The organism is Rhodovulum sp. MB263 (genome assembly GCF_002073975.1).
Classification (GTDB): Bacteria; Pseudomonadota; Alphaproteobacteria; order Rhodobacterales; family Rhodobacteraceae; genus Rhodovulum.
This window is the reverse complement of sequence record NZ_CP020384.1, coordinates 1,348,643-1,810,015: the sequence shown is the minus strand read 5'-3', so window position 1 is coordinate 1,810,015 and position 461,373 is coordinate 1,348,643. Positions and strand designations below refer to the sequence as shown.

Here is a 461,373-nt window from a genome sequence, read left to right as displayed (position 1 = left end):
CCAGGCGCCGTTTCCATTCCCCGACGAGGCGCCTAAAAGGAGCGCCGGCATGCCAGAACCAACAAGAGGGACGGATGACATGGAACGAATGATCGCGGTGATCGGCGGCTCGGGCGTCTACGACATTGACGGGCTGGAAGACGCGCGCTGGCAGGCAGTGGAAACGCCCTGGGGCAAGCCCTCGGACGAGATCCTGACCGGCACGCTCGACGGGATGAAGATGGCCTTCCTGCCGCGCCATGGCCGCGGACATGTGCATTCGCCGACCTCCGTGCCCTACCGCGCCAATATCGACGCGCTGAAGCGGATCGGCGCCACCGATGTCGTCTCGGTCTCGGCCTGCGGCTCGTTCCGCGAGGATTTCGCGCCCGGTGAATTCGTGGTGGTCGACCAGTTCATCGACCGCACCTTCGCCCGTGAGAAGAGCTTCTTCGGCGAGGGCTGCGTGGCGCATGTGAGCATGGCGCATCCGACCTGCGCCCGGCTGTCGGCCGCCTGCCTGCAGGCCGCGCGCGACGAGGGCATCACCGTGCATGACGGCGGCACCTATCTGGCGATGGAGGGGCCGCAATTCTCGACGCTCGCCGAGTCGAAGCTCTATCGCGAGAACTGGGGCTGCGACGTGATCGGGATGACCAACATGCCCGAGGCCAAGCTCGCCCGCGAGGCCGAGCTCTGCTATGCCTCGATCGCCATGGTCACCGATTACGACTGCTGGCATCCCGACCACGATGCGGTCGAGGTGGCCGATATCGTCCGGACCCTGATCGGCAATGCCGAAAAGGCGCGCGGCATGGTCAGCCGCCTGCCCCGGCTTCTGGGCGCCCACAAACCCTGCGACAAGGGCTGCGACACCGCGCTGGATCACGCGCTGATCACCGCCCCCGAAAAACGCGACCCGGCCCTGATCGCCCGGCTCGACGCGGTTGCGGGTCGCGTGCTCGGCAGCTGAGCGGACCCTGAAAGCACGGATCCGGCCCGGACGGCCGGGTCCGCCGGTCCGCCCTTGCGGTCGGCTCCGGCGGTCGCGATCCGCCCGACCGGTTTCCGGAGCGTCCGCCCGGCCCGGCAACGGCAGCGCGCAGAGGCCCGGTCGCGCTCTGGGACAGTTCGGGACATCCCCGCCACCCTCTGCCCATAGAATCCGGGCTGGATGACGCCCCGGCGCCAGGCTCGCGTGACCTGGGCGTCGTCCTATTTCTTCTTTCCGCTCCCGGCCTCGCCGCCATGCTGCTTGACGAAGCTCCGGATGAAGGCCCGGATCTCGCGCGCGGCACTGGTATCGAGCGTCTTGCAGAGCGCCACGAACTCGTCGCGCTGCTCCTTGTCGAGCCGAAGCACCAGCTGGCTGTCCTTCTTTCCGCCCTTCTTGCCCATGCCCTGCGCGTCCCACCGTTGCCTTTTGCCTATGCGATGTATATACATATGCATTAACCTCAACCCGGGACGGGTCCACAAGAAGAAAAAGAAAGGGAGTTCGAAAATGAATCTTCACGTCGCACAATGCCTGCTGAGACGGGACCGGATGGACTGGCGCAAGCCGCATCTCTCCTGGATTTCCGAACGGTTCTACCGCGCCTTCATGACCTCGCGCGGCTGAACGCCCCCCCCTTGCGTCAAACCACGCCCTTGCGGGGGGCAAAGCCTTGCGCCAGAAGCGGGCCCCGAAGGATCTGAAGCAGAGGGCCCCCGGGATGATCGCCAGCAGCAGCGTCAAGGACTACATCCGCACCATCGTCGACTTCCCCCATGAGGGGATCATGTTCCGCGACGTGACCACGCTTTTCGCCGATCCGCGCGGTTTCCGGATGGCGATCGACCAGCTGCTGAACCCCTATGCCGGGGCGCAGATCGACAAGGTCGTGGGCCTCGAGGCCCGCGGCTTCATCCTGGGCGGCGCCATCGCCCACCAGCTCTCGAAGGGCTTCGTTCCGATCCGCAAGAAGGGCAAGCTGCCCGCCGCGACCATCGCCGAGGAATACAAGCTCGAATATGGCGAGGCCGTGGTCGAGATCCATGACGATGCGCTCGCCCCGGGCGAGAAGGTGCTGATCGTCGACGACCTTCTGGCCACCGGCGGCACATGCGAGGCGGGCATCAGGCTGTGCGAACGGCTCGGCGCAGAGGTGATCGGCTGCGCCTTCATCGTCGATCTGCCCGAACTCGGCGGCCGCAAGCGGCTGGAAGAGATGGGCATGGACGTGCACACGCTCTGCGAATACGCGGGCGCCTGAAGACAGCGCCGGGGGCTCTGCCCCCGGACCCCCGGGGTATTTCTGCCAGGAAGAAGGGAACAGCGGCGTCTTCCTGGCGGAAATATCCACGACACAACCGCGCCATCCGTGCCCTCGGTCAGGATCAGGCCCGCAGCACCGCGCCGGGATTCATGATGCCGGCGGGATCGAGCGCGGCCTTGATCGCCCGCATCACCGCCAGCCGGGTCGGATCGCCATAATGCGCGAGCTCTGCCACCTTGAGCCGTCCGATCCCGTGCTCGGCACTGATCGAGCCTTCGAACCGGGCCACCAGATCGTGAACGCATCTGGTGATGGCCTCCCGCCGTGCCTCGTGATCGGCACGGGTTTCTCCGGGCAGCGGGAAGACGTTGTAATGCAGGTTGCCATCGCCGAGATGGCCGAAGCAGTTGATCCGGAAGCGCCCGATCCGGGCCAGCGCCGGCCCGGCCGTGGCGATGAAATCGGGGATCGCCGAGAGCGGCAGCGCGATATCATGCGAGGCGATGGCCCCGATCCGCCGATTGGCCAGCGGGATCGCCTCGCGCATTGCCCAGAAATCCTGGCGCTGCGCCTCGGATCGGGCGACCAGCCCGTCCGGGACCAGCCCGGCCTCGAAGGCCGCGGCAAAGAGATCTTCCAGCGCCGCGCCCGGGTCCTGCCCCGCGCCGAGCCCGAGCTCGATCAGCACCATCCACTCGGGCGGATCGGCGAAGGGGCGGCGCAGATCGGGCAGGGTCTCGGCGAGAAAGTCCAGACCCGCACGGTGGATCAGCTCGAAGGCCGAGACCCCCTCGGCGACCCGGTCCCGCGCCATGGCCAGAAGCGTCAGCGCCGCCGCCGGATCGCGCACCGCCAGCAACGCGGCCCCCGTGGCTGCGGGCCGCGGCACGAGCTTCAGGGCCGCCGCGGTGATCAGCCCCAGCGTGCCCTCGGCCCCGATCAGCAGATGCCGCAGGTCATAGCCGGTATTGTCCTTCCGAAGCCGCTTAAGCCCCGTCAGGATCGAACCATCGGGCAGCACCGCCTCGATGCCGAGGCACAGATCGCGCGCATTGCCATGGCGCAACACGTTGAGCCCGCCCGCATTGGTCGACAGAAGCCCGCCGATCCGGGCCGAGCCCTCGGAGGCCAGAGACAGCGGAAACAGCCGCCCCGCCGCCTCGGCCGCCGCCTGCACCTCGGCGAGGATGCAGCCCGCTTCGGCCACCAGCACATTCTCGTCGGCATGGACCGCGCGAATGGCCCGCATCCGTTCCAGCGTCACGATGACCGGGGCAGGCCCCGTTTCCATGATCTGCCCGCCGACCAGCCCGGTGCCGCCGCCATAGGGAACGATCCCGACCCGAGCGGCGGCACAGGCGCGCAGGATCTCGGCCGCCTCCTCGACCCCGCCGGGCGCCAGCAGAAGCCCCCCCTGCCCCCGGAACCGGCCGCGCGGCTCTTCCAGATAGGCGGGCGTCAGCTCGCGAAAGACGGCGGCGGGCAGCCGCGCGCGCAGATCGGCGGCAAAGGCATCGGTGACGGGGTTCAGCATGGGCGCTCCTTTCCTCACCGGTGAAGCATGGCCGGGCGCCCGCTGGCAAGCCAGTCGGACATGTCGCCGGACGGCTCAGTCAGAGAGCTGCTCCAGCACCACGACGGTCGGGCGGGAGGGCAGCGTCCGGAGCGAGACCTCGAGAGAGGATGAGCCCGGCCGGCGCATCTCGAAATCATCCGACATGCCGGCGAGAAAGCGCTCGAGCGTCCGGGGGCCGAACCAGTGCATCGGGATCACGACCGAGCTTTTCAGCCGGGTCAGCACAGCGATCATCGAGGGCAGATCCAGCGTCAGCCGCCCGTCGACCGGAGCCATCACCACGTCGAGCCGCCCGAGGGCCGCGAATTGCGCCTCGTCCGGGATATGGTGCAGATGGCCCAGATGCCCGATGCAGAGCCCCGCCACCTCGAAGACGAAAATCGAATTGCCGTCGGGCCGCACGGCCGCGCTGTCATGACCGCGAATGTCCGTGGGCACATTGCGCACCAGCATCTCGCCCAGATCGAGATGATGATCGGCGGCCTCTCCGCCCCTGGCCCAGCCCTCGAGAACATGTGGGATGGCGGGATCGGGAAAGGCGGTGAAATGGGTCTCGTGGGCATTGTTCATGGTCACCAGATCGGGCGTGACCGGGGTCGGGCCGAGATAGCCGGTATAGTCGGTGGCCGCCACCAGACCGCCCGGGGTCTCGAGCAGAAAGGTCGCGTGAGAAACGAAGGTCAGCCGCACCGTGTTCTCGCCGAGCGGCGTGCCGAAACCGGCAGGGTGCAGGAACCGCAGGCCGGGCGCGGCATCGGCGATGGCGATGCAATGGCTGAGCCGCCGCCCTTCGGCGAGGGCTGGCAAGACGGTCAGGACCGCAAGCAGGATCAGACAGGATCGCAACATGGCTTTGACCTCCCTGTCAGGAATTAGCGTTTCCCGGGTCTTCGTCAGGGCCCGGGGGACAAGTTCTCCCGGCGCGCATAAAAGCTGACGATCCGCAGCAGAGGGTCCGATCCGAGGGCCGGGCGGAGGCAGAGGCCTTTCATGCCCTGCCGCAGCTTCCGCAATCTGCCGATCCGCAGGCGTTCTTCGTTCCGGTCCTCCCGACCGCGCCCGATGCCGAGGATAACAAGGGCGGCGTGCATTTCGCAGGCCGTTTCCTCGGCTTGGGGCGGAACAAGTCGATGTTCGGCGAGCAGCCCTTCTTGGTCGTCCGGCCGAGCGATCGCGCGATAGACCGGGACGCGGTTTGGCGGTGCTATATCCTGCCTTTGCGAGCGCTCGCGCGGTCCCGCGCGATATCGTTTCCACCCAATGCGGCCACGACCCTGCCACTGCGGCCAGGATCGTGGTCAACCATCTGGCGACCGGGTTTTCCCGCGCCTGATCCGGCCCTGCGGTCCTTCCTGCATGCGGATGCCGCGCCCCGTCTCATGCCCTGTGCAGAAATGCCCTGCCCCTGATGCCCGCGTCGCGACGCGGTTCTCGGGCTTTTGAAGGCTGCGGACGCTCTCCGCGGCGCCGCAAAAGGTCCCGCGCGCCGATCTGCCCCCGATCGGCTGGGCGCTGGCCGCGCCTGACCTGTGGTTCGGGCGGTTGCTGCGGCGGAAACGTCACCCGTCTCAAAGATCATCACGGGTCGATAGGCGAGCAGGCCCTGCCCGCTTCCGACCCGTCAGGATCCGGGACCGACGCCCCCCCCCGGGGGCGGACCCGGCTCAGGCCAGCCCGGTCTCGGTCCGACCGCGCCGGTCGCGGCGCAGATTCGCGTAAAGCACGTGATTGCGCCAGCGCCCGTTGATCTGCAGGTAGCTCTGCGCCACGCCCTCGTATTTGAAGCCGCATTTCTCCAGCACCCCGCGCGAGGCGGCATTCTCGGGCAGGCAGGCGGCCTCGATCCGGCTCAGATCCTTTTGGGCAAAGGCGTAATGCACGACGGCCTCGATCGCCTCGCGCATATAGCCCCGGCGGGCATGGCAGGCACCGATCCAGTAGCCGAGCGTGCCCGATTGCGACGGACCGCGGCGGATATTGTCGAGCGTGATCGCGCCCAGCAGCGCGTCATCCGAGCGGCGGAACAGGAACAGCGGCACCGCCGAGCCCGAGCCCAACGCCCGCTGCGCCCAGTAGACCCGGTTGGTGAAGGCCTTGCGCGCCAGATGGTCGGGCGACCAGGTCGGTTCCCAGGGCGTGAGAAAGGCGATGCTTTCGGCCCGGAGCATCGTCCAGGCCTGGAAATCGGCATGTGCCGGCGGGCGCAGGGTCATGCGCTCGGTCTCGATCCGGACCTTGCGCCTGAGGCCCAGCATCAGGCAGCCAGCCTGCCTTGCAGCGCGTCAAGCGCCGGTGCCCCCGAGACGGGGCCGTAAAGCGCCAGCGCCGGACGGCCGTCAAGGGTCAGCCGGGCGGCGAAGTCGCGCACGGCCTCGGTCGTGACCGCGTCGATATTGGCCACCGTCTCCTCGACCCCGGGCACGCGATCCCAGATCGAGACCAGCCGCGCCAGCCGCTCGGCCCTGTTCGAGGGGCTTTCCAGCCCCATCAGCAGGCCCGCCTTCATCTGCACCCGGGCGCGCGCCACCTCTGCGGGCGTCATGTCCTGGGCGGCACGGGCGAGTTCCGCCATGGTCAGCTCGGCCATCGGTCCGAGTTGCTCGGCACTGGTGCCCGCGTAAAGCGTCATCATCCCGGTATCGGCATAGGCGCCGGTCTGGGCGAAGACGGTATAGCACAGGCCACGCTTCTCGCGCAGCTCCTGGAACAGACGCGAGGACATGCCACCGCCCAGCGCGGTCGAGAAGACCTGCGCGGTATAGATCTCGGGGGTGCGATAGCCCGGGCATTCGAAGGCCAGCGCCATATGCGCCTGCTCGAGCGGCTTGACCTCGCGCCGCTCGCCGCTGGCGAAACGGGCCGGTTCGAGCGGGCCGCGCGGGGTTGCCTCGCGCCCCGAGAACAGCCCCTCGGCCAGGCGCACGATCTCGGCATGATCGACGGCGCCCGCGGCCGACAGGATCATCCGGTCGGGCGAGTAATGCGTGCCGATGAAGCGGAACAGGTCCTCGCGGGTAAAGCCGCGCACGCGCTCGGCAGGCCCCAGGATCGAGCGGCCCAGCGCCTGCCCCGGATAGGCAACCTCCTGCAGCCAGTCGAAGATCACATCATCGGGGGTGTCGAGCACCTGCCCGATTTCCTGCAGGATCACCCCGCGCTCGACCTCGATCTCATCCTCGGCAAAGACCGGATTGATCAGGATGTCGGCCAGCACGTCCAGCGCCAGCGGCACATCGGCCTCGAGCACGCGGGCGTAATAGGCCGTCATCTCGCGCGAGGTATAGGCATTGATATAGCCGCCCACATCCTCGATCGCCTCGGCGATCTCGAGCGTGGTGCGCTTCTCGGTGCCCTTGAAGGCCATATGTTCGAGGAAATGGGCGATGCCGTTTTCCTCGGGCCGCTCGTCGCGCCCGCCGGCCATGATCCAGATCCCGATGGCGGCCGATTTCAGACCGGGCATCCGCTCGGTGACGATACGAAATCCGTTCGGCAGCCTGTGCAGCTCGACGCTCAACGCTTGCGCCTTTCATTGATGAGGGCTTCGAGGGCGGCAAGGTCGTTCTCGACCGGGCTCACCCGTTCCGGCCGCTCATACAGATCGGCCATCGATTTTGGAAGGGGGGGCCGCGCGCCGGTGGCGGCCTCGACCGCATCGGGGAATTTCGCCGGATGCGCGGTCGCGAGCGTCACCATCGGCACAGCCGAGGCGGGCTGCTCGGCCGCGACCTTCACGCCGACCGCCGTATGCGGGCAGATCGTCAGACCGGTCGCGGCGAAGGTCGCACGGATCGTCCCGGAGGTCTCGGCCTCGGAGGCACGGCCCGAGGCGAAGCTTTCGCGCAGGAATTCCAGAGCACCCTGACTGATGGAAAAACCGCCCCTGGCCTTCAGATCCTCCATCTGGCCCGCGACGGCGGCGCCGTCGCGGCCATAGGCCTCGAACAGGGCGCGTTCGAAGTTGGACGAGACCTGGATATCCATCGACGGGCTGATCGAGGGCGCAACGCCCTTCGTCTCATAGGCGCCGCCGGTCAGCGCGCGGTGCAGGATGTCGTTCTGGTTGGTGGCGATCACCAGCTTCCCGATCGGCAGGCCCATGCGGCGCGCGATGTAGCCCGCGAAGATGTCGCCGAAATTGCCGGTCGGCACGGTGAAGCTGACCGGCCGGTGCGGGGCGCCCAGCGAGACCGCCGAGGTGAAGTAATAGACGACCTGGGCCAGCACCCGCGCCCAGTTGATCGAGTTAACGCCCGCAAGCCCGACCGCGTCGCGGAACTCGAAATGGTTGAACATGTCCTTCAGCCGCGCCTGGCAATCGTCGAAATCGCCCTTCAGGGCAAGCGCATGGACATTGTCCTCGGCGGGCGTCGTCATCTGGCGCCGCTGCACCTCGGAAACCCGGCCCTCGGGGAAGAGGATGAAGACATCGACATTGGGCAGCCCGCGGAAGGCCTCGATCGCGGCCGAGCCGGTATCGCCCGAGGTGGCCCCGACAATCGTCACCCGCTGTCCCGAGCGTTCGAGCGCGGCCTGGAACAGCTGGCCGATCAGCTGCATCGCGAAATCCTTGAACGCGAGCGTGGGCCCATGGAAGAGTTCAAGCAGGAAGTGGTTCGGGCCGATCTGGACCAGGAGCGCCCGGGCGGCATGGTTGAAGCCCCGATAGGCGCGGGCGATGATCGCCTCGAATTCGGCATCCGTGAAGGTGTCGCCCACGAAGGGCCGCATCACCCGGAACGCGGCCTGCTCATAGGACAGACCGGCCAGTGCCGCGATCTCGTCGGCGGACATCGCCGGAATGGTCTCGGGCACGTAAAGCCCGCCATCGCGGGCCAGCCCGGTCAGCATTGCCTCTTCGAAATTCAGAACCGGGGCCTGCCCCCGGGTCGATACATAGCGCATTGCCTGCTCTTTCCCTCAACCTGCCGCCTGATACGCCACAGATCGGGCCATGTCACCCCGGGGCGAACGGCCGATATGCCATGAAACCGGGTCGATGCCCCACGAAGCTGCCGGCGGCGGCGCGTCGCGGGGGCGTCATGGGACGCGGGACGGCCTGTCCGGGCGATGATCGTGAAACCGGGCGATGTCAAACGGGGCGATGGTCGCGAACCGGAAGAGCTATGCCTGGAAACAAGATATCCGGCACCGCGGGAGCGCGCGGCGCCGGACTCTTGCTGGCTTGGACCCGGCATCCGCCGGAACCCTGTGGCCCATGTGGAGCGACATGAGCCGATCTCCCGGTTCCCTGCTATGGCGCCTTGCGGCATCCTTGCGGTGGATCGCGCCCGGTTCGGGCCCGGTTCGCGTCGCACCGTTGCATCTTGACCCAAGACAAACATATTGAGCGGGGCGGCACAAGCGAAACCTGCGACATTCCGCCGCTTTTCCCCAAGCCCGTCCGCACCATGTCAGGAGGCCTCATGCAACACCCCCCGTTCCGCCCATTCGAGACCGCACTCGACCGCGACCGGGCGCTGCTGCTGTTGCAGGCCGCCACGCTGGGCGCCGAGGATGGCGAGTTGTTTCTCGAGCGGCGCCGCTCGGAAATGCTGAGCTTCGATGACGGCCGGCTCAGGACGGCAAGCTACGATGCCACTGAAGGATTCGGCCTGCGCGCGGTGCGCGGCGAGGCCTCGGGCTATGCCCATTCAAGCGACATCTCGGAAGCGGCGCTGAAACGCGCGGTCGAGACCGCCCGGCTTGCCGTGGCCGAGGGCGGCGGCACGCTTGCGCTGGGACCGCAGCCCACCAACCGGCGGCTCTATAGCGATGCCGACCCGCTGGCCGAGGCGCCCTTCGCGCTCAAGATCGAGACGCTCCGCGAAATCGACGATTTCGCCCGGGCGCTCGACCCCCGCGTGGTGCAGGTGACCGCCACGCTCGCAGCCTCGCTGCAGGAGGTGGTCATCCTGCGCCCTGACGGCACGCTTCTTTCCGACATCCGGCCGATGACCCGGCTCAATGTCTCGGTGATCGTCGAGGAGAACGGGCATCGCGAATCGGGCAGCCATGGCGGCGGCGGCCGCACCGGGCTGGCCGGGCGGATCGACCGGGCCGGCTGGGAGGCCTCGGCGCGCGAGGCGCTGCGCATCGCGCTGGTCAATCTCGAGGCCGAGCCCGCGCCTGCCGGAATGATGGATGTGGTGCTGGGGCCGGGCTGGCCCGGCATCCTGCTGCATGAGGCGGTGGGCCACGGGCTCGAGGGCGATTTCAACCGCAAGGGCAGCTCGGCCTTTGCCGGGCTGATGGGGCAGCAGGTGGCGGCCAGGGGCGTGACCGTGATCGACGACGGCACCATTCCCGACCGGCGCGGCTCGATCAGTTTCGATGACGAGGGCACGCCCTCGAACCGCACCGTGCTGATCGAGGATGGCGTGCTTGTCGGCTACATGCAGGACCGCCAGAACGCACGGCTGATGGGGCTCGCGCCCACCGGCAACGGCCGGCGCGAAAGCCATGCCCATCCGCCGATGCCGCGGATGACCAATACCTGCATGCTGGGCGGCGACACCGATCCTGCCGACATACTGGCCGGGCTGAAGGACGGGATCTATGCGGTAGGCTTCGGCGGCGGGCAGGTCGACATCACCAATGGCAAGTTCGTCTTCAGCTGCACCGAGGCCTACCGGGTGAGGAACGGCAAGGTCGGGGCCCCGGTCAAGGGCGCCACGCTGATCGGCGACGGCCCGGCCGCGATGAAGCAGATACGCGCCATCGGCAATGACATGGCGCTGGATCCCGGGATCGGCAATTGCGGCAAGGCAGGGCAATGGGTTCCGGTGGGCGTGGGCCAGCCGACGCTGCTGATCGGCGGGCTGACGGTGGGGGGCGCCGCGGCCTGAGGCCCGGCCGTTCTCCGACAGTCCGGTGGCTTGCCGGGGCCGGTTGCGGCAAGAAACTCCGGCAGCGGCCGAGAGGTCGCCCGGGTTTGGAATGGCGGTCCTCACAGGGGCAAAGGGGGTCCGCCTGCGAGGTGGGGGCGCGAAAACCGGATCCATTTCCCGGGGCTTGGGCCATGCCGCCCCGCAAGCGCGGTTTCAACAGTATCGCCAATCCCGAATTTTCGCGCATAAGGAGAATTTTTGGAATTCGTTCACCTTCCATTAACCCATTTCACCGCAGATTGGGATCACGGATGAGCGGAGCTGCGAAACGTGGAGATTGCTTCTTCCTACCACCCCCTCGCACCACCCACCCGGGAAGACACCCTGGTTACGTGGCTTCGTCTCATCCGGTCACGCCGTGTCGGCGCAACCACCTTCTTCAGGCTGATCGAAGATCATGGCACCGCCGCAGCGGCGCTGGAGGCCCTGCCCGACATCGCCAGCGCGGCGGGCGTCAAGGATTACACCCCCTTTCCCGAGGATCTGGCCAAGGCCGAGATCGCCCGGGCCCGCAAGCTGGGCGCGGTCGCGCTTTTGCATGACGACCCGTCCTATCCCCTTGCCCTGCGCGACCTTGCAGACGCCCCGCCCGTGCTCTGGGCCCTTGGCCGTACCGATCTCGTACAGCGCCCGATGGTGGCGCTGGTCGGCGCGCGCAACGCCTCTTCGCTGGGGCTGCGCATGGCGCGGCGGCTGGCCGAGGGGCTGGCCGCGTCCGGCTATGTGATCGTCTCGGGGCTCGCCCGCGGCATCGACCGCGCCGCCCATATCGCCGCGATGGAGACCGGGACCGTCGCGGTGCAGGCAGGCGGGATCGACATGCCCTACCCGGTCGAGAATACCGGGCTCGCCGAGGAGATCGGGCAAAAGGGGCTGCGGCTTTCCGAACAGCCGCCCGGGCTTGCCCCGCAGGCCCGCCATTTTCCGCAACGCAACCGCATCGTCTCGGGGCTCGCCCGCGCCGTCATCGTGGTCGAGGCCGCCTCGCGCTCGGGCAGCCTGATCACCGCCCGTGCCGCCCTCGATCAGGGCCGCGAGGTGCTGGCCGTCCCGGGCCATCCTTTCGACGCCCGGGCCTCGGGCTGCAACATGCTGATCCGCGACGGCGCGGTGCTGGTGCGCCATCCAGAGGATGTGCTCGAGGCGCTTGGCCCCGTGCCCCGGCCGGATGCCGACAGCCCGGCCGAGGCGCCGCCGCCGCGGATGACCGCCATCCCCGAGACCCCGCCCGCGGCCCGCCGCGCCGCGCCGCCCGACACGGCCGCACTTCATGCCCGCATCCTAGACCGTCTCGGCCCCTCGCCCCTGGCCGAGGACCAGCTGATCCGCGACCTCGGCCTGCCCGCAGGCACCGTCACCTCCGAACTGCTGACACTGGAACTCGACGGCCGGATCGCACGCGCGCCGGGCGGGCTTCTGTCGCGCCCGGACTGACCGGCCCTGACGGGGACCGGGAGGATTGCGGGCATGAAAGGGGCGCATCTCAACCCTGAGGCGAAAAACCCCATGCACCCTTCCGTGCATTGACATTCGCACTCTCCCCCCCACATCTTGCGCCGCCAAGCCACCCGCCCTCAGAGTCGAGAGAAATCCATGCCCGTCGTCGTTGTCGAGTCCCCGGCCAAAGCCAAGACAATCAACAAGTATCTGGGCTCCGACTACACGGTTCTCGCCTCTTATGGCCATGTGCGCGACCTGCCCCCGAAAGACGGATCGGTCGATCCCGAGCAGGGATTCGAGATGACCTGGGAGGTCGGCTCGGACAGCAAGAAGCATGTGAAGGCCATCGCCGACGCGCTGAAAGAGGACAATGCGCTGATCCTCGCCACCGACCCCGATCGCGAGGGCGAGGCGATTTCCTGGCATCTGGAAGAGACATTGCGCGCCCGCCGCGCGATCAAGAAGGACACCGCCGTCAGCCGGGTCGTCTTCAACGCCATCACCAAATCGGCGGTGACCGAGGCGATGAAGAACCCGCGCACCGTCGACGAGCCCCTCGTCCATGCCTATCTGGCGCGCCGGGCGCTTGACTATCTGGTGGGCTTCAACCTGTCGCCGGTCCTGTGGCGCAAGCTGCCGGGCGCGAAATCGGCGGGCCGGGTGCAGTCGGTCTGCCTGCGGCTTATCGTCGAGCGCGAGATGGAGATCGAGGCCTTCCGCGCCCGCGAATACTGGACGGTCTCGGCCCAGTTCGCGACGCCGCGCGGCCAGATCTACGAGGCGCGGCTGATCACGCTGGGCGGCCAGAAGCTCGACAAGTTCGACCTGGGCACCGCGACCGATGCCGAGCTGGCGGTCAGGGCCGTCGAAAGCCGCGAGTTCACCGTCGCCGCCGTCGAGGCCAAGCCCGGTACCCGCAACCCCGCGCCGCCCTTCATGACCTCGACCCTGCAGCAGGAAGCCAGCCGCAAGTTCGGCTTCGGCGCGCGCCAGACCATGCAGGCGGCACAACGCCTCTATGAGGCGGGCATCATCACCTACATGCGGACCGACGGCATCGACATGGCCCCCGAGGCGGTGATGGCCGCGCGCGACGCGATCAAGGACCGCTACGGCGCGGATTACGTTCCGAAATCGCCGCGGATGTACAAGAACAAGGCCAAGAACGCGCAGGAAGCGCATGAATGTATCCGGCCGACCGAGATGACCCGCGATCCGTCCAAGCTGCGGGTGACCGACGAGGATCAGCGCAAGCTCTATGACCTGATCTGGAAGCGCACCATCGCCAGCCAGATGGAGGCCGCGCGGCTGGAACGCACCACCGTCGATGTCGAAAGCGCGGATCGCGAGGTGGTGCTGCGCGCCACCGGCCAGGTCGTGCTCTTCGATGGGTTTCTCAAGGTCTACGAAGAGGGCCGAGACGATACCGAGGATGGCGACGACAGGCGCCTGCCGCAGATAGCGCAGGGCGAACCCGCCCGGCCCGCATCGGCCGACCGCTTCGCCGCCGATTACGCGACGCTTGCCGGGACCGGCAGCGCCGCCCGCGACCCCGAGCTGATCGAGGCCCCCGCAGAGGACCGGGTGCTTCGCTGCGATCGGGCAATCCTCGATGCAGGCAAGGCGATCCTCGCCCAGCAGCATTTCACCCAGCCGCCGCCGCGCTATACCGAGGCCACGCTGGTCAAGCGTATGGAAGAGCTCGGCATCGGCCGGCCCTCGACCTATGCCTCGATCGTCACCACGATCCAGGATCGCGGCTATGTGCTGAAGGACAAGAACCGGCTGATCCCCGAGGACAAGGGGCGGCTGGTGACGGCCTTCCTGTCGAATTATTTCAGCCGCTATGTGGGCTACGAGTTCACCGCCAATCTGGAGGACGAGCTTGACGACGTCTCGGCGGGCGAGCGCGCCTATCTCGACGTGCTCAGCCGGTTCTGGAAGGATTTCTCGGCCGCCATCGCCGAAACCGCCGATCTGCGGATTTCCGAGGTCCTCGACAAGATCGATGACGTGCTGGCGCCGCATCTCTACCCGCCGCGCGAGGACGGCTCCGACCCGCGCATCTGCCCCAAATGCGGGGCGGGCCGGCTGAACCTCAAGACCGCGCGCTCGGGCGGGGCCTTCATCGGCTGCTCGAACTACCCCGAATGCCGCTATACCCGCTCGCTCTCGGCGGTGAATGGCGATGACGGCTCCGAGCTCGACGGCAAGGTGCTGGGCCATGACGGCGAGGACGAGATCAGCCTGCGCATCGGCCGTTTCGGCCCCTATGTGCAGCGCGGCGAGGCCACCGAAGAGGTGCCGAAACCGCCGCGGGCCAGCCTGCCCAAGGGCTGGAAGCCCGAGGAGATCGACCTCGAGAAGGCGCTGATGCTCCTGAGCCTGCCGCGCGAGATCGGGCCGCATCCCGAGGATGGCGAGACCGTCGAGGCCGGGATCGGGCGCTATGGGCCCTTCGTCAAGCATGGCCGGAAATACGCCAACCTGCCCGATGTCGAGGAGGTCTTCACCATCGGCATGAACCGCGCGGTCGAGGTGCTGGCCCAGAAGAAGACCCGCGGCGGCGCCACGGCCGCGAAACCGCTGCGCCAGCTTGGCGAGCATCCCGAGAAGGGCGGCGCCATCGACGTCATGGCCGGACGCTACGGACCCTATGTGAAATGGGAGAAGGTCAACGCGACCCTGCCCAAGGATGTGGAGCCCGAGGGCGTGACGCTGGAACAGGCGGTCGAGCTGATCGACGCCAAGGCGGCCAAGGGTGGCAAGACCAAGGCCAAGGCAAAGGCGAAACCCGCTGCCGCCAAGACCGCGAAGACGACCGGAAAAACCGCCGCGAAATCGACGGCAAAGACGGCCGGGACCAAGGCAAAGACCACGAAAGCGGCGAAGACGACAAAGGCGAAGACGCCGGACCAGTCAGAATAGAAGCCCTGCCTGCAAGGGCTCGCAGGAATGCGCGTTGGGGTGAGCAGATGTGATTGGTCTGCGCGTCTTCGCTGCCCCAGATTGCGCCCCCGAGGCAAGGGCGCGGGCAATCCCGTGCCGAAGAAGAAGAGGGGGCGGTTTCCATGACGGACCGGAACATGTCGCGCCGCAAGGCACTTTTGGCATTTGGCGCAACCTTTGGAACGGGCCTTGCCGCGCCAGCGCTTCTGCGCGCCGAGCCCGCGCCGATGACCCGCCGCAACATCTCGAGCTTTTCCCAGCAGCACTGGCGCGATCATTTCGATACGCTGGGCACGGCTGCGATCGTGGCCGACACCTCGTCGCGCGCCCTGCATTTCTGGAGCGGCGATGGCGAGGACTACCGGATCTATCCGACCTCGGTGCCGATCAGCGAGGACCTGACCAAGCGCGGCTATACCAAGGTGGTGCGCAAGCGGATCGGGCCCGACTGGACCCCCACCCCCTCGATGGTCGAGCGCAACCCCGATCTGCACTACATGCCGCCAGGCCCCGACAATCCGTTGGGGACCCATGCCATGTACCTGTCCTGGCCCGCCTATCTCATTCACGGCACCCATGACACGCGCAAGATCGGCCGACCGTCCTCGGATGGCTGCATCGGGCTTTACAATGAAATGATCGCCGAACTTTACGCCATCACCCCAGTGGGCACCCAGGTCCGGATCATCTGATCGGGGCCGGGCCGCAGAGCCCCCTCTCGGGTCACATCGGCGCGCAGGTCGGGAAACACGTCTTCCGAAAGCGGGCGCACCGGTGCAGGGCGCGCGCCCGACATGTCCCGCGAAAGCCGGTCAGGCATCCGTCCCGGCAAGAGGGCTCAGGATGCAGGTGGCCATGTCGAGCGTCCCGACGGTCCGCGCCCTGCCCGTCTCGTCGCTTTCGCAGATCTCGACCGTCATTCCGATGTCGCCGCGCCGATAGTCCAGCGTTGCGCAAGCAGATCGGCGCGCAGGCGTTCCAGGGTTTCCTCCGTCAGCTCGGGCAGATCTGTCGGAGCGATCCCCCCGGTCAGGTCGCCGAGGTTTTCGGACGCTGCCATTTAGCAGGGTGTGCGGATGGCGGTCATCGGCCTGTCGACCAACGCGCCGATGGTTTCGGCGACAAGTTCCTCTACGGTCATGTCCAGCCGGTCCCCGTCGACGAGGATACGCCTTGACGGCAAATCGCTTGCCGACGGACTTGCCAGCGCCGTGTCGATCTCGAACAGGGTGCGGGTGGCCATGGCATCCCTGGTGTCGTGCGAGACGCTGGCCTGTTCGGCCCCGGTCAGATCGCTGTCATGGACGATCCCGGCCGGATCCCGACCGGGATCGGTCCCGATCTCGCGGCCCTGGTCGTTTGCATGGCCGCCAGTTCATTGGAGATCAGCGACCGGATGGCCTCCAGCACCTTCCGCGTCGGTTGCGACAGGCCGCCATCCGGCGCAACGCTGCGACGCGGATCGCCATAGAACCCGCCCATGTCCGGGCTCGGCGAGCGGCCGAAGATTTCGGCGCCGCCCGGACCGTCGCCTGAAAGCCCGCCTGGCCGGTTGGCCGATTGGCCACGGCGAGGGCGGTTGAAACAGCGACAATGTCATCTGCGTCAGAGACCGGTTCACGATCATCCTTGCCTCCTCGACCGTCGCCTCCGGTTCAGATGCCCGGAAATTAAGAAGGCCTGAAGGAGGGTCCGTCCCGGCCGGGGCAAGGGCTACGTCCGGCGACCGCTCACGTCCCGGGGCCCCAGTCGATTGACTCCCCCGTGACCGTTCGTCACAACTTTGTCCAGAGGATCAGAGGGAGAGTTTCATGAAGAAAATCTATGGCACTGCCGCCGAGGCCCTGGACGGGCTGCTGGCAGACGGCATGCTCATCGCCGCAGGCGGGTTCGGACTTTGCGGCATACCGGAGCTTCTGATCCAGGCAATCCGCGAGGCCGGCACCAAGGACCTGACCTTCGCCTCGAACAATGCCGGCGTCGACGATTTCGGCATCGGGCTCCTGCTGCAGACCCGCCAGGTCAGGAAGATGATCTCGTCCTATGTCGGCGAGAATGCCGAATTCATGCGGCAATACCTGTCGGGTGAGCTCGAGCTGGAATTCAACCCCCAGGGCACGCTCGCCGAGCGGATGCGGGCGGGCGGCGCGGGCATTCCGGGCTTCTACACCAAGACCGGCGTCGGCACCGTCATCGCCGAGGGCAAGGAACACAAGGAGTTCGACGGCGAGACCTATATTCTCGAACGCGGGATCGTTGCCGATCTGTCCATCGTCAAGGCCTGGAAGGCCGACGAGACCGGCAACCTCGTCTTCCGCAAGACCGCCCGCAACTTCAACCCGCCCGCCGCGATGTGCGGCAAGGTCTGCGTCTGCGAGGTCGAGGAGATCGTGCCGGTGGGCAGTCTCGAGCCCGACCAGATCCACCTGCCGGGGATCTACGTGCATCGCCTGATCCAGGGCGAACACGAGAAGCGGATCGAACAGCGCACCACGCGCGCGGCTTGAGGGAGGGAAAAAGCATGGCCTGGGACCGTAACCGGATGGCGGCGCGCGCCGCAGAGGAACTCAAGGACGGGATGTATGTCAATCTGGGCATCGGCATTCCGACCCTGGTGGCGAATTACATCCCCGAGGGCGTGAACGTCACGCTGCAATCGGAGAACGGGATGCTGGGCATCGGCCCCTTCCCGATCGAGGGCGAGGAAGATCCCGACCTCATCAATGCCGGCAAGCAGACCATCACCGAGCTGCCGCATTCGGCCTATTTCGACAGTGCCACCAGCTTTGGCATGATCCGGGGCGGCAAGATCGCGATGGCGATCCTCGGCGCGATGGAAGTGGCCGAGAACGGAGATCTCGCGAACTGGATGATCCCCGGCAAGCTGGTCAAGGGCATGGGCGGCGCGATGGATCTGGTCGCGGGCGTCGGCCGGGTGGTGGTGGTGATGGACCACACCAACAAGCATGGCGACTCGAAGCTGCTGAAGGAATGCACCCTGCCGCTGACCGGCACCGGGGTCGTCGACCGCATCATCACCAACTTCGGCGTGCTAGACGTGGTCGAGGGCGGGCTGAAGATCGTCGAATGCGCCGAGGGCGTCACCGAGGACGAGATCCGGGCCGCGACCGAGGCCCGCATCGTCGACTGAGCGCCGCTGCCTCGGCACAGGACGACAGAAGAAAGGCCGCGCCGGTTTCCCGGCGCGGCCTTTTCATCCAGCCCTTCCGGCGCGGGGCCGGAAGACCGGATCAGTCGGCATTCGCCGCATTATAGGCCGCGATGGCGGCAACCCGGGGGTAGCTGATGGTCTGCGGTGCCAGCCCGTTATCGCGGTGGCCATGCGCGGCCACGTAGCCGTTATCGCTTTCCGCAGCGAGCGAGGCCACGACCTTGGCCACGCGGGCATCGGCATAGCCCGAGGACGACATCGTGGTCGAGTCGGCCGGGCTGAACCAGACCTGCGCCAGCGGGCCGTCTTTCTCGGCGGCAGCCTTGATCTGGATCAGCTGGCTGGCGCTGTAGACACCAGCTTCGACGCCGAGATCCTGTTCCAGCTGGGACTGGGCGAAGACGGGAGTGGACAGAGCGACAAAAGCGGCCGCGGTCAGGGCAAGGGTTTTCATGGTTTTGTTCCTTTTATGTGCATTTCGGCGGCTCGATGCCGTCGGATGAGGCATAGATGGCACCAGCTTTATCCGAATTCAACGCACAGAAAGGTGATATTGATGCAATTTAGGTTCGTATACGCACATATAGACGTCAGAAATTCGCCACATCCAACCACCAACGGAACAATCGCCGGATTTTGGCGGAAACGGTTCGCATTCCGCAGCACTTCCCGTGCTATCTGGCCGGAGACAGCAAACGGGTGACGCCTCTATGACCGGAACATCGCTCTCCTCCGCCCCGCCCGCCTCGCGCCGACTGCGCGACGCCCTGGTGATGGCGGGCCTTCTGGCGCTGGTGCTGATCGGCCTGGCAGGGCTCGCCACGGCCACCGGATGGGATCACACCATGGCCCAGCTGTCCCGGCTGGGCCCGATCCAGGGCGCCGCACTTCTGGGTCTGTCGCTGATCAACTACCTTTTGCGCGCGCTGCGCTGGCATGCCTTCGGGCGACAGCTCGGCCTGCCGCCGGGGCTCTGGCGCGACATCCGCCATTATCTCGGCGGCTTCCTGATGATCGCGACGCCCGGACGGCTTGGAGAACTGGTGCGGGTGCGCTGGATAAGGCGCGAGACCGGGCTGCCGCTGGAACGCTCGGCGCCGCTCTTCGTGATGGACCGCGCCGCCGATCTGGTGGCGATGGCGCTGATCCTCTGCCTGGCTCTGGCGCTGTCCGCAGGTCACATCGCGGGCGCGATCCCGGTTGCGGTCCTTGCGCTTGCCGCCGCCGCCGTCGCGACCAATGGCCGGTTGATGGCAGCGCTGGTGACGCGCGGCTACCGGATCTTCGGTCGCTGGCCACGGCTGTTCGGGCGGCTTCGCAGAATGGCGCGGACATTGGGCCGCTTCGCCGATGCCCGGCTGCTGGCCGTCTCGATCCTGCTGGGCTCTCTGGGCTGGATGGCCGAGGGCTATGCCTTTCATCAACTGCTGATCTGGCTCGGCGCCGATATCGGGCTCTGGAAGGCCGTCGGCATCTTCGTCTTCGCCACGCTGGCGGGCGGGCTGACAGGTGCGCCGGGGGGGCTGGGCGGCGCCGAGGCTGCGATGATTGCGCTTCTTGCACTCGAGGGCCTGCCGCTGGAAACTTCGGTCGCGGCCACGGCGGTGATCCGGATCACCACCTTGTGGTTCGCGATCGGGATCGGCGCCCTGGTCTTTCCCGTGGCGGAACGAATGTCGAAAAGGACAGTGGATGCAGTGGAAAACCGCTGATTATGCCGGATGGGGCCGGGCGCTTCGGGCCCATGGCCGGATCGCCCGGCCGGAACGGGTTTCGGCCCTGACCGAGGCGCTGGCCGAAGGCGGGCCCGCCATCGGCAATTGCCGCTCTTATGGCGACAGCCCGCTGAATGACGGCGGCGCCGCGATCCGGATGACGCGGATGGACCGGCTTCTGGCCTTCGATCCCGAGACCGGCGTGATCGAGGTCGAGGCCGGCGCCAGCATCGGCGCGCTGCTGAAACTTCTGGCGCCGCGCGGCTGGATGCCCGCGGTGATGCCCGGCACCGGCCTTGCGACGGTCGGCGGCTGCATCGCCAATGACGTGCATGGCAAGAACCATCATGGTGCGGGCAGTTTCGGCCAGCATGTGCTGGCGGTGACGCTGATGACCGCCGCAGGCCCGCGCGAGGTGAGCCCGGCCTCCGATCCGGACCTGTTCCGCGCCACGATGGGCGGTCTCGGCCAGACCGGCGCCATCCTCTCGGCACGGCTGCAGCTCAGGACGATCCCCGGCCAGCGGATGAAGGTGCTGGAAACCGCGATGCCGGATTTCGACAGCTTCATCGCCGCGCTCGACGCCTCGAAGGCCGAATTCGCGGTGGGCTGGATCGACGCGACGGCGAAACGCAAGCGGCTCGGGCGCGGCATTCTCGAGGAGGCCACATTGGTCGAGGGCACCCGCCCCGGCCCCGAGCGCAAACGGAAGCCCGTGCCCTTCGACGCGCCCAACGCGCTGTTGTCCCGACCGGTGGTGAAGATCTTCAACCGCTGGTACGGATCGGGCGTGCCCGATGGCGGCCGCAAGCGGACCCGCGCGCTGGACGATTTCTTCTTCCCGCTCGATGCGCTGAGCGACTGGAACCGGCTATATGGTAAGCGCGGCTTCCACCAGTTCCAATGCGTGCTGCCCGCCGACCGGGCGGCCGCGCTGAAGGAGATCCTGAGCACCATCGCGCGGGGCGGCATCGCCTCGCCGCTCGCGGTCCTGAAACGGATGGGGCCGGGCCGGGCCGGGCATCTGTCCTTCCCGATGGAGGGTTACACGCTGGCGGTCGACATGCCCGCCCGCGCCAGGGTCCCCACGCTCTACGCCAGGCTCGAGGATCAGGTGCTGGCCGCAGGCGGGCGGATCTATCTGGCCAAGGACGCGCTGGCCCGCCCCGAAAGCATGGCCGCGATGTATCCCGAACTGGAGGCCTGGCGCGCCGAGGCGGCCAAGGCCGATCCCGAGGCGCGTCTGGCCACCGATCTGGTGCGGCGCCTGCACCTGAGGAGCCTGTGATGGCAGAGACCTGGATCATTCTCGGGGCCTCGTCCTCGATGGCACGGGCGCTGGTGCGCCGGCTGGCAGCCCGTGGTGACGGGGTGATCCTCGCCGGGCGCGAGCTTGCCGATCTCGAACGCGACGCGGCCGATGCGCGCGTCCGCGGCGCGGCCGTCGCCGAAACCATCCGCTTCGATGCACGCGACCCGGCCTGCCTGGCGCCCATCCTCGCCCGGGCCGAGGCCTGCGAAGGCACGGTCTCGGCAGCGGTCTTCGTGGGCTCGATGCCGCCCCAGGCCGAGATCGACGCCGATCCCGGCCTGATCGGGGGCGTCGTCACCGACAGCTTCACCGGCCCGGCCCGTGTCTTGCAGGGGCTCGCCCCGATCATCGAGGCCCGCGGCGCGGGCACCGTCATCGGCGTGGGCTCGGTCGCGGGCGATCGCGGGCGAATCGGCAACTATGTCTATGGCGCGGCCAAGGCGGCCTTTGCGACCTATCTGTCGGGGCTGCGCAACCGGCTGGGCCGCGCGGGCGGGCATGTGCTGACGGTCAAGCCCGGCTTTACCGACACCGCGATGACCTGGGGCATCGAGGGCATGTTCCTCGTGGCCTCGCCCGACAAGGTCGCCGATGACATCCTGAGCGCGCTCGAAAAACAGCGCAACGTGATCTACACGCCAGTCTTCTGGATGGGGATCATGGGCATCATCCGGCTGATCCCGGAACGGGTGTTCAAGAAACTCTCGGTCTGAGAGTTGTCGCGTCGTCCGGGTCCGGCCCCGGGGCCGGGGCCCCGCGGCTGGCACGCCGGATCCGTCCCTGTTGGCGTCGGCGTGCTTTGCGTTTTCCGGACCGGCCGGTTTCGATCCTGCCCGTCTTCACCCCTGCCCCTCCAGACCCATATCTATCGGGATGAAATCCTGTTTTCGCAACCGTTTCGCAGGAATTGTTAATTCATTCCCGTACGTTTTCCTAAGGCTTCGACAGTGTTCCCGACCTGGTGAAAATTGCCAAAGCCGAGCCCAACTCTCGCCTGATTTTACGGGCCTGATGGACGGGCCGAAGCGGTTGAGAGGACGTCCCCCGGGAGGCCCGGCGCTTCATCCATTGTCACCCGAGCCGAACGACCACCTTCTGGAGGGGCAGCAAACATGAAACTCTTCGACATCCTCAGGACCTTCGCCAAAGCCGAGTCAGGCACCGCAACCGTCGACTGGGTGGTCCTGACCGCAGCCATCATCGGCCTTGGCATCGCCGTTCTGGCCACCTTCGGCCCCGGCGTGAACGATCTGGGCGACAGCTTCTCGGAGTCCCGGTCGGGGGCCTCGGTTGCCGAACGGGGCACGCTCGGCTGGAGCGAATGACCGGCCCGGGCCTGTGTCCGGACATTGCCAGGGCCGCACCCTGCGTGCGGCCTTTCCTGTCTGTCGGGCGCCGTCCGGCAGGCACGGAATTTACAAAATAGTATCGAAGCGCAGGTCTCGGGATCGCACGAATTCCGCCGCCCGGGACCAACCCGGCCGACAAGGCAAGGGACGTTTCGCGGCCTGAAGGGCGGCCCGGGAACGACGGCGACGGGACATCTCATGCGCCGGACCTTTGGACCGGTCCTGTCGATCGGGATCGACCTGGCGGGCGTTGTCGTCTATATCGTGCAAGGGCAATTTAACCTTCACCAGGCGTGCCCCTGCAGCCGCCCAGGCCCGGCAGGTCGCCCTGGAAACCGCGGCGCTACGGCCAGCAGATCGCCCTACCGGAATTGCGGCCGGGCTCTGGCCGAAAAAGGCGATGTTGAAGGGCTATTCCAAAGCGGGGACGCGCTTTTTCACGAGGGTCGGCCGCAATTTCGTACCGTCCAGCGCGCGATGGAGCCGGCGAACCGCCGCCGCGCGTCAAGGCGACCGGGCCAGGCGCCAATGCCGACATCACCTCGCGCCTGACAAGGGGCATGCCCGCCGTCGCGATCCGCGTCGATGTCAGCCCGGGCCTGCCGGGCATCTGGCCGGGCACGGCGGCAGGCGATCCTTATGCCATGGCGCAACCCGGCCGCCGATAGAGAGCGCGGGCCCCGACCGAGAGAACCGGCGCGCGGCAACCGAACTGTCCGGGACCCTCAGGCCGCGTCCGATGGCGATCGAGGGCACATGCATGGGCGCAACTCCTGGCCTGTCCGGACAGCGCCCAGCCAAGACCGTTGCAGGCCCGGAATAGCCCGGCCCGATGCGGCCCCGGCGAGTCCCCCCTGCGATCCCGGCGATGATCTGGCCGCATCTTGCAGGACAATCCTGCCGCCCCGGGCCCATTCCGAAGGTTTTTCCGAACAATTCCGCAGCTCGGGCCGCAATGTTGTCCAAGTTGTTCTTCATCCTGCCCCGATGATGGATATCCGCGTGCGAGATGAGTCGCACGCAAACGCTGCGGGAAAGCGGCTCTGCGGCCGCCCTGCCCGGTCTGCGTGGAAGGACGTGGAAACGATGACGAGCATGCCAGCGCCGATCCCGGATCAGGCTCCGATCCGCGCCTGCACGGTATCGCGGGACATCCAGAATTTCGACCTTCTGATCAAGGACATGGAGGCCGAGCTGGGCGACGGATGGGGCGATATCGCCTTCGCCGACGCGCCCGATTTCCTGGACCGGCCCGAGGCACGCGACCTCGAATTCATCGCGGTCGCGGTCGGCGATGCCGACGAGGCCAATATCGCCGAGATCGGCGAGATCGTGGGCGCCGCGACCCGGCACGATCTCAGGGTCCTGGTCATTGCCGAACGGCTTAGCCCGATCGCGCTGCATCAGCTGATGCGGAAGGGGGCCGACGATTTCGTGCCCTATCCTCTGCCCGAGGGCGCCCTGCATGAGGCGATCGAGCGCTTTGGCCGGCCCCGCACCGCGCCCCCGCTGCCCCCGGCACGACCAGCCCCGGCCGACCCTACCCGCCCAGGGCTTCCACGATCGGGTCGCGACGGGCTGGTGCTGCCGGTGCAGGGACTGGCAGGCGGCGTCGGCGCCTCGACCTTCGCGGTGAACCTCGCCATGGAACTGTCGATCGAGGCGCGCAAATCCGCAGGACGGGTCTGTCTTCTCGATCTCGACCTGCAATTCGGCTCAGCCGCGACCTATCTCGACCTGCCGCGCAAGGACGCGGTCTTCGACCTGCTCTCCGGCATAGCCGCGATGGATGGTGACGGCTTTCTGCAAGCGCTGCAGCGGTACCGAAACGCGTTCCACGTCCTGACCGCTCCCGCCGACATCCTGCCGCTCGGCATCGTCGGCCCCGACGAGATCAATACACTGATCGACATGGCCCGGTCGCAATTCGAATTCGTCGTGATCGACATGCCCAAGACCCTCGTCAACTGGACCGAGGCGGTGCTCAACAAGTCGCATCTCTATTTCGCGCTGCTCGAGCTCGACATGCGCTCGGCAGAGAATGCGCGCCGGGTGATCCGGGTGCTGAAATCCGAAGGGCTGCCGCGAGAAAGGCTGCGCTTTGCGCTGAACCGGGCGCCCGGATTCACCGACCTGTCGGGCCGCGGCCGGATGCGGCGGCTGGCCGACAGTCTCGATATCGACATCGGGCTTCGGTTGCCCGATTGCGGCAAGGCGGTGACAAAGGCCGGCGATCATGGCCAGACCCTGGCCGAAACCGCCGCCCGGGCGCCTCTGCGCAAGGAGATCCGGATGCTGGCCAGGTCGCTGCAGGATTTCGGAACGGCTTCGGTCGCCGCGCCGCAATAAGGCGTTGCGCATGTTTTCACGCGACAGACCCGGCGCCCGGCCGAGCCCGACGACGCATACCGGATGAAACATGCCGACGCGCTGATACGGATCGGCGACCGGGACAAGGCCGAGCCCGGCAGCCCCCCGACCGCCTTCGAGACCTGTCAGCCCCACCGGCTGGAGACGATCTTGGACGATGGCAAGCGCGAATGGGCGATGGCCGACAGCTTCTGCAAAGCCGCGGCCGGGCTGACCACCACCCCCGCAGCTGTCTTCAACACTTGGGAATATTCCAGGCTGACGCGCGGCGATTTCAACGGCGCCGGGCGGCTGTTCGTGAACGCGCCGACCTGCGCCCCCCGGCTTTTCACCGCCAGGAACACTCCGGTCCGGGTCCGCGGCGTGCAGCGGAAATACGAGCTTCCGGTAATCCGGATGACCCTGACCGGGCACGCCCGGCCTTACCACATGCCGGTACTGACCGCGCAGGCGCAAGGCTAGGCCCTTGGCGACGGTGGCAGCACTCTGGTTCCTGCCCTTCGCGGCTCCGATCGCGCTTTGGGCCGCGATCAGCGACCTCCGGACCATGACCATTCCGAACCGGGCGGGACTGGCCCTGATCGCCATCTATGCGCTGGTCGGGCTCGCGGCACTGCCGCTTTCCGCCTGGGCCTGGCGCTGGGTGCATCTGGCGGTGGTGCTGGTGCTGGGGTTCGTGCTGAACATGACCGGCGCGGTCGGCGCGGGAGATGCCAAATTCTCGGCGGCGATGGCCCCCCTGATCGCCCCGCCCGATATCGGCGCCTTCCTGTTCCTGCTGGCCGCGACGATCCCGGCAAGCTTCGCCGCGCATCGCCTGATGCGCCGGATTCCCGCGCTGCGCCGGGCGCTGCCCGACTGGGCCTCCTGGGACACACGCGACTTTCCGATGGGGCTTGCGCTTGGCCCGGCCCTGATCCTCTATCTCGGGCTGGCCGCCATCGGGACGATGCCAAGCGGGATCTAGTCGCGACCGGGTCACCTGCTGGCCATGAAAGCCACGCGACCGCCGGGGCGGAACACAGGGCGATATCCGCTGCCGCGATCCGCACTGACGGCCGAAGAAATCGGCACCGCCCCGACACCACCCGGCCGAAGGAGATCTCGGGATAAAAGTCATACATCAAAATATTATTTATAAACAATAACTTGCTTCGTGAAATTCGCACGAATTCGAGGCGGTCTATCCCCCTCCGTCGCAACCTTGTCCGGCCCCGCCATGACCCTTGCACGCGCGCCATTCGCTGGCCCAGATGCGGCTGCCGATCCTGATGACACGCGACATCCTGCCGAAGACGATGATCCGCAAGGCGACCGGGACGCCGCCTGCCAATTCGGGCCGTGAAACAGGTTGCAGGCTGATCGGGGCGGGCAAGGCCTGCGCACTCGATGCACTGACCGGTCGGACGATTACGGCGCATCGACCAGAGGACCGCGATCTGCGAATTGGGGACCATTCCCTGTCAGATGAGCCCCGAGCTGATCGATCCCGCCCAGGTCAACATGGTCGTCCGCGAAGAAGGCCGCCTTTGCCGTGACAGCCCGCGAGACAGGCAAGCTGACCATCGTTTTTTGACCGAAAGGTCCGAATTCGGGCTTTCGGTCGTCCGAATTTTAGCTAACTTGCCCAGGTAAGTCAGATCTTCTGACCCGCCAATACCGGAGATCTTCGTGGACCCCGAGACCCTTCCGGCCGTGTTCGACGGCCATAATGACGTGCTTCTGAGGCTTTATCGCGCCGGTGGGCCCAAGGCCGCCGAAACCTTCCTGACCGGCGGCGCAGGCCATATCGATCTGCCCAAGGCGCGCGCGGGCGGGCTCGGCGGCGGGTTCTTCGCGGTCTATGTCCCCTCCGGGGAAGGCGATACCGATCACGACGAGATGAGCCGCGACAGTTATGACCTGCCCCTGCCCGAGCCCGTGGCCCAGGACCAGGCGCTGCAGGTCGCGATGGCACAGGTCGCGACGCTCGAGCGGCTGGAAGAGCTGGGCGCGCTGAAGATCTGCCGCAGCGCCGCCGAGATCCATATCACCATGGTCGAACGCAAGCTGGCCGCCGTCCTGCACATGGAGGGCGCCGAGGCCATCGACCCCGAGCTGATCACTCTCGACGTGCTGCATGGCGCCGGGCTGCGTTCGCTCGGTCCGGTCTGGAGCCGACCGACGATCTTCGGCGAGGGCGTGCCCTTCCGTTATCCGTCCGATGGCGATACCGGCGGCGGTCTGACCGATCTGGGCGTGGCGCTGGTCCGGCGCTGCAATGACCTGAAGATCATGCTCGATCTGTCGCATATGACGATGGCGGGGTTCTGGGATGTCGCGAAGCACTCGGACGCGCCGCTGGTCGCCACCCATTCCAACGCCCATGCGATCTGTCCGCATGCCCGCAACCTGACCGATGCCCAGCTCGACGCCATCGCCGCCAGCGACGGTATGGTCGGGCTGAATTACGCCACGGCCTTTCTCAGACCGGATGGTCGCATGATCGATACCGGCCTTGACGACATGCTGCGCCATCTCGACCATCTTCTGGACCGGCTGGGCGAGTCCCGGGTCGGGCTCGGCTCGGATTTCGACGGGGCATTGATCCCATCCGCGATCGGCACGGCGGCAGGCCTTCCGGCGCTGCGACGAGCGATGAAGGCGCATGGCTACGGGCCCGAGCTGATCGCGCGGATCTGTCAGGGCAACTGGCTGCGGGTGCTTGAAAAGACCTGGGGCCACTGACCCGGGGCCTCTGACCCAGAGCCAACGACCGGCGGCCCCGTGCCACGCCATGAGACGCGCAACGACATAAGAACAGACCAACAGAGAGGACGACCAAGATGACCACTTTCGCCAGGCTGCTCTCGGGCGCCGCGCTGAGCGCGACATTCATCGCCACCGCCCCCGCGCTCTGGGCCGAGACCCCCGCCAACATGCTGGTCGTGGCCAACCGGATCGACGACATCACCACGCTCGACCCGGCCGAGAATTTCGAATTCGCCGGCGGCGACGTGCTGCGCAATGTCTATGGCCGGCTGGTGAATTTCGATCCGCTCGATTACGAGGCCGGCTACCAGCCCGATCTGGCCGAAAGCTGGGAGGTCAGCGAGGACGGCCGGTCGATCACCTTCACCATGCGCGAGGGCGTCACCTTCACATCCGGCAACCCGGTGACCGCCGAGGATGCCGAATTCTCGCTGCGCCGGGCGGTTCTGCTGAACCTCACGCCCTCTTTCCTTCTGACCCAGTTCGGTTTCACGCCCGAGAATATCGAAGAGACGATCCGGGCCGAGGGCAACATGCTGACCGTCACCACCGACAAGGCCTATGCCACCTCCTTCGTGCTGAACTGCCTGACCGCCACCATCGGCTCGATCCTCGACAAGAAGACGGTGATGGCGCATGAGGTCGATGGCGACATGGGGCATGACTGGCTCAAGACCCATGCGGCGGGCTCGGCAGCCTACAGCCTGGTGGCCTGGAAACCGAACGAATCCGTCACCCTGCAGGCCAATCCCGATTTCTATCAGGGCGCGCCCGCGATGAAGCGGGTGATCGTGCGCCATATCACCGAAAGCGCGACCCAGCGGCTGCTGCTGGAACGGGGCGATATCGACGTCGCGCGCAACCTCAACCCGCAGGATGTGCAGGGGCTTGACGGCGCCGAGGGCGTCAGGATCCATGAAGAGCTGAAGGGCTACCTTATGTATGCCTCCTTCAACCAGAAGATCCCCGAGCTGCAGGATCCGAAGGTGCTGGAAGCCCTCAAGCACCTCGTCGATTACGAGGGCATGGCCAACAGCTTCCTCAAGGGGCAGTGGACGATCCAGCAGAACTTCCTGCCGCAGACCTATCTGGGCGCGGTCAGGGACAACCCGTTCTCGCTCGATGTCGGGAAGGCCAAGGAGCTGCTGGCCGAGGCGGGCGTTGACGGGCTCGATCTGACCATCGGGGTGCGCGACGTTCAGGAGCGGATGGAAATCGCCCAGTCGATGCAGAACACCTTCGCCCAGGCCGGGATCAAGCTGAATATCGAGGTCGGCACCGGCAAGCAGATCCTGGCCAAGTACCGTGCCCGCGATCTCGATGTCTATCTGGGCACCTGGGGCCCCGATTATCCCGATCCGCAGACCAATGCCTCGACCTTCGCCTACAACCCCGACAATTCGGAAGAGGCGCAGAATGCGGGCATCCTGGCCTGGCGGAACTCCTGGGATGCGGACGATCTGACCGAGATGACCGATGCCGCCGTGACCGAGCGCGACACCGCCAAACGGGTCGAGATGTATCACGAGATCCAGGCCAGGTTCCGTGAGACCTCGCCCTTCGCCATCATGTTCCAGAACATCGAGCAGGACGGCATCCGCGACACTGTCCAGGGCTTCACCACCGGGCAGGCGATCGCCGATGCCAGCTACTGGAAAGTGACGAAGTAGCATGTCGGTCTCCGGCAATGCACAGGACGGGCGCGGCCGCGCGCCCTTCCCTCCCCGCTGGGTGAAACGGACGGGCATGACGCTGGGATCGGTCGCGATCACCATGCTGGGCCTTCTGTTCGTCACCTTCCTGATCGGCCGGGTGATGCCCCTCGACCCGGTCCTGGCCATCGTCGGCGAACGCGCCAGCCCCGAGGTCTATCAACGGGTCTATCAGGAGCTCGGCCTCGACCGGCCGCTGCTGGTGCAGTTCTGGTTTTATCTACAGGATGTTCTGAGGGGAGATTTCGGCACCTCGCTGCTGACCGCGCGCCCCGTCTCGGAAGACATCGCCCGGGTCTTTCCGGCAACGCTGGAACTGGCGACGCTGGGCACGCTGATGGGCGTGCTGCTGGGCGTGCCCTTGGGCGTTCTGGCTGCCGTTCGGCGCGGGTCCTGGATCGACCAGATCGCGCGCGTCGTCGCGCTGGTGGGCTATTCGATGCCGATCTTCTGGCTCGGGCTCATGGGGCTTCTGGTCTTCTACGGCATTCTGGGCTGGGTCGGCGGGCCGGGGCGGCTGTCGATCTTCTATGACGGCATGATCGAGCCCGTGACCGGCATGATCCTGATCGACAGTGCGCTGGCGGGCGACTGGACGGTCTTTCGCGACGCGCTCAGCCATATCGTGCTGCCGGCCTCGCTGCTGGGCTATTACAGCCTCGCCTATATCAGCCGCATGACCCGCTCCTTCATGCTCGAGCAGATGTCGGCCGAATATGTCATCACCGCCCGCGTCAAGGGCCTGAGCGAGCGCGCGGTGATCTGGAACCATGCCTTCCGCAACATCCGGGTGCAGCTGATCACGGTGATCGCGCTCAGCTATGCCGGGCTTCTGGAAGGCTCGGTGCTGACCGAGATCATCTTCGCCTGGCCGGGGATCGGCTCCTACATCACCAACGCCCTGCTTTCGGCCGACATGAGCGCGGTTCTGGGCGGCACCGTTGTGGTGGGTCTGGCCTTCGTGCTGCTCAACGTCTTTTCCGACCTGCTCTACAAGGTCTTCGATCCGAGGGCGAAATGACCGAAACGACCGGACTACGCGCCTGGCTTCTGACCGATGCGCCGCAATCGCGGGGACAGGCGCGGCTGGCGCGCCTCTATCAGGGCTGGCTGGCCTTCCGCCGCAATCCGATGGCGATGTTCGGGCTGGCGATCCTGGTCGCGCTGCTGGCCATTGCCGCGCTTGCGCCCTGGATCGCGCCGCATGATCCCTTCCATCAGGATCTTTCCGCACGGCTTCTGCCCCTGGGAACCCCCGGCCATCCACTGGGCACCGACTCGCTCGGACGCGACATCCTCTCGCGACTGATCTACGGCTCGCGGATCACGCTTTACATCGTCACCCTGGTCGCCCTCATCGCGCCGCTCGCCGGGCTGATCATGGGCACCCTCTCGGGCTATCTCGGCGGCTGGGTCGACATGGTCCTGATGCGGATCACCGACATCTTCCTGGCCTTCCCGCGGCTGGTGCTGGCGCTGGCCTTCGTGGCAGCCCTCGGGGCGGGGATCGAGAATGCGGTGCTGGCGATCGCGCTGACCGCCTGGCCGCCCTATGCAAGGATCGCCCGGGCCGAGACGCTGACCATGCGCAATGCCGATTTCATCAGCGCGGTGCGGCTGCAGGGGGCGGGGCCGGTCCGGATCATCACGCGGCATATCTGGCCGCTCTGCATCTCGTCGCTGATCGTGCGGGTCACGCTCGACATGGCGGGCATCATCCTGGCCGCGGCGGGGCTCGGCTTTCTCGGGCTCGGCGCCCAGCCGCCCAGCCCCGAATGGGGCGCGATGATCTCGGAAGGTCGCCGCTTCATCCTCGATCACTGGTGGGTCGCCACCATGCCGGGGCTGGCCATCTTCACCGTATCGCTCGCCTTCAACCTGCTGGGCGACGGGCTGCGCGACGTGCTGGACCCGAAGGGAGAGAAATGACCCATCTTCTGGATGTCGAGGACCTTCGGGTCCGCTTCCCCACCCGCACCGGCATGTTCGAGGCGGTGCGCGGCGTCTCCTTCAAGCTCGGCCGGGAACGGCTTGGAATCGTGGGCGAAAGCGGTTCCGGCAAGTCGATGACCGGGCGCTCGATCCTCCGGCTGATCCGGCCCCCCGGGCAGGTCACCGCCGGGCATATCCGGCTCGATGGCGAGGATCTGATGCAGAAATCCGAGGCCCAGATGCGCAAGGTGCGCGGCGAGCGGATCTCGATGGTGATGCAGGATCCGAAATTCTCGCTGAACCCGGTGATGAGCGTGGGCGAGCAGCTGATCGAGGCCTGGCGCGTGCACAAGAAGGGCAGCCGGGCCGAAGCCAGGCGCCGGGCGCTCGAGATGCTGGACGCGGTCTCGATCCGCGATCCCGAGCGGGTGATGCGCGCCCATCCGCACGAGCTTTCGGGCGGCATGGGCCAGCGGATCATGATCGCGATGATGCTGATCCCCGATCCCGAGCTGCTGATCGCCGACGAGCCGACCTCGGCGCTCGATGTCTCGGTCCAGGCCCAGGTGCTGCAGATCATGGACAAGCTGGTGCAGGAGCGCGGGATGGGACTGATCTTCATCAGCCATGACCTGAATCTCGTCGCCGATTTCTGCGACCGGGTGCTGATCATGTATGCGGGCCGCGTGGTCGAGACCTGCGCGGCCGACAGGCTGCACGAGGCCAGGCACCCCTATACGCGGGGCCTTCTGAACTCGCTGCCCCGGCTCGATGCGCCGCAGAAACGGCTGGAGGTGCTGCGCCGCGATCCGGCCTGGGCCGAGGCTCCTTCGGTGAGGCCGGCATGAGCGCGCTGTTCTTCGACGATGTGAGCGTCTGGTTCGGCGAGGGCCGCGACCGGGTCGATGCCGTCCGGGGCGCAAGCTTCCGCGTCGGCCATGGCGAAAGCTTCGGGCTGGTCGGCGAAAGCGGGTCGGGCAAGTCGACGATCATGCGCGCGCTGAGCGGGCTTGCGCCCGACTGGTCGGGGCGGATGGCGGTGAACGGCAATCCGGTCCGTTCCGGCCACCGCCGCGACCGCAACTTCTACAAGAGCGTGCAGATGGTCTTTCAGGACCCCTATGCCTCGCTCCATCCGCGCCAGTCGGTCGATCAGGTTCTGTCCGAAACCCTGCATCTGCATGGGTTTCGCGATGTCGAGCCCCGGATCGTGCGGCTGCTCGACGATGTCGGCCTCGGCCCCGCCTTCCGCTTTCGCTATCCGCACCAGCTGTCGGGCGGCCAGCGTCAGCGCGTGGCCATCGCCCGGGCGCTCGCGCCCGAGCCCTCGATCCTGCTGCTCGACGAGCCGACCTCGGCGCTCGATGTCTCTGTCCAGGCCGAGATCCTGAACCTGCTGGCCGACCTCCGGGCCGAGCATGACCTGACCTTCCTGATGGTCTCGCACGATCTCGCGGTGGTGGCCCATATGTGCGACCGCATCGCGGTGATGAAGGCCGGAGAGATCGTCGAGGTGATGGGCGTCGACGAGATGCGGGCGATGACGCCCTCGCATCCCTATACCCGCGCGCTTCTGCAGGCCTCGACCGGCTATAGCCGGGACGGATAAGGCAGCCCCCTGCCCGCGGCCCGGCCCGGCCCGGCCCGGAAATCGCCTGAAGTTCTCTCGAACTTTAAGGGAAACGACGGCGATTTCCGGGGTGCCTGCTCACCTCATCTTAACGCAGGGACAGCTAGAGCTTCGAACCGGACCCGTCCGGTACCGGAGCACGTCATGCGCCTTGTCATTGTCATCGCAGTCCTGGCCAGCCTTTTCGGCCCGCCGATCGCGGCCATCGCCGCCTCCGGAACCGACCGGCCGGCTTTCCGATTTGCCCAGATCGCCGCCCTGGAAGGGCCGGCCGCCGCGCTCGGTCAGGGCATGCGTCTGGGCCTGCTGGCCGCCTTCGAAGAGGCCAACCGTGCCGGCGGCATACATGGCCGCAAGGTCGTGCTCGACAGCGTCGATGACGGTTACGAACCCGCCCGCTCGGCCGCCGCCGTCGACAGGATCCTCTCCGAGGATCGGCATCTCGCACTGATCGGCCAGGTCGGAACCCCCACAGCCAAGGCGACCCAGCCGCTTTCGGCGAAGGCGGGCATGCCGGTGATCGGCCCGCTGACCGGGGCCGGCTTCCTGCGCACGCCCTGGATCGACAACGTGACCAATATCCGCGCCAGCTACGATGCCGAAACCGAAGCCTGGATCGCCTATCTGGTGGACAGGCTCGGCATGGACCGGATCGCGATCCTCTATCAGGATGACGGTTTCGGCCAGGCCGGGCTCGAAGGGGTGCGCAGCGCGATGAAGAAACGCGGCCTCACGCTTGTAGCCGAGGGCAATTACACGCGCAACACGCTGGCGGTGAAGGTGGCCCTTCTGAACATCCGGAAGGCGCGTCCCGATGCGGTGGTGATGGTCGCGGCCTACAAGCCGGTCGCCGAATTCGTCCGCGTCGGCCGCAAGCTCGATTTCAGGCCGACCGTGGTGAATATCTCCTTTGTAGGGTCGCGGGCGCTCAGCGAGGAGCTCGGCCCCGATGGCGAGGGCATCATCGTCAGCCAGGTCGTGCCGTTTCCCGGCGATGCCGCATTGCCGGTCGTGGCCGAATATCAGGCCGCTCTGAAAGAGATCGATGCCGCGGCCCGACCGGATTTCGTTTCGCTCGAAGGCTACCTGGCCGGGCGCGTCGCCCTGCGGGCACTGCAAAAGGCAGGCCCCTTTGCCGATCGCAGCCGGATGCTCGCGGCGCTGGGCCAGCTCGGCACATTCGACCTCGGCGGCCTGCAATTCGCTTACGGCCCCGGCGACAATCAGGGCCTCGACGAGGTCTTTCTCACCAGGATCGGCGCCGATGGCGCATTCGAGCCGCTGCCCGCGTCCGATCCGAAATTCTGACAAGGGCGGGTCCTCGCGGCCCGAGGTCTCTGAACCACCTCCCGGAGGGATCCCATGCTCAAATTCCTGTCGACGGTATTCGGCAGTATCGCGCTGAAATTCTCGTCTGTCCTCTTGCTCATGGGTGCGATGACGGCGGCGGCAATCATCATCGCCACGATGGTGTTCAACACGCTCTCGGCCTCGCTCACCGGGCTCATGACCGACGAGTTGCCGGGCATAGGAACCAGAATCACCGTGATCGAGAATACCGGAGAAATCCGCGATGCCTTGTCGGAGATGCTGATGGCGCACGACCTTCAGGGGGTTGATGACGGCTACAGGGATTTCATCTCCGGAAGCAAGGACATCGTGGCGGCGGTGAACCAGTTGCCCGACGCGGACAAAGCCACCTTCCTGCCCATGCTGACGGCGCTTTCGGACGAGGTCGCGGGGATGCGCACGGCCATCGACCGGCGCTTCGCCGCTCAGAACCGGATGCAGGACCAGCTGACAGATTTCACCACGACGGTGAAAGAAATCCGCGAGGCGCTCGCCGAAATGGCAGCGGATGCGGTCCGCGACATGAATCTAGCAGGCGACCGGACCATCGAAAGCGTGTCGGACACACTCGGAACGCTGGTCGATACCGATTTCAATTCGACCGCGCTGATCCTGCAGGCGCGGGCCGAGATCAATCTTCTGTCCGGCGTCGCGCTGGCCATCGCCGAACAGAAGGATCCGGCCCTGACCACGATCCTGCGCGACATTGCCGTCGCCAGCCTGCGCAAGCTCGACACCGTGCTTGCCGAACTCGAGGCGGCCGGAACGATCCCGCTTTATCTGCCGGTCCTGACCGAGACCAGAGCCGCCTTCGCCAATGTGGCCAATACCGGCTTCCGCGCGCGGGCCGGCTATATCGAAGACGTGATGAAGCTGCGCGACGACAGCAATATCGCCCTCAGTTCGGCGATTGACGATTTGACCTTCAAGCTCATGATCGGCGCCGAGAACACCGCCGCCTTCAACCGTGACACCATCCACAGGCTGCTCGGCAACGAGGTGCAGCAGATCCGCGACACAGCCGATATCGACCTTGCTGTCACAACCTTAGTCGCCCGATCCTATCTCGGGGCCACGGCCAAGGACATCGCCGATGCCGATGCCGCCCAGGCCCAGATCGTCGACGCCCGCGACAGGCTGACCGGGCTGAGCGACCGGGTTTTCCTGGCCGACAAGCTGCGCGGCATGCTCGACCGGCTTGCCGCCTATGCCGACCCGAAAACCGGGATTGTGGCCACGCATCGCGTCGAGATCATGTCCCTTGACGAAGCCGAAGCCGGGTCGCGGTCGGCCTATGAACGGCTGCGCGAGATCGCCGGGGCGGCCAGCACGCAGGGCAGCGCGGCGATGGCGGATGCAAAGGCGGCCGGGGCCGCGATCCTGGCCGAGGCCGAGGCCGCGCGGGATCGTCTGGATCTCGTCACTCTGGGCAGCGTCGCCATCTTCATCCTTGCCCTGCTTCTGACCTGGCTGCTGATCATCTCGCCGATAGGTCGGCTCGCCCGCGTCACCGGGCGCCTGGCCCAGGGCGAGTTGATCGAGGTCAGGGGGTTCGGCCTCTTCGGAGGCGAGATCGCCCGCATGGGCAAGGCGCTTGTCGTGTTCCGCGACGGACTGGCCGAACGCGACCGCATGCAGCGTCTGGAGCGCGAGGCCGAACAGGACCGGCAGGCCCGCGCGAGCGAACAGAACGCGGTCGTGACCGAACTCGCCGCAGCGCTGCAATCGCTGTCGGCAGGTGATCTGTCCGCGCGGCTCGAAAACCGTTTTCCCGAGGATTACGAAGGTTTGCGCGCCGATTTCAATGCAACGATCGACACCCTGAACGAGCTGATCGGCTCTGTGGTCGAGAACGCGACCGAGATATTTTCCCGTGCCGAGGAAATCTCCGGCGCAGCAGGCGATCTGTCGCGCCGCACCGAGAACCAGGCCGCGACGCTGGAACAGACCGCGGCCGCGATGGACGAGATGACGGCCAGCGTCCGCGCGGCGGCCGATGGCGCGGCAAAGGTCGAGGATGTCGTGCGCGAGGCGCGCGGCAATGCCGAGAAATCGGGCCTCGTTGTCAAGGAGGCCATCGGGGCGATGGCCGAAATCGAGAAATCCTCGGATGGCATCAACCAGATCATCGGCGTGATCGACGACATCGCGTTCCAGACCAACCTGCTGGCGCTGAATGCGGGCGTCGAGGCGGCCCGCGCCGGCGAGGCCGGGCGCGGCTTTGCGGTCGTGGCCTCCGAGGTGCGGGCACTGGCCCAGCGCTCCTCCGAGGCCGCCAAGGAGATCAAGACCCTGATTTCGGCCAGTTCCGATCAGGTGGCTTCGGGCGTTTCCCTGGTCAACCGCGCAGGCGCGGCTCTGAGTGAAATCGTCGTGCGGGTCGGCGATATTGCCGAGTTGATCGGCGGCATCGCGACCGGGGCTCAGGAGCAATCGGTCGGTCTGGGCGAGATCAATGTCGGCGTCGCCGAACTTGACAAGGTGACCCAGCAGAACGCGGCCATGGTCGAGGAGGCAACTGCCGCCAGCACCACCCTCAAGCAGGAAGCGTCGAGCCTGCAGCAACTTGTGTCGCGGTTCCGCCTACGCAAGGCGCCGGAATCTGGCCATCCGCGACCGGCCCAGCGCGCAAAGCCCGCCCCCTCCCCCGGCAACACTGGCGTGCCTACCGCTCCTGGAAAGCGCGCGCTCAATGATGGCGGCTGGCAGGATTTCTGATCCCCGTCGCCGGACAAGGAACCGAAACCCGGCGCCCCGGGCCAGGCGACAGACTGCCCCCGGCCGCCGGATGGCCCGCATGAGCACGTGCCTCCCGATGCCCGGGCAAGGGAGCCGCGCAACCGGCGGGAGGAAACAGATGGCCAGGACACAGGTCACGTCGATACCGAAGCGAGCGCCCGCCCAAAGCGCCGCTTCCAAACACCGCGCCGCAAGCACCGGACCACCAGACACAGGGCCATCAGATACTGGGCCACCAGATACTGGGCCAGAAGCGACACACCCGAGGACGGGCGCGCAAGCCCCGACCGCTCAACCGGAGCGGTGGACGGATGCGGCTCCCCCTTCCGCAGATCGCGGGTGAAAACCGGTACGGGGCTACCGCCACCGACGTGCCGATGCGGGCAGGTACCGTGCCGAGGCCTGGCCCGAGGCCAGGATCGCCCTCGGGAAAGCCAGTCGCATCCGGGACAGCGCCCCCAGAATCCGGACTTCAAGCCGGACGGCCCAAAATCTATGCCCGCCTGTACTTGCCTGAAATAGCGCCGCTTTTGACAGAAGATTCCGCGACTGCTTTTCGCTATAATCACGCTTAAACGATTTTGAATGCTGATTACGGGGAAATGCGATGCCTGTCAGGACAATGGTATTGACGACAGCGATTTCGGGCCTTGCGCTGACATTGCCAGCAGAGCGCCTGCACGCCGACGATCTCGGCAAGGTGATCGTAGGCGGCGCCATTCTTTGCGCCGTGACCGGCTGCCTCAAGGGGCGCAGCCAGAGCGGAAACCAGCACAGAACGGCGCGGCCGGCCGGCAATCCCACCGTTCGCGCCGACCAGCAGGCGCTGAACTATTTCGGCTATGACGCGGGCGGCGCCGATGGCGTGACCGGCAAGCGCACCCGTTCGGCGATTTCGCGCTATCAGGGCTATATGGGCTATCCGGTGACCGGTCAGCTAGACACCTATCAGCGCCAGACCCTGGTCGGCGCCTATAACTGGGCACAATCGGGCGGCAACGCGACCTATCCGGGAATCCAGGGCCAGGAATTGCTGCGCGCCTATGCCAGCCATTCCCGCGGCGGCAATTACTGCCAGGAAACCGGCCGCTGCATGGGCGGCGGCTATCCGGCACCGAACAATTACGGCGGGACCCCGGGATATCCGGGTGGCAATGGCCTGCCGCCCCAGACAGGCTATGGCGCGACCGGCAACATGCCCGCGCCCGCCTATCCGCAACCGATGCCACCGCTAAACGCCGCGCCGCTGCCGACCCAGGTGATGACCACAGGCGGCGCGCTGGCCGGCTTCGAATTGCCCGACAGCAGCGGCAACCGTTCGATCACCGATCACTGCCAGACCGTGAAGATGGTCTCTTCGGCCAATGGCGGGCCGGTGCGCAGCCCGGCATCCATCGTCAACCCGACCCAGGCGCTTGACGAGCAGTTCTGCAGCGCCAGCACCTATGCGGTGAGTTCCACCGAACGCATGCTGAGCGGCGCCCAGGTGACCGATGAACAACTGACGCAGAATTGCGGCCAGGTGGTCGACTTCATGGCAGCCGAAACCGACGCGCTCGGCACCCGCCCGGCCGCCGATCTGCTTGCAACGGCGCAGCAGAAGATCCGGCAGGCCGCGCCGGACGGCAATACGCAAGTGCTCGTGCAGACTGGCGAGGTCTGCCTCGGCTATGGCTACCGGACCGACGAAGCCGACGTGGTGCTGGCCGCCTCGATGCTGCTGGTCGGCGCCGGAGCCCGGCCCTATGCCGAGCTTCTGGGCCACCATCTGCGCGACGGGCTCGGCGTGCAGGCAGATGCCGAGCGGGCGCGCAAGTGGTACGAGACCGCCTTTTCGTCGCTCGATGACGGCGCCGCACCGGTTTTTCTGCCAAGCCAGAGCGCCCAGCGCGTGGAGATCATGCGCGCGGCCCTGGCAGGCGGCGCCCCCGCCCCGGTGCTGACGGGAGCCTCGAGCGCCGGGGCCGCACCGGCCCCCTCCGCGCTGCCGAGCTTCAATATCGGAAACTGATCCCGGGCGCGGGCGGAACGCTTCCGAAGCCCTGCCGCCCTGGTTTTCAAAGGGTCCGGCCCGGAACAATGGGCAGTCATCGGCCGACGACAGCTTCTGTCGCCGCCTCCGGCGCAGTTCGGCGGTAGCCCCCCGCCGCCGATACGCTAATATATTCGGCACAAGCACGTTCGGCAGCCGAATGCCAGTTGGAGGACAACGTAATGACAGCCAAGGGTTTCCTGATCGCCGCCACCGCCATGGCGCTGAGCCTGCCGGGGCCGGTGCGGGCAGATACCGGCGATGTGGTCAAGCTCGGGATCGCGGCCGGAGCCTTCTTCTGCATGGCCAATCCCGGCCGCTGCGGGCTGGGCGGCAACAACCGCAACGCCCAGCCGAGCGCCGCGCCTCAGCGCACCGCCTCTCCGCCGGCCCGGCAGCCGCGCGCGGCCGATCCGGCGATCCGGACCGATCAGCAGGCGCTGAACTATTTCGGCTACGAGGCGGGCAGTGCCGATGGCATAATGGGCCGCCGCACCCGCGACGCGATCTCGCGCTATCAGGGCTATATGGGCTATCCCTCGACGGGCCAGCTCGACGCCTATCAGCGCCAGACCCTGGTCGGCGCCTATAACTGGGCGCAGGCCGACGGCGGCGCGGCCTATCCCGGGATCTACGGCGAAGAGCTGCTGCGCGCCTATGCCAGCCAGATGCGCGGCGGCAATTACTGCCGCGAGACCGGCCGCTGCCCGGTGCAGTCCGGCAATACCGGACAAAGCCCGGTCCGCAGCCTTCCCGATCTGCCCCAGGCCAATGCCTCGATGGCCAATGCCTGCACCAGCAGCCAGATGGTCACCAATGCCAATGGCCCGGTGCTGAACCCGGCCGACATCACCGATCCCGACCGCGCCCGCCAGGCCCTCGACGAACAGTTCTGCAGCGCCAGCAGCTATGCCTCGAGCCGGTCCGAGAACCTGCTCTCGGGCAGCGGCACAACCGACGCGACGCTTGCCCGGAACTGCCGCTGGGTGGTCGAACGGATGGAGGACCAGATCGACCGGCTCGACAGCCAGTCCGCAGTCGAACTCGCCGGAGCGGCCGACCGGCGGGTGCGGGAAATCGGGGGCGATCCGCGCCAGATCTCCGACGCGGCGACGATCTGCCTGGGCTATGGCTACCGCACCGACGACCCGAAAATGGCGCTGGCCTCGGCGCTGATGCTGGTGGGCACCGGCGCCCGGCCCTATGCCGAGCTGGTCGGCCACCATCTGCGCAGCGGCTTCGGCACCCAGCGCGACCCGGCCCAGGCCCGGGGCTGGTACGACATCGCCTTCGACGCGCTCGACCGGGGCGCCGAACCGGCCGTGCGCCCGAGCCAGAGCGGCGAACGCGTGGCGATCATGCGCACGGCGCTGGGCGGTCAGGGGCCTGCCGGGTCGGTCCCCGGAACCTCGTCCTCGGGATCCGGCGTGCCGAGCTTCAACTTGCGGTGACCCCTTGGCCACAGGACGGCCGCCCCCTGCCCGAACCGGCAGGGGCGGCACCCGGGCAGGCGGTGGGCCGTCTGTGGGCAGGCGGAGGGCGGCGGTTGACCCCATGCCGCAAATGCAATTAACTCAAGGCATAATTTCGCATTGACACTGCGTTTGATGACGGCGGATTGAGATGCTGCGTGCGGCGATATTTGCGATGGCGCTCGGACTTCTGGTGATCGTGGGCGCCTCCGGCTATGCCGCGCTCGCCGCCTGCCGTGTCGAACTTCCCCTGCTTGAGCGCTGGTTCGCGCAAAGCTGCCGCTCCGAGGAAGAAACCGCCGCCCTCGCCCGGCTCGACACGCTGCGCAGCCGTAATCTTGCGCTCCTTCGCGACATCCGCCGGACCGAGAATGAACTGGCCGCGCTGCAATGCGAGGCGGTCCCGCCCGCACCCGCCCAGGACCCGGCCCCTGCCACCGACAGCGCCGGGATCGATCCCGGCATCTGGAACCGCGGCGATATCCGCGTGCTCGACGGCTGCTGGGAGCTCGATTCCGATTTCCGCACCCGCGACATCCAGACCGGACGCATCACCCATTACACCCAGTGGGAAATGTGCTTCGACCGGCAGGGCAACGGCCGCGAGACGATGACCGCCACCAATGGCACCACCTGCCAGGGCGCGGTCTCGGGCCAGTTCCTCGCCCCCGGCACGGCTGGCAACCGCCAGCGGCTCGAGGTGCGTGAACCGGGCAATCTGCGCTGCTCCGACGGCGGCTACATCCATCAGCGCATCATCACCTGCGAGCTGGCGGGCGATGGCAGCGCAAGTTGCGTGAATTTCCAGCCCGAGACCGGCGGCCGCGGCGAGGTCCGTCTGCGCCGCAGAAGCGAGGACCAGTAACCATGGCCGAGCATTTCCTGACCAAGAGCCGGATCGAGCTGAGCCAGTGCCTCGAAACCGGCGGCGGGCTGGCGCTTGAAAGCTACGGGGCGCTGTATCAGGCGCTGCACGAACGGGTCTCGCCCGAGGCGGCCGCGCTCTTTGCCGAGCCGCTGCTGAGCCGCGGCAACGAGACCGCGCCCGCCAGCATCGCCTGGTATACCGGGCACCCCGGCGAGGGCCGCCCGCTGCGCGCTCTGGACGAGGCCGACCGCAGCCGGGCCGAGGCCGTGCTGAGCGAAAGGCTGCGCGCCATCCGCCCCCATCTTGCCGATCCCGAGGACGGACCGCTGATCGGCGCGGCGCTGCATCTGGCCAACCATCCCGAGGGCGATATCTGGGTTGTCGACGGCCAGCCGGTGATCGTGAACTGGGGCATGCTGCCGGTCGGGATGAGCCGCGATCCCGAGACCCGCGGCGCCCATGTCGCCGCCACGCTGGGCCGCTTCCTGCCGCTGGCCGCGGCCCCGCCACTCAGCCCCGCCGAGGCGCAGGCGCGGCGTCCCGATGCCCCCACCGATGAGCCGCCCGGAACCGGCCCCGATGGCAGCGCACCCCCGGCCGTGGGCGCAACCGCGGTGGCGCCCGGCCCGGTCGCGCCCGAGGCGCGCACGCGCGCCTGGCCCGGTCCGATCGCCTGGGTGCCGCTTCTGGTCCTGCTCTTGATCGCGGGCGGCGTGCTGGTCTGGCTGCTTCTGCCCGGCACCCGGATCTTTCCGCCGCGCAGTCCCGACCCGGCCATCGACCGCGCGGCCGCGGCCACGGCCGTGGCCGAGATCAACGCCTCGCTCGAAGAGCGGCTGGCCCGGCTGCAAACCGCACTCGAGGGCGCCCAATGTCGCCCCGACGGCACCCTGACCATGCCTGACGGGCGCACCATCGAGGGGCTGCTGCCGCCCGATCCGGCCAACCCGGCCGATGCCCCCGGCAGCCGCGCCGCCGCCGATCCGCGCCCGATCCTGCCGCCCGACCCGGCCCGGGTGCAGGTGCCCTCGGACGGCGCCTCGGCGATGGATCTGACCTCGTTGCTGGAGCTGATCGAGGCCCGCACGGTGATGGTGGTCCGCTATCTCGCCGATGCCGATGCCCGCCCGGGCCAGCAGGTGCGGGCTGAACGCGGCTCGGGCTTCTTCGTCGGCCCCGACCTCGTCGTGACGAACAGTCACGTGGTCGAGGGCGCGCAGGGCGAGAGGATCTTCGTCATCAACCGGAGCCTCGGAGAGCAATATCAGGCGACGGTGATCAAGACCGTCGGGCCGTTCGGCAGCACCGGGCGCGATTTCGCGCTGCTTCGCGTCGAAGGCGTGAATGCGCCCTATTTCACGCTTCTGAAGCCCGGTCATTCGCTGAAGCTGCAAAGCGTGATCGCGGCGGGCTACCCCGACGACCTGCTGGGCGACTGGCGCGGCGGCACCGATCCGGTGCCCGATCTCGCGGTCACCGACGGCACCGTCAATGCCGAGCAGGCACTGGCACAGGGCAGCCCCGCCCTTGTCCATTCCGCGCCGATCTCGCAGGGCAATTCCGGCGGGCCGCTGGTCGACATGTGCGGCCGGGTGGTAGGCGTGAACACCTTCGTCCGGCAGGGCGCGCTGCGCAATCTGAACTTCGCGCTCTCCTCTGACGACCTGCTCGACTTTCTCGAATCCGCCGCTCTGACGCCTGCCACCGTCACCCGGCCCTGCCAGCCGCAGCTGCTGCGCCCGGTGGCGCCCCCCGCCAGCGCCGGAACCCCGACCGATGCCGCCGCGGGCGTGCCTGATTTCAACCTCCGCCCCTCCTCGGACGATTAGGAGGGACCGGATGTTCGAGGCGCTCATCGTCACCACCTCCTCGGCCGGGCTGACCGCCATCGGCAGCCGCGAGCAGCGGTCCTACGAGCTGATCGCCGACACCCTGCGCGACCGGCTCGGCCCCGACCATGCCGCGCTTTTCGCCGAGCCGGTGGCGACCGAACAGGGCGACCGCTATGACTGGTATGCGCCGATGCCGGGCCCGGTGCACCGGCTCGACGAGCTTGCCCCCGACCGGCGCGCGGAGGTCCTGGCCCGGCTGGCGACGCTGCAGGGCGAGATCGCGGCCCTGGCCGACGAGATCGCGGCCGAGGGCAGCCCCAGCTCGGAACGCCTGTCCGAGGCGCTGCGAAACGCGCTGCAGGTGCCGGGCGATGAGTACATCTATGCCATCGGCGACGGGCCCGCACCCCGGCCCGTGCTGGTCAACTGGGCCTGGACCGGCGACCGCCAGCGCTCGGAACGCGGGCTCCTGACCGGCGCCGCCCGCTCCATGCCCGCCGCCCCGGCCCCGGCCGGGACCGCCCCCGCGACCGGGACGGCGCCCATCCAAACCATGGCCCCCGCAAGCCCGCGCCCCGGCATCGCGCTCTGGCCGCTTCTGCTCTGGCTCGGCTGGCTGATCCTCGCGCTCATGCTGGCGGCGATCCTGGCACTTCTGGTTCCGGCCTGCGGGCTGCGCGGACTGGGTGCGCTGTCCTTCTGCCCGGCGCCGCTGCCCGAGGCCTCGGAAGCCGATGCCAGCACCCTGATCCTGCAGGACCGGATCGACCGGATCGAGCGCCAGATCGCCATTGCCGACCGGGCCTGCCAGCCCGCGCCACCGTCCCCTCCGCCGCCGCCCGCCGCCCCGGTCGAGGAAAGCCGCTATGACCGTGCGCTCGAGGACGCCGGGGCGCGGCGGGGCGATCTGAACTTCTCGCTGTTCTGGAACGGCCCATCGGATATCGACCTGGCCGTGACCTGCCCGACCGGCGGCAAGATCTGGTATCGTGCCAAGAACGTCTGCAACGGCCGGCTCGATGTCGACAGCAATGTCGACCGGATCCGCCCCGACCCGGTCGAGAACATCTATTTCGAAGGTCCGGCCGCGGGCAATTACCGCGCCACCGTCACCCTGTTCAAGGATCGCACCCACGGGCCCGACAGCTTCCGGCTGCTGATCCGCGATGCCGACAGCGAGGTTCTGAAAGAGGGCACCCTGAGCCGTCAGGGCGAAAGCTGGACCACCACCATCAACTATCCCGGATTGCCATGATCTCTGACCGCAAGGAACAGCTCCGGCCGCTCGTGAACTGGCACGAGGACATCACACTGGTGCCGTTCTCGGGCATCCAGATGCTGGATTTCGGCTTTGCCATCGACAAGGTCGCCACCCGCCCCTGGCGGTTCATCGAGCGCACCCTCGACGAGGCGCCCGACGAACGCATGCTGATCCCGCTGACCGGCAATGAGGAAATCGACGCGCCGCTGGAAAGCGCCGCCAGGCCCGATGACGACCCCTATTCCATCCGGCCCATGGCAGCACTGGAACCGTTCCTGTCGAAATGGGTGCCGGTGCCGGTTCTCAGGATGAAATCCGAGCGCGGGCCGGCGGGCGAGGAACGCTTCGATCCCGGCCCCTCGACCTGGGCGCGGATGCGGGTGGTCGAGCTGGCCGCCCCCGACCACGAGACCGGCCATACCCACCGGGTGCAGATCGCGCTCGATACCGCGCTGACCGCGCAGGATCAGTCGGCCCATTACGTCGCCCCCCAGATCGCCGATGCCGAGAACCCGCGCGATTTCCGCTTCGTCTCGGACCCCGCACAGATGGACTGGTTCCTGCGCCGGATCGAGGACGGCGAAGACGGCCAGCCACGCGACCCGCAACTCTGGGTGTCGGACTGGCTGAAGGAGCTGTTCCTGGGCTTCAAGCGGGCCGAACGGCCCGGGCGCAACATTTCCGAGGACACCCTGCCGCATCAGTTCGAGCACTGGGCGCGCTATCTCACCTGTCTGCAAGTCATCGACCAGGCGGTGAAGATCCCGAAGATCCGCTTCGTCAACACCGTCTCGGAACGCGATGCGGTGACGCCGGTCGATGTCGATCTGGTGCTGGATGTGGGCAATTCGCGCACCTGCGGCATCCTGATCGAACGCTTCCCGGGGGAATCCCGGGTCGATCTGGTGCGCTCCTTCCCGCTCGAGATCCGCGATCTGTCGCGGCCAGAGCTTTACTATTCGGGCCTGTTCGAAAGCCGGGTCGAATTCGCCGAGCTGAAATTCGGCGATGACCGCTTCGCCAGCCGCTCGGGGCGCCGGAACGCCTTCATGTGGCCGGGCTTCGTGCGCGTCGGCCCCGAGGCGCTGAGGCTGATCCAGCGCGAGGAAGGCACCGAGACGATGTCGGGGCTTTCGTCCCCGAAACGCTATCTCTGGGATGACGAGGCGCGCCAGCAGGACTGGCGCTTTCACAACCATGTCGACCCGAACAACCTGCCCAAATCGGTGCGCGCCGCGATGCGCCAGCTGAACGAGGCGGGCGACGTGATCGAACAGGTCCGCCATGAGGAAAAGCAACGCCTGCGCCGCCGCGGCCGCACGCCCTCGGACCGCGCGATCCGGCCGCGGTTTTCACGCTCGTCGCTGTTCGGCTTCATGCTGGCCGAGATCTTCAGCCATGCGCTGGTGCAGATCAACGATCCTGCCTCGCGCGCGCGCCGGGCGCAATCGGACCTGCCGCGCAGGCTCAACCGCATCATCCTGACCCTGCCCACCGCGACCTCGGTGCAGGAACAGGCGATAATGCGCAGCCGTGCCGAGGGTGCGCTGAAGATGGTCTGGGCGATGCTGGGCATGGACGAGGCGCTGGACCGCTACAAGACCAAGCCCGCCGTCACCGTCGAATGGGACGAGGCAAGCTGCACCCAGCTGGTCTATCTCTACAGCGAGATCACCCAGAAATTCGACGGCAATATCGAGGCCTTCCTGCGCCTGAAGGGCCGCGACCGCATCCGCCCCGGCGAGACCGCGCCCAGCCCCAGCCTCAGGCTTGCCTGCATCGATATCGGCGGCGGCACCACCGATCTGATGATCTCGACCTACTGGTCCGAGGCCAACCGCGTGCTGCACCCCGTCCAGACCTTCCGCGAGGGTTTCCGGGTCGCGGGCGACGACATGCTGCAGCGGGTGGTGTCTGGCATCGTGCTGCCGCGGCTCCAGACCTCGATCGAGGCCGCGGGCGGGCGCTATGTCGGCGAGAAGCTGCGCGAGCTCTTCGCGGGCGATATCGGCGGGCAGGATCAGCAGGTGGTGCAGAAGCGCCGGCAGTTCGCGCTGCGCGCTCTGATGCCGCTGGCGGTCGCGATCCTGACCCATTCCGAGACCGCCGCCGAATATGACCGCTTCGATCTGTCGGTGGCCGAGACGCTGGGCCTGCCCCGGCCCGCGCCCGAACCCGACGAGGATGGCGTGGCGCCGCCCCGCGCGGGCCCGGCCGAGCCGCTGATCTCGGAGGAGATCCTGGCCTATGTCGAGCAGGCCGCCCGCGATGTCGGCGCGCCCGACTGGCGCTTTGCCGATGTGACGATCACAACCTCGCGCGAGGATGTCGACGCCATCGCCCGCGAGGCCTTCCAGAAGGTGCTGGGCAACATGGCCGAGGTGATCGACCATCTGGGCGTCGATGTCGTGCTGTTGACCGGGCGGCCCTCGCGGCTGCCCGCCGTGCGCTCTATCGTCGAGGAACTGCTGGTGGTGCCGCCCTACCGGCTGGTCTCGATGCACAGCTACAAGACCGGGCGCTGGTATCCGTTCCGCGACCCGATCACCCAGCGCATCGGCGATCCGAAAAGCACCGTCGCGGTCGGCGGCATGCTGATCGCGCTGTCCGAGAACCGGATCCCGAACTTCAAGGTCACGACCGGCGCCTTCCAGATGAAATCGACCGCGCGCTTCGTCGGCGAGATGGACAATAACGGCCAGATCCTAGACGCGCGGCTGATGTTCTCGGATCTCGATCTCGACGCCAGGGGCGGCGCGCAGGAGGCCACGGTCAGCATGTTCTCGCCCGTCCATATCGGCTCGCGGCAATTGCCGATCGAGCGCTGGACGACGACGCCGCTGTTCCGGCTCGACTTCGCCAATCCCAATGCCCAGCGCCGGCCGACACCGATCCGGGTGACCTTCGAGAAGGCCGATTACGACGATGACGAGCGCGAGGATTCCGAGGCCAAGCTGAGGCGCGAGGCGCTGCGCGAGGCCTTCGAGATCACCCTGGTCGAGGATGGCGTGGGCGACGGGATGAAGAATACCGATGTCGTGCTCAAGCTGCATACGCTGGGCTTCGACGACGAATACTGGATCGATACCGGCGTGTTCCGGTACTGAGGGGGCAGGATGACGACGAAGGACCAGCTTGCCGAAAGATGCGCCCGGGTCGAGACGGCGGCCCGCCGGGCGCTCGACTGGGTGTCCGACCCCGAGAACGCCGAGACCGTGGGGCTCGACCGCAAGTCGCTGGCGCAGGCGCTGCGAAAGGGCGCAAGCCGGGCGCAGAAGCTGGGGCGCGCCGCCCGCACCAGGATGTCGGTCAGCGTCTTCGGCCCGTCGCAGGCGGGGAAATCTTTCCTGGTCTCGGTGCTGGCGCGGCCCGAGAACGGGCGGCTGGTGGCCGATTTCCATGGCCCGGGCGGCCAGCTCGACTATATCCGCGAGATCAATCCCGAGGGCGAAGGGGAATCGACCGGGCTTGTCACCCGCTTCACCATGATCAAGGCCCCCTGCCCCGAGGGCTTTCCGATCCGGCTGGTGCTGCTGTCCGAGGCCGATGTCGCGCGCACCATCGTCAATTCCTTCTACATGGATGGCGACCAGTCCGAACCCGTGCCCGAGCCCGAGGCGATCACCGCCCATCTGGACGCCTTCCGCGCGAAGGCGGGCGGCACCCAAGTGCCGGGGCTGAGCCATGACGACGTTCTGGAAATCGCCGATTACGTCAATCGCAGCTTCGGACGGACGGCCTATGCGGCGGGGCTGCGGACCTTCTGGGAGGAGGCCGCCCTGATCGCGCCGACGCTGGCCGTTGCCGACCGGGCCGCCTTCTTCGCCATTCTCTGGGGCGGGCATGAGGCGCTGAGCGATCTCTACATCCGTCTGGGCGAGGCGCTGCAGCAGCTCGGCAATGCCGAGGAGGTGCATGCGCCGCTGGCCGCGCTGACGCCGCGCGAAAGCTCGATCATCGACGTGAAGACGCTGCACGGGCTTTACGGAGAGACGGGCGACAGCCTGCCGCTCTGTCTGCCCTCGGGCGCCCGGGTCGCGCTGCCGCGTGCCCTCGTCTGCGCACTGGCGGCGGAACTCGTGATGCCGATGCAGACCCGGCCCCACGAGCTGTTCGAGGACACCGACCTGCTGGACTTTCCCGGTGCCCGCAACCGCTTCGAACAGCCGCTGTCGAAGACCCTGGCCGAGCCCGGCAAGACCGTGACCCAGCTTCTGCTGCGCGGCAAGGTCGCCTATCTTTTCGACCGCTATGTCGAGAACCAGGACATCACCTCGATGCTGCTCTGCATCCCCGACAGCAACATGGAGACGCTCGACCTGCCCGGCCTCGTCGAGACCTGGATCGCGATGACCCATGGCGCAGGCGCCAGACAGCGCACGGCGAGCCGCTGCATCCTGTTCTTCGTGCTGACCAAGTTCGACAAGCATCTGGGCGAGAGTGCCGCCGCCGGCGGCGCGGAAACCCGCTTCGAGCGCCGGATGCAGGCCTCGCTTCTCGAGAAATTCGGCCGCGGCAAGGACCCCTGGGTCGAGCACTGGACACCGGGGCGGCCCTTCGACAATTGCTACTGGCTGCGCAACCCGAATTTCTATGTCGAGGGTCTGATCGATTATGACGAGGCCAGGCGCGAGATCCGCATCCGTCCCGACAAGGAGGCGCGCCTGGCCGAGCTGCGCGCGGGCTGTCTGGAGGCCGCCAGCGTCCAGCGCCATTTCGCCGATCCGGCCGCCGCCTGGGATGCGGCACTCGGGCTGAACGATGGCGGCGTCAGCTATCTGATCGGGCGGCTTTCCGAGATCTGCACCCCCGACAGCAAGACCAGCCAGATCGCCGCCCAGCTCGACAGGCTGGCGGCCGATCTCGCGGCCGATCTGGCGCCTTTCCATGTCTCGGACGATATCGGCCGCCGGATCGAGGAAAAGCGCGAGGCCGCGGCCGTCCTCATCGACGAGCTGGAAATCGCGCTGCAGCGCCATCGCTTCGGCGCGGTGCTGGCCGCACTGATGGTCGATCAGGATCTGGTGCAGGACCGCATCTCGCGGGTGCCGTCCTCGATCCGGATCTCGCAGGCGGTCTCGAGCGCGGCCACCGCGCGCCCCGCCGCCGAGACCTCGCGCCCGACAGCGCCCGCCCGGCCCGGCCGCCCGCTGCGCCCCGGCCGCCCGGGCCGCCCCGCGCCGGCCGCCGATCTGGCGCTGGCCGAGCCCGCGGCCACCCGGATCGCGACCGGCGAGCCCCGGCCCGACACCGACACCAGCACCCACTCCGGCACCGATATCCGCACCATGACAGCCGAGACCTTCCAGGCCGAAAGCGCGGTCGAGGTCTGGATCGAAGGGCTCAAGCGGTTCCGCGAGGATGTCGCGACGGCCGGGCATTTCGGGCTGAGCCCGGGCTCGGTCACCGTGCTTTCGGCCGAGCTCACCCATGCGCTCCGGCGTATCGGCGTGGTCGAGCGGATCTGCGCCCAGCTCAAGGCGATGGCCTTCGGGCTGACCGTCGACAAGCAGGCCGAACCCGCCGCCATCCTCTGCGCCGAGCATATCAACCGCTTCGTCGCCGTGCTCGGCAGCGACGCCCTGCCCGCCTCGGATCGCGCCCGGGTCGAACTGCCGGAGGGCGGCAGCCGCCCGGTCTTCGCGCCCCGCCCCGGCGCCGACGATGCCGATGGCCTCCCGCCCGAGCCGCGCCCGACCGCCGAGGAGACCTGGACCGACTGGGTCTTCGCGCTGGACGCGATGTTCGTGGCCAATGCCCGCGACAGCGATGCGGGCAACATCAATGTCGCGCAGAATCTGAAGCTTGGCGAGATCCTGGCCGATCTCGGCGCGGGAGGCGCATAGGCGATGGCGCTGAAGATACGCCCCGATCCGCGACGTCCCTCCGGGGGCTATGCCGAGCTGTCGGCCGAGGCCGCCGCCCTGCCCGAGGCCGAGGCCACGGTCTCGGTCTTCGACGCCTTTTCCGAACGCTTCCTCGGGCTCGATGGCTGGCAATCCGACCGGGCCGAGTTCGGCCCCTATGAGGTGGTGCGCGACGGCGACCGCGCGCGGCTGGTGATCGGCCCCGAGATCGTCAACCGGATCGAGGAATATGCCGCGCTGAAGCTCCGGGTGAACCGGATCGAGGCCGAGCTGAGCTGGCCCGACGACGTGGTGCCGATGCCGGGGGCCGCCCGGATCGGCGGGCTTGCCGTGGCGCGCGCGGAACCCTCCGAGGCGGCGGGCCGGCTGACGGGCAAGCTGACGGGCAAGCTGCCGGAGCCCGAGGCACAGGCCGAAGGCAGCGCCGCCGAACCGCCAGCCGAAACGCAGGAAAAGCGCCGCTCGCGCCTGCCCCTGATCGGCGGGCTCGCGGCGCTGGTGCTTCTGATCTGCGGCGGGGCTCTGGCCTGGTTCCTGATGCAGCCGCCCCCCCTGCCGGTGGTCGCCGAGCGCCCCGAGGCCGAGCCGACGCCGCCCGACCCCTGCGGGCCTGACGCGCTGGCCGGTCTTGGCGCCCTGCCCTTCGCCGAGGGCCGGGCGCTGATGTCGCGCTGCGGCGCGCGGGTCACGCCGCAGCAGGCGCTGGCCACGCTCGAGGCCGGGGCCGATGCGGGCGACGCCGATGCGCTGCTGCTGTTCGGCGAGATCTACGACGAGGGCGCCAATGACGACCCGGTCGAGACCGAGATCGGGCTGAGCCTGACGCCAAGCGCCTCGAAGGCCGCCGAATATTATGCCCGGGCCAGCGCCGCGGGCAGTACCGAGGCCACCAGGCGCCTCGACCGTCTCTGCCCCGAATTGCGCGCGGCCCCGGACACGCTGTCGCGAAGCGCCGCCGAGGAGTATTGCCGTCCATGAGACCTGCCCGCCTCCGCCCGGCCCTTTCGGCCCTTGCGATCGCGCTTTTCCTGGCCCAGAGCGGCCCGGGCCTCGCGCATCCGTTGCTGCTCGAGGATACCTCGACGGTCTATCAGCGGGTCCTGACCCGGCCGGGCGCAGCGCTTCATGACGCGCCGGGCGGTCCCGTCGCCAGCCGCTATCCGGCCTTCCAGCCTCTTTACGTCTTCGCCCGGCAGGAGGGCTGGGTCGAGGTCGGGCCCTCGGCAAGCGCCGCGCCCGCGGGCTGGGTCGAGACCGGGACCGTGGTCGAGTGGAAACAGAACATCGTCGCCACCTTCACCAATCCCGCCGACCGGGCCCGCTCGCTGATGTTCCGGACCGAGGACGGCCTGCGCGGCTTCATGGAGGATGAGGCGCTGGTCGCCACCCAGGCCCGGCTGATCGAGAAGGCCGAAACCGGGATGCTTGCGCCCGAGGACGGCGTCGTCGCCATCGAACCCGAGAATTACGTCAATATCCGCGAGCGCTTCTACATCCTGCCGATCCTCGATTTCGTCGAGGACCTGCACCCGATGACCTATGACGCGAACCTGCTTCTGAAAGTGGCCTCGGTGCCGCTTCGCGACGATCTGCCTGCGGCCGAGGCCTCCTCTGCGGCGGGGGATTTCGATGCGGGCGTCGTCTTCGTCTTCGACACCACCAAGTCGATGCAGCCCTATATCGAGCGCACCCGCAAGGCGCTGGCCCGGATCATCTTCGACATCAACGGCACCGATATCGGCGAGCGGATCAATTTCGGCATCGAGGCCTTCCGCGACAATCCCGAGGCCGTGCCGGGGCTGGCCTACCGCACCCGCGAGGTGATCCCGCTCGACAGGCGCCTCAACCAGTTGCCGGTGCTCGAGGCAATCGACAATACCCGCACGGCGACGGTCTCCTCGCCCGGCTTCAACGAGGACAGTCTGGCCGGGGTCGAGGATGCGATCCGCCGGACCGACTGGGACCAGGCGGGCACGGGCGATCCGTTCGATGCGCGCTATGTCATCCTCGTGACCGATGCCGGGCCGAAGGATCCGCGCGACCCCAATGCGCGCTCGGAAATCGGCCCGGTCGAGATCCAGCGCGATGCCGAGGGGCGCAACATCGTCATCATGACGCTGCATCTGAAGACGGCGGCGGGCGCGGCCAATCACGACTATGCCGCCGAGCGCTACCGGCAGCTCTCGCGCTTTGCCGGGCGGCAGTTCTACTATCCCATCGAGGGCGGCTCGGAACAGGCCTTCGAGGATACCGTGACGGCGCTGGTCACGGCGCTGACCGATCACGTGCGGATGGCGCTGGGACAGGCGCAGGTGCAGGCCCCCGAAGACCGCGACGCCAATCTCGAATTCCTGGGCCATGCGCTGCAGCTGGCCTGGCTCGGCGCCCGCGAGGGGACCCGCGCGCCCGATGTCTTCGAAAGCTGGGTGACCGAGAGGGCGGCCGAGAAACCGCAGGCGCTGGCGCTCGAGCCGCGGCTTCTGGTGACCAAGAACGAGATGGCGACCATGGCCGAGCTGCTCGACAATCTGGTCCGGCTGGCCGAGGGCACGCGCGGCGAGGACGAGGCACGCGGCTTCTTCCGGCAGGTGCGCGGCGTCATCGCGCAGATGGCGCAGAACCCCGACCGGCTGGTCGCGACCGATGCCGACAGCCTGGGCGGCGCGCTCGAATATCTCGAACGGCTGCCCTATCGCAGCCAGCTTCTGCAGACCGACGAGGCGCGCTGGATGTCGGGCCCGATGGTGCGGCGCGAGATCATCGACGGCATGCGCCAGAAACTGACCCAGTATCGCAAATGGCTGTACGACCCGTCCGTCTGGACCGCGCTTTACGAGGGCGCGCCCGATGGCGAGCAGGTCTTCGCGATGCCCTTCGACATCCTGCCCTGAGCCGATGGCGGACGCGCTTGTCATCCGCGATCTCGGGGTCTCGCTTGCCGATGGCGACCGGGGCTTCGCGCTGAGGGTGCCCGAACTCCGCATCGTCGCGGGCGAGACCGTGGGGCTGACGGGCCCGAGCGGCACCGGGAAGACCTTGCTGCTGGAGCTTCTGGGCCTCTTGCGCGCGCCCGATCCGGGCGGGGTCTATCGGCTCTGCCCCGCCGATGGGCCGGAGCGCGAGTTGACGGCACTGTGGGCGCGGCGACGCCGGATCGCACGCCTGCGCGGGTGGCTTTTCGGTTTCGTGCCGCAAACGGGCGGGCTTCTGCCCTTCCTGACGCTTTCCGAGAACGTGGCCCTGCCCCAGCGGATCTGCGGCCGCCCCGACCCTGCCCTTGTCGCCGAACTGATCGAGCGCCTCGGGCTCGGCCCGGTCGCGGGGCTGCGGCCCGAACGCCTGTCGATCGGCCAGCGCCAGCGCGCGGCCATCGCCCGGGCGCTGGCGCACCGGCCGCGCTTCGTGATCGCGGATGAACCGACCGCAGCCCTCGACCCCGAAAACGCCGCCGAGGCGATGACGCTTCTGTTCGAGGCCGCGGGGCGCACCGGCAGCGCGGTGATCGTCTCGTCGCATGATCTCGACCTGCTTGGCCGCTTTGCGCTGACCCGCTACCGGCTGGCGCTCGACCCCGACCATGCACCGGGCCACCCGGTCAGCCGCCTGAGCGCCGCAGAAGACGGGCGGGAGGCGGCATGAGGCTGCTGGTCGCACTCGCACTTCGGGCGCTCTTCCGCGACTGGATCTTCGTCTTTTGCAATGTCGCGGTGCTGGCGGGCGTGATCGTGCCGCTGCTGGTGCTGTTCGGGGTGCGGAACGGGGTCTATGACGCGCTGATCGGCGATCTGATGGCAAACCCCGCGACGCTCCAGATCGACACCGCGGGCAATCAGAGCTTCACGCCCGCAGATCTGGCCGAGGTGCAGGGCTGGGAAGATGTCCGCTTCGCCACGCTCAAGACCCGCAGCCTTTTCGACTATGTGAATATCCGTGCGACGGGCGGGCGCGAAAGGCAGGAGGCCCTGATCGCGCCCTCTGGCACGGGCGATCCGATGATCGCACCGCTGCCGGGGCTCGGACCGGACGAGGTCGCGGTCTCGCCCGCGCTGGCCGCCCAGCTCGGGCTGGCCGCGGGCGATGGGGTCGAGATCTTCACCCAGGCCGAGAACCGGCCGCGCCAGTTGGTGCTGGAGGCGCGGGTCGCGGGTGTCCTGCCCGAGGGGCGGCTCGACGGGCGGGTGGTGCTGGCCGATATCACCCTGCTCGACCTGATCGAGGCCTTCTATGACGGCTACGCCCTGCCCGGGCATGGCATCGACAGCGGCAAGGCGCTGGCCGGGCGTGCCGAAAGTTTCGAGGGGATGCGGGTCTATGCGACCGCGCTCGACCGGCTGGCGCCCCTGCAGGACCGGCTGGAGGCCCGCTTCGGCATAAGGACGCTGGCGCGGACCGCCGAAGTGACTTCGGTGCTGACGCTCGGGCGCAATCTGGGGCTGGCGCTGGCGCTGACCGTAGCGGTGGCGGCGGCGGGGCTTGCGGCCTCGCTGATCTTCGGCTTCTGGGGCGAGGTCGTGCGCACCCGCCGGACCCTCGCCAATCTGGGGCTTCTCGGGCTGCCGCAATGGCAGTTGTCGCTGTTCCCGGTGATCCAGGCCTTGGTGACCGCGGTTCTGGGGCTGTGCCTTTCCTTCCTGCTGTTCCGCCTGACCGCGTCGCTGGCCGAGCGGCTGTTCGAGACCGGACTGACCGAGCGCGGCGGGCTGGTCTCGGTTTCCCCCGCCGAAGCCACGGCCATCGCGGCGGCCGTGATCGCCTTCGTCGGCTGCGCCTCGCTGGCGGCGGCGCGGGCGGCCCTTGCCACCGATCCCGCCACCGTCCTGAGGGAAGAGACATGAGAGCCGCGGCCCTCGGCCTGTCGCTTCTGCTGGCCGCGCCCGCCGCAGCCGGGGTCACCTGGGACAGGGACCAGTACGATCCGGGCGGGGCGACCGCGCCTGCCGATCTGATCCTGCCGATGCCCTGCGGCGGGGCGATGGCCTTCCAGCGCGTGGTGGTTCCGGTCGAGGCCGATGACCCGCTGGCCGACCGCCGCATCCGGGTCGGCCAGTCCGATCCCGCGACCGGCTATTCCGACTATCTGCGCACCGCCTATCTGCGCGGTGCCTTCCCCGGCCCCGAGCCGGGCGACAGCGTCTATTACATCGCCCGCTACGAGATGACCCGCGCCCAGGGCCGCGCACTGACGGGCGATTGCAGCCCGCCCAAACGGATCGAGCGCACCGCGCTGGGGGGGCTCTCGTGGTTCCGCGCGGTCGAGCTGTCGCAGCTGTATACCGAATGGCTGCTGGCCGAGGCCCGCGATGCGTTGCCGCCCGAGACGGAGGGCCGGGCCTATCTGCGGCTGCCGACCGAGACCGAATGGGAATTCGCCGCCCGCGGCGGCGCGGCGGTCGACCCCACGGTCTTTCCCTCGCGCCGCTTCTTCGGCGAGGGCGATCTTCTCGATTATGCCAAGGTGGTGGGCTCGGCGCGCGGCGCGCTTCTGCCCGTCGGGCTGGCCCGCCCGAACCCGCTGGGGCTTTACGACATCTACGGCAATGCCGAGGAGCTGATGCTGGAGCCCTACCGGTTGAACGCGGTCGGGCGCGAGCATGGTCAGGCAGGCGGGCTGGTCACACGCGGCGGCTCGGTGCTGTCGGCGCCCGCGCAGGTCTATTCGGCCGAACGCACCGAATACCCGCTTTACAGCGCCACCGACGGCACCGCGACGGCGGGCGAAACCTTCGGGTTGCGGCTGGTGCTCAGCCGCAGCGTCGCCTGGTCCGACCCGGTGCTGCGCGAGATCAAGGCGGGCTGGATCGCGCGGACCGAAGATGCGGGTCGCGACGGCACCGACAAGACCCCGCTCGCGACGCTTGCCGAGATGATCGACGAGGAAATCGACCCCCGCCGGAAGGCCACATTGCAGGATCTGCAACTCGAGGTCCGCCGCTCGGACGAGGAGGCGACCGCGGCCTTCGGCGAGGCCGCCAAGTCGACCCTTCTGAACGGCGCGGTGCTGGTGGGCGCGATGCGGGCCGGACGGAGCGAAGAGCAGCGCATGAGCAGCGAGCTGATCGGCATCGCCGACCAGACCCGGCTCTGCGCCCGGGCCGAGCAATGCGCGGCGCTGCGCGGCGCGGGCGCCCAGCTGATGAGCAAGCTCGACATTCTGCGCGACGTCCAGAAGACCTATCTGCTGTCGCTGCGCTCGGCCGTCGAATCCCTGACCGAAGGCGCCGATCCGGGGCTGACGGCGGACGCGATGCGGCTTTTGCAGGGCGAGCTCTCGGCCTCGGGCCAGCGCCAGATCCTCGACAATCTCGCGCGTTTCGCAGCCCTGCTCGAGGCCTATCGCAACAGGCCCGACATGTCGCAAGAAGAGCTGCGCCTGCTGATCCTCTCTCGCTGAGCGCGCGCTCGCAGCCCGCTGCACTGCGACCGCAAGTCGCTGCCAAAGCGCCATTTTCTGCCCGTGGCGACCTCTGCGGGCAGTGGATCGGAACCGATTGTTAAGTCTTTCGGCGGTATCGGATTCCGGATCTGTGTCGCAATCCGAGTTTCCGATGTGTAGCGTTTCTGTCCTGTGGCTCGTATCCGGTCCCGTCCTTGCACCGCAGATCCTTCGCGCCGATGGCGGCTTAACGCAGCAGTCGGCCTGCATTGCCCGTCGCGCGGCCGCCGGAGACCTGCCGGTCCGCCCTCGCGCGCGCGTCTGCCTTGACACCCCCAACACACCTGAGCGCGCTGTCTTGCCCCCAGCCGAAATAACCCGGGCCGCTATCGCCGGGCCGATCCTGGTGCTTTCCAGCGCGACCTCTTTCGCCAGTGCCCGACGCGACCGCATGGAATGCGGGCTGGAAGGCCCAAGGCCGATCCCGGGCCAGACCCCGGCTTCAGACCGCTCGGCGGAGCTGTTTCGGCGCGGCTTGCCCGGCAGCGACAGGCTTGCCGCAGGCATCCCGTCGGACGGTCTGACCATGCGCTTTGCAAAATCCGATGACCGGCGGCCCCTCGGGGTCAGGCTCTGCCGCCTTGACGAAGCCGGCCGGCCCGTCTCGCCGCAGCAAGGTTCCGGTCCCGCCATTTCGGACGGCCAATCAGCCTGCAGAGCAGTCTGGCTCCGCCGGGCACCCCGATCCATTTCAATTTTACTGCACGCCGGAGGATACGATGGCGAAGTTGTTTTCAAGACTGTTCGGAAGCATAGCGCTCAAGCTGTCGATGGGATTTGTGACCATGGGCGCGCTGACCGCAGGCGCCATTGCGATCAGCTTTCTGGTCTTTGCCGCCATGTCGGGCGCGCTCGAGCGGCTGCTGGGCGAGCAGCTGCCCGGGATCGAGACCAGCGTCGCGGTGCTCGAAGATACCGGCGAGATCCGTGGCGCGCTGACCGGCATGTTGCTGGCGCGGACGCCCGGCGGGGTCGATGACTCCTTCCGCGATCTGAAGGCGCGCGAAACCGCCCTTGCCGCCTCGATCGCCGAGCTGCCCGCCGAGCGCATCAGGGAGTTGCGCCCGATGATGACCGGGCTCGACCTCGCCGTCAGCGAGATGCGCGCAGCCCTTGGCAACAGCTTCGACAACCAAGAGCTGCTGACCGGTCAGATCGTCAGCTTCACCCGGCTGGCCGAAGCGACCCGAAGCCGGCTGTACCAGCTTGGCGACGATGCCGCCTATGACATGGCGCTGGGCGGAAAGCAGACCGGCGAGACGGTCAGCGCGACCCTCGAACAGCTGGTCGGCACCGATTTCCGTGCCGCGACGCTGATCCTGAAGGCCAGGGCCGAGATCAATCTTCTGGCCGGGCTGGCACTGGCGATCTCCGGTTCCGGAGATCCGGCCCAGAGCGCGATCCTGCGCGGGATGGCCGAAACCAGCCTCGGAGCGCTTGGCGACGCGCTCGAGCCGCTGACCGGAATGCAGGCCGTCGCGGCGTATCTGCCGGCACTGACGGAGACCCATGCCGTCTTCGGCAAACTGGCAAAGCAGGGGTTTCGCCTGCGCGAGGGACAGAATGAGCTGGTGATCGGGCAGCGCGAGATCAGCGAGAGGGCCCTGAACGCCGCAATGGACGATCTCGTCGCCAGGCTGACGACCGACGCCCGCGAGGCGGCGGTCTTCAACGGCGAGGCGGTCGAACGGTTGCTGAACAACGAGGTGCAGCAGATCCGCGATACCGCCGATATCGGGCTTGCGGTCGAGAAGATGATCGCGACGGCCTTCCTTGGCGCCAGCGCGCGGAATGCCGAGGAGGGAGCGGCGCGACAGGCCGAGCTCGACCGGCTCGTCGCCGAGCTGGATGCCCTGCTCGCCCGCAGCTACGTGCCCGATGATCTGCAGGAGCTTCTGGGGCGGATCGCCCACGAGACGCGGGCCAAAACAGGGATCGTGGCAACCCGGATGGCGCTGCTCGACGCCCAGGATCAGGCCGCCGATCGCTCGATACGGGCCAATGCGCGGCTCGGCGAGATCGCCGCGGTGATGCGCGCGGCCAGCGAAGCCGCGGTCGGCGCGGCCCGCGTCGCGGGCGACGCGATGCTGGGTCAGGCGGGCGAGGCGCGCCAGCGCCTGCTGATGCTGGCGGCCGGCAGCGGCGCGGTCGCGCTTCTGGCGATCGCCCTGTCCTGGCTGCTAATCGTCTGGCCGATCGGCCGGCTGACCCGGATCACCGACCGGCTGGCCCGGGGCGAGATGGTCGCGGTGCCGGGCATGCGCCTGTTCGGCGGCGAGGTCGCGCGGCTGGCCGCGGCGCTTCTGGTCTTTCGCGACAGCCTTGCCGAACGCGAGCGGCTGCAGGCCCATGAGCGCGCGCTCGAAGCCGAGGAGCGCCGCCGCACCGAGGCGCAGAAGGCAATGGTGGCCGATCTGGCAAACGGGCTGAAGGCGCTGGCCGGGGGCGATCTGACCCACACGCTCTCTGCCCCCTTCCCGCCCGATTACGAGGCGTTGCGCGCCGATTTCAACGCGACCCTCCGCACCCTCAACGAGATGATGTCGACCATTGCCCTCAATGCGGCCGCGATCCGGTCGCGGGCGGCCGAGATCGGTGCCTCCTCGGCCGACCTGTCGCGCCGGACCGAGAACCAGGCCGCGACGCTGGAAGAGACCGCCGCCGCGCTCGACCAGCTGACCGCCAGCGTGCGCGCTGCAGCCGAGGGCGCGACAGAGGTCGACCGGGTCGTCAGGCAGGCGCATGACCAGGCCGAGCAGAACAACGCGGTGGTGACCGAGACGGTCGCGGCCATGACCGGGATCAAGAGATCGTCGGAATCGATCGGCCGGATCATCGGCGTGATCGACGACATCGCCTTCCAGACCAATCTGCTGGCCCTGAATGCGGGCGTCGAGGCAGCCCGGGCGGGCGAGGCCGGGCGCGGCTTTGCCGTCGTGGCCTCCGAGGTCCGGGCCCTCGCCCAGCGGTCATCGGAGGCCGCTAAGGAAATCAAGGCGCTGATCACCTCGAGCACGGATCATGTCGCCTCGGGCGCCGAACTCGTCAACCGGACCGGTGCAGTGCTGAACGACATGACCGCCCGGATCGGCGAGATTGCCGCCCTGGTCGACGCGATCGCGACCGGCGCGCGCGAACAATCCGTCGGGATCGGCGAAATCAATGCCGGGACCGCCCAGCTCGATCAGGTGACCCAACAGAATGCCGCGATGGTCGAGGAGGCAACCGCCGCCAGCATGCACCTGCGCGAGGAGGCCACGACCATGGCCGATCTCGTCGCCCGGTTCCGGCTTGACGGTTCCGGACCGGAAAAGATCGCCGATACCGGCTGGACCGCCCCCCGCGCCCCGGAAAGCCCGCGCTTGCACCGCGCTGGCTGACGGAGCTGCCGCGCGCCGCTTCCCGCGCTGCGCCGCGCCGGGGACGGGCGGCGCACTTTCCGCCGCAAGCGTCTCGGGATCGAAGGTTCCTGCAAGGCGCGGCCCGTCCCTGAGCGTGTTGTCGGAGGGCATCCGCCCGATGCCCGCCCATCGGCATGCGGCCCGGCCCCGCGCCGCCCGGCGGAACGCGGCCGCCAGCTGGTCAGCCGCACTGGGCCCATGCCTTGAGCGGGCGGCGCGGGAAAGACCGGAACGGCCGCCCGCTTGCGCCTGTCGTCCGGCCGGTCTTCGGCGCGGGCTGCCCGGCACGATCCGGCCCTTGCGCAGCGCGGGTCTGCGACCCGGCAGACCGCGCTTTCCGGGCCGCGTGCCACCGCATCCGCCACCGGCCGATACCGGCGGCCGAAGGGTGCCGCCTGCCCCATATCGATCTCTGGAAATGTCCCGGCGGCGGTGGCATGGTCGCCCAAAGGGAATCTCGATTGAACGTCGTCGTCTTTGCCAACGGGCTTGTCCTGGGGCTGCTGGCTCTGATGTCAGCGGTCGTGGCAGCGATTTACCCCGAGACCCGCGCGGTATTCGGCGAGGCCGCGTTCCAGCTCGGGTTGATCGGCACGCTGGTCGCGATGGCGGCCCGGCCGAGCTTCGACAGGCTGCGCCTGCCCCATGCCTTCATGCTGACCGCCTCGGTCTGGCTGATGGCGGCGGCGGGCGGAGCGGTGCCGCTTTACCTCTGGAAGCTCTCGGCGGCCGATGCCTTCTTCGAGGCGATGTCGGGGATCACCACCACCGGCTCGACGGTGATGACCGGGCTCGACAGCACGCCCCGGGGCATCCTTATGTGGCGCGCACTTCTGCAGGCGCTGGGGGGCGTCGGCTTCATCGGCACCGGCATCGCGCTCTTGCCCGTGCTCAAGGTCGGCGGCATGCAGCTGTTCCGCACCGAAAGCTCGGACAAGGGCGAGAAGGAGCTGCGCAACGCCACCCAGTTCGCGGCGGCGACGCTTCTGGTCTATGTCTCGCTGATGACCCTCTGCGGCGTGCTCTACCGCATCGGCGGGATGAGCGTCTTCGACGCCGCGACCCATGCCATGACCACGCTGTCGACGGGGGGCTATTCCACCCACGACGCCTCGTTCGGCTTCTTCGAGAGCCCGTTCCTGCAATGGACCTGCACCCTCTTCATGGTGCTCGGCTCGGTGCCCTTCTCGTGGTATATCCGCTCGGTCTATCACGGCAAGTTCCGCAGCGAACAGGTGGCGGCGATGCTGAAGACGCTGGCCGCAGTGATCCTGCCGCTGACGCTGTGGCTGGCGGCGACATCGCATCTGCCCTTCCTGGCCGCGCTGCGGGCGGTGGCGTTCAACGTCGTCTCGGTGGTCTCGACCACCGGCTATGCCTCGACCGATTACACCAGCTGGGGGCCGGTCGCGGTGACCGCCTTCGTGATCCTGACGGCGGTCGGCGGCTGCACCGGCTCGACGGCGGGCGGGGCCAAGGCGATGCGCTGGGTCATCATGTACCGGCTGCTGCGCGAGGGCATCCGCTCGGTCCGCTACCCGCATGGGGTCTACCGCATCCGCTACGAGGGCCGGGTGATTGACGAGGACATCGTCTCGAGCGTCATCGGCTTCTTCTCGATGTACGCGCTGAGCTTCGCGGTGATCGCGAGCCTTCTGACGCTGGTCGGGCTCGATGCGGCCACGGCCTTCAGCGGCGCGATCACGGCGCTGGCCAATGTCGGCCCGGGCGTGGGCGACATCATCGGCCCTGCGGGCACCTTCCAGTCGCTGTCGGACAAGGCCAAGACGATCCTCGCCATCGGCATGTATCTGGGGCGGCTCGAGATGCTGACCGTGCTGGTGGTGCTGACGCCGCGGTTCTGGCGTTCGCTGGCGTGAGGCTCAGAACGCCGCGTGTTCGCCCAGCGCGGCGCGCTCCGTCCCGCTGACCAGCCGGGCGTAATAGTCGAACAGCCGGTCCGCGCCGTATTCGGGCGTCGCATCGGCGTCGTAACTCCCGGTCTCGGGGTTCAGAACCAGCATCGACTCGGTGCCGTAATAGCGGCCGATCCGCGCGAATTCGGCCTTGTCGCGGAGCTTTGGCGAGACCCGGCCCAGCGCCGAGAGCAGCGCGATGATCCCGTCCATGACCCCGACCGGCACCTGTCTGATCTTCGGCGGTCGCCCCAGCAGGCGGAACAGCTCCTCGGCCTGATCGCGCGGCGTGATCGCGGGCCCCGGGCCGCCGATCGGCAGCACCCGGTTCTGCAGCGCGGGATCGTCGAGGCAGAGCGCCATGAACCGGCCCAGATCGGCGTCGCTGATCGGCTTGCAGGCGGTCAGCCGCCCGTCGCCGAAGACCAGGAAGGGCTTGCCCTCCCGGACCCGCTCGACCTGGCCCGACAGCGATTTGAAGAAGGCCGTGGGCCGGACGATGGACCAGGTCAGCCCCGAGGCCATCAGCTCGGCCTCGAAGGCCAGCTTGGCCTGCTGGAAGGCCAGCAGGGGCTTCTGCACGCAGATCGCCGAAAGCAGCACCGCCTGGCCGATACCGGCATCGCGGGCCGCGGCCAGCGCATGGGAATGGGCCCTGTGGTCGATGGCCCAGGCATCGCGGGGCGTGCCGCTGCGCGAGGCAAGGCAGGAGACCAGCGCGTCGAACCGCTCGCCGCGAAAGCCCTCGGCGGCCAGCGAGGCGGGATCGGTGACATCGCCGACCCGGACCCGTGCCGCGCCGGGCAGGCCCCACCCCGGATCGCCGCCCGTGCCCGGCCGCAGGAAGCAGACGACCTCATGGCCCCGCGCCAGCAGCGCGTCGAGCGTGGCCCGGCCGATGGTGCCGGTCGCCCCCAGAAGGAAGATCCGCCGGGGCCGGGGCGACAGGGCGGTATCGGTCATGGGCTCGGCTCCTCGGCAACGGTCCTGTAAGGTCAAGGGGGTCGGTCGGACCCTAAGGCGCCGTGCCCGCCAAGGAAAACGGGACGCGGCGTCGCGCCCCGCCCCGCCTTGCCGTCGGGCCTGCCTTTTCGCCGGCCCGCGCCTTATCAGGACCCGCGTCTTCTTCGGCCCGCGTTCGGGCCAGATCCTTATCCGGGCCTGCCCCTTATTCAGGAACGACCCGCACCGCGCCCTTGTCGGCGGAGGCCGCGAAATGGGCATAGGCCTTCAGCGCCTGCGAGACATGGCGCTTGCGCGGCGCGGCCGGTTTCCAGCCCCTGGCGTCCTGCTCGGCCCGGCGCGCGGCCAGTTCCTCTTCGGAGACGGCGAGGTTGATCGAGCGGTTCGGGATGTCGATCTCGATCAGATCGCCATCCTGCACCAGACCGATGGCGCCGCCCGAGGCCGCCTCAGGCGAGGCATGCCCGATCGACAGCCCAGACGTGCCGCCCGAGAAGCGCCCGTCGGTAATCAGCGCGCAGGCTTTGCCGAGCCCCTTCGATTTCAGGTAGGAGGTCGGATAGAGCATCTCCTGCATGCCCGGCCCGCCCTTGGGACCCTCGTAGCGGATCACCACAACATCGCCCGCCTCGACCTTGCCGGTCAGGATGCCGGAAACGGCGGCGTCCTGGCTTTCATAGACCCGCGCCGGGCCCGAGAAGACCAGGATCGAGTCGTCCACGCCAGCCGTCTTCACGATGCAGCCGTCGAGCGCGATATTGCCCTTCAGGACCGCCAGCCCGCCATCCTTCGAGAACGGCGCCTCGACCGAGCGGATCACCCCGGCCTTGCGGTCGGTATCGAGCGAGGGCCAGGTCGAGGACTGGCTGAACGCCTCCTGGGTCGGAACGCCGCCGGGCGCCGCCAGGAAGAGATTGCGCGCCTCGTCGGAATTGGACCGGCCGATATCCCATTTGTCGATGGCCGCCCCCAGGGTCGGTGCATGGACGGTGGGACAGTCGCGATGGATCAGCCCGCCGCGGTCGAGCTCGCCAAGGATCGACATGATGCCGCCCGCGCGGTGGACATCCTCGACATGCACATTGGCGGTGTTGGGCGCGACCTTGCACAGGCACGGCACCTTGCGCGACAGCGCGTCGATATCGTCCATGGTGAAATCGACACCGCCTTCCTGGGCGGCGGCGAGGATGTGCAGCACCGTGTTGGTCGACCCTCCCATGGCGATATCCAGCGCCATCGCGTTCTGGAACGCCTCCCTGGTCGCGATCGAGCGCGGCAGCACGCTGGCATCGTCCTGTTCGTACCAGCGGCGGCACAGCTCGACCGCGCGGCGCCCGGCCTCGAGGAACAGTTCGCGGCGCGCGCTGTGGGTCGCCAGCGTCGAGCCGTTGCCCGGCAGCGACAGGCCCAGCGCCTCGGTCAGGCAGTTCATCGAGTTGGCCGTGAACATGCCCGAACAGGAGCCGCAGGTCGGACAGGCGGCGGCCTCGATCCGGGCCAGGTCGTCATCCGAGACCTTGTCATCGGCCGCGGCCACCATGGCATCGATCAGGTCCATGGACACGGTGCGCCCGTCGCCCAGCGTGACCTTGCCCGCCTCCATCGGCCCGCCCGAGACGAAGACCGCGGGGATGTTCAGCCGCATCGCGGCCATCAGCATGCCGGGGGTGATCTTGTCGCAATTCGAGATGCAGATCATCGCATCGGCGCAATGTGCGTTGACCATGTATTCGACCGAATCCGCGATCAGTTCGCGCGAGGGCAGCGAATACAACATCCCGTCATGGCCCATCGCGATGCCGTCATCGACGGCGATGGTGTCGAATTCCTTGGCGATGCCGCCCGCCGCCTCGACCTCGCGGGCAACCATCTGGCCCAGATCCTTGAGATGCACGTGACCCGGCACGAATTGCGTGAAGGAGTTCACGATGGCGATGATCGGCTTGCCGAAATCGCCATCCTTGACGCCGGTGGCGCGCCAGAGACCGCGGGCGCCGGCCATGTTGCGGCCATGGGTGCTGGTACGGGAACGGTATGCGGGCATGTCGTGACTTTCCGGCTGGCAAATCTTCGGGGTGACGAGTGCGCCCTGCGGGCGAAAAAATCAACCTTTCATTGGCCGGGAAGTTCATGACAGAGTGGGGTTGCAATGATTTCCGCGCTCGATCACCTGGTTCTGACCACAACCGACGAAGAGGCCTGCCTGGCCTTCTATGTCGGGCTTCTTGGGCTTCGGCTCGAAACCTTCGGCGCGGGCCGCAAGGCGCTGTGTTTCGGGCGCCAGAAGATCAACATCCACGTCAAGGGCCATGAATTCGAACCCAAGGCGCATCTGCCGGTGCCCGGGGCGCTCGATCTGTGCTTCCTGGCCGACCGGCCGCTCGACGAGGTGATCGCGGCGCTGGCCGCGCGCGGCGTCACGCCGCTTGAAGGGCCGGTGGCGCGCACCGGCGCGACCGGGCCGATCCGCTCGATCTATCTGCGCGATCCGGACCTGAACCTGATCGAGATCTCGGAGCCCGCCTGAGTACGCGCCTATTCCGGCTCGAAGGCCATGTCGATTTCGGCCGGAAGCGCGTGATAGGGCGCCGAGCTGACCAGGGCATGGACCCCGCTTTTCGCATAGGCCGGAGCGGTCGCTTCGGTGATCGGCCCCGCAGCCAGGATCTCGCCCGGCCAGTCCGGCCCGAGCGCGCGCACGGTGGCCGCGACCGCCTCGGGGGCCATCCGGGCCAGCAGCAGGGTATCTGCGCCGAGCTCTGCCGCCTCGAGCGCCTCGTCGCCATCGCGCACCTCTATCGCGATCCGCCCGCCCGGGGCCGCCTGCCGCAGGCGCGCGATCCGCTCGCCCGGCGCAGACCTGCCGCCAAGCGCCCGGCAATCCGCCAGCACGAGCGCCGCCTCGGCACCCGGCGCCGGGTAGATCGCCGCGCCGCCCGCCGCCGCCGCCTTCAATGCCAGCGGCCGCGCCCCGGGGATCGCCTTGCGCGGACAGGCCACCGCGACCGCCGGATCGACCCGGCGCGTGGCCCGCAGGATACGTGCGGCGCATTCGGCAACGCCCGAGGCCCATTCCAGCAGCACCTGCACCGCCGGAGCGGCCCCGACCAGCGCCTCGGCCGGTCCCCGCGCGGCGATCAGCAACTGGCCGGGCTCTGCCCGCGTTCCGCTTGCAGTGGCGATGTCGGCGGCACCGCCCAGCAATGCAAACATCCGCGCGGCCTCCTCGGTCCCGCAGATCATGCCCGAGCCGCGCGACCGCAGCGCCACCGACACCATGCGCCCCTGTCGCCCGGGTGCGGGAATGGCGGCAGAGGCGGCAATGCCGTCGCGTTTCAGCAGGCAGGCCAGGGCGGTATCGTCAAGAAGCAGCATCCGGGTCCGATCCTCGATTGAGCGGCCGGCATCGCTGTCGCCCGACCGCCGGCTCCGGCCTGCAGGTCAGGAAGCATCGCCGCGCCGCGACTCGCTATGTATTTCGACTTCATATCGCAATGTAAGCACAGGCCGTGCCAACTATTCCGGCCGGAAAACCGGTCGGCACAATGGCGATTCGGTCGCGAAGCGGACAGGACCTGTCGATTTGACGACATCGGCAGCCCACACCCCGCAACAACGATCCGGCCCGGCCGCGATCCGCCACAATCGATAGCGGGCGGAATTCGACTCTCCTCAAAGGCGACTTATGTTAACCTAACGGAAACCATCCCGGCAGAACCATGGTTTCGCACCAGCAATCGGAGAATGAATTGCGCAGCCCCCGGATCCTGTCCGAGAATGGATATCACCGTCACATGCCGGCCCTTGCGGGCCTGGTCGGCCTGCTCGCCGCGCTTGTTCTGGTTCTGAGCCTCCCCGCTCCGGCCCGCGCCCAGCCCTCCTCCACGCCGCCTCCGGCGATCGTGACGGGATGGCTCGACGATCCACCATTCTGGAAAATCACCCCGACGGGCGGACCGGTGGGCTTCGTGCCCCAGCTCGTCGACGACATCCGGACCCTGACCGGGCTGCCGATCGAAACCCGCCGTTACGGTGACATGCAAAGCCGGATCGCTGCCCAGATTGCCGGCGAAAGCCAGCTGATGTTCGCCGTCGCCCGGCTGCCCGCGCTCGAGGCCACCCATGTCTTCACCGAGCCGATCGCACATGCGGATGTGCATCTTTTCGTCCTGACCGAAAACACGAACCGGCCCGATTACATCGCCCCGGTCGGAAAGCGCATCGGAAAGATGCGTCAATATGCCGGTTCCGACCCTGCCAGTCTGCTGAAGGGCAATCGCACCGAGTTCTTCGACGAGCCCGCAACGATGCTGCTGAAGCTGCTTTCCGGCGAAATCGACGGCGCCCTGATGGCCGAGGACTGGGTGATGGGCCTCGCCCGCAGCGTGCGGCTGGATCACCGGATCGCCGCGGTCGGACCACCGGTGCTGGAATTCGACCGGGTGATCGCCATCCACAACAGCCGGGCCGACCTGCTGGAGCCTCTGAACCGGGCCATCGCCACATTGGAGGCAGACGGAACCCTCAGCGCCCTGCGCCAGCAATGGCTGATCGAGGCGGCCCCGCCGCCTCCCGACATCCTGACCGTGGGCGTCGTCAATCTGCCCCCCTTCAGCGAGGTCCGCGAAGACGGCACTCTTACCGGCTTCTCGGTCGAGGTGATGCGCGATCTGGGCAAGATCCTCGGAGTCGAGCTGAAATTCCAGGCGGTGTCGCCCGAGCTCTGGGCCCGTGGGCCGCAAAGCCCGATCGACATCCTGCCGCTGATCGGGATCACCCCCGAACGCGAATTGAGGATGGATTTCGCGCTGCCGATACAGTCCATCAACCTGGCCGTATTCGTTCGAAGCGAGCACAGCGAGACCTTTGACGGGCTGTCCGGATTGCGGGTCGGCACCTGGAAGGCCGGCGTCGCAAGCTCCGTGGCCCAGCGCCATGCCCGCGACATCCTGCATTTCGACAATTATCGCGACCTGCTGACGGCTCTGTTCGAGGGACGGATCGATGCTATAATCGCAGAGCGCGGCATGATCACGCGGATCGTCGCCGAGAAGAACCGCAGCGAAGAGATCGCCGAGGTCCCCTTCCCGCTCCCGCGCATCTTCCTCGCCCCCGCGCTGCGCCCCGGCCTGCCCACCCTGCGCGAGTCGCTGAACCTGGTCATCCCCGGCTATCTGGCCTCGCAGCGCTATCAGGACCTGCGCGCGGACTGGCTCGGCACCGCGCCCTTCTGGACCAACCGCCGCATCCTGCTCACGCTTGGCGGCTTCGGCGCGCTGATGCTCCTGGCAATCGGCTACATTCCGGTCCAGCGCCACCGGATGCGACAGGAACGGCTGCGTTTCACCGCGGACATGGTGGAACGGATACCGCTGGGGCTTCTGATGATCGCGCCCAATGGACGGATCGAATTCGTCAATTCCGCCGCCAAGGCCATCAGCCCCTCGGGCCCCGAACTGATCCGCGAGGGCGCCGATTTCCGCCAGGCGGTGCGGGCGCTGATCATGGCCGATGCCAGGCATTGGGGCACGAAATCGCCCGCTGCATTGGCCGCCGCTTTATCCGGCCCCGGCCTGAACGACGGCTATTATCACGAATTCCAGACCGCCGCCGGAGAGATCTTCCGCTGGTCGAGTTTCTCCCTGCCGGACGGTTCGATCCTGGTCATGATGCTGGATGTCACCCGCGAACGCCGGAACCTGGCCGAGATCGAGGATCTCAACGCCGAACTCCGTGCCCAGATTGCGATCGTTCAGCGCACCAATGCCGAGCTGCGAGACTTCGCCTATGCAACCTCGCACGACCTGAAATCGCCGATCAACACCCTGATGCTGATCGCCGACGCGCTGGCCGAGGCCGGTGTGAACCGGCTTCCCGACGAGGATCGGGCGCTGATCGAGGACATGCACGAAATCCTGGCCAGGATGGCGCGAATGATCAGCGACGTTCTCGACTACACCCGCGCCGTCGGCGGCGAACAGCCCCCCGATTGCGTCGAGCTGTCCCGCATCGTCAGCGAAGTGATGCAGGATCTTGCCGCCGACATTGCCGCCAGCGGTGCCCGGCTGCGTGTCGACGACCTGCCGCGCCTGACGGGAAATCCGCGTCAACTTCACCAGCTGATGCAAAACCTCATCAGCAATGCGATCAAGTTTCGCCTGCCCGACAAAAGCCCCGAAATCGACATCGAAACGGTCACAGCGCCACCGGGCATGATCGCATTTTCTGTATCGGATCGCGGCATCGGCATCGACCCGAAATTCCATGACCGCATCTTTCAGCTATTCACACATCTAAATGACACAGATTTGTACCCTGGCAGCGGGCTCGGCCTTGCCATTTGCCAGAGAGTTGCGCTCAATCATGGTGGACGTATCATGGTAGAATCCACCCCGGGGGCAGGAAGCCGATTCACGGTTTTCCTCAAGGAGAAGCAGGGTGATCAACAAGTTGGTGATGATCGACGATTGCAGGTTCGAGCGCAAGATGGTCAAGCGCCTTATTCGCAAGACCGGCCTCGTCGACACGATGCTCGAATTCGGAATGGCGGAGGACGCCATTGAATACCTGTGCGACCCGTCCTGCCCCAAAATCGACGTCGTCATCCTCGATATCAACATGCCACGAATGAACGGGTTCGAGTTCCTCGAACAGATCGGCGAGGATTGCCCCAATCACTTCGCCAACTCGGTATTCGTGATCCTCACAAGCTCGGAATGCGCCGCGGACATGCAGCAGGCCGAGCGTTTTCCGATGGTGCGAAAATTTCTGCGCAAACCAATAGGAGAAAGCGAGATCTCTCAACTCGACAGGCTGGTCAACGCCTGACGCGCGCACCGCTCGGGCACGCCCGACACGGCCGGAAACGGGTCGGAATTAAAATTCATACCATTTTGTTCACTTACGGCTCCGAACAGCCGCCATATCGTGTTATATTTCCATTTGCAGAACTGCAGTTATCGGTGAACGAATGGTGTTTTTCCAGTCTCAATAAAAAGCCGGGCATCCCGGCATCCAGACAAAAGGGCCGAGCGAATGCCACAAAGCGCACCGACCTGTCTCGTCGTCGAGGACACGGTTTTCGACCGCATGATCATGGAGCGCAAGCTGGCTGCATATGGTCAGCCGCTCGAGGTCCGTTACGCAGGAAGCCTGGCCGAGGCCCGCAACTGTCTTTACGAGATGCCCATTTCCATCATTTTCCTGGACAACTCCCTTCCTGATGGAAAAGGCGCCAATTTTGCCCTGGAGCTGGCCGCCCATCGCAGCTGGAGCGAGATCCCGGTGGTCATGGTCAGTGACTGGCCCTCCCCCTTCATGCAGGCCAAGGCGAATGCGTCCAATGTCATCGCCATATGGACCAAGACGGAATTCACCGCGATCACCGTCGCCGAGGTGCTGAAGTCGCGCGGGTTGACAGCCTGATCCGCATGAGGCTCGGTGGCTTCAGCGGATCGCGGCCGCCCCGTCATCTTGGGTTGTCCAAATTTTCGACGCAACCCCATCGGAGGGCTTGCTGGCTCCCGGCATCCTGAATCTCATCAATGTCCCGCCATAAGGGTTCGCATCGCACCAGATCCGGCCACCATGCCGCTTGACGATCTTCTGACAGGTTGCAAGGCCCAGCCCGGTGCCCGGCATGCTCGCGGCCTGGGCCAGCCTTTGGAATGGCTCGAAAATACGCTGACGGTATTCCTCTGCCACCCCGACACCATGATCGGCGACCTCGAAAAGCACGTCTCCGTTGTCCAGGCGCCGGGCCACGATACGAATGTCCGGCCTTTGGTCTCCGGAATATTTGATTGCATTCTGCACCAGATTCTGAAGCAATTGCACCATCATCGCCGGACTGCAGAACACATCGATATCCGGCATGTCCAGATCGATACTGGCACCGCTTTCACGAATGTCGTGCTCGAGAAAAGAAAGCGCGTTTTCAACAAGATCAGTTGCCGATATGAATTCGAAAACCGGGTTCACATCTGTCCTGATGTGACCGGCAAGCGCCTCGACAAGATCCGACATCTGTGCAGCTGTTTTCTGCAACAGATCCATCAACTTGTGCAATTCCGCCGATTCCATACCACCGAGTTCCTCATCCAGCTGTTCACATATAAAGCGGATGCTACGAATCGGCGCGCGAAAATCATGGACAAGGACATTCGAGAAAGTCAGCAGCTCCTGGCGCTGTTCTTCGACACGCTGGGCAAGCCGGACCACTTCGACCGCCCGCACCAGCATGCGTTCCAGGCCGGTCTGATTGATCCTGGACTTTGGCGTATAATCCGCCGCCCCTGCCAGGATTGACGATTTTGCAATCTGCTCGTCTCCCTGACCTGTCATCAGGATGAAGGCCGCCCCTGGCCATTTCCTTCGAAGCGTCTCCAGCCCATCGATCCCGTTTTCTCCCGGCATCACATAGTCCAGAAAAACCGCATCGAAGTTTTCAGCGACATGGGCGAGCGCAGAATGAACGAGCTCCGCCTCGCATATCGTTCTGCACATCCCCGAACGCTCCAGCAATCTGCGAATGAGCTTCCGATCTCCGGCATCATCATCGACGATCATGACATCCAGATCGCGCATCTGTCATTCCTCACTGGGACGAACGTCCGGCAAGCTTACTATATTCCAAAAGCGATCGAGAGTCTCAATTAGAGGGCGATAATCTCTGCCAACGCTCTGTTTCAGGATGTACCCGGAAATTCCGGCCTCGTAGGCCTCGCGTTTATCCTGATCATTATTTGAAGTTGTAAACACAAAAACAACAACTTGCTTGAGACTGCAATCGTTTCTCAACTCATTAAGGAATTCCAGACCATTCATGCGCGGCATCCTGATATCGGCCAGAACGATGTAGGGGTCCGCGGGATGCGGGCGCGCGCGCCCGCGCATGATCGACAAGGCCTCAACACCATCGACGGCGCGAATCATGGTGGCGTCGATGCCCGCGCGGTAGAGCGCCCGGCGCACAGCCTTCACATCGCCATCGTCATCCTCGACCATCAACAGGTTCAGCGGCGGACGAGCGTTCGGCAGGTTGGAGCTTTCTTTCATGCCGCACGCCCCGTTGCCTTGTCTGCGCGAGCCACCTTGGGCAAGATCAGGTTTATGGTCGTGCCCCGGGTGCCGTCGCTGTCGATCCCGACTTCCCCTCCGGCAAGCTGGATATGCTTGAGTACCATTGCCAGGCCCATACCACTGGCCTCGACCTCGTCACGCGGGCGCAGGGTCTGGAACATCTCAAAGACTTTTGCGTGATATTTGGGCGGGATCCCCGGTCCGTCATCCGTTACCGAAAGGTAATACGCATTGTCCGTCTCATGCCCGGACAGACGAACGAAGCCGGTTTCGCGATCATGATGCTTCAGAGAATTCCCGAGAAGATTGAGCAAAACGGTCTTGATCGGCATGTTCGGGATCCGCAGGTTCATGAAGTCCGGCGTGGCCTCGAAGGAGAATCCATCTGGGATGTGCAGCAAGCCACGCAACTCGCCGACAAGCTCCCTTCCCTCGACGATCTGCGCCTTTTCTTCGATCCGGCCGATCCGCGAATGGTTCAACAGGTCGTCGAGCAGGCGTTCCATCCGGGCGACACGACTGCGCAACAGATTCATGCTGTCGCGCGTATCTTCGTTGAGATAGGGGGCGAGATCCTCCTCGAGCCAGGCCGAGGCGTTGTCGATGACCCGTAGCGGCGCCTTGAGATCGTGCGAGGCGAAATAGGCGAAAGCATCCAGATCGGCATTGGACCGCTCCAGCGCCTTGACCAGCGCCTCACTGCGCGCCTGGGCCTCGCATCGGCTGGTCACATCGCGCATGACGCCGATATAATGGGTGCCTTCGGCCTGACGCGCGCTGGCCACCGAGATTTCCACGATGATCCGCGTCCCATCCTTGCGTACGCCCGTCACCTCGCGCCCCGCAATCAGTCGCCTCTGCTCCCTGCGGCCAATCCGTTGCCGCAGCATCTTGTTATGTTGTTCCGCATCCTCTTCGCGCATCAGGATAGAGACATTGCGACCTACCATTTCGGCGGCATCGTAGCCGAAAATGCGGCCCGCGGCGGCATTCGCCTCTTCGATCACACCCGTTTCCGAGATGGTGATCAGACCATCCGCCGCCTCGGAAAAGATCGCGTTCAGCTTCGTCGATTTCTGATAGAGGCGCTCGTTGAGGCAAACCAGCGCCCGGGCAAGTTCGGCCACCTCGTCATTGGTGGTCGGCATGAGATCGCTCAGATCCTCGCCGAAATCGCGGTCGCGCAGACCTCGCGCAAGCCGGTGCAGCGGAGCGGTCAGTTGCTTGCCCATGATCCAAGCGATCCAGGCCGCCCCCATCGAAAGAACGACGGCAGCCGCGAGACCATAGGAAAGCTGCTGCCGGAGCGGAGCGAACAGCAGCCGCGTCGGCAATTCGGTTACCACGAAGATCCCCGTCCGCAAGTTCAGACGGTCGCCGCGACTGAGCGATCCCGACGGCAGGCTGGTCACATTGATCGCACGGCGCCAGCCGATTTCGGTCACGTTGATCATGTCACCGCCGCTGATACCCGCAAAATCGGGCAAATCGGCCGGGTTCCATTCCGGCGTGCCGTGAAAGCGCAACGGACCGGGACCGGTCACCGGATCGAAGGTCATGTAATCCTTCGATGAGGTCATGACCGTCACCGAGAACCCGTCGGAAGGATGCAGATTGGCCGCGCGCAGCAACCACTCGAAATCGGCGTTGATCACCAGCGCGCCGTCGACAGTGCCCGCAGTCCCGAGGACCGGCACCACGAAACGGATCGTGGGCGCGCCTTCCACCTGCCCATATTCCCGGTTCGGCGTGATGCGCGAGAAGAAGGGAAGCCCCGCATTCAGCACGGCGCGGTCGGTCAGATAGGGCTCGTTGCCCTTCGACTGCATCTCGCCGGGCGCGACGACCTCGATCCGGTCGCCGGCACGGTGAACGCGCACGATCTCGCGCCAGTTGTCTTCCCGTCCGATATAGCGGACCTGCGTGTAATGCGGCCGGGTGAGAAGAACGGATTCGAACACCGCCTCAAGCCGCTTGCGCCAGTAGGCATCGGCGCCGTCTTCAGAAGCCCCCCGATTTGCGTTCTGGCTCCTGGCATCGGCCATGCCGCCGATCTCGGGCAGCACCGAGAGATTGCGCGCATCGGAGGCCATCAGTTCCAGCTCACGCAACACCCGTTCACCGAAAAAGGCGCCGGCAAACTCCATGCGCGACAAGGCCGCCTGACGATACCATTGCGACCCGAAGAGGATGACACCGGAGAAGACGAGCGTGGCGGTCAGCACGACAACAAGGGCCAGAAGCGCGAGCTTGGCGCTGAGCCCGAGGCGATGTCTTGCTATGATCCCTTCGACCGGCACACATCCGTCCTATTGCGACAGCCGCTCGCGCCCGGGCTCCACCTCAAGTGCGAGAATGCTGTTCATGTTTTCCAGGTAGTCGAAGAGCTCCATGCAGGCCTGCTCGGCCTCGGCGACCTCCTTGCTGATATGGGCCTGGCCCTCGACCGATTGCGTGACAGCACGGAGCCTGCGCAGCATTTCCGACAACATGCCGCGAATATCGGTCGCGCAGACCGCGGAAAACCTTTCAAGCATGCGCTCGACACCGACCCGCGCCCCGTGTTCGAGACGGATCGCGGCATGGTAGATCTCGCGCTCGATCGCGACGGTCACGGCACGGCGGATCATCGAGATGCTGAGCTCGTCCTTGACCAGAAAGTCCGAGCAGCCGCAGCGCATCGCCTCGACCACCGTGGCCGGGGCATCGGTGCTGGTGATCATGATCGCGATCGCCTCTGCCTGAACGGGATGAGCCCTGAGCAATTCGAGCGCATCGAGCCCGGTATCCATCTTCAGATCGTAATCGAGAAACACCATGTCATAGGGCGTTTCGTCCAGCGCGCGGCGAAAATCGTCCAGATCGGCGGCCTCACGCACCCGAAATCGCAAGCCCGCCCTCAGGCAAAGCTGTTTCAGTCGCATTCGGTCGATTTCATTGTCATCCAGCATCAGGACGCCGAAGCTCCGCTCGGCAGGACGACGAGGCACAGGCAGACTGTCCGTTGGCTTATTCGTCATGTCAGGAAACCTTGATCACGAGCCGGTGCAATGGCGATCTGTCGTCGATCGGCCTGCTCGGCGAAACACTACCCGCATCATTTGGGCCACAGGTTAACGATAGGTAAAACCCCGATGGATTTCAGCATAAAACTGAAATCCATCGGGATGAATTGATACAAAAATAAATTGCGGCAACCATCTTTTGCGATTTGAAATCTTTCGCAATCGATGCTGCGCGGAAAGACAGGACACATCCCCCTTGCGACGGTCCGGGGCGGCCAGCGCCGCCCCGGGCAATGTGTCGGCCGCGGCTCAGACCAGATCGAACCGGTCGGCGTTCATCACCTTGGCCCAGGCCGCTGCGAATTCCGCGGCAAAGGCCGGTCCGGCGTCATCCTGGGCATAGACCTCGGCCAGCGCCCGCAGTTGCGAGTTCGACCCGAAGACCAGATCGACCCGGGTCCCGGTCCATGTCACCGCGCCGCTTGCCCGGTCGCGGCCCTCGAACAGGGTCTCGTCGGCATCGGTCGGCGCCCAGACCGTGCCCATGTCGAGCAAGTTGACGAAGAAGTCGGTCGTCAGCTGCCCGGGCCGGTCGGTGAAGACACCATGCGGGCTTTGCCCGACATTGGCGCCAAGCACCCTGAGCCCACCGACCAGAACGGTCATTTCGGGGGCACTCAGCGTCAGAAGCTGCGCCCGGTCGAGCAGCATCTCCTCGGCGGTCACGCTATAGGCGCCCTTCTGATAGTTGCGGAACCCGTCGGCCAGCGGTTCGAGCACGTCGAAGGACTCGATATCGGTCTGTTCGGCCGTCGCATCGGTGCGGCCGGGCGCGAAGGGCACCTCGACGGGCGAGCCCGCATCGGCCGCCGCCTTCTCGACCGCCGCAGAGCCGCCCAGCACGATCAGATCGGCCAGCGAGACCCGCTTGCCGCCCTCGGCCCGCGCATCGAAACCCGCCTTGATGCCCTCGAGAACCTCGAGAACCCGGGCCAGCCGGTCGGGCTCGTTCACCTCCCAGTCCTTCTGCGGCGCCAGCCGGATGCGCGCGCCATTGGCGCCGCCGCGCTTGTCCGAGCTGCGGAAAGTCGAGGCAGAGGCCCAGGCGGTCGCGACCAGTTCGGCCACGCTCAGACCGGAGCCGAGGATCTCGGCCTTCAGCGCGTCGATATCGGCCGCCTCGATCAGCGGATGATCGACCGGCGGCAGCGGGTCCTGCCAGATCAGGTCCTCGGAGGGCACCTCGGCGCCCAGATAGCGCGATTTCGGGCCCATGTCGCGATGGGTCAGCTTGAACCAGGCCCGCGCGAAGGCATCGGCGAACTCATCCGGATTCTCGTGGAAATGCCGGGCGATGGGTTCATAGATCGGGTCCATGCGCATCGCCATGTCGGCGGTGGTCATGATGATCTTGCGATTGCGCTCGCCGGTTTCGGGATCGGGGGCGTGATCCTCGGGCTTCAGATCCTTCGGCGTCCACTGCCAGGCCCCGGCCGGGCTTTTCGTCAGCTCCCAGTCATAGCCGAAGAGCACGTCGAAATAGCCCATGTCCCAGGTCGTCGGATTGGGCGTCCAGGCGCCCTCGATGCCGCTGGTGATCGCGTCGGCGCCCTTGCCGCTGCCATGGCGGCTGAGCCAGCCCAACCCCATCGCCTGCAGCGGCGCGGCCTCGGGCTCGGCCTCGAGCAGCGCGGCATCGCCCGCCCCGTGGCACTTGCCGAAGGTATGGCCGCCCGCGGTCAGGGCCACGGTCTCGTAATCGTTCATCGCCATCCGCGCGAAGGTCTCGCGGATGTCGCGCCCAGACGCGAGCGGATCGGGATTGCCGTCGGGCCCCTCGGGGTTCACGTAGATCAGCCCCATCTGCACCGCCGCCAGCGGGCTTTCCAGCTCGCGATCGCCCGAATAGCGGCTTTCAGGCTTGTCGCTGGTGGCGAGCCATTCGCGCTCGGACCCCCAGTAGATGTCCTCCTCGGGCTCGTAGATATCCTCGCGTCCGCCGGCATAGCCGAAGGTCTTGAGCCCCATCGTCTCGAGCGCGACATTGCCCGCGAGGATCATCAGGTCGGCCCAGGAGATGGCATTGCCGTATGTCTTCTTGATCGGCCAGAGCAGGCGCCGGGCCTTGTCGAGATTGACGTTGTCGGGCCAACTGTTGAGCGGCGCGAAACGCTGGTTCCCGGTGCCGCCGCCTCCGCGTCCGTCCGCGGTGCGATAGGTGCCGGCGCTGTGCCAGGCCATTCGGATGAACAACCCGCCATAATGGCCGTAATCGGCCGGCCACCAGTCCTGACTATCGGTCATCAGCGCCCGCAGGTCGGCTTTGACGGCCTGCAGATCGAGTGCCTTGAAGGCCTCGGCATAGGAAAAGCCCTGCGGCATCGGATTTGCGGCAGACGGGTTCTGATGCAGGATGCGCAGGTTCAGCTGGTTCGGCCACCAGTCGCGGTTCGACTGGCCGCCGAAGGTCGTGTGCAGCACCGGGCACTTGCCGGCCGGTCTATCGTTTCCGTCCATGTCTCCCTCCGGATCTTTGGTTCGGGGTTAGGATTTGACAAGAAGATGTGCGGAACGGCCCTTAATCTCCCCGCGCGGCGATTGCCGGGCGCGGTCAGGTGCCGGCCGATTCCTGCCTTGGCGTGACTATAGCAGGCCTTGGCGATTTATATAATTTGGCAATATTGATATAATTGATAGGATTTAATTATCCCGCCTTTGACCCGCCACAACCAAGACCTGAATTCCTCAGGATTGCGCCGGCCGCCAAACGCACCATATCCTGTCGACATGCTGAAACTGACCCCGATCCTTCTGGCGATCCTTTACGCCGTCGCGATGTACCGCTTCTCGGCCTGGCGCACCGGCCGCGAGCTCGATGAGCGATCGTCAGAGCTGGCCGATCCGCGGCTGAAGGCGCTGACCGATCGCATGGCGCAGGCGCTCGACCTGCCGCGCATTCGCGTCAACATCTACGAAATCGAGCCGGTGAACGGGCTGGCAGCGCCCGACGGGCGGATCTTCATCACCCGGGGCTTTCACGACCGCTACCGCGCGGGCGAGGTCAGCGCCGAGGAACTGGCCAGCGTCATCGCGCATGAGCTCGGCCATGTCGCGCTGGGGCACAGCCGCCGCCGGATGATAGACTTCTCGGGCCAGAACGCGATGCGGACGGCCCTGGCGATGGTCCTGGGCCGGTTCCTGCCCGGCATCGGGGTCTATATCGCCAATGCGCTGGCCTCGCTTCTGGCCGCGCGGCTCAGCCGCCAGGACGAATATGAGGCAGATGCCTATGCCGCGGCGCTCCTGACCAAGGCCGGCATCGGGACCGCGCCCCAGAAGACGCTATTCGCCAAGCTCGACCGGATCACCCAAAGCCGGGGCGGCGCGATGCCCGCCTGGCTGATGAGCCATCCGAGGACCGCCGACCGCGTCGCCGCGATCGATGCCCTCGAAGCCCGCTGGGCGGTTCGGACAACAACATAGGAGTGCCGACAGGACCATGATCTTTACCATTTTTCAGCCGCCCCCTGTCAGCACCAGCCCCATTGCCCAAAGCTGACCGTGATGCGTTTGGACCGCCAGAGCCTCGACTTCGCCGAAACGCTGCGCGCGCAGACCTCGTTCGACGCCCTCTGGCGGGTGTTCAACGATCACCTGAGGGGACACGGGGTCTCGCATGTCATCTATGCTCAGACACCTGCGGTCCGGTCCCGGACGATCTCGCAGGAGATGCTCTATCGCTCGACATTTCCTGCCGGCTTCACCCATCGCTATGCAGAAGAGGGGATGATCGACCACGATCCGCGCGCGATCCACTGCGCGACCGGGGGCGAGGAACCGATCTACTGGGACCGGCCCGGCAACCGCATCGAGACCGATCCCGGGACCCGCGAGGTGATGCAACTCTGCAGCGATTTCGGGGTGAATTTCGGCCTCACGCTGCCGCTTGCGGGGGCGTCGCCGCTGAACCGCAGCGGCGCGGGACTGTGCTTTGCCGCGGACACGAGCGGTGAGGCGGCAGATATCCTTGCAGCCAGCGGAGACTCGATCTGCGCGACAACCCGGCTGTTTCACGCGCTGGCCCAGACACCGGCCATTGCCCCCGGCAGTGTCCCGCTGTCGCTTCGCGAACGCGAATGCCTGCTCTGGAGTGCGACCGGGTTGCGCAACAAGGAGATCGCCTTCCGGCTGTCGATCTCGGAGAAAACCGTCGAGCATCACATGGCCTCGGCAATGACCAAGATGCATGCCTTGAACCGAACCCATGCCGTGGCGCGGGCATTGATCTTCGGCCTGATCGTTCCTTAGCTGTTCAGTCCCGGCATCTGGAGGATCGGGGCCGGATCGGGGTTGGGAATACGGGAAAACCCCCGGTTTTTTCTGCGCTGCGGCGAGCGCATAATAGCCGAACCCAATTGGGGGGCGTGCGGCGGATCGGGATGGCCGGGCTCAGTGGGCTCCGCGCCTGAGTCACTCCAGGTGTGCAAATCGGGTCAAAACGGTTCGAAGTCCGATACGGGCACCGCGCGGGAGAGCAATCTCCCTTCATTATCATGGTCGTTGGGCCATGTCTGCGGGAGGCGACGGAGAGTGGCCGGCGCTTCCCGCAGGTTCCTGTTGCCTCAGTCCCGCGCCTTGTTCAGGACCTCGTTCAGGGCCTTGCCCAGCCGCGGCAGGCGCGCCCGCTTGAGCAGCGCGCGCCGCTCCAGCGCCTCGCCCGCGATCCGTTCGGCCGCCGCATGCACCTCGGCGACCGCCGCCTCGACCGGGTCCGGACCGGCCAGCCACAGATCCATCAGGAACGCGTCGGGTGCGGCGCGGCGCAGCGCTTCCTCGGCCAGCAGATGGCCCGGAAAGTCGCGCGCGTTGAAGGTCAGCAGAAGATCGGCGCCGCCCGCGATGGCCGCGGCCAGCACATGCACGTCATTCGGATCGGGCAGCCAGAGGCGCGCCTCGAGCCCCGCCTTCGGTGCCACCTCCGCCCCCGGCCAGGCGGCGCGCAAAAGCGCGATCTCGGCCCGTGCCTGCGCCTCGCCGGTCGGACCGATCTTGCGCGCGGCCCGCGCCCATTCCTCGAGAATGCGCGCCGACCAGAGCGGGGTGAAGCCGCCCCGGCGCGCCACAGCCAGCAGAATCTCGCGCAGCACGGTCGGGTAAAGCACACAGGCGTCCAGCAGGACCTTCATTCGGTCAGGCGGAAGGCCAGCGCCTTCAGATAGCCCGACTCGGCCAGCTGCGGCAGCACCGGGTGATCGGGGCCGGCAAAGCCCGTGTAGATGACCGGTCCGCGCCGCCCGGCCTTGCCGATGCCGCGCGCGCTGGCGGCCCGGAATTTCGTCAGATCGGCGGCATGCGAACAGGAACAAAGCATCAGATAGCCGCCGGGCGCCACCAGCGCCGCCGCCATCCGCGCCACCCGCTCATAGGCCCGCAGCCCGGCATCAAGCGCCTTCCTCGACGGGGCGAAGGCAGGCGGATCGCAGATCACCAGATCGAATTGCGCACCTTCCTCCCCCAACGCCGCCAGCGTGTCGAAGGCATCGCCCTTCCGGGTCGCGAAGCGCGCGTCGAGCCCCGAGGCCCTGGCGCCTGCCTCGGCCAGCGCCAGCGCGGGCTCGGAACCGTCGACCGCCAGCGCGCTCTCGGCTCCTCCGGCAAGCGCCGCCAGCGCAAAGCCGCCCACGTGCGAAAACACGTCGAGCACCCGCCCGCCTTGCGCAAGCCCCGCCGCGAAGGCATGATTCGGCCGCTGGTCGTAGAACAGCCCCGTCTTCTGCCCGCCGGTCAGATCGGCCATGTAGGTCGCGCCATTCATCGGCACCGGCACCGGTCCCTTGAGCGCGCCCCTCAGGACCAGCGTCTCCTCGGCCAGCCCCTCGAGCCCCCGCACCCGGCCCGAGCCGTTCTTGACCACCGTCTCGACGCCCGTGACCCCGACCAGCGCCGCCACCAGCGCGTCGAGCCGACACTCGGCCCAGGCCGCGTTGGGCTGCACCACCGCGGCGCTGCCGAAACGGTCGATGACCACCCCGGGCAGACCGTCGGCCTCGGCATGGACAAGCCGGTAGAAGGGCTGCTGGTAAAGTCGCTCGCGCAGCGCCAGCGCCTGCCCGATCCGGGCCGCGAACCAGGCGGTATCGATCCCGGCCTCCGGATCGCGGTCGATCACCCGCGCCACGATCCGCGACAGCGGATTGACCGCCACAAGCGCCAGCGGCCGCCGTTCGGCATCCTCCAGCACCGCAAGGCTGCCGGGCGCCAGCGCCCTGGTGCGCCGGTCCATGACCAGTTCATCGGAATAGACCCAGGGAAAGCCGTGACGGATGGCGCGCGCTTCGGCCTTGGGCATGAGGCGGATCGTCGGATATTCGATGCTCATCGCCTCCCTCTAGGCGCTCGCACGGGCGCCGTGAAGCGGATTCGCAGCCGACGTCTCCTCTTTTCCCGTTAGCGCTAACGTAGTATATGCGCCCCGAACCCCCGCGACAGGAGACCCGTTATGCCGCTTCATCCCGTGCTGGAAGAGGTCACCCAAGCCATTGCCAGCCGCTCGGCCGCAACCCGCGCCGCCTATCTCGACCGGATCGCGACGGCCGCCGAACAGGGCCCGGCCCGCGCCCATCTGACCTGCGGAAACCAGGCCCATGCCTATGCCGCCTCGGGCGAGGCCAAGAGCCTTCTCGCCGAAGGCCGCGCGCCCAATCTCGGGATCGTCACCGCCTATAACGACATGCTCTCGGCGCATCAGCCCTTCGAGCGTTTCCCCGCGCTCATCCGCGAGGCCGCGCGCGGGGCCGGCGCCACGGCCCAGGTCGCCGGCGGCGTGCCCGCCATGTGCGACGGCGTCACCCAGGGCCAGACCGGGATGGAGCTGTCGCTGTTCTCGCGCGACGTGATCGCGCTGTCGGCAGGCGTCGCACTCAGCCACAACTGCTTCGACGCGGCGGTCTTCATGGGCGTCTGCGACAAGATCGTGCCGGGCCTCGTGATCGCCGCGGCCAGTTTCGGGCATCTCCCGGCGGTGTTCCTGCCCGCTGGGCCGATGACCTCGGGCCTGCCCAATGACGAAAAGGCGAAGGTCCGGCAGAAATACGCCACCGGAGAGATCGGCCGCGACGACCTGATGAAGGCCGAGATGGAAAGCTATCACGGCCCCGGCACCTGCACCTTCTACGGCACCGCCAATTCCAACCAGATGCTGATGGAGCTGATGGGGCTTCACCTGCCGGGCGCCAGCTTCGTCACCCCGAACACGGCCCTGCGCGACGCGCTGACCGTGGCGGGCGCGCAACGCGCGCTCGAGATCACCGCCCTGGGAAACCAGTATACGCCCGCAGGCCGGGTGCTCGACGAACGCGCCTTTGCCAATGGCATCGTCGGGCTGATGGCGACGGGCGGCTCCACCAACCTCGTGCTGCACCTGCCCGCCATGGCGCGTGCCGCCGGCATCATCCTCGACATCGAGGATTTCGCGCGCCTGTCGGAAATCACCCCGCTGATGGCCCGCGTCTATCCGAACGGGCTGGCCGACGTGAACCATTTCCACGCCGCGGGCGGGCTTGGCTACATGATCGGCGAGCTGCTCGGGGCGGGCCTGCTGCACCCCGATACCCTGACCATAGCGGGCGAGGGCCTCGCGCGCTACACCCGGGAACCGAAGCTCGTCGAGGGAACCCTGAGCTGGACCGAGGGCGCGGGCGAAAGCCTCAACGACAAGATCCTGCGCCCTTCCGCCGATCCGTTCCAGACCACAGGCGGGCTGCGCGCGCTCTCCGGCAATCTGGGGCGCGGCATCATCAAGGTCTCGGCGGTCGCGGAAGACCGCCACGTGATCGAGGCGCCCGCCCGCATCTTCCAGGACCAGGAAGAGGTCAAGGCCGCCTTCAAGCGGGGCGAATTCACCTCGGACACCATCGTCGTCGTCCGCTTCCAGGGCCCGCGCGCCAATGGCATGCCGGAACTCCACGCCCTGACCCCCACGCTCTCGGTACTGCAGGACCGCGGCCTCAAGGTCGCGCTCGTCACCGACGGGCGGATGTCGGGCGCCTCGGGCAAGGTGCCAGCCGCGATCCATGTCTCGCCCGAGGCCGCCGATGGCGGTCCGCTCGCCCGTCTGCGCGACGGCGACGTGATCCGGCTCGACGCGCCCTCGGGGCGGCTCGACGTGCTGACCGAGGGTGCCCTCGACCGCGCGCCCGTCACCCCCGACCTCTCGGCCAACGAGACCGGGCTGGGGCGCGAGCTCTTCGCCGCCTTCCGTGCAAATGCGAAATCCGCGGCCGAAGGCGCAGGGATCGTTGTCTGACCCCTTCTTCTTGGCCTAAATACCCCTGCAACAGCCGAAATCCGCGCGAAAGGACCGCCAATGACCCCCAATGCCGCCAGCGAGATCACTGAAGAGATCTGCCGCCGCGCCCCCATCATCCCGGTTCTGGTGATCGAGGACGCAAAGCTGGCCCGGCCGCTGGCCGAGGCGCTGGTGGCGGGTGGATTGCCGGTGCTAGAAGTCACGTTGCGCACCCCCGCCGCCCTCGATGCGATCCGCGAGATGGCGGACGTCGCGGGCAGCATCGTCGGCGCGGGCACGCTCCTGACCCCGGGCGATGTCGATGCCGCCATGGCGGCGGGTGCCCGTTTCGGCGTCTCGCCGGGCACCACGCCCGCGCTGCTCGACGCCGCACGCGCGGGCGATCTGCCGCTGCTGCCGGGCGCCGCCACCGCGAGCGAGGCGATGGCCCTGCTCGAACGCGGCTACACGGTGCAGAAATTCTTCCCGGCCGAGGCTGCGGGCGGCGCGCCCGCCCTGAAGGCGCTGGCAGGCCCGCTGCAACAGATCCGCTTCTGCCCGACCGGCGGCGTCAGCCCGGCAAATGCCGCAAGCTATCTGAGCCTGCCCAACGTGATCTGCGCGGGCGGGTCCTGGGTCGCACCGAAGGACAAGCTCGAGGCCCGCGACTGGGAGGCGATCACCGCACTTGCCCGCGAGGCCGCCGCCCTGCCGCGCTAGCCCCCGCAGGGGCGCGGGCCGGGTCACAAAACCGGACCGGCCCGCCCCTAGCCGATGATCTCGAATGTCTCGACATCGACAAGCCCGCGATCGGTGATCTTCAGCGCCGGGATCACCGGCAGCGCGATGAAGGCCAGTTGCAGGAAGGGCTCGTCGAGTACCACGCCAAGGCGCTTTGCCGCCGCGCGCAACGCCTTCAGCCGCGCCTCGACCGTCTCGAAGGTCTCGAGGCTCATCAGCCCCGCGACCGGCAGCGCCAGCTCGGCCAGGACCTTCCCGCCCTCGGCCACGACGAAGCCCCCCTCGATCTCGGACAGCCGGGTCGCCGCCAGCGCCATGTCGGCCTCGGATACGCCCACCGCGACGATGTTGTGGTGATCGTGGCAGACGGTCGAGGCGATGGCCCCGCGCTGCAGGCCGAAGCCCCGCACGAAACCGACAGCGATATTGCCGTTCTTGCCATGCCGCTCGACCACCGCGACCTTGGCCAGATCGCGCCCCGGATCGGCGCGCTTCTCGCCGCCCTCGGGCGGCACCTCCTCGATCAGATGCTCGGTCAGGATCTTGCCCGGCAGGATGCCGATCACATGGGTCTCGGCGGCATTCGAGGTGGCCCGGAAACTGGCGGCCGTCACCTCCGGCGCCCTGACGGAGCCCCGCCCGACCGGCGCCACATCCTCGCGCGCGGCGAAGGCCCCGGCCGAGGCCACCCGCCCGCCCGCCAGCACCAGCCGCGCGCGGCAATCCGCGAGATCCTCCAGCGCCACGATATCGGCACGCTTGCCCGGCGCGATCTGGCCGCGATCCTTCAGACCGAAGGCCTCGGCCGCCGACAGAGACGCCGCCCGGTAGGCCGCCAGCACCGGCGTGCCCTGCCCGATCATCCAGCGGATCATGTGATCGAGATGGCCCTCCTCGGCGATATCCAGAGGGTTCCGGTCGTCGGTGCAAAGGCACATATAGGGCGAGGTCCGCTCGCTCAGCAGTGGCGCCAGCGCCACCATGTCCTTCGAGACAGACCCTTCGCGGATCAGCACCCGCAGCCCCTTCTGCAGCTTCTCGCGGGCCTCGGCGGCACTCGTCGCCTCATGCTCGGTGCGGATGCCCGCCGCGATATAGGCATTCAGATCCTTGCCCGACAAAAGCGGCGCATGGCCGTCGATATGACCGCCGCGAAACGCCTCGATCTTGGCCAGAACGCCCGGATCCTGCATCAGAACGCCCGGATAGTTCATCATCTCGGCCAGTCCGATGACCTTGGGGTGATCCCGGAGCGCCAGCAACTCCGCCGCCCCGATCCGCGCGCCCGCGGTCTCCATATCGGTCGAGGGCACGCAGGAGGACAGGTTCACCCGGATATCCATCACCGTGCGGGTCGCGGCCTGAAGGAAATACTCGATGCCCGCGACCCCGATCACATTGGCGATCTCATGCGGGTCGCAGATCGCCGTGGTCACGCCGCGCGGACAGACGCAGCGGTCGAATTCCAGGGGCGTCACCAGAGAGCTTTCGATATGGAGATGGGTGTCGATGAAGCCCGGCACCAGCGTCAGCCCCGAGACGTCGAGGACCTCGCGCCCCTCATAGGCACTGCCGATGCCGACGATGGTCTCGCCGCAGATCGCGACATCGCCCGGCACCGTCTCGCCCGTCACCAGATCGAGAACCTGCCCGCCCCTCAGCACCAGATCGGCCGGAACAAGCCCGCGCCCCTGGGCGATCAGATCGGAAAGCGGCTGAACCATGGGACGACTCCTTGGCATGGGACCGGCATGAGGGTCGCAAGCCGGGACGGCGCATTCAACCGCGAAAGCTCGGTCTGCCGGGAAAGCCGAGGCCATCCGGAAAAGGGCCGCCCCCGGCCGGACCCGCCGCCCCGGCGGGGCAAGGCGCAGCGACACGCCGTCAGGCACGCGCCCCGCATGCCTTCGGACCGGTCGCGCTCCTTTCGACAAGGCCGCCAGAATCAGAAGGCCCCTGCGCCGGCCGGGAGCCGCGGATCGGGCGCCCTTAGGATCGGCCGGTGCGATCCGGAACGCGGCCGACACCACGTCACCAGCACCTCCGAGACCGGCGCCGATTACCGGTCATCGCAAGGGCGTCGACCGCAGCTTTCGGCATATCCGGGCATTCGCAAGCCGCCTCCGGCACGCGCGCGCCCGAATGGCAGGCCGCTCCGGCATCGCTCCCCTGCGCCCCCGCCCGGTCGCCATTCCGGCCGTCCCGGGCAGCACCGCCCCCGCGCACCCTTGCGCTGCGGGCCGGACGATGCCAGCCTGCCGCCGGGCGGCGGCGCAATCGCCGGCTCTTACGAGGACATGGTTCCAATGCTTGCCACGATTTCCCGCCGCGGCGTCCTGACCGGTACGGCCGCCCTGCTTGGCTCGACCGCCCTGCCTCGCCGCGCGCGCGCGGCCGCCCCGGGCGGGCGCCTGATCGTCGCCGCCGACAGCGAGCCGCGCCAGCTCAACCCGGCCATCGTCGCCTCGAACGGGGTCTTCTTCATAACCTCGAAGGTGATCGAGCCGCTGGCCGAGGCCAGCTACGGGCCCGGCGGGCTGAGACCGCTTCTGGCGACCGGCTGGGAGGGCTCGGAGGACGGGCACAGCGTCACATTCACCCTGCGCGAGGGCGTTCTGTGGCATGACGGCACGCCCTTCAGCTCGGCCGATGTCGCCTTCTCGGCGATGGAGGTCTGGAAGCCTCTGCAGAATATCGGCCGCGCGCTCTTCGCCAATCTCGAGGCGGTCGAGACCCCCGACGCGCTGACCGCCATCTTCCGCTTCTCGCAGCCGATGCCGCTGCAACTGATCGCCAATGCGCTGCCGGTGGTCTCGTCGGTGCTGCCGAAACATCTCTACGAGGGCACCGACATCGCCACCAACCCGACCAATGCGGCGCCCATCGGAACCGGCCCGTTCCGATGGGGCGCGCACCGGCCCGGCGAATATTACCTGCTGCGCGGAAACGACAGCTACTGGGACAAGGGCCTGCCGCTGCTGGACGAGATCGTCTACCGGGTGTTGCCCGACCGCGCCGCGGCGGCCAGTTCGCTCGAGGCGGGCGAGGTTCATCTTGCGGCCTTCTCGGCGGTGCCCCTGTCCGATCTCGACCGGATCGCCCGGGTGCCGGGGCTCGAGGTCGTGACCAAAGGCTACGAGGCGCTGACCTATCAGCTGACGATCGAGATCAACCACCGCACCGAGGCGCTGTCGAAGCTCAAGGTCCGGCAGGCCATCGCCCATGCCATCGACCGGGACTTCGTGCTGAAGACGATCTTTCTCGGCTATGCCGAGGCCGCCACCGGGCCGGTCCCGGCCAATGATCCCACTTTCTACACCCCCGATGTCGCCACCTACCCGTTCGACATCGCGACCGCCAGGGCGCTGCTGGACGAGGCGGGCTATCCCGAGGGCCCCGATGGCACGAGACTTCGCCTGCGGCTGCTGCCCGCGCCCTATTTCTCGGAGACACGCCAGTTCGGCGACTACCTGCGTCAGGCACTGGCCGCCATCGGCATCGATGCCCGGATCGAGCCCCATGACGCGGCCGGCCATATCCGGGCGGTCTATACCGATCACGCCTTCGACCTGGCCATCGCCCCCACCGTCTTCCGCGCCGATCCGGCGATCTCGACCACCATCCTCCTGCGCTCGGGCATGCCGCCGGGCGTGCCTTTCTCGAACCAGGGCGGCTATGCCGATGCCGGGATCGACGCGGTGATCGACGAGGCGCTGGTGACGCTCGACCCCGCCGCCCGCGTGGCGCTTTACAGGAAGCTCCAGAGACTGGTCGCGGCCGATCTGCCGATCATCAATGTCGCCGACTGGAGCTTCACCTCGGTGGTCTCGGACCGGGTGACCGGCATCGCCACCAATCCGCGCTGGGTAGTGTCGAACTGGGCGGATACCGGCCTGTCGCAATGACCGCCCGCACGGAAGCAGTCTGATGCCGCGGCTGGCACGGATCGTTCTGGCCCGGCTTGCGGGCAGCCTGCCGGTCCTGCTGATCGTGCTGGTGGGGGTGTTTCTGCTGCTCGACCGGGCCGGCGGCGATGCGGTCGATGCCTATCTGCTGTCGATGGGCGGGGGCGATGCGCAGATGGCGGCCGCGCTGCGCACGGAATACGGGCTCGACGGCCCGGCCTGGAAACGGCTTGCCTTCACCCTTGGCCAATACGCGCGGGGCGATCTGGGCTGGTCGCTCGCGCTGAACCGACCCATCGGCGCGCTGATCGCGGAACGGCTGCCGAACACGCTCTGGCTGATGGGAAGCGCCACCGCGCTGTCCTTCCTGCTGGGCTCGGGCCTCGGGGTGCTTGCCGGACGGCGGCCGGGCTCGCTGCCCGACCGGCTGCTCTCGGGCGGCTCGCTGATGCTCTACTCGATCCCGAGCTTCTGGCTCGGGCTGGTGCTGGCCATCGTCTTCGCGGTGCAGCTGCGCTGGCTGCCGGTCTCGGGGATCGAGACCATCGCCTCGGGCAAGACGGGGCTCGCGCGCGCCGCCGACATCGCGCGCCATCTGGTGCTGCCGGTGGCAGCGCTGGGGATGATCTATCTCGCACTTTTCCTCCGGATCATGCGGGCGGGCATGGCCGAGGCCTGGAACGAGGACTATACCCTTGCCGCACGGGCGCGGGGGCTTTCCGACTGGCGGATCACGCTGAGCCATGCCGCGCGGAACGCGCTCCTGCCGCTGGTCACCATGCTGGGGCTGCAATCGGCCGCGATGCTGGGGGGCTCGGTGGTGATCGAAAGCGTCTTTGCCATTCCGGGCTTCGGCAGGCTCGCGCAGGAGGCCGTGGCCGGGCGCGACGCGCCGCTTCTGCTGGCGGTGATCCTGACCTCGGCGCTGATGGTCGTCATCGCCAACCTGCTGGTCGACCTGGCCTATGGATGGCTCGACCCAAGGGTCGGCGCAGGCGGGAGACGCAGCCGTGGTTAAGGCCCTGCTCGGCCGCCCCGAGGCGCTGGTCGGGGCCGCGATCCTGCTGGCGCTGATCCTGGTCGCAGCCTTCGCGCCGCTGATCGCACCCGGCGATCCGCTGGCCATCGCGGGGCCTCCGCTGATCCCGCCCTTCACCGATCCTGCCCTGCCGCTCGGCACCGACCGGCTCGGCCGCGACCTTCTGGCCGAGCTGATCCACGGCGCGCGGACCTCGGTCAGCGTGGGGCTTTCGGCAGCCCTTGTCGCGGTCGTCCTCGGCATGGGCATCGGCACCGCGGCGGGCTTTGCCAGCGGGCTGACCGAAGCGGCGCTGATGCGCCTCGTCGACGCCTTCCAGATCGTGCCGGGCTTCCTTCTGGCGCTGGCCTTCGTCTCGGCCGCGGGGCCCTCGCTGGGCATCGTCGTGCTGGCCATCGCGCTCGGGGCCTGGACCGGACCCGCGCGGCTGGCCCGCGCCCGGGTTCTCAGCCTGCGCGAGGCCGATTTCGTCGCGGCCGCCCGGGTCATGGGCATGTCCCCGGCCGAGATCGCCTTCCGCCAGATCCTGCCGCTTGCGCTGCCGCCGGTCCTGGCCGTGGCCTCGGTCATCGTCGCCGCGTCGGTCCTGACCGAGGCCGCGCTCTCCTTCCTGGGGCTCGGCGATCCGAATGCGGTCACTTGGGGGGCGATGATCGCCGAGGGCCGCAACCAGCTTCGCTCGGCCGCCTATCTGTCGATCCTGCCCGGCATCGCGCTGGTCCTGACCGTGATCTCGACCTATCTCCTGGGCGAGGCGCTGACCGACATCCTGTCGGGGCGCAGGACCCGATGACGCCGCTTCTCACCCTCACCGCGCTGGGCATCCGCTATCCGGATGCGCGCCTGCCTGCCATCAGCGATCTGGGGCTGGCGCTTTTCGCCGGCGAGACACTCGCGGTGATCGGCGAATCCGGCTCGGGCAAATCGACGCTTGCGCGCGCGCTGGCCGGGCTTCTGCCCCCCGGCACCGAGATCTCGGGCCGGATCGACTGGACCGGGTCCCCGCCCCAGCCGGGCCGCGATATCGGCTATGTGTTCCAGGACCCGGGCGGCAGCCTCAACCCGCTCCTGCCGGTCGGGCGCCATCTGGGCGAGGTGCTCCGCACCCATCTGCCGCTGTCGCGCAAGGCCGCCCGAAACCGCGCCGTCGAGCTGCTCGAGCGGGTCCGAATCCCCGATCCCGACCGCGCGCTCGACGCCTATCCGCACCAGTTCTCGGGCGGGCAGCGCCAGCGGATCGCCATCGCGCTTGCGATCGCGGCCGGACCACGCCTGCTGATCGCGGACGAAGCCACCAGCGCGCTTGACGTCCTGGTCCAGGCCGAGATCGCCGCGCTGCTGCGCGGGCTGGTCGAGGCCGAGGGGATGACGCTTCTGTTCATCACCCATGACATGGCGCTGGCGGGCGGGCTCGCCGAGCGGATCGCGGTGCTGCATGACGGCCGGCTGATCGAGACCGGACCCGCCGCAAGGGTGCTGCACCGCCCGCGCGAGACCTATACGCGGACGCTTCTGGCCGCCCATCTCGATCTGCGCAGTCCGCGCCTCGTCGGGGACGTGCCATGACCCCGCTGCTCGAGGCCAGCGACCTTGGCAAGACCTATCCCGGCCAGCGCCGCATCCGGGCGCTTGACGGGGTGAACCTGACCATCGCCCCCGGCGAGACGCTGGGCCTGATCGGCCCCTCGGGCTGCGGCAAGTCCACGCTCGTGCGCGTGCTGATCCGGCTGACCGAGCCCGATGCGGGCGAGATCCGCTTCGACGGGCGGGACTGGGGCGCGCTGCGCGGTCGCGCGCTGCGCCGGGCGCGCGGGGCGATGCAGATGGTGTTCCAGGACCCCGCCGCCGCCTTCCATCCCCGCGCCACCGTCGCGGGCGCGCTGAGCGAGCCGCTGCGGCTGCACCGGATCGCCCCCCGTCCCGACTGGCCCGAGCATGTCGCGATGCTGCTGAGCGAGGTCGGGCTCTCGCCCGATCTGGCAAGCCGCCCGCTCGCGGCGCTGTCGGGCGGCCAGCGCCAGCGCGTGGCCATCGCCCGGGCCATCGCGCCCCGGCCGAAACTCGTTCTGCTCGACGAGGCGGTCTCGGCGCTCGACGCCTCGCTCCGCGGCCGCGTGCTGGAGTTGCTCTCCCGGCTGCAGCGCGAGAGGGGGCTGGCCTATCTCTTCGTCAGCCACGATCTTGCCGTCGCCCGCGCCCTGTCGCACCGGATCGCGGTGATGGAGGCCGGCCGGATCGTCGAGAGCGGCCCGACCGAAGCACTGCTGGCCGCCCCCAAAAGCCAGATCCTGCGCCGCCTGATCGCGGCCGTGCCCGAAATTCCCGCCGAAGAGGCCCTCTCATGACCGCCCTGCCCGACCTGCCGCCCTTCTGGCTACCTCTGCCCGATGCGCCGGACTTTCCGGCGACGGGCTTCGCGCCGCTTGCCGATGCCATCGGACGGCTGATGGGCACCCGCAATGACGTGCTGCTGCTGCAGGGCGAGGCGATGGTGGCACTTGAGGCGGTGGCAAGTTCGATCGGGGCGCCGGGCCTCAAGGTCCTGAATATCGCCACCTCGCCTTACGGGCAGTGGTTCGGCGACTGGCTGCGGCGCGCCGGCGCCGAGGTGACCGAAATCGGCGGCATGACGCCGGGACGTCCGGTCGCCTCCGGGGCCGTGGCCGAGGCGCTGGACGCGGCCCGCTTCGATCTGGTTGCGCTCGTCCATGCCGAAAGCGCGACCGGCATCCTCAACCCGCTGGCCGAAATCGCGGCCCTGACCAGGGATCATGGCGCGCTGCTGGCGGTCGATGCCGTGGCCTCGCTCGGCGGCCACCCGCTCGCGCTCGACGATCTGGGGGTCGATATCGCCGTGATGGGGCCGCAAAAGGCACTGGGCGGACCGGCCGGGACCTCGGCCATCGCCGTCTCGCCCGCCGCCTGGGAGCGGATCGCCCCGCCCGGTGCGGCGCCCTCGATCCTGTCGCTCGGCGATCTGCGCACGCAATGGCTCGCGACCGGCCGGGGCGCGCTGCCGGGCACGCCCTCGGCGCTGGAATTCCATGCCCTCGCCCAGACGCTGGCCCGGGTCGAGGCCGAGGGTCTGGAGGCGATCCGCGCCCGCCATGCCCGGGTCGCCGCCGCGGCCCGCGCCGGAGCGCGCGCACTGACCGGCACCGAATGGGTGCCGCCCGAGCAGGCCTCGGCGCTGGTCACCGCTCTGGCCCTGCCCGACGGGCTGTCCGCTGCCGGGGTTCTGGCCCATGTCGCGGATGCGGCGCTGAGCGCGGGCACCGGCCCGGCGGGCGCGCGGGTGATCCGGCTGAACCATACCGGCCCGCGCGCCCGGCTGGACAACGTGCTGGGCGATCTTGCCAGGCTTGGCGCGGCACTCGCCGCCGCGGGCTGGCCCGCGCCCACCGGGCAGGCGCTCGCCGCAGCCGAAACCGCGTTCGGCGAGGCCGCGAGAGCCTGAGCCATGCGCCCGCCCCGGACCCTCCTTCTCGATCTCGACGACACGCTGCTGACCGCCTACCGCCAGCCCGAGCGGACCTGGGCCGCGATCATCGCCGAGCATGCCGATGCGCTGGGCGAGCATTCGACCCGCTGGGTCACCGCCGAGGTGCTGGACCGGGTGCTGAGCTTCCTGTCGGACGAGGAGGGCCGCAAGCTCTGGCGGCTCGAGGGCGACGCGACCCGGCGGCGGGTGGTGCGCTCTGCCTTCCACCGCCTGAACCTCGCCCGGCCGCGCGGCTCGGACCCGCTGCACGGGATCGATGCCGACCGCATCGCCGACCGGTTCGAGACCTATCTCGAAGAGGCGATCACGCTGAAACCGGGGGCGCGCGAGATGCTGGCCGCGCTTCTTGCGCGGGGGCTGCGGCTGGGACTTCTGACCAATGGTTCGGGGGCCCGGCAGCGCGCCAAGATCGCGCGCTTCGGGCTTGCGCCCTTCTTCGGGGCGATCCAGATCGAGGAGGAGGCAGGCTTCGGCAAACCCGATCCACGCGCCTATCTGCGCCTGCTGGCCCGGCTCGACACCGCGCCGGGCGATGCCTGGATGCTGGGCGACGATCCGGTCTGGGACGTCACCGCCCCCGCCGCGCTGGGCCTCACCGCGATCTTCTATGACGAGACCGGCCGGGCGCCCTGGCCCCCGGGCGCCGCCGCCCGGATCGCGCGGCTCGACGCCCTTCCGGGTCTGCTCGGGCAGGGTCCGGCAAGGGCCGGTAAGCCCCGCCGGATCAGGCCTTAGCGGGATGATGCGGGGCGTCTGCCCCGACGCAACCCGGCGTCGCGCGCCATTCGGGGCCGAACAGCACCGGTCCGGCGAAGAAGCAGATCGAGGGCAGTTCGGCCGGCGCGGGGCCGAACGCCACCCGCGGCACGAAGGGCGGCAGGTCCCAGACCGCGCCCGCATCGCGCAACGCCTGCCAGCGCGCCTCGAGCTCGGGCGCCCCGAAGACCAGATCGACCCCGCCCGCCGCGCCACGCTCGAAGCGCGGCCTTTGCGGGGTGATCGCGATCCGGTGGGGATCGGGCGCGAAGACCTTCAGGCCCCAGTCGACCGGCGCGAGACTGTGGGCCAGCGTCACATGGGGATCGTCGGGCATTGTACCGAGCCCGAGCTGGCGCAGGACCGGACGCAGAATCTCGCGATTGAGGATCGAGCGGCGCAGGTGCAGGGGGTGGACGCCGCTATGCGTCTCGCGCTGGGCAGCAAAGGGACAGCGGCCGGCGGTATGGTCCATGGGGCGCTCCTTTTCCGACTCGCACCATGCGCCTCGGACAGGGGGATCATGGATGCGATAAATCGCCCCGTTTCAAGCGAAAGATCCGGTCCCGGGCGGGCCCCGGCGCATCCGCCGCGCAAAGGCCGCGGCCTCGGCCAGACGCTCGGGATCGAGCCCGGTCGAGAGCCCGAGGGCCGCGAGCCGCGCCGCCACCCGCTCGGTCGCGACATTGCCGGGCGCCCCCGGGGCGAAGGGACAGCCGCCAAGCCCGCCCGCAGCGGCATCGAAGACCCGCAGCCCGGCCTCGAGCGCAACCTCGATATTGGCGATGGCCCGGCCGCCGGTATCATGGAAATGCCCCGCGAAACAGTCGGGCGGGGCGAGCGCCAGAACCGCGCGCAGCAGAGCCCCCACCGTTTCGGGCGTCGCCCTGCCGAGGGTATCGCCAAGGCTGATCTCGTAGCAGCCAAGCGCCAGCAGACGCTCTGCCAGCGCCGCGACCGCCCCGGGCGGGGTCGGGCCGTCATAGGGGCAGTCGGTCACGCAGGAGATATACCCCCGCATCGGCAGCCCGTCGGCCCGCGCGGCGTCGGCCACAGGGGCAAAACGGCAAAGGCTCTCATCGACCGAGGCGTTGATATTGGCGCGGCTGAACCCCTCGGAGGCCGAAGCGAAGATCGCGATCTCGTCGGCCCCGGCGGCACGGGCCCGCTCATAGCCGCGGATATTGGGGGTGAGCGCGGCATAGCGCAGGCCCGGCGCCCGGCGGATGCCCGCCAGAACCTCGGCGCCATCGGCCATCTGCGGCACCCGTTCGGGTCGCACGAAGCTTGCCGCCTCGATCCGGCGAAACCCCGCTTGGCTCAGCAGGTCGATCAGCGCAATCTTCTCGGCGACCGCGATCGCGCGGGGCTCGTTCTGCAGCCCGTCGCGCGGGCCGACCTCGAAGATCTCGACCCGCTCAGCCATCGCCCTCCTCCGGCATGAGCCGGACCAGCGCCGCCCCGGCCTCGACCTGGGCGCCGGGTGCGACCAGCACCTCGGCCACCAGCCCCGCGCGGGGCGCCGCAAGCATGTGTTCCATCTTCATCGCCTCGAGCACGGCCAGCGGCTGGCCGGCGGCGACGTGGTCGCCTTCGGCCACGGACAGAGTCTTGAGAAGCCCCGGCATCGGCGCCTCGATCACATCGGCCCCCGTCCCCGCCGCCGCCGCGCGATCGAGCGGATCGACCGGGATGAAAGAGAAGGTCCCGCCGGCCCCGGCAAAGACATGGATTTGGCCGCCCGCCTGCCGCACCGACCCGGCCGCGGCGCCGTCGATCCGCCAGCCATCGGGGCTGCGACGGGCCTCGAGCAGGGTCTCGCCGATTTCGACGCGCGCGCTGTCCGTCCCCTCGAACAGCAGCGTGCCGGTGACGTCCTCGCCGTCGCGGCCGAGGGTCACGGCCCGCCGGAGCGGCGCCCAGAGGGTGAAGCCCGCAAGCGGGTCCCGGGAAGACTCTGCCGCGGCAAGAAGGGCTGCGGCGACGATCCGGGGACCGGGCCCGGGCCCGGCGGCAAGGCTGTCGAGATCGCGCTCGATGAGCCCGGTATCGACCTCGCCCCGGCCAAAGCCCGGATGCCGGGCAAGGCGCCCGAGAAAGGCCAGGTTGGTCGTCGTGCCCGCGATCTGCATGTCATCGAGCGCTCGGGCCAGCCGGTTCAGCGCGACCGCGCGGGTCGGGCCATGGGCAATGATCTTGGCGATCATCGGGTCATACCACGGGCTGACCGTGTCGCCCCTTCGCACGCCGGTATCGGCCCGGATGCCTTGCGGGAATTCCAGATGCGCCAGCGTGCCGGTGGCGGGCAGGAAACCGGCTGCCACGTCCTCGGCATAAAGCCGGGCCTCGAAGGCATGGCCCCTGAGCGGGATCCGGTCCTGCGTCAGCGGCAGGCCCTCGCCGGCCGCGATCCGGAACTGCCATTCCACCAGATCGAGCCCGGTCACGGCCTCGGTCACCGGATGTTCGACCTGCAACCGCGTGTTCATCTCCATGAACCAGAACCGGTCGGGGCGGAGCCCGTCCGAGGCATCGACGATGAACTCGACCGTGCCCGCACCGCGATAGCCGATGGCGCGGGCCGCGCGCACTGCGGCCGCGCCCATGGCCGCGCGCATCTCGGGCGTCATGCCGGGCGCCGGGGCCTCCTCGATGACCTTCTGGTGGCGGCGCTGGAGCGAACAGTCGCGTTCGTAGAGGTGAACCGCCTCCCGGCCATCGCCGAAGACCTGGACCTCGATATGGCGGGGGCGCTCGATCAGCTTCTCGATCAGGACGGCCCGGTTGCCGAAGGCGGTCTGCGCTTCGGATCGGGCCGACGCGAGCGCGGCGGCGAAATCGGCCGGATGCGTGACCTTGCGCATGCCCTTGCCGCCGCCGCCCGCCACGGCCTTGATCAGCACCGGCCAGCCGATGGCCTCGGCCGCGCCTTCGAGATGGGCATCGTCCTGATCGGCACCGTGATAGCCCGGCACGACGGGCACGCCCGCCTGCTCCATCAAGGCCTTGGCGGCGTCCTTCAGGCCCATGGCCCGGATCGCCCTGGCCGAGGGGCCGATGAAGGTGAGGCCAGCAGCTTCGACCGCCTCGACGAAATCGGGGTTTTCCGAGAGGAACCCGTAGCCCGGATGGATCGCCTCGGCCCCGGTTTTCAGCGCGGCCTCGATGATCCGGTCGGCGCGGAGGTAGCTGTCGGCAGGCGCGGGCGCGCCGATCGCGACGGCCTCGTCGGCCATGGCCACATGGGCGGCACCGGCATCCGCCGTCGAGTGGACGGCGACGGTCGTCATGCCGAGGCGGCGGGCGGTGGCGGCGATCCGGCAGGCGATCTCGCCGCGATTGGCGATCAGGATCTTGCGGAACATGGCGTGCCTTTCGTGGCTGTCGTCGCGGCGGGGGGCCAGCCCCCCGCACCCCCCGGGGTATTTCGGCCAGGAAGAAGGAGCATGGCGCTACATCCTGAAGAGGCCGAAGCGGGTGTCGGGGATCGGCGCATTGAGGGCGGCCGAAAGCGAGAGGGCAAGGACCTGCCGGGATTTGCGCGGATCGATGATGCCGTCATCCCAAAGCCGGGCCGAGGCATAGAGCGGGTGGCTCTGGGTCTCGAACATCTCGACCGTGGGGCGCCTGAAAGCGGCTTCGTCCTCTGCCGACCAGCTGCCGCCCGCCCGTTCGATGGCATCGCGTTTCACGGTCGCGAGAACGCCCGCGGCCTGTTCGCCGCCCATGACCGAGATGCGGGAATTGGGCCAGGTCCAGAGAAAGCGGGGCGAATAGGCCCGACCCGCCATGCCGTAATTGCCCGCTCCGAAGCTGCCGCCGACCAGCATGGTGATCTTGGGGACCGCAGCCGTCGCGACCGCCGTCACCATCTTGGCGCCATGCCGCGCGATGCCCTCGTTCTCGTATTTGCGTCCGACCATGAAGCCGGTGACATTCTGCAGGAAGACAAGAGGCGTGCCGCGCTGGGCGCAGAGTTCGATGAAATGCGTCCCCTTCTGCGCGGCCTCGGAGAAGATCACGCCGTTATTGGCCACGATCCCGACGGGGCAGCCCATGACATGGGCGAAGCCGGTGACGAGGGTTTCGCCGAAGCGGGGCTTGAACTCGTCGAAGCGCGAGCCGTCGGTGAGCCGCGCGATCACCTCGCGGATATCATAGGGCGTGCGCGGATCGGCGGGGACGACGCCGAGGATCTCTTCGGGATCGCAGGCCGGGTCTTCGGGCGTTTCCCAGCGGACGGTATGCGGCCTCTCGCGGTTCAGATGCCGGACGGCCCGGCGGGCCAGCGCCAGCGCATGGGCGTCGTCTTCGGCCAGATAGTCGGCCACGCCCGACAGCCTTGTATGAACATCGCCGCCGCCCAGATCCTCGGCCGAGACAATCTCGCCGGTGGCCGCCTTCACCAGCGGCGGACCGGCGAGAAAGATCGTGCCCTGATCGCGGACGATGATGGTGACATCGGACATCGCGGGCACATAGGCGCCGCCCGCCGTGCAGGAGCCCATGACGACGGCGATCTGCGGGATGCCCGCGGCCGACATCCGGGCCTGGTTGTAGAAGATGCGGCCGAAATGGTCGCGGTCGGGAAAGACCTCGTCCTGGTTGGGCAGGTTGGCCCCGCCGGAATCGACGAGATAGAGGCAGGGCAGATGGCACTCGGCCGCGATCTCCTGGGCACGGAGGTGCTTTTTCACCGTCATCGGGTAATAGGTGCCGCCCTTCACCGTGGCGTCATTGGCCAGAACCATGACCTCCTGGCCCTCGATCCGGCCGATCCCGGCGATGACTCCGGCGCAGGGCGCCGCGCCCTCATAAAGCCCATGGGCGGCGGTCGCCCCGATTTCCAGAAACGGGCTGCCCGGATCGAGCAGATTGGCGACCCGCTCGCGCGGAAGCATCTTGCCACGGGCGACATGGCGGGCGCGCGCCGCCTCGCCCCCGCCCGCAGCGGCGCTCGCCGCGGCCTCGGCCACCTCGCGCAGCGCCGCCAGATGGGCCGCGCGATTGGCCCGGAACCCATCGGATGCCGGCAAAACGGCGGATCTCAGACGCATCGCGTGTCCTCCGCGCACCATTGTATGCCACGCCATACTGCGACTTGATACAAGTCAAAGAAATCCATGCCATTCCGCCCCAAGGACCGAGAGTGATTCAAATTCTAAGGAACGATGCAATGAAGACCTCCCTGCTTGCCATTGCCCTGACCGCAACCGCTCTGGCCGGATCCGCCGCCGATGCGCAGTCGAAAGGCGACTGGACCTTCGGGCTCGGGCTTGGCTATGTGTCTCCGAAGTCGGACAATGGCACCCTCGCGGGCGCCGAGTCGCATGTCGGCGACAATGCCCGCCCGACCCTGACCTTCGAGTATTTCTTCGCCGATAACTGGGGCATCGAGGTGCTGGGCGCCCTGCCCTTCAAGCACAACATCAATATCGACGGCGTCGGCAAGGCCGATACGCTGCAACTGCCGCCGGTGGTGTCGCTGCAATATCACTTCGTCAACAGCAGCTCGGTCACGCCCTTCCTCGGCGCCGGTCTGAACTACACCACCTTCTGGGACACGGACAGCGCGCTTGGCAAAGTCGATATCGAGGATTCCTGGGGCCTCGCGCTGCATGCCGGTCTCGACTACGCCATCGACGAGCGCCACTCGATCCGGACCGATGTGCGCTGGATCGACATCGACAGCGACGTCAAGCTGAATGGCGGCAAGATCGGCACCGCCCATATCGACCCCTGGGTCTTCGGCGTTTCCTATATCTGGAAGTTCTGATCCTGCCAGAACGTCCCCGCCCATGCCCGGTTCAGGCCGGGCACGGGCCCCGAAGGCCCGGCCCCAGACCGGGGCGCCGCGCGATGCAGGCCCCGCGACACCCGAAGACCGGTTTACTTGTTTTCCATGTAGCTGACCGCGCTTTCCATGAACAGCGCACGGGCGGCGATCTGCTTCATCGTGCAGCCTGCGGCCGCGGTCGTGCGGTAGGGCGTGCCCCGGCGCATCATCGCCTCGACCCAGCAACGGGTTTTCTGCCAACTGTTCCATTGCTCCTGTTCGTCCCTGAGGTCCTGCACCATGGTCGCATGCAGGGGTTCGCCCTCGGCCCTGGCAAAGTCCGCATCGGCGGCCTCGGCCAGCCCGAGCAGATGCTCATAGGCGCTGTCCATCCGCGCCTTCCAGTATTCGCCCTCGGCCTGCTGGCAAGCGGCGATATCGCTCACGGAGGGCGACTTCATCTTCTGGAAACAGGCGCGGGCGGAGTCGCCCACACAGGCGATGTCGGCGCCATGCATCTTCTGCTTTTTCATGCAGGCCAGCGTGGCATCGGGCGTGAAATCGTATTGCTGGGCCAGCGCGGGAGTGGTCGCGGCCAGCACGGCGGCGAGGATCAGGGGCAGTCGCATCTGGATCACCTTCTAAAGTTGAGTCTGTGACTCTCATTTAGACCATCGCCTTCATCAATTCACGTCCCACCAGCATCCGCCGGATCTCGGATGTGCCCGCGCCGATCTCCATCAGCTTGGCATCGCGAAACAGGCGCGCGACCGCGCTGTCGGCCAAAAATCCAGCCCCCCCCATGGCTTGCACCGCCTGATGCGCCTGTTTCATTGCCTCTTCCGAGGCATAGAGCACGCAGGCCGCCGCATCCTGCCGCGTCACCTGGCCGCGATCACAAGACCGTGCAACGGCATAGACATAGGCCCGGGCCGAATTCATCGCCGTGTACATGTCGGCGATCTTGCCCTGCATCAGCTGAAAGCTTCCGACCGGCTGACCGAACTGCTTGCGGTCGCGCATGTAGGGCATGATCTCGTCGAGACAGGCGGCCATGATGCCGGTGCCGATGCCCGCCAGCACCACGCGCTCGTAATCGAGGCCCGACATCAGCACCCGTACGCCCTTGCCCTCCTCGCCCAGCACATTCTCGAAGGGGACCTCGACATCCTCGAAGATCAGCTCGGCCGTGTTCGATCCGCGCATGCCGAGCTTGTCGAAATGGGGCGAGGTCGAGAACCCCGCCATGGTCTTCTCGACGATGAAGGCGGTGATGCCCCTCGGGCCGGCCTCGGGGTCGGTCTTGGCATAGACGACCAGCGTGTCGGCATCCGGGCCGTTGGTGATCCAGTATTTCGTGCCGTTGAGACGGTAATGGCCGTTCCGCCTCTCGGCGCGGAGCTGCATCGAGACCACGTCCGAGCCCGCCCCCGCCTCGGACATCGCCAGCGCACCGACCTGAGCGCCCGAGATCAGCGCGGGCAGGTACCTGCGCTTCTGGTCTTCGGTGCCGTTCAGCTTGATCTGGTTCACGCAGAGGTTCGAATGCGCGCCATAGCTCAGCGAGACGCTTGCCGAGGCGCGGGCGATTTCCTCGATCGCTATGACATGGGCCAGATAGCTCATGCCGGCGCCGCCATACTCCTCGGGCACGGTGATGCCCAGCAGGCCCAGCTCGCCCATTTCGCGCCAGAGCGCGGCCGGAAAGACATTGTCGCGGTCGATTTCGGCAGCCATCGGCCGGATCCGCTCCTGCGCCCAGCGATGCACCATGTCGCGCAGCGCGCGGGTGTCGTCGTCGAGATCGAATTCCATCGTCGCGGTGAACATCGCCCGGGCTCCTCCCTCCCCAGCTTATTGAACGATTGTTCATTAAATAGCACCGGCCGGGGTGCGGCGTCAATCGCTGTGGCAATGCGCGACGGGATGCCTACCTTTGGCAGGACATCAGAAGATGAGGATCGCCCCATGCCCCGCCCCGCCCTGCTTGCCGCGCTTGTCGCCGTTCTGCCCCTCACCGCCCAGGCCGACGAGGTCGGGCGGGTCGGGGTCGACTGGACCGGCAATGACATCGTGATCGAGGCGATCCAGGATCCCGAGGTTGCCGGGGTGACCTGCCATGTCGCCTATTTCTCGCGCTCGGTGCTGGACCGGCTGAGCCAGGGCAACTGGTTCGAGGACCCGTCGAATGCCTCGATCGCCTGCCGCCAGACCGGCCCGATCGAGATCGGCGATATCGACCGCAGCCCGGATGGCGAGGAGGTGTTCCGCCAGAGCCGGTCGCTGGTGCTGAAATCGATAAGGATCAAGCGGATCTTCGACGAGACAAACCAGACGCTGATCTATCTGGCCCATGCGCGTGAGCTGAGCGAGGGCTCGGCCAAGATGTCGATCTCGACCGTGCCGCTGTTCAATTCCGTCCAGCGCTGACGCCGCGCATCCCGCTCTGGCCGAAAGGTGCCGCCCCGCCCGCAAGGGGGCGTGGCCGGACGCTGCCCGCGCTACCGGTAGAGCGAGGCCATCAGCCGTTCCGGCGCTGCGATCGGCCCCTCGCCCGTCAGCAGCCCAGCATAGGACGGGTTGGCCAGCAGGCTCGCCAGAGAGACCGGACGGCCGTTCACGAAGGCGGTCTGGCTGACCAGCCGCACGCCATGGCTGTAATCGGAATAATAGGCACCATGGACCGTGCTGAGCGGCTGGATGGGGTGACCGTCGGGCGTGTGCCAGCCATAGATCGCGACCCGGCCGGGATGGCTGCGCAGCCGGTTGGTCAGCACCAGATCCTTCTTCTGGCCCGCGGTCAGCTGCCCCTCGCGGCCGCCGGTCTGGCTTTCGACGGTGCGGTTGTGCTGCAGGAAATAACGGGTCGAGCTCATCTGCGCCCCGGGATCCATCGGCCGCGGCGCCAGCCGCATCCGCGCCTGACCATAGATCGCGTCGACCATCCGCGTGGTCGGCAGCAGAAAGCCGAACCGGTCGGCGATCCGCGCCGCCGCAGGCAGGCCCATCGGCACCCGCACAAAATCGGCATCGCTGCCCAGCGCCAAATAATCAGGCGTGACGCAGATGGTCACATCGGCACGGCTGCCATCGGCCAGTCGCCCCGAGACCCGGACCGGGGTCAGTTCGCGCAGGAAATGCGGGATATTGCCCGCAAGCGCCTGCTGCACGATCAGCGCATCGCGGTCTCCGCCATGCAGGCTATCCATCCGCGCGCCGATCGCGCTTCCGGAAAGAGCGCCCCGCGGCCGGCCCGGAATGCCGCGGGCCAGCCGCACCGAGCAGCCATTGGCGCCGCGCGCGATATCGGTATGGGCGAAGGGTTCGGCCCTGGGCGTAGCCAGGTCGCGGCTGTCCGGCACCAACGCACCGCGGGCCAGCCGGGCAAGGGCCGCGGGACGGGTCTGCGGCCGCAGCGAGGCCTCGAGGCCTTGCGCGTCGACGGCGGCCTCGGCCTCGACCTCGGCGCCTGCAGGCGGAACGGGGCTGGCCGCCAAAGCCAGCTCGATCCCGGCAGCGGGCACGAGACTTGCACCGGAAAGACCCTCGGCCAGTTCGAGCGGACGGGACTGAGGACGGACCTGAGCACGGGCCAAGGCGACCGCTGTCGCCGGACCGGACATGGGCGCAGGCAGGCCATCGGGGCGCGGCTGCGGCCGGTCGGAGGCCTGGGCGATGACGGTCACGGGCGCGGCGCTTTCTGCGGTGGCTGGGCGTGGACGCGGGCGGCGCAAATCGCTGCCCGTCAGCGGACGCTGCTGCGGCCGGAGCCCGGCAAGGTCATCGCCGCCGGCCGCGGCCCCCGAGCGGGCGGGCGGCACGATCCGGGGTGCGCCCGCGAAGACCTGTCCCCCTGCCGCCAGCAAGGCGCGGGCCGCCTGCCGGCCCTGCTCGGCGCGGGCCTCGGTCACGACACCGATCCCGTCAGCGGGAAGCGGCGCGGCGGCCGGACGCGCGATGGCCGCCGGACGCGGCGCCGGATCGTCCGGAATGGCGGCCTCGTCCCCGGCCCCGGCCATCAGAACGGCGCCATCGACCGGCGTCGCATCGCGATCGAGTGCAAAGGCGGCAACCGGAGCCCGGTTCGCTTCATCCGGCGCCGGCTGTACCGCCAGCACCGTGACCAGCCCCGTGACGGCGGCGATGGCGACAGCCAGGGCGGGGACGACCAGGACCGGCGCGCGGAGCGCGAGCTCCGGAACTGACAATGGCAGCTTCGAGGCGCGACGGTGCGTCGACGTCTCGGCCTTGCCCTTCTGGGTGTGATCGGGGGTCATGGCGATTCCCTAGCCGCAGTCTGATTGACCGACAAGCTGGCCGATTGACCTTGAAACAGGGTAAACGGGTTTTACGGCGAGAAACCGCCCAGAATGCAAGGACCCTTCGTAACAAACCGGCAGAAACACGCCTGTTTTGCCGAACCGGACCCGCGGCTGTCCCATCGGGCCCCGCGCCCTCCCCCGCCGCAGCGTTTACCTTGCCGCAACAGAACCCTGCCTTTGTCGGGATGACGCCCTCGAATGGCCTTTGCCCTGCGGGCTCAGAATTCGAAATCCGGCAGACTGTCGAGCGCGGATTTCAGGGCCTCGCCCCAGCCGGTCGAGATCCGCTCGAAATAGGCGTCCTGCGGATCGATCCGGATGCGACGGCCAAGCTGCAGGCTGTCGGTCTCGTAGATCTGCAGATCGAAGGGCATGCCCACCGAGAGATTGGCCTTGAGCGTGGAATCGAAGCTGACCAGCATCAGCTTGACCATCTTCTCGAAGCTCATGCCCGGATCATAGGCCCGCACCAGGATGGGTCGGCCATATTTGGTTTCGCCGATCTGGAAGAAGGGCGTGTCGCTGCCGGCCTCGATGAAATTGCCCTCGGGATAGATCAGGAACAGCCGCGGCGCACCGCCCTTGATCTGGCCGCCGAGGATCAGCGTCGCATTGAAAGAGGCATCGGCCCGCTGGCCGACATCGGCATGGGCGGCGATCACGTCCTTCAGCGTGGCGGCCACCAGCCGCGCCGCCTGGAACATCGAGGGCACCTCGAACAGCGAGGGATCGCGCTCGACATGGGCCTTGGTGCGCTCGTCGAGGATCGAGACCACGGATTGGGTGGTGGCCAGGTTGCCCGCGGTCATCAGCACCAGCGCCCGGTCGCCGGGCTTTTCCCAGGTGAACATCTTGCGGAAGGTCGAGATGTTGTCGACGCCGGCATTGGTGCGGGTATCCGACATCATCACCAGCCCGCGCTCGAGCATCACCCCCACACAATAGGTCATTGCCGTCCCAGTCCCCGCATCCGCGCGCCAGCGCTATTGCTGGGCCACCTCGATCTCGACCGACAGCGCCTCGCCGCTGCCGCCAAGGCGCGAGCCGGTCACCGGCGCGGCCTCGGCATAATCGAGGCCGGTCGCGACCCGGACATAGCGCCCGTCCGGCGACATCTCGTTCGACACATCGAACCCGACCCAGCCCAGGCCCTCGACATGCGCCTCGGCCCAGGCATGACTCGCCTCGTGCTGGACGTCGTCGGTCATCAGATAGCCCGAGACATAGCGGGCTGGAAAGCCCATCTCGCGGGCGCAGGCGACAAAGACATGGGCATGATCCTGACACACCCCCCGGCCCGCCGAGACAGCCTCCTCGGCCGACCAGTCGGGACGCGAGGCCCCGATCTCATAGCGGACCGCGCCATGCACCACCCGCAGCAGCGCATGCAGCCGGTCGAGATCGTTCTCGCCCCTCACCTCGCGCATCAGCGCCCGGCAGCCCGGCCCGGCCCGGGTCCGGGCGGTGGGATGGCGGAACAGCCAGAGCGGCGAGGGACCGCGATGCGGACCGATCACGCCCGAGGTGTCCAGCACCTCGACCTCGCCCTCGCTGCGCACCACGAGCTCGGTCACGTCCTTCTCGAAGCTGATCAGCTCGACCGTGTTGCGGTGATGGTCCTCAAAGCTCAGCTCCTTGCGACCGCCCTCGACCGTGGTCTTCCAGGCGATCACCCGCTGCTCGGGGCCGTTCTTGGGGGTCTTGCGCAATTGCTGGAGCCCGTAGATCACCGGGTCGTCGAAGGCGTAGCGCGTGGAATGGCGTATCTTCAGTCGCATCGGATCACTCGTAGAATCTGTAATCTATCTCGATCTGCCGACCGAGCTCGCTGAGCGCGCCCAGCACGTCCTGCAGGAATTCATGCAGGCCGTAATCGAAGATCGCATCGATATCATGGGCGCTGAAGCGCTGCTTGAGCACCTCGGCCAGTTCATGAGAGCGGTGGCGCGCGCCGTAGTCGAGGGCGAGATATTCGAGATTGTCGCGGATCTTGGTGACCGAGAATTCGAGGCTGCGCGGCATCTTGCGGTCGAGCACGAGGAACTGGGCGATATCGCGCGGGCTGGCCTGACTGCCATGCACCATCCGGAACCCGCCCCGCGCAGAGACCGCGCGCAGGATCGTCTCCCATTGCACATTGTCGATCGACGAGCCCACCGAATAGGTCGAGGGCAGCAGCACGTAATACTTGACGTCGAGAATGCGGGCGATGTTGTCGGCGCGTTCGAGGAATGTGCCGATCCGGGCGAAATTGAAGATGTCGTTTCGCAGCAGCGTGCCCTGCGTGGTGCCGCGCACCAGCGCGGTGCGATCCTTGATCAGGTCGATCACCGCAGGCAGGTCGCGCTCGTTCACCCGGCGCGACAGCGCCTCCCGCACCGCCATGTAACAGCCGTTCATCGCCTCCCAGACATCATGGGTCAGCGCGGTGCGGACCACGCGGGCATTCTGCCGCGCCGAGGAAATGGCCGAGAGCACCGAGGAAGGGTTCTCCTTGGCGCGCAGCATCCAGTCGATGGCACCTTCCTTGGTGACCGCCTCGTGATGGCGCTTGTAGGCCTTGGCCACGCCCCCGGTCTGCATCACCGAGCCCCATTCGTCATCGGGGCTGTCGAGCCGGGTCAGCGCGATGCGCTGGCCGGTCTCGACCAGGCGCGAGGTGTTTTCGGCCCGCTCGATATAGCGGTACATCCAGAAGAGCCCGTTTGCGGTCTTGCCCAGCATCGCGTCAGTCCTCGAGCACCCAGGTGTCCTTGGTGCCTCCGCCCTGCGACGAGTTCACCACAAGCGATCCCTTCTTCAGCGCCACCCGGGTCAGCCCGCCGGGGGTGATCTTGATGCCCGCGGGGCTGACCAGCACGAAGGGACGCAGATCGACATGCCGTGGCGCCAGCCCGTTCCGGGTGAAGATGGGAACGGTCGAGAGCGACAGCGTCGGCTGGGCGATGTAATTGCCGGGCCTGGCCTTCAGCTTGTCGCGAAAGGCCGCGATTTCCTTTCGGGTCGAGGTCGGGCCGATCAGCATGCCGTAGCCGCCAGAGCCATGCACCTCCTTGACGACCAGATCCTGCAGGTTGTCGAGCACATAGGCCAGCGCCTCGGGTTCGGAACAGCGCCAGGTCGGCACGTTCTCGAGGATCGCCTTCTCGCCGGTATAGAATTCGACGATGTCGGGCATGTAACTGTAGATCGCCTTGTCATCGGCGATGCCGGTGCCGGGCGCATTGGCGATGGTGATCCGCCCCGCCCGGTAGACATCCATGATGCCCGGGACCCCCAGCGCGCTGTCGGGATTGAAGTTCAGCGGGTCGAGATAGTCGTCGTCGACCCGGCGATAGAGCACGTCTATCGGCCGGTAGCCCTCGGTCGTGCGCATCGCGACCTTGCCTCCGACGATGCGAAGATCCTGCCCCTCGACCAGTTCCACCCCCATCTGGTCGGCCAGGAAGGCATGCTCGAAATAGGCCGAGTTGTAGATCCCTGGCGTCAGCACCGCGATGGTGGGCTTCTCGTCCACATCCGGGGGCGCACAGGCCGCCAGCGAACGGCGCAGATCGAGCGGATAGGTCTGCACCGGCTGCACCCGGTTGCGCGAGAACAGCTCGGGGAACATCTGCAGCATGGTCTCGCGGTTTTCCAGCATGTAGCTGACACCCGAGGGCGTGCGGGCATTGTCCTCCAGCACATAGAACTGGTTGTCGCCCGTACGCACCAGATCGATGCCGACGATATGGGTATAGACGCCCCCCGGCGGCTTGACCCCGATCATCTGCGGCAGGAAGGCCTCGTTGCGCGAGATCATCTCTTCGGGGATGCGGCCCGCCTTCACGATCTCCTGGCGGTGATAGATGTCATAGAGAAAGGCGTTGATCGCCTTCACCCGCTGTTCGATCCCGCGCGACAGCTTCTGCCATTCGCGCCCCGAGATGATCCGCGGGATGATGTCGAAGGGGATCAGCCGCTCCTCGGCCTCGGCCCGTCCATAGACATTGAAAGTGATGCCGGTCAGGCGAAACACCTCTTCGGCCTCGCGCTGCTTGGCGCGCAACCGGGCGATGTCCTCACCCTCGAACCACTCGTGAAAACGCTCATAGGGCGACCGCAGAACCTGTGCGCGGCCCCACATCTCGTCGAAGGTCTGGCTCTCGTTCATGGCTTAACGCTATGTCCACCCTGTGGCACCGGCAATGATTTCCCCTCACCGAACGCGCAACAAAAATGCGGATGCCTAAAATATATGCAACAACTTTAGCGAGTATTTCCAAGCCAAGGACATAGCGGAAAAACTGCAGTTGTAAAATACGGAACAGGGCCACCCGAGGCGGCCCTGTCTGTCAGGTCGCGGCAGGCTCAGTCCCGCCCGAGATGTCCGAGCCCATGCCCCGAAAGGCCGCCCGAGACCTCTTCGGTCGCCTCCGAAGCCAGTTCTCCGGGCAGCACCAGGTTCAGGACGATGGCGATCAGCGCTGCGGGCAAGAGCCCGCTGGTCATCAGGATCTGCAAGGTATCGGGCAGGTATTGCACCGCTTTCGGTTCAAGCTGCAGGCCGAGCCCGACCGACAGCGCGATCGCGAAGATCACCATGTTGCGCCGGTTCCAGTTGACATCCGACAGCATCGAGATGCCGGCGGCGACCACCATGCCGAACATGACGATCACGCCGCCGCCCAGGACCTCGATCGGGACCGTCGCGATCAGCGCGCCGACCTTGGGCACCACGCCGCAGAGGATCAGGAACAGCGCCCCGATGGTCACCACATGCCGGCTCATCACCCCGGTCATCGCGATCAGGCCCACATTCTGGCTGAAGGAGGTGTTGGGCAGCGCCCCGAAGGCACCGGCGATGGCCGTGCCCACACCATCGGCATAGGTCGCCCCCGCAATCTCGCGGTCGGTGGCCTCGCGCCCGGCACCGCCCTTGGTGATGCCCGAGACATCGCCCACGGTCTCGACCGCCGAGACCACGGCCATCAGGCAGAACCCGATGATGGCGGCGAGGCTGAAATCGACCCCGTATTTGAACGGCAGCGGCACCTCCAGCACGGCCGCGCGCTGCCAGCCGGCGCCGATACTGTCAAAGGTCACCATGCCCGTCGCGAGCGCGAAGAGATAGCCTGCCAGAATGCCCACCGCGACCGCCGAGACCGACAACAGCCCGCGCGCGAAGAATTTCAGCCCCAGCGTGACGAAGACCACGACCAGCGCCGCCGACCAGTTCAGCAGGCTGCCATATTCGGGGCTGTCGATCGCCGCGACGCCGCCCGCGGCATACTGGATGCCGACCTTGACCAGGGCGAGCCCGATCATGGTCACCACGAGCCCGGTGACAAGCGGCGGCAACGCGAAGCGGATCTTGCCGATTACCGTGCCCAGCATGGCGTGGAACAGCCCGCCGACGAAGACGCCGGTGAACAGCATCGGCAACGCCTCGACGCCTCTGCCCGCAACCAGCGGGATCATGATCGGGATGAAGGCAAAGCTCGTGCCCTGCACGATCGGCAGCCGCGCGCCCACCGGGCCCAGACCGATGGTCTGGAACAGCGTCGCGATCCCCGCAAACAGCATCGACATCTGGATCATGTAGGTCATGTCGGGGAAGCCCTCGGCCCCCGCCTCGGACCCGAAGCCGAAGCCCGCGGCCCCCGCGACGATGATCGCCGGCGTCACGTTCGAAACGAACATCGCCAGCACATGCTGGATCCCCAGCGGCACTGCCTTGTGAAGCGCAGGCGTATAGTTCGGGTCGCGCAGCTGATCCGGCGTCCCGATGGAGCTGTCTGCAGCCATCGTCGAAATCTCCCCGTCGTCGTTACTTGCCTAGCCCGGCCGCGCGCGCCTTATCGTCAGCGTCGTCTTCAGACGGACCTCTTCCAGATTGGCCCCCGCGCCGATACGGTCGATAACGGCGAAGAGCCCAGAGCCCGAAATCGGACACAACACGCCGTGCCAGACATTCCGGCCGATATTCACCCCCTGCCCCGGACCGGCAATGAAGGCCGAGGGCCGGCCCGGCCGCCCCCCTTCATCCGGCGCCACAATGACCAGAAATTCGGCATTCTGCATGGGAATGAAGCATTGCGAGCCCAACGGGTGCCGCTCCATCAGCGTGCACTCACAGGGCAGCGCCCGGATCTCGGCCTGAAACAGGCTGATCCCGGGCTGCCCGTCGACGATGTCGAGCCGGGCGAGATCGGAATAGCGGCGACAGAAGCCCTCGTTGATGAGCTTGAAATCGCCGCCGGTTTCGATGACCTCGCCGAAGGGCGCGAAACCGGCCGCGGTCAGCGGCTGGGCCTCGATCATCACAGCGCCCCGAGCGCAAGCGCCGGATGGCGGTTCACGTCCTTGTAGAGCAGATAGCGGAACCGTCCCGGCCCGCCGGCATAGCAGGCCTGCGGGCAATAGGCGCGCAGCCACATGAAATCGCCCGCCTCGACCTCGACCCAGTCGCGGTTGAGCTTGTAGACCGCCTTGCCCTCGAGCACGTAAAGCCCGTGCTCCATGATATGCGTCTCCTCGAAGGGGATCACGCCGCCCGGCTCGAAGGTGACGATATTGACATGCATGTCATGGCGCAGATCGTCCGGATCGACGAAGCGCGTGGTGGCCCAGCGCCCCTGGGTGTCGGGCATGGCATTGGGTGCGACCGCGGCCTCGTTGGTGACAAAGGCCTCGGGCGGCGCGATGCCCTCGACCGCCTGATAGCGCTTGCGCAGCCAGTGGAACCGCGCGGGCACCGTGCCCGAATTCGCGACCGTCCACCCGGAGCCCGGCGGCAGATAGGCATAGCCCCCCGCCGTCATGTGATGCGCGTGCCCGCCGAGCCTGAGATCGAGCCCGCCCTCGGTGACGAAGATCACCCCTTCGGCGCCCGGATCGGGCTCGGGCCGGTCGGACCCGCCGCCGGGGCCCACCTCCATCACATATTGCGCGAAGGTCTCGGCAAAGCCCGTCATCGGCCGCGCGATGATCCAGGCCCGCGTGCCCGTCCAATGCGGCAGATTGCTGGTGACGATGTCGCTCATCACGCCTTTGGGAATGACCGCATAGGCCTCGGTGAAGACAGCGCGGCCGGTATGCAGGACCTCCTGCCCCGGAAGCCCGCCGGTCGGGGCGTAATACTGGCTCATGGCAGGATCTCCTTCAGGCGCAGCAGCGCGATCCGTTCGACCTGACGACAGGCCTCGGCGAATTCGGCCTCGGGGGTGTTTTCAAGCCGGCGCTCGAAGGCCGCGAGGATGCCCGCCTTGTCGTGATCCTTCACCGCGATGATGAAGGGAAAGCCGAAGCGCTCGGTATAGCGGCGGTTCAGATCCTCGAAACGCGCGCGGTCCGAGTCGCTCAGCGCGTCGAGCCCGGCCGAGGCCTGCTCGGCGGTCGAGGCCTCGCTCAGCCGTTTCGCGGCCGCGAGCCTGCCCGCCAGATCCGGATGCGCCTTCAGCACCTCCAGCCGTTTCCCGGGCCCGGCCGCGCGGAACACCCGCGCCAGGGCGTTATGCAGCCCCGGCGCGCTGTCATGCGCGGGGCCAAGCTCGAGCCCGAAGGCGCCCTCGGCGATCCAGGGCGACTGTTCGAAGATGCCCCCGAACCGCGCGACGAAGCTGTCGCGGTCCATCGCCGTGGGCCGTTCCCGGACGACCGGCGGATGGACCTCCGCCCAATGCTCGGCGATGTCGATCCGCCGCGCGACCCAGACCCCGTCGAAGCCCCGGATGTAGTCGAGAAACCGCTTCAGCGCCGCCGCCCGTCCGGGCCGTCCCACCAGGCGGCAATGCAGCCCGACGGTCATCATCTTAGGCGCGCCGGCAATCCCCTCGGCATAAAGCGTATCGAAACTGTCGCGGAGATAGGCATAGAACTCGTCGCCCGAGCCATAGCCCGCCGCCACCGAAAAGCGCATGTCATTGGCATCGAGCGTATAGGGGATCACCAGCTGATGCCGGTCGCCCACGGCCATCCAGTAGGGCAGATCGTCGTCATAGGTGTCCGAGACATAGGCAAAACCGCCATCCTCGGCCGCAAGCCGCACGGTCTGCGCCGAACAGCGCCCCGTGTACCAGCCGCGCGGCGCCTCGCCCGTGACCTCGGCATGCAGCCGCCTGGCCTCGGCCATATGGGCGCGCTCTTCCTCTTCCGAGAAGTCCTTGTATTCGACCCATTTGAACCCGTGGCTGGCGATCTCCCAGCCGGCCTCCTGCATCGCGGCCACCTGTTCGGGCCCGCGCGCCAGCGCCGTCGCCACGCCATAGACCGTGACCGGCATGTCGCGCTCGGTGAACATGCGGTGAAGCCGCCAGAACCCGGCCCGGGCGCCATATTCGTACATCGACTCGATGTTCCAGTGGCGCTGGCCCGGCCAGGGCACCGCGCCCACGACCTCGGACAGGAAGGCTTCGGAGGCCGCATCGCCATGCAGGATGCAGTTCTCGCCGCCCTCCTCGTAGTTGATGACGAATTGCACGGCGATCTTGGCGCCGTTCGGCCATTGCGGGTGGGGCGGCGTCGCGCCATAGCCCCGAAGATCACGCGGATAGCGGGTCAAAAGAGGTCCTCCTTCGGATTACTTTCGCATAAACCATGAATAACGCGTCGTCTTTCAAGTATTTCCTGAAAGTCTTTCGGGGTCTTCCTTGCGGGCCGGGTTCTGCGCCATAAGGAAGCAAGCCCCATTCAGCGCGAGGACAAGATGCCCGGCTATCTGACCACCCATGTTCTGGACACCGCGACCGGGCGGCCCGCCGCCGGGCTGAAGATCGCGCTTTACCGCGTCTCTGGCAATTCCCACCGCAAGATCGCCGAGACCGAGACCAATGCCGACGGCCGCACCGATACGCCGATCCTGCCGCCCGGGACATTCAGGACCGGAACCTACGAGCTGGTCTTCTTCGCGGGCGACTATCTGGAACGAGCGGGCCTTGCGACCGGCGAGGTGAAATTCCTCGACCAGATCCCGATCCGCTTCGGCATGGAGGATGCAGAGGCGCATTACCACGTGCCGCTGCTGCTCTCGCCCTATGGCTATTCGACCTATCGCGGCAGCTGATAGATCTGCGCCCGCCGGCGCAGCGCGGCCTTGATCCGCTCGGCCATGAACTCGATGAAGAGCCGGCTTTTCGGGTCCTGGTTCTTCTTGTGGGGAAACAGGCAGGCCAGCCGGGCATCGGGGGGCGGGGTGTCTTCGCAGACCGGGATCAGCGCGCCAGAGGCCAGATGCTCGGCCACATCGAAGACGGGCTTGAGGACCACGCCACGCCCATCCAGCGCCCAGGCGGTCAGAACATCGCCATCGTCGCAGGCATAGGGACCCTTGACGTTGAAGCTCTGCGGCCCCTCGGGGGTCTGCAGCGTCCAGCGGAACTCGCGCGAGCCGGGAAACCGCAACAGAAGGCAATCATGTCCCTGCCCGATCAGGTCGGCCCCGCAGCAGGGCATTCCCCGCCGCGCGACATAGCCGGGGGACGCGCAAAGCACCCGCGCGCAATCGCCGAGCGCGCGCACCTTCAGCCCCGAATCCGGCAGATCGCCCAGCAGGAACCCCGCATCGAGCCCCTCGCCCGCCAGATCGACCCGCCGGTCCGACAGGCGCAGCCGCACATGGATGTCGGGGTAGCGGTCCTGGAACAGCACCACATTGGGCGCGATCAGCCGCCGCCCCACCCCCAGCGGCGCCGAGACGTAAAGCGAGCCGCGCGGGTGATGGGTGATCTCCTGCACCGCGGCCTCGGCCTCTTCCAGCGCCTCGAGCACCTTGACGGCCATGGGATAATAGATCCGGCCCTGCTCGGTCGGCTGGATCGAGCGGGTGGTGCGGGTGAACAGCCGGATGCCCAGATGCCGTTCCAGATCGGCGATCCGCGACGAGGCCACCGCGGCCGATACCTGCAGATCGCGCGCGGCGGCCGACATGTTGCCCAGTTCGTAGACACGCACGAACATTCGGATCGTATTGATGCTGGCCACGGGAGATTATTCGGGATTTCTTGAAGCTGATCGGGATAATCCGGAATTATCAGAAAGCCCGCCCGGCGTATAGCCTGCGCCCATCTCAAGGAGTTTGCCCATGTTCGACCTCTCGCTGGTCTGGGACTGGCTGGAATTCGCGGTGCGCTGGCTGCATGTCATCGCCGGGATCGCCTGGATCGGATCGTCCTTCTACTTCATCGCCCTCGATCTGGGGCTGACCCGATCGGGTCCGTTGCCCGCAGGCGTGCTGGGTGAGGAATGGCAAGTTCATGGCGGCGGCTTCTACCATATCCGGAAATACATGGTTGCCCCCGACCACATGCCCGAGCACCTGACCTGGTTCAAATGGGAAGCCTACTGGACGTTCCTGTCGGGGCTGGCCCTGCTGGCGCTGGTCTACTGGATGGGGGCGGATCTGTTCCTGATCGATTACGACAAGATCCAGTGGGCGCCCTGGCAGGCCATCGCGATCTCGGCCGGATCGCTGACCATCGGCTGGATCTGCTACGACCTGCTGTGCCGCAGCCCGCTGGGGCGCCGCCCGACCGCGCTGATGCTGATCCTCTTCGCGATCATCGTCGCGATGGCCTGGGGCTACACGCAGGTCTTCACCGGCCGCGCAGCACTTTTGCATCTGGGCGCCTTCACCGGCACGATCATGGTGGCCAATGTGTTTCTGGTGATCATGCCGAACCAGCGGATCGTCGTGGCCGATCTGAAGGCGGGACATACACCCGACCCGAAATACGGGGCCATCGCCAAGCTGCGCTCGACCCATAACAACTACCTGACCCTGCCGGTCATCTTCCTGATGCTCTCGAACCACTATCCGCTGGCCTTCGCGAGCCCCTATAACTGGCTGATCGCAAGCCTCGTCTTCCTGATGGGCGTGACGATCCGGCATTTCTTCAACAGCATGCATGCCCGCAAGGGCCGCCCCTGGTGGACCTGGGGCGCGACCGCGGCGCTGTTTGCCGCCATCGTGGCACTGTCGCTCTGGCCGAGCCCGGACATTGCCGCGCCCGAGACCGAGGCCGCCCTGCCCCCGCATCTGAACCGCGTGATCGCCTCGGCGGGCTTCGACGAGGTGCAGGAGATCGTCGAGAGCCGCTGCGCGATGTGCCACACCGCCCGGCCGCTCTGGCCCGGGCTCGGTCAGGCGCCGAAGGGGGTCCGGCTCGACAGCGCGACGACCCTCGCGCGCCATGCCCGGCAGGTCTACCGCCAGGCCGGACTGAGCCATGCCATGCCGCCCGGCAACGTCATGATGATGCCTCCCGAGGAACGGGCGCGCATCGTCGACTGGTATCGCGCGCTGCGCTCCGGCGCATCCTGAGCCCCCGCTCGGGCCAAGGGCGGCGGCCCGGAAACAGACCGCAGAGCCGTTTTCCGAAAGACGCCCGAGGCCGGCCGCCGCCCCGGCGTCTGCGCGTCCACGTTTTCGCTCCCGCCTTTTTCGCCCCCGTCGCCTTCGCCACCGTCGCCTTCACTCTTGCCTCCTCCGCCCCGGCCCCGGCTTACATCGGCATGGAACACCCGCCTCGATGCCACGACTGCGCCCCACCCGCCGCTGTAAGCCGTGGCCCGGTCTGTCAGACACCCGCCACGGCCTCGCCTGCCGTTCTCGCCCTGTCATGCCCGGTCGGGCCACGCCGACGAGAGGCGCCACCGCGTTCAAACTGACGGCGGCGCGGCGCCTGGCCCGAAGCACCGCCTGCTCCCCGGCAGGCTGCATGCGGGTCCGTCACGTCCTCCCGGAGCCCCCTCAGCAGATGTCCCAAGATGGCCAACGCCCGTCATCCCGGTCATTGTCGCAGCCGAAGCCGATTTTTGGGCTCGCCTCGCTTCGGGGCCTTTGCTAAACATGCGCCTGCCCCCGGCTCTCTCCCTTCCGAGAGGACCTGACCGGGCAAGCGATGCGGGTGTGGCGGAACTGGTAGACGCACCAGATTTAGGTTCTGGCGCCTTTGGCGTGGGGGTTCGAGTCCCTTCACCCGCACCATTTTGATTTTAAAGGCAAAATTGCTGAACTGGAAACGCTGACCCAGATCGAGCGGCCGAGTTTGGCAGTTTGTTAGTACTTTCCTGTTTCGTTTCCGCTCTGTTCGCGTGCTGTCTGCGCCCTTCTGGAAGCTGCTTTCTGGTTCGCCTGGGCGGTATATTTCTGAACCATCGAGAGCGTCTTGTGGCCGGTCACGGCCTGGATGTCGCGCATATCGACGCCCGCGTCGGCCAGCTGTGGCGCAGCAGTGTACCGCCAAGCGTCCGGGCCGTTTACGGCGCTGCCGCAGCACATCGGGATGAGGATATCGAGCCCGTCGTCGGTGCGGATCCAGTGGCAGCGGGTGGTGGTGAAAGCGTCAGCCATGGGCGAAATTCTCTCCGCCGAAATCGCTGCCGTCATCTGGCATTGTGGACCACGCGAGAAATGGCGTGGCCCACAATCTCGAATTTTCTTTTAAAATCCGATCTTTACTTTTGCATTGGTAGGCCCGGAGGGACTCGAACCCCCAACCAAGGCGTTATGAGCGCCCTGCTCTGACCATTGAGCTACAGGCCCGACCTGCGTCTTCACTAGCATTCCGGAGACAGGGGTCAAGTCGGAACCCGGCAGCGGCCTGGCCGGGCCGTATCGTCAGATCGAGAAACCCTAATCCGGCGCACGCGACCTCTGTGAGGGTCAAGGATGTTACAAGCGCCCCTGTCGCGACTTGAGGACGGCTGCGAGGGCCCGCCATTGCAGCCCGCTGCGCGCCATACGGACCAATCCCTGGCAGGCGGCGCGAAAACGATCCGGACCGCTTCCTCTGGACCAGAAAATCGATGCACGGCGGAAAGATCCGTCATCATCCTGATGATCTGCAAAGAAAAATCGTGATATCCCAGAACAATCCGGCAGGGCCGGAATCTTGCGGCGGCCGGCTGGGGGACTGCCTTGACGGTGCACGTGGCCGGAGTGAAGCGCCGAAAAAACTGCCCGTTCCGATCCCGCATCCGGCCCGGAGGCAACCTCCCTCGATCGCGGATGCCGGCCTGGCTCAGCCCCGGGAAATGGCCCGAAATCCGTCGGGGAAACGGCCCCCGAGAAGGGAGGCCTCCGTCTTGGCCGCCAGCCTGCCGGCGGCCGGTCCGCTTCACCGACCTGCGGGCAACGTGCTGGCCGTACCGCCAGTCCGGGATGCGCGTGCCCGCCCTAAACCCGGGAACCGATGCCCTTCCGGCGGCCGCGTCCGGGCCCCGACCTTTACGCACTGATTGCCGCCTCCTGCGATCATCGGCGCCCGGACGGCCTCTGTCGCACCGTCCGGGCCAAGTTTCCTCGCGAGGGGAACGGGCTCAGGACCCGCCTGCGTGACAGGTCGGGCCGGTTGCGATTTTCTCCGCTTCGGGCGCATCCGGGGAGCCATCGCCCAGTGCCCCCGGGGACAGCGCCCCTGCCCCATTGGCGACGGCCTCGCCCCCACTCCCGGCCAATTCGGCCAGACCTCCCGGGACGCCGCCGGGCAGAACCATCCCGAGGGGAGGACGCGAGAGGGCCGGGCCGAGGGCTGGGTCGGTCGCGTCGCGCTCATGGCCGCACGCCTCGGCGAATGGCGGATAAGCGGCGCCCAGGAACGGCCGGACCGCCAGCGCGCGCCGCAACTGGCGCCGCAGCGGCGCGGCCAGCGCATCGCGTGCGCCGGTGTCGAGCCGACCGAGACTCTCGGCGACCCGGAGCGCCGCGAGCCGCCCCTGCAATCCGGCCGCCCGGGCGCCGACGATGCCGGCGCCGTCGCCCGCGACGAAGACCCCCGCGAGCCCGGCTTCGGTCGCCACCGCCTCGCCCCAGATATCGCAGACCGGGGTGAAACAATGCTCACGCGGCATCCAGCGATGGGCCAGCCCCAGCGCACAGGAGACCTGCAGGTTGGGCTCTACCCCGTGATGCAGAAAAACCGCATCGCAAGGCAGCCGGTGCTGCGCGCCGCGACGCTGGAACCGCACCGCCTCGGCCCGCTCTTCGCCCTCGATGACGACATCATGCGCCGCGGTGATGCGCGGCACCCCCGCCCGACGCAGCATCCGCAGCATGCGCCAGCCTTCGGAAAGATGGGGCCAGCCGCCGAAGACACCGCCCAGATGACACATCGCCCGGGCCAGATCGCCCCGTGTCTGGGTGTCGATCAGCGCCGTCGGCGTCACCCCGGCGTGCAGCATCTGCACCACAAACAGATAGAGCAGCGGCCCGGTGCCCAGCAGCACCGCACGCCGCGGCAGCAACCCGGCCTCTTTCAGCAGGATCTGCCCGGCCCCGACGGTCAATACCCCCGACAGGGTCCAGCCCGGCACCGGCATCGGACGCTCGTGCCCGCCTGTCGCCAGCAGCACCCGACGGGCCCGCAGCGTCCGCGCCACCGCGTCCTGCCGGTAGGTCAGCCGAAAGCCCGGCTCGACGGACAAGACCTCGGCGCCGCCGATAAGCTTGATCCCGGGCTGGTCGAGCCCGGCAATCAGACTGCGCCCCTCGAGCGCGGCAGCATCCAGCGCGGCCTCCCACTCCTGCTCTTCATGGTATATATCGCGATAGACCAGCCCGCCCGGCCTCGTCTGCGCATCGAACAGCGCGACCCGCAGCCCGGCCTGCGCCGCCTCACCCGCAGCGGCCATCCCGGCCGGCCCCGCCCCGACCACCGCCAGATCCGCCTCATGCATCTGCGGACACTCCCGGCCGGAACGGGCGTGGGGCCCGGGCGCGCAGGCCTCTGTTGCGGTCGAACCCGGGCGCGGCCGAGCAATCGTTCGGGCCTGACAGAGACGGCCAGGCCGCGGTCAGGCCGGCGGGCCCGTGATCCGGCCCGCGCCGACGGCGCGATGCCGCCGACCCGGCCCGGCGCCGGACCCGTCTTGCATGGGCTGCCCGCGCAACCGCCCTGTCGCGTCCCCGCGTCGGATCGAAATCGCAACGGCCAAAGGCACCGCCGCCCTCGATGGCGTCCCTTCTTTCCATTTTTCCCCCTTCACGTCCGTTTCCGGCCGATCGACGCCGGATTTTCCAGCGCCGCAGATAAATGAATTGAACGTCACCCCTGGCGCCCCCAGCGCGCAACGGGTCGTTCCTTAAAATCAAGCGAAAATACGACTTAGCCCGTTTAAAATCGAAGAAAATTACAATTTGTGCAAGAAGTTCCGGACCGGGCTGCCGGAAACGGCATCTCAGTCGCGCGCGCCGATCCGCCCGCCCGGATCGGGATAGCGGTAGATCCGGCCCTCGAAGTTGCGCAGCAGCAGATCGTCGCCCTCGCGCCCCTCGATATGGTCGGGCACCAGCGCCACCTTGCCGCCGCCCCCCGGCGCGTCGATGATGTACTGTGGCACCGCATAGCCGGTCAGATGGCCGCGCAGCCCGTCGATGAGGTCCAGCCCCGTCTCGATCGGCGTGCGGAACTGGCCCGACCCGGTGATCGGGTCGCATTGCAGCAGGTAATAGGGCCGGACCCGCCGCTTCAGAAGCCCGCGGCAAAGCGTGCGCATGGTCTCGACCGTGTCGTTGATGCCCCTGAGCAGCACGGTCTGCGCCCCGAGCGGAATGCCCGCATCGGCAAGCCGCGTCAGCGCCTCGGTCGCCTCGGGTGCCAGCTCGGCCGGGTGGGTGCAATGCAGCGACATCCACAGCGGGTGGTGCTTCCGCAGCATCCGCGTCAGCGCCCCGGTGATCCGCATCGGCAGCACCAAGGGCACCTTGGTCCCGATCCGGATGAACTCGACATGCGGAATGGCGCGCAGGCGGCCGAGAAGATAATCGAGCTTGTCATCGGACAGGGTCAGCGGATCGCCGCCCGAGACCAGAACGTCGCGGATCCGGGGATGGGCCGCGATATAGGCGAAGGCGCGCTCCCAGTTGCGGGCCGAGATCCCCTCCTCGCCGCCGGGCTGGCCGACCATCCGCGAGCGCGTGCAATAGCGGCAATAGGTCGAGCAGGTGCCGGTGGCCAGAAACAGCACCCGGTCGGGATAGCGATGCACCAGCCCCGGCACCTTGCTGTCGGGGGTCTCGCCAAGCGGGTCGTCGGATTCGCCCGGCAGGCGCAGATATTCCTGCCCGACCGGAATATGGGTCCGGCGCAAGGGCTCGGCCGGATCGTCGCGCCCCATCAGCGAGGCGTAATAGGGAGTGATGCCGACCGGCAGCCCGCTCTGGCGCCGGGCGACCGCCGCGCGCTCGTCCTCTGACAGACGGAACACCTGCGCGAGCCCGTCGAGCGAGCGGATCCGCGCGCGCAGCTGCCAGCGCCAGTCGGACCAGTCCGCGGCACTGGCCTCGGGAAAGAACCGGCGCCGGAACGCCCGCGCCTCGGGGCTGGAAGGAAAGGCCGCGCGCCGTCTTGCCGCCCCGGCCGGCCGGGCAGAAGGCAGGGCAGTCGGTTGCGCCGTGCCGTTGCGCGAGGGGGTCGCATCGGGGGCGTGGGTCTCATCCATCGGGCTATCCGTTTTGCTGTCGTTCCGGCCGTCGCGCGGGCCTTGCCGCCGGGGCCGCCCTGCCGGAGCGGCACCATGCCGCGCTTCGGGCCCGAGTGCAATCGCAGGCCGGGCCCTTTCCAGAGACCTTTCCGGAACCCGGCCTGGCGATGGGCCGGCAGGGCAGGACATGCGCGGTGCCGCCCGGTGGCCGGGTCCCTCGCCCGGCTCTGCACGCGCCCGGGCGGCGTCCCGAAACCGCGTCGCGACCATGCGGACGACGCGCCTTCGGCCCCGTCGCGGGAAGGCTTCCAGCCCCCCCGGATCGCCGGACAAGCGCCGCGACCGGCAGGCCCCGCCCGCTCTGACGTTCCGTTTACGATTGACGCGGCGCCGGGGCAGCGGCAATTGTTGCGGGAAACGGAACCGTTTTTCCGTGTTTTGGAACGCTGTGATGACCATTCTCGAGAATGCAGCCCATGTGCTGCGCTGTTTCGGTAACGACTGTACGGATCTGACGGTGTCCGAAGTGTCCGAGCGTCTGGGGCTGCCGAAAGCCTCGGCCTCGCGGCTGCTGAAGACCATGCGCGAAACCGGCATGCTGGAAGAGATCGGCGGCACCCGCCGCCACCGGCCCGGGCGGATGATGCTGAACATCGCCGCCGCCTACCGCTATTCCTCAAGCGTCTTCGGCCGCGCCCGCGCGGTGGTCCACGAGGCCAGCCAGCAATTCGGCCATACCGGCTATGTCTCGATCCGCGATGGCCGCAACGTGATGGCGGTGGCCGATTTCGAGGGCACCAACGCGCTGCGCGTCGGCTCTGCGACCGGCCGCAGCCTGCCTGCCGAACGCTCTGCCACCGGTCGCAGCCTGCTGGCGCGGCTCTCCGACGAGGAACTCGCGCGGCTTTACGGCGACCGGCTCGCCGCCGACCGGCTGTCGCGCGATCTCGACCCTGTCCGCAAGCAGGGCTATGCCTTCGTGTCGCAGCAGACGATGCCCGGGGTCGACGGGCTCGCGGTGGCGGTGGGCGACCCGGTCACCGGAGAGGCGGTCAGCCTCTGTCTGGTCTATCCGCACAACCTCGTCTCGGACAGCGAACGCGACGACATGATCGGCACGCTGGTCGAGGGGGCCGGCGGCATTGCCGAGGCGCTGGGGGATTCGCTGATCTGCCACGCCGAAAGGGACCGGGCCCCGGCATGAGCGCGCCGGTGGCAAAATGGCGTCTCGGCTTCGATATCGGCGGCACCTTCACCGATTTCGTCCTGCATGACGGCACCACCGGCGCCCTGACCCTGCACAAGCGCCTGACGACGCCGCAGGACCCCTCCGAGGCCGCGCTGGCCGGTCTTGACGAGATCCTCGCGATGCAGGGGATCGGCCCCGGCGATCTGTCGGAAATCGTCCATGGCACGACCCTCGTCACCAATGCGGTGATCGAGCGGACCGGCGCCCGGACCGGCCTGATCGCGACCGAGGGGTTCCGCGACATCCTCGAGATGGGGACCGAGCAGCGCTACGACATCTACGACCTCTTCCTGCCCTTCCCCGAGCCGCTGGTCCCGCGCGACCTGAGGCTCGAGGTGCCCGAGCGCATCGACGCCACCGGCCGGGTCCTGCTGACCCTTGACGAGGCCGCGCTGAAGCGGGCGGGCGCCGAACTGGTCGGCGCGGGCTGCGAGGCGGTGGCCATCGCCTTCCTACATTCCTATGCCAACCCCGCGCATGAGCGCCGCGCCGCCGGGATCCTGCGTAGCGCTTTCCCCGGTCTCGCGGTCTCGGTCTCCTCGGATGTCGTGGCGGGGATCGGCGAATACCGCCGCACCGCGACCGCCGCGGCCAATGCCTATGTGCAGCCCCTGATGCACCGCTATCTGGGCCGGATCGAAAGCGCCCTTGCCGCCCGGGGATTCGCCGGGGCACTGCGGCTGATGCATTCGGCCGGCGGGCTCATTCCGCTCGAGACCGCGCGCGACTTTCCGATCCGGCTGCTGGAAAGCGGCCCGGCGGGCGGCGCGCTGGCGACCGGGCTTTTCGGCCGCGCGGCCGGACTGAGCGACATGATCTCCTTCGACATGGGCGGCACCACGGCCAAGGCCGCACTGATCGAGGACGGGCAGGCCGCCATCGCGCCCGAGATCGAGGCCGCGCGGGTGCGCCGCTTTACCCGCGGTTCGGGCCTGCCGATCCGGACCCCGGTGATCGAGATGATCGAGATCGGCGCGGGCGGCGGCTCGATCGCGGAGATCGACGAGGTCGGGCTGCTGAAGGTCGGGCCGCGCTCGGCCGGGTCCGACCCGGGGCCGGCCTGCTACGGGCTAGGCGGCACCGAGCCCACTGTCACCGACGCCTCGCTGGTGCTGGGCTATTACGATCCGGGCTTCTTCCTGGGCGGCCGAATGGCGCTCAGGCCCGAGGCCGCGCGACAGGCGGTGGCCCGTATCGCCGCGCCGCTCGGGCTGTCCGTCGATGAGGCCGCGCTCGGCATCCACAAGGTGGTGGTCGAGAACATGGCCGCGGCCGCCCGCGTGCATATCGTCGAGCGCGGCCGCGATCCGCGCGACTTCGCCATGGTCGGATTCGGCGGCGCCGGTCCCGCGCATGCGGTCGATGTGGCCCGCGCGCTCGGGATCGCCCGTGTGGTGGTGCCGCCCGCCTCGGGCGCGGCCTCGGCACTGGGATTTCTCGCAGCCCCCCTGTCCTTCGAGGCGGCGCGCACGCTTCGCGTTGCCGTCGGCGAGTGGATCGATGCGGCGGCAATCAACCGGACGCTCGACGCGATCGAGGCCGAGGGCCGCGCCCATCTGGCCCGGGCCGGGATCGGCGAAACGGAGACCTCTGTCGAGCACAGCGCCGAGATGCGGCTGCGCGGCCAGATGCACGAGATTTCGGTGCCGCTGCCCGACGGCAGGCTCTGCCCCGAAGACGGCCCGCGCCTCCGGGCGGCCTTCGAGGCGGCCTATGCCGCGCGTTATGCTCCGCCCTTCGAGGGGGCCGAGATCGAGGTGATCGCGCTGCGGGCCCGGGTCTCGGGGCCCGCCCCCGCGCTGACGCCTGGCATTGATGGCGAGGGCGCCGCGCCCGGGAGGACCAGCCACTCGCCCCGCCTCAAGGGCACCCGCAGCTGCCTGTTCGAGCAGGGCCGGTTCGAGACCGCGATCTACGACCGATACGCGCTTGTCCCCGGAGACCGCATCGCGGGCCCGGCCATCGTCGAGGAGCGCGAGGCGACCACCCTGATCGGCCCCGGGGACACCGCCCGCGTCGATGCCGGGGGAGCGCTTCATATCGAGGTCGCACGCCCGGCCGCGGCGGCCGCGCTGGTGACGGCCTCGATGGACCGCGCCGAAGCGGTGGCGCGGATCGAGGCCGATCCGGTCGGGCTCGAGATCATGTGGGCGCGGCTTGAGAATGTCGTCGAGGAAATGTGGCTGACGGTCTGCCGCACCGCCTTTTCGCTGATCATCGCCGAGGCACAGGATTTCGCCTGCGAGCTGCTCGACCCCGAGGGCGAGACGCTGGCCCATTCGCCCCGCGCGATGCCGGTCTTCAACCTGACGCTGCCGCGCGCGGTCAAGGCGCTTCTGGCGCGCTATCCGGCCGACACGCTCAAACCCGGCGATGTGCTGATCACCAACGATCCCTGGCTCTGCGCCGGGCATCTCTTCGACATCGCCCTGGTCACGCCCGCCTTCCGCAACGGCAGGCTGGTCGGGCTGATGGGCACGGTCGGCCATGTCTCGGATATCGGCGGCACCCGGGATTCGCTTCGGGCCCGCGAGATCTACGAGGAAGGGCTGCAGATCCCGCCGATGAAGCTGTTCGATGGCGGCCGCCCGAACGAGACCCTGATCGAGCTGATCCGGCAGAACGTGCGCAACCCCGATCAGGTGCTGGGCGACATCTTCTCCTTCGTCGCCGCCAATGCGCTGGGCGCCGAGCGGCTGGATGCCTTCATGGCCGATTACGGCATGCACGACCTCCGGGCGCTGGCCGAGGTGGTGCAGGGCCTGTCGGAACGCGCCATGCGCGCGGCGATCCGGGCCCTGCCCGATGGCGACTATCGCAGCAGCATCATTTGCGCGCCGCAGGGCGAGGCGCTGGAATTTCCGGTGCGGATCGCGGTCGAGGGCGACGCCATGCTGGTCGATTTCGAGGGCGCGCCGCCGCAACTGCCGCAAGGCGGGCTGAATTCGACGCTGAACTACACCGCCGCCCATGCCACCTATCCGCTGAAATGCATGCTGACGCCGGGCGTGCGCGGCAATGCCGGATGCTACCGGCCGTTCCGGGTGACCGCGCCCGAGGGCTCGGTGCTGAACCCCGCCTTTCCGGCCTCGGTCAACATGCGCACCCGAACCGGCTGGTATCTCGCGCCCAACATCTTCCGGGCGATGGCCGATGCCGCCGCAAGCGGCGTGCAGGCCCATACCGGGCTGCCGAGCTCGATCCATATCTATGGCAGGGATGCCCGCGGCGATCTCTATTCCGATCTTCTGCTCCTGGGCGGCGGCCAGGGCGCCTCGGCCCATGGCGACGGGCACTCGGCGCTGCTCTGGCCGACCTCGGCGGCCAATACCTCGGTCGAGATGATCGAGAGCCGCACGCCGATCCTGGTGCTCTGCAAGCGCTTCGCCCCCGATACCGGCGGCCCCGGCCGGCATCGCGGCGGGTTGGGCCAGATCCTGCGTTTCCGCAAGCGCGAGGCGGATGGCACGCCGATGCAGGTCCTCCTTCACCCCGAGGGCACCGCGACGCCGGTCCCGGGCCTTTTCGGCGGGCGCCCCGGCGGCAAGGCCTCGGGCCGGGTGCTCGACCCGGACGGAAAGCTGCTGCAGGATGTCGGCCACGGCGCGCTGCTGAGCCTGAGCGGAACCGACGAAATCGTCGAACTGACACTGGCGGGCGGCGCGGGCTACGGCCCGGCCGAGACGCGTGGACCGGCCGCTCTGGCCCGCGATCTGGCACTCGGTCTGGTCTCTCCCGAGGCTGCCGCGACGGAATACCGCACGGCGGATGCCGTACCGGACGAGGCGACAGCGGGCTGAAAGTTCCATATTCGGAAACTGTCACGTCTGACCCATTGCCAACGAGACCCGGAACGGGCACATCCAACTCGGAGACCTCGAATGCCCCATTCGCCTGAAGCGCCGACCCGGCGCAAGGTCCTTGCGCTGGCCGGATCCGGCCTGGCCGCCGGGACGCTTGCCGCCGCCCTGCCCGCCCCCGTCCTGGCCAGGGACCCAAGGCTGATGATCATTGCCTCGGGCAGTGATTTCCCCAATCTCGACCCGCATACCACCTCGGGCTCGGCCCCGGCCTTCTTCATGCGCAATGTCTATGACCCGCTGCTGCGGACCGCGGGCACGCCCCCCGAACCGGTGCCCGGGCTGGCGCAAAGCTGGGAGACCTCCGAAGACGGCATGGTCTTCACCTTCCGGCTCGATCCGGCAGCGCGGTTCCATTCCGGGCAACCCGTCACCGCCGAGGACGTGGTCTATTCCTTCGCCCGCGCGCTGCGTCTCGCCAAGGGCAATTCCTGGATGCTGCGCAACATCGTCACGCCCGAGGGGCTGGAGGCGCTCGATCCGGCCACGGTCAGGATCTCGCTTGCAGCACCCTTCGCCGCGTTCCTCTCGGTACTGCCCTGGTTCGCGGTGGTCGAGAAGGCCGTGGTCGAGGCCCATCTGGGCGAGGATGACGGCCAGAGCTGGCTGATGTCGAATACCGCCGCCTCGGGACCGTTCCAGCTTCAGCAAAGCCGCTCCGGCGCGCTGTACCGCTTCCTGCGCGCGCCGACCGCCTGGCAGCCCGGCGGGGGCAATCTCGACGGCATCATCTGGCGCGTCTCGCGCGAGGCGGCCAGCGAGAGGCTGATGCTGCAGCGGGGCGAAACCCATGCCGCGCTCGATCTGAGCTCCGAGGACATGGACGCGCTCGAGGGCGCGCCCGGCGTGGTCCGGGTGATCGAACCCGAATACCGCACCTTCTCGATCAAGATGAACACCCGCCACGGTCCGCTGGCCGATATCAACATGCGCCGCGCGATCTCTTATGCCGTGAACTACCGGGCGCTGCTCGATACGGCCGGATATGCCGAGCTGATGGTCGGGCCTCTGCCCAATGGCATTCTCGGCCACGATCCCGGGTTGGAGGTGCCGCGACACGATCCCGAGGCCGCGCGCGCGCATCTGGCCAGGACCGCCACGCCCGAGGGCGGGATCACGCTGAAGATGGTCTATGTCTCGCATCTCGAGCAGGAGCGGCGCTATGCGATGGTGCTGCTCGACAGCCTCAAGGCGCTTGGCATCGGGCTCGAGATCCAGCCGCTGTCCTGGCCCGACATGGTCGCCGCCTGCGCCCGCCCCGAGACCTTCCCCGACTTCTTCCCGGTCTATCAGACCGCGAATTACGGCGATCCCGACAATATCGCCTATGCCGCCTATCATTCCGCCTCGAACGGAAACTGGCAGAACGCGGTCTATTCCAGTCCCGAGGTCGACCGGCTGATCGAGGCGGGCCGGGCCGAGATCGATCCCGACAGACGCCGGCAGATCTACGGCGATTTCCAGCGCGCGGTGGTGGCGGATGCGCCCGACATTTTCGGGGTGCTCGAAAAGCGCAAGCTCGGGCTGCGCGCGTCGGTTCAGAACTACGTGTTCACCCCGGTCGCCTCGAACGCCATCGAATGCTGGCCGCTGTCGCTGAGCTGAGGCCGGGCATCCGTCCCGCCGCGCCACAGCCGGCGCGGCAGGCGCGGCGCGGTCGGGGAGCCGGCCCATGCTGAGCTTTCTCCTCCGCCGCCTCCTGATGCTCGTGCCCGTCCTGATCGGGCTGACGCTGATCATGTTCGCCATCGCCAGGCTCTTGCCGGGCGATCCGGTCGGGCTGGCCGCCGGCCCCAATGCGACACTGGCCGAGCGCGCCGCGCTGGCGCGGGAGTTCGGGCTCGACCGGCCGGTCTGGGAGCAGTATCTCAGCTATGTCTCGGGGCTGGCCCGGGGCGATCTGGGGCGCTCGCTGATGACCCGGCGCCCGGTCGCCGAGGATATCGCCACCTATCTGCCCGCGACGCTGGAACTGGTGCTGTCCGCGATGATGATCGCGCTGGCCATCGGCCTGCCGCTGGGGCTTCTGACCGCGCTCTGGCGCAATCGCTGGCCCGACTATCTCAGCCAGGTGCTGGCGATCGGGGCGATCTCGATGCCGCGCTTCTTCCTCGGCCTGCTGCTGCAACTGGTCTTCGCGATGTGGCTGATGTGGCTGCCGCTGGGCGGACAGCTTCCGGTCGTGACCTTTCCGCCGCCCCGGGTGACGGGATTCGTCACCCTCGATGCGGCACTGGCGGGCGAGTGGCGGACGCTGGGCGCGGCCTGCCGCCATCTCGCCCTGCCCGCCCTCGCACTCTCGCTCTCGCCGCTGGCCGCGATCATGCGCACCATGCGCGCCGCGGCGATCGAGGTGATGGCCGAGGATTACGTCACCACCGCCCGCGCCCTCGGCCTGCCGCGCCGCAAGATCCTGATCAAGACCGTCGGCCGCAACGCGATCTCGTCGACGCTGACGGTGACCGGGCTCTACATCGGCTGGCTTCTGGGCGGGACGGTGCTGGTCGAGACCGTGTTCGACTGGCCCGGGCTCGGGCTTTACGCCACGCGCGCGATCCTCAGCCAGGACATGATGCCGGTGATCGGGGTGGCGCTCGTCAGCGGGCTGATCTTCATCTTCGTCAATCTCGTCATCGACCTGGCCTACGGGCTGGTCGACCCGAAGGTCCGCTACGGATGAGCGCCCTGACCTCCCCCCCCCTGCGCCCACGCCGCGAGGGGCTGCACCGCGCCTTCTGCAGGTTCCGCCAGAGCCGGCTGTCGATGGTCGGCGCGGGGCTGGTCGCGCTGGTGCTGGCGACGGCCGCCCTCGGCCCGTTTCTCGCGCCCTATCCCGATCATGTCGCGGGCGGCATCGACACCGCCGCGCGCTTCCTGCCGCCCTCGGCCGCGCATCCCTTCGGCACCAACGAGCTCGGGCAGGACGTGCTGTCGCTGACCCTCGCGGGCGCCAGCGTCTCGGTGCTGGCGGGCTTTGCGGTGGTGCTGATCGGCAGCGCCATCGGCACGCTTGTCGGCGCCATCGCGGGCTTTGCGGGCGGCTGGATCGACGAGATCCTGATGCGGCTGACCGATCTGGTGCTGACGGTTCCGAACCTGATCCTCGCCATGGCCATCGCCGCGGCGCTGGGGCCGGGCTTCCAGAACATGGTGCTGGCGATCTCGCTGGGCTGGTGGCCCGGCTATGCCCGGCTGCTGCGCGGCGAGGTGCTGTCGGCACGCGAGGCGGTCTATGTCACCGCCGCCCGGGCAATGGGCGCCTCTCAGGCGCGGGTGCTGTTTTGCCATGTGCTGCCCAATTGTCTCTCGCCGGTGATCGTCAAGATGTCGCTCGACATGGGCTTCGCGATCCTCGCCGTGGCCGGGCTCGGCTTCATCGGCATCGGGGTGCGGCCGCCGGTGCCGGAATGGGGCACAATGCTGGCGACCGCGCGCAACTACATGCCGGATGTCTGGTGGACGGCAATGGCGCCGGGGCTTGCGATCTTCGTGTCGGTGTTCGGCTTCAACCTGCTGGGCGACGGGCTGCGCGACCTGCTCGACCCGAAGGGGCGCCACTGATGGCGCCGCCGCTGCTCGAGATCCGCGATTTGCATCTGAGGATGATGACCGGCGACGGCCCGGCACATGTGCTGAACGGGGTCGGGCTGAGCGTCGCGCGCGGCGAGATCCTGGGGCTGGTGGGCGAGTCGGGCTGCGGCAAGTCGCTGACCGGGCTGTCGGTCTCGCGGCTGGTGCCGCAGCCGCCCGCGCACTACCCGTCGGGCGAGATCCGCCTTGACGGAGAGAACCTGATGACGCTCTCCGAGCACCGGATGCGGGCGCTGCGCGGCCGCCGCATCGGCATGATCTTCCAGGACCCGGGCACCAATCTCAACCCGACCATGCGGATCGGCGACCAGCTCGTCGACGCGGCACTGGCCGCCGGGCGCCACGCCCCCGACCTGCTTGGCCCCGGTCCCGCCCGGCCCGCGGCCCGGGCGCTGGCGGCCGAGATGCTCGAGCGCGTCGGCATCGCCTCGGCCCGGCAGCGGCTGAACGCCTGGCCGCATGAATTCTCGGGCGGGATGCGCCAGCGCGTGCTGATCGCGATGGCGCTGATCGGGCGGCCCGACCTGCTGATCGCCGACGAGCCCACGACCGCGCTCGACGTCTCGGTCCAGGCCCAGATCCTGACGCTTCTGCGCGGCATGGTGGCCGATCGCGGGCTGGGCGTGATCCTGATCACCCATAACATGGGCGTGGTGGCGCAGACCTGCAGCCATGTCGCGGTGATGTATGCGGGCAATGTGGTCGAGACCGGGCCGGTGGCAGAGCTGCTGGACCGGCCCGCCCATCCCTATACCCGCGCGCTGATGGCCGCGATCCCGACCCGGAACACGCCGCGCGGGGCGCTGCGGGGGTTGCCCGGCACCGTGCCCGACCTGTTCGACCCGCCGCCCGGCTGCCGCTTTGCCCCGCGCTGTCCGCACGCACAAGCCGCCTGCCGCACCGCCCTGCCCCCGACATACGCGCTCGGAGCCGGCCATTCGGTCTTCTGCCTGCACCCCGTCGCAGGGGCCGTCGCTGTACCCGTCGCAGGGGCCGCCGATGGCTGAGCCGCTTCTCGAGATCCGCGGCCTCACCCGCCGCTACCGCCCGTGCCGGAGCCTGCTGTCGCGCAGCCCCGAGGTGATCGCGCTGGAGGATGTAAGCCTGAGCATCGGGCGCGGCGAAAGCCTCGGGCTGGTGGGCGAAAGCGGCTCGGGCAAGAGCACGCTGACACGCGCGATCCTGCGGCTCGAGGCGCCGGATGCCGGGCAGATCCTCTATCGCGGAGAGGACGTGGCCAGGTTCGGGCCGCGCGCGCTCCGTGCCTTCCGCGCCCGGGTCCAGATCGTGTTCCAGGACCCGCAGGCCGCGCTGAACCCGCGCATGACCATCGAGCAGATCGTGACCGAACCGATGCGGGTGCATCGAGAGATCGTCGGTCTGGACCGGCGCGGACGGCGCGAGCGTGCCGCCGAGCTGATGGCGATGGTGGGGCTGCGGGCCGAGCATCTGCGCCGGTTTCCGCATGAATTCTCGGGCGGACAGCGGCAGCGGGTCTGCATCGCCCGGGCGCTGGCCGCGCGCCCCGAGCTGCTGCTGCTCGACGAGCCGACCTCGGCTCTCGACGTCTCGGTGCAGGCGCAGGTGCTGAACCTGCTGATCGACCTGCAGGACCGGCTGGGGCTGACCTATCTCTTCATCAGCCACGACCTGGGCGTGGTGCATTATCTCTGCGACCGGGTCGCGCTGATCCGGCACGGCCGGCTGATCGAGGACGGACCGACCGCGCAGATCTTCGACGCGCCGCAAAGTGCCTATACCCGGATGCTGATCGCCGCCGCCCCCGAGATGCGGCGCCCCGACTGAGCGCGCCCCAACCGGTCGCCTCTCAGCCGATCTCGAACACCGCGTCGATCTCGACCAGGGCATTGGCCGGCAGCGACGACACGCAGACCGCCGTGCGGGCATGCCGTCCGGCCTCGCCCCAGAGATCGATGAAAAGCTGCGAGGCGCCGTCGACGATCATCGGCCCGCTCTCGAAACCGGGAGGCGCCGAGACGAAACCGCCGAGACGCACGACCTCGCGGACCCGGCTCAGTGCGCCCAGCAGGCTGCGGGCAGAGAACAGGAGGTTCAGCGCGCACATCCGGGCCGCCGCCTGCGCCTCGGCCAGGTCGAAATCGTCCCCGGCCGGGCCGAAATACCGCGGCTCCCCCTCCCATTCGCAGATCTGCCCGGACAGGAACAGCAGATTGCCGCTGATCTTGCCCGGCAGGAACAGCGCCCGCGAGGGGGCGCTGTCGGGCAGCCGGTGCCCGAGCTCGCAAAGCCGGCTTTCGACCGGACAAAGGGTCATTGCTGGGGCTCTGGTGCGAAGCGGAGCGCCAGCGCGATCAGCGACAGATCCGAGCCGCGCGGCCCGATCAGCGACACCCCGTAGGGCGCCCCCTCGACCATGCCCGCGGGCATCACCACCTGCGGCAGCCCTGCCAGCCCCGCGACACAGAGAAGCCGCATCGCGTCATGACGGAAGCCGTCGAAGACCTCGACCGGCGCATCGAGCGCAAAGGGCGGGGCATGGACCGCCGGCGCCAGCAGGACGCCGTCGACCAGAAGTTCCTCGAGATGGGCGGTGAAGGCATGGCGGGTGGCGCGGGCCCTGTCGATCCCGGCCTCGTCGAGCGCCTCGGCCGCCGCCGCGCGCCCGTCGATGCCGCGCACCAGCGGCATGCCCGAGCTTCGGATGAAGGGCAGCACCGTGTCGCGGGCATCGGCGCCATTGGTCACCAGATAGGCGGCATAGGCCGCCGCCGCGCCCTCGGGATAGACCTCGACCTCGCGCGAGGGCATGGCCCCGAACGCAGCCTCCAGCACCGCGCGCGGCGCCTCGTCGAGCTGGGCCACCATGTCGGCGGGCCAGAGCAGATCGGGCATCTCGGGCAGCGGCACCGGGTCGGGCGCCATCAGCGCCGTGGCCGCCTTGAGAAGCGTGGCACCGTCCCGCGCCATGAGCCCGGCCGTGTCATAGCTCGGCGCCAGCGCCATCGCGCCCTCGAGCGGCACCCGGCCATGGGTGGGTCGAAGCCCCCAGACCCCGCAAAAGCTCGACGGTGCCCGGATCGAGCCGCCGGTATCGGTGCCAAGGGCGATATCGGCCAGTCCGGCGGCCACCGCGACCGCCGAGCCCGAGGAGGATCCGCCCGGAATGCGGTCGGGCGCCTTCGGGTTCACCGGGGTGCCGAAATGGGCATTCATTCCGTAAAGCGCCCAGGCCAGCTCGTCGGTATGGGTCTTGCCGACGAAGCGCGCGCCCGCATCGAGCAGGCGCTGAACGGCGGGGGCCGAGCTGTCGGCCTCGAGGCTCGCGGCCAGTTTCAGCGGGCAGCCGCAGCCGGTGCGGTAGCCCTTCACGTCGAACAGATCCTTGACCGCGAAGGTCAGCCCGGCCAGCGGACCGTCAGGGGCATTGTCCACCGCATTGGCGGGATAAGGCATAAAGGCATGATAGGCATCTTTCTCGATCAGCATCCAGTCACTCGGCAGGAACGGCCTCGTCGGCGCGCAGACAGGCCACGCGGCGCCGTGGCGCAGGGGTCAGAACCGGCGGCAGCCCGGCCCGGCAGTCGGGTCCGGCCAGCGCACAGCGCGGAGCGAAGGAACAGGAAGCGGGCCGGGTCTCCAGCGCGGGCGGCGCGCCCGGGATCGCGGCAAGCCGCTTGCCCCGTGCCACATCGTGCAGGTTGGCCGCCAGAAGCCCGCGCGTGTAGGGGTGGCGCGGATCCCGGATGATTTCACGGGTGGTGCCCTCTTCGACGATCCGGCCGGCATACATCACCGCGATCCGTTCCGAGACTTCCACCGCCACACCGATATCGTGGGTGACGAAGACCACCCCCATTCCGAATTCCTTCTGCAGTTCGCGCAGCAGAAGCAGAATCTGGATCTGGACGGTGGCGTCAAGAGCCGTTGTCGGTTCGTCGGCCAGCAGAAGCCGGGGCCGGCAGGCCAGCGCCAGCGCGATCATCACCCGCTGACGCATGCCGCCTGACAACTCATGCGGGAAATTCTGCAGCCGCCGCTCGGGCGATGGGATCCTGACGCGCCGGAGCATATCAAGCGCGACCTCCATCGCCTCGGCGCGCCGGACCCGCTTGTGCCGCATCACCGTCTCGGCGATCTGGGCGCCGACGGTGTAGACCGGGTCGAGCGCCAGCGCCGGCTCCTGGAACACCATCGACACCTCGCCGCCGCGATAGCGCCTCAGCGCCCGCCCCGACAGCCGCAGCACATCGGTGCCGCCGACCCGGATATCGCCCTCGATCTCGGTCCGTTTCGGCGGCAGGAGCCCCAGGAGCGCCTTCAGCGTGACGCTCTTGCCCGAACCGCTTTCGCCCAGAAGCGCCAGCGTCTCGCCCTGCCCCAGCGACAGCGACAGATCGTTGATGGCATGGACCGTGCGCGCGCCCCTGAAGCGGACGGAGAGGTTGCGGATGTCGAGAAGCGTGTCGGTCATGCGATCTTCCCCGCCTTTGGATGACCCGAGGCCGGGTCGTGAAGGTGGCAGGCGGCCAGATGGCCGCCGTCGTCGAGCGGGCGCAGCGCGGGCGCCTTGCGCCCGCAAAGCGTTGCGGCAAAGGGACAGCGGGTGTGAAACCGGCAGCCCTCGGGCGGGTCGATCGGGTTCGGCGGATCGCCCGTCAGGGGCGGTTCCTCGGTACGGTTGTCCGGGTCCATCGAGGGCATCGCCGAGAACAGCGAGCGGGTATAGGGATGGGCCTGCCGCGCCCAGATCGCCTCGACCGGCGCGACCTCGACCACCTCGCCCAGATACATCACCAGCACCCGGTCCGAGATGTAGCGCACCACGTTCAGATCATGGCTGATGAAGATATAGGTCAGCCCGAATTCGGCGCGCAGATCGGCCAGCAGGTTCAGGACCTGCGCCTCGACCGACTTGTCGAGCGCCGAGACCGCCTCGTCCAGCACCACCAGCCGGGGCGACATCGCCAGCGCCCGGGCGATGTTCACGCGCTGGCGCTGGCCGCCCGACAGCTCATGCGGATAGCGCTGGGCAAAGCGCGCAGGATCGAGCCCCACCCGGGTCAGCAGGCCATGGGCCCGCCCCATCGGGTCCGAAAGGCCCTGCACCCTGGCGCCGAAGGCCACCGACTCCTCGATGGTCAGCCGCGGGTTCAGCGAGGCATAGCTGTCCTGGAACACCATCTGGATGCCGCGGCGCAACTCGCGCAAGCTAAGCGTGTCGCCCAGCGCGTCGCCGTCGAAGATGATCTCGCCCCGGTCGCGCTCGATCAGCCCCACCGCCAGTCGTGCCGTGGTCGATTTGCCGCAGCCGGATTCGCCGACGATGCCCAGCGTCTCGCCCTTCCGGACCTCGAAGGAGACCCCGTCAACGGCCTGCACCATGGCCTGGGTGCGGCCGAGGATGCCGCCCCGGACGGGGAAGTATTTCCGCAGCCCCCGCACCGTCAAAAGGGGCTGGGCCGGGCCGCCGCGGTCGGGAAGAAGGTCGTAAAGCTCAGTCGCGGACATTCATCGCACTCCTCACGCCGTCGCTCAGCAGGTTGAGGCACAGCGAGGTGACGAAGATCATCACCCCCGGCAGCGCCGAGAGCCACGGATCGACATAGATCGCCGAGCGCAGCGTGTTCAGCATCAGGCCCCATTCCGGCTCGGGCGGGCGGACGCCGATCCCGAGGAAGGAAAGCCCCGCCGCGAGGATCATGCAGACGCTGGTCAGCGAGGTGGCATAGACGAAGATCGGCGACAGCACGTTGCCGATGACATGGACCCGGATCACGGTCAGCGCGCTGGCGCCGGTGGCGCGGGCCGCGTCGATGTAATCGAGACTGCGCACGCCCGAGGTCACCGCCTCGGCGACGCGGGTGATGGGCGGCACGAAGACGATGGTCAGCGAGACCAGCGAATTGACGATGCCCGCCCCCAGCGCACCCGAGATGGCGATGGCCAGAAGCACCGAGGGGAAGGCGAAGAAGACATCGACCACCCGCATGATGAGGGTGTTGAGCCTGCCGCCGACATAGCCCGCGACGATGCCTAGGGCCGTGCCGATGAAGAAGGCGAAGACCACCGGCATCAGCCCGATGAACAGCGTCAGCCGCCCGCCATGGATCAGACGGGCCAGCATGTCGCGGCCCTGCTCGTCGGTGCCGAGGAGATGGCCGGGCGTGCCGATGGGTTTCAGCCGCGCGATCATCGAGCCCTTGTAGGGATCGGCAAGCCCGAGATACGGCGCGAAGATCGCGGCGAGGATCAGCATGACGACCACGGCGAGGCAGAGCATCGAGACCGGGTCGCGCGCCAGCCGCCCGGCCACGCCCGCCCAGTAGCCCTTGCGCGCCTCGGGGGTCTGAACCGGCTCGAGGGTTTCGGTCAGCGCCATCGGCTCAGCTCCTCTTTATCCGCGGGTCGATGGCGGCCTGGGCCACGTCGACGATGAGGTTCATGGCGACGAAGAACAGCGCAAGCACCAGGATCGTGCCCTGCAGAAGCGGCAGGTCGCGCTGGAAGATCGCGTTCGACAGCAGAAAGCCCGAGCCCGGCCAGTTGAACACGGTCTCGATCAGGATCGAGCCGCCAAGCAGATAGCCCAGTTGCAGCCCCATCACCGACAGCGCGGTCGCGGCGGCATTGCGGCCGACATGGATCAGCACGTCGAGCCGGCTCATGCCCTTGGCGTAAAGCGCCTGCACGAAATCCATGCCGAGAATGTCGCCCGAGAGCGCCCGCACGGTGCGGGCGACGATGCCGATGGGCACCACCGCCAGCGTCACCGCGGGCAGGACCAGATGGCGCATATGCTCCCAGTTCCAGGACCAGTCGCGCGAGCCCCCGGGGCCCGCCCCCATCGAGGGCAGCCAGCCCAGATTGACCGAGAAGATGATGACAAGCACGATGCCGAGCCAGTAATTCGGCACCGAAACGCCCGCGATCGAGACCGCCGTCACCGCCTTGTCGAGCGCGGTGTCGCGGAAATAGCCGGCCAGAAAGCCGAGGAAGATGCCGATGGGAAAGGCGATGACGGCGGCGCTGAGCGCGAGCAGCAGCGAATTCTGCACCGCGCCGAAGACCTCGGCCGCGACCGGGCGCCCGGTCGCGATCGAGCGGCCCATATCGCCCTGCGCGAGATTGCCGACCCAGATCGCGTATTGCAGCGGCAGGGGCTTGTCCAAACCGTAGGCCGCGCGCATCGCCGCCTGTTCCTCGGCCGTGGCATCGACCGGCATGATCGCGGTCAGCGGGTCGCCGGGCGCGATCTGCACCAAGAGGAAGCAGATCACCGAAACGCCGAAGGCCACCGGCAGCACGAGGATCAGACGCCTGAGAAGATAGCTGAACATGGGGGGGCACTTTTTCCTTGGGAAAGTTCCTTGGGAAAGCGCCCCGCCGCGCCCGGGCGGCGGGGTCTTCGGGCCCGGACGGGCCGCTACTCCATCGTGATCGACGAGAAGTTCTGGTACCAGTTCTGGGCCTGCACGAAGCCCTTGACCCTCGGGCTCATGGCCCGCGGCGCCACGTCATGGGTCACCATCAGGAACAGCGCGTCATCGACGAATTTCTCATGCGTCCGGCGCATCACCTCATCCTGTTCGGCCGGATCGAAGGTGGTGCGGATCTGGTTGAACAGCTCCTCCATCCCGGGATCGCAGTAATGGCCCCAATTGGTGCCGTTCGGCGCGATCAGATCGCAGGCGAGATGCCGGATCAGCCCGGTGAACGGGTCCTGGATGAAATAGGTGAAGTTGATCGACTGGCTGCCCTCGACCGCCGGATCGGCCGCGCCCGCGCGCCAGAGATTGATCATCTGGTTCCACTCGACCACCATGAACTCGACATCGATGCCGACCTCGGCCAGGTTCTGCTGGATGTATTCGTTCATCGGCAGCGGCAGCATCTGGCCCGAGCCCGAGGGCGAGATCAGCGCCTTGACCTTCAGCCGCTTGTCGGGGCCGTAGCCCGCCTCGGCCAGCAGCTTCTTCGCCTCTTCGGGATCGTAGCGCACATCGAAGCTCGGATTGCCGAACCATTGCGAGCCGGGCGGCAGGAAGCCCTTGGCGGGCACCATCAGACCGCCCAGAAGTGCGCCCATCCCCTCGCGGTCGATGGCCAGGTTCGCGGCCTTGCGCACGCGGATGTCGTTCCAGGGCGAGCCCTCCAGCCGCGACAGATGCCAGGTCCAGTTATGCGGATAGGTGTTCGACGAGATCACGAAGCCGTTCGCCCGCATCGCCGGGATGGTGTCGGGCGCGGGCGCCTCGATCCAGTCGACCTGTCCCGACAGAAGAGCGGCCGCGCGGGCATTGGGCTCGGGCAGCGGGATCAGCACCAGCTTGTCGAGCTTCGGCACCCGGGTCTCGTCCCAGTATTCTGCGAAGGGCACCATCTCGGCGCGTTCGCGCGGCACAAATTCCTCGAGCTTCCAGGGACCGGTGCCCGAGGGCTCCATCGCGACCTTTTCCCAGTCCTTGTCATGGGCCTCCCAGTTGGCCTTCGAGGACATCAGGATCCAGGCCAGTTGATAGGGCAGCGTGGCATCGGGGGTATTGGTGGTGATCTCGAGCGTCAGCGGGTCGATGGCGCGATAGCTCGCGACGGCCGGGATCCGCGACTTGCCCTGCGCCGCCTGGCGCGGGTCGTATTGCTCGGAGCTGTCATCGAGCAGCTTGTCGAGGTTCCAGACCACGCTTTCGGCGGTGAACTCCGAGCCGTCATGGAAGGTGACGCCCTCGCGGATCCTGAAGATCCATTTCGTCTTGTCCTCGGCATCGACCGCCCATTCGGTGGCGAGCCCCGGGATCAGCGTCGAGGGCTTGTCGGCCGAGCTCAGGTCCCATTCGACAAGCGAGTCATAGACCGTGTAGCCCATGAAACGCATGCCCTCGCCGCCCTGATCGGCCTGGCCGGTGGTCAGCGGGATGTCGGCCGCGGTCATGCCGATCCGCAGCGTGCCCTGGGCCAGCGCCCCCTGCGCCGAGACCAGCCCCGCCGACAGCATGAGCATGGCGAAAGTCTTCTTTATTCCAAGCAAGTTGAACCTCCTTGTTCCGTCCCGCGGGCATCCTGTCGCCGCGTCCCGCGGTCACTTTGCCCCAGCGCTGCCGGATCAGGAGGGTCAGGCGCGGTCCGGCAGGATGCCGCAGCGCCCAAAAAACGGCGAATGCCTGAAATTTAATCTTCTTGGGAGGGCATGATGAAATGGCATGCCAGAATGGGGAAGGAGACCTGCCTCGAATCGCAGGCCCGGCCACGGCCGGACCAAGGCGCGCTCAGGTCTCTTCGCCGCGATCCGCCTTGCGACGCACGGTCTGGCGGCGCTCGTTATGACGGCGTTCGTGGCGGCCGCCGATCAGCCGGGCCGCATCGGCCAGCGTCAGGAGCGGCGGCAGCGTCGTGGGCGCGGCCAGATAGCGCGGCCGCCAGTCGGGATCGAACTTGGCCTTGAAGGCGCGCAGCCCCTCGAAATTGTAGAAGCTGCGGCCATGGCGGTAGATCAGCGCGCCGAAGCGGTCCCAGAGCCTGCGGCTGCGTTCGGGGCTCAGCCCCGAGAGCGGGGCCATTCCCAGCGAGAAGGCGGCATGGCCCTCTTCCTTCAGCCGCAGCATCAGCGCGGTGAACAGGAACTCCATGGTGCCGGAGGGGGCATCCTCGACATGGCGCATCAGATCGATGGCGGCCTGGGCCCGGCTGTCAGTGACCAGCACATTGGCGAAGGCCACCACCCGGCCGTCCTGGCGCACCGTCGCCACCGGCCAGCGGTTCAGCCAGCCGGGATCGAAGCGGCCGACCGAAAACCCCTTCTCGCGCGCCCGCTTGGCCGAAAGCCAGGCCTCGGACACGACCCCGAGCTCGGCCAGGAAAGCGGGCGCATGGGGCGGCTCGGCCCAGTCCAGCGACAAGCCGTCCCGCAGCGCCCGGGCATGCGCCGCCCGAAGCTTCTTTCGCGCCGATCCCTCAAGCGAAAACGCGGTCAGATCGACCACCGCCTCCTCGCCCATCTTGTGCAGCGACAGTCCCAGATCGAGCATGATCGGCACATCGGCGGCCCGGACTTCGTAGAAGGCGGGCCGCGCACCCGCGCGCCGGGCCGCGTCGACGAAGGCGAAGGCCACGTCCTCGGCGGCATCGGCAGGCCCGACCGGGCCGCCATAGGCGATCCAGGACCGCCCCGACACCGCGAACATCACGAAGGCGCGGCCGTCATCCGATACCAGGATCGACTTGTCGCCGGTCAGCGCGAAGCCCGCATCGGGGTTGTCGCCGCCCGCCGCGATGCGCCCCGCCCGCTCCAGATCCTCCCCGGCCGGCGGCACCGCCGTGACCCGGGGCGTGCGCAACAGGATCAGAAGCGCCCCCAGCCCCAGAACGAGGCTGCCCAGCAACCCCGCCCGCAACGCCCGCGGCGCGCGCTCGTTCACCGCGAACTGCCACCAGAGCTCATGCGCATAGGGCGTGTCCTTATGCGCGAAGAACAGCACGAAGCCGAAGCCCGCGATCAGCGCCACGGTCAGCGCGCCCCAGGCCGGGGTCAGCGTGGCATGGCTCAGCATGGTGTGGCGGTGAAAGGCATGGCGGAAGGGCAGCAGCAGCAGCGCGCCGGTCGCCAGCAGCACCGCGCGGTCGAGATCGACCCCCTGTACCAGCGCCACCGCCGCCCCCGCCTCCATCACCGCGACGGCCAGCCAGAACGCCGCCAGCGCGCGGCGCATCACCCCGAAGGAGATCAGCACCAGCGCCGAGCCGATCACGCTGGAAGCCAGCGCCGAACCCTCGATAAACGGAAGCGGGAACAGCTCTTCGGCGGCGCGCGCGGCTTCGGTGGCGGGCGGCAGGATCGAGGCGACGCTCATCCAGAGCCCGGCCCCGAGGATCATGGTACCCAGCACCATCGGCGCGATCCGTTCGACGGCGCGGAAGGCCGGATCGACGGCGGCCAGCGCGCGGCCCCACTGGCCCCGCGGCAGGCGCCCTCCGGCCGAGCGGAACAGCTCGTAGCCCGCCAGCGCGAGCAGCGCGAGGAAGAAGGGCACGAGGAAATAGATCAGCCGGTAAAGCAGGAGCGACGCCGCCACCGCGGATACCGGCGTCGAGGCGGGCATCGCCGCGATCACCACCGCCTCGAAGACCCCGATGCCGCCCGGCACATGGCTGAGCACCCCGGCCATGGTCGCCGCCGCGAACAGCGCGAGGAAGGTGGCGAAGCCGAGATCGTTCGCGGGCAGAAGCAGATAGAGCGTGGCGGCGGCGAAGCCGATATCGCCGAGACAGAAGACCAGCTGCGCCGCCAGATCGCGCGGCACGGGCGCGCGCAGGGTGAAGCGGCCGAGCCGGAGCTGGCGCTGCCGGACCGAGGCCCAGAGCAGCGGCAGCGCGATCACCGCCATCCCGCCCAGCGCCAGCGTCCGGACCGTGCCATGGGCGAAGGGCAGGATCGCCACCAGCGCTCCGGGATGCACGGCCAGCGCGCCGAGCCCGACCAGCGTTGCCGCGACCCCGAACGAGACCGCCGCGAAGGTCGATACCGCGGCCACGTCATAGCCGTCGAGCCCCAGCGCCGAATAGATCCGCCAGCGCACCGCCCCGCCCGAGACCGCCGACAGCCCGATGGTATTGCCGAAGGCATAGGCCATGAACCCGCCCGCCAGCACCACCGGGAAGTTCAGCGGCTTGCCGATGAAGCGCAGTGCCGACCAGTCATAGCCCACGAGCGAGACATAGCTTGCCGCCGTCGCGGCCAGGGCAAGGCCGACCGTCGACCAGGGCGTGGCGCGCACCTGCGCCACCACATCGGTGAAATCGACCGGGGCCAGCAGCCGGTACAGCGCGAAAAGGCCCAGAACGAACAGCCCGGCGGCCAGCACATAGGGGAAGATCGCCCGCAGGCGCACCCACCGCCCGGCAGAGGCGGTCTCGGGCTTGGCATCCTCGGTCAAGGCTTCACTCGTTTCCCGTTCCGGTTGAATCCAGTTCTACCATCATCCGGGACGCGGTGACACCGCCAATTCCGGGCCGGCTCCCGACGGAGGGCACTGCGCACAGCGCACGGGCCTGGACTGGACCTGACTGGCCTGCGTCCCGCCACGCGCGGCAGCAACCTCCCGGCCTCCAGCTACTGCGCGCGCCGGCGAATGACCAGAGATCAGTTGCGCCCCGCGCCCCGCCACGAGGAAAAACGGTGCGACGCGGGACGGGCACTGACCCGCTACCAGCTGGCGGTCGCCTCCATCGCCACCGGCCCGCCCGCCTGCGCGCTCCAGAGCCGCAGGCTGTCGCCCTCGGAACTGGCATGCAGCTCCATGTCGGCGGTGTCGAACACGGTCGAGACACTGCGGAAGGCAAAGCGCGACGGGCAGGCCCCCTTCAGCTCGGTCGCGAATTGCACAAGCAGCGTCGCCTGCAACGGCCCGTGCACGACAAGCCCCGGATAGCCCTCGACCTCGCAGGCATAGGACCGGTCGTAATGGATGCGGTGGCCGTTGAAGGTCAGCGCCGAATAGCGGAACAGCAGCACCGGCCCCGGGGTCAGACGCCTGACCGAGCCGCCTTCGGCCGCCGGGTCCGCCGTCGAGGGCCTGAACGGGGCGGCGGCGCGATAGACCAGATCCTGCCGCTCGGTCAGCGCGAGCCGGCCGCGGGCGCGGATCCTGTGCTCGACCGTCACGAACAGCAGGGGCCCCGAGCGGCCCTGTTTCAGCGCGACATCGGTGATGGTCGAGCGGCGGGTGACACTGTCGCCGATCCGGAGCGGCGTGTGGAAGCGGAACGCGCCGCCCGCCCACATCCGCCGGGGCAGCGGCACCGGCGGCAGGAAGCCGCCCCGCGCCGGATGGCCGTCCTCGCCCAGCCCCGCGCCCGCCACCGTGGGCTGGGCAAGACAGAGATGGATCAGCGGCGGCGCCTCGGCCCCCTGTTTCAGCGGCCAGCGCCGGTCGAAGGTGGCGGCGAAGCGGCGCACCAGATCGGCGCTCAGCCGCTCGGTCGCGCTGTCCTCGCGGCCGATCCAGCCGCGCAGATGCTCGATATCGAGATCCATTCAGTCCTCCCGGGGCCTGAGCGCGGGCACAGGGCCGTAATGGCGCGTCTCGCCCTCGACGCGGGCGGCGGGCGCGGGCATCGCGACCGGGCCGTTGGGGCTGTCGACCTCGATCCGGCGCAGATGCGGATGGGCCGACAGCCCGGCCATGTCATTGACCGAGGCAAAGGCGATATCGGCGGCGACCAGCGCGGCCTCGGCCTCGACGGCGCTGTGCCGGGCGAAAGCGGCAGCGACGATCCGGTCGGTCTCGGCCCGGTTCCGGACCCGCGCCACATTGGTCGCGAAGCGCGGATCCGTGCCAAGCCCGGGCGCGCCCAGAACCCCCTCGGCCAGCTGGCGCCATTCGCGGTCGCTCTGGACCGAGATCAGGATCGGGCGCCCGTCCTTCGGCTGGAACGCCCCATAGGGCGCGATCGAGGGATGGGCGAGCCCCACCCGCCCCGGCGGACGCCCGGCCTCGTGGTTCAGAAGCGGCACGGTCAGCCATTCGGCCATCACGTCGAACATCGAAATCGAGATCCGCGCCCCCTGCCCGGTCGCGCCGCGCCGGATCAGCGCCTCGAGGATCGCGGCATGCGCCGTGGCCCCGGTCGCGATGTCGACGACCGAGACGCCGACCCGCGCCGGTTCCCCCGGTCCGCCGGTGATCGAGGACAGTCCCGACTCCGCCTGGATCAGCAGATCATAGGCCTTGCGGTCGGCCAGCGGCCCCTCGGTGCCATAGCCCGAGATCGCGCAGGAGATCAGCCGCGGATAATCCCGCGCCAGCACCGCGTCGGAAAACCCGAGCCGGGTCAGCGCGCCCGGTTTGAGGTTCTGCACCAGCACATCGGCCCCGGCCAGCAGATCCGCCAGTGCCGCGCGCCCGGCCTCGGAGGCCAGATCGAGCGTCCGGCTCTCCTTGCCGCGATTGAGCCAGACGAAATAGCTGGATTGCCCGGCCGCGGCATCGTCATAACCGCGCGCGAAATCGCCGCCGGGCCGCTCGATCTTGACGACATGGGCGCCCGCATCGGCCAGCCGCGCGGTCGCGAAGGGGGCGGCCACCGCCTGTTCGACCGCGACCACCTCGATGCCGTCGAGCGGGCGCATCAGAACGACCTCGGCAGGCCCAGCACGTGTTCGGCCACGTAGCTGAGGATGAGATTGGTCGAGATCGGCGCCACCTGGTAAAGCCGGGTCTCGCGGAACTTGCGTTCGACATCGTATTCGCAGGCAAAGCCGAAGCCGCCATGGAATTGCAGGCAGGCATTGGCGGCCTCCCACGACGCCTTTGCCGCGAGATACTTGGCCATGTTGGCCTGGGCACCGCAGGGCTGACCGGCATCGTACATCCGGCAGGCCTCGAAGCGCATCAGGCTGGCGGCCTCGACCTCGATGAAGGCCTCGGCAATCGGGAACTGCACGCCCTGGTTCTGCCCGATCGGGCGGCCGAAGACCTGGCGTTCGCGGACATAGGCGCTGACCTTGTCGGTGAACCAGTAGCCGTCGCCGATGCACTCGGCCGCGATCAGCGTGCGTTCGGCATTGAGCCCGGTCAGGATGTATCTGAACCCCTGCCCCTCCTCGCCGATCAGGTTCTCGGCCGGGATCTCGAGATTGTCGAAGAACAGCTCGTTGGTCTCGTGATTGACCATGTTGGGGATCGGCTGCACCGTCATGCCCGAGCCCATTGCCTCGGGGATATCGACGAGGAAGATCGACAGGCCCTCGGATTTCTTCGCGACCTCGGCCAGCGGCGTCGTGCGGGCCAGAAGGATCATCAGGTCGGAATGCTGGACCCGGCTGATCCAGACCTTCTGGCCATTGATGACATAGCGGTCGCCCTTCTTCACCGCCGTGGTCTTGATCCGGGTGGTGTCGGTGCCGGTGGTGGGTTCGGTCACGCCCATCGACTGCAGCCGCAGCTCGCCCGCCGCAATCTTCGGCAGGTAGCGGCGGCGCTGCTCTTCCGAGCCGTGCCGGACCAGCGTCGTCATGTTGTACATCTGGCCGTGACAGGCGCCCGAATTGCCGCCCGAGCGGTTGATCTCTTCCATGATCACCGAGGCCTCGGTCAGCCCGAGCCCCGAGCCGCCATACTCTTCCGGGATCAGCGCCGCCATCCAGCCCGCCTCGGTCAGCGCCTGCACGAAGGCCTCGGGATAGCCGCGCTCCTCGTCGATGCGGCGGTGGTATTCGGGCGGGAAGGTCGCGCAAAGCGCGCGGATGGCGTCGCGGATGTCCTGATGGGGGTCGGTCTGCATGGGGTCCTGCCTTGGGCGTTTCAGTCAGAAGAGCCAGAACCAGCCCATCATGCAAATATATTCTTTGCCTAACCGTCATATGTTTTTTATATGATCTGAAGGCTGGAGCTTTCGGGCATGGGCATGGATCTGCGGCAGCTGCGCTATTTCCTCGAAATCGTCGAACGCGGCTCGATCACCGGGGCCGCGGGCACGCTGAACGTCGCCCAGCCGGCGCTTTCGCTGCATGTGCGCAACCTCGAGGGCCAGCTCGGCACGCGGCTGCTGCTGCGCCGGCCGACCGGGGTCGTGCCGACCGAGGCGGGCGAGATCCTGGCGCGACGGGCACGCTCGATCCTGGCCGAGGTGGCGCGGACCGAGGCCGAGATCCGAAGCCTCGAGACCGACCCGTCGGGCCGCGTCGCCATCGGGCTGACAGGCACCATCGGCGGACTTCTGGCGGTGCCGCTGATCGAGGCGCTGCGCGAGCGCTATCCCCAGATCACGCTGCAGATCGCCGAGGCTATGAGCGGCTTCGTCGCCGGGTGGCTGTCGGAGGGCCGGGTCGATCTGGCGGTGCTCTACGAGGCGCCCGCCGATCCCGGGCTGGCCTGCGACCCGCTGCTGGAAGAGGAACTGGTCGTGCTCTGGCCGCCAGACCGGCGCGCTCCGCCCGAGATCACGCTGGCCGCGCTCGAGGGCGTGCCTCTGGTCCTGCCGAGCCGGGCGCATGGGCTGCGCCGGATGATCGACGCCGAGCTGTCCGGCGTGGGCATCACGGCCGAGCTGGCCGTCGAGATCGACTCCTACGCCAATATCAAGAACCTCGTCGCGGCGGGGTTCGGGGCATCGGTCCTGCCCTGGCACGCGGTCGCACCCGAGGCCGGGACCGGCGCGCTGACCGTCAGCCGGATAGAGGCACCGGGCCTCTGGCGCGGCGCCTGGCTGATCCGGCCGGACGCGCGGCCAGTGACCCGCGCCCAGGAGGCCGTGGCCGAGACCCTGCGCGCCGTGGTGGGCGAGCTTCTGGCGGACGGGGTCTGGGCCGCGGCACGCGCCCCCTCATCGGGATGTCCGGCGCCCGGCGCAGAGCGTTGAATGCCGTGCCCCGACCCGGCAGGCGCAGAGCGCGTGCCACGTCGCAAGCCTCAGGGGTTGCCCGTGCTGTCCTGCCATCGCTCTTCCTGGCGCACCTGCTTTGGCCATGGGCTGTCGGCAGGTCGGGACGACAAGCATCAGGCCGGACGCCGCCGCCGCTGCATCGCGCGGAAATTCCCCGGGACCGGCGAAGGCAGGCGGGGCGAGGGAACATCATCCTTCGGGGCCTGGCCCGCACCCGGGCTCTGCGCCGGGTCTTGCCCCTCAAGGCGCCTCACGTTCCGCTGCATGCCCCTTATGGAGGCCCCGCCATCCGTCCCGCCCCGATTTTTGCCTGATCCGCGCCCCGATGACGGCCGGGCCCCGGGACAGTCGAGAAAAGCCCTGACGGCTTGCGTCGCCGGCAGCTTGCCCCGCCGGCCGGAACCCGGCGAAGCAGGGCCGGTCTCCCTGCCCTGATTGCGACATCCCGCCCCGAGCCCCGGCCCCGGCTGTTCCGGCCCTAACCCGCCGCCGGGCCGCGCCGGAACAGCCGGGCCGACATCGGTTGTGTCAGGGTGAAGGCCGTGCCCTCGCGCCCCGCGCGGGCGCGGAAGGCCGCGCGCAGGGCCGCGGTCAGATCCGGAGGCAGCGCGCCGCGCTCGGGCGCAAAGGACGAGATCCGGCCCAGAAAGGCGTCGAAATCCTCATAGGTCTCGCGCCGGACATAGTCGAAGGCCCGGGTCTCGGTCAGCACCCCCGCCGCCGCCGCCCCATCCAGCGCCGCCTGAGCCGCGTTGCGGATCCCGGTCTCGTCATCGACTGTCGCGATCACCTGGCTCAGATCGCCCTCGACCCGGGGCTCGATCACGACCAGCATCGCCTCGGGTGCGATCACCCGCGCCGCCTCGGCCAGCGCATCTCCCATCGCCTCGACCGGGATGTGATGCAGCGCATTGACGATGACCGCGATGTCGAAGGCCGCGTCCGGATAGGGCATCGCCTCGGCCTGGGCCACGTCGATGCCGGGCACGCCGGCCGCCTGGGGAAAGGGTTCGAGCCCGCGCCAGTCGGCCCCGGCCGCGCGGAAGGGCGCGGCCAGCCCGCCCCGGCCGCAGCCGATATCGAGCACGCGCCGCCCTTTCAGCGGCGACAGGATCTCAAGAAGCACGTCAAGCGTGGTGCGGATCGGGTCGGTCATGCGGGCGGCCTCCGGATACTGCGTTATGACCGTTCCCTAGGCGCCTTCGCCCGCCAAGGCAATTCCGCGCAAGCGCCAGGACGAGGCAGCGCCTGCCCGAGACACTTCATGTTTCGGGCCAACATCAAAGCGCAATTGGCTGATCGGAAAGGGCTCATACACCAAGTTCACGCCGCAGGAAGCCGGGATCGGCGCGCAACCCTGCGGCATCGGCCTCGGCCCTGACCGCGCCGTTCTCGAGGATCACCACCCGGTCGGCAACCGATTGCACCGCCTCGAGCCTCTGTTCCACCAGCAGGATCGCCACGCCCGCCGCGCGCAGCGCAACCACCCTGTCGCGCAGCAGCGCGATCATCGAGGGCTGCAGCCCCTCGGTCGGCTCGTCGAGCAAGAGCACCCGGGGCTCGAGGCAAAGCGCGCGGGCGGTGGCCAGCATCTGCTGCTCGCCGCCCGACAGGGTTCCGGCGCGCTGGCCCATCCGGTCGGCCAGCCGCGGGAACATCTCCAGCACATGGTCCAGAACCTCCGGCGGGCTCCGGCGGCACATCAGCCCGATCTCGAGATTCTGCGCCACCGTCAGTTCCGAGAACAGCCGTCGCCCCTGCGGGATATAGCCGATCCCCCGGCGCGGCACCTCATGGGCGGGCAGACGGCCGATATCCTCGCCCGCCAGCAGCATCTGGCCGCCCGTGAGCGGCAAAAGCCCCATGATCGCCTTCATCGCTGTGGTCTTGCCCGCGCCGTTGCGGCCCAGAAGGCAGGTGATCTCGCCCGGCCTGACCGTCAGGCTGAGCCCGTGCAGCACCCGGACCGGACCGTAGCCCGCCGCGATAGCCCTCACCTCAAGCATCGGTCGCGGTTCCCAGATAGGCGGCCTGCACCCTCGCATCGGCCCGGATCGCGGCGGGCGGCCCCTCGGCCAGCACCCGACCGGCATCGAGCACGGTGATGCGGTCGGCCAGCTCCATCACGACGCCCATGTTATGCTCGATCAGCAGGATCGCGGTCTCGCCCGCGAGATCCCGGACCAGCGCCTTGAAGGCCGCGATCTCGGTCTCGGCAAGCCCCTGGGTCGGTTCGTCGAGGATCAGCAGTCGCGGCGCCTGCGCCAGCCCCATGGCGAGTTCCAGAAGGCGCTGATGGCCATAGCTCAGATCGCCCGCCGCGCTGTCGTCGCGGCCGGTCAGCCCGACCCGGTCGAGCGTCCGGGCGATCTCGCGCGCGACGGCAGCGCGGTCGCGCCCGAACCTGCGGCGGGCGGCCAGCGCGACATTCTCGGCGACCGGGAGCCGGGCGAAGACCGAGGTGATCTGGAAGGTATAGGCCAGCCCAAGCCGCACCCGGGCATGGGCGGGCAGCCGGGTGATGTCCTGCCCGTCGAAGAGGATACGCCCCGACGACGGCGCGACCCGGCCGATCAGCATCGACACGAAGGTGGTCTTGCCCGCGCCGTTCGGCCCGATCAGCGCCCGGACCTCGCCGGGGCCGAGATCGAGATCGACCTCATGGACGGCGCGCAACCCGCCGAAGCTGCGCGACAGCGCCCGGGTCGACAGCAGCACGCTCATGGCAGGCCCCGCCACCAGCGGCGCCGGATCTCGCCCGCCAGCCCCTGCGGCGCGAACAGCGTCAGAGCCACCAGCGCGACGCCCGCGACCAGCATGTAGGCCGGCGTGACCCCCGAGGACAGATCGATCAGGTAGAACATGAAGAGCGTGCCGAGAAACGGCCCGATCACGGTGCCCGCGCCGCCCAGGAGCACCCAGAGGAGCGGAAAGATCGAATATTGCACCTCGGCGAAGCTGGCCCCGGCATAGCCGAAAAGAAGCCCGTAGGCCGCGCCCGCCGCGCCCGAAACCGTGCCCGACAGCACCACCGCCCCCAGCTTGTGGCGGAAGGTGTCATAGCCCAGAAGTGCGGCCCGGTCCTCGTTCTCGCGGATCGCGACCAGCACCCGCCCCATCGGCTGGCGCATCAGCCAGAGCGTGCCGAAGAGCGCCGCCGAGAACAGCGCCAGCGCCGCCAGATAGCGGGCCTGGGGGGTGGTCAGGTCGAGCCCCAGCAGCACCCGCCCGGCCTGCGGGATCACCACGCCCTCGTCGCCCCGGGTCCAGCGCCCGGCCAGCAGGATCGTCAGCCAGCCCGCCTGCGAGAACATCAGCGTCACGATCATGAAGGCCACACCCGTCGTGCGCAGCGCCAGAAGTCCGACGCCCAGCGCCAGAAGCGCCGCCGCACCCAGCCCCGCAAGGAAGGCAGGCCCCGCGCCGAGCCCGAGATAGGTCATCGGCATCGCAAGCCCGTACATGCCCGCGGCAAAGAACATCGCATGGCCGAGGCTCAGCAGCCCGGTATAGCCGAAGAGGATATTGTAGCCCATCGCATAGGTCGCCAGAACCATCACCCGGGCGATGTTGCCATGGCTGTAGGCGGGCAGAACGAAGTTCAGCGCGAACAACAAGGCGACCAGCCCCAGATGCAGCCCGATGATGCGCCCGCCCCTCATCGCGCGGCCTTGCCCATCAGGCCTTCGGGCCGGAATACCAGCACCAGCGCCACCAGCAGCGTGGCGAGGATCTTCGCCAGCGTCGGCGAGAAGAAAACCGAGACGATACCGTCCGACAGCCCGATCAGCAGCGCCGCGATCACCGTGCCGCCGAGACTGCCGAGCCCGCCGATGATGACCACGATGAAGGACAGCAGAAGCGCCTCGCCCCCCATCAGGTAATGCGCCTGCTGGATCGGCACGATCAGCACGCCCGCAAGCGCCGCGAGTGCAGCGCCGAGGCCGAAGACCCCGGCATAGACCCGGCCGACGGGAATGCCGAAGGCCTGCGCGGTCTCGCCGTCAAGCTGGGTCGCGCGCATCACGAGGCCGATCCGGGTCCGGCTCATCAGCGCCCAGAGCCCGGCCAGCACCGCCGCCGCGGCCGCCATCACGAACAGCTTGTAGGAGGTGATCGACAACCCCCAGGGCCAGATCAGGCCGGGCCCGTCCGGGCCGAATTCGACCCAGGGCAGCGCCAGCCGGGTATTGAAGGGCGGCGCGACCGGCCGGGCCTCGGGACCGTAGGTCATGAGCGCGGCCTGCTGCAGGATGTAGAGCAGCCCGATGGTGGCGACGATGGTCCGCTCGGGGTCGTAGCCCACCCTCTTGAGCACCGTCAGATCGGCCGCGACCGCCAGCGCCCCGGCGATGAGCGGCGCCAGCACAAGCGCCGCGACAAAGCCCCAGGCCCCGCCGCCCAGAGCCGAGGACACCGCCCAGGCCAGCACCGCGCCCAGCATGAAGAACTGGCCATGGGCGACATTGACGACGCGCATCACCCCGAAGACGAGGCTGAGCCCCGAGGCCATCAAGGCCAGCACGGCGGCGGTGACCGCCCCTTCCAGCACGGCAAGCATCAGATGTGGACCGAATTCCATACGGGCTCCGGGGAGAAGGCAGGGAAGAACCGGGCGCGGCGGACGCGCCCGGAGGCGGGACTAGAGGGATTGGGTGGTGTAGTCGACCTCGTCGGGATAGAAGCCCGCCTCGATCGGGGTCTCTTCCAGCACGGTCAGCCGCCCGTTCTCGACCTTCGAGATATATTGCGGCCCGAAGACCTGGTGGGTCTTGCCGTTGAACAGCTTGGCGCCCTGCGGATGAGCGTTCGACAGCGGCATCTCGGTCATCGCCTCGACCGCCTCGACCAGTGCTGCGCGGTCGTCGGGGCCGCGATAGCCGCAGGCCTCCATCCCGGCCTTGATGACGTAAAGCGTCTCCCAGCAGCCGAACATATGGGCATAGGCCGAGACATCGCGGGGATCGGCGGCCAGCGCCCCATTCTCGTCAAGGCCGATGGCCTCGCGGTAATGGCGGTCATACTCGGTCTGGCCGGGCTGCACGTAGCGCGGCATGCCCTCCCAGAAATAGGTGCCTTCGAGGAATTCGAGCCCCGGGCTTTGCAGATCGACCGCCTCGAGACTGTCGATGAAGCCGAAGATCTCGGGCCGCGACGGGCCGAAGAACTCGCCCATCTCCTTGACGAAGGTCAGGACCGACGGGCCGACCATGACATGGTAGATCACCTCGGTCTCGCGCGGGATCTTCGGGAAATACTTGGTGAAGGAGGTCTCGCTGGGCGGGATCGCCAGCTTCGCCACCACTTCGCCGCCCTGGGCCTCGATCGCCTGGGTGAAGAAATCGCGATGGTCATGGCCGAAGGCGTAATCGGGGAAGATCATCGTGACCTTGCGCCCGAGTTTCTCGCGCACGAAGGGCGCCATCGCCAGCACCTGGCTTTTGACATCGGTGATGCCGGGCTGCAGCGTCCAGCGATTGAGCGCCCCCGACGCAAGGTGATGGCCCTCGGAGACCACGAAATAAGGCAGCTTCAGCTCGCCCGCGCGGGGCGCCGAACTCATCACCACATGGCTGAAGAGCGTGCCATAGCCGACATCGCAGCGATGCTGGGTGGCGAATTTCTCGACCACCTCGGCGCCGCGCTTGGGATCGGTGCCATCATCCTCGGTGACCAGCTCGACCGGGCGCCCGTTGATGCCGCCCGCCTCGTTGATCAGCCGCAGCGCGGCCTCGGTGGTGCGGTTGTACCAGCGCCCATAGGCGGCACCGATACCGGTCGCATGCATCTGAAAGCCGATCCGGATCGGCGCGGCGCTCTGGGCCTCGGCATAGCGCGCCCAGAGCGGCAGGCTGGCGCCCCCCGCAGCGGCGGCGAGGGTCTTCAGAGCGCTCCGGCGCGCCGGGCTTTGCGGCGGCTCGTCGGTCTTGGCACCGGATGAGATCTCGGTATGGGTCACGGTCTTGGACAGGATCTTGGACGCGGGCATCGCAGGTTCCATCTGGACAAACAGTCAAAGGGTCACTTTGGTGACGCAGCGGGAGTTTGTCCACGTCTTTGCGACAATTCGCCCGTCTCCGCCACCGCTCCTCCCTGAATTCGCGCAAGGCGAAGGCCCGGCCTCGCGACGCCCCAGCCCCGAGCGTATGGGCGCGCGCAAAAAGAGTGCCTCCGGGATGCGGATGGGTCATTGCGTCCCGCGCGGGGCCACGCTAAAAGGCGCCCCGAAGCACCCGTAGCTCAGCTGGATAGAGCGCTGCCCTCCGAAGGCAGAGGCCAGAGGTTCGAATCCTCTCGGGTGCGCCATCTCACTTTTCTCCAACTGAAACGCCTCTAACGCCTTGAACGGTAAGGCTATTTTTGGGGTTCGAAGTCCTTTGTCGCGGCAGTACGCGACACGCTCAGAAAATGCCAATCTGAGCACCATTCTCTTGACCGCCAATTCTCCGGAAACCCATATTTTCCAAGGGCTTGCGAGGAATGACAGGGCGAGTTCGAACAAATCCTCGAAGGTATGCTTCGGCTTGCCGATGTTTTCGATGGATTCGACCAGCCTGATCTTCTCGCGCTCCAGCTTGGCGATGCGCGCCTCATAGGCCTTCACTACCTTGTCGTTGCCGCTTTCGACGATGCGATCCAGCAGCCCATCGATCTGCTTTTCGATCTTCGTCACTTGCAGGCGAGCGTCATGCGCCCGCATTTGTGCCTGCTCTGTTCGCTGCCCCCAGGCATCCTTGAACATCGCCCGCACGAGGTCGAAGAGCCCCTCAGACGGCTGGATATCCTGAAGTAGCGTTTCGAAGTCCCCTTCGAGCTGGTCGCGCCGGATCGACTTCCTGTAGCTCGCGCAACCCTTGGTCGGGCACAGGTAGTACGGATGCTTCTTGCCCGTCTTGCTCGTCGACCAGCAGGCCGACAGAGGCTTGCCGCAATCGGCGCAGAGGATGAATCCCCGCAACGGAAAGTCCGCATTGATGTCCTTGCGCGCGGGCGCTTTCGCCCCCTTCTCCAGCCGATCCTGAATCTTCAGATAGGTCTCATAGGAGATATGCCAATACCATCACCAAGAGCGAGGAACAGGATGACGGCAGCGAGGAAGAACGCTCCATCCCCTTCATGAAGGGCTATAGCGTGTTCAATGTCGAGCAGATCGAAGGCTTGAAGGTCTTGAAGGATGACAAGCGGGCGATCTTCTCCGCCGCCGCCCATGCCCAGCGTGCCGCCGATTATCTGCATGGGCTTCAGCCCGTCATCGACGAAGAAGACAGCAAGCAAGGGGTTGCCGCGTAAGCGGCAGCCTTTCCCCTGGTCAGAGAAAATTTGCGTCCGCCTCCGGCGGACGCACCTCCCTTCGGGTTGAACAGGAAAGGTTTTTTGCGGCCTGCGCCGATGGCTTGGCCGGTTATCTGGCCGCTTCAGCAGCGGAACGTTGCGCGTTCCAAGCCATCACTTCAAGTTTTGTCTGTAAGTTGTTCTAAACGTTTGTAAATCTCGCCCTGAACTGATGTCGCGATCTCTTCTGGAAAGCCGTTCGGGAGGGCGTCGACCGTCGCCGCGATGGCTGCCACGGTGGTCGCTCTGATTTCGGCGAAGACGTCGTCGATGGCTTGGCGCGAGAGCCCTGCTTGCAGGCCGGTTTCGCGGAAATGCCGCCCTACGATGTCCATGACCCTGTAGTGACGCGACTTGCCCAGGCGCATCGCTAGCCTGAAATCCTTACGCTGAATCTCTCCGGCATCGAATGTCGGCTGCACCGTCATCACGTCATAGAATGGCGTCAGGCGGAACCGCCCGCCGGGCAGCAACCCGATGCTGAAATTCTTGGCATGGCCATCGGTCGCGCCAATCAGCCAGAACAGGATATTGGCCTTGAAGAAGTCCAGCCGATCCTGTGTCGGCTCGTCACTTCCGCGCAGTATGTCCATGATGTCGACAATGCCGGGACCGCCTTCATTCTGATATTTTTGCGGCGAGGGCACCGAAAGCGCCTGACACATATCCTCTTGCGGCAGACGGATAAGGCGACCGTCCTTCGTCCAGAGCCGGTCGAAACGTTCGACGACGAGGGCTTTGCGCGCGCCTAATGTCGCGATTTCGGCCTCTGCCGCACGGAGGCCGAAGCCCTGTATCAGCTTCAGGCAGAAATACTCGTTCTCGACGCTGTTCGACAAATCCATGCCGTTGGGCAGGCGTCCGATCTGCGGCTTGATAATATGTGTCGTCGGCGTTGTGCCCGAGGGCTCGATCCACTGGCCGTCATGGAACAACAAGGCCGTCTTTTCCTGAGCGCCCGCCACCGATATCCGGAAATCCCTTTCCTTGCGGATGCCAAGCGGCGTCCTGTCCAGATCGTTCAGGATCGCCTCGATTTGCGTCTCATCGACCGGTTCGCCCGTCAGCCTGTCCTGTGGCTGGGGCTCTTCGCCATCGGGCAGAAACTGCAATGCCCCGACACAGTCGCGGCCGATTTCAGAGAGGAGGCTGAAGGCATCCGTGCCCGCTGCGCCGACCCGTTCCGCCACGCGGCGGCGGATCGTCGGGTTGTCGGGCAGCAAGTTGTCGAAGACGGGGATGGCTTCACCACCGAGAAAGCGGTCTTCCCGCAAGGGCAGGGAGAGAGAGATCGGCATCCGATGCTCCCACTCCAGCCACGAGCGGTCATAGGCAAAGCTGATCGCCCCCGACTTCTCGCGCAGGAGCTGTCCGACGAGTCGCGTGTTCAGGAAGACGTTCAACGGTGCAAAGCTGCGGCGGCGACCCATCTAAAAGATGTCCTCCAGGCCGCTTTGCGACCCCTTGCTTCTTGGCTGCACCTGGATTTCGAGGTCGAGCGCGGCGAACAGATCGAAGAGCGTTTCCAGCTTGGTGCTGGCGACGCCATTCTCGATCTTGGAGATGGTCTCCTGCCAGACCCCGCTTTTGGCAGCGAGGTCTTTTTGTGTGAAGCCCTTTGCCTTCCGTGCTTCACGGATGGCGTGGCCGATGTCTTTGGGGGTGCGTGCTAACTGCTTCATGTCTCGCCTCTTTCTGTCAGTATGACGCAAAAATCATAACTTGTCAATATGGCGCGCAAGTCATAAGTCGTCATTATGATGTTTGCATCATAAATCGCTGCTATGGCCTTCGCATCATGAACCAGCGAGGGAATGCCCCGTCAGAGCGACGGGGCGGGGACGGCGCGGCGGCGATTGCGCACGCGCGTGATGTTTTCGAGGGACGCCAGGATATTGCGCCGCTCGGGCGTGCCGGTGGCAGTCAGCATCAGCAGGCGTTCAAGCGCGGCGAAAAGCTCATCCAGTTGGTCGTCGGTAAGCTGCTCCAGCTCGTATATGGTGAAGAATGCGATCATCGTGATCCTCCTGTTCTTGGGTTGTCGAGCCCGAACCATTCGGGGCTTCGTTGAACAGGACGACCGGCATCTTCGTGCATGAGAGGGACACCTTCGGGCGCAACCTATGTGGAGCAGGCCTGCCCTTGTCCCGCCCTCTCAGGCCGCATGTGCCAGACCTGAATTTCTCAGAAGCCCCCTAATGCGTGATCGGCAAGCCGACGCCAGGCCTCGGAGATCTATGACCGCCGCAAGCGGATGGCCCGGGCGGGAGGGGCGAGCTGATGGCCTTTCCACCGAAGAGCGTTCGGGTCGCCGCCTTCACCCTGACCCGGATCACCAGCAGCCTGCGGGTGCAGAGCCCCTACAGCTTTGCGCAGACCGCCTATGACTTCATGGGCGGCATGTGGGCGGCCGAGCTGACCCTGACCCATGTCTCGGCGGCCGAGAATGCCGCGACCGAAGCCTGGCTGGCGGGCCTGAACGGGATGGCGGGGACCTTCGAGCTCGACATGGCGGCGATGGACCATGACGGCCCGCACGGGACGATCTCGGCCGATCCTGTCGTCGCGGTCGCGGCCAATGCCCGGGCGCAGGCGCTGGTGCTGCAGCTCGCCAGGGCGGGCGACCGGGCGCTGCCGGGCGATTACCTGACCCTCGGCCGACATCTGCATATCATCACCGCGACTGAGGCCCCCACCCCCGCCTTCCGGCAGAGCGTCACGCTCTGGCCGCGGCTGCGCCGCCCCGTCGCCCCGGGCGATCCGGTGGCGATGCGCGCGCCCTTCGGCACATGGGCACTGGCCGGACCCGAGACCAGCTACAGCAGCAGCCAGTCCCGGATCAGGACACGCATATTGCAAATCAGAGAGGCGCTGTGATCCCGGGCTCAGCCGATGATCTCGCGCCGCGCCAGATCGGCCAGGAAGGCCGAGCGGGTCAGCCCGCGCGCCTTCGCCGTCTGGTCGATGGCTGCCAGCAGCCCCGCATCCATGGTGATATTCGCCTTGGCGGTCCGCCCGCTCAGGCGGAAGAACGGCACCGCCAGAAGGAAGGCCCCCGCCTCGAGGTCGCGGGCCACGTCGCTGTCGGCGCGAACGGCATCGAGGCTGCGCGCCTCGGGCAGGACCTCGTCCTCGAGATGAAGCGCGAGCGCCTCGCTGGCATTGGACAGAAGATCGTCGAGCGCATCGGCGGCCGAGAAGCAGCCGGGCACGTCGGGGAAATGGATGCCGAAGGCGCTGTCGTCTTCCTGGTGCACGACGCCGATGTAGTGACGCATGGGGCTCTCCCTTCGGTTACAGCCAGCCGGCCTGTTTGTAGATGTTGCGGACCGTGCCGATGGGCAGGTCCTTCTTCGGGTGGGGGATCGTCACGATCCTGTCGCCCTTGCGAAACTTGGGGTGCGACCCGGTGACCTTCACCAGCTCGAAGCCGTCTTGCTCGAGACGCTTGACGATCTTGCGGCTGTTGGTCTCGAGCATATCCACCCTCCCCTGTCATGCGCACATAAATACACCCTGATGCCGGTTCGCACAAGGGATTAGGCGCATATTAATACGCATAGAGACCTTTTAATGGACGCGAGCGGAAACCAGATCCTCGGCCTGCTGGTGCGCTGCCGCTTCGACAGCGGCGAGGTGAACATGTTCACCGGCTATGGCGAGGTCGAGTGGGAGGGCGTGCCGGCGACATCTGGGTGCGCTCCTACAACAGGGACCATTATGGCTGGAGCCCCTATATCTGCATCAACAGAAGCCTGACGGACGCCCAGGCCCGGGACGACGGCAGCCCTGAGCCCGGACTGGTCAGCGGCGCGGTGCTCGGCGCCTGGCGGGATGCGGTCTGCCTCGGCCACGGGCAGCGCTGGACCGATGTGAAGGCCGTCCGCGCGGCAGGCGTCACCTACCAGAACAGCACGGAGCGCCCGATCCTGGTCAGCATCGGGGTCGGCGGCGGCGCGGCGGCGGGGTTCATCTATGTCTCGGCCGACAACCGGAGCTTCGTGCGCATCAGCGCCATCGCCGCCAGCGGCGCCCCCAGCTGCGCCAGCTTCATCGTCCCGCCGGGGCATTACTACCAGATCTCCAACTGGAGCGGCACGATCTGGTCGGAGCTGGTCTGATGGAACAGGGCTTCTACCACCCCGAGCGCGGCTACTGGCAGACCATCGGCACCCCCTCGGCCGCGATCCTCGCCACCTATCCCGAGGGCACCATCGACGTGCCGCTCCGGCCCGGCCCCGACCACGCGCTGGTCGACGGCGCCTGGGTGCCGGTCGAGCCGGACCCGGCCGGACAGCTGGCCGCCTGGCGCGACAGCGCCACGCTGACCCGGCTCGACCTGGCCTCGGCCCTCATCGCGGCCGGGATCCTGACCCAGGGCGAGGCCGAGGATCTCGCGGCCGGGCGGATGCCCGGGGCCCTGGCCGCCCTGGCCGACCCCCTGCCCGAAGCCGAGCGCTCCGCGGTGCGGCTTCGCCTCGTGGGCCTTGCCGGGTTCGCCCGCGCGGACCCGATGTGGGACGCGCTCCTGGGGCCGGAGCGGGCCGATGCGGTGTTCGGCCGGCAGGACGGGGAGTGAGGCCGTGATCGAGACCACCGAAAGCGCGCTGCGCACGGCGCTGGCCATCCTCGGGGCGATCCTGCTGGTCTGGATCCGCACCGACGGGCTGGCGGTGATCGTCCGCATGGGCATCACCCTGGCCTCGGCCGCCATCGGCTATGCCGCCGGGCCCGAGATCGCGCTCTGGATGGGCACGCCCGAGCGGCTCACCATCGTCGGCGTCACCGTGCTCGGCCCGCTGGCGCTGGAAACCGCCGCCGCCACGCTGCTCTGGCTCAAGCGCGATCCGCGCCAGCTGGCCGAGGCCCTGCGTCTCTGGCGGGGCGGCAAATGAGCCTGCCCCTCTACTGCGCCATCACCGCCGCGATCTGGATCGCGCTGATCGCCTGGCCCTGAGGTCCGGGCCGTCCCCAACCCCACAGGAGTTTCCCCCATGCACCTCGTGCCTCACTGGCGCGCGCTGATCCGGCGTGCCTGGTCGATCCGTCTCACCCTGCTCGCGGGCCTGCTGTCAGGGCTCGAGGCGGGGCTCTCGCTGGCCTCGCCCGATGCGCTGGGGATCCCGCGCGGGTTCTTCGCCGGGCTCTCGGCGCTGGTCACCGCGGCCGCCTTCGCCGCCCGGCTGATCGCCCAGAGGATGGAGTGAGCCCATGCGCAGGATCCTGAAGCGCGGCGCCGCCGCCACCGCCCTCGCGCTGAGCTTCGTCGGCGGCAATGAGGGCCTGAAGACAGAGGCTTACCTCGACATCGTCGGCGTGCCGACCGTCTGTTTCGGCGAGACGCGCGGTGTGGCGCTCGGCGACAGCTACACGCCCGCCGAATGCCGGGCGATGTTCGCCGGGAGGCTCGCCGGGTTCGAGGCCGGGCTCGACCGGCTGATCGCGGCTCCCGTCGAGGCCCGCATCCCCGACCGGAGCTATGTCGCGATCCTCGATTGGGCCTATAACGTGGGCCTCGGCGCGGCCGGGCGCTCGACGCTCATTCGCAAGCTCAACGCGGGCGATCTGCGCGGCGCCTGCGACGAGCTTCCGCGCTGGCGTTTTGCGGGCGGCAAGGGCGTGCGCGGCCTCGCAATCCGCCGCAACAAGGCGCGCCAGCTCTGCCATGAGGGGCTCGACGGGGTGCCGGCCGATGCCCCGTTCCGCTGATCGGGCGCATGAGGGCGCTTCTCGTGCTGGTGCTTCTGCTGGCAGGCTGCGGCGGGCTGCCGGTGCCGCTCGGGCCCCGGATCGCCGCCAATGTCCAGGCCGGGGCCGAGAACGTGCAAGGGCAGAAGGTCGAGAACGCCCCCAGCATCGTGCGCCCCCGCGCCCGCGAAATCCGCCAGGAGCAATCCGAGAACCGCCTCCGCGCCGACCGCGTCGAGACCGTCATCGTCAATGTCATCCCGCCCTGGATCGTCCTGGTCGCGCTGATCGGATGGATCGCCCCCTCGCCCGGCGAGATCGCGCGGCGGATCAGAGAGGCGGTCAGGCGGCGGCGTTAACGAAAAACACAACCATAAGGCGAGTATATGGAGGATAATTCAACTAACTGTTAGCAGTTTATTCCTATCCACAGAATTGGACAGGCAAGAGCCCACTAAACTTATCAAAGAACTGAAATCAAATCATTAGACCCCTGCTGGACCTGACACCAGTGGGGGTCGCCCCCTTGCCTGAGGCGCCGCTGCGAGCCGCCTCCCCATTTGCCTCATGGATCAGAGTTCCCCCGCTTCCGGGCGGGGGCAAGGCGGTGTTGGAGCACCGCCTCACCACGCAGCCTGCGTCAACAGCTGCTGCGCCGACACCCACGAGGGAATCTGTCGCCCGGCTCTCGCGAGCCCGAGCCGCGTCATTCCGCGCTGCAGCCAAATCGACAAGTTCCCACTCTCATGCACAATCCGGCGCGGCATGAGCGAGCGGTTTCGAAACCAGCCTGCCACACCCTCAGGATCGGCAGGGCAAGCCCCGCGCGCGATCGTCTTGCCATCACGATCCACAACACAGATCGAAATCTCTTTCAGCGAAACGCCCAAACCCGCATAGTTTTCCATAGGTCGTTCTCCTCACGGCATTTATCCACGCGGCCAACATACCGGACCTCGTTCGCCCCCGGAGAGCGACCGCCGCAACCACACCATGTCTTATGCGGACCGTACTCCTTCGGCGCATCCCGCCAGCGTAAGCCATTGCGATTGATGAATATTATCCCGCTCAAAACCCGCTGATCATCGACACGATGGGCGGCCATGACTCTTCGGGAGTTTGGAGGATCAGAAAACAGTCCGGGGGACTGTTTTCCCGACAAACGGCTGGAGCCATGCCATCTGCTCGTCGCTCAGCCAGAAAAGATTGCTCATCACGCCCCCCTATAGGTGGAGAGCGTGAATCACGCCGCCAGTGGCGGCGCAAGCCGATTAATGGGTCCTGAGCCTGACGAACCAAGCTTCAGGATTCTCTAACTGATTTCTTCATGCCGATACTTGCAATAAGCCCAATCCTTGCCAATAAGTTTTGCAAGCGACAGGATGAATGGAAATCATAGGCCGCAATTACAGATGAGGTCGCCAGAGCAGCGCCTTGTGGGCGAATGCCCCGCAGCACAGGTGAATGCGGCGCAAAGCTCAGCATTCACCAACCGAGATGCCGCGTGGCCCGGCCACGAGGGACATGACACACGGTGGCACAATTCAGGCCAAGGAAACAGCCAAGGGTCCGGTCGTGACGTTGACGAGGTCATAGCTAAATTTGACGGAACCCGATTTTGGATCGACCAGTTCAACCTTCGAATTCGAATAATATCCGATCTCCAGATTCTCGGTCGATTTAACGGAATTGGAAATCCCGCCCGCCGACATTACATTGCCCACTGGGAGCCCATAGAAGTGATGGCCATTGAAGGTAGGGTTATAGTTCACCGCGACCGAACCGATCAGGTAAGCGTCGTAGCTGATGCGCACCTTCATGACCCCGCGACTGGCCGTCAGGCGCGCTATTATGGCTTGACCGGGCGCGAGTTCCACGGACACACCCGCTGTCGAGCCTACAGTAGTGGTAGTGCTGTGGCTGCCCCCGACTCCCCAAGATTGAGAATAGGAGAGCGTTGTTTTCGACTCTGCCCCTGTTCCGAGAAAACCCACTTTCACCTTGATTTCCTCGCTGACGGACAGAGTGCCCCCCGTGCTCCAGCTCGAGGTGGCGCTGTTCGAAACCTCATCCGAAATGCCGACGTTAAAGGTTCCCGTGACTTGCGAATTGTTCTCGAAGGTCTGCTCCTTGACGATCACTGGTTGCGACGTAATTCCCAAAATTTCGGAGCGGACAGGCACCAGCACGGTCTGCACCTGCGGCCACGAATATGACTGATAAAGGTCGTTCCACGGGGTTGGGGAGCGCACATAAGCGTCGTTTGGCTTCTTGCCAAAATATTTCTCGACAGCTGTCTTAAGCGCGGCGTCGCCAATTTTAAAGGTTGTCCTTTCCTCGTCTGTGATGACGTGCTGAATGGATCCGGTGGCGGTTACCGACGACGTGTGTTCGTCCGGGCCCGCGTTAATGGTGACATCGATTCCCATTTTGCTCCCAATCATTGCTGAGTTGAAAAATAGATTCCTTCCAAAGCTCTACTGGTTAATGACTGGCCTAGGCTGTCTTAAAGTTAAAATTTAATCAAGACTTTTTTCTGTGCACGGTCTCTGCTGGAATTCTGATTCCCAGAGATGTACGAATCGGGTCGCACTGATTGCACCCCATTGAAATGGCCTTGTTGCGTAAAGAGTGCGAAGTATAAGGCCCCCTTATCCGAATCATTCTTATCTCATGGACTTGGCAATCGCGATGTCAGGCGCGGTGTCGCCATTCAACACGGCGGAGCAGATCTGGCGTTTTTCGACTTGGCGATTAGAAACACGTGAGCCAACCCCTTTGAAGTGGTCCTCCAACGATGCGCGAAGTCCGGTAGGATTTCGACGAACAGGAGGACTACGAAATGGGAGGTCGCGAACGATCTGAGCGGCGAGATCACCAATCTCTTCCGCGTGTTGCAGCGCCATTATCCCCAGCTGATGGAGGTGATGCGCTTCCAGATCACCTCGCGCCGCGAGTTCGAGCGGCTCCGGTCCTGCGATCCGGCCACGCTGACCGATCTGGAACGTGCCGCGCGCTTCCTCTATCTGCAGCGGCTGGCCTTCGGCGGCCAGCTCGGCGGGGTCTTCGGCGTGGCGCCCGACCAGAGCGCCCGGTTTAGCCTGGCCAAGATCGGCCCGCTGCTGGACGCCGCCCATGACCGGCTCGATGGCGTGATCTTCGAGAACCTGCCCTGGCAGGAGGTGCTGGCCCGCTATGACGGCCCGCAGGCGCTGTTCTATCTCGATCCGCCCTATTGGGGCAGCGAGGACGATTACGGCAAGGGGCTCTTCGACCGCGACCAGTTCGCCGAGCTGGCCGAGCGCCTCGGCCGGATCAAGGGCGCCTTCGTGTTGTCGATCAATGACCGGCCCGAGATCCGCGCGCTGTTCGGCGCCCTCCGGATCGAGGAGGTGCGGCTGACTTACTCGGTCTCGAAGAGCGGCGCGACCGCCGCGCGGGAGTTGATCATCGCCAATAGCGAGGTCAGGGTGGGCCTCGTATGAGTTCCCCCGGCCCGGTCGGCGTTCAACCGGATCTTGGGGGCGCCCGCGATCCGGTCAACCTGCTGCCCGTCAGCGCGTCGGCGGACCGCTCGAAAGGCGCGCGCAGGCCGCTCGACTGGTTGCCGCCGGATCCGGGCTTCCGCTGTCAGTATGTCCTGCGGTTCCGGCGGATCGCCGCGAGCTACGGGTGCAGCATACCGCTGCGGAGGAGCGGGAGCTGGTCGCGCTGACCGGGCGGCTGTGTGGGACATAAGGGCGGAGAGATGCCGTTCAAGACCGTTCCCAGCCATCGGCCGAACTTCCCAGAACCGGACCCTCCTGCACCGCCCCCTCCCGGCACTGGCGCCTTTTCTCCGATCGAACTCTCGATTGATCAGAGCAGCTGTTTGACCGGCCAAGGCTCTTTGAGCGAAGCTGAAATGTGTTGTACGCTTTACGACAAGAAATGGAGAGCGGACACAGGTTGCAGAGAAGCCACTAAAAACTTTGACGCAAGAGCCGTGGTGATGCAGCCTGATGGGATCCGCTCGAATTTTTTCAAGCTAATGTGCGTTGCCTTCACAAGGCACTCGGAATGAGTGCAGGCCAATATTAAAAGTCGGTCGCAGGCATGAAACAGTTGAAGGGTTCCATGGAATCATGATCGTGCAGCTCTCGGGGCCAACTGGCAGTGGCAAAAGCACCGCTGCAAACGTCTTACATGATGTTGGATTCTCAATAATACGCGAGCGGTATGCAAATTCATCACCGATGCCAAACACCACGACTTTTCAGTCCTATTCCTTTCAAATTCAAAAGGGCATAATGGTTTCGCGCTTGGAAAGCCTATGTGCTATCAAGGGTACTTCCCTCGTTGTGATTGACCGTAGCGTCGATGAGGATTTTCATGTTTTTTGCCGCCTCTTCCACCTGATAGGTCTTCTGAACGACGAGCAAATTCTAGAGCTTTTCAAGCTGTATAGTAGGGTTAAGAGAAAGTTTCCGCAACCTGATCGGGTATTCTTTTTCTCCGCGCCTCGTGATGCACTCAGGGAAAGGCTTTGCAAGCGCGGCGAGGGAAAACTCATATTGGACACGATAGATCTTCAGCTGGATCTATATAGGGAATGGCGGCAATCCGCCCCACTTTCATTCATTGATCTGGATACAAGTCGTTTAAGTCTGGATGAGTGCAGGGCATTCATGAGGGGTGCAATCAATGCTTAATCGCTGGAAAGTGAATTCTATCTTTATTGTATTCATCAGTGTTGTTGTGGTTCTCACAGCAACTGAGGCTTACCTCATCATTAAAGTTGCTGAGGGCAATACGAGTTGGGTCTCCGGAGCAACCTCCCTCATAACATTACTTTTCATTTCAACCGCCGGAAAGGTCTTCTTGGATATTAGTCGTCGAAGGTTTCTTGAGGGTGATAGGCTCCCAATTTCCTCATTAAAAGAACTTGCCGCCGAAAAAGCGAGAGTTTCATCAAATCCAAATCAGACCGATATCGGAAGGAGAGTTGAAATGATTCGTTCAATCCTAAATTTTTTAAGATCTCGAATTCCAGACTGGGCAAGTGGTACGCATTTTGAGATCTGTGTGTTTTCCGATAAAGAGTTCCCAACTATGGTCGCCTATACCGATAGCGCCCTTCAGTCTCGCAACCGCAGCATTACCAATCGGGAGGCAGATCCTGATTATTATCGGAGTGAGAAATACGAGGCGGTAAAGCTATTAGATAACCCCCAAAGCCAGTTTTACTATGTGAATGACACGAGGGAGCCAACATTCGGATACATATTTGTACGAGAAGAGCAAAGGCAACAGATCCGCTCTTCTCTTCTCGTCTGCACCGATACCGACTGCCCCCTGGTTCTTGTGGTGAGCAGCAATGCCGAGAACGCATTTGATCTAAAGGAGATGGATTTCGATTCTTTGATTCGGTTCGTGGTAGAAATGATTCACGAGCAGACCTCTGATGGGAAATTTTCAGAACTGTATAGGGCCGCGCACCCTGATCTTTTCCGGGCGCGCGTTGTGCTTGATCGTAAATCGTTAGAAAATTAAGAGGCGCAATTGTCTAGCCCCAACGTGGTATAATCCACCTTGGGTGGCAGTCACGGCTCTGTTGCACAAAGCTCGTGGGCGATTCACCTTGTGAATCCAGCGTGATAGCTGGAGGGGATGAGCAGACCATCCACCCCGACCTACAAGATCAAGAACTGGCGGTCCTATAACGAAGCGCTCAAGCGCCGGAGCTCGCTGACGATCTGGTTCGATCCCGAGATGACGTGGGAGGCCAGGCCGACCGGCAAGCGCGGCCGGCAGCCCACCTACAGTGACGCGGCCATCCAGACCTGCCTGACGAGGCTCTGTTGCACAAAGCCGCTGACGACGGAGCTACCCCTTTCCCGGACACACTTATGCCACGGCCTCGGTCACGGGTATGCCGAGCGCGGTGAAGCCGTTCATGACGGCGACACGAACCTGAAGCTCGGCAACCTGCCGGTCAGGCTCCCGCGCCATGAGGCGTTGGCCCAACAGCTTCATGCAGTGCATCTTGGTTTCGGCCCGACTTCTGCGATGGTAGCCACTCCACTTCCGCCAGATCTTCCGGCCCAGGCGTTTCGATGCGCGCAGCGCCTCGTTGCGGGCAATCGCGCCTGCGCTGCCAGGCTTCCAGGGTTTGGCATTTTTTCGCGGAGGAATGACGGCGTGGGCGCCCCGGTCGGCAATGGTGTCGTGACACTTGCGCGTGTCGTAGGCACCATCTGCGGTGACACTGTCGATCTCCTGATCGAGCGGGATCTGGTCGAGCAGTTCCGCAGCATGGGGGCATCGCCAATATCGCTACTGGTGAACTCGACGGCCCGGATTTCCAGTGTTTTCTCATCGATCCCGAGGTGAACCTTGCGCCAGATGCGGCGTTTGGCGCCGCCATGCTTGCGCGCATTCCACTCGCCTTCACCCTCGACCTTGATGCCATTCGGCATTGTCCTCGGACCAATGGCGGTCAGTGCCTCATTGTCGATCAGCAGGTGCAGCGGTCCCTCCGATCCCCGATACGGAATGTTCACGTTCAGGGTCTTCTGGCGGCGTGACAGCGTGCTGAAATCCGGCACCGACCAGTCCAGCCCGCTCAACTGCAGAAGGCTCTCGACGAAGCCTGTCGTCTGCCGGGTCGACATTTTCGCTCGGACCAATGGCGCTCCAATGTCGACCATGCCAAACAGGACTTTCATCGTCAGGCAGGTCTGGATGGCCGCGTCACTGTAGGTGGGCTGCCGGCCGCGCTTGCCGGTCGGCCTGGCCTCCCACGTCATCTCGGGATCGAACCAGATCGTCAGCGAGCCCCGGCGCTTGAGCGCTTCGTTATAGGACCGCCAGTTCTTGATCTTGTAGGTCGGGGTGGATGGGCTGCTCATCCCCTCCAGCTATCACGCTGGATTCACGAGGTGAATCGCCCACGAGCTTTGTGCAACAGAGCCGAGTTGAGCGCAAACGTTTTTGAATACACAAATAATTCCCGTTCACGAGTAGAGAAATCGCCAGTCGGAAGCGTGAGGGAAGGCCTCAACTCTTCTCAAGGCAGCATCCGGAAATGCCTCCGCCCGACCTTCCGGCCACATGATTGCCGCAACAGAAATTCGCATAAATGCGTAGTGCAAAAGTCAACTAAGGAGCCAGAGAAAGAGATCGCGATCACTTGACTTGATAGAGTTGATTTATCTCTCCAGAGATGTCCGGTCGCCCTAAAAATTTTTCAATTGCATCGTTTGTCTGGTCAATCACTTCCTCCAAATAACCCGCATGCACATCAAAGACAACATTTCTGTTTTTCCTGCCCCTACTATCCACTTTTTTCCCAGAGAATAGGCGAATATCCCCTTCGATAATCTCATGGCACCTGACCTCAGGAGATTCCTCCATAACAATTGGGAGCGCAAATGCTCGCAACTTGATGTCATACTCTTCACCCTCCATTCGAAAGACAAAGAAGCTGTCCCGGTGTTTTGAAAATTCTCTAATGGCATGAGCATCCGATGAGGATTTAGGGGGGATGCGATTCGGGCTCTCCTCCGTGTCCCAAGCTGCCGTAATTGAGGCAATGCGCTTACCGCCACAGGTTATCTTAAATACATCTAACAGGACCCGCGACTTCTCCATCAACTCAGTACCGGCACAATACACCTTTGTCATTTTTTCATACGTGCTGTACGGAACATCGAATGACTTTACGAAATGGTCCTGCAAGCGAACACCGCGATCCTTAAGCAACATTGTCTCTGATTCATTAAGAAATTTTGTGTTTGGCCATGAGAATATATTACCTGCCCTGCAGGTTGGGGGCAGCGTGAACGTTTTTACGCATCTGACTTTGGTCAATTTCGTTAGGGTTCCCGAGGCACTCCTAATCAACGCTGCGTGCGCGTCAGACATAAGCAAGCTCACAAAATTCCACTTTCATTGTCGAGATCATTTTGGAAGATTCGACTGCGAGATCTGATCTAGCATTGTTCATGCCTCTAGCGACTTTTTTCGCTTGTCGACTCTATGTGATCAGTGGACTTTCGTTTCCTCTAGGCGTCAAGAGGAGATCCTGCTTACGACTGAATAGTCGCACCTGACACTGATCCGCCCCTCCCGGGTAATGCCTCAATTTTCAAAGACCGCTTCGCGCATACTTCGCTGCCGGTTGTCCAGGGCGCAGCGAAGGTCTGCTCCCGCCCTACCCGCGACCGCCAGTCGACCCGGAGGGGCAGCGCAGCCGCTTTGGACGGTTCGGTCCCTCGGCCTGCCCTGTGTGAGCGGCGGTTATCGGTATCGGGCATACGGCGGGGTCCCAGCCGTGGGGCTAGGTGTGAAATCTCCGAAGGTTGTTCATCCTCTGCAGGGTTAGGCAGCAATCGCCAAACTCCAGCTCGGGACCCGCAAGGGAGATAGCCAACGAGACGCGCGTTGGGGAAGGGATTGAGCTTTGCCGTCGCCGGTCGCCCACATGCCCTAGATACGTATGAGCAGTCCTGATGAAGTCCCGTTTACACGGGTCGAGACTGCGGGAAACGGCATCATTTCAAGAACGTATAGGGAATAATACATGTACATACACCCCCGGCAGGCCCTCCGAAGGCAGAGGCCAGAGGTTCGAATCCTCTCGGGTGCGCCAGAAAAATCAGATAGTTACGCCTCACTTCTCCTCTTGTGAATTCGCCTTCGGTGCGGTTTCGGTGCGGATTGAAGCTCAAGTGCGGCGATCCATGGCCTCGACCGCGCTCTGCATATGGTCCGGTGCATGGTGCCCATATCCCGTCGGCCGCCGGTCGACGAGCACGATTTCTTCGAGGGACGCTATCTCCCACCTGCCGTGGAAGCGGCCGACCAAGGAAATGTTGCCCCCGGGAATGTCGGGGGCACCCCACCGGCGGATGCAGCGCCACCGCGGATCGAGATCGAGGTGACCATCACCGACCTGTCGGAGGAACAACTCGCCCGTTTCGGCGGCAGCATCGAGTGGCTCAACACGGTCGATGGAACCCTGTTCACAGAAGCGAACCCCGCCGGCATAGATGCAGCGGCCATCAACGCGGCGCTGCGCGTCACTTTCATCGGTCAATATGATCCCGACGAGGACGACTTCACCGGCATCACCTATTTTACCCGCAGCCTGACCGAGGACGACACGCCCACGCCATTCCGCAAGAACGATAAGCAGCATTGCGGCTTCCTGTTTCTCCGTTCGCTCAGGACCGGGTCGCGCGCGCTCAGCCTTGAGCATGGCAGCCTGCTCGACATCATCCTCCGCCTAAAGGAGATCCGCCCTCGACTTTGGGAGGGCACACTCGAAGCACTTTCCACCCTGGACGTGGCGGGCGCCCCTGAAATGGGCATCAGCGGGGTCCTCGAAAGCGTGAATGCCTCGCTCAAGAAATATGTTCCCCGTGAATGGGGTGCCCAGCCGCAGCTTCGCGTCTCCAGCCTGACGCGCGAGCATTTGCGCAAAGTGATCACTGCCTTTATCGCCACCGGAAATGGTGACCATGCCGCGCCTTTCTATCGGCAGGGGACGGGCACCATTAATATGCTCGTCCTAGCGCTTCTCTCTCAGATCGCCGAGGACAAGCAGAATGTGATTTTCGCCATGGAGGAGGTCGAAACGGCCATTCCTCCCTATGCGCAGAAGCGGATCGTCCATGAGTTACGCAAGCTCGCGGCCCAATCGATCATCACCTCGCATTCCCCCTATGTCCTGGAAGAGTTCAGTCTTGACGAGACCGTCATCCTTTCACGGACTGACCAAGGCGTGCTCAGCCAGTCGTCGATTACCCTACCCGACAGCGTGAAGCACAAGCGCTACCGTCAGGACTTCCGCACCAAATTTTGCGAAGGGCTGCTGGCGCGCCGGGTGCTTATCGCGGAAGGCGATTCCGAAGCAACAGCTCTGCCAGTCGTCGCGCGCCGGCTCTCTGATCTCAATCCGACAGCCTACACCCAGATCGAAGCCTTGGGCATTACTATAGTTAACGCGAAGACCGAGACTCAGATTGCAGATCTGGGCAAGCTCTATGCTGGGCTGGGCAAGCGAGTGTTCGCGCTGTGTGATCTGCAAACAGAGGCGGCACAGCAGGCGATCGAGGCCGAGGTCGAACACCTGTTCATGCATCCAGAAAAAGGCATTGAAGAACTTGTCCTGAAGAACACCACTTCGGAGGCAATGAACCGCTTCTTGAAGTCGCTGGCCTGGCCGCAGCATCTGGCGGCAAAGCATGCGGGCGCTGACGTGAATATGAAAGATGCGCTGATGGACTATTTTCAGTGGTCGAAGGGCAACTGGGGCATCGCCGACTTCCTCGCCCAGTGCTCAGAGGCCGAGATACCTCTCTGGTTTCGCCAGACCTGCGCACGGCTGCGCGAGCTGTGCGATCCGCCCCCAGCTCCGCCGGCGGCGGGGCCAGAAACTGGCGGTGACGGCGACGATTTCGACGTCCTTTCCGGCTTATAGCGGTAAGAATCATGGTCGACCTTACGCCGAAGCAGCAGATCGTACTCGCGGTCGCCGGCCATCAGCTGGTCACCGGCGGCCCTGGCTCCGGGAAGACAACGGTGTCGATCCTGAAGGCGGCAAAGATCGCCCGCGAAACGCTCAAGCCCGGGCAGCGTGTCCTCTTTCTTAGCTTCGCGCGCGCGACAGTATCCCGTGTCCTCGAAGCAATCGACGAGGAACAGGACATCTCGCCCGCCGATCGGAGCCGGATCGAGGTCGACACTTATCACAGCTTCTTCTGGCGGCTGCTCAAGACGCACGGCTATCTGGTCGGCCTGCCGCGCAGGATCTCGATCCTCACGCCGCCTGGCGAGGCGATCGCCTTGGCTGAAATTCGCCGGGAATATGGCGCCGACAAGAAGCTCGACGATGCCGAGCTAGCCGAAAAGCGAACGCGCGAGAAGGCTGAGCGGCACCGCCTTGCGTTTGCTGAGGGGAAAATCTGCTTCGATCTGTTCGCCGATCTCGTAGGGCGGCTTCTAGAGGGGTCGGCCAAACTGCGAGCGCTCACTGCCATCACCTGGCCCTGCATCATCTTCGATGAATTCCAAGACACAAGCGCGGGTCAGTGGCGCGTCGTAAAGGCGCTTGGCGACCGTTGCTCCTTGATCGCGCTAGCTGACCCCGAGCAACGCATTTTCGAGTTTATCGGCGCCGATCCCGCCCGCCTTGACCATTTCAAGGTTGCGTTCGCTCCGACCTTCACCGAGCTCGGCTCGGATAATCACCGCAGCAAGGGCACGGACATTCTGCTCTTCGGCAACGAGGTGCTGACCGCCAACTTCAGCAAGTCCGAGTATGCTGGCATCGCTTTTTGCGGGTTTCCGTCTAACCGGAACCAGGCCTATGCAGCGCTAGTCACACAGGTCTTGCAGGCGCGTGCCCGGTTGATCGCCACAGGACGGCCCGATTGGTCGCTGGCAATCCTCGTTCCGACCAAGCGGATGATGCGGATTGTTTCCGATATCCTGCGCGAACCGTTCGGCAACGTGCCGGCCATCGCCCATGCCGCCTCGATCGATATGGAAGGACCGATCTTGGCAGCCGACGTCATTGCGCTACTACTCCAGCAAGCGTGTGGTGCGGATGACCTCGACCAGTTGGTCCATCTGATATGCCAGTACCTTCGCGGCCGTGGGGGATCTGACCCAGGCAAGGGTGATCTGGGAGATGCGATCAGACTGGAGAGGGCGCTGGCGAAATGGAACCAGCGGATCGCCGAGGGACGCGCACCACACGCGAACAGCGTCATCCAGCCTATCGCCGCCGTACTCTACGCAAGTCAGCAGGTTGTCATGCTCGGCGATCCTGACAAGGACTGGATCGCCATTCGCGCCAAGCTTGCTGATGGAGCGTGTCCCCGACTACGGGCGATTGCGAACGACGCCCGCAACGTGCGTCTGCTCGAGCGGGGCAATATGCTGCGCAAGACGTTGGAACAGAACTGGCGAGAGCGAGGTCGCTATGCTGATGCGCTTGACATCACACGGCTGGCGTTCGTTCAGGACCATTTCGCCACCACGCAGCGCCCCGAGACGGGCATCGTTGTGATGAACATGCACAAGGCAAAGGGAAAGCAGTTCGACGAAGTGATCATCTTCGAAGGATGGCCGGTGCGGGTCGGCGGGGAGGTCAAGGCGAACCCGGATCGGATCGTCCGCGAGAACAAGGGAGGCGGCGACCTTTCCCAGGCTCGCCAGAATTTTCGTGTAAGCGTTACCAGGGCCAAATTGCGCACCACGATCATGACGCCAGACGACGACGTCTGCATTCTTCTGAAATCTGGCTGAGAGATGGCTCATGTCATCTCAGGCATGACTCTCAGAGATTGTGGCGACGCACCCGCGGCTTATTCCGATTCCACGTTTAGGCGATCGCCGTCAGCCCTCCAACGACCGACATGGAGGCGCGAAGCGGACACAGAGCGCGATGCTCGTGGACGGCCATTTTGGCCGATCACAACCGATTCTCGGGCTCCCGTATTGGCGTACGCCAATATAAGGTGCCTAAGGAGAGCGTGGAATAGACCAATTAGGTGGCCCTTTGTAACGCTTACGGAACAGCCGGCTAGGTTGCCCGTGGTGTAGGTCGCAGGCGGTTCATCCCCGCGTGTGCGGGGAACAGGTGTAAGACCACCCATCAGGCAAAATGGACTGCGGTTCATCCCCGCGTGTGCGGGGAACAGCGAGGAAGGCATAATGACCGCTGACCCAGTCCCGGTTCATCCCCGCGTGTGCGGGGAACAGTGGGACATCACGCGGGATGTGACGCTTCAGGGCGGTTCATCCCCGCGTGTGCGGGGAACAGCGCGAGGGCGGCTTTCAGGATGAATTGCAGAGCGGTTCATCCCCGCGTGTGCGGGGAACAGCCAAATAGACGCCGCAAGAGCTACCGGAACTACGGTTCATCCCCGCGTGTGCGGGGAACAGGTGCTGACGGCCCTCAGCATCGCGCGGGGGATCGGTTCATCCCCGCGTGTGCGGGGAACAGCGGGTCATCGATCCCGGCGCGACCGGCGGCGCCGGTTCATCCCCGCGTGTGCGGGGAACAGGAGCCGCCTGCTGTTCTCCACCGTCTTTTCGTCGGTTCATCCCCGCGTGTGCGGGGAACAGAGGTTCGTGTCGAAATCGAACATCGCAGACAGCGGTTCATCCCCGCGTGTGCAGGGAACAGCAGCGCCAGGATCGTGTCATCGTCCAGGTCGTCGGTTCATCCCCGCGTGTGCGGGGAACAGTTGTTCAGCGTGATCTCATCCTTGGTCTTCACCGGTTCATCCCCGCGTGTGCGGGGAACAGGCCCTATCGGCCGAGGCCTCCACGGCTTACGGCGGTTCATCCCCGCGTGTGCGGGGAACAGGCCCGGGCGAAGGCAGCGCGGGCTAGCAACGGCGGTTCATCCCCGCGTGTGCGGGGAACAGGTATCGGCCAGATCCTTCGTCTTCTTCTTCACCGGTTCATCCCCGCGTGTGCGGGGAACAGATCATCGCATCGGCCACGCCATTGGCCTCAAGCGGTTCATCCCCGCGTGTGCGGGGAACAGATGTCGGTGATCTCCTTCTTGTGCTCGTTCACCGGTTCATCCCCGCGTGTGCGGGGAACAGACTGGTGGGTTGAGGCGCCGCGTCAAAATTGTCGGTTCATCCCCGCGTGTGCGGGGAACAGTAGAGGATCAGCCCCGTGGTGACCGGCTGGATCGGTTCATCCCCGCGTGTGCGGGGAACAGCGCGGACGCGGTCCAGCGGGTCGTCTGTCATTCGGTTCATCCCCGCGTGTGCGGGGAACAGTCCTGGTCCTCGGGCAGGTAGTAGAGGGGGAACGGTTCATCCCCGCGTGTGCGGGGAACAGGCCCGATTGACGCGGTCAAACCTGCCAATGGCCGGTTCATCCCCGCGTGTGCGGGGAACAGCCAGGCCCGGGCAGGCGGTGCCGCATGAGCCTCGGTTCATCCCCGCGTGTGCGGGGAACAGACAATCTCGCCCCGGTGAAACTCCACGAACTTCGGTTCATCCCCGCGTGTGCGGGGAACAGAAATCCTCGGGCGCGAATGTGGCCATCTATTGCGGTTCATCCCCGCGTGTGCGGGGAACAGATCCTGAACTGGCTGATCGGCGGGCTGACCGACGGTTCATCCCCGCGTGTGCGGGGAACAGGAGGGCGATCCTGTCTGGGGCCCCTGGCAGAGCGGTTCATCCCCGCGTGTGCGGGGAACAGCAGCAGCGCGCCGGTAACCTTGTCGGTCACGTCGGTTCATCCCCGCGTGTGCGGGGAACAGGCGATCTTCTGCTCGATTTCGCCAAGCTGCGCCGGTTCATCCCCGCGTGTGCGGGGAACAGGTTATCATTGGCGCCGATGCTGACGATGGACACGGTTCATCCCCGCGTGTGCGGGGAACAGTCTTACTGCAAACCGTTGATCTAAAAAAATTTTCACGATGTCAAAGAGCCTACCATCCTCTTCCGCCTATCGGCTTGGTGGCTCGGGGAAGAAACTGACCAATTTCAATCCGTCGAAATCCACCGGCATCCTGCGGTTCTGGCCTGCCGTCACGAAATCGTAGCCCTGATCGGTCGGTGCCTTCCAAACCATGACGGCATCCCCCTTATCAAGCCCGGCCAGAACCTGTTCCCAGATCATCTCGCGCGTCCGGGCCGAATAGTCGCCGACATAAACCCCTGCGCGCACCTCGACCAACCAGGCAGACAGCCTGCCCCGAAGGCGCGGTGGGGCGTTGGAGACGACAACAACCAACATAGACTATCGGTGGCCGGCATCGCCCGTCGGCGGCGCATCGGGAAAAGCGGGAGAAACGGCCTCGGGCGGCGGCTCGGGACGAGGAAGGTTTCCGGCCGAGAGAACCTCCTCGATGGCAGGAATGATCCTCTTTAGCAGGCCGGTACGACGAAAGGCGTCACGACAGGCGAGGCGGACGGCCCGGTCCGGCGCCATGTCGAGTCTGCCCTTCCCCGCCTGCCCCGCGATCCGGAAAGCTTCCGGCACAACGGTTTCCAGTTTGTAGAGATCGGCGATGTCATAGACAAAAGAGAGAGGCTTGCCGGTATGCAGGAACCCGATGGCAGGAGCGTAACCTGCGGCCAGCACCGCCGCCTCGGTCAGCCCGTGCAGGCAGGCTGTCGCCGCAGACAGACAACGGTTCGGCACATCGCCTGCTTCCCAATCCTTCGGGTCATAGGATCGGCGCTTCCAGTCGACACCGTATTGTCTGGCCAGGAGAGTATAGGATTCACGGACCCGCACGCCCTCTATGCCCCGCAACTGATCGATCGATCGCCGCGACGGTGCATCTTCTCCGAAACGCAGTGCGAACATCTTTCGGACCACCCGCAGCCTTGCGGCATCGTCGAGCGCGATGGATGCCTGCCACAGCAGCCGGTCCGAGCGCGCCCCTCCCGGTTGCCCGGCGGAATAGAGCCGCACGCCCCCTTCCCCGATCCAGGTGATAAGGGTGCCGACGCGGGCCGCTAGCGCCACCGCGGCGTGAGAGATCCGCGCCCCCGGCTCGAGCATGATCCCCGCCAGCCCGCCAACAGGGATCTGTGTCCGCGTGCCGTCGGCGTTGACGGCAACAAAAGCGCCGTCTGCCACGTCGAGCTGGGCGCGTTCAACGAACACTAGCGAGGATCTGTCCTTGAGAGCAATGGGCCGCGGCGGCGCGAGGCCCGGGAGGTTTCCCTCGCTCACGACGCGCGCCGGATCAGCATCAGGCCGCAGCCGAAGGCCTTGGCGCGCCCGAACCCACGGGCAAGCTGCCCGAGGAAGGCTGCTGGATCGCCGATTTCAATCCGGCCCGAAAGATCGACAATCCCGAATTGCGGCTGCCCCTTCCGTGGACCGCGATAGCCCGGCAGCACCTCGGCCGCGTAGTCGTCAGCTTCCGCTCTGACCACCCTAAACCCGGCGGTCTCGCCCTGCCGTTCAAGCCAAGCTTTGCCTTCACGGCCGGCCACCACCATGCGCTCAGATGCGCGGGTACCTTTCGGCAGTCCGTAAAGCGCATCCATCACCACGTCGACACGCTTTCCGCCCCGTTTCATCCGCGTGGCATTGGCGCGCAAGGTAAAGTCGAGCAGCGCTCCGGCAGCCAGGGCGGGCGCAAAGTCCTTCACTTGATGCGGCTCAAACAGATCCATCGGCTGAGGCGGGCGTTCCGAGAGCGTGAGAAAGCCGCCGTCGTGATCTTCCCGCCAGAGAAAATCCCGGCGGCGGTCGGGGCCGTCCGCGAAGGCGGCCCAAAGAAGCTTGTGATGGGCCGATCTGCGCGGGCCGCTAACGGGGGGCGACAACAACCCCGAAAGGGCTTGGGCCGAGGGGCTGCGCGACAGGCGGATGCGGCTGAGATAGAGGGTCATCCAGCGCCTCCGGGAACGATTTCGACGTTACGAACCGTGACGCGGCGGGGCGTGAAATGCCGACGTCGCCGGTCGCCGGGAATGTCGTGGACGATCTCGCCCTCTTCCGAGCCGCAAACAAGAAGCCTGGCGGCGACGGGTGCGCCACGACGATCCAGCCTGCGCCATGGCGGCAGATCCAGATGGGTCAGCGCCTCCTCTGCCGACACGGCATCGACGACCTTTGCCCCGGGGGGAGCCGCGAGGGGGCAGGACTTTCGGCCGAGATAGAGAGTGTAACGGGGGCGCCTCAGGGCGGCAGCAATCGCATCGAGTTCCTCCCCCCAGACAGCGATCCCATAAAGTGGCCCGGCACGATAGTCCCGTAGGGTAATGGTCGTATTGGTACGCCCCCGCGCCGCAGCAAGCGCCTCGGGGCGGGAATTGGGATGCTTCACCGCAGCCGAGGGCACGGTTTCCACGGTGTGGTAGTCCCGCAGGGACGCGCCCGTATCGAACACGGCAACGGCCAGACCGAGCGCGTCCAACTTCGAGAAGTCGCCGCCGCGCTCGATCCCCATCGCGGCGCCCAGAAGCCCTAGGATCGCGGACCGGCCAGGCCAGATCAGGGAACCGCGCCGCTCATGCCCGGCCAACTCGCCCATAGCGCCCAGCGACGCTGTGATACTGAAGACCAGATAGGGCTGCATCAGGCGTCTCGCACGGCATCACCCGCAAACAGGACGATCTCGTCCAGCGTTCCGCCGACCCCAACATGCATTATGCAATCGGCGTCCCATGCCTGCCCATAGGCCGCATCGATGTCGTCCCGGGTCCGGACCAGCGACGCCACCGAGTTGTCAAGGATCGGTTGCTCCCTGATCGGCGAGAAGAAGGCCCCGGAGAGATCCCGTGGCGCCTGCGTCCCCTTTTCGGCCAAAACGTAATGAGCCCGCGGATGATGGGCAAAACTGTTCTGCTTGCCACGCGGCGAGGTCTGAGCGATCGCACGCGCCAAGGCCTCGGCGCCCTTCGCAGCAAGGTCACGATCACCGTCCAAATTCTCGACCAGAAGATCTGCATTCACGCAAACATACTGGTAATAGACGCCCGACCCGAACGCCGTTTCTCCAAGATGCCCGGCCCCGGTATCCTCGGCTTTGTTCAGGTCATCCACAGCCGAGAACCAGTCTTCCTCGGCCTGGGCCGTATGGGTCGTTATGGCATGGGCGACCTGGACTGCGGCGTCGCGGTTGAAATCGGCATCGGCAGCCAGCATCCGCCCGAACATCGCGATATCGACGGCTCCATCGGCGTGGCGCAGGACCAGTTTTTTCAGATCCTTCTCCTTGGGCATATCTTCACCGGCAACGATCTTGCCCACTAGGTCCTCGGCCAGACGCCATTCTTCCGGCGAGACGAACGCAAGGGTCGACGCCACGCGGTTTCCATCAGCCTTGTTCGGCGCTTCCAGCTTACCGAATATCTCTGCCACCTGGGCAGCTGCTTCGGATGCCACATCACCCGGAACACCTTGCGTGTCCAAGTGCTCGACAAGCTTTTCAAAGAGCCGTTTGGTTCGGATGCCCATGTTCCCCTGCAGATCGAGCTCGAAGAACGCGCTCTCGCGCAAGGCACGCTTGACGGATTGTGAAGACATCCGCAGTCGCGGACTGCCCCCCACCATGGCCTGCTTGGGACGTCCCTGATCGTCACGGTTCGGGTTCGAAGGGCCATAGGTCGTCAGCAGATGAAACTGCAGAAACGTGCTCATTTAACGCTCTCCTTGAGGTCGTCCCTGGGGGCGTCGGCCCCAAAGTAATGGAAACACCAGCGCGGCCGGGCCTCCTCCCAATAGAGAAGATCCTGCGCCAGAGCAGCAACGTTGCAGCGACGGTCCGCCATGCCGACAGCACGCCGCAAGAGCGCGATCAACTCATCGCATTCCGCCCTCATGAGGCGCTGAAACCTGAGCGGTGACATTGTCGGATCGCTCCCGCCCAGCCGTCGGGCAAGTGTCGCGGCATCCTCTTCGCGCACCTCTGCCAGCAGGCATACCAGCCGCACAAGACTGTCCGCCCTTCCAGGCCCCATATGCAATGCCCTAGCCAGTTCCATGACGGCGGGCTCGCACAGCGCAGCCATCGGCGCGGCCCGGCGGAGCCGCGCAGCCAGCGCCCGTGCGGCGGCGCTCTCGCGGGCGCCAAGATTCGCGCGCCACCACCCACGGGCGATTGCCCCTGGGGATTTCGGATCGTCGCTCATGCCGATTTCCTCGTATTACCCCTCACCGGAGGCTCCATGCCGAGATGCTGGAAGAGAGCCTTCCCCTGCTTTCCGTAGCCTGCAAAGCAGCCCGACAAGGTTTTCCGCGCCTCGACAATCTCCCGGATCCGGTCGCTTTCCCTTCGATCAAGTCCGGGCATGGCGAGCGCATCGAACTGGCTCAGGGCTTGCCTGCGCAGGTCGTTCAGCCAGTCGGCGCAAGGGCTTCCCCCGGCTTTCACTGCCTGAATGTGATCGAGGAACATGCCCTCGGTTGCCGCAAAGAATGCCTCTCGTGCAGCCTCCCGGGCGTCGCCTTCTGACAACACGGCTGCAAGCGCGCCGCGCAGCGCCACAGCTGCCGCATCGGCGGCAAGGATCAATCCAACCAGCATGTCTTCGGCCGCAATGGGAAGGTCGAGAAAGGGCTGAACCGACAGGACAAAGTCACGCGGCTTCATGTTGTCCATCGCCCAGCCCGCAACGATCACCGAGGCCTCTCCCCCGCGCTGCCCCCAATCGCGAAGCGACAGCGACAACTCACTGTTCTCGCTCCCGGTCTCGCGCGCGATCACCCCAAGCCAGTTGCGATAGCCGAACCGACCGGGACGCGGGTGCTTGGGCAACCATTCCGCACCGGCCTTAAGCCGGTAATATGGGCTCAAGGGATGCTTCCACAACGCGTAGTGCGCCCCCCACGGCTTTTGGATGACGCCCTCGATCCCCGCGCCGGAGCCGACAAGCCGCAGCCGCCGCGGCATGCCAAAAAAGGCCTCAGCCGAAAAGACCTGCCCCTCTGGCGGATGGCTCTTCTGGCCCTTCTCAGACAGGCGGGTGGGTTTCATCCAGGGCAGGATATCGGGATCGGAAGACCTGCCGCAGGGCACATTCGCCCAGACCAGCGACCAGAGCCCATCTCCCGGGTCGACCATAGTCACCAACGGGCCGCCGCCCCGCATCGACGTCCGGTTGCCGGCGCCCCCCGAAGGCGCATGCGCCTGAAAAGTGTAAAGCGCCATGGCGGCCAGCGGCAGATCGAGCATGCCATAGCGGTCGCGATGCACCATAAGATCGGCATTGTTCTTCGCCGTATTCGCCCCGGCGCTGTCGATGAACAGCATATCGACCGGGTTCGGCGTCCCGTCCAAAGGGGCCAGATCCTGCAAGAACCTCGGCCCGTCGCCCAACAGATCGAAGGCCACCGCAAAGCGTGCCAGCTTTTCCTTCAAACGATCCGGATCAGGCGCAAGGCGCCGTTGCCAGTCACCGTTGTTCGCGGGCGGATCGGCTAGAAAAACCAAGCCAATCAGAAGCTCATAGCACGCCAAATTCAAATCGGGACGAGGCCAGTCCGGGCGGAGGATGCCGGGCTCGGCTATTTGCCAGGGAGCAACAACCTGTCTTGAGCCGTCCTCGCAGAGAACCGGAATCCAGGGGACTTCGATCAGATTGAGCACTCTTTAAATTAGCTCCGTTTGCAGAGAAGTCTGAAACAGACAAGCATTCGGCGCGTCACCTGTAAATGGGGCTAAATGCCCACCTTGGTGGCTATTTCCCAAAGATCAGCCCAAGTCTTTCATCGTATCGCAGGCCCGCGCAGATATGTCCGTCTTCCGCAACGGGGCACAAGCGCTGCTCGGCACGCTTCCAGTCCGGCCAATCCCGTGTGATCGCCATGATCTCCGGAGCGGACTGATCCGGAAGAGGCAGTGCGTCGAGGCGAGAGCGGCGCGCCGAGACCTCGGACAGCGCCCAAGCTTCGAACATGTCGACCGACCATGGAACAAGCCTGCCATCCTCCCAGCGGGCCAAGACCAGAACGCGTTGCTCCTCTCCGAGGCGCGTCGGATAAATGGCATCGTCATTGGCCTGCCCGCCCATGCGATAGCCCGCCTCCAGTTCGACGATATTCTGCGCCGCATGTCCGCGAGCTGCAGCCCCCTTCCCATCCGCTGCGGTTTCGGCGTCGCTCAAAACATCGGGGGCAGGAATGGGCTCCTTCCCATGCACCGCCTCGATGAGCGTTCGCAGACCGGAAGGCGCCTCTATCCGCCCCGCGTCAAACAAGACCTTAGCCGTGCGCCACTGATCGGCGACAGGATAAACATAGGCACCCCGGTCGAGAACGGATTGCAACCAGCGATCGCTGGTGACTTCCCCGGGATCTGGGGACAGGACATGCAAGATCGCGGCTGGAACCGGGCGCTCAGCCCGAGGCCGGAGATCCATATGTCGCCACAGCCGTCCAGCCCGCTGAACCAATGCGGCCATCGGGGCCAGATCGGATACCATCACGTCGAAATCGAGATCGAGCGAAGCCTCGAGAACCTGCGTTCCGACAAGAACGAACCCAGAGCGGTCGACGCCCGCCTTGCCAGCCCGTGCCAGTATCTCAGCCTCGATCCGCTTGCGGTCAGAAAGCGCAAAGCGCGCATGTATCAAGCGGGCTTCGATGCCTCTCGATCGCAGCAACTCGACGGCCGAAATGGCATCGTCCACCGCATTGCGCACCCAGACACAGGCGCTTCCCCGACCGGCACGTTCGGCCAAAATCGCGACAGCATCATCTTGATTGGCCAGCCGCACGACTTGTACCGCTCCCTTAGGACCCGTCGCTTGTGGCAGGTCGGTCCTAGCGACACCTCCCGCGACCGTCAGCGCCGGATAGGCAGGACTGTCCGAGAGGCCTCCATAGATCGACAGAAGCCGCGCCCTTTGCGCCATTGGAAGCGTGGCCGTCAGCAAGATCGCAGATCCGCCGACCGCGCGATGCATACGCAAAAGAGCCTCCAGCTCGGCACCGATATACGGCTCGCCCAACTCATGCACCTCATCCACGATGAGGATCTTCGAAGACAGCCCGAAATGGCGCAGGGCCTGAAACTTTACGGGCAAAACCGAAAGGAGCGCCTGGTCGATGGTCCCCACCCCCACATCGGCCAGCAATGCCCGTCGTCGGCTTTCGGCAAGCCAGTCCGAGCAAGTGGCGTCATCTTCGCTACGGGCAGTCGAATTCACAATGTCACGGAAAGCAACGGACAACCCTGCCCGACCATGAGCCAGCGTGAGCGACGCGTCCTTGCCAAACATTTTCCCGACGACATCTGCCGCACGCCGAAACATCGCATCCGCCGTTGCCATGGTCGGCAGGGCGACAAACATTCCCCGCCCCTTGCCCGCCAGCAGCATTCTCTGCGCCAGCAGAAGTGCCGCTTCGGTCTTCCCGGCGCCGGTCTCATCCTCGATCACAGCCAGCATCGGGCCCTCGATCATCGGAACCTCGGCACAGGCGGTCTGCATCGGACGCAACGCGAAGTCGAACAACCGCACGTCCCTCGTCAGCGCGCCGGACAGACCAGCCCCTCGCACCGCGTCGACTGCGACTCTGCGCGTTCCGTCTAGGTATTCCTTGAGACTGGTAATCTCCGCCTGGGGCTGGAACCATCTTGCATTCGACCCGACCCAGTCGGCAGCGGTGCAAATTCCGGGCAACCACCAAGACAATGTGACGGCGTGATCTTCCGTCACTTCATCAAGTGAAGAGTCCGGCCAGAGCTCGCAAAGCCGCGAAAGGGTCGTGGCGGCATCGACTTCTGCGCTACCGATTGCAGCAAGAGCAAGCCGGTAGTCGCGGGAACGCCGACCTGGATAGCCAAGACCGCCCAGATCGAGCTTGGACGGGCGACCATGATGCCCCGAAACAGATGCATATAGTAATTGACGAACCCACGGGGTGCCGCCCAGATGCCCGGCCAGAATAGGATCGAATTCGTAAAGCAGCACCTCGGTCAATTGCCAGTGGCGGAACCTTTGAGGCGCCCGTTTCTCGAGCATGCACCGAAAACTGTCGCTGATCTTGCCAAGATCATGCAGGGCCGAGAGCAGAACCAAAGCATCGCGAAGTCTACTGTTCAATCCGAAAGGTTCGATCATACGTTCAAAAACCGCAGCCACGTCAAGCATATGATAAGCTGCGGGATGTGGCCTCGAACCGCTTATCGAAGCGCTCTTTCCCGGCCAATCAAGGATGCCCATGATCATCCTCGCAAAATATACTGCGCATCATTCGTGACGCGTATTAGTGCATATTTGCCCATCGTTCCACCCAATCACAGTGCCGAGCCTCTTTTCATACGTCTACTTTGGAAAGCTCCGGTGCGGTTTCGGTGCGGTTTGCGTCAAATGACACGGCGCGAAATGGATACAAATAAAGAACATTTGAGGAATTTAACACGAATATTCGCGCTCCCTCTGCCCTCCGAAGGCAGAGGCCAGAGGTTCGAATCCTCTCGGGTGCGCCATAAAAATCAGATAGTTACAGAAGTTTCGCGGCGCTGTCCGTTTCGAGAAGTCCCGCTCCAGTCCCAGACAGGGGTTTTCGGGCCTCATTTCCTGCGATCCATCGCCTCGACGGCACTCCTCTGGTGGTCGGGGCTGTGATGCCAGTAGACGCGCTCGATGGTTTCCAGAGATGTCGAAAAATATGAGGCAACGTCAGGAAGAAACGCGCCGCGCTGCACCGCCCAGGTGATCGCCGTGTGCTTCAGGACATGCGGCGTGATGTATTTCCGGCCGCCCTTGCCGTCGGGCATGGTGAGATCGATCTCTATCCCCTGCCCGGCCGCCAGCTCCTCGGCCAGCCGAACCGCCCGCGCCCAGCCCTTCCGGATGTCGCCGACCCTGTATCCGTCGCAGTCCTGGACCACGAATCGCCGCCCGTTCGCAGCCTGGCGCCGGAGATTCGCGAGATAGCGCGGCGGCAGCCGGGCGGGACGCTGCCGCTTCTTCGTCTCGGCCTTGCCCATCGGCTTGCGGTAGAGGATGCCGTTCACGGTGTCGACATGGCCGCCGGAAACGCTGGACATGTCGATATGCATGGCAAGGATCGTATCCTTGCGGCCGCCCGTATAGAGGCCGTGCAGCGGCCGGGCGGCCTTATGGCGGATCAGAAACCTCTCGACAGGATCCCCCGCCGCACGGGAGCTATCGGCAGTCCAAGGAACAGCTGCGCCTGCTGATCGACGGCACTGCCATAAAGCTAGGAGGCGAGGTCGCTTGGCACGCCCGCAAGCCTGGCGGCCCCAAGCGACCCATCTGGCGCAAGATCCGTCTCGGGATCGACGAGGAAAGGCCGGAGGTTCGGGCCATGGAGATCACCGGGCGCCATAGCGGCGATGCGCCGGCATTCCCGGGTCTGCTCTGCCGGATCCCGGCGCACCGGCAGATCGGCAGCGCTGCGCCTGCGAACGCAGATGACGCCCATCACACCCGCAAATGCCACGATGCCATCGCCGGGCCCGGCGCGGTCATTCCTCCCCGCAAGAACGCGTGGGCCTGAAAGGCCGTCACCGTCGGAGCCATGGCCCGAAACGAGGCCCTGCGTACTGCGCATTATCCCGGCCGAACCTTCTGGCGACGATGGCGCGGAGACCAGCGCCGCAGCCGCGTCGAAACGCAGATGGGCGCATAACAGTGCCGGGCCCGCGGCTCATGGCACGGGACCTCGACCGCGAGGTCGCCGACGTCAGGCCCGCATCGCCGCTCTGAACCGCGACACCGTGCCCGGCAGATCCGTCACCGAGCCTGCGGGAAAATCCTGCCCCGGGAAAGGGGCCCCCCCGGCCCTCAGCCGATCCGCGCAACAGGGCCCGATCTGCTCGCGGAAGATCGAGGGCACCGGGCGCCACCCTGTCTTGCGCTGCGGGCAAGAGAACCAGCTTCGCCGCGGGTCGGAACACGACCCAGCCAGACCGGATCGGCGACCAGTGCATCCTGCAAGCCGGTTTCTTTCGACACGATCGACGGCCAGCCCCCTCGCAATGGCAGTCTGCCCTCTTCCGTGCTAGCGTCGAGCGGCGCCCGGCCCGAGCTGTTCTTCGAGCCGGAGAACCGGGGCGCAAGATCATGCAGGGCTCTGGAAGCCAGGAGGGGCGCACGCGCCATGTTCAGAATTTCCGACGCGCTGAAGCAGCGCTATCCTACGGCCGAGACCTTCCGGTTCGGGGACAGCGCCGCCTCGTCCGAGACCCTGCTCTCGCTGGTGCGCTCGGGGAAGAAAACGGCGACCTGCGGTGCCTTGCGCGATTACGAGAACGGTGAGCCCATGCCGGCGATCGGGCGGCGGGACATTGCGCTGAGCTGGGACGGGACGCCTGCCCTCGTCATCGAAACGGTCGAGCTGGTTCAATGCCGCTTCGACGAGGTGACCGAAGCGATGGCGCTGGCCGAAGGCGAGGATGACAGCCTTGAAGGCTGGCGCAAAGGACATGGCAGCTATTTCGAGCGCAATGGCGGATTCTCCCCCGATCTGCAGATCCTCTGGGAGCGGTTCATCCTGATCGAAGATCTCTGCGGGGAAAACGACGCGCCTGACCGGGCCCGCAGCCCGGCGGCCCCCGGAGCGTAAGGCGTCGTCCGGTCAGCCCGCGCAGCACCGTGGCGCTGCGGGATCGAGAAGCATGCAGCCGATCCGGCGCGGGCGTTGCGCCCGAAGGCCGGATCAAAGCCACGGACCGGCGGGCGCTGCGGTTCTGCGGCACCGCGCAAATCCGAGCGCTCCGGTGCCCCCTCTGACATGACCGGGCTCCGGATGTGCTCAGCCCGTTCGAAACCGCTCCGGAGCACTCAGGATATACCCGCCTGTGCGCCCGCCCGGCCCCATAGACAGAGGACCGGTCGCGGGCGTGACTTCCGGGTCGCGCAAGAGAGCGCCGGCCGCGCTCCCGATCTGCGGCACCCCGATCAGATGGGCGGCCTTTTCCGTCTTTTCCGCGCGACAGCCTCCGCGACAGCCTCCGCGACAGGCGCCCTTGGCCGGGCCTTCGTCAGCCCCATCCCGGCAAGATGCCGGAAAACCGGGCGTCCCGGGGTGGCGGCCTGCCCGACAGAGCTCCGCTGTCTCGGGATCGGACCGGAGCGACGGCCTCGAAGCGCCGCAATCGTGCAGAGCCTGCCCGCGCCGGCGCCGGGGAACGGACATGGCCCGGATAGAGGGCGAAGACAGGACGGGCGCGCCGGAAGGATACCGGTGAGGCAACAGCCCCGCAAAGGCAGGCTGGCCGGGAGACTCTGCCCCCAACCGGTAGGGCGGCGGGCCGCGCAGAGCCTGCCCGCGCCGGCAGGTCTGCCGGGCGCGCTGCGGATCGCGGCTCAGAACCGGTCCAGCACCCTGAGGTGATCATGGGTATGGGCCCGCTCGCCATGCAAATGGAACTCGACCTCGGTCCGGACCGGGATCAGCGCGGTCCGGCCATGCCGCACCCCGCGCTGCAGAAAGAGGCTGTTGGCATAGGCCTGGACCGAGCCCACCGTCCCCCGCATCACCGCCACCTCGACCGCGGCGTGATGATCGAGCGGCACCGACAGGGCCGCGATCGCCGCGTCATGATGCTGCTGGCGGCTCTCGGGCACCAGCCGGCCCAGATCGCGCTGCGCCGGGTCGAGCGCATAGGTCACGACCCCCACGCATTCGGCGTCTTCGGGAGCGTCCTTGGCCAGCCCGCGCCGGATCAGATCGCGCAGCGCCTCCGAGCGGTTCGACGCGCCCGAGCGCTCCATTACGGCGTCGAGCGCCTGCAACAGCTCGTCCTCGATGGTGATCGTGATGCGCTGCATCGCTTCCTCCCTGATGGCGGCCCGACTTTGCCGCCCCCGCGCGCCACGGGCAAGGGCGGGACCCGCGCCGATCTGGGCGCTTCGCCGGGCAGGCCGCTAGATCGAGGGCGGCACGGGGGCACGGCTTCCCGGCGAGACGCCCGCCGGATCGCGCTCAGAGGCTGTCGCCGAAATCGGCCCTGAACTTCGCCACCAACCGTTCCTGCCAGTCCGAGACCGGCGCCAGACGGCCGTAGAAGAAGCGCAGGATATCGGGTTCCTCGACGAAGGTCAGCCCGCCCACCAGCCTGCGGTTCTGCCAGAGCCAGTCGATCCGGTCGATGGCGTATTTGACCTGCGACAGGGTGAAGACCCGGCGCGGCATGGCGAGTCGCACCAGCTCCATATTGGCCAGCGGCTCGGTGCCGTCGGGGGCGCGCTGCTCGGACATGGTGCCGCGCTCCATCCCGCGCACGCCCGACGCGATATAAAGCGCCGAAGCCAGCGCGCCCGCCGAATAGTGCGGCTGCGGCACGTGATCGAGAAAGCGCATCGCGTCGATATGGCAGCCAAGCCCGCCCGCCGGCGTGATCACCGGAATGCCGCGGCGGTCGAGCTCACCGACCATGTAGGCGATGAATTGCGGCCCCTGCGAGATCATGTCCTCGTCCATGGTCTCGTCGAGCCCGACGGTCAGCGCCTCGATCTCGCGCACCGACATGCCGCCATAGGTCAGGAAGCCCTCGTAAAGCGGCACGAGCCCCCGCATCCGGTTGTAAAGCGCCTCGTCCCGTACGCAGATCGCGCCGCCGCGCGCACAGCCAAGCTTGCGGGCCGAGAAATAGAGCACATCGCAGAGATCGGCGATCTGGCGGGTGATCTCGCGGATCGACAGATCGCGGCAGGCGGCCTCGCGGGTCTTGAGGAAGTAGAGGTTGTCGGCCATCAGGCTCGCGTCATAGACCAGCGTCAGCCCGTGCCGGTCGCAGGCCGCGCGCACCTCGCGAAGGTTGGCAAGCGAGACCGGCTGGCCGCCGATCAGGTTGGTGCCCGCCTCGACCCGGACAAAGGCGATGCGCTCTGCGCCATGTTCGGCCACCAGCCGTTCCAGTGCCGCGACATCCATGTCGCCCTTGAACGGCTCGTCCGAGGTGACCTCGAGGCCGCGGGCATGGATGATCTCCTCGACGCGGCCGCCATTCAGCACGATATGCGCCTTGGTGGTGGTGAAGTGATAGTTCATCGGTACGATCGAGCCCGGCGTCACCATCACCTGCGCCAGGATGTTCTCGCAGGCCCGGCCCTGATGGGCCGGCAGGATGAAATCCATCCCGAAGATCTCGCGCAGCCGGGTCTCGAGCCGGGTATAGGTCGCCGATCCCGCATAGCTGTCATCGGCCAGCATCATCGCCGCGACCTGGCGGTCGCTCATGGCATTGACGCCGCTATCGGTCAGCATGTCCATGAACACGTCCCTGTTCTGAAGCAGGAACGTGTTGTTGCCCGCCGCGGTGATCGCCGCGAGACGCGCCTCGATATCGGGCAGGGTCAGCTTCTGGACGACGCGGACCTTGTGCATCTCGAGCGGGACGGTCTCGCCGCTGAAGAAACGGACATTGGGCATGGGGCTTTCCTCCTCGGGCCGGTCTCGCGGCCGCGCTGTTGCGGCGCGGAGCTTCGCGCGGAGGGGCGGGACTGGCACTGCGTCAAACCGGCACGCAGGCCGGAGCCCGGAACGGAAAAGGCCCCTCCGCGACGGGCAGGTCGCGGAGGGGCCGGATCACGAGGCGGATCGCCGCCCGAACCGAAGGCTCTGGCTCTGGCTCAGGCGAAGAGATCGTGACAGAGTTCGAGCGCCTCGATCAGCCGGTCGACCTCTTGGGTGGTGTTGTACATCGCGAAGGAGGCGCGGCAGGTCGCGCTCAGCCCCAGATGCTCCATCAGCGGGCCCGCGCAATGATGCCCCGCCCGGACCGCGACGCCCTTCTTGTCGAGCACGGTCGAGATGTCATGGGGATGCGCCGGGCCTTCCAGCGTGAAGGAGAAGATCGCGCCGCGATGGTCGGCCTTGCCCTGCACCTGCAGCCAGTTGAGCCCCGCGAGCCGGTCCATGGCATAGGCGGTGATCGCCTTCTCATGGGCCGCGATGTTCTCCATCCCGACGCCCATCATGTAGTCGAGCGCGACCCCCAGGCCGATCTGCTGGACGATCCCGGGCGTGCCGGCCTCGAATTTCATCGGCGCATCGGCATAGGTGATGCCATCCCTGCGGACCTCGCGGATCATGTCGCCGCCGCCCATGAAGGGACGCATCTCGGCCAGCCGCTCCTTGCGGATATGGATCGCGCCCGAGGCCGAGGGACCATAGAGCTTGTGCCCGGTGATGGCGTAGAAATCGGCCCCCAGCGCATCGACATTCACCGGCTGGTGCACCGCCCCCTGCGAACCGTCGACCAGCACAGGCACGCCCTTGTCATGCGCGCCCTTCACGATGGACGCGACATCGACCACGGTGCCCAGCACGTTCGACATATGGGTGACGGCGACCAGCCTGGTCTTCGGTCCGATGGCGTCGATCACCGCCTGCGGATCGAGATTGCCATCCGCATCGACATCGACCCATTTCAGCACCGCGCCCTGGCGTTCGCGCAGGAAATGCCAGGGCACCACATTGGCGTGATGCTCCATCACCGACAGCACGATCTCGTCGCCGGGCTGGAACCGCGGCGCGGCCCAGGCATAGGATATGAGGTTGATGCCCTCGGTCGCGCCGCTGGTGAAGACGATCTCGTCCGGATCGGCGGCACCGAGAAAGCGCGCGATGGTGCCGCGCACGGCTTCGTATTTCTCGGTCGCGATGGTCGAGAGCGTGTGCAGCCCGCGATGGACGTTGGCATATTCCATCGCATAGGCCTGCGTGACCGCGTCGATCACGGCTTGCGGTTTCTGCGCCGAGGCGCCGCTGTCGAGATAGACCAGCGGCTTGCCGTTCACCTGGCGCGACAGGATGGGAAAATCGGCACGGATCGCGTTCACGTCAAACATCGGGCATGGCTCCGGTAAGGGTAATGCCGAGGATCGACAGGATCAGACTCATTCCGAACACGATCCCGATCATCGAGAACAGGATCATGGCGAAGGTTTTCAGGACCGAGGGAAATCCGTGAAGAACGGCAACGAAATGGCTGAGAAGCCAGAAGAAAAGGCCGACACCGAAAAGACCGGCAAGGCCTGCGGCAGGCGGCAGGACGACCAGCAGGACCAGTTGCACGACCTGCAGGCAGACCATGATGAATTGCAGCCAGACGGTCAGCGCCAGCGCGCCGTCCAGAGTGCCGGTGCCGCCGAAAACCCGGCCTATCCCGGCGATGGCATGGACCGTGACGACCAGAAGCACCCCCTGCACCGTCGCCGCCGCCAGCGGGTAATGCATGAAGGCCGGCATCATCGGATCGACCGGCACCGGGCTGATCAGATCGCCGAGTTCCGTCAGCAGGACGCTGAGGATCACCACCAGCCCCAGCGCCTCCCACAGCACGGCGCGCGGCGGGGCCAGTGACAACACCCGCCCGGCGCTGCCGCGCGGGTCGGTGACGGTGTCGCGGGCCAGCGACAGCAGAGAAGGTCTGAAATGGGTCATGATCGGGCTATCCTGCGTCTCGTCGGCCACGGGCCTACGCCTCGGCCTCGACCAGAGACAAGAGCCAAATCGCCAGAAAGGCAACCGCAAGAACGGTCGAGACCAGCGTCAGCGCCCCGCCGGCGCCGATGAAGCCGGCCACCAGCCCCTGCAAAAGCCAGAGCGGCGAGACGCAGAGAAGCGTCCAGAACAGCGCCAGCCGGGCGGTGAACCAGCTGCCCTTTCCGCCGAACAGACGTGCGACGAGATGGCTCAGCGCCGACAGCCCGTAGAAGAACAAGGGCGCCAGCGCCATCCAGCCGAACAGCGCGGCCCCGAGCAGCGCCTCGAGCGGGATCTCGGGCGAGAGATAGGCCTCGCGGGCAAGGCGCGGCCATTGCCCGACGAAGATGACGAAACAGGCGATCATCAGATAGACCAGCGCGCGATCCTCGCGCGGGCCCATCTGCAACTGCCGTCGCAACGCGGCGCGCGGTCCGCGCCACGTCGCGACCATTTCGGTGGTGACAGCCATCCTAGCCCCGGTGCCGTTGAAGCCAGGCGGCGAGACTGGCGGCCACCTCGTCGCGCACCGCCTCGGAGTCGATCTCCTCGATCGCCTCGGCCAGGAAGGACAGCACCATCATGTCCTGCGCCTCGGCCTTGGGCACCCCGCGCGAGCGCAGGTAGAACAGCGCATCCTCGTCGATCGCGCCCGAGGTCGAGCCATGCGAGCAGGCCACGTCATCGGCATAGATCTCGAGCTCGGGCTTGGCGAGGAAACTGGCCTCGTCATCCAGCAGCAGCGATTGCGAGATCTGGTAGCCATCGGTCTTCTGCGCGCCCTCCTTCACCAGGATCTTGCCCTGGAAAACGCCGGTCGCGCCCTTCTTCAGGACCTTCTTGAAGACCTGGCGGCTTTCGCAATTCACCGCGTCATGGGTGATGAAGACGGTGTCGTCATGGTGGAAATTGCCGTGTCCCATGCTGGCGCCCGCGACATGGGCCACACCTTCATCGCCCGCCAGCTCGATCACCACCTCGTTGCGGGTGAGCGCGCCGTTCATGGTCAGGGTGAAGGACTTGAAGACGCTCTCCGCCCCCAGCCGCGCGAAGATATGGGTCGCGGCGCGGCGGTCATGGTCGCGGCCCTGGCTGCGCACATGGTGGAAGGCGCCGCCATCGGCCACCTCGACCTCCATCACCTTGTTGAACCGCGCCGCCGCCGGGCCGGTTTCCAGCACGGTCAGATCGGCGCCCGGCTCGACCCGGATCACGTGATGCAGGATCGCATCCGAGGTCTCGTCGCAATGGCGATAGACCAGATTCACCGGCTTCTCGACCTTGCCGGTGGCGCGGATCAGCACGCCATCGGTGGCAAAGGCGGTGTTCAGCGCGGCCAGCGGACGCGGCACCGGGCTCTGCCCGCGGGACTCGAGCACGCCGTAAAGATCGGCTGCCCAGGAGATGTCCTGTGCCTCGGCCTCGGCCAGACGGGTGATCTCGAGCCCGGCCTGGGCCGGATCGTCCGAAGCCTCGGCATCGAACACGCCGTCGACGAAGACGATGCGGATGCGGTCCAGATCCTCGAAGGTCGCGTTATCGGCGGGCGGCCGCACGCCTGCGGCCACCGGCGCGGCCGAGATCAGCTCGTCGGGACGGGTGAAGCGCCAGTATTCGTCGCGGCGACCGGGCAGGCCCATCTCCTGCACCCGGGCCAGCGCCGCCTCGCGCAGCGGCCGGGTCCAGCCAGCCTGGACCGGCATCGCCAGCGCCGCCAGCCGCGCCTCGGTCGCGGTCAGTTTCGCCTGCGGCAGCCCCATCACGCGACCTCCGCCAGGATGTCGGCATAGCCGTTATGCTCGACCTCGAGCGCCAGATCGGCGCCGCCCGACTTGACGATCCGGCCATTGGCCATGATGTGCACGACATCGGGCACGATATGGTCGAGCAGGCGCTGATAGTGGGTGATCACCAGGAAGCCCCGATCGGGCGCGCGCAGCGCGTTCACGCCGTCCGAGACCAGCTTCATCGCATCGACATCGAGCCCCGAATCGGTCTCGTCGAGGATGCACATCTTCGGTTCCAGCATCGCCATCTGCAGGATCTCGTTGCGCTTCTTCTCGCCGCCCGAAAAGCCCATGTTGACCGGGCGCTTCAGCATCTCGGCGTCGATCTTCAGATCCTTGGCCCTGGCGCGGACCTCCTTGAGGAAGGTGGCGGCGTCCATCTCCTCCTGGCCGCGGGCCTTGCGCTGGGCGTTCACCGCGGTGCGCAGGAAGGTCATGTTGCCGACCCCGGGGATCTCGACCGGGTACTGGAAGGCCAGGAACAGACCGGCAGCGGCGCGTTCCTCGGCTTCCATCCCCAGCAGATCGAGACCGCTCAGCGTGGCCGAGCCCTCGGTGACCTCGTAACCGCCCTTGCCCGACAGCACATAGGACAGCGTCGACTTGCCCGAGCCGTTCGGCCCCATGATCGCATGCACCTCGCCCGCACCGACGGTCAGGTTCACGCCCTTCAGGATCTCCTTGCCCTCTTCTTCGAGAGAGGCCCGCAGATTCTTGATTTCCAGCATGTCGATATCCCTTAGCTCAGTGTGACGGCCGTGCCCGAGGCCGACACCATCAGCATGTTGTTGATGACTTCATAATCCAGATCGACGCCGATCACGGCATTGCCGCCCGCAGCCCGCGCCCTCTGCTGCAATTCCGCAAGCGCGGTCTCGCGCGCCTCGCCCAGCGAGGCCTCGTAGGCGCCCGAGCGGCCGCCGATGATATCGGTGATGCCCGCGAAGAGGTCGCGGAACACATTGGCGCCCAGGATCGCCTCGCCGACGACGACGCCGTGATAGGACAGGATGCTGTGCCCCTCGACCGTGTGCGTGGTGGTGACAATCATGTCCGGCCCTCCCTGTCGCGACGGTCCTGGCCGCTCCGGTCCTGCGAAAAGACGCGCATCCAGGCGATCATGCACAGCCCCCAGAGCAGGAACAGCACGAGCCCGAGCAGCCCCTCGGCCAGCGCCGCCTGCGCCTTCGACAGCGGCACCAGCGTCGCGAGCCACTCGATGGTCTCCTCGTCCTGCAGCGAGGCGTAGAAGATCAGGCCCTGGGCGATGATGAGAAGCCGCATCCGCGTGGTCAGGACCAGCCGCCCGCCATGGCCCGGGATCGAGGGCAGCGACAGCCGCCGACGCCCCCCCGGGCTGCGCGCGAGACCGGCCGGGCTGCGTCCGGCCCCCCGCCCTGCCCCTGCCGTCTTCTTCTTCGGCATGCTCACCCGACCGACCCCTCAAGGCTGATCGCCACCAGCTGCTGCGCCTCCATCGCGAATTCCATCGGCAGCGCCTGCAGCACTTCCTTGCAGAACCCGTTGATCACCAGCGCGACGGCCTCTTCCTCGTCCATCCCCCGCGAGCGGCAGTAGAACAGCTGGTCGTCATCCACCTTCGAGGTGGTCGCCTCGTGCTCGACCCGCGAGGAACTGTTGCGAACCTCGATATAGGGCACGGTATGCGCGCCGCACTTGTCGCCGATGAGCAGACTGTCGCACTGGGTATAGTTGCGGCTGTTCTTGGCCTTCGGATGCATGCTGACGAGGCCGCGATAGGTGTTCTGGGCCTGGCCGGCCGAGATCCCCTTCGAGACGATCCGCGAGCGCGTGTTCTTGCCCAGATGCACCATCTTGGTGCCGGTATCGGCCTGCTGCCAGTTATTGGTGATGGCGATCGAGTAAAATTCGCCCTGGCTGTCATCGCCCCTGAGGATGCAGGAGGGGTATTTCCAGGTCACGGCCGAGCCGGTCTCGACCTGGGTCCACATCACCTTGGACCGGGGCCCCCGGCAATCGGCGCGCTTGGTGACGAAGTTGTAGATCCCGCCCTTGCCGTTCTCGTCGCCGGGGAACCAGTTCTGCACGGTCGAGTATTTCACCTCGGCATCGTCGAGGATCACGATCTCGACCACGGCCGCATGCAGCTGCGCGGTATCCCGCTGGGGCGCGGTGCAGCCTTCCAGATAGGAGACATAGGCCTCCTTGTCGGCGATGATCAGCGTGCGTTCGAACTGGCCGGTATTCTCGGCATTGATCCGGAAATAGGTCGACAGCTCCATCGGGCAGCGCACGCCCGGCGGCACATAGACGAAGGAGCCGTCCGAGAAGACCGCCGAATTCAGCGTGGCATAGAAGTTGTCGGATTGCGGCACGACCGAGCCGAGATATTTCTTCACCAGCTCGGGATGGTTGCGGATCGCCTCCGAGATCGAGCAGAAGATCACCCCCGCCGCTTCCAGTTCCTTCTGGAAGGTGGTGCCGACCGACACCGAATCGAACACCGCATCCACCGCGACCTTGCGGCCCTCGGCGGGCGCGGCCTCGGCGCCCTCGACGCCCGCGAGGATCATCTGTTCCTTCAGCGGGATGCCCAGCTTCTGATAGGTTTCCAGCAGCTTGGGATCGACATCGTCGAGCGATTTCGGCTTTTCCGCCATGCTCTTGGGGCGGGCATAGTAATACTGTTTCTGGAAGTCGATCTCGGGATAGTCGACCATCGCCCAGTCGGGCTCTTCCATCTTCTGCCAGCGGCGGAAGGCCTCGAGCCGCCACTCGGTCATCCATTCGGGTTCTTCGTTCTTGGCCGAGATCAGGCGGACGATCTCCTCGGACAGCCCCATCGGGGCGTAATCCATCTCGATCTCGGTATCCCAGCCATACTTGTACTTGCCGGCCATCGACTGGACGGCCTCGACCGTTTCCCGGTCGACGCCTTCCTTGACGTTTTTCATGTCGGCCTTGTCCAAAGCAGCCATCCTGGTCTTCCGCCTCTCTGTCTTGGACCGCTCCTCCGAGCGGCCCGTCGGGTTCCCCTGGGCCCGGCAGCGTCAGCCGGCGCGGGCCCTGAATTTCGTCTCTGCCGCAAGCCAGCTTTCGGCAAAGCGTCTCACATCCTCTTCCGTCGTGCCCGGCCCCATCGAGACCCGGATCGCCGACGACGCCACCTCGTCGCCCAGCCCCATCGCCGTCAGCACGCGGCTGGGACGAAGCTTGCCCGAAGAACAGGCCGACCCCGCCGAAACCGCGAACCCGGCCAGATCCATCTGCATCACCTGAGTCTCGCCCTTCCAGCCGGGCGTGGCGAGACAGAGGGTGTTGGGCAATCTCGGAACGTCTTTCCCGACAAAAATAGTCTTATTTGCGCGTTCCGCAATCACATTTTCTAGAATACTTCTAAGATAGGCGATTTCCGCCCATTTTCCAGCCGCCAGATCCGCGGCGGCGGCCTCGGCGGCCGCGCCGAAGCCTGCGATGCCGATCACGTTCTCGGTACCGGCGCGGCGGCCAAGTTCCTGACCTCCCCCGCGAATCTGCGCCTCTATGTCGCAACCCCGGCGCATGACGAGTGCCCCGATCCCCTTCGGTCCGCCGATTTTATGGGCAGAGATCAAACCCATCTCGCAGCCCAGCCAGTTGAAGGCGACCGGCAGCTTGCCGAATCCCTGGGTCATGTCGCAGACGGCGAGCCCCTCGGGAATCTCCTGAATCACCCCGGTCTCGGAATTGGCCAGCTGCAGCGCGCTTTCGCGGGGCAGGCGCGGCGTGACCCGGCCGTTGCCATCGGGTTTCAGGCAGGGATCGAGCCAGGCCGCGACCGCGTCATGCTCGATCTCCGAGCCCTGCAGCCAGCGCCCCCCACAGGCCAGCGCGGCGGCTTCGCTCGCGCCCGAGGTGAACACGATCTCGGCGCCCTCCGCACCAAGCGCCGAAGCGATCCGGGCGCGCGCCTTTTCAACGATCGCGCGCGCCGCCCTGCCCTCGGCATGAACCGAGGACGGATTGCCCACCGCATCCATCGCCGCGATCATCGCGGCCCGCGCCTCCGGGCGCAGCGGTGCGGTGGCGTTCCAGTCGAGATATACCCGCCCGGGCATGGTCTTTCCCCTTTTCTGGCCGCGCCGCCGGACGGTCAGAGGCCGTGGAAACGGGCGGATCTGCGCCTACGGAAGGCGCTCACTCTTCATCGACGACGTGGAACAGCGCCGGAACCGCAGGACAGGGCGCGAGATCGTTCTTGATCACGTCCGACAGCCGGGTCTGGTGCAGGAATACGTAGACATGGGCGCTGAGCCCTTCCCACAGCCGGTTGGTCAGCGACTGCGCGCGGGTGCCCGAGGTGCCGCCCGAAACGCCCGCCCCGGTATGCATGGCGCTGACGGTCTCGTCGACCGCGCCCAGCACGTCCGCGACCCGGATCTCCGAGGCCGGACGGGCAAGCTTGTAGCCTCCGCCGGGGCCGCGCACCGATTCCACAAGCCCTGCCCGGCGCAGCTTGACGAAAAGCTGTTCGAGATAGGGCAGCGAGATATGCTGCCGCTTCGAGATCTCCGACAGCGACACCAGGCACTCGGCCGGTTGCAGCGACAGATCGGCAAGGGCAACCATGGCATAACGGCCCTTGGTGCTGAGTTTCATAGACGCTCCCCCGGCAAAGAGTTGACGCAGCCCCGGCGGAAGATTACCTCCGGATGCACCCCGACCCGCTTCCGCCGGGTTCATCCTGTCCTATGTAGCCTGTCCGATTTCGTCAAGAAATCGAAGCTACCGCGAATGAGAAGACACGCATGCCCGAGGTCATCTTTCCCGGACCCGAAGGTCGTCTGGAAGGCCGCTACCATCCCCAAAAAGACCGTGACGCCCCGATTGCCATCGTGCTGCATCCCCATCCGCAATTCGGGGGCACGATGAATAACAGGGTCGTCTACAACCTGCATTACGCCTTCTACAACATGGGCTTCACCGTGCTCCGGTTCAATTTCCGGGGCGTCGGCCGCAGCCAGGGCGAGTACGATCAGGGCGTGGGCGAACTGTCCGACGCAGCCTCCGCGCTCGATTACCTGCAATCGATGAACCAGAATGCCAAGCATTGCTGGGTCGCGGGCTTCTCCTTCGGGGCCTGGATCGGCATGCAGCTTCTGATGCGGCGGCCCGAGATCACCGGCTTCGTGTCGGTCAGCCCGCCCGCCAACATGTATGATTTCTCGTTCCTGGCGCCCTGCCCCTCTTCGGGGCTGATCATCAATGGCAGTGCCGACCGCGTGGCGCCGCCGGCCGATACCCGCACCCTGGTCGACAAGCTGCACGAGCAGAAGGGCATCACCGTCACCCACGAGGAGATCGAGGGCGCGGATCACTTCTTCCAGGATCCGCATATGGACCCGATGATCGAGAATGTCACAACCTATGTCAGTCGTCGCCTGACCGAGGTGACACGCTGAGGGAGATGCCGATGTCGGCACTCGAGGACCTCGCAGACCAGCTTGCCCGCGACGCGCTCGACGCGGCGGTCAGGCTGGGCGACGACCGGCTGATCGAAGAGATCTCGAAGGCCGTCGGCGCCTCCTCGCCGGTCGCGCAGGAGGCCTTCGTGAGCGCGGTCAGGATCCGGCAGGCGCTGGCCCGCGGCCGCGCCGTGATGGACAGCCGGATGAGCCAGGCCACCGGCCGGAAGGCCGGGCCCGAAAAAGGCGGCGCCTGACCGCCGCGACAGCCCGCCCCCCCAATCTGCATGCCGCGCCCGCGCGACGCCGGTCCGCGCCCGTCCTTTGCACGGGCGCCGGACGCGGCGCGCGGATGTGACGCGGGCTGATTTCTTGCCCGCAGTTTCCGTATACAACTGCATACTATCTTCCCCCGTCACACGCTTTACGCTATCACCCGAACCGAAAGCGCGAATCCAGCACCATAAAAGAGGCGCCCATGACGAAGATCAAAGTCGACAACCCGGTCGTCGAGCTCGACGGCGACGAGATGACCCGGATCATCTGGGACTTCATCAAGAAGAAGCTGATCCTGCCCTATCTCGACCTCGACCTGCTTTATTACGATCTCGGCATCGAAGAGCGCGACCGGACCGACGACCAGATCACCGTCGATGCGGCCGAGAAGATCAGGGAAGTGGGCGTCGGCGTGAAATGCGCCACCATCACTCCCGACGAGGCGCGGGTCGAGGAATTCGGCCTCAAGCAGATGTGGAAATCGCCCAACGGCACGATCCGCAACATCCTGGGCGGCGTCGTCTTCCGCGCGCCGATCATCTGCCGGAACGTGCCGCGGCTTGTGCCGGGCTGGACCCGGCCCATCGTGATCGGCCGTCACGCCTTCGGCGACCAGTACCGCGCGACCGATTTCCGCTTCCCCGGCAAGGGTCAGCTGACGATGAAATTCGTCGGCGAGGATGGCGAGGTGATCGAGAAGGTGGTCTATGACGCCCCCGCCGCCGGCGTGGCCATGGGCATGTACAATCTCGACGACTCGATCCGAGACTTCGCCCGGGCCTCGATGAATTACGGCCTGAGCCTCGGCTGGCCGGTCTACCTGTCCACCAAGAACACCATCCTCAAGGCCTATGACGGCCGCTTCAAGGATCTGTTCCAGGAAGTCTACGAGCAGGAATTCGAGGACAAGTTCAAGAAGGCGGGCCTCACCTACGAACACCGCCTGATCGACGACATGGTCGCCTGCTGCATGAAGTGGAATGGCGGCTTCGTCTGGGCCTGCAAGAACTATGACGGCGACGTTCAGTCCGATACCGTGGCCCAGGGCTTCGGCTCGCTCGGGCTGATGACCTCGCAGCTGATGACGCCCGACGGCAAGATCGTCGAGGCCGAGGCGGCACATGGCACCGTCACCCGCCATTACCGCCAGCACCAGAAGGGCGAGCAGACCTCGACCAACTCGGTCGCCTCGATCTACGCCTGGACCGGCGGGCTCAAGCACCGCGCCAAGCTCGACGGCAACGCGCCGCTCGCGCATTTCGCCGAGACGCTCGAGAAGACCGTGGTCGAGACCGTGGAATCGGGCTTCATGACCAAGGACCTCGCGCTGCTGGTCGGCCCGAACCAGAAATGGCTGACCACCATGGGCTTCCTCGAAAAGGTCGACGAGAACCTGAACAAGGCGCTGGCGGGCTGATCTGCCCATCGGCACGCCAGACAGGAAGGGCCGGCCGCAGGGTCGGCCCTTTTTCCTTGCGCGTTCCTTGCGCGGGACGCTGGACAAGATCCGCGCCGCACGCCATTCCCTGTCCCATGCCCACAGACATGCCGCCCCTGCCCGCCCCGCGCCACACGCTTCCGGATGACATCCAGGGGCTCGTTTTCGGCACGCTCCTGGTCGCGCTCTCGGTCAGCCTGCTGAAATCGGCGGGGCTGGTCACCGGGCAGATCGCGGGACTGTCCCTGGTCGGCACCTATGCGACGGGCCTTGGCTTCGGACCGGTCTTCTTCGTGCTGAACCTGCCCTTCTACTGGCTCGGCTACCGCCGCATGGGCAGGGCCTTCGTTCTGAAGACCTTTGCCGCGGTGGCGCTGCTCTCGGTCTTTTCCGAGCTTCTGCCCCATGTCCTGACGATCGGCCCGGTGCATCCGCTGGCGGCCTCGCTGCTGGCGGGGGTGACTGCGGGCGCGGGACTTCTGGCATTGTTCCGACATGGCGCAAGCCTCGGCGGTGTCGGCATCATGGCGCTCTGGCTGCAGGACAGCCGCGGCATCCGCGCGGGCTGGGTCCAGCTTGGCTTCGACACGGTGGTCTTCGCGCTGGCCTTCGCGGTGATCCAACCCTTGACCGTTCTGTGGTCGATGGCGGGTGCGGCCGTGCTGAACCTGATCATCGCCACCAACCACCGGCGCGACCGCTATATCGCGCGCTAGGACCGGAGCGGGCCATGCCCAAGCATTATGTCTATCTTCTGCTCGCCGTCATCACCGAGACCATGGCCACCAGTTCACTGCAGGCCAGCCAGCAATTCACCCGGCTCTGGCCCTCGGTCCTGGTCGTGCTGGGCTACATGTTTTCCTTCTATTTCATGGCGCTGACGCTGAAGGTGATGCCGGTCGGCATCGTCTATGCGATCTGGTCCGGGCTCGGGATCGTGCTGATCTCGGGGATCGGATGGGTGGTGTTCGGCCAGCGTGTCGACCTGCCCGGCGCGCTGGGGCTCGGGATGATCATTGCGGGCATTCTCGTCATTCACCTCTTCTCGAAAACCGCCGCGCATTAGCATTCGCGCTGGATTTTCGGACCGAAAGCCTCTATCGCGCAGGGCAACCCCCTTAATGAGGACGATCATGGACCTTCGCAACATCGCGATCATCGCGCATGTGGACCACGGCAAGACGACACTGGTTGACCAGCTTCTGAAGCAATCCGGCGCCTTCCGAGAGAACCAGTCCGTGGCCGAGCGCGCCATGGATTCGAACGATCTCGAACGCGAGCGCGGGATCACCATCCTGGCGAAATGCACCTCGGTCGAATGGGGCGGTCACCGGGTCAATATCGTCGACACCCCGGGCCACGCCGATTTCGGCGGCGAGGTCGAGCGAATCCTCAGCATGGTCGACGGCGTCGTGCTGCTGGTCGATGCCGCCGAAGGGCCGATGCCGCAGACCAAGTTCGTCACCGCCAAGGCGCTGGCGCTGGGGCTGCGCCCCATCGTCGTGCTGAACAAGGTCGACAAGCCCGAGGCCGAGCCCGACCGCGCGCTGAACGAGGTCTTCGATCTCTTTGCCAGCCTCGGCGCCAATGACGAACAGCTCGACTTTCCGCATATGTATGCCTCTGGCCGCTCGGGCTGGGCCGACATGGAGCTCGACGGGCCGCGCAAGGATCTGCATGCACTGTTCGAGCTGGTGCTCGAGCATGTCCCGGCGCCGAAGCAGCTGGCCCGGGCCGACGCGCCCTTCAGCATGCTGGCGACCACGCTCTCGGCCGATCCCTTCATCGGCCGCATCCTGACCGGTCGGGTCGAAAGCGGGTCGGTCAGGCCCGGCGATACCGTTAAGGCGCTCTCGCGCACCGGCGAGATGCTGGAAAGCTTCCGAGTGTCGAAGGTCCTGGCCTTCCGCGGGCTGTCGCAGCAGCCGATCGAGGCGGGCGAGGCGGGCGATATCGTCACGCTTGCGGGCATGTCGAAGGCGACCGTCGCCGACACGCTCTGTGCGCCGCAGGTGACCGAGGCGCTGCCCGCCCAGCCCATCGACCCGCCGACCATCAGCGTCAGCTTCGGCATCAATGACAGCCCGCTGGCCGGCCGCGAGGGCAAGAAGGTGCAGTCGCGGGTGATCCGCGAGCGCCTGATGCGCGAGGCGGAACTGAATGTCGCGATCCAGGTGACCGACACGCCCGGCGGCGAGGCCTTCGAGGTTGCGGGCCGGGGCGAACTGCAGATGGGCGTCCTGATCGAGAACATGCGCCGCGAGGGCTTCGAGCTGTCGATCTCGCGTCCGCAGGTGCTGATGCGCGAGGAGAACGGCCAGAGGCTCGAGCCGATCGAGGAAGTCACCGTCGACGTCGATGACGAGTTCTCGGGCGTGGTGATCGAGAAGCTGACCGGTGTGCGGCGCGGCGATCTGATCGAGATGCGCCCGGGCGGCACCGGCAAGACCCGGATCATCGCCCATGTGCCCTCGCGCGGGCTGATCGGCTATCAGGGCGAGTTCCTGACCGATACCCGCGGCACCGGCGTCCTGAACCGCGTGTTCCACGACTGGGCACCGCACAAGGGACCGATACCGGGCCGGCGCGCGGGCGTTCTGATCTCGATCGAGGATGGCGTCTCGGTGGCTTATGCGCTGTTCAACCTCGAGGACCGCGGCAAGCTGTTCATCGGCGCGCAGGAGCAGGTCTATCAGGGCATGATCATCGGCGAGCATTCGCGCGACAACGACCTCGAGGTGAACCCGCTCAAGGGCAAGAAGCTGACCAATATCCGCGCCTCGGGCACGGATGAGGCGGTGCGGCTGACAACGCCCGTCCGCATGAGCCTTGAGGAGGCCATCGCCTATATCGACGACGATGAGCTGGTCGAGGTGACGCCGAATTCGATCCGGCTGCGCAAGCGGTATCTCGACCCGCATGAGCGCAAGCGCCAGGCCCGCGCGGCGGGCTGAGCGGGAGACATCCATCGGACGCCCTGCGGGCGAACGTTCCAGAGGCGGCCCCAGTCGGGGCCGCTTTCTTTTGGGTATTTGCGCCAGGAAGAAATGCAAAAGGCCGCGCCCGGGATCGGAGCGCGGCCTTTTCTTTCGCTGTCGGCGGACGAGCGCTACTCGTCGATCTCGACGACCATCAGCTCGCGTTCCGAAGCGCCGCGCGCATGGTCGAGCGCGGCCTGGTATTCGGGGCTGTTGTAGCAGGCGACCGCGGCCTCGACCGAGGGGAAGCGGGCGACCACATTGCGCGGACGCTCGCGGCCCTCGAGCTGGACGAAACGGCCGCCGCGGGCGATGAACTGGCCGCCATGGCTGGCGATCGCGGGACCGGCCAGCTCGGCATATCTGCCATAGGCCTCGGCATCGGTCACGGTGACATGGGCGATCCAGAGCGCGGGCATCGGCTCAGGCCCCCAGCACGGCTTCGGCCGCCTTGATCGCGGCTTCGGCATTGGCAGCGTCCTTCGCCCCGCCCTGCGCCATGTCGGGACGGCCGCCGCCGCCCTTGCCGCCAAGCTCGGCCACCGCCGCCCGGACCAGATCGACCGCCGAGACCTTGTCGGTCAGATCCGGCGTGACCCCCGCCGCGACCGCGGCCTTGCCGTCGGCCTCCGCGATCAGCAGGATCGCGCCCGAGCCGAGCCGGGCCTTGTGATCGTCGATGATCGGCGGCAGGTCCTTGCCGGAAATGCCGTGCAACACCTGGGCGAGGAAAGGCACGCCCGCAATATCGCGGGCCTCGGGGGCTGCGCCTGCTGGGCCTGCCAGCGCCAGCTCGCGGCGAAGCTGGGCGACCTCGTGTTCCAGCGCGCGGCGTTCGTCGACCAGGCTGCGGATGCGCGCGACGACATCGGCGGCCGGAGCCTTGACCGCTTCGGCCACCTCGGCGAGGCGGCGTTCCTGCGCGATCAGATGGTCGAGCGCGGCCTGCCCGGTCAGGGCCTCGATGCGGCGGATGCCGGCCGAGGAGGCGCTGTCGCCAAGGACGACGCAAAGCCCGATATCGCCGGTGCGCGTCACATGGGTGCCGCCGCAAAGCTCGATCGACCAGGTCTGGCCGTCATGCCCCTTGCCGCTGGCGGCGCGGCCCATCGAGACCACCCGCACCTCGTCGCCGTATTTCTCGCCAAAGAGCGCCTGGGCACCGATGGCGCGGGCATCGTCGGGCGTCATGATCCGGGTCTCGACCGCCGAGTTCTGACGGATGAAGCCGTTGACCTGACTTTCGACCGCCGCGAGTTCGGCGGGCGCCATCGCCCTGGCATGGCTGAAATCGAAGCGCAGCCGGTCGGGCGCATTCAGCGAGCCCTTCTGGGCGACATGATCGCCCAGCGTCTGGCGCAGCGCCTCGTGCAGCAGGTGGGTGGCCGAGTGATTGGCCCGGATCGCCGAACGGCGGGCGTGATCGACCCTGAGTTCGACCGCGTCGCCCACGGCCAGCGCGGCCTTGGCGGGCGTGACCTTATGGGCAAAGAGCCCGCCCGGCATCTTCTGGGTATCGAGGATCTCGCCCCGGCCCTCGGGCTTGAGATAGGTGCCGGTATCGCCGACCTGACCGCCCGATTCCCCATAGAACGGGGTCTGGTTGACGATCATCCAGCCGGTGGTGCCGGCGGACAGTTCCTTGACCTCGACGCCCTCGGCCACCAGCGCCATCACCTGGCCCTCGGCGGTCTCGGTATCGTAGCCGAGGAATTCGGTCGCGGCGACGCGCTCGGCGATCTCGAACCAGATGGTCGATTCCTTCGTCTCGCCCGATCCGGCCCAGCTGGCACGTGCCTTGGCGCGCTGTTCGGCCATCGCCGCATCGAAGCCCGACACATCGACCTTGCGGCCCTTTTCGCGCAGCGCGTCCTGGGTCAGGTCCAGCGGGAAGCCGTAGGTGTCGTACAGCTTGAACGCCGCCGCGCCGGGCAGATCGCCATCCTCGGGCAGACGGGCCAGTTCCTCGTCGAGCAGCCGCAGGCCGCGGTCCAAGGTCTGGATGAAGCGGGTTTCCTCCAGCTTCAGCGTCTCTTCGATCAGCGCCTGGGCGCGGCGGAGTTCCGGATAGGCCGCGCCCATCTGGGTGACGAGCGCGGGCACCAGCCGGTACATGACCGGGTCCTGGCTGCCCAGAAGATGGGCGTGGCGCATGGCGCGGCGCATGATCCGGCGCAGCACGTAGCCGCGGCCGTCATTCGAGGGCATCACCCCGTCCGCGATCAGGAAGGAGGTCGAGCGCAGGTGATCGGCGATCACCCGGTGATGGACGTTGCCGGGGCCGTCGGGCTCGGTCGAGGTGGCATGCGCCGAGGCCTCGATCAGATCGCGCATCAGGTCGGTATCGTAATTGTCGTGCTTGCCCTGCAGCAGCGCGCCGATCCGTTCGAGCCCCATGCCGGTATCGATCGACTGCGCCGACAGCTCGCGCCGGGTGCCGTCCTCGAACTGCTCGTATTGCATGAAGACGAGGTTCCAGATCTCGATGAACCGGTCGCCATCCTCGTCTGCCGATCCGGGCGGGCCGCCCCAGATGTGATCGCCATGATCGTAGAAGATCTCGGTGCAGGGGCCGCAGGGGCCGGTATCGCCCATCTGCCAGAAATTGTCGCTGGTCGGGATGCGGATGATCTTGTCGTCCGAAAGTCCCGCAACCTTCTTCCAGATCGCGGCCGCCTCGTCATCGGTGTGATAGACCGTGACCAGCAGCCGGTCCTTCGGAATGCCGAAATCGCGGGTCAGGAGTTCCCAGGCAAAGGGGATGGCATCGGACTTGAAATAGTCGCCGAAGCTGAAATTCCCCAGCATCTCGAAGAAGGTATGGTGACGCGCGGTATAGCCGACATTGTCGAGGTCGTTATGCTTGCCGCCCGCGCGCACACATTTCTGCGCGGTGGTGGCGCGGGTATAATCCCGTTTCTCGACCCCGGTGAAGAGGTTCTTGAACTGCACCATGCCCGAATTGGCGAACATGAGCGTGGGATCGTTGCGGGGAACGAGCGGCGAGCTGTCGACCACCTCGTGGCCGTTCCGTTCGAAATAGCTCAGGAAGGTCGAGCGGATTTCGTTCAGCGTGGGCATCGGTCTCAGACCTTTCGGGGGAGTTTTCCGGTTTGCCGTCCGATGTATCGCCGCGGAAGGGGCCTGTCCATGGGTCAGAGAGCAAAGCCCTGCCCGGACAGCGGAACACCCGCCACAAGGGGCGGGTGTTCGAAACGTCCGAAAGAGGGGATCGTCACTCCTCGATCATCTCGTCATTCTCGTCGCCGCTCATGTGGAAGTCGAGCCCGTGTGCGGCGCGGATCTTGTCCTCGATCTGCATCGCGACCTCGGTATTCTCGCGCAGGAAATTCTTGGCATTCTCGCGCCCCTGCCCGATCCGCTCGTCGCCATAGGAATACCAGGAGCCCGACTTGTCGACCACGCCCGCCTTGACGCCGAGATCGAGCAATTCGCCGGTCTTCGAGATGCCTTCTCCATACATTATGTCGAATTCGACCTGCTTGAAGGGCGGCGCGACCTTGTTCTTGACGACCTTGACCTTGGTGGAATTGCCCACCACCTCGTCGCGGTCCTTGATCGAGCCGGTCCGGCGGATGTCGAGCCGGACCGAGGAATAGAATTTCAGCGCATTGCCGCCGGTCGTGGTCTCGGGGCTTCCGAACATCACGCCGATCTTCATCCGGATCTGGTTGATGAAGATCACCATGCATTTCGAGCGGCTGATCGAGCCGGTCAGCTTGCGCATGGCCTGGCTCATCAGCCGGGCATGGACGCCGAGATTGGAATCGCCCATGTCGCCTTCGAGTTCCGCCTTGGGCGTCAGCGCGGCGACGGAATCGACCACCACCATGCTGACCGCGCCCGAACGCACCAGCGTGTCGACGATCTCGAGCGCCTGTTCGCCGGTATCGGGCTGGCTGATCAGAAGCTCGTCGAGATTGACGCCCAGCTTCTTGGCATAGATCGGATCGAGCGCATGCTCGGCATCGACAAAGGCGCAGACGCCGCCCTTTTTCTGCTCTTCGGCCACGCAATGCAGCGTCAGCGTGGTCTTGCCGGAGCTTTCGGGCCCATAGATCTCGATGATCCGGCCCTTGGGCAGACCGCCGATCCCCAGCGCGATGTCGAGCCCTAGCGAGCCGGTCGAGGTCGACTCGATCTCCTGCACCGGGTTGTCGGCCCCCAGCCGCATGATCGAGCCCTTGCCGAACTGCCGTTCGATCTGTGCCAGCGCCGAGTCGAGCGCCTTCTGCTTGTCCGAAGCTTTCTTGTCTGCCATGTCCAGGAGGTTCGCCGTCGCCATGTTTGGTCCCTTATTCCACACCCGGAAGCGGGCGGCAATCGCTGCTGTTGTTCGCCGATTGTTCTCACCCATATGAGACCAAAAAGCGAACATTTCAAGTTAAATTGTTCCCGTTCTCAGGATCGGCCGAAACGGTTAAGGAAGTGTTCACGACCGCGAAAATCGTCCCGGACGATGGCCGAAAGGCTTATGCGTCACTCGAAAATCCCAGCACAAGACGCTGACTTGAAAGGTCTATTCCCATCCCCACCCAGGCTTCTTCCGCCCGGCCGATCGGCGGACAGGCGGGCAAAGGCGCGTCCGGCTAGGACACCTCCTCCGGCAACCTGCCGCCATCGCGCGAGATCTCGGCATCGCCCGCTTTGGCGGCGTCGCGCAGCTGGCGCTGGACCGTGGCGGTCAGATCGGCCAGAGAGAACGGCTTGGGCAAATAGACCGAATTGGGAATCCGTGCCTTGATTTCGCCGAAACTGTCCTCGGCATAGCCCGAGACGAAAATCACCCTCGTCCCGGGACGGGCCTTCAGCGCCTTGCTGACCCAGCCCGGACCGTCGAGCCCCGGCATCACCACATCGGTCACGAAGACATCGACCTTGAGATCGGGATCGGCCAGCGTCTCGAGCGCCTGTTCGCCGCTTTCGGCCTCGAGCACGGTATGGCCGCGCATCCGCATCGCGCGGGCCGCGAAGGAGCGGACCGGCGCCTCGTCCTCGACCAGCAGCACCACCGCAGAGCCCGGCATGTCCTCGACCGCCCCGCCGCCTTCCGTCAGGGGCGCCGCCGGGCCGACCTTGCCGCTATGGGCGGGCAGGTAGACCGAAAAGCAGCTGCCCTGCCCGACCGTGCTGTCGACGAAGACGAAACCGCCGGTTTGCTTGACGATGCCGTAGACGGTCGAGAGGCCTAGCCCGGTCCCTTCGCCGAGGCGCTTGGTGGTGTAGAAGGGCTCGAAGATCTTGGCCAGACGGTCGGGCGGGATGCCCTGACCCTCGTCGCGCACGCGGATCATCGCATAGGGGCCGGGCGGAACCACGGCACGGTCGCGCTGCAATTCGGTGGCAAGCTTCACCGCCTCGGTCTCCAGCCGGATCTCGCCGCCCTCGGGCATCGCGTCGCGGGCATTGACGACGAGGTTCATCACAACCTGTTCCAGCTGGCGCTTGTCGGCGCGGATCGGCGGCAGCGCCTCGGCATGCCGCATCCTCAGGCGCACCTTCTCGCCCACCAGCCGGTCGAGCAGATGGGCCAGCTCGCCCATCGTGTCGCGCAGATCCAGCACCTCGGGGCTCAGCGTCTGCTTGCGCGAGAAGGCCAGAAGCTGGCCCACCAGGCTCGCCGCGCGATTGGCGTTCTGGTGGATCTGCACCAGATCGCCGTAATCGGGATCGCCCGCATCATGACGCAGCATCAGCAGGTCGCAATGGCCCGAAATCGCGGTCAGCAGGTTGTTGAAGTCATGCGCCACCCCACCCGCAAGCTGGCCGATCGCCTGCATCTTCTGGCTTTGCGTGAACTGCGCCTCAAGCGTCTTCATCTCGGTCACGTCATGCAGCACCGCGACCAGCGCGCCCTCAGCCATCCGCGCCAGCGCCACCTGCACGAAGAGCTCGCGATCGTCGCGTGCGACCCGCAGCACCTCGGCCGTGTTCGGAGCCCGGCCCTGCGCGGCATCGGCCAGCCAGTCGCTGACCGGACGGCCAAGCCCCTCGAGCCGGTCGCAGAGGTTCAGAGCCTCGTCCGGCGTGCCCCCCAAGAGCCGCACCGCCCGGGCATTGGACAGCCGCACCGTGCCATCGGCATCGAGCTGCAGAAGCGCCACCGGCAAGGCATCGAGAAAGCCCTCGGGCGCCTCGGCGACGCGGGCCTCCGAGCGGCGCGGCAGGATATAGAATTCACGCCCGCCATCGGCCATGCGCAGTTGCAGCAGGCGGCGCCGGCTCGGGCCTTCCGGGGTCTCGACCACCACCTCGTCGGTCTCTTCCGAGGCCCCGGCCAGAAGCGCCGCGACCGCCTCGTGGCTCTGGCCCACCAGCCCGCGGGCGGCGGCATTGATCGCCGAAAGCCGCCCCGCCGGATCGAGCCGCACCATCGGCAACGCGATCTCGACCCCATCGGTCGCACTGGCATCAAAGCGCCACAGGAACAGGCCCGAGCCCGCCCGCTCGACCCCGACCTGCAACGGCCCGGAGGCCAGAGAGCGCCGGGCCGAGGCGGGCAGCCCCCTGGCGGCGGCCGCGATCAGATCGCCGACCGCACGCCGGGGATCGGCAAACAGGGCCTGCAGCGCATCGGACACCGGCTGGCCGCGCACCGCCGCGACCCGGCGCTGTGCCTCGGGACTGGCGATCAGAACCCGCCCCTCGGCATCGGTGACCAGCGTGGCGCCGGGCGCGCTGGCGCAAAGCCGCCTCAGCCTGTCGGAGGGAATATCCGAGACCGGGCGCCCCAGGATCCGCAACAGCGCGGCCAGGCAGCACAGGGTGAGGCCCGTCGTCAGCAGCGGCGCGAAAAACAAGGGCCAGGGCGAGGTCCAGGCCGCGCCCGATAGCAGGATGCCAAGGGCCAGCGCCGCCCAGGCCCGATCGGCATAGGCCGCGGCCGAGCGACGGACAGATAGCAGAACAGGCATGAGACGCGGCAAGAGAACCTCCCGGCAGGACGATTTCGCCCACTCTTTCTCCACAGGTGTTAACCCGTGGTTAACAGAGCCGCCCAACCCCGGAGGATGGCAGATCTTCGCCGCCGCTCAGCCCGGGCGCTGCATGACTGCGGCATAGAACCCGTCGCCACCATCAAGCGGCGTCAGCCGGCGTTCGGAGACAAGCCTCCAGCCCTGAAAGGCGGCAAGAAAGCGGCCGATCTGGGAAGCATTCTCGGCGGCAAGCAGCGAACAGGTCGCATAGCCCAGATACCCCCCCGGGGCCACCAACCCGGCCGCACGATCAAGAATCCCGGCCTGAAGCGCGGTCAGCCGGTCCAGATCGGCAGGCGTGGTCCGCCATTTGGCCTCCGGGCTCCGGCGCCAGGCGCCGCTGCCCGAACAGGGCACATCGCAAAGCACCAGATCGAAGGGCGCCGCCCCTTTCAGCGCGGCCGCGTCGAGACAGTGCACCGCAACCCCGGCCCGTTCGGCCCGGGCGGGCAGATCGCGCATCCGCTGCGGCGCCGCATCATGGGCCAAATGCCGGGCGCCCCCGCGCGCGGCCATGGCCAGCGTCTTGCCGCCGCCGCCCGCGCAATAATCGAGCACCCTTGCGCCTTCGCCGAGCGGCATCATGTCGGCCACCGCCTGCGAGGCGGCATCCTGCAATTCGACCAGCCCGTCTGCGAAAGCGCGCGACAGATGCACCCGGCGTGCGCCCGCCACCACTTCCAGCGCGGTGGGCGAAAGCGGATGGGGCCGGGTCTCGATCCCCTCCCCGGCCAGCCGCGCCATGGCCGCCGCGGCATCGCTCCGGCGCGCATTGACCCGCAGAAAGACCGGGGCGCGCTGCCGGAGCCGCTCCATCACCGCCCGGAAATCGGGGCCGAGGCTCTCTCGCAGCAGCCCTTCCAGTGCCTCGGGGCAATCGCAGGCGACCGGCTCGGGCAGATCGGCAAGCGCAGGCCCGGGCGCAAGTTCCTCGGTGCCGAGCGGCGCCGGGGCATGGCCCGCACCGGTGAAGACAGTTCCGGGATCGGTGCCCGCGGCGCGCAGCATCCCCAGCATCAGCCCGCGTCCGGTCGCGGCCCCGCCCAGCGCCGCGAAGGACCGCAGGCAGCGGATCGCATCGAAGACATGATCGCGGATCGCGGCGCGGTCCTTCGATCCGGCAAAGCGGTTCTGCCGCGCCCAGGTGGTCAGGAGCTTCTCGGCCGGCGCGCCGCCGCGCCAGGCATCGAGCAGCTCGGCCGCCGCCGCGATCCGCGCCGCGGGCGTCATCGCAGCCCCCGCCGACCCCGGACAGGCATGCGCCTGCCGCCCCCGGCCTCCGCCTCGCGCCTTGTCATCCCTGGCTCCTTCGCGCCGTTTTCGCCCCGTTCTTGTCTGGCTGCACCCTTTCCGGGCCTGCCGCCTGTCCGCCTTCTGGCAGCCGCCTTCGGCGCTGGCAAGCCACCGCCGCCGCCAGAGGACTTTCCATCCGCGCAAGGACGTGGTTTTCTGGCGGCCGTGACAGGGGCGTCCGGAGCGATCCGGGCTGAGAAGCACCCTTAGAACCTGAACCAGATCATGCTGGCGGAGGAAGTCGCGTGCCGCGTCCCGACGGGACCGATGCGCCCGTCCGCCACCCAAGGAGGACCGCGATGCCCGCCCCCGCAGACCACTCAGGCCACCCGATTCGAACGCCGGCAGAACATCTGGCCGCGATGCAGGCACGCGCGCCCCTGGTGCAGTGCATCACCAATTTCGTCGCCATGAACGTCGCCGCGAACGTGCTGCTGGCGGCAGGCGCCTCGCCGGCGATGCTGCATGCGGTCGAGGAGACCGGCGAGTTCACCCCGCTGGCGCAGGCGCTCTCGATCAATATCGGCACGCCCTCGCCCGGCTGGGCGACGGGGATGCGGGCCGCGGCAAGTGCCGCGCGGGCGGCGGGGCTGCCCTGGGTGCTCGACCCCGTCGCGGTCGGCGCCACCGCCTACCGGCAGGCGCTCTGCGGCGATCTCATGGCCTTCGAGCCGACGGTGATCCGGGGCAATGCCTCCGAGATCCTGGCGCTGGCCGGGGTCGAGGCACGCGGCCGGGGTGCCGACAGCGCCGACAGCGTCGAGGCGGCCGAGGCCGCGGCGCGCGCGCTCGCCGAACGGAGCTGGGCGGTGGTCGCGGTCACCGGGCCGGTCGATTACGTCACCGATGGCACCCGCGCCTGGCGCATCGCCAACGGCCATCCGCTGATGCCCAAGGTCACCGCGCTCGGCTGTTCGCTGACGGCCTTGGTCGCGGCCTTCCTCGCGGGCGGCGGCGACCGGGCCGGGGCCACCGTCGCGGCGCTGGCCTGTTTCGGGCTGGCGGGCGAACAGGCGGCCAGGGGCGCGTCCGGGCCGGGCAGCTTCGCAGTTGCGCTGATCGACGCGCTTCATGCGATGACGCCCGAGACGCTCGAGCGCGGCGCCCGGGTGAGCGCGGCATGACCCGCGACAGGCTTCCGGTCTATTTCGTGACCCCCGACGGCGCCTCGGCCGACCTGGTTCTGGCCGCGGTCCGGGGCGGCGCGACCATGGTACAGCTGCGCGACAAGCAGGCCGGGGACGAGGCGCTGATCGCGCTGGCGCGCGCGCTGAAACCCGAACTGGCCCGGCGCGGCGTTCCGCTGATCGTGAATGACCGGCTCGACGTGGTGCTGGCCTCGGGCGCGGACGGGCTCCATGTCGGCCAGTCCGATGGCAACCCGCTGGCGCTGCGCCGGGCGCTGGGGCCGGGGCGGCTTCTGGGCCTGTCGGTCGAAGCCATGGAACAGCTCGGGGCGATACCTGCGGGCGTCGTCGATTATCTCGGCGTCGGGCCGGTGCGGGCAACCGCCACCAAACCCGATCACGCGGCCCCGCTTGGCTTCGGCGGGCTGGCGCGGATCGCGGCGGCGAGCCCCCTGCCCTGCGTTGCCATCGGCGGCGTCGGCGCCACCGATGCGCGCGCGCTCAAGGCGGCCGGCGCGGCCGGCATGGCCGTCGTCTCGGCGATCTCGGCCGCCCCCGATCCCGAGGATGCCGCCCGTGCGCTGGCCGGTGCCTGGAGAGCGGCATGAGCGCTAGCGGGGCCATTCCGGGGATGGCAGAGCCCTTCCCCCGGCATCCGGGGGGCGCAACCGGTCCGAGGCAAAGCGGGGTCGGCCTGCCGAGGGGCTGAGCGTCGCCCCGGCCACGCCTTTGCCGCAAGGCGCCGTGGCGCCGCTGGCTCAGTCGAAACGGCGGCGCAGCGCAGAGCCCCCGGCCGGCCAGTCGCCCGCCGCCACCACGGCGCCATCGACGAAGGCAGCATAGCTTCGGCCCGCCTGATAGCGCAGCGCTCCCAGCTCGGGCAGCAGATCTTCGGTGCGGTCGGCCGAGAGAAAACCGATCAGCCGCCCTTGGGCATCGCGCTCGACCCAGGCACGGGCGCGACCGGCATCCATGCTCCAGGGGGCGGGCGCGGAAAGATGCGCGCGCCGCCAGGCCGCCACATCGGCACCCGAGCCGATCACGACCAGCACCGGCGCGGCCCCGGCCGCCGCCTCATCGACCAGCGGCGGTGCGCCCTGCAGAAGCCGCGCCCCAAGCGCCGTCGCCACCTCCGCAGCCCCCTCGCCCAGCGCCAGCAGCGCGGGTTCGGAACCGGCGAAGAGATCGCCCAGCATCGGCGGCACCTCGCCCGGCGCCAGCGCCCGCGCCAGCTCGAAATCGGGATCGACCGCGACCGAACGCGGCCGTGCCCCCAGCGCCAGCGTGACCTCGACCCGGCCGTCCTCGAGCGTCACCAGATGGCGCTCGGTCCCGGCCTCGGTCTCGACCATCACCGGCACGCGCAGCCGATAGGCGGGCGCGGACTGGCCCAGCACCAGATGCAGTGCGCGTTCTTCCGGTTCGACCGCCTCGATCCGCAGCGCGGGCAGACCGCTCCGGGTCAGCCACTGATCGAAGAACCAGCGCAGCTCGCGCCCGCTCGCCGCCTCGAAACCGGCGCGCAGATCGTGCCAGGCCGCCACCCGGTCGCGCCGTTCGGCATAGAAGCGGCGCAGCCCCGCCTGCCAGTCCTCCTCTCCGAGCTCGGCCCGGAGCATGTGAAACAGGAAGGCCGCCTTGCCATAGCCGACCGCCTGACGCGCGCCATGCGCGGCGGCGCGGAACTCGGTCAGCGGCCGGTCTTCGGCGGCGGGCAGCATCGCGAGATCGCGCAGCCAGCCCAGCCGCATCTCGCGCGCCTCTGCAGCCCCTGCCTCCTCGGCCAGCGCGTAATCGGCCATGTAGGTGGTCAGCCCCTCGCTCCAGTTGCCGCGCCGGTAATCGACCGCGACCGCATTGCCCCACCAGGAATGCAGCACCTCATGCGCAAGCGAGCGGCCCCGCATGTAGCCATGGCCGAGGATCGCCTGGCTGACATAGGTCATCCCCGGCAGCCCGAGCCCCACCGGGATCGGCGCCGAAACCACCGAGAAGCCGTCATAGGGATAGGGGCCGATCGCGGCAGAATAGCGGTCGATATAGGCTGCGGAAGCCGCGATATAGGCCGGCGAGAAGGCCGCATCGCGCGGCTCGAAATAGGTGCGCAGCCGCAGCCCGCGATGCATCGCCTCGTTCACCGCATAGCGCCCCGCGAAGACCCCGAGATCGCCGGCCCGCCCGGTGAAGACGAAATCGGCGCGACGGCCATCGGGATGCGCCGTCTCGGCGGAAAGCGTGCCGGTCGCGGCCGGGCGCCAGCCCGTGGGCACATCGAGGCTCAGCTCGAACCGCACGCGGGGCGCCGCATCGACCGGCAGCCAGCCCGAGCCCATGAGATAACTGGCCGTCTCCCCGCGCGCCGCGGCCTCGATCCCGGGCGACAGCTCCGGCAAGGTGCCGCTCAGCCGGACCGTCACCGGACGCCCCATATGCCGCGCCGCCCGGATCACCCCCGAGGCGGGCAGCGGGCTCGGCTCGCCGCCGATCCGAAGCGTCTCGATGTTCAGCCAGTCCTGCCGCGGCAATGCCACATCGCCCTGCGGCGCGGGCAGCAGCGCCTCGAGCGTCATCGCACCGCTGGCCGGATCGAGGCTCAGCCGCACCGTCTCCGCGCCCAGCATCTCGCCATCCGGCCCGGCCAGTGCGGGGGTCCCGGACGGCCCGCTCAGCGCGGCGAGGACCGGCAGAGCGGCCAGGACAAGGGGGCGAAGACGCATCGGACAACCTCCGGACAGGGACATGCGGAAAAGACGTTAGGGCCGGTTCGGTCGCAGGGCCAGCGGATTGCGCGCCCGCCGCAGCCGGACCGCCATTCGCCCCGACCCGCAGAAACCGGGCAGGTTTCCGCACTTGCGGGCATTTCCGGAACATACGCCCAGCCATGACATCCAGACCGGAGATATGACCCTTTTCATTCGGGGTTATCGCCTTCAGCGGAGAATTTTGTTCTACTGCAGCGAAATCTTCAGGGAGTGCCCGATGCAGTTCTTCCCCATCTTCCTGCGCAGCGAGGGCGCGCGGATCGTGGTTTCCGGCGGCGGCGAGACCGCTTTGGCCAAGCTGCGGCTGCTGCTCAAGACCCGTGCCCGGATCGCGGTGCATGCGCCCGAGATCGACCCCGCCATCGCCGAATGGCAGGCCGAGGGCCGCCTCGACTGGATCGCACGGCCCGTCGCGGCGGCCGATATCGAGGGCGCGCGGCTGGTCTATGCCGCGACCGACGACGCGGCCGAGGATGCCCGCGTGGCCGGCCTCGCGCAGGCGGCGGGCGTGCTGTTCAACATCGTCGACAATCGCGAGGACAGCGCCTTCATCACCCCGGCCATGGTCGACCGCGACCCGGTGGTGGTGGCCATCGGCACCGAGGGCGCGGCCCCGGTTCTGGCCCGCAAGATCAAGGCCGGTCTCGAGGCCTCGCTTCCGGCCGCTCTCGGCGCCCGCGTGCGCGCCGCCGAGGCCTTCCGCCCCGAGGCCGAGATCCTGCCGAAGGGCCGGGCCCGCCGCGGTTTCTGGGCGGCGGTGTTCGAGGGCGCGCTTGACGGCGGAACGCCCGAGCCGCTCGGGCAGCTGCTCGAAGCCCACAAGGCCGCCCGCCCGGCTGCGGGCGAGGTGCTGTTCGTCGGCGCCGGTCCGGGCGATCCGGACGATATGACCCTGCGCGCGCGCCGGGCGCTCGACCGCGCCGATGTGGTGATCCACGACCGGCTGGTCCCCGCGCCGATCCTGGAGCTTGCCCGCCGCGAGGCGAGGATCGTCGAGGCCGGCAAGACCGGCTTCGGCCCCTCGACACCGCAGGAGACCATCAACGGGCTGATCGTCGATCATGCCGCAGAGGGCCTCGTGGTGGTGCGGCTGAAGGCGGGCGATCCGTCGGTCTTCGGCCGGCTCGACGAGGAGATCGAGGCCTGCGAGGCTGCGGGCATCGCCTGGTCGGTGGTGCCGGGACTGACCGCCGCCTCGGCGGCTGCCGCGAGCCTCGGGCAAAGCCTGACCCGGCGCGGCCGGAATTCCGAGCTGAGGGTGCTGACCGGGCATGACGTGAAGGGGCTCGCCGATCACGACTGGGCCGCGCTGGCCCGGCCCGGCGCGGTGGCCGCGATCTACATGGGCAAGCGCGCCGCCCGCTTCCTTCAGGGGCGGCTGATGATGCATGGCGCCGAGGCCGCGACCCCGGTCAGCGTGGTCGAGAATGCCGGCCGCCCCGGCGAACGCATCCTGGCCGCGACGCTGGGCACGCTGGCGACCGAGATCGCCTCGGCCGGGCTGACCGGCCCCGCCGTCATCCTGCTGGGCCTCGCGCCGCGCGCGGCCGCCAGGTCGCTTCCCCTCCTTCAGGAGGCCACCCTGTGAAACGCCGCTTCCATCCCAGCGTCGTCACCGCCAACGACCTGTTCGAGGGCCATCCGGTCTGGCGCACCGCCGAGGGCCGCTGGTCGGCCACGATCCGCGAAGCCGAGGTGCTGAACACCCCCGAGGCCGCCGAGGCCCGCCTCGCCGAGGCCGCAGCCGAGGCCGGTCAGGTCGTCGGCCCCTATCTGGCCGAGGTCGCGACCACACCCCGCGGCCCCGCGCCACTGCATTTCCGCGAGGTTTTCCGCGTCCGCGGCCCCGCGCGCCCCCAGCCTGACAGCCACGACCAGCGCCCCGGAGACTGACCATGTACGCCTATTCCGATTTCGACGAGAGTTTCGTGCGCGACCGCGTGCGCCAGTTCCGCGACCAGGTCGCGCGCCGGATCGACGGCCGCCTGACCGAGGACGAGTTCAAGCCGCTCCGGCTGATGAACGGGCTTTATCTGCAGCTTCACGCCTACATGCTGCGCGTGGCCATTCCCTATGGCACGCTCGATGCGCGCCAGATGCGCCAGCTTGCGGCGATCTCGGAACGCTGGGACCGCGGCTATGGCCATTTCACCACCCGCCAGAACATCCAGTTCAACTGGCCCAAGCTCGGCGACGTGCCCGACATGCTCGACGCGCTGGCCGATGTCGGCATGCATGCGATCCAGACCTCGGGCAATTGCGTGCGCAACGTCACCTCGGATCATTTCGCGGGGGCTGCCGCCGACGAGATCGCCGATCCGCGCCCCTATGCCGAGCTGTTGCGGCAATGGTCGAGCGACCATCCCGAGTTCCAGTACCTGCCGCGCAAGTTCAAGATCGCGATCACCGGCGCCACCGCCGACCGCGCCGTGACGCGTGCCCATGATATCGGGCTGCGCGTCGTGGCACGCGACGGCGCCGTGGGCTTTCAGGTCAGCGTCGGCGGCGGGCTCGGCCGCACGCCGATGATCGGCCGCATCATCCGCGACTTCCTGCCCGAGGCCGATCTGGTGCCTTATGTCGAGGCGGTGCTGGGCGTCTACAACCAGCTCGGCCGGCGCGACAACAAATACAAGGCCCGGATCAAGATCGCGGTCCACGAGATGGGGCTCGACACCATCCGCGATCTGGTCGAGGCACGCTTTGCCGAGACCCGGTCCGAATTTCCCGGCGCCGAAGCCGCCCTGGCCGAAATCCGCGCGGCCTTCCGCGCGCCCGGGTTCCGCGCGGGCGGTACCGCGATCCCGTCGGGCAGCCCCGCCTTCCGGGCCTGGGCCGACACCAACCTTGCCGCCCACCGGCGCGGGGATCATGCCATCGTCACCGTCTCGCTGAAGACGCCGGGCCAGCAGCCGGGCGATGCCAGCGCCGATCAGATGCGGGTCATCGCCGATCTGGCCGAGACCTATGGCTATGACGAGATCCGGATCAGCCACCGCCAGAACGTGATCCTGCCCCATGTCCGCAAGGACGACCTGCCGGCGGTCTTCGAGGCGCTGGCGGCGGCGGGGCTGGCGGCGGCCAATGCCGGGCTGATCTCGGACATCATCGCCTGCCCCGGCATGGATTACTGCGCCCTGGCCACGGCCCGCTCGATCCCGGTCGCGCAGGAGATCGCGGTTCTCTTCGAGACTCTCGATCTGGCCCATGAGGTCGGCCCGCTCCGGCTGAACGTCTCGGGCTGCATCAATGCCTGCGGCCATCACCATGTCGCCGATATCGGCATTCTCGGGCTCGAACGCGCGGGCGCCGAGACCTATCAGATCACGCTGGGGGGCGATCCGACGGAGCGGATCGCCATCGGCGAGCGCACCGGTCCGGGCTTTGCCGCGGACGAGATCGTGGGCGCGGTGGAACGTATCGTGATGGCCTATCTGGAGCGGCGTGAAAGCCGGGACGAGACCTTTGCAGACGCCTATCGGCGGCTGGGGCTCGCCCCCTTCCAGGAGGCGCTTTATACCGAGGGGAGCAAGGAAGATGCGGCCTGAGACCGGGTTCGAACGGGGGCAACCGCAACTTGCGGCGCTGAACCGCCATCTGGACGGCGCGACGCCGCAACAGGTGCTGGCCGAGATGGCCGAAAGATATGCCGGCCGGCTGGCACTGGTCTCGTCCTTCGGGGCGGAATCGGTCGTGCTTCTGCATATGGTGGCCGAGCTCGATCCCGGCCTGCCGGTGCTGTTTCTGGAAACCGAGATGCTGTTCCCCGAGACGCTGGCCTATCAGCGTGAGGTCGCGGAGGCGCTGGGGCTGACCGGGGTGCGCGCCCTGCGGCCCGACGCCGAGGCGCTCGAGCTGCACGACCCGGCCGGCGATCTGCATCGCAGCGATCCCGATCTCTGCTGCCATCTGCGCAAGACCGAGCCGCTGGAACGCGCGCTGGCGGGCTTCGGCGCCTGGATCACCGGGCGCAAGCGCCACCAGACCCGCGAACGCCAGGCGATGCATGTCTGCGAGACCGACGAGGCCGGACGGGTCAAGATCAACCCGCTCCATGCCTGGGGCCGCGAGGATGTGGCCGCCTATATGGCGCGTCACGACCTGCCCCGGCATCCGCTGGTCTCGCGCGGCTATCCCTCGATCGGCTGCGCGCCCTGCACCAGCCGCGTCGCCCCGGGCGAGGACCCGCGCGCGGGCCGCTGGCGCGGTCAGGACAAGCAGGAATGCGGCATTCACCTGGTCAACGGCCGCTTCGTGCGGATGGGGGCGGAGGACGTGGCATGAGCACGGCAATTCTCGTCACCGATGCGGGCTTTACACCCACGGATCCCGCAGAGCACTGGCTGCCCCCGGCCGATCTCGACAGCAGCCCGGAGCTGTGCGATCCGGTCCGGGTCGTCCTGACCCCGGAAGCCGATCCGGACCTTCTGGGGCCGCATCTCGCGCGAATCGTGGCGATCCGGATCGTCTTTCCGGCGGTTGCGGACGGGCGCGGCTTCACCCTCGCACGCAGGCTGCGGCGGATGGGCTTTGCCGGGCGGCTGCGTGCCGCCGGGCAGCTCATCCCCGAGCAATATCCTATGGCGCGGGCCTGCGGCTTCGACGAGGTCGAGATCGATGCCGACCGCGCCCTTCGCCAGCCCGAAGCCGACTGGCAGAAGGCCGCCGGACGGCAGGGCTATCTGGCGCGGCTCCGGCGCGCCTCGGCGGCGTAACCCGCGCGGAGGGATGCCGCAGGAGGTTCCTGCGAGAGGTTTCTGCGGCGGGCTCCATGTCTGCCGCAGCTCGCCACGGCAGAGATGACGGGCTCAGGGCTGGCGCAGCACCGCGGAAAGCGGGGCCAGCACGGCATCGGCGGGCCCCGACAACAGCGCCCAAGCATATACCGCCGCCACGGTCTCGGCACGGCTGTGCCCGACCATCACCGCATGTCCGTTCTGACGCGCCTCGGAGACCGCGCGGTCGAGCATATGCTGGATGGTCTCGGCCGTCTGTCCCGCATCGTCGAATGTCCGGAAGCCGACGGTCTCATGCAGTCCGGCCCGCTCTGCCGCGCGCAGAACATCGTTCAGGCCCTGTTCGGGAGTGACGAGCCCATGGCCGCTTTTCGCGAGCACATCCAGCACCGGCCCCGACAGATCGCGATCGTCCCGCCCCCCGCCCGGTCCGGGGTCGAGCATGGCGATGCTGCCACCGATGCGGTCGAGCGCCGCGCCGACACGGGCGGCGGCGGCCCCGGGTGCCAGATCCGCAAGCCCGCTCCCCAGCACCGCCACCTCATAGCCCGCGGCGCGATAGGTCTCCATCGCCGCTTCGGCATCGGGCGCGGCGGCGTCGATAACGAAGGTCACCGGAAAGGGAAAACTCAGAAGCGTCTGGCGGTCGAGCCCCTCCGCACCGACATCGATCAGGACCAGCGACAAGAGCGGCGACCCGGGCGGGGCCTTGAAAGGCACGGCATTGCGCGCCAGCGCTCCTGGCGCCGCAGGGCTTGCCGCATCCGGCCCGGACACCGCCGCACCCTCTGCGAGCGCCGGCGGCGGCGCCTCCGAAGCCGCCGCGCGTTCCGGGATGGCCGGGCCGTCGGGCTCCGGCGGCGGCAGAACCTCGGGCAGCACCTCAGGCAGAACCGCGGGCGCCCCGGCTGCAGCCTCAGGCTCGGTGGCAAGCTCGGCGGCAGGCTCCGTCACAGGCCCGGTCTCGGGGGCCGTCTCGGTAGCCGTCTCAGGGGCGAAGCCAGCCTCGGGAATTATCTCGGGGACCATCTCGGGGACGGATTCGGGTTCGGACTTGGGCGCGGTGTCGGGACCGGCCTCGGCGCCAGTCTCCGGGTCGAGGGCAGTCTCAGGGCCAGTCTCCGCGCCGGGCTCTGGGCCAGCGGCAGGGCCAGACTCCGGAACTGTATCGGGCACCGGACCGGCGGAGGCCGCCGGCATCTCCGGCACGGGCGGCGTTTCGTGCAGGGTTTCGGGGGCCTCAGGCTCGGGAACGGCCGCAGGAACAGCGACGGCATCCGGCGCGGAGGGGCCGCGCATGGAGCGGGCGGCAGGCCGCGGCTCCTCGGCCGCAGGCGCCGCGGCCCCGCCCAGATCGAGCGCCGCATCCGAGCCCATCGGCGGGGCCATCGTCTCGGGCATTGCCGAAACCGGCGCCGGCGCGGCGGCGGGCTCGGTATCGGGCAAGGGCGCCTCGGTCACGGCGACCGGCGCGGGCGCGCCCCTCACCGGGGCCTCGTCCGGCAGCTCTTGTTCGGGCGGCAGGGTCTCGGCCTCGGGCCGGGGCCGGTTGAATGCCGAACCCGGCGGCAGGTCGATATCGGTGGCGGGCCCGGCTTCGGGCGCGGCCGAGATCCCGGGACGCGAGGCCGGAGCCGCGACCCGGTCCGGGGCGCTGTCGGGTTCGGGCGCGGCCGGCGCCGCACGCTCGGGCCCCGCCGGGAAGCGCGGCGCCGGGGTCTCGCCCAGCGTCTCGCCCGGCGCTTCCCCCGACGGCTCGGTGCCGGGCGGCGTCACCACCGCCAAGGCGGCCAGCGCCAGACCGCTGGTCGCGGCCCCCCAGAGAAAGCCACCGAAAAACCCCCTGCCCATGCCTCTTACCTCCGACTTCCCGGCGGCCTGCCCGCGCCGCCCTGTCCGATGCGGGACCCTTTGCCCCGCCGCCGCCCCTTGACCGGGGCGCGTCGCTCTGGGCATGTATAGCCCGACCCGCGACCCGGTTCATCCCCTTTCGCGAAGGCGCTGACCATGCTGCTCTTGATCGACAATTACGACAGTTTCACCTATAATCTCGTGCACTATCTGGGCGAGCTCGGCGCCGAGACCAGGGTCGTGCGCAACGACAGGCTGAACGTCCAGGAGGCGATGGCGCTTCGGCCCTCGGCGATCCTGTTGTCGCCCGGCCCCTGCGATCCGGCCCAGGCCGGGATCTGCCTGCCCCTGACCCGCGCCGCGGCCGAGACCGGCACGCCGCTGATGGGCGTCTGCCTGGGGCATCAGACCATCGGCGAGGCCTTCGGCGGGAAGGTCGTGCGTGCCTCCGAGATCGTGCATGGCAAGATGGGCCGCATCGAACATGACGGCTCGGGCGTGTTTTCCGGGCTGCCCTCGCCCTTCGGGGCGACACGGTATCATTCGCTGATCGTCGAGCGCGCCAGCCTGCCCGACTGCCTGATCGCCAATGCCTGGCTGGAAGACGGAACGATCATGGGGCTGCGCCATCGCGAGCTACCGATCCACGGGGTGCAGTTCCACCCCGAAAGCATCGCCTCGGAACACGGTCACGCCCTTCTCAGGACGTTCCTCGACAGCATGAAGGTACCCGCATGAGCGACAGCCTGAAACCTCTGATCGGCCTTGCCGCCGAGCGCCCGCTGACCCGGGAAGAGGCCGAGATCGCCTTCCAGGCGCTGTTCGAGGGCGAGGCGACGCCCAGCCAGATCGGCGGCCTGCTGATGGCACTGCGCACCCGCGGCGAGACCGTCGACGAATATGCCGCCGCGGCCAAGGTCATGCGCTCGAAATGCCGCAAGGTGCGCGCGCCTGCGGACGCCATCGACATCGTCGGCACCGGCGGCGACGGCAAGGGCACGCTGAACATCTCGACCGCGACCGCCTTCGTGGTAGCCGGCGCGGGCGTGCCGGTCGCCAAGCACGGCAACCGCAACCTGTCGTCGAAATCGGGTGCGGCGGATGCCATGTCCCATATGGGCATCAACGTGATGGTCGGCGCCGATGTGGTCGAGAAGGCGCTGAAGGAGGTCGGCATCGGTTTCATGATGGCGCCCATGCACCATCCGGCCATGGCCCATGTCGGGCCGACCCGGGCCGAGCTGGGCACCCGGACGATCTTCAACATCCTCGGCCCGCTGACCAACCCCGCCGGGGTCACGCGCCAGCTGACCGGCGCCTTCTCGAAGGAACTGCTGCGGCCGATGGCCGAGACGCTCGACCGGCTGGGCAGCGAGGTCGCCTGGCTGGTGCATGGCGGCGACGGCACCGACGAGCTCTCGATTGCCGGCATCAGCCATGTCGCGATGCTGGAAGAGGGCACCATCACCGAGCGCGAGCTCCATCCCGAAGAGGCGGGCCTGCCGGTCCATCCCTTCGAGGCCATCATCGGCGGCACCCCCGAACACAATGCCCGCGCCTTCGCGGCCTTGCTCGACGGCGAGCCCTCGGCCTATCGCGACGCGGTGCTGCTGAACGCAGCCGCCGCGCTGGTGGTGGCAGGGCGCGTCACCACGCTGGCCGAGGGGGTCGAGCAGGCCCGCGCCAGCATCGACAGCGGCGCAGCCCGGGCCAAGGTCGAGGGCCTCGCCCAGATCAGTTCGGAGAAAGCGGTATGACCGAGACGATCCTGGACCGCATCAAGGCCTACAAGCTGGAGGAAGTCGCCGCCGACAAGGCCGCGCGGCCGCTCTCCGAGATCGAGGCGGCGGCCCGCGCCGCGCCGCCCGTGCGCGGCTTTGCCGAGGCACTGCACCGCGCCGCGCTGACAGGCTACGGGCTGATCGCCGAAATCAAGAAGGCCAGCCCGTCGAAGGGTCTGATCCGCCCCGATTTCGACCCGCCCGCGCTGGCCCATGCCTATGAGGCGGGCGGCGCAACCTGCCTGTCGGTGCTGACCGACACCCCCTCCTTCCAGGGCGACAAGGCCTATCTCACCGAGGCCCGCGCCGCGGTGAAGCTGCCGGTCCTGCGCAAGGATTTTCTGTACGACACCTATCAGGTGGCCGAGGCGCGCGCGCTGGGCGCCGACTGCATCCTGATCATCATGGCCAGCGTCTCGGACGCCCAGGCCGCCGAGCTCGAGGAGGCGGCGACTTCCTGGGGGATGAATGCGCTGATCGAGGTGCATGATGCCACCGAGCTCGATCGCGCCGCCCGGCTGAAATCGCCGCTGATCGGCATCAACAACCGCAACCTCAAGACCTTCGAGACCAGCCTCGAGACCACAAGGCAACTGGCCAAAAGGGTGCCCGAGGGCAGCCAGATCGTCAGCGAATCCGGGCTCAACACCCCGGCCGATCTGGCGCAGATGGCGATGTACGGGGTCCGCAGCTTCCTGATCGGCGAAAGCCTGATGCGCCAGGACGATGTCGCCGCCGCGACCCGCTCGCTGCTGGCCAACCCGGCGATGGGCGCGCATTGATGGCCGAGCTGACCCATTTCGACGCCGAAGGCCGGGCGCATATGGTCGATGTGTCCGAGAAGCCCGAAACCGCGCGGCTGGCCGTCGCGACCGGCTGGGTCCGGATGAGCCCCGAGACGCTCGCGCTTGTGGTCGCGGGCACCGCGAGGAAGGGCGACGTGATCGGCGTCGCGCGGCTGGCGGGCATCATGGGGGCCAAGAGGACATCCGACCTGATCCCGCTTTGCCATCCGCTGCCGATAACCCGGGTCGCGGTCGATCTGACCCCCGATGACAGCCTGCCGGGGCTGCGGATCGAGGCCACGGTCAAGACCGCCGGGCGCACCGGGGTCGAGATGGAGGCGCTGACCGCGGTCTCGACCGCCGCGCTGACGGTCTATGACATGCTCAAGGCCGCCGGGAAGGGCATGGAGATCGGCGGCATCCGGCTGAAGCTGAAAGAAGGCGGCAAGTCGGGCCGCTACGAGGCCGCCGAATGATTTCGGTCGAAGAGGCGCTTGGCCATGTCTTCGACCTTATAGAGGCGCTGCCGGTCGAGGAGGTCCCGCTGGCCGAGGCCGCGGGCCGGGTGCTGGCCCGTCCGGTCGCCGCGCGCCGCAGCCAGCCGCCCTTCGCGGCCTCGGCGATGGACGGCTACGCAATCCGCGAGGAAGACGCGCGCCCGGGCGCAGAGCTGCGGGTCGAGGGCGAGGCCGCGGCCGGGTCTGGCTGGACCGGCAGCGTGGCGCCGGGCCAGGCGGTGCGGATCTTCACCGGCGCCCCCCTGCCCGAGGGCGCCGACCGCGTCGTCATCCAGGAGGATGTGAGCCGCGCGGGCGACCGCATCGTCCTGGGCGCGGGCTTCGATCACGGCACCAATATCCGCGCGGCGGGCGGCGATTTCCGCGAGGGCGAGCTTCTGTCCGCGCCGCGCCGACTGGGGCCCGCCGATCTGGCGCTGGCCGCCGCGATGAACCTGCCCGCCCTGCCCGTCCACCGCCGCCCCGAGGTTGCGCTGGTCGCGACCGGCGACGAGCTGGTGATGCCGGGCGAGACCCCGGGACCGGACCAGATCGTGGCCGCGAACGGCTTCGGGCTGAAGGCGCTGATCGAGGCCGAGGGCGGCATCGCCCGGCTCTTGCCGATCGCCCGCGACAGCGAGGCCTCGCTGCGCAGCGTCTTCGCGCTGGCCGAGGGGGCCGATCTGGTGGTGACCATCGGCGGCGCCTCGGTCGGCGATCACGACATCGTCGGCAAGGTCGCGGCCGATCTCGGGATGGCGCCCTCGTTCTACAAGGTGGCGATGCGCCCCGGAAAGCCGGTGATGGCCGGCCGTCTCGGCGCGGCTGCGATGATCGGGCTGCCCGGCAACCCGGTCTCGGCCATGGTCTGCGGCCATATCTTCCTGCGCCCCGCGCTGCGCGCCTTCCAGGGACTGCCCAAGGCGCCGCTGCCCATTGCCCGCGCGCCGCTCGCCGCCCGTGTCGAGTCCAATGGCCCGCGCACCCATTACCTGCGGGCCCGGATGACACCGGATGGCCTTCTGCCCTTCGAGCGGCAGGACAGCGCGCTTCTGTCGGTGCTGGCCGAGGCCGATGCGCTTCTGATCCGTCCGGCGGGCGACGGTCCGCAGCCCGCGGGCGCCCTGGCAGAGTACTTAACGTTGCGGTAACTAAAGCTTGACACAAAACGTGAACATGTGTAGAACAGGATGGAACGCGATCCTGTGGGGGGATGGACATGTTGACTCGAAAGCAACTTGATCTTCTTGAATTCATTCATAAAAGGATGCAGCGTGACGGCGTTCCTCCGTCCTTCGACGAGATGAAGGAGGCCCTGGACCTGCGCTCGAAATCGGGCATCCACCGGCTGATCACGGCGCTGGAGGAACGCGGGTTCATCCGTCGTCTGGCCCATCGCGCCCGCGCCATCGAGATCGTCAAGCTGCCCGAAGCGCTGGAGGCCAGGGGCTTCCGCCCGGTCGTCATCGAGGGCGATCGCCCCGAGACGCCTCCGCCGGCGGCGGCAATGGATGTGACGCCTGTTGATGCGCTGGAACTGCCGGTGATGGGCCGGATTGCGGCCGGCACGCCGATCGAGGCCATCTCGGAGGTCTCGCATACGGTCGCGGTGCCCGGCTCGATGCTGTCGGGGCGGGCACGGCATTACGCGCTCGAGGTCAAGGGCGACTCGATGATCGAGGCCGGGATCAACGATGGCGACGTGGTGGTCATTCGCGAACAGAACACCGCCGAGAATGGCGAGATCGTGGTGGCGCTGGTCGAGGGGTTCGAGGCCACGCTGAAACGCTTTCGTCGCAAGGGCGAGATGATCGCGCTCGAGGCGGCAAACCCGGCCTATGAGACCCGGATCCTGCGCTCGGACCAGGTCAAGGTGCAGGGCCGTCTGGTCGGTCTGATCCGAACCTACTGAGCCCAGAGCCTGTCGCCCGCCCGCGCGCGGGCAGTGACAATGCGCGGGCCATCCGCACCGGGGAAAAGCGCGAGCGCCCCGGTCCGGGCAAGCGCCGCGCGCTCGAAGATCCGGCATCCCGCAGGCGGATCGTCGACATATTGCGGCACCACCACCCAGCCTTGCGCACAGGCCGACGCGATCCGGTCGACCCAGCCGCGCCCGGTGATCAACGTCACCCGCTGTCCCGCCACCACCGCCTCTTGCGCGCCGCGCGCGCCCGTCAGCCCCGGCCGGGCGAAGGCCCCGGCCTGATCGGCGCCATCGCCGTCATTCTCGAGCCAGCTCAGCGCCACGAAGCCCTCGCCCGAGGGTTTCGACAGCGCCCGCCCCTCGGGGCCCATCGCGCCCATCAGCCCTCCGCTGTCGGCAATCAGCAGTGCGGGGCGCTCGACCGCCGACCAGAGCGCGAAAGCCGCGAGGATCGGCACCAGCCCCAGCGCCCGGGCGCGGCCCGTCCAGAGCATGACAAAAAGCGCCCCGACCGCGATCAGCGGCAGCACGGCCGGCCCCGGCGCGGGCACGGGCCAGACTGCGCCGTCAAGCCCCGCCACGCGCTCGGCCACCCAGAGGATCCAGGCGATGCCCCAGCGCATCGGCTCGAGCCCCAGCACCGCCAGCCCGAAGGGCGCGAGACAGGCGGCGGCGACCGCGGCGGGCATCACCAGAAGCCCCATCAGCGGCACCGAGGCCAGATTGGCGATCAGCCCGAATTGCGAGACCTGGTTGAAATGCGCGGCCCCGAAGGGTGCGGTCGCGGCCCCCGCCACCGCCGAGGAGATCACCACCGCCAGCGCGCCTTGCGCCCAGCGGGGCGGGCGCCAGCGGTCGGCGGGGCGGTCGCGCAGCGCGGCAAAGACCGCGATCAGCGCCGTCGTCGCGGCAAAGGACATCTGGAAGCCCGCCTGGGTCAGGCTTTCGGGGGTCAGGACCAGCACGATCAGCGCGGCCAGCGCCACGGCGCGCAACGTCAGCGCCCGGCGGTCGGCCATCACCGCGCCAAGCACGACCGCGACCATGATGAAGGCACGCTCGGTCGCGACATTGCCGCCCGACAGCGCAAGATAGACCGCCCCGGCCGCCAGCGCCCCTGCCGCCGCGATCTTCTTCGTCGGCAGCCGCAGCGCCAGCCGCGGCCAGAGCGCCAGCGCGAAGCGCAGCGCGGTGAAGACCACCCCGGTCAGCAGCCCCATATGCAGCCCCGAGATCGCCAGCAGATGCGCGAGGTTCGAATCGCGCAGCGCCTGGATCGTGTCGCGCGACATGGCCGAGCGGTCGCCGGTCAGGATCGCGGCGGCAAAGGCGCCCTGATCGCCCGGGAGGCGCGCCCGGAGCGCCCCGGACAGCGCCATCCGCATCCGGTGCACCAGAAGCGTCGCACCGCCTTCGGGCGCGCTCAGCGTCACCGCCGGGCTGTTGGCATACCCCACCGCGCCGATCTTCTGGAACCAGGCATGGCGGCGGAAATCGAAACCGCCGGGCTCGGCCGGCGCGCTTGGCGGCGACAGATGCGCCATCATCGCGATCCGGGCACCGGGCGGCGGCGCCATGACACCGCCCTCGCCATGCAGCGCCACGCGCAGCCGGTGCGGCGTCTCCCCGGGGGGGACGCGCTCGATCCAGACCCGGTCGAGCGTGATCCGCGGCGCATCCGAAATCGAGCGGTCAAGCACCAGCACCCGGCCCTCGAGCGCGCCATAGACGCGGTGATCGAGCTTGGGTGCCGCGACCAGATGGGCACGCGCGCCGGCAAGCGCAGTGCCTCCGGCCACCAGAGCCAGCGCGATCAGGACCGGCGCCCAGAGCTCCGGCACCCGCCGCGCGGCAACAGCCAGTCCCGCCGCCGCCCCGGCACAGGCCCAGAGTGCCCAGACCGCCGGTTCCGTGGCCTGCGCGAAATAGAGGCCGATGCCCAGCGACAGGAAGACCGGCGTCCAGGGGAAGAGATGGCCGCGCCGGGCCTCGACCGCTGTCAGCAGCGCCGACATCGCCCGGGCCGGCATCCGCGCCAGCCGCGCCGGTCGCCGAAGCGTGACCGGCCCCGTCAGCAGCAGCCCCACCGCTTGTCCTCTCCGCAGCGATCTCCTAGACAGGCGGAGACGCTATCTCCATCATGGTGAACAAAAGGTTAAGGCTCATGACCGACTTGTCGGACGGCCCTGTCGTCACCCGTTTCGCGCCCTCGCCGACCGGGTTTCTGCATATCGGCGGCGCACGCACGGCGCTGTTCAACTGGCTTTACGCGCGCGGCCGGGGCGGTCGCTTCCTGCTGCGGATCGAGGATACCGACCGCGCCCGCTCGACCCCCGAGGCGACGGCCGCGATCCTGAAGGGGCTGACCTGGCTCGGTCTCGACTGGGACGGCGAGGCAGTCAGCCAGTTCGAGCGCGCGCCCCGTCATGCCGAGGTCGCACGGGAAATGCTGGCAAACGGCACCGCCTACAAGTGTTTCGCGACCCAGGACGAGATCGAGGCCTTTCGCGAGGCCGCGCGCGCCGAGGGCCGCTCGACGTTGTTCCAGAGCCCGTGGCGCGAGGCCGACCCGGCCACCCATCCCGATGCCCCCTATGTGATCCGGCTGAAGGCGCCCCGCGAGGGCGTGACGGTGATCGAGGACAAGGTGCAGGGCAATGTGAAGATCGCCAACGACCAGCTCGACGACATGGTGATGCTGCGCTCGGACGGCACGCCCACCTACATGCTGGCAGTGGTGGTCGACGATCACGACATGGGCGTGACCCATGTGATCCGGGGCGACGACCACCTCAACAACGCCGCCCGGCAGATGCAGATCTACCACGCCATGGGCTGGCCGGTGCCGGTCTGGGGGCATATCCCGCTGATCCACGGGCCGGACGGAAAGAAGCTTTCGAAACGCCATGGCGCGCTCGGGGTCGAGGAATATCAGGCCATGGGCTACCCGGCCGCCGCCATGCGCAACTATCTCGCCCGGCTCGGCTGGTCGCATGGCGATGACGAGTTCTTCACCGACGACCAGGCCAGGGCCTGGTTCGCGCTGGAGGGAATCGGGCGCTCTCCGGCCCGGCTCGACTTCAAGAAGCTCGAGAACCTTTCGGGGCGGCATCTGGCGGCGTCGGAAGATGCTGCACTCCTGCAAGAAGTGGCGGATTATCTGGCCGCAACGAAACAACCGCCGCTTTCGACCGCGCAGCAAGAGGGTTTTGCACGCGCCCTGCCCTGCCTCAAGCAAAGCGCGAAGAACATCCCGCAACTTCTTGAAAAGGCACATTTCATTCTGGGCGAGCGGCCATTCGAACCGGATCAGAAAGCGGCAAAATCTCTCGATGATGTATCCCGTGGTATACTGGCAGAATTGACGCCGCAGCTGCAAAGTGCTAGCTGGACGCGTGACGCACTCGAGGCGGCCGTGACCGGAGTTGCCGAGGCCCATGGCATCGGTCTCGGCAAGTTGGCCCAACCGCTTCGCGCCGCACTTGCCGGGCGGACGGTTACGCCCAGTATCTTTGATATGATGCTTGTCATCGGCCGGGAGGAAACGCTTGCCCGGCTGGCTGACAGCCAGGGCTGAGGCATCCCCGCCGAAAGCCCTCTGCACGCCACCGACCGGCGCCGCGAACAGGGAGCGCGGCCCGGTCTCTCAAGAAGAGGGACTTTTATGGATGACAGCAAGAAATCTGCGACACTGACCCTGGGGGAAACCTCGCTCGAACTGCCGGTCCTGAGCCCGAGCTCCGGGCCCGACGTGGTCGATATCCGCAAGCTCTACGGCCAGATGGGGATCTTCACCCACGATCCGGGCTTCACCTCGACCTCGTCCTGCGAAAGCAAGATCACCTTCATCGACGGCGACAAGGGCGAACTTCTGCATCGCGGCTACCCGATCGACCAGCTTGCCGAGAAATCCCACTTCCTCGAAGTCTGCTACCTGCTGCTCTACGGCGAATTGCCGACCGCGCCCCAGCTTGAGGATTTCGAGAACCGCGTCACCCGCCACACCATGGTGCATGAACAGATGCACCGCTTCTTCACCGGGTTCCGCCGCGACGCCCACCCGATGGCGGTCATGGTGGCCGTGGTCGGCGCCATGTCGGCCTTCTATCACGACTCGACCGACATCTCGGACCCCTGGCAGCGCGAGGTCGCCTCGATCCGGCTGATCGCCAAGGTGCCGACCATCGCGGCGATGGCCTACAAGTATTCGATCGGCCAGCCCTTCATCTATCCGCGCAACGATCTCGACTATGCCTCGAACTTCCTGCGCATGTGCTTTGCCGTGCCCTGCGAGGAATACGAGGTCGACCCGATCCTGACCCGCGCGATGGACCGGATCCTGACGCTCCATGCCGATCACGAGCAGAACGCCTCGACCTCGACGGTGCGTCTGGCCTCGTCCTCGGGCGCGAACCCCTTTGCCTGCATCGCGGCCGGGATCGCGTGCCTCTGGGGCCCGGCCCATGGCGGCGCCAACCAGGCCTGTCTGGAAATGCTGCGCGAGATCGGCACCGTCGACCGCATCCCGGAATTCATCGCCCGCGCCAAGGACAAGAACGATCCGTTCCGCCTGATGGGCTTCGGCCACCGGGTCTACAAGAATTTCGACCCGCGCGCCAAGGTGATGAAGCAATCCGCCGACGAGGTGCTGGAGCTGCTGGGCATCGAGAACAACGAGACCCTGAAGGTCGCGATGGAGCTCGAGAAGATCGCTCTGGAGGACGAGTATTTCGTTTCGAAGAAGCTCTACCCGAATGTCGATTTCTACTCGGGCATCATTCTCGACGCGATGGGCTTCCCGACCTCGATGTTCACGCCGATCTTCGCGGTCAGCCGCACCGTCGGCTGGATCTCGCAATGGAAGGAAATGATCGCCGATCCGACGATGAAGATCGGCCGTCCGCGCCAGCTTTACACCGGCGCCACCCGCCGCGACTACGTGGATGTCGAAGACCGGCGCTGAGCGCCCCGGCCGTCACCGAAACACAGGACCCGCAGGCCGATGCCTGCGGGTCCGTTTCATTTCGGGTTCATCTCGGGGCGCCGGACGCCCGGCGGGGTCCGGTTACTTGGTCAGGATACCCGCACCGGCCCCAATCGCGGCACTGGTCCCCACATCGTTGCCGGTCGCTGCACCAACGCCAGCGCCCAGCACGCCGCCGGTCAGTGCGCGTTCGCCGTAGCTTTCGCCGCACCCCGCCAGCAAGGCGGCGCCAAGAAGCGAAACGGCGGTGATCGTATGAAGACGGGTCATGGCGGATCCTTTCCCTTGGGTCATTTGCCCTGCCCAACGCACGGCTTGCCCGTCCCGTTCCATCGCCGCACGGAGCCGGGCCTCGCCTCGGCAAGGACCGGCCGACCGCCCCCGTCTCAGCAGCCCTCGAACCGGGCCTTGCGCTTCTCGAGAAAGGCCAGCACGCCCTCCTTGAAGTCGCGCGAGGCACCGCAGCGGCCCTGCAGTTCGGCCTCCAGCGACAGCTGGGTCTCGAAATCGTTCGAGACCGAGCGCCGCAGCGCGGTCTTGAGATTGGCGTAAGCCACGGTCGGCCCAGAGGCCAGCTGCGCCGCCCGGGCGCGCCAGTGGGCCTCGAACCCGTCCTCGGGCACGGCCTCCCAGATCATGCCCCACTCGGCCGCCTGACGCGCCGGGACGGGTTCGGCGAAAAGGGCCGCCCCCATCGCGCGGGCAAAGCCCACCTGCCGGGGCAGCCAGTAAGTGCCGCCCGCATCGGGGATCAGCCCGATGCGGGTAAAGGCCTGCACGAAAACCGCAGCCTCGGAGGCGATGACCACATCGGCGGCCAGCGCCAGATTGGCCCCGGCCCCGGCGGCGGCGCCGTTGACCGCCGCGATCACCGGCACCGGACAGTCGATGATGGCGTTCAGCATCGGTTCGTATTCGTCCCGCAGCGTGCGCTCGATGTCGATATTGGCGATGTTGGCACCGTCGCCCAGGTCCTGCCCCGAACAGAAGGCCCGGCCCGCGCCGGTCAGTACCACGACCCGCGCCGCCTGCCCCGCCGCGCGCATCGCATGGGCGATCTCGGCCCGCATCTGCGCGCTGAGCGCATTCATCACCTCGGGCCGGTTCAGCGTCACCACCGCCAGCCCGTTCGTGCAGTCAAATCCGATGGTCTTGTAATCCGTCACGGCAGTATCCTCCCCTTGCCCGGTCTCCGGTCAGACTAGCGGCAGCGCGCCCGGGGAAAAGGGAGACGCGAGGTCAGCGCCTCACTTGCCGAGGATCTCTTTCAGCCGCGCCTCTTCCTCGGGGCTCAGCGCCTCCGAGCCCGCATCGCGCCCGGCCCGGCGTCCGCGAATGTAGAAAACGGCCGCGCCCAGCCCCAGTACCAGCATCAGCGGCCCTGCGATGTACAGCACGAGGTTCGAGCCGGTGGCGGTGGGTTTCAGCAGGACGTATTCGCCATAGCGGTCGACCAGATAGTCGACGACCTCGGTATCGCTGTCGCCCGCCGCGATCCGCTCGCGCACCAGAATCCGAAGGTCGCGCGCCAGATCGGCGTTGGAATCGTCGATGCTTTCGTTGCGGCAGACGAGACAGCGGATGCCCTTCGAGATCTCGCGGGCGCGGGCCTCTTCGGCCGGGTCGGCCAGCATCTCGTTCGGTTCGACCGCCTTCAGCGGCCCGCTTAGCAGCGGGGTCAGGCTCAGGGCCAGCAGAAGGGCAGAGATCAGCGCGGGACGGGGCATCGGCATCCTCATTCGGCGGGCTGGGGCAGCACGGGGCCGCGATCCTTGCGCGCCCCGGCGGCAACGCGGACCCGGCGATCGGAAAGGCTGAGAAGCCCGCCCAGCGCCATCACGATGGCCCCCATCCAGATCCAGTTGGCGAAGGGCTTGATATAAGTGCGCACCGCCCAGCCGCCGTCCTGCTGCGGATCGCCGATGGCGACATAAAGATCGCGCAGAAACCCGCCGTCGATGGCCGCCTCGGTCGTGGGCATGCCCGCGACCGGGTAGACCCGCTTTTCGGGATGCATTTCTGCGATCTGCTTGTCGCCGCGCCAGACGCTCATGGTGGCGGTGGTCGAGATGTAGTTCGGGCCTTCCAGCTTCTGCACCCGGTCCAGCCGGAAGCCGTAGCCGCCCAGGTCATAGCGCTCGCCGATCTGGGCCACGCGAATGTCTTCCTGGTTCCAGGCCAGCATCGCGGAAATGCCGATCATGGTGATCCCGAGCCCGGCATGCGCGACCGCCTTGCCCCAGTCGGCCCGCGGCAGCCGCGCAAGCCGCCCGGCCCGGACCAGAAGCCCCTTGCCTCGCCCGGCGCGCATCAAAAGATCGACGAGGGCGCCTGCGATCAGCCAGATGCCAAGCGCCACGCCGACGGGACCCAGCGCGCTGCGACCGGTCTGCATCGCCCAGATCAGGGCACCAAAGGCAACCGCCAGTACCGCCGCGGGAAGCACAGTCCTGGCCGCACGGCCCAGCCGCGCCCGCTTCCAGGGCAGGATCGAGCCCAAAGGCAGCAGCAAGGCCAGCGCCACCATGAAGGGCGTGAAGGCCATGTCGAAGAAGGGCGCGCCGACCGAGAGCTTGCGGTCGAAGGCCATCTCGGCGACCAGCGGCCAGATCGTGCCGACGAATACGACCAGCGCAGCGACCGCCAGCAGGATATTGTTGAAGACCAGCGCCGATTCCCGGCTGATCGAGCCGAAGACGCCCTTGGCCTCCATCGCGCTGGCACGTACCGCAAACAGCGTCAGCGCGCCGCCCATGAAGACCAGCAGGATCATCAGCAGGAAGACGCCGCGCTCGGGGTCGTTGGCGAAGGCATGGACGCTGGTGATGATGCCCGAACGGGTGATGAAGGCCCCGACCAGCGAGAAGCCGAAGGCGACGATGGACAGAAGGATCGTCCAGCTCTTCAGCGCCTCGCGCTTCTCGACCACGATCGCGGAATGCAGCAATGCTGCGGCGATGAGCCAGGGCATGAAAGAGGCGTTCTCGACCGGGTCCCAGAACCAGAAGCCGCCCCAGCCCAGTTCGTAATAGGCCCACCAGGACCCCAGCGCGATGCCGACGGTCAGGCAGATCCAGGCTGCGAGCGTCCAGGGCCTGACCCAGCGCCCCCAGGCGGCATCGACACGGCCCTCGATCAGGGCGGCGACCGCGAAGGAGAAGCAGATCGAAAGCCCGACATAGCCGAGATAGAGGAAGGGCGGATGAAAGGCGAGGCCGGGATCCTGCAGCAGCGGGTTCAGGTCCTGGCCGTCGAAGGGCGCCTCGGGCAGGCGCTCGAACGGGTTCGAGGTGAACAGGATGAAGGCGTAGAAGGCCGCGCCGATGGCCCCCTGAACCGCCAGCACCCGCGCCTTCAGACCGGGCGGCAGGCCGCCGCCGAACCAGGCCGCGAGCGCGCCGTAAAACGCCACGATCAGCACCCAGAGCAGCATCGAGCCCTCGTGATTGCCCCACACGCCCGACACCTTGTAAAGCATCGGCTTCAGCGTGTGCGAGTTATCGACCACGACCCGAAGCGAGAAATCCGAGACCACGAAAGCGTAGGTCAGTACCCCGAAGCTGAAGGCGGTCAGCAGGAACTGCGCGATGGCGGCCGGTTCGGCCATCGCCATCCAGCCGCTCCAGCCCTTGTGAGCGCCGATCAAAGGAATGATCGCCTGCACCAGGGCAATGGCGAAGGCGAGGGCGAGGGCAAAGTGGCCGAGCTCGATAACCATGCCGCTGTCTTACCCGGCCGGCGCGACTGCGCCAATGGGTTTTGCGTCGCGCCCCCCGGAGCCTTACGCAATCGTGAGCCCCCTGGAGGCGCGGCGCGCGGCTGAACGAGTACGATCCGCGCCAGCGGCGGCGCGCGCCGAACCGCCGCGAATGCCCGGATCAGACCGCAGCCGCCGACAGGACGCGCGTCTCCGGACGATCCGGGCCCGCGCTCAAAGCCCTGCCCTCCAGTCCTCCAGCGCCGGGTTCGGCCCCTGCGACCGCGGCATCGTGCCACTGTTTTGCAGGCCGGCAGGCTCGGCCCTCCCCGCGTCGGCCCCCACATCGGACCCCGCATCGGACAAGACGCGCAACTGCTGCAGATTGCGCGCCACCACCGGCGCCATCGCCATCGTTCCGGCGATAGAGCGCTGGAACTCCTGCCCCTTGGCCTGATAGCGCGCGCCGAAATAGAAGCTGATGATCGCCCCCATCAACCACCAGAGCGGCTCTGGCACCAGCGCCATGCCCTGCATCCGCGCCGCGAACCAGACCGGATCGACCATTGCCGAGACGGCCAGCCCCACCGTGCCCAGGGCCATCAGCGGGCGCGGCAGGCGGTTGGCGCCGTCAATCAGACGGTCGAAGGTCGTCGCGCGCGGCTGCGCGAACTCATGGGAGAATTCCTCCAGAACCGCGCGCCGCAACTCGAGATCGCGCCTGTCGGCCGCCTCGGCATTGACGCGGAACAGCTCGGCCGCCTCTCGGATCGCGGTCGGTCCGCCGGAAAACAGCATGCCCAGAACCCCGTTCATCATCCCCATCCCGCGACCCTCTCGCGATGCTCTTCCTCGCTCAGCCGATAGCGCGGCGAGATGAATTCCTCGGCCCGGAGGATCCAGCCGCCCTTGCCTCCGTCGCGGCGGCAGGCATATTTCCGACTGGCCGGGCGGCGGTCTGCCAGCGCGTAATAGTAGTTGCGCCGGGCGATGCCATAGGCATCGGCGATATGCCCCGGTGCAGCCTCGGCCGCGATGCGCGCCGCATGCACCGTCTCTGGGCCGACCGACCCGTCGACCGCGCAGGGCTGGTCCATCTCGTTCAGCAGGCGCTGCAGGATCCGCACCGCATTGGCGCCCGCATTCACATACATGTCGAAGACGGACGGATGCAGCAGCTCGGGCAGCGCGTCGAGCCTGGGACGTCGGAAATAATGCTCGATGTAGATCGCGGCCGCCCGCCCGGGATCGAGCCCCCGGACATCGTCGGTATCGACCCGCCCATCGCCGGTCAGGTCGAGCCCGAGCCGCCTGAGCGTGCCGAGCGTGACCCCATGCTTGGTCGGCCCGCCCGGATCGTCGGGATCGTCGACAAAGCCCCCCTCGCGCAGGACGATCTCCTGCGCCAGCTGTTCAACTGTCTTCATGACGGAATCTCCCCCGCTTCACATCGGAACCGGGGGAGATTGGGTCACAAAGGTTAGGGTCGGGCTTAGCTGCCGCTCGCGCCCTCAACCTTCGGGTCACGATAGACGCCCTGCTCCTTCAGCGCGTCGACCACTTCCTTCGGCATGTAGCTTTCGTCATGCTTGGCAAGGATCTCGCGCGCCTCGAACACACCGTCGACCAGACGCCCGGTGCCGATCATGCCCTGGTTCTCCTTGAACAGATCGGGCAGCACGCCGGTATAGGTGACGGGCACGCTGGCGCCGCCATCGGTGACATTGAAGCGGATGGTCTCGCCCTGCCCGCGCTTCAGCGTCCCGGCCTCGACCAGGCCGCCGATGCGGAAGGTCTCGGTCGGCGGCGGCGGCGCCTCGGTCACCTGGCTCGGCGAGCGGAAGAAGTTGATGCCGTCGCGCATCGCATAGCCGATCAGCCCGGTCGACAGCCCCAGAGCCACGAAGGCCAGAACGATGATCTGTATCCGCCGTCTCTTCTTCAATCCGCGCATCTTGCGTTCTCCCTCAGGGGAAGCAGGGGGCCAGCATCAGGCCGGTTTCCTCGGCGATCCCGAGCATCAGGTTGGCATTCTGCAGCGCTTGCCCTGACGAGCCCTTGGTCAGGTTGTCGAGCGCCGCGATCACCATGGCCCGGCCCGGTCGCCGGTCCGCAACAACGCCGAGATGCACGAAGTTCGAGCCGCGGATATGCCGGGTCGAGGGATGCTCGCCGAAGGGCAGGACCTGAAGGAAGATTTCATCGCCATAGGCCTTTGCCAAGGTGGCGTGAATGTCGCGGGCCTCGCCCCTGACATAGACGGTGGCCAGAATTCCCCGGTTGGCGGGGATCAGATGCGGGGTGAACTGCACCTCGACCGGCCGCCCGGCGATCTTCGAGAATTCCTGGTCGAACTCGCCCAGATGCCTGTGAATACCGCCTGCCGAATAGGCATGGAAGCCTTCCGACAGCTCGGCATGAAGCAGGTTCTCCTTCAGCGCCCGGCCCGCCCCCGAGACCCCGGCCTTGAGATCGATCACAATCTCGTCAAGGTCGATCACGCCCGCCTCGATCAGCGGCCGCAGCGCATATTGCCCGGTCGCGGCGTTGCAGCCGGTGCCCGCCACCAGCCGGGCGCGGCGAATCTCGTCACGATAGAATTCGGTGAGGCCATAGACGGCCTCCTTCTGCAGCTCGACCGCAGAATGGGGCTTGCCATACCATTTTTCATAAGCAGCCGGGTCGCGCAGCCGGAAATCGGCCGAGAGATCGACGACCTTCAGATCGCGGGGCAGCTCCCGGATCACAGCCTGGCTGGTCGCATGCGGCAGCGCGCAGAAGGCCAGATCGACGGAGCCGAAGTCGATCTCCTCGATCTTCACCAGATCGGGCAGGTCGAGATGGCGCAGATGGGGAAACACCGACGCCATCGCCATGCCGGCCTTTCGCTCGCCCGACAAGGCGGTGATGCGAAGCTCGGGATGGGTCGCGATCAGCCGAACGAGCTCTGCCCCGGTATAGCCCGAGGCGCCGAGGATGGCGACGGATTGTGTCATGGCTTCTGCCCCTGCCGGAAAACGGACCCGCAAGATGCGGGCCCGGCGTTCTTACCTGTCGCGGGGGGCCGAACGCAAGAGAGGGACGATCCCCGCTCAGGCAGCCTTCCGCGCGCTCTGGCGGTTGCGCAGCAGCGCCGCCGCACCCAGGGCCGAAAGCAGCAGCAGACCGCCCGCGGGCAGCGGAACGGGTGCGATGTCGGACCCGCCGGCACTGCCATCCTCATAGGACACCGAGCCCTTGCCATAGGTCGGGCGGATCCAGACATAGACGGTCTCGAGCGTCTTGCCGAAATCGAGTTTCAGATCGGTGCTGGTCGTGTTCGATCCGCTATAGGGATCGTAGCTCAGCGCCCAGTCGCCGCCGGCATAGCCGCATTCGAGGCAGTCGCCCCAGGTGCCATCCCAGTCCTGGCGACCGTCTTCGCGGGTGGACCACTTGATGTAGCCGCCCCAATTCGTATAGCCAACGGCGCTGTCATCGATCGAGAAGGACAGCGAGAGATCGCTGATATCGTTCAGAGTCAGCCGGATTTCCTTACTGCCATCCAGCGTGATCGTGGCGGCGGACGCAGCCCCGCCCATAGCGAAGGTTGCCGCAAGGGCAGCCGCGGCAAGTACAGGTTTCATTCCATTCCCCAAGATATAATACAGGCTCGCCTTAGCATAATCCCAAGATTTTCCAAGCCCTTATTTCCCGGGGACCATGGAAACAAGGTGTTTCCGGGCCCTTCTGCGCGCTCGTGACGCGGCAGGAAAGACCGCACCGGTTGCGGGCGCGGTTCAGGCGGACCGAAACGCGATCCGCCTGCGCAGGAACTGGGTTGCCTTGTCCGACACGAAGCCCGGATCGCCAGTGGTCAGGAACATGGTCTCGGTGCCCGGCCCCTGCATCTCGGGATGCCGGCCCAGATAGTCGGCAAGGCTCTCGGCGACCAGATTGGCCTGGGAATAGACCCTGACCCCCTCGCCCAGCGCCTCCTGGAAGACGTCCTGCAGGAGCGGATAATGGGTACAGCCGAGGATCGCGGCCTCGGGATGCGGCATCCGCCGCTTCAGCGCCTCGACATGGGAGCGCACCAGCGCCTCGGCCAGCATCTCGTCCCCCGCCTCGATCGCATCGACAAGCCCGCCGCAGGGCTGGGCCTCGACATCGACACCGATGGCGCGGAAGGCCAGTTCGCGCTGGAAGGCGCGGCTGGCCACGGTCGCGGGCGTCGCGAACAGCGCGACATGCTTGACCGCGACCTCGCGCGGCGGAGAGTTGTCGCCCCATTGCCGCTCGGTCAGCGCCTCGATCAGCGGCACGAAGACCCCCAGCACCCGCTTGTCCTTCGGCACCCAGCTTTCCTGCATCCGCCGCAGCGCGGCGGCCGAGGCCGTGTTACAGGCGAGAATCGCAAGATCGCAGCCCGCATCGAACAGACGCGAAACCGCTGCGGTGGTCAGCTTGTAGACATCCTCGGCATCGCGGATGCCATAGGGTGCATGGGCGTTGTCGCCGAAATAGACGAAGGGCATATCGGGCAGTCTGCGCGACACCGCGTCCAGAACCGTCAGACCGCCAAGTCCGGAATCGAAGACACCAACCGCCATGCTCTCATGCCCTGCGTTTCTGATCGAATTCGCAGCCGCAATCGAATGGCTTCGATGGCTGCGGAAACAACTCATAGGTCGAGTTGCAGGGAAAATCCATCATCGCTTTGACATCGCCCGAGGGCGTACAGACGCAGCCGCCCGCACGCGGCTCTCGGGCGGGCCTCTCCGACGGACCGGCGCCAGTCGCGGCCTTTGCCGGGGCGGATGGCGAAGGCTGAAACCGGCGAGATCCACCTTCCCCACCGCCCGCCCTGACGCGGCGCCGCGCAACACGGCCCGCTCTTCCCGCCATATCCTGCGGGCGAGACGGCGCCCGCCCGGGCCGACAAGCGGACAAAGCACAGCCGCGACCGGCCTCGGCCCGCGCCGCTACTCGGCGGCCGTGTCGAGCGCCGCCCCGCCCGCCCGAATCTCGGCAAGAAGCGCCCCCCGCCGGTCTTCGGCCAGCCGTTCGGCCTCGGCCCTGACCGGCCCGAAGCCGCGCACCGACAGCGGCAGTTCGGCCAGTGCCGTCGCCGCCGCAAGCGTCGCGGGCGAGAGCCGCGCCAGAACCTCCTCCATATCGGCCTCGTAGCGCCGGATCGCCGCGCGTTCGCGCCGCCGTTCCTCCTGCCAGCCGAACGGATCCAAGGGCGTGCCGCGCAACCGCCTGAGCGCCGCAAGCACCCGGAAGCCCCGTTCCATCCATTGCCCGAAGGCGCGTTTCTTCGGGCGGCCATCCGGGCCGCTTCCCCTGAGGAAGGGCGGCGCAAGATGCCAGGTGATCTCGAAATCGCCCTCGAATTCGGCGCGCGCCCTCGCGGCAGTGTCCAGATGCAGCCGGGCGACCTCGTATTCATCCTTGTAGGCCAGAAGCTTGTGATAGCCCTTCGCGACGGCAGCGCGCAGGACCGGGTCCTCGAAGCGCCCGACCATCCGGCGATAGCGCCGGGCCAGCCGCTCCGACTGATAGGCCCGCAGATGCGCCTCGCGGAAGGCGATCCGTTCATGAAGCGCGCGGGGCTTCGCGACGGCCCCTGAGGCCAGCGCCCGGTCCGCGGCGGCGGGCTCGGCCGCGGCCCAGCGCCCGATCTCGAAGGCGCGCCGGTTGCCCGCGACACCCGCGCCGTTCAGCTCGATCGCCCGCTCGATGGCCTCATGCGAGAGCGGGATCAGCCCCTGCTGCCAGGCGGCGCCGGTGACGATCATGTTGGTGTAGATCGTGTCGCCCATCAGCCGCCGTGCCAGTTCGGTCGCATCGAAAAGCTGCAGCCGGTCCTTCAGTCGAGCCTTCAGCGCCAGTTCCAGCCGGTCCGAGGGCACCCGGAATTCCGGATCGCGGGTGAAGGCGCCGGTCACGATGTCATGGCTGTTGACCACGGCCCCGGTGCGGCCCGGCGTCATCAGCCCGACGGTCCTGGCCCCCGCCGTCACCACCAGATCGCCACCGATCACCGCATCGGCCTCGCCGGCCGCAACCCGGATCGCCGAGATGTCTTCGGGCCGCGCGGCGATCCGGCAGTGGATATGGACCGCGCCCCCCTTCTGGGCGAGCCCGGCCATCTCCATCATCCCCGCGCCCTTGCCGTCGACATGGGCGGCCATGGCCAGGATCGCGCCGATGGTCACGGCGCCGGTGCCGCCAACCCCGGTAATGACCAGGTTCCAGGTGCCCTCGATCGCGGGCAAGACGGGCGCGGGCAGCGCACCGATCTCGACCTCGGCCGAAGCCTGTCTGCGCGGCCGCGCCCCCTTCAGCGTCACGAAAGAGGGGCAGAAGCCGTTGAGGCAGGAGAAATCCTTGTTGCAGGCCGACTGATCGATGGCGCGCTTGCGGCCCAGTTCGGTCTCGACCGGCACGATGGCCACGCAATTCGACTGCAGCCCGCAATCGCCGCAGCCCTCGCAGATATCGGTATTGATGAAGACCCGCCTGTCGGGATCGGGGAAGGCCCCCTTCTTGCGGCGCCGGCGCTTCTCGGCGGCACAGGTCTGGACATAGACCAGCGCGGTCACGCCCGCGATCCCGGACAGCCGCTTCTGCACCGCCATCAGATCCGCGCGCGGCTGGCTGGCAACCCCGGCCGGAAAGCCCTTAGGGTCGAGATCTTCCTTCTCGTCATAGACGACCTCGACCCGCGCCACCCCGGCCGCCAGCAATTCGTCGACGATCTGGCGCGCGGTCAGGCCGCCATCATTGCCCTGCCCGCCGGTCATGGCGACCGCGTCATTATAGAGGATCTTGTAGGTGATATTGACGCCCGCCGCGATGGCGGCATGGATCGCGAGCCGCCCCGAATGGTTGTAGGTGCCATCGCCCAGGTTCTGGAACACGTGGCCCCGTGTCGAGAACGGCGCCTCGCCGATCCAGTTCGCCCCCTCGGCCCCCATATGGGTGAAGCCGCTGGTGTCGCGATCCATCCACAGCGCCATGATATGGCAGCCGATCCCGGCATAGGCGCGCCCGCCCTCAGGCACCCGGGTCGAGCTGTTATGCGGACAGCCCGCGCAGAAATAGGGAAGCCGGGCCGCCAGGTCCTCGGCATTGTCGGCGCGCCGCGCCGCGCGGATGCGCTCAAGCGCGGCCTGGAGCCGGTCGCTGCCGCGCCCCTCCTCGATCAGGATCCGGCCCAGCGTATCGGCGATCATCACCGGGTCGAGCGCGTAGCGGGTCGGGAACAGCTCTTCGCCGCGATCATTCTTCCAACCATAGATCCGGCGACCGCGTCGGTCATGGAAGATCGCCTCCTTGGCCTGCACCTCGATCAGCTTGCGCTTTTCCTCGACGGTGACGATCAGATCGAGCCCTTCCGAGAATTCGGCAAAGCCCGTCATGTCCAGCGGCCAGACCTGCCCCACCTTGTAGGTCGAAATCCCCAGCCGCTCGGCCTCGGCCTCGCCGATCCCCAGCAGATCCAGCGCATGGACCAGATCGAGCCAGGTCTTGCCCGCCGCCACCAGCCCGATCTTCGCCCCCGGCCTGCCCCAGACCCGCCGGTCGATGCGGTTGGCGCGGGCGAAGGCCTCGGCCGCAAAGCGCTTGTGATCGATCATGCGCGCCTCCTGCGTCACCCAGTGATCGTTCAGCCGGATGTTCAGCCCCCCCGGCGGCAGCGGATAATCGGGAGACACCACCTGCATCCGCCCGGGGCGGCCATCGACGACCGAGGTCACCTCGACCGTGTCCTTCATCACCTTCAGCCCGACCAGCACTCCGGCAAAGCGCGACAGGGCATAGCCGTAGATCCCGTAATCGAGGATCTCCTGCACGCCCGCGGGCGAGAGCACCGGCACATAGGCATCGACCATCGCCCAGTCGGACTGGTGGCAGGTGGTCGAGGATTCGCCGGTATGATCGTCGCCCATCGCCAGCAGCACCCCGCCCCGGGCCGAGGTTCCGGCAAGATTGGCATGGCGGATCGCGTCGCCCGAGCGGTCGACCCCCGGCCCCTTGCCGTACCAGAGCCCGAACACCCCGTCCCGCGCCCCCTCGCCCCTCAGCTCGGCCTGCTGCGTCCCCCAAAGCGCGGTCAGCGCCAGATCCTCGTTCAGCCCGGGCTGAAACAGCACCCCCGCCGCCCCGAGCTCGGCCTGCGCCCGCATCATCTGCAGATCGACCGCACCCAGCGGCGAACCGCGATAACCGGTGACATAGCCGCCGGTGTTCAGCCCCGCGGCCCGGTCGCGCGCGGCCTGCATCAGCATCAGACGGACCAGCGCCTGCGTTCCGTTCAGCAAAATCGTGGGTTTCGACAGATCGTAACGGTCCTGAAGGCGGACATCGGCTCTGGTCATGGCGCCCCTCCCCTGGCGTCTGTTTGGACCAGCTTAGGTCAAGCTATGTGACCTACAAAATGAAATCGGCGGCACTTCCCGTTTGCAAACCCGGATCGGCGCCCTGTAGGTAATGGCCGAAACCGGAATACCGGCCTTGCGGGAATTGCATGATGGATTGGGACAAGCTCAGGATATTTTATGCGGTCGCCGACGCGGGCAGCCTGACCCATGCCGGCGAAAGCCTGCATCTGTCCCAGTCGGCCGTGTCGCGTCAGATCAGGGCGCTCGAAGAAAGCCTCGGCTCGACGCTCTTCCACCGCCATGCCCGCGGACTGATCCTGACCGAACAGGGCGAATTGCTTTTCGATGCGACCTCTGCCATGGCACGGCGTCTCGACACTGCGGTCGCGCGCATCCGCGACAGCGTCGAGGAGGTCTTCGGCGAGCTTCGGGTGACCACGACCACCGGCTTCGGCTCGCTCTGGCTCGCCAAGCGGCTGCCGATCCTCTATCAGCGCTATCCCGAGCTCAAGATCGACCTGATGCTGGAAGAGCAGGTGCTCGACCTGCCGATGCGCGAGGCCGATGTCGCGATCCGGATGAAGGAGCCGAGTCAGGCCGACCTGATCCGGCTCCGGCTGATGAACATCAAGATGCGGCTTTATGCGACCAGGTCCTATCTCGAGGCGCGCGGAACCCCCGCAACGCCCGAGGATCTCTCGGATCACCGGCTGATCTGCCAGAATACCTCCTCGGCCCAGGTCGCGGCCGGTGCGCGCCTCGTGCGCGAGCTCATGACCTACAACATCCCCTCGACGCTGACCGTGAACAACTATTTCGGCGTGCTGCAGGCGGTTCTGAACGGGCTCGGCATCGGCGTGCTGCCTGACTACGTGACCGAGGACCATCCGCATCTGGTGCGGGTGCTCGACGACATCGAATCGCACGACGTGCCGGTTTTCCTCGCCTATCCAGAGGAATTGCGCGCCTCGCGCCGGATCGCCGCCTTCCGCGAATTCATCACCGAGCAGATCATGGAGAAGCGGCAGCGCGACAAGGACATGCCGTAAATCCGAGATATGCACCATGCGCATGGCGCATATGCTACCCTGCGGCAAGTTTGGGGTTGAACCAACGCGACAGGGTTCATACTTCCTAGGACGAAGACGGAAGCACCGCTTCTGTCTTTACCTCCCTGTTGGACTTGGGCCGAGCTTAGTGCTCGGCCTTTTTTTTGCGCCTTCCGCAGTTGCCGCATTTTCGTGCAAGCTGACGCAGCGTCCGCATCCGATATCACCACGAACCGGATAGCAACAGCGGCCGATCTCCCCGAGATCCATCGCGTCACGCCCCGAATCGACGCCGCCGCCCTCCGTCAAGATCGCTCCCGGGCCCATCCGCCCTCTTCCCACTACCGCTCTCCTGTCGTAGGACGGCGACAAACTGCCCGAGGGGAACCAGACCGCCATGGACGAGCCGCAGATCACCGAGGACCTCATCGCCGCGCACGGGATCAAGCCGGACGAATACGACCGTATCCTGCAGCTTCTGGGCCGGGAGCCGAGCTTCACCGAACTCGGCATCTTCTCGGCGATGTGGAACGAGCACTGCTCTTACAAGTCGTCGAAGAAATGGCTGCGTACCCTGCCCACCGAAGGGCCCCAGGTGATCTGCGGCCCCGGCGAGAATGCGGGCGTCGTCGATATCGGCGACGGTCAGGCCGTGGTGTTCAAGATGGAGAGCCACAACCACCCCTCCTATATCGAGCCCTATCAGGGCGCGGCCACCGGCATGGGCGGCATCCTGCGCGATGTCTTCACCATGGGCGCGCGGCCCGTCGCGGCGATGAACGCGCTCAGCTTCGGCCAGCTCTCCCATCCGAAGACGCGGCAGGTCGTGCATGGCGTGATCGAGGGGATCGGCGGCTACGGCAACTGCTTCGGCGTGCCGACCGTGGGCGGCGAGGTCCGCTTCCATCCCGCCTATGACGGCAACTGCCTCGTCAACGCCTTCGCCGCCGGTCTGGCCGATGCCGACAAGATCTTCTACTCGGCCGCCTCGGGCGTCGGCATGCCCGTCGTCTATCTGGGCGCCAAGACCGGCCGCGACGGCGTCGGCGGCGCCACCATGGCCTCGGCCGAATTCGACGAGGGCATCGAGGAGAAACGCCCCACCGTCCAGGTCGGCGACCCCTTCACCGAAAAGCGCCTGATGGAGGCCTGTCTGGAACTGATGGCCACGGGCGCGGTGATCTCGATCCAGGACATGGGCGCCGCCGGTCTGACCTGTTCGGCCGTCGAGATGGGCGACAAGGGCGATCTGGGGGTGCGGCTGGATCTCGACCGCGTGCCCTGCCGCGAGCCCAACATGACCGCCTATGAGATGATGCTGTCGGAATCCCAGGAACGGATGCTGATGGTGCTGCGCCCCGAGAAGGAGGCCGAGGCCAAGGCCATCTTCGACAAATGGGATCTCGACTTCGCCATCGTCGGCGAAACCATCGCCGAGGACCGTTTCCTGATCGTTCATGGCGGCGAGGTGCGGGCCGATTTGCCCCTGAAGGCGCTGTCGGGCAATGCCCCGGAATATGACCGCCCCTGGGTTGCGACGCCAGCCCCGGCACCGATGGACGACGTGCCCGGCATCGACCCGATCGACGCGCTCAAGGCGCTGATCTCGTCGGTGAACTACTGTTCCCGGCAATGGGTCTATGAACAATATGACAGCCAGGTCATGGCCGACACCGTCATCCGTCCGGGCCTCGGCGCCGGGGTGATCCGGGTACATGGCACCGGAAAGGCGCTGGCCTTCACCTCGGACGTCACGCCCCGCTATGTGCGCGCCAACCCCGTCGAGGGCGGCAAGCAGGCCGTGGCCGAGGCGTTCCGCAATCTCTGCGCAGTGGGCGCACGGCCGCTGGCCAGCACCGACAACATGAATTTCGGCAATCCCGAAAAGCCCGAGATCATGGGCCAGTTCGTCGGGGCGATCGAGGGGATCGGCGCGGCCTGCATCGCGCTCGACATGCCGATCGTCTCGGGCAATGTCTCGCTTTACAACGAGACCGATGGCGAGCCGATCCTGCCGACGCCGACCATCGGCGCGGTCGGGCTTCTGGACAGCCTCGACGATCTGATCGCGGGCGTCCCGGCCGAGGGCCAGCTGGCCCTGCTGATCGGCGAGAGCGCGGGACATCTTGGACAATCGGCCCTGCTTTACGAGGTCTTCAACCGCGAAGACGGCGACGCGCCCGTGGTCGATCTCGAGGCCGAGCGCCGGAACGGCGACTTCGTCCGCGCCAATCGCGCCTTGATCTCGGCGGCAACCGACCTTGCCGATGGCGGGCTCGCGCTCGCGGCCTTCGAGATGGCCGAGGCGGGCGGGATCGGCATCAGCCTCGACATGGCCGATACCCCGCTGCTCTTCGGCGAGGATCAGGGCCGCTACCTGATCGCGGTCGGCTTCGACGCGGCCGAGGCGTTGATGGTCGAGGCCGCCAGGGCCGGCGTGCCGCTGACGACTGTGGGCCGCTTCGGCGGCGATCAGGTCTCCTTCGGGGGCCAGTCGGCGCCGCTCTCCGATCTGATTGCCCTCTATCGCTCGGCCTTCGCCGAAGCGCTGGCCTGAGCCCCAGCCGGACGGGACAGGACGACTGCGCAGGGGCGCGCGGGGCCGCAAGGCGCTGCGCCCCGATGGCCGCGGCGCCCGCGCCGCGGCTGACGGCTTGCAGCCGGACGCCCTCGCCTCTACATCTTGTTCGGCAAGCAGAAAGGACGCCCGCCCATGGCGATCACGCCCGAAGAAATCGAAAGCCTGATCCGCGAGAAGTTTCCCTCCGCGAAGATCACCATCACCGACATTGCCGGCGACGGGAACCATTATGCGGCCGAGGTGATCGACGAAAGCTTCCGTGGGATGAACCGCGTTCAGCAGCACCGCGCCGTCAACGCCGCGCTCAAGGCGCAGATGGAGGGCTCCAACGGGGCGCTGCATGCGCTTGCGCTGACCACCAAGGCCCCGGACTGACCGATGCAGGGCCGAGCGGCGCAACATTGACCGCCGCAGGGCTCCGGACGCCCGCACCAGACGCAACAGGGGCCACCACCCGCCCCCCAAGCACACAGGACAGCAGATCATGACCGACGCCGCCAAGGACCGCATTCAGAAAACGATTTCCGAAAATGACGTGGTGCTTTACATGAAAGGCACCAAGGCCGCGCCGCAATGCGGCTTTTCCAGCCGGGTCGCGGGCGTTCTGAACTTCATGGGCGTCGACTATGCCGATGTGAACGTGCTGGCCGACGAGGAAATCCGCCAGGGCATCAAGGATTTCTCGGACTGGCCGACGATCCCGCAGCTTTACGTCAAGGGCGAATTCGTCGGCGGCTGCGATATCGTCACCGAAATGACCCTCTCGGGCGAGCTCGACAAGCTCTTCGACGACAAGGGGGTCACCTATTCCAAGGACGCCGCCGACAAGATCCGCGCAGCGAACGCCTGAGGCCGCTGCCATGATCAGGGCGCGCCTGTGGTACGGTCCGGCCGGGGACCGGCTGCCGCCCGAGCGTATGGCGCAATATCTGCGCGGGCCGCTGGCCTGTACGCTCGGCCTGCGCGAATGCAATCTCGACGGGGCCTGGCATTCGGAGATCCAGCTGACCGCGCCGGTCCCGGCGCGGCTTTATCTCGAACGCGGCCCCGAGGTCTCGGGAGAGGCCGGCGATCTGGTCAGCCGGCTTCCGGCCAGCGCGCCGCCCGCGCTGGCGCGGCGGCTCGCCCGCTGTACCGCGAGGCTCGTCGTGTCCGACCCCGCACCGGACACGCCCTTCGCGCCCGCCGCGCCGCTGTCGCGCAGCGTGCTGCTGCCGCTTGCCTTCGCGATCGACGCCATCGTCGAGGATACCGAGGCCGGACGGCTGTCATTCTTCGCGCCGCCTGCCGCGCCGCGGGTGCCGCTGACCGCGCGGATCGGACGTCTGCTGTCGGAGCTCTCCGAGCTCATGCGCCCGCGCCGACACCCGTCCTGACCGGCCGAATGAAAAACGCCCGGCCTGCCAGGGGCCGGGCGTTTCCTTGAAGCCGCCTTGCCTGCCGGGGCGCGATCACGCCCCCGCCAGCTTGTCCTCGACCTGCGCCGCCAGGGCCTCGGCCCGCGCCGCGAGATCGGCGAGGCTCTCGCCGACAGAGGGCGGAATGACCGGCACCTCGATCCGCTCGGGCTCCGGGCGCGGCGCGGTCTCCATCGCCTCGATCCGGGCGGAGGCCTCGGCAAGCTTCGCCTCGAGCCCCTTCAGGCGTTCCTCGAGCCCGACCGTCTTGTCGGCCAGCATCAGCCCCGACATCAGCAAAAGCCGCGCCTCGGGCAAACGGCCATTCTGTTCGGACAGCATCGAGGCCTCGGCATCGAGCGTCCGGGCCGCAGCCGCCAGATAGGGCTCTTCGCCGGGCTGGCAGGCCACCTCGAAGCTGCGCCCGCCGATGATGATCTCGATATTAGGCATGCGCGACCCCTTCCTCGGCGACGGGCATCAGTTCGGCGAGGATCGCGTCGATCTCGGCCCTGTCGCTGGCGCGCAGCGCGGTCAGCGCCTCGAGCTCCGCAAGCAGCGCGGCGTCGATCGCGGCCGGATCGCCCAGCCCCTGGGCATTGGCCTCGCGCAGCGCCACGCTGGTCTCGCGCAGCTTGGCATTCACCGCCCTCAGCCGGTCGACATCGGCCTCGGCCGCCTCGGCCCGCGCGGTCAGATCGGCCGCCCGCTGTTCAAGCCGCGCCACCTGGGTTTCCTGGCGTTCCTGGATCGCCTTGACCCGCTCGTTCAGCTGCGCATTGACACCGCGCTCGGTCTCGAGCGCCTCGCGCAGCTTGTCGAGTTCCGCGGCATCCGCACTCTCCTCGGCATCGCCGCCCGAACCAAGCGCATCGAGCCCCTGCCCGATGCGGTCAAGCGCCGCGACGATCCGGCGCTCCAGTTCCACGATATCGCTCATCTCCGCCTGCTCTCCGGCCTGTCTTGTCCGGGCCCTGTCGCAGCCGCATTCCGAATCGCGGTGGCGGGCCATTGCCGGAAGTGTATCGCAAGGCGCGGCGGAATGCGCCCCCCCGAGACGACCGCCGGGGCCCCGGATCCGGCCCGCGCCTGTCGGCGCGACCGGACGTTCAGCCGAACTTTGCGACCAGCCGGTCCCGCACCCCCGGGGTCACGAAGCTCGACACATCGCCGCCCAGCCGGGCGATTTCCTTCACGAGCTTCGAGGCAATCGCCTGACGCCTGGCGTCGGCCATCAGGAACACCGTCTCGACACTGGCATCGAGCGCCCGGTTCATGCCCACCATCTGGAATTCATATTCGAAATCGGCGACCGCCCGCAGCCCGCGCAGGATCATCGTGGCACCGACATCCCGGGCACAGTCGATCAGCAGGTTCTCGAAAGGATGAACCACGATCTCGGTCCCCGACCGCTCGCCCAGCGCCGCGCATTCGCTCTCGATCATCTCGACCCGCTCTTCCAGCGAGAACAACGGTCCCTTGTCGCGGTTGATGGCGACGCCGATCACAAGCCGGTCGACCAGCGCACAGGCCCGGGTGATGATGTCGATATGGCCAAGCGTCACCGGGTCGAACGTCCCGGGATAGAGACCGATGCGCATCGGGAAACCTCCTCCACATTCCCGGCGCACGCAACATTATTATCGCTCATTTTGCAAGCGCAGCATGGGCTTGGCCGACGTTTTTCGGCGCGTCGCGGGCCTAGTAGCCCTTGATCATGCCTTCGAGCGCTTCCTTTTCCATCGACAGTTCCGAGAGCCTCGCCTTGACCACGTCGCCGATCGAGATGATCGCCACCATCCGCCCATCCTCGAGGACCGGCATGTGCCGGAACCGGCCTTCGGTCATGCGCGCCAGCACCACATCGGCCCCGTCCTCGAGCGCGCAGAACTGGATGCGGCGGGTCATGATCGTCGTCACCGGCTCTGTCAGGCATTTCGGCCCGCAGCGCCCCAGCTCGCGCACGATGTCGCGTTCCGACACGATCCCCTCTATCCGCTCACCGCTGTCGCTGCCACTGACCACAAGCGATCCGATACGGCGGGCCGACAGCTCGGCTGCGGCATCGGCCACCGAGGTCTCGGGCGGGATCGTCGCTACCCCCGGCACCAGCTTCTCGCGCAGGATCTGATGAACTTGCATGCTCTCCTCCCCAGGATGGCGGCTTTGCCTGACCCAGCGTCACCCGAGCTGCGACATCCTGTCAAGCCAAGCCTTCGAGGCGCTGCAATTCTTCGCGCAGACCGTCGAGCAGCAGCCCGGCGAACCGCGTCAGCCGCGCCTGCTTGCGGTCGTCGCCATGGCGGATCAGGTAGAAGCTGCGCCGGAGCGCCAATGCGCCCGGCAGCACCCGGACCAGCCCCGGCGCGGCCGGGAGCGCAAAGTCATGGACGATCCCCAGCCCCGCCCCGGATCGCAGCCAGTTGAGCTGCACCGAGACCGAATTCGAGCCCAGCGCCACCCGCTCGACCCCGGTTGTCGCCAGATAGTCGAGCTCGCTGTCGAAGATCATGTCGGGGATGTAGCCGACGATCCGGTGCCCGGCGAGATCGTCCAGATCGCGGATCGGCGGATGCGCTGCCAGATAGTCGCGATGGGCGGCAAGGTGCAGCTGGTAGTCGGCGATCCGCTGCACCGTCAGCCGGCCGGTCTTGGGCGGGCTGACCGCGATCGCCATGTCGGCCTCGCGGCGGCTTAGGTTGAACACCCGCGCCAGCGCCACGATCTGCACCTCGAGCCCCGGATGGCGGTCGCAGATCGCAGCCGCCACCTGCGGCAGCAGATAGTTGGCAACCCCGTCCGGCGCGCCGATCCTGATCGCCCCGGTCAGTTGCCCCTCCTGCCCGCGCAGCTCCTCGATGCCCTCGGTCAGCGCCTGTTCGGCCTCGGCCGCGCGGGTCATCAGCCGCTCGCCCGCCTCGGTCAGCCCGTAGCCCCGGGGCGAGCGCGCGAACAGCGCCGCCCCGAGCCCCTCTTCCAGCCGCGCGATCCGGCGCCCCAGCGTCGCCGGGTCAAGCCGCAGGACCTTGCCCGCCCCGGTCAGGCTTTCGGCCCGCGCCACGGCCAGAAACAGCCGCATGTCATCCCAGTTCATTTGCCCATACCTGCATTTTCGCAAAACGCTTTTGGAGTTCTGAGGCTTTTCGCCACAATTTTGCAAGACTAAGCTCGCCTCGAGAAGCATTCAGGGAGATGGACATGAAAGATCTCACTCATTTCGTGAACGGCCAGCAGGTTGCGGGCGGCTCGGGCCGGTTCGCCGATGTCTTCAACCCCGCGCTCGGCGAAGTGCAGTCGCGGGTGCCGCTGGCCTCGAAGGACGAGGTCGATGCCGCCATCGCCGCGGCCGCCGAGGCCCAGCCGAAATGGGCCGCCACCAACCCGCAGCGCCGGGCCCGGGTGCTGATGGAATTCGTGCGGCTCCTGAACCGCGACATGGACAAGCTGGCCGAGGCGCTGTCGGCCGAACATGGCAAGACCGTTCCCGATGCCAAGGGCGACGTGCAGCGCGGTCTCGAGGTGATCGAGTTCTGCATCGGCGCGCCGCATCTTCTGAAAGGCGAGTTCAGCGACAGCGCGGGCCCCGGCATCGACATGTATTCGATGCGCCAGCCGCTCGGCGTGGTCGCGGGCATCACGCCCTTCAACTTCCCCGCCATGATCCCGATGTGGAAGCTGGGCCCGGCGCTGGCCTGCGGCAATGCCTTCATCCTCAAGCCCTCGGAACGCGCGCCGAGCGTGCCGCTGATGCTGGCCGCGCTGCTGCAGGAGGCAGGCCTGCCCGACGGCGTGCTGCAGGTCGTCAATGGCGACAAGGAGGCGGTCGACGCGATCCTCGACAATCCCGAGATCCAGGCCATCGGCTTCGTCGGCTCGACCCCGATCGCCCAGTATATCTACGGGCGCGGCTGTTCGAACGGCAAGCGGGTGCAGTGCTTCGGCGGCGCCAAGAACCACATGATCGTGATGCCCGATGCCGACATGGATCAGGCGGCCGATGCGCTGGTGGGCGCGGGCTACGGCGCGGCGGGCGAACGCTGCATGGCGATCTCGGTCGCGGTGCCGGTGGGCGAGGAGACCGCCGACCGTCTGATCGAGAAGCTGCTGCCGCGGATCGAGAAGCTGAAGGTCGGTCCCTATACCGCCGGGGCCGATGTCGATTACGGCCCGCTCGTCACCGCCGAGGCCAAGGCCCGGGTGCTGGGGCTGATCGACAAGGGTGTGGCCGAGGGCGCCGAGCTTGTGCTCGACGGCCGGAACTTCGCGCTGCAGGGCTACGAGAAAGGCTTTTTCGTCGGGCCGACGCTGTTCGACCGGGTCACCACCGATATGGAGATCTACCGGACCGAGATCTTCGGCCCCGTGCTCTCGACGGTCCGGGCGCAGACCTATGAAGAGGCTCTGGGCTATGCCATGGACCACGAATATGGCAATGGCACCGCGATCTTCACCCGCGACGGCGACACCGCGCGCGACTTTGCCAGCCGGATCAATATCGGCATGGTCGGCATCAACGTTCCGATCCCGGTGCCGCTGGCCTATCACACCTTCGGCGGCTGGAAGAAATCGGGCTTCGGCGATCTGAACCAGCACGGCCCCGATGCCTTCCGCTTCTACACCCGCACCAAGACCGTGACCTCGCGCTGGCCCTCGGGCCTGAAGGAAGGCGGCGAGTTCCACTTCAAGCAGATGGACTGATCCGCGCGCCTCGCGCCCCCGGAGAGGCGGCCACCGCGCCGCCTCTTCCCCACAGCCCTCCGGCCGCCTACATGTCAGCCATGACAGAGCAGACCGAACCTTCCGCCGATCGCCTCTGGGGCTTGCCCGACCCGGTGCTCCAGCCAGATTTCTATGCCGGCGTGCCATCCAAGCGCCTGGCCGCCTGGGTCATCGATGTCGGGCTGATCCTGCTGATCACGCTGTTGGCGCTGCCCTTCACCGCCTTCACCGCGCTGTTCGTCCTGCCGCTCTTCTTCACCATCATCGGCTTTGCCTACCGCACCGTAACGCTGGCCCGCGGCTCGGCCACATGGGGCATGCGGATCATGGCGATAGAGATCCGCAGCGCGCGGGGCGAGAAACTCGACCTGACCACGGCGGCGCTGCATACCCTGGCCTATTCGGCCTGCATCACCTTTGTCTTGCCGCAGGTGGCCTCGGTGATCCTGATGCTGACCGGCGCACGTGCCCAGGGATTGCCTGATTTCCTCCTTGGAACCGCCGCCATTAACCGACCTGCCAATCCGTGACAACAATCCCTTGGCGCCTCGCGGGACGAGTGTTAGCGTATCTGTAACCAAGATACGACAGCCCCGATATGCGCCACACCCTACCGCTTGCGCCACAATTCTATGTGACGGCCCCACAGCCATGCCCCTATCTGCCCCGGCGGATGGAGCGGAAGCTGTTCACTGCGCTGCAAGGCGACACCGCCGAGACGCTGAACGATTCCCTGTCCAAGCAGGGCTTCCGGCGGTCGCAGAACGTACTGTACCGTCCCGCCTGCGCCGAATGCACCGCCTGCCTCTCGGCCCGGATCCGGGTCGCCGATTTCCAGCCGACCCGCAGCCAGCGCAAGGCGCAGAACCGCAATTCCGATCTCAGGCGGCAGGCCAGTTCGCCCTGGGCCACCGAAGAGCAATACACGCTGTTTCGCCGCTATCTCGACAGCCGCCACGCCGATGGCGGCATGGCCGACATGGACATCTTCGAATTCGCGGCCATGATCGAGGAAACCCCGGTGCGGTCGCGGGTGGTCGAATATACGGCCAAGCCTGCCGATGGCGGACGGCACCGGCCGCTGGCCGCAGTCTGCCTGACCGATCTCCTCGATGACGGGCTGTCGATGGTCTATTCCTTCTACGAGCCCGAGCGCACCAATCGGTCGGTCGGCACCCATGTGATCCTCGATCATATCGAGATCGCGCGCGAGGCCGGTCTGCCTTACGTCTATCTCGGCTACTGGGTGCCGGGCAGCCCGAAGATGGGCTACAAATCCAACTTCTCCGCGCTCGAGATCTACAAGAACGACCGCTGGCAGGATATCGGCTCGCCCGCCGCGCATGACGGCGAAACCCATCCGCTCTCGGTCGCGCCGATTGCCGAACAGGTCGCCCGGATCCAGCTTCCCGACAGCCGGTCTCGCCGCGACTGAGCCCCCAGCCGGAGCGGGGCCGCCTGCATCCCTGCGACAGGAAAGAGCAAGCCCGCGCCATCATCGACGCGGGCTTTTCTCCGGATCGGCCCCGGGCCATCGCCCAAGGGGCGCGATCAGCCGTTCGGCAGCAGGTTCGGCACGATCGTCACGATCCCGGGCATGAACCACAACAGCGCCAGCCCGATCACCTGGATCACCACGAAGGGCGCGACGCCGCGATAGATATGCCAGGTCGTGACCTCCTTCGGCGCGACGCCGCGCAGATAGAACAGCGCAAAGCCAAAGGGCGGCGTCAGGAACGAGGTCTGCAGGTTCACCGCGATCATGATCGTCACCCATTTCGGATCGAAGGTGCCGCCATAGATCACCGGCCCGACGATCGGGATCACGATGTAGATGATCTCGAGGAAATCCAGCACGAAGCCCAGGATGAACAGCACCAGCATCACCAGCAGGAAGACGGTCAGCTCGTTGTCGAAGCTGCGCAGGAACTGCTGGATGTAATGCTCGCCCCCGAAGGAGATCACCACGAGGTTCAGAAGCTGAGAGCCGATCAGGATGGTGAAGACCATCGAGGTGACCTTGGCCGTCTCGCGCACCACCGGCCCCAGCACGCCCGAGCGCAGCAGCACCCAGCAGGCGTAAAGGATGCCGAACATCGCGAAATGATAGGTGCCCTGCGCCACGAAGAACGCGATCCAGTCCTCGAGCGGCACGCTCTCGCGGCCCAGCCTCAGATCGAAATTGGTGCCGGCCAGAAGCATGATGACGATGGCATAGGCGGCCCAGAGGATCAGCTTGCCGGTCCGGTGCTCTTCCTGCAGCTTGCGATAGGCGGCCAGCATCAGCGCGCCGCCCGCGCCCAGCGCCGCGGCAGGCGTCGGGTTGGTGATGCCGCCCAGGATCGAGCCCAGCACCGCGACGATCAGCACCAGCGGCGGGAAGACCACCCGCAGCAGGTCCGAGCGCGACAGGCAGGCCACGGCATAGCGACAGCCGTAAAGCGTCAGCGCGACCGGCAGCGCCAGCATCAGCAACACCGTGCCGGGCGAGGCAAGCGGCCCGATGAAGAGCGCATCGACCAGCAGGCCCAGCACGATCCCCGCGCCCCCGATCAGAAGCGGCGCGGGCCGGGCCGTGGGTACGACGCCCCGCGCCGTGACCAGCGCCAGCCCGAGCAGGGTGAAGCCCAAAAGGACGCCCCCCGAGACCGGCGGCGCCGCGGCGAGCCTGGCGGCACGCGCCGCGGCCAGCTCATCGTCGCTCAGCTCCTGCGTTCCGATCTGGCCGCCCGCCGCCGCGATCTCCTTCTGCTGGGCGACGGCACTGTCCCATTTCGACTGCCCGTGCAGCGCGATCATCGCGGCCTTGCACTGGCCGGACACATTGGTCCTGAGGCTCGCGGATTCGGCCGTGTTGGTATAACGCGACACGCCCACATCCTGGCTACCTGCGACCCCCGTCACCGCGAGCAGAAGCGCCAGTCCGATCACCCCGGCCGGCGCTGCCAGAAACCAGGTCAGCGCCGCGCCCTTGCGCCCGGCCCGCCGCGCCCCGGCCTCGATCACCGGCGGCGCCTTCGAAGGGTTCAACAGCGCATAGCCGAAGGCATAGGCCGCATAGAGCAGCGCCAGGAGCGCCCCCGGCAGGATCGCGGCCTGAAACAGCGTGCCGACAGAGACCACCGCCGCTTGACCGAGATAGGTCAGCGCATCGGGACAGCCCGCCAGCTGGGCGCGCGTCTCCTGCGCGGTGGCGTAGATGTCGCCCGCCAGCGTGCCCAGAAGCACGATGATGATCGAGGGCGGGATGATCTGCCCCAGCGTGCCGCTGGCCGCGATGACCCCCGTCGCCAGCTCGGGCGAATACTTGTTGCGCAGCATCGTGGGCAGCGACAAAAGCCCCATCGTCACCACGGTCGCGCCGACAATGCCCGTCGAGGCGGCGAGGAAGGCGCCCACCACCACCACCGAGACCGCCAGCCCGCCCGGCATCGGCCCGAAGACCCGCGCCATTGTGGTCAACAGGTCATTGGCGATCTTCGAGCGTTCCAGCGTGATCCCCATCAGCACGAACATAAGCACCGCCAGCAGCGTCTCGATCGACTGCCCGGCAAAGACCCGTTCATTCATCCGGTTGACGATGAAGCTGATATTGCGGTCCATCGCCGTCTCCCAGCCCTGCGGAAACAGCGCCGTGGTGACGGTGGGCAGCTCGGGATAGCGGAAATGCGAGATCGCATCGGGATGGATCCCCCGGGCCACGAGCGCGCCATAGGCCGCGCTGCCGGTATCGATGGCCTGGGCCACCAGGATACCCGCATTGTCCAGCGCCGCGATGATCCCGAAGGAGATGACCGCCGCGCCGCCGATGGCGAAAGCCACCGGAAAACCCGAGAGAATGCCTCCGAAGAGGCAGAGAATGACGATGATCAGACCGATCTCGACGCCGTCAAGTCCGAATAGCATATACCTGTCCTGCCCCTTTAATGCGTGCCTTCATAGGCTTCTTCGCCGGCGCCGAGGCTGTCCCGGTCGAGGTATTTTCCGGCGCTCTGCTCGCCTTCGACGCATTCGAGGAAGGATCGGTAGAAGAACGCGACAGCCTGCAGGAACACGAGGCCGGTAAAGGCCACCAGAAGCACCTTGAACAGGAAGTATCCGTTGAAACCGTTGGGCGAGAAGCCGATGGTCTCGACATTCCAGCGCACCGCGCGCGCCTTCATCAACAGCCGCTCGAGCGTGTCCGAGGCCGAGGGCTTGGGCGTGATCAGATGCCGCCACATGAAGAACCAGGAATACATCCAGACCAGCACCGCGACCGGCATCATGAAGAACAGCGCACCCAGCATGTCGATCACCCGCTTGGCGCGGAAGCCCACCGCCGAATAGACCAGATCGACCCGCACATGGCCCGACTGCACGAAGGTATAGGTCGCGCAGAGCGCCACGATGGCGGCGTTGTACAGCTTCAACTCCTCCGACCACCACGAGAGATCCTTGGTGAAGCTGTAGCCGAACGGCCCGACACTGATTTCCGAGACCCGGAAGACCCGCTGCAGGAACACGATCATGATCTGCTGCAACACCATCAAGAGCCCGAACCAGGCGACCGTGCGCCCGATCCCGTTGGCCATCCCCTCCAGCAGCCGCACCGCGCCCCACATCACCTGCCGCCGCCAGAGCCCGATCCCGGTCAGCACCAGGAAGGCGGCGATGACCACGAAGAAGAACTCGGCCGAACCGCCGTAATAGACGAAGCGCATGATCGCCTGTTTGTCGGACCAGTCCAGCCACAGCCCCGGATGGGACAGCGCATAACCGAAATTGTAGAAGGCCAGCAGGAGGTTCCTGCCGACCCACAGAATGCCGTCGAGCATCCGGGTCTCCCCTTTTGCACCGCCGTCCGTCGCGGCGGGATCGGTGAAGCGTGGACGCCCCGGCCCGTGACCGGAGCCGGGGCGCGCGCACGCGCGTCAGATGGTCGGGACGCGAGCGGGCTCAGCCCAGAACGCGGTTCCGCTGGCGGGTGAAGACCCCCTCCGAAATCTCGATCCAGGCAGCGGAATCGCGCATCGAGGCGATATAGCTGTCATAGATCTTCTTGTAGAGATCGTCGTCCATGTACTGGGCGAAGACCTCCTGGGCGGCGGCCCCGAAGGCGTCCCACACATCGTCGCTGAACTCGCGCACCTGAACGCCGCCCGCCTGCAGCCGCCGCAGCGCCGAGGCGTTGTTCTTCATGAAGAGCGCGTGCGCCCATTGGTTGGCCGAGGCGGTGACCTGCTCGACCGTGGCCTGCTGCGCGGGCGTCAGGCTTTCGAAGACGTCGAGATTCATCGCCAGCGACAGGCCCGGCCCCGGCTCGTGGAAGCCGGCGGTGTAGTAGATCTTGGTGATCTCCTGGAAACCGGCCTTCTCGTCGGCCCAGGGGCCGATCCATTCGGTGCCGTCGATCGCGCCGGAGGACAGCGCCTGATAGACCTCGGAGCCGGGCAGGTTCTGCACCGAGGCGCCGAGCCTGCCGAGGATCTCGCCGCCCTGCCCCGGCATCCGGAACTTCAGGCCGTTGAAATCCTCGGGGCTCCTGATCTCCTTGCGGAACCAGCCGCCCGATTGCGGCCCGGTATTGCCCGCAAGGAAGCTTTTCAGCCCGAAGATCTGGCCCAGCTCGTTATGCAGCTCGTGCCCGCCCGAATGGTAATACCAGTTGTGCAGCTCCTGCGCGGTCATGCCGAAGGGCAGCGAGGCGAAGAACTGATAGCCGGGATGCTGGCCGACGAAATAATAGTCGACCCCGTGATACATGTCGGCCTGGCCCGAGGTCACCGCGTCGAACACCTCGAAGGCGCCGACAAGCTCGCCCGCGGCCTTGAGATCGACGGTGAGCTGGCCATCGGTGACGGCGGTGATCTGGTCGGCGCAATATTGCGCCGCGTCATGCACGCCCGCGAGCCCGCGCCCCCAGGTGGTGACCAGCGTCAGCGTGCGCTTGCCCTGGGCATAGGCCGGAGCCGCGAGCGCGCCCGCTGCCGCGGCCGACCCGCCCAGCGCAGAGCTGCGAAGAAAGGAACGGCGGTCCATTAAAATCTCCTCCCTGTTTCCCGCCCGCCATCTCGACGGGCGGATCGTATAAACGCTTACAATCTAGCGGGAGGGTCAGGTCAGATAAATAGCCGTATGGGCGAGTGCGAAGTTTTCTTGCTCGAGCGGCCCGATATCTGCCCCAAAGTTGTGCGGCCACCCCATGCAACCTGCGGAAAACCATCCGGAAACGGCCGCGTCTCGGCGACCTCCGGCCCGGAAGGACCAGAGGCCGCCTTGCCCGGCTCAGCCGATCACGCGGTCGCGCTGGGCGCGATAGGTGCCCTCGGAGGCCTGCAGCCAGCTCGACGAGGTCCGCATCGAGGCCATGTAGCTGTCCAGCATGCGGTCGTAGATGTCGCCGTCGCGGCTTTCTTCCAGGGCCTCCTGTGCGGCCTTGCCGAAGGCGTCCCAGACCGGATCGGGGAAGGTCATGATGCGCACGCCTTCCGAGGCCAGCCGGCTCAGCGCCGCACTGTTCTGCGACAGGAACATCGACAGCGTCCACTGGTTGCACTCGGCCGCGGCCGTCTCCATGACCTGCTGCTGGAACGGCGTCAGGCTGTCGAAGAGATCGCGGTTCAGCGCCAGGCTGAGCCCGGCGCCCGGCTCGTGGAAGCCCGCCGTGTAGTAGATCTTGGTGATCTCGTAGAAGCCCGCCTTCTCATCGGCCCAGGGACCGACCCATTCGGTGCCGTCGAGCGCGCCGGTCGACAGCGCCTGATAGACCTCGCCGCCGGGAATATTCTGGATCGAGGCGCCGAGCTTGCCCATCGCGACCCCGCCCAGACCCGGCATCCGGAACTTGAGCCCCTGGAAGTCCTCGGGCGCGTTGATCTCCTTGCGGAACCAGCCGCCCGACTGGGCGCCGGTATTGCCGACAAGGAACATCTTCATGCCGAAGATCTCGCCCAGCTCGTCATGGAAGGCCGCGCCCTCGCCGTGATAATACCAGTTGATCTGCTCTTGCGCGGTCATCCCAAAGGGCACGGTCGAGAAGAAGGCGAAGGCCGGGTGCTGGTTGACGAAATAGTAGTCCGACGAATGATACATGTCGGCCTGGCCCGAGCTGACCGCGTCGAACACCTCGAAGGCACCGACCAGTTCGCCTGCCGCCTTGACCTCGACCTTGATTTGCCCGTCGCTCAGCGCCTCGATGCGGTTCTTGCAGAACATCGCGGAGTCATGCACCCCGGCCATGCCGTTCGGCCAGGAGGTGACCATGGTCAGCACCCGCTTACCCTGCGCCAGGGCGGGGGCGGCCAGCGTCGCGCTGGCGGCGGCGGCCGATCCGCCAAGGGCGGAGGTCTTCAGGAATGAGCGGCGATCCATGGTCAGCAGTCCCTTTCATTGAACCGCGGCCCCTCTCCGGCCGTCGCTCGGACCGGCCGGGACCTGCGGCATGGCAAAACGCGCGCGACCCTAGCCGCAGCCGAAGGCCCCGGCCAGCCGCCTCGTATTGCTTTTTTCGCATATCCGCATTGCGTTCTGCGCAGTGTCGATTTCAGACTCATGCGCAAACCCCGCAGGAACACGCAACAAACGTAAAATTTTTTCGACCCGCGCGAAGGATTCTTTGCGCTTTTTGCAGTTGACCCCCTCCGGGCAGCCACCTAATGTGCCCGCGCACGCAACGCCAAAGGAGCCCCGCGGCAATGATGCTCGTACTCGTAGTGACGGAAGACAGGCGCATGGGCCGGTAACGGCGGACCCAGGGTCATCCCCATGCGCCCCCGCAACAACGGGGGCTTTTTTATGCGCGGAAGCAGGCGGACAGCACGGAGAACGAAAAGATGACACAGCCCATGACCGGCGCGAAAATGGTGGTTCAGGCGCTCAAGGACCAGGGGGTCGATGTAATTTTCGGCTATCCTGGCGGGGCCGTGCTTCCGATCTATGACGAGCTGTTCCAGCAGAACGATATCGAGCATATCCTGGTGCGCCACGAACAGGGCGCGGTTCACGCCGCCGAGGGCTATGCCCGCTCGACCGGCAAGCCGGGCGTCGTGCTCGTCACCTCGGGCCCCGGCGCGACCAATGCCGTCACCGGCATCACGGACGCGCTGATGGACTCGATCCCGCTGGTCGTGCTGTCGGGCCAGGTTCCGACCTTCCTCGTTGGCAACGATGCCTTCCAGGAGGCCGATACCGTCGGCATCACCCGCCCCTGCACCAAGCATAACTGGCTGGTGAAGGATCCCGACCAGCTGGCCCAGACCATCCATCAGGGCTTTCATGTCGCGACCTCGGGCCGCCCCGGCCCGGTGCTGATCGACATCCCCAAGGACGTCCAGTTCGCCGAGGGCACCTATGTCGGCCCGGTCAAGGCGGGCCAGGGCCACTACCACCCGCGCGTCAAGGGCGACCGCGAGACGATCACCCGTCTCGTCGAGGCGATGGAGACCGCCGAGCGGCCGATCTTCTATACCGGCGGCGGGGTCGTCAATTCGGGCGAGGCCGCCACCCAGCTTCTGCGCGAGCTGGTCGAAGCCACGGGCTTTCCGATCACCTCGACCCTGATGGGGCTGGGCGCCTATCCGGCCTCGGGCGACAAGTGGCTGGGCATGCTGGGCATGCACGGTCTCTACGAGGCCAATCTGGCCATGCATGACTGCGACCTGATGATCTGCATCGGGGCGCGCTTCGACGACCGCATCACCGGCCGGGTGGCCGATTTCAGCCCGGGCTCGCTCAAGGCCCATATCGACATCGATCCCTCGTCGATCAACAAGACGATCCATGTCGAGCTGCCGATCATCGGCGACGTGGCCCATGTGCTGGAGGATCTGCTCAGGATCTGGAAATCGCGCGGGCGCAAGGTCAACAAGGAGGCGCTGAAGCCCTGGTGGGAGCAGATCGCCGAATGGAAGGCCGTCAACTGCCTGCGCTACGAGAACTCCGACAAGATCATCAAGCCGCAATATGCGCTGCAACGGCTCGAGGCGCTGACCAGGGACCGCAAGGACCGCTTCATCTGCACCGAGGTCGGCCAGCACCAGATGTGGGCCGCGCAATTCCTCGGCTTCGAGGCTCCGAAGCACTGGATGACCTCGGGCGGGCTCGGAACCATGGGCTACGGCCTGCCGGCCTCGGTGGGCGTGCAGGTCGCGCATCCCGATGCGCTGGTCGTCAACGTCGCGGGCGAAGGGTCCTGGCTGATGAACATGCAGGAGATGGGCACCGCGATTCAGTACCGCCTGCCGGTCAAGCAGTTCATCCTCAACAACGAGCGGCTGGGCATGGTCCGGCAGTGGCAGACGCTGCTGCATGGCGGGCGCTATTCGCACAGCTGGTCCGAGGCCCTGCCCGATTTCGTCAAGCTGGCAGAGGCCTTCGGCGCCAAGGGCCTGCGCTGTTCGGACCCGGCCGATCTGGACGATGCCATCGCCGAGATGCTGGCCTATGACGGGCCGGTGATCTTCGACTGCCTGGTCGAGAAGCACGAGAACTGCTTCCCGATGATCCCCTCGGGGCGGGCGCATAACGACATGCTGCTGGCCGCCGATGCCGAGGCCTTCAAGGAAGGCGCGGCGCTGGTCTAGAGGAGCGATGATGCGGAAGGAATTCCGGTTCGCAGCCCTCACGGCCGGGGGTCGGCGGGAAAGCGCGGGGGCGCCCGGCCCCGACACCCCCGGCGGCAATGCGTATCTGCCGCTCGGCCGGCATCAACCGGCCGGCGCGGGACGTCTGCGCGGGATCCGGGACCGCGAGGATACGCAGAGCATCCGGAGGGCCGGGCGCGGCTCTGAACCGCCCCTGCCCGGCAGATCGGGGATAGGCGGATGCGACGGCGGGCACTGGCCCTGTCCAGGCATTGCTGCCGGACGGCGGGAACCGGCGGAAATCTGTCGTGCCGCCGACGCCTTCGGGCCTGGCGTCAACCGCGAACCGCGCGCCCGGATGAAAACGACCCGGAGGGCCGCGGCGCCCTCCGGACGACATGCAAGGCGGAACTGGGAACAAGAAGTACGGACATGGCACAACTGAACATTCAGCAAGGCACCTCGAAACACTCCGCCTATGACCTGCGCGACCCCAATGCCGAAGTCAGCGAGCGGCACACCCTGGCGGTGACCGTCGACAACGAGGCAGGCGTTCTTGCCCGCGTCATCGGGCTGTTCTCGGGGCGCGGCTACAATATAGACAGCCTTACCGTGGCCGAGGTCGACCATGCCGGGCACAAGAGCCGGATCACCATCGTCACCACCGGCACGCCCGCGGTAATCGAGCAGATCAAGGCCCAGCTCGGCCGGATCGTCCCGGTGTACGAGGTCCATGACCTGACTGTCGAGGGCCCGTCGGTCGAACGCGAACTGGCACTGTTCAAGGTCGCCAGCACCGGCGAGAAGCGGGTCGAGGCGCTGCGGCTTGCCGATATCTTCCGCGCCAACGTGGTCGATTCGACGCTCGAGAGCTTCGTCTTCGAGATCACCGGCACGCCGCAGAAGATCGACGCCTTCGGCGAGCTGATGCGACCGCTCGGCCTGACCGAGATGGCGCGCACCGGCGTCGCGGCCCTGGCCCGCGGCATCTGAGCCCCTATCCCGCTCGCAGAGGCGGCCCGCAAGGGCCGGGACGCGACCCGGGCCGCAAGATCGATCGGGGCCGCAAGATCGAAGAAGGCCTCCGGCGGGGTTCGTGCCGGAGGCCTTCGACGCCGGGGGATGGTCCGGCAGAGGGTATTCAGACGGCTTCCGGCCAGGAATGCCCGGACGGATCCCGCCACGACCCGCGCTATGCGCAACACGAGTCGCCCTCCGAAGCTAACACCGGCTATCCTGCCGCAAACAGGCGCTTTCGCCCGGCCCGGAAACCGGCGGCACTCTGCCGATCTTGTGCTGCGCAAGGCTGCCTTTCCAGACCCGGTCTCAGCAGATAGACTGCACCGCAATATCGTGACGACGTATTCGGGGCCGGGCACGGCCCTTGGGAGGAGATATGGTCGCACGCGGACGTTTCGTCCGGAAGGCGGACTGGGCCCGCTTTCTGGAGACCGGTCTTTTGCCGGGGGATCTCGATCCCGATCTCGCGGCCTCCTGGCTGCGCTCGCGGGATTGCGGGGTGCTTCCCGACAGGCTGTCGGCACCTCAGGTCCCCGACGAGATTCTGCTGCGCAAGCGCAAGGAAACCGCCGAGCTGCGACGGCTGGCACGGCCGGCCCTTCTGCGCGCGCGGGCGATGCTGAAAGAGACCGGGTTGATGATGATCCTGACCTCGCCCGACTGCATCATCACCGAGACCGAGGGCGATCCGGGCGCGATCGACACCGGCCGCGAGAACCGGCTGCAGATCGGCGGCGACTGGCAGGAGACCAGCATCGGCACCAATGGCATCGGCACCGCCGCGGCCTCGGGCCGACCGGCCCTGGTCCATGGCATCCAGCATTTCTGCGAGGAGATCCAGCGCTGGAGCTGCGCCGCCGTGCCGGTCCTCGACCCGGTCGACGGGACGCTGCGCGGCATCGTCGACATCTCGGGGCCGACCGACGTGTTCCAGCCCCAGAGCATGGCGCTGGCGATGGCGGTCGGGGACGAGATCACCCAGGCGCTGGCGCGACTGATCGGCGAAGAGCGCGAGGCGCTCTACCAGCAATTCATGGACCGTCGCGCCCGCTGGCAGAATACCCATATGATCCTGATCGACCGGCGCGGCGCGGTGCTGCACGACACCCGCGCGGTCTGGTCCAACCAGGCGATCCGGGGCGGCGCCATCGGCGAGCGCGGCGAAGAGGACTGGGCAGGCGAGATGTCCGACCGTTTCTCGGGCATGGATAGCGAGATCCTGCGGCGCGACGGCCTGCCGATCGGGATGGTGCTGACCGCCTATCGCGGCCGTCGCCGCCCTCTCGAAAGCCCCAGCGGCGACCCGTTCGACGCATTTCTGGGTACCGACCCGGCAATACTGAAGCTGCTCGAGCATGCGCGCTGCGTGGCCGGATCGAACGTCCCGATTCTGATCAGCGGCGAGACCGGCACCGGCAAGGAATTGCTGGCCCGCGCGCTCCATGACGCCTCGTCCCAGCGCCACGGCCAGTATGTGCCGGTCAATTGCGGCGCGCTGCGCGCCGACAGCGCCGCGAGCGTGCTGTTCGAGACCGAGGGTCACGGCAGCGGCGCGGTGGCCGCGGCCCATGGCGGCACGCTCTGTCTCGACGAGATCGGCGAGATGCCGGGCGACGTGCAGCCCTTCCTGCTAAGGGTGCTGGAAGACGGGCTGCCCGGGGCGCGCAACGCCGACGGGCCGGAACGCTCGGAGTTTCGGGTCGTCGCGCTGACTCATCGCGACCTGCCCCGCGACGTCGCCGAGAACAGGTTCCGGCGCGACCTTTTCCACCGCATCTCGACGATCCAGTTCCGGCTGCCGCCGCTGCGCGACAGGGCCGCCGACATTCCGCTTCTGGCCCGGCACTTCCTGGCCAAGGCCGCAGCCGAAGCCGGGCGCCCGGCCCCGGCGCTGAACCGAGCCGCACAGCAGGCGCTGATGGCCTATCCCTGGCCGGGCAATGCGCGCGAGCTTCGAAACGACATGCAGGCCCTGGTGCTGTTCTGCGACCGCGGCGTGATCGACGTCCCGGACCTGCCCGACAAGATCCGCGCCCCGGACGCCCTGCCCGCCACCCCGACCCGCGCCACCGAAACGGACGAGCGCAGCCGCATCCTCCAGGCGATGGCGGCAAGCGACGGCAACATGTCGGCCACCGCCCGCCGTCTCGGCATCGCGCGCTCGACGCTTTATACCAAGATCGCCGCCTACGGCCTCGCCCGGCCCGAGGACTGAGCGCCGGCAAGCGCCGAATCATCCGCATCCAGAGCCCCGCAGCCCCGTCCGGATACTGTCCGGCCCCTGTCCGACACCTGTCCGGACAGTCGGACAGATCCTGTCCGGCAGCAGCCTGTCCTCGCTTCCGGACAGCCCGTCCCGCATCGGACGATCTGGCGCCCGCCTCCCTGTAACGCCACGCCAGGGCGGCCTCCCGGCTGTCCGGACAGCGCCCGGCCCGCCCGGACAGCACGGCCGCGCGGCCCGGCCCGCTACTCTGTCGGCACGGCGCCTCGAGACGGCGCTGAAACGGGAGGAAACACGCATGACACAGACCGGACGCAACGCGCGGTCGGTGCAGGTGCTCGGCATCGACGCCGGGGGCACCATGACCGACACCTTCTTCGTCGATGCCGAGGGCGACTTCGTCGTCGGCAAGGCGCAGACCACGCCCGCGAACGAGGCCCAGGGCCTTCTGGAATCGAGCCGGGAGGGGCTCGAGCACTGGGGCCTCACGCTCGAGGACGCGCTGCGCAACATCCAGACCGGGGTCTATTCCGGCACCGCGATGCTGAACCGGGTGGTGCAGCGCAAGGGGCTTCGGGTCGGGCTGATCGTGAATGCCGGGATGGAGGATTTCCACCGCATGGGCCGCGCGATCCAGGCCTATCTGGGCTTCGCCTACGAGGACCGCATCCATATCAACACGCACTACTACGACGATCCGCTGGTGCCGCGCGACCTGACCCGGGGCGTGGCCGAGCGGATCGACATGATGGGCACGGTGGTGATCCCGCTGAACGAGGACACGGCCCGGACCGCCGCGCGCGAGCTGATCGCCGAGGATGTCGAAGGCATCGTGATCTCGCTTCTGCATTCCTACAAGAACCCGACCCATGAGCGCCGGGTGCGCGACATCGTCGAGGAAGAGGTCAAGGCCAGCGGCAAGACGATCCCGGTCTTCGCCTCGACCGATTATTACCCGGTCCGCAAGGAGACCCACCGCACCAATACCACCGTGCTCGAGGCCTATGCCGCCGAACCCTCGCGCCAGACGCTGCACGGCATCTCGGGCGCCTTCAAGGAGCACGGCTCGCGCTTCGACTTCCGGGTGATGGCCACCCATGGCGGCACCATCTCCTGGAAGGCCAAGGAACTGGCGCGCACCATCGTCTCGGGTCCGATCGGCGGCGTGATCGGCGCCAAGTATCTGGGCGAGAAGCTGGGCTACAAGAACATCGCCTGTTCCGATATCGGCGGCACCTCCTTCGACGTGGCGCTGATCACGCAAAGCGAGCTGACGATCCGCAACGATCCCGACATGGCGCGGCTGGTACTGTCGCTGCCGCTGGTGGCGATGGACTCGGTCGGCGCGGGTGCGGGCAGCTTCGTGCGGCTCGACCCCTATACCAAGGCGATCAAGCTCGGCCCCGACAGCGCGGGCTACCGGGTCGGCGTCTGCTGGGCCGAAAGCGGCATAGACACGGTCTCGATCTCGGATTGCCATGTCGTGCTGGGCTATCTGAACCCCGACAACTTCCTCGGCGGCCAGGTCAAGCTCGACCGGCAACGCGCCTGGGACGCGGTCAAGGTGCAGCTTGCCGATCCGCTGGGGCTGTCGGTCGAGGATGCCGCGGCCGGGGTGATCGAGTTGCTCGATGCGGAACTCCGCGACTACATGCGCGCGATGATCTCGGGCAAGGGCTACAGCCCGGGCAGCTTCACCTGCTTCAGCTATGGCGGCGCGGGGCCGGTCCACACCTATGGCTATACCGAGGGGCTTGGCTTCGAGGACGTGATCGTGCCAGCCTGGGCTGCGGGCTTCTCGGCCTTCGGTTGTGCTGCGGCCGATTTCGAGTACCGCTATGACAAGTCGCTCGACATCAATATCGACACCGAGGCCCATGAGGCCGACAAGGCCTCCCAGGCCAAGGTGCTGCAGGCCGCCTGGGACGAGCTGACCGAACGCGTTCTGGAGGAATTCGAGCGCAACGGCTATGCCGCCGACAAGGTCACGCTGCAACCCGGCTTCCGGATGCAGTATCGCGGCCAGCTCAACGATCTGGAAATCGAAAGCCCGATCGCCGCGGCCCGCGATGCCGAAGACTGGGACCAGCTGGTCGACACCTTCAACGACACCTATGGCCGGGTCTATGCCGCCTCGGCCCGCTCGCCCGAGCTGGGCTATTCGGTGACCGGCGCGATCATGCGCGGCACCGTCCCGATCCCGAAACCGAAGATCCCCGAGGAAGAGCTGCAGGAGGCCACCCCGCCGCGCGAGGCGCGCACCGGCTCGCGGCAGTTCTACCGCAAGGGCCGCTGGGTCGAGGCCCAGCTCTACCAGATGGAAGCGCTTCTGCCCGGCAACCAGATCGTCGGCCCCGCGATCATCGAATCCGACGCCACGACCTTCGTCGTGCCGGACGGGTTCGAGACCTGGCTCGACGAACACCGCCTGTTCCACCTCAAGGAACTGTGACGCGCGAAAGGGAGGAAACCACATGAACATTCAAAGCGATATCAAGGGCATCGTCCGCGGCGGCGAGACCCTCAAGCAGCACCGCGACAAGATCATGGAGGCCACCAAGAGCAGCGGCCATTATGCCGGGCTGCGCCACATGGAGCTGCGGGACGAGCATCCGATCAAGTATAACAAACTGTTCTCGCGGCTCAGGGCCGGCGTCGTGGATGCCCGCGAGACCGCCAAGAAGATCGCTGCCTCGCCCATCGTCGAGCAGGAGGGCGAGCTGTGCTTCAGCCTCTATAACGCGGCCGGTGACTGCATCCTGACCTCGACCGGCATCATCATCCATGTCGGCACCATGGGCGCCGCGATCAAATACATGATCGAGAACGGATGGGAGTCCAATCCCGGCGTCAAGGACCGGGACATCTTCTGCAACAATGACAGCCTGATCGGCAACGTCCACCCCTGCGACATCCACACCATCGTGCCGATCTTCCACGAGGGCGAGCTGATCGGCTGGGTCGGCGGCGTGACCCATGTGATCGATACCGGCGCCGTCGGTCCGGGCTCGATGACCACGGGCCAGGTCCAGCGCTTCGGCGACGGCTATTCGGTGACCTGCCGCAAGATCGGCGAGAACGACACGCTGTTCCGCGACTGGCTGCATGAAAGCCAGCGCGCGGTGCGCACCACGCGCTACTGGATGCTCGACGAACGCACCCGGGTCGCGGGCTGCCACATGATCCGCAAGCTGGTCGAGGAGGTGATCGCCGACGAGGGGATCGATGCCTATTGGCAATTCGCCTACGAGGCGATCGAGCACGGCCGGCTGGGCCTTCAGAACCGGATCAAGGCGATGACCATTCCGGGCACCTATCGCCAGGTGGGCTTCGTCGACGTGCCCTACAGCCACGAGGATGTGCGGGTGCCGTCCGACTTCGCCAAGGTCGACACGATCATGCACACGCCCTCCGAGATGACGATCCGCAAGGACGGAACCTGGCGGCTCGATTTCGAAGGCTCGAGCCGATGGGGCTGGCACACCTACAATGCCCATTCGGTCAGCTTCACCTCGGGCATCTGGGTGATGATGACCCAGAGCCTGATCCCGAGCGAGATGATCAATGACGGCGCCGCCTATGGCACCGAGTTCCGCCTGCCCAAGGGCACCTGGATGAACCCGGACGACCGGCGCGTGGCCTTCGCCTATAGCTGGCACTTCCTGGTCTCGTCCTGGACGGCGCTCTGGCGCGGGCTGTCGCGCAGCTATTTCGGGCGCGGCTATCTCGAAGAGGTCAATGCGGGCAACGCCAATACCTCGAACTGGCTGCAGGGCGGCGGCTTCAACCAGTATGACGAGATCCATGCCGTGAACTCGTTCGAATGCGCGGCCAACGGGGTCGGCGCCACGGCGGTGCGCGACGGCATCAGCCATGCGGCGGCGATCTGGAACCCCGAAGGCGACATGGGCGACATGGAGATCTGGGAACTGGCCGAGCCGCTGGTCTATCTCGGCCGCCAGATCAAGGCCTCCTCGGGCGGCGCGGGCAAGTATCGCGGCGGCTGCGGCTTCGAGAGCCTGCGCATGGTCTGGAACGCCAAGGACTGGACGATGTTCTTCATGGGCAACGGCCATATCAGCTCGGACTGGGGGCTGATGGGCGGCTATCCGGCGGCCTCGGGCTACCGCTTCGCCGCGCATGACACCGGGCTGAAGGAGAAGATCGCCAAGGGCGAGCCGATCCCCTGGGGCGGCGATACCGACCCCGAGAACCCGGTCTGGGACAGCATGCTGGAAGGCGCCCGGATCAAGCGCGACAAGCAGGCCATCACCACCGAGGAGATGTTCGCCGATTACGACCTCTACCTCAACTACATGCGTGGTGGCCCGGGCTTCGGCGACCCGCTCGACCGCAAGCCCGAGGCGGTCGCGGCCGATGTCAACGGCGGCTATCTGCTCGCCCGCTTCGCCAGTGACGTCTATGGCGTCGTGCTCAGCGAGGACGCGCGCGGTCAGGTGGTGGCCGATCTGGCCGCGACCGAAGCCCGCCGCGCCGAGATCCGGCAGGAGCGGCTGGCCCAGTCTGTGCCCACCGGCGAATGGATGAAAGCCGAGCGCGAGAAGATCCTCGCCAAGGATGCGGGCACCCAGGTCCAGCAGATGTTTGCCGCCTCGTTCAAGCTCGGTCCGAAATTCGAGCGCGATTTCCGGGCGTTCTGGGATCTTCCGGACAGCTGGCAACTGAAGGAGGCCGACCTGCCGATCCCGTCCTACGGCAAGGACTATTCGATGGACCTGTCGGAACTGCCCGATGTGAACATCGTCCAGCTGGTCGAGGAATGACCCAACCCGGGCGCCGGGCGATCCCGGCGCCCGTTTCAGAAAGGGAGGAACAGACATGGCCTATACCGAAGCCAAGATCCGCGATCTCGTGGACGGCACCATCGACCAGGACACGCTGCATCAGATGCTGTCCATGCCCAAGGACCGCGAGCGGTTCGAGATCTATCTGAAGATCCTGCAGGACCAGGTGCCCTGGGACGACCGGATCATCCTGCCGCTGGGGCCGAAGCTCTTCATCGTCCAGCGCGCCGAGGACAGGAAATGGGTGATCCGGAGCTGGGCCGGGCATGATTTCTGCGACTGGACCGAGAACTGGAAGCTGCATGCCAGGGTCCGGGTCCGCGACACGCCCGAGGCGATGGAGAAGATCTATCCCAAGCTGATGGCCCCCTCGACCGACTGGCAGGTGATCCGCGAATATTTCTGCCCGCTCTCGGGCGATCTGCTCGATGTCGAGGCGCCGACGCCCTGGTATCCGGTGATCCATGATTTCGAACCCGATATCGACACCTTCTATCGCGACTGGCTCGGCCTCGAGGTGCCCGAACGCGCCTGACCCGGTGCATCCCGACCGGCCCTGCCGCGGCCCCCTTTGCAAAGGGGGCCGCATGTCTTTCGCGCCGAAGCTTGCCCGGAAGGCGACAGAGAGATCGCGGAAAGGTTGAGCAAACCGCTTGACCCATCGCCTGTCCCGGCCTTTCATGGTCCCGTTCCAACAAGGAGAGGCCCGGGCCCGTGTCGATGCTTCTGAGCGATCTGCGCACCACCTTCGGCTATCTTGTTCAGGCCGCGCTCTGCCGGCTGGTCGGCCCCTTGCGCCCCAAGGCGCCGCCACGCCCGGATTACAGCGCCGTCTATAGCTCGCCCGACTTCACCATCGAGCGGTTCGGGAAATGCCAGAAGGGCAGCTATATCGAGGTCTACCGCCCCGAGACGCCCTGGATCGGGGCGAACGGCCGCCCGAAGGCCGTGATCTTCCTGCACGGCTTCGTGCTTGGTGCCTCGCAGATCTACCGCGCCCATCTCGAGCATCTCGTCCGTCAGGGCTATACGGTGTTCTTTCCGAATTTCCAGACCGGGTTCTGCAGCTTCCCGCCGCGCGGGGTGATGACCGTGGCCGAGTTGCTCGACGAGGTCTTCGGCGACGGGCTGCGCCCCTCTCAGGAGACATGGATGCGGAACGCGCTGGCCAGCGTCTCCGATGCCTATGTCCGGGTCGGCTTCGGTCCCGATGTCGCGGTCGATACCTATGTCTATGGCCATTCGCTGGGCGGGCTCTTCGCGCTGAGCTGGCCCTGGTATGTCACCAAGGACGGTCTGCCCGACAATCTCATGCCGCTGCAGGTCTTGACCGCCGACCCGGTTCCCAGCAGCGCGGCCGCCTCCGCCCCGGGCCAGATCGGGCAGGCGCTCGACAGCCTCCAGGACGATGTTTCCCTCGCCGTCACCGGCAAGGCGCTGACCATGCCGGTGGCCATCCTGCATGGCGATGCCGACTGGATCGTGCCGAAATCCGAATGGGACGCCCCCTTCGGCGCCATCGCCACCGACCGCAAGCGGATGTATCTGTCGCAGACCGACACCCATGGCTGCCCCGGCCATTTCGCCAATCACGAGCAGGCGACCGACGATACCAGCTTCTTCCGGCCGCTGCTCTCGCTTCTGCTGCTCGACGGCGTCGGCGCCGAGGACAATCTCGACTGGCGCTATCTCTGGTCGGCGCTCGACCGGGTGATCCGTGACGGCGCCCGGGCCGATCAGCTGGACTTCGACATGGGGCAATGGTCGGATGGCCGTCCCGTCCGCCAGGTCGAGGTCTATCTTTCGGGCAGCTGAGCGCGGCAGGCACGGTTCGGGGCACGCATCGGAATGCGCCTTTCAGGTGTCAGGCAAAGCCGGCTTTCCGGTCAGGTCGCCGACCCGGATCGCATTTGCCAAGGAGAAGCTGTCGTTCGTGCCCCATGCAGCGAAGATCGGCAGAGAGCCTTTGCGGATATTGCAACGGTGGAGTTGTCGGCGGAGTATGCGGTCATTTCAAAGGAAAGAAACGCCCATGGTCCGGCAGGCCGTAGCCGACGATGAACCGAAGATCAGGGAATGCGCCGAACTGGCATATGCCCGCTATGTGCCCCTGATCGGACGCAAACCCGCGCCCATGAACGCTGACTTTGCGGGTCAGATCGGGGCCGGTCAGGTTTATGTATCCACAACCGACGAAGGCGATTTTCAAGGCTTCATCGTATTTTACGCCGAGGGCGAGCATGTTCTTCTGGAGAACGTTGCCGTGTTGCCAGCCTCGGCAGGCCGTGGGATTGGTAAGGCGCTTGTTGCTTTCTGTGAGAACGAGGCAAGGACCAGCGGAAAGCGCGCCGTCCATCTCTACACGAACGAGAATATGGAGGAGAATCTGTCGATCTACCCAAGACTCGGATACTCCGAGGTGGCGCGCAGATCCGAAGACGGCTTCAATCGCGTCTATTTCGAGAAGTCTCTTATCTGACGACCGTCCTGTGTGGCTGGCTCCCGCCTAGCAAGATGTAAATGAGACTACGTGTACCTTTTCAGAAGCGGTCTTGTGTCCGGCCTGTTTGCGCGGTTGGCACCGCTGGCCCTGATGGGATCCGCAGATCAGGTTCCTATCTGCTTTGCGGGCAATTTCGCCCGGGACATTCGGCGGAGCGTCCTGATCGTTGCGGCTGAAGGGTACACCATCACATCGTCGGTCTTGCTATCTCTCGAGCACTTAGCTGGCTACGCCGCGTGTGGTTTGCAGGGCGCGTCCCTGGTCAGAACGGCCCACATGATCCGTGCCGTCTTGTTTGCCATGGCCACGGTCGCGAGCCGGACTGGCTTTCTTTGCAACAGCTTCGTCAGCCATGGATCGGCGCGTTCCGGATGATTGGCGACCTGTCGCACGCGCGATGTCATTCCGACGACGATAAGCTGGCGCAGGTATCGGTCACCCATCTTGGTGATCTTTCCCAACCGCTCCTTACCGCCGCTGGAATGATTGCGCGGTGTCAGGCCAAGCCACGCCGCAAACTCTCGACCGCTCCGGAATTGGCGGCCCGACCCGATCGTAGCGGCCACGGCCGAGGCCGTGACGGGCCCGACGCCGGGAATGGTCTGCAGGAGTTGCGCCTGGCGGCTGAGGCGGGCCTGAATACGCATCGTGATCTCGTACCAGCCGAGGCGATTGTGCAGATCGACCAGCTGTCGGCTGAGGACCCGCAGGACGTCCCGGGCGAGCTCGGGCAACCCCGGCTGCTTGCCCTCGATGATCCCTTTCGCAAAATCGATGGCCCGCGCGACGCCCCGGGCGATGGCGATGCCGAACTCCGCGGCCAGGCTCCGGAGCATGTTGATCAACTGGGTGCGCTGTCGAACCACGAAGTCGCGTGCGCGGTGCAGAGACAAGAGCGCCTGCTGGTCCTCGGATTTGATCTCGACGAAACGCATCGTCGGCCGTGTCACGGCTTTGCAAATGGCTTCTGCATCGACAGCGTCGGACTTGCCCCGTTTCACGCAGGGTTTGACATACATCGGCGGCATCAGCCGGACAGTATGGCCGAGCTTCGCAAGCTCGCGGCCCCGGTGGTGGCTCGATGCGCAGGCTTCGATGCCGATGAGGCAGGGCGACAGTCGTCCGAAGAACGCCAGCACCTGCGCCCGGCGCAAAGGTCGGTTGAAGGCAACCTCTCCGATCGCGGTAACTCCGTGGACATGAAAGATGTTCTTGGCCAGGTCGAAGCCGACTGTTGTAACCTTCATGCGGATGGCTCCTCTCGCAGCAGACAATGACATCTGCACTATGGCGCATTGCGACGCCGGGGGCGGGAGCCATCCACCCCATCTGCTTTGTCCGCATAGCAGGCACGCGCGCGGGGCGCGTCGAAGGTCCGGTTTAGGCGGAAATGAGTGGCAATGGGGTCAGGATTGCCTGGCATTGCCTCGCGACCAAGACCCGGAAATCCATGGGATCGGGTTGCTTTCGCATGGCATTCGCCAGCGCGCCCCGGTCCGCTTTGCCATCCCCTGCCCCTTACGGACCGGCGGACGGAATTCCGGACAGGCCCCGCTAGACCGGCATCTGCCGCGAGAAGACCAGCGCCATCGAGTCGGTCAGCGTGATCGGCCCGCCGTGATAATCCGGACCGATCGAGGGCGTGCGCAGCGCGACCTCCCAGCCGCCGCCACCGATCCCCGGCACCGGCAGGCTCAGCGGGTCGATCTCTCCGGTCGGCTTGCCCTCCATATGCATGACCGCGTAGATCTGCTCGCCATCGGGGCCGTGCCGGAGCGCGGTGAACAGCGTGCGTCCCGCGATCGGGCGCAGATAGTCGAAGCTGTCGCAGCCTGCGTAATTCGCGGCAAGCCAGGGCCGCTTGCGGCGAAACCCGCGCAGGGACAGGCAGAAGGCGGCCTGATCGGCATCGAGCGTCGGCAGCGAGGTCGAGACGTTGCAATATTCGTGCATGTCATCCATCCAGGCCCGCGCCATGTGCTTGAGCGCGGCCACCGTATAGACCTCGGGGCCGGCCAGCGGCGGCTCGGCCTTGTTCAGCAGCCGCGCGATCTCGTCGAGATCGTATTCGGTGACCTCGACCAGCCCGGGCAGGAATTCGAAGAAGCGCACGAGGTCGCTGCGGGTCTCGAAGCCCATCTCCTTGAGGCGGCGGAAATTGGCGGGCACCGAATAGCTGTATTCGTCGACCTGCCATTTCAGGCTGATCGCCTCTTCGGCCACGACCTTGACGCCGTAACGGTCGTCCTGGTTGCGGATGAAGCCCCAGGAGGCCCGCGCCATGGCATTGAGGAAATCCATCGGCACGCCGGGCAGCGCGACATAGGTCAGCACATGGTTCGCCGGATTGTCATAGGCCTTGTCGAGGATCTCCATCCGGGTCCGGCCCAGCCTTGTATTGACGTTCAGCTTGGGGCTGACCTGGGTGCCGCGCCGCAGGGTGTCATGGTTCGAGGTGCCCGAGATCCAGGTCGCGCCAAGCTCGACGATCTCGCGGATGCGCCAGAATTTCGACAGCCAGAAGGTATAGAGAAAGGGCGTGTTATGGGCGAAGGTCAGGGGCCCCCACTGGAACACGTCATCATCGGTCTGCGCCTCGATCACCGCGCGGTAATCCGAGGACAGCTCCCAGTCCTCCTCGGGCCAGGGCCGGCCATCCTCGAAGATGAACCAGGGCCGGTAGCGTGTGCCCGCCGCCTCCTGCACCAGGTCGGCCATGGATTGCAGATAGTCGTCATCATGGCGCAGCGTCTGGGTACTGGCATCCCACCACTTGAAATCCTGCGCGCCATCGACCCGGACCCCGTCGGCACCGAAATTCACCTTGCGCCGCTGCATCTCCAGGAGGATCGCCCGCACCGCCGGGTTCTGATAATCGAGATTCTGGCCATACATGTTCGGCCCGGCGAAGAAATGGCTGTTGAGCGCGGCGAGCCCCTGATTGTCGGCATGGCCGAAGACCACATCGAGGATCAGCTTTTTCGGGTTGCCGGGAAAGTTGTGCAGCTCGGCCGCGAAATCGACCAGCTCGTCGGGGCGCCCGGTTTCCAGCAGCACCGGATTGACCGTGCCCATGCCCGAAATGACGATGTCATAGCCCCAGTTGGTGGTGTCGGGACGCAAAAGCGAGACCGTCACGCCCTCTTCGTCGCCATCGACCTCCTGCCAGAAATCCGGCCCCGCCTCATGCACCGTCGTAGGCTCCACCGGCAGAAGCTGCACCGCATCATAGCCGAGGAACAGCTTGTCCGCAGGTTCCAGCGGCAACTCGCGCGCGACGCGCTCGGCCAGCCGGTGGTAATGGCGGGTGAGGCTGGCCAGCGTGCCCCCCGCCGTCGCCGTCGGCACATGAACCTGAAGGATGTTCGCGGGAGGGCCGAACTTGTGCGGCGCCTCGCCCCTGAAGGCCTCGAAATAGGCCGCGTCGCCCCGCGCCGCCAGCATTGCCTCGACATCGTACAGCTCGGCCGGGGCCATCACGCCGAAGGGCAGCGACATCGCCAGCGGGTCGAGAATGCGGTGCCAGCCGCCCTCGGGATCGCGCCAGGCCAGCGCATAGAAATCGCCCAAGCGCTCGCGGCTGCCCGCCCGCATGCCGGTGACGGCGGTGAAGCAATGCGCCTCTTCGACGATCACCGGCACCCAGGCCCGTTCGAAGCGGATCTCCTGATGCGCGCGGGTCAGATCCATCGGTTCGAGCGGCGCCAGAACCTCGAGGAAGACATCGCCCGACGGCACCCGCGCATCGAGGATCTCGGGCGTCCAGAAGCCGAACACGGCCCGCCCCTCCTCGACCCGGCCGCCAAGCCTGCGCGCGATCCGGCTTTGCGCCTGGAAAGCGGTCTCGGCGGTGGTCAGCGCCTCGCGCGCGGCTTGGGCCTCGGCCCGCGCGGCGGCCTCGTCGAATTCGATCCGGTCCCTCAGGGGCATGTCTCTGTCCTTTCCCTGCGCGGGGCCGAAGGTCCGGCCGGTTCCGGGCTCGCCCTCGTCGCGCATCAGCCGTCCTCCTGAACCAGGATCACGGTCGAGAGCGGCGGCAGGCAGATCGCGGCCGAGGCCGCCTGGCTATGGCTCGGTCGTGGCTCGGCCGTCACCCCGCCCATATTGCCGCGCCCCTGCCCGCCATAAAGCGGGGCATCGGTGTTCAGCGCCTCGCGCCAGCGCCCGGCGGCCGGAAGGCCCAGCCGGTAGGCCGGTTGCTCGACCGGCGAGAAGTTGCAGATCGCGACCGCGTTCGGATCGTCAGGCCCGCCGCGGCGGAGCCAGGCATAGACCGAACGCGAAGCATCATCGGCCTCGATCCACTGAAAGCCCTCGGGGCTGAAATCCAGCGCATGAAGCGCGGGCGTGCCGCGGTAAAGCGTGTTCAGATCGCGCACCAGACGCTGCATCCCGGCATGGGAGGGATCGTCCAGCGCCGCCCAGTCGAGGCTGCCGGCATAGGCCCATTCGGCCTCCTGGGCGAACTCCTGCCCCATGAACAGAAGCTTCTTGCCCGGCTGGGCCCACATGAACCCGTAGAAGGCGCGCAGATTGGCGAATTGCGCCGCGCGGTCGCCGGGCATCTTGGTCAGCATCGAGCCCTTGCCATAGACCACCTCGTCATGGCTGATCGGCAGGATGAAATTCTCGGAAAACGCATAGGTCAGCCCGAAGGTCATCCGGTTGTGGTGATGGCGCCGGTTCCCCGGCTCCTCGGCCATGTAGCCCAGCGTGTCGTGCATCCAGCCCAGGTTCCACTTGTAGCCGAAGCCCAGCCCCCCCTGATCGACCGGCCGGGTCACGCCGGGATAGGCGGTGCTTTCCTCGGCCGCGGTCAGGGTGCCGGGATGGGCGCCATAGCTCAGCGTGTTCATCTGCTGCAACAAAGCGATGGCCTCGTAATTCTCGCGTCCGCCATCCTTGTTCGGCACCCATTCGCCTTCTTTCCGCGAATAATCGCGATAGAGCATCGAGGCCACGGCATCGGCCCTCAGCCCGTCGACATGGTATTCCTCCAGCCAGTAGAGCGCGTTGGCCGTCAGGAAATTCGCGACCTCGGTGCGGCCGAAATTGTAGATCAGCGTGTTCCAGTCCTGGTGGAACCCCTCGCGCGGGTCGGCATATTCGTAAAGCGCGGTGCCGTCGAACTTGCCCAGCCCATGCGCGTCGGCCGGGAAATGCGCGCCGACCCAGTCGAGGATCACGCCCAACCCCTTGCGATGCGCCGCATCGACCAGATCGCGGAATTCATGCGGCGGCCCATGGCGCACGGTCGGGGCATAAAGCCCGACCGGCTGATAGCCCCAGGACCCGTCGAACGGGTATTCGCTGATCGGCATCAGCTCGATATGGGTGAACCCCATCGCGGCCACGTAATCGACCAGTTCCTCGGCGGCCTCTACATAGGAGATCGCGCGCCCGTCGGCGCGACGCTTCCAGGAGGCAAGATGCACCTCGTAGATCGAGATCGGCGCGCTGCGGGCATTGCGGCCCGCTCGGTCCTGCATCCACTCGCCGTCCGACCAGCCATAGCCGCGCAGATCATGCACGACCGAGGCATTGGCGGGCGGATGTTCCGAGCCGAAGCCCACAGGGTCGGCCTTCAGCGGCTGCAGCGTCCCGTCCGGCCCCAGAATTTCGTACTTGTAGCTGGCATTCTCGCCGATGCCCGGCAGGAAGATTTCCCAGACACAGCTCGCCCCCCGGCGCCGCATCACATGGCGCCGTCCGTCCCACATGTTGAAGGGCCCCACCACCGAGACCCGGCGGGCATTGGGCGCCCAGACCGCGAAATGGGTCCCAGCCACGCCCTCATGGGTGATCGCATGGGCACCGAGCGCCTCCCACAACCGGCGATGTTCGCCCCGCCCGATCAGATGCTCGTCCAGCGCGCCCAGAACCGGGCCGAAGCGGTAGGGATCGTCGATCTCCCAGACCGTGCCTTTGGCCTTGGCGCGCAGCCGGTAGGCCCCCTCGCCGGGAACCGGGCCGGTAAACAGCCCCGGACAGTCGGGCACAGGCGCAAGTGAATGGGCGCCATCCTTGGCACCGGGCTCGGCACCCGGCGCATCGTCCAGGAGCGCCTCCAGCGTTTCGGCCCCGGGCATCAGGGCGGTGACATGACGGCGACCGTCCACTCGGTGCGGTCCCAGAACCGCGAAGGGATCGTCAAATGTGCCAAGGGCGATCCGTTGCAGGATGTCCTGCGGAAGGCCCGGCCCCGGTCGGGATGTGATATCGGATTGCATGCCCTAGACCCTAGGAACCCGAAGCCATTCTTCAACTCCGGCGGTGAAATCAGTCCTCCCCGGCCGCAGCATCCGCCCGGTATCGCGCCGCCTGCCCAAATAGCGGGCACTCCTTGCGCGTGACCTGCGCAAACCGGCGGACGCCACGGCATCGGCGCCAGCCCCGCCCTTCCGGCCGCTCGCCTGTGGCGCGTGTAAAAACCTTCCGGTATACCCGGCGAAAGGGCCGGGCAGCGGCCCTGCAACAGGCCGTGCCATTCTTCGGCACGCCCCAGAAGCGGAAGGGTGCCATGGCGATTTCCCGATCCCTTGCGGACGAACTGGACAAGCGGCGCGCGGCCGCGCTCGAGGGTGGCGGCCCGGCCAAGGCCGCGGACCGCCATGCCAAGGGCCGCATGACCGCGCGCGAACGGATCGAGGCGCTCTATTCGGCCGGAACCTTCCAGGAAACCGGGTTGCACGCCCAGCATGCGACCCGCCATTTCGGGATGGAGAAGAAGTCGATCCCGGCCGATGGCGTCATCACCGGCACGGGCTTCGTCGATGGCCGCCCAGTCGCGGCCTTCAGCCAGGATTTCGGCGTCGTCGGCGGCACCTTGGGCGAGATGCATTCGCGCAAGATCTGCTTCGTGCTCGACCACGCGCTGAAGGCGGGCGTGCCGGTCGTGGGCTTCAACGATTCCGGCGGCGCGCGGATCCAGGAGGGTGTCGGCGCGCTCTCGGCCTATGGCCAGGTCTTCTACCGCAACGTGCAGCTGTCGGGCGTGGTGCCGCAGATCTCGGTCATTGCCGGGCCCTGCGCGGGCGGCGCGGCCTACAGCCCCGCCCTGACCGATTTCGTGATCATGACGCGGGAACACGCCCAGATGTTCATCTGCGGCCCCGAGGTAATCCGCGCCGTCACCGGACAGACCACGACGATGGACGAGATCGGCTCGGCCGCGGCGCATGGCTCGGTCTCGGGCAATATCCATTTCATCGCCGAGGACGACGCCGATGCGGTGGCCATCGTCCACCGGCTTTTGTCCTTCCTGCCCTCGAACAACATGATGGACCCGCCGCACCGGATCGAGCCGGATCTGGCGATCGAGGACGACCCCGAGCTTGACGCGCTGCTGCCAGAAGATCCGAAATCGGCCTATGACGTGCGCGGGGTGATCGCGCGGCTGGCCGATGGCGGCGATTTCCTCGAGGTGATGGCAGGTTTTGCCGCCAATCTGGTGGTGGGCTTCGGCCGGATCGGCGGCGTGGTGACGGGCTTTGTCGCCAACCAGCCGATGGTCAAGGCGGGCGCGCTCGACATCGACGCCTCGGACAAGGGCGCGCGCTTCGTGCGGCTTTGCAACGTCTTCAACATCCCGCTGGTGACGCTCGTCGATGTGCCGGGCTTTCTGCCGGGCGTGGCCGAGGAGCGGCGCGGCATCATCCGGCACGGCGCCAAGATGCTTTTTGCCTATGCCTCGGCGACGGTGCCGAAGATCACCGTCATCATGCGCAAGGCCTATGGCGGCGCCTATCTGGCGATGTGCAGTCAGGATATGGGGGCCGACAGGGTGATCGCCTGGCCCAGCGCCGAGATTGCGGTGATGGGGGCCGAGGGCGCGGTCAACATCCTCTATCGCAAGGACCTGGCCGCGGCCGAGGACCGCGCCGCGCGCGCACAGGAGCTTGCCGCCGAATATCGCGCCGAATTCGCCTCGCCCTATCTCTCGGCCGGGCGGCTCTTCGTGTCGGATATCGTCCAGCCGCGCCAGACCCGCAGCGCCATCGCGCTGACGCTGCGCGGGCTGTTGTCGAAACGCGAGACGCGGCCGCCGAAGAAACACGGCAACATCCCGCTTTAGGTCCGATCATGCTGGAAAACCTTGCCCTGATCGGAACCGGCTTTGCGGTGGTGATCCTGGTCCTGTCCTCGATCTGGGGCGCCTGCGCGCTGATCGGGTGGGGCTTCACGCGGGCGGCTGTGCGGAAGACCGCCGCCTCAGGAACGCCCGACAGCCGGCCTCTCGCCGAGAGCGCGGGCGTGCCGCCCCACCATATCGCGGCCATCGCGGCGGCGGTGGCCGAAACGCTCGGGCCGGGCTACCGCGTCAGACATGTCGCCGCGCCCGCCCATCTGGTCGACGGCTGGCCGCTCGAAGGCCGGATCGAGACCTTCGCCGCCCATCGCGTCCGCACCGGTTGGGGGCCGACCCGGCCCCGGCTTGGCGCCCGGATGCCAGAGATCACAGAAGGACCGAAGCCATGAAGCGCCTGCGGATCACCGTCGACGGCACCCCCTATGAGGTGACGGTAGAAGAGATCGAGACCGGGCCCGGGACCGCCCCCACAGCTGCACCAGCCCCCCGCAGCGCGTCCGCACCGCCCCGCCCCGCCCCGGCGGCGCCCTCCGTCGCGGCGGCGGCGCCCTCGGTCGCGGCGCCTGCCCAGCCCGGCGCGGTCCTGAGCCCGCTTGCCGGCACCACGGTCAGCGTCGCGGTCGCGGTGGGCCAGAGCGTCGTTGCGGGCGAGCCCCTGATGGTGCTCGAGGCGATGAAGATGAATACCGACATCCGCGCGCCGCAGGCCGGGACCGTCTCGGCGATCAACGTGGCCCCCGGCGCGACCGTGACCGAGGGGCAGGTCCTGCTGGTCCTGTCCTGAGGAGGTCCGCCCGATGCTGCCCAATCCGCTGAGCGACCGGCTCGACAGCCTGATCGGCATGACCGCCCTGCCCGACGTCACCTGGCAGATGGCGGTGATGTGGCTGATCGTGGCGGGGCTGTTCTACCTCGCCATCTACCGCAAGTTCGAACCGCTTCTGCTGGTGCCCATCGCCTTCGGCGCGCTGCTGGCCAACCTGCCGACCGAAGGGCTGGTGAACCCGCCCGGCGAGGGCTTGGCGGGGGGGCTGTTCCATTACATCTCGCTCGGCGTCGATCTGGAGCTGTTCCCGCCCCTGATCTTCCTCGGCGTGGGCGCGCTGACCGATTTCGGGCCCCTGATCGCCAATCCGCGCACCCTGCTTCTGGGGGGCGCTGCGCAATTCGGGGTCTTCGCCACCTTCCTCGGGGCGACACTTCTGGGCTTCTCGCCCCAGGAGGCGGGCGCCATCGGCATCATCGGCGGCGCCGACGGGCCGACCTCGATCTTTTTGGCCAACAAGATGGCGCCGCATCTGCTGGCCCCCATCGCGGTCGCGGCCTACAGCTACATGGCGCTGGTGCCGCTGATCCAGCCGCCGATCATGCGCGCGCTGACCACCGAGGCCGAGCGCAAGATCCGGATGCAGTCTCTGCGCCCGGTCTCGCGGCTGGAAAAGCTGATCTTCGCCGGGCTGGTGACGGTGATCGTGATCCTGCTGGTCCCCGCCGCCTCGGCGCTGATCGGCATGCTGATGCTGGGTAACGTCCTGCGCGAGAGCCTGGTGACCGACCGGCTGGCCAAGGCGGCGCAGAACGAGGTGATCAACGTGGTGACGATCCTCTTGGGCACCTCGGTCGGGATCACCATGACCGGCGAGCGCTTTCTCAATGCCGACACGCTGATGATCCTCGGGCTCGGCGTCATCGCCTTCGGCATCGCGACCGCCGCGGGCGTGCTGATGGCCAGGGCGATGAACCTGGTCAGCCGGAGCAAGATCAACCCGCTGATCGGCTCGGCCGGGGTCTCGGCGGTGCCGATGGCGGCGCGGGTCAGCCAGATCGAGGGCCAGCGCGCCGATCCGGGCAATTACCTGCTGATGCACGCCATGGGACCGAATGTCGCGGGCGTGATCGGCACGGCGGTGGTCGCGGGCTATTTCATCGCCCAATACGCGGGTTGAAATCCGGACCTCTTGTCGCAGGCTGCGCGGACCGCCGCCGCCGCGCAGCTCCTTTCGCCTCATTGCCCCAAGGAAAACGTCCCGCTCGCGGCCGCCGCGTCGCCCGGCCGCGCGTCAACTCGACGTTGACCCCCGGACCGCAAGTCGCTTTGGTTACGAAGCCTTCGACAACAAACAGATCACCGGCATGACCGATGGGACAGGATGCCGGGATCCCATGAAAGGTGCAAAATGACCCTACATACGTTTCTCACCACTTCCGCGCTGGCGCTGAGCCTGGCCTCGGCCGCCGCGGCGCAACAGACGCTGGTCTATTGCTCGGAGGGCTCGCCCGAAGGGTTCGACCCCGCGCTCTATACCTCGGGCACGACCTTCGACGCCGCCGGACAGGCCGTCTATGCCCGCCTTGTCGAGTTCAAGACCGGCACCACCGAAGTGATTCCCGGGCTCGCCGAAAGCTACGACATCTCCGAGGACGGCAAGACCTATACCTTCCATCTGCGGCCCGGCATCAAGTTCCAGACCACGGATTTCTTCACGCCCACGCGCGATATGACCGCCGATGACGTGATCTTCAGCTTCATGCGGCAGCTCGACCCCGAGAACCCGTTCCACAACGCCTCGGGCGGCACCTTCGAATATTTCAACGCGATGTCGATGCCCGAACTGATCGACAGCATCGAGAAGGTCGACGACCTGACCGTCGCCTTCCACCTGACCCGGCCCGAGGCCCCCTTCATCGCCAACATGGCCATGGATTTCGCCTCGATCATGTCCACGGAATATGCCGACCAGCTGCTCGAGCAGGGCCGACCCGACCTGCTGAACCAGCAGCCGCTGGGCGCCGGTCCCTTCGCCTTCGTCGCCTATCAGAAGGATGCGGTGATCCGCTATCGCAAGCATGACGGCTTCTACCGCGAGGGGCTGCCGAAGCTCGACAACCTGATCTTCGCGATCACCCCCGACGCCTCGGTCCGTTACCAGAAGCTGAAGGCGGGCGAATGCCATGTGATGCCCTTCCCGAACCCGGCCGATATCGCCGAGATGAAGTCCCAGGACGGCATCACCGTGAAGGAGCAGGAAGGCCTGAATGTCGGCTACCTGGCCTTCAACACCCAGCAGCCGCCCTTCGACAATCCGAAGGTCCGCAAGGCGCTGAACATGGCGATGGACAAGCAGGCCATCATCGATGTCGTGTTCCAGGGCGCGGGCGAGGTCGCCAAGAACCCGATCCCGCCGACCATGTGGAGCTATAACGACGCGGTCGAGGACGACCCCTACGATCCCGAGGCCGCCAAGGCGATGCTGGAGGCGGAAGGCGTCAGCGATCTGTCGATGAAGCTCTGGGCGATGCCGGTGCAGCGGCCCTACAACCCCAATGCCCGGCGCATGGCCGAGATGATGCAGGCCGATTTCGAGAAGGTCGGCGTCAAGGCCGAGATCGTCTCCTACGAATGGGGCGAATATCTCGACCGCTCGAAAGAGGTGGACCGCGACGGCGCGGTGCTGCTGGGCTGGACCGGCGACAATGGCGACCCGGACAACTTCCTGGGCACCCTGCTCAGCTGCGACGGGGTCGGCGGCGCGAACCGCTCGCAATGGTGCTACGAGCCCTTCGAGAAGCTGATCCAGGAGGCCAAGACCAAGCCGACCCAGGCCGAACGTGCCAAGCTTTACGAAGAGGCGCAGGTCATCTTCAAGGAGCAGGCTCCCTGGGCCACGATCGCGCATTCGAAGGTGTTCATGCCGATGCGCGACGAGGTCGAGGGTTACAAGGTGCACCCGCTCGGGTTGCACATCTTCACCGAGGTCAGCCTCGACAAGTGATCACAAAATGGGCGGCGGGGCTTTACAAGCCCCGCCGTTAGGGGCATTTGGCGCCGCCATGACACCAGCACGCCCCCAGTCCACGGACACGGCCGCAAGAAAATGTTGAGATTTTTCCTGACGAGACTGCTCACCTTCGTCCCGACCTTCGTCGGCGTGACGCTGATCTCGTTCGCCTTCATCCGGGTGCTGCCCGGCGACCCGATCATCGTCATGGCTGGCGAACGTGGCCTTTCCGAGGCACGTTACCAGGAGCTGCGCGAGCAGTTCGGCTTCGACCAGCCGCTGTTTGTGCAGTTCTGGGATTACCTGACCGGTATCCTGCATGGCGATCTCGGCATGAGCTACGTCACCAAGAAACCCGTCTGGGACGAGTTCTTCGCGCTGTTCCCCGCCACCGTCGAGCTGTCGCTCTGCGCCATCGTGATCGCGATCTGCCTCGGCCTTCCGGCGGGCGTGATCGCCGCGGTGAACCGGGGCAAGTTCTTCGACCGGGCGCTGATGTCGACCGCGCTGGTGGGCTATTCGATGCCGATCTTCTGGTGGGCGCTGCTGCTCATCATCGTGTTCTCCGGCACGCTCGGCTGGACCCCGGTCTCGGGCCGGATAGACCTGCTTTACTATTTCCCCGACGCGACCGGCTTCATGCTGATCGACTCGCTTCTGTCGGGTCAGAAGGGCGCCTTCGCCTCGGCGGTCGAGCACCTGATCCTGCCCTCGATCGTGCTGGCCACGATCCCGCTGGCGGTGATCGCCCGGCAGACCCGCTCGGCCATGCTCGAGGTGCTGGGCGAGGACTATATCCGCACCGCGCGGGCCAAGGGACTGGCTCCGGTCCGCGTCAACGGCCTGCATGCGCTGAGAAACGCCCTGATCCCCGTCGTCACCGTGATCGGGCTGTCGGTCGGCGTGCTGCTTGCCGGCGCGATCCTGACCGAGACGATCTTCTCCTGGCCGGGCATTGGCAAGTGGATGGTCGACAGCATCTACCGGCGCGACTACCCCGTCGTGCAGGGAGGGCTGCTGCTCATCGCCGGCATGGTGATGATCGTGAACCTGATCGTCGACCTGCTTTACGGCGTCATCAATCCCAAGATCAGGAAACGCTGAGATGGCCGACACGACCGCCGATGCGCCCCGCGCAGCAGCCCCGCAACGTCCCGGCCGCCTCAAGGAATTCTGGCGCTATTTCCGCGAGAACCGCGGCGCGGTGATCGGACTTTACGTTTTCGTCTTCTTCGTTCTGCTGGCACTCGGCGCCGACATCATCGCTCCGCATGACCCGACCCAGCAGTTCCGCGCGCATACGCTGATGCCGCCCTTCTGGACCGCCGAGGGCAGCTGGAGCTTTCCGCTCGGCACCGATCCCCTGGGCCGCGACATCCTCTCGCGGCTCCTGCACGGGGCGCGCTATTCCTTCTTCGTCGGCCTCGTCGTGGTGGTGCTGGCCGCCTCGACCGGCATCCTGATCGGCCTGATCGCAGGCTTCGCGCCGAAATGGCTCGACACCGTCATCATGCGGCTGATGGACATCATCCTGTCCTTCCCCTCGCTTCTGCTGGCGCTGGTGCTGGTGGCGATCCTCGGCCCCTCCCTTGTGAACGCGATGATCGCCATCGCCGTGGTGCTGCAGCCCCATTACGTGCGCCTCACCCGCGCCGCGGTGATGAGCGAGCGGACCCGCGACTATGTCACCTCGGCCAAGGTCGCGGGCGCGGGGCTGGGGCGGCTGATGTTCATCACCGTGCTGCCAAACTGCCTGGCACCGATCATCGTGCAGATGGCGCTGAGCTTCTCGAACGCGATCCTCGACGTGGCGGCCTTGGGCTTTCTCGGCATGGGCGCGCAGCCGCCGACACCCGAATGGGGCACGATGCTGGCCGAGGCCCGCGAATTCATCCTGCGCGCCTGGTGGGTCGTGACCTTCCCCGGCCTCGCGATCCTGATCACGGTGCTGTCGATCAACCTGATGGGCGACGGGCTGCGCGACGCGCTCGACCCCAAACTGAAGCGGAGCTGATCTCATGGCGCTCCTGTCCATCCGTAACCTTTCCGTGGAATTCTCGACCGCAGGCGGCCCGTTCCGCGCCGTCGACGGGGTCGACGTGACCGTCGACAAGGGCGAGATCCTGGCCATCGTCGGCGAAAGCGGCTCGGGCAAGTCGGTCTCGATGATGGCACTGATGGGGCTTCTGCCCTGGACCGCGCGCATCACCGCCGACGAGATGAGCTTCGATGGCATCGACCTGCGCAGCCTCACGCCGCGCCAGCGGCGCCGGGTGATCGGCCGCGACATCTCGATGATCTTCCAGGAGCCGATGACCTCGCTCAATCCCTGCTTCACCGCCGGATTCCAGATCAAGGAGACGCTGCGCCAGCACCTCAAGCTCGACCGCCGCGCCCGCCATGCCCGCGCCATCGAGCTGATGGAGATGGTCGGCATCCCCGATCCCGAGCGTCGGCTGAACGCCTTCCCGCACCAGCTTTCGGGCGGCATGAGCCAGCGGGTGATGATCGCCATGGCGCTGGCCTGCGAGCCGCGCCTGCTGATCGCGGACGAACCCACCACCGCGCTCGACGTCACGATCCAGGCCCAGATCCTCGATCTGCTGCGCGGCCTGCAGGGCCGGACCGGCATGGCGCTGATCCTGATCACCCATGACATGGGCGTCGTCGCCGAGACCGCCGAGCGGGTGCAGGTGCAATATGCCGGCCAGAAGGTCGAGGAACAGCCGGTCCGCGCGCTTTTCGAAACCCCGCACCACCCCTATACCGCGGCGCTTCTGGCCGCCCTGCCCGAACGCGCGACCGAGCGCCGGCTGCCGACGATCCCGGGCGTCGTGCCGGGCCAGTTCGACCGGCCCGAGGGCTGCCTGTTCTCGCCGCGCTGCCGCTTTGCCGACGAGCGCTGCCACCGTACCGCGCCGTCCGTCCAGCCCCCCGGGCTCGGGCTGGCCCGCTGTCATTATCCGCTCGCGAGCACAACCGAGGAGACCGCCCGATGACCGCCCCTGTCGTTGTCGCCGATCACCTCGCCCGCCATTACGAAGTGGGCGGCGGGATGTTCTCGAAGCCCGGCCTCGTGCGCGCGCTGTCCGAGGCGAGCTTCTCGATCGAGGCCGGCAAGACGCTGGCGGTCGTGGGCGAGTCGGGCTGCGGCAAGTCCACCCTGGCACGGCTGATCACGCTGATCGAGGAGCCGACCTCGGGCAGCCTCACCCTCGACGGCCGTCCGGCCACGCCCGAGAACTGGCGCAGCCTGCGCTCGAGCGTGCAGATCGTGTTCCAGGACCCCTACGGCTCGCTCAATCTGCGCCACCGGATCGGCACGATCCTCGAAGAGCCCCTGAAGATCAACCGCCCCGACATGAGCGCGAAGGAGCGGGCCGAGAAGGCGCGCGAGATGATGCGGCTGGTCGGGCTGCGCCCCGAGCATTACGACCGCTTTCCGCACATGTTCTCGGGCGGGCAGCGGCAACGGATCGCGGTCGCCCGCGCGCTGATGCTGGAACCCAAGCTTCTGGTGCTGGACGAGCCGGTCTCGGCGCTCGATCTGTCGATCCAGAGCCAGGTGCTGAACCTGCTGCTCGATCTGCAGGAACGCATGGATCTGGCCTATCTCTTCATCTCGCATGACCTCTCGGTGGTGCGCCATGTCGCCGACGATGTCATGGTGATGTATCTCGGCCGCCCGGTCGAGTTCGGCACCAAGGACGATGTCTTCGCCAATCCGCGCCACCCCTATACCAAGGCGCTGCTCTCGGCCACGCCCACGACCGAGCCCGACCCCGAGCGGCAGCGGATCAAGCTGCAGGGCGAGCTGCCGTCGCCGCTGGCGATCCCCGATGGCTGCCCCTTCGCGCCGCGCTGCTGGAAGGCCGAGACCCGCTGCCGCGAGAGCCGCCCCGAGCTTGCGGGCGCGCCCCATGCGGCCGCCTGTTTCTTCCCCGAAGGCGTCTGAGCCGCCGGAGCCCGGGGGTCGTCCCCCTGTGCCCCGGCCCCGCCTCCCGCGCGGACAGACCGTCCGGAGCGCGCGCCTCTCTGCTCGGCCGACCTCGTCATTCGCCTTTACCGGGAAACCGGCGGCCTGCCCTGATCCGTGACGAGAACCCTGCCAGGGGCCATTGCCCAAGGCCATGACTGAGGCCATGACCGATGCCCGGTCAGCGCCCCGATGACGGCCGCGCAGCGGCGCTTGGATCGACCGTAACCCTGTGTTAACCCTTTGATCAGCCGCAAGGTTGGGACCCGGAGGCAAGCAGGCTCTTCGGCCGAAAAGGGAGAACGAGGTGACGAAAAAGGTCTTCGTCGTCGGAACTTTCGACACCAAGGGTCGCGAGCTCGCGCATGTCGCAGGGCTTGTGGCCGATCAGGGGCTCGGCGTGGTCAAGGTCGACCTCTCGACCTCATCGGACCATCGCAGCACTGCCGATGTAACCCCGGCCGAGGTGGCGGCCTGCCACCCCGAGGGCACGGGCGCGGTGCTGACGGGCGACCGCGGCTCGGCCGTGGCCGGGATGGCGGCGGCCTTCGAGGCCTTCGTCGCGACCCGTGACGATATCGGCGCGATGATCTCGCTTGGCGGCTCGGGCGGGACCGCGCTGGTCGCGCCCGGCATGCGCGCGCTGCCCGTGGGCGTGCCCAAGCTGATCGTCTCGACGCTGGCTTCGGGCAATGTGGCGCCCTATGTGGGCCCCTCCGACATCACCATGATGCCGTCGGTCACCGATGTCGCGGGCCTCAACCGGATCTCGCGGGTGATCCTCGGCAATGCAGCCCGCGCCATCGCGGGCATGGCAAAGGCCGCCCCCGAGGAAGCGGGCGACGACCGTCCCGCAGTCGGGCTGACCATGTTCGGCGTCACCACGCCCTGCGTCACCCATCTGACCGAGCGGCTCGAGGCCGAGGTCGATCCCATCGTCTTCCATGCCACCGGCACCGGCGGTCAGGCGATGGAAAAGCTTGTCGATTCCGGCATGATCTCGTCGGTCATCGACACCACCACGACCGAGATCTGCGATCTGCTCTTCGGCGGCATCCTGGCCGCGACCGAGGACCGGCTGGGGGCTATCGCCCGCACCGGAATTCCCTATGTCGGCTCCTGCGGTGCGCTCGACATGGTCAATTTCGGCGCGCGCGCGACAGTGCCCGAGCGCTATGCCCACCGGCTTTTCTATCAGCACAATCCCCAGATCACCCTGATGCGGACCACGCCCGACGAATGCCGCCAGATGGGAGAATGGATCGGAACCCGGCTGAATGCCTGCAAAGGGCCGGTGCGTTTCCTGCTGCCCGGGGGCGGCCTGTCGATGCTGGACGCGCCCGGCATGCCCTTCGAGCTGATCGAAGCCCGCAACGCGCTGTTCGACGCCCTCGAGGCCACGGTCGAGCAGACCCCGGACCGGCGGCTGATCCGGCTACCCCACAATATCAATGACGAGGCGTTCTCGGACGCGCTGTACATCCACTGGAAGGAGATCGCCTGATGGCCCGGTTCGAACGCAAGGATCTGCTGGAGAAATTTCGGGGCATGATCGCCGAGGGCCGCCCGATCATCGGCGGCGGCGCAGGCACCGGCCTCTCGGCCAAATGCGAGGAAGCCGGCGGCATCGACCTGATCGTGATCTACAATTCGGGCCGCTACCGGATGGCGGGCCGGGGCTCGCTGGCCGGGCTTCTGGCCTATGGCAATGCCAATGAGATCGTCGTCGAGATGGCCCGAGAGGTGCTGCCGGTGGCCAGGAACACCCCGGTTCTGGCCGGTGTGAACGGCACCGATCCGTTCTGCAACTTCGACCCGTTTCTCGACCAGTTGAAGGCCATCGGCTTCTCGGGCATCCAGAACTTCCCGACCGTGGGGCTGATCGACGGCACCTTCCGCCAGAACCTCGAGGAAACCGGCATGGGCTACGGGCTCGAGGTCGATCTGGTGGCGCTGGCGCGCTCGAAGGACATGCTGACCACGCCCTATGTCTTCGACACCGATCAGGCCAAGGCCATGGCCGAGGCGGGCGCCGATATCGTGGTGGCGCATATGGGCCTGACCACGGGCGGCGCCATCGGGGCCGATACCGCGATCTCGCTGGAAGACAGCGCCGTCAAGGTCCAGTCCATTGCCGAGGCCGCGCTGAGCGTGCGCAAGGACGTGATCGTGCTGTGTCATGGCGGGCCGATCTCGATGCCCGAGGACGCAACCTATGTGCTGTCGAACGCGCCCGACTGCCACGGCTTCTACGGCGCCTCCAGCATGGAGCGGCTGCCGACCGAAACCGCGCTGATCGACCAGACGCGGCGGTTCAAGACCATCACCCGAGGCTGAAAAGGGAGGATCTTATGGCCAGGGCCTATGCCAGCGCGGTGATCCCCGCGCCCATCGAGAAGGTCTGGGAGATCCTGCGCGACTTCAACGGGCTGCCCAGCTGGCATCCGGCGATCGAGCGCAGCGAGATCGAGGACGGGCTCCGCGCCGATACCGTCGGCGCCGTCCGCTCCTTCCATCTGGCGGGCGGCGGCGGGCATGTGCGCGAAAAGCTGCTGTCGCTCGACGACAGCGCTTTCACGCTCAGCTACAGCTTCGTCAAGCCGGCCTTCCCGGTCGAGAACTACATCGCCCGGATCGCGCTTTTCCCGGTCTCCGAGACCGGCGAGACCTTCGCCCTCTGGGAAGCGGAGTTCGACGAGGCGCCGGAAGACCGCGGCAAATACGGCCCGGTGATTTCCGAGGGCGTCTTCGCCGCGGGCTGGGCCGCGCTCAAACGCCAGCTCGGCTGAAAGGTCTTCCGGACGGCGGCCATTTCGCCGTCCGGCCTCATGGTATCAGCCCCGGCCCAAGACGCTCCGGGACAACGGCACAGGACACGAGAGGCATGGCCCGTGCCTTGGCGCCCGACGCCGTTTCGAAGCGGCAGGCGCCCCGCAGCGGGATCGCGGCGACAGGACCTCTCCTGACAACCGCAGGCCCCGCGCAACCGGAGCCCTGGCCGGCGGTTGATGAACGAAGCCAACCGGTCCTCTTGCCGCAGCAATCGAGGCAGGGGCGCGTCGGGCCGCGATCAGCTTGGCGAGAGGCAACGAAAATCGCCCGCGCCCCGAGCGAACCGGCGCGGCCCGAGTTGTCGGCCCCCGCCGCAGGCCGCTCACCTGTCCGCTGCCCCCCCTGACCGCCTCTGCGCGCCCCATGCGCACCGTGCCGAGACAGTCCTGGCCGCGCTCCTCGCCGCTCTGCAGAAACGGCCCGCGACCAGCCGCTTTTTCATCTGCCTTTTCACGGGCGGTTTCACGGGCCTTGTCGCTGGCCTTGTCACACGCGCGATACATGCAGCCTTTAGCGGAACCCGCAGGGAACTCCCCCTGTCGTTTTCGACCAATGAGGTATCCATGCGAACTCTGCTATCCGCGCTCGCCGCCACCACCCTTCTCGCCGGGGCGGCGCAGGCCACCGCGATTTATCCGCTCGACCGGGCGACGATCCTCGTCTCCTCGCCCTTCGACTTCAAGATCGAGCTCGATGCCGTTCATCCCGAAGCGGAAATCGCCGTTACCGTGAATGGCAGACCCTATGCCGAAACGTTCGGCACCAGCGCCGAATACGTGGCCGAGGAGAAGGGCGAGGACGACGCGGTGCTGGGCTCGGCGCTGATCCTGCGCGACCTGGCCCTGGCCGAGCCCGGCAGCTACACCGTCGAGGTCAGGGCCGGCGACGAGACCAGGACCGTCACCTGGGAGGTCTATGCCACGCCCGAGGCGCCGCAGGCCAAAAACATCATCTTCTTCGTCGGCGACGGACTTTCGGTCGCGCACCGGACCGCGGCGCGGATCATGTCGAAGGGCATGACCGAGGGCAAGGCGGATGGCCGGCTGGCGATGGACGATCTCGACCACATGGCCTTCATCGGCACCTCCTCGACCCATTCGGTCGCGACCGACTCGGCCAACACGATGTCGGCCTACATGACCGGCCACAAGGCCCGGGTGAACGCGCTGGGCGTCTATGCCGACCGCACGCCCCCGACCCAGGACGACCCCAGGGTCGAAACCATCGCCGAGGCGCTCCGCCGCATGACGGCCAAGTCGATCGGTGTCGTCACCACCTCCGAGCTCGAGGATGCGACCCCCGCTGCCGTCGTCGCCCATACCCGCAAGCGCGGCGACAAGGCCGATATCGTCGGCATGTTCCATGACGTCCAGCCCGAGGTCATGCTGGGCGGCGGCTCGGCCTATTTCCTCAAATCCGACATCCCCGGCTCGAAACGCAAGGACGCTACCGACTATGTCGGACTGTTCCGCGAGGCGGGCTACACGCTCGCGACCGATGCTGCCGGGCTCGAGGCCGCGCGCGACACCAACAGCGGCAAGATCCTCGGGCTGTTCCATACCGGCAACATGGATACCAAGCTCGACCGCAGCTTCCTGCACCAGGGCACCGTCGGCAAGTTCCCCGACCAGCCCGGCCTGGTCGAGATGACCGAAGCCGCGCTCGATCAGCTGTCGAAAAACGAGGACGGCTTCTTCCTGATGGTCGAGGGCGCCTCGATCGACAAGATGTCCCATCCGATGGACTGGGACCGCGCCGTCATCGACACCATCGAGTTCGATCAGGCCATCGCCGCCGCCCGCGCCTTTGCCGAGACCCATCCCGACACGCTGATCGTGGTCACCGGCGACCATACCCATGGCGTCTCGGTGATCGGCACCATCGACGACGACAAGCCCGGCACCGAGATGCGCGAGAAGGTCGGCACCTATGACGCCGCGGGCTTCCCGACCTACACCGATGCCGATGGCGACGGCTATCCCGACCGGATCGACGTGTCGCGGCGGCTGGCGATCTTCTCGAGCAACTTCCCCGATTACTACGAGACCTGGCGGCCCAAGATGGACGGCCCGTTCGAGCCTTCGGTGAAGAACGAGAAGGGCGAATATGTCGCCAACGAGGCCTACAAGGACATCCCCGGCGCGGTGCTGAGGGTCGGCAACCTGCCGAGATCGGCCGATACGGCGGTGCATGCGGTCGATGACGTCGTGCTGCAGGCGACCGGTCCCGGCGCCGAGGCGTTCAAGGGCTACATGGAACAGTCGGACGTCTACAAGGTGCTGGCCGAGACCTTCGCGCTGGGCGCCGTCCGGAAGTGACCTGACATCGGGGCCGGGCCCGGGCGGAGCACCGCCCGCCGCCCGGCCCCATTCCCTTCCGCCCCGTTCCCTTCCCCTGCGCCCCGGAATTCCGCCATGACCGATACCGCCGCCCCCGACCGGACCCGCAGGCTCTGCCTTGCGCTCGCGCCCGGCCTGCTTCTGCCCGGCCTGTTCCTGACGACGACGGCCCGCCCCGCCGCCGCGGCTGGCACCCCGCTGATCGGCTTCGACGAGCTTTACAGCGCCTTCAGCCCGCTCGGCCTCACCTTCTCGGACAAGGTGATCGCGCTGACCGGAGAGAAGGTGCGTATCCGGGGTTTCATGGCCCCGCCCCTGAAGGCGGAATCGAACTTCTTCGTGCTGACCGCGATCCCGATGGCGCTCTGCCCGTTCTGTTCGACCGATACCGACTGGCCCGACAATATCGTCGTGGTCTATCTCGACCGCAGCCAGACCTTCGTGCAGCCGAACCAGACCATCGAGGTCACCGGACTGCTCGAGCGCGGCTCCTGGGTCGATCCCGAGACCGGCTTCGTCAGCCAGCTGCGCCTGCGCGACGCGCGCTACAGAACGGTCTGAGCGCGATGCCCGGTCTTCGCCTCTCTGCCGTCTCTGTCGCCTATCCGGGGCTTGCCGCCCCGGTGCTCGACATCCCCGCGCTCGATATTCCCGCAGGCAGCCGCATCGCGGTGACCGGCCCCTCGGGCTCGGGCAAGTCGACGCTGGTCAATGTGCTGGCCGGGCTGATCCTGCCCCGGGCCGGCCAAGTGATCTGGGACGGAACCGACATCGCCGCCTTGTCCGAAGGCGCGCGCGACCGCTGGCGCGGCGCCAATCTGGGCCTCGTCATGCAGGAGTTCCACCTGTTCCCGGGGCTCTCGGCGCTCGACAACGTGCTTCTGCCCGCGCGGCTCGCGCGGGTCGCCGATCAGGCGATGACGGCCCGCGCCCGCGCCCTTCTGGCCGAGGTCGGCCTGGCCCGGCCCGGCCAGCCGGTCGAGACCATGTCGCGCGGCGAGATGCAGCGCGTGGCGGTGGCCCGCGCCCTTCTGCGCCGGCCGGGCATCATCGTCGCCGACGAGCCCACAGCCAGCCTCGATCCCGAAAGCGGCGCGGCCATCGCCGGGCTGCTGCTCGATCTGGCCGAAAGCGCGGGCGCGACGCTGATCGTGGTCTCGCATGATCGCCGCCTGAGCGCGCGGCTCGACCGCGAGCTGAGCCTGGCCGGGGGCGCGATCCTCACCGATGACCTCCGCGAAGGAGCCTTGCCGTGATCCAGTTCGTTCTGGCCGATCTGAAACGTTTCCGTCTTGGCTCGGCAGTGGTCGTGCTGCTGATCGCGCTGGCGGTCGCGCTCGGGACCACGATCACCCTGCAGGAGCGCGCCTTCCGGCTGGGCAGCGCCCGCGCCGCGGAAAAGTTCGACCTGATCGTCGGCGCGCCGGGCAGCGCGACGCAGCTGGTGCTGTCCTCGGTCTTCCTGCAGCCCGCGGCCCTGCCGCTGATGCCGGGCGACACGCTGATCGCCCTGACCGAAGACCCGCGCGTGGCCTGGGCCGCACCGATCGGCTTCGGCGATTTCGTCGCCGGTCATCCGATGATCGGCACCACCACCACGCTGATCGAGCACACGGCGACGGGCTTTGCCGAGGGCCGGATCTTCGCAGCCGAAGGCGAGGCGGTGATCGGCTCGGCGGTCGACATGGAGCTGGGCGACAGGCTGGTCCCGACCCATGGCCTGATCGCCGAGGGCGGCCATGCCCATGCCGGGATCGCCTATCGCGTGACCGGGCGGCTCGCGCCCACCGGCACGCCCTGGGACCGCGCCATCCTGGTGCCGATCCAGGCGGTCTGGCATGTCCACGGGCTGGGCGAGGATCACGACCACGACGAAGCCCGGCATGAAGAGGCCGAGCATGACGAGGGCCATGACCACGGGCATGATCATGCGGCAGAGGGTCATGACGACGCCGTGGCTCTGGTCAGCGCAGGGACCGGCGACCACGACCACGACCACGACCACGACCACGACCACGACCACGACCACGACCACGACCACGACCACGACCACGACCACGACCACGACCACGACCACGACCACGACCACGACGATGCGCAGGAAAACGGAACGCACAAGGCGGATGAGGCGCACCAGCCCCATGGCGGCGCCACCTTCGACCCGGAGGCCCCGCTTGACGAGAATTGGCAGGCGGGAGACCCGCCGGGCCTGCCCGCGATCCTGGTCAAGCCGCGCAGCATTGCCGATGCCTATCTGCTGCGGCAGGCCTACCGGCAGCCGGGGCAGACGCTTGCGGTATTTCCGGCCGAGATCCTGACCGGGCTTTACGCGCTGCTTGGCGATGCCAGACGGGTTCTGGTCGCGGTCGCGATCGGCGCGCAGGTGCTGGTGGCTGCGGCCCTGCTTCTGGTCACCGTGATCCAGGTCGGCCAGAGACGCCGGCAGATCGCGGCGCTCCGGGCCTTCGGCGCGCCACGGGGCGCGGTTTTCGGAATCGTCTGGCTTGAAATGGCGCTGCTCTTCGGCACCGGCATCCTGTGCGGCTTCGGCCTCGGCTATGCCGCGGCAGAGGCGCTGTCGCAAGGCTTTGCCCGCGCGCGCGGCTTTCCGCTGCCGGTCGCATTCGCGCGCAGCGATCTGTGGTCCCTGGCTCTGCTGACGCTGGCCGCGGCGCTGCTTTCGGCGCTGCCGGCCTGGATCGCCTACCGCCAGCCGCCGGTCGCCGCGCTGCGCGATTAGTCCCCTCCCGGCGCTGTCCGGATTCTGGCCTGGTTAGGGGAATAAAGCCTCGCGCGCGTTCAGAAGAAGAAGTCGCAGCGATCGGACTTCTCGACGTCGTCGGACGCGCGCGATCTGGCCGTGCACCCTCTCGGTTCCCGGGCGCCCGGCCGGGCATCCTCGCCTGACGCGACCTCGTAATCCGGGGCCTCAGCGTCAGAATCGTCCTTGTCCGGGCGCAGCGCCATGCAGGACACCGCAGCCCCGCCCCACACCATTCCGCCAAGCCAGTAGGACAGAAGGATCGCCCCCCAGCCCGTTTCCATTATCAGAGATACGACGGTCGCAGAAAAAACCCCTCCCATAATTGAAGTAAGCATAAAAACAATGGGCATCGAGGTTAGTCGCTCCTTCCCGCTCGTACTCGGGTTTCCCCGTGACACACGCTTTCTCGTGAGCACACTAGCAGGTTAACATACGATAATACGATTGGTTCCGCGCGTTTCATCGGTCGAATGCGGTGATCGGCCTGCCCCGCGACGTAAATCCGCAACAATACCCATGTTTTGAGGATATTGCCTTTCCCGGCAGCGTTCCGGTAACGGCGCCGCCGATGCCGGGCCGTCCTGTCCGGCCAGAAGGGCGCGGCGCGCAGATGCGCAAGGTCGAAAACGGGCCGGTGTTCCGGGTTTGACAGGATTGCGCGGGGCTCTCTAAGCTTGCCTGCGTCGAGCGGCGGGACGGCCACAGGGAGAGGTCCAGGATGTGCGACACCTGCGTGATGACGGCACTCAAGGACCGCATGCTGTCGCGGCGCGGCTTCTTCGCGGGGGCGGCGGGGGCCGGTCTGGCGGCGGCGGCCGGACTGAGCGCCTCAGCGCCCCGGGCGCTGGCACAGGGCCACGCGAAGGTAACCGACATGCCCCATGAGCTTTCGGCCGACTTCCCCACCTTCTTCGGCGAACAGCAGTTCTTCTGGGACCAGAAGTTCAATTTCGCGGAACACGGCTTCAACCTCGCCGAATACCGCGTGAACGAACATACCGGCACCCATATCGATGCGCCGCTCCATTTCTCGGCCGATGGCGCGGCCGTGAACGAAATCGCGGTCGAGAACCTCGTGGCGCCGCTTTGCGTGATCGACATCGCCGCCCGCGCCGTCGAGGATGCCGACACCACCCTCACCCCCGACGACATCCGCGCCTGGATCGCGGCGCATGGCGAAATCCCCGAACATGCCTGCGTCGCGATGTTCTCGGGCTGGAGCGAAAAGGCCAGCGGCCCGGGCTTTCGCAATGCCGATCCGGAAGGCGTTCAGCACTATCCGGGCTTCCATGCAGAGGCCGCCCGGATGCTGATCGAGGACACCGCCGCGGCCTCGATAGGCTCGGATACGCTCTCGCTCGATCCGGGCAACTCGACCGATTTCGCGGCGCATTACGCCTGGCTGCCCTCGGGGAGGTTCGGCATCGAATGCCTCGCCAATCTCGACCGGATGCCCGCCGCGGGCGCGACGCTGGTGATCGGCGCGCCCAGGCACAAGGGCGGCACCGGCGGGCCCGCGCGGATCTTCGCGCTGGTCTGACCCCATGTCCCGCCGCTTCGGATCCCCTGCCCCGGAGCGGCCCCTTCCCCAATCCAAGGAGCCCCGATGGCCACGGCGAAGATCTGGAGCGACGCGGAGGCCGAGGCCGACCCGCGCGTCAAGGCGGTGTTCGACGACATCCGCGCCACCCGCAAGACCAATTTCGTGAACAATGTCTGGCGCGCGCTGGCGGGTCAGCCCGCGGTGCTGGAAACCACCTGGGCACAGGTCAAGGCGGTTATGGCGAGAGAAAGCGCGCTCGACCCGCTGACCAAAGAGCTTCTCTACATGGCGGTCTCAGTCGCCAATGGCTGTTCCTATTGCGCCCATTCCCATACCGCCGGGGCGCGGGCCAAGGGCATGACCGAGGCTCAGTATCAGGATTTTCTGGCCGTCATCGGGCTGGCCGCGCAGACCAATGCGCTGGTCACCGCGCTGCAGGTGCCGGTCGATCCCGAATTCGAGGTCTGAGCCATGGACAAGGCGATCATCGCCCGCGCGCCGGGCGGCCCCGCGGCGCTTGACTGGGTCGACCGGACCCCGCCCGCCCCCGGCCCCGGTGAGGTGCTGGTGCGCCACGGCGCGGTCGGGCTGAATTTCATCGACACCTATTTCCGCTCTGGCCTCTATCCCTGGCCGGGCGAGATCCTGATCCCCGGCAGCGAGGCCGCGGGCCGCGTCGAAGCGCTGGGCGCGGGCGTCGAGGGGCTCTCGGTCGGCCAGCGCGTGGCCTATACGACGCCGACCGGCGCCTGCGCGACCGCGCGGGTTCTGCCCGCCGACCGGCTGGTGCCCCTGCCCGATGCAATCCCCGACGAGATCGCGGCCTCGATCATGCTGAAGGGGCTGACCGCGCATTACCTGATGACCTCGAGCTTTCCGGTCCGCGAAGGCCAGACCGTGCTGATCCATGCCGCGGCGGGAGGCGTGGGGCTTCTGCTCGGACAATGGATGGCGGCCAAGGGCGTGCGCGCCATCGGCACGGCGGGCGGGCCGGAAAAGACCGCGCTCGCACGTGCCCATGGCTATGCTCAGGTGATAGACTACCGCGCGGGCGATTTCGTGGGCCCGGCGATGGCCGCGACCGACGGGCTTGGCGTCGATGCGGTCTATGACAGCGTCGGTCAGGACACCTGGCGCGGCTCGCTCGCCTGCCTGAAACCGCGCGGCATGTTCGTGAGCTTCGGCCAGTCCTCGGGCCTGCCCGACGGCTTCCGCCTGTCGGATCTCGCCAAAGGCAGCCTCTCGGCCACGCGGCCCGTGCTGTTCGATTTCATCGCCGATCCGGCCGAGCTCCGCGCCCGCGCGGCAGACCTCTTCGCAGCAGTGGCCGAGGGCGCGCTGACGCCCCGGGTCGGGCAAACCTGGCCACTGGCCGAGACGGCCGAGGCTCATCGCGCGCTTGAGACCCGTGCCACCACCGGGGCAACGGTGCTCTTGCCGTGACCTCCATGCCGGGATCCGGGGATCAGCCCCGGAACCCGGTCGCGACCACGAATTTCTCGGAACTGTCCGACCGGCTCGCGGGCGGCTTCACATTGGCAACCTTGTCGAAGCGCTGTTTCAGCAGGGTCTGCAACCCGCCCTCGGCGCCCCCCGCCAGAACCTTGGCGACGAAGGTGCCGCCCTCATCCAATACGTCGAACGCGAGCGCCGCCGCCGCCTCGCAGAGCGCGATGATCCGCAAATGGTCGGTCTGCTTGTGCCCCGAAGAGGCCGCCGCCATGTCGCTCATCACCACATCGGCCCGGCCCCCGAGCCAGCCCTTGACCAGCTCGTCGGCATCGTCGGCCAGGAAATCCAGCTGATGCAGCTCGGCCCCGGCGATGGGCTCGACCTCCTGCAGATCGACCCCCAGCACGGTGCCGATGGCCTTGCCCGACTTCTCGCCCAGCGCATTCACGCGCTTGACCGCCACCTGGCACCAGCCGCCCGGCGCGCAGCCCAGATCGACGACCCGTGCGCCCGGCACCAGAAACCGGTACTTGTCATCGAGTTCGATGATCTTGAACGCCGCACGCCCGCGATAGCCCTCGGCCCGGGCCCGCTTGACATAAGGGTCATTTAGCTGACGTTCGAGCCAGCGCGTCGACGAGAGCCGCCGCCCGCGCGCGGTCTTGACCTTGACCTTGAGGTCGCGCTGTCCGCGCCCGCTCGATCCCTTCTTCTCCGTCATACCGGCCTTCGTTCTTCTTCTTGGCAAAAATACCCAGACGCGACATCTGCCCCAGTCGGGCCGCCGCGGCAAGTGCAGAGCGGCGGGGGCGCATCAGAAGGGCCCCTCCTCCAGAACCCCGTCCGCGCTCATCTGCGCATAAAGCAGACCCTCGCGCAGACCGCGATCCGCGACCGACATCCGATCTGTCGGCCAGACCCGCATCAGGGCCTGCAGGATCGCCGCCCCCGACATGATCAGCGCATGCCGGTCGCGCCCGATACGGGGATCGGCCCGCCGCCCCTCGGGGCCAAGCTCGAGATACTTGCGGATCACCTCGTCGATCTGGCCCGAGGTCATCCGAAGCCCGTCGACCTTGGTCCGGTCATAGCGCCGGAGCCCCAGATGCGTCGCCGCCACCGTCGTCACCGTGCCCGAGGTGCCGATAATCTGGAACCCCTCCTTGGCCTGCTGGGACGAATAGGGCGAGAACTCGGCCAGGTTCTCCTCGAAGAACCAGCTCATCAGCGCGAAACGGGCGTGATCGTCCTCGACATCGTCGAACTGCTCCTTCAGCGTCGCGACCCCCAGCGGCACCGAGATCCAGTCGACCACGCGCGCGGCCGGGAACGGCCCGGTCTCGCTGTGAAAGCCCGCATGCAGCCGCATGATCGCCCGGGGCCGGTCGGGCCGCGGCACCATCGAGAGATCGATCCAGACAAGCTCGGTCGAGCCGCCCCCGATATCGACGACCAGCAGCTGCTCGGTCTTGGTCGAGACCAGCGGCGCGCAGGACACGACTGCCAGCCGGGCCTCTTCCTCGGGTTGGATGATCTCGAGCCGCAAGCCGGTCTCGCGGCGCACGATCTTGATGAATTCGCGTGCATTCTCGGCGCGGCGACAGGCCTCGGTCGCGATCAGCCGCATCCGTTCGACCGCATGCGTCTCGAGCTTGCTCTTGCAGACCCTGAGCGCCTGGATCGTGCGTGCCATCGAGGCCCGGCTGAGTCGTCCCGAGCCTTCGAGGCCGGTTCCAAGCTGGACCGATTTCGAAAAGCTGTCCACGACATGAAACTGACTGCCCTTGGGCTGGGCAATCAGCATACGACAACTGTTCGTTCCGAGATCCAGCGCGGCGTAAAGCGCTGCAGGATCTGGCGGAACTGGCGCGGGAGTCTCTACCGCCTTGGGAAACGCGCCCGCACCATTCGGACGCCTGGGCGCCATAGGATCGCCCTCCAATCGAGTTGCCAGCAGGGTAGCGGCCCGAAGACCTTCGTGCAATGCCACAGATCGCGCCTGCCCGCCCTTCCCGGAGGGCGGCGCGGTCTCAGGACCGGCGGCGCACGAAAGAGCCGAACCCGGCCACGGCCAGAAGCAGGAAGGCCGCGCTCGGCATCAGCGGCACCGGCAAAGGATCGTCCGGGTCTACGGGCGGCCGGGCCGGATCATCGCCGCCCCCCTGACGCCCGTTGCTGCCGCCGCTGACGGTGCTGGGCGCCGCCCAGGGCAGCGCGCCGGTGCCGCCGCCGCCGGCAGCGCGGCCCCCGCCATTGCCGGGCCAGAACGGGGTCGAAGCTCCGTCATCGCCATCGAGCGCGGCAAGCAGTTCGGGGCGCGGCAGGTTGCGCGCGCCGTGATCCGAGGCGATCGCAGCGGGAAACATCAGCGCGCAGGCCGGGGTCACCCCGGCCGCGGCATGACGGCACACACTGACACCGAGCGAGATCGCCACATCGGTCGAGGTCCCGTCATCGGCAGAGGAGCGGCTCTCGAAGACCGGCGACGGAACCAGTTTCAAGGTCCCCGGCGGCATCGTCGTCGCCCCGGCCTGTCCGAGTGCCATGGCAGCGGTCAGCCCAGCCACAATCGTCATCACCTGTCCCAGATGCGCTTTCATCGCCATATCCTCATACCAACTGGTCCCCGTGCCGGACCTGTGTCTGACCTGTATTGCGCTCGCGAAACGAGCGTGTCACGGACTCCGCCCGGGCGACTCGCAATTCTGTACCATGAAACGATTTTCTTATCGGTCGGAAAAAGCCTAATTATCATGAAAAATGAAGAAAATTCTAAAATTTAGGCTCCCCTCTCGCATTGACGTAACGGCAGGCGGCCCGGCCTGAGCGCCCTTTCTTCCCGCTGCCTGCACCATGCGGCTCGTTTTCGGCCATAAGCCTTTCGGTCGGGTTTTCTGTCCTGCCGGGCCTGCTTCGGCCAGGGCCTGTCTCCGCCGGGATCTGTTTCGGCAGCACCCGGGGGAGCAGCCAGGCCCGGATGGCAGGGGACGCCGCCCAAAGGACGCCCAGAGGCAGGAATGTCGGCCCGGCGCCTCCTCTGCGCCGGCGCCGGGATCGGTCCTGCGCGATACCGACCGAAGCCGAGGTCGCAACGCGCATTCATCCTGTCGAAATCCGCCTCCGCGCCGGAACCGGGTCGGATTACACCTTGGGAAGGGAGGAAGAGAATCGGATGCCTGAACTCGTCATCGTCTACTGGCGCGACATACCGGCGCAGGTCATCGTGGGACGGGGCCGCCGCGCCGCCAAGCGGGTGCTGCCAGAGCGCTTCGAGCAGGCCATCGACCGTTGCGCGATGCGGGTGGGCGCGAAGGACAGCGAGGCCTATCTCGCCGAATGGCACCGCTCGAAGCCCGTCGAGCGCGAGGGCGATCCGGAGATGCTGGCCACGGCCGAGACCGAGCGGATCGCGGCTGAATATGACGCGGCACGACTTGGGAAACTGATCGCCGATTGCGGCTGGCAACGGGCGTGAACGGTCTGCGGGAGGACGCAATGGCACTGCTGAATTTCAGAAAATGCGACAGGGCGGGCAGAGGGTCGGCAGGCCAGACGGCAGGTCGAACGGCGCAGCTGGCGGAATTCGTCCGGGGCTATTCGATCGAGGTGATGCCGAAGACGGCCGCGAAGATTGCCAATTTCCGCACGCTGCTGCCTGCCGGAACCCGGGTCTATGTCGCCCATCTCGATGGCACCCCGATCGGGGACATGGTGGCGACCGCCCGGCGACTGACCGAGGAAGGCTTCGTGCCGATGCCGCATTTCGCGGCCCGCTCGATCCCCGACACCGCGACGCTTGCCGACTGGATCGCGCGCTATGCCGGCGAGGCCGGGGTCCGCGAGGGGCTGATCCTGGCGGGCGGCATCCCGACGCCGAAGGGGGACTTCCACTCCTCGATGCAGTTGCTCGAGACCGGGCTCTTCGACCGCGCGGGCTTCGTCCGACTGCATGTCGCCGGTCATCCCGAGGGCAGCCGCGACATCGACCCCGACGGCTCCGAGCGCAACATGATGGCGGCCCTCGGCTGGAAACAGGCCTTCGCCGCGCGGACCGATGCCGAGATGGCCATCGTCACCCAGTTCGCCTTCGAGGCAGACCCGGTGATTGCCTGGGCCGACCGGGTCCGGGACCGGGGCATCGATCTGCCGATCCATATCGGCGTGGCGGGCCCGGCCAAGCTGCAGACCCTGGTCAGATATGCCATCGCCTGCGGCGTCGGCCCGTCGCTCGCCGTGCTGCAGCGCCGGGCGCGCGATGTCAGCAAGCTGGTGCTGCCCTTCACGCCCGATGGCTTTCTCGACGATCTGGCCGGGACCGCCCGGCGCCGGGCCGATTTCCCGATTGCCGGGGTGCATTTCTTCCCGCTCGGCGGGATCGCGACCAACACCCGGTGGCTGGCCGCACATGGCCTCGCCCCCGCCCAGGACAACTGAGGAGCGCCATGACCCGTACCGTTCTCGAGTCGAAGACCCGCACCGTCACCATCGGCTTCGACGAGCCCTTCTGCGTGATCGGCGAACGCATCAACCCGACCGGCCGCAAGAAACTGGCGGCCGAACTGGAGGCCGGCGATTTCTCGACCGTCGAGAGGGACGCCCTGGAGCAGGTGGCCTGCGGGGCGATGGTGCTCGATGTGAATGCGGGCGTCGTCTACAATTCGAACCCCGATCCGAACCAGACCGAACCGCCGCTGATGCGCCGGATGATCGATCTGGTGCAGGGTCTGGTCGATGCGCCGCTCTGTATCGACTCTTCGGTTCCCGCGGCGCTCGAAGCGGGGCTTGCCGCAGCTGAAGGTCGGCCGCTGCTGAATTCGGTGACCGGCGAGGAAGAGCGGCTCCAGCGGGTGCTGCCCTTGGTTCGCAAATACAATGTGCCGGTGGTCGCGATCTCGAATGACGATACCGGGATTTCCGAAGATCCGGATATCCGCTTTGCCGTGGCAAAGAAGATCGTCGAGCGCGCGGCCGATTTCGGCATCCCGTCCTGCGATATCGTGGTCGATCCGCTGGTGATGCCGGTAGGGGCGATGGCCAGCGCCGGGCGACAGGTCTTTGCGCTGGTGCGGCGGCTGCGCGAGGAGCTGGGCGTGAATACCACCTGCGGCGCGTCGAACATTTCCTTCGGACTGCCCCAGCGCCATGGCGTGAACGCGGCCTTCCTGCCGATGGCGATCGGGGCCGGCATGACCTCGGCGATCATGAACCCGGTCCGTCCGGTCGAGATGGAAGCGGTCCGCGCCGCCAACCTGCTGATGAACCATGACGCCAATGGAGGAGAGTGGATCCGCTTCTCTCGGGTGCTCGACGGTGTCGCGGCCGGAGCGAGCTTCGCCGAGGCATCACATGCGGTTGCGGCGGCGGGCAGCGGCCGGCGACGGCGACGCGGCTGATCGAACGGATTGCGGTAAGATGTTCTTAACCATGAAACCGTCAGAATTGCGGGCATGGAATTCGTCTCGCGCCCCACACCGCCCGACAGCTGGATCGCTCTGGTCTTCTCGGCCCAGGCGGTGGCGAAGGGCGGCGTGGTCCGGCGGTCGCGCCACTGGGTCGAACGAGAGATCGGCATGGAACGCTTCGTGGCAGAAGTCCGCAGGCGCGGCTTTCACATGGTCGAATGCGGCGGGCAGCTCATCGTCATCTGCAATCCCCATGGTCTGCGTGTCATCTGCTAAGCCATTCTTCATCGAAGAATGGCAACGATTTTTCGACGAAAAATCGAGGCCCGCATGAACCGTGATGATCCTCCCCTCGTCGTCTTCACGCCCTCCGGTCGGCGTGGCCGGGTACCTTCCGGGACCTCGGTTATCGATGCCGCGCGACGCCTCGGCGTCGATCTCGACAGCGTCTGCGGCGGGCGCGGCATCTGCTCGAAATGCCAGATCGCGCTCGGGACCGGCACCTTCCCCAAGCACGGGATAACCGTCACCGAGCAGGCCCTCTCCCCGAAAAATGCCGTCGAGCAGCGCTATGACGAGAAACGCGGCCTGCCCCCCACCCGCCGCCTGGGCTGTCAGGCGCGCATCCTCGCCGATGCCGTGATCGACGTGCCTCCGGAAAGCCAGATCCACCGCCAGGTCGTGCGCAAGGCGGCCGAGCTCCGCGCGATCGAGATGGACCCGGCCACGCGGCTGTGCCTTGTCGAGGTGGCCAAGCCCGACCTGCAAGCGCCCAGTGGTGATCTGGAACGGCTGAATTCGGCCCTGGCCGCGCAATGGGACATCGGCCCCGCACGCTGTCCGTTGTCGGTTCTGGCCCGGCTTCAGTCGACACTGCGTCATGGCGACTGGCAGGTGACCGTCGCGCTGCATCGCGCTCCGGACGGGCTCGAAATTCTCGACATCTGGCCCGGCTTCTTCGAAGGGCCGCTCTACGGGCTGGCGATCGATATCGGGTCGACCACCATCGCCGCGCATCTGACCGATCTCTCGACCGGTACCGTCCTCGCCTCCTCGGGCCGGATGAACCCGCAGATACGCTTCGGCGAAGACCTGATGAGCCGGGTGTCGCATGCAATGCTGAGCCCCGGGGGGGCCGCCGAGATGACGGCCGCCCTGCAGTCCGGGCTCGACCGGATTGCCGGCGAGATCGTGATCGAAGCCGGAATTTCGTCCCGGCAAATCGTCGAGACGGTCCTGGTCGGCAATCCGGTGATGCACCACCTTGCGCTGGGGCTCGATCCGGTCGAGCTGGGACAGGCGCCCTTTGCGCTGGCGACCTCGGGCGCGCTGTCGCTTGCGGCCCGCGATCTGGGGATCGGCGCGATCAATCCGGAGGCCCGCGCCTATCTGCTGCCTCTGATTGCGGGGCATGTCGGGGCGGATGCGGCCGCCGTGGCGCTGAGCGAAGCCCCCGAAGAGGCGGACGAGCTGACCCTCATCGTCGATGTCGGCACCAATGCCGAGATCCTGCTCGGCGACCGGAACGGCGTGCTGGCCTGCTCCTCGCCGACCGGCCCCGCCTTCGAGGGCGCACAGATCAGCGCGGGTCAACGCGCTGCCCCCGGGGCCATCGAACGGATCCGGATCGACCCCGCCACGAAAGAGCCCCGCTTCAAGGTGATCGGTTGCGAGCTGTGGTCCGACGCCCCGGATTTCGCCGAAACCGTCGGCCCGGCCGGCATCACCGGCATCTGCGGTTCCGGCATCATCGAGGCGGTGGCCGAAATGCGGCTGGCAGGGCTTGTCGACAGGTCGGGCCTGATCGGCTCGGCCGCCCAGACCGGTTCCGGGCGCTGCCGCCCCGAGGGCCGCACCCAGTCCTATCTGCTGCATGACGGCTCCTCTGCCGGCGGGCCCGTCATTGCCGTGACCCAAACCGATATCCGGGCGATTCAGCTTGCGAAAGCAGCGCTTTACGCTGGCGCGCGGCTGCTGATGGACCGCCGCGGCGTCGACCGGGTCGCGCGGGTGGTTCTGGCCGGGGCCTTCGGTGCCCATATCAGCCCGCTGCACGCCATGGTGCTGGGCATGGTCCCCGACGTCCCCCTGGATCGGGTTCGGTCCGCGGGAAATGCCGCCGGGACCGGTGCGCGGATTGCGCTTTGTTCGATCGCCGCACGGCGCAGGATCGAAGAGATCGTGCGCAGGATCGAAAAGGTCGAGACCGCGACCGAGCCCAGGTTCCAGGAGCATTTCGTGGCCGCGAATGCCCTGCCCCATGCCTCGGATCCGTTCCCGGAACTCGCCCGCCGGCTGGATCTGCCAGATGTCGTCTTCAATGCCGATGGCGGCGGAAGCCGGCGCAGACGTCGCTCGCGCTGATCGCAATCGGGTGATCTGCCGGGTCTGGACCGGGCTTCCAACCGGACGGCCCGCTTGCGCATCCTTCCTCCCGGCCACAAGGCGGGACGCGAGATCATGATCGGGAGGACGGCTGCACAACAGAGGCTTTGCATTTGCGCCTCCGGCGCTTTCGACCGGCCGGGGCCGTCTTCTCCGCGGGATGTCCGACAAGGCGGATACGCAGGACCGCGCCGGTGCCGGACAACCGTTTTCACGATGAGCGCAGAGGTGCACCACATCGCCGGTGGCGCCCGGGGATCTCGGCATGATTCCACGCGCGCCCCTGCACTCTCCGGGAGATGAACGGGAGGGGGAATTGCGCTGGCATTCGGCGACCTGAACCGCGCCCGCCCCCGAGGCACGCTCTGCCCGGGACGGATATGGGCCAGGCAGAGCATTTGCCCGGGCATGGTCGGGGGGGCTTTGCCCGGGCCACCTCCGGGGCCGTTTCCCGGCCGATCGGGGGGAGCGCTCCCGGGAGCATGACACCCCCGCACCGCAGGACGGCCCTAAGGGACCGCATCGCAGGTCACAGGCTCTGTCGCCGGTCGCAATATCTTCGCCTTCCGGGCTCTGCTCCGGCAGGTCCGGCAAGGTCCGGGAAGACCCGACGGCCGCCGCCCTGACCGGGAATGCACGCCTCCGCCCGGATGCCGGAGCCGCGATCTTGATCGGAAGATGATCCTTGCGCCCCGATCGCCATGCTCGGCTGTCAGCCCGGCCGATAGCGGCGCGACGCGCCGAGAACGCAATCCATGGCAATTGTCAAAGCTCCTCCCACCAAGGACTGTCCATGACCCAGCGACTGGCCTGTCTGGACGCCTCAGATTGCCGCCCCGACCGTGGAAGACCCGACCTTTTGGGCATCCGGAGGCCGTTCCTTTCGGCGGCGGTCTAGTCGGCGCTGGCCAGCTTCATCATGATGATGCCGCTGATGATGAGAAGCGCCGCAATGATCCGGGCCGGCGTGATCGCCTCTCCCAGAACGACGATCCCGACGACGAATGCGCCAACGGCACCGATCCCCGTCCAGATCGTGTAGGCCGTGCCGAGCGGAAGCGACTTCATCGCCACGGATAACAGCCCGAAGCTGGCGAGCATCGTGATGAGGGTGATGATTGTCGGGGTGACAAGCGTGAAACCGGCGGACTTCTTCATCGAGAATGCCCAGACGATCTCCAGGATACCGGCCGCAAAAAGACAGATCCAGGCCATGCGCGATCTCCTTCCACCGGGCCGTCCCGCATGATGACCGGAATGGTGAGGCCGTCCTCGGACGAACAATTAGAACCTCTCCAAGAGCTTGGCAACCAGAGGCCCGACACGACCGTCATGGGGAGGCTGCGCCCCGGCGACAGCAACGCGACATGCGTCCGGGCACAGGAGCAACGGGCCGGGCAGGCCCGCTGGCGATTGCCCTCGGAAAACGCGGCATGCGGCAGATGCCCCTTGTCCCCATGGCCGATGTCCGGCGCCCTGAGCGCGTCCGGGACCGATGCCCTTCGCCGCCCTGCCGGTCGATACAGGGCCCTGGCATCGCATCGCCTTGTCCGGCACGGGATGTTGCCCGATATTGTCATCTGCCATGCAGACCGGTTCCATGCCCTTCCCGTCGCTGCGCCGCGGTCGCGCCCATGAGGTCTGCGGCCCGGGCGCGGTCTTCTTCGCCCTGGCCCAGGCTGCCCGGATCGGAGGGCCGCTGCTCTGGGTCGCCGAAAGCTGGCAGACCGAGCGGATCAACCCTGCCGGGGTAGCCGCCATGATCGACCCCGGACGCCTCCTGCTGGCCGAGCCCCGCGACCAGGCCGAGGCGCTGGCCGTGACCGAAGAGGCCCTGCGCTCGGGCGCGGTGCCGCTGGTGGTGACGGAGCTGACCAAGGCCCTGGGGCTGACAGCGGGGCGGCGGCTGCAGCTTGCGGCGCGGGACGGCAACGCCACCGCGCTGTCGATCATCGCCGACCGCATCGAAAGCGGGGGCGCGGGCAGCAACGCGGCCGAGACCCGCTGGCACTGCACTCCCGTTTTCGATGCGGTCTTCGATCCGGCCGGCTCGACTCTGCAGCGCTGGTCCCTTATAAAGAACAAATCGGGAACAGTTGGGGACTGGCATGTTCGATGGGATGCACAGACGCATCGTCTCGATCTGGTTTCCCCGGCTGGCGAGCGACCGGGCCCTGAGGCTGCGCCCGGTTGAGGCCCCTTTCGCGCTGAGCGTGACCCGCGCCGGGAGCGAGCGGATCCATTGCCTGAACCTCGCGGCCGACTCCCGTGGCCTGCATCGCGGCATGGCCCTGGCCGATGCCCGTGCGCTCTGCCCCGATCTTCTCAGCCGTCCGGCCGATCCGGCCGCCGATGCGCGGTTTCTTCGCGCGCTCTGCCGCTGGGCCACGCGCTACTGTCCCTGGGCGGGGACCGAGGGCCAGGATGGGCTGGTCCTCGACATCACCGGCTCGGCGCATCTTTTCGGCGGCGAGGCCGAGATGCTCGCCGACATCCGCGCCCGGCTGATCCGGGCCGGGATTGCCGCGCGGCTGGGACTGGCCGCGACCCGCGGCGCGGCCTGGGCCCTGGCCCGCCATGGCGAGGGCGTGGCCGCGCCCGGCGCGGACCCGCTGCAGGCCCTGGGCCATCTGCCGGTCCGGGCGCTGCGTCTGGAGGAGGAGACCGTCGCCGCGCTGGAGCGGCTGGGGCTGCGCACGGTGGCCGACCTGGCGGCGCGGCCGCGCGCGCCGCTGGCCCGCCGCTTCGGCCCCGATCTGCTGAAGCGGCTGGACCAGGCGCTTGGGGCCGAGCCCGAGGCGATCGCGCCCGAGGCCGAGCCGCCGCATTACGCCTTGCGCCTGAGCCTGCCGGAGCCGATCGGGCTGGTCAGCGATGTCATGGCCGGGACCGGACGGCTGCTCGAGGCGCTTTGCGCCCGGCTGAAAGACCGGCAGCATGGCGCGCGCGTGCTGTGCCTGACACTGAACCGCGTCGACGGGGACAGCCGGCAGATCGAACTGCGCCTGGCCCGCCCCCTGCGCGAACCCGCGCGCATTTTGCCTCTGTTCGAGCGCGGCGTCGCGGGCGTCGAGGCGGGCTGGGGCATCGACCGGCTGCGGCTCGAAGCGGTGCAGGTGGAACCGTTGCCGCCTTGCCAGACCGGTTTTCACGGCGGTGACCGGACGGATGGGCTGGATGACCTGATCACCCGGATCGGAACCCGGATCGGGCTGGAGAACATCCGCCGCTTCCTCCCCGCCGACAGCCATATCCCCGAGCGCAGCTTCCTGATCGCACCCGCCGCCTGGTCCGAGCCGGGCGGGGCCTGGATCGTCCCGCATCCGCGCACGCTGCGGCTGTTTCCGCCCGAGCCCATCGCCGGGACCGGGCCGCAACCGCCGGGGCGGTTCCGCTGGCGGCGCATGGCGCTGAACACGGCGCGTGCCACCGGGCCCGAACGCATCGCGCCGGAATGGTGGCTGGAGGATGATAACTGGCGTTCGGGCGTCCGCGACTATTGGCGGGTCGAGACCCGGCAGGGGCGGCGGCTGTGGCTGTTCCATACGCCGCAGGCGCCGGGCTGGTTCGTGCAGGGAGAATTCGCATGAGCGGAGAGCCCCGAGACCCGCTGCCCAATGCCCCGGGCACCGCGGGCTATGCCGAACTCTGCGTGACGACGAATTTCACCTTCCTGACCGGCGCCTCGCATCCCGAGGAACTGGTGCTGCGCGCCGCCGAGCTGGGGCTTGCCGCCATCGCGATCACCGACCGCAACTCGCTGGCGGGCGTCGTGCGCGCCCATGCCGCGCTGAAGGAGATGCGGCGCGAGCAGATCGAGACGGTGCGCATCCGCTCGCAGCACCGCATCGACACCTGTTCGCGGCAGGCGCTCGGCGATCCGCAGGATCTCGCCCGCCCCGAAACGCCTACCCTGCCGCTGCCACTGCCCCGGCTGATCGTGGGCTGTCGCCTGGTGCTGCGCGACAGCCCCGTCGACTGGATCGCGCTGCCCACCGACCGCGACGCCTATCAGCGGCTGAGCCGTCTTCTGACCCTGGGCAAGCGCCGGGCCGAAAAGGGCGGCTGCCATCTCGACCGGCAGGACCTGACAGAGGCGGCGCAGGGCCTGATCCTGATCGCGCTGCCGCAGGCCGATCCCGAGACCTGCGCCGAGCCGGTCCGCGAGATGCAGCGCCGCCATCCCGGCCGTGTCTTCCTGGGCGCGGCACCGCGCTATGACGGGACCGACCAGGCCCATCTGGCGGCCTGCGCCCGGCTTGCGCTGCGGGCCGCCGCGCCGATGGTGGCGGTGGGCGACGTGCTGATGCACCGCGCCAACCGGCGGCGGCTGGCCGATGTGCTGACCTGCCTGCGCGAGAAGATCACCATCGACCGGATCGGCACCCGGGCGCTGCCCAATGCCGAGCGCCGGCTGAAGGGCGCCGCCGACATGGCGCGTGTGTTCCGCGACCATCCCGCCGCGCTCCGCCGCAGCCTCGAGATCGCGGCGCGCTGCTGCTTCGATCTCGACGAGCTTGCCTATGAATATCCCGACGAGGCCGCCGGGGACGAGGCCCCGCAGGCACGGCTGGACCGGCTGGCGCGCGAAGGTCTGGCCCGCCGCTGTCCCGAGGGCATTCCCGAGCATTATCAGGCGCTGGCCGAGAAAGAGCTGCGGGTGGTGGGCGAGCTGGGCTTCGCCGCCTACTTCCTGACGGTGCATGACATCGTCACCCATGCCCGCTCGATCGGCATCCTGTGCCAGGGGCGCGGCTCGGCGGCCAATTCGATCCTGTGCTGGGCGCTCGGGATCACCGATGTCCCGCCCGACCGGATCGCCATGGTCTTCGAACGCTTCCTGTCGAAATACCGGGGCGAGCCGCCCGATATCGACGTCGATTTCGAGCATGAGCGCCGCGAGGAGGTCATCCAGCATATCTATGCGAAATACGGCCGCGACCGGGCCGGGCTCTGCGCCACGGTGATCCATTTCCGCACCCGCGCCGCGATCCGCGAGGTGGGCAAGGTCATGGGCCTGTCGCAGGATGTCACCGCCGCCCTGTCGGGCCAGGTCTGGGGCATCTCGGGCAAGGGCCCCGATCCGGACCGGATCCGCGAGCTGGGGCTCGATCCGGCCGACCGGCGGCTGGCCCAGACGCTGCACCTGATCGGCGAGATCATCAGCTTTCCCCGGCATCTGTCCCAGCATGTCGGCGGCTTCGTCATCACCCGCGGGCGGCTGGACGAGCTCTGCCCGATCGAGAACGCGGCGATGGAGGACCGCACCGTCATCGAATGGGACAAGGACGACATCGACACGCTGGGCATTCTCAAGGTCGATATCCTGGCGCTGGGGATGCTCAGCTGCATCCGCAAGGCCTTCGATCTGATCGAGCGCCACGAGGACCGGGTCCTGAGCCTCAACACCGTGCCCCAGGAGGACGCGGCCACCTACCGGATGCTGCAGCGGGCCGATGCGGTGGGGGTGTTCCAGGTGGAAAGCCGGGCGCAGATGAACTTCCTGCCGCGGATGAAGCCCGCCACCTTCTACGATCTGGTCATCGAGGTCGCCATCGTCCGCCCCGGCCCGATCCAGGGCGGCATGGTGCAGCCCTATATCCGCCGCCGCCAGGGGCTGGAGGCGCCCGAGGCCTTCGGCCCGGCGCTGGAAGAGGTCACCCGTCGCACCCTCGGCGTGCCGCTCTTTCAGGAACAGGCGATGCAGATCGCGGTGGTGGGCGCGGACTTCACCGCCGAGGAGGCGGACCGGCTGCGCCGCTCCATCGCCTCGTTCCGGCGCATGGGCACCATCGGCCAGTTCCGCGACAAGTTCGTGGCGGGCATGCTGGCCAACGGCTACGGCCCCGAGGTGGCCGAACGCTGTTTCGGCCAGATCGAGGGCTTCGCCGATTACGGCTTTCCCGAAAGCCATGCCGCGGCCTTCGCGCTGCTGGTCTATGTCTCGGCCTGGCTGAAATGCCACCGCCCGGCGGTCTTTGCCTGCGCACTGCTGAATGCCCAGCCGATGGGGTTCTACGCCCCCGCCCAGATCGTGCGCGATGTCCGCGAGCATGGGGTCGAGGTCCGGCCGGTGTGCATCAACCACAGCACCTGGGACAACAGCCTCGAGCGGCGCGCCGACGGGGCGCTGGCGCTGCGGCTGGGGTTTCGTCAGATCAAGGGCGTCCGGCGGGACGAGGCCGACTGGATCGTCGCCGCCCGCGGCAACGGCTATCGCGACCCCGGGACGGTCTGGCGTCGCGCGGGCGTCGCGCCCGCCATGCTGGAACGCCTGGCCGAGGCCGACGCCTTTGCCGGGATCGGATTTTCCCGCCGCGAGGCGCTGTGGCAGATCCGGGCGATCCGGGCACAGGCACCGCTGCCGCTCTTCGACGATCCGATCGATGGCGAGGCGATCCACGAACCGGACGTGGCGCTGCCGGCCATGCATCTGGGCGAACAGGTGGTCGAGGATTATGTCTCGCTGCGCCTGTCGCTCCGCGCCCATCCGATGGAGCTGCTGCGCCCTGCCCTGTCCGGCCTCACCCCCCATGACCGGCTGGCCGAAGCGCCCTTGCGGCCCACCTCCGTCTGCGGCCTGGTCATCACCCGGCAGCGCCCCGGCACCGCCTCGGGGGTGATCTTCCTGTCCCTGGAAGACGAGACCGGCGTAGCCAATGTGGTGGTCTGGCCGAAGGTGTTCGAGCGGTTCCGGCGCGCGGTGATGGGCGGGCGGCTGCTGCGGGTGACGGGACGGCTGCAACGCGACGGCCTCGTCGTTCACCTGATCGCAGAGCGGGTCGAGGACCTCTCCGGCCGCCTGTCCGATCTCAACCATCCGCTTGCCGGAACCATCGCCGCCCCCCAGCCATGCGCCGACGATGCCCCCCGCCCGCCGCGCCCTGCCACTGCCGCCCGGCATCCTCGCGAGCAGGCCAAGCGGCTGTTTCCCAGCCGGGATTTCCATTAGCCTCTGGCCGCATCGACCGGCGCGCAATTCCCTTGTCGACATGCGTGGCGCGCCCGAATTGAAATGGGGCGACGCACGGATGGCGCGGCCTCAGCCCTGCCTTCTCAAGGGCGATACCAGGCCGGGGGCGATGGCCGGCGCCTATCGCTCGGGACGCCCTCACAGATCGCAAGGGCTGGCGATGGCGCGATGCACCGTCCGCAGATGGGCGGCCGACGCCCCTCCCGACCCGATGGCAGCGCAGGAACGAGAGGGATATCTTCGCCGGAGCCCCCAATGGTCAGGCAGCCGAGCGGAAGGCGATCACGACCGGCCTGAGCAGGCGAACGCCCTGAATTCACGCGCGCCTGCAGCCGAAACGGCAGGGCGCGGTCTTCCGGCGCTGTTTTCCCGAGAGGTGATGCCATTCGCCATGGACCTCCGCGCTTGCAGGCGGGCCGGGTTGCGCGACCGCTCTGCAGTGCCGGCTGTCTGTCTGGAAGGGATCGGCGGCTTGCCAACCGCGCCGACGGTGCCAATCGGCTCCGCAAACCATTGAAAAAATGACAATCCCTCGAAATCGAACGTCCTGCGGCATAACCATCGGATGGGAAAAGCGCCGCAACAGAGGCCGCACCCGGATCGAGATCATGTTCGGAAGGCCGGGAAACAGGTGCCGCGGCGACCGGCAACGCCAGAGGGCTGGAAGGGTTTTCCTGCCGGCCGTCTCCTCCCGTCGCCAAGGCCCGGTTATGGGACAGAGCCGACGGGGCATCCGGGTTTCGGGAAGCATTTCGGGGATGTCTGCCGGGACGGGCGAATACGACCATCAGCAATCGGGCAGGACGACCAGCGCTCAGGTGCTACCGAGCGCGCCTGACGATGCGCGATGAGGACAAGATGGTCGGCGTTTGAAAAAGGAACGGAAGGACCGAAACCTCTCAGAGAACCCACCTAAAAAGGGGAAGCACGGGGGGAAGTGCAGGCTTCTGTTGCCAGGTGCCTGCGAACCCCGCCTTACGTTGCTAGACGCAAGGGCTTAAGATTTGGTTTTGCGGACTGCTTACGCAGCCAGCGCCACCGGAGCACGGTTGTCATTGGCAACTATCATGCTTGCACCGATAACGGTGGTAGCTCACCGGGCAAAAGCTAACCCCTTTAGACGTCCGTCGATCCTGTTTCGGCCCCATGATCCCGCCAATGTGGGATATTTGGTGGAGCCGCCGGGTACCGCCCCCGGGTCCGATCCGCTTATTACGGGCGCGTTTATCGCCATAGTCCCTTGCGAGACAGGCTGAAGATAGGCCGGGTGCTGCGCCGGTTCAAGGGGGCATCGGACTCGTTCAGCGGCTGGGAAGGGCCGCGCAATGGGCACCGCCCGCCGCCTGGCCAGACCCCAGCGCGAAAAGCGGCGGCGAGAGATAGGGATCGAGCGGGGCCGAGCGTGCGAGATCGAAGGCCAGAAACCCCGCAACCGCCGCCAGGAGGCTCAGAACCACCGGGCGCCGGGTCATGACCGCCCCTCGAGCCCCAGCCAGGGCCGGAGCTTGATGCCGTACCAGGATCCGGTGAAGGCGGCGGCGAACCAGGCCCAGCCATGCAGGCTGCCGGTCGAGATGCCCGAGAAGAAGGCTCCGATATTGCAGCCGAAGGCCAGCCGCGAGGAATAGCCCAGCAGAAAGCCCGCGATCACCACCGCGACCCAGGCCCGGGCCGGGTGATCGGCGATCCGCCCCGAAAGCCCGTCGCGCCAGAACGCGGCCAGCGCCGCGCCCGCGATCAGCCCCAGATCGGTCAGCGAGGTCACATCGGTCAGCACGCTCTCCCGGACCCGCTCGACATTGCCGGGTGCGGTCCAGAAGGCCGAGCCCGAGAGATCGGCGCCAAGCGCGCTCGCGCCCTTCGCGACCCAGAGCCCGAGGCCGTAGACCACGCCCCAGGGCTGCCCCGCCACCGCCAGATGCAGGATCGCAAGCCCCGCCAGAAGGATCGCCGCCACCCAGTAGCGCCCCGGGATCGCGCGCTTTTCCGGATCGGCCAGCGCCAGCGCCAGCCCCGCGACCGAGGCCAGCAGCACCAGTGTCAGCGCCAGCCCGTCACTGCCTGCCAGCACAGCGACCGGCAGCGCGCCAAGCCCGGTCCACCAGAGCAGATGATAGGCCCCGAAGAAGCTGCCGAGACAGAAGAAGGGCAAGGCGACCACGGCGACCAGATTGCCCGAGCCCGCATTGACCAGCGTGCCCGAGCCGCAGCCCAGCACGATCTGCATGCAGGCGCCGAAGACGAAGGCGCCGCCGAGCATGGCGAAGCCGACCGGCGCATGGGCCCCCAGAAGCTCGCCCGGATGGTTGGCCAGCATCGGAAAGGCTGCCGCCGCCACCAGCGCAAGGCAAACCATCTGCGCCACCAGTCCCGATGCGTCGCGCTGCAGGATCATCCGCCGCCAGGGGCCGGTGAAGCCGAAGCGCAGCCCTTCCAGCACGAGGCCGAAGCCAAGCCCGATGGCCAGCAGCGCGCCCGAGCGCGGCCCGGCCATGGCGGCCACGGCCAGCACCGCAAGGGCAAGAAGGCCAAGACCGGCGGTACGGGGGAGAAGACGGGAGGAAAGGGGCATTGCCTGGCTGCGATATGTCATGGGGCTTGTCAATTCACTTGGGTCAATGAAATCAGTAGCGTCCGCTCACACGGTTCCAGAGATTGCGAAGCGGACCGGGAACATTCGCCGCCTCATGGCCCGAGCGGGTCCAGCCGACCATCGATTCAGGGTAAAGCCTGACCCCCTCGATCCCCGCCAGCTCGCTGAGGGCGAACCAGTTGGTGGCGGCCCAATGGCCGGTGTTGCAGAAGGATACCGGCGCATCGCCAGCGCCGAGGCCATTGGCGGCGGCCAGCCCGGCGGCCGCCTCGGGCGCGATCCGGGCGGGGGCGTCGGCCTCGAACCAGCTTGAATGGGGCAGCGGACGCGATTGCGGCAGCGTGCCGGGCCGGAACGCGGCCGGATGCTTGGCATTGCCCGCCCAGAATGCTTCGGGCCGGGCGTCGATCAGGGCCCCCTCGGCCTTGCCCGCGACGATGGCCTCGACATCCTCGGTCGTGGCCAGCCATTCATGGCTGAAGCTGACCTCGATATCGCTGGGCGCATGGCCAAGGGCCGGGCCGGTCTCGACCGGAAGCCTGGCCGCGCTCCAGCCCGCCATGCCGCCATTCAGGATCGCAAGCGCGCTGACCCCGCTCGATTTCAGCGTCCAGTAGACCCGCGCGGCGGCACCGAAATCCGAGGCATCGCGGCCCTGATGCACGATCACCGTCGGCCGGTCGCGGGTGACGCCAAGGCTGCGCAGCACCTCGGTCAGCCGGTCCTCCGAGACCAGCTGCCCCGGGTTCTCGGCCGGGCCACGGAACAGTCCGTAAGGCGCAGAGCGCGCGCCCGGAACATGTCCCGCCTCGAAGACCGGCGCGGCGCCGTCGGGACCGCTGCGGATGTCGAGAACGAGCGGTGCGGGGGCGTCAAGCGATGCGGCCAGATCCTGAGGGTCGATCAGGGGCCCGAAGCCCGGTGCCGAAAGCGCCGGTCCGGCCAGCAGGGCAAGGGCAAGGGCTGCGCTCGGGGCATGTCTCGTCATCGTGTCACCTCTTGATTCCGGCCCCAAGCTGTGGCCGCACGCCGCGCGACGCAAGGCCGCAATGTCACGTTAACCCCAAGAGGATTCATTGTGAAGATCGCCTGTTCGTTGTGCGCCCGCCTCTGGCATTCACGCGTTTCGGGTTGTGGGCGCTTTCCGGAACGACAGGGGCATTCCGTTTTGCATAAAAGAAAACCAGTATAAAGAGAGAAGAAAGCAGGGACGTGACTTTCGCGACGCTGCTGCAAAACCGTCCGGTGCCCCCCCTTTTCGACGGACGGGCTCATCCCACGGCTTTCGTGACGCGAAACAGGCCATTCCGCGAACTGACGGTCAAAGCCGCGCGTCGCGAGACATCGACGCGACGGCTTGACGCTATGCGTGCGGGGCGTTGTGTCATACGATCGCTCCCGTCATCTCGGGTTTTTCAGAGCCCGGCCTTCTTGCGGCGCGGAATGATCGCGACAGTGCTGCGGCTTATCTCCGCCCCCGCCGGAGCGCGTCGCCATCTGCCGACCAGTGCCTGCCCTGCGCGCGCTGGATACAAGGCTGGGCATCGTGCGCAGATTCCAGGCGAGCTTCACAGAGCAACCATTTGGCAAATATATAAATCTCCCTCAGCCGAGACGCGCCAGACCCGGAAATGTCTCAAGCAGCCAGTAGCTGAAACTGCTGAAGGCACCGGTCAGAAGCGCAAGCCCGACCGCGAGCAGCAGCACCCCCATGGCCCTCTCGATCAGCGCCATATGCCGCTTGAGACGGGTCATGATCCCCATCGCCCGCTGGATGAAGAGCGCGGCCAGCAGGAAAGGAATGCCAAGCCCGGCGGCATAGACCGCCAGCAGCACCGTCCCGCGCGAGAGGCTGGCCTCGGATGCCGCCAGCGACAGGATCGCGCCGAGCTGCGGCCCGATACAGGGGGTCCAGCCGAAGGCGAAGGCCAGCCCAAGAAGATAGGCCCCGAGCGCCGATCCGCCGCGGTCGCCCGCATCGACACGGACCTCGCGATCGAGCAGCGGGATCCGGATCACATGCAGGAAATGCAGGCCGAAGACGACCACCACGGCCCCGGATATCCGCGCAAACAGGGTCTGGTTCTGCAGAAAGAAGGCCCCGAAGGCCGACGCGGTGAAGCCCAGCAGCAGAAAGACCGTCGACAACCCCAGCACGAAGAAAAGCGCGGCCACCGTCGCCCGTCTGCGCACGCCGCCCGCTCCGGTCAGTTCGCCCATCGAAATCCCGCCCATATAGGCCAGATAGGGCGGCACGATCGGCAGGACGCAGGGGCTGAGAAAGCTCAGAAGGCCCGCCGCCAGCGCCACCAGCATGGCAGGCAGCAACCCCGCATCGATCAGCTCTATTCCGAACATCACCCCTCCGTCGGTCGGCCTCTGGTCCGGTCCTAGCGGAAGCCGGTCCATTCGTCACTGGCCGCCCTCTCACAAAGCCGTGGACATGTCGGCGCATCGGGCCTAAGCGCGGTCGCATGGGTGCCGAGATCGAGATCGACCTGCGGGGGCTCAGATGCCCCCTGCCCGTCCTGCGGGCGCGCAAGGCGCTGGACGGGCTCGCCCCGGGCCATCTGCTGAGGCTCTGGGCCGACGACCCGGTCGCGGTGATCGACATTCCGCATTTCTGTCGCGAAGCCGGGCACGACCTGATCGGCACCGAAGAGACCGGCACGGCAACGCTCTATCTGATACGGAAAGGATAGGCCCGGCCCCCTTTCGGGAACCGGGCCTCGATCATCAGCTCCGGAAAGGTCGCGGCTCAGCGGCCGACCGACCACCACCCCTGCCGCTTGGGCACGCTGTCTTTCGACGCCTCGGCGGTTTTGGGCTCCGGTTCAGGCTGCGTTTCAGGCCTCAGCGTGGGCTCCGCCTCGGGGGCCGCCTTTTCCTCGGCCTCGACAGCAGCCTCGGCGACCGGCGCCTCCGCGGCCAGTTCGGCTTCGGGCAGTTCGACCGTTTCGGGCGAGGCCTCGGCTTCTTCCACAGCGGCTTCTTCGACCACGGGGGCCTCTACCGGGGACGCCGCCTCTGCAGGAACCTGGGCTTCGACCGCTGCAGGTTCCTCGGCTTTCGGCGCGACAGCCTCCTCGGCCCGAGCTTCGGCCCCGGCTTCGGGACGCTCGGTCTTGCGACCGCGCGACCGGCTGCGGCGCGAGCGCCGGGGTTTCTCTTCCGCGGGCTTTTCTTCAGCAGAAGCGGCCTCGTTGGCGGCCTCTGCCGTCACCGCCTCGGGCGCCTCCGCGTCGGTATCGCCATCGCTATCCGCGTCGTCGGACTCGTCCTGACCGGCCTCGACGCCCTGATCCTCACCGCCCTGCGGGGTTTTCTTCTTCCGGCGGCGGCGACGGCGCTTCTTGCCAGGCTTGTCCTCGCCCTCGGGCGCGGGCACGGGGGCCGCGGCGACAACCGGCGTCTCTTCCTCGTGCTCGTCCTCCTCCTCGACCGGGTCGGGCATGTCCGACATGTCGAGAGAGACCACCGGGGTCACGACCTCGGGCACCGCACGGGTGGCGGTCTTGAAGCGCTCGATCGAGAAATCTGGCGAGATCAGGAAGGGATCGGCCTCGATCCGGACGGACAGGCCATAGCGGGCCTCGATCTGGGCCACATGCTCGCGCTTCTGGTTCATCAGGAAGTTGACGATGCCGATGGGCGCCTTCAAGAGCACCTCGCGCGAGCGGCCGCGCACCCCCTCTTCCTCGATCTGGCGCAGGATCGACAGCGCCAGATTGTCATCCGAGCGGATCAGCCCGGTGCCGTGGCAATGCGGACAGGGCTGGGTCGTGGCCTCGATCATGCCCGGGCGCAGACGCTGGCGCGACATCTCCAGGAGACCGAAGCCCGAGATCCGGCCGACCTGGATCCGGGCGCGGTCGGTCTTGAGCTTGTCCTTGATGCGCTTCTCGACGGCAGCGTTGTTCTTGCGCTCTTCCATGTCGATGAAGTCGATCACGATCAGACCCGCGAGGTCGCGCAGACGCAGCTGGCGCGCCACCTCCTCGGCGGCTTCGAGGTTGGTCTTCAGCGCGGTTTCCTCGATCGAGCCTTCCTTGGTGGCCCGGCCAGAGTTCACGTCGATCGCCACCAGCGCCTCGGTCACGCCGATCACCAGGTAGCCGCCGGATTTCAACTGCACCACCGGATTGAACATCGAGCTGAGATAGCTCTCGACCTGATAGCGCGCGAAAAGCGGCATCGGATCGGTGTAATTCTTCACGTTCTTGGCATGGGACGGCATGATCATCTTCATGAAGTCCTTGGCCAGGCGGTAACCGCCCTCGCCTTCCACCAGAACCTCGTCGATCTCGCGGCTGTAGAGGTCGCGGATCGAGCGCTTGATCAGATTGCCTTCCTCGTAGATCGGGGCGGGCGCGACGGATTTCAGCGTCAGTTCGCGGATCTGTTCCCAGAGCCGTTGCAGATATTCGTAGTCGCGCCGGATCTCGGACTTGGTGCGCTTGGCGCCCGCGGTCCGGATGATCAGGCCCGCGCCTTCCGGCACGTCGAGCTCGGAGGCGATTTCCTTCAGCTTCTTGCGGTCGACCGCATTGGTGATCTTGCGGCTGATACCGCCGCCGCGCGCCGTATTGGGCATGAGCACGCAGTAGCGCCCGGCCAGCGAAAGATAGGTGGTGAGCGCCGCGCCCTTGTTGCCGCGCTCTTCCTTGACGACCTGGACCAGCATGATCTGCCGGACCTTGACCACTTCCTGGATCTTGTAACGACGCGCACGCGGTTTGCGCGGGCGGATCTCTTCATGCACGTCCTCCTCGGCGACCGACTCGATCTGGTCGTCATGGTGGACCTCTTCGGGGCCGTCTTCCTCGGCCTCATCAGAGACGGACGCCGGGGCGTCATCGGCCTCGTCGGTCTTCCTGCGCGGGCTGCGACGGCGGCGGCGCGAGGAGGACTTGCGGGTCTCGGCGGTGTCCTCCGCCTCGACCGGCTCCTCGCCGTCCTCGTCATCGCCCAGGTCGACGACATCCATGCCGGGAATGCCACCGCTCGGCTCGCGGCTCTCGACCGGATCGTCGCTATGCGCGGCCATGGCCATGACCGAGGGCGGCGGGTCGTTGTCCTTCCCGTCCTCATCCTCCTCGGAATCGCCGGCGGGGCCGGCATCCTCGGCCTCGGCTTCCGCAGCAGCTTCGGCCGGCCGGCTCTCGTCTTCCGCGGCCGGAACGTCAGCGGCGGCCGCGGCATCCTGTTCGCGGTCCTCCGCCTCTCCGGCGTCACTCTCGGTCCCGTCTTCCCCGGCCCCGTCTTCCCCGGACGCAGTCTCCGGCGCGGCAGAAGCGGGCTTGTCCGCGCGCGGCTTCCGGCGCGAGCGGCTGCGACGCTTGGGCTTGTCGCTTTCGCCCTCATCGTCCTCCATCTCTTCGGCCAGGGCACGCTCCTCGGCCAGAAGCGCCTCGCGGTCGGCGACCGGGATCTGGTAATAGTCGGGATGGATTTCCGAGAAGGCGAGGAAACCATGGCGGTTGCCGCCATAATCGACGAAGGCCGCCTGCAAGGACGGCTCGACCCGCGTGACCTTTGCTAGGTAGATATTGCCAGCAAGCTGGCGTTTGTTGACGGTCTCGAAATCGAACTCGTCAACCTTGTTTCCGTCCACCACGACCACGCGGGTTTCCTCCGCGTGGGTGGCGTCGATGAGCATCTTCTTTGCCATTGGATCTCTTTGCACCACGGCAAGTCGCTCGGCCCCGGCGGGGCAGAATGGCTTGATGGGTGACTTGTTGGGGCGTCAAGGCGTGCAAGCGAGGCCCGGGCGGCGGCGTCAAGCCGTCTGCGTCCCTGCCTCGTCATCTGTGCACGCTCCATCGCGGTTCGTCTCCGATGCCGCGGAAGCGGCATCCATTCGGTTGTCCCGGCGTCATTTCCGCGCCGGAATGCGGTGGGCCGGAACCGGCCCTATCGGTCTGTTTCCTGCGGGTACCGGGCATCAGGCGCCCGACGCCGCGCGAAAAAACAGCGAAACTCAAAATCCTGCAGAGCGGCCGCGGGGCGGCGCATCCCTCTGCAGGATGACATTAGCGGGTGGAAGCGGTCAAAGACAATGCCTTTTTCCACACCCTCCGCGGTCACAAATAGTCGGCGCGGCTGAGACCGTATTTGGCCATCTTCTCGTTCAGCGTCCGCCGCGGCAGGCACAATTCCTCCATGACCGCCGCGATCGAGCCCTTGTGACGCCGCATCGTATTGTCGATCAGCATGCGTTCGAAAGCCTCAACATATTCTTTCAGCGGTTTGCCTTCGGTGGTCATCACCGGCTGGCTGGCCTCGTTATCGGCCATCAGCAGGCTTGCGATGGTGCCCGAGCCGCGCCGGTTCTGCAGCACCGCGCGTTCGGCGATGTTGATCAGTTGACGCACATTGCCCGGCCAGGGTGCCTGCATCAGCTGGGCCGCTTCCTGTGCCGTGACCTCGGGCGCGTCGCAGCCATATTCCTCGGAGAACTGCTCGCTGAGCCGGTTGAACAGCGTCAGCATGTCCTCGCCCCGATTGCGCAGCGGCGGCAGCGTGATCCTCATCGCCGCCAGCCGGTAGAACAGATCGGGCCGCAGCACGTCCTCGACGGTCTTGTCCTGCTCCTGCAGGTTCGACACCGCGATGATCCGGGTCTCGGCGGGGCTGCCCTGCTCGTTGATGAAGGTCAGAAGACGCGCCTGCAACGCGGGCGAGAGCGCCTCGACATCCTCGAGGCAAAGCGTCCCGCCCCGGGCCTCCTCGACTGCGGGAAGCGTGGTCGAGCCATCCTCGATCGGGCCGAAGAGCCGCGCGGACAGCGCCTCGGGAGCAAAGGCGGCACAGGCGATCTGAACGAATTTGCGCCCGGCGCGCGGCCCCACCGCATGCAGCGCATGGGCGACAAGGGTCTTGCCGGTCCCGGTCTCTCCATCGATCAGGACATGGCCGTCGGCCTGGCCCAGATCGAGAATATCCTCGCGCAGCCGCTCCATCACCGCCGAGGACCCGATCAGCTTCCTGACCAGCACCGAGCCGTCGCCCAGCTCGCGCCGCAGCGCCCGGTTGTCGAGCGCCAGCCGCCGGGTCTGGCTGGCGCGCTTGGCCAGCTCGGTCATGCGGTCGGGATTGAACGGCTTCTCCATGAAGTCGAACGCGCCGATCCGCATCGCCTCGACCGCCATCGGCACATCGCCATGGCCGGTGATCAGGATCACCGGAAGGCTCGAATCCTGGCTCATCAGCCGTTTCAGGAAGGTGATCCCGTCCATGCCCGGCATCTTGATGTCGGTCACGACGACGCCGGGATAATCGGGGCCGATATCCTTGAGGGCATCCTCGGCCCGGGCATAGGTGGCGGTGTCGAACCCGCTCAGGGCCAGCCACTGGCTGATCGACTGACGCATATCCTGTTCGTCATCGACGATGGCGATCTTCATGGCCTGGGGCATGTGCTGCTCACTCCGCGGCTTCTTTGTCCTGGTTCAATACGGGGAGCTGCACCTCGAAGACCGCCCCCTCCTCGCGCGCGTTGCGGGCGGTCAGCCGCCCGCCGAGATCGGCGACAATGCTCGACGAGATCGCGAGCCCCAGTCCGACACCATCACCGGACTGCTTGGTGGTGTAAAACGGTTCGAACAGCTTGTCGATGTCCTCTATCCCATGGCCGTTGTCGCGCACCGTCAGCGTCGCGGTCTCGCCGGCCGAGAGGATCAGGTCGATCCGGGGCTCGGGGCTTTCGCGGGTGGCGTCGAGCGCGTTGCGCAGGAGATTGATGATGACCTGTTCCAGCCGGATCCGGTCGGCCATCACCATCACCGGTTCGCGCGGGACCGAGCGGGTGATCGTGACCTTCCGCCGCTTGAGCTGCGGCTCCATCATCGACAGCGCCGAGGAGACGGAAAAACGCATGTCGAGCGGCTCGAAGGCGTCGCCGCCCTTTCTGGCATAGCTCTTGAGCTGCCGGGTGATCGCCCCCATACGCTCGATCAGATCGTCGATCCGCTGGAACGAGGACAATGCCTCCTCGGGGCGCTTGCGCTGCAGCAGCAGCCTGGCGCCCGCCAGATAGGTCTTCATCGCCGCGAGCGGCTGGTTCAGCTCATGGCTGATCGCCGCCGACATCTCGCCCAGGGCCGCCAGTTTCGAGCTTTGCTCCAGCGTCTGCTCGGCCACCTCGAGGTTCTTCTCGGCCCGCTCGCGCTCGGCGATCTCGCGCTGGAGCCGGGCATTCAGTTCGCGCAGCTCGACCGTCTCGCGCTGATAGCCCAGCGATTTCATCTGCGCCCGGCGCGAGAGCAGGTAGAAGGACAGCGCCAGCAGCATGGCAAAGCCCATGATCTCGAGCGCGAGCACGGCATTCACCTTGTCGCGGATCGAGACATAGGGGGTGAACGAGATGATGCGCCATCCGCGGAACGGGATCCGCGCCTCGTTGCGCATCACCGCCTCGCCCATCACATAGGCATCGGGCGGCAGCGCCCCCCAATCGGCGGTGGCCTGGATCGCACGCGCGACGGCCGAGGGCGCCGAGCGCGCCTCGAGCGCCTCGTCGACCAGCCGGCCACGCCAACGCGGCTCGGTCGCGAGGATGATCTGGCCCTCGCTGTCGGTCACGATCACGGCATCGGAAATCCCGGCCCAGCTCTGCTCGAACTTGGCCAGATCGACACCGACCACGATCACCCCCGCCTTGCGCCGGTCGACCATGATCGCGCGGGAATAGGTGAAGGTGAAATTGCCCGCCTCGGCGCGCGAGGTGATGAAGACGGTATCGTTCGAGCGCAACGCCTCGACGAAGAATGGCGCGCTGCGCAGGTTGGTGCCGATCTTCGAGCGGTCGGTGGCCGCGACCACCCGCCCGCTATCGTCCAGAAGCTGCAGCGAGGCGGCGCCGATCTCGTCGACATAGGAAATCAGAAGCTGCGAGCTTTGCGAGAAATCGACATTCTCCAGCGCGCGAATCAGCGTCGGATCGCGCGACAGCAGCAGCGGCACCACCGAGGCACGCTGCAACTCGCTGACCACGTTGCCCGAATAAAGCGCCATCCGCACCTGGGCGCGGCTGCGGGTGCTTTCGGTGAACCGGTCGGTGAGCCAGGCATTGGTGGTCCAGACCGTCGCGACCGCGATCGCGATCAGGACGAAGAGCGCAAGACGCACGATCCAGGCCCCCCGCAGAGGGAATGCGGACCGATAAGGGCTGCGCCGGGCACTTGACATGGCCGCAACCTACGCGCGCGGGTCGGAACGCTCAAGCGGCGCGGGGTCACGCCGGCACGAGCGCCCCCAGCAGCGAGCGGAAAAGCGCCGCCCCGTCGGTCCCGCCATGGGCGGGTTCGGCGGCCCGTTCGGGATGCGGCATCAGGCCCAGAACCCGGCGGTTCTCGGACAGGATACCGGCGATGTCGGCGGTGGCGCCGTTCACGGCCTCGGCATAGGTGAAGGCGATGCGGTCCTCATCCCTCAGCCGCGCCACCAGATCGGCATCGGCGACATAGTTCCCGTCGTGATGCGCGACCGGTATCGTGATCTTCTGGCCCCGGGCATAGCCCGAGGTAAAGGCGCTGTCGGCGGTCCCGACCGTCAGCGGCACCGGGCGACAGACGAATTTCAGACCGGCATTGCGCATCAGCGCGCCGGGCAGCACGCCGGTTTCGGTCAGCACCTGAAAGCCGTTGCAGATCCCCAGCGCGTACCCGCCGCGCGCGGCATGCTCGATCACCGCGCGGGTGATCGGCGAGCGCGCCGCGATGGCGCCGCAGCGCAGATAGTCGCCGAAGGAGAAGCCGCCCGGAATGCCCACCACATCGACACCCTCGGGCAGGCTGCTTTCCTTGTGCCAGACCATGGTGACATCGGCACCCGCATTGCGGAAGGCCACGGCGAGGTCGCGGTCGCAGTTCGACCCGGGGAATACGAGAACGGCGGCTTTCATGGGGCAGGTTCCTCTCTGGCGAGCCTCAGGCGAGAAAATTGGTGATGACCGCGACCCCGGGCGGCGCCGGCGCGTCGAAGGCGGCCAGCTCGGCGCTGGCCTCGGTCAGCTTGACATGGCGGCCGATCAGCGGCGTCAGGTCGACATGGCCGCCATCGATCAGCGACAGCAGCGAGGGATAGCGCCAGGTCGCCATGCCACGGGTGCCGAAAACGGCAAGCTGGCGCGAATAGACCGTATCCATCGGCAAAGCCATGGTGGTGTTCTTGCCGGTCGGCATGCCCACCTGCACCATCCGGCCGAGCTTGCGCAGCGAGGTCATCGCGCCGATGGTGGTTTCGGGAATGCCCAGCGCCTCGAGCGCGACATGGGCGCCGCCGCCGGTGATCTCGCGGATTTCCTCGGCCGCATTGCCCTCGCGCGCGTCGATGGTGGCATCGGCGCCAAGCGCGCGGGCAAAGTCGAGCTTGTCGGGCACGACATCGACCACCGCGACCCGCGCCCCGAGCGCGCGGCCGAGCAGCAGCGCCGAGACCCCGACCCCGCCGCCGCCGAAGACCGCAAGCCATTCCCCGGGCCGGAGCGCGGCGCGCCCGGTCAGGGCCTGCCAGGCCGAGGTCACCCGACAGCCGAGCGCGGCGGCAAGCGCGGGCTCCATGGTTCCGGGCAGCGATGTCAGGTTGGCATCGGCGAAGGGCACCGCGATCAGCTCGGCGAAGGCCCCGGCCAGGGTGAACCCCGGCAGAAGCTGATGGGCGCAGATGGTCTGATGGCCGGAGGCGCAGTCGGCGCAATGGCCGCAGGCCAGGATGAAGGGCGCGATCACCCGGTCCCCGACCTTCCAGCGCGTGACGGCGGGGCCGACTTCCTCGACCACGCCGCAATATTCATGACCCGGGATCAGCGGCAGCGACACATCCGGGTCGGCCCCGGTCCAGGAATGCCAGTCCGAGCGGCAGATGCCGCAGGCCAGCACCTTCAGCACCACCCCGTCCCGCGGGCAGTCGGGGTCGTCTACCTTGGACACTTCCAGCGGCTTGCGCCACCCGGTGAGGACCGCCGCCCGCATCGCTCAGGCGATCTCGATGTCGTAACGCTCGATCACCGTGTTCGCGAGCAGCTTCTCGCACATCTCGCGCACCTGCGCCTCGGCCTCGGCCCTGTCGGTCGCCTCGAGATCGAGGTCGATCACCTTGCCCTGCCGGACGCCGCCGACCCCCTCGAAACCGAGCGCTCCCAGCGCGTGGCGCACGGCCTCGCCCTGCGGGTCGAGCACGCCGTCTTTCAGCATGACATGAACGCGGGCCTTCATCGGGTCGTCCTTCCTTGGCTTTTACTGGTCCTGTCCGCCCCGCCCGGCTCTGCCTCCGGACGCGGCGGTCTCTACTGCGCCGGCCGCAGCCCGCGCTCAGTCGCGCCGGGGACGTCCGCCCCGCACGCTTCGTCTGGGGTCGTGTTCGGTCGAACCCTGTGATGACACAAGCCGAACACGCTTACCCTTTCAATTGATCAGGGTCGGCTTGCTCGGATGCGTGACATTGGTCGGCAGCACGCCCAGACGCCTGGCCACCTCGGTATAGGCATCGGTCAGCGAGCCCAGATCGCGGCGGAACACGTCCTTGTCGAGATGCTGGCCCGTCTTGACGTCCCAGAGCCGGCAGCTGTCGGGACTGATCTCGTCGGCGACGACAAGGCGCATGAAGTCGCCTTCCCAGATCCGGCCGATCTCGATCTTGAAATCGACCAGCTTGATGCCGACCGCGACCATGATCCCCGACAGGAAGTCGTTGACCCGGAGCGCCAGCGCCACCATGTCGTCGAGGTCCTGCTGGCTGGCCCAGCCGAAGGCGATGATATGCTCTTCGGTGACCAGCGGATCGCCCAGCCCGTCATCCTTGTAGTAGAACTCGATGATCGGGCGCGGCAGCTGGGTGCCCTCCTCGATCCCGAGCCGCTTGGACATCGAGCCGGCGGCGGTGTTGCGCACGACCACTTCCAGCGGGATGATCTCGACCTGACGGATCAGCTGCTCGCGCATGTTGATGCGCTTGATGAAATGGGTCGGCACCCCGATCGCGTTCAGCCCCGTCATGAAGAACTCGGACAGGCGGTTGTTCAGCACGCCCTTGCCCTCGATCACGTCATGCTTCTCGGCATTGAATGCGGTGGCGTCATCCTTGAAATACTGCACCAGCGTCCCGGGCTCGGGGCCTTCGTAGAGAACCTTTGCCTTGCCCTCGTAGATCTTCTTCCGACGTGCCATGGAAACTCCGAATGCGCCAGGCGCGGGAGGCCTGTGCCTGCCCGCGCGGTTTGACGCGCTTGTAGTGCAAGGCGCGCGCTGCCGCAAGGCGGCTGCGCCCCGCCACCGCCTTATCTTCCGCACCATCTTTTGCATCCTTCACCGGAGTCCGCGCCAAGCGCGGCCTTGCCGTTCGTCGCGCCCCCTGCCAACCTGTCACTAGGCAGGCCGGGGAAGTTCACCTAAATGGCACGCAACACCGGAATTCCACGATGGGGGGTACTCCTATGACCACGTTCGACGACCGCGAACTCGCTTTCGAAAACAAGTTCGCCCATGATTCGGAGCTTCAGTTCAGGGCCGAGGCGCGGCGCAACAAGCTTCTCGGCCTCTGGGCAGCCGAGCTCATGGGTCTGAGCGAAGAGGCCTCGCTCGATTATGCCAAGCAGGTGGTGAAGGCCGATTTCGAGGAAGCCGGCGACGAGGACGTGTTCCGCAAGGTTTCGGCCGATCTGGGCGAGAGGACCGACGAGCTGACGCTGCGCGCCAAGATGGCCGAGCTGATGGCCCTCGCCAAGGAACAGATCATGAGCGAATCCTGATCCCAAATCCTGACCCCTGCGGTGCCCGCCCGGGCGGGCACCGCAGGGGGTCGGACCTTCGGCCGGGCCCGGCGCGCGACGGCGCCACCGGCCCGGCCTCAGTGCGAGAGGACTGCCCAGATGACCGATGCCCTTTCCCGCCTGCTCGCCGAGCGCGACTGGCTGATGGCCGACGGCGCGACCGGGACCACCCTGTTCAACATGGGGCTCGGCTCCGGCGAGGCCCCCGAATTCTGGAATGCCGAGCACCCCGACAGGATCCGTGCGCTGTATCGCGGCGCGGTCGAGGCCGGGTCCGACATCTTTCTGACCAACAGCTTCGGCGGCAATGCCGCGCGGCTGCGCCTGCATCACGCCCAGGACCGGGTCGGCGAGCTGAACCGGCTGGCGGCGGAGCTCGGCCGCGAGATCGCCGATGCCGCCGGTCGCCCGGTTGTGGTGGCGGGCTCGGTCGGACCGACCGGCGACATCATGGAGCCGATGGGGCCGCTGTCCTATGCCCGCGCGGTCGAGATCTTCCACGAACAGGCCGAAGCCCTGAAGGCGGGCGGCGCCGACGTGCTCTGGGTCGAGACGATCAGCGCGACCGAGGAATTCCGCGCCGCGGCCGAGGCCGCGCGTCTGGCCGGAATGCCCTGGTGCGGCACCATGAGCTTCGACACCGCCGGACGCACGATGATGGGCGTGACCTCGGCCGGGCTGGCCGATCTGGTCGAGAAGCTGCCCTGCCCGCCGCAGGCCTTCGGCGCCAATTGCGGGGTCGGCGCCTCGGACCTGTTGCGCACCGTTCTGGGCTTTGCCGCCTCGGGCAGCGAGCGGCCGATCATCGCCAAGGGCAATGCCGGCATTCCGCGCTATGTCGACGGCCATATCCATTACGATGGCACGCCCGAGCTGATGGCCGATTATGCGGTGCTCGCCCGCGATTGCGGCGCCACCATCATCGGCGGCTGCTGCGGCACCACGCCCGAGCACCTGAAGGCCATGCGCGCAGCCCTCGAGACCCGGTCCACAGGCCCCCGCCCCAGCCTCGACGAAATCACCGAGCGGCTTGGCGGCTTCTCTTCGGCCTCGGATGGCACCGGCGAGGGCGAGAGCCCGGTTCGCGCGACACGCCGGCGCCGCCGGAGCTAGAGCGCCCTCCCGCGCCAGGCCCCCGTCGCCGTCTCAAGGCGCTGGAGGCGTGCGCCCGCGGGGCTCAGAACAGCGAAAGCTGGTCGCCCGCCCGGGGCGGCACGCGGAAAAGCTCGGCCGAGAGGTCGGGCTGCGCCACGGCCAGCCCAAGCCGGGCCGTGGCCAGCCGGAACCGCTGCGCGATCATGTCGGCATAGGGTCCCTCGCCACGCATCCGGCGGTTCCAGCCCGAGCGATAGGCCGCGCCGTCATGCATCTCGCAGAGCCGGGCCATCACCCGCCCCGCGCGGTCGGGATAATGCTCGGCCAGCCAGTCGCGAAAGAGAGGCTCCACCTCGAGCGGCAGGCGCAGCATGATCCAGCTTGCCGCCTGGGCCCCGGCCTCGCGCGCCCGGGCCAGGATCGCCTCGAGCTCGGGATCGGTCAGCCCCGGGATCACCGGCGCCACCATCACCCGCACCGGGACCCCCGCCGCCGCCAGCCGCTCGATGGTCTGCAGCCGCCGCGCGGGCGCGGGCGCGCGCGGTTCCATCCGGCGCGAGAGGTCGCGGTCGAGCGTCGTCATCGAAATGCCGACCCGCACCAGCTCGAGCTCGGCCAGTTCCGCCAGCAGGTCGAGATCGCGCTCGATCAGCGCGCCCTTGGTCACCACCGCAACCGGATGACGGAAATCGCGCAGCACCTCCAGCAGCCCGCGCATCACCCGATGGGTCCGCTCGATCGGCTGATAGGGGTCGGTATTGGTGCCGATCGCCAGGGTCGCGGGCCGGTAGCCCCGGCGCGACAGCTCCTCGGCCAGCAGCCGCGGCGCCTCGGGCCGGGCGATCAGCCGCGATTCGAAATCGAGCCCCGGCGACAGGCCCAGCCAGGCGTGGCTCGGCCGCGCAAAGCAGTAGATGCAGCCATGCTCGCAGCCGCGATAGGGGTTCACCGAGCGGTCGAAGGGCAGATCGGGCGAGCTGTTGCGGGTGATGGCGGCGCGCGGCCGCTCGATCCGGGTTTCGGTCCGGAGCGGCGGCGGCGCCTCGCCCGGGTCCCAGCCGTCCTCCTCGGGCGCGACGGTCAGCCGGTCGTAGCGGTTGGCGGGATTGCCGCCGGCCGCGCGCCCCGGCGTCGGGGCCGCAGAGGCGACAGCGGCACTCGGAGAGGCGGGAGGACGGATCATGTCGCACAAATGGAACATTTAGCGAACATTTGCAAGACAGCCTATCTGCCGAAGGAATGCTGCCGCGCGGTCACGGCCGCGACGCAATTTCGCGGCGAGGTCGTTTCGGACGGGCCGCTGGTCGCAATTCGGTAAGCGTTCCCGGTGCAGAATTCCGATCAAGGAAGCAGAGGCTCCGGCAAAGCGCCGTGCCCCAATGGGAGCGTGAAATGGCCAACGAAGACGACGACATCGTTCTGGCAGAGCTGCCGGACGAAGAGCTGGTTCCGCAAATGCAGGACGATCTTTACGACGGACTCAGGGAGGAGGTCGTCGAAGGGGTCGAGATCCTGTTGTCGCGCGGCTGGGCCCCTTACCGGGTGCTGACCGAGGCGCTGGTCTCGGGCATGACCGTCGTCGGTCGCGACTTCCGCGACGGGATCCTCTTCGTGCCCGAGGTGCTGCTGGCGGCCAATGCCATGAAGGGCGGCATGGGCATCCTCAAGCCGCTGCTGGCCGAAACCGGCGCGCCGCGCATGGGCAAGATGGTGATCGGCACCGTCAAGGGCGACATCCACGACATCGGCAAGAACCTCGTCGCGATGATGATGGAGGGTGCCGGGTTCGAGGTCGTCGATATCGGCATCAATACCGACGTGGACGGCTATCTCGCCGCGCTGGAAACCGAACAGCCCGATATCCTGGGCATGTCGGCGCTGCTGACCACGACCATGCCCTACATGAAAACGGTGATCGACACATTGGCCGCCAGGGGCATCCGTGAGGATTACATCGTGCTGGTGGGCGGGGCGCCCCTGAACGAGGAATTCGGCCGCGCCATCGGTGCCGACGCCTATTGTCGCGACGCCGCCGTCGCGGTCGAGACCGCCAAGACCTTCGTCGCACGCAAGCACAACCGCGCCGTGGCGAGCTGACCCCGACAGCGCGCAAACGGCAAGACCAGCCGCTGCCCGACTGCCTGGCCGCTGCGGCCGGGCCCGTCCGGCCCTGTCCGATATGGAAAAGCTGTCGCGGCCCGGAACGACCGGCATCGGAGGCAGGCAAGCCCCTGGCTGCCCTGTCCGGCGCCCCGGCGGGACCGCCACGGGGCACGCTCGGGCCGCTATCTGGCGGGCGACTATCCGGCTGGCGAAGCGCGATGCTCCCCCCCGCCCCGGAGGGACCCGCCGCAGCGCCGGCCAAGCACAAATTGGCGACCGCTCCTTGCGGTTGCTCCCCGGCACGCACCGACGCATCCTCTACCGGGCGATACGCGCGGCAAGGAGCGTTCCGCAACGCCGCTCTGTCCAAGGGACATCCCGGCCGTCGGGCGGCGCCATTTCTTACATGGTTGCAAGGCATCGACGAACGGAGCGGCGACACCGTCTGGATGCCAAGCTGCCATCCCCCCCGTCCGCTCGGCCGCGGCGCCTCTCGCGGGCAGAGGTTGCCCCCGCTCTGGCAAGGACGGCGGAGGACAGGCCGGATCTCCGACTTGCCAAGCGTTCGAAGGATACCCCATCGGCGGCGGCGGCGTGGCGGCGCCCTCCCCCTCATCATGCCGCTTTCCCGAGCCGTTCCAGATCCTTGACGCATGGCCTCCACGCGCCCCTTGCCCGATGCCCGCCCCCGGCCCACATGTCCGATGAAAAGGAGTTCTCCATGCCCGGACGCGTCCTCGCCCTTCTTCTTGTCATCGTGCTGACCGCAGCCGGCCTGACCGTCTGGCTCGCCAGCCTGCTGCCAGCCAGCGGCGTTGCCATACTCGTGCCGCTGGCGCTGCTGGCCGCGCTGGGGCTGCGCCTGCTCCGGAAACGGCTGTGACGGCACCCGACGACCGCGGCCTGACCGAGACCGGGCTGGCGCCGGAAGGATCGGGCCGGATCCTGGTGATCGGCTGCGGCGCGCTGGCGCATGAGATCCTTGCGCTCAAGCGGCTGAACGGCTGGGACCATCTCGACCTGACCTGCCTGCCCGCGATCTGGCACAACCACCCCGAACGGATCGCGCCGGGGCTGCGGGCGCTGGTCGAGCGTCACCGCGCCGCCTATCCCACGATCCTCGTGGCCTATGCCGATTGCGGCACCGGCGGCCAGCTTGAACGAACCTGTGCCGAGCTCGGGGTCGAGATGATGGAAGGCCCGCATTGCTATGCCTTCTTCGAGGGCGCCGCGGCCATTGCCGCCCGCGCCGAAGCCGGGGCCGACGCCGAGATCGACGCCTTCTACCTGACCGATTTCCTGACCCGGCAATTCGACGCCTTCGTCTGGCGTCCGCTCGGGCTCGACCGCCATCCCGAGCTTGTCACCGCCTATTTCGGCAATTACCGGCGCCTCGTCTATCTGGCCCAGACCAAGGATGTCGCGCTGGACCGGCAGGCCGAGGCCTGCGCCACCCGCCTGGGTCTTGCCTATGAGCGGCGCCCGACAGGCTATGGCGATCTGGCCGGCTTCCTGTCGGGACGCGGCTGAGCGCGGCTATTTCGGCGGGATCGAATAGGTCAGGCTGGCCCGGGCAACGACGCCCTCCATCCCCTCGGAGCGGATCATCGCATCGCCCACCGCCAGCACCCGGCCCAGCTTCAAAAGCCGCGCCTCGCAGATCAGGTCGCGCCCGGCGGCGGGCTTGCGCATGAAATCGATCGAACAGTTGGTCGTCACCGCCAGCGCCTGCGGCCCGATCATCGCCAGCACCGCCAGATAGATGCCGACATCGGCCAGCGCGAACATCGACGGGCCCGACACGGTGCCGCCCGGCCGCAGATGCCGTTCGGTCACCGCGAGCCGCACCCGCACCTGCATTGGCGCGACCTCTTCGACCACGAATTCTGTGCCGATCTGCGGAAAGCTGCTGCGCAGGAAGCCGTTAAGCGCCGGGACATCCATCATCGGCTTCATGGATTGCATGGACTTTTCCCCTCTCCCGTTACGCCCTAGTCTTCGCCACCAGAGGGAGGAAACACAAGATGACCGAAATCCTGTTACGCAACGACACCCGGGGCGTGGCCATCCTGACAATGAACGCGCCCGAGCGGCTGAACGCGCTCTCCGACGCGATGCTGGCCGCGCTGCAGGCCCAGATCGACGCGCTGGCCGGGGATCGCGATACCCGCGTGGTGATCCTGAAGGGCAGCGGCAAGGCCTTCTGCGCCGGGCATGACCTGAAGGAGATGCAGGCCGGTCGGCAGGCGCTCGATGGCGGCCGGGCCTATTTCGCCGATCTCTTCGAGCGCTGCGCGCGGGTGATGACGGGGTTGATGCGCCTGCCCCAGCCGGTGATCGCGGCCCCTCATGGCATCGCCACCGCGGCGGGTTGCCAGCTGGTGGCCTCCTGCGATCTGGCAATCGCGGCCGAGGGCACGCGGTTCGGGGTGAACGGGGTGAATATCGGACTGTTCTGCTCGACGCCCATGGTCGCACTCAGCCGGAACATCCCGCGCAAGCAAGCCTTCGAGATGCTGACCACGGGCCAGTTCATCGACGCCACAAGGGCCGAGGCCCTGGGGCTCATCAACCGGGCGGTGCCCGCCGAGATGCTGGAGGATGCCGCCTGGCGGCTGGCCGAGACGCTGGCGGGCAAGCTTTCGCCCGCGATCAGGGTCGGCAAGGGGTTGTTCTACGACCAGCTCGACTGCGGAATAGACGAAGCCTATGCCCGCGCGGGCACGGCGATGGTCGAGAACATGATGCTGGAGGAGACACAGGAAGGCATCGGGGCCTTCCTCGAGAAGCGCCCCCCCGCATGGCAGGTCTGAATGGCAGGTCTGAAGCGAGAGACAAAAGGCGGCGTTACGAAAAGACGGCGTTACGAAAAGACTGGGCTACGAAAAGACGGGGGCGGCGGAAGACCTGACGACGGTCGGGGCCGGACGGCATCCGCCCGGCCCCGATCCGGAACCTGTCATTCGGCCGGAACGGCACGGCCGACGCGGGCAGCGTCACGTTTCTCGCGTTTCTCGCGACGCTCGCGCGAGGCCTTGAGCTGTTCCTCGGTCTGGCGCAGGTTGATATAGGCAAAGGCAAGCACGAAGCCGAGGGTGCCAAGACCCAGAACAGCGTTGATCGCATCGATATCCATTGGTCGCGTCCTCTCTGTGCAGGTTGCAATGTACAAGGAGATACGCGCGCGCTTCGGAACCGGATCACCGACAGAACGGAAAAAACTGCATTTTCAACGGCATGCCTGAGAAATCGCGACGCAAGCCATTGAAAGAAGACAGGAAAAAGGCGTCATTTCGTCGCAATCAAACACCTGTGAACGTCGCATCCGAAGCGATCCGCGCCGAAATCCGGGGCCTGCTCAGCGGATCAGCAGGATCACCAGAAGCAGGAAGCTCAGAACGCCCGGAATGCCGGCATGGGCGAAAAGCAGGCTGGTCAGGAAAAGCCCTGCCAGCACCGCCGCCACGATCAGGGCCTGTTCGCTGAGGGGCCGCGCCGCAAGCCGCGCCGCGATCTCTTCGGGCGGGCGGCGCCACCAGAGACGGGCGACAATGGCGAAGGCCACCCGGCGCGCGGGGGGCCAGATCCTCTGCCAAAGCGGGTCATGCCAGCTCATGCCCGCCTTTCTGGCAGCGCTGCCGCCACCGGACCAGCCTCGGTTCCAGGCTCCGGACCGGGCCCGACGCCCGGCTCAAAGCCCGTAAATCGCGCCGAACTTGGCATCGAGATAGTCGAGAAGCGGCGCCTCGGACGGGGCAAAGCCGCAGGCCCGTCGGATCGTCTCGGCCGGTTCGTAAAGCCCGCCGTGACGCTGGACCTCGGCCTTCAGCCAGGCGGTCGCGGGCTCGGCATGGCCGCGCGCCAGATCGGCGTCGAGCGAGGGCACCGCCGCGCGCAGTGCCTGATAGAGACAACCGGCATAGACATTGCCCAGCGTATAGGTCGGGAAATAGCCGAACAGCCCGACCGACCAGTGCACATCCTGCAAGAGCCCCTGGCTCGGCCGCTCGACCGCGACCCCGAAATCGGCTTCGAAGCGGGTATTCCAGGCCTCTTCCAGATCCTCGACCTCAAGCCGCCCGGCGATCAGCTCGCGCTCCAGATCGAAGCGCAGCATGATGTGCAGATTGTAATGCACCTCGTCGGATTCGGTCCGGATATGACCCGAATGGACGCGGTTCACCGCCGCATAGAACGCCTCGGCATCGGCCGCCCCGGCAAAGCCGAACACCTCGGTCATCCGTCCGTGAAGCCAGCCGCAGAAGGCGCGGCTGCGCCCGAGCTGGTTCTCGAAGATCCGGCTCTGGCTTTCATGCACCCCCATCGAGACGCCCGCGCCCAGCGGCGTCAGCCCATAGGCCGGATCGATCCCCTGTTCATAGACCCCATGCCCGGTCTCGTGCAGCGTCGAGTAAAGCGCGCCCAGCGGCTCGGCCTCGTCGACCCGGGTGGTGATCCGGACATCGGTGCCAGAGCCCGAGGTGAAGGGATGGACCGAGAAATCGAGCCGCCCATGCCGCCAGTCATAGCCGAAATGCGTGGCAACCTCGCGCGAGAGCGCCATCTGCCCGGCCTCGGGGAAATGGCCCGCAAGCGGCGCGGGCGTCCGCCCCGAGCCCATGATCCGTTCGCGCAGGCCGACCAGACGCGGGCGCATCCGGTCGAACATCGCCGCCAGCCCGGCTGCGGTCGCGCCGGGCTCGTAATCGTCGAGAAGAGCGTCGTAAAGATCGCCCCCCATCGCCAGCGCCGCCGCCTCCTCGCGCTTGAGCCGCACCACCTCGCGCAGGGTGGGCAGGAAATGCGTCGCATCATCGGCGGCGCGGGCCTCGGCCCAGATCCCCTGGGCGCGGCTCGTGACCCGGGCGATCTCGGCCGACAGCGTCTCGGGCAGGCGCGTCGCGCGGGCATGGCTGCGACGGATATGGCGCATCTGCGCCCGGCCGGTCTCGTCAAGCAGATCGTCGTCGATCGCCCCCAGCCAGTCGCCCAGACGCGGGTCGCTGCGGCGGCGGTGCAGGACCGTCTCGAGCGCGCCCATTTCCTCGGCGCGCTGCTGCGCGGCGCCGCGCGGCATCACCGTCTCCTGGTCCCAGCCCAGCCGCATCGCGACCTGACCGAGCGCCTCGGTCTCGCGCTGGAAGCTCATCAGCTCGTCAAAGGCGGTCATCGCACATCACCCCCGGATGGATTGCTGAACCGGATATTGCGCCATGAACCGGGCGCGCAGCACCAGAATCCACAGAAGAACCGCGCCCACCAGATGGGTCAGTGCCATATGCCACTGGCCTGCGTAAAGCACGGACCCGACACCCAGCACCGCCTGGCCGAAGATCATCACCCCAAGCCAGTCGAAGGCCCGGCGGGTGCGGGCATGGGGGCTTTTGCGCCCCCGCAGCCAGGCCGCGAGCCCCAGCAGCACGACCAGATAGCCAAGCCCGCGATGGAGGAACTGCACGAGACCGGGATTGTCCCAGATATTGCGCCAGACCGGTTCCAGCGCCAGCGGCTCGGGCGGCAGGATCGCGCCCGCCATCAGCGGCCAGTCGGGAAAGCTGCGACCCTGATCGAGCGCGCCCAGCATCGCCCCGAAGATGATCTGCAGGAAGGCCAGATGCATGACCCCGGTCGCCATGCCGAAGGCGCGCCCGTCACGGGCGCGGCGGGCCTGCATCAGCTGCGCCTCGGTGCGGCGCAGCTGCATCGCCCCCCAGGCGGCGAGCCCCATCCCGGCGAAACCGAAGCCCGTCATCGCCGCCAGCCGCAGCGAGGCGGCGTCGAAGGGCGCGGGCAAGAGCCCCGTCGGCCCCATCGTCCAATCGGCCGCGCCGATCCCGAGGATGGTGCCGCCAAGCGGCAGAAGCCGGACCGCCCAGCCCTTGGGCAGCTTGCCGAAGGCGAGAAACCCGAGACTGCCCAGCGCCCAGACCAGCGCCGCAAGCGTGCCCGCCTGCCGGATGCCCCAGTCCCACCAGTAAAGCGTCCGGAAGCCCGCGAGATCGGCCGAGCCTCCGGCCGCGGTGAAGCGCTCGAAGGCGGCAGACCAGCCCGAAGCGTCGAGCGGCGGCAACTGGCCGTAAAGCGGACCGAAGCCCGGCAGGCTCGCCGGATGGCCGGTCAGCCGCGCCACGCCGCCCGCGATCAGCATCGCGGCGATCAGCACGAAGACCGAGATCAGCCACCAGGCGACGGCCCCGCGCGCGCCGCGCCGGGCGGCGCGGTCGATGGCGCCGGGCTGTACCACCGGCCGTTCGGGCGGCGCCTCGGTGCCGACCTCCTCGAAAATGCTGCGGGTCTTCGGCTTGCTGCGGGTCTTGCTCATCGGCCCCTCTCCGTCTTGCGCGGCGAGACTAGGCGGGCGGGCGCGGCACCGCAAGTCACTCGCCGCGGCCCCGCGCCCGTGTCAATTGCCGCAGCATTCCATGCAGGATCTGCACATCGGGCCGGGTCAGCGGCATCCGGCTCCACATGTTGCGCAGGGCGATCTTCATCCCCGGCGCCTTGGTCTCGGGAAAGAAGAACCCGGCCTCGGACAGCCGCTCCTCGTAATGCTCGGCCAGTTTCTCGACATCCTGCAGGCTGGCCGGATCGGCCCCCGCCAGTTCCAGACGTTCGGGCAGGATCCCGGCGGTCTGGCGCCGCCATTCATAGGCGCTGAGCAGGACGCATTGGCCCAGATTGAGCGAGGCGAAATCCGGGTTCACCGGCACGTTCACGATGGCATTGGCGCGCGCGATGTCGTCGTTTTCAAGCCCGGCGCGCTCCGGCCCGAACAGCACCGCCACCCGGCGCCCGGCGGCCAGCAGGGCGCGGGTCTCGGTCATCGCCTGTTCGGGCGTGACGACGGGCTTGGTCAGGCCGCGCGGCCGTGCCGTGGTGGCAAAGACATAGTCGCAATCGGCAATCGCCTCGGCCGTTGTGGAATGGATCCCGGCATGGTCGAGAAGCCGCCCGGCACCGCTGGCCAGCGCCACCGCGCGCGGATTGGGCCAGCCGTCGCGCGGCGCGACCAGACGCATCCGGTCGAGCCCGAAATTCCACATCGCACGCGCCGCCGCCCCGATGTTTTCGCCCATCTGAGGGCGGACGAGGACAAAGACGGGCTGGTTGGCGGTCATGGGGCTTGCTTCCTTGAAAAACGGCGGGGTGATACGCGTTGCCCGCCGAAAGGGCAAGCCGGACGGGCCCATGGCCTCGACCGGGAGCCAACCGACAAGCTTCCGGCCGAACCCGAGGGGGCCGGCCCGTTCAGCGAAGCACGGATGGTCGGCGGCGACATCATCAGCCGCAGCTTTGGCAGGGCGCGGGCGCCGCGTCGATCCCGTTCGCGCGGGCGCTGCCCGGCGCGCGGTCCTGCGGGGTGGCGGATGCCAGGCTTTGTCCCGGTCGATACCGATCCGGGGAGCGGCGCCCCGCGACCAGGGACGGACGCAAGATACTCTCGCAGGCGCGCGCCCTCCTCCATCGCCTTGCGCGCGGGCAGGCCAACCGTAGCCAACCGGAAAAAACCCCGCTATAGCGGCGCCACGGATAAGAGGAGCCCGAAAATGGCCGAACCCGAGCGCCCGCAGATCTACCTGATCACCCCGCCTGCCTTCGATCCCGACAGCTTCGCGCCGCGCCTTGCCGCGGTGCTCGACGCCCATGAGATCGCCTGTCTGCGCCTGTCCATGGCCAGCCATGACGAGGATCTCGTGGCCCGCGCCGCCGATGCGCTGCGCGAGACCGCCCATGCCCGCGACATCCCGCTGGTGATCGATGCCCATGTCGGGCTGGTCGAGCGGCTGGGGCTGGACGGGGTGCATCTGACCGACGGCGCGCGCAGCGTCCGCAAGGTGCGCAAACTGCTTGGCGCCGATGCGATCGTCGGCGCCTTCTGCGGCGCCTCGCGCCATGACGGGATCGGCGCGGGCGAGGCCGGGGCCGATTACATCGCCTTCGGACCGGCGGGCGAAAGCGGGCTGGGCGATGGCAGCCGGGCCGAGGCCGATCTGTTCGGCTGGTGGTCGGAAATGATCGAGATCCCGGTCGTGGCCGAGGGCGCACTTGATGCGGCCACCGTCGCGGCCCTGAGCCCGGTCACCGATTTCTTCGCCCTGGGCGAGGAGATCTGGCGCGAGGACGATGCCGCGGCAGCCCTTGGTGCGCTGATCGCCCATATGGGCTGAGCCCGACGGCCCCCATCCACTGCCCCGGCCGAGGCCCGTTTCGGGATTGGCCGGGCTCTGCCTCAGGCCGTCGGCGCCGCGCTGCGCACCGCCGCTTCGCAGGCCCGCGCCAGCGCCTTGCGGTCGGCGAATTCCGACACTTTCAGCGGCGGGTGGTAGACCAGCTCCACCCCCCCCGGCCGGGGCGAGGCCAGAAGCTTCAGCGCATGCGGCCCGAAGCCCATATCGCCCCACCAGCCGTAAAAGGCGGGGTCCTCGCCTTCGGGCGCGGTATAGATCACCGTCACCGGCTGCACCGAGAGGATCCCGCGCAGCTCGGCCCCGAGGAAGGCCGCGAACAGCGTCGACTTGAAGGGCAGAACCCGCCGGCCATCGGTCGAGGTGCCTTCGGGAAAGAAGACCAGCCGGTGACCGGCCCTCAGCCGCGCCTCGAAGAGATCGGCCTGCGCCTTCGCCTCGCGCCGGTCGCGCGCGATGAAGACCGTCCCCGTCGCGCGGGCCAGCCAGCCGATGCCGGGCCAGTCCGCGACCTCGGCCTTCGACACGAAATAGACCCGCCCGCCCGCGTTCAGCGAAAAGATGTCAAGCCAGGAGGCGTGGTTCGCGACCAGCGCACCGCGCGCGCGCATCGGTCTGCCGCGCCTCCGGTAGCGCAATCCGAGGATCGCCAGCGCGGCGCGGCTGACAGCTTGCGTGATCCAGGGCGTGACCGGGCGCCTCAGCCCGAAGAGAGGCCGCTCGATCAGCCGCAGGGGCAGCGTCAGGGCCATGCCAAGGGCCAGCAGCCCGATCAGCCCGGCGCCGCGCAGCCCGACCCGCAACCACCCCGCCGCCCCGATCCGCGGCATGTCGGGTGGCGGCGCCCCCCGCCAGGTCGTCACTCCTGCCCCCGCATGTAGCGCGAGCGGCTCTTGGCGTTCATCCTCGCCGTATCCATCAGGAGGCAGACATCTGTGGTGTTGAAGGCGCGGTCGATGAACGCCCCCTCGCCGACGAATCCGCCCAGCCGCAGATAGGCCTTGATGAGCGCGGGCATCGCCAGCATCGCGCCTTTGCGGTCGAGCGCGGCCTCGGGCATCAGATCCATGCGCTGGAAATGATCGGGCAGCACCCGCGCCCGAAGCTCGGGCGGCGCGAGATGGCGGTGGTGCAGATAGGACAGCGGTTGCGCCAGCGCCCCGGCATCGGTGCCGTGAAAGCTCGCCACCCCGAACAGGACCTCGATCTCCTGGTCGAGCACGTAATCGGCCAGCCCGTTCCACAGGTGATAGAGCGCGGTTCCGCCGCGATAATCGGGATGCACGCAGGAGCGTCCCAGCTCCAGCAGCCGCCGCCCCGAGGCCTTCAGCGCCGACAGATCGTATTCGTCCTCGCTGTAGAACCGCCCGATCTCCGCCGCCCTTTCGGATGTCAGAAGCCGGTAGACCCCCACCACATGATCGAGCGTCGCCGCGTCGCGCCGGCTGTCGATCAGCAGCAGATGGTCGAAATGCGGGTCGAGATCGTCGCATTCAAGCCGCGCCTCATGGTCGACCAGCGGGCCGTCCGCCCCCAGTTCGGCCACGAACACCTCGTAGCGCAGACGCTGGGCGGCCATCAGATCGGCCTCGGTCCGGGCGAGGCGCAGCTCAAAGAAATCGTCGGGCGGCTGCATGCCTCACCCCCTGCAGAGACTGTCGCCCGCTTCTAGGGCGCCGCCGGAACAAGTGCAACCGCGCCACCCGACCTGGCCACAGCCTCAGCCGCATACTGCCACGACACCAGCGACAGCGATCACGTTAATATACCATTAACGATGATGGGGCAGCTTGAGCCCATCGAAATGTTCAGGACGAAAAGACAGGCATGAGCTCGATCCGCGTTCCGTCGATGACGACCTTTCCCGCATCGGTGAAATTCACCGTGATACGTGCGCCGATCACGGATTGCACCTGGCCCAGCCCCCAATCCGGCTCTCCGGGATGGCGCACCAGCATTCCGGGTTCGAGGATCGCATTCATCGGTCTCATCGTCACTCTCCTGTGGGCCATCCCGGCGGTGTCGCATGTCTGATCTCACCGCGCTCGTGGGCTCGCGCATCTGCCACGATCTTATCAGCCCGATCGGCGCCATCGGCAACGGGATGGAGCTTCTGGCCATGGCCGCGGCCGACGCCCCCGGCGAGGCGCCGGGCGAGGAACTGGCGCTGATTTCCGACAGCGTCGCCCGCGCCAATGCCCGGATCCGGATGTTCCGCCTCGCCTTCGGTGCCGCCAGCGAGGATGCCGAGGTGGCCGGGCGCGAAGTCTGCGAAATCCTTGCGGATTATTACGGCGGCACCCGGCTGAGCGTCACCGCCGACCCGCCCGCCGCGCTGAGCCGAAGCGCGGCCAAGAGCGCGCTTCTGTCGGTCCTCTGCGCCGAGACCGCCCTGCCCCGCGGCGGCCGGATCGCGCTGAACTGGCGTGACGGTGGCGTCACCCTGGCGGCCGAGGCCGAGAGGATGACGCTCGACCCCCGGCTCTGGGCGCCGCTGAGCGATGGTCGCCCCTCCCATGAAGACCTCCGCCCCGCCGAAGTGCAATTCGCGCTTCTGCCGATGGCGCTGTCCGCCCTGGGGCGACGGCTGTCGCTCGATCACGACGACACCTGGCTGACACTGGCCTTCTGAGCCGACGCCCGTCCGAAGACGAAGCCCCGGGAACCGATGGCCGCTTTGCCCCGCGCCCCCGGGCTTTTCCTCCAGGCCTCGCCTCCGGACCTCAGGCCCGGAGCGTGCCGTCGCCCTCGACGAGGTATTTGAAGCTCGTCAGCTGTTCGGCGCCGACCGGCCCGCGGGCATGAAGCTTGCCGGTCGCGATCCCGATCTCGGCCCCCATCCCGAATTCGCCGCCATCGGCGAACTGGGTCGAGGCATTGCGCATCAGGATCGCGCTGTCGAGCCGCTCGAAGAACCGCGCCGCCGCCGCATCGTCCTCGGTCAGGATGGCATCGGTATGGCCCGAGCCATAGGCGCGGATATGTTCGATCGCGCCGTCGATATTGCCCACCACCCTGGCGGCGATGTCCATGTCGAGATATTCCCGCCCCCAATCCTCGGCTGTGGCGGGCACCGTGCCCGGCAGACGGGCCAGCGACTTGTCGGCATGAACCCGCACCCCGGCCTTGACCAGCGCCGCGACCAGATCGGCGCCAAGCGTCGCGGCCACGTCCTTGTGGATCAGCAGGCATTCGGCAGCGCCGCAGATGCCGGTGCGCCGGGTCTTGGCGTTCAGCACCACCGACAGCGCCTTGGCCGGATCGGCGGCCTTGTCGACATAGATATGCACGATGCCCTCGAGATGGGCGAAGACCGGCACCCGCGCCTCGCGCTGGACGAGGCCGACAAGCCCCTTGCCGCCACGCGGCACGATCACGTCGATATATTGCGTGAGCGTCAGCATCTCGCTGACCGCCGCGCGGTCGCGGGTCGGCACGCGCAGGATCGCATCCTCGGGCAGCCGCGCCTTTGCAAGCCCCGCCACCAGGCATTCATGCAGCGCGCCCGAGGAATGGAAGCTTTCCGAGCCGCCGCGCAGGATCACCGCATTTCCGGCCTTGAGGCACAGCGCGCCCGCATCGGCGGTGACATTGGGACGGCTTTCATAGATCACGCCGATCACGCCCAGGGGCGTGCGCACCCGGCGGATATGCAGGCCCGAGGGCATGTCCCATTCCGCCATCACCTGTCCCACCGGGTCGGGCTGGGCGGCAACCGCACGCAGGCCCGCGGCGATGGCGTCGATCCGGGCCTCGTTCAGCATCAACCGGTCCAGCATCGCCGGGCTCAGCTCCTTGTCGCGGCCGTATTCCATGTCGGTCGCGTTCTCGGCAAGGATCTGCGGCTTGTGGCGCAGCACGGCATCGGCCGCCGCCTCCAGCGCCCGGCGCTTGGCCTCGGGCGCCGCGAAGGCCAGTTCGGCCGAGGCCGCCCGGGCACGGGCGCCGAGATCGGCCATGAGGGAATGGATTTCGGTGATGTCCTTCATATCGCCATGTCGTCCCTGTGAATGAGCGCCGCGCGTCCCGGATAGCCGAGGATCGCCTCGATGTCACCCGAGCGGCATCCCAGGATCAGCCGCGCCTCGGCAGAAGTATAGCGCGAAAGTCCGGCGCCAAGCCCCTCGCCCTGCGGCCCGAGGATCGCGACCGGCTCGCCGCGGCCGAAATCGCCGGTCACCTCGGTCACGCCCGCGGGCAGAAGCGACTTGCCGCGTTTCAGCGCCCCGGCCGCGCCCTCGTCGACCCGGACGAAGCCATGCGGCTTCATCGCGGCGATCCAGCCCTTGCGCGCGGCACGCGGATCGCCCTTGGGGCGGAACCAGGTACAGGCCGCGCCCTCTTCCAGCGCCTTCAGGGGCCGCATCCGCGAGCCCTCGGTGATCGCCAGCGCACAGCCCGCGCCGGTCGCGGTCCGGGCCGCCATCAGCTTGGTCTTCATGCCCCCCTTCGAGAGCCCCGATCCGGCATCGCCCGCCATCGCCTCGATCTCTGGGGTGATCTCCTCGATCAGATCGAAGCGATGCGCCTCGGGATCCTGCATCGGGTTCGCGGTATAGAACCCGTCGACATCCGACAGCAGCACCGCCACATCGGCCCCCACCGTCACCGCCACCTGCGCCGCCAGCCGGTCATTGTCGCCGAAGCGGATCTCGTCGGTGGCGATGGTGTCGTTCTCGTTGACGATGGGCACCGCGCCGAACCCCAGCAGCGTCTCCATCGTCGAGCGGGAGTTCAGATAGCGCCGCCGGTCCTCGGTATCCTCGAGCGTCACCAGCACCTGCGCGGTGGTGATCCCGTGGGGCTCCAGGCAATCCTCATAGGCGCGGGCCAGCCGGATCTGGCCGACCGCGGCGGCGGCCTGGCTCTGTTCGAGCGGCAAGGCGCCGAGCCCCAGCCCGAGAACGCCCCGCCCCAGCGCGATCGAGCCCGACGAGACCAGCACGACATCGGTGCCGCGCGCCTTCAGCATCGCCACATCCTCGGCCAGCCCCTTCAGCCAGTCCGCGCGCAGGCGGCCCGTGCTCCGGTCGACCAGAAGCGCCGAGCCGATCTTGACGACCAGCCGACGGGTCGCGATCAGGGACGCCACGCCTCGCCCTCCCCGCTGTCTTCGCGCTTCAGGCGCAGCCGGTCGTCGTCGATCCGGGCGCGCAGCGCGCGCAGTACCTCGGTCACGCCCTCGCGCGCAACGCCCGACATCAGCATCACCGGCCCGCCCGAGGCCTCTTCCAGCGCGGCGCGCTTCTCGGCGCGCTCGTCGTCATCGAGACTGTCGATCTTGTTCAGCACCGTCACCCGCGGCTTGTCGGCCAGATCGCCGCCGTAAAGCTCGAGCTCGGTCAGAACCGTCCTGCAATCGGCCGCGACATCCTCGGAGGTGCCGTCGATCAGATGCAGAAGCACCGCGCAGCGTTCGACATGGCCGAGGAAGCGGTCGCCGATACCGCGCCCCTCATGGGCGCCCTCGATCAGGCCGGGAATGTCGGCAATGACGAATTCGGCCCCGTCGACGCCGACCACGCCCAAATTGGGATGCAGCGTCGTGAACGGGTAATCGGCGATCTTCGGCCGGGCATTCGAGGTCGCGGCCAGGAAGGTCGACTTGCCGGCATTGGGCAGCCCCAGAAGCCCCGCATCGGCGATCAGCTTGAGCCGCAGCCAGAGCGTGCGCTCGACCCCTTCCTGCCCGGAATTGGCCCGGCGCGGCGCCTGGTTGGTCGAGGTCTTGAAATGCAGGTTGCCCCAGCCGCCATTGCCGCCCTGGGCCAGCAGAACGCGCTGGCCGAGCTCGGTCAGGTCCGCGACCACCGTCTCTTCGTCCTCCTCGAGGATCTCGGTGCCGACCGGCACCTTCAGCACCATGTCGCGGCCCGAGGCGCCCGATTTCTGGCGGCCCATGCCGCCCTGACCGTTCTGGGCGAAGAAATGCTGCTGGTAACGAAAGTCGATCAGGGTGTTCAGCCCCTCGACCGCCTCGACCCAGACATCGCCGCCGCGGCCGCCATCGCCGCCATCGGGGCCGCCGAACTCGACATATTTCTCGCGGCGGAAGCTGATACAGCCGTTCCCGCCGCTGCCCGAGCGGATATAGACCTTTGCGAGGTCAAGGAATTTCATGAAGAGCCTCGAATTTTGCGCGTATCAGGCGATAGTGGATATTGGGCGCGGGCTCAAGCCGCGCCAGCGACCGACCGGTGCCGCATCCGAGCCGCTCGAAGCCGAGCTTCCCGAGCACGCGGCCCGATCCGGGATTGTCAGCGAAATGATCGGCCGCCAGCACGTCGAGCCCGGGAAAGCGCGCGAAGACCGCCGCCAGAAAACCGCGCATCGCCTCGGTGGCATAACCCCGGCCCCAGACCGCGGGATCGAGAAAGTAGGCCAGCGAGACCGGCGCGCCGGCAATCCCCGCCACGCCCACCAGCCCCTCACTGCACTCGTCATTGCGCCCTTCGATGGCCAGCCGGAAGGCGGGCTCGCCCCGAAAGCACGAGCGCGCAACCCAGGTCGCGGCCTGCCGCCGGGTCCAGCGCACCGGAAGGCTGCACATCATCCGGGCCACGCGCGGATCCCGGCCGATCCGCATCAGCGCATCGAGATCCGCAGGCCGGAACGCCCGAAGGACAAGGCGCGGCGTCTCGACCCGAAATCCGTCCGCCGCCGCGCCCCACATCGCTCAGTCGAGCTTCTTGAGGTAGGTCCAGGTGGCCACCTTGGCCTCCCGCGCCACCGAATAGGCCTCGGCATCGCCGATATATTCGAAACCGGCATTGGTCAGCACCCTCGCCGATCCGGGATTGTCCTGGAACACCTCGGCAAAGACCGTCTTGGCCTTTTGCGGATTGGCCACCAGCAGCGCGCCCACCGCCTCGGAGGCGATGCCGGTATTCCAGAAGGCGGGCGCGACCCAGTAGCCGATCTCGGACTGATCGCGCTCCATCCGGTCGAGCGCGATCACGCCCAGAACTTCGGAAAGCCCCTGCTCGGCCCCGTCCATCACCCAGACATCCTCGCTGCGCTCGGGATCCTGCGCACGGTGGATGAAGGCCTCGGTGGCGCCCGGCGGCAGCGGATGCGGGATCGACCGGGTGAACCGGGCCACCCGGAGGTCGCTGGTGTAAAGCGACAGCAACCCTGCATCCGACCGGCGCACCGGACGCAGCACGAAGCGTTCGGCCGCGACCGCAGGCTGGGGAGGGATAAGGTCGAGTTTCATGGCTTTCCTCCTCCGAAAAGCACGAGGACCGCCGGGCCGCCAGCTGGCGCCCCGGTCTTCACTGCAGCGCCCGGACGGAGACGGGCGCGGCCGCCCGCAGGCGGGTTCCGGGACCAAGATGGCGACCGCCCCGGCGCGGTACAAGGCGCCCGTCCTTCCCCGCAGACCGTCGCAGGACCGTCCCGTCGGATGACGTTCCGGCTGCGGACCCTTCGGGGCGCCGAGAGGCGCCTGCCGTCATCTGTCCCTCCGGTTTTTCAAACGAAAACAGGGGAACGGCTTACGCCGATCCCCCAATTTTCGTCGCCCTGAGGTTTCGGCTTACTCGGCGGCCTCCGCCACCGGGAGAACCGAAATGAAGGTGCGCCCCTTGAGGCCCTTCTTGAAGGCCACGGCGCCTTCGCAGGTCGCGAAGATGGTATGGTCCTTGCCCATGCCCACGCCTTCGCCCGGCCAGAACTTGGTGCCGCGCTGACGGACGATGATATTGCCCGAAGCGACCGCCTGGCCGCCATAGATCTTCACGCCGAGACGGCGACCGGCGGAGTCGCGCCCGTTGCGCGAGGAGCCGCCTGCTTTCTTGTGTGCCATGTCGTCCTCTCCTCTCGCTTAGGCCTTGCCGGCCAGGTCCTTGGCAAGCGCCACCCAGCCATCGTTCACGATCTTGCCCTTCAGGCCGAGACGGCTATCCATCGCGGCCACCTGCTCATCGGTCCAGGCGGCAATCTGCGCAAAGCGGGTCACCCCGGCCTCGTGCAGTTTCTTTTCCATCGCCGGGCCGACACCGGGCAGCTTCTTCAGGTCGTCGCCGGCGGCCGGCGCGGCGGCTTCGGCAGCTTTCGGCGCCTTCGCCTTGGCAGCCTTGGGTTCGGCCGAGGCAGCCCCCGCAACAGACCCGGCCCCGATCGCGGCCTTGACGCCGGTCTCGGCACCGCCCGAGGCGAGGATCTCGGTCACGCGCAGAAGCGTCAGCTGCTGGCGGTGGCCCTTGGTGCGCTGCGAACCGTGCTTACGGCGGCGCTTGACGAAATGGATGACCTTGTCACCCTTGATCTGGTCGATCACGGTGGCCTGCACTGCGGCGCCATCGAGGGTCGGCGCACCGACCTGGCCGTCCAGCATCAGGATCTCGTTGAACTGAACCGTCTCACCGGCTTCGGCTGCAAGCTTCTCGACGCGCAGAACGTCACCGGACTGCACCTTGTACTGCTTGCCACCGGTCTTGAGGACCGCAAACATCGGCCATTTCCTTCTTACCGCCGCGTCCTTCGGCCCCGCCCCCTGGCGGCGTTCGCGCGCTGCTGCGCACCCCGGACAGCGTGCTCCCTTCGGAGCGTTGTCAATATGTCGTCTATCGCGAAAGGTCCGGATCACCGCGCGCGAGCGCAGTCCGGACCAGAGCCGTGCGTATCGGCGATTTCGCCCCTCAAGTCAAGCCCGCCCAGCGCCGGCGCCGCGAACCGCCCCGCCGCAGGCTGTCAGAGATCCTGCCCGGCGATGAACCGCGCCGCGGCCAGTCCCAGCTCATGCGAGATGCTCTGGAACACGGTTTCGACCGCCTCGAAAAGCGCATCGTTCAGATCCTGGCCGGGCCGGGTCTCGGACAGCCCGATATAGGCCTCCATCGTTGCGGCGTCGAGCGGTGCATAGGCCATCGTCAGATAGGAAAAGAGCCAGGTCCGGGTGTCCTCGCGAATCTCGGGTGCCTGGCGCCGGATATCGTCGAGGATCTGCGCCTCGGTCACCGGGTAGTCGAAGGCACGGCCATCGACGAGCCCCGTATAAAAGGCGTAATTGGCGTTCAGCGCGCCGGCGACATTGGCCTCGATCAGGCCATTGGCGGCAATGAAACGACCGACAAGCTCGAGCTTCGGATCGCCATCGGCCTGCATCTCCTCCAGCCGCTCGCGACTGGCCTTGTCGATCTCGGGATCGAGCATCGCCCGCCGGGCCGAGAGTTCCAGCGCAACGATCCGGGCGCCCCGGGGCGAGGTGAAGAAGGCAACCAGGGGCGCGATCTCGGCCTCGCCCAGGCGCCGGTCGAGCGCCTCGCGCATCTCGGCCTCGATTCGGCCGCCGTCATAGATGCGGTCTACCGTCGTCTCCCAGCGGGCCCCGCCGCGGCCGGGAAAGAGCTCGTCCTCGAGCCCCTCGCCATAGGCCAGCCCCTCCTCGCGCATGACCTCGACAAGCTCGGGCAAGGCCAGCGCCTCGACAAGCGCCTGCAGCGAGGCAGCCCCTGCCCCTTCGTCAGCCCGCGCCGCTCCCCCGGCAAGGACAACGATCAGAGCGATTGCAGCAACGAGGCGTGACATCGGCGGCTCCGTTTCATGGCGCTTCCAGAGCTATCGCGAAGCGGCCGGAAATCCAACAGCGCCGCAGATCCGGAATTAAGTTTCCTCCTCTGCATGAAAAACCGGTTGCACGTGGTCGCCGTTGCCACTACATGACCGCTCCACAAGGCCACGGGCGTGCGGAGAGGTGCCGGAGTGGTCGAACGGGGCGGTCTCGAAAACCGTTGACCCTTCACGGGGTCCCAGGGTTCGAATCCCTGTCTCTCCGCCACTTTACCCTATAAGATATTGATTTTATTGACATTTAGGCGCGCCGCAAGGCTGCGCCCCGCGTTGCGCCCATCATCCCCAAAATGCACCCCCGCGCCTCATGGATTTCGTCGCGGCGCAAACCAAGGTCGGCAGCCGTTGCCGGAACTGCGTTGCGGTCTTCAACGCAGTCTGGGCGACCGCCGCCGGACGAAACCTCGCCGCGCTCCTGCGCCGCGTCGGCGTCTATCTGTCCACCGTGGACAGATGCGTCAGCATGGCGAGAGGCTGCAAGACCCACTGCGCCAAATGGCGCTGCGCCTCCCTGACAACCGGACCTTGCGCCTCGGGAACGACCAGGGCGGGCAAGACCCCGAAGGCATTCGCAAATCGCTGCCCGCGCCGCCGTCAACATCGCATCGGGCATCATGCCGGAAAGGTTCGGGGTCACGTCCTGCGGCTTCCAATCCTGCGTCGGGACCGGCCCGCCTGCCGCCGAGACGTTGACGGATTCCCGCACCAGCACGCGCCCGCGCCGTCCCCGGAAGCCCGCCCCGAGGGTTTCAAGATCCACCTCTTGGCTTTCGGGGAAGGGCACCACCTGATAGCCCATCGGCGCGTTGCCATAGACCTCGGACAGGGCGGTTTCGATCTGGTGCAGCAGGCCCGCCGTCAGGCTGGATCGCCGCAACGGGGCCTATCGAAGCCCGCCCGACTGCGCATCGCTGAACGGGTCGCGGATCAGATCCACAGCACCCCAAAGGCCGACGAAGACGGGCGAGACGCCGCCCGCCGCAGTCGTCAGCAGAACCGAGGTCTCTTTCGGGGTGCCCGCGGGCGCCGCGAGCGCGTTGGTCGTCTGCCCGCGAATCCCCGACTGGGAGTTATCGCACTCGCTGAGAGAGGGATCCCACATGAGCAGACATCCCCGCCGTCACTTCACCGCCGAGTTCAAGGAACAGGCCGTCGCCCGCCCGTCGGAGCCCGGCCCACCCAGACCAGTGTCGCGCGGGAGCTCGGCGTGACGTCGTCACAGCTGAAAGGGTGGCGGCTCGAAATGGCCGCCGCTGGCTCGGCCGAGGCGATCCGTCGGCAACAGGCGCGGGCCGCGGAGCTGGCCCAACGTCGCAGATAGAACCGCCGCCTGAAGGAAGAGGTGGAGGTTATCCGTTGCCCTACCAGATTTGCACTCTGCGCTTGGGTCCCTAAAAGCCGCGGCCGTTCCGTACTCGGGTGGCATCGTGCTGTTCGATATATCGTGCTGTTCGATATGATGTGACCTGCCCCCATTGGTGGTCCGGTTTCAGTCTTCGTGCATGACGGGTCTCAGAGCTACCATCGTGGCGGCCGGCGAAGCGTTTCCGGAAGGCCCTGCGTGACCTCTGGACCTGGCGGCCGAGAGCCGGGCGACGCGTGAGGCTTCACCTGGCCGGTCTTCAATCAGCCGAATGCCTTACGTCAGCGGTAGCAGGTGACCTGCGTCACCCGACGCGACCGCACGGCCTCCGCCACCGGGCAAGCCCGCGATACCGGTACATAGACCTGCCGAAGCTTCGCGACGTTCTCCTCCGGCTTGTGTCTCTCTTGTCTCATTCCTCCTCCTCCATCCGGCTCGCAAGGCCACTTCAGAGAGGACCAGTTTTCCGGGGGTAGGCCACCTGCTCCCGACCGAACCGGGCGGGAACAGCGGCATTTGCCGGACATGGGCGATCGGCATGCGCATCGGTGAAAGGCTCCGGCTGAAAAGCCCGGCGGCCTCGTCCAGTCCCGCTTTTGCAGGAACAGACAATCCTGAGCATGATCTGATGCCGAGCGGCAGGTTCCTGCCGAAGACAACAGCCCCCTTTTCTGATGCGAAGTGAAGCCCCGCTCCCATCCCCTGTTTCGGGTTGCAGCCGGTTTCCGAGACCTGTCACAATGGACAGGATACATTCCGGCGCCAAGGGCATGCGGGGAGAAATATCGGGAGCAGGGCTGCAGCGGCGCTTGCCGTTCCGGTCCGGAGCGCCGCCGCTTTGCCTCTCCTCCCGCCACGCGACACCGGATCCGCAGCTCGCGCCGGGCAGCGCGCGGCCCCGGGCGCATCGACAGGGGCCGAAGCGGCGGGGATAGACGCGTCGGGAGCCGAACCGGCACGGCCCGCGCCCGGACAGACCTGCCGCAGAGGGGCGCACGGTCAGTCGCCTCGGCACCGGCGGCCCGCCGGCGCTAGAACAGGCCGTTTTCCTGCGCGAACAGCGCGGCCTGGGTGCGATTATTGACGTTGATCTTGCGGAAAAGCGATTTCAGGTAAAGCTTGACCGTGGGCTCGGTGACACCCAACTCGCGGGCGATCTCCTTGTTCGACATCCCCGCCCGAAGCCGCCGCAACACCTGAACCTCCCGGCTCAGAAGCTTTTCGGCCAGCGGGTTTGCCAGGCTCGCCTGGTCCTCGCCCATCAGGAAGTCGATCGGCGCATAGCGCTCGCCTTCGGCCATGAAGCGCACGGCACTCAGCAGCGACTTGGCCGAGAGCGTCTTCGGCAGAAACCCCGCCGCCCCGAGATTGAGCGCCTCGGCCGCCACATCGCGGGGTGCGATGCCCGACATCAGCGCCACACGGTTCGACCCGGCGACCCCGAGCGCGGCCTTCAACCCTTCGAGACCGTTCATGCCGCGCATGCTGTAATCCAGCAGAACGAGATCGTATTCCGTCTCTCCCTGCATCTTTTCCAGTGCGGACGGGTAGTCGCCGACGAAGTCTGCATCGACCCCGTCGGACTGTTGAAAATAAAGCTCCAGCGTATCCCGCAGAAGTTCGTGATCGTCGGCAACCAATACCTTTATCGTCATCGTTCCGTCTGTCTTCCTCCAATCGCAGCCACGGCCCCAGCGATAAGATCGGCCGAGGCAACCGGCTTGCCGAGGACACCGGAAAACAGATCGCGGCAGGCCGCTCCAGATCGCAGATGCCAGTCGGCCACGGCCGTGACCAGCAAGGTCGGCAGGCCCGGCGCATATCTGCGCACCGCGGCAGCCAGGTCAGCTCCGGTCAGCCTCGGCATATCGAAATCCGTCACCAGAAGATCCCAGTTCTCCGGATCGCTGCGGACGGCCTCCAGAATATCCTCTGGGTTGTTGCTTGCCGCCACCTCAGCGCCGGCAGTTTCAAGATAAGCCGACAGGATGCGCAAGGCATCTTGATCGCCATCGGCCAGCAATATCCTGCTGCCGGCCAGTCGACCGCAGGGCGGCCCTGCCGCACGCGTATCGTCCTGCGGCGCGGCGGAGGCCACAGGCCAGTACACGCTGAACCGGGTGCCGCAATCGCAGCGGCTCTGCAACCCGATGGCCCCGCCATTCTCGGTCACCGCGCCTTCGACGATCGACAGCCCCAGGCCGGTGCCCTGGTTGCCCTTGGTCGAGAAATAGGGCTCGAACAGGCGCCGGCGGACCGCCCAGTTGATGCCCGAGCCGTTATCGGTAACGCTTAGAAGGTAGTAGCGCCGGTCCGGCAAGAGCTGGCCGATCCGGAGCTTGCGGCGCAGGGCGCGCCCATGGGCCAGTTCGGCCGTCACGGAGATCTCGCCGCGGCAGGTCCCGAGGGTCCGGCGGCAGATCGCGTCGCGCGCGTTCAGGAGCAGGTTCAGGAACACCTGGATCACATCGGTCGGATCGGCAACCGCTGGCATCGGCTCGCGCGGCAAGCTGAGCGTGAGCCCGAGCCTGTCATGGGCCCCGGCCCGGACCAGGCTGACCGCCTCCTCGAGCGGACGGCGCAGGTCGATCAGGCCGGGACGGGGCGCGCGCTGCTCGAGCGAGGCGAGCCGGTTGACCAGCGCCCCGGCCTGCTCGCTGGCGGCAAGGATGCGCGCGATATTGCGCTCGGTATCGTCCCCGCCGCGCAACAGCAAAGCCGAGCCGGACACCGTCGCCAGAAGGTTGTTGAAGTCATGCATCAGCCCGGCCGTGACCTGGGCGATGACCTGACGGCGCTGCACCAGCTGCAGCTCTTCGCGCAGGCCCGCCTCATCCCGCACGCGCCGCCCGCACTCGGACCTGTCGCGGCAGATGCAGAGCTTGCAGCCATCGGCCTGCCGGACCACCGAAACTTCCTGGTCGACGTGTTCGCCATCGGCTCTGCGGGCGACCACCCGACCGCTCCAGATACCACGGCTCCGCAACGGCCCCGTCGATACCGCCCGGATGCGCGCGGCCTCCTCCTCGGAATGAAACTCCTGCCAGAGACGGGCCCGAACATCGACCCCGGCGCCGATCCCGAGCATCTCGCGAAAGCTCCGGTTCATGTAGAGATATGCGCCCGAGCTGTCGGTGATGGCAACGCCGTCGGCCGAGGCCTCCATCGCCGCGATCAGCTTCTCGCGGGTTCTCCGGGCCTCGCGCCGGAGCGCGGTGATATCGGTGCACAACACGACACAGCCGCCATCCGGGCTCGGCAATGCGCTCAGCCGCAGCCAGCTTCCATCGCGGAGCGCGCCCTCCAGAACCCGCCCCTCCTGATCCCGCCCCTCCCTCCGACCGGCGATCCAGCGGGCCCGCTGCGCCGGATCGCTCCGGGGCATGAGCCGAGCCAGCGCGCCCTCGAAGATCTCGCGAAAGCCCAGGCCCGGCACAACCGCGGTCCCGGCCATCGACAGAGCCTCGCGAAACCGGGCATTGCAGATCGCCAGACGGCCCTCGGCGTCGAAACAGGCAAAGCCGTCAGGCAAGGCCTCGGCGGCATTCGCCAGCCTCTCCCAGGCGGTATGGGCCACCACCCCCTCGCTGCGGGCAAGCCCGGCCTCGCCCGCCGGGTGCACGGCGATATCGGTCGCCGTCGAGACCGTGCCAAGACAGGTGCCTGCCGCATCGAAGAGCGGCATGATCGAGACCTCGAGGATGAGGACCTCGCCCGATCTGGTCCGGCACCTCATTTCGGCACGGGCCGGACGGCGCGCCAGACGCGCAGCGGTCAGCCGGGCGCAGTCGCCGGCCACCGGCATCTCGATCTGCAGAAGCTCTGCCGGAACAGAGCCCAGCGCGTCAAAAAAATCGAAGCCGGTGCAGCGCTCGAAGGCCGCATTCACCCAGGAGATGCGACCGGAGCCGTCGGCCATCACGACCGGAACGCTCATCGTCTCCATCGCCCGGGCGCAGATCTCGCCATGCCACCGGCCGGGCTCGGCCCCCGGGACCTCCTGCAGGATCAGGCCGAGACCGGCCGGGGCCCCGTCCGGCGCCGTATCGGCCCCTGCCCGCCCGAACGCCCTTGCCCGCATCTCGCGTATTCCGGCCCGGGTCGGCAAACGCAGCGGAAACGGGGCCGTCAGGCCCTCGATACGGCAGCGCTCGAGAGCCGAGCGCAGCCGGGTTGCCTCTTCGGGCGGCAGGAAATCCTCGGGCATCTTGCCGGCGAGCCCCTTCAGCCCGTCGGCCAGGGCGCGGTCGCGCCGACTGCAACAAGAGACCACGCGCCCGTCATCGTCGAAGGTCATCACCGTATCTACCGCAGATGCCGCGCGGCTCTCGGCCTCCGACAGAGGCGGCACCGCCGCCCCGGGCACGACCAGACCGTCACCGCCTAGACGGCTGCCGATCGCCTGGGCCAGGGCCGCCAGCGCCTCGGTCGGAACCGCCTCGGGCAGAAGGCGGCCCGCCGGGCCGGACAGCAGGAGCGCCCCGCCAAAGCGGGCATCGAAGCTGAACGGAACCGCCAGCACCGCACCGATCCCGGCCAGGGCGGCGGCATTGGCCGGAAAAAAAGCCGGGTCGCAATTCGCAAGATCATCGCAGACCAGAGGCGCCTCGGCGTGGAACGCGGCCCACCAGGCAACCGGAAGCGCCGCAGCCTCGATCCGGGCCGCGCCGGTGACGGGCCCCGGCTCCCGCTGCCAGATCATCTCGAGAAACAGCCAGCGCCCGTCGGAGCTCGGCCGCAACACTTCTGCCCGCGTCGCCCCGAGAACGGCGGTCAACTCGTTCAGCACCTCGGCCAGAACCGCACCGAAGCCGTCCTCCGGCACGCGCAGCATGGCACAGATGCGTTCCAGCGCCCATTGCATGGCCGTGCCGTCCGCAAGCCGGAACCGGTCGCGGGCCGTCTTCACTGCTCCAGATTGCGCCGCGATCTCCTCCGCGACCTCCGGGGGGGGGTACCGGGTGTCGGGATCGGAAGACGGCGCAGTATCCGAGGGACACATCGTTTGTCTCCCAGCGGTACGCTGCAAAATGTAAATCGCCGGACCTGAAGTGGTGGAAGACCGGCGGCGAGCCCTACCACTACATTGCCCGCCGTGGCGGCTCAATGATCCACGGAACTCACCACGCAAAGATAGACCGCTTTCGCGCCGGATTTCCGCCCGAAGCGGCGCAAGCGCCTCGCCAGAAAACGCCACCGCGTCCAAATGCCTTCTTCCCCAAGACGTTTCACCGCGAGGCCCGCGCCGAATCGTGAGCGCGTCCGGAGATCCCGGAAACCGGCGCCGAGCGGCGCTGGCCACCGGGCCTTTCCGTCCGGCAGAGAAAAGCGGTTGGGAGGGCATTTCTGTCGATACCTTGGCGGTCGCGAAAATCGGAAAGCGGATCGGCACTATCATGGGCACGAACCGACCGGCGGCCCCCCTTCCGCGCGCCCGGGAACTGCCCGATGGCCGACGGGATCAGAGCCGATTCGCTCTGCGGCGCCCGGGCAGGAAACCAACCGTCCCCCGGGATGGACAGTCCGGTATTCCATACCTCACCCGCGCAACGGAAGGCCCAGCGCCGGGCGCAACACGCACCGCCCGCTTGCGGAGGGCGTCACCGGCACAGCCTGCAAGGCGCGGGCCTGCCATCGCGGGACCGCTGGCCTCGTTCATCTTGTCATCCTCACTCTTTGCGCATCCGCAGCTTCGATTGCAGCGCCGCCGACAATCACATCCAGCAGAAGAGCCGGACGCAACGGAACATCGGGATAGCCGAGAAGCCCATCCGCTCGTTTGCGGCACCGGTCGGACCGGAGGGCGGCCGCGGAACCGAATTCGGGCCATCCCGCCGCCCTTCCGGGCTGCATGTGCCGTCGCGCGTCCCGTTCAGGACCCCGCATGCGCCAAGCGCATGTCCCCGTCAAGCGCCGTCATCGCAGCCGCCATCCCGTGCCACCGGGTAATGCCTCCCGGCGCAGCAATGGCGAGCCACCGGTTGCCCGGCCCGACCGCGTGAACGACGAAGGAGCCGCATGCCCGGCACCGGATCAGACCTGCCATTGAACGCCCGCTCCTGCGTACCGGGACGACGCTGCAGCCCGCACCTGACGTCGTGGCCGCGACGCGCCAATTCAAGATCGACCGCGTCCCGCACGCCCCGGACCCGGCGAGACCAGCCCGCCGGATCGAGGGCAATTGAGAGAGAGGTTCCCGGAAGTGGGATCTTCGGCGAAGCGCGTTCGGGCGCATGCCGGCGCAGGGCCTCAGCCCCTCCGGACCAAGCGCTGCAGACTGACGACATCCGGCGACTACGGCCCACAGAGGATCGCCCCGGCAACGGGACGCGCGCGGTCCCCGATCTGCGAAGGCGCAGGACCCGGTGCGGACGCCGTCACCGGCCGGGCCCGGCGCAGCAGGGAGCCGGTCAATCGGCCTGCCCCCGCACCTTCGGGAAAGCGCCGAAGCCGGACGAACCTTGCCCCAAGGCCCTGCAGATCAGCGAAGGCGATCCCCCTGAACGGGCAGTCCAGGGCAGGACGGGCCTGCCACTCGCTCTGCCAGGCTCTCGTCCTCCCGTCCATGACGGCGACGCTCTCTCAGCGCGTCGACGACCAGAAAGCCCGTCAGGCCGAGAACGAAGATCCCCCACATTGCCGTCAGCATCGCAAGCACCGCCATCAGCAGCGAGGACCCCAGCAGAAGCGCTGCGATCAGCGTCAACCATCCGGCGGGAACGCAGATGACCATCATCGCGAAGGCCGGGCCGGGCCGCTTGCCCTGATCCGTCACCCCCGCCTGCCCGGCAACCTCGATCCGGCCTGCCCCGCATTCCGTCCGCCCCAAGGCATACTGTTTCACCTTAAATACTCCCGCAACGAAACTACCGGACAAGCACCTTGGCCCGTCTCCCTCCGGGCATGGAATGCCAGGGCAAAAATGGGCGGGGCAGTAATGCCCCCTCAAAAGCTTCCTTAAATGGTCGGCCATAAGAATAACGAAATCAATTTGAAACAAGGGACCTAGCCTCACGCACCCCCGACTACCCGCAAGGACAGTTCCCTATCCGGACGCCCGTCCGTTCGTGACAGGTATTGTGTCTCTGAGGGTTTGCGATCCGACGCATGACGGGGTATCCGGGTTGTGTTGAGACCATCTTCGCCACCCACGAAGACTGCCGGGATTAGCTGTTACCCCCAACGCACCCTGGCATCGGACTTGACATTCGTCTCGGGGGGGTCAATTTCCGGCCCCCTCGGGACACCCATGGCAGGCTTTCCCCGACATATCGCTCCGCCTCTCCGTCATTTCGGAACTCTCACCGCCCGGAAGCGCTATCCTTTCGGATAGGCCCGTGCGCATCCGGATGATCGCCCTGAAAGTGCGGGTGGATCCGTCGCCCCCTTGAAGCCGTCAGGAATTCCGCCCCGAAAGACATAGGATTGCAAATCCGAACTCAGGAATTTGTCTGGAAAGTCAAAATCCACATGGACCGAGAATTGCGCCACGGTTTTTCACTGGACTATTTCCGGCCATAAAATACGGATAACGGTGCCCTGGCCGGGCGCGGTCTCGACCGTAATCCGGCCGCCAAGCTCGCGGATCAGGCAATCGAGAAACGCGATCCCGAGCCCGCTGCCGGCCGCACCCTTGCGGGTGAAATGCGGAAGAAACATCTTGCGCCGGGTCTCGGCATCCATGCCGATCCCGTCATCGGCGACGCAAAGCTCGTACCAGACCCGCTCCTCGGCGCTCGGCCCCTCGTCTTGGCGCCGCAGGCTCAGGCGAACCATCCCCTCCGGCGCCCGCCCGGACGTCTTCCGTGCCACCCCGTCGCAGGCATTGCGCAGAAGGTTCAGCACGATCCGCGAGACCTGCACCGGGTCGGCCAGAACCAGCGCCTCCTCCTGCGGCAGGTCGAGCTCGAAGCGTATCCCCTCGGGCCAGTCCACCCGCACAAGATCGGCCGCCGCGCGCAGCAGATGACCCAGATCGACCCAGCGCTTCCGGATCTCGTCGCGGCCGGCCGCGCGGAGCGCCTCCATCATCTCCAGGATCTGGCGGTCGGCTTCGAGAATGCGATGAAGATGCGCCGAGCGGCCGACTTCCCTGCCCAGCATCCGGGCGGATCCCTCGATCACGGCAACGAGATTGCCCATGTCATGAACGAAACTCTCGATCATCTGCGCCTGACGCTCGCCCCCCGGCCGAGAGCATCCCCCAGGCCCCTGATGGCTTGCGCCCTCGCCCACCGTCTTGCCTGCCGGGGCGCCGTCTTCGGGAGGCACCGCCCCGACCGCAAGCCACCGCGCGTCATGGCCCGCGGCCCCATCCCCGACGCCGACGGCAAGGCGCAGGCCCCTCGCCTTCAGGATCTCGCCCAGGCGCCGCGCGAGGCGGTGCAGATATCGCAACTCATCTGAATAGAGCATCCGGCCCGGCAGCCGGGTCTCGAGCATCAGGAACCCCAGATCGGCACCGCCGGCGGGCGCCGGGATCGGCAGCGACAAAAGCCGCACCGTCTCGCATTGCGCCGCCACCCGGACCGCACCGGGATCGATCCGGTCCGGTCGCCCCGGACGGCCCCGAGCCGCGGCGACGGCATCGGAGGCAAGGTCCAAAAGCACGTAGACCCGCAGCGCATCCACCAGTTCCCGCGCCTCGTCGAGCATCTCCCGCACCGCGCAATCGGAGGCGTCATCGGGAACCCGACGCAGATGCGCGAGATATTTCCGCAGATGGGGACGCATCCCGGCCTAACCGAGCCCGCTCGGGCATTCAGGCGCCGCGGCGCCGGCATTTTCCCTTTCGAAACGAATTCTGGACATCGGAGAGATCACATGGACGCTTTCGAAAGATCGGAATGCAGTTTCTGGCTCCAAACGGAAAATCGTGACAGTGCCATGGGCAATCGGCCTGTCCGGATCAGTATGCCCTCACCTTAAGGGCAGCCTCCTGTCCGGTCACGCCCCCGACCGGCGGGCCGGAGGGCGCCGAGGTATCCTGCATTACCCTTTCGATTAATCCAGCGATCAGAATATATCCTTTTGCTCCGCGCAAATGGATAGGCGCACGCCCGAACGTCCCGACTGCACCTTGCGGCCAGCACGTTCGCCCCCGTCCGGGTTTCAGTTGGGGCATCTGAGCGATTTCAATTTAGAACTTTTCTGAAAGGGTGCGAAGGACGGAATTTCGCACCTCTCGTCGCATTCCGCCGAGACCGGCATGCCCCGGCGAAAAGAAGGCGTCTCTGAATTGGCCCCCTGACGGACAGGCCGCCATTCCGGTTATTTTCGGTCAGCCTGTTCAGACCCGGCTCTCAATGCAACTGCATGAACGAAGCTTGCGGTCGGTCGGTATCGCGGCCCGGATGGCCGTGCCTGGTGTTGGCGCGCCCCGTGACGAATGCATGCACTCGCGCCTCTGTCCGGTCAGGGCACCGCGCCGGGCCATGATGGGGCGGCAGAGGCCGGGCATCATGTCAGCCTGCTCAAGAGGCATGCGCCGCAAATCCTCTGCCCCGGGCGAGCCCGCCGCCCTCTGTCGCATCAGGTGGTGAGGCTCGACACACAGGCACTGACGGGCCTGCCGTGGTCCCAGACGGGCAGGCAGGGTTCCGCCCCCCCTCTCCTATGTCCGGCCACCTTACCCGACAGGTATCTTGCGCGGCCCGCTGGGGCGGGTCTAAGTTTTCCCGATGAGCAGATTCGCACCGTTCGCGTCTACCTCACCCGGTGCATCCGCACAGTCATGCCCATATGGACCCCGCCCCGCAACAAAGGCCGTCGCGCCGTGGGAAAGGGTCGACCGTTTGCCACGGCACGCAATGGAACCGACATCCGAAGATCAGCCCCGGACCTGCCCGGACACCGCGCCCGAGCGCGCGTTCCTTGAAGGCATCGCGGCGGTTCTCGGCTGTGATCGGGTGGCATTGCTTTGCCCCGATCCAGCCGCCGGTGGCCGATTACGGGTGACGGCCTCCACCCCGACCGGCCTTGAAGGCCGAAGCTTTCCCGCCGAATGGGGCCTGCTCGGCCCATGGCGACAGGACGACCTGCAACAGAGCAGCGGATCGACCGGGACCGCCCCCCTCCTGCCCGACATCTCCAGCCTGGTGCTGGTCCGGCCCTGCCCGTCGGGATCCCGCGACATCGCGCTGCTTGGCATCGACCCTCGACCGGGCCTCTTCACCGACGCACAGATCCCGTTTCTCGAGCACACCGCCCGGGCCCTGGCCCACACCCTGCCCGCCCACCCCGATGCACGCGGGACCCTGCCCCGGGCCAGACCCGGCGTGCGCCCGGACATGCCTACCGACACGGCGCCCGCCCCGGCCAGAGAGGGCCGCGCGCCCGGTCAGAAGACCGGCCGCCCGCCCGACGGCGCGGAGCGGGCCGCAACCGAAAGCGGCGAAAGCGCCACGGCCGGCATCGTCGCAGCGATCGGCCGCCAGTTCGACGCCGCGCGCTGCGTGCTCTGGCAGCACTGCGACGGCACATTCCGCCCGGTCCTGGTCTGGTCTTCGCCCGACAGGCCGCCCGGCGCAGCGCAGATCCCGACAGACACCGACGCGGAGACCGCGTCCATTCTCGCCCGGCGGATCGCGGACTTCGCGGCGATGCAACCCATCGCACTCGGGAAGCAGACGGCCCTGGGGCGGCTCGGGATCGGGGCCAGGCTGATGCTGCCCTTCCGCGACGGCACAGAGCTTGGAGGGGTGCTCTGCATCGACCGCGCAACCGGGCAGCGGCCCTTCGACCGCCGCGACATCGCCACGCTTTCCTGCCTGACCGGCGCGGCCGGGCTGCTGCACCAGCAGGAAACCCGCCGCCTGGCCGAGGCGGAACGCAGCCTGCTCGAAGCCGAGCGCAACCGGATGCGGGCGGTATTCGAGCTTCTGCCCGACACCGTGATCGAGCTCGATGCAGACCGGCGCTACACCCATATCCATTCGCATAGCCGCGGTTCGGCCCGTGACCGCATCGACGGCCTGATCAGCTTCCGGCCCGAGGAATGCCTGGCCCCGGCCACCGCCGAGGCGATCCACGCGCTGCTCGACCGTGCCGAGGCCGCGGGCTTCGCGGTCCTGCCGGAAATGGTTCACCGCCCGGCCCCGGCCGCCGAACCGGAAATCTACAGCCTCTCGGCCATGGTCCATGCGCCTTCCCCCGAGCCTGCCCGCTACGGCTATGTACTGGTCATCAGGGACGTGACCGCCGAAAGCACACAGCGCCGCGAACGCAACCGGCTCGGCCGGATCGTCGAGCACATGAGCAGGGAGGTGTTCCTGACCGACAGGTCGCACCGACTGACCTGGGCCAACCGCGCGACCGAGGACCGCGTCGGACAGCCTGCGGCCGGGCTGCTCGGGCTTTCGCCGCAGCAGGCCTTCGAGGCCCTCTGGGCCGATGCCGCGGGCCTCGGGCGGATCTGCGAGCGGCTGTCTTCAGAAGGCGGGTTCGCGGGCGAAACGGGGTTTCTCGACCAGGGCGGCAACAGGGTCTGGTTCGATATCGCGGTGATGCCGCTCTGCGACGCCACCGGCGGTCTCGAGGGCTGGATGTGGCTCCTGTCCGACATCACCGAACGCCACCGCGACAAGGACCGCCTGGCGCTGATCGCGCAAAAGGCACGCGAGGCCGAAGAGCGCGTGGTGCAGGCCATCGAGACCTTGCCCGACGCCTTCGCCTTCTTCGACAGCGAGGATCGGCTGATCCTGTTCAACGAGCGCTACCGGCAGGATTACCCGCGCAGCGCGCCCGCGATCGAGGTCGGCCAGACCTTCGAGGCCATCCTGCGTTACGGGCTCGCGCATGGCGAATTCCCGATCGCCCTACAGAGCGGCGAGGCAATGCTGGCCGAACGGTTGTCCCGCCACCGCCGCCCCTATGACGAAAGCGAACAGCAGCTGGCCGACGGGCGCTGGCTGCGGGTGATCGAGCGCCGCACCCCCGATGGTGGCCATATCGAGCTGTGCAGCGACATCACCGAACTCAAGCAGCTCGCACAACGCGCCCAGGCCGACTGGCTGGCGGCCATGGACGGCTCGCGCGACGGCATCGCCATCGCCGGGCCGGACGGAGGCTTCCTCTACATGAACCCCGCCCATCGCGACATGTTCTGGCTCGACGCCACCGATGGACGCGACGAGCGGAGCTGGATCGAGCTTTACAGCGGCGAGGCGCCCGAGCGGATGAACGCAACGGTGCTGCCCGCGCTCGAGGCCCAGGGCCACTGGAGCGGCGAGGTCTGGCACCGGTGTCCCGATGGCAGCCGTGCGCTGCACGAGCTTTCGCTGACCCGGCGCCATGCGGGCGGCATCCTCTGCATCGCGCGCGATCTCTCCGAACGGGTCCGCGCCAACCGCGAGCTTGCGCGGCTTCGCGACGATCTGCAGGTGGCGCGCCAGCGCGAGTTGATCGGACATCTCTCGATCGGGCTCGCCCATGACTTCAACAACCTTCTGGCCGCGATCTCGGGCTCGGCCAGCCTGATCGCCGACAGCGGCATCGTCGAAGCCAATGTCCGGCGCATCCAGCTCGCGGTCGGGCAGGCCAGCGGATTGCTCAGGCGGCTTGCCGATTTCGGCATGCGCCCGCCGCTGCGTGAACGGCTCGACATACGCGTGCCGGTGCGCGCGGCGGCCGATCTGCTGCTGGCCGATGGCAGCGGCGCGGTCGAGCTTCAACTCGACCTGCCGGTCCAGCCGGTGATGGTCGACGCGGTCCAGACCGACATCATGCAAGTCGCGCTGAACCTGCTGATCGGCGCCCGCGACTCGATCCTGTCCGAACAGCATCCGGACGGGCGCGGCCGGATCCGGATCGGGCTTTGCATCGCCACCGCCGCAGAGCTGAAACGCCCGCTCGCCTTCGGCAGCCTCGATCCGGCCCGCGCCTATTGCCTGCTCGAGGTCGAGAATGACGGCCCCGGCCTTGACGCCGCCGCCCGCAATAGCGTCTTCGCCAAATGCATCTTCAGCCGGAGCACGGTCGATTGCGGACTCGGACTGGCCATCGTTCCCAGCATTGTCGGCAAGAATGGCGGTGCCATCTCCCTGGCCGACGGCCGCGGCCCGGGCGCGTGTTTTTCGGTGTTCTGGCCGCTCGAATCGTACCGGGACGCCCCCCTGACAGCGCCGCGCGCGCCCCGGCCCCGACAACTGAGCGGACGGCTCGACGGCCATATGGTCCTGGTGATCGACGACAATCCCGACGTCTTGCGGGTGATCTCGGGCATTCTCGAGACTGCGGGGGCCGAGGTCGCGACCTGTACCATGGCCGAGGACGCGCTGGAGGCGGTCTGCGAAGATCCCCGGCACTGGGACCTGCTGGTCACGGATTACGCGATGCCCGCGATGAGTGGCGCGCAGCTGGCACAGGAAGTGCATGCGCATGTCCCGGATCTTCCGGTTTTGCTGATGACCGCCCATACCGACTGGCGCGGACATGGCGAGGGCCATAGCAGAGACGAATTCGCCGCCATCCTCGGCAAGCCGATCTCGAGCGCCGATCTTCTGGCCGCGGCCGAGGCCGCCATTCTCGACCGCTGAACCACGGCCCGGCGGCGACCTGGCTGTATCCACCGATCCGAAACGGCGCGACCGGTCGGCATTTTCGCAGGCCCGCCTGATACGGGACAGCCTGCCATGCCCGGAAGAAACGAGATCTATCCGATTGGTATCATGAAAACCCATCTTCATCCGCATGGAAGTCCCCGGGCGAGACCGCTCGTCCTTCCTGCAGGCGGACATATCCGACCGTGGCCAGAACGGCTCTCCCTTCGCGCACTGCCTTTCGGTCGCAGCCCCCCGGAGAGGCAGGATGCGCCTCTCGTCCCACGACGGCCCGGCGCCGGGTTCGGCAGGGAGGAAAGACAAGACGCCGCGCCGAAACCTTTCCGACCCGGAGACCGGGTCCAAACCGCAGTCACAGCGCAATAGCAGCGCAATCGCCTCGCAAGACGCGTTCGATACGAGCGCTTTTCAGGTGTCGGCCCCCAGGCCAAGCGACAGGGTGTCGTCTCGTTTGGCACTCCGGGCGGCGACCGGGGGCGCGTGGCGCGATGCCCGGACCGGCGCTGCAGGGCTTCTGCCATCCGGTGCCCGGGCGGTGGTGTCGGACAGGGCGATGCGGTCGGCGCCCGGCCTTCCGAACTCGCCGTCGTAGTTCCCCGGGCAGATCCCGGCCGAGCGTATCCAAGCATATTGCGAGACGTTGCGGCCGCCCGGCCGGATGCGTGTTCTGCCCTATCTCCCGGATGAGAGGAGGCCCCGTAACGACGCCGGGATCCGCGCTGTTGTCGTCGGGCGTGCTGCTGGGGCTCTTGCCAGGGCGGTGCCGGAGGACGCGGCCTTCGCGCCGCGCGACACTGCTCCGGCGCTGAGAGAGGGCGGTGCTGCGCCCGCGTATTTGAGAGCGATCCGCGGCGGCCTGTCCTCGCGTCTCTGGCTGCGGAGGAGCACGACGGTGCCGGGCATACGGTTTTCGGTGCCCAAGGGGGCAAGGGGGGCGAGCTTGCGACAGCCCGTGGCTCGGCCGCGGGTCGCGACCGGCGAGTTGTTCAAGGTGGAGAGAACCCCGCCTGCCATCGCCATGACCGTCGTCCCCGGCAAGATCCGCGCCCCTGCCTTCGAGGCCACCTGCCCGGGACTTCGGACGATCGGGGAACCGCGGCTCGGCCCCTGCGGGTGTGCGCCGCTCGGAAGCTGTGCGGGACATCCGCCGGGGCTGACCGTGCATGCCCGCCTCGTGAAAGGCCGGGACCTCGGCGCGAGCCACCCCGGGGGGTGCCACAGCATCGCGCCCTGGCCCGGGCTTGCCCGCACGCGCTCTAACAGGCTGCTGAAAAAGCAATTTGACGCCGGGATCCTCGTCGACTGAGTTGATCCCCGACGCGATCAAGATCCTTCAGGGCGATGCGAGAGCCAGAAAGCGCGGTATTCAGTTCCCGGGCCGCTCAGCCTGAGACTTTTCAGCCGGCTGCTAAGGGACGGAGGACAGGCCCTGCCCAAGAACCGGGGCAGCGGCCCGTCTTCTATTCCCGTCTTCGCCTCGCCTGCCGGAGCAGTCCCTTTTCCCGCTGCGGCGCAGCTCCCGGGCCGGGGCTTTCGGGCCATCGCGTTTGCAGGCCCGCGCCAGGGCCGACCCTGGCGTCAAGACCGCCCCAGCCGGACCCGGTTTGGCAAGCCGGGCGCGCGCCCTGTCAGCCGATCCGGGGACCGAGCGCGGCGATGATGCCGCGCAGCTCGGCCAGCCCCTTCAGCCGCCCGATGGCCGGATAGCCGGGCTGGCCATCGCGCCCCAGATCGTCGAGGATGTCCTGGCCGTGATCGGGCCGGAACGGGATCGACCAGTCGGCCCGGCCCGCAGCCCGGCGCCGGGCCTCCTCGCGGAGCGCGGCCTCGACCAGCGCCACCATGTCGGTATTTCCGCCCAGATGCTCGGCCTCGTGGAACGAGCCGAAGACGGCATCGGTCTCGCGTTTGACATTGCGCAGATGCAGGAAATGCACCTTGTCGCCGAGCCGTTCCATCATCCCGGGCAGGTCATTGTCGGACCGCGCGCCGAGCGAGCCCGAGCAGAGCGTGACGCCATTGGCCGGGCTGTCGACCGCCGACAGCACCTCGGTGTAATGGGCCTCGGTCGACATGATCCGCGGCAGCCCCAGCAGCGGCACCGGCGGATCGTCGGGATGACAGCAGAAGCGCAGGCCCAGCTCCTCGGCCAAGGGCACGATCTCGGACAGGAAATCGATCAGGTGGCCGCGCAGCGTGGCCTCCGACATGTCGGCATATTCGGCCAGATGCGCGCGCACATCCTCAAGCGTGAAATTCTCGGCCGCCCCCGGCAGACCGAACACGACATTGCGCGCCAGCGCGTCCTGCGTCGCCTCGGACATCCCGGCGAACCGCGCCCGGGCGGCCTCGCGCAGATCGTCGTCATAGGCATCGGCGGCACCGGGACGAGCGAGGATGAAGAGATCGAAGGCGACGAAATCCGTCAGATCGAAGCGCATGCAGGTCGCGCCCGAGGGCAGCTTCCAGGCCAGATCGGTGCGGGTCCAGTCGAGCACGGGCATGAAATTGTAGCAGATCACCTCGATGCCGGCGGCAGCCAGGCTGCGCATGCTCTCGCGATAGGCGTCGAGATGGGCGCGCCAGTCGCCCTGCTGCTTCTTGATGTCCTCGGATACGGGCAGGCTTTCCACCACGTCCCAGCTCAGGCCCGAGGCGCTGCCATCCGCCATGCTGCCGATCTGGGCCTTGCGGCGGGCGATCTCTTCGGGGGTCCAGACCGCACCTGTCGGCACGTGATGCAGCGCCGAGACGATGCCCTCGGCCCCCGCCTGCCGGACGTCGTCGATCGAAACCAGGTCGCTGGGACCGAACCACCGCCATGTCTGCCGCATTGCATTGCCTTTCCGAGTCGCGTTTCCACTCCGGTGTAACAGCCAGAACGATTGCTGACTAGTATGGCAGTATGGTAGTTCTAAACATGAGGGAGGCGAATCATGGATCAGCACATCGACAGGGACATGGGCTGCGTGCTCGATCCGAGCCGTCCGATCACCCCTCAGCTGCACAGTTTCCTGCGCGACCGGATCATCCGGAATGTGCTCAAGCCGGGCGACCGGCTGTCCGAAGCCGAGATCGCGCGCAGCTGCCAGGTCAGCCGCCAGCCGGTCCGCGAGGCCTTCATCAAGCTCTCGGAACAGGGGCTTCTGTCGATCCGCCCGCAGCGCGGGACCATCGTCACCACCATCGCCTTTTCCACGGTTCTCGACGCCCGCTTCGTGCGTGAGGCCATCGAGGCCGATATCGTCCGGCTGCTGGCACGCCGCCCCGCCGATCCCGCGCTGATCGCCCGGCTGCGGGCACAGATCGAGCGGCAGCGCGCCGTGGCGGGGACCGCGCCGCGCGATTTCATCCAGCTTGACGAGACCTTCCACCGGACGCTGGCCGAGGCCGCGGGCAAATCCGGGGCCTGGACGCTCATGGAAGGCCTGAAATCGCAGATGGACCGGGTCCGCTTCCTGGCGCTGGGACGGTTTCCGGTCGACAAGCTGATCGCCCAGCACGCGGCCATCGTCGAGGGCATTGCCCAGGGTGACCCCGTCGCCGCCGATGCCGCCGCGCGGGCGCATCTGCGCGAGATCCTGAACGACCTGCCCACGATCATGGCTGACAATCCCGGCTTCTTCGATGGCATGTGGGCCGATACCAATACCGAGACCAATAACGAGACCACTGGAGGAGACCCGATATGACATCCGCATGGAAACTGCCCGGGCTGGCCGCGGCCGCGCTGATCGCGGGGCTGGCCGCCACGCCGACGCTGGCGCAGGAGATCACGCTCAAGCTCGGCCACCTCGCCAACGAGGACAATCCCTGGCACAAGGCCTCGCTCAAATTCGGCGAAGAGCTGTCGGCGCTGACCGACGGGCGGATCGCGGTCGAGGTCTATCCGAATGAAAGCCTCGGCAAGGAGATCGACCTGATCAACGGCATGCAGCTCGGCACGGTCGACATGACGATCACCGGCGAGAGCCTGCAGAACTGGGCGCCGATGGCGGCCCTTCTGGCCCTGCCCTATGCCTACAAGTCGATCGAGCACATGGATGCGGTCGCCTCGGGCGAGATCGGCCAGCAGATCGAGGCGCAGATCGTCGAACGCGCGCAGATCCGCCCCGTCACCTATTTCGCCCGCGGCGCGCGCGAGCTGACCTCGAACCGTCCGATCGAGACCCCCGACGATCTGAAGGGGCTGAAGATGCGGGTTCCGAACGTGCCGCTCTTCGTCGATGTCTGGAAATCGCTCGGCGCCCAGCCGACGCCGATGGCCTTCTCGGAGGTCTTCACCTCGCTGCAGAACGGCACCATCGACGCGCAGGAAAACCCGCTGGCGCTGATCCGCTCGGCCAATTTCAACGAGGTGCAGGACTACCTCAACCTCACCGACCATGTGCGCTCCTGGATCTACCTGACCATCTCCGAACTGACCTGGGCCAAGCTCTCGCCCGAGGATCAGGCCGCGGTGATGGAAGCCGCCAGCCGCGCCCAGGCCTATGAGCGCGAGCTGTTCGAGCAGAGCCTCGCCGACGACCGCGCCTGGCTCGAAGAGCATGGCATGACCTTCGTCGAGGTCGACAATGCCGCCTTCGCGGCGAAGGCCAAGGACGCCGTCCTGGCCAATGTCGGCGCCGAGATCCGGCCCGTGGTCGAGCAGATCTTCGCCGAATGATCCGGACGGAAATGCTTAACGAGTGACGTTTCTTAACGAGTAGGACCGGCCGGCCCTTCCGCGATGGGGCCGGCCGGCACCCGACGACCAAGACCCCAAGAGTTCAAGAGCCCCAGCGCCCCAGAGGTCCCATGCCCAAGACCGAACGCTTCATAACGATCGTCACCGCCCTTGCCCGCATCGGCGCGGGGGTCTCCTTCGCGGTCCTGATCGGCGCCGTGCTGGTTCAGGTGGTCGGCCGCAGCTTCGGGAATTCGCCGGTCTGGACCGAAGAGCTGACCCGCTTCGCCCTGCTGTTCCTGATCGCCTTCGGCGCCGGGCTGTCGCTGCGCAGCGGCGACATGGTCAATGTCGACATCGTCTGCGAGGCCCTGCCCGGACGATGGCCCTGGCGGCTGCGGCTGGTCTCGGCGCTCGCGACCGGCGGGATGGCGCTTTACCTGCTGCCCCATGCCTGGCGCTTCGTCAGCATCGGCCGGATGCAGAGCTCGCCCGCGCTGGGTCTGAAGATGAGCTATGTCCATGTCACCGTCTTCGCGATGCTGGCACTGATCGCCCTCTTCGCCGCGCTGCGCGTGCTGGGCATGCTGACCGGCACCGAGGATGGCACCCCCGAGAAGGCCGAGGAAATCTGATGGAAGTCTGGGTTCTGTTCGGCCTCTTCGCAGGCGGCCTCGTGATCGGCATTCCGGTCGCTGTCACGCTCGGCCTCTCGTCGCTGGGCTATCTGCTGCTGACGGGGATCCCCCCCGTGGTCATGCCGCAGAAGATGTATGCCGGCATGGATGTGTTCGTGCTGCTCTCGATCCCGGGCTTCATCCTCGCGGGCAACCTGATGAACCAGGGAGGCATCACCAACCGGATCGTGCGCTTTGCCAATGCGCTGGTCGGCTGGATCCGCGGCGGGCTCGGCCTGACCAATATCGCGGCCTCGATGCTCTTTGGCGGCATCACCGGCACCGCCGTGGCCGATGCCGCCTCGATCGGGGGCGTGATGATCCCCGGCATGAAGAAGGCGGGCTATCCGGCCGATTATTCGGCCGCCGTCACCGCCGCCTCATCGACCGTCGGGCCGATCATCCCGCCCTCGGTGCCGATGATCATCGTCGGCGCGCTGTCGGGGATCTCGGTCGGCAAGATGTTCCTCGCGGGCGCCGTTCCGGGCATCCTGATGGGGCTTGCGATGATGGTGACGGCCTATGTCATTGCCCGGCGCAAGAACTTCCCGCGCCAGCCCTGGCAGGGCTTCGGCGAGGTCGCCCGCAGCTTCGGCGGCGCGATCTGGGCCATCGCCATGACCTTCCTGATCATCTACGGGCTGTTGTCGGGCCTTGCCACGCCGACCGAGACCGCCGTGGTGGCCAGCGTCTATGCCGTGATCGTCGGCTGCTTCATCTACCGCGACCTGCCGCTTCGGCGGGTGCCGAAGGTGATCGTCGACAGCGCCGTCTCTGCGGCCGGCATCCTGGCGCTTGTCGGCTTTGCCAATGTGTTCGGCTGGATCCTGGTGGCGGAACGCATCCCGCAGGCCATCGCCCAGGGCGTGCTGTCGATCACCGACAACAAGTTCCTGGTGATTCTGATCATCAACCTGCTGCTGCTGTTCGTCGGCATGTTCATGGAAACCATCGCCGCGCTCATCATCCTCTTCGTGCCGCTGCTGGCGCTGGCCCAGGCGGTCGGCATCGACCCGCTGCATTTCGCCACCTTCGCGGTCCTGAACCTGATGATCGGGCTGACCACGCCACCGGTCGGCGTCTGCCTCTTCGTCTGCGCGGGCATCGCCCGGCTGCCGCTGACCCCGGTCGTCATCGCCATCCTTCCCTTCCTTGCAACCAATATCGCGGTGCTGCTGCTCGTCTCCTACGTGCCCGCCATCGCGACCTGGCTGCCTTCCGTCCTGATCCCATAGGAGCCTCCAATGGACACCCGCGTCTGCCGCCTCTACGGCCCCCACGACATCCGCATCGAGACCATGCCCCTGGAGGGTCCCGCCCCCGGCGAGGTGCTGGTCGCGGTGGGCGCGGGCGGCATCTGCGGGTCGGATCTGCACTACTATCACGATGGCGGCTTCGGCCCGGTCCGGGTGCGCGAACCGATCGTGCTGGGCCACGAGGCGGCGGGCACGGTGATCGCGCTCGGCGACGGGGTCACCGGGCTGGCCCTCGGGCAGACGGTAGCGCTGAACCCGTCGCAGCCCTGCGGCACCTGCCAGTATTGCCAGCAGGGCATGTTCAATCACTGCCTCGAGATGCGCTTCCGCGGCTCGGCGATGCGCCTGCCGCATGAACAGGGCCTGTTCCGCGACCGCATCGCCATCGGCGCCGCGCAATGCGTGCCGGTGGCGCCGGGCATCTCGCTTGGCCAGGCCGCCTGCTCCGAGCCGCTGGCGGTCTGCCTGCATGCCCGCCGGATCGCGGGCGACCTGACCGGCAAATCGGTGCTGGTGACCGGCGCGGGCCCGATCGGTGCGCTTTGCGCGGCGGTCGCGGCCGAGGGCGGCGCCGCCGAGGTTGTGGTGACAGACCTGCAGGACGTGCCGCTCGAGGTCGCGCTGCAGATGGGCGCCACGCGGATCGTCAACATCGCCCGCGACACGGCCGCGCTCGAGGCCTATGGCGCCGACAAGGGCCGCTTCGACGTGGTGTTCGAATGCTCGGCCGCCGCCCCCGCCATCGGCCAGGCCATCGCCACGCTGCGCCCGCGCGGCATCCTCGTTCAGGTCGGCGTCGCAGGCGAGATCCCGGTGCCGCTGAACCTGATCGTCGGCAAGGAGATCCAGGTGCGCGGCACCCACCGCTTCCACCCCGAATTCGCCGAGGCGGTCGCGGCGATTTCCTCGGGCCGCATCGACGTGCGCCCGATGATCAGCGCCAGCTTCCCGCTCGAAGACGTCGAAGCGGCCTTCGAGGCCGCGGGCGACCGGACCCGCGCGGTCAAGGTGCATCTGAGCTTCGAGCCGGCCTGATCCCGTCGCGGCGGCCCGCAACCGTTGCCGAGCTGCCGAAAACCCGGGGAGGGGCGCCGTGGCGCGCCCGGTCCCTTGCCCTGTCGTCAAGAAGAGGCTTGCACACGGCGAGGTTGTGACAGAGGCTCGGGCTATGGCAGAAGCCGAGCCTGGAGTGCCGCACATGATATCCGCCACGCATACCGCGCTCGAGACCGCAAGCAGCAACGGCGCCGGGACCATACCGCTTGGTCGCGCGCCCGATGGCAGCCCGGTCGAGGCGCTCTGGATCGCACGGGCCGGAACCCGCGCCCGGATCATGACCTGGGGCGCCACGCTGATGGACCTGCGGCTGGACGGCATCGGCCACTCTCTGGTGCTGGGCAGCCCCGGGCTTGCCCCCTATGCGGGACCGATGCGCGATTTCGGCGCCGTGGTCGGCCCGGTCGCCAACCGCATCGCCGGGGCCTCGGCGCCGCTTGGCGGACGGCGGCTGCGGCTCGAGGCCAACGAGGCCGGCCGTACCATGCTGCATGGCGGCTCCGCAGGCAGCTCGGTCCGCAACTGGCGGATCGAGAGCGCAGGCGCCACCGCCTGCCGCCTCGGCCTGTCGCTGCCCGAAGGCACCGGCGGCCTCCCCGGTCCGCTGACGCTCCGGGCCCGCTATTCCATCGATGGCGAGGGCGCGCTCGAGATCCTGCTCGAGGCCGAAAGCGGCGCCCCCACCTTCTGCAATCTCGCCCCGCACAGCTACTGGTGCCTCGACGGCAGCGGCACGCTCGACGCCCATATGCTCGAGATCGCGGCCGAGGCCTATCTGCCGGTCGATGCGGCGCTGATCCCGGTCGGGGCGCCCGCGCCGGTGGCCGGGACCCGCTTCGATTTCCGCCGCCCGCGCCCGGTCCGCACTCCCGGCGCGGCACCGCTCGATCACAATTTCTGCCTCGGCGATGCGCCCGGTCGCCTGCGTCCCGCCTGCCGGCTGTCGGTCCCCGGCATCTCCCTCGATCTGTCCACGACCGAACCCGGTCTGCAGGTCTATGATGGCGGCGGGATCGATACCGGGCCCTTTCCCGGCCATCAGGGCCACCCCTACCGCGCCCATGCAGGCCTTGCGCTCGAACCCCAGCACTGGCCGAATGCCCCGAACCGGCCCGATTACCCCTCGGTCCTGCTGCGCCCCGGCGAGACCCGCCGACAGCTCTCGCGCTTTCACCCGCGCCGCAGCGGCGCGCCCCGGCCGGAGTGACGGCAGATGACCGGGGCACGCTGGCTCGCCACCGATTGGGGCGCCACGTCGCTCCGGGTCTGGGCCATGGCCGGGCGCGAGGTGCAGGCCGAAGGCGCCTCCGAACTCGACCTCGAGCGCCTTGCCCCCGCCGATTTCGAGCCCGCCCTGCTGGCGCTGGCCGACAGCATGCTGCCCCCGGACGAGGTCACGCCGGTTCTGGCCTGCGGCCTGGCCGGGGCACGACACGGCTGGGTCGAGGTCCCCTATGCGCCCCTGCCCTGCTGCCCGAGCGCCAGACAACCGGTGCGCGCGCCCAGCACGGATCCGCGCCTCTCGGTCGGCATCCTGCCCGGTCTCTGCCAGACCGAACCGCCCGACGTGATGCGCGGCGAGGAAACCCGGGTCGCCGGTTTCCTCGCTGCGCGTCCGGAGTTCGACGGAACCCTCTGCCTGCCCGGAACGCATTCCAAATGGATCCGGCTTTGCGGTGGCATGATACTGGCCTTCCGGACCGCGATGACGGGTGAACTCTACCGGCTGCTGGTGCGGGCCTCGACCCTGCGCCGCGCCTTCGACGACATCTGGAATGACGGCCTCTTCCATGCCGCCGTCGACGAGGTCTTCCACCACCCCGAGCGGATGCCCGGGGCTCTGTTTTCCCTGCGCGCCAGCGCGCTGCTCGATCCGCGGGCAACGGGACAGATCCGGGGTCGGCTGTCGGGGCTTCTGATCGGCAGCGATCTCGCGGCGATGCGCGACCTGTGGCAGGGGCACCCGGTCGCGGTTCTGGGCAGCGAGCGCCTGTCGCAGCTTTATGTCTCGGCGCTCTCCGAGCATGGCGCCGAGGTCGAAACCGTCGCGCCCGACCGGCTGACCCTGGAAGGCCTGATCGCGACTTTCGAGCAGACCGGAGCGGCGACCCTGACCGCACCATGAGCGCTTCCGGCGCGGCGCAGAGCGGGCCCCGCCTCAAGCATCTGGCGCTGCCCGGCCCCAGCGACAGAGCGTTCCCTTGCCTGCCCCGCCCGAAGGAACCCGGCGAAGTCCTCCACCACCCGAGAGCGGACCTATCCCGATAGAATCGCCCCGCTGCAACGCCCTGAAACGGCGCATATGGACCATGATCCCGGCCAGCCGGGACGATCACTGCGCCCGCTGCGACCGTCATGCCCCGTCCTGCCGCGCACCCCGGGCCCAGGCCCGGCATCTGCGGCTCGGCAATCTGATCGGCGTGGAGCCGCCAGGAACCCTCCCGGAACGATCCGGGGACCGGCCGGAGCGAAGCCCGCCCCGCGCCGGTCTGCCCTCGATCCGTTCCCCACCGCGCGCTCCGCAAGCGGCATCCGGGTCTCTCGTCGATCGGCCTGCGACATGCGCAAGCCCCCCGGAAACGCAGGCCCCGCGCGCCCGATCGCCCCGTCCGCTGCGCAGCCGGCGACGGAACGGCGCCCGTCTTCCCCCTCGTCGAGCCGAGAGCTTCCATCTCCGCGCGGCCTTGGGGAGAGATCGAAGTCATCGCTGCGATGGCGGATCCGGATATCGACGCTCTGGCGTCTCGACGATCGATCCGCGCCCCTAAGATCTTCTGTCGCGTCACCGAAGCCCCACGAGACCGGACGGCAGCCTGCCGCGCATGGCTTTCGACGCACCCCCGTCGCGATCTGCATCGATCCCACCGCATGCGCGGGCCACCCCGCTCATCCCAGCTCCACGAGACCGCCCGGCGCGGGGCCGCCACGGGCTTCGGCATCCGCAAGCCTAGGCGCCCCAACCCTGTCCTTCTTCTTGGTCAAAATACCCCGGGGGACGTCCGAAGGACGGGGGGCGGAGCCCCCTCACCGGCCGCAGCCGGTCACGCGCGACCGCGCTGTCCGCCCCATCAAGGGCCACGGCATCCTTTCCGCCGCCGGGCAGAACCAACGCCGGACCAAGACCGTGACCGGACGCGCCGCCCCGGCAGAGGCCGAAGCGGCCGGCCATTGCCGCCTCAGTGATTGTCGCGCGGCAGATCTCGGGCGATCCGCCGATAGGCCGTGGCCAGTTCCAGACAGCCGCCATCGGCCAGCTGGCCGACATTGGCGCGGTAGATCTCTTCCCAGGGGGTCTGGCTCACGATCTCGGACGGCTCCCAGGCCTCGCGCCTCAGCTCCCATTCCGCCTCATCGACCAGCGCATCGAGCCGCGAGGCGTTCAGATCGAGCCGCACCCGGTCGCCGGTTTTCAGAAGCGCCAGCCCGCCCCCCACCACCGCCTCGGGCGAGGCGTTCAGGATCGAGGGGCTTTCCGAGGTCCCCGATTGCCGACCGTCGCCGACCGTCGGCAGATGCCTGACCCCCTTCTTCACCAGCGCATCCGGCGGCTGCATGTTCACCACCTCGGCCGAGCCCGGATAACCGACGCAGCCGACATTGCGGATGAAGAGCATCGCGCTTTCGTCGATCTCAAGCTCGGGATCGTTGATCCGGGCATGGTAATCCTCGGGGCCCTCGAACACCACGGCGCGGGCCTCGTGCACGCCCTCGCGCCCCGGCTCGGACAGGAAGCGCGCGCGGAACTCGTCCGAGATCACCGAGGTCTTCATCAGCGCCGACGAGAACAGGTTGCCCGAGAGCACCTTGAACCCGGCCTGCGCCCGCAAGGGCGCGTCATGTGGCGCGATCACGTCGGGGTCGGTGGAACAGACCCCCTCGAGGTTCTCGGCCATGGTGCGGCCGGTCGCAGTCATCGCGCCGACAAGCAGCCGCCCGGCCCGGGCCAGCTCGGCCATCACCGCAGGCACCCCGCCCGCGCGGAAGAAGCTTTCGCCCAGGTAATCGCCCGCGGGCTGCATGTTCACGAGAAGCGGCACGTCATGGCCGATCTTTTCCCAGTCGGTCACGTCCAGCTCGACGCCTGCATGCCGCGCGATGGCCTGCAGATGCGGCGGCGCATTGGTCGAGCCGCCGATGGCGCTGTTGACGACGATGGCATTCTCGAAGGCGGCGTGGGTCAGGATGTCGGACGGCTTCAGATCGTCCAGCACCATCTGAACGATCCGCCGGCCGGTCTCGTAGGCCATCGCCATCCGCTCGCGGAATGGCGCGGGGATCGCGGCATTGCCGGTCAGGCTCATCCCCAGCGCCTCGGCCATGGCGTTCATCGTCGAGGCCGTGCCCATGGTGTTGCAATGCCCGAGCGACGGCGCCGAGGAACAGACCCGGTCCATGAACTCGTCATAATCGATCCTGCCCTCGGCCAGGAGGCGCCGGCTTTCCCAGACGATGGTGCCCGAGCCCGCGCGCTTGCCCTTCCACCAGCCATCGAGCATCGGACCGCCATTGAGCGCAATCGCCGGGATGTCGACCGTCGCCGCCCCCATCAGCATGGCGGGCGTGGTCTTGTCGCAACCGGTGGTCAGCACCACCCCGTCCAGCGGATAACCATGCAGGATCTCGACCAGCCCCAGATAGGCCAGGTTGCGGTCGAGCGCGGCGGTCGGCCGCTTGCCGGTCTCCTGCAGCGGATGGACCGGAAATTCCATCGGCACGCCGCCCGCCTCGCGGATACCTGCCTTGATCCTGTCCATCAGGAAGACGTGGATCTTGTTGCAGGGCACCAGATCCGAGCCGCTATTGGCGATGCCGATCACCGGGCGGCCAGATTGCAGCTCGCCCCGGGTGAAGGTCTGGTTCTGGTAGCGCTCGACATACAGCGCGGTCATGCCCGGGTTGTTCGGGTTGTCGAACCATTCCTGAGACCGGAACCGTCCATTCGCGCGCGTGTCGGCCATTCCTTTCCTCCGCTTGTCGGCCTTTGCCTCTCCCCTCGCCCATCAAAGGCAACCAGCTTCGCCGATCAGGGGACCGGTCGCGGCCCTCGGGGCGAGCATTCCGATCCGGTATACCGAATGCAAGGCCAATCGGGCCCGAAAGCCGGAAAGCCCCCGATCGCGACCGCCCCCCCGGCGACGGCCACCATTCCCGGGGGACGTCGCCGAAGATCGGCCTCGGCAGGCCAGGCGTTCCCACCCGACTGTCCCCGCCCGCCCACTTCCGACCGCCCCTGGCCGCGCAAAGCCCCGCACAAGACCGCGTGCAGAACCAGGCGGAGAACTCCGACCGAAGGGAGGCCTTCATCCCGGCATTTCTCCTGGGCTGGCGGATCCGAAGCGGCCGACAGGCCCGGCCCCGGGGGAATGCCCATGACGCCTCTTCACTTTGCTGATGGCCTGTCGTGGCCTGTTGCGCTTTCGGTCCTGACGATGCCGGGCCGACCCAAGGCATTGGCCGCAGAGGGGCGCGATAACAACCGTTACGCTATCGGCCCGCCCCGGATCCGCAGGCCCGGACCGCTCGTCGAGCCCCCCTCCGGGCCCGCGACCTGCCCGCACCAGAGCGCCGCCCCTAGGGCAGGTCCGCTCCCGAGACCGGGAGCGCTCCGGCCCTGCCGCAGCAGCCTCGTCTTCGCGATGCCGCTCCTCGGTCGGCCCCGGCAGCAGGCAACCTCTTGAGATCCGGGCCTTCCGGTCGATGAACGCGCAAGCCCCCTTCGGGTACGGTCCCCGATACAGCCCGGCGACAGAAAGGCCCGGTTTTGGGCCGTCGCGCCTGTGCGGAGCCGGCATGCCTCACCGTTCCGCATCGCGGAGGTCCCGCCAAACGCCCGCAGCGCCATGGGCATGCCGGAAACCTTAATATCATTTATCATCAGATGGATTGAGGACATTTCTCAGGTTGCGATACGATCCGGAAACATCCGTTCCCGCTTCCGGCAGGAGGCCCGCGAATAGGCTTGTTCCGCGCCGTCCGGAACGACATCCTCGCTGAAACCTTCGCGCGGTTGCGCGCGCCTGTCTGACGAAAGGCTCCTTCATGACCGATACCGCCCTGCTGATCTGCGGCACCGCCTTCACCATGGATGAGCGCGCCCGACTGTCGACAGCCATCTCCTCCGTCTTTGTCGAGAGCCCCGCCGCGCTTGACGGGCTCGACCCCGGCCTGTGCGCGCGCATTCGCGCCGTCGCCTACAAGGGCCAGACCCGCTTTGGCGCGGCCGAGATGGCCGCGCTGCCCGGGCTGGGGCTGATCGCCAATTTCGGCGTCGGATATGATGCCATCGACGTGGCCGCCGCCACCGCAGGCGGCATCCGCGTCACCAACACTCCGGACGTTCTGAACGATGATGTCGCCGATATGGCGGTGGGGCTGATCCTCGCACAGGCGCGCGGCCTCCTGCGCGGCGATGGCTGGGTCCGAAGCGGCCGCTGGGGCAAATTCGGGGCGATGCCGCTTGCCCGGAAGGTCTCCGGGGCGCGGGCGGGGATTGTCGGGCTGGGCCGGATCGGGCGCGAGATCGCCGACCGGCTCGCCGCCTTCAAGATGGAGATCCACTACCATTCGCGGCAGCGGAAAGAGACCCCCGGCTGGCGCTATCACGCCGATCCGGTCAGCCTTGCCGGCGCGGTCGATTTCCTTGTCGTGGCGCTGGTCGGCGGGGAGGAGACCCGGAATTACGTCTCGGCCGAGGCGATTGCCGCGCTCGGGCCGACGGGCGTGCTGATCAACATCTCGCGCGGCACGACGGTCGACGAGAAGGCCCTTCTGGCCGCGCTCGAACAGCGCCGGATCGCGGGGGCCGGGCTTGACGTCTATCTCGACGAGCCCGCCATCGATCCGCGCTTTCAGGGGCTCGACAATGTGGTGCTGCAACCGCATGCGGGCTCGGCCACCGTCGAGACCCGGCGCGCCATGGCCGAGCTGCAATTGGCCAATATCCAGGCCTTTCTCGATGGTGAGCCGCTGCCGAGCCCCGTCAACTGAGACCCGTCAACTGAGGCCGGAGCCGAGGCCGGCTCAGGCCCCGGCGCTCGCCGCAAAGAGGCCGGGCGCCAGCGCGCCGCGCTGTCCGATCACCCGGGCGGCAAGCGCCGCCGCCTGCGCGACCGCCTCGGCCGGTGAGGCCCCGGTCGCCCGAGCGGCCAGAAAGCCCGCCGCGAAACTGTCGCCCGCGGCGGTGCTGTCGACCACCCGGGCAACCGGCACCGGCGCGATCTCGGCCTCGGCGCCCTCGGCGAAAAGACGGATCGGGGCGGCGCCGTTCTTGACCACCACCGTCGTCGCCCCGGCCTCGCGGTAGCGCGCCACGGTGGCTTCGGGCGCGGCATCGCCGAAGGCCGCCTGTTCCTCGTCGAAGGAGGGCAGCACCGTGTCGGCGACCGAGGCGCCCAGCATCAGCCCGGCCCGCATCTCCTCCGGGTCGGCCCAGAGCCGCGGCCGGACATTGGTGTCGAAACTCACCCGCGCGCCCGCCGCCCGCGCCCGCCCGAGTGCGGCGCAAAGCCGTTCGCGCGCCTCGGGCGCGAGGATCGCCAGCGTGATCCCCGAGACATGCAGCAGGTCGCGGCCCGCAAAGGCGCGGTCGAGCCAATCCGGATCGTCGGCCATCGCCTTCGCCGCCGCCTGCCCGCGCCAATAGGAAAAGCTGCGCTCCCCGTCTTTCAGCGCGATCATGTAAAGCCCCACCGTGCGCCCCTCGATCCGGCGGATCGCCTCGGTCGCCAGCCCCTCGGCCGCCATGAAGGCCAGCATGTCGTCCGACACCGCATCCGTCCCGACCGCGGTCGCATAGCCCACCGACCAGGTTTCGGGCAGCAGCCGCCGGGCATACCAGGCGCAGTTGAAGGTGTCCCCGGCGAACCCCATGCGAAAGAGCCCGTCCCGATCCGGGGCAAGCTCCACCATGCATTCGCCGATGGCGAGAAAGGAATGATCCGGCATCTGTCTCCCTGCGACCCTGGCCAAAGCGGCGTTTGTGCAACGATCCCGGTTCTATCCCCTTTTCCGCCCGCTCCGCTAGGGACCGGCCCGCCATTTCCCGCCGCAAACGGCTTGGGAAACCCGGCCACCGGATCGAAGCTCTGCAATCGAGGCCCTTGCCCCGTCCGGAATGCCGCCGCCGGTTCACAGCCTGCGGCGGGCGATCCCGGCCGATGACACGAGGCACCTAGGAATCGTCGGCCGCGAAGCGTGCCATCCAGCCCAGGCTGTCATCGGTGAGCCCGTCGGGGCGATATTCGGCCCCGATCGGCGCGGTGTGACCAAGCCGCTTTAGCAACTCGAAGACATGGCCGTAATCGAGCTCGCCCCGGTCGGGCGGGCCGCGGTCGGGCACGCCGGCCACCTGCACATGACCGATCAGCGGCATCAGCGCCTTGAGCCGGGACGACACATCGCCCTCGGCGCGCTGCACATGGTAGCAGTCGAACATCATCCTGAGATTTGGCGCGGCCACGCGTTCGATCATCGCCACCGCCTCGGCGGTGCTGGCCAGCGCATAGCCCGGCACGTCATGCGGGTTGATCGGCTCGATCAGGATGCCGATGCCATAGGGGCCGGCCTCGAGACAGGCATAGGCCAGTGTCGCGGCCAGCGCGGCCTCGGCCTCGGGCCCGCGCGCGCATCCGGCCATGGCATGGATCTGCCCCACGCCGAGCGCGGCAGCCCAGGCGATGGACTGATCGATCGCCTCGCGCGCCTCGGGCCCGCGCCCGGGCAGCGCGCAAAGCCCGAATTCGCCCGCCGCAAGATCGCCGGGGCGGGTGTTGAGCGAGAGCATCGGCAGATGGGTCTCGTCGAGCGCGGCGCGGATCGCGGCCCGCGGCGTGTCATAGGGCCAGTGGCATTCGACGGCAGAAAACCCGGCGGCGGCGGCCGCGCGGATCGCATCGGGCAGCTCGAGCTCGCGCCAGAGAAACCCAAGATTGGCAGAGAATTTCACATCCCCCTCCGGACCGGTCTCGGCCGCGCACCCCGTCCTCATCGCTAGCGGCGCCACAGCGAAGCTGTCAAGCGCGCCCTTCCCTGCCCGCCGCTTCCGGTGTATCGCGAATGCCCCACCCCCCGTTCCGGAGCCCGGATGACTGTCGCCGCCCCCTTCGAAATCTTTCTCGCCGCCCTGCCCGGGCTCGAGCCGCTTCTGGCCGAAGAGGCCCGCGCGGCGGGTTTTGCCGCGCCCGCAGTGGTGCCCGGCGGCGTCACCGTGACGGGCGGCTGGCCCGAGGTCTGGCGCGCCAATCTGGTCCTGCGCGGCGCCTCGCGGGTGCTGGTCCGGATCGGCACCTTCCGCGCCTTCCATCTGGCCCAGCTCGACAAGCGCGCCCGGAAGATCGACTGGGCGGCGGTGCTGCGGCCCGACCGGCCGGTCCGGGTCGAGGTGCAGTGCCGGGCCTCGAAGATCTACCATGCCCGCGCCGCCGCCCAGCGGATCGAGCGCGCCATCGCGGAAACGCTGGGCGCGCCCATCGGCGGCGAGGAGGCGCTCGCGCTCAAGGTCCGGATCGACGACAATCTGGTGACGCTCAGCCTCGACAGTTCGGGAGAGCCGCTGCACCGGCGCGGCCACAAGCAGGCAGTCGGCAAGGCACCGCTGCGCGAGACCATGGCCGCGCTCTTCCTGCGCGCCTGCGGCTTCGACGGCACCGAACCTGTGCTCGATCCGATGTGCGGCTCGGGCACCTTCCCGATCGAGGCGGCCGAAATCGCGGCGGGCCTTGCGCCCGGCCGCGACCGCAGCTTCGCCTTCGAGGACTTCGCAAGCTTCGATGCCGTTGCCTGGGCCGCGATGAAGGCGCCCCCGTCCGTGCTTCCGAGCGGGCTCCGTTTCTTCGGGTCCGACCGCGACGACGGGGCGATCCGGATGGCCAGCGCCAATGCCGCGCGCGCGGGTGTCGCGGACCTGACAGACTTCCGCCGCCACGCGATCAGCGACCTGGCCCGGCCCGAAGGCCCGCCCGGTCTGGTGATTGTCAACCCGCCCTATGGCGCGCGGATCGGCGAGCGAAAGCTTCTTTTCGCGCTGTACGGCGCCCTCGGGGCGACGCTGCGCGAGCGGTTCGCAGGCTGGCGGGTCGGGCTCGTGACCAGCGACGAGGGGCTTGCGCGGGCAACGGCCCTGCCCTTCCTGCCGCCCGGTCCGCCGGTGGCCCATGGCGGGCTGAAGGTGCGGCTGTTCCGGACCGCGCCCCTGCCCTGACCTGCCCGCCCGCGACCGGCGTTCCGTCATGGGTATTTTCGCCAAGAAGAAAGCAGGTTCCGTCTTCTTCCTGGCAGAAATACGCGAAAGACACGGCCCCGGCGGAGGCCTCCGTTGCGTGCCCGCGCGGACCGCGCCCTGCCCGAACGGCGACGGATCGGCGTCAGGGCAGTTCGATGAAACTCCCATAGGGGAACTTCATCTGCCAGGCCCCTTCGCGCCCGGCATGATGCAACGCGGCCCGCATCAGCCCGGCATGCGAGACGGCAAGCACCCGCCCGGGCCCGCGCATCTCTTCGAGAAAGGGCACGACGCGGGCAAAGAACATGCCGACGCTTTCGCCGCCATGGGGGCGCGACTCGTAGAAATGCCCCGCCCAGTGATCGAGCCCGTCGCGCGGGACCTCGGACCAGGGGATACCTTCCCAGGCACCGAAATCGATCTCGATCAGGCGCGGATCGGGTTCGACCGGCAGCCCCCGCGCCGCGCCGATATGCTCGGCCAGGCAGGTGCAGCGCAGAAGCGGGCTGGTCAGGATCCGGTCGATGGCGGGCAGCGTCGCCAGCACCTCGGCCGCCTCCTCGGCAAAGCTTGTCGCCGGCGGGTAGTCGGTGCGGCCATAGCAGGTGCCCTCGGCGACATCCGGCCGGGTGTGGCGCAACAGGATCAGGCCCATGCCAGCAGCCCCAGCAGGATCGCGATCTCGGCCACCTGCTGCACCGCGCCGAGCCCGTCGCCGGTATGACCGCCGAGCCGCCGCATCAGCATCCGCGCCATGACGAGCGTGGCCGCGACGGTCAGCGCCAGCACCGTCAGCGCGGCGGCGAAACCCGCGCCGATCCAGAGGCCCAGCATCAGCACCCCGCCCGTCGTCCAGGCGATGGCCATGCCGTCGCGGCCGGGACCGGCTGCGGCGAAGGCCGCCTTGCCCTCGTCGCGCGCATAGGGGAGGCGCACCATCACCGCCACCGAGGCCAGCCGGCTGAGCCCATGCGCCGCAAGAAGCCCCCCGGCCGCCGCCCAGCCGCCCGCCGCGGCACCGAGCCCGGCAAGTGCCGCGCCCTTCAGCGCCAGCGCCAGCATCAGGGTCACCGCGCCATAGCTGCCGATCCGGCTGTCGCGCATGATCTCGAGCGCGCGCGCACGGGTCAGCCCGCCGCCAAGCCCGTCGGCCATGTCGGCCAGCCCGTCCTCATGCAGCGCCCCGGTCAGCCGCACGCCGACCACAAGCGTCAGCACCGCCGCGACCGCCGGCGGAAAGACCGCCGCAGCCAGGGCGAAGACCAGCCCCAGAGCCGCACCGATCAGCGCGCCGCAAAGCGGGAAGTAGCGCGTCGCCCGGCGCATCCGGTCGGGCGTATAGCCGGCATCGGCGGGCAGCGGCAGGCGGGTGACGAATTGCAGCGCCAGCACGACCAGCCGCGCCTCTTCGCCCAGTCGGGCGGCCGGGGTCATTGCGGCCCCGTGACGCCGGCATCGTCGAAGCTGGCCATGGTGTTCAGCATCTCGCCCGCCGCGACCAGCAGCGGCCAGGCCAGCAGCGCGCCGGTACCCTCGCCGAGCCGCAGCCCGAGCCGCAGCAGGGGCTCGGCCCCCAGCGCATCGAGCAGCACGCCATGGCCCTGTTCCTCGGACCGGTGCGAGAACACCATCGCGGCCCGGGTCGAGGGCGCGACCCGCGCCGCGATCAGCGCGGCCGCCGTCGCGATGAAGCCGTCGACGATCACCACCTTGCGCGCCTCGGCCGCGCCGATCATCGCCCCGGTCATCATCGCGATCTCGAAACCGCCATATTCGGCCAGCGTCTCCTTCGGCCCCAGCGCGCCGGTCCGCGCCGCGGCCCGTTCCAGCACCTGGCGCTTATGCGTCAGACCGTCATCGTCGAGCCCGGTACCGCGCCCGACCAGAGCCTCGAGCCCGACCCCGGTCAGCTTGTGGCCCAGCGCCGCGGCCGAGGCGGTATTGGCAATGCCCATCTCGCCATAGGCCACCGCATCGGCCGGGCTTTCGGCGCCCAGCCTGCGGCCCTCCTCAAGCGCGCGGTCGCAGTCCTCGGCGCTCATCGCGGGCTCGTGCAGGAAGCTTTTCGTGCCTGCGCCGATCCGGCGCTCGATCAGCCCCTCGCGGCCGAAGGGCGCGCCCGCGATCCCGGCATCGACGACCTTCATCCGGGCGCCGACGGCGCGGGCGAAGGCATTGGCCCCGGCGCCGTCCGCCAGGTAGTTCAGCACCATCTGCCGCGTCACTTCCTGCGGAAACCTCGACACGCCCTCGGCCGCGATGCCGTGATCGGCGGCAAAGATCGTCAGTTCGCAGGTCTTCATCCGCGGGCTCAGCGTGCCCTGGACCGTGGCCATGAGCGTCGCCAGATCTTCGATCCGGCCGAGCGAACCCAGCGGCTTGGTCTTGAAATCGATCTTGTGCTGGAGCGCAGCGGCGAAATCGGTATCGGTGCTCATCCCGTGGGGCCTTTCGTTTCTGTCGCGGCGTGTCTTAGGACGGGGCGGCAGAGGCTGCAATCGGCGCGAGCGCATGGCGGGCAAGGCGCCGCACCTGCCCGCCCGGCGATCCGGGCCGCGCGGGCCCCGCATATCCGGCCGGGCGCCAGCGCCATCACAGCGCCGCGACAGGGCGGGACGGCGCCGAAACCGTTGCATGCCAGGGCCGGGTCTGAGACAGTTGGGCAGTTGGAACCAGCTTCATGGATCCGGGATATTGCTCGATATGAGCCAGTTTGCGTCCCCGCCTGCCGACGCCGCCCCTGCCGGGCAACGCCCGGCGGCCCGGCCCGCACCGTGCCCCCTGCCCGGAATTGCGCAACCGAAGAGACGGGCAGGACAGCTGGCCGCAAGGCCCGGTCGCGCCAGCCTGTCGGCCATGCCATCGCTCAAGGCCCGCACCCTGTGGCCGCCGCACCCGCCAGGCGCTGTCGGCCGCACCCCCGGCGTCCCGCCCGCGACCGGCATGCCGAAGCGGCCTTCCCGGGCAGAGGATGCGCCACGCGCGGTCGCTTCGGGCGTTTGGGAAACCATTGCACCGGACGCGCGCGGGCAGGTCGGCATCGCCGAAGCCGCTCCGGCCCGGCCCGGCCCGTTCGCAAGCTGCACCGGAACGGAGGGATCTTGACCGCTGCGACCGGATATTTCGGAAAGATCCCGAGCGCCGGACATCTCGTCACCCAGGGGGTTCCCGGCCTGCTGCGGATCGCGCTCGAGCGCTGGATGATCGCGCATCTGGCGACCCGCGCGGCCTGGCCCGGATTCTGGCCCCGAACCGGGCTGCGGGCAACGCTCGATCTGGAGAGGGGCACGCTCACCGCGCTGATCCTGCCCAGTCGGGACCGCTCGGGGCGGCCCTTTCCGCTGGCCTGTTGCCGGATGCCCGGGCTCAACTGGGAAGCGGCGGACCGCTGGTGCGACGGGGCGCTTGCGACCGCGCAGGCGGCGACGGCGGGCGCGCTCTCCTCCGCGAGCCTTGGCGCCGCGCTGGCCGCGCTGCCCCTCCTGCGCAGCGATGACCCGGAGCCCGGGCTCTGGGTCGCCAACCCGCCGGCGGAGGAAGAGCGGACGGTAGCGGAGATCCTGACCGAGCTGATGGGACCGATCGGTGCGGTCTGACCGGGCAGGCACCGCTCCCACCCCGCATGTCGCCGCCTGAGGGCCGTACCGCGACGGGCTGACGCAGCGCCCCGCAATCCGGAGCGAACTTGATCCAGGTCAAGGCTCAATACTTTAATTATTCCAAATTCAATAGCGCGCGACATCCAAGAAAACGGTTTCCTCCATGACACGCCTCATCGCAACAGCCCTCCTCTCGACCGCCCTGGCCGTCCCGGCCGCAGCATCCGAATTGCGCGACATGGCGCTCGACTATTTCGAGCCATTGCCATCGACCGTGCCGCAGATTGCAGATAACCGCATCACCCCCGAGAAGATCGAGCTCGGCAAGGCGCTGTTCTTCGATCCGCGGCTTTCGGCTTCGGGGGTCTTCTCCTGCTATTCCTGCCACAACCTGACCACCGGCGGCGACGACAACCTGGAAACCTCGATCGGCCATGGCTGGCAGAAGGGGCCGCGGAACTCCCCGACCGTGCTGAACTCGGTGCTCAACATCGCCCAGTTCTGGGACGGCCGCGCCGAAGACCTGAAGGCCCAGGCCAAGGGGCCGGTGCAGGCCGGGGTCGAGATGGCCAACACCCCCGACAATGTGGTCGCGACGCTGAACTCGATGGGCCAGTATATCGACTGGTTCGAGGCCGCCTTCCCGGGCGAGGCCGATGCCGTCAGCTTCGACAACATGGCCCGCGCCATCGAGGCCTTCGAGGCGACGCTGATCACCCCCGCCCCCTTCGATGCCTTTCTCAACGGCGACGAGATGGCGCTCGACGAGACCCAGAAAGAGGGGCTTCAGCTCTTCGTCGACAAGGGCTGCGTGACCTGCCACAACGGCGTCAACCTGGGTGGCAACGGCTATTTCCCCTTCGGTCTGGTCGAGAAGCCCGGCGCCGACATCCTGCCCGAGGACGACAAGGGCCGCTTCGCGGTGACGGCGACGGCCAGCGACGAATATGTCTTCCGCGCAGCCCCTCTGCGCAACGTCGCGCTGACGGCGCCCTATTTCCACTCGGGCAAGGTCTGGGACCTGAAGACCGCCGTGCAGGTGATGGGCACGGCCCAGCTCGGCGAGGACGTCTCGGACGCCGAAGCCGAAAAGATCGTGGCCTTCCTCGACAGCCTGACCGGGACCATGCCCGCGATCACGACGCCCGTGCTGCCGCCCGAAACCGCCACCACGCCGCGGCCGACCGCCGAGGTGCTGCAACGCTAAGCCCGATCGCCTGTCTCCGGGCGTCCTTCAGGGGCCGGCACTCCCGTCGGCCTCCTTTTTGCCCGCCCCGTTTTGCCTGAACGGTTTGCCGCGCCCTTTATGCGCGCTCTTTGCCGGTTCCCTTGCAAGCCGGCTTTCATGGGAACCCGTTCTGCCGCCCCCGAGCCCGTCCCCGCCCCGGGCCGGCCGGTCCGGATGCCGAGATTACGGCAAGCGCTCTCCGGCCGGGATCAAGCCCGGAAAGGCGCGCGTCATTCCAGGAATCGTCACAGCCTTGTCGGGATCCCTTCACATGAATGCCGAAATATCCGGCAGCGAGAGATCTTCTGTCTGCCTTTCGGGCAGCCCGGTTCGAAAAAACGGAATGTGACCTGTCATTTTGTCCCGTTCCCGACAAGAGAATGGACAAGTGCCGGGAAGCATCGGACTCTGCAACCATAAGCATAGAGATGCGCGATGCCTTCCTCCAGTTTTACCCTGAGCGGCAGCCCAGCGCTGCCCAAATTCGACATTAACGAGCGTTTCCCGCTCGATACGGTCTGCGAGGCCGCAAAGATCCTGACCGGCGCAAGCGACCCGGTCGCGGCCATGCCCTCGGTGCTGAACGTTCTGTCCTCGTTCATGGGGCTCAGGATGGGTGCGCTGGCGCTGCTTGACGACAGCGGGGCCGGCTCCGGCCGAACCGGGGTCAATCCCTTCGTGATCGCCGCCACGACGCAGGGCGCCTCGAGCGCGCCTGCGACCAGCCGGGCGATGCCGGTCGCCGCCACAAGGGCGGTGTTCCGGACCGGGGTGGCGCTTGTCTCCTGCGACGTGGCGGGCGAACTCGGACCCGACGCGCTGCCACCGCAGGCGCCGCATGACCGCTTCGCCTTCATCGCCGTGCCGATCCGCGAACAGGTGCATTCGCCCTATGTGATCGGCGTACTCGGTGCCTGGCGCGACCTGACCGAGGATCTCCATCCCAATATCGACGAGGATCAGCGGGTGATGACCATGGTCGCCGCCATCCTCGAACAGTCGGTCAAGTTCCGCCGCCTGGTCGCACGCGACCGCGAGCGGTTGATGGAAGAGGCCCGGCTGGCGCTGCGCCATGCCAATGAGAAGGCCGCCGCCGAGGTGACGCTGCCGGCCGAACCGATCAGGGGCATCATCGGCGACAGCCCCGCGATCAAATCGGTGATCGCCCAGATCCGCAAGGTGGCCCAGACCCGGACGCCGGTGCTTCTGCGCGGCGAAAGCGGTACCGGCAAGGAGTTGTTCGCCCGCGCGGTGCATGCGCTCTCGGATCGCAAGGACAAGCCCTTCGTCAAGGTCAACTGCGCGGCGCTGAGCCAGACGCTGCTGGAATCAGAGCTTTTCGGCCATGAGAAAGGCTCCTTCACCGGGGCGATGGCGCAGAAGAAGGGCCGGTTCGAGCTGGCCGACAAGGGCACGCTCTTTCTCGACGAGATCGGCGAGATCGGCCCCGAATTCCAGGTCAAGCTTCTGCGGATCCTGCAGGAGGGCGAATTCGAGCGCGTCGGCGGCACCCGGACGCTGCGTGTCGATGTGCGGCTGGTGACCGCGACCAACAAGGACCTCGAAGCGGCGGTGGCGCGCGGCACGTTCCGGGCCGACCTCTATTTCCGGATCTGCGTCATCCCGATCCTGCTGCCGCCGCTGCGCGATCGGCTGGAGGACGTGCCGAAACTGGCCCAGGCCTTCCTGAACCGGTTCAACGAGCAGAACGGGATGAACAAGCGGATGACCGCGCAGGCCATGGTGGCGCTGGCGCGCTGCCAGTTCCCGGGCAATGTGCGCGAGCTGGAGAACTGCATCAGCCGGGTCGCGGCGCTGTCCTCGGGCACCGAGATCGGCGCGCAGGAGCTGGCCTGCCATCAGGGCACCTGCCTGTCGGCCGAGCTCTGGCGGATGCAGACCGGCGAGCAATCCCCCATCGGCGGGCTCGCGGCCGCCGTGCGCACGCCCTTGCCGGTCATCGACAGCGGCGCGGGCCAGCGCCCCCCGGCCGCCGCCTGTCCGGCCGGCTTCGGCGAGGCGCCGGTTGCCCCGCCCATCGGCCGGCCTCCGGCCGCCGCCTTCGCCGCCGAACCGCAGGACGAGCGCACCCGTCTGATCGATGCGATGGAGCGCGCGGGCTGGGTCCAGGCCAAGGCCGCACGGCTGCTGGGCCTGACACCGCGCCAGATCGGCTATGCGTTGAAAAAGCACGACATTCCGCTTCGGAAGTTCTGATCCGCGCAGCGCAGCGCGAAAGGCAGCCCCGAACGGCCCGGCCCTTTCCCCGATATGCGGCGCGGCAATTCCGACGGCGCCGCAGGGATCGCGCATCGGTTCGCATCGGGTCCGGGCATGCTGGCGGAAAATCTGCGAAGACCTTGCCGTTTGGGGGCTGCCATGCCGAGGCGGCCGTTCGCTTCCTGTCGGAAGGCGTTTCCGCAAAGCTGCATGGGAATAGGGTCGTCATGGCGGGCTGCGCGGCAGCCCTGAAACCGGATGGCCTGTGCCGCAAAGGCTCTCTACGAGCAGCGGTTCGATGAATATCCTGCCCCCCCTCGCGGATCTCCGGCAGTACCTCCGGAACAGCCCGATTGCGGTCGGCCCCGAGGCCGCAGTCACGCCGAAACGGTTGGCGAACAATCCATCGGGCCTTGTTCGGCTGCGAAATCACCGATGGCAGACCGCACCGCCCCCGGAATGCCCTCAAAAGAAGCGGCATGGCAGAAGACCGGGTCTGCGTTTCCCCATCGTCGCGCGCGAGATCAGGATGCAACGGCCCCATCCGGAAACGGAAGGCTCGCATCCGGGACGAGGGGCCTTCTGTCCGGATAGCGCGGGTCCAACTCTTCGGCCATGTCCGGGAGCCCCTCGCCAAGGTCGGGGGACGCATGAGTGCGGTTCCGCGCAGGGCACATCCCGCCCTGCACGGCCGGCGCCCCGCCCTCGAAACAGCTCAAGGCCCCCGTCCGAAACCTGAAGCATTCGAGACGGTGACGGCTGACAGGCCGGGATCGACTGGACGAATGCCAGAGCTGTCCTTCGGAATGCCGGGGCCATGAGCCAGAAAATCCCGCCGGTCCGGGTAAGCAAAGTGCGAAGAACGAAGGCGCCGATATGCGGAAGCTGACGGATCATGTCGCATTGCTGCACGCGCCTGCCGCGAAAAGCCATTCTGCCCGGTCGACGGCCCGGATCCGTCATGGTGTCGGCGCGCCCTGACCCGCGCCCCATCCGGCAAGGGGCGCCCGCCCCCCCGACACCGAATGTCGGGTTTCATACGTTTGTCGCCCCCCGTGTCCCTTGCACCAGCCTGCCATGCCGCCGCTCTGCCCGCAAAACCGGGATTTGCCGCCCTGCCAGATCATGGCACGCTTTGTGCTTCTTTCCTCTCGGAACCCGATTTCTGCGAGGAGACCCGCCCATGTCCGTCACCCCGATCCCGATTTCCGGCCTGCAGGTGTCCTCCCGCAAGGAGATGGGGGCGGCGATGACCGGGGGCGGCGGCTGCAGCTCGGGCGCCTGCGGGTCGTCGCAGGGGCCGGCCGACATGGACCCCGAGACCTGGGCCAGGGTCAAGGACCATCCCTGCTATTCGGAAGAGGCGCATCATTACTTCGCGCGGATGCATGTCGCGGTCGCGCCCGCCTGCAACATCCAGTGCAACTACTGCAACCGCAAATACGACTGCGCCAATGAAAGCCGCCCGGGCGTGGTCTCGGAACGGCTGACGCCGGAACAGGCGGCGCGCAAGGTGCTGGCCGTCGCCGCCTCGGTACCCCAGCTCTCGGTGCTGGGGATCGCGGGCCCCGGCGATGCGGCCTATGACTGGCGCCGTACGCAGGCCACCTTCGCGCTGGTCGCGAAGCAGCTGCCCGACATCAAGCTCTGCCTCAGCTCGAACGGGCTCGCCCTGCCCGATCACGTCGACGAGATCGTGGCGATGAACATCGACCATGTCACCATCACCATCAACGCCATCGACCCCGAAATCGGGCAGCATATCTACCCCTGGATCTTCCACGACGGCAAGCGCCGCACCGGGATCGAGGCCGCCACCATCCTGCGCGACCGCCAGCTGCAAAGCCTCGAGATGCTCACGGCGCGCGGGGTGCTGGTGAAGGTCAATTCGGTCCTGATCCCCGGCCTCAACGACGCGCACCTGATCGAGGTGAACAAGGCCGTCAAGGCGCGCGGCGCCTTCCTGCACAACATCATGCCGCTGATCTCGGACCCGGCGCATGGCACCCATTTCGGGCTGAGCGGGCAGCGTGGACCGACCGGCGCCGAGTTGAAGAAGGTGCAGGATGCCTGCGCGGGCGGCGCCAACCTGATGCGCCATTGCCGCCAGTGCCGTGCCGATGCGGTCGGGCTTCTGGGCGAGGACCGGGGCCAGGACTTCACGCTGGACAAGCTGCCCGAAGAGATCGCGGACGCAACCGAAGCCCGCACCGCCTATCGCGACTGGGTCGCCGAGGAACGCCGCGACCGCGCCTCGGCTGCGGCCGATGCCGAGGCCGCCATCGCCGGGGCCGACAAGCCCGCGCTCTTTGCCGTCTGCACCCGCGGCTCGGGCCGGATCAACCTGCATTTCGGCAAGGCGACCGAGTTCCAGATCTACGAGGCCGATGCCCGGGGCATCCGCTTCGTCGGCCACCGCCGCGCCGATAATTACTGCCTCGGCGGGCATGGCGACGCGGCCCGCATGGACGAGATCCTGCGGGTGCTCGGGGATGTGCCCTTCCTGCTCTGCTCGAAGATCGGAGACGGCCCCAGGAAACGCCTGGCAGGGGCGGGCATCGAGGCGATCGACGGCCTCGCCCAGGACTATATCGAGACAGCCATCGCCGCTGTCCTGCACTCGAAAACCGCGCGCGCCGGCCTGTCCGCCGAACGCGCCTGAATCCGGCCAAGACCCAACCGAAGGAGACAGCCCATGGCCCTGAAGATCGTCAAATCGCAATGCACCGTCTGCGGCGCCTGCGAATTCGAATGCCCGAACGCCGCCATCAAGTTCAAGGGCGAGGCCTATATCATCGACGCCGAGAAATGCACCGAATGCGAGGGCCAGTTCGACACGCCGCAATGCGCCGCGGTCTGCCCGGTGCCCGGCACCTGCGTGCCGGCCTGAGCCCGTCCATGACCGGCGGTCCCGACCCGGTCGACTGGCAAGGAGAGGCGCTCGACTGCGCCGCCTGCCGGTTTGCCGGGTTGTTGGCCCGTCGGCGATGCGGCTTCGGCTGGTCCTGCGCCTTCGACCGCTACGCGCCGAGGATCGCGCGCTTCTTCATGATGAACCCCGGGGCCGCCGAAAGCTGCCTCGGGGATCCCTATGCCGAGACCCGCGCCCATGCCGCGCAGGTCGCCAGCATCTTCCGTCTGCGCCCGCTGCTGAACGATCCCGACCCGGGCGTGCGCGCGGTCGCGGCGATCCGCCTGCCCGCGGCGCAGTCGAAAGCCGCGCTGGACGATCCCGACCGCGAGGTGCGGATCGCGCTGGCCTGGCGGATGCCCTTTGCCGATCTGGTGCCGCTTCTGCGCGACCCCGACCCGTTCGTGCGCCAGGTCGCTGCGCGCCGCGCCGATCCCGGCGTGCTGCCGATCCTCACCCATGACCCCGCCCCCGAAATCCGCAAGCTGGTCGCCGAACGGGTGGCGCCGCGCTGGTTGGACCCGCTGATCGCCGATCCCGATCCCGAGGTGCGCCGCGCCGTGGCCCGGCGGATCGCCCCCGAGAGACTGGCACCGCTGGCTTGCGACAGCGACCTGCGCGTCCGCCATGCCGCGGCCGAACGTGCCGGGGCCGATCTTCTGCGCAGGCTTCTGGACGATCCCGAAGAGCCGGTGCGCCAGGCCGCAGCCGACCGGCTGGCCGAGTTGGCCGAGTTGGCCGAGTTGGCCGCAATGACGACCCCTCTCCCCGCCGAAAGGAACAGCGATGTCGACCGATGACAGGGAAATCGAGATCTATGGCCCGCCCGCCTACCGGCCCGGAGAAAAGGTCCGCGCGCGCAAGCATATCCGCAATGACGGCACCGTGCCCGGCCGCGAGATCGGCGAATTCGTCGTGCGCAAGGGCGAGGTCGGCTATGTCCGCGACATCGGCACCTTCCTGCAGCAGTTCTACGTCTACGCGGTCGAATTCATCGACAGCCGCGCCATCGTCGGCATGCGCCGCGACGAACTCGACAGCCTCGACACCCCCGCCAAGGAGAAGACCGCATGAAGATCACCGTTCGCGACACCGCCAAGGGCATGGAAGTCTATGTCGCCAAGAAGGACCTCGAGGAACTCATCGTCGAAGCCGAACATCCCGGCATCTGGGGCGGCTGGGCGAAGCTGACCAATGGCTGGGTGTTCGAGATGCCCGCCTATGACACACCTCCTGCGCTGCCGGTGACGATCGACGCCCGGCGCCTGTCGACGGAGTAGAGAGGATGGCGGCCCCAGACCGACTGTCGGACCTGCTCGACGAGGTCGCGGCCGGGCGCCGCGTCCCCTATCTGGGCGCGGGCGTCGCCGCCACCGCAGGCGGCGGGCAGCCCGCCTCGCCCGAGGCGCTCTGCGCCGCGATCGAGGCCAGGGTGCGGGCCCCGAAACGCGCCGCGGGCAATCTCTGGGCGGTGGCGCAATATGTCGAAGGCCGCCGGTTTCGCCGCACCCTCGACGCCATCGTCCAGGAGGCCTTCGCGGCACGGCCCGAGCCCGGGCCGCTCCATCGCTGGATCGCGCAGGTCCGCCCGCCGCTGGTGGTCGACGCCTGGTATGACGGCGCGCTTCTGGACGCCGCGGGCGCGGAGGGCCGCGGCGACTGGGGCCTTGTACAGGGCGTCAGCCGCCATGGCGAATGGTCCGAGATCTGGACCCGCGCCTATGACGCCGCCGGCAACCTGATCGGCGAAGAGCCCGACCCCGCCTGGCAGATGCTGATCTACAAGCCACACGGCCTGATCCGCGAAGGCCATGCCTATCTGATGTCGGACAATGACTATGTCGAGGTTCTGACAGAGATCGACATCCAGTCGCCGATCCCCGCAGAGGTCCGGGCCCGCCGCACCGGCCGTCCCTTCCTGTTTCTCGGCTGTCGCTTCGACGACCAGATGCTCAGGACCTTCGCCCGCCAGATCGCGAAACGCTCGGGCTCCGGGCATGCCGCGGTGATCGACGAAAAGCTGACCCGGATGGAGGCGCGCTTTCTCGAAGAGCTCGGCATCGAACGGCTCGACCTGCCGCTCGCCCGGGTCGCCGAGGCACTGGCCGCGACCGCCTGACGACGGCCCCCGCGCGCAGTTTCAACCTGCGGCCCCTTCGGGGGCCGCTGTCGTTTCGGGCATGTCCGCCCGCCCCCCCCCCCGGCCCCGTCCCCTGCTTCTTCTTGGTCCAAATACCCATGACGGAACGCCGGATGCAGGCGCGCGGCCGGAAGCGGGGCGGAATTGTCGGGGCTTTGTCGCGTTCGGCACATCCCCGAAGCGCCGAAGACTTCCACGTATCCCATTGCTTTCATTTGATTCTGAATGCGCCGACCGCTTGGCACGCTTCCTGCTTTCTATCTTCCGAGAGCGGCCGCGATGCCTTCTCGCGACACGACACGGAAACGAACCTAGCTGCAAAGGATATCCCCATGGGCTCTCTGAGACAGATCGCCTTCTACGGTAAGGGTGGGATCGGCAAGTCGACCACCTCGCAAAACACGCTGGCCGCCCTGGTCGAGATGGGTCAGAAGATCCTGATCGTCGGCTGCGACCCCAAGGCGGACTCAACCCGTCTGATCCTCAACACCAAGCTGCAGGACACCGTGCTGCACCTCGCCGCCGAAGCGGGCTCGGTCGAGGATCTCGAACTCGAAGACGTGATGAAGATCGGCTACAAGGGCATCAAATGCACCGAGGCCGGCGGCCCCGAGCCGGGCGTCGGCTGTGCCGGGCGCGGCGTCATCACCGCGATCAACTTCCTCGAGGAAAACGGCGCCTATGACGATGTCGACTACGTCTCCTATGACGTGCTCGGCGACGTGGTCTGCGGCGGCTTTGCCATGCCGATCCGCGAGAACAAGGCCCAGGAAATCTACATCGTCATGTCGGGCGAGATGATGGCGCTTTACGCCGCCAACAACATCTCGAAAGGCATCCTGAAATACGCCAATTCCGGCGGCGTGCGCCTGGGCGGGCTGATCTGCAACGAACGCCAGACCGACCGCGAACTGGAACTGGCCGAGGCGCTGGCCGGCAAGCTCGGCTGCAAGATGATCCATTTCGTGCCGCGCAACAACATCGTGCAGCACGCCGAGCTCCGCCGCGAGACCGTCATCCAGTACGCCCCCGACAGCAGCCAGGCGAACGAGTACCGCCAGCTCGCCCAGAAGATCCACAACAACTCGGGCCAGGGCGTCATCCCCACCCCGATCACCATGGAAGAGCTGGAAGAGATGCTGATGGATTTCGGCATCATGCAGTCCGAGGAAGACCGGCTCGCCGCCATCGCCGAAGCCGAGGCCTGAGCATCGCGGGGTCGGCGCCGAGGTCGACCCCCCCACCCCGCCCCAAGGAGCCAGCCAGATGGCAAAAGACATTCCCGATCCGATCGCGCCAGAGAAGCTGATCGAAGAGGTCCTTTCGGCCTACCCCGCCAAAGCCCAGAAGAAGCGCGCCAAGCACCTGAACGTGGCGGCGCCCGCGCCCGAGGGCGAGACCGAGATCGTGTCGAAATGCGACACGGTCAAATCGAACATCAAGTCCGTTCCCGGCGTCATGACCATCCGCGGCTGTGCCTATGCAGGCTCCAAGGGCGTGGTCTGGGGGCCGGTCAAGGACATGGTCCATATCAGCCACGGCCCCGTCGGCTGCGGCCATTATTCCTGGTCGCAACGGCGCAACTACTACACCGGCACCACCGGCATCGACAGCTTCGTGACCTTCCAGTTCACGACCGATTTCCAGGAAAAGGACATCGTCTTCGGCGGCGACAAGAAGCTCGAGAAGACGATCGACGAGATCAACGAGCTGTTCCCGCTGGCCAAGGGCATCTCGGTGCAGTCGGAATGCCCGATCGGGCTGATCGGCGACGATATCGAGGCCGTGGCCAAGAAGAAGAAGAAGGATGTCGGCAAGACCATCGTGCCGGTCCGCTGCGAGGGCTTCCGCGGCGTGTCGCAATCGCTGGGCCACCATATCGCCAATGACGCGATCCGCGACTGGGTGTTCAATGGCGGCGAGGAATCGAGCTACGAACCCGGCCCCTATGACGTCAACATCATCGGCGATTACAATATCGGCGGCGATGCCTGGGCCTCGCGGATGCTGCTGGAGGAGATCGGGCTGAACGTGGTCGGCTCCTGGTCGGGCGACGCGACGCTGGCCGAGATCGAGAACGCGCCGAAGGCCAGGCTGAACCTCATCCACTGCTACCGGTCGATGAACTACATCTGCCGTTACATGGAAGAGAATTACGGCGTCGGCTGGATGGAATACAACTTCTTCGGCCCCTCCCAGATCGCCGCTTCGCTGCGCGCCATCGCCGCCAAGTTCGACAAGACCATCCAGGACAAGGCCGAGGAGGTCATCGCCAAATACCAGCCGCTGGTCGACGCGGTGCTGGCGAAATACAAGCCGCGCCTCGAAGGCAGGAAGGTCATGCTCTACGTCGGCGGGCTGCGGCCGCGCCACGTGGTCGACGCCTATCACGATCTCGGCATGGAGATCTGCGGCACCGGCTACGAATTCGCCCATGGCGACGATTACAAGCGGACCGGCGAATACATCAAGGAAGGCACGCTGATCTACGATGACGTCACGGGCTACGAGCTCGAGAAGTTCATCGAAGGGATGCGCCCCGACCTCGTGGGCTCGGGCATCAAGGAAAAATACCCGGTGCAGAAGATGGGCATCCCGTTCCGCCAGATGCACAGCTGGGACTATTCCGGCCCCTATCACGGCTATGACGGCTTCGCGATCTTCGCCCGCGACATGGATCTCGCGATCAACAATCCGGTCTGGGGCCTGTTCGACGCGCCCTGGAAGAAATCGGCCTGACGCCCTTCGGCGGGGGGCCGAGACCTCCCGCCCGCTCCCTCAACCCTTTCGGCCGCGTCTCGGAATGCGGACGGCCCGAAGAAGGATCCCAAGCCATGCCCCAATCGGCAGACAAGGTGCTCGACCACAACAAGCTGTTCCACGAGCCCGAATACAAGGAAATGTTCAAGAACAAGCGGGCGACGTTCGAGAACGCGCCGACCGCGCCCCAGGTGACCGAGATCCTCGACTGGACCAAGTCCTGGGACTACCGCGAGAAGAACCTCGCCCGCGAGGCCCTCGTCATCAACCCGGCCAAGGCCTGCCAGCCGCTGGGCGCGGTCTTCGCCGCCGCTGGCTATGAAGGCACGATGAGCTTCGTGCACGGCTCGCAGGGCTGCGTCGCCTATTACCGCTCGCACCTGTCGCGCCATTTCAAGGAGCCGGCCTCGGCGGTCTCCTCGTCGATGACCGAGGATGCGGCCGTGTTCGGCGGGCTGGTGAACATGGTCGACGGGCTTGCGAACACCTATGCGCTTTATCAGCCGAAGATGATCGCGGTCTCGACCACCTGCATGGCCGAGGTGATCGGGGACGACCTCAACTCCTTCATCATCCAGTCGAAGGAAAAGGGCTCGGTGCCCCAGGATTTCGACGTGCCCTTCGCCCACACGCCTGCTTTCGTCGGCAGCCACGTGGACGGCTATGACAACATGCAGAAGGGCATCCTGACCCATTTCTGGAAGGGCGCCGAGCGGACCGAGACCGACAGCATCAACATCATCCCCGGCTTCGACGGCTTCGCGGTCGCCAATATCCGCGAGATGAACCGGATGCTGGGCGAGATGGGCGTCGAGTACACCATCCTGTCGGATGTGTCGGATGTCTATGACACCCCCTCGGACGGCAATTTCCAGATGTATGCGGGCGGCACGAAGCTCGAGGATGTCAGGGCCGCGGTCAACGCCAAAGCCACGCTGTCGCTGCAGGAATACTGCACCAAGCGGACGCTGGAATTCTGCGAGGAAACCGGCCAGAAGACCGCCGCGCTGCACTACCCGATGGGGGTCGCCGGCACCGACGAGTTCCTGATGACGGTCTCCGAGCTGACCGGCAAGGAGGTTCCCGAAAGCCTGACGCTCGAACGCGGTCGCCTCGTCGATGCCATGGCCGACAGTCAGTCCTATCTGCACGGCAAGACCTACGCGATCTACGGCGATCCGGACTTCGTCTATGCGATGGCGAAGTTCGTGATGGAAACCGGCGGCGAGCCCAGCCATTGCCTGGCCACCAACGGTTCCAAGGCCTGGGCGAGGAAGATGCAGGAGCTTCTGGACAGCTCGCCCTTCGGCAAGGGCTGCCAGATCTGGGCCGGCAAGGATCTCTGGCACCTGCGCTCGATCCTCGCCACCGAGCCCACCGATCTGCTGATCGGCAACAGCTACGGCAAGTATATCGAGCGCGACCTGAACATCCCGCTGATCCGGCTGACCTTCCCGATCTTCGACCGGCACCACCATCACCGCTTCCCGACCTTCGGCTATCAGGGCGGGCTGACCGTGCTGGTCAAGATCCTCGACACGATCTTCGACAAGCTCGACACCGAGACGGGGACCCTGGGCGAGACCGACATCTCCTTCGATCTCACCCGCTGACGCGCCCGGTACGGACCCGGCGATCCTGTCCCAAGCAAAGTCCCTCGCCGGGCTCCGTGCGTCCCCGGGGGCGTCTCCCCGGCATGCGGTCGGTCCTTCCCGGACCGGCCGCATGTCTTTGCGCCCCTGCTCCGCGCAAGGGGAGAGGCGCATGGTCGCGTTCCGCTCAAGCTGTCTGACGCGACGCCCCGCAAACGGATATACCGCAGAGGCAGCCCCGCCAGCCCCTGTCCGGAACCGAGCGCCTTTCCGGCCGGACAGCAGCCAGACCGAAAGACGACCGCGATGCCGATGCGCTCCGAGGATGCCCGCCGCCTGACCCTGACCGGGGTGACCCTGGCCGGGATGCTGACCGCCGCAGCGCTTTATTGGGGGCCGTTCCCCGGAACCGGCTGGCCGCATATGGCCGCCGCGGCCGCGCTGGCAGTGGTCTATATCGCGGGCGGGATCCCGGCCACGGCCCGCGCGCTCCGCGCCCTCTGGTCCGAGCGCGAGCTCGATATCGACCTGTTGATGGTGATCGCGGCCGCAGCGGCCGCGGCGGTCGGAGCGGCCGCCGAGGGCGCGGTGCTGCTGACGCTGTTCAGCCTGTCGACCACGCTCGAACAGCGCGCCATGGGCCGCGCCCGTCGCGCCATCGAGGCCCTGATGGAGCTGCGCCCCGACCGCACGCTCAGGCGCATGGCCTCGGGCGGCACCGAAGAGGTCGCGGTGGCCGACCTGGCGCCGGGCGACATCGTGATCCTTCGCCCAGGCGCGCGGGTCCCGGTCGACGGCACGATCCGCGAGGGCGAGGGCGAGATCGACGAATCCACCATCACCGGCGAATCCGTCCCGGTCCACAAGCAGCCCGGCGCCCAGGTCTTCGAGGCGACGGTGAACCTGCATGGCGTGCTGGCAATCGAGGTCGCCCGGCCGCTGGCCGAAAGCACCGTGGCCCGGATGATCGCATTGGTGACAGAGGCCCAGGCCGCCCGCGCGCCCTCCGAACGCTTCTCTGAATGGTTCGGCCAGCGCTACACCGTCGCCGTGCTCGCGGGTGCGGTGCTGGCCTTCGCGGCCTTCCTCTGGATCGGCCATGGCTGGCATGCGGCGCTTTACAAGGCGGCGACGCTGCTGGTCGCGGCCAGCCCCTGCGCCATCGTGATCTCGGTTCCGGCGGCGATCCTCTCGGCGCTGTCGGCCGCGGCCCGGGGAGGCGTGTTGTTCAAGGGCGGCGCCGCGCTCGAGACGCTGGCCCGGGTCGATACCTTCGCCTTCGACAAGACCGGCACGCTGACCACCGGCCGGCAGGAGGTGGTCGAGCTGGCCTGCGCAGGCGATCCCGATGTCTTTCTCGTCCGCCTCGCCGGGCTCGAGGCGCAGTCCGAACACCCGATCGCCGATGCCATCCGGCGGGCCGCTGCCGCCCGGGGCCTGACCCCGATCCCGGTGCGCGAGGCCCGCGCGGTGCCCGGCGAGGGCATGGTCGGGATCGATGACGAGGGCATGCTCTGGGCGGGCAATGCCCGGCTGGCGGCACGGATGGGCGCGAAAGACACGCCGGGCGAACGCCCTGCACCGGTCGGGGATCTCGACCGGCGGGCGCAGACCCTGGTTCTGCTGGGTCGCGGCGCGCGCTGTCTGGGCGCGGTCACGGTCGAGGACCAGCCGCGTCCGACCGCCCGCCCCGGGCTCGCGGCGCTCCGCGCGGGGGGCATCGCACGGGTGGCGATGCTGACCGGCGACCGCCGAGCGGTGGCCGAGCGGATCGGCACCGGGCTGGGTATCGCGCCCGCCGAGATCCATGCCGAGCTGCGCCCAGAGGACAAGCTGCGGATCGTGGCCGGGCTGAGCGGATCGGGCCGGGTCGCCTTCGTCGGAGACGGTGTCAATGACGCCGCGGCGCTGGCACGCGCCGATGTCGGCATCGCGATGGGCGCCGCCGGCTCCGAGGTGGCGTTGCAGGCCGCCGATGTCGCCCTTCTCTCCGAGGATCTGAGCCGTCTGGCGGCGGCGCATGCGCTGTCGCGGCGCACGGCCCGGATCATCCGCCAGAACCTGATCTTCGCCATGGGCGCAATGGCGACGCTGGTCGCCGCCGGGATCCTGTTCGAGCTGCCGCTGCCGGTCGCGGTGGTGGGCCATGAGGGTGGCACCGTGCTGGTGGTGCTGAACGGGCTGCGCCTGCTGGCCGACCCGATCCGCCATCAGAAGGCCGCCTGATCCGTCCGAAGGTTCCGCCCCGGCCGGGGCCATCCTGAAAACCGGTCGACAGCAGGCGCGGGCAGGCGCCCGGCAACGTGCCCGGCATCGATTGCCGCAATGCGCATAGCGGGCAGATGAAAGAGATGCCTTGGCTGACGCGCGGGAGGGATCGGCAAGCCGTCAGGCGCATCGTTTTCCCCCGAACGCCTCGGGCCGATCCGACGCTCGACTCGGAGATCGGCCAGACCCGGCCTAACAGCGCCCGGCGCGTCGATGTCCTGTTGCGGTGTGAGGAAGGGGCGATCGACATGAAGAGGCTCGCAGGGTCTGAAACGTAAAGTGTTGACCTAGCGGCGACCACCCCCCCCGACGCCCGGCGGGAAGAGAAGGCCGCTTGAAGAACCGAAGGATAAAGCCGTCCGCCCGTACGACAGCGGAGTTTCTCCGCGTCCACCGGCCCCCTGGGGCAAGGCGGTGGCAAGGCGGTCCGCATCCGACTACGGCCTCCGGGCTTCCAGTCCCTGCCCTGCCGGCGGCTGATCCACGCCTCGCGCATCGGGACCAGGAGGTTGTGCAGATGCTCTCGAAGCTCTGCGGCGGGAAGGGCGGCCCCGAGAGGATCCGCGCCGATACCCGCCGCGAATTTGCCGCCCGCCGCCCGTTGCCCCGGCCTCCGGCCCCATGCCAACGGCATCGCGCCGGATCTCTCGCATCAGGCTAAGTCCTTTACCGGCTTTCTCCTGCGCCGGAACAGGCCGCGCCGGGACGTTTGCCCCGCTTCAACCTCGGCAGCAAGCTGCGAACGGGCCCCAGTAAGCCGACCGGGTCATGGCACATTGATCAAATGCCTGCCGATGCCCGCGAAGAGCGGCAAGGTCGGTGCCGGGCATGACAAGGCAAACCGGCCTCACGGCGCGGACCGAGACAAGCTCTGGACCGCCCGCGATTCTTCCGATGGCGCCACCAGCCCGTCGTCGGAAGACAGCCCGGGCATGTCGACGTCCCGCGATTCAGGGTTGAGGCGCCGTACCCCAAGCCTAAGGCTTGCGGCATCGAGCCAAAGGCTCGTGGCAGGATCGGGCCAAAGGCTCGCGGCAATATCGATCAGAAAGGTTCCCGGCGGGACCGGAGCGAATGGCTCGCGGAAGGCGCGAGCGCCCCGAGGGGGGAGCCCCTCAGGGCGTCGCGCGAAGAAGCCAGGCACGGGACGGAAGCCACCTTGGGCGGCAAACCGGCCCTAGCGCAACGACAGGCGCGGCCAGCGGCGCGGGCGGGGATCGGCAGGATCGGGCTCGGCCAGGCGGGCCTCCGGAGCGTCTTCGCCGGCCTCGGCGGCGCGCGCTTCGGCAGCCCAGCGGGCCCAGACCGCTTCGGCGATCTCGGCGCGGGTCCTGCCCTCATCCTCAAGCATGCGGATCTGGCGAAACAGCAGCTCGGCGTCCTGCACCATGGCGCAAAGCTCGCAAAGCGTGTCACCCTCCGATCCGAACACGCCCAGAACTTTCCCGCATTCCCGACAGGTCGACATGGTCGCTCCGCTCACAGCCCGGGTCAAAGCTAGGCCGAAAACCTGAACGAATCCTTTCCGCCCGCCGAAGCCGCAGCACCGCGACGTCAGAAGCTCACCCCGCAGAGGCGACGAAATCGAGCAGTTGCGCGGTCGAGCCGTCCAGCGTTTCCGGGCGCGCGGCTCCGGCCAGCAACGGCTCGAGCGAGCGCGCCAGTTCCTTGCCGAGCTCGACCCCCCACTGATCGAAGGAGTTGATGCCGAGGACCACCCCTTCGGTGAAGACCCGATGCTCGTAGAGCGCCAGGATCTGGCCCAGCATCCGCGGCGTGAGCCGGGGATAGATCAGCGTGGTCGAGGGCCGGTTGCCGGGAAAGACCCGGTGGCGGGCCTGCCGCTCCAGCTCGTCGCCCACAAAGCCGGCCTGTTCGGCAATGGCGCGGGCAGCCTCGATCCCGCGCCCCTCCATCAGCGCCTTGGACTGGGCCAGCACATTGGCCAGAAGCAGCCGGTGGTGATGGGCAAGCTCGGGCTCGTGGCCCCGCGCCGCGACCAGAAACTCGCAGGGCACGACCTGGGTGCCCTGATGGATCAGCTGGTAGAAGGCGTGCTGGCCATTGGTGCCGGGCTCGCCCCAGACGACGGGACCTGTCGGCCGGGCGACCTGTTGGCCGCTCATGGTCACGCTCTTGCCGTTGCTCTCCATCTCGAGCTGCTGAAGATAGGCCGGAAGCCGGGCCAGCCGCTGGTCATAGGGCAGCACCGCACGCGTCGCATGGCCCTGCACCTGCGCATGCCAGATCCCCACCAGCGCCAGCAGCACCGGCAGGTTCGCGCGCAGCGGCGCCGTCCGGAAATGCGCGTCCATCGCCGCGCCGCCCGCAAGGAACTCGTCGAAACGCTCGGGGCCGATGGCGATCATCAGCGACAGCCCGATCGGCCCCCAGACCGAATAGCGCCCGCCGACCCAGTCCTCGAAGCCGAAGACCCGTTCGGGCGCGATGCCGAAATCGGCGGTCTGCTCCAGCGTAGAGGACAGCGCCGCGAATTGTGCCCCGGGATCCGAGACCCGCGCCGCCATCCAGCCGCGCACGGTCTCGGCATTGGTCATGGTCTCGATGGTGGTGAAGGTCTTCGAGGCGACGATGACCAGCGTCGTCTCGGGATCGAGCCCGCTCAGCGTTTCGGCGGCATGGGCGCCGTCGACATTCGAGATGAAATGGCAGCGCGGCCCGTCATGATAGGGCGCCAGCGCCAGGCAGGCCATGGCGGGCCCGAGATCCGAGCCGCCGATGCCGATATTGACGATATCGGTGATCGGCCCGCCCTGCCCGCAAATGCCGCCGCCCCGGATCTCGCGCGCAAAGCTGCGCATCCGAAGAAGCGTCTCGCGCAGGCCCGGCATCACGTCGGTTCCGTCCAGCTCGACCTTGCCCTCGGGATTGCGAAGCGCGGTATGCAGCACCGCCCGGCCCTCGGTCTCGTTGATCCGGCGGCCCGCGAACATCGCGTCGCGCCGGGCCTGCACACCGGCCGCGATGGCCAGTTCGATCAGCAGTTCGAGCGTGTCCTCGTCGATATTGGTCTTCGAGAAATCGAACAGCATCTCGTCGCCATGGGCGGCGGCGGCAGACTGCCCCGGGAACCGGACCGAGAAGGCCGCGGCACGGTTCCTGTCCTGAAAGAGCGTCGCGAAGGCGCGGTCCGATACCCGGCCCGCCCGGGCGTCGAGCCGTTCCCAGATCGTCGAAAGCGTCACGTCGTTACTCCGTCCAATGGACCGTTGCGTCCCTGAGCACCGTGCAGACCGGCGCAAGATGCGGGTCGGCCAGCTCGGCCGCCTGTTCGAGCGCCGCCCGCTTGGCCGCGCCGGTGATCAGGATATGGGTGCTGAGCGCGCCCTGCAGGACCGGCGCGGTCAGGGTGATGCGCGGCTCGGGCTGACCCGGCGGGGTGATCTGCATCACCGGCGGCGCCTCGGACGAGAGCGCTGCCTCGAGCTCGGGCGCGCCAGGGAAAAGAGAGGCGGTATGCATGTCCTCGCCCATCCCCAGCACCAGCACGTTCAGCGGCAGCGCCCGGCTTATCCGGGTCGTGAGCCCCTCCATGCCGTCAGCACCGGGCCGAAGGCCTATGAAGCGGGCCTCGGCCGCCTTGCCGGCCAGAAGACGGGCCCGGATCATGCCCTCGTTGGAACGCGGATGATCGGGGGGCACCAGGCGTTCGTCCGTCGGCATCACCCGCACCCGCGTCCAGTCGAGGCTGCTGGCGCAAAGATCGTCGTAAAGCGGCCCCGGGGTGGTGCCGCCGGGCAGTGCGATGGTCACGCGGTCCTCGTGGAACAGCGCGTTGTTCAGCTCTCCGGCCAGATCATTGGCCAGCGCGATCATCATCATCTCGAGATCGGGGTAGGTCTGCAGCTTCATGGCCGTATCTCCCGCCAGCGCCGACCGTCGCGATGCAGCAGCATCAGCGCGTCCTCAGGCCCCGACCCGCCCGGATCGTAGGGCTGGGGCCGGTCGCCGCGCGCCTCCCAGCCGGCGATGATCGGATCGGTCCAGGCCCAGGCCGCCTCGACCTCGTCGCCGCGCATGAACAGGGTCTGGTTGCCGCGGATCACATCCATGATCAGCCGTTCATAGGCGTCGGGGATCTCCTGCGCGCCCGGGCCCAGCGCCTCGGCGAAGGACATGTCGAGCGGCACCTCGATCAGCCGCATGCCACCCGGCCCCGGCTCCTTGATGGTGACCTTGAGCTTGATGCCCTCATTGGGCTGCAGCCGGATCACCAGAAGATTGGCGCGATGGCCCTCCTGATCGCCGAAGATCGAATGCGGCGGATCCTTGAAGGTGACGGCGATTTCCGACGTGCGCGCGCGCAGCCGCTTGCCGGTGCGCAGATAGAAGGGCGTGCCCTTCCAGCGCCAGTTCGACACATGCGCCTTTAGCGCGACAAAGCTTTCGGTCCGGCTGTCGGGGGTCTCGACATCGTCGTGATAGCTGCCCATGCCGCCGCCCGCGCGGTACTGGCCGCGCACCAGATCGGCCGGGCGCACCGGGTCGAGCGCGCGGATCACCTTCAGCTTCTCGTCGCGCACGGCATCGGGTTCGAAGGCGTAGGGCGGCTCCATCGCGATCAGGCACAGAAGCTGCATCATGTGATTCTGCACCATGTCGCGCATCGCGCCCGACTTGTCGTAATAGCCGCCCCGGCCCGCGACGCCCACGGTCTCGGCCACGGTGATCTGGATATGATCGACATATTGCGCCTTCCAGAGCGGCTCGAAGAGCATGTTGGCAAAGCGCACCGCCATCAGGTTCTGGACCGTTTCCTTGCCCAGATAATGGTCGATCCGGTAGATCTGATGCTCGTCGAAATGCTCGGCCAGCGTGGCATTCAGCGCCTGCGCCGAAGCCAGATCGTGGCCGAAGGGCTTTTCCACCACGATCCGGCAGTTTTCGGTATTCATGCCATGGGCATGGAGCCGCTCGGCCAGCGCGCCGAACAGCCTCGGCCCGACCGAGAAATAATAGGCCTGCACCACCTCGGGGCGCATCTTGGCGGCCAGTTCGGGCCAGCCATCCTCGCCGGTGGCATCGACCGCCACATAGGAGAGCCGCGTCAGGAAGCGTTCGACCGCCTCGCAGTCGCGCTTCTTCTCGGGAATGGCGGCATGAATTGCGGCACGCACCAGGGTGCGGAATTCCTCGTCCCCCATCGGGCTGCGCGCGGCCCCGACGATGCGGGCGGCTTCGGGGATCTGCCCGTCGGCATCGCGACGGAAAAGCCCGGGCAGGATCTTGCCGGTGGACAGGTCTCCGGTCGCGCCGAAGATGACGAGATCGAACGGATCGACCGGTATGACGCGTGAAACCATGACGCTTCCTTGCCATTGGCTGACATTTACGGAAAGCGAGGGCTGCACCCGCGGGGGCCCTGCGCGGCATCCCTCATTCCCTGCGACCTGTCTAGCATCCCCCCGCCAGCGCGCAACTGCCGAGCGCGCCGGACCGGCCGCGAATTTCGCCGTCGCAGCGCCCGTTTCACCGGCCCGCAATCGCCACCCCACTGCCCCACACTTTCAGCGGCGCTCTTCCACCGGCCCAGTTTCAACGGCCCGCCGTCAGCCTCCCGCCGGATCCGGCCTGCGATGCACAGCGAAACCGATGGCGGGCGTCGGGCCAAGCCCCGGGCGGGCCGCATCGACCTTGTTGCCCGGCCCGGCCTTGCGCATGACCCGCGGCCAAGGCGTTCCCTCAGCCTGCAGGACGGCAGCGCTCGGCAACATCCTGCCGCCAGGCGTCCTGCTCGGCCTGCGGCCGGGGCGCAGCGGCACCGGCGCGCCCGTGATCCCTGGCGAGACCCCGACCAAGTGCCCGGGCGAGATGCGGAGGATGCGCGGCCGTGCGCCCCGGAAAAGACGCGGCCCCATCGCCGCCTTCCGGCGCCGTGAACCCGCGCGCCATGCAGCGGGGCCAGGGGGCCCATCGCTCCTCTCCCCCGGAATGCTTGACAGGCTGCCGAGGCCGCCCCTACTCATTGATGACGCGCGCCCGGACCGCAACCACGGTCCGCCGATCCGTTCAGGAGGGTTGCAGCCATGGCTTTCGACAGCTTCTCGGACGCGCGCAGCTTTGCCGATGATCCCGGTCTCGAGGCCGATATCTGCATCATGGGGGCCGGAGCCGCGGGCATCACCCTGGCCTCGGCGCTCGCAGATAGCGGGCTGCGGATCTGCCTGCTCGAAGCCGGGGGCATGGACATGGACCCCGCCGTCGAGGATGCCTCGATCATTCCCGATATCGGCCGGCCCTATGACGTGGCCGCGAACCGGCTGCGCTTCTTCGGCGGCGCGACCAACCATTGGGGCGGGCATTGCGTCCGGCTCGAGCCCGACGATTTCGAGCCGAAGGACTGGGTCCCGATGTCGGGCTGGCCGTTCGGCGCGGATACGCTCGCGCCCTATTACCGGCAGGCGCATGACTTTCTCGGGCTTGGCGATTACGCGTACGACCCCGCCCCGGTCGCGCGCGCGCTCGGCACCCGGCTGATGCCCTTCGACGGGCCGATGCTGAAAAGCCAGCTCTCGCGCTATCGCCGGGTGTTCTATGGCTACGAATACGGCCCGCGCCTCGACCGGGCACCGAATGTCCGGGTCGTGCTTTACGCCGATGTCTGCGACATCCGGCTGGCCGAGGCCAGTGGCGAGACGGTATCGCATGTGGTGGTGCGCAGCCCGGCGGGGAACCGCTTCGAGCTGCGCGCGCGCTATTTCGTGCTGGCGGCGGGGGGCATCGAGATCCCGCGGATGCTGCTGGTGGCGAATGGCCAGCGACCGGCCGGTCTTGGCAACGAGAACGATCTGGTCGGCCGCTATTTCCAGGAACATCTGATGTTCAAGAGCGGGCTGCTCCTGCCCCGCGATCCGGCGGATGTTCTGCCGCTCTACCTGTCGGAAGTGCCCTATGGCGAGATCGCGGTGCGCTGTCACCTGGTGCTGACCGCCGAGGCGGTCCGGGCCAGGCGGATCGGCAAGTTCCGGAGCGAGTTCTATTCGCTGCCGCTCCGGGTGCGCGATCTCAATGCGCTGCGCCGGGGCCGGATCGACGCCGCCGACATCGCGGGGCTTCTGGGCGATCCGTTCGGCAGCGCGCAGGCCTATCGCTGCGGCAGCAATGCCCGGCACGACACCTACGGGCTGTTCAACAATATCGAGCAGATGCCCAACCCCGCCAGCCGGATCTCGCTGCGCAGCGACAAGGATGTCTACGGGCGCCCGCAGGCCCAGCTCGACTGGCAGATCACCCGTCAGGACCATGACTGCATCCTCGCCGCCCATCAGGTCATCGCCGAAGAAGCCGGGCGGACCGGCTTCGGCAGGATGCGGATCGAGATCGATCCCGAGCCCGAGGTCTTTCTCGACGGGGTCGGCGGCGGCGGCCATCACATGGGCACGGTGCGCATGGCCGAGGACCCGCGCCGCGGCGTCACCGATGGCGACGGGCGGCTGCACAGCGTGCAGAATCTCTATGTCGCGGGCTCGGCGCTGTTTCCGACCGGCGGCTATCCGAACCCGACGCTGACCATCACCGCCATGGCCTTCCGGCTGTCCGATCACCTGAAGGCGCGGGCCGAACGGGAGGGGCTGCTGTGAGCCGCCGATTGAAACGCCGTCATCTGATCCTGGGCGGGCTGGGGCTGGGCGCCGCGGGCTACATGGGCATGATCGTGGCCGGCCTGGCCAGACCCTGCGGCACCGGGCGCCCGCGTCTCGCCGCCCTGACCGGCCCGCGCCGGATCGCGAAGGCGCTGTTGCGTCAGGGCTATGTCGGCCGCGGCAAGCCTCCCGCCCCCGACCCGGACACCCTCGCCACCGCTGCGCAAAGGGATTTCGCGGCCGGAGACACGGTCCTCTGCGATGGCTGGGTCCTGGCCCGAAGCGAAGCCGACTTCGCCCTGGCCTGCCTGCGTGACGAAACCGCCTGAGGGGCGGCACGGCGGCACGCACCCCTTCCGAGACCGCAGCGCCGGACCCGCCGCACGTCCCAACGCTCCCGCCCGACTGGCACACGCCCCGGGCCGCCCCTCATCCGGTTTCGTCACATTCCCGAGCTCCGGCCGGCATCACCGGTCTGCAGGGGCCAGGAAGAAGGACAGGCCACAGTCGGGCCCGAACCCGGATCCGCAGGACCGCGATGGCCCGCAATATCGCTGCCGCTTCCGGTCCAGACCTGCAAAACCCCTCGCGGCCGGGGTCGCGACGGGAGTGTCGGATACGCTGAGGACCGAAACCGGCAAGGGCGCCCTCCCCCGTGCCCGTGTCTTCGCCCGCGGTCGCCGTCACGCGACGAGTGGACTGCGGAGGAAGGACGAGAGCGCCCCCCCCCCCCATGATACAGCCCGGGATCGGGCCGGTGCGGGCGGGCGCGCCGGGGGCAGTGGCGGAAGCAGACAGGGCAACACATGGCGGCTGCGGCACTGCCCCTTCCGCTCAGGGGACAATAGCCGCCCCCCGGACAAATGCCCCCTTGGAACTCGCGGACAGCCTCGCCCTTGAGACGCGCGCCCCGAGGACGCCGCGGCGCGGGCGACGGGGCCGCCTAGCCTTCATCCCCGCGGGCAGCTTTGGGCCAGGATCCCGACCGCCCGGACGATCTGCACCGCGTCAAGCGCGGCATAGCCCAGCCGGAAGGCCTGCGGCGCCGGAGCCCCCAGCATGAAACGGTCGCCGGGCAGCAGCGCAAGCCCCGCCTGCCGCGCCCGTATCGCCCAGGACCCGGCCTCGCCCTGCGCCGAACGCACCCACAGCGCCAGCCCACCGGCCGGAAGATCGAACCTCACCCGATCGCCCAGCTGTCCGGACAGCGCCCCGGCCAGCAGGTCGCGGCGGGCGCGGTAGATCCGGCGCGCCTTGCGGGCATGGCGGCCCAGTTCGCCATCGCGGATCATCTCGGCCAGGGCCGCCTCGAGCGGCGTATCGCCCTGGCGGTCGATGGCCGCCCGCGTCTCGGCCATCCGCGACAGCAGCGGCTCGGGCGCCAGCGCATAGCCCAGCCGGATACCGGGCGAGAGCAGCTTCGACAGCGAGCCGACATAGATCAGCGGCAGATCCTCCGGCGCACGCGCGGCAAGCGGCAGCACCGGACGGCCCTCGAAGCGGTAATCATGGTCGTAATCGTCCTCGATCAGGACGAGGCCGCGGCGCTGCGCCAGATCCAGAAGCTGCAGACGCCGCGCGGCCCCCATCGTCACCGTGGTCGGATACTGGTGATGCGGCGTCACATAGACCGCCCGGATGCGCGGATCGGCGTCCAGCGCCGCCTCGAGCGCGTCGATCCTCAGGCCGCCGCCATCGACCGGCACACCGCGCACCTCGGCCCCCGCCGCACGGAACGCCGCCCAGGCCAGCGGATAGCCCGGTTCCTCGACCGCGACCGCCGCGCCTGGCGCCAGCGCGGCACGGGCCGCGAGATAAAGCGCCATCTGGCTGCCCCGTGCGATCAGGAGCCGCCCCGGATCCGCCACCACCCCCCGGCCCGAGGCGAGATATTCCGCAAGCGCCTCGCGCAGGGCCCGCGTGCCGCGGGCATCGCCATCATCGGCCCCGCTGCGAAAGCCCGGCGCCAGCAAGGCCCGCCGGAAGGCGCGCCCCAGCGCCTTGTCGGGCACCAGAGCCGGATCGGGCGCGCCATCCGAAAAGGCCAGCACCGGACGGGGCGCCTCCGCCTCGGCCACCACCGGCGCGGCAGACGGCGCAGTCATCACCTGCGGCAGGTCCTCGGCCACGAAGGTCCCGCGCGCGGGCGCGGCCTGAAGCCAGCCCTGCATGCGCAGCTCCTGATAGGCCGCATCGACGGTGTTGCGATGCACTCCCAGCTCGCGCGCCAGCGCCCGCGTCCCCGGAAGCCGCGCCCCGGGCCTGAGCCGCCCCCGGGTGATGTCGCGGGTGATCGCCTCGGCGATCGCAAGAAACAGCGGTCCGCCATCGGCCCTGTCGATATCGAGTGCCAGAGGTGCACGCAGCATCGCGAACCGGCCTATCTGAATTTTCCGAACTGGATCTTTTTTACCAGCCGGATTTTTGCAAGATCGGCGCCAAATGCAAGAGGCTTCGATGACAGAGATCCACACTGCCGGCGTCACCCTGCTGACCGGTGCCATCGCCCCCCTTCCCGGCAGCGGGCGCCCGAGCGCCATCGCCAAGACGCCGGTCGAGCGCCCGCTTGCGCTTGGCCCCGAGGGGCTCGAGGGCGACGCCCAGGCCGACCGCCGGGTGCATGGCGGCGTCGAGAAGGCGGTGCATCACTATCCCGCCGGGCATTACATCCGCTGGCGCGCCGCACTGGGCGATCTGCCCGCGCTGTCGGCGCCGGGCGCATTCGGCGAGAATATCTCGGTTGGCGGACCGACCGAGACCGAGGTTGCCGTCGGCGACGTCTTCCGGCTGGGCACGGCGCTTTTGCAGGTGTCGCAGGGGCGCCAGCCCTGCTGGAAGCTCAACCATCGCTTCGGCCTGCCCGACATGGCGCGGCGGGTGCAGCAGACCGGGCGCACCGGCTGGTATTACCGCGTGCTCGAACCGGGCATCGTCGCGACCGGAGACCGGCTGGAGCTGATCGACCGGGTCGCGCCCGACTGGACGCTGAACCGGCTCTGGCGGGCGCTGCATGTCGAGCGACTGAACCGGCACGAGCTCGAGGGCATCGCCACGCTCGAGATCCTGGCCGAGAGCTGGCGGCGGATGGCAGAGCGGCGGCTGGCGAGCGGCCGGGTCGAGGACCAGCGCGCGCGGCTGGAGGGCCAGGCATGACCCGCCCCCCTTTCGTGATCGCGATCCAGAGCCAGGTGGTGTTCGGCCATGTCGGCAATTCGGCCGCGCTCTTCCCGATGCAGGCGGCCGGGCTCGAGGTGGCGGCAATCCCGACAGTGGTGTTTTCGAACACGCCCGACTACCCGACCCTGCGCGGGCGCGCGCTGCCGCCCGAGTTCTTTTTCGACCTGCTGCAGGGCGCGCGCGAGCGCAGCCTGCGGGAGCGGGCCGACTATATTCTGACCGGATATATCGGTTCGCTGGAGGTCGCGCTGATGGTGGCCGATTTCGTCGCCGAGGCCAAGGCGCGGAACCCCAGGCTGACCTATCTCTGCGACCCGGTGATGGGCGATGCCGGGCCCGGGCTCTACGTTCCCGAAACGATTGCCGACGTGATGCGCGAGAGGCTGCTGCCGATGGCCGATATCGCCACGCCGAACCCGTTCGAGCTGAGCTGGCTGACCGGGCGCAGGATCGCGCGGATCGCCGATCTGGAGGCGGCGCGGACAGAGCTTGGCATCGCCCCCGGCGCGCATCTGATCGCGACCGGCTGCGCGCTCGAGGACACTCCGCCCGGCCATATCGAAAGCGTCATACTGGGCCCCGGGGGCGCCGGGGACATAGGGCGCCACCCGACCGAGCACCTGCCGATCGCGCTGCCCGGCACCGGCGATCTCTTCGCCGCGCTGATACTGGCGGGGATCGCCCGCGGGGCGGCGCTTCCGGCAGCGGTCGAGACCGCCCAAAGCCTGACCGCGCAGGCACTGCGCGATGCCGATGCGCTTGGCGCGGGCGAGGTGGTGCTGAGCGGGCCGGGCTTCCGCCGCGCGCTTCTGACGCTTGACCGGGTCGGGATGTCCTGTGCCGCCGGGCGCTGCATCGGACCGTTGACGGAGCTGGGCCAGAAAGGCTGAGACAACCGCATCGCGCCGCTGACGGCCGGGTTCGCGGTTAGGGGCCCGCGCGCCTGGCAACGGAGCGGTTGAAGCCCCCCCCCCGCTGCTGGCTCGCCGGGATCCGGACAGGGTTGGGTCCGTTTCGCCCGCCCTTTCCGTCCCGGTCGGTCATGCGACCGTCAGGCTTGTCCCCGGGGAGCAGCCCGGCGCGGGTGCTCGCTGTCAGGCCGACCCCGCCCCGTCGGGCCGGAACAGAACGACCGGGAAAGAAAGACCGGGATCGGCGACCCGAAGACGACGCCCGGGCCCGGCAGATCGCCACGACGCCCCGGCCGGGGCAAGGACCAGGTCCCGGAAGCCGCGTGTCAGCCACGCGCCGAGAGGGACGCTCCGGGCCGTGGCGCCTGGAATGCCTGCCTTGCCGGGGCCTGACACCGGGATCGTCTCAGGAAGATCCTCCCGGGCCCGGCACCTGCCCGCAGCTCGGGGACGGCAAGACGGGGAGAACAGGACGGGCAGCGTCGCCCGCGACACCGTGCGAGGCCGCAGCGGCAGGGCCGCGCCTATTCGGCGGCTTCGAGACCGAGGCGCTCGCGCATGAAGGCAAGCGCCACCGACAGGCCGTCGGGTGCAATGCCATGTCCGGTGCCCTTCATCACATGGGCATAGACATCGAACCCGGCCGCGGTGAGGGCATTTCCGGCCTCGGGCAGCGAATCGACCGGAACCACATCGTCGGCATCGCCATGCACCAGCAGAACCGGCGGGCGCGACACCGTTTCGGCCGCCAGCGCCTCGGGGGCCAGCAGCCGGCCCGAGAAGCCCACCACCCCGGCAAAGGGCGCGGCGCGGCGCGGCGCGACATGCAGCGCCATCATAGTGCCCTGCGAGAAACCGAACAGCACGGTGTTCTCGGGACCGACGCCCTCCTCGGCCATCACCGCGTCGAGCCATGCATTCAGATCGTCGACGGCGCGGCGCATGCCCGCTTCGCTCTGCTCTTCCGACGAGCCGTCGATCCAGGGGATCGGAAACCACTGATAGCCGAAGGGCACGCCCTCGCAGCTTTCGGGCGCATCGGGGGCCAGAAAGGCGGTGCCGGGCAGATGCGGTCCGAGCGGCTGGGCAAGGCCAAGCAGATCGGCCCCGTTCGCGCCATAGCCGTGCAGGAAGATCACCAGCCGCTCTGCCCGGCCCTCGGCCGCGCCGGCGCGGCCCGTTTCCAGAACCCGTGTCATCTGATCCCTTCCCTGTCCTTGGCCACCCGGTAGTAGGCCCAAAGCGCGCGGGCCGCAACGGCCCGCCACGGCGCCCAGGGCTCGGCCATCTGCCGCAGCGCCCGTTCCTTCGGCCGCTCGGGCAGATCGAAAAGCAGCCTCGCGGATTCCTGCAGCGCCAGATCGGCGGGCGCGAAGACATCGGCGCGGCCGAGCGAGAACATGGCGTAGATCTCGGCGGTCCAGCGGCCGATGCCGGACACGGCGACGAGGGTCGCGACCACCTCGTCGGTCGGCGCCCCGCGCAGGGCCATGAAATCGATCCCGGCCGCGGCAAGGGCCCTGGCATAGCGGATCTTCTGGCGCGACAGCCCGCAGGCGCGCAGATCCTCGTCGGAGGCCCACAGGATCTTGCGCGGCCCGGTCAGACGCGCGGCCTTCATCCGGCTCCAGATCGCCCCGGCCGCCGCGACCGAAACCTGCTGGCTGACAATGGCCGACAAAAGCGCCTCGAACCCGTCCTTGCGGCGGCGCAGCGGCAGCGGCCCGGTCAGGGACATGGCATGGGCGAAACGCGGCTCGACCGCAGCCAGATGCGCCGCGCCTTCGGCCAGGCAGGCCTCGGTCTCTATGATGCGTCCGACCATGCCCGGCACGATAGGGCGGTGCAGCCCCGCCGCCAAGGGGACAAGCCACACCGCGCGCGTCCTATTCCCCCGCGCGCCGGACCGTTTTCCCGGCTTCCCCAATGCGCCCGGCCGCGCTAGGTCAGCGGCATGACCGACCCCTTGCCGTCCTCCGCCATTTCCCCCCGCGCCCGGCGTAACGTGACCGTCCTGGTGCTGGCCCAGGCGATTCTCGGCGCGCAGATATCGATGATCTTCACCGTGGGCGGGCTCGCGGGCCAGACTTTGGCGCCCAATGCCTGCCTCGCGACGCTGCCGATCTCGCTGATCGTGCTGGGCTCGATGCTGACGGCGGGGCCGCTTTCGGCCTTCATGCAGCGCCATGGCCGCCGTGCCGGGTTCGTCCTCGGCGTCGCGGGCGGCACAGCCGGTGCAGGGGCTGCCGGGCTGGGGCTGTATCTGGGCTCGTTCCCGCTGTTCCTCTTGGGCGCGCTCCTGACCGGGATCTACATGTCGGCCCAGGGCTTCTACCGCTTCGCCGCCGCCGACACCGCCCAGGGCACCTTCCAGCCCAAGGCGATCTCCTATGTGCTGGCCGGAGGGCTGGTCGCGGCGATCCTCGGGCCGCAGCTCGTCAAGGTCACCGCCGAGGCGATGGTGATCCCGTTCCTCGGCACCTATCTCACCGCCATCGCGATCAATATCGGCGGCGTGCTGCTCTTCGCCTTTCTCGACATCCCCCGCCCGCCGCCGCGCGATCCCGTGCACCATGCCGGGCGGACCCGGGCCGAGCTGCTGCGCGACCCCACCATCGCCGTCGCGATCATCTGCGGGATGGTCTCCTACGCGCTGATGAACCTCGTGATGACCTCGACGCCGCTGGCCGTCATCGGCTGCGGCTTCGACACCGGCACCGCCGCCGACATCGTCACCGCGCATGTGCTGGCGATGTATGTGCCAAGCTTCTTCACCGGGCATCTGATCGCCCGCTTCGGCGCCCGCCCGATCGTGGCGATGGGCCTTGCGATCCTCGCCGTGGCTGGCGCCGTGGCGCTGACCGGGGTCGAGATCGAGCGGTTCTTCGCGGCCCTCGTTCTGCTGGGCATCGGCTGGAATTTCGGCTTCATCGGCGCGACCGCGATGCTGTCCTCGGCACATGGCCCCGAAGAGCGCGGCGCGGTTCAGGGCATGAACGACATCCTCGTCTTCGGCGGGGTCACGCTGGCCTCGCTGGCCTCGGGCGGTCTGATGAACTGCTCGGGCGGCCTGCCGCAGGATGGCTGGGTGGCGGTCAACCTCGCCATGGTGCCGTTCCTCGCGCTGGCGGGCGCGGCCCTGATCTGGCTGGTGCTGCGCCCCGGCGAGAAGGGCTGAGGCGGCGGGCAGCCCCGGCGCGAGAGGGCGGGTGAGGCCACCGGCCCGGCGGCAAGCGCCTGCTGCCCGACCGGGCCTGACGCCCCGGATCAGGCACAGCGCCCGGGGCCCCGGGCGTCTTCACGCCTACCAGCGCCCCGCCAGAGCGCGCCACAAAAGCCCCGCCCGGCGCGCCACCTCGGCGCCTTCGAGACCGCCTTCTAGCACCCGCCCGGGATGCGCCGCCGCGCGGGTCAGGATCGCGCCCGTGCGCCAGGCTGCCCGTGCCGCCGGAACCGCCTGTGCCGGAATGCCCGCCCGGCGCGCCGAGGCAAGCCGCGCCAGCCCCGACCGCGCGAGCCGGGCCACCGCCTCGGGACGGTCATCGGGCAGCGGCTGACGACCATGCACCACAAGTTCGGGCACCGCCCGGAACCAGCCTGCAAGCCCCATCGCGACGCCGAGATCGTCCAGCGCCGCCATGCCGCTTTCCGTGCCGTCCCCCGTACCGCCGCCCGCGCCCAGAACCCGGGCCGAGGCCCGCATCAATGCGCCGGAGCCCGCCGCCAGATGGGCCTCGAAAGCGGCCTCGTCGGCAAAGGGCTCGCGATAGGCATCCCAGCGCCGGGCCTCGACCAGCGGAACCAGCATGCGGGCGGTATCGGCATCCAGCACGCCCGCCAGCTCGGTCGCCACCTCATGGCTGCGGACCGGGCGGCCAGAGGCGATCTCGTCCAGCACGTCCAGCCACCATTGCAGCCGCATCTCGGCGATCAGCGGCTCCCCGGTCACCCAGGGTGCCCGCGCCACCTCGACATTGAAGGCATAAAGCGGCAGCAGCCTGGCGCGCGCCGCGACCGGTGCCGCCATCGCCGCCAGAAAGCGGTCGGGGTCGCCCCGCCGCACGATCTCGGCACAGGCCTCAAGCGTCATTGGCCCCCGCGTCGTAATCGGGCGCGCCGTCGCGCACCAGTTTCCAGACCACCGCATCCAGCAGCGCCTCGAAGGAGGCATCCACGATGTTGGGCGAGACCCCCACCGTCGACCAGCGCCGCCCCTCGGCATCGGCGCTGTCGATGATGACCCGGGTCACGGCATCGGTGCCGCCATCGGTGATGCGGACCTTGAAATCGACCAGCCGCATGTCGTCGATATAGGCCTGATAGGGCCCCAGATCCTTGCGCAGCGCCTTCGAGAGCGCATTGACCGGGCCGCGATCATTGCCGTCGGCATCGAGGCTTTCCGAGACCGACAGCTTGCGGTCGCCATCGACATCGAGCACCACCACCGCCTCGGACAGCGTGAGCACCCGCCCGGCCTCGATCTGCCGCCGCTCGACCGTCACGCGGTAGCGCCTGATCCGGAAGAAGGCAGGCAGATCGCCAAGGATCCGCCGCGCGATCAGCTCGAAGCTGGCCTGCGCGGTGTCGTAGGAATAGCCCTGCCCCTCGCGCGTCTTCACCTCGTCGAGGATCTGCCCGAGGCGCGGATCGTCCGGCGCGACCTCGATCCCGGCCTCGGCCAGGCGGCGGCGCAGGTTCGACTGCCCGGCCTGGTTCGACATCGGGATGATGCGGGCATTGCCGACCGAGGAGGGATCGACATGTTCATAGGTCGACGGGTCCTTGAGGATCGCGCTGGCATGAAGCCCGGCCTTGTGGGCAAAGGCCGACGCGCCGACATAGGGCGCGCCTTTCAACGGCACCCGGTTCAGGATGTCGTCGAGCAGCCGCGAGGCCCGGGTAAGCCCCGCCAGCGCCGTGCCCGGCACGGCCGTCTCGAACCGGCTGGCATAGGGCTCCTTCAACAAGAGCGTCGGGATCAGCGTCGTGAGGTTCGCGTTGCCGCAGCGCTCGCCCAGCCCGTTCAGCGTGCCCTGCACCTGCCGCGCGCCCGCGTCGATGGCGGCAAGGCTGCAGGCGACCGCATTGCCGGTGTCGTCATGGGTATGGATACCGAGCCTCTCGCCCGGAATGCCCGCCGCGATCACCTCGGCCGTGATCCGGCCGATCCCGGACGGCAACGTGCCGCCATTGGTGTCGCAGAGCACGATCCAGCGCGCGCCGGCCTCCAGCGCGGCCTGGCAGCAAGCCAGCGCATAACCCGGATTGTCCTTGTAGCCGTCGAAGAAATGCTCGGCATCGAACAGCGCCTCGCGGCCCTGCGCCACCAGATGCGTGACGGATTTCGAGATGTTCTCGAGGTTTTCCTCCAATGTGATGCCCAGCGCCGTGGTGACGTGGAAATCATGGGTCTTGCCGACAAGGCAGACGGCCCCGGTGCCCGCGTTCAGAACGCCCGCCAGCACCTCGTCGTTTTCCGCGGACCGCCCGGCGCGCTTGGTCATGCCGAAGGCGGTGAAGGTCGCCCGGGTCCGGGGCCGGGCCTCGAAGAAGGCGCTGTCGGTCGGGTTCGCGCCGGGCCAGCCGCCCTCGATATAGTCGAGTCCCAGGTCATCGAGCACGCGGGCGATGCGGATCTTCTCGTCGGTCGAGAACTGCACCCCTTGCGTCTGCTGCCCGTCGCGGAGCGTGGTGTCGTAGAGATAGAGACGCTCTTTCATCGGGACGCTCTGCATTGAAGATCACCCCGCCCGGGCCTCTGGCCCGGGAAGTGCCCGCCCCGTTCTCCAGGGGCAGGCGCTTTCACTGCCCTCGCCTCGGGCCGGGCGCTGGAGCAACGCAGTGACCGTATTGTAGTCATGTCAACGCCCTCAACTCACGGCGAAGAAATTCTCGAACTCCAGATACCGACTCCGCATACTCTTTCGTTCCCGGCTGCATCACATAGACGCGCACTTCTCCGTGCCGTGATCGCGGCAAGAACTGAGCTAGGCGAAGCATATCAATGGAAACCTCCGTACCATCTGGTGTGTCCTTCAATGAGAACCCGACACCAGAAAGAAGGTCTCTGATGCGATCCGCCTTTGCGTAATCCTTAGCCTTTTTGGCCTCTGCGCGGAGCTTTAGAAATTTGCCAAGCTCTTCGGAAAAATCGTCCGCGGTGAGTTGGCCGCCTCGTTCTCTCATTTGGCCACTAAACAGGCCAAGAAGCCCGGCCGAGGCCTTCAACCCCGCGAGATCACCCGCCCCCGCCAGCCGGTGCAGCTCGGCAATCGCGCCCGCCGTGTTCAGATCGTCACCAAGCGCTGCGATCACCTCGGGCGCGGGGCTCGGCGCGGGTTCGATGCCCGCGACGAGCCCCCTCCACTTGCGCAGCGTCGCCTCGGCCTCGCGCGCCTTCTCGGCGGTCCAGTCCATCGGCTTGCGATAATGGGTCGAGAGGAACACGAAGCGGATCACCTCGCCCGGTACGCCCTGCTCCAGCAGATCGCGGACGGTGAAGAAGTTGCCGAGGCTCTTGGACATCTTCCTGCCCTCGACCTGCAGCATCTCGTTATGCATCCAGACCTTCGCGAAACCGCCTTCTGGATGGGCGCAGCAGCTTTGCGCGATCTCGTTCTCGTGGTGGGGAAACTGCAGGTCGATCCCGCCGCCATGGATGTCGAAGCTCGGCCCCAGCAATTCATGGGACATGGCCGAGCATTCGATATGCCAGCCCGGCCGGCCGCGTCCCCAGGGGCTGTCCCAGCCCGGCAGATCGCCATCCGAGGGCTTCCACAGCACGAAATCCATCGGGTCTTCCTTGAAGGGCGCGACCTCGACCCGGGCGCCCGCGATCATGTCATCGACCGCCCGCCCCGACAGCGCGCCATAGGCCTCGTAGGACCGCACCCGGAACATCACATGGCCCTCGGCCGCATAGGCATGGCCCTTCGCGACCAGATCGCCGATCATCGCGATCATCTGCCCGATGAACTCGGTCGCGCGGGGCTCCTGGCTGGGGCGCAGCGCCCCCAGCGCGTCCATGTCGGCGTGATACCAGCCGATGGTCTCTTCCGTGCGCTCGCGGATCAGCTCTTCGAGCGGACGCGGATCGCCCGCCTGCTTGCGCTTGAGCGCGGCCGCGTTGATCTTGTCATCGACATCGGTGAAGTTCCGCACATAGGTGACGTGATCGGCCCCGTAGACATGGCGGAGCAGCCGGAACAGCATGTCGAAGGTCACCACCGGCCGGGCATTGCCCAGATGCGCCCGGTCATAGACCGTGGGGCCGCAGACATACATCCGCAGATTGGCGGGATCGAGCGGCTCGAACCTCTGCTTCCGGCGGGTGCGGGTATTGTAAAGCTGAATGTCGGTCATGCGGTCCAGATCCTTCGCGCGCGTCCCGCGGCGGGTTCTGGCACATATCCTGAAAGATGGAAATACGACGCCCGTCCCGCCCGGGGGATGTCAGCGGGTAATGCAGCAAATGGGGTTGCGGGCGGTCGTCATGCTGCTGTCTTATCAGCGCGACGGGAGGCTGCCAAGCCTCTCCCCTCCCGGCGGAGCGCCCCCATGACCGAGACATCCGACATCCCGATGACCGAAGACGCGCTCTGTGCCTTCTGCGACGCCCTGCCCGGTGCCGCGCGCAGCCAGCCCTTCGGCCCCGGCACCGAGGTCTGGAAGGTCGGCGGCAGGATCTTCGCGCTGCTGGCGCCGGGCTCGGGCCGGATCTCGGTGAAATGCGCCGATGCCGAATTCGCGGCCATGCTGATCGAGACCGGCCGCGCCGCAAAGGCGCCCTACCTGCCGCGCGGCGGCTGGATTGCGCTCGGGCTCGGGGCGCTGAGCGCCGATGAACTGGCGCACCGGCTGCGCGAAAGCCACGCGACGGTACGCGCAGGCCTGCCGCGCCGGATCAGGGAAGGGCTCGGCTGACAGCGGCCCAATGCGCCCGGTTCCTTGCCGCCCCGCACCCCGGACAGGCGGGCAGGCCATGACCCGGGGCGATCCCGGCCATTGCGCGACGCGCGGTCCTCACCTGGTCCTGTCACCCGGACACGCCAGCGGCAGGGCCTGTTGGCAGAGCCGAAGACGCCAGCGGGCTTCTGGCCGGTTTAGAGGCTCTGCGGCCCGGCGCCCTGCCCCGTCGGCAACATCCCCGCATTTCCGCCTCCTTCCGGGAGCCATGGAGGGAGAGCACCTGGCCCGCACAGCCCCGTGACAGCGCCGCGCTTTCGGCGCTGCTGAGGATGCGCGGGGACGCACTGGCTGAAGGGGCAATGCCCGCGGGCGAAGCGGCCACCCCGGCCCCGGGGTCCATGCCGGCACCGAGCCCCATATCCCGGTCGGCAGGTTGATCAGGGGCGCAGGCCGCAGAGAGGCCGCCCCGGTGACAGTCGCGAGGGATGCGGACTGTGCCACGGTCCCGGCCACGCTCGATAGCGCGGCCGAAGGACAGCCCGCAGACGAGCCGCGTTGCAGGACCGCCAAGGAGGCCGACATTCCCCCATGCCGAGGCAGCCGCGCACCGACAGCGATCTGTCCCGAAGGCCCGTATCTCTGAGCAGGTCTCTGTGGGCAGATCTCTCTGGACGGATATTGTTGAAAAACCCGGCAGCAGCCGGGAGGTCGCCCGGGTCAGGACTGTCGCTCGCTACAGGGGCAGAAAAGGCCAGTTTGCCAGGCAGGGGCGCGAAAAAGCGGAACCATGTCTGGTGAGACGGCGCTCGGCGCGCCTGTCAGCGGATTTCTCGACAGTATCGGCAGGTATCGGACAGGACGGTTCGGAAGGCATCCCCCCGCGCATATGGCTAAAGCGGCGTCTGTTCGGTCCGGCACGCGGCCGGTCCTGCGCCGAATCCCGAATGCAACCGATGGGGCGTGCCGACGGGCCGACGGGGCCGGACGCTGAGCCCCGCGGACGATCCGTCCCTGCGGCCGGAGCCGGCGGAGGCGCAGCCACGGCGCCCTGCCCGGTTTCGGGATCGACGCCCGGCAGCCTCTGCTGCTGTTCAGCGTCGCCCGGAAACAGAAAACCGCCACCGATGCCCCTCAGCAAGGGACAACGATGGCGGCCGGTTTTCTCTGCCCCGGAGAGGCCGGGCCGGAGGGCTGGCGATCCGGGGCAGCCCGGACAGCGCTCGCCCCGCGAGGATCTCGTGAAGATCCCGCGGGACGGGCCGGGCGCATCCGGGAACCGGTCAGAACCGGTAGGACAGACGCACCGCAGCGGTGGTCGCGTCGGCACCGACGCCCGAATTGCCGAATTCGTCGAAGTCCTCATAGGTGACTTCGGCGCCCAGCATCCAGTTCGGGGTCATCTGATAGTCGAGACCGACACCGATCAGATACCCGGTCTCGCTGCCGAAAGACGTGTCGGTCGGCACGATACCGGCGGTCGCATAGGCCAGGGTGCGGCCGAAATCATAGCCGTACTGGCCCTTGATCCGCCAGACATTGTCAACACTGCCGCTATCGGTCCCGGTGCTGTTGACGAAGTCCAGATCGGGCTCGCCATACTCGACCTCGACGCCGGCGACGGTCTTGCCGAAGTCCCAGCGGTAGCCCGCATGGATGCCCACAGCGTCGCTGTTGTCATCCGTCGCACCGCTATCGGTGTTCACGTCGATATAGCCGTAGCTCAGACCGAGATAGGCCCCGCCCCAGTCGCCATCAGGCGCGGCGGCGGGGACGGCCGGCACGATGACCGGCTCGGCGGGAGCGGGGGAATAACTGCCGGCCATTGCCGGAGCGGTGGCCGCTGCGGTCAGACCCAGTGCGACGGCGGCGGTTGCAAAATAGGACGTCATTGTCTTCTCCTTGCCTCTCGTTGTTCTCCGCGCCCCCGGGAGGTCCCCGGGGATCGGCGGTGTTTTGAGTCATGGTTGCGGAACCGGGGGTCATCCCGCGTGACCTAAACAAAATCCCCCTGCAGCCCCGTGAAAAGAGGCCCGCACGAGTTTGTGAGCTGTCGCGGTCTGCGATCGGCCCGAACCGGCAGATACTGGCCGGCCCCTGCGCCGCGACAGGCTGAACTTCGCGCAAAAGAGGCGAAGTCCGCCCGCATCCCCCAAAGCAAGAGCGCCGGAACCGCTGACACTCCTGGCTAGAACCCCGGCCGCGCGCCCGGGTTCCATGCGCGGGCGTTTTTCCGCGCCACCGTCTTTCCGCAGCCACCGCGCCACTGCCTCCCGGGCCGCGCCTGTCCGCGGCCCGGGTCTCTGGTATTCCCGGGATCTCTGGACAAGGCGCGCGCGCGGGGGGTAGCTCTCGGCAAAACGGACTCTGGAAGAACGGAGGGGCGGATGCAGATCAGCGAAACCAGGGCCATCGTCACCGGAGCCGCCTCCGGGCTTGGCGCGGCGACCGCGCGCGCGCTTTGTGCAGCCGAGGCGGCAGTCACCATTCTCGACCGGGATACCGAGCGCGGCATGGAACTGGCGGCCGAGATCGGCGCGGGGTTCCAGCCGGTCGACGTGACCGACGAGCCCTCGGTCGAGCAGGCCGTCGGCGAGGCCTCGGCCCAGATGGGCGGCATCACCGCCTGCATCAACTGCGCGGGCATTGCGACGGCCGAGCGCACGCTGGGCCGGTCCGGGCCGCACGGGCTGGAGAGCTTTCGCCGCACCGTCGAGATCAACCTGATCGGCAGTTTCAACGTGCTCCGGCTGGCCGCAGCCGAGATGGCGCAGAATGCCCCCGATGACGAAGGCTGCCGCGGGGTGATCGTCAACACCGCCTCGATCGCGGCCTATGACGGGCAGACGGGCCAGGCCGCCTATGCGGCCTCGAAAGGGGCCATCGCGGCAATGACGCTGCCGCTGGCGCGCGATCTGGCGGGGCTCCGGATCCGGGTGATGGCGATCGCGCCGGGGATTTTCCGCACGCCGATGCTGGAGGGACTGGGGCAGGAGGTGATGGACGGGCTCGCCGCCAATGTGCCGCCCCCGCACCGGCCGGGCGATCCGGCGGAATATGCAGCACTGGTGCTGCATATCCTGCAGAACAGCTATCTGAACGCCGAGGTGATCCGGCTCGATGCGGGCCTGCGGATGAGATGAGCCCGCGGCTGAGCCGCGTCACGTCCCTGGGGCAGATGCGGGGCCATCCGGCGCGCGGTCTCTCCATCGGCAATCGCGGCTGCCGGCACGATGCCGAGAGCCGGCTTGGGCCGGGCGCGCTGGCGCCACCGTACCCGGATCTGCTGTCTTATGGGGTTTCGCGGCCACCATCGCCCGGTCATGGCGCCGGGGCGCCATGCCGACCTGTTCTTCCTCGACGAGGTGGTGGCACTGGCCGCCGGGCCCCGCCCCTGAACCCTTTGCCGCCCTGCCGGTTTCCTGCGCTTTGCGAGGGTCTTCGGTGCGGAAGCGGCCACCCGCCTCGATGCGCTTGCGCCACACGGCCCGGATCTGTCCGGTTCCGGGACGCCAACGGTCACGGCACCGCCCCGGCCACCGTCCCGTCGGGCGGAAGCTTCAGGCTGCGGGAGGATGATGCTGTCTTATTTCCGGTGCGGCCGCCCTGCCCCGGCGAGCGGCGAGCGGCGAGCGGCGAGCGGCGAAACAGGGTCTGCCATGCACCCGACCTGTCAGAAGGGGGACTGTCGGGACTCCGGCGCCCATGGTCGCGGCAGCGGCGGCAGGCGGGTCATGACGCCCGGCGCCGGCCTCGCCGCCCGAGCGCCCCTAGCCCGCGTTCTCGGCCTTTTCGGCCAGGTCCAGCCAGTCTTCCTCGGCCTTTGCCAGGGTCTCCTGCCGCGCCATCAGCGCCTCGGTCGCCTTGCGGAACTTGACCGGCTCGCGCGTGAAGAGTTCGGGATCCTCGAGCAGCGCCTCGAGCTTGGCGATCTCGGCCTCGAGGCGTTCCATCTCGCCCGGCAACGCGTCGAACCGGTGCTTTTCCGTATAGCTGAGCCCGGCCGCCTTCTTCGCCTCGGCCGGCGCTGCGGATTTCGGTCGCCCGCCAGAACGCTTCGCTGCCGGCTGGTCGGCGACGCTGTCGGAAGCCGTGCTCTCGGCCCGCTGGGCGCGATAGTCGCTCCAGCCACCGGCATAGACCACCGCGCGGCCGTCGCCCTCCATCGCGACCGTGGTGGTCGCGACCCGGTCGAGGAAATCGCGGTCATGGCTGACCAGAAGCACGGTGCCGTCGAACTCCGACACGAGCTCCTGCAAAAGATCGAGCGTCTCGACATCGAGATCGTTGGTCGGTTCGTCGAGCACCAGCAGGTTCGAGGCGCGCGCCATGATCCGGGCCAGCATCAGCCGCGCCCGTTCGCCGCCCGACAGCGAACGCACCGGGGCGCGGGCCTGGGCATCGTCGAAGAGGAATTCCTTGAGATAGCCGACGACATGCTTGGGCTGGCCGCGCACCAGAACCTGGTCGGCCTTGCCCGAGACCCGCATCTCGGGATCGCCCGCAAGGCTTTCCCAAAGCGTCATGTCGGGGTCGAGCGCTGCGCGATTCTGATCGAAGACCGCCATCTCGAGATTGGTGCCGAGACGCAGCTCGCCGCTGTCGGGGGCAAGCTCGCCGGTCAGCATCTTCAGCAGCGTTGTCTTGCCGACGCCGTTGGGGCCGACCAGCGCCACCCGCTCGCCGCGCTGGATGCGAAGCGAGAAAGGCCGCAGGATGACCCGGTCGCCGAAGCTCTTCGAGATGCCGGTGGCCTCGATCACCCGCTTGCCGGATTTGGGCCCCGCCTCCAGTGCCATCGCCGCGGTGCCCTGGCGGCGGATCATCGACGAGCGGTCGTCGCGCATGGCATGAAGCGCCCTCAGGCGACCCTGGTTGCGCTTGCGCCGGGCCGAGATGCCCTCGACCGCCCAGCGCGATTCGGCCTTGATCCTGCGGTCGAGCTTGTGGCGCGCCTCGTCCTCATCGGCCCATACCTTGTCGCGCCAGTCCTCGAATGCCGCAAAGCCGCGATCATGGCGCCGAACCTCGCCCCGGTCGATCCAGTGCGTCGCCCGGGTCAGATTGCGCAGGAAGGCGCGGTCATGCGAAATCAGCACATAGGCCGACCGGGTCTCGGCCAGCTGGGTCTCGAGCCAGCCGATGGCCTCGATGTCGAGATGGTTGGTGGGCTCGTCCAGCAGCATGAGATCGGGCGCCGTGGCCAGCAGGCGCGCCAGCGCCGCGCGTCTGCGCTCGCCGCCCGAGGCGGTGGCGGCCGACGCGGCGAGATCGAGCTTGAGCCCCTCGGCCGCGATCTCGGCACGGTAGCCCTCGCCGGGCGCCAGCGCGGAGGCGGCGAAATCGCCCAGCGTGGCAAAGGCCGAGAGATCGGGCTCCTGATCCATGTAACCGACCGAGGTGCCGGGAGAGAGCACGCGGGTGCCGAAATCGGCCTCGACCAGCCCCGCCATGACCTTCATCAGCGTCGACTTGCCCGACCCGTTGCGACCGACCAGTGCCACCCGGTCGCCTTCCTGGATCACAAGATCGAGGCCGGAAAAGACCGGATCTCCCCCGAAGGTGAGCGATATCGACGAAAGCTGAAGCAGGGGTGCGCGGGCCATGGTCGCTGGGTATGATGCCGACTGACGACGGTCAAGCGGCAGATCGAGGCGCGCCCCGGCGCACAGGGCGGTCGCCATCGAAATTCTTCGCCGAAGAATTTCAGGAGCTCAAGGGCCACCTTGCGGAATTTCGTACGAAATTCCGGACGCCTTATCCCCCCGCCGCACGCAGCAGCCGCTTGCGGGAGGCCGGAATGGCCCGGATCTCGAGCCCGGTGAAGACGTGAAGGGTGTTGAGGTCGCGGTCGACCACCGCATGATCGGACACCCACCCCCCCATCGCCAGATAGCTGCGCAGGAGCGGCGGCATGCCCAGCATCGCCCGCCGGGCATCCGGCCTGCGCCGGCGCAGCATCTGCCCGAAGCGGAACACGTTCGGCGCCTTGACCCGCGGCAGCCAGCGCTTCGGCGCCAGATGCCGGTCCTGCAGAAGCGCGAAGGCATCCATGTAGGTCTCGGCCTCGGTTCCCCGGAAAGATGAACAGCCAAACAGCATCTCGACCCCTTCCTCATCGACGAATCGGGTCATCGCTCCCCAGGCCACGCGCAGGATATCGGGATCGCGCCAGTCCGGATGGATGCAGAACCGTCCCATCTCGACCATCGGCCCCTCGAAGGCCTCGAGCGCGGAAAGCTCGTAATACTGCGCCGAGTAGCTCTGCCCGATCTCGGCTCCACCTCTCAGCGGCAGCAGCCGAAAGCAGCAGACCAGGGTACCGCTGCGGGTCTCTTCGACCAGGACATGACGACAGAGCGTATCGAAGGCATCCGCGTCGGTCCCCTCGGGATGCGCCCTGCTGGCGCGGAACGCGCGGTAACGCAGCCGCTGTGCGGCGAGAATATCGGACGGGGTCTCGGCCAGCCGCGCGGCATAGCGACCCTTGCGAAGTGACAGCATCGTGACGGCTCCAGGGGGCTGGCGGGGCGGGACTGCCCGCCTAGATATTGTCCCACGGCCGATATCACACAAGATGTGACGAAACCCTGACAGAACCCGCGAGACCAAATGACCCAGAAAACGCCCGAGACCGACCCCGACTGGCGAGACCGGCTTCCGGATCTCGCCTACCGGGTAACCCGCGAGCATGCAACCGAACGCCCCTTCTCGCATGACAACTTCCCGAAAACGCCCGGCACCTTCGCCTGCCTCTGCTGCGGCGCGCCGCTCTTCGATCAGGCCGACAAGTTCGACAGCGGTAGCGGCTGGCCCAGCTTCACCCGCCCGGTCGACCCCGACGCGCTGGGAGAGAGCACCGACCGGCGCCTTCTGATGACGCGTACCGAGGTGCATTGCGCCAGCTGTGCCGCGCATCTGGGCCATGTCTTTCCCGACGGCCCGGCACCGACCGGATTGCGCTATTGCATCAACGGCGTGGCGCTGACGTTCGAACCGGAGGAGACCACCGAAGGCGGAACCTGAGCCTCCGCCCCCAAGCTCGCGGGACCCCTCGGACGGGCCCCCGGTCGGGCACGGCCGGAGCGGAGATCAGCGGTCGCGCAGGACATCCTCGGCGCTGAACTGGCCGATATTGCCCAGAAGCTGCCGCAGGAAGGAAACGCCCTTGACGTTTGCCTCGGTCACGCGACGGTTCAGCGCGATCACGCGACCGTCCTCGAGCCCGAACCGTTCGACATTCTCGACCGTCCCCGAGTCGTCGAAGGAAATCGCCACGACCTGGCGCTCGGTTTCCTTCGGCTCGCGGAAGCCGACCGTCTTCCAGTCGCTTTGCACGTAATACCACGCCTCGTCGCGCTTCACGCCGCCCATGGTCGGCGGACCGACCAGTTCGGCCACGCTGTCGCGGGTATCGACTCCCACCGAGATCGCGGCCAGATCCTCCTCGGACGGAGCATAGCCGTGGCTGCGGTGGATCGGAGAACACGCCAGAAGACTGGCGGAGAGAACGGCAGCCAGCGCCAATCTGGCGTGCACTGCGCGGGGCCTTGCCATCGCAACCTCTTGTCACAGGGGTTTTTCACTTCTATCCCGCTTAGCAGATCGCACGCCCCGGGTTCAAGAATGGAACGTGAACCATGGCCAACATGCCGGAACAGCCCCGAAACCCCGCAAAGACAGCGCCCCGCAGCCTCCGGCTTGCCGGGCTTCGCAGCCGCGAGCCCATCGCCTTCGAGCTGGTGCCCGATCCCGAAGAACGCGCCGCGCTGGCCGAGCGACTGGGGATAACAACACTGAAAAAACTGCGCTTTTTCGGCGAGCTCTGTCCCGAGGGACAGGCCGACTGGCGCCTCGAGGCCAGCCTCGGCGCCACGGTGGTGCAGCCCTGCGTCGTGACCCTGGCGCCGGTTTCCACCCGGATCGACACCGACGTGCTCCGCCTCTACCGCGCCGACATGCCAACCCGACCCGAGGCCGAAGAAATCGAAATGCCCGAGGACGACAACGAGGAACCGCTGCCCGACAGGCTCGACCTGGCCCTGGTCATGGAAGAGGCGCTGGCCCTGGCGATGCCGCTCTATCCCCGTGCCGAGGGGGCCGATCTCGGCGAGGCGGTCTTTGCCGCGCCGGGCGTGGCCCCGATGCAGGATGCCGAATTGAAACCCTTTGCCGCACTGGCCCGGCTGCGCCCCTCCGGCGACGACGCGGACAGCGACGGCACGTCCGACTGACCCCTCCGGACCCCGCCCGCCCCCGGGGAGACAGACCACGGGACAGACGCTCGGCGCCCTGCCGCCAGCACTGGCGCCACGTCCGGGCGTCGCCTCCACGCAAGGGACCAGAAAGGGGCTTGCACCCAACCAGAATCGCAGTATGTTCCCGGCCTCGCTTGCAAGATGGGTCGGACGCCGCGCCAAGGGCGCTGAGAGAGGCGCGTTCCCACATAAAGAACACCGGGCCAAGGCCCCTCCAGACCGAGGTTGAGACATGGCTGTCCCTCAGAATAAAGTCACGCGGTCCCGCCGCAACCAACGCCGTTCGCATGATGCTCTGGTCGCGGACAATCCCGCCGAGTGCTCGAACTGCGGCGAGCTGAAGCGTCCGCACCATGTCTGTGCGGCCTGCGGCCATTACGACGAACGCGAGGTCGTGGCCCAAGCCGACGAGATCGACCTGGACGAAGACGACGCGGCATAATCTGCCCCAAAAGGCGCGCGTCAGTCCATGACCTCAGAGCACCCCCAGGAGCTGCGCGCCGCCCCGCGCACCGTTATTTCGGTGGACGCCATGGGTGGCGACCGCGGGCCTGCGGCCGTCGTCGCAGGCATTTCCCTCTCCGCCGCCAAGAATCCGGACATCCGCTTCATCCTGCATGGGCAGCGGGACGAGCTCGAACGGCTCGTCGCCCGCCGCAAGCCCCTGCGCGGGCGGGTGGAGATCCGGCATGCGGATGGCGTCGTCACCATGGACGCCAAACCAAGCCACGTCATGCGGCATGGCCAGGACACCTCGATGTGGTCGGCCATCGATTCGGTGCGCAATGGCGAGGCCACAGTCGCCGTCTCCTGTGGCAATACCGGGGCGCTGATGCTGCTGTCGATCATGCGGCTGCGCAAGCTGCCGGGCGTCAACCGGCCGGCCATCGCCTGCCTCTGGCCCTCGCGCAATCCGGTCGGGTTCAACATCATGCTGGATGTCGGCGCGGATGTCCGCGCCGATGAGCGCGATCTGCTGCAATATGCGCTGATGGGCACCTCCTATGCCCGCAACGGGCTGGGGCTCGAGCGGCCGCGGGTCGGGCTGTTGAATGTCGGCACCGAAGAGAACAAGGGGCGTGCCGAGATGAAGGCCGCGCATGACCTGATCAATGCCGCCGCCAAGGACGCGAATTACAGCTTCGTCGGCTTCGTCGAGGGCGGCGACATCCCGTCCTCCAAGGTCGACGTGATCGTGACCGACGGCTTCACCGGCAATATCGCGCTGAAGACCGGCGAGGGCACGGCCAAGCTTCTGGGCGATTTCATGCGCGAGGCCTTCACCGCGACGCCGCTGTCGAAGATGGCGGCGCTGCTGGCCTATACCTCGCTCAGGCGACTGAAAAAGCGGATGGACCCGAGGCGCGCCAATGGCGGCGTGTTTCTCGGGCTGAACGGAACTGTGGTGAAATCGCATGGTGCGTCGGATGCGACCGGCGTGTCCTCTGCTGTCAAGCTCGCCTTCGAACTGGCGCAGTCGGGCTTCACCGAACGGCTGGCGGCACGGGTTGCGGCCAGCAATGCGGCGGGACCGGAAACGGCCGGGATCCAGGCCGGGGGGAGCAAGAGGTAAACATGAGTACGAGGGCGATCGTCCGGGGCGTCGGGCATTATCTTCCGGCGCGCGTGGTGGAAAACGCGGAATTCGAGGCGACGCTCGACACATCGGATGAATGGATCCGGACCCGCTCGGGGATCGAGCGGCGGCATTTCGCAGCCGAGGGCGAGACCACCTCGCAGATGGCCGTGGCCGCGGCGCAGGCCGCGCTCGAGGATGCCGGGCTCGCGGCCGATGATCTGGACGCCATCGTGCTGGCCACCTCGACCGCCGATCTGACCTTTCCCTCGGCCGCCACCATGGTGCAGGCCGGGATCGGCATGACCCGGGGCTTCGCCTATGACGTCCAGGCGGTCTGCGCCGGCTTCGTCTTCGCGCTGGCCAATGCCAATGCGATGATTTCCGCGGGACTTGCCCACAGGGTCATGGTGATCGGCGCCGAGACCTTCAGCCGGATCATGGACTGGACCGATCGCGGCACCTGCGTGTTGTTCGGCGACGGGGCGGGCGCGCTGATTCTCGAAGCGGCCGAAGGCACGGGCACCACCGCCGATCGCGGCATCCTCTCGGTCGATCTCAATTCGGACGGGCGCCACCGCGACATCCTCTATGTCGATGGCGGGGTCTCGACCGGCACCTCCGGGCATCTGAGAATGCATGGCAAGGAAGTGTTCCGCCATGCCGTCGAGAAACTGGCCGACACCGCCCATTCCGCCCTTGGCAAGGTCGGGCTCGAGGGCTCCGATGTCGACTGGCTGGTACCGCATCAGGCCAATCTGAGGATCATCAAGGCCACCGCGCAGCGGCTGCATCTGCCGATGGAGAAAGTCGTCGTCACGGTTCAGGACCATGGCAACACCTCGGCCGCCTCGATCCCGCTGGCGCTGTCGGTGGGTCGGCAGGAGGGCCGGATCGTCCCGGGAAATCTGGTGGTGACCGAGGCAATCGGCGGCGGTCTGGCCTGGGGCTCGGTGGTGCTGCGCTGGTAGGCGCGCCGCTGTCGCCGCCCTCGCCCCAACCGGCAAGTTCCCTGTATTGACTCGGAAATTCAAATCTACCTAAGGTTTTGGCAGTCAAGGGTTTCAATGGGTATTGTCACAAATGGGGGAGAGAATGGCAGGCAACACACTGACACGCATGGACCTGACCGAAGCGGTTTTCCGCGAGGTCGGGCTGTCGCGCAACGAATCCGCGGATCTGGTCGAAAGCGTGCTTCAGCACATGTCGGATGCTCTGGTCCGCGGCGAGACGGTCAAGATCTCGTCCTTCGGGACCTTCTCGGTGCGTTCGAAAGCGGCCCGGATCGGACGCAATCCGAAAACCGGTGAAGAGGTTCCGATCCATCCGCGCCGGGTGCTGAGCTTTCGTCCCTCGCATCTGATGAAGGACCGCGTCGCGGCCGGCAACAGGGGCTGATCGGCATTGGCCACGGACAAGTCCCCCGAGGCCTTCCGTACCATCAGCGAGGTCTCGACCTGGCTGGACACCCCGGCCCATGTCCTGCGGTTCTGGGAAAGCCGGTTCACCCAGGTCAAACCGGTCAAGCGCGCCGGCGGACGTCGCTATTACCGCCCCTCCGACATGCTGCTTCTGGGCGGCATCAAGAGACTTCTGCATGAAGACGGGCTGACGATCCGGGGCGTGCAGAAAATCCTGCGCGAAGAGGGCGTCAGGCATGTCGTCGCCCTCTCGCAACCTCTCGACGATGCCGAAGCCGACGAGATCGCCGCGCCCCTCGACCCGGCCCCCGATACCGATACCGATACCGATACAGAAGCACCGATGGCGCTCGATGCCGAGGCAGAGGCGGCGGAGATCGTCCCGATGCGCCGCCGCCCCCGGCCCGAGCCGGACGAGGCCATCCTGCCCGGGCTCGACGCCGATCATCCCCCGCACGAGGCGCCCTCCCGGCCGCCATCCGCACCTGCTTCGCCGCAAGGCGCCGCGCCGACGGCAAATGAGGTCGCGGCCGCCCCGGCCCCGCCCGTTGCCCAGGCCCCGAAGCCTTCGGTCGCCATTCCGCAAGAAATTCCCGCCGCGTCGCGGCAGAGCCCCGGCCAGGCCCCCTCTCCTGCCCTCGGGGACAGCGCGCCCGTCCCGGACCCGGCCACCGATTCGATCCCGCCCGAAGCGGAGTCCCTTCCGGGCGGCCTGAGCGAGCAGGCAGAGACCGCGCCTGACCCAGCACCCGAAGTCACGCTGCCCGAACAGCCCGTCCTCGCGCAGCCTCTGGGCACCGATCTGCCCGGAACCGACCCGGCGGATGACGATCCGGCCTTTATCCCGACATCTCTGCCCGCCCGCAGCAGGCTCTTGAAACAAGGGCTCCGGCGCCTCCTCGACGCCGATCCGCAAGCCGCAGGCCAGGCCGCCGAGCGGCTCGCCCGGCTGGGTCGCAGCATCGGGGCCTCCGCACGGAACTGAAGGCGGATTTGCGTCTTGCCCCCGCCGCCAGACATGTTATGAAGCGCCCCACGTCGGGCTATAGCGCAGGTGGTAGCGCGTCCGTCTGGGGGACGGAAGGTCGCAGGTTCAAGTCCTGCTAGCCCGACCATTACCCTCACCCGCCCGCACCCTTTCGGGGTTGCGGGCGGTTGTGTTTCAGGGGCCCCGCGCCGGGCCGAGGGAGGAACGATGACCGCACCCGGCGTGCTGCCCGCACAGGAAATCCGCCGCCTGATCGAGACCGGCGCCATCGGCCTTTCCGCCCCGCTCGACGAGGGACAGGTCCAGCCCGCCTCGCTCGATCTCCGGCTCGGGCCGGTCGCCTACCGGGTCCGCGCCTCGTTCCTGGCCGGCGAAGGCCGCAGCGTCGCCGACCGCATCGCCGATTTCCGCATGCATGCGATCGACCTGTCGCAGGGCGCGGTGCTGGAAAAGGGCTGCGTCTATGTCGTGCCGCTGATGGAGAGCCTCGCCCTGCCCCTGGGCATCCAGGCCGTCGCCAATGCCAAGAGCTCGACCGGGCGGCTCGATCTTCTGACCCGTACCATCACCGATGGCGGGGTCGAGTTCGACCGTATCCGCGCAGGCTATCGCGGCCCGCTTTACGCCGAGATCTGCCCGCGTTCCTTCTCGGTGCTGGTACGGCCCGGCCAGCGGCTGAACCAGATCCGCTTCCGCGCCGGACAGGCGGTCTTGTCCGATGACGACCTGCGCGCGCTCGACGACACGGCGCAGCTGGTCTCGGGCGGCCCGGCGGTGATCGATGGCGGGCTCGGCTTTTCGGTCGATCTGAAGCCCGGCACGGACAATCTCGTCGGCTATCGCGCCAAGCCCCATTCCGGCGTCGTCGATCTCGACGGCATCGGCGCCCATGACCCCGCCGAGTTCTGGGAAGAGATCCGCTCGGATGCAGGTCGGATCATCCTCGATCCGGGCGCCTTCTATATCCTCGTCAGCCGCGAGGCGGTGCATATCCCGCCCGATTACGCTGCCGAGATGGCGCCCTATCTCGCCATGGTGGGCGAATTCCGGGTCCATTACGCGGGCTTCTTCGATCCCGGTTTCGGCCATGACGCGGCCGGCGGCAATGGCTCGCGCGGCGTGCTCGAGGTGCGCTGCCACGAGGCCCCCTTCGTGCTGGAACATGGCCAGATCGTCGGCCGTCTGGTCTATGAACGCATGTCGGCCCGGCCCGAGGCGCTTTACGGCCAGGGCATCGCCTCGAACTACCAGGGCCAGGGGCTGAAGCTGTCCAAGCATTTCCGCATGTAGGCCCCTTGTCGGAGACCCGACAAAACCCGACGCTCAAGCCCCCGCCGCGCCTTTTCTTCTTGGCCCAAATACCCATGACACGCCCTCGGTCGCCCTTGAAACGCTGGCCTTTTTCGCCCGCCCGGCCGTGAAATCAGCGCCCTGGCACGCTTCCTGCTTCTTTCCCCGTGAAGCAGGGAGACCCGGATGTCCGACGCGCTCAAGCAAACCGTGCAGGAAGCCTTCAACGAGCCCGGCTGCGCCACCAACCGCGCCAAGCCGGCCGAGGCCCGCAAGAAGGGCTGCGCCAGGCCGCTGACCCCGGGGGCCGCGGCGGGCGGGTGCGCCTTCGACGGCGCCATGATCACCCTGCAACCCATCGTCGATGTCGCCCATCTGGTCCATGCGCCGCTCGCTTGCGGCGGCAATTCCTGGGACAATCGCGGCTCGGCCTCCTCGGGGCCGATGCTCTACAAGACCGGATTCACCACTGACCTGACCGAGCTCGACATCGTCATGGGCAAGGGCGAGAAGAAGCTTTACGCCGCGATCCGCGAGATCGTCCAGAACCACGCCCCGCCCGCCATCTTCGTCTATGCCACCTGCGTGACCGCGATGATCGGCGACGATATCGCGGCGGTCTGCAAGGCCGCGACCGAGGCCTTCGGCACGCCCGCGATCCCGGTCGACGTGCCGGGCTATGCAGGCTCGAAGAATCTCGGCTGCAAGCTCGCGGGCGAGATGATGTATCGCCATGTGATCGGCACGGTCGAGCCCGAGCGCACCACCGAGTGCGACATCAACATCATCGGCGATTACAATCTCAACGGCGAGCTCTGGCAGATCAAGCCGCTGCTCGACCGGCTCGGCATCCGCATCCTCGGCTCGCTCTCGGCCGATGCGCGCTACCGGCAGGTCGCGATGATGCACCGGGCGCGGGTCACGATGCTGGTTTGTTCGCATGCGCTGATCGGGCTCGCGCGCAAGATGGAGGAAACCTGGGGCATCCCCTTCTTCGAGGGGTCCTTCTACGGCATTTCCGACACGTCCCAGGCGCTCCGGACCATGTGCCGGATGCTGGTCGAGCGCGGCGCGCCCGCCGATCTGATCGACCGCTGCGAGGCGCTGATCGCCGAGGAGGAGGCCGGCGCCCGGGCCGCGCTTGCCCCTTACCGGCCGCGGGTCGAAGGCCGGCGGGTGCTGCTTTACACCGGCGGGCATAAAAGCTGGTCGGTGGTCTCGGCGCTGCAGGAGCTCGGGATCGAGGTCGTCGGCACCTCGGTGCGCAAGGCCACCGAGGCTGACAAGGCGCGCGTCGTCCAGATCATGGGCGACGAAACCCACATGTACGAGAACATGGCGCCGAAGGACATGTACGCAACGCTCAAGGCCGCCAAGGCCGACATCCTGATGTCGGGCGCGCGCAGCCAGTTCGTGGCCCTGAAGGCGCGCACCCCCTGGATCGACGTGAACCAGGAAAAGCACGAACCCTATGCCGGATACATGGGCATGGTGGATCTGGTCCGCGCCATCGACCGCTCGGTCAACAATCCCGTCTGGGAAGAGGTCCGCCGCCCCGCCCCCTGGGAGGCGGCGCGCCCAGCGACAGGGCTGCGCCTCGCTGCCACCTCGCAGGACCCGGCCCCGGGTCCCGTCAATGACCCCAAGGATTTCGAGGACTGCTGACATGGCCCGCCTCACCCGCCCCCGCCGCGCATTGTCGACCAACCCGCTGAAATCGAGCGCCCCGCTGGGCGCCGCGATGGCCTATCTGGGCATCGAGGGCGCGGTTCCGCTGTTCCATGGCGCGCAGGGCTGCACGGCCTTCGCCATGGTCCACATGGTGCGCCACTTCAAGGAGGCGATCCCGCTCCAGACCACGGCGATGAACGAGGTCTCGACCATCCTTGGCGGCGCCGAGCAGATCGAGGAGGCCATCGCCAATATCCGCAAGCGCGCCCATCCCCGCTTCATCGGCATCGCCTCGACCGCGCTGACCGAGACCCGCGGCGAGGACGTGCCGGGCGAGCTGCGCGAGATCCTGGCCCGGCGCAGGGATTTCGGCGATCTGAAGGTCGTCTATGCCTCGACCCCCGATTTCGAGGGCGCGCTGGAGGATGGCTGGGCCGCCGCCGTCACCGCCATCGTCGACGCGCTGGTGCCCGAAGCCGATCCCGCCGCGCGCCCCGAACCGACACAGCGCCAGGTCAACGTCCTGCCCTCGGCCAACGTCACCCCGGCCGAGATCGAGGAGATCGACCACCTGATCCGCGCCTTCGGGCTGACCCCGATCTTCCTGCCCGATCTCTCGACCGCGCTTGACGGCCATCTGGCCGAGGACTGGTCGGGGCGCTCGCTGGGCGGCACCCGGCTCGACGCGATCCCGGCGATGGCGCGCTCGGCCGCGACCTTCGCCATCGGCGAAAGCATGCAAGGGGCGGCGCGGCTTCTGGGCGCGCGCGGCGGGATGCCGGTACAGGTCTTCCCCGCGCTGACCGGGCTGCGCGCCGTCGACGGCTTCGTGCAGGCGCTGATGGCGCTGGCCGGCACCGCCGATGCGCCCGAGGCGATCCGGCGCGACCGCGCCAGATTGCAGGACGCCATGCTGGACGCGCATTTCCAGATCGGCGGGCTGCGCTATGCCATCGCCGCCGATCCCGACCTCGCCTATGCGCTGAGCTCGGCACTGGCGGGCCTGGGCGCCGAGGCGGTTGCCGTCATCACCAGCTCGGGCGCCAATCCCATCGTCGAGCTGATCCCGGCCGAAGAGGCCGTGCTGGGCGATCTCGGCGATCTCGAGGCCGGCGCCCGCAAGGGTTGCGCGCGCCTTCTGATCAGTCATGCCCATGGCCGCCACGCGGCCCAGGCACTGGGCCTGCCGCTGGTGCGGGCAGGCTTTCCCATCAATGACCGGCTCGGCGCGCAGGATATCTGCCGGGTCGGCTATCGCGGCACCCGCGCCTTCCTCTTCGAGATCGCCAATGCGGTGCTTTCCCATCCGCATGACGCGGCCCGCCCCGAGGATTTCGGCGCCGCCCCCATCGAGCCGGAGTTCGAGCATGACCGCCCGCAGACTGCGCCTCATTGAGCCGGAGACAGCCATGACAGACAGCGAGATCCCGCTGAAAATCGCCATTGCGACCAATGACCTCGAACATCTCGACGCGCATTTCGGCGCGGCCGCGAAATTCGCCATCTACGAGGTGACGACCGCGTCGTCGCGTCTCGTCGAGGTGCTGGAGTTCGACACCGTGACCGACCAGAAGGGCGGCCATGACAGTCTCGACGACCGGATCACCCCCAAGGTCGAGGCGCTGAGCGGCTGCGCGCTTCTGTTCGTGCTGGCGATCGGCGGGCCCTCGGCCGCCAAGGTGGTGCGCGCCGACATCCATCCGATCAAGCGCAAGGACCCCGAGCCCATCGCCGAGGTCATCGCCAGGACCCAGACCATGCTGAAAGGCTCGCCCCCACCCTTCCTGCGCAAGGTGCTGGGCCGTCCGCAGACCGATTTCGCCTCTGATTACACCGGGGAGTACAGCGAATGAGCACCGAGGCCGACACCCTGGCCCGCGGCGGCGCGCTGCCGGTCAGCGACTACCTGAGCCAGCTGATCGCGGTGATCCGCGCCGAGGACATCCATGGCAGCTGGGATGGCAAGCCCGATGCCGAGATCCTGGCCGATTTCATCGTGACCCGGGAAGAGCGCCGCGAGATCCCGATCATCTGCGACCCCGATCCGGACCTGCTCTGGCGGGTCGAGCGGTTCTACGACGCGGTCGCGCTCTTGCTGGAACGTCGGACCGGCGCCCAGGCGGCGCAGATGTCGAAGATCACCCATGAGGGATTCGGCCGGATCGTCCTGATATCCGGGCGGCTGGTGGTGCTGTCCAGACATGTGCGCGACATCCACCGCTTCGGCTTCGAGACCTTCACGAAGCTGGCCGAGACCGGCGAAGCGCTGACCCGGGACGCAGCCGACATGGTCGCGCGCTTCCCCGAGGCGGCCCGGGCCTGACCGGTCCCGCCGGTTCCCCCGAGGATGACATCCCCCTAGGAGGCAGGACATGAGCCCCCCGATGGGCCCGGAGGATCAGAACGGGCCTCCGTCCCGAAACCGGCCCCGAGCTGACGCCGACGGCCGCAAAAAGGCATGCCAGGCACACAAAAGCGGCCCCGAAAGCCGCAAAGGAGATCCCAGCCATGACGATCACAGCCACGACCCGCGGAGGCACCGAATACATCCCCGAATTCCTGATGAGCATTGATCAGGGCAAATGCATCGGCTGCGGCCGCTGCTTCAAGGTCTGCGCCCGCAACGTGCTGACCCTGAAGGGCGTCACCGACGAGGATGAGATTGTCGATCTCGACGACGAGGAGGTCGAGGACGAGATCGAACGCAGGATCATGGTCATCGCCGATGGCGACGACTGCATCGGCTGCGGCGCCTGCGCCCGGGTCTGCCCCTCGGGTTGCCAGACCCACGCCCCCGCCTGACGAAATCGGCGCAGCTTCACTCCGACCGGCGCGGCGAGTCGCGCCTCCCGGGGCCGGCTCGACACCTGTTCGGCACCGGGGGCTTTGCCCCCGGACCCCCGGGGTATTTCCGCCAGGAAGAAACAGGGAACGCGGTTCTTCTTCTTGGCGCAAATACCCTCCGCGAAGCGGCCGCGGCCCGCAGGGGCGCGGCCCGGCCCAAGGCCGGACAAGCGGGGCGCATGCCCCGCGCAGGCCGGGTGCGGGAGCCCTCCTGTTTCTGACAATCGGCCGCGATCGGCATGTCGCAAATCCGCCAAAGAGCGCACCGACAAAGCCAACACCGGTCGGAGCCGGAGCGCAATTCTCCCTGAAACCAACGTGAACGGCTCCTGGCACGCTCCTTGCTTCACTCCTGTCAGGGACCGAGACCGACAGGAGACAGCCATGATCCAGATCACCGAAGCCGCCAGAGACGCCATGGCCAGCGCGATCCAGGGCGCGGGCCAGCCTATCGCGGGGCTGCGCCTGATGGTGCAATCGGGCGGCTGCGCCGGGCTGCAATATGCCATGGCGCTCGAGCTGACCCGCGAAGCGACCGATGCGGTGGTCGAGACCGAGGGCGGGGTCACGGTGCTGATCGATCCCGAGAGCCAGGGCTATCTGCTCGGCACCACCATCGATTTCGTCACCGGTCTCGAGGGCTCGGGCTTCGTCTTCGACAACCCCAATGCCAAGGGCGGCTGCGGTTGCGGCAAGTCCTTCTGCTGACACCCCGGGAGAGAGAGATGCTGGACTATTCCGAAATCCTCACCGACCATTTCCTGAACCCGCGCAACCGCGGCACGCTCGAGGCGGCCAATGCGCTGGGCGAGGCCGGTGCCGTCCGTAGCGGCAATGCCTTCCGGCTGACCCTGAAGATCGAGGCCGGGCGTATCGCCGCCGCGATGTTCCAGTCGACCGGCGGCGGGCCCGAAATCGCCGCGGGCTCGGCACTGACCGAGCTCGTGATCGGCAAGCCCCTCGCCGAGGCCCGCGGGCTCGACGCCGATGCCATCGAAGCCGCTTTGGGCGGGCTGCCCGCCGAGGACCGCTCGGCCGCAGTGGTCGCAGCCGAGGGCCTTGTCGCCGCGCTGAAGGATTACGCCCAGCCCCCGGCCTTCCGGGCCGCGCAAGGCATCCGCGTCGCCCGGCCGCTGGGCCTTGCCCCGATCAGGCCCGCCCGGCCCACGACGACCGGCGCCCCGCGCCTGTCAGCCGATGAGGAACGCGCGCGCGTCGAGGCGGTGCTGGACGAGATGCGGCCCCGCTTCCGGGCCGATGGCGGCGATGTCGCCTTCCTCGACATTCTGGGCCCCCGCGTCCGTGTGCATCTGAAGGGCAGTTGCTCGGGCTGCCAGCTGGCCGGGCTGACCCTTGGCGGGCTGCAGAAACGCCTGGCCGAGGAACTCGGCCGGCCGGTCTTCGTCGTTCCCGCCCCCAGCCGCTGAGGACCGCCGCCATGACTGCTCCCTATGTCTTCGAGAACTTCACCCCTGCCCCGCCTCCGGCGCAGATCTGCGACACCACGCTTCGGGATGGTGAGCAGGCCGCTGGCGTGGCCTTCTCGGCCGCCGAGAAGATCGGGATCGCGGTCGCGCTAGACCAGGCGGGTGTGGCCGAGATCGAGCTTGGCGTGCCCGCCATGGGCATGGCCGAGGTCGCGGCGATCCGCGAGGCGGGCGCGCATCTGACCCGCGCCCGAGGCGTTGCCTGGTGCCGGTTGCGCGACAGCGATCTGGAGCTGGCGGCGATGACCGCGCTGTCGCGCCTCCACCTGACCGTACCTGCCTCGGACCGCCAGCTGGCGGGCAAGCTCGGGCGCGACCGCGACTGGGCGCTGAAAGAGGTCTCGCGGCTGGTCCGGTTGGCCGCGCGGGCGGGATTTGAGGTCTCGGTGGGCGCCGAGGATGCCTCGCGCGCCGATATCGGCTTTCTTGCCCAGCTGGCCGAGGTCGCGGCCGAGGCGGGCGCGATCCGGTTGCGGCTGGCTGACACGCTGGGGCTGATGGACCCGTTCGCGGCCCATACGCTGATCTCGATCCTGGCGCCGGGGCCGTTGCCGCTGGAATTTCACGCCCATGACGATCTGGGGCTCGCCACCGCCAACACGCTCGCGGCCCATTGCGGCGGCGCGACCCATCTGTCGGTCACCGTCAACGGGCTGGGCGAACGGGCGGGCAATGCCGCGCTGGAACAGGTCGTGGCGGCCCTGGCCGTGCAGGGAAGGCCGACCGGGGTCGCGCTCGACCGGCTTTGCGCCCTGTCGCAGACCGTCGCCCGGGCCTCGAACCGGCCGCTCTCGCCGACCCGGCCCATCGTCGGGGCCAATGTCTTCAGCCATGAAAGCGGCATCCATGTCGACGGGCTGCTGAAAGATCCCGGTACCTACGAGGCCCAGGCACTCAGCCCGGCCCGCTTCGGCCGCAGCCGCGAGATCGTGCTGGGCAAGCATTCGGGGCTCGCGGCCGTGACCCGGGCGCTGTCCGCCGCGGGGCTGCCCTCGGACGAGGCCTCGGCCCGCGCGGTGCTGCCGCTTCTGCGCGACTGGGCCGACCGCGAGAAACGCGCCGCGACCGCGGCCGATCTGATCCTTCTCACCGCCCGGGCCGAGGCGCTTGCGCGCCATCCCGGACCGACCGAACCCCAAGAACGGAGCCTGACATGACACGCCCCGCGTCCCGGCCGAGCATGCTCGACCAGCTCTATGCCCTGTCCTCGGCCGAAGATCTCTTCGCCTTTCTGGACCTGCCCTTCGATCCGGCGGTGCTCAACCGGGCGCGTCTGCATGTGATGAAACGGATGGGCCAGTACCTGGCCGAAACCGATCTGAGCCAGCTCGATGACGCGGCCGTGCGCGCCGCCGCCCGGCAAGCGCTGCGAAAGGCCCATGCCGATTTCGAGAATTCCACCCCGCGCGCCCAGAAGGCGCTGAAGATCTACACGCAACCGCGCGGCAATGTCGTGCCGATGGAGGGGCTCCGGCTGTCTGTCAAATGAGCGAGAAACTCACCGAACCCGACTTCCCCGCCGCCGAGGCCATCGACGCGCCCGAACAGCCCGTCGAGGCCAGGAAGGGGCTCAAGATCGTCGTCTGCATCAAGCAGGTGCCGGACTCGGCCCAGATCCGGGTCCATCCGGTGACCAACACCATCATGCGCCAGGGCGTGCCGACGATCATCAACCCCTATGACCTCTTCGCGCTCGAAGAGGCGATGCGGCTTCGGGACGATTACGGCGGCACGGTCACCGTCCTGACCATGGGCCCGCCCATGGCCGAGGACGCGCTGCGCCGCGCGCTGGGGCTGGGCGCCGACAAGGCGGTGCTGATCACCGACCGCCGCTTTGCCGGCTCGGACACGCTGGCCACGTCCTTCGCGCTGAGCTCGGCGCTGGACAAGCTGGCCGAGGACGGGCCGATCGACATCGTCTTCACCGGCAAGCAGACCATCGATGGCGACACCGCGCAGGTCGGCCCCGGCATCGCCCGGCGGATGGGGCTGAACCAGCTGACCTATGTCTCGGCCATCGACTCGCTGGAAACCGAGGCGGCCACGATCACGGTCCGTCGCCGCTCCGAGGGCGGGGTGCAGGTGCTGCAGTCGAAGTTGCCCTGCCTGATCACCATGCTCGAGGACACCAACCAGCTGCGCCGGGGCAGCCTGCAGGACATGCTGCGCGCCGCCCGCGCGCCGCTGACGGTCTGGTCGGCCGAGGATGCCGGCATCGAGGACCCGATGAAATGCGGGCTTCGCGGCTCGCCCACGGTGGTCCGGCGCGTCTTCGCGCCCCAGCCCCGCGCCGAGAAGGCCGAGATGGTCGCCGTCGAAGGCAAGGCGCCCGCCCAGATCGGCGATGCGATCCTCGACGTCCTGTTCGCGAAAAGCCCGAAACTCGAGGCGGAGCTTTCCGCCAAGACCCCTGCATAAGGAGACAGCGTGATGGCACAAGCGCCGCAAACCCCTGCCGGCAGCCGCGCTGCGATGCAGATGCAGCTGGCCGAGAAATACAAGGATTACAAACACGTCTGGGTCTTCGTCGAGATCGAGCGCGGCAAGGTCCACCCGGTCTCATGGGAGCTGATGGGCGAGGGCCGCAAGCTCGCGGACGATCTGGGCGTCGATCTATGCGGCGTTGTTCTGGGCGCGCGCGACGAGGGCACCAAGCAGGCGATCCGGCAGGCCTATCACCACGGCGCCGATGTCTGCTACATCTGCGAGGACCCGCTGCTCGCCGATTACCGCAACGAGCCCTTCACCCTCGCGATGACGGATCTGGTCAACAAGTACCAGCCCGAGATCCTTCTGCTGGGCGCGACGCCCCTTGGCCGCGATCTGGCGGGCTCGGTCGCGACCACGCTGCAGACCGGTCTGACGGCGGACGCGACCGAGCTGAAGATCGCCGATGACAAGTCGCTGGCCGCAACCCGGCCGACCTTCGGCGGCACGCTCCTGTGCACCATCCACACGCTGAACCACCGCCCGCAGATGGCGACGGTGCGGCCGCGGGTGATGGCGATGCCCGAACCCGATACCTCGCGCTCGGGGCGGATGGTCTGGCACTCGCTCCGGATGAAGGAGGACGACATCGTCACCAAGGTGCTCGAATTCGTCTCGGACTCGCAGGTCGAGAAGGCCAACCTCGCCTATGCCGATATCGTGGTCGCCGGGGGCATGGGGCTGCAACAGCCGCAGAACCTGGCGCTGGTGCAGCGGCTGGCCGAGGTGCTGGGCGCCGAATGGGGCGTCTCGCGGCCGCTGGTGCAGAAGGGCTGGGCGCCTGCCGAACGCCAGATCGGCCAGACCGGCAACACCATCCGGCCCAAGCTTTACATCGCCGCCGGGATCTCGGGCGCGATCCAGCACCGGGTGGGCGTCGAGGGGGCGGATCTGATCATCGCGATCAACACCGATCCCGAGGCCAAGATCTTCGATTTCGCCCATCTGGGCGTTGTGGCCGACGCGCTGAGCGTGTTGCCGGCGCTCACCGATGCCTTCGCCCGCCGGCTCTCGGCGCGTGCGATGGCCAGCTGAGAGGACTGACCGATGCCTGCTGAACATTTCGATGCCATCGTCGTCGGGGCCGGTCCGTCCGGCAACGCGGCCGCCTACACCATGGGCAAGGCGGGAATGAACGTGCTGCAGATCGACCGGGGCGAATATCCCGGCTCGAAGAACGTGCAGGGCGCGATCCTCTATGCCGACGCGCTGGAACGCATCATCCCCGATTTCCGCGAGACGGCGCCCTTGGAACGCCATGTGGTGGAACAGCGGTTCTGGATGCTGTCGGAGAACTCCCATACCGGCACCCATCACCGCTCGGACACCTTCAACGAGGAAAAGCCGAACCGCTACACCATCCTGCGCGCACAGTTCGACAAGTGGTTTTCCAAGCAGGTGCGCGATGCGGGCGTGACGCTGATCACCGAGACCACGGTGACCGAGCTGGTGAAGAACGAGGCCGGCAAGGTGATCGGCGTGCTGACCGACCGCGAGGGCGGCCCGGTCTATGCTGATGTGGTGGTGCTGGGCGAGGGCGTGAACGGGCTTGTCGGCCAGCGCTCGGGCCTGCGCCCCGAGCTGAAGCCCCAGCATGTGGCGCTGGCGGTCAAGGAAACCCATTTCCTGCCCGAGGAGACCATCCGCGAACGCTTCAACCTCGCCGACGAGGACGAGGGCGTGGTGATCGAGGTGCTGGGCTCGGTCTCGTCGGGCATGGTCGGCACCGGCTTCCTTTACACCAACAAGGAATCGATCTCGATCGGCGTCGGCTGTCTGGTCGCCGATTTCGCCCGCGAGAAGATCCCGCCCTACGAGCTGCTCGACCGGTTCAAGAGCCATCCCTCGGTCAGGCCGCTGCTGAAGGGGGCCGAGATGAAGGAATATGTCGCCCACCTGATCCCCGAGGGCGGCTATGACGCGATCCCGCGTCTGACCGGCGATGGCTGGCTGATCGTGGGCGATGCGGGCCAGTTCCTGAACGCGGTCCACCGCGAGGGCTCGAACCTCGCCATGACCTCGGGTCGTCTTGCGGGCGAAAGCCTCGCTGCGCTCAAGGCCCGGGGGTTGCCCGCCAGCGAGGAGAACCTAAAGCTCTACCGCGACGCGCTCGAGCAGAGCTTCGTGATCAAGGACCTGAAGAAATACCGCAAGATCCCCGGGCTGCTCGAGAAGAACCGGCAGCTCTTCACCACCTACCCCGCGATCCTCAACCGGTCGATGAACGCCTTCCTGCGGGTCGACGGGCGCGACAAGCGGGCCAAGGAAGCCGAGATCCTCAAGGGTCTCAAGACATCCCGCGGCAACTGGCTGAATGTTGCCTTTGACATGCTCAAAGTGGCGAGGGCCTGGAGATGACGGACAAGATGAACGGCACCAAATCCCCCCGCATGGAAGAGCGGCTTTACCAGAACCGCTACCAGGTGGACGAGGGCCGCCCCCATGTGAGGATCAACCACCAGCCCGGCGGCGACAGCGAAGAGCTGAAGGCGCTGACGAAGATCTGCCCGGCCGGCTGCTATTCGATCAACGAGCAGGGCCAGGTCGAGGTCGCGGCCGACGGTTGCATGGAATGCGGCACCTGCCGGATCGTGTGCCAGGCCACGGGCGAGCTGGAATGGTCTTATCCCAGAGGTGGTTACGGGGTTCTCTTCAAGTTCGGCTGAGCCACCGGACCGCGGTCTGCGACAGGCACGGACCAGATGCCCGCGCCCGGTCGCGACAGGCCCCTCCGCCAGCCGGGCAACCGGATTTTGCGGCAGGGCCCGATGCAGGATCCTGACGAAAGGTCCTGCCGGAATGCTGCGCTATGAGTGTGGAACACGGTCGTTTCCGTGTTAGGGTTGTACCATGGAGATGATGGTTTCCCAGCGCCAGACCCAGGGTCTGGCCATGACCGCGAAGATGCAGGCGGCGCTCAGGATCCTGCAGATGACGGCGGTCGACCTCTCGGCCTATCTGGCCGAGGAGGCGCTGGAGAATCCCTGTCTCGAAGTATCCGTGCCGCAGGCGTTGCGCGCCGTGCCGAGCGGCGTTGCGGGCAGCGGCGCAGGCTCCGATTTCGACGCGGTCGCGGCGCTGGCCTCGGACAAGCCCAGCCTTTACGACCATGTCCTGCGCCAGATCGCGCTGGCCTTTCCCGATCCGCGCCTGGCCCGCGTGGCCGAGACCTTCGCCGAGGCGCTGGAGCCGACCGGCTGGCTCGGCAGCCCGCCCGAGGCCGTCGCCGCCGCGGCCGGGGTGCCGATCAGCGTGGCCGAGGCGGTGCTGGCACGGCTGCAACAGTTCGAACCGGCCGGGCTTTTCGCCCGCGGACTTGCCGACTGCCTCCGGCTTCAGGCCGAGGACAGGGACATGCTGACCTGGGAGCTGTCGGTCATTCTCGACAATCTCGGAATGGTCGCCGAGGGCCGGATCGACGCGCTGGCCGAGCTTTGCGACGGCACGCCCCAGGACGTGCGCAATGCGCTGCGCGCGATCCGCGGGCTCGATCCCAAGCCCGGCCTCGCCTTCGCCGCGACCGAGCCCCCGATCCTGCCGCCCGATCTGAGGGTGATCCGCAAGGACGGCACCTGGGCGGTCGAGCTGAACCGCTCGGCCCTGCCCGCGATCAAGGTCACCGAAGCCCCCGAGACCGGGCGCGACACCGCCGCGCGGACCTATGCCACCCGGGCCCGCTCGCGCGCGCAATGGCTGGCCCGCGCGGTCGAGCGGCGGCATTCCACCCTGCTGGCGGCCGCGGTCTGCCTGGTGCGGCGACAGGGCGATTATCTCGACCGCGGCCCGCGCCATCTGCACCCGCTCGGCACCGAGGACGTGGCCGAGGAGCTGGGCCTGCATGCCTCGACCGTCAGCCGCGCGGTGCAGCACCGGATGATCGAGACGCCGCGCGGCACGGTGCCGCTGCGGACCTTCTTCAGCCGCGCCTTCACCCCCGGATCGGGCGAGGACGGGCCGTCGCAGGATGCGCTGATCGCCTTGGTGGGCGATATCGTGGCCAAGGAGAACCCGGCCCGGCCGCTTTCGGATGCGGCGATCGCGGCCGAGGCCAAGGCGGCGGGATTTGCCCTCGCCCGCCGCACCGTCGCCAAGTATCGCGACGTGCTGGGCATCCCGTCTTCCTACGACCGCCGCCAGATCGCCCGCATCAGCGCCTGAGCCCCCCGCCCGGTCTGTTCAGTCTGCCCGATCTGTTCAGCCTGTTCAGCCGCCTGCGAAGGTCTCGACCAGCGCCGTCATCCCGCGCTGCAATGTGACCATGTCGACCCCGACCGCGGTGAAGCCGGTCCCGAGCGCGATGCAATTCCGCGCGAAATCGGGATCGAGCGCCAGGATGCCGGCGGGCACCCCCACCGCCTTCAGCCGCCCGATGGCGCCTTCAATGGCCGCGACCACGGCGGGATGCCCGGGCTGGCCCGGATAGCCCATGCTGGCCGACAGATCGGCCGGGCCGATGAAGATGCCGTCGACGCCCTCGACGGTCGCGATCTCCTCCAGCCGCTCGAGCGCGGCCACGGTCTCGATCTGCAGGATCAGGCACAGCTCGTCCTCGGCGCGGCGGGCGTAATCGGTCACCAGCCCGTAGCGGCAGGCCCGCGTCATCCCGGCCATCCCGCGCAGCCCGCGCGGCGGATAGCGCATCGCCTGCACCGCCGCCTCGGCCTCGTCGCGCGACTGCACATAGGGCAGCATCAGCGTCTGCGCCCCCTGATCGAGATGGCGCTTGATCAGCACCCAGTCATTGATCGCCGGGCGCACCACCGCCGTAGCCCCCGGATAGCCCGCCACCGCCTGCAGCGCGGGCAGCGCATCGGTCACCTCCATCGGCCCGTGTTCGCCGTCGATCACGATCCAGTCGAAGCCGCAGGCGGCCAGGCATTCGGTGACCGTCGGATGCAGGATCGCGTTCCACACCCCAAGCTGATGGCGCCCCTCCCTCAGCCCTGCCTTGAACCTGTTGACCGGATTTTCCATGCGTTTCCTCCCGTTTGCGCATTGCCGGGCGCAGGCTGCGGCGAGCCTCGCCCCGGGTCAAGCCCCACCGGCGGCCGCGCCGGACAGGCTCAGCTTTCGCGGAAGGCGCGCTCGAAATAGACCGCCAGCGGATGCAGGAGGTAAGACAGCGGCGAGCGGTCGCGGGTGCGGATGAAGGATTCGACCGGCATGCCCGGCACCAGCTCGATATCGGGCAGATCGGCCATCTCGCCGATATCGGGCTGGATCACCACCTCGTAAAAGCTTGCCCGCGTCGCCTCGTCGGTCAGCGCGTCGGCCGAGACACGCAGCACGGTGCCCGAGACATTGGGCGTGGTCCGGCTGTCGAAGGTGGTGAATTTCAGCGAGACCGGCTGGCCCGGGAACACCTCGTCGATATCGGTGGTCTCGACCCTGGCCGAGACCAGCAGCGCCTGCCCGCCCGGCACGACATACATCATCGGCTCGGCCGCCGTGACCACCGAGCCCACGGTGAACACCGTCGAGCCGAACACCACCCCGTCGACCGGGCTGCGGATATCGAGCCGCGACAGCCGCTCGGCCAGGCTGAGCCGGCGCTCCTGCAACTCGATCTCGGAATATTGAAGATCGCGCAGCGTGGTGATCGCATCCTCGCGGCGGCTTTCCTGCAGCCGGAGCCCGCGCACCGCAAGTTCCGAGATCTTGGCGCGCAGCTCGGCCTCCTGCGAGGTCAGCCGCCCGATATTGCCCTCGAGCCCCGCCTGCTCGCGCTGAAGCGCGAGCACCTGGCTCGCCGGCACGAGGTTCTGGCGATAGAGGGTCATCTTGTCGGCCAGTTCCTGCTCGATCAGCCCCAGCTGCCTTTGCAGCGCCTCCTGCTGGGCGCGGGTGCCCTCGATCTGATTGTCGATCTGCACGGTCTGCTCGTGCAACTGATCGAGCTCCTGCGCCAGCGCCGCCCTGCGCGCGGCGAACAGCCGGGTCTGGCCGTCGACATGATCGCGGACCCAGGCGGGATCGATATTGCCGAACCTGTCGAGGAGGACGAAATCCGGGCGGTCGAGCCCGTCGCGTTCGGCCACCAGCCGGGCCTTGCGGGCCTGGATCTCCAGCAGCTGCCGTTCGACGATCATCTGCTCCGAGAGCAGGAAGGTGCCGTCGAGCCTGACCAGCACTTGCCCGGCCGCGACCCTGTCGCCATCCTTGGCCAGGATCTCGCCGACCACGCCGCCATCGGCATGCTGCACCACCTGGCGTTCGGACTCGACCTTGATCTTGCCCGACGCGACGACGGCGCCCGCGATGCTGGTGGCCACGCTCCAGACCCCGATGCCGCCCACCAGGCAGAGGATGGCGATCATCCCCACTGCCAGCGGCAACCGGGCGCTGTAGGGCGATCCCGCGCTCATCCCCGCGCCTCCCTTTGCGGCACCGGGGCGTTGCGGGCCGCGCCCATCGCACGCTGCACCTCGGGCGCGTTCCGGATCGCGCTTCTGAGAACCTCGTCGCGCGGCCCCAGCGCCTTCTGCCGGCCGCCATCGATCACCATCAGCCGGTCGCAGACCGCGATGGCGGTCGGGCGGTGGGTCATGATCAGAACCGACTTTCCGGCACGTTTCATGTCGGTCACGACCGCGTTCAGCGCCTCGGAGCCGTCGGCATCGAGCGCGGAATTGGGCTCGTCGAGCACCAGCAGCACCGGGTCGTGATAGAGCGCACGCGCCAGCGCCAGCCGTTGCCGCTGGCCGCCCGACAACAGCCCGCTGCCCTCGACCAGCAGGGTGTCATAGCCCTGCGGCAGCTTCAGGATGATGTCATGCACCCGCGCCAGCCTGGCCGCCTGCACCACCCGCGCCGGATCGGGGTTCAGTTCCATATGGGCGATATTCTCGGCCACGGTGCCGTCGAAGAAGCGCACCTCCTGCGGCAGACAGCCCATCACCCGGCCCAGCCGCTCGGGGCCGTATTGCTCGAGCGTGGCGCCATCGAGCCGGACCTCGCCGGTCGTGGGGGCAAGCAGGCCCTGGATGATCCGCGCCAGCGTGGTCTTGCCGACGCCGCTTTTGCCGATCACGCCCAGCGCCTCGCCCGGTGCGATCTCGAAGCCGATGCCCTGCAGCACCGGCGGCGCGCCCGGCGCCGCGGCGCGCAGGCCGATATTGCTCACCGTAAGATGCGCGACCGGGTCGGGCAGATCGGTCGGCCGGATCCTCTCGGGCACCGATTGCAGGAACTCGGTCAGCGCGCACCAGCCGCTGCGGGCGCGCTGGATCAGCGCCCACTGGCCCAGCACCTGCTCGATGGGCGCAAGCGCCCGGCCCAGCAGGATCGACGAGGCGATCATCGCGCCCGGCGTCACCGCATGCTGCAGCACGAGATAGGCCCCGAGCGCCAGAAGTGCCGATTGCAGGAAGAAGCGGAAGGCGCGCGAGAAGCTGGCGAGGCTGCCGCTGCGGTCGCTGGCCGACATGCCATCGGCATTGGCCTCCTCCTGCATCCGCGCCCAGCGCTCGGACATCACCGGGGCCATGCCCTGCGACCAGATCAGCCCGCCGCCCTCCTCGGCCTGCCGCGCCAGCCGCGCCGCGCGCGAGGATTTCACCTGCGAGCGTTCCAGCGCGCCACCGGTCAGCCAGCGGTTGACGAGCGTGGCCAGGATCAGCACCGCGCCGCCGCCGATGGCGGCGAGCCCCAGCCAGGGGTGAAACAGGAAGATCGCCGCCAGGAAGACCGGCGTCCAGGGCATGTCGAACAGCGCCAGCAGCACCGGCGCCGCGAAGAGATTGCGGATCGCGTCGAGATCGCCGATGGCGGTGGCGCCCGGCCCCTGCCCGCCGCGCAGGGCCGCACGCTCGACCATCGCCGCGAAGACCCGCCGCGACAGCGCCGCCTGCAGCCGCGCGCCGATCCGCGCCATGACCCGGCCGCGGGCATAATCGAGCAGCCAGTAGAACAGATAGAGCGCCGCGACCAAGATGAAGAGCGCGACCAGCGTCTCTTCCGAGCGCGAGCCCAGTACCCGGTCATAGACCTGCAGCATGAAGATCGGGCCGGTCAGCATCAGGAGGTTGGTGAAGATGCTGAAGACCAGCACCGCCAGAAGCAGGCCGCGGCTTTGCGCCCGGCCAAGCGTCAGCTCCTTCCTCGGGCTGCGCCGGCTCATCGCGGCCCCCTCCGGCAATCGGCCCGGAAACGGGGCTGGCAGTCTCGGCAGACGGCAAGCAGGCGCGGCCTCATCTGGCATCCTTTCGGTTCGGCCCCGGTCTCGGAAGGGCTGCGAGGCGCAGTCAAAGCGGCTTCCGGATCACTTTTCAAGCGCGCGCATGGTGGACGGCACATCACGTCTTCTCGGCCCATATGCGCGTTGCGATACCGTTAAGGTGCTTTTCGCCAGGCGCGGCCCGGTGCAGTCTGTCGCGAGGAGGGGACCGATGATCGACAAGCTCGAGATGTTCATTGCGCTCGCGCGCGAGCGCCATTTCGGTCGTGCGGCCGAGGCCTGCGGGGTGACCCAGCCCACACTTTCGGCGGCAATAAAGCAGTTGGAGGAACAACTTGACGTACTTCTCGTCTGGCGCGGCTCGCGCTTCGGCGGGCTGACCCCCGAAGGCGCAAGGGTGCTGGAACGCGCCCGGGTGATCGTCGCCGACACGCGCGCGCTGCGCGAGGAGATGCGCGCGGTCAAACGCGGGCTGTCTGGCGATCTGAGGCTTGCCGCGGTGCCGACCGCTCTGGCCGCGCTCACCGCGCTGACCGGCCCTCTGACGTTGCGTCACCCTAATTTGCGAATCACCATCTTCTCGCGGAATTCGGCGGAAATCGTCCAGATGCTGGACGATCTCCAGGTCGATGCGGGGCTGACCTATCTCGAAAACGAGCCGCTCGGCCGGATCGCGACGATGCCGCTTTATACCGAGCATTACTCGCTGGTGATGCGCGCCGATCACCCGCTGGCCGGGCGCCGGGCGGTGCCCTGGGCCGAGGCCGCGGCCGAACCGCTCTGCCTGCTGACCCGGGACATGCAGAACCGCCGGATCGTCGACCGCCATATGGCCGAGGCGGGCGCGGTGGCCACGGCCCGGCTCGAGTCGAACTCGCTTCTGGCGCTGGTCGCCCATGTCCAGAGCTCGGGCTGGGTCACGATCCTCCCACAGAGAACCGCCCGGCCCTTTCTCGGCGCCGGATCGCTGGTCGCGGTGCCGCTGACCGAGCCCGAGGCCGGGCATGTGCTCGGGCTGATCGCGCCCCATCGCGAACCGATGACCCCGGTGCTCGACGCGCTGATGGAGGCCGCGCGGCAGGTGAAGTTTTAATAGAATATTTCTATCACCCGACGAATCCCGGCCATTGATCACGCGCGGGCCGAGACGGCACACTATGGCATGCAAAGGGAGGACTGCATGACCACCGACATCATCGCGCGATGCCGCGGCATCGCCGCGGCCCATGCGCATCTCGACGGCCCGCTGCTCCCCGTGCTGCATGCGGTGCAGGCCAGTATCGGCCATGTGCCCGTCGCGGCCTATCCGGCCCTGGCCGAGGAACTGGGGCTCAGCACGGCCGAGATCCATGGCGTGGTCAGCTTCTACCCCGATTTCCGGACCGGGCCCGGCGGGCGCCGGGTGCTGCGCCTCTGCCGGGCCGAGGCCTGTCAGGCGATGGGCGCGGCGGCGCTGGGCGAGGATCTGAAGGCGCGTCTGGGGGTCGAGTGGCACGGCACCACCGAGGATGGCGCGGTGACGCTGGAACCCGCCTATTGCCTCGGGCTCTGCGCCTGCGCGCCCGCGGCGCTGGTCGATGACCGCCCGGTGGGCCGGGTCACCGCCGACCGGCTGGAACGCCTCGCGCGGGAGGGATCGGCATGAGCCTCACGCTCTATCTGCCGCTCGACGCGGCCGCCCTGGCGCTGGGCGCCGACGAGGTCGCCGCTGCCCTGCAGGCCGAGGCCCGGGCGCGCGGGCTCGATCTGGTGCTGAAACGCACCGGCACGCGCGGCATGGTCTGGCTGGAGCCGCTGCTGGAAATCGAGGAAGACGGCGTGCGCATGGGCTTCGGCCCGCTCGGACCCGCCGATGTGCCCGCGCTTTTCGACGGGGCCTTCGAGGATCACCCGAAAGCGCTTGGCCCGGTCGAACAGATCCCCTTCTTCGCCCGCCAGACGCGCCTCGCCTTCGCCCGCTGCGGCATTGTCGAGCCTCTGGATCTCGACGCCTATCGCGCCCATGGCGGGATGAAGGGGCTCGAACGCGCGATGACGATGACGCCCGAGGAGATCGTGGCCGAGATCACCGCCTCGGGCCTGCGCGGCCGGGGCGGTGCGGGCTTTCCGACCGGCATCAAGTGGCAGACCGTGCTCGAGGCCGAGGGCGCGCGCAAGGCCGTAGTCTGCAATGCCGACGAGGGCGACAGCGGCACCTTTGCCGACCGGATGCTGATCGAGGGCGATCCGTTCTGCCTGATCGAGGGCATGGCGATCTGTGCCCGCGCGGTCGGCGCCGACCGGGGCTATGTCTACATGCGCTCGGAATACCCGCAGGCCATCGCGATGCTCGATGCCTCGCTGCGCGTCGCGCGCGAGGCGGGCATTCTGGGCGATCACTTCGACATCGAGGACCGGGTCGGCGCCGGGTCCTATGTCTGCGGCGAGGAAACCGCGCTTCTGAACTCGATGGAGGGCAAGCGCGGCATCGTGCGCCCGAAACCGCCCCTGCCCGCCCATAAGGGCTTCATGGGGCGGCCGACCGTCGTCAACAACCTGATCACGCTCGCGTCGGTCCCGGCGATCCTGTCGGAAGGGGCCGAGCATTACCGCTCGCTCGGGCTGGGCCGCTCGCTTGGCACCGTGCCGCTGCAGATCGCGGGCAATGTCAGATATGGCGGGCTCTTCGAGGCGGCCTTCGGCATGACCATCGGCGAACTCGTCGAGGGTGTGTGCGGCGGCACCGCCTCGGGCCGTCCGGTGAAGGCGGTGCAGATCGGCGGGCCGCTCGGCGCCTATTTCCCCCGGTCTCTTTTCGACACGCCGCTGGGCTATGAGGAATGCGACGCGGCGGGCGGGCTGATCGGCCATGCCGGGCTCGTGGTCTTCGACGATACGGTCGAGATGGGCGCGATGGCCCGCTTTGCCATGGAGTTCTGCGCGGTCGAGAGCTGCGGCACCTGCACCCCCTGCCGGATCGGCGCGGTCAGGGGGATGGAGACCATCGACCGCATCCTCGCGGGCGATCCGGCTGCGCCTGAGATCCTCGCCGATCTGTGCGAGACGATGCGCGCGGGCTCGCTCTGCGCGCTGGGGGGCTTCACCCCCTACCCGGTCGAAAGCGCGCTGAGGCATTTCCCCGAGGATTTCGCCCCCGCGCGGGAGGCGGCGGAATGAGAACGCCGGCAACGCATGAGCGGCTGCCAGGAGCTCACCGCACGGAAGCGGCAGACAGGAGGCGGGTTTCGTCGCGAGTCCTGCCACAACGGCACCCCTGTCGCACCTCACGACCTGCCAAGACGCGATCTCGCCTGCACCAAGCGCAAAACGCCATTGGTTCGCCGTTCTGGTCACGCACCGTCCAACCCTCTGGCCCGGGCAGCCATCCCGGGCCGCGCCCGTCCGGGGCTCCGCCCGTTCGCCAGCGAAACGCGCCACTGGCGCGTTTCCGGGACGCTATCTCACCCCTCCCCAAGCGAGGGCGCATTGCAACGTTTCAAGCAGGAGAACGCGTGGCAGCAGGCCGCAGTATGAACCGCGCCGCCACACCCTCGGGAAACGCCCTCCCGGGATCGGGCGCGGCCCTTTTCGCGTCACTTGACCAATCCGCCAGCCCGGAGGCCAGCAGATGAAAGACTTCATCCTTCCCGATGCCGATTTCGGCACCCCCGCCCGCCGCTCCGGCAAGACCGTGACGCTCACCGTCGACGGCATGGAGGTGACCGTGCCCGAGGGCAGCTCGGTCATGCGCGCCGCCGCCGAAGCCGGGATCGAGATCCCGAAGCTCTGCGCCACCGACAGCCTCGAGCCCATCGGCTCCTGCCGGCTCTGCATGGTCGAGATCGAGGGTCGCCGCGGCACGCCCGCCTCCTGCACCACGCCTGCCACCCAGGGCATGGAGGTCCGGACCCAGACGCCCAAGCTTGCGAAACTCCGGCGCGGGGTGATGGAGCTTTACATCTCGGATCACCCGCTCGACTGCCTGACCTGTGCGGCCAATGGCGATTGCCAGTTGCAGGACATGGCGGGCGCGGTGGGCTTGCGCGAGGTGCGCTACGGCCCCGGCGCCAACCATTTCGAGACCCGGCAGAATGGCGAGGCGAACCCGCGCTTCGAGGCCAAGGATACCTCGAACCCCTATTTCACCTATGATCCGTCGAAATGCATCGCCTGCTTCCGCTGCGTGCGGGCCTGCGAAGAGGTGCAGGGCACCTTCGCGCTGACCGTCGAGGGGCGCGGCTTCGAGGCGCGGATCGCCTCGGGCACTTCCGATTTCCTGAACTCCGACTGCGTCAGCTGCGGCGCCTGCGTGCAGGCCTGCCCGACCGCGACCCTGCAGGAAAACGCGGTGATCGAGCACGGCACGCCCGACCGCGCCATCGTCACCACCTGCGCCTATTGCGGTGTCGGCTGTTCCTTCCGGGCCGAGATGAAGGGCGGCCGGCTGATCCGCATGGTGCCCTGGAAGGAGGGCAAGGCCAATCGCGGGCACAGCTGCGTCAAGGGCCGCTTCGCCTTCGGCTATGCCGCCCATCCCGACCGCATCCAGAGCCCGATGATCCGCGAGACCGTCGATCAGCCCTGGCGCGAGGTATCGTGGGACGAGGCGCTGACCTTCACCGCGCAAAGGCTGCGCACGATCCAGGCCGAAAGCGGCCCCGGCGCCATCGGCGGCATCACCTCGTCGCGCTGCACCAATGAGGAGACCTTCCTGGTGCAGAAGCTGATCCGGCAGGTCTTCGGCAACAACAATGTCGATACCTGCGCGCGGGTCTGCCATTCGCCCACCGGCTATGGCCTCAAGACCACCTTCGGCACCTCGGCCGGGACGCAGGATTTCGACAGCGTCGAAGCGGCGGATGTGGTGCTGGTGATCGGTGCCAACCCGACCGACGGCCACCCGGTCTTCGCCTCGCGACTGAAGAAGCGGCTCCGCCAGGGCGCCAGGCTGATCGTCGCCGATCCGCGCCGGATCGATCTGGTCAGGGGCCCCCATGTGCAGGCCGCCCACCATCTGGCGCTTCGGCCCGGTACCAATGTGGCACTCCTGACCGCCATCGCCCATGTGATCGTGACCGAGGGCCTGACCGACAGGGCCTTCATCGCCGAACGCTGCGACACCGGGGCATTCGCCGACTGGGCCGCCTTCGTCTCGGAAGACCGCGTCAGCCCCGAGGCGACCGAGGCTCTGACGGGCGTTCCGGCCACCGAGGTCCGGCAGGCCGCGAGGCTTTACGCCACCGGCGGCAATGCCGCGATCTATTACGGGCTGGGGGTGACCGAACACAGCCAGGGCTCGACCACCGTCATGGCGATCGCGAATCTCGCCATGGCGACCGGCAATATCGGGCGGCCGGGTGTCGGCGTGAACCCGCTGCGAGGCCAGAACAACGTGCAGGGGTCCTGCGACATGGGCAGCTTCCCGCATGAGCTGCCGGGCTATCGCCATGTCCATGACGCCGGGGCGCGCGGGGTGTTCGAGCGGCTCTGGAACGTGACGATCTCGGACGAACCGGGGCTGCGCATCCCCAACATGCTGGACGCGGCCGTCGATGGCAGCTTCCGCGGACTCTACATCCAGGGCGAGGACATCCTGCAATCGGACCCCGACACGAAACACGTGGCCGCCGGGCTGGCGGCGATGGATTGCGTGATCGTGCACGATCTCTTCCTGAACGAGACCGCGAATTATGCCCATGTCTTCCTGCCGGGCTCGAGCTTCCTCGAAAAGGACGGCACCTTCACCAATGCCGAACGGCGGCTGAACCGGGTCCGCCGGGTGATGGCCCCGAAGACGGGGCTGGCCGATTGGGAGGTCACCATGGCGCTCGCCAATGCCATGGGCGCGGGCTGGGGCTATGCCCACCCCTCCGAGATCATGGACGAGCTCGCCGCCACCACCCCCAGCTTCGCGGGCGTGAGCTACGATCTGCTCGACCGCGAAGGCTCGGTGCAATGGCCCTGCAACGAGGCCGCCCCCACGGGCACCCCGGTCATGCACGAGACGGGCTTCGTGCGCGGCAAGGGGCTTTTCGTCGTCACCGACTATGTGCCGACCGACGAGCGCACCGGCCCGCGCTTCCCGCTTCTGCTGACGACGGGGCGCATTCTCAGCCAGTACAATGTGGGCGCCCAGACCCGGCGCACCGCAAATACCGCCTGGCATGACGAGGACCGGCTGGAGATCCACCCCCATGACGCCGAGACCCGCGGCATCTCCGAGGGCGACTGGGTGCGCCTCGCCTCTCGCTCGGGCGAGACCTCGCTCAGGGCCACCCTGACCGACCGGGTCAGCCCGGGCGTCGTCTACACCACCTTCCACCACCCCGAGACACAGGCCAATGTGGTGACCTCGGACTATTCCGACTGGGCCACCAACTGCCCCGAATACAAGGTGACGGCGGTGCAGGTGGCGCTGTCGAACGGGCCCTCGGACTGGCAGGAGGATTACGCCGCCCATGCCCGCGCCGCCCGCCGCATCCTGCCCGCGGCGGAATAGGCCCCGATGCGGCCCTGGACAACATCGCAGGTGCAGAGCCTCGGCCCCGACGGGGCCGCGCCCGACATCCGGCGGCTGGCCGAGGAGGTGCCGGTCGCGCTGTGCTATGACGGCACGACCCATGCGGTGATGCTGGCCAGCCCCGCCGATCTCGAGGATTTCGCCCTGGGATTCTCGCTGGGCGAAGGCATCGTCGAGCGCCCCGATCAGATCGCGCGGATCGAGCGTGCAGATCACGACGAGGGGATCGAGCTGCGGATCTGGCTGGCGCCCGGGCTGGGCGCGCGTCTGGCCGGGCGGCGGCGCAGCATGGCGGGGCCGGTCGGCTGCGGGCTTTGCGGTGTCGAAAGCCTTGCCGCCGCGAGCCGGCCGCTGCCGGTGCTGCCATCGGATGGCCTGCACCTGACGCCGCCCGAGATCGCCGAAGCGATGACCGCGCTGAGCCTCGGTCAGGAGTTGCACGGCGCGACGCGGGCGGCCCATGCGGCGGGGTTCTGGACCCGCGCGGAGGGGCTGGTTGCGCTTTGCGAGGATGTCGGACGGCACAATGCGCTCGACAAGCTGGTGGGGCGGCTGGCGCGGATGGGGCGCGACGCCTCGGGCGGCGCGATCCTGCTGACCTCGCGGGTCTCGATCGAGATGGTGCAGAAGGCGGTTCTTGCCCGGGCGCCCGCCCTGATCGCGGTCTCGGCCCCGACCGCCCGCGCCGTCGCCGCGGCCGAGGCCGCGGGGCTGACCCTCGTCGCCCGGGCGCGCGGCGCGAATTTCGACATCCACACCCATGCCCGGCGGATAGCTGCGGCGGAGATCCCCCATGACCCCTGACAAGCTTGCCTACATGGCCAACCAGATCGCGACCGCCTTCGCCCGCCTGCCCGATGACGAGGCAGAAGCCGCCATCGCCGCCCATATCGACCAGTTCTGGGATCCGCGCATGCGGGCACGACTGCTGATCCTGGCCGAGACCCCGGGCGCGGGTCTGTCCGACCGGGCCCGGGGCGCGGCCGCGCTGATCCGACGCCCCCAAACCGCCTGAGGGCCGCCCCGGAAAGACCGAAAGACCGGGCTCCAGACCTGCCTGCCCCGCCTGCCCCCGAAAGCAGGCGCCGCGAGGCTTGTCACTCCCCGCAACCGGGGGCCCGCCCGGGCAGGCGGATTGCCCCGGTCGCGGACAAGGCGGCAGGCTCCGGTCACAGCGCCCGAAACGCCCCCGGCCCCTTGGTGGCGTCCCCTTTGACGGCACTGGCCCGCGCGGGACCTATCCTCGCCACTCGAACCGGAGCGGAAGCGTGAAGCTGTAGCGCGCGGCCTCGAGCCCGTGGGGGGCGGGCGGTAAGCGCCCGGCCCGACGCACCGTCGCCAGCGCCGCCTCGTCGAGCCTCGCATCGCCCGCACTCCGGACCAGCCGGGCCGACAGAAGCCGTCCGTCGCGCGCCAGGACCAGCTCGACCAGCGCCCGGCCGCTGGCCCGCGTACCGCGCGGATAGCGGTGGCTGCGATCGACCCGCGCCAGGATCCGCGCGCCCCATTCGGCCCGTAGCGACGAGGCCCGGGCGGGCGACAGCGTCGGCGCGCCGCCGGCCGCCCCCGCCCCGGCCTCGGCAGCCTCCGCCCGCCCCCGCGCCACCTGGGCCGCGCGGGCCTCGGATGGCGGCGCGGAGCGGGCAGCTTTGCGCAGGAGATCCGGGCGGGCCTCGGGCCGAAGCACCGGCGCCGGGTCCGGCGCGCGCTGGGTCTCGCGCCTCTCGGGCGGGTAGGGGGGCGCGAGGAAATCGGCCTCACGATGCTGTTCGGCAGGCTTCGGCAGAGCCGGAAGGGGCGTCGCAAAGCCGTCGGGCCTGGCGCGCGGGACGCTTTCGGGCTCCGGCTCTGGCGCGGGCAGGCCCGCAAGCTCGGTCTCGGGCGCCGGGGCCTCGGTCCAGTCCTCGGCAAGCCTGGCATAGGAAGCAGGCGCCGCCGCCAGCGTCACCAGCGCCTCGCCCCCCGGCCCACCTGCGCCCCCGGCAACGCCCACGAGCGGCGGCCGCGCCAGCGCGAAGGCCCCGACATGAAGCGCGAGGGCCAGCGGCACGAAGGCCAGAAGCTCGCCCGCCCGTTTCATCGCGGCACCGTCACCAGCCGCAACGGGCCTTGCCCCTCGGCCGTCAGCCGCGCGGCAATACGTGCCAGCGCTGCCGCCTCGACCCCGGCATCGGCCCGGATCACCAGCGGCCCCGCGCCCTCGGGACGGGCGGCGAGCGCCGCGAAGACCGCCTCGCCCCGCAGATCGCCGAAGGCCAGATCGCCCGCGGCCGACAGATGCAACATGTCACCCGTGGCGGGCTCGGCCCCGTCCGCCTGCGGCGGTGCGGTCTCGAAGGGGGCGGGCGGCACCAGCCGCGCGCTCATCAGAAAGAAGATCAGCAAAAGGAAGACGACATTGATCATCGGCACGATGCTTTCGCCCTGCCTGCGCTGCCGGTCGTCCTCGCCGAAGTCGAGCATCGCCTCACTCCACCAGCATGAGCCCCGCGACCCCGGCCCGGCCGAGCGCGTCCATCGCATCGACCAGCGCCTGCAGGTCGGCCCCGTCCCGGGCGCGCAGCAGGACCGGATCGCCCGGCGCGGGCGTGATCCGCGCCAGCTCTGTGGCAATGGCGTCGGGCGCCATCACCTGCCCGTTCAGGGACAGCCCGTCCGGGCGCACCTCGATCAGCCTTGGCGGCCCCTGCCAGTCGCCCGCCCCCCCGCCTTGTGCCGCGACGATCCCGATCCCCGCCTCGGGGCCGAAGCGGGCGGCGATCATGAAGAAGACAAGCAGCAGGAAGACCACGTCGATCATCGGCGTGAGGCTCGGGCGGCGTGGCGGCCGGGGCGTGTCGAAGCTGAACATCAGCCCGCCTCCGCCGCAAGGAACAGCCGGGTCGCGAGGTCTTCCATGTCGGCGCGGGCGCTGTCGGCCACGGATTCGAACCAGCTGAGCGAGACCGCCGCCGGGATTGCCACCGCCATGCCGGCGGCCGTGGTCAGAAGCGCCTCCCAGATGCCGCCCGCCAGATCGGCCGGGTCGGCCGCCGAGCCCGCCGCTTGCAGCGCCTGGAACGCATCGATCATGCCCAGAACCGTGCCGAGAAGACCCAGAAGCGGCGCGATCACCGCGATCAGTTCCAGTGCCCGAAGCCCCGCGCGCGCCTCGACCAGCAGGCGCCGGGCGACGCGGGTGGTTTCCTCGCGCGCCTTCGCCTCGGGCAGGCCCAGCGCCAGCGCCCCAATGGCCGCGCGGACCAGCCGGGCGCGCAGTCCGACCCGGCCCGCAAGCGCGTCGGCCGCCGCCTCGCGCGCCCCCTCCTGCCAGAGCCGCACGGCGCGTTCGGCCCGGGCGCCCGCGAAGGCGCCCATCCGCGCGAGGCCCCAGAGCTTCCAGAGGATCAGGCTGAGCGTCGCGACCGACAGGCCCGCGATGGCCCACATCGCCGCGCCGCCGGTGTGAAGGAAGGACAGGATCGGGTCGATCATGCGGCGGGCTCCTCGGCCGGACAGGAATTGGGGGTCATCGCACCACCTCGAGCGGCTGGAAGACCGGGCCGTCGGGGGTCTCGGCCAGATAGGCGCGCAGCCCGAAGACCTCGGCCAGATTGGCCTCGCTCAGTACCGCGCGGGGCGGGCCGTCGGCCACCAGACGGCCGCGATGCATTAGCAGAAGCCGGGTGCAGAACCGGACCGCCAGCCCCAGATCGTGGAGCGAGACCATCACGAGGCGGCCTTCGGCGGCGAGGCGCGCGAACAGCGCCATGGTGGTGAACTGATGCGCCGGGTCGAGCCCGGCAATGGGTTCGTCGGCCATCAGGATCGGCGCCTCCTGCGCCAGCGCCCGGGCGATCAGCACCCGCGCCTGTTCGCCCCCAGACAGCTCGGTCGCGCAGCGCGTGGCGAAACCGCCAAGTTCGAGGCGGGCCATCGCGGCGTCAACGGCGGCACGGTCGGCGGGTCCGGGACGCTGGCCCGGCCCCAGATGCGGCGTGCGGCCAAGCGCGACCAGGGTCTCGACGCTGACCGGCCAGGCGATCTCGCGCGTTTGCGGCAGCCAGGCAGCGGTGCGGGCACGCTCGGGCGCGGGGAGGCGCGCGAGGCTCGATGTGCCCTTGTGCGGCAGAAGGCCGAGGGCTGCGCGCATCAATGTGGTCTTGCCCGCGCCATTGGGACCGACAAGGCCCACGCAGTCGCCCGGTGACAGCCGCGCGGTGACATCGTCGACCACAGGGCAGGCGCCGCGCCGGACGGTCAGATGCGAAAGCTCAAGCTCGGTCATGCGCCCGCCTCCGCCCGGGTGCGGTAGATCAGCCGGATGAACAGCGGCGCCCCGATCAGCGCGGTCACGACGCCCAGCTTGAGATCGCGGTCGGGCAGCACCAGCCGCACGCCGATATCGGCGGCCAGCAGAAGGGCCGCGCCGCCCAGCGCCGAGGCCGCCAGCAGCCGCCCGGGCCGGGCGCCCACCAGCGGGCGCAGCAGATGCGGCACGATCAGACCGACAAAGCCGATGGCGCCCGCGACCGCCACCCCCGCGCCCACCGAGGCCGCGACACCCAGGACCAGCGCGAGGCGCATCCGCCCGAGCCGGATGCCCAGCGCCGCCGCCGCATCCTCGCCCAGCGTCAGGGCATCGAGCCCGCGGCCGAGCCCGGCCAGCATCAACCAGCCCAGAAGCGTCAGCGGCAGCGCCAGCCAGACATGGGTGAAGGACCGGTCGGCCAGCGAACCCATCAGCCAGAAGACGATATCGGCCGTGGCGTAAGGATTGGGCGAGAGGTTCAGCACCAGTTGCGTCAGCGCGCCCGCCAGCGCCGAAAGGGCGATGCCCGCGAGGATCAGCGTGAAGGCCCCACCGCGCGGTCCGGCCAGAAGCAGCAGCAGCGAGACGGCGATCAGCGCGCCGGTCAGCGCCGAGGCCGGCAGCGCCAGCACATGCGCCGAGGCGAGCCCCGTTTGCAGCGCCAGCACCGCGCCCAGCGCGGCACTCGACGAGACGCCGATCAGACCGGGCTCGGCCAGCGGGTTGCGCATGTAGCCCTGAAGGGCCGCACCCGAGAGCCCGAGGCTCGCACCCACCAGCACGGCAAGGATCGCGCGTGGCAGCCGGATCTCGCGCATGACCAGCACCGCCGCCTCACCGCGCCCGGCCAGCAGCGCCGAGAGGCTGTCGCCGACCGACAACCCGGCCGGACC

General features: G+C 67.6%; 396 protein-coding genes, 5 tRNA genes, 1 other RNA gene, 6 pseudogenes, 1 CRISPR repeat array and 1 riboswitch (1 of these 410 running past the window's edge). Of the genes and pseudogenes, 217 read left to right on the top strand and 191 right to left on the bottom strand.

What is annotated here, in order from left to right:
* Positions 1–79: 79 nt before the first annotated feature.
* The gene (locus B5V46_RS08490) at positions 80–952 is read left to right on the top strand and encodes an S-methyl-5'-thioadenosine phosphorylase (RefSeq protein WP_080616202.1); all 873 of its coding nucleotides are present in this window, start codon (positions 80–82) and stop codon (positions 950–952) included.
* A gap of 242 nt (positions 953–1,194) precedes the next feature.
* On the opposite strand, the gene B5V46_RS08485 is transcribed toward B5V46_RS08490, so the two are convergent.
* Positions 1,195–1,377 (bottom strand): hypothetical protein, encoded by a 183-nt coding sequence (locus tag B5V46_RS08485; RefSeq protein ID WP_080616201.1) that lies wholly within the window; start codon positions 1,375–1,377, stop codon positions 1,195–1,197.
* 317 nt (positions 1,378–1,694) lie between these two features.
* On the opposite strand from B5V46_RS08485, the gene B5V46_RS08480 reads away from it, so the two are divergent.
* Positions 1,695–2,234, top strand: a complete 540-nt coding sequence (locus B5V46_RS08480) for an adenine phosphoribosyltransferase (protein ID WP_080616200.1) — start codon at positions 1,695–1,697, stop codon at positions 2,232–2,234.
* Between the two features lie 124 nt (positions 2,235–2,358).
* On the opposite strand, the gene B5V46_RS08475 is transcribed toward B5V46_RS08480, so the two are convergent.
* The 5 genes from B5V46_RS08475 to thrC all read right to left on the bottom strand — a co-directional run bounded on the left by B5V46_RS08475 (position 2,359) and on the right by thrC (position 8,718).
* Entirely contained in the window at positions 2,359–3,771 is a 1,413-nt protein-coding gene (locus tag B5V46_RS08475; protein ID WP_080616199.1) for an FAD-binding oxidoreductase, read from the bottom strand.
* 75 nt (positions 3,772–3,846) lie between these two features.
* Entirely contained in the window at positions 3,847–4,662 is an 816-nt protein-coding gene (locus B5V46_RS08470; protein WP_080616198.1) for an MBL fold metallo-hydrolase, read from the bottom strand.
* 815 nt (positions 4,663–5,477) lie between these two features.
* Positions 5,478–6,068 (bottom strand): GNAT family N-acetyltransferase, encoded by a 591-nt coding sequence (locus B5V46_RS08460; RefSeq protein WP_080616196.1) that lies wholly within the window; start codon positions 6,066–6,068, stop codon positions 5,478–5,480.
* The gene (locus B5V46_RS08455) at positions 6,068–7,330 is read right to left on the bottom strand and encodes a pitrilysin family protein (RefSeq protein ID WP_080616195.1); all 1,263 of its coding nucleotides are present in this window, start codon (positions 7,328–7,330) and stop codon (positions 6,068–6,070) included. Before B5V46_RS08455 ends, B5V46_RS08460 begins: the two co-directional genes overlap by 1 nt.
* Positions 7,327–8,718, bottom strand: a complete 1,392-nt coding sequence (gene thrC / locus B5V46_RS08450; RefSeq protein ID WP_080616194.1) for a threonine synthase — start codon at positions 8,716–8,718, stop codon at positions 7,327–7,329. The genes B5V46_RS08455 and thrC overlap by 4 nt, the downstream gene beginning before the upstream one ends.
* Before the next feature lie 521 nt (positions 8,719–9,239).
* On the opposite strand from thrC, the gene tldD reads away from it, so the two are divergent.
* From tldD to B5V46_RS08430, 4 genes are all read left to right on the top strand, one after another.
* Complete coding sequence (gene tldD, locus B5V46_RS08445) at positions 9,240–10,661, top strand: metalloprotease TldD (RefSeq protein ID WP_080616193.1); 1,422 nt, start codon at positions 9,240–9,242, stop codon at positions 10,659–10,661.
* Positions 10,662–10,973: 312 nt separating this feature from the next.
* The gene (gene dprA / locus B5V46_RS08440) at positions 10,974–12,137 is read left to right on the top strand and encodes a DNA-processing protein DprA (protein ID WP_369822825.1); all 1,164 of its coding nucleotides are present in this window, start codon (positions 10,974–10,976) and stop codon (positions 12,135–12,137) included.
* A 159-nt stretch (positions 12,138–12,296) separates the two neighbouring features.
* Positions 12,297–15,071 (top strand): type I DNA topoisomerase, encoded by a 2,775-nt coding sequence (topA, locus tag B5V46_RS08435; protein WP_080616192.1) that lies wholly within the window; start codon positions 12,297–12,299, stop codon positions 15,069–15,071.
* Positions 15,072–15,214: 143 nt separating this feature from the next.
* The gene (locus B5V46_RS08430; protein WP_080616191.1) at positions 15,215–15,784 is read left to right on the top strand and encodes a L,D-transpeptidase; all 570 of its coding nucleotides are present in this window, start codon (positions 15,215–15,217) and stop codon (positions 15,782–15,784) included.
* Positions 15,785–16,008: 224 nt separating this feature from the next.
* Here B5V46_RS08430 and B5V46_RS19725 read toward each other — a convergent pair whose 3' ends face one another.
* On the bottom strand, positions 16,009–16,152 hold the full coding sequence (locus tag B5V46_RS19725) for a hypothetical protein (protein ID WP_155773988.1): 144 nt from the start codon (positions 16,150–16,152) through the stop codon (positions 16,009–16,011).
* On the bottom strand, positions 16,153–16,335 hold the full coding sequence (locus tag B5V46_RS08425) for a hypothetical protein (RefSeq protein WP_080616190.1): 183 nt from the start codon (positions 16,333–16,335) through the stop codon (positions 16,153–16,155).
* Between the two features lie 568 nt (positions 16,336–16,903).
* Between B5V46_RS08425 and B5V46_RS08415 the strand changes: the two genes are divergently transcribed.
* Complete coding sequence (locus B5V46_RS08415) at positions 16,904–17,599, top strand: CoA transferase subunit A (RefSeq protein WP_042462374.1); 696 nt, start codon at positions 16,904–16,906, stop codon at positions 17,597–17,599.
* 14 nt (positions 17,600–17,613) lie between these two features.
* Positions 17,614–18,243: a 3-oxoacid CoA-transferase subunit B gene (locus B5V46_RS08410; protein WP_080616188.1), complete on the top strand. Its 630-nt coding sequence runs from the start codon at positions 17,614–17,616 to the stop codon at positions 18,241–18,243.
* A 100-nt stretch (positions 18,244–18,343) separates the two neighbouring features.
* On the opposite strand, the gene B5V46_RS08405 is transcribed toward B5V46_RS08410, so the two are convergent.
* On the bottom strand, positions 18,344–18,718 hold the full coding sequence (locus B5V46_RS08405; protein ID WP_080616187.1) for a hypothetical protein: 375 nt from the start codon (positions 18,716–18,718) through the stop codon (positions 18,344–18,346).
* A gap of 256 nt (positions 18,719–18,974) precedes the next feature.
* Here B5V46_RS08405 and B5V46_RS08400 point away from each other — a divergent pair, with 256 nt between their 5' ends.
* From B5V46_RS08400 to B5V46_RS08260, 29 genes are all read left to right on the top strand, one after another.
* Entirely contained in the window at positions 18,975–19,976 is a 1,002-nt protein-coding gene (locus B5V46_RS08400; protein WP_080616186.1) for a lysylphosphatidylglycerol synthase transmembrane domain-containing protein, read from the top strand.
* A complete protein-coding gene (locus B5V46_RS08395; RefSeq protein WP_080616185.1) occupies positions 19,957–21,267 on the top strand; it encodes an FAD-binding oxidoreductase in 1,311 nt (436 codons plus the stop codon). The genes B5V46_RS08400 and B5V46_RS08395 overlap by 20 nt, the downstream gene beginning before the upstream one ends.
* Positions 21,267–22,004: an SDR family NAD(P)-dependent oxidoreductase gene (locus B5V46_RS08390; RefSeq protein WP_080616184.1), complete on the top strand. Its 738-nt coding sequence runs from the start codon at positions 21,267–21,269 to the stop codon at positions 22,002–22,004. Before B5V46_RS08395 ends, B5V46_RS08390 begins: the two co-directional genes overlap by 1 nt.
* A 399-nt stretch (positions 22,005–22,403) precedes the next feature.
* Positions 22,404–22,616 carry a hypothetical protein gene (locus tag B5V46_RS08385; protein WP_080616183.1) on the top strand — a complete coding sequence of 71 codons (213 nt, stop codon included), beginning with the start codon at positions 22,404–22,406 and terminating at the stop codon, positions 22,614–22,616.
* Positions 22,617–23,726: 1,110 nt separating this feature from the next.
* Positions 23,727–24,989, top strand: coding sequence for an AAA family ATPase (locus tag B5V46_RS08380; protein ID WP_080616182.1), 1,263 nt, complete (start codon positions 23,727–23,729; stop codon positions 24,987–24,989).
* A gap of 63 nt (positions 24,990–25,052) precedes the next feature.
* A complete protein-coding gene (locus tag B5V46_RS08375) occupies positions 25,053–25,472 on the top strand; it encodes a hypothetical protein (protein ID WP_080616181.1) in 420 nt (139 codons plus the stop codon).
* A 13-nt stretch (positions 25,473–25,485) separates the two neighbouring features.
* Positions 25,486–25,977, top strand: a complete 492-nt coding sequence (locus tag B5V46_RS08370) for a prepilin peptidase (protein WP_369822838.1) — start codon at positions 25,486–25,488, stop codon at positions 25,975–25,977.
* Between the two features lie 704 nt (positions 25,978–26,681).
* Positions 26,682–27,737, top strand: coding sequence for a dipeptidase (locus B5V46_RS08365; protein ID WP_080616179.1), 1,056 nt, complete (start codon positions 26,682–26,684; stop codon positions 27,735–27,737).
* A gap of 98 nt (positions 27,738–27,835) precedes the next feature.
* A complete protein-coding gene (locus B5V46_RS08360) occupies positions 27,836–29,431 on the top strand; it encodes an ABC transporter substrate-binding protein (protein WP_080616178.1) in 1,596 nt (531 codons plus the stop codon).
* Position 29,432: 1 nt separating this feature from the next.
* A complete protein-coding gene (locus tag B5V46_RS08355; RefSeq protein WP_080616177.1) occupies positions 29,433–30,494 on the top strand; it encodes an ABC transporter permease in 1,062 nt (353 codons plus the stop codon).
* Positions 30,491–31,402: an ABC transporter permease gene (locus tag B5V46_RS08350; protein WP_080616176.1), complete on the top strand. Its 912-nt coding sequence runs from the start codon at positions 30,491–30,493 to the stop codon at positions 31,400–31,402. The genes B5V46_RS08355 and B5V46_RS08350 overlap by 4 nt, the downstream gene beginning before the upstream one ends.
* On the top strand, positions 31,399–32,253 hold the full coding sequence (locus tag B5V46_RS08345; protein ID WP_080616175.1) for an ABC transporter ATP-binding protein: 855 nt from the start codon (positions 31,399–31,401) through the stop codon (positions 32,251–32,253). The genes B5V46_RS08350 and B5V46_RS08345 overlap by 4 nt, the downstream gene beginning before the upstream one ends.
* Positions 32,250–33,014, top strand: coding sequence for an ABC transporter ATP-binding protein (locus B5V46_RS08340; protein WP_080616174.1), 765 nt, complete (start codon positions 32,250–32,252; stop codon positions 33,012–33,014). Before B5V46_RS08345 ends, B5V46_RS08340 begins: the two co-directional genes overlap by 4 nt.
* A gap of 165 nt (positions 33,015–33,179) precedes the next feature.
* Entirely contained in the window at positions 33,180–34,343 is a 1,164-nt protein-coding gene (locus tag B5V46_RS08335) for an ABC transporter substrate-binding protein (protein WP_080616173.1), read from the top strand.
* Positions 34,344–34,397: 54 nt separating this feature from the next.
* A complete protein-coding gene (locus B5V46_RS08330; protein WP_080616172.1) occupies positions 34,398–37,103 on the top strand; it encodes a methyl-accepting chemotaxis protein in 2,706 nt (901 codons plus the stop codon).
* Positions 37,104–37,746: 643 nt separating this feature from the next.
* On the top strand, positions 37,747–39,135 hold the full coding sequence (locus B5V46_RS08325; RefSeq protein ID WP_196774378.1) for a peptidoglycan-binding domain-containing protein: 1,389 nt from the start codon (positions 37,747–37,749) through the stop codon (positions 39,133–39,135).
* A gap of 203 nt (positions 39,136–39,338) precedes the next feature.
* Entirely contained in the window at positions 39,339–40,607 is a 1,269-nt protein-coding gene (locus tag B5V46_RS08320; protein WP_080616170.1) for a peptidoglycan-binding domain-containing protein, read from the top strand.
* A gap of 196 nt (positions 40,608–40,803) precedes the next feature.
* Positions 40,804–41,493: a hypothetical protein gene (locus B5V46_RS08315; RefSeq protein WP_155773987.1), complete on the top strand. Its 690-nt coding sequence runs from the start codon at positions 40,804–40,806 to the stop codon at positions 41,491–41,493.
* Between the two features lie 2 nt (positions 41,494–41,495).
* Positions 41,496–43,325 (top strand): trypsin-like peptidase domain-containing protein, encoded by a 1,830-nt coding sequence (locus B5V46_RS08310; protein ID WP_080616168.1) that lies wholly within the window; start codon positions 41,496–41,498, stop codon positions 43,323–43,325.
* Positions 43,326–43,335: 10 nt separating this feature from the next.
* Entirely contained in the window at positions 43,336–44,583 is a 1,248-nt protein-coding gene (locus B5V46_RS08305; protein WP_080616167.1) for a hypothetical protein, read from the top strand.
* On the top strand, positions 44,580–47,696 hold the full coding sequence (locus tag B5V46_RS08300) for a virulence factor SrfB (protein WP_080616166.1): 3,117 nt from the start codon (positions 44,580–44,582) through the stop codon (positions 47,694–47,696). Before B5V46_RS08305 ends, B5V46_RS08300 begins: the two co-directional genes overlap by 4 nt.
* Positions 47,697–47,705: 9 nt before the next feature.
* Positions 47,706–50,435, top strand: a complete 2,730-nt coding sequence (locus B5V46_RS08295) for a virulence factor SrfC family protein (RefSeq protein ID WP_080616165.1) — start codon at positions 47,706–47,708, stop codon at positions 50,433–50,435.
* Between the two features lie 3 nt (positions 50,436–50,438).
* On the top strand, positions 50,439–51,434 hold the full coding sequence (locus B5V46_RS08290) for a hypothetical protein (RefSeq protein ID WP_080616164.1): 996 nt from the start codon (positions 50,439–50,441) through the stop codon (positions 51,432–51,434).
* Positions 51,431–53,347, top strand: a complete 1,917-nt coding sequence (locus B5V46_RS08285) for a vWA domain-containing protein (protein WP_080616163.1) — start codon at positions 51,431–51,433, stop codon at positions 53,345–53,347. The genes B5V46_RS08290 and B5V46_RS08285 overlap by 4 nt, the downstream gene beginning before the upstream one ends.
* A 4-nt stretch (positions 53,348–53,351) precedes the next feature.
* Positions 53,352–54,095: an ABC transporter ATP-binding protein gene (locus B5V46_RS08280; protein WP_080616162.1), complete on the top strand. Its 744-nt coding sequence runs from the start codon at positions 53,352–53,354 to the stop codon at positions 54,093–54,095.
* Entirely contained in the window at positions 54,092–55,291 is a 1,200-nt protein-coding gene (locus tag B5V46_RS08275; protein WP_080616161.1) for an ABC transporter permease, read from the top strand. Before B5V46_RS08280 ends, B5V46_RS08275 begins: the two co-directional genes overlap by 4 nt.
* On the top strand, positions 55,288–56,847 hold the full coding sequence (locus B5V46_RS08270; RefSeq protein WP_080616160.1) for an SUMF1/EgtB/PvdO family nonheme iron enzyme: 1,560 nt from the start codon (positions 55,288–55,290) through the stop codon (positions 56,845–56,847). Before B5V46_RS08275 ends, B5V46_RS08270 begins: the two co-directional genes overlap by 4 nt.
* Positions 56,848–57,608: 761 nt before the next feature.
* Positions 57,609–60,269, top strand: a complete 2,661-nt coding sequence (locus tag B5V46_RS08265; RefSeq protein WP_080616159.1) for a methyl-accepting chemotaxis protein — start codon at positions 57,609–57,611, stop codon at positions 60,267–60,269.
* 482 nt (positions 60,270–60,751) lie between these two features.
* The gene (locus B5V46_RS08260) at positions 60,752–62,170 is read left to right on the top strand and encodes a TrkH family potassium uptake protein (RefSeq protein ID WP_080616158.1); all 1,419 of its coding nucleotides are present in this window, start codon (positions 60,752–60,754) and stop codon (positions 62,168–62,170) included.
* A gap of 3 nt (positions 62,171–62,173) precedes the next feature.
* On the opposite strand, the gene B5V46_RS08255 is transcribed toward B5V46_RS08260, so the two are convergent.
* Together B5V46_RS08255 and ilvD are read right to left on the bottom strand one after the other, a co-directional pair.
* On the bottom strand, positions 62,174–63,169 hold the full coding sequence (locus B5V46_RS08255; protein ID WP_080616157.1) for an NAD(P)H-binding protein: 996 nt from the start codon (positions 63,167–63,169) through the stop codon (positions 62,174–62,176).
* A gap of 205 nt (positions 63,170–63,374) precedes the next feature.
* Positions 63,375–65,213 (bottom strand): dihydroxy-acid dehydratase, encoded by a 1,839-nt coding sequence (ilvD, locus tag B5V46_RS08250; RefSeq protein WP_080616156.1) that lies wholly within the window; start codon positions 65,211–65,213, stop codon positions 63,375–63,377.
* A 105-nt stretch (positions 65,214–65,318) separates the two neighbouring features.
* Here ilvD and B5V46_RS08245 point away from each other — a divergent pair, with 105 nt between their 5' ends.
* The gene (locus tag B5V46_RS08245) at positions 65,319–65,696 is read left to right on the top strand and encodes a VOC family protein (RefSeq protein WP_080616155.1); all 378 of its coding nucleotides are present in this window, start codon (positions 65,319–65,321) and stop codon (positions 65,694–65,696) included.
* 8 nt (positions 65,697–65,704) lie between these two features.
* On the opposite strand, the gene B5V46_RS08240 is transcribed toward B5V46_RS08245, so the two are convergent.
* Positions 65,705–66,544: a hypothetical protein gene (locus B5V46_RS08240; protein ID WP_080616154.1), complete on the bottom strand. Its 840-nt coding sequence runs from the start codon at positions 66,542–66,544 to the stop codon at positions 65,705–65,707.
* A 419-nt stretch (positions 66,545–66,963) separates the two neighbouring features.
* Here B5V46_RS08240 and B5V46_RS08235 point away from each other — a divergent pair, with 419 nt between their 5' ends.
* The 3 genes from B5V46_RS08235 to B5V46_RS08225 all read left to right on the top strand — a co-directional run bounded on the left by B5V46_RS08235 (position 66,964) and on the right by B5V46_RS08225 (position 70,594).
* Complete coding sequence (locus tag B5V46_RS08235) at positions 66,964–69,732, top strand: transporter substrate-binding domain-containing protein (RefSeq protein WP_196774377.1); 2,769 nt, start codon at positions 66,964–66,966, stop codon at positions 69,730–69,732.
* Positions 69,626–69,997 carry a response regulator transcription factor gene (locus tag B5V46_RS08230; RefSeq protein ID WP_080616152.1) on the top strand — a complete coding sequence of 124 codons (372 nt, stop codon included), beginning with the start codon at positions 69,626–69,628 and terminating at the stop codon, positions 69,995–69,997. The genes B5V46_RS08235 and B5V46_RS08230 overlap by 107 nt, the downstream gene beginning before the upstream one ends.
* Positions 69,998–70,204: 207 nt before the next feature.
* Positions 70,205–70,594, top strand: coding sequence for a response regulator (locus B5V46_RS08225; RefSeq protein WP_080616151.1), 390 nt, complete (start codon positions 70,205–70,207; stop codon positions 70,592–70,594).
* Between the two features lie 21 nt (positions 70,595–70,615).
* Here B5V46_RS08225 and B5V46_RS08220 read toward each other — a convergent pair whose 3' ends face one another.
* The 5 genes from B5V46_RS08220 to katG form a co-directional block, all read right to left on the bottom strand.
* Positions 70,616–71,755 (bottom strand): ATP-binding protein, encoded by a 1,140-nt coding sequence (locus tag B5V46_RS08220; RefSeq protein ID WP_080616150.1) that lies wholly within the window; start codon positions 71,753–71,755, stop codon positions 70,616–70,618.
* Positions 71,756–71,758: 3 nt separating this feature from the next.
* Positions 71,759–72,226 carry a response regulator gene (locus B5V46_RS08215; protein ID WP_080616149.1) on the bottom strand — a complete coding sequence of 156 codons (468 nt, stop codon included), beginning with the start codon at positions 72,224–72,226 and terminating at the stop codon, positions 71,759–71,761.
* Positions 72,223–74,550, bottom strand: coding sequence for a PAS domain S-box protein (locus tag B5V46_RS08210; protein ID WP_080616148.1), 2,328 nt, complete (start codon positions 74,548–74,550; stop codon positions 72,223–72,225). The genes B5V46_RS08215 and B5V46_RS08210 overlap by 4 nt, the downstream gene beginning before the upstream one ends.
* Positions 74,551–74,559: 9 nt before the next feature.
* Positions 74,560–75,240 (bottom strand): response regulator, encoded by a 681-nt coding sequence (locus B5V46_RS08205; protein WP_196774375.1) that lies wholly within the window; start codon positions 75,238–75,240, stop codon positions 74,560–74,562.
* 324 nt (positions 75,241–75,564) lie between these two features.
* A complete protein-coding gene (gene katG, locus B5V46_RS08200; protein ID WP_080616146.1) occupies positions 75,565–77,772 on the bottom strand; it encodes a catalase/peroxidase HPI in 2,208 nt (735 codons plus the stop codon).
* 270 nt (positions 77,773–78,042) lie between these two features.
* On the opposite strand from katG, the gene B5V46_RS08195 reads away from it, so the two are divergent.
* Both B5V46_RS08195 and B5V46_RS08190 read left to right on the top strand, forming a co-directional pair.
* Positions 78,043–78,738: a M48 family metalloprotease gene (locus tag B5V46_RS08195; RefSeq protein WP_080616145.1), complete on the top strand. Its 696-nt coding sequence runs from the start codon at positions 78,043–78,045 to the stop codon at positions 78,736–78,738.
* A gap of 81 nt (positions 78,739–78,819) precedes the next feature.
* On the top strand, positions 78,820–79,563 hold the full coding sequence (locus B5V46_RS08190) for a LuxR family transcriptional regulator (RefSeq protein WP_080616144.1): 744 nt from the start codon (positions 78,820–78,822) through the stop codon (positions 79,561–79,563).
* Between the two features lie 314 nt (positions 79,564–79,877).
* Here the strand turns inward: B5V46_RS08190 and B5V46_RS08185 are convergent, their stop codons facing one another.
* On the bottom strand, positions 79,878–80,441 hold the full coding sequence (locus B5V46_RS08185; RefSeq protein ID WP_080616143.1) for an RSP_2648 family PIN domain-containing protein: 564 nt from the start codon (positions 80,439–80,441) through the stop codon (positions 79,878–79,880).
* Positions 80,438–81,634 carry an RSP_2647 family RNA methyltransferase gene (locus B5V46_RS08180; protein ID WP_080616142.1) on the bottom strand — a complete coding sequence of 399 codons (1,197 nt, stop codon included), beginning with the start codon at positions 81,632–81,634 and terminating at the stop codon, positions 80,438–80,440. Before B5V46_RS08180 ends, B5V46_RS08185 begins: the two co-directional genes overlap by 4 nt.
* A gap of 120 nt (positions 81,635–81,754) precedes the next feature.
* Between B5V46_RS08180 and edd the strand changes: the two genes are divergently transcribed.
* Complete coding sequence (gene edd, locus B5V46_RS08175) at positions 81,755–83,560, top strand: phosphogluconate dehydratase (protein ID WP_080616141.1); 1,806 nt, start codon at positions 81,755–81,757, stop codon at positions 83,558–83,560.
* A 60-nt stretch (positions 83,561–83,620) separates the two neighbouring features.
* A complete protein-coding gene (eda, locus tag B5V46_RS08170) occupies positions 83,621–84,262 on the top strand; it encodes a bifunctional 4-hydroxy-2-oxoglutarate aldolase/2-dehydro-3-deoxy-phosphogluconate aldolase (protein WP_080616140.1) in 642 nt (213 codons plus the stop codon).
* A 47-nt stretch (positions 84,263–84,309) separates the two neighbouring features.
* Here the strand turns inward: eda and ade are convergent, their stop codons facing one another.
* Positions 84,310–86,007, bottom strand: a complete 1,698-nt coding sequence (gene ade, locus B5V46_RS08165) for an adenine deaminase (RefSeq protein ID WP_080616139.1) — start codon at positions 86,005–86,007, stop codon at positions 84,310–84,312.
* 582 nt (positions 86,008–86,589) lie between these two features.
* On the opposite strand from ade, the gene B5V46_RS08160 reads away from it, so the two are divergent.
* From B5V46_RS08160 to B5V46_RS08130, 7 genes are read left to right on the top strand one after another with little or no spacing between them, the layout of a single operon-like run.
* Complete coding sequence (locus B5V46_RS08160) at positions 86,590–88,188, top strand: ABC transporter substrate-binding protein (protein ID WP_080616138.1); 1,599 nt, start codon at positions 86,590–86,592, stop codon at positions 88,186–88,188.
* Between the two features lie 22 nt (positions 88,189–88,210).
* Positions 88,211–89,206, top strand: a complete 996-nt coding sequence (locus B5V46_RS08155) for an ABC transporter permease (protein ID WP_080616137.1) — start codon at positions 88,211–88,213, stop codon at positions 89,204–89,206.
* The gene (locus B5V46_RS08150) at positions 89,199–90,020 is read left to right on the top strand and encodes an ABC transporter permease (protein WP_231119267.1); all 822 of its coding nucleotides are present in this window, start codon (positions 89,199–89,201) and stop codon (positions 90,018–90,020) included. The genes B5V46_RS08155 and B5V46_RS08150 overlap by 8 nt, the downstream gene beginning before the upstream one ends.
* Entirely contained in the window at positions 90,017–90,793 is a 777-nt protein-coding gene (locus tag B5V46_RS08145) for an ABC transporter ATP-binding protein (protein ID WP_080616135.1), read from the top strand. Before B5V46_RS08150 ends, B5V46_RS08145 begins: the two co-directional genes overlap by 4 nt.
* Positions 90,790–91,572: an ABC transporter ATP-binding protein gene (locus B5V46_RS08140; RefSeq protein WP_080616134.1), complete on the top strand. Its 783-nt coding sequence runs from the start codon at positions 90,790–90,792 to the stop codon at positions 91,570–91,572. Before B5V46_RS08145 ends, B5V46_RS08140 begins: the two co-directional genes overlap by 4 nt.
* Positions 91,569–92,684, top strand: a complete 1,116-nt coding sequence (locus tag B5V46_RS08135; protein WP_155773985.1) for an aminotransferase class V-fold PLP-dependent enzyme — start codon at positions 91,569–91,571, stop codon at positions 92,682–92,684. Before B5V46_RS08140 ends, B5V46_RS08135 begins: the two co-directional genes overlap by 4 nt.
* Before the next feature lie 3 nt (positions 92,685–92,687).
* Positions 92,688–93,464, top strand: coding sequence for an HAD family hydrolase (locus tag B5V46_RS08130; RefSeq protein ID WP_080616133.1), 777 nt, complete (start codon positions 92,688–92,690; stop codon positions 93,462–93,464).
* Here B5V46_RS08130 and B5V46_RS08125 read toward each other — a convergent pair.
* The 4 genes from B5V46_RS08125 to B5V46_RS08110 all read right to left on the bottom strand — a co-directional run bounded on the left by B5V46_RS08125 (position 93,454) and on the right by B5V46_RS08110 (position 98,542).
* Positions 93,454–93,960, bottom strand: coding sequence for a hypothetical protein (locus B5V46_RS08125; protein ID WP_080616132.1), 507 nt, complete (start codon positions 93,958–93,960; stop codon positions 93,454–93,456). The genes B5V46_RS08130 and B5V46_RS08125 overlap by 11 nt on opposite strands.
* A gap of 72 nt (positions 93,961–94,032) precedes the next feature.
* A complete protein-coding gene (locus B5V46_RS08120) occupies positions 94,033–94,911 on the bottom strand; it encodes a hydroxymethylglutaryl-CoA lyase (RefSeq protein WP_080616131.1) in 879 nt (292 codons plus the stop codon).
* Positions 94,904–96,850 (bottom strand): biotin carboxylase N-terminal domain-containing protein, encoded by a 1,947-nt coding sequence (locus B5V46_RS08115; protein WP_080616130.1) that lies wholly within the window; start codon positions 96,848–96,850, stop codon positions 94,904–94,906. The genes B5V46_RS08120 and B5V46_RS08115 overlap by 8 nt, the downstream gene beginning before the upstream one ends.
* Positions 96,851–96,937: 87 nt before the next feature.
* Positions 96,938–98,542, bottom strand: a complete 1,605-nt coding sequence (locus tag B5V46_RS08110; protein ID WP_080616129.1) for a carboxyl transferase domain-containing protein — start codon at positions 98,540–98,542, stop codon at positions 96,938–96,940.
* A 119-nt stretch (positions 98,543–98,661) separates the two neighbouring features.
* Between B5V46_RS08110 and B5V46_RS08105 the strand changes: the two genes are divergently transcribed.
* Entirely contained in the window at positions 98,662–99,261 is a 600-nt protein-coding gene (locus B5V46_RS08105; protein WP_080616128.1) for an OmpW family protein, read from the top strand.
* 113 nt (positions 99,262–99,374) lie between these two features.
* On the opposite strand, the gene B5V46_RS08100 is transcribed toward B5V46_RS08105, so the two are convergent.
* Positions 99,375–99,890, bottom strand: coding sequence for a lysozyme inhibitor LprI family protein (locus B5V46_RS08100; RefSeq protein WP_080616127.1), 516 nt, complete (start codon positions 99,888–99,890; stop codon positions 99,375–99,377).
* Between the two features lie 37 nt (positions 99,891–99,927).
* Positions 99,928–101,091, bottom strand: a complete 1,164-nt coding sequence (locus B5V46_RS08095; RefSeq protein ID WP_080616126.1) for an isovaleryl-CoA dehydrogenase — start codon at positions 101,089–101,091, stop codon at positions 99,928–99,930.
* Between the two features lie 138 nt (positions 101,092–101,229).
* Between B5V46_RS08095 and B5V46_RS08090 the strand changes: the two genes are divergently transcribed.
* Complete coding sequence (locus B5V46_RS08090; RefSeq protein ID WP_080616125.1) at positions 101,230–101,691, top strand: CreA family protein; 462 nt, start codon at positions 101,230–101,232, stop codon at positions 101,689–101,691.
* Positions 101,692–101,762: 71 nt separating this feature from the next.
* On the opposite strand, the gene B5V46_RS08085 is transcribed toward B5V46_RS08090, so the two are convergent.
* From B5V46_RS08085 to puuE, 9 genes are all read right to left on the bottom strand, one after another.
* The gene (locus B5V46_RS08085; protein ID WP_080616124.1) at positions 101,763–103,538 is read right to left on the bottom strand and encodes a hypothetical protein; all 1,776 of its coding nucleotides are present in this window, start codon (positions 103,536–103,538) and stop codon (positions 101,763–101,765) included.
* A gap of 263 nt (positions 103,539–103,801) precedes the next feature.
* Positions 103,802–104,533, bottom strand: a complete 732-nt coding sequence (locus tag B5V46_RS08080) for a proteasome-type protease (protein ID WP_080616123.1) — start codon at positions 104,531–104,533, stop codon at positions 103,802–103,804.
* Positions 104,534–104,566: 33 nt separating this feature from the next.
* The gene (locus tag B5V46_RS08075) at positions 104,567–105,361 is read right to left on the bottom strand and encodes a transglutaminase family protein (protein ID WP_080616122.1); all 795 of its coding nucleotides are present in this window, start codon (positions 105,359–105,361) and stop codon (positions 104,567–104,569) included.
* Positions 105,362–105,365: 4 nt separating this feature from the next.
* A complete protein-coding gene (locus B5V46_RS08070; protein ID WP_080616121.1) occupies positions 105,366–106,307 on the bottom strand; it encodes an alpha-E domain-containing protein in 942 nt (313 codons plus the stop codon).
* A 4-nt stretch (positions 106,308–106,311) separates the two neighbouring features.
* Positions 106,312–107,736: a circularly permuted type 2 ATP-grasp protein gene (locus B5V46_RS08065; protein ID WP_080616120.1), complete on the bottom strand. Its 1,425-nt coding sequence runs from the start codon at positions 107,734–107,736 to the stop codon at positions 106,312–106,314.
* Positions 107,737–107,933: 197 nt separating this feature from the next.
* Complete coding sequence (locus B5V46_RS08060) at positions 107,934–109,370, bottom strand: uracil-xanthine permease family protein (protein WP_080616119.1); 1,437 nt, start codon at positions 109,368–109,370, stop codon at positions 107,934–107,936.
* Between the two features lie 30 nt (positions 109,371–109,400).
* A complete protein-coding gene (locus tag B5V46_RS08055) occupies positions 109,401–109,886 on the bottom strand; it encodes an ureidoglycolate lyase (protein ID WP_080616118.1) in 486 nt (161 codons plus the stop codon).
* On the bottom strand, positions 109,886–110,713 hold the full coding sequence (locus B5V46_RS08050; protein WP_080616117.1) for a bifunctional allantoicase/(S)-ureidoglycine aminohydrolase: 828 nt from the start codon (positions 110,711–110,713) through the stop codon (positions 109,886–109,888). Before B5V46_RS08050 ends, B5V46_RS08055 begins: the two co-directional genes overlap by 1 nt.
* A complete protein-coding gene (gene puuE, locus B5V46_RS08045; protein WP_080616116.1) occupies positions 110,710–112,125 on the bottom strand; it encodes an allantoinase PuuE in 1,416 nt (471 codons plus the stop codon). Before puuE ends, B5V46_RS08050 begins: the two co-directional genes overlap by 4 nt.
* 144 nt (positions 112,126–112,269) lie before the next feature.
* Between puuE and uraH the strand changes: the two genes are divergently transcribed.
* Positions 112,270–112,626, top strand: a complete 357-nt coding sequence (uraH, locus tag B5V46_RS08040) for a hydroxyisourate hydrolase (RefSeq protein ID WP_080616115.1) — start codon at positions 112,270–112,272, stop codon at positions 112,624–112,626.
* Here uraH and B5V46_RS08035 read toward each other — a convergent pair.
* A complete protein-coding gene (locus tag B5V46_RS08035; RefSeq protein WP_369822824.1) occupies positions 112,611–113,519 on the bottom strand; it encodes a LysR family transcriptional regulator in 909 nt (302 codons plus the stop codon). The two genes, uraH and B5V46_RS08035, sit on opposite strands and share 16 nt — an antisense overlap.
* Before the next feature lie 124 nt (positions 113,520–113,643).
* Between B5V46_RS08035 and B5V46_RS08030 the strand changes: the two genes are divergently transcribed.
* The gene (locus tag B5V46_RS08030) at positions 113,644–114,882 is read left to right on the top strand and encodes a urate hydroxylase PuuD (protein ID WP_080616113.1); all 1,239 of its coding nucleotides are present in this window, start codon (positions 113,644–113,646) and stop codon (positions 114,880–114,882) included.
* Between the two features lie 582 nt (positions 114,883–115,464).
* Positions 115,465–115,548: transfer RNA gene (locus B5V46_RS08025), tRNA-Leu, on the top strand.
* A 72-nt stretch (positions 115,549–115,620) separates the two neighbouring features.
* Here B5V46_RS08025 and B5V46_RS08020 read toward each other — a convergent pair.
* The 4 genes from B5V46_RS08020 to B5V46_RS08005 all read right to left on the bottom strand — a co-directional run bounded on the left by B5V46_RS08020 (position 115,621) and on the right by B5V46_RS08005 (position 120,002).
* The gene (locus tag B5V46_RS08020; RefSeq protein WP_231119266.1) at positions 115,621–115,914 is read right to left on the bottom strand and encodes a tyrosine-type recombinase/integrase; all 294 of its coding nucleotides are present in this window, start codon (positions 115,912–115,914) and stop codon (positions 115,621–115,623) included.
* Between the two features lie 116 nt (positions 115,915–116,030).
* Positions 116,031–116,106 (bottom strand) — tRNA-Ile (locus B5V46_RS08015).
* A gap of 776 nt (positions 116,107–116,882) precedes the next feature.
* The gene (locus B5V46_RS08010; protein ID WP_080616111.1) at positions 116,883–118,238 is read right to left on the bottom strand and encodes an FAD/NAD(P)-binding oxidoreductase; all 1,356 of its coding nucleotides are present in this window, start codon (positions 118,236–118,238) and stop codon (positions 116,883–116,885) included.
* A 501-nt stretch (positions 118,239–118,739) separates the two neighbouring features.
* Complete coding sequence (locus B5V46_RS08005; RefSeq protein WP_080616110.1) at positions 118,740–120,002, bottom strand: KamA family radical SAM protein; 1,263 nt, start codon at positions 120,000–120,002, stop codon at positions 118,740–118,742.
* A gap of 433 nt (positions 120,003–120,435) precedes the next feature.
* Between B5V46_RS08005 and B5V46_RS08000 the strand changes: the two genes are divergently transcribed.
* The 7 genes from B5V46_RS08000 to B5V46_RS07970 all read left to right on the top strand — a co-directional run bounded on the left by B5V46_RS08000 (position 120,436) and on the right by B5V46_RS07970 (position 130,490).
* The gene (locus B5V46_RS08000) at positions 120,436–121,188 is read left to right on the top strand and encodes an IclR family transcriptional regulator (protein WP_080616109.1); all 753 of its coding nucleotides are present in this window, start codon (positions 120,436–120,438) and stop codon (positions 121,186–121,188) included.
* 8 nt (positions 121,189–121,196) lie between these two features.
* The gene (locus B5V46_RS07995; protein WP_231119265.1) at positions 121,197–125,033 is read left to right on the top strand and encodes a hydantoinase B/oxoprolinase family protein; all 3,837 of its coding nucleotides are present in this window, start codon (positions 121,197–121,199) and stop codon (positions 125,031–125,033) included.
* An 81-nt stretch (positions 125,034–125,114) separates the two neighbouring features.
* Entirely contained in the window at positions 125,115–126,698 is a 1,584-nt protein-coding gene (locus tag B5V46_RS07990; RefSeq protein WP_080616107.1) for an ABC transporter substrate-binding protein, read from the top strand.
* A 67-nt stretch (positions 126,699–126,765) separates the two neighbouring features.
* The gene (locus B5V46_RS07985; RefSeq protein ID WP_080616106.1) at positions 126,766–127,773 is read left to right on the top strand and encodes an ABC transporter permease; all 1,008 of its coding nucleotides are present in this window, start codon (positions 126,766–126,768) and stop codon (positions 127,771–127,773) included.
* Positions 127,770–128,654: an ABC transporter permease gene (locus tag B5V46_RS07980; protein WP_080616105.1), complete on the top strand. Its 885-nt coding sequence runs from the start codon at positions 127,770–127,772 to the stop codon at positions 128,652–128,654. The genes B5V46_RS07985 and B5V46_RS07980 overlap by 4 nt, the downstream gene beginning before the upstream one ends.
* Positions 128,654–129,691 (top strand): ABC transporter ATP-binding protein, encoded by a 1,038-nt coding sequence (locus B5V46_RS07975; protein ID WP_080616104.1) that lies wholly within the window; start codon positions 128,654–128,656, stop codon positions 129,689–129,691. The genes B5V46_RS07980 and B5V46_RS07975 overlap by 1 nt, the downstream gene beginning before the upstream one ends.
* A complete protein-coding gene (locus B5V46_RS07970) occupies positions 129,684–130,490 on the top strand; it encodes an ATP-binding cassette domain-containing protein (RefSeq protein ID WP_080616103.1) in 807 nt (268 codons plus the stop codon). The genes B5V46_RS07975 and B5V46_RS07970 overlap by 8 nt, the downstream gene beginning before the upstream one ends.
* A gap of 22 nt (positions 130,491–130,512) precedes the next feature.
* On the opposite strand, the gene B5V46_RS07965 is transcribed toward B5V46_RS07970, so the two are convergent.
* The 11 genes from B5V46_RS07965 to B5V46_RS07915 form a co-directional block, all read right to left on the bottom strand.
* Complete coding sequence (locus tag B5V46_RS07965; RefSeq protein WP_080616102.1) at positions 130,513–130,980, bottom strand: RidA family protein; 468 nt, start codon at positions 130,978–130,980, stop codon at positions 130,513–130,515.
* Complete coding sequence (locus B5V46_RS07960) at positions 130,977–132,152, bottom strand: amidase (protein ID WP_080616101.1); 1,176 nt, start codon at positions 132,150–132,152, stop codon at positions 130,977–130,979. Before B5V46_RS07960 ends, B5V46_RS07965 begins: the two co-directional genes overlap by 4 nt.
* Positions 132,153–132,156: 4 nt before the next feature.
* Positions 132,157–133,137 carry an ABC transporter ATP-binding protein gene (locus tag B5V46_RS07955; protein ID WP_080616100.1) on the bottom strand — a complete coding sequence of 327 codons (981 nt, stop codon included), beginning with the start codon at positions 133,135–133,137 and terminating at the stop codon, positions 132,157–132,159.
* Entirely contained in the window at positions 133,134–134,174 is a 1,041-nt protein-coding gene (locus tag B5V46_RS07950; protein WP_080616099.1) for an ABC transporter ATP-binding protein, read from the bottom strand. The genes B5V46_RS07955 and B5V46_RS07950 overlap by 4 nt, the downstream gene beginning before the upstream one ends.
* A complete protein-coding gene (locus B5V46_RS07945) occupies positions 134,161–135,045 on the bottom strand; it encodes an ABC transporter permease (protein WP_080616098.1) in 885 nt (294 codons plus the stop codon). The genes B5V46_RS07950 and B5V46_RS07945 overlap by 14 nt, the downstream gene beginning before the upstream one ends.
* 4 nt (positions 135,046–135,049) lie before the next feature.
* The gene (locus tag B5V46_RS07940; protein WP_080616097.1) at positions 135,050–136,003 is read right to left on the bottom strand and encodes an ABC transporter permease; all 954 of its coding nucleotides are present in this window, start codon (positions 136,001–136,003) and stop codon (positions 135,050–135,052) included.
* An 86-nt stretch (positions 136,004–136,089) separates the two neighbouring features.
* Positions 136,090–137,664 carry an ABC transporter substrate-binding protein gene (locus B5V46_RS07935; RefSeq protein WP_080616096.1) on the bottom strand — a complete coding sequence of 525 codons (1,575 nt, stop codon included), beginning with the start codon at positions 137,662–137,664 and terminating at the stop codon, positions 136,090–136,092.
* Positions 137,665–137,929: 265 nt separating this feature from the next.
* Positions 137,930–140,593, bottom strand: coding sequence for a bifunctional lysylphosphatidylglycerol flippase/synthetase MprF (mprF, locus tag B5V46_RS07930; protein WP_080616095.1), 2,664 nt, complete (start codon positions 140,591–140,593; stop codon positions 137,930–137,932).
* A gap of 269 nt (positions 140,594–140,862) precedes the next feature.
* Positions 140,863–141,693 carry a MaoC family dehydratase N-terminal domain-containing protein gene (locus B5V46_RS07925; protein WP_080616094.1) on the bottom strand — a complete coding sequence of 277 codons (831 nt, stop codon included), beginning with the start codon at positions 141,691–141,693 and terminating at the stop codon, positions 140,863–140,865.
* On the bottom strand, positions 141,694–142,788 hold the full coding sequence (locus B5V46_RS07920; RefSeq protein ID WP_080616093.1) for a CaiB/BaiF CoA-transferase family protein: 1,095 nt from the start codon (positions 142,786–142,788) through the stop codon (positions 141,694–141,696).
* Positions 142,788–143,942 carry an acyl-CoA dehydrogenase family protein gene (locus B5V46_RS07915; RefSeq protein WP_080616092.1) on the bottom strand — a complete coding sequence of 385 codons (1,155 nt, stop codon included), beginning with the start codon at positions 143,940–143,942 and terminating at the stop codon, positions 142,788–142,790. Before B5V46_RS07915 ends, B5V46_RS07920 begins: the two co-directional genes overlap by 1 nt.
* A 123-nt stretch (positions 143,943–144,065) precedes the next feature.
* Here B5V46_RS07915 and B5V46_RS07910 point away from each other — a divergent pair, with 123 nt between their 5' ends.
* Positions 144,066–145,019: a LysR family transcriptional regulator gene (locus B5V46_RS07910; protein WP_196774374.1), complete on the top strand. Its 954-nt coding sequence runs from the start codon at positions 144,066–144,068 to the stop codon at positions 145,017–145,019.
* 502 nt (positions 145,020–145,521) lie between these two features.
* Here B5V46_RS07910 and B5V46_RS07905 read toward each other — a convergent pair.
* From B5V46_RS07905 to B5V46_RS07880, 6 genes are all read right to left on the bottom strand, one after another.
* Positions 145,522–146,199, bottom strand: a complete 678-nt coding sequence (locus tag B5V46_RS07905; RefSeq protein WP_080616090.1) for a class I SAM-dependent methyltransferase — start codon at positions 146,197–146,199, stop codon at positions 145,522–145,524.
* Between the two features lie 154 nt (positions 146,200–146,353).
* On the bottom strand, positions 146,354–147,049 hold the full coding sequence (locus tag B5V46_RS07900) for an ABC transporter ATP-binding protein (protein ID WP_080616089.1): 696 nt from the start codon (positions 147,047–147,049) through the stop codon (positions 146,354–146,356).
* Positions 147,042–147,767, bottom strand: a complete 726-nt coding sequence (locus tag B5V46_RS07895) for an ABC transporter ATP-binding protein (protein ID WP_196774373.1) — start codon at positions 147,765–147,767, stop codon at positions 147,042–147,044. The genes B5V46_RS07900 and B5V46_RS07895 overlap by 8 nt, the downstream gene beginning before the upstream one ends.
* Positions 147,764–148,705 carry a branched-chain amino acid ABC transporter permease gene (locus B5V46_RS07890; RefSeq protein WP_080616088.1) on the bottom strand — a complete coding sequence of 314 codons (942 nt, stop codon included), beginning with the start codon at positions 148,703–148,705 and terminating at the stop codon, positions 147,764–147,766. Before B5V46_RS07890 ends, B5V46_RS07895 begins: the two co-directional genes overlap by 4 nt.
* Positions 148,702–149,625, bottom strand: coding sequence for a branched-chain amino acid ABC transporter permease (locus B5V46_RS07885; RefSeq protein ID WP_080616087.1), 924 nt, complete (start codon positions 149,623–149,625; stop codon positions 148,702–148,704). Before B5V46_RS07885 ends, B5V46_RS07890 begins: the two co-directional genes overlap by 4 nt.
* Positions 149,626–149,685: 60 nt before the next feature.
* Entirely contained in the window at positions 149,686–151,032 is a 1,347-nt protein-coding gene (locus B5V46_RS07880) for an ABC transporter substrate-binding protein (protein ID WP_080616086.1), read from the bottom strand.
* A 240-nt stretch (positions 151,033–151,272) separates the two neighbouring features.
* Here B5V46_RS07880 and B5V46_RS07875 point away from each other — a divergent pair.
* Both B5V46_RS07875 and B5V46_RS20215 read left to right on the top strand, forming a co-directional pair.
* A tRNA-Arg gene (locus tag B5V46_RS07875) sits at positions 151,273–151,349 on the top strand.
* Positions 151,350–151,557: 208 nt separating this feature from the next.
* Positions 151,558–151,836 carry a hypothetical protein gene (locus tag B5V46_RS20215; protein ID WP_080616085.1) on the top strand — a complete coding sequence of 93 codons (279 nt, stop codon included), beginning with the start codon at positions 151,558–151,560 and terminating at the stop codon, positions 151,834–151,836.
* A gap of 9 nt (positions 151,837–151,845) precedes the next feature.
* Here B5V46_RS20215 and B5V46_RS20815 read toward each other — a convergent pair.
* Positions 151,846–152,001: pseudogene (locus B5V46_RS20815) on the bottom strand (zinc ribbon domain-containing protein); the annotation flags it as partial.
* Between the two features lie 158 nt (positions 152,002–152,159).
* On the opposite strand from B5V46_RS20815, the gene B5V46_RS20205 reads away from it, so the two are divergent.
* A complete protein-coding gene (locus tag B5V46_RS20205; RefSeq protein ID WP_231119264.1) occupies positions 152,160–152,333 on the top strand; it encodes a hypothetical protein in 174 nt (57 codons plus the stop codon).
* Between the two features lie 161 nt (positions 152,334–152,494).
* Here the strand turns inward: B5V46_RS20205 and B5V46_RS07860 are convergent, their stop codons facing one another.
* The 3 genes from B5V46_RS07860 to B5V46_RS07850 all read right to left on the bottom strand — a co-directional run bounded on the left by B5V46_RS07860 (position 152,495) and on the right by B5V46_RS07850 (position 154,392).
* Complete coding sequence (locus tag B5V46_RS07860) at positions 152,495–153,805, bottom strand: type II toxin-antitoxin system HipA family toxin (protein WP_080616084.1); 1,311 nt, start codon at positions 153,803–153,805, stop codon at positions 152,495–152,497.
* On the bottom strand, positions 153,806–154,057 hold the full coding sequence (locus B5V46_RS07855) for a helix-turn-helix domain-containing protein (RefSeq protein ID WP_080616083.1): 252 nt from the start codon (positions 154,055–154,057) through the stop codon (positions 153,806–153,808).
* Positions 154,058–154,197: 140 nt separating this feature from the next.
* Positions 154,198–154,392, bottom strand: a complete 195-nt coding sequence (locus tag B5V46_RS07850) for a hypothetical protein (RefSeq protein ID WP_080616082.1) — start codon at positions 154,390–154,392, stop codon at positions 154,198–154,200.
* A gap of 263 nt (positions 154,393–154,655) precedes the next feature.
* Between B5V46_RS07850 and B5V46_RS07845 the strand changes: the two genes are divergently transcribed.
* Positions 154,656–155,252, top strand: coding sequence for a hypothetical protein (locus tag B5V46_RS07845; RefSeq protein WP_080616081.1), 597 nt, complete (start codon positions 154,656–154,658; stop codon positions 155,250–155,252).
* 8 nt (positions 155,253–155,260) lie between these two features.
* On the opposite strand, the gene B5V46_RS07840 is transcribed toward B5V46_RS07845, so the two are convergent.
* Positions 155,261–155,653 carry a type II toxin-antitoxin system HicB family antitoxin gene (locus B5V46_RS07840; RefSeq protein WP_080616080.1) on the bottom strand — a complete coding sequence of 131 codons (393 nt, stop codon included), beginning with the start codon at positions 155,651–155,653 and terminating at the stop codon, positions 155,261–155,263.
* Positions 155,654–155,669: 16 nt separating this feature from the next.
* Positions 155,670–155,855, bottom strand: a complete 186-nt coding sequence (locus tag B5V46_RS07835) for a type II toxin-antitoxin system HicA family toxin (RefSeq protein ID WP_080616079.1) — start codon at positions 155,853–155,855, stop codon at positions 155,670–155,672.
* Positions 155,856–156,043: 188 nt separating this feature from the next.
* Here B5V46_RS07835 and B5V46_RS07830 point away from each other — a divergent pair, with 188 nt between their 5' ends.
* The 6 genes from B5V46_RS07830 (at position 156,044) to B5V46_RS07805 (ending at position 158,422) form a co-directional block, all read left to right on the top strand.
* Positions 156,044–156,496 carry a hypothetical protein gene (locus B5V46_RS07830; protein ID WP_080616078.1) on the top strand — a complete coding sequence of 151 codons (453 nt, stop codon included), beginning with the start codon at positions 156,044–156,046 and terminating at the stop codon, positions 156,494–156,496.
* Complete coding sequence (locus B5V46_RS07825) at positions 156,496–156,954, top strand: hypothetical protein (RefSeq protein WP_080616077.1); 459 nt, start codon at positions 156,496–156,498, stop codon at positions 156,952–156,954. Before B5V46_RS07830 ends, B5V46_RS07825 begins: the two co-directional genes overlap by 1 nt.
* 4 nt (positions 156,955–156,958) lie before the next feature.
* The gene (locus B5V46_RS07820) at positions 156,959–157,270 is read left to right on the top strand and encodes a hypothetical protein (protein ID WP_080616076.1); all 312 of its coding nucleotides are present in this window, start codon (positions 156,959–156,961) and stop codon (positions 157,268–157,270) included.
* A gap of 99 nt (positions 157,271–157,369) precedes the next feature.
* On the top strand, positions 157,370–157,582 hold the full coding sequence (locus B5V46_RS07815) for a hypothetical protein (protein ID WP_080616075.1): 213 nt from the start codon (positions 157,370–157,372) through the stop codon (positions 157,580–157,582).
* Positions 157,583–157,586: 4 nt separating this feature from the next.
* Positions 157,587–158,084, top strand: a complete 498-nt coding sequence (locus B5V46_RS07810; RefSeq protein WP_080616074.1) for a lysozyme — start codon at positions 157,587–157,589, stop codon at positions 158,082–158,084.
* Positions 158,085–158,092: 8 nt separating this feature from the next.
* Positions 158,093–158,422, top strand: a complete 330-nt coding sequence (locus B5V46_RS07805) for a bacteriophage spanin2 family protein (protein WP_080616073.1) — start codon at positions 158,093–158,095, stop codon at positions 158,420–158,422.
* A 264-nt stretch (positions 158,423–158,686) separates the two neighbouring features.
* On the opposite strand, the gene B5V46_RS07800 is transcribed toward B5V46_RS07805, so the two are convergent.
* The 3 genes and pseudogenes from B5V46_RS07800 to B5V46_RS07790 all read right to left on the bottom strand — a co-directional run bounded on the left by B5V46_RS07800 (position 158,687) and on the right by B5V46_RS07790 (position 160,492).
* The gene (locus B5V46_RS07800) at positions 158,687–158,971 is read right to left on the bottom strand and encodes a hypothetical protein (protein ID WP_231119263.1); all 285 of its coding nucleotides are present in this window, start codon (positions 158,969–158,971) and stop codon (positions 158,687–158,689) included.
* Positions 158,972–159,057: 86 nt separating this feature from the next.
* A pseudogene (locus B5V46_RS19710) lies at positions 159,058–159,277 on the bottom strand (transposase); the annotation flags it as partial.
* 330 nt (positions 159,278–159,607) lie between these two features.
* Positions 159,608–160,492, bottom strand: coding sequence for a follicular epithelium yolk protein subunit (locus B5V46_RS07790; protein ID WP_080617988.1), 885 nt, complete (start codon positions 160,490–160,492; stop codon positions 159,608–159,610).
* A 354-nt stretch (positions 160,493–160,846) separates the two neighbouring features.
* On the opposite strand from B5V46_RS07790, the gene B5V46_RS07785 reads away from it, so the two are divergent.
* The 4 genes and pseudogenes from B5V46_RS07785 to B5V46_RS07770 form a co-directional block, all read left to right on the top strand.
* Positions 160,847–161,548, top strand: coding sequence for a DNA adenine methylase (locus tag B5V46_RS07785; RefSeq protein WP_155773982.1), 702 nt, complete (start codon positions 160,847–160,849; stop codon positions 161,546–161,548).
* A gap of 639 nt (positions 161,549–162,187) precedes the next feature.
* Positions 162,188–162,754, top strand: coding sequence for a deoxynucleoside kinase (locus tag B5V46_RS07780; protein WP_080616071.1), 567 nt, complete (start codon positions 162,188–162,190; stop codon positions 162,752–162,754).
* The gene (locus B5V46_RS19700; protein WP_155773981.1) at positions 162,747–163,595 is read left to right on the top strand and encodes a hypothetical protein; all 849 of its coding nucleotides are present in this window, start codon (positions 162,747–162,749) and stop codon (positions 163,593–163,595) included. Before B5V46_RS07780 ends, B5V46_RS19700 begins: the two co-directional genes overlap by 8 nt.
* 117 nt (positions 163,596–163,712) lie before the next feature.
* A pseudogene (locus B5V46_RS07770) lies at positions 163,713–163,895 on the top strand (transposase); the annotation flags it as partial.
* A gap of 54 nt (positions 163,896–163,949) precedes the next feature.
* Here B5V46_RS07770 and B5V46_RS07765 read toward each other — a convergent pair.
* Positions 163,950–164,953, bottom strand: a pseudogene (locus tag B5V46_RS07765) (IS5 family transposase).
* A 277-nt stretch (positions 164,954–165,230) separates the two neighbouring features.
* A complete protein-coding gene (locus B5V46_RS19695; protein WP_155773980.1) occupies positions 165,231–165,809 on the bottom strand; it encodes a hypothetical protein in 579 nt (192 codons plus the stop codon).
* Between the two features lie 1,174 nt (positions 165,810–166,983).
* Here B5V46_RS19695 and B5V46_RS07760 point away from each other — a divergent pair.
* Together B5V46_RS07760 and B5V46_RS07755 are read left to right on the top strand one after the other, a co-directional pair.
* Positions 166,984–168,528, top strand: coding sequence for an ATP-dependent endonuclease (locus B5V46_RS07760; protein WP_231119261.1), 1,545 nt, complete (start codon positions 166,984–166,986; stop codon positions 168,526–168,528).
* Between the two features lie 11 nt (positions 168,529–168,539).
* Complete coding sequence (locus B5V46_RS07755) at positions 168,540–170,360, top strand: UvrD-helicase domain-containing protein (RefSeq protein ID WP_080616068.1); 1,821 nt, start codon at positions 168,540–168,542, stop codon at positions 170,358–170,360.
* Between the two features lie 305 nt (positions 170,361–170,665).
* A CRISPR array of direct repeats spans positions 170,666–172,463; the repeat unit is 29 nt; unit sequence CGGTTCATCCCCGCGTGTGCGGGGAACAG.
* A 66-nt stretch (positions 172,464–172,529) separates the two neighbouring features.
* On the opposite strand, the gene cas2e is transcribed toward B5V46_RS07755, so the two are convergent.
* From cas2e to B5V46_RS07710, 9 genes are all read right to left on the bottom strand, one after another.
* Entirely contained in the window at positions 172,530–172,820 is a 291-nt protein-coding gene (gene cas2e / locus B5V46_RS07750; RefSeq protein ID WP_042461665.1) for a type I-E CRISPR-associated endoribonuclease Cas2e, read from the bottom strand.
* Between the two features lie 3 nt (positions 172,821–172,823).
* A complete protein-coding gene (cas1e, locus tag B5V46_RS07745) occupies positions 172,824–173,768 on the bottom strand; it encodes a type I-E CRISPR-associated endonuclease Cas1e (RefSeq protein ID WP_080616067.1) in 945 nt (314 codons plus the stop codon).
* Positions 173,765–174,436 carry a type I-E CRISPR-associated protein Cas6/Cse3/CasE gene (cas6e, locus tag B5V46_RS07740; RefSeq protein WP_080616066.1) on the bottom strand — a complete coding sequence of 224 codons (672 nt, stop codon included), beginning with the start codon at positions 174,434–174,436 and terminating at the stop codon, positions 173,765–173,767. Before cas6e ends, cas1e begins: the two co-directional genes overlap by 4 nt.
* Positions 174,433–175,125, bottom strand: coding sequence for a type I-E CRISPR-associated protein Cas5/CasD (cas5e, locus tag B5V46_RS07735; RefSeq protein WP_080616065.1), 693 nt, complete (start codon positions 175,123–175,125; stop codon positions 174,433–174,435). Before cas5e ends, cas6e begins: the two co-directional genes overlap by 4 nt.
* On the bottom strand, positions 175,125–176,189 hold the full coding sequence (gene cas7e / locus B5V46_RS07730; protein ID WP_080616064.1) for a type I-E CRISPR-associated protein Cas7/Cse4/CasC: 1,065 nt from the start codon (positions 176,187–176,189) through the stop codon (positions 175,125–175,127). Before cas7e ends, cas5e begins: the two co-directional genes overlap by 1 nt.
* On the bottom strand, positions 176,186–176,680 hold the full coding sequence (gene casB, locus B5V46_RS07725) for a type I-E CRISPR-associated protein Cse2/CasB (protein WP_080616063.1): 495 nt from the start codon (positions 176,678–176,680) through the stop codon (positions 176,186–176,188). Before casB ends, cas7e begins: the two co-directional genes overlap by 4 nt.
* The gene (gene casA, locus B5V46_RS07720; RefSeq protein ID WP_080616062.1) at positions 176,677–178,137 is read right to left on the bottom strand and encodes a type I-E CRISPR-associated protein Cse1/CasA; all 1,461 of its coding nucleotides are present in this window, start codon (positions 178,135–178,137) and stop codon (positions 176,677–176,679) included. Before casA ends, casB begins: the two co-directional genes overlap by 4 nt.
* Before the next feature lie 91 nt (positions 178,138–178,228).
* Positions 178,229–180,715 carry a CRISPR-associated helicase/endonuclease Cas3 gene (locus B5V46_RS07715; RefSeq protein WP_080617986.1) on the bottom strand — a complete coding sequence of 829 codons (2,487 nt, stop codon included), beginning with the start codon at positions 180,713–180,715 and terminating at the stop codon, positions 178,229–178,231.
* 350 nt (positions 180,716–181,065) lie between these two features.
* Positions 181,066–181,545 carry a hypothetical protein gene (locus B5V46_RS07710; RefSeq protein WP_155773979.1) on the bottom strand — a complete coding sequence of 160 codons (480 nt, stop codon included), beginning with the start codon at positions 181,543–181,545 and terminating at the stop codon, positions 181,066–181,068.
* A gap of 119 nt (positions 181,546–181,664) precedes the next feature.
* Between B5V46_RS07710 and B5V46_RS20480 the strand changes: the two are divergent.
* Positions 181,665–182,271 (top strand): annotated as a pseudogene (locus tag B5V46_RS20480) (transposase); the annotation flags it as partial.
* A gap of 350 nt (positions 182,272–182,621) precedes the next feature.
* On the top strand, positions 182,622–183,086 hold the full coding sequence (locus tag B5V46_RS07700; RefSeq protein ID WP_080616060.1) for an ASCH domain-containing protein: 465 nt from the start codon (positions 182,622–182,624) through the stop codon (positions 183,084–183,086).
* A gap of 743 nt (positions 183,087–183,829) precedes the next feature.
* Here B5V46_RS07700 and nikR read toward each other — a convergent pair.
* From nikR to B5V46_RS07640, 12 genes are all read right to left on the bottom strand, one after another.
* The gene (gene nikR / locus B5V46_RS07695; protein ID WP_080616059.1) at positions 183,830–184,294 is read right to left on the bottom strand and encodes a nickel-responsive transcriptional regulator NikR; all 465 of its coding nucleotides are present in this window, start codon (positions 184,292–184,294) and stop codon (positions 183,830–183,832) included.
* Between the two features lie 154 nt (positions 184,295–184,448).
* On the bottom strand, positions 184,449–185,897 hold the full coding sequence (locus tag B5V46_RS07690; protein WP_080616058.1) for a tryptophanase: 1,449 nt from the start codon (positions 185,895–185,897) through the stop codon (positions 184,449–184,451).
* Between the two features lie 200 nt (positions 185,898–186,097).
* On the bottom strand, positions 186,098–187,318 hold the full coding sequence (locus B5V46_RS07685) for a cysteine desulfurase (RefSeq protein WP_080616057.1): 1,221 nt from the start codon (positions 187,316–187,318) through the stop codon (positions 186,098–186,100).
* Complete coding sequence (locus B5V46_RS07680; RefSeq protein ID WP_080616056.1) at positions 187,311–187,913, bottom strand: YIP1 family protein; 603 nt, start codon at positions 187,911–187,913, stop codon at positions 187,311–187,313. Before B5V46_RS07680 ends, B5V46_RS07685 begins: the two co-directional genes overlap by 8 nt.
* A gap of 34 nt (positions 187,914–187,947) precedes the next feature.
* The gene (locus B5V46_RS07675) at positions 187,948–188,427 is read right to left on the bottom strand and encodes a YIP1 family protein (RefSeq protein WP_080616055.1); all 480 of its coding nucleotides are present in this window, start codon (positions 188,425–188,427) and stop codon (positions 187,948–187,950) included.
* Between the two features lies 1 nt (position 188,428).
* The gene (gene sufD, locus B5V46_RS07670) at positions 188,429–189,715 is read right to left on the bottom strand and encodes a Fe-S cluster assembly protein SufD (protein WP_080616054.1); all 1,287 of its coding nucleotides are present in this window, start codon (positions 189,713–189,715) and stop codon (positions 188,429–188,431) included.
* A complete protein-coding gene (gene sufC / locus B5V46_RS07665) occupies positions 189,715–190,470 on the bottom strand; it encodes a Fe-S cluster assembly ATPase SufC (protein WP_080616053.1) in 756 nt (251 codons plus the stop codon). Before sufC ends, sufD begins: the two co-directional genes overlap by 1 nt.
* An 11-nt stretch (positions 190,471–190,481) precedes the next feature.
* Positions 190,482–190,793 (bottom strand): heavy metal-binding domain-containing protein, encoded by a 312-nt coding sequence (locus tag B5V46_RS07660; RefSeq protein ID WP_080616052.1) that lies wholly within the window; start codon positions 190,791–190,793, stop codon positions 190,482–190,484.
* Positions 190,790–191,167 carry a hypothetical protein gene (locus B5V46_RS07655; RefSeq protein ID WP_080616051.1) on the bottom strand — a complete coding sequence of 126 codons (378 nt, stop codon included), beginning with the start codon at positions 191,165–191,167 and terminating at the stop codon, positions 190,790–190,792. The genes B5V46_RS07660 and B5V46_RS07655 overlap by 4 nt, the downstream gene beginning before the upstream one ends.
* Positions 191,168–191,169: 2 nt before the next feature.
* Positions 191,170–192,702: a Fe-S cluster assembly protein SufB gene (gene sufB / locus B5V46_RS07650; protein WP_080616050.1), complete on the bottom strand. Its 1,533-nt coding sequence runs from the start codon at positions 192,700–192,702 to the stop codon at positions 191,170–191,172.
* Between the two features lie 72 nt (positions 192,703–192,774).
* On the bottom strand, positions 192,775–193,821 hold the full coding sequence (locus tag B5V46_RS07645; protein ID WP_080616049.1) for a cysteine desulfurase family protein: 1,047 nt from the start codon (positions 193,819–193,821) through the stop codon (positions 192,775–192,777).
* Positions 193,822–193,900: 79 nt separating this feature from the next.
* On the bottom strand, positions 193,901–194,362 hold the full coding sequence (locus B5V46_RS07640; RefSeq protein ID WP_080616048.1) for an Rrf2 family transcriptional regulator: 462 nt from the start codon (positions 194,360–194,362) through the stop codon (positions 193,901–193,903).
* Positions 194,363–194,511: 149 nt separating this feature from the next.
* Here B5V46_RS07640 and B5V46_RS07635 point away from each other — a divergent pair, with 149 nt between their 5' ends.
* The 6 genes from B5V46_RS07635 to typA all read left to right on the top strand — a co-directional run bounded on the left by B5V46_RS07635 (position 194,512) and on the right by typA (position 199,836).
* Positions 194,512–195,165, top strand: a complete 654-nt coding sequence (locus tag B5V46_RS07635) for an alpha/beta hydrolase (RefSeq protein ID WP_080616047.1) — start codon at positions 194,512–194,514, stop codon at positions 195,163–195,165.
* Between the two features lie 11 nt (positions 195,166–195,176).
* Positions 195,177–195,425, top strand: a complete 249-nt coding sequence (locus B5V46_RS07630) for a hypothetical protein (protein ID WP_080616046.1) — start codon at positions 195,177–195,179, stop codon at positions 195,423–195,425.
* A gap of 221 nt (positions 195,426–195,646) precedes the next feature.
* Positions 195,647–196,861, top strand: coding sequence for an NADP-dependent isocitrate dehydrogenase (locus B5V46_RS07625; RefSeq protein ID WP_080616045.1), 1,215 nt, complete (start codon positions 195,647–195,649; stop codon positions 196,859–196,861).
* A gap of 116 nt (positions 196,862–196,977) precedes the next feature.
* On the top strand, positions 196,978–197,598 hold the full coding sequence (locus B5V46_RS07620) for a YitT family protein (protein ID WP_080616044.1): 621 nt from the start codon (positions 196,978–196,980) through the stop codon (positions 197,596–197,598).
* Positions 197,599–197,612: 14 nt separating this feature from the next.
* The gene (locus tag B5V46_RS07615) at positions 197,613–197,948 is read left to right on the top strand and encodes a multidrug efflux SMR transporter (protein WP_080616043.1); all 336 of its coding nucleotides are present in this window, start codon (positions 197,613–197,615) and stop codon (positions 197,946–197,948) included.
* A 67-nt stretch (positions 197,949–198,015) separates the two neighbouring features.
* Entirely contained in the window at positions 198,016–199,836 is a 1,821-nt protein-coding gene (gene typA, locus B5V46_RS07610) for a translational GTPase TypA (RefSeq protein WP_080616042.1), read from the top strand.
* Between the two features lie 155 nt (positions 199,837–199,991).
* Here the strand turns inward: typA and B5V46_RS07605 are convergent, their stop codons facing one another.
* The 5 genes from B5V46_RS07605 to B5V46_RS07585 form a co-directional block, all read right to left on the bottom strand.
* Positions 199,992–200,279, bottom strand: coding sequence for a DUF1330 domain-containing protein (locus B5V46_RS07605; RefSeq protein ID WP_080616041.1), 288 nt, complete (start codon positions 200,277–200,279; stop codon positions 199,992–199,994).
* A gap of 4 nt (positions 200,280–200,283) precedes the next feature.
* Complete coding sequence (alaS, locus tag B5V46_RS07600; RefSeq protein WP_080616040.1) at positions 200,284–202,941, bottom strand: alanine--tRNA ligase; 2,658 nt, start codon at positions 202,939–202,941, stop codon at positions 200,284–200,286.
* A gap of 154 nt (positions 202,942–203,095) precedes the next feature.
* A complete protein-coding gene (gene recA, locus B5V46_RS07595; protein ID WP_080616039.1) occupies positions 203,096–204,166 on the bottom strand; it encodes a recombinase RecA in 1,071 nt (356 codons plus the stop codon).
* A gap of 304 nt (positions 204,167–204,470) precedes the next feature.
* Positions 204,471–206,795: an ATP-binding protein gene (locus B5V46_RS07590; protein WP_080616038.1), complete on the bottom strand. Its 2,325-nt coding sequence runs from the start codon at positions 206,793–206,795 to the stop codon at positions 204,471–204,473.
* A gap of 117 nt (positions 206,796–206,912) precedes the next feature.
* Complete coding sequence (locus B5V46_RS07585) at positions 206,913–208,088, bottom strand: RsmB/NOP family class I SAM-dependent RNA methyltransferase (protein WP_080616037.1); 1,176 nt, start codon at positions 208,086–208,088, stop codon at positions 206,913–206,915.
* Between the two features lie 223 nt (positions 208,089–208,311).
* A riboswitch (TPP riboswitch) is annotated at positions 208,312–208,408 on the top strand.
* A 42-nt stretch (positions 208,409–208,450) separates the two neighbouring features.
* Between B5V46_RS07585 and thiM the strand changes: the two genes are divergently transcribed.
* Together thiM and thiE are read left to right on the top strand one after the other, a co-directional pair.
* Complete coding sequence (thiM, locus tag B5V46_RS07580; protein ID WP_080616036.1) at positions 208,451–209,275, top strand: hydroxyethylthiazole kinase; 825 nt, start codon at positions 208,451–208,453, stop codon at positions 209,273–209,275.
* Positions 209,272–209,886, top strand: coding sequence for a thiamine phosphate synthase (gene thiE / locus B5V46_RS07575; protein ID WP_080616035.1), 615 nt, complete (start codon positions 209,272–209,274; stop codon positions 209,884–209,886). The genes thiM and thiE overlap by 4 nt, the downstream gene beginning before the upstream one ends.
* 150 nt (positions 209,887–210,036) lie before the next feature.
* On the opposite strand, the gene B5V46_RS07570 is transcribed toward thiE, so the two are convergent.
* Entirely contained in the window at positions 210,037–211,995 is a 1,959-nt protein-coding gene (locus B5V46_RS07570; protein ID WP_080616034.1) for a M1 family metallopeptidase, read from the bottom strand.
* Between the two features lie 262 nt (positions 211,996–212,257).
* On the opposite strand from B5V46_RS07570, the gene cysG reads away from it, so the two are divergent.
* The 5 genes from cysG to B5V46_RS07545 are packed head-to-tail and all read left to right on the top strand — an operon-like array spanning position 212,258 to position 216,755.
* Entirely contained in the window at positions 212,258–213,628 is a 1,371-nt protein-coding gene (gene cysG / locus B5V46_RS07565) for a siroheme synthase CysG (RefSeq protein ID WP_080616033.1), read from the top strand.
* Entirely contained in the window at positions 213,625–213,933 is a 309-nt protein-coding gene (locus tag B5V46_RS07560; protein WP_080616032.1) for a DUF2849 domain-containing protein, read from the top strand. The genes cysG and B5V46_RS07560 overlap by 4 nt, the downstream gene beginning before the upstream one ends.
* Positions 213,934–213,935: 2 nt before the next feature.
* A complete protein-coding gene (locus B5V46_RS07555; protein WP_080616031.1) occupies positions 213,936–215,588 on the top strand; it encodes a nitrite/sulfite reductase in 1,653 nt (550 codons plus the stop codon).
* Positions 215,578–216,324 (top strand): phosphoadenylyl-sulfate reductase, encoded by a 747-nt coding sequence (locus tag B5V46_RS07550; RefSeq protein ID WP_080616030.1) that lies wholly within the window; start codon positions 215,578–215,580, stop codon positions 216,322–216,324. The genes B5V46_RS07555 and B5V46_RS07550 overlap by 11 nt, the downstream gene beginning before the upstream one ends.
* Entirely contained in the window at positions 216,321–216,755 is a 435-nt protein-coding gene (locus tag B5V46_RS07545) for a DUF934 domain-containing protein (protein ID WP_080616029.1), read from the top strand. The genes B5V46_RS07550 and B5V46_RS07545 overlap by 4 nt, the downstream gene beginning before the upstream one ends.
* A gap of 93 nt (positions 216,756–216,848) precedes the next feature.
* On the opposite strand, the gene B5V46_RS07540 is transcribed toward B5V46_RS07545, so the two are convergent.
* The gene (locus tag B5V46_RS07540) at positions 216,849–218,627 is read right to left on the bottom strand and encodes a divergent polysaccharide deacetylase family protein (RefSeq protein WP_080616028.1); all 1,779 of its coding nucleotides are present in this window, start codon (positions 218,625–218,627) and stop codon (positions 216,849–216,851) included.
* Positions 218,628–218,783: 156 nt separating this feature from the next.
* Here B5V46_RS07540 and B5V46_RS07535 point away from each other — a divergent pair, with 156 nt between their 5' ends.
* From B5V46_RS07535 to lexA, 6 genes are all read left to right on the top strand, one after another.
* A complete protein-coding gene (locus B5V46_RS07535; RefSeq protein WP_080616027.1) occupies positions 218,784–219,365 on the top strand; it encodes an aminodeoxychorismate/anthranilate synthase component II in 582 nt (193 codons plus the stop codon).
* Positions 219,362–220,384, top strand: coding sequence for an anthranilate phosphoribosyltransferase (gene trpD, locus B5V46_RS07530; protein ID WP_080616026.1), 1,023 nt, complete (start codon positions 219,362–219,364; stop codon positions 220,382–220,384). Before B5V46_RS07535 ends, trpD begins: the two co-directional genes overlap by 4 nt.
* Positions 220,381–221,190, top strand: a complete 810-nt coding sequence (gene trpC / locus B5V46_RS07525) for an indole-3-glycerol phosphate synthase TrpC (protein ID WP_080616025.1) — start codon at positions 220,381–220,383, stop codon at positions 221,188–221,190. Before trpD ends, trpC begins: the two co-directional genes overlap by 4 nt.
* Positions 221,190–221,669, top strand: a complete 480-nt coding sequence (gene moaC / locus B5V46_RS07520) for a cyclic pyranopterin monophosphate synthase MoaC (RefSeq protein ID WP_080616024.1) — start codon at positions 221,190–221,192, stop codon at positions 221,667–221,669. Before trpC ends, moaC begins: the two co-directional genes overlap by 1 nt.
* Complete coding sequence (gene glp, locus B5V46_RS07515; protein WP_080616023.1) at positions 221,666–222,841, top strand: gephyrin-like molybdotransferase Glp; 1,176 nt, start codon at positions 221,666–221,668, stop codon at positions 222,839–222,841. The genes moaC and glp overlap by 4 nt, the downstream gene beginning before the upstream one ends.
* A 68-nt stretch (positions 222,842–222,909) precedes the next feature.
* Entirely contained in the window at positions 222,910–223,602 is a 693-nt protein-coding gene (gene lexA / locus B5V46_RS07510) for a transcriptional repressor LexA (protein WP_080617984.1), read from the top strand.
* On the opposite strand, the gene B5V46_RS07505 is transcribed toward lexA, so the two are convergent.
* Positions 223,596–225,701 (bottom strand): ComEC/Rec2 family competence protein, encoded by a 2,106-nt coding sequence (locus B5V46_RS07505; protein WP_369822823.1) that lies wholly within the window; start codon positions 225,699–225,701, stop codon positions 223,596–223,598. The two genes, lexA and B5V46_RS07505, sit on opposite strands and share 7 nt — an antisense overlap.
* Positions 225,702–225,778: 77 nt before the next feature.
* Here B5V46_RS07505 and gltX point away from each other — a divergent pair, with 77 nt between their 5' ends.
* Together gltX and gltA are read left to right on the top strand one after the other, a co-directional pair.
* Complete coding sequence (gltX, locus tag B5V46_RS07500; protein ID WP_080616022.1) at positions 225,779–227,191, top strand: glutamate--tRNA ligase; 1,413 nt, start codon at positions 225,779–225,781, stop codon at positions 227,189–227,191.
* A gap of 87 nt (positions 227,192–227,278) precedes the next feature.
* Positions 227,279–228,577, top strand: coding sequence for a citrate synthase (gltA, locus tag B5V46_RS07495; RefSeq protein ID WP_080616021.1), 1,299 nt, complete (start codon positions 227,279–227,281; stop codon positions 228,575–228,577).
* Between the two features lie 102 nt (positions 228,578–228,679).
* Here the strand turns inward: gltA and B5V46_RS07490 are convergent, their stop codons facing one another.
* The 11 genes from B5V46_RS07490 to B5V46_RS07440 all read right to left on the bottom strand — a co-directional run bounded on the left by B5V46_RS07490 (position 228,680) and on the right by B5V46_RS07440 (position 240,664).
* A complete protein-coding gene (locus tag B5V46_RS07490; protein WP_075785690.1) occupies positions 228,680–228,868 on the bottom strand; it encodes a hypothetical protein in 189 nt (62 codons plus the stop codon).
* Between the two features lie 116 nt (positions 228,869–228,984).
* Positions 228,985–229,764, bottom strand: coding sequence for an enoyl-CoA hydratase-related protein (locus B5V46_RS07485; protein WP_080616020.1), 780 nt, complete (start codon positions 229,762–229,764; stop codon positions 228,985–228,987).
* Positions 229,765–229,845: 81 nt separating this feature from the next.
* Positions 229,846–230,325 (bottom strand): cytochrome c-type biogenesis protein, encoded by a 480-nt coding sequence (locus B5V46_RS07480; RefSeq protein WP_080617983.1) that lies wholly within the window; start codon positions 230,323–230,325, stop codon positions 229,846–229,848.
* 8 nt (positions 230,326–230,333) lie between these two features.
* Entirely contained in the window at positions 230,334–232,316 is a 1,983-nt protein-coding gene (locus tag B5V46_RS07475; protein ID WP_080616019.1) for a heme lyase CcmF/NrfE family subunit, read from the bottom strand.
* Between the two features lie 213 nt (positions 232,317–232,529).
* Positions 232,530–233,120, bottom strand: a complete 591-nt coding sequence (locus B5V46_RS07470) for a holin family protein (RefSeq protein WP_196774372.1) — start codon at positions 233,118–233,120, stop codon at positions 232,530–232,532.
* Entirely contained in the window at positions 233,111–233,722 is a 612-nt protein-coding gene (locus tag B5V46_RS07465; RefSeq protein WP_080616018.1) for a holin-associated N-acetylmuramidase, read from the bottom strand. The genes B5V46_RS07470 and B5V46_RS07465 overlap by 10 nt, the downstream gene beginning before the upstream one ends.
* A gap of 65 nt (positions 233,723–233,787) precedes the next feature.
* Positions 233,788–234,249, bottom strand: coding sequence for a cytochrome c maturation protein CcmE (gene ccmE, locus B5V46_RS07460; RefSeq protein WP_080616017.1), 462 nt, complete (start codon positions 234,247–234,249; stop codon positions 233,788–233,790).
* A gap of 13 nt (positions 234,250–234,262) precedes the next feature.
* Complete coding sequence (gene argC / locus B5V46_RS07455) at positions 234,263–235,291, bottom strand: N-acetyl-gamma-glutamyl-phosphate reductase (protein ID WP_080616016.1); 1,029 nt, start codon at positions 235,289–235,291, stop codon at positions 234,263–234,265.
* Between the two features lie 96 nt (positions 235,292–235,387).
* Positions 235,388–235,921 carry a VPLPA-CTERM sorting domain-containing protein gene (locus tag B5V46_RS07450; RefSeq protein ID WP_080616015.1) on the bottom strand — a complete coding sequence of 178 codons (534 nt, stop codon included), beginning with the start codon at positions 235,919–235,921 and terminating at the stop codon, positions 235,388–235,390.
* 153 nt (positions 235,922–236,074) lie between these two features.
* Positions 236,075–236,887, bottom strand: coding sequence for a glutamate racemase (gene murI, locus B5V46_RS07445; protein WP_080616014.1), 813 nt, complete (start codon positions 236,885–236,887; stop codon positions 236,075–236,077).
* Positions 236,888–237,259: 372 nt separating this feature from the next.
* The gene (locus tag B5V46_RS07440) at positions 237,260–240,664 is read right to left on the bottom strand and encodes an indolepyruvate ferredoxin oxidoreductase family protein (RefSeq protein ID WP_080616013.1); all 3,405 of its coding nucleotides are present in this window, start codon (positions 240,662–240,664) and stop codon (positions 237,260–237,262) included.
* Positions 240,665–240,816: 152 nt separating this feature from the next.
* On the opposite strand from B5V46_RS07440, the gene B5V46_RS07435 reads away from it, so the two are divergent.
* From B5V46_RS07435 to B5V46_RS07415, 5 genes are all read left to right on the top strand, one after another.
* Positions 240,817–241,716: a LysR family transcriptional regulator gene (locus B5V46_RS07435; RefSeq protein ID WP_080616012.1), complete on the top strand. Its 900-nt coding sequence runs from the start codon at positions 240,817–240,819 to the stop codon at positions 241,714–241,716.
* A gap of 397 nt (positions 241,717–242,113) precedes the next feature.
* Positions 242,114–244,273 (top strand): phosphoribosylformylglycinamidine synthase subunit PurL, encoded by a 2,160-nt coding sequence (gene purL, locus B5V46_RS07430; protein ID WP_080616011.1) that lies wholly within the window; start codon positions 242,114–242,116, stop codon positions 244,271–244,273.
* A 156-nt stretch (positions 244,274–244,429) separates the two neighbouring features.
* Entirely contained in the window at positions 244,430–244,672 is a 243-nt protein-coding gene (locus B5V46_RS07425) for a BolA/IbaG family iron-sulfur metabolism protein (RefSeq protein ID WP_042461347.1), read from the top strand.
* Between the two features lie 109 nt (positions 244,673–244,781).
* The gene (gene grxD, locus B5V46_RS07420; RefSeq protein WP_080616010.1) at positions 244,782–245,147 is read left to right on the top strand and encodes a Grx4 family monothiol glutaredoxin; all 366 of its coding nucleotides are present in this window, start codon (positions 244,782–244,784) and stop codon (positions 245,145–245,147) included.
* A 10-nt stretch (positions 245,148–245,157) separates the two neighbouring features.
* A complete protein-coding gene (locus B5V46_RS07415) occupies positions 245,158–245,673 on the top strand; it encodes a hypothetical protein (RefSeq protein ID WP_080616009.1) in 516 nt (171 codons plus the stop codon).
* Between the two features lie 75 nt (positions 245,674–245,748).
* Here B5V46_RS07415 and B5V46_RS07410 read toward each other — a convergent pair whose 3' ends face one another.
* The 5 genes from B5V46_RS07410 to B5V46_RS07390 form a co-directional block, all read right to left on the bottom strand.
* A complete protein-coding gene (locus B5V46_RS07410; RefSeq protein WP_080616008.1) occupies positions 245,749–246,147 on the bottom strand; it encodes a cell division protein ZapA in 399 nt (132 codons plus the stop codon).
* Positions 246,140–246,634: a hypothetical protein gene (locus B5V46_RS07405; protein ID WP_080616007.1), complete on the bottom strand. Its 495-nt coding sequence runs from the start codon at positions 246,632–246,634 to the stop codon at positions 246,140–246,142. The genes B5V46_RS07410 and B5V46_RS07405 overlap by 8 nt, the downstream gene beginning before the upstream one ends.
* A gap of 169 nt (positions 246,635–246,803) precedes the next feature.
* Positions 246,804–247,295 (bottom strand): pantetheine-phosphate adenylyltransferase, encoded by a 492-nt coding sequence (gene coaD, locus B5V46_RS07400; RefSeq protein WP_080616006.1) that lies wholly within the window; start codon positions 247,293–247,295, stop codon positions 246,804–246,806.
* Between the two features lie 100 nt (positions 247,296–247,395).
* Positions 247,396–247,836, bottom strand: a complete 441-nt coding sequence (locus B5V46_RS07395; protein ID WP_080616005.1) for a CBS domain-containing protein — start codon at positions 247,834–247,836, stop codon at positions 247,396–247,398.
* Between the two features lie 61 nt (positions 247,837–247,897).
* Entirely contained in the window at positions 247,898–248,788 is an 891-nt protein-coding gene (locus tag B5V46_RS07390; RefSeq protein ID WP_080616004.1) for a LysR family transcriptional regulator, read from the bottom strand.
* Between the two features lie 104 nt (positions 248,789–248,892).
* On the opposite strand from B5V46_RS07390, the gene B5V46_RS07385 reads away from it, so the two are divergent.
* The 3 genes from B5V46_RS07385 to B5V46_RS07375 all read left to right on the top strand — a co-directional run bounded on the left by B5V46_RS07385 (position 248,893) and on the right by B5V46_RS07375 (position 251,848).
* Positions 248,893–250,392, top strand: a complete 1,500-nt coding sequence (locus tag B5V46_RS07385; protein WP_080616003.1) for a CoA-acylating methylmalonate-semialdehyde dehydrogenase — start codon at positions 248,893–248,895, stop codon at positions 250,390–250,392.
* 80 nt (positions 250,393–250,472) lie between these two features.
* Complete coding sequence (locus B5V46_RS07380; RefSeq protein WP_080616002.1) at positions 250,473–250,943, top strand: RDD family protein; 471 nt, start codon at positions 250,473–250,475, stop codon at positions 250,941–250,943.
* A 68-nt stretch (positions 250,944–251,011) separates the two neighbouring features.
* Positions 251,012–251,848, top strand: a complete 837-nt coding sequence (locus tag B5V46_RS07375) for an arginyltransferase (protein WP_080616001.1) — start codon at positions 251,012–251,014, stop codon at positions 251,846–251,848.
* Between the two features lie 116 nt (positions 251,849–251,964).
* Here B5V46_RS07375 and B5V46_RS07370 read toward each other — a convergent pair whose 3' ends face one another.
* The 4 genes from B5V46_RS07370 to B5V46_RS07355 all read right to left on the bottom strand — a co-directional run bounded on the left by B5V46_RS07370 (position 251,965) and on the right by B5V46_RS07355 (position 257,766).
* Positions 251,965–254,319: a TRAP transporter large permease subunit gene (locus B5V46_RS07370; protein ID WP_080616000.1), complete on the bottom strand. Its 2,355-nt coding sequence runs from the start codon at positions 254,317–254,319 to the stop codon at positions 251,965–251,967.
* A gap of 17 nt (positions 254,320–254,336) precedes the next feature.
* Positions 254,337–255,230: a TRAP transporter small permease subunit gene (locus tag B5V46_RS07365; protein ID WP_080615999.1), complete on the bottom strand. Its 894-nt coding sequence runs from the start codon at positions 255,228–255,230 to the stop codon at positions 254,337–254,339.
* A gap of 121 nt (positions 255,231–255,351) precedes the next feature.
* The gene (locus B5V46_RS07360) at positions 255,352–256,434 is read right to left on the bottom strand and encodes a TRAP transporter substrate-binding protein (RefSeq protein ID WP_080615998.1); all 1,083 of its coding nucleotides are present in this window, start codon (positions 256,432–256,434) and stop codon (positions 255,352–255,354) included.
* A gap of 246 nt (positions 256,435–256,680) precedes the next feature.
* Complete coding sequence (locus B5V46_RS07355; RefSeq protein WP_080615997.1) at positions 256,681–257,766, bottom strand: TRAP transporter substrate-binding protein; 1,086 nt, start codon at positions 257,764–257,766, stop codon at positions 256,681–256,683.
* A 461-nt stretch (positions 257,767–258,227) separates the two neighbouring features.
* On the opposite strand from B5V46_RS07355, the gene B5V46_RS07350 reads away from it, so the two are divergent.
* From B5V46_RS07350 to B5V46_RS07310, 8 genes are all read left to right on the top strand, one after another.
* Complete coding sequence (locus tag B5V46_RS07350; protein ID WP_080615996.1) at positions 258,228–259,976, top strand: acetolactate synthase 3 large subunit; 1,749 nt, start codon at positions 258,228–258,230, stop codon at positions 259,974–259,976.
* A 432-nt stretch (positions 259,977–260,408) separates the two neighbouring features.
* Complete coding sequence (ilvN, locus tag B5V46_RS07345; protein ID WP_080615995.1) at positions 260,409–260,969, top strand: acetolactate synthase small subunit; 561 nt, start codon at positions 260,409–260,411, stop codon at positions 260,967–260,969.
* Between the two features lie 403 nt (positions 260,970–261,372).
* The gene (locus tag B5V46_RS07340) at positions 261,373–263,211 is read left to right on the top strand and encodes a sigma-54-dependent Fis family transcriptional regulator (protein ID WP_080615994.1); all 1,839 of its coding nucleotides are present in this window, start codon (positions 261,373–261,375) and stop codon (positions 263,209–263,211) included.
* A 307-nt stretch (positions 263,212–263,518) separates the two neighbouring features.
* The gene (locus tag B5V46_RS07335; protein WP_080615993.1) at positions 263,519–265,672 is read left to right on the top strand and encodes a hydantoinase/oxoprolinase family protein; all 2,154 of its coding nucleotides are present in this window, start codon (positions 263,519–263,521) and stop codon (positions 265,670–265,672) included.
* Positions 265,673–265,694: 22 nt separating this feature from the next.
* A complete protein-coding gene (locus B5V46_RS07330; RefSeq protein ID WP_080615992.1) occupies positions 265,695–268,004 on the top strand; it encodes a hydantoinase B/oxoprolinase family protein in 2,310 nt (769 codons plus the stop codon).
* A gap of 55 nt (positions 268,005–268,059) precedes the next feature.
* The gene (locus B5V46_RS07325) at positions 268,060–268,560 is read left to right on the top strand and encodes an acetone carboxylase subunit gamma (protein ID WP_080615991.1); all 501 of its coding nucleotides are present in this window, start codon (positions 268,060–268,062) and stop codon (positions 268,558–268,560) included.
* Between the two features lie 179 nt (positions 268,561–268,739).
* A complete protein-coding gene (locus B5V46_RS20200; protein WP_196774371.1) occupies positions 268,740–269,840 on the top strand; it encodes an alpha/beta hydrolase in 1,101 nt (366 codons plus the stop codon).
* Positions 269,841–270,057: 217 nt separating this feature from the next.
* Positions 270,058–270,504: a GNAT family N-acetyltransferase gene (locus tag B5V46_RS07310; RefSeq protein WP_080615990.1), complete on the top strand. Its 447-nt coding sequence runs from the start codon at positions 270,058–270,060 to the stop codon at positions 270,502–270,504.
* A gap of 251 nt (positions 270,505–270,755) precedes the next feature.
* Here the strand turns inward: B5V46_RS07310 and B5V46_RS07305 are convergent, their stop codons facing one another.
* The 3 genes from B5V46_RS07305 to glgB all read right to left on the bottom strand — a co-directional run bounded on the left by B5V46_RS07305 (position 270,756) and on the right by glgB (position 276,758).
* Entirely contained in the window at positions 270,756–271,775 is a 1,020-nt protein-coding gene (locus B5V46_RS07305; protein WP_080615989.1) for an IS110 family transposase, read from the bottom strand.
* A 307-nt stretch (positions 271,776–272,082) separates the two neighbouring features.
* Positions 272,083–274,458 (bottom strand): glucosylglycerol hydrolase, encoded by a 2,376-nt coding sequence (gene gghA, locus B5V46_RS07300; protein WP_080617980.1) that lies wholly within the window; start codon positions 274,456–274,458, stop codon positions 272,083–272,085.
* Positions 274,459–274,523: 65 nt separating this feature from the next.
* Positions 274,524–276,758 carry a 1,4-alpha-glucan branching protein GlgB gene (glgB, locus tag B5V46_RS07295; RefSeq protein ID WP_080615988.1) on the bottom strand — a complete coding sequence of 745 codons (2,235 nt, stop codon included), beginning with the start codon at positions 276,756–276,758 and terminating at the stop codon, positions 274,524–274,526.
* A gap of 290 nt (positions 276,759–277,048) precedes the next feature.
* Here glgB and B5V46_RS07290 point away from each other — a divergent pair, with 290 nt between their 5' ends.
* From B5V46_RS07290 to B5V46_RS20730, 16 genes are all read left to right on the top strand, one after another.
* Positions 277,049–278,602, top strand: a complete 1,554-nt coding sequence (locus tag B5V46_RS07290; protein WP_080615987.1) for an acyl-CoA carboxylase subunit beta — start codon at positions 277,049–277,051, stop codon at positions 278,600–278,602.
* 8 nt (positions 278,603–278,610) lie between these two features.
* Positions 278,611–279,006 (top strand): OadG family transporter subunit, encoded by a 396-nt coding sequence (locus tag B5V46_RS07285; RefSeq protein ID WP_080615986.1) that lies wholly within the window; start codon positions 278,611–278,613, stop codon positions 279,004–279,006.
* On the top strand, positions 279,003–279,401 hold the full coding sequence (locus B5V46_RS07280; protein WP_080615985.1) for a biotin/lipoyl-containing protein: 399 nt from the start codon (positions 279,003–279,005) through the stop codon (positions 279,399–279,401). Before B5V46_RS07285 ends, B5V46_RS07280 begins: the two co-directional genes overlap by 4 nt.
* Before the next feature lie 13 nt (positions 279,402–279,414).
* A complete protein-coding gene (locus tag B5V46_RS07275) occupies positions 279,415–280,563 on the top strand; it encodes a sodium ion-translocating decarboxylase subunit beta (protein ID WP_231119259.1) in 1,149 nt (382 codons plus the stop codon).
* A gap of 231 nt (positions 280,564–280,794) precedes the next feature.
* A complete protein-coding gene (locus tag B5V46_RS07270) occupies positions 280,795–282,390 on the top strand; it encodes an ABC transporter substrate-binding protein (protein ID WP_080615984.1) in 1,596 nt (531 codons plus the stop codon).
* Between the two features lie 102 nt (positions 282,391–282,492).
* Positions 282,493–283,500: an ABC transporter permease subunit gene (locus B5V46_RS07265; protein WP_080615983.1), complete on the top strand. Its 1,008-nt coding sequence runs from the start codon at positions 282,493–282,495 to the stop codon at positions 283,498–283,500.
* 1 nt (position 283,501) lies between these two features.
* Positions 283,502–284,410: an ABC transporter permease subunit gene (locus tag B5V46_RS07260; protein WP_080615982.1), complete on the top strand. Its 909-nt coding sequence runs from the start codon at positions 283,502–283,504 to the stop codon at positions 284,408–284,410.
* Positions 284,411–284,414: 4 nt separating this feature from the next.
* Complete coding sequence (locus B5V46_RS07255) at positions 284,415–285,395, top strand: ABC transporter ATP-binding protein (RefSeq protein WP_080615981.1); 981 nt, start codon at positions 284,415–284,417, stop codon at positions 285,393–285,395.
* Positions 285,392–286,351, top strand: coding sequence for an ABC transporter ATP-binding protein (locus B5V46_RS07250; protein ID WP_080615980.1), 960 nt, complete (start codon positions 285,392–285,394; stop codon positions 286,349–286,351). The genes B5V46_RS07255 and B5V46_RS07250 overlap by 4 nt, the downstream gene beginning before the upstream one ends.
* Before the next feature lie 328 nt (positions 286,352–286,679).
* On the top strand, positions 286,680–287,876 hold the full coding sequence (locus B5V46_RS07245) for a Tm-1-like ATP-binding domain-containing protein (protein ID WP_080615979.1): 1,197 nt from the start codon (positions 286,680–286,682) through the stop codon (positions 287,874–287,876).
* The gene (locus B5V46_RS07240; protein WP_080615978.1) at positions 287,876–288,709 is read left to right on the top strand and encodes a phosphoenolpyruvate hydrolase family protein; all 834 of its coding nucleotides are present in this window, start codon (positions 287,876–287,878) and stop codon (positions 288,707–288,709) included. Before B5V46_RS07245 ends, B5V46_RS07240 begins: the two co-directional genes overlap by 1 nt.
* 14 nt (positions 288,710–288,723) lie before the next feature.
* The gene (locus B5V46_RS07235; RefSeq protein WP_080615977.1) at positions 288,724–289,161 is read left to right on the top strand and encodes an SRPBCC family protein; all 438 of its coding nucleotides are present in this window, start codon (positions 288,724–288,726) and stop codon (positions 289,159–289,161) included.
* A gap of 606 nt (positions 289,162–289,767) precedes the next feature.
* On the top strand, positions 289,768–291,522 hold the full coding sequence (locus tag B5V46_RS07230; protein ID WP_080615976.1) for an alkaline phosphatase: 1,755 nt from the start codon (positions 289,768–289,770) through the stop codon (positions 291,520–291,522).
* A gap of 96 nt (positions 291,523–291,618) precedes the next feature.
* Positions 291,619–292,104 carry a hypothetical protein gene (locus B5V46_RS07225; protein ID WP_080615975.1) on the top strand — a complete coding sequence of 162 codons (486 nt, stop codon included), beginning with the start codon at positions 291,619–291,621 and terminating at the stop codon, positions 292,102–292,104.
* Positions 292,105–292,109: 5 nt separating this feature from the next.
* Positions 292,110–292,799 carry an ABC transporter ATP-binding protein gene (locus B5V46_RS07220; protein ID WP_080615974.1) on the top strand — a complete coding sequence of 230 codons (690 nt, stop codon included), beginning with the start codon at positions 292,110–292,112 and terminating at the stop codon, positions 292,797–292,799.
* The gene (locus B5V46_RS20730; protein ID WP_080615973.1) at positions 292,796–294,283 is read left to right on the top strand and encodes an FtsX-like permease family protein; all 1,488 of its coding nucleotides are present in this window, start codon (positions 292,796–292,798) and stop codon (positions 294,281–294,283) included. Before B5V46_RS07220 ends, B5V46_RS20730 begins: the two co-directional genes overlap by 4 nt.
* 59 nt (positions 294,284–294,342) lie before the next feature.
* Here B5V46_RS20730 and B5V46_RS07210 read toward each other — a convergent pair whose 3' ends face one another.
* A complete protein-coding gene (locus B5V46_RS07210) occupies positions 294,343–294,657 on the bottom strand; it encodes a hypothetical protein (RefSeq protein ID WP_080615972.1) in 315 nt (104 codons plus the stop codon).
* Between the two features lie 368 nt (positions 294,658–295,025).
* Between B5V46_RS07210 and B5V46_RS07205 the strand changes: the two genes are divergently transcribed.
* From B5V46_RS07205 to B5V46_RS07195, 3 genes are all read left to right on the top strand, one after another.
* The gene (locus tag B5V46_RS07205) at positions 295,026–295,847 is read left to right on the top strand and encodes a cyclase family protein (protein ID WP_080615971.1); all 822 of its coding nucleotides are present in this window, start codon (positions 295,026–295,028) and stop codon (positions 295,845–295,847) included.
* Between the two features lie 66 nt (positions 295,848–295,913).
* On the top strand, positions 295,914–296,318 hold the full coding sequence (locus tag B5V46_RS07200) for a carboxymuconolactone decarboxylase family protein (RefSeq protein ID WP_080615970.1): 405 nt from the start codon (positions 295,914–295,916) through the stop codon (positions 296,316–296,318).
* A 3-nt stretch (positions 296,319–296,321) separates the two neighbouring features.
* On the top strand, positions 296,322–297,293 hold the full coding sequence (locus B5V46_RS07195; protein WP_080615969.1) for a quinone oxidoreductase: 972 nt from the start codon (positions 296,322–296,324) through the stop codon (positions 297,291–297,293).
* A gap of 22 nt (positions 297,294–297,315) precedes the next feature.
* On the opposite strand, the gene B5V46_RS07190 is transcribed toward B5V46_RS07195, so the two are convergent.
* From B5V46_RS07190 to B5V46_RS07180, 3 genes are all read right to left on the bottom strand, one after another.
* On the bottom strand, positions 297,316–298,023 hold the full coding sequence (locus tag B5V46_RS07190) for an RlmE family RNA methyltransferase (RefSeq protein ID WP_080615968.1): 708 nt from the start codon (positions 298,021–298,023) through the stop codon (positions 297,316–297,318).
* Between the two features lie 93 nt (positions 298,024–298,116).
* Positions 298,117–299,229, bottom strand: coding sequence for a Ppx/GppA phosphatase family protein (locus tag B5V46_RS07185; RefSeq protein ID WP_080615967.1), 1,113 nt, complete (start codon positions 299,227–299,229; stop codon positions 298,117–298,119).
* 103 nt (positions 299,230–299,332) lie between these two features.
* Positions 299,333–299,902: a hypothetical protein gene (locus tag B5V46_RS07180; RefSeq protein ID WP_080615966.1), complete on the bottom strand. Its 570-nt coding sequence runs from the start codon at positions 299,900–299,902 to the stop codon at positions 299,333–299,335.
* 572 nt (positions 299,903–300,474) lie between these two features.
* Between B5V46_RS07180 and B5V46_RS07175 the strand changes: the two genes are divergently transcribed.
* From B5V46_RS07175 to B5V46_RS07155, 5 genes are read left to right on the top strand one after another with little or no spacing between them, the layout of a single operon-like run.
* Positions 300,475–300,777: a virulence factor gene (locus tag B5V46_RS07175; protein WP_080615965.1), complete on the top strand. Its 303-nt coding sequence runs from the start codon at positions 300,475–300,477 to the stop codon at positions 300,775–300,777.
* Positions 300,778–300,797: 20 nt separating this feature from the next.
* Entirely contained in the window at positions 300,798–301,736 is a 939-nt protein-coding gene (locus B5V46_RS07170) for a 5,10-methylenetetrahydrofolate reductase (protein ID WP_080615964.1), read from the top strand.
* An 8-nt stretch (positions 301,737–301,744) separates the two neighbouring features.
* The gene (locus tag B5V46_RS07165; RefSeq protein WP_080615963.1) at positions 301,745–302,695 is read left to right on the top strand and encodes a methyltetrahydrofolate cobalamin methyltransferase; all 951 of its coding nucleotides are present in this window, start codon (positions 301,745–301,747) and stop codon (positions 302,693–302,695) included.
* 54 nt (positions 302,696–302,749) lie between these two features.
* A complete protein-coding gene (locus B5V46_RS07160) occupies positions 302,750–302,980 on the top strand; it encodes an N-(5'-phosphoribosyl)anthranilate isomerase (protein WP_080615962.1) in 231 nt (76 codons plus the stop codon).
* A 54-nt stretch (positions 302,981–303,034) separates the two neighbouring features.
* Complete coding sequence (locus B5V46_RS07155) at positions 303,035–305,068, top strand: ASKHA domain-containing protein (RefSeq protein WP_080615961.1); 2,034 nt, start codon at positions 303,035–303,037, stop codon at positions 305,066–305,068.
* Positions 305,069–305,983: 915 nt separating this feature from the next.
* On the opposite strand, the gene B5V46_RS07150 is transcribed toward B5V46_RS07155, so the two are convergent.
* On the bottom strand, positions 305,984–306,304 hold the full coding sequence (locus B5V46_RS07150) for a multidrug efflux SMR transporter (protein WP_080615960.1): 321 nt from the start codon (positions 306,302–306,304) through the stop codon (positions 305,984–305,986).
* A gap of 370 nt (positions 306,305–306,674) precedes the next feature.
* On the opposite strand from B5V46_RS07150, the gene B5V46_RS07145 reads away from it, so the two are divergent.
* The 3 genes from B5V46_RS07145 to B5V46_RS07135 are packed head-to-tail and all read left to right on the top strand — an operon-like array spanning position 306,675 to position 312,041.
* The gene (locus B5V46_RS07145; protein WP_080615959.1) at positions 306,675–307,283 is read left to right on the top strand and encodes an ImuA family protein; all 609 of its coding nucleotides are present in this window, start codon (positions 306,675–306,677) and stop codon (positions 307,281–307,283) included.
* Positions 307,198–308,679, top strand: a complete 1,482-nt coding sequence (locus B5V46_RS07140) for a DNA polymerase Y family protein (protein ID WP_080615958.1) — start codon at positions 307,198–307,200, stop codon at positions 308,677–308,679. Before B5V46_RS07145 ends, B5V46_RS07140 begins: the two co-directional genes overlap by 86 nt.
* Complete coding sequence (locus tag B5V46_RS07135) at positions 308,676–312,041, top strand: error-prone DNA polymerase (RefSeq protein ID WP_080615957.1); 3,366 nt, start codon at positions 308,676–308,678, stop codon at positions 312,039–312,041. Before B5V46_RS07140 ends, B5V46_RS07135 begins: the two co-directional genes overlap by 4 nt.
* Before the next feature lie 957 nt (positions 312,042–312,998).
* On the opposite strand, the gene ssrA is transcribed toward B5V46_RS07135, so the two are convergent.
* The 5 genes from ssrA to B5V46_RS07115 all read right to left on the bottom strand — a co-directional run bounded on the left by ssrA (position 312,999) and on the right by B5V46_RS07115 (position 317,013).
* Positions 312,999–313,350, bottom strand: a transfer-messenger RNA (tmRNA) gene (gene ssrA, locus B5V46_RS07130).
* A gap of 13 nt (positions 313,351–313,363) precedes the next feature.
* Positions 313,364–313,534, bottom strand: coding sequence for a hypothetical protein (locus tag B5V46_RS20195; protein ID WP_196774370.1), 171 nt, complete (start codon positions 313,532–313,534; stop codon positions 313,364–313,366).
* A complete protein-coding gene (locus B5V46_RS07125) occupies positions 313,531–314,634 on the bottom strand; it encodes a YeeE/YedE thiosulfate transporter family protein (protein WP_080615956.1) in 1,104 nt (367 codons plus the stop codon). The genes B5V46_RS20195 and B5V46_RS07125 overlap by 4 nt, the downstream gene beginning before the upstream one ends.
* A gap of 52 nt (positions 314,635–314,686) precedes the next feature.
* Positions 314,687–315,643 (bottom strand): sulfurtransferase, encoded by a 957-nt coding sequence (locus B5V46_RS07120; protein ID WP_080615955.1) that lies wholly within the window; start codon positions 315,641–315,643, stop codon positions 314,687–314,689.
* 617 nt (positions 315,644–316,260) lie between these two features.
* Entirely contained in the window at positions 316,261–317,013 is a 753-nt protein-coding gene (locus B5V46_RS07115; RefSeq protein WP_080615954.1) for a cytochrome c biogenesis CcdA family protein, read from the bottom strand.
* 116 nt (positions 317,014–317,129) lie between these two features.
* Here B5V46_RS07115 and B5V46_RS07110 point away from each other — a divergent pair, with 116 nt between their 5' ends.
* Positions 317,130–317,357 carry a sulfurtransferase TusA family protein gene (locus B5V46_RS07110; RefSeq protein WP_080615953.1) on the top strand — a complete coding sequence of 76 codons (228 nt, stop codon included), beginning with the start codon at positions 317,130–317,132 and terminating at the stop codon, positions 317,355–317,357.
* A gap of 56 nt (positions 317,358–317,413) precedes the next feature.
* Here the strand turns inward: B5V46_RS07110 and B5V46_RS07105 are convergent, their stop codons facing one another.
* From B5V46_RS07105 to purC, 7 genes are all read right to left on the bottom strand, one after another.
* On the bottom strand, positions 317,414–320,326 hold the full coding sequence (locus B5V46_RS07105; protein ID WP_080615952.1) for a ribonuclease E/G: 2,913 nt from the start codon (positions 320,324–320,326) through the stop codon (positions 317,414–317,416).
* A 412-nt stretch (positions 320,327–320,738) separates the two neighbouring features.
* Positions 320,739–322,073 carry a sigma-54 dependent transcriptional regulator gene (locus tag B5V46_RS07100; protein WP_080615951.1) on the bottom strand — a complete coding sequence of 445 codons (1,335 nt, stop codon included), beginning with the start codon at positions 322,071–322,073 and terminating at the stop codon, positions 320,739–320,741.
* A 7-nt stretch (positions 322,074–322,080) separates the two neighbouring features.
* On the bottom strand, positions 322,081–323,844 hold the full coding sequence (locus B5V46_RS07095; RefSeq protein ID WP_080615950.1) for an ATP-binding protein: 1,764 nt from the start codon (positions 323,842–323,844) through the stop codon (positions 322,081–322,083).
* A gap of 46 nt (positions 323,845–323,890) precedes the next feature.
* Positions 323,891–324,559 carry a phosphoribosylformylglycinamidine synthase subunit PurQ gene (gene purQ, locus B5V46_RS07090; RefSeq protein WP_080615949.1) on the bottom strand — a complete coding sequence of 223 codons (669 nt, stop codon included), beginning with the start codon at positions 324,557–324,559 and terminating at the stop codon, positions 323,891–323,893.
* Positions 324,560–324,584: 25 nt separating this feature from the next.
* On the bottom strand, positions 324,585–325,628 hold the full coding sequence (locus B5V46_RS07085; protein ID WP_080615948.1) for a zinc-dependent alcohol dehydrogenase family protein: 1,044 nt from the start codon (positions 325,626–325,628) through the stop codon (positions 324,585–324,587).
* A gap of 3 nt (positions 325,629–325,631) precedes the next feature.
* Positions 325,632–325,871, bottom strand: coding sequence for a phosphoribosylformylglycinamidine synthase subunit PurS (purS, locus tag B5V46_RS07080; RefSeq protein WP_080615947.1), 240 nt, complete (start codon positions 325,869–325,871; stop codon positions 325,632–325,634).
* Between the two features lie 189 nt (positions 325,872–326,060).
* The gene (gene purC, locus B5V46_RS07075) at positions 326,061–326,822 is read right to left on the bottom strand and encodes a phosphoribosylaminoimidazolesuccinocarboxamide synthase (RefSeq protein WP_080615946.1); all 762 of its coding nucleotides are present in this window, start codon (positions 326,820–326,822) and stop codon (positions 326,061–326,063) included.
* A gap of 266 nt (positions 326,823–327,088) precedes the next feature.
* On the opposite strand from purC, the gene B5V46_RS07070 reads away from it, so the two are divergent.
* The gene (locus B5V46_RS07070) at positions 327,089–327,403 is read left to right on the top strand and encodes a DUF1476 domain-containing protein (protein WP_080615945.1); all 315 of its coding nucleotides are present in this window, start codon (positions 327,089–327,091) and stop codon (positions 327,401–327,403) included.
* 120 nt (positions 327,404–327,523) lie between these two features.
* A complete protein-coding gene (gene bmt, locus B5V46_RS07065) occupies positions 327,524–328,537 on the top strand; it encodes a betaine--homocysteine S-methyltransferase (RefSeq protein WP_080615944.1) in 1,014 nt (337 codons plus the stop codon).
* A 64-nt stretch (positions 328,538–328,601) separates the two neighbouring features.
* Here the strand turns inward: bmt and B5V46_RS07060 are convergent, their stop codons facing one another.
* Entirely contained in the window at positions 328,602–329,702 is a 1,101-nt protein-coding gene (locus tag B5V46_RS07060) for a PA0069 family radical SAM protein (RefSeq protein WP_155773976.1), read from the bottom strand.
* 209 nt (positions 329,703–329,911) lie between these two features.
* Here B5V46_RS07060 and B5V46_RS07055 point away from each other — a divergent pair, with 209 nt between their 5' ends.
* The 3 genes from B5V46_RS07055 (at position 329,912) to B5V46_RS07050 (ending at position 332,152) form a co-directional block, all read left to right on the top strand.
* Positions 329,912–330,616 carry a B12-binding domain-containing protein gene (locus tag B5V46_RS07055; RefSeq protein ID WP_080615942.1) on the top strand — a complete coding sequence of 235 codons (705 nt, stop codon included), beginning with the start codon at positions 329,912–329,914 and terminating at the stop codon, positions 330,614–330,616.
* Positions 330,617–331,343: 727 nt separating this feature from the next.
* On the top strand, positions 331,344–331,505 hold the full coding sequence (locus B5V46_RS19685; RefSeq protein ID WP_155773975.1) for a hypothetical protein: 162 nt from the start codon (positions 331,344–331,346) through the stop codon (positions 331,503–331,505).
* Entirely contained in the window at positions 331,502–332,152 is a 651-nt protein-coding gene (locus tag B5V46_RS07050) for a DUF1638 domain-containing protein (RefSeq protein WP_080615941.1), read from the top strand. The genes B5V46_RS19685 and B5V46_RS07050 overlap by 4 nt, the downstream gene beginning before the upstream one ends.
* Positions 332,153–332,158: 6 nt before the next feature.
* Here B5V46_RS07050 and B5V46_RS07045 read toward each other — a convergent pair whose 3' ends face one another.
* Positions 332,159–332,578: a PaaI family thioesterase gene (locus tag B5V46_RS07045; protein WP_080615940.1), complete on the bottom strand. Its 420-nt coding sequence runs from the start codon at positions 332,576–332,578 to the stop codon at positions 332,159–332,161.
* Positions 332,579–332,646: 68 nt separating this feature from the next.
* Here B5V46_RS07045 and B5V46_RS07040 point away from each other — a divergent pair, with 68 nt between their 5' ends.
* On the top strand, positions 332,647–333,435 hold the full coding sequence (locus tag B5V46_RS07040; protein WP_080615939.1) for an enoyl-CoA hydratase: 789 nt from the start codon (positions 332,647–332,649) through the stop codon (positions 333,433–333,435).
* Positions 333,436–333,581: 146 nt separating this feature from the next.
* On the opposite strand, the gene B5V46_RS20190 is transcribed toward B5V46_RS07040, so the two are convergent.
* From B5V46_RS20190 to B5V46_RS07020, 5 genes are all read right to left on the bottom strand, one after another.
* Positions 333,582–333,758 (bottom strand): hypothetical protein, encoded by a 177-nt coding sequence (locus B5V46_RS20190; protein WP_196774368.1) that lies wholly within the window; start codon positions 333,756–333,758, stop codon positions 333,582–333,584.
* 222 nt (positions 333,759–333,980) lie between these two features.
* Entirely contained in the window at positions 333,981–334,238 is a 258-nt protein-coding gene (locus B5V46_RS07035; RefSeq protein WP_080615938.1) for a hypothetical protein, read from the bottom strand.
* Positions 334,239–334,313: 75 nt separating this feature from the next.
* Complete coding sequence (locus tag B5V46_RS07030) at positions 334,314–335,792, bottom strand: carboxypeptidase M32 (protein WP_080615937.1); 1,479 nt, start codon at positions 335,790–335,792, stop codon at positions 334,314–334,316.
* A 6-nt stretch (positions 335,793–335,798) separates the two neighbouring features.
* Positions 335,799–336,944: a COX15/CtaA family protein gene (locus B5V46_RS07025; protein WP_080615936.1), complete on the bottom strand. Its 1,146-nt coding sequence runs from the start codon at positions 336,942–336,944 to the stop codon at positions 335,799–335,801.
* A 55-nt stretch (positions 336,945–336,999) separates the two neighbouring features.
* Entirely contained in the window at positions 337,000–337,740 is a 741-nt protein-coding gene (locus B5V46_RS07020; protein WP_080615935.1) for an RNA methyltransferase, read from the bottom strand.
* Positions 337,741–338,169: 429 nt separating this feature from the next.
* Here B5V46_RS07020 and B5V46_RS07015 point away from each other — a divergent pair, with 429 nt between their 5' ends.
* Positions 338,170–338,790: a thiamine phosphate synthase gene (locus B5V46_RS07015; protein WP_080615934.1), complete on the top strand. Its 621-nt coding sequence runs from the start codon at positions 338,170–338,172 to the stop codon at positions 338,788–338,790.
* Positions 338,791–338,852: 62 nt separating this feature from the next.
* Here B5V46_RS07015 and B5V46_RS07010 read toward each other — a convergent pair whose 3' ends face one another.
* From B5V46_RS07010 to B5V46_RS07000, 3 genes are all read right to left on the bottom strand, one after another.
* Entirely contained in the window at positions 338,853–339,671 is an 819-nt protein-coding gene (locus tag B5V46_RS07010; protein ID WP_369822822.1) for a lysophospholipid acyltransferase family protein, read from the bottom strand.
* On the bottom strand, positions 339,668–340,444 hold the full coding sequence (locus B5V46_RS07005) for a GNAT family N-acetyltransferase (RefSeq protein ID WP_080615932.1): 777 nt from the start codon (positions 340,442–340,444) through the stop codon (positions 339,668–339,670). Before B5V46_RS07005 ends, B5V46_RS07010 begins: the two co-directional genes overlap by 4 nt.
* Positions 340,445–340,616: 172 nt before the next feature.
* A complete protein-coding gene (locus B5V46_RS07000) occupies positions 340,617–340,799 on the bottom strand; it encodes a DUF3553 domain-containing protein (RefSeq protein WP_042461154.1) in 183 nt (60 codons plus the stop codon).
* A 35-nt stretch (positions 340,800–340,834) separates the two neighbouring features.
* Here B5V46_RS07000 and B5V46_RS06995 point away from each other — a divergent pair, with 35 nt between their 5' ends.
* The gene (locus tag B5V46_RS06995; RefSeq protein ID WP_080615931.1) at positions 340,835–341,440 is read left to right on the top strand and encodes a histidine phosphotransferase family protein; all 606 of its coding nucleotides are present in this window, start codon (positions 340,835–340,837) and stop codon (positions 341,438–341,440) included.
* Between the two features lie 91 nt (positions 341,441–341,531).
* Here B5V46_RS06995 and B5V46_RS06990 read toward each other — a convergent pair whose 3' ends face one another.
* The 8 genes from B5V46_RS06990 to B5V46_RS06955 all read right to left on the bottom strand — a co-directional run bounded on the left by B5V46_RS06990 (position 341,532) and on the right by B5V46_RS06955 (position 348,339).
* Positions 341,532–342,797 (bottom strand): glutamate-5-semialdehyde dehydrogenase, encoded by a 1,266-nt coding sequence (locus B5V46_RS06990; protein WP_080615930.1) that lies wholly within the window; start codon positions 342,795–342,797, stop codon positions 341,532–341,534.
* Positions 342,794–343,900: a glutamate 5-kinase gene (gene proB / locus B5V46_RS06985; RefSeq protein WP_080615929.1), complete on the bottom strand. Its 1,107-nt coding sequence runs from the start codon at positions 343,898–343,900 to the stop codon at positions 342,794–342,796. The genes B5V46_RS06990 and proB overlap by 4 nt, the downstream gene beginning before the upstream one ends.
* On the bottom strand, positions 343,888–344,928 hold the full coding sequence (gene obgE / locus B5V46_RS06980; RefSeq protein WP_080615928.1) for a GTPase ObgE: 1,041 nt from the start codon (positions 344,926–344,928) through the stop codon (positions 343,888–343,890). The genes proB and obgE overlap by 13 nt, the downstream gene beginning before the upstream one ends.
* Positions 344,915–345,481, bottom strand: coding sequence for a GNAT family N-acetyltransferase (locus B5V46_RS06975; RefSeq protein WP_080615927.1), 567 nt, complete (start codon positions 345,479–345,481; stop codon positions 344,915–344,917). The genes obgE and B5V46_RS06975 overlap by 14 nt, the downstream gene beginning before the upstream one ends.
* A gap of 3 nt (positions 345,482–345,484) precedes the next feature.
* Positions 345,485–346,024, bottom strand: coding sequence for a GNAT family N-acetyltransferase (locus B5V46_RS06970; RefSeq protein ID WP_080615926.1), 540 nt, complete (start codon positions 346,022–346,024; stop codon positions 345,485–345,487).
* Positions 346,025–346,345: 321 nt separating this feature from the next.
* Positions 346,346–346,615 carry a 50S ribosomal protein L27 gene (gene rpmA / locus B5V46_RS06965; RefSeq protein ID WP_080615925.1) on the bottom strand — a complete coding sequence of 90 codons (270 nt, stop codon included), beginning with the start codon at positions 346,613–346,615 and terminating at the stop codon, positions 346,346–346,348.
* An 18-nt stretch (positions 346,616–346,633) separates the two neighbouring features.
* Positions 346,634–347,263: a 50S ribosomal protein L21 gene (locus B5V46_RS06960; RefSeq protein ID WP_080615924.1), complete on the bottom strand. Its 630-nt coding sequence runs from the start codon at positions 347,261–347,263 to the stop codon at positions 346,634–346,636.
* 239 nt (positions 347,264–347,502) lie between these two features.
* Positions 347,503–348,339, bottom strand: a complete 837-nt coding sequence (locus B5V46_RS06955) for a DUF2059 domain-containing protein (RefSeq protein ID WP_080615923.1) — start codon at positions 348,337–348,339, stop codon at positions 347,503–347,505.
* A gap of 160 nt (positions 348,340–348,499) precedes the next feature.
* On the opposite strand from B5V46_RS06955, the gene B5V46_RS06950 reads away from it, so the two are divergent.
* A tRNA-Ser gene (locus B5V46_RS06950) sits at positions 348,500–348,589 on the top strand.
* A gap of 33 nt (positions 348,590–348,622) precedes the next feature.
* Here the strand turns inward: B5V46_RS06950 and B5V46_RS19680 are convergent.
* The 6 genes and pseudogenes from B5V46_RS19680 to B5V46_RS06925 all read right to left on the bottom strand — a co-directional run bounded on the left by B5V46_RS19680 (position 348,623) and on the right by B5V46_RS06925 (position 358,477).
* Positions 348,623–349,258 carry a hypothetical protein gene (locus B5V46_RS19680; RefSeq protein ID WP_155773974.1) on the bottom strand — a complete coding sequence of 212 codons (636 nt, stop codon included), beginning with the start codon at positions 349,256–349,258 and terminating at the stop codon, positions 348,623–348,625.
* 770 nt (positions 349,259–350,028) lie between these two features.
* Positions 350,029–350,160: pseudogene (locus B5V46_RS20465) on the bottom strand (IS3 family transposase); the annotation flags it as partial.
* Positions 350,161–350,775: 615 nt separating this feature from the next.
* Entirely contained in the window at positions 350,776–351,399 is a 624-nt protein-coding gene (locus B5V46_RS06940) for a LuxR C-terminal-related transcriptional regulator (protein ID WP_369822820.1), read from the bottom strand.
* Positions 351,396–354,653, bottom strand: coding sequence for a PAS domain-containing protein (locus B5V46_RS06935; protein WP_080615921.1), 3,258 nt, complete (start codon positions 354,651–354,653; stop codon positions 351,396–351,398). Before B5V46_RS06935 ends, B5V46_RS06940 begins: the two co-directional genes overlap by 4 nt.
* Positions 354,654–356,225: 1,572 nt before the next feature.
* Positions 356,226–356,588, bottom strand: a complete 363-nt coding sequence (locus B5V46_RS06930; RefSeq protein WP_080615920.1) for a hypothetical protein — start codon at positions 356,586–356,588, stop codon at positions 356,226–356,228.
* Between the two features lie 653 nt (positions 356,589–357,241).
* The gene (locus tag B5V46_RS06925) at positions 357,242–358,477 is read right to left on the bottom strand and encodes an ATP-binding protein (protein WP_080615919.1); all 1,236 of its coding nucleotides are present in this window, start codon (positions 358,475–358,477) and stop codon (positions 357,242–357,244) included.
* A 1,076-nt stretch (positions 358,478–359,553) separates the two neighbouring features.
* On the opposite strand from B5V46_RS06925, the gene B5V46_RS06920 reads away from it, so the two are divergent.
* Complete coding sequence (locus tag B5V46_RS06920) at positions 359,554–363,279, top strand: PAS domain-containing protein (RefSeq protein WP_196774367.1); 3,726 nt, start codon at positions 359,554–359,556, stop codon at positions 363,277–363,279.
* A 1,652-nt stretch (positions 363,280–364,931) separates the two neighbouring features.
* On the opposite strand, the gene uxuA is transcribed toward B5V46_RS06920, so the two are convergent.
* Positions 364,932–366,137, bottom strand: a complete 1,206-nt coding sequence (gene uxuA / locus B5V46_RS06910) for a mannonate dehydratase (protein WP_080615916.1) — start codon at positions 366,135–366,137, stop codon at positions 364,932–364,934.
* A gap of 102 nt (positions 366,138–366,239) precedes the next feature.
* On the opposite strand from uxuA, the gene B5V46_RS06905 reads away from it, so the two are divergent.
* The 7 genes from B5V46_RS06905 to B5V46_RS06875 all read left to right on the top strand — a co-directional run bounded on the left by B5V46_RS06905 (position 366,240) and on the right by B5V46_RS06875 (position 373,083).
* Positions 366,240–366,995, top strand: a complete 756-nt coding sequence (locus B5V46_RS06905) for a GntR family transcriptional regulator (protein WP_080615915.1) — start codon at positions 366,240–366,242, stop codon at positions 366,993–366,995.
* Positions 366,992–367,969 (top strand): TRAP transporter substrate-binding protein, encoded by a 978-nt coding sequence (locus B5V46_RS06900; RefSeq protein WP_080615914.1) that lies wholly within the window; start codon positions 366,992–366,994, stop codon positions 367,967–367,969. The genes B5V46_RS06905 and B5V46_RS06900 overlap by 4 nt, the downstream gene beginning before the upstream one ends.
* 131 nt (positions 367,970–368,100) lie before the next feature.
* Positions 368,101–368,604, top strand: a complete 504-nt coding sequence (locus tag B5V46_RS06895; RefSeq protein ID WP_080615913.1) for a TRAP transporter small permease — start codon at positions 368,101–368,103, stop codon at positions 368,602–368,604.
* Positions 368,604–369,881 (top strand): TRAP transporter large permease, encoded by a 1,278-nt coding sequence (locus tag B5V46_RS06890; protein ID WP_080615912.1) that lies wholly within the window; start codon positions 368,604–368,606, stop codon positions 369,879–369,881. Before B5V46_RS06895 ends, B5V46_RS06890 begins: the two co-directional genes overlap by 1 nt.
* A 9-nt stretch (positions 369,882–369,890) precedes the next feature.
* A complete protein-coding gene (locus B5V46_RS06885) occupies positions 369,891–370,937 on the top strand; it encodes an L-idonate 5-dehydrogenase (RefSeq protein ID WP_080615911.1) in 1,047 nt (348 codons plus the stop codon).
* A gap of 163 nt (positions 370,938–371,100) precedes the next feature.
* The gene (locus B5V46_RS06880; RefSeq protein ID WP_080615910.1) at positions 371,101–372,165 is read left to right on the top strand and encodes an aldose epimerase family protein; all 1,065 of its coding nucleotides are present in this window, start codon (positions 371,101–371,103) and stop codon (positions 372,163–372,165) included.
* A gap of 6 nt (positions 372,166–372,171) precedes the next feature.
* Complete coding sequence (locus tag B5V46_RS06875; protein ID WP_080615909.1) at positions 372,172–373,083, top strand: 2-dehydro-3-deoxygalactonokinase; 912 nt, start codon at positions 372,172–372,174, stop codon at positions 373,081–373,083.
* A gap of 1,051 nt (positions 373,084–374,134) precedes the next feature.
* Here B5V46_RS06875 and B5V46_RS06870 read toward each other — a convergent pair.
* Positions 374,135–375,916, bottom strand: coding sequence for an IlvD/Edd family dehydratase (locus tag B5V46_RS06870; protein WP_080615908.1), 1,782 nt, complete (start codon positions 375,914–375,916; stop codon positions 374,135–374,137).
* Between the two features lie 1,081 nt (positions 375,917–376,997).
* On the opposite strand from B5V46_RS06870, the gene B5V46_RS06865 reads away from it, so the two are divergent.
* Positions 376,998–377,945: a 2-hydroxyacid dehydrogenase gene (locus B5V46_RS06865; protein ID WP_080615907.1), complete on the top strand. Its 948-nt coding sequence runs from the start codon at positions 376,998–377,000 to the stop codon at positions 377,943–377,945.
* 33 nt (positions 377,946–377,978) lie between these two features.
* Here B5V46_RS06865 and B5V46_RS06860 read toward each other — a convergent pair whose 3' ends face one another.
* Positions 377,979–378,902: a sugar kinase gene (locus B5V46_RS06860; protein ID WP_080615906.1), complete on the bottom strand. Its 924-nt coding sequence runs from the start codon at positions 378,900–378,902 to the stop codon at positions 377,979–377,981.
* Between the two features lie 226 nt (positions 378,903–379,128).
* Positions 379,129–379,902, bottom strand: a complete 774-nt coding sequence (locus B5V46_RS06855; RefSeq protein WP_080615905.1) for a hydroxypyruvate isomerase family protein — start codon at positions 379,900–379,902, stop codon at positions 379,129–379,131.
* Positions 379,903–380,040: 138 nt separating this feature from the next.
* Here B5V46_RS06855 and B5V46_RS06850 point away from each other — a divergent pair, with 138 nt between their 5' ends.
* Positions 380,041–381,156 (top strand): class I SAM-dependent RNA methyltransferase, encoded by a 1,116-nt coding sequence (locus tag B5V46_RS06850; protein WP_080615904.1) that lies wholly within the window; start codon positions 380,041–380,043, stop codon positions 381,154–381,156.
* A gap of 163 nt (positions 381,157–381,319) precedes the next feature.
* Here the strand turns inward: B5V46_RS06850 and cobC are convergent, their stop codons facing one another.
* The 3 genes from cobC to cobT are packed head-to-tail and all read right to left on the bottom strand — an operon-like array spanning position 381,320 to position 383,615.
* Complete coding sequence (gene cobC, locus B5V46_RS06845; protein ID WP_080615903.1) at positions 381,320–381,832, bottom strand: alpha-ribazole phosphatase family protein; 513 nt, start codon at positions 381,830–381,832, stop codon at positions 381,320–381,322.
* Positions 381,823–382,611: an adenosylcobinamide-GDP ribazoletransferase gene (gene cobS, locus B5V46_RS06840; protein WP_080615902.1), complete on the bottom strand. Its 789-nt coding sequence runs from the start codon at positions 382,609–382,611 to the stop codon at positions 381,823–381,825. Before cobS ends, cobC begins: the two co-directional genes overlap by 10 nt.
* Positions 382,608–383,615 carry a nicotinate-nucleotide--dimethylbenzimidazole phosphoribosyltransferase gene (gene cobT / locus B5V46_RS06835; RefSeq protein WP_080615901.1) on the bottom strand — a complete coding sequence of 336 codons (1,008 nt, stop codon included), beginning with the start codon at positions 383,613–383,615 and terminating at the stop codon, positions 382,608–382,610. The genes cobS and cobT overlap by 4 nt, the downstream gene beginning before the upstream one ends.
* A gap of 663 nt (positions 383,616–384,278) precedes the next feature.
* Between cobT and B5V46_RS20185 the strand changes: the two genes are divergently transcribed.
* From B5V46_RS20185 to B5V46_RS06770, 13 genes are all read left to right on the top strand, one after another.
* Complete coding sequence (locus B5V46_RS20185; RefSeq protein WP_196774366.1) at positions 384,279–384,773, top strand: TagF domain-containing protein; 495 nt, start codon at positions 384,279–384,281, stop codon at positions 384,771–384,773.
* Between the two features lie 166 nt (positions 384,774–384,939).
* Complete coding sequence (locus B5V46_RS06825) at positions 384,940–385,983, top strand: cytochrome-c peroxidase (protein ID WP_080615899.1); 1,044 nt, start codon at positions 384,940–384,942, stop codon at positions 385,981–385,983.
* A gap of 456 nt (positions 385,984–386,439) precedes the next feature.
* On the top strand, positions 386,440–388,221 hold the full coding sequence (gene nifA, locus B5V46_RS06820) for a nif-specific transcriptional activator NifA (protein ID WP_080615898.1): 1,782 nt from the start codon (positions 386,440–386,442) through the stop codon (positions 388,219–388,221).
* 1,186 nt (positions 388,222–389,407) lie between these two features.
* Complete coding sequence (gene nifB, locus B5V46_RS06815) at positions 389,408–390,886, top strand: nitrogenase cofactor biosynthesis protein NifB (RefSeq protein WP_080615897.1); 1,479 nt, start codon at positions 389,408–389,410, stop codon at positions 390,884–390,886.
* Between the two features lie 33 nt (positions 390,887–390,919).
* Entirely contained in the window at positions 390,920–391,114 is a 195-nt protein-coding gene (locus B5V46_RS06810; RefSeq protein WP_080615896.1) for a 4Fe-4S dicluster domain-containing protein, read from the top strand.
* An 8-nt stretch (positions 391,115–391,122) separates the two neighbouring features.
* Complete coding sequence (locus B5V46_RS06805) at positions 391,123–391,935, top strand: 4Fe4S-binding leucine-rich repeat protein (protein ID WP_080615895.1); 813 nt, start codon at positions 391,123–391,125, stop codon at positions 391,933–391,935.
* The gene (locus tag B5V46_RS06800) at positions 391,922–392,209 is read left to right on the top strand and encodes a nitrogen fixation protein NifZ (RefSeq protein WP_080615894.1); all 288 of its coding nucleotides are present in this window, start codon (positions 391,922–391,924) and stop codon (positions 392,207–392,209) included. Before B5V46_RS06805 ends, B5V46_RS06800 begins: the two co-directional genes overlap by 14 nt.
* Positions 392,206–392,415, top strand: coding sequence for a putative nitrogen fixation protein NifT (gene nifT, locus B5V46_RS06795; RefSeq protein ID WP_080615893.1), 210 nt, complete (start codon positions 392,206–392,208; stop codon positions 392,413–392,415). The genes B5V46_RS06800 and nifT overlap by 4 nt, the downstream gene beginning before the upstream one ends.
* A gap of 5 nt (positions 392,416–392,420) precedes the next feature.
* On the top strand, positions 392,421–393,254 hold the full coding sequence (locus B5V46_RS06790; protein ID WP_080615892.1) for an SIR2 family protein: 834 nt from the start codon (positions 392,421–392,423) through the stop codon (positions 393,252–393,254).
* Between the two features lie 353 nt (positions 393,255–393,607).
* Positions 393,608–394,483 carry a nitrogenase iron protein gene (gene nifH / locus B5V46_RS06785; RefSeq protein ID WP_080615891.1) on the top strand — a complete coding sequence of 292 codons (876 nt, stop codon included), beginning with the start codon at positions 393,608–393,610 and terminating at the stop codon, positions 394,481–394,483.
* A 58-nt stretch (positions 394,484–394,541) separates the two neighbouring features.
* Positions 394,542–396,014 (top strand): nitrogenase molybdenum-iron protein alpha chain, encoded by a 1,473-nt coding sequence (gene nifD / locus B5V46_RS06780; protein WP_080615890.1) that lies wholly within the window; start codon positions 394,542–394,544, stop codon positions 396,012–396,014.
* Positions 396,015–396,109: 95 nt separating this feature from the next.
* Positions 396,110–397,648 carry a nitrogenase molybdenum-iron protein subunit beta gene (gene nifK, locus B5V46_RS06775; RefSeq protein WP_080615889.1) on the top strand — a complete coding sequence of 513 codons (1,539 nt, stop codon included), beginning with the start codon at positions 396,110–396,112 and terminating at the stop codon, positions 397,646–397,648.
* A gap of 285 nt (positions 397,649–397,933) precedes the next feature.
* Complete coding sequence (locus tag B5V46_RS06770) at positions 397,934–399,853, top strand: cation-translocating P-type ATPase (protein ID WP_080615888.1); 1,920 nt, start codon at positions 397,934–397,936, stop codon at positions 399,851–399,853.
* Positions 399,854–401,072: 1,219 nt separating this feature from the next.
* Here the strand turns inward: B5V46_RS06770 and B5V46_RS06760 are convergent.
* From B5V46_RS06760 to zwf, 4 genes are all read right to left on the bottom strand, one after another.
* On the bottom strand, positions 401,073–401,363 hold the full coding sequence (locus B5V46_RS06760) for a hypothetical protein (RefSeq protein ID WP_080615886.1): 291 nt from the start codon (positions 401,361–401,363) through the stop codon (positions 401,073–401,075).
* 94 nt (positions 401,364–401,457) lie between these two features.
* Entirely contained in the window at positions 401,458–403,101 is a 1,644-nt protein-coding gene (pgi, locus tag B5V46_RS06755; RefSeq protein WP_080615885.1) for a glucose-6-phosphate isomerase, read from the bottom strand.
* A 4-nt stretch (positions 403,102–403,105) separates the two neighbouring features.
* The gene (gene pgl / locus B5V46_RS06750; RefSeq protein WP_080615884.1) at positions 403,106–403,768 is read right to left on the bottom strand and encodes a 6-phosphogluconolactonase; all 663 of its coding nucleotides are present in this window, start codon (positions 403,766–403,768) and stop codon (positions 403,106–403,108) included.
* Positions 403,765–405,219: a glucose-6-phosphate dehydrogenase gene (gene zwf / locus B5V46_RS06745; RefSeq protein ID WP_080615883.1), complete on the bottom strand. Its 1,455-nt coding sequence runs from the start codon at positions 405,217–405,219 to the stop codon at positions 403,765–403,767. Before zwf ends, pgl begins: the two co-directional genes overlap by 4 nt.
* Positions 405,220–405,942: 723 nt before the next feature.
* Between zwf and B5V46_RS06735 the strand changes: the two genes are divergently transcribed.
* Positions 405,943–407,496, top strand: a complete 1,554-nt coding sequence (locus B5V46_RS06735) for a GMC oxidoreductase (protein ID WP_080615881.1) — start codon at positions 405,943–405,945, stop codon at positions 407,494–407,496.
* 8 nt (positions 407,497–407,504) lie between these two features.
* Positions 407,505–407,828 (top strand): hypothetical protein, encoded by a 324-nt coding sequence (locus B5V46_RS06730; RefSeq protein WP_080615880.1) that lies wholly within the window; start codon positions 407,505–407,507, stop codon positions 407,826–407,828.
* A 621-nt stretch (positions 407,829–408,449) separates the two neighbouring features.
* Here the strand turns inward: B5V46_RS06730 and B5V46_RS06725 are convergent.
* Complete coding sequence (locus B5V46_RS06725; protein WP_231119258.1) at positions 408,450–409,868, bottom strand: PLP-dependent aminotransferase family protein; 1,419 nt, start codon at positions 409,866–409,868, stop codon at positions 408,450–408,452.
* An 88-nt stretch (positions 409,869–409,956) separates the two neighbouring features.
* Between B5V46_RS06725 and B5V46_RS06720 the strand changes: the two genes are divergently transcribed.
* Both B5V46_RS06720 and pdxY read left to right on the top strand, forming a co-directional pair.
* The gene (locus B5V46_RS06720; RefSeq protein ID WP_080615879.1) at positions 409,957–410,652 is read left to right on the top strand and encodes an MOSC domain-containing protein; all 696 of its coding nucleotides are present in this window, start codon (positions 409,957–409,959) and stop codon (positions 410,650–410,652) included.
* The gene (pdxY, locus tag B5V46_RS06715; RefSeq protein ID WP_080615878.1) at positions 410,649–411,566 is read left to right on the top strand and encodes a pyridoxal kinase; all 918 of its coding nucleotides are present in this window, start codon (positions 410,649–410,651) and stop codon (positions 411,564–411,566) included. Before B5V46_RS06720 ends, pdxY begins: the two co-directional genes overlap by 4 nt.
* Before the next feature lie 545 nt (positions 411,567–412,111).
* Here the strand turns inward: pdxY and B5V46_RS06710 are convergent.
* On the bottom strand, positions 412,112–412,786 hold the full coding sequence (locus tag B5V46_RS06710) for an alpha/beta hydrolase (protein ID WP_080615877.1): 675 nt from the start codon (positions 412,784–412,786) through the stop codon (positions 412,112–412,114).
* Positions 412,783–413,412, bottom strand: coding sequence for a DNA-3-methyladenine glycosylase (locus B5V46_RS06705; protein WP_080615876.1), 630 nt, complete (start codon positions 413,410–413,412; stop codon positions 412,783–412,785). The genes B5V46_RS06710 and B5V46_RS06705 overlap by 4 nt, the downstream gene beginning before the upstream one ends.
* 129 nt (positions 413,413–413,541) lie before the next feature.
* Here B5V46_RS06705 and B5V46_RS06700 point away from each other — a divergent pair, with 129 nt between their 5' ends.
* Positions 413,542–414,765, top strand: coding sequence for an MFS transporter (locus B5V46_RS06700; protein WP_080615875.1), 1,224 nt, complete (start codon positions 413,542–413,544; stop codon positions 414,763–414,765).
* A gap of 126 nt (positions 414,766–414,891) precedes the next feature.
* Here the strand turns inward: B5V46_RS06700 and B5V46_RS06695 are convergent, their stop codons facing one another.
* The 3 genes from B5V46_RS06695 to cysS all read right to left on the bottom strand — a co-directional run bounded on the left by B5V46_RS06695 (position 414,892) and on the right by cysS (position 418,949).
* Positions 414,892–415,677 (bottom strand): squalene/phytoene synthase family protein, encoded by a 786-nt coding sequence (locus tag B5V46_RS06695; protein WP_080615874.1) that lies wholly within the window; start codon positions 415,675–415,677, stop codon positions 414,892–414,894.
* Positions 415,667–417,307 (bottom strand): citramalate synthase, encoded by a 1,641-nt coding sequence (gene cimA, locus B5V46_RS06690; protein ID WP_080615873.1) that lies wholly within the window; start codon positions 417,305–417,307, stop codon positions 415,667–415,669. The genes B5V46_RS06695 and cimA overlap by 11 nt, the downstream gene beginning before the upstream one ends.
* A 136-nt stretch (positions 417,308–417,443) precedes the next feature.
* Positions 417,444–418,949 carry a cysteine--tRNA ligase gene (gene cysS, locus B5V46_RS06685; RefSeq protein ID WP_080615872.1) on the bottom strand — a complete coding sequence of 502 codons (1,506 nt, stop codon included), beginning with the start codon at positions 418,947–418,949 and terminating at the stop codon, positions 417,444–417,446.
* A 195-nt stretch (positions 418,950–419,144) separates the two neighbouring features.
* On the opposite strand from cysS, the gene B5V46_RS06680 reads away from it, so the two are divergent.
* Positions 419,145–419,510 carry an MmcQ/YjbR family DNA-binding protein gene (locus B5V46_RS06680; protein WP_231119257.1) on the top strand — a complete coding sequence of 122 codons (366 nt, stop codon included), beginning with the start codon at positions 419,145–419,147 and terminating at the stop codon, positions 419,508–419,510.
* 1,265 nt (positions 419,511–420,775) lie between these two features.
* Here B5V46_RS06680 and B5V46_RS06675 read toward each other — a convergent pair.
* Entirely contained in the window at positions 420,776–421,384 is a 609-nt protein-coding gene (locus B5V46_RS06675) for an outer membrane protein (protein WP_080615870.1), read from the bottom strand.
* 495 nt (positions 421,385–421,879) lie between these two features.
* Here B5V46_RS06675 and B5V46_RS06670 point away from each other — a divergent pair, with 495 nt between their 5' ends.
* Both B5V46_RS06670 and B5V46_RS19665 read left to right on the top strand, forming a co-directional pair.
* Positions 421,880–422,635, top strand: coding sequence for an SDR family NAD(P)-dependent oxidoreductase (locus tag B5V46_RS06670; protein WP_080615869.1), 756 nt, complete (start codon positions 421,880–421,882; stop codon positions 422,633–422,635).
* 90 nt (positions 422,636–422,725) lie between these two features.
* On the top strand, positions 422,726–422,890 hold the full coding sequence (locus B5V46_RS19665; protein ID WP_196774365.1) for a hypothetical protein: 165 nt from the start codon (positions 422,726–422,728) through the stop codon (positions 422,888–422,890).
* Between the two features lie 372 nt (positions 422,891–423,262).
* Here B5V46_RS19665 and B5V46_RS06665 read toward each other — a convergent pair whose 3' ends face one another.
* Positions 423,263–425,098 carry an ABC-F family ATP-binding cassette domain-containing protein gene (locus B5V46_RS06665; RefSeq protein WP_080617976.1) on the bottom strand — a complete coding sequence of 612 codons (1,836 nt, stop codon included), beginning with the start codon at positions 425,096–425,098 and terminating at the stop codon, positions 423,263–423,265.
* Between the two features lie 151 nt (positions 425,099–425,249).
* Entirely contained in the window at positions 425,250–425,996 is a 747-nt protein-coding gene (locus B5V46_RS06660) for a GNAT family N-acetyltransferase (protein ID WP_080615868.1), read from the bottom strand.
* A 108-nt stretch (positions 425,997–426,104) separates the two neighbouring features.
* On the opposite strand from B5V46_RS06660, the gene msrB reads away from it, so the two are divergent.
* Positions 426,105–426,518 carry a peptide-methionine (R)-S-oxide reductase MsrB gene (gene msrB, locus B5V46_RS06655; protein ID WP_080615867.1) on the top strand — a complete coding sequence of 138 codons (414 nt, stop codon included), beginning with the start codon at positions 426,105–426,107 and terminating at the stop codon, positions 426,516–426,518.
* A 66-nt stretch (positions 426,519–426,584) separates the two neighbouring features.
* On the opposite strand, the gene B5V46_RS06650 is transcribed toward msrB, so the two are convergent.
* Entirely contained in the window at positions 426,585–427,019 is a 435-nt protein-coding gene (locus B5V46_RS06650; RefSeq protein WP_369822818.1) for an outer membrane protein assembly factor BamE, read from the bottom strand.
* A gap of 113 nt (positions 427,020–427,132) precedes the next feature.
* On the opposite strand from B5V46_RS06650, the gene B5V46_RS06645 reads away from it, so the two are divergent.
* From B5V46_RS06645 to rpoN, 22 genes are all read left to right on the top strand, one after another.
* Positions 427,133–427,726 carry a DUF177 domain-containing protein gene (locus tag B5V46_RS06645; RefSeq protein ID WP_369822817.1) on the top strand — a complete coding sequence of 198 codons (594 nt, stop codon included), beginning with the start codon at positions 427,133–427,135 and terminating at the stop codon, positions 427,724–427,726.
* A 256-nt stretch (positions 427,727–427,982) separates the two neighbouring features.
* Positions 427,983–428,192 (top strand): 50S ribosomal protein L32, encoded by a 210-nt coding sequence (rpmF, locus tag B5V46_RS06640; protein ID WP_080615866.1) that lies wholly within the window; start codon positions 427,983–427,985, stop codon positions 428,190–428,192.
* A gap of 27 nt (positions 428,193–428,219) precedes the next feature.
* Positions 428,220–429,323 carry a phosphate acyltransferase PlsX gene (gene plsX, locus B5V46_RS06635; RefSeq protein WP_080615865.1) on the top strand — a complete coding sequence of 368 codons (1,104 nt, stop codon included), beginning with the start codon at positions 428,220–428,222 and terminating at the stop codon, positions 429,321–429,323.
* A gap of 2 nt (positions 429,324–429,325) precedes the next feature.
* Positions 429,326–430,297 carry a beta-ketoacyl-ACP synthase III gene (locus B5V46_RS06630; protein WP_080615864.1) on the top strand — a complete coding sequence of 324 codons (972 nt, stop codon included), beginning with the start codon at positions 429,326–429,328 and terminating at the stop codon, positions 430,295–430,297.
* A 124-nt stretch (positions 430,298–430,421) separates the two neighbouring features.
* Positions 430,422–430,724: an integration host factor subunit alpha gene (gene ihfA / locus B5V46_RS06625; protein ID WP_369822816.1), complete on the top strand. Its 303-nt coding sequence runs from the start codon at positions 430,422–430,424 to the stop codon at positions 430,722–430,724.
* A gap of 6 nt (positions 430,725–430,730) precedes the next feature.
* Positions 430,731–431,732 carry a MerR family transcriptional regulator gene (locus B5V46_RS06620; RefSeq protein WP_080615863.1) on the top strand — a complete coding sequence of 334 codons (1,002 nt, stop codon included), beginning with the start codon at positions 430,731–430,733 and terminating at the stop codon, positions 431,730–431,732.
* Positions 431,733–431,786: 54 nt separating this feature from the next.
* A tRNA-Pro gene (locus B5V46_RS06615) sits at positions 431,787–431,862 on the top strand.
* Positions 431,863–431,942: 80 nt separating this feature from the next.
* Positions 431,943–433,025: a 2'-deoxycytidine 5'-triphosphate deaminase gene (locus tag B5V46_RS06610; protein ID WP_080615862.1), complete on the top strand. Its 1,083-nt coding sequence runs from the start codon at positions 431,943–431,945 to the stop codon at positions 433,023–433,025.
* Between the two features lie 186 nt (positions 433,026–433,211).
* Positions 433,212–434,690 (top strand): nitrogenase iron-molybdenum cofactor biosynthesis protein NifE, encoded by a 1,479-nt coding sequence (gene nifE, locus B5V46_RS06605; RefSeq protein WP_080615861.1) that lies wholly within the window; start codon positions 433,212–433,214, stop codon positions 434,688–434,690.
* Position 434,691: 1 nt separating this feature from the next.
* On the top strand, positions 434,692–436,092 hold the full coding sequence (nifN, locus tag B5V46_RS06600; RefSeq protein WP_080615860.1) for a nitrogenase iron-molybdenum cofactor biosynthesis protein NifN: 1,401 nt from the start codon (positions 434,692–434,694) through the stop codon (positions 436,090–436,092).
* Between the two features lie 13 nt (positions 436,093–436,105).
* The gene (gene nifX / locus B5V46_RS06595; RefSeq protein ID WP_080615859.1) at positions 436,106–436,549 is read left to right on the top strand and encodes a nitrogen fixation protein NifX; all 444 of its coding nucleotides are present in this window, start codon (positions 436,106–436,108) and stop codon (positions 436,547–436,549) included.
* Positions 436,546–437,019: a NifX-associated nitrogen fixation protein gene (locus B5V46_RS06590; protein WP_080615858.1), complete on the top strand. Its 474-nt coding sequence runs from the start codon at positions 436,546–436,548 to the stop codon at positions 437,017–437,019. Before nifX ends, B5V46_RS06590 begins: the two co-directional genes overlap by 4 nt.
* A 185-nt stretch (positions 437,020–437,204) precedes the next feature.
* A complete protein-coding gene (gene fdxB / locus B5V46_RS06585) occupies positions 437,205–437,498 on the top strand; it encodes a ferredoxin III, nif-specific (protein WP_080615857.1) in 294 nt (97 codons plus the stop codon).
* 426 nt (positions 437,499–437,924) lie between these two features.
* Positions 437,925–438,248: an iron-sulfur cluster assembly accessory protein gene (locus B5V46_RS06580; RefSeq protein ID WP_080615856.1), complete on the top strand. Its 324-nt coding sequence runs from the start codon at positions 437,925–437,927 to the stop codon at positions 438,246–438,248.
* A gap of 17 nt (positions 438,249–438,265) precedes the next feature.
* On the top strand, positions 438,266–438,967 hold the full coding sequence (locus tag B5V46_RS06575) for an iron-sulfur cluster assembly scaffold protein (protein WP_080615855.1): 702 nt from the start codon (positions 438,266–438,268) through the stop codon (positions 438,965–438,967).
* Between the two features lie 11 nt (positions 438,968–438,978).
* Positions 438,979–440,184 (top strand): homocitrate synthase, encoded by a 1,206-nt coding sequence (gene nifV / locus B5V46_RS06570; protein ID WP_080615854.1) that lies wholly within the window; start codon positions 438,979–438,981, stop codon positions 440,182–440,184.
* Positions 440,181–440,516 carry a nitrogenase-stabilizing/protective protein NifW gene (locus B5V46_RS06565; RefSeq protein ID WP_231119256.1) on the top strand — a complete coding sequence of 112 codons (336 nt, stop codon included), beginning with the start codon at positions 440,181–440,183 and terminating at the stop codon, positions 440,514–440,516. The genes nifV and B5V46_RS06565 overlap by 4 nt, the downstream gene beginning before the upstream one ends.
* On the top strand, positions 440,513–441,445 hold the full coding sequence (locus B5V46_RS06560; protein ID WP_080615852.1) for an electron transfer flavoprotein subunit beta/FixA family protein: 933 nt from the start codon (positions 440,513–440,515) through the stop codon (positions 441,443–441,445). Before B5V46_RS06565 ends, B5V46_RS06560 begins: the two co-directional genes overlap by 4 nt.
* Before the next feature lie 12 nt (positions 441,446–441,457).
* Positions 441,458–442,549 (top strand): electron transfer flavoprotein subunit alpha/FixB family protein, encoded by a 1,092-nt coding sequence (locus B5V46_RS06555; protein WP_080615851.1) that lies wholly within the window; start codon positions 441,458–441,460, stop codon positions 442,547–442,549.
* Between the two features lie 12 nt (positions 442,550–442,561).
* A complete protein-coding gene (locus tag B5V46_RS06550) occupies positions 442,562–443,872 on the top strand; it encodes an FAD-dependent oxidoreductase (protein WP_080615850.1) in 1,311 nt (436 codons plus the stop codon).
* On the top strand, positions 443,869–444,180 hold the full coding sequence (locus B5V46_RS06545) for a ferredoxin family protein (protein ID WP_080615849.1): 312 nt from the start codon (positions 443,869–443,871) through the stop codon (positions 444,178–444,180). The genes B5V46_RS06550 and B5V46_RS06545 overlap by 4 nt, the downstream gene beginning before the upstream one ends.
* 184 nt (positions 444,181–444,364) lie before the next feature.
* Positions 444,365–445,672, top strand: a complete 1,308-nt coding sequence (rpoN, locus tag B5V46_RS06540) for an RNA polymerase factor sigma-54 (RefSeq protein WP_080615848.1) — start codon at positions 444,365–444,367, stop codon at positions 445,670–445,672.
* 45 nt (positions 445,673–445,717) lie between these two features.
* Here rpoN and B5V46_RS06535 read toward each other — a convergent pair whose 3' ends face one another.
* The 3 genes from B5V46_RS06535 to B5V46_RS06525 form a co-directional block, all read right to left on the bottom strand.
* On the bottom strand, positions 445,718–446,488 hold the full coding sequence (locus B5V46_RS06535) for an HpcH/HpaI aldolase/citrate lyase family protein (RefSeq protein WP_080615847.1): 771 nt from the start codon (positions 446,486–446,488) through the stop codon (positions 445,718–445,720).
* Positions 446,489–446,577: 89 nt separating this feature from the next.
* The gene (locus B5V46_RS06530; protein ID WP_080615846.1) at positions 446,578–447,879 is read right to left on the bottom strand and encodes an HlyD family type I secretion periplasmic adaptor subunit; all 1,302 of its coding nucleotides are present in this window, start codon (positions 447,877–447,879) and stop codon (positions 446,578–446,580) included.
* Entirely contained in the window at positions 447,876–449,633 is a 1,758-nt protein-coding gene (locus tag B5V46_RS06525) for a type I secretion system permease/ATPase (protein WP_080615845.1), read from the bottom strand. The genes B5V46_RS06530 and B5V46_RS06525 overlap by 4 nt, the downstream gene beginning before the upstream one ends.
* Positions 449,634–449,901: 268 nt before the next feature.
* On the opposite strand from B5V46_RS06525, the gene B5V46_RS06520 reads away from it, so the two are divergent.
* The 6 genes from B5V46_RS06520 to B5V46_RS06495 all read left to right on the top strand — a co-directional run bounded on the left by B5V46_RS06520 (position 449,902) and on the right by B5V46_RS06495 (position 457,204).
* Positions 449,902–450,783, top strand: a complete 882-nt coding sequence (locus tag B5V46_RS06520) for a LysR family transcriptional regulator (RefSeq protein WP_080615844.1) — start codon at positions 449,902–449,904, stop codon at positions 450,781–450,783.
* Positions 450,784–450,870: 87 nt separating this feature from the next.
* A complete protein-coding gene (locus B5V46_RS06515) occupies positions 450,871–451,335 on the top strand; it encodes a formate dehydrogenase subunit gamma (RefSeq protein WP_080615843.1) in 465 nt (154 codons plus the stop codon).
* Positions 451,332–452,846: an NADH-ubiquinone oxidoreductase-F iron-sulfur binding region domain-containing protein gene (locus tag B5V46_RS06510; protein WP_080615842.1), complete on the top strand. Its 1,515-nt coding sequence runs from the start codon at positions 451,332–451,334 to the stop codon at positions 452,844–452,846. The genes B5V46_RS06515 and B5V46_RS06510 overlap by 4 nt, the downstream gene beginning before the upstream one ends.
* Before the next feature lie 451 nt (positions 452,847–453,297).
* Positions 453,298–456,168, top strand: coding sequence for a formate dehydrogenase subunit alpha (gene fdhF, locus B5V46_RS06505; RefSeq protein WP_080615841.1), 2,871 nt, complete (start codon positions 453,298–453,300; stop codon positions 456,166–456,168).
* A 6-nt stretch (positions 456,169–456,174) separates the two neighbouring features.
* Complete coding sequence (gene fdhD, locus B5V46_RS06500) at positions 456,175–456,993, top strand: formate dehydrogenase accessory sulfurtransferase FdhD (protein ID WP_080615840.1); 819 nt, start codon at positions 456,175–456,177, stop codon at positions 456,991–456,993.
* Positions 456,983–457,204, top strand: a complete 222-nt coding sequence (locus B5V46_RS06495) for a formate dehydrogenase subunit delta (protein ID WP_080615839.1) — start codon at positions 456,983–456,985, stop codon at positions 457,202–457,204. Before fdhD ends, B5V46_RS06495 begins: the two co-directional genes overlap by 11 nt.
* 222 nt (positions 457,205–457,426) lie before the next feature.
* On the opposite strand, the gene B5V46_RS06490 is transcribed toward B5V46_RS06495, so the two are convergent.
* The 6 genes in view from B5V46_RS06490 to B5V46_RS06465 are tightly spaced (at most 34 nt apart) and all read right to left on the bottom strand, a layout consistent with a single transcriptional unit that may run on beyond the window.
* The gene (locus tag B5V46_RS06490) at positions 457,427–458,269 is read right to left on the bottom strand and encodes an energy transducer TonB (protein WP_080615838.1); all 843 of its coding nucleotides are present in this window, start codon (positions 458,267–458,269) and stop codon (positions 457,427–457,429) included.
* Positions 458,266–458,652, bottom strand: coding sequence for a biopolymer transporter ExbD (locus B5V46_RS06485; protein ID WP_080615837.1), 387 nt, complete (start codon positions 458,650–458,652; stop codon positions 458,266–458,268). The genes B5V46_RS06490 and B5V46_RS06485 overlap by 4 nt, the downstream gene beginning before the upstream one ends.
* A 4-nt stretch (positions 458,653–458,656) precedes the next feature.
* Entirely contained in the window at positions 458,657–459,040 is a 384-nt protein-coding gene (locus B5V46_RS06480) for a biopolymer transporter ExbD (protein WP_080615836.1), read from the bottom strand.
* Entirely contained in the window at positions 459,040–459,663 is a 624-nt protein-coding gene (locus tag B5V46_RS06475) for a MotA/TolQ/ExbB proton channel family protein (protein ID WP_080615835.1), read from the bottom strand. Before B5V46_RS06475 ends, B5V46_RS06480 begins: the two co-directional genes overlap by 1 nt.
* A gap of 34 nt (positions 459,664–459,697) precedes the next feature.
* Positions 459,698–460,456: an ABC transporter ATP-binding protein gene (locus B5V46_RS06470; RefSeq protein WP_080615834.1), complete on the bottom strand. Its 759-nt coding sequence runs from the start codon at positions 460,454–460,456 to the stop codon at positions 459,698–459,700.
* Positions 460,453–461,373: the 3' portion of an iron ABC transporter permease gene (locus tag B5V46_RS06465; RefSeq protein ID WP_080615833.1), read on the bottom strand. Its footprint extends 72 nt past the window's final position; 921 of the gene's 993 nt are visible here — the last part of the coding sequence; its start codon lies beyond the right edge, outside the window; it ends in the stop codon at positions 460,453–460,455. Before B5V46_RS06465 ends, B5V46_RS06470 begins: the two co-directional genes overlap by 4 nt.

Bases quoted from the DNA above. Each gene is read 5' to 3' on its own strand.
- B5V46_RS08490 (WP_080616202.1), top strand. From the start codon at position 80: ATGGAACGAATGATCGCGGTGATCGGCGGCTCGGGCGTCTACGACATT.
- B5V46_RS08485 (WP_080616201.1), bottom strand. From the start codon at position 1,377: ATGGGCAAGAAGGGCGGAAAGAAGGACAGCCAGCTGGTGCTTCGGCTC.
- B5V46_RS08480 (WP_080616200.1), top strand. From the start codon at position 1,695: ATGATCGCCAGCAGCAGCGTCAAGGACTACATCCGCACCATCGTCGAC.
- B5V46_RS08475 (WP_080616199.1), bottom strand. From the start codon at position 3,771: ATGCTGAACCCCGTCACCGATGCCTTTGCCGCCGATCTGCGCGCGCGG.
- B5V46_RS08470 (WP_080616198.1), bottom strand. From the start codon at position 4,662: ATGTTGCGATCCTGTCTGATCCTGCTTGCGGTCCTGACCGTCTTGCCA.
- B5V46_RS08460 (WP_080616196.1), bottom strand. From the start codon at position 6,068: ATGCTGGGCCTCAGGCGCAAGGTCCGGATCGAGACCGAGCGCATGACC.
- thrC (WP_080616194.1), bottom strand. From the start codon at position 8,718: ATGCGCTATGTATCGACCCGGGGGCAGGCCCCGGTTCTGAATTTCGAA.
- tldD (WP_080616193.1), top strand. From the start codon at position 9,240: ATGCAACACCCCCCGTTCCGCCCATTCGAGACCGCACTCGACCGCGAC.
- topA (WP_080616192.1), top strand. From the start codon at position 12,297: ATGCCCGTCGTCGTTGTCGAGTCCCCGGCCAAAGCCAAGACAATCAAC.
- B5V46_RS08430 (WP_080616191.1), top strand. From the start codon at position 15,215: ATGACGGACCGGAACATGTCGCGCCGCAAGGCACTTTTGGCATTTGGC.
- B5V46_RS19725 (WP_155773988.1), bottom strand. From the start codon at position 16,152: ATGGCAGCGTCCGAAAACCTCGGCGACCTGACCGGGGGGATCGCTCCG.
- B5V46_RS08425 (WP_080616190.1), bottom strand. From the start codon at position 16,335: ATGGCCACCCGCACCCTGTTCGAGATCGACACGGCGCTGGCAAGTCCG.
- B5V46_RS08415 (WP_042462374.1), top strand. From the start codon at position 16,904: ATGAAGAAAATCTATGGCACTGCCGCCGAGGCCCTGGACGGGCTGCTG.
- B5V46_RS08410 (WP_080616188.1), top strand. From the start codon at position 17,614: ATGGCCTGGGACCGTAACCGGATGGCGGCGCGCGCCGCAGAGGAACTC.
- B5V46_RS08405 (WP_080616187.1), bottom strand. From the start codon at position 18,718: ATGAAAACCCTTGCCCTGACCGCGGCCGCTTTTGTCGCTCTGTCCACT.
- B5V46_RS08400 (WP_080616186.1), top strand. From the start codon at position 18,975: ATGACCGGAACATCGCTCTCCTCCGCCCCGCCCGCCTCGCGCCGACTG.
- B5V46_RS08395 (WP_080616185.1), top strand. From the start codon at position 19,957: ATGCAGTGGAAAACCGCTGATTATGCCGGATGGGGCCGGGCGCTTCGG.
- B5V46_RS08390 (WP_080616184.1), top strand. From the start codon at position 21,267: ATGGCAGAGACCTGGATCATTCTCGGGGCCTCGTCCTCGATGGCACGG.
- B5V46_RS08385 (WP_080616183.1), top strand. From the start codon at position 22,404: ATGAAACTCTTCGACATCCTCAGGACCTTCGCCAAAGCCGAGTCAGGC.
- B5V46_RS08380 (WP_080616182.1), top strand. From the start codon at position 23,727: ATGACGAGCATGCCAGCGCCGATCCCGGATCAGGCTCCGATCCGCGCC.
- B5V46_RS08375 (WP_080616181.1), top strand. From the start codon at position 25,053: ATGAAACATGCCGACGCGCTGATACGGATCGGCGACCGGGACAAGGCC.
- B5V46_RS08360 (WP_080616178.1), top strand. From the start codon at position 27,836: ATGACCACTTTCGCCAGGCTGCTCTCGGGCGCCGCGCTGAGCGCGACA.
- B5V46_RS08355 (WP_080616177.1), top strand. From the start codon at position 29,433: ATGTCGGTCTCCGGCAATGCACAGGACGGGCGCGGCCGCGCGCCCTTC.
- B5V46_RS08350 (WP_080616176.1), top strand. From the start codon at position 30,491: ATGACCGAAACGACCGGACTACGCGCCTGGCTTCTGACCGATGCGCCG.
- B5V46_RS08345 (WP_080616175.1), top strand. From the start codon at position 31,399: ATGACCCATCTTCTGGATGTCGAGGACCTTCGGGTCCGCTTCCCCACC.
- B5V46_RS08340 (WP_080616174.1), top strand. From the start codon at position 32,250: ATGAGCGCGCTGTTCTTCGACGATGTGAGCGTCTGGTTCGGCGAGGGC.
- B5V46_RS08335 (WP_080616173.1), top strand. From the start codon at position 33,180: ATGCGCCTTGTCATTGTCATCGCAGTCCTGGCCAGCCTTTTCGGCCCG.
- B5V46_RS08330 (WP_080616172.1), top strand. From the start codon at position 34,398: ATGCTCAAATTCCTGTCGACGGTATTCGGCAGTATCGCGCTGAAATTC.
- B5V46_RS08325 (WP_196774378.1), top strand. From the start codon at position 37,747: ATGGTATTGACGACAGCGATTTCGGGCCTTGCGCTGACATTGCCAGCA.
- B5V46_RS08320 (WP_080616170.1), top strand. From the start codon at position 39,339: ATGACAGCCAAGGGTTTCCTGATCGCCGCCACCGCCATGGCGCTGAGC.
- B5V46_RS08315 (WP_155773987.1), top strand. From the start codon at position 40,804: ATGGCGCTCGGACTTCTGGTGATCGTGGGCGCCTCCGGCTATGCCGCG.
- B5V46_RS08310 (WP_080616168.1), top strand. From the start codon at position 41,496: ATGGCCGAGCATTTCCTGACCAAGAGCCGGATCGAGCTGAGCCAGTGC.
- B5V46_RS08305 (WP_080616167.1), top strand. From the start codon at position 43,336: ATGTTCGAGGCGCTCATCGTCACCACCTCCTCGGCCGGGCTGACCGCC.
- B5V46_RS08300 (WP_080616166.1), top strand. From the start codon at position 44,580: ATGATCTCTGACCGCAAGGAACAGCTCCGGCCGCTCGTGAACTGGCAC.
- B5V46_RS08295 (WP_080616165.1), top strand. From the start codon at position 47,706: ATGACGACGAAGGACCAGCTTGCCGAAAGATGCGCCCGGGTCGAGACG.
- B5V46_RS08290 (WP_080616164.1), top strand. From the start codon at position 50,439: ATGGCGCTGAAGATACGCCCCGATCCGCGACGTCCCTCCGGGGGCTAT.
- B5V46_RS08285 (WP_080616163.1), top strand. From the start codon at position 51,431: ATGAGACCTGCCCGCCTCCGCCCGGCCCTTTCGGCCCTTGCGATCGCG.
- B5V46_RS08280 (WP_080616162.1), top strand. From the start codon at position 53,352: ATGGCGGACGCGCTTGTCATCCGCGATCTCGGGGTCTCGCTTGCCGAT.
- B5V46_RS08275 (WP_080616161.1), top strand. From the start codon at position 54,092: ATGAGGCTGCTGGTCGCACTCGCACTTCGGGCGCTCTTCCGCGACTGG.
- B5V46_RS08270 (WP_080616160.1), top strand. From the start codon at position 55,288: ATGAGAGCCGCGGCCCTCGGCCTGTCGCTTCTGCTGGCCGCGCCCGCC.
- B5V46_RS08265 (WP_080616159.1), top strand. From the start codon at position 57,609: ATGGCGAAGTTGTTTTCAAGACTGTTCGGAAGCATAGCGCTCAAGCTG.
- B5V46_RS08255 (WP_080616157.1), bottom strand. From the start codon at position 63,169: ATGACCGATACCGCCCTGTCGCCCCGGCCCCGGCGGATCTTCCTTCTG.
- ilvD (WP_080616156.1), bottom strand. From the start codon at position 65,213: ATGCCCGCATACCGTTCCCGTACCAGCACCCATGGCCGCAACATGGCC.
- B5V46_RS08245 (WP_080616155.1), top strand. From the start codon at position 65,319: ATGATTTCCGCGCTCGATCACCTGGTTCTGACCACAACCGACGAAGAG.
- B5V46_RS08240 (WP_080616154.1), bottom strand. From the start codon at position 66,544: ATGCTGCTTCTTGACGATACCGCCCTGGCCTGCCTGCTGAAACGCGAC.
- B5V46_RS08235 (WP_196774377.1), top strand. From the start codon at position 66,964: ATGCCGGCCCTTGCGGGCCTGGTCGGCCTGCTCGCCGCGCTTGTTCTG.
- B5V46_RS08230 (WP_080616152.1), top strand. From the start codon at position 69,626: ATGATCGACGATTGCAGGTTCGAGCGCAAGATGGTCAAGCGCCTTATT.
- B5V46_RS08225 (WP_080616151.1), top strand. From the start codon at position 70,205: ATGCCACAAAGCGCACCGACCTGTCTCGTCGTCGAGGACACGGTTTTC.
- B5V46_RS08220 (WP_080616150.1), bottom strand. From the start codon at position 71,755: ATGCGCGATCTGGATGTCATGATCGTCGATGATGATGCCGGAGATCGG.
- B5V46_RS08215 (WP_080616149.1), bottom strand. From the start codon at position 72,226: ATGAAAGAAAGCTCCAACCTGCCGAACGCTCGTCCGCCGCTGAACCTG.
- katG (WP_080616146.1), bottom strand. From the start codon at position 77,772: ATGGACGGAAACGATAGACCGGCCGGCAAGTGCCCGGTGCTGCACACG.
- B5V46_RS08195 (WP_080616145.1), top strand. From the start codon at position 78,043: ATGCTGAAACTGACCCCGATCCTTCTGGCGATCCTTTACGCCGTCGCG.
- B5V46_RS08190 (WP_080616144.1), top strand. From the start codon at position 78,820: ATGCGTTTGGACCGCCAGAGCCTCGACTTCGCCGAAACGCTGCGCGCG.
- B5V46_RS08185 (WP_080616143.1), bottom strand. From the start codon at position 80,441: ATGAAGGTCCTGCTGGACGCCTGTGTGCTTTACCCGACCGTGCTGCGC.
- B5V46_RS08180 (WP_080616142.1), bottom strand. From the start codon at position 81,634: ATGAGCATCGAATATCCGACGATCCGCCTCATGCCCAAGGCCGAAGCG.
- edd (WP_080616141.1), top strand. From the start codon at position 81,755: ATGCCGCTTCATCCCGTGCTGGAAGAGGTCACCCAAGCCATTGCCAGC.
- eda (WP_080616140.1), top strand. From the start codon at position 83,621: ATGACCCCCAATGCCGCCAGCGAGATCACTGAAGAGATCTGCCGCCGC.
- ade (WP_080616139.1), bottom strand. From the start codon at position 86,007: ATGGTTCAGCCGCTTTCCGATCTGATCGCCCAGGGGCGCGGGCTTGTT.
- B5V46_RS08160 (WP_080616138.1), top strand. From the start codon at position 86,590: ATGCTTGCCACGATTTCCCGCCGCGGCGTCCTGACCGGTACGGCCGCC.
- B5V46_RS08155 (WP_080616137.1), top strand. From the start codon at position 88,211: ATGCCGCGGCTGGCACGGATCGTTCTGGCCCGGCTTGCGGGCAGCCTG.
- B5V46_RS08145 (WP_080616135.1), top strand. From the start codon at position 90,017: ATGACGCCGCTTCTCACCCTCACCGCGCTGGGCATCCGCTATCCGGAT.
- B5V46_RS08140 (WP_080616134.1), top strand. From the start codon at position 90,790: ATGACCCCGCTGCTCGAGGCCAGCGACCTTGGCAAGACCTATCCCGGC.
- B5V46_RS08135 (WP_155773985.1), top strand. From the start codon at position 91,569: ATGACCGCCCTGCCCGACCTGCCGCCCTTCTGGCTACCTCTGCCCGAT.
- B5V46_RS08130 (WP_080616133.1), top strand. From the start codon at position 92,688: ATGCGCCCGCCCCGGACCCTCCTTCTCGATCTCGACGACACGCTGCTG.
- B5V46_RS08125 (WP_080616132.1), bottom strand. From the start codon at position 93,960: ATGGACCATACCGCCGGCCGCTGTCCCTTTGCTGCCCAGCGCGAGACG.
- B5V46_RS08120 (WP_080616131.1), bottom strand. From the start codon at position 94,911: ATGGCTGAGCGGGTCGAGATCTTCGAGGTCGGCCCGCGCGACGGGCTG.
- B5V46_RS08115 (WP_080616130.1), bottom strand. From the start codon at position 96,850: ATGTTCCGCAAGATCCTGATCGCCAATCGCGGCGAGATCGCCTGCCGG.
- B5V46_RS08110 (WP_080616129.1), bottom strand. From the start codon at position 98,542: ATGCGTCTGAGATCCGCCGTTTTGCCGGCATCCGATGGGTTCCGGGCC.
- B5V46_RS08105 (WP_080616128.1), top strand. From the start codon at position 98,662: ATGAAGACCTCCCTGCTTGCCATTGCCCTGACCGCAACCGCTCTGGCC.
- B5V46_RS08100 (WP_080616127.1), bottom strand. From the start codon at position 99,890: ATGCGACTGCCCCTGATCCTCGCCGCCGTGCTGGCCGCGACCACTCCC.
- B5V46_RS08095 (WP_080616126.1), bottom strand. From the start codon at position 101,091: ATGTTCACCGCGACGATGGAATTCGATCTCGACGACGACACCCGCGCG.
- B5V46_RS08090 (WP_080616125.1), top strand. From the start codon at position 101,230: ATGCCCCGCCCCGCCCTGCTTGCCGCGCTTGTCGCCGTTCTGCCCCTC.
- B5V46_RS08085 (WP_080616124.1), bottom strand. From the start codon at position 103,538: ATGACCCCCGATCACACCCAGAAGGGCAAGGCCGAGACGTCGACGCAC.
- B5V46_RS08080 (WP_080616123.1), bottom strand. From the start codon at position 104,533: ATGACCTATTGTGTGGGGGTGATGCTCGAGCGCGGGCTGGTGATGATG.
- B5V46_RS08075 (WP_080616122.1), bottom strand. From the start codon at position 105,361: ATGCGACTGAAGATACGCCATTCCACGCGCTACGCCTTCGACGACCCG.
- B5V46_RS08070 (WP_080616121.1), bottom strand. From the start codon at position 106,307: ATGCTGGGCAAGACCGCAAACGGGCTCTTCTGGATGTACCGCTATATC.
- B5V46_RS08065 (WP_080616120.1), bottom strand. From the start codon at position 107,736: ATGAACGAGAGCCAGACCTTCGACGAGATGTGGGGCCGCGCACAGGTT.
- B5V46_RS08060 (WP_080616119.1), bottom strand. From the start codon at position 109,370: ATGGCTGCAGACAGCTCCATCGGGACGCCGGATCAGCTGCGCGACCCG.
- B5V46_RS08055 (WP_080616118.1), bottom strand. From the start codon at position 109,886: ATGATCGAGGCCCAGCCGCTGACCGCGGCCGGTTTCGCGCCCTTCGGC.
- B5V46_RS08050 (WP_080616117.1), bottom strand. From the start codon at position 110,713: ATGAGCCAGTATTACGCCCCGACCGGCGGGCTTCCGGGGCAGGAGGTC.
- uraH (WP_080616115.1), top strand. From the start codon at position 112,270: ATGCCCGGCTATCTGACCACCCATGTTCTGGACACCGCGACCGGGCGG.
- B5V46_RS08035 (WP_369822824.1), bottom strand. From the start codon at position 113,519: ATGTTCGTGCGTGTCTACGAACTGGGCAACATGTCGGCCGCCGCGCGC.
- B5V46_RS08030 (WP_080616113.1), top strand. From the start codon at position 113,644: ATGTTCGACCTCTCGCTGGTCTGGGACTGGCTGGAATTCGCGGTGCGC.
- B5V46_RS08020 (WP_231119266.1), bottom strand. From the start codon at position 115,914: ATGGCTGACGCTTTCACCACCACCCGCTGCCACTGGATCCGCACCGAC.
- B5V46_RS08010 (WP_080616111.1), bottom strand. From the start codon at position 118,238: ATGCATGAGGCGGATCTGGCGGTGGTCGGGGCGGGGCCGGCCGGGATG.
- B5V46_RS08005 (WP_080616110.1), bottom strand. From the start codon at position 120,002: ATGGATGAGACCCACGCCCCCGATGCGACCCCCTCGCGCAACGGCACG.
- B5V46_RS08000 (WP_080616109.1), top strand. From the start codon at position 120,436: ATGACCATTCTCGAGAATGCAGCCCATGTGCTGCGCTGTTTCGGTAAC.
- B5V46_RS07990 (WP_080616107.1), top strand. From the start codon at position 125,115: ATGCCCCATTCGCCTGAAGCGCCGACCCGGCGCAAGGTCCTTGCGCTG.
- B5V46_RS07985 (WP_080616106.1), top strand. From the start codon at position 126,766: ATGCTGAGCTTTCTCCTCCGCCGCCTCCTGATGCTCGTGCCCGTCCTG.
- B5V46_RS07980 (WP_080616105.1), top strand. From the start codon at position 127,770: ATGAGCGCCCTGACCTCCCCCCCCCTGCGCCCACGCCGCGAGGGGCTG.
- B5V46_RS07975 (WP_080616104.1), top strand. From the start codon at position 128,654: ATGGCGCCGCCGCTGCTCGAGATCCGCGATTTGCATCTGAGGATGATG.
- B5V46_RS07970 (WP_080616103.1), top strand. From the start codon at position 129,684: ATGGCTGAGCCGCTTCTCGAGATCCGCGGCCTCACCCGCCGCTACCGC.
- B5V46_RS07965 (WP_080616102.1), bottom strand. From the start codon at position 130,980: ATGACCCTTTGTCCGGTCGAAAGCCGGCTTTGCGAGCTCGGGCACCGG.
- B5V46_RS07960 (WP_080616101.1), bottom strand. From the start codon at position 132,152: ATGCTGATCGAGAAAGATGCCTATCATGCCTTTATGCCTTATCCCGCC.
- B5V46_RS07955 (WP_080616100.1), bottom strand. From the start codon at position 133,137: ATGACCGACACGCTTCTCGACATCCGCAACCTCTCCGTCCGCTTCAGG.
- B5V46_RS07950 (WP_080616099.1), bottom strand. From the start codon at position 134,174: ATGTCCGCGACTGAGCTTTACGACCTTCTTCCCGACCGCGGCGGCCCG.
- B5V46_RS07945 (WP_080616098.1), bottom strand. From the start codon at position 135,045: ATGGCGCTGACCGAAACCCTCGAGCCGGTTCAGACCCCCGAGGCGCGC.
- B5V46_RS07940 (WP_080616097.1), bottom strand. From the start codon at position 136,003: ATGTTCAGCTATCTTCTCAGGCGTCTGATCCTCGTGCTGCCGGTGGCC.
- B5V46_RS07935 (WP_080616096.1), bottom strand. From the start codon at position 137,664: ATGCTCATGCTGTCGGCGGGGCTGGTCTCGGCGCAGGGGGCGCTGGCC.
- B5V46_RS07925 (WP_080616094.1), bottom strand. From the start codon at position 141,693: ATGGATCTCGATATCGAGCATCTGCGCGGCTGGATCGGCCGCGAGGAC.
- B5V46_RS07920 (WP_080616093.1), bottom strand. From the start codon at position 142,788: ATGCGCCCGCTCGACGGCATCGAGGTGGTCGCGGTCGAACAGGCGGTG.
- B5V46_RS07915 (WP_080616092.1), bottom strand. From the start codon at position 143,942: ATGCAGACCGACCCCCATCAGGACATCCGCGACGCCATCCGCGCGCTT.
- B5V46_RS07910 (WP_196774374.1), top strand. From the start codon at position 144,066: ATGGATCTGCGGCAGCTGCGCTATTTCCTCGAAATCGTCGAACGCGGC.
- B5V46_RS07905 (WP_080616090.1), bottom strand. From the start codon at position 146,199: ATGACCGACCCGATCCGCACCACGCTTGACGTGCTTCTTGAGATCCTG.
- B5V46_RS07900 (WP_080616089.1), bottom strand. From the start codon at position 147,049: ATGCTTGAGGTGAGGGCTATCGCGGCGGGCTACGGTCCGGTCCGGGTG.
- B5V46_RS07895 (WP_196774373.1), bottom strand. From the start codon at position 147,767: ATGAGCGTGCTGCTGTCGACCCGGGCGCTGTCGCGCAGCTTCGGCGGG.
- B5V46_RS07890 (WP_080616088.1), bottom strand. From the start codon at position 148,705: ATGAGGGGCGGGCGCATCATCGGGCTGCATCTGGGGCTGGTCGCCTTG.
- B5V46_RS07885 (WP_080616087.1), bottom strand. From the start codon at position 149,625: ATGGAATTCGGTCCACATCTGATGCTTGCCGTGCTGGAAGGGGCGGTC.
- B5V46_RS07880 (WP_080616086.1), bottom strand. From the start codon at position 151,032: ATGCCCGCGTCCAAGATCCTGTCCAAGACCGTGACCCATACCGAGATC.
- B5V46_RS20215 (WP_080616085.1), top strand. From the start codon at position 151,558: ATGCTTCGGCTTGCCGATGTTTTCGATGGATTCGACCAGCCTGATCTT.
- B5V46_RS20205 (WP_231119264.1), top strand. From the start codon at position 152,160: ATGAAGGGCTATAGCGTGTTCAATGTCGAGCAGATCGAAGGCTTGAAG.
- B5V46_RS07860 (WP_080616084.1), bottom strand. From the start codon at position 153,805: ATGGGTCGCCGCCGCAGCTTTGCACCGTTGAACGTCTTCCTGAACACG.
- B5V46_RS07855 (WP_080616083.1), bottom strand. From the start codon at position 154,057: ATGAAGCAGTTAGCACGCACCCCCAAAGACATCGGCCACGCCATCCGT.
- B5V46_RS07850 (WP_080616082.1), bottom strand. From the start codon at position 154,392: ATGATCGCATTCTTCACCATATACGAGCTGGAGCAGCTTACCGACGAC.
- B5V46_RS07845 (WP_080616081.1), top strand. From the start codon at position 154,656: ATGGCCTTTCCACCGAAGAGCGTTCGGGTCGCCGCCTTCACCCTGACC.
- B5V46_RS07840 (WP_080616080.1), bottom strand. From the start codon at position 155,653: ATGCGTCACTACATCGGCGTCGTGCACCAGGAAGACGACAGCGCCTTC.
- B5V46_RS07835 (WP_080616079.1), bottom strand. From the start codon at position 155,855: ATGCTCGAGACCAACAGCCGCAAGATCGTCAAGCGTCTCGAGCAAGAC.
- B5V46_RS07825 (WP_080616077.1), top strand. From the start codon at position 156,496: ATGGAACAGGGCTTCTACCACCCCGAGCGCGGCTACTGGCAGACCATC.
- B5V46_RS07815 (WP_080616075.1), top strand. From the start codon at position 157,370: ATGCACCTCGTGCCTCACTGGCGCGCGCTGATCCGGCGTGCCTGGTCG.
- B5V46_RS07810 (WP_080616074.1), top strand. From the start codon at position 157,587: ATGCGCAGGATCCTGAAGCGCGGCGCCGCCGCCACCGCCCTCGCGCTG.
- B5V46_RS07805 (WP_080616073.1), top strand. From the start codon at position 158,093: ATGAGGGCGCTTCTCGTGCTGGTGCTTCTGCTGGCAGGCTGCGGCGGG.
- B5V46_RS07800 (WP_231119263.1), bottom strand. From the start codon at position 158,971: ATGGAAAACTATGCGGGTTTGGGCGTTTCGCTGAAAGAGATTTCGATC.
- B5V46_RS07790 (WP_080617988.1), bottom strand. From the start codon at position 160,492: ATGGGAATCGATGTCACCATTAACGCGGGCCCGGACGAACACACGTCG.
- B5V46_RS07780 (WP_080616071.1), top strand. From the start codon at position 162,188: ATGATCGTGCAGCTCTCGGGGCCAACTGGCAGTGGCAAAAGCACCGCT.
- B5V46_RS19700 (WP_155773981.1), top strand. From the start codon at position 162,747: ATGCTTAATCGCTGGAAAGTGAATTCTATCTTTATTGTATTCATCAGT.
- B5V46_RS19695 (WP_155773980.1), bottom strand. From the start codon at position 165,809: ATGTTGCTTAAGGATCGCGGTGTTCGCTTGCAGGACCATTTCGTAAAG.
- B5V46_RS07755 (WP_080616068.1), top strand. From the start codon at position 168,540: ATGGTCGACCTTACGCCGAAGCAGCAGATCGTACTCGCGGTCGCCGGC.
- cas2e (WP_042461665.1), bottom strand. From the start codon at position 172,820: ATGTTGGTTGTTGTCGTCTCCAACGCCCCACCGCGCCTTCGGGGCAGG.
- cas6e (WP_080616066.1), bottom strand. From the start codon at position 174,436: ATGACCCTCTATCTCAGCCGCATCCGCCTGTCGCGCAGCCCCTCGGCC.
- cas5e (WP_080616065.1), bottom strand. From the start codon at position 175,125: ATGCAGCCCTATCTGGTCTTCAGTATCACAGCGTCGCTGGGCGCTATG.
- cas7e (WP_080616064.1), bottom strand. From the start codon at position 176,189: ATGAGCACGTTTCTGCAGTTTCATCTGCTGACGACCTATGGCCCTTCG.
- casB (WP_080616063.1), bottom strand. From the start codon at position 176,680: ATGAGCGACGATCCGAAATCCCCAGGGGCAATCGCCCGTGGGTGGTGG.
- B5V46_RS07715 (WP_080617986.1), bottom strand. From the start codon at position 180,715: ATGGGCATCCTTGATTGGCCGGGAAAGAGCGCTTCGATAAGCGGTTCG.
- B5V46_RS07710 (WP_155773979.1), bottom strand. From the start codon at position 181,545: ATGTCCAGCGTTTCCGGCGGCCATGTCGACACCGTGAACGGCATCCTC.
- B5V46_RS07700 (WP_080616060.1), top strand. From the start codon at position 182,622: ATGTTCAGAATTTCCGACGCGCTGAAGCAGCGCTATCCTACGGCCGAG.
- nikR (WP_080616059.1), bottom strand. From the start codon at position 184,294: ATGCAGCGCATCACGATCACCATCGAGGACGAGCTGTTGCAGGCGCTC.
- B5V46_RS07690 (WP_080616058.1), bottom strand. From the start codon at position 185,897: ATGCCCAATGTCCGTTTCTTCAGCGGCGAGACCGTCCCGCTCGAGATG.
- B5V46_RS07685 (WP_080616057.1), bottom strand. From the start codon at position 187,318: ATGTTTGACGTGAACGCGATCCGTGCCGATTTTCCCATCCTGTCGCGC.
- B5V46_RS07680 (WP_080616056.1), bottom strand. From the start codon at position 187,913: ATGACCCATTTCAGACCTTCTCTGCTGTCGCTGGCCCGCGACACCGTC.
- B5V46_RS07675 (WP_080616055.1), bottom strand. From the start codon at position 188,427: ATGGCTGTCACCACCGAAATGGTCGCGACGTGGCGCGGACCGCGCGCC.
- sufD (WP_080616054.1), bottom strand. From the start codon at position 189,715: ATGGGGCTGCCGCAGGCGAAACTGACCGCGACCGAGGCGCGGCTGGCG.
- sufC (WP_080616053.1), bottom strand. From the start codon at position 190,470: ATGCTGGAAATCAAGAATCTGCGGGCCTCTCTCGAAGAAGAGGGCAAG.
- B5V46_RS07660 (WP_080616052.1), bottom strand. From the start codon at position 190,793: ATGATTGTCACCACCACGCACACGGTCGAGGGGCACAGCATCCTGTCC.
- B5V46_RS07655 (WP_080616051.1), bottom strand. From the start codon at position 191,167: ATGCCGAAGAAGAAGACGGCAGGGGCAGGGCGGGGGGCCGGACGCAGC.
- sufB (WP_080616050.1), bottom strand. From the start codon at position 192,702: ATGGCTGCTTTGGACAAGGCCGACATGAAAAACGTCAAGGAAGGCGTC.
- B5V46_RS07645 (WP_080616049.1), bottom strand. From the start codon at position 193,821: ATGCCCGGGCGGGTATATCTCGACTGGAACGCCACCGCACCGCTGCGC.
- B5V46_RS07640 (WP_080616048.1), bottom strand. From the start codon at position 194,362: ATGAAACTCAGCACCAAGGGCCGTTATGCCATGGTTGCCCTTGCCGAT.
- B5V46_RS07635 (WP_080616047.1), top strand. From the start codon at position 194,512: ATGCCCGAGGTCATCTTTCCCGGACCCGAAGGTCGTCTGGAAGGCCGC.
- B5V46_RS07630 (WP_080616046.1), top strand. From the start codon at position 195,177: ATGTCGGCACTCGAGGACCTCGCAGACCAGCTTGCCCGCGACGCGCTC.
- B5V46_RS07625 (WP_080616045.1), top strand. From the start codon at position 195,647: ATGACGAAGATCAAAGTCGACAACCCGGTCGTCGAGCTCGACGGCGAC.
- B5V46_RS07620 (WP_080616044.1), top strand. From the start codon at position 196,978: ATGCCCACAGACATGCCGCCCCTGCCCGCCCCGCGCCACACGCTTCCG.
- B5V46_RS07615 (WP_080616043.1), top strand. From the start codon at position 197,613: ATGCCCAAGCATTATGTCTATCTTCTGCTCGCCGTCATCACCGAGACC.
- typA (WP_080616042.1), top strand. From the start codon at position 198,016: ATGGACCTTCGCAACATCGCGATCATCGCGCATGTGGACCACGGCAAG.
- B5V46_RS07605 (WP_080616041.1), bottom strand. From the start codon at position 200,279: ATGCCCGCGCTCTGGATCGCCCATGTCACCGTGACCGATGCCGAGGCC.
- alaS (WP_080616040.1), bottom strand. From the start codon at position 202,941: ATGCCCACGCTGAACGAAATCCGCTCGACCTTCCTGAGCTATTTCGAA.
- recA (WP_080616039.1), bottom strand. From the start codon at position 204,166: ATGGCGACGGCGAACCTCCTGGACATGGCAGACAAGAAAGCTTCGGAC.
- B5V46_RS07590 (WP_080616038.1), bottom strand. From the start codon at position 206,795: ATGCCTGTTCTGCTATCTGTCCGTCGCTCGGCCGCGGCCTATGCCGAT.
- B5V46_RS07585 (WP_080616037.1), bottom strand. From the start codon at position 208,088: ATGACGCCCGCGGCGCGGATCGCGGCGGCGGCCGAGCTGCTCGATGCC.
- thiM (WP_080616036.1), top strand. From the start codon at position 208,451: ATGCCCGCCCCCGCAGACCACTCAGGCCACCCGATTCGAACGCCGGCA.
- thiE (WP_080616035.1), top strand. From the start codon at position 209,272: ATGACCCGCGACAGGCTTCCGGTCTATTTCGTGACCCCCGACGGCGCC.
- B5V46_RS07570 (WP_080616034.1), bottom strand. From the start codon at position 211,995: ATGCGTCTTCGCCCCCTTGTCCTGGCCGCTCTGCCGGTCCTCGCCGCG.
- cysG (WP_080616033.1), top strand. From the start codon at position 212,258: ATGCAGTTCTTCCCCATCTTCCTGCGCAGCGAGGGCGCGCGGATCGTG.
- B5V46_RS07555 (WP_080616031.1), top strand. From the start codon at position 213,936: ATGTACGCCTATTCCGATTTCGACGAGAGTTTCGTGCGCGACCGCGTG.
- B5V46_RS07550 (WP_080616030.1), top strand. From the start codon at position 215,578: ATGCGGCCTGAGACCGGGTTCGAACGGGGGCAACCGCAACTTGCGGCG.
- B5V46_RS07545 (WP_080616029.1), top strand. From the start codon at position 216,321: ATGAGCACGGCAATTCTCGTCACCGATGCGGGCTTTACACCCACGGAT.
- B5V46_RS07540 (WP_080616028.1), bottom strand. From the start codon at position 218,627: ATGGGCAGGGGGTTTTTCGGTGGCTTTCTCTGGGGGGCCGCGACCAGC.
- B5V46_RS07535 (WP_080616027.1), top strand. From the start codon at position 218,784: ATGCTGCTCTTGATCGACAATTACGACAGTTTCACCTATAATCTCGTG.
- trpD (WP_080616026.1), top strand. From the start codon at position 219,362: ATGAGCGACAGCCTGAAACCTCTGATCGGCCTTGCCGCCGAGCGCCCG.
- trpC (WP_080616025.1), top strand. From the start codon at position 220,381: ATGACCGAGACGATCCTGGACCGCATCAAGGCCTACAAGCTGGAGGAA.
- moaC (WP_080616024.1), top strand. From the start codon at position 221,190: ATGGCCGAGCTGACCCATTTCGACGCCGAAGGCCGGGCGCATATGGTC.
- glp (WP_080616023.1), top strand. From the start codon at position 221,666: ATGATTTCGGTCGAAGAGGCGCTTGGCCATGTCTTCGACCTTATAGAG.
- lexA (WP_080617984.1), top strand. From the start codon at position 222,910: ATGTTGACTCGAAAGCAACTTGATCTTCTTGAATTCATTCATAAAAGG.
- gltX (WP_080616022.1), top strand. From the start codon at position 225,779: ATGACCGACTTGTCGGACGGCCCTGTCGTCACCCGTTTCGCGCCCTCG.
- gltA (WP_080616021.1), top strand. From the start codon at position 227,279: ATGGATGACAGCAAGAAATCTGCGACACTGACCCTGGGGGAAACCTCG.
- B5V46_RS07490 (WP_075785690.1), bottom strand. From the start codon at position 228,868: ATGACCCGTCTTCATACGATCACCGCCGTTTCGCTTCTTGGCGCCGCC.
- B5V46_RS07480 (WP_080617983.1), bottom strand. From the start codon at position 230,325: ATGCCCCGTCCCGCGCTGATCTCTGCCCTTCTGCTGGCCCTGAGCCTG.
- B5V46_RS07475 (WP_080616019.1), bottom strand. From the start codon at position 232,316: ATGGTTATCGAGCTCGGCCACTTTGCCCTCGCCCTCGCCTTCGCCATT.
- B5V46_RS07470 (WP_196774372.1), bottom strand. From the start codon at position 233,120: ATGGGGATGATGAACGGGGTTCTGGGCATGCTGTTTTCCGGCGGACCG.
- B5V46_RS07465 (WP_080616018.1), bottom strand. From the start codon at position 233,722: ATGAAGACAGTTGAACAGCTGGCGCAGGAGATCGTCCTGCGCGAGGGG.
- ccmE (WP_080616017.1), bottom strand. From the start codon at position 234,249: ATGCGCGGATTGAAGAAGAGACGGCGGATACAGATCATCGTTCTGGCC.
- argC (WP_080616016.1), bottom strand. From the start codon at position 235,291: ATGACACAATCCGTCGCCATCCTCGGCGCCTCGGGCTATACCGGGGCA.
- B5V46_RS07450 (WP_080616015.1), bottom strand. From the start codon at position 235,921: ATGAAACCTGTACTTGCCGCGGCTGCCCTTGCGGCAACCTTCGCTATG.
- murI (WP_080616014.1), bottom strand. From the start codon at position 236,887: ATGGCGGTTGGTGTCTTCGATTCCGGACTTGGCGGTCTGACGGTTCTG.
- B5V46_RS07440 (WP_080616013.1), bottom strand. From the start codon at position 240,664: ATGACCAGAGCCGATGTCCGCCTTCAGGACCGTTACGATCTGTCGAAA.
- B5V46_RS07435 (WP_080616012.1), top strand. From the start codon at position 240,817: ATGGATTGGGACAAGCTCAGGATATTTTATGCGGTCGCCGACGCGGGC.
- purL (WP_080616011.1), top strand. From the start codon at position 242,114: ATGGACGAGCCGCAGATCACCGAGGACCTCATCGCCGCGCACGGGATC.
- B5V46_RS07425 (WP_042461347.1), top strand. From the start codon at position 244,430: ATGGCGATCACGCCCGAAGAAATCGAAAGCCTGATCCGCGAGAAGTTT.
- grxD (WP_080616010.1), top strand. From the start codon at position 244,782: ATGACCGACGCCGCCAAGGACCGCATTCAGAAAACGATTTCCGAAAAT.
- B5V46_RS07415 (WP_080616009.1), top strand. From the start codon at position 245,158: ATGATCAGGGCGCGCCTGTGGTACGGTCCGGCCGGGGACCGGCTGCCG.
- B5V46_RS07410 (WP_080616008.1), bottom strand. From the start codon at position 246,147: ATGCCTAATATCGAGATCATCATCGGCGGGCGCAGCTTCGAGGTGGCC.
- B5V46_RS07405 (WP_080616007.1), bottom strand. From the start codon at position 246,634: ATGAGCGATATCGTGGAACTGGAGCGCCGGATCGTCGCGGCGCTTGAC.
- coaD (WP_080616006.1), bottom strand. From the start codon at position 247,295: ATGCGCATCGGTCTCTATCCCGGGACGTTCGACCCGGTGACGCTTGGC.
- B5V46_RS07395 (WP_080616005.1), bottom strand. From the start codon at position 247,836: ATGCAAGTTCATCAGATCCTGCGCGAGAAGCTGGTGCCGGGGGTAGCG.
- B5V46_RS07390 (WP_080616004.1), bottom strand. From the start codon at position 248,788: ATGAACTGGGATGACATGCGGCTGTTTCTGGCCGTGGCGCGGGCCGAA.
- B5V46_RS07385 (WP_080616003.1), top strand. From the start codon at position 248,893: ATGAAAGATCTCACTCATTTCGTGAACGGCCAGCAGGTTGCGGGCGGC.
- B5V46_RS07380 (WP_080616002.1), top strand. From the start codon at position 250,473: ATGACAGAGCAGACCGAACCTTCCGCCGATCGCCTCTGGGGCTTGCCC.
- B5V46_RS07375 (WP_080616001.1), top strand. From the start codon at position 251,012: ATGCGCCACACCCTACCGCTTGCGCCACAATTCTATGTGACGGCCCCA.
- B5V46_RS07370 (WP_080616000.1), bottom strand. From the start codon at position 254,319: ATGCTATTCGGACTTGACGGCGTCGAGATCGGTCTGATCATCGTCATT.
- B5V46_RS07365 (WP_080615999.1), bottom strand. From the start codon at position 255,230: ATGCTCGACGGCATTCTGTGGGTCGGCAGGAACCTCCTGCTGGCCTTC.
- B5V46_RS07360 (WP_080615998.1), bottom strand. From the start codon at position 256,434: ATGGACCGCCGTTCCTTTCTTCGCAGCTCTGCGCTGGGCGGGTCGGCC.
- B5V46_RS07355 (WP_080615997.1), bottom strand. From the start codon at position 257,766: ATGGATCGCCGCTCATTCCTGAAGACCTCCGCCCTTGGCGGATCGGCC.
- B5V46_RS07350 (WP_080615996.1), top strand. From the start codon at position 258,228: ATGACACAGCCCATGACCGGCGCGAAAATGGTGGTTCAGGCGCTCAAG.
- ilvN (WP_080615995.1), top strand. From the start codon at position 260,409: ATGGCACAACTGAACATTCAGCAAGGCACCTCGAAACACTCCGCCTAT.
- B5V46_RS07340 (WP_080615994.1), top strand. From the start codon at position 261,373: ATGGTCGCACGCGGACGTTTCGTCCGGAAGGCGGACTGGGCCCGCTTT.
- B5V46_RS07335 (WP_080615993.1), top strand. From the start codon at position 263,519: ATGACACAGACCGGACGCAACGCGCGGTCGGTGCAGGTGCTCGGCATC.
- B5V46_RS07330 (WP_080615992.1), top strand. From the start codon at position 265,695: ATGAACATTCAAAGCGATATCAAGGGCATCGTCCGCGGCGGCGAGACC.
- B5V46_RS07325 (WP_080615991.1), top strand. From the start codon at position 268,060: ATGGCCTATACCGAAGCCAAGATCCGCGATCTCGTGGACGGCACCATC.
- B5V46_RS07310 (WP_080615990.1), top strand. From the start codon at position 270,058: ATGGTCCGGCAGGCCGTAGCCGACGATGAACCGAAGATCAGGGAATGC.
- B5V46_RS07305 (WP_080615989.1), bottom strand. From the start codon at position 271,775: ATGAAGGTTACAACAGTCGGCTTCGACCTGGCCAAGAACATCTTTCAT.
- gghA (WP_080617980.1), bottom strand. From the start codon at position 274,458: ATGCCCCTGAGGGACCGGATCGAATTCGACGAGGCCGCCGCGCGGGCC.
- glgB (WP_080615988.1), bottom strand. From the start codon at position 276,758: ATGCAATCCGATATCACATCCCGACCGGGGCCGGGCCTTCCGCAGGAC.
- B5V46_RS07290 (WP_080615987.1), top strand. From the start codon at position 277,049: ATGGCGATTTCCCGATCCCTTGCGGACGAACTGGACAAGCGGCGCGCG.
- B5V46_RS07285 (WP_080615986.1), top strand. From the start codon at position 278,611: ATGCTGGAAAACCTTGCCCTGATCGGAACCGGCTTTGCGGTGGTGATC.
- B5V46_RS07280 (WP_080615985.1), top strand. From the start codon at position 279,003: ATGAAGCGCCTGCGGATCACCGTCGACGGCACCCCCTATGAGGTGACG.
- B5V46_RS07275 (WP_231119259.1), top strand. From the start codon at position 279,415: ATGCTGCCCAATCCGCTGAGCGACCGGCTCGACAGCCTGATCGGCATG.
- B5V46_RS07270 (WP_080615984.1), top strand. From the start codon at position 280,795: ATGACCCTACATACGTTTCTCACCACTTCCGCGCTGGCGCTGAGCCTG.
- B5V46_RS07265 (WP_080615983.1), top strand. From the start codon at position 282,493: ATGTTGAGATTTTTCCTGACGAGACTGCTCACCTTCGTCCCGACCTTC.
- B5V46_RS07260 (WP_080615982.1), top strand. From the start codon at position 283,502: ATGGCCGACACGACCGCCGATGCGCCCCGCGCAGCAGCCCCGCAACGT.
- B5V46_RS07255 (WP_080615981.1), top strand. From the start codon at position 284,415: ATGGCGCTCCTGTCCATCCGTAACCTTTCCGTGGAATTCTCGACCGCA.
- B5V46_RS07250 (WP_080615980.1), top strand. From the start codon at position 285,392: ATGACCGCCCCTGTCGTTGTCGCCGATCACCTCGCCCGCCATTACGAA.
- B5V46_RS07240 (WP_080615978.1), top strand. From the start codon at position 287,876: ATGGCCCGGTTCGAACGCAAGGATCTGCTGGAGAAATTTCGGGGCATG.
- B5V46_RS07235 (WP_080615977.1), top strand. From the start codon at position 288,724: ATGGCCAGGGCCTATGCCAGCGCGGTGATCCCCGCGCCCATCGAGAAG.
- B5V46_RS07230 (WP_080615976.1), top strand. From the start codon at position 289,768: ATGCGAACTCTGCTATCCGCGCTCGCCGCCACCACCCTTCTCGCCGGG.
- B5V46_RS07225 (WP_080615975.1), top strand. From the start codon at position 291,619: ATGACCGATACCGCCGCCCCCGACCGGACCCGCAGGCTCTGCCTTGCG.
- B5V46_RS07220 (WP_080615974.1), top strand. From the start codon at position 292,110: ATGCCCGGTCTTCGCCTCTCTGCCGTCTCTGTCGCCTATCCGGGGCTT.
- B5V46_RS07210 (WP_080615972.1), bottom strand. From the start codon at position 294,657: ATGCCCATTGTTTTTATGCTTACTTCAATTATGGGAGGGGTTTTTTCT.
- B5V46_RS07205 (WP_080615971.1), top strand. From the start codon at position 295,026: ATGTGCGACACCTGCGTGATGACGGCACTCAAGGACCGCATGCTGTCG.
- B5V46_RS07200 (WP_080615970.1), top strand. From the start codon at position 295,914: ATGGCCACGGCGAAGATCTGGAGCGACGCGGAGGCCGAGGCCGACCCG.
- B5V46_RS07195 (WP_080615969.1), top strand. From the start codon at position 296,322: ATGGACAAGGCGATCATCGCCCGCGCGCCGGGCGGCCCCGCGGCGCTT.
- B5V46_RS07190 (WP_080615968.1), bottom strand. From the start codon at position 298,023: ATGACGGAGAAGAAGGGATCGAGCGGGCGCGGACAGCGCGACCTCAAG.
- B5V46_RS07185 (WP_080615967.1), bottom strand. From the start codon at position 299,229: ATGGCGCCCAGGCGTCCGAATGGTGCGGGCGCGTTTCCCAAGGCGGTA.
- B5V46_RS07180 (WP_080615966.1), bottom strand. From the start codon at position 299,902: ATGAAAGCGCATCTGGGACAGGTGATGACGATTGTGGCTGGGCTGACC.
- B5V46_RS07175 (WP_080615965.1), top strand. From the start codon at position 300,475: ATGCCTGAACTCGTCATCGTCTACTGGCGCGACATACCGGCGCAGGTC.
- B5V46_RS07170 (WP_080615964.1), top strand. From the start codon at position 300,798: ATGGCACTGCTGAATTTCAGAAAATGCGACAGGGCGGGCAGAGGGTCG.
- B5V46_RS07165 (WP_080615963.1), top strand. From the start codon at position 301,745: ATGACCCGTACCGTTCTCGAGTCGAAGACCCGCACCGTCACCATCGGC.
- B5V46_RS07160 (WP_080615962.1), top strand. From the start codon at position 302,750: ATGGAATTCGTCTCGCGCCCCACACCGCCCGACAGCTGGATCGCTCTG.
- B5V46_RS07155 (WP_080615961.1), top strand. From the start codon at position 303,035: ATGAACCGTGATGATCCTCCCCTCGTCGTCTTCACGCCCTCCGGTCGG.
- B5V46_RS07150 (WP_080615960.1), bottom strand. From the start codon at position 306,304: ATGGCCTGGATCTGTCTTTTTGCGGCCGGTATCCTGGAGATCGTCTGG.
- B5V46_RS07145 (WP_080615959.1), top strand. From the start codon at position 306,675: ATGCAGACCGGTTCCATGCCCTTCCCGTCGCTGCGCCGCGGTCGCGCC.
- B5V46_RS07140 (WP_080615958.1), top strand. From the start codon at position 307,198: ATGTTCGATGGGATGCACAGACGCATCGTCTCGATCTGGTTTCCCCGG.
- B5V46_RS07135 (WP_080615957.1), top strand. From the start codon at position 308,676: ATGAGCGGAGAGCCCCGAGACCCGCTGCCCAATGCCCCGGGCACCGCG.
- B5V46_RS20195 (WP_196774370.1), bottom strand. From the start codon at position 313,534: ATGACCCGGCGCCCGGTGGTTCTGAGCCTCCTGGCGGCGGTTGCGGGG.
- B5V46_RS07125 (WP_080615956.1), bottom strand. From the start codon at position 314,634: ATGCCCCTTTCCTCCCGTCTTCTCCCCCGTACCGCCGGTCTTGGCCTT.
- B5V46_RS07120 (WP_080615955.1), bottom strand. From the start codon at position 315,643: ATGACGAGACATGCCCCGAGCGCAGCCCTTGCCCTTGCCCTGCTGGCC.
- B5V46_RS07115 (WP_080615954.1), bottom strand. From the start codon at position 317,013: ATGTTCGGAATAGAGCTGATCGATGCGGGGTTGCTGCCTGCCATGCTG.
- B5V46_RS07110 (WP_080615953.1), top strand. From the start codon at position 317,130: ATGGGTGCCGAGATCGAGATCGACCTGCGGGGGCTCAGATGCCCCCTG.
- B5V46_RS07105 (WP_080615952.1), bottom strand. From the start codon at position 320,326: ATGGCAAAGAAGATGCTCATCGACGCCACCCACGCGGAGGAAACCCGC.
- B5V46_RS07100 (WP_080615951.1), bottom strand. From the start codon at position 322,073: ATGCCCCAGGCCATGAAGATCGCCATCGTCGATGACGAACAGGATATG.
- B5V46_RS07095 (WP_080615950.1), bottom strand. From the start codon at position 323,844: ATGTCAAGTGCCCGGCGCAGCCCTTATCGGTCCGCATTCCCTCTGCGG.
- purQ (WP_080615949.1), bottom strand. From the start codon at position 324,559: ATGAAAGCCGCCGTTCTCGTATTCCCCGGGTCGAACTGCGACCGCGAC.
- B5V46_RS07085 (WP_080615948.1), bottom strand. From the start codon at position 325,628: ATGCGGGCGGCGGTCCTCACCGGGTGGCGCAAGCCGCTGGAAGTGTCC.
- purS (WP_080615947.1), bottom strand. From the start codon at position 325,871: ATGAAGGCCCGCGTTCATGTCATGCTGAAAGACGGCGTGCTCGACCCG.
- purC (WP_080615946.1), bottom strand. From the start codon at position 326,822: ATGGCACGTCGGAAGAAGATCTACGAGGGCAAGGCAAAGGTTCTCTAC.
- B5V46_RS07070 (WP_080615945.1), top strand. From the start codon at position 327,089: ATGACCACGTTCGACGACCGCGAACTCGCTTTCGAAAACAAGTTCGCC.
- bmt (WP_080615944.1), top strand. From the start codon at position 327,524: ATGACCGATGCCCTTTCCCGCCTGCTCGCCGAGCGCGACTGGCTGATG.
- B5V46_RS07060 (WP_155773976.1), bottom strand. From the start codon at position 329,702: ATGATCCGTCCTCCCGCCTCTCCGAGTGCCGCTGTCGCCTCTGCGGCC.
- B5V46_RS07055 (WP_080615942.1), top strand. From the start codon at position 329,912: ATGGCCAACGAAGACGACGACATCGTTCTGGCAGAGCTGCCGGACGAA.
- B5V46_RS19685 (WP_155773975.1), top strand. From the start codon at position 331,344: ATGCCCGGACGCGTCCTCGCCCTTCTTCTTGTCATCGTGCTGACCGCA.
- B5V46_RS07045 (WP_080615940.1), bottom strand. From the start codon at position 332,578: ATGAAGCCGATGATGGATGTCCCGGCGCTTAACGGCTTCCTGCGCAGC.
- B5V46_RS07040 (WP_080615939.1), top strand. From the start codon at position 332,647: ATGACCGAAATCCTGTTACGCAACGACACCCGGGGCGTGGCCATCCTG.
- B5V46_RS20190 (WP_196774368.1), bottom strand. From the start codon at position 333,758: ATGGATATCGATGCGATCAACGCTGTTCTGGGTCTTGGCACCCTCGGC.
- B5V46_RS07035 (WP_080615938.1), bottom strand. From the start codon at position 334,238: ATGAGCTGGCATGACCCGCTTTGGCAGAGGATCTGGCCCCCCGCGCGC.
- B5V46_RS07030 (WP_080615937.1), bottom strand. From the start codon at position 335,792: ATGACCGCCTTTGACGAGCTGATGAGCTTCCAGCGCGAGACCGAGGCG.
- B5V46_RS07025 (WP_080615936.1), bottom strand. From the start codon at position 336,944: ATGAGCAAGACCCGCAGCAAGCCGAAGACCCGCAGCATTTTCGAGGAG.
- B5V46_RS07020 (WP_080615935.1), bottom strand. From the start codon at position 337,740: ATGACCGCCAACCAGCCCGTCTTTGTCCTCGTCCGCCCTCAGATGGGC.
- B5V46_RS07015 (WP_080615934.1), top strand. From the start codon at position 338,170: ATGGCCGAACCCGAGCGCCCGCAGATCTACCTGATCACCCCGCCTGCC.
- B5V46_RS07005 (WP_080615932.1), bottom strand. From the start codon at position 340,444: ATGCAGCCGCCCGACGATTTCTTTGAGCTGCGCCTCGCCCGGACCGAG.
- B5V46_RS07000 (WP_042461154.1), bottom strand. From the start codon at position 340,799: ATGAGACCGATGAATGCGATCCTCGAACCCGGAATGCTGGTGCGCCAT.
- B5V46_RS06995 (WP_080615931.1), top strand. From the start codon at position 340,835: ATGTCTGATCTCACCGCGCTCGTGGGCTCGCGCATCTGCCACGATCTT.
- B5V46_RS06990 (WP_080615930.1), bottom strand. From the start codon at position 342,797: ATGAAGGACATCACCGAAATCCATTCCCTCATGGCCGATCTCGGCGCC.
- obgE (WP_080615928.1), bottom strand. From the start codon at position 344,928: ATGAAATTCCTTGACCTCGCAAAGGTCTATATCCGCTCGGGCAGCGGC.
- B5V46_RS06975 (WP_080615927.1), bottom strand. From the start codon at position 345,481: ATGTGGGGCGCGGCGGCGGACGGATTTCGGGTCGAGACGCCGCGCCTT.
- B5V46_RS06970 (WP_080615926.1), bottom strand. From the start codon at position 346,024: ATGAAACTCGACCTTATCCCTCCCCAGCCTGCGGTCGCGGCCGAACGC.
- rpmA (WP_080615925.1), bottom strand. From the start codon at position 346,615: ATGGCACACAAGAAAGCAGGCGGCTCCTCGCGCAACGGGCGCGACTCC.
- B5V46_RS06960 (WP_080615924.1), bottom strand. From the start codon at position 347,263: ATGTTTGCGGTCCTCAAGACCGGTGGCAAGCAGTACAAGGTGCAGTCC.
- B5V46_RS06955 (WP_080615923.1), bottom strand. From the start codon at position 348,339: ATGTCACGCCTCGTTGCTGCAATCGCTCTGATCGTTGTCCTTGCCGGG.
- B5V46_RS06940 (WP_369822820.1), bottom strand. From the start codon at position 351,399: ATGACGATAAAGGTATTGGTTGCCGACGATCACGAACTTCTGCGGGAT.
- B5V46_RS06925 (WP_080615919.1), bottom strand. From the start codon at position 358,477: ATGCGTCCCCATCTGCGGAAATATCTCGCGCATCTGCGTCGGGTTCCC.
- B5V46_RS06920 (WP_196774367.1), top strand. From the start codon at position 359,554: ATGGAACCGACATCCGAAGATCAGCCCCGGACCTGCCCGGACACCGCG.
- uxuA (WP_080615916.1), bottom strand. From the start codon at position 366,137: ATGCGGCAGACATGGCGGTGGTTCGGTCCCAGCGACCTGGTTTCGATC.
- B5V46_RS06905 (WP_080615915.1), top strand. From the start codon at position 366,240: ATGGATCAGCACATCGACAGGGACATGGGCTGCGTGCTCGATCCGAGC.
- B5V46_RS06900 (WP_080615914.1), top strand. From the start codon at position 366,992: ATGACATCCGCATGGAAACTGCCCGGGCTGGCCGCGGCCGCGCTGATC.
- B5V46_RS06895 (WP_080615913.1), top strand. From the start codon at position 368,101: ATGCCCAAGACCGAACGCTTCATAACGATCGTCACCGCCCTTGCCCGC.
- B5V46_RS06890 (WP_080615912.1), top strand. From the start codon at position 368,604: ATGGAAGTCTGGGTTCTGTTCGGCCTCTTCGCAGGCGGCCTCGTGATC.
- B5V46_RS06885 (WP_080615911.1), top strand. From the start codon at position 369,891: ATGGACACCCGCGTCTGCCGCCTCTACGGCCCCCACGACATCCGCATC.
- B5V46_RS06880 (WP_080615910.1), top strand. From the start codon at position 371,101: ATGATATCCGCCACGCATACCGCGCTCGAGACCGCAAGCAGCAACGGC.
- B5V46_RS06875 (WP_080615909.1), top strand. From the start codon at position 372,172: ATGACCGGGGCACGCTGGCTCGCCACCGATTGGGGCGCCACGTCGCTC.
- B5V46_RS06870 (WP_080615908.1), bottom strand. From the start codon at position 375,916: ATGGCCGACACGCGCGCGAATGGACGGTTCCGGTCTCAGGAATGGTTC.
- B5V46_RS06865 (WP_080615907.1), top strand. From the start codon at position 376,998: ATGACCGATACCGCCCTGCTGATCTGCGGCACCGCCTTCACCATGGAT.
- B5V46_RS06860 (WP_080615906.1), bottom strand. From the start codon at position 378,902: ATGCCGGATCATTCCTTTCTCGCCATCGGCGAATGCATGGTGGAGCTT.
- B5V46_RS06850 (WP_080615904.1), top strand. From the start codon at position 380,041: ATGACTGTCGCCGCCCCCTTCGAAATCTTTCTCGCCGCCCTGCCCGGG.
- cobC (WP_080615903.1), bottom strand. From the start codon at position 381,832: ATGGGCCTGATCCTGTTGCGCCACACCCGGCCGGATGTCGCCGAGGGC.
- cobS (WP_080615902.1), bottom strand. From the start codon at position 382,611: ATGACCCCGGCCGCCCGACTGGGCGAAGAGGCGCGGCTGGTCGTGCTG.
- cobT (WP_080615901.1), bottom strand. From the start codon at position 383,615: ATGAGCACCGATACCGATTTCGCCGCTGCGCTCCAGCACAAGATCGAT.
- B5V46_RS06825 (WP_080615899.1), top strand. From the start codon at position 384,940: ATGACACGCCTCATCGCAACAGCCCTCCTCTCGACCGCCCTGGCCGTC.
- nifA (WP_080615898.1), top strand. From the start codon at position 386,440: ATGCCTTCCTCCAGTTTTACCCTGAGCGGCAGCCCAGCGCTGCCCAAA.
- nifB (WP_080615897.1), top strand. From the start codon at position 389,408: ATGTCCGTCACCCCGATCCCGATTTCCGGCCTGCAGGTGTCCTCCCGC.
- B5V46_RS06810 (WP_080615896.1), top strand. From the start codon at position 390,920: ATGGCCCTGAAGATCGTCAAATCGCAATGCACCGTCTGCGGCGCCTGC.
- B5V46_RS06805 (WP_080615895.1), top strand. From the start codon at position 391,123: ATGACCGGCGGTCCCGACCCGGTCGACTGGCAAGGAGAGGCGCTCGAC.
- B5V46_RS06800 (WP_080615894.1), top strand. From the start codon at position 391,922: ATGTCGACCGATGACAGGGAAATCGAGATCTATGGCCCGCCCGCCTAC.
- nifT (WP_080615893.1), top strand. From the start codon at position 392,206: ATGAAGATCACCGTTCGCGACACCGCCAAGGGCATGGAAGTCTATGTC.
- B5V46_RS06790 (WP_080615892.1), top strand. From the start codon at position 392,421: ATGGCGGCCCCAGACCGACTGTCGGACCTGCTCGACGAGGTCGCGGCC.
- nifH (WP_080615891.1), top strand. From the start codon at position 393,608: ATGGGCTCTCTGAGACAGATCGCCTTCTACGGTAAGGGTGGGATCGGC.
- nifD (WP_080615890.1), top strand. From the start codon at position 394,542: ATGGCAAAAGACATTCCCGATCCGATCGCGCCAGAGAAGCTGATCGAA.
- nifK (WP_080615889.1), top strand. From the start codon at position 396,110: ATGCCCCAATCGGCAGACAAGGTGCTCGACCACAACAAGCTGTTCCAC.
- B5V46_RS06770 (WP_080615888.1), top strand. From the start codon at position 397,934: ATGCCGATGCGCTCCGAGGATGCCCGCCGCCTGACCCTGACCGGGGTG.
- B5V46_RS06760 (WP_080615886.1), bottom strand. From the start codon at position 401,363: ATGTCGACCTGTCGGGAATGCGGGAAAGTTCTGGGCGTGTTCGGATCG.
- pgl (WP_080615884.1), bottom strand. From the start codon at position 403,768: ATGAAGCTGCAGACCTACCCCGATCTCGAGATGATGATGATCGCGCTG.
- zwf (WP_080615883.1), bottom strand. From the start codon at position 405,219: ATGGTTTCACGCGTCATACCGGTCGATCCGTTCGATCTCGTCATCTTC.
- B5V46_RS06735 (WP_080615881.1), top strand. From the start codon at position 405,943: ATGGCTTTCGACAGCTTCTCGGACGCGCGCAGCTTTGCCGATGATCCC.
- B5V46_RS06725 (WP_231119258.1), bottom strand. From the start codon at position 409,868: ATGCTGCGTGCACCTCTGGCACTCGATATCGACAGGGCCGATGGCGGA.
- B5V46_RS06720 (WP_080615879.1), top strand. From the start codon at position 409,957: ATGACAGAGATCCACACTGCCGGCGTCACCCTGCTGACCGGTGCCATC.
- pdxY (WP_080615878.1), top strand. From the start codon at position 410,649: ATGACCCGCCCCCCTTTCGTGATCGCGATCCAGAGCCAGGTGGTGTTC.
- B5V46_RS06710 (WP_080615877.1), bottom strand. From the start codon at position 412,786: ATGACACGGGTTCTGGAAACGGGCCGCGCCGGCGCGGCCGAGGGCCGG.
- B5V46_RS06705 (WP_080615876.1), bottom strand. From the start codon at position 413,412: ATGGTCGGACGCATCATAGAGACCGAGGCCTGCCTGGCCGAAGGCGCG.
- B5V46_RS06700 (WP_080615875.1), top strand. From the start codon at position 413,542: ATGACCGACCCCTTGCCGTCCTCCGCCATTTCCCCCCGCGCCCGGCGT.
- B5V46_RS06695 (WP_080615874.1), bottom strand. From the start codon at position 415,677: ATGACGCTTGAGGCCTGTGCCGAGATCGTGCGGCGGGGCGACCCCGAC.
- cimA (WP_080615873.1), bottom strand. From the start codon at position 417,307: ATGAAAGAGCGTCTCTATCTCTACGACACCACGCTCCGCGACGGGCAG.
- cysS (WP_080615872.1), bottom strand. From the start codon at position 418,949: ATGACCGACATTCAGCTTTACAATACCCGCACCCGCCGGAAGCAGAGG.
- B5V46_RS06680 (WP_231119257.1), top strand. From the start codon at position 419,145: ATGACCGAGACATCCGACATCCCGATGACCGAAGACGCGCTCTGTGCC.
- B5V46_RS06675 (WP_080615870.1), bottom strand. From the start codon at position 421,384: ATGACGTCCTATTTTGCAACCGCCGCCGTCGCACTGGGTCTGACCGCA.
- B5V46_RS06670 (WP_080615869.1), top strand. From the start codon at position 421,880: ATGCAGATCAGCGAAACCAGGGCCATCGTCACCGGAGCCGCCTCCGGG.
- B5V46_RS19665 (WP_196774365.1), top strand. From the start codon at position 422,726: ATGCCGAGAGCCGGCTTGGGCCGGGCGCGCTGGCGCCACCGTACCCGG.
- B5V46_RS06665 (WP_080617976.1), bottom strand. From the start codon at position 425,098: ATGGCCCGCGCACCCCTGCTTCAGCTTTCGTCGATATCGCTCACCTTC.
- B5V46_RS06660 (WP_080615868.1), bottom strand. From the start codon at position 425,996: ATGCTGTCACTTCGCAAGGGTCGCTATGCCGCGCGGCTGGCCGAGACC.
- msrB (WP_080615867.1), top strand. From the start codon at position 426,105: ATGACCCAGAAAACGCCCGAGACCGACCCCGACTGGCGAGACCGGCTT.
- B5V46_RS06645 (WP_369822817.1), top strand. From the start codon at position 427,133: ATGGCCAACATGCCGGAACAGCCCCGAAACCCCGCAAAGACAGCGCCC.
- rpmF (WP_080615866.1), top strand. From the start codon at position 427,983: ATGGCTGTCCCTCAGAATAAAGTCACGCGGTCCCGCCGCAACCAACGC.
- plsX (WP_080615865.1), top strand. From the start codon at position 428,220: ATGACCTCAGAGCACCCCCAGGAGCTGCGCGCCGCCCCGCGCACCGTT.
- B5V46_RS06630 (WP_080615864.1), top strand. From the start codon at position 429,326: ATGAGTACGAGGGCGATCGTCCGGGGCGTCGGGCATTATCTTCCGGCG.
- ihfA (WP_369822816.1), top strand. From the start codon at position 430,422: ATGGCAGGCAACACACTGACACGCATGGACCTGACCGAAGCGGTTTTC.
- B5V46_RS06610 (WP_080615862.1), top strand. From the start codon at position 431,943: ATGACCGCACCCGGCGTGCTGCCCGCACAGGAAATCCGCCGCCTGATC.
- nifE (WP_080615861.1), top strand. From the start codon at position 433,212: ATGTCCGACGCGCTCAAGCAAACCGTGCAGGAAGCCTTCAACGAGCCC.
- nifN (WP_080615860.1), top strand. From the start codon at position 434,692: ATGGCCCGCCTCACCCGCCCCCGCCGCGCATTGTCGACCAACCCGCTG.
- nifX (WP_080615859.1), top strand. From the start codon at position 436,106: ATGACAGACAGCGAGATCCCGCTGAAAATCGCCATTGCGACCAATGAC.
- B5V46_RS06590 (WP_080615858.1), top strand. From the start codon at position 436,546: ATGAGCACCGAGGCCGACACCCTGGCCCGCGGCGGCGCGCTGCCGGTC.
- fdxB (WP_080615857.1), top strand. From the start codon at position 437,205: ATGACGATCACAGCCACGACCCGCGGAGGCACCGAATACATCCCCGAA.
- B5V46_RS06580 (WP_080615856.1), top strand. From the start codon at position 437,925: ATGATCCAGATCACCGAAGCCGCCAGAGACGCCATGGCCAGCGCGATC.
- B5V46_RS06575 (WP_080615855.1), top strand. From the start codon at position 438,266: ATGCTGGACTATTCCGAAATCCTCACCGACCATTTCCTGAACCCGCGC.
- nifV (WP_080615854.1), top strand. From the start codon at position 438,979: ATGACTGCTCCCTATGTCTTCGAGAACTTCACCCCTGCCCCGCCTCCG.
- B5V46_RS06565 (WP_231119256.1), top strand. From the start codon at position 440,181: ATGACACGCCCCGCGTCCCGGCCGAGCATGCTCGACCAGCTCTATGCC.
- B5V46_RS06560 (WP_080615852.1), top strand. From the start codon at position 440,513: ATGAGCGAGAAACTCACCGAACCCGACTTCCCCGCCGCCGAGGCCATC.
- B5V46_RS06555 (WP_080615851.1), top strand. From the start codon at position 441,458: ATGGCACAAGCGCCGCAAACCCCTGCCGGCAGCCGCGCTGCGATGCAG.
- B5V46_RS06550 (WP_080615850.1), top strand. From the start codon at position 442,562: ATGCCTGCTGAACATTTCGATGCCATCGTCGTCGGGGCCGGTCCGTCC.
- B5V46_RS06545 (WP_080615849.1), top strand. From the start codon at position 443,869: ATGACGGACAAGATGAACGGCACCAAATCCCCCCGCATGGAAGAGCGG.
- rpoN (WP_080615848.1), top strand. From the start codon at position 444,365: ATGGAGATGATGGTTTCCCAGCGCCAGACCCAGGGTCTGGCCATGACC.
- B5V46_RS06535 (WP_080615847.1), bottom strand. From the start codon at position 446,488: ATGGAAAATCCGGTCAACAGGTTCAAGGCAGGGCTGAGGGAGGGGCGC.
- B5V46_RS06530 (WP_080615846.1), bottom strand. From the start codon at position 447,879: ATGAGCGCGGGATCGCCCTACAGCGCCCGGTTGCCGCTGGCAGTGGGG.
- B5V46_RS06525 (WP_080615845.1), bottom strand. From the start codon at position 449,633: ATGAGCCGGCGCAGCCCGAGGAAGGAGCTGACGCTTGGCCGGGCGCAA.
- B5V46_RS06520 (WP_080615844.1), top strand. From the start codon at position 449,902: ATGATCGACAAGCTCGAGATGTTCATTGCGCTCGCGCGCGAGCGCCAT.
- B5V46_RS06515 (WP_080615843.1), top strand. From the start codon at position 450,871: ATGACCACCGACATCATCGCGCGATGCCGCGGCATCGCCGCGGCCCAT.
- B5V46_RS06510 (WP_080615842.1), top strand. From the start codon at position 451,332: ATGAGCCTCACGCTCTATCTGCCGCTCGACGCGGCCGCCCTGGCGCTG.
- fdhF (WP_080615841.1), top strand. From the start codon at position 453,298: ATGAAAGACTTCATCCTTCCCGATGCCGATTTCGGCACCCCCGCCCGC.
- fdhD (WP_080615840.1), top strand. From the start codon at position 456,175: ATGCGGCCCTGGACAACATCGCAGGTGCAGAGCCTCGGCCCCGACGGG.
- B5V46_RS06495 (WP_080615839.1), top strand. From the start codon at position 456,983: ATGACCCCTGACAAGCTTGCCTACATGGCCAACCAGATCGCGACCGCC.
- B5V46_RS06490 (WP_080615838.1), bottom strand. From the start codon at position 458,269: ATGAAACGGGCGGGCGAGCTTCTGGCCTTCGTGCCGCTGGCCCTCGCG.
- B5V46_RS06485 (WP_080615837.1), bottom strand. From the start codon at position 458,652: ATGCTCGACTTCGGCGAGGACGACCGGCAGCGCAGGCAGGGCGAAAGC.
- B5V46_RS06480 (WP_080615836.1), bottom strand. From the start codon at position 459,040: ATGTTCAGCTTCGACACGCCCCGGCCGCCACGCCGCCCGAGCCTCACG.
- B5V46_RS06475 (WP_080615835.1), bottom strand. From the start codon at position 459,663: ATGATCGACCCGATCCTGTCCTTCCTTCACACCGGCGGCGCGGCGATG.
- B5V46_RS06470 (WP_080615834.1), bottom strand. From the start codon at position 460,456: ATGACCGAGCTTGAGCTTTCGCATCTGACCGTCCGGCGCGGCGCCTGC.